Genomic DNA, 374,010 nt, shown 5'->3' with positions numbered 1-374,010 from the left:
AACTTCGGGAGAAGGTATGCCCCAAGTAGGTGAACTCGTACAGAGGGAGCCCAACGGGGTTGCAAAAAATCGGTGGCTGCGACTGTTTAATAAAAACACAGCACTCTGCAAACACGAAAGTGGACGTATAGGGTGTGACGCCTGCCCGGTGCTGGAAGATTAAATGATGGGGTGCAAGCTCTTGATTGAAGTCCCAGTAAACGGCGGCCGTAACTATAACGGTCCTAAGGTAGCGAAATTCCTTGTCGGGTAAGTTCCGACCTGCACGAATGGCGTAACGATGGCCACACTGTCTCCTCCTGAGACTCAGCGAAGTTGAAATGTTTGTGATGATGCAATCTCCCCGCGGAAAGACGGAAAGACCCCATGAACCTTTACTGTAGCTTTGTATTGGACTTTGAACAGATCTGTGTAGGATAGGTGGGAGGCTTTGAAGTGAGGACGCTAGTTCTCATGGAGCCAACGTTGAAATACCACCCTGGTGTGTTTGAGGTTCTAACCTAGGTCCATTATCTGGATCGGGGACAGTGCATGGTAGGCAGTTTGACTGGGGCGGTCTCCTCCCAAAGCGTAACGGAGGAGTTCGAAGGTACGCTAGTTACGGTCGGACATCGTGACGATAGTGCAATGGCATAAGCGTGCTTAACTGCGAGACTGACAAGTCGAGCAGATGCGAAAGCAGGACATAGTGATCCGGTGGTTCTGTATGGAAGGGCCATCGCTCAACGGATAAAAGGTACTCTGGGGATAACAGGCTGATACCGCCCAAGAGTTCATATCGACGGCGGTGTTTGGCACCTCGATGTCGGCTCATCTCATCCTGGGGCTGTAGCCGGTCCCAAGGGTATGGCTGTTCGCCATTTAAAGAGGTACGTGAGCTGGGTTTAAAACGTCGTGAGACAGTTTGGTCCCTATCTTCCGTGGGCGCTGCAGATTTGAGGAAGCCTGCTCCTAGTACGAGAGGACCGGAGTGGACACACCTCTGGTGTATCGGTTGTCACGCCAGTGGCATTGCCGAGTAGCTAAGTGTGGAAGAGATAACCGCTGAAAGCATCTAAGCGGGAAACTCGTTTCAAGATGAGATCTGCCGGGGCCTTGAGCCCCCTAAAGAGTCGTTCAAGACCAGGACGTTGATAGGTCAGGTGTGGAAGCGCAGTAATGCGTTAAGCTAACTGATACTAATTGCTCGTGCGGCTTGACCCTATAACTTTGATAGCCAACACGCTCACAGCGTGAAGCTCAAAGTCTGTTATGCCAAGTTAGACGCAGTCAAAACACAAACATCTGATTCCAGACTCTATGAATTCGCCAGGCAGTTCACAAAAACTGCCCAGCACCAAGTTATGCCTGATGACCATAGCAAGTTGGTCCCACTCCTTCCCATCCCGAACAGGACAGTGAAACGACTTTGCGCCGATGATAGTGCGGGTTCCCGTGTGAAAGTAGGTCATCGTCAGGCTCTTACAGCCCAGAAAACCCCAGTCAGTTATGACTGGGGTTTTTTGCTTTCCAGGCACACAAAAGTACCTGTACCACCCAGGCTCCTGCATCGACTCACACGCCTTACCGGCATTGATTACCATCTATCAGCGCGGCTGAGTGTGCTATTTGATTGCTGCTCAATAAGCGCTGGTCGGCCACGCATTGGGTGCGGTTATCCACCGTTCGGTGCGCGAAATCTCTGAACCCCGGCTGGGTCGAGAAAGCGCTCCAGCTTGCCATCCATCCACAGATGATGAAGATGTGCCAGCGCCTCACCCATAGCAAAAGTCATCTGGTGGGTGTCCAACTGGCGTTGAAACAGAATTGGCAAAGTATCCGCAGCGCTTAGTGCGCGGCTGTGCGCGGCTTGCAAAATCTCAGTGAGCCGCTCGCGGTGATGGTCTTGTAGCTGTGCAACGCGCGTGCCCAGGCCTGTAAACGGCTTGCCATGCGATGGAAGCACCAAGGTGTCTTTTGGTAGATCCAGATACCGCAAGAGCGAAGTCAAGAACAGCTGTAGCGGGTTGGCCTCTGGCTCGCTGGCGTGGACACTGACATTGGTGGAGATGCGCGGCAACACCATGTCTCCGCTGATCAAGGTGGTCAGCTCAGCGCAAAACAATGCCATGTGCTCAGGCGCGTGGCCGTAGCCGCTGATGCAACGCCAGGCGCGGCCCCCGATGTTCAGCGTGTCTCCATCCATGATTCGTCGAAAACGGGGTGGGAGAGCAGGGACCAGGGTCGGAAAATACGACGCGCGTCCTCGCACATGGTCCAAAAAAGACGGTTCTTGTGCACCGTGCAGCGCATAAAAATCGGCCCCTGCTTCCCCGCCAAACCCCTGCGGGTCATAGACGGCGACACGCGCTACGTTGTAGTCCGTGGCGCTGATCCACAAGCGCACATCCCAGCGCTCGCACAGCCAATGTGCCAGCCCGATATGGTCTGGGTGCATGTGGGTCACGATGACGCGAAGAATGGGCAAGCCCTCCAGGCAGTTCGCAAATATCTGCTCCCACTGTGCGCGGCTTGCAGCGCTGTCGATGCAGCAATCCACCACGGTCCACCCGTCCACCAGCACACCGCCAGCATCCGGCTGGCGATCGCGCAGCAGCCACAGATTGATGTGATCCAGGGCAAAGGGCAGGCCCATACGGATCCAGTGCACTCCAGGCGCTACGTCCAAGATGGCGCCCTCAACGGGCAGCGCGTCGCCGAGCGGGTAGTGGATCTGGTGTTCAAGTGGATTCATGGAGGCGGTGTGATGGGTTAGCATTGACGTTAACGTAAACGTCATGCATTCGATGCATTGTAGGGAGCTGCCGCCACCCGGCTGTCTCCTGTGCGAAACCGATACTGCTGTGTGCAGCACCCACCATGGCCAATACCTACACCATCAGCGACCTTGCCAAAGAGTTCGATCTCACCACCCGGGCGATCCGTTTTTATGAAGACATGGGCTTGCTGCAGCCTGAACGCACCGGCGCCGCCGGCCGCAACCGGGTGTACAGCGCACGCGACCGCACGCGGCTGCGCCTGACGTTGCGGGCCAAGCGCCTGGGACTGTCTCTCACGGAGGCCAAGGAGATCATCGACCTCTATGACAGCCCACGCGATACCGGCGTACAGCTCCGCAAGTTTCTGGACGTGCTGGTGGTCCATCGCAAACAACTCGAAGAGCAAATGGCCGATCTGCAGGCCAACCTGGAAGAGGTGCGCGAGCACGAAGAAGAGGCGCGCACGCTACTGGCCAAGGTAGAAAAGCAAAATTGATCCATAATTGACGTTTACGTAAACGTAAATTAGGAGACTGGAGTGAGCACGCCCCCCTTTGAGCCGCGTTGCATCGACTTTGCCGACCGCGTGCGCGACAGCTTTGCGCGACAAGGTGCCATGCAGACGCTTGGCGCGTCGCTGGGATTGGTGGCGCCAGGTGCTGTAGACATTGAACTCCCCTGGGCAGCCGCCCTGACCCAGCAGCATGGTTTTCTCCATGCGGGCATGGTGTCCACCGCGCTGGATTCGGCCTGCGGATATGCCGGTTTCACCCTCATGGCGGCCGATGCCGCCGTGCTCACCATCGAATTCAAGATCAACTTGCTGGCCCCTGCCAAAGGCGAGCGATTCCGCATGGAAGGACGGGTGCTGAAGCCCGGCCGCACCATCACCGTCTGCGAAGGCCGAGCCTTCGCTATCGACGGCAACCAAGAAAAGCTGGTCGCCACCATGGGGTGCACTCTCATGGCGGTCACCGGACGCGACAGCATCCAGGGCTGAGCCCTGCCCATTTCCCTACCTTCTACGAGGAGACAAACCCCATGAGCATTCCCGCCAACCTTCCCGGCCTCAACTTCCAGCTGGGCGAAGATATCGATGCCCTGCGCGATGCCGTGCGCGACTTCGCGCAGGCAGAGATCGCTCCCCGCGCGGCCGAGATTGACCGCAACGACCAATTCCCCATGGACCTGTGGCGGAAGATGGGTGATCTGGGCGTACTCGGCATCACGGTGCCCGAGCAATATGGCGGCGCCGCCATGGGCTACCTCGCCCACATGGTGGCGATGGAAGAAATCTCCCGCGCCAGTGCGTCGGTGGGCTTGTCCTATGGCGCCCACAGCAACCTGTGTGTGAACCAGATCAACCGCAACGGCAACGAGGCACAAAAGGCCAAGTACCTGCCCAAGCTCATCAGCGGCGAGCACGTGGGCGCGCTGGCCATGAGTGAGCCCGGCGCGGGCTCCGACGTGATCAGCATGAAGCTCAAAGCCGAGGACAAGGGCGGCTACTACCTGCTCAACGGCAGCAAGATGTGGATCACCAACGGCCCCGATGCGGACACCCTGGTGGTGTATGCCAAGACCGAGCCTGAAATGGGCGCACGCGGTGTCACGGCTTTCCTGATCGAGAAGGGCATGAAGGGCTTCTCGATTGCTCAAAAGCTCGACAAGCTGGGCATGCGCGGCAGCCACACGGGCGAGCTGGTGTTCCAGGACGTCGAGGTGCCTGCGGAAAACGTGCTCGGCGGCGTGAACAACGGTGCCAAGGTGTTGATGAGCGGCCTGGACTACGAACGCGCGGTGCTGACCGGCGGCCCGCTGGGCATCATGCAGTCCGTGATGGACAGCGTGATCCCTTACATTCACGACCGCAAGCAGTTTGGCCAGAGCATTGGCGAGTTTCAGCTCATCCAGGGCAAGGTGGCCGACATGTACACCGTGCTGCAGGCGGGCCGCTCGTTTGCCTACACTGTGGCCAAGAACCTCGACATGCTGGGCACAGACCACGTGCGCCAGGTCCGCAAGGACTGCGCCAGCGTGATCCTGTGGTGCGCCGAAAAGGCCACCTGGATGGCCGGCGAAGGCGTGCAGATCTATGGTGGCAATGGCTACATCAACGAGTACCCGCTGGGCCGCCTGTGGCGCGATGCCAAGCTGTACGAAATTGGTGCCGGCACCAGTGAGATCCGCCGCATGCTGATTGGCCGCGAGCTGTTTGCCGAAACCTGCTGACCTGCGACAACTGATCGACCAACCCTCACACACCAAGGACCCCATGCCTTCCTCCATCGACGACCTGTTTGTTCACAACCGCGCCTGGGCGGCCCAGATGGAGCGCGAGCGGCCCGGCTTTTTCACCAGCCTGCTGGCGCAGCAGAAGCCCAAGTACATGTGGATCGGCTGCTCCGACAGTCGGGTGCCCGCCAACCAGATCACCGGGCTGGAGCCTGGTGAGGTCTTCGTTCACCGCAATGTGGCGAACGTGGTGGTGCCGACCGATCTCAACTGCCTGTCGACCATCCAGTATGCGGTGGACCAGCTGCGCATCGAGCACCTGATGGTGGTGGGCCACTACGGTTGCGGCGGTGTGCTGGCCGCGCTGGAGGGCACGCGCGTGGGTTTGGCCGACAACTGGATTCGCCATGTGCAGGACGTGCGTGACCGCCACCGCGACCTGATCGCCGCCACCGCGCCTGAGTGGCGCCACGACGTGCTGTGCGAGCTCAATGCCATCGAGCAGGTGGTGAACATTGCACAGACCACCGTGATGCTGGACGCCTGGGGCCGGGGCCAGAAGGTCACGCTGCATGGCTGGTGCTATGGCCTCAAGGATGGGCTGATCAACAACCTGCACATGTCCGTGGACAGCACCGAAGGCCTCGAATCGCTGTACAAGGCGGCAATTGCCGGGGTGGCCGCAACCCGGCGGCAATAGGCCTGCCGCCGCCCTGTGTCTGCCGAGCGACGGTTGCGCTGACGAAGAAGCCAATAGGCCCGCCACCATGTTCCCGCAACGCCTTGATGCGCCCCAGGCCTACGGCATTGCCAAGGCCATGATGGACGGCTTCAACCGGCATTACCGGTTGTTCCGCACCGAGTCCGCGCGCGCAAAACACCGTTTTGAAACCGCTGACTGGCACGGCCAGCAGCGGGCGCAGCGCGAGCGCATCGAGTTCTACGACCTGCGGGTGAAGGAATGTGTGCGCCGCCTGGAAAAAGAGTTCGAGGCCGGCGCGCAGCCGATGGATGTGTGGCACCAGGTCAAGCTGCACTACATCGGGCTGCTGGTGAACCACCACCAGCCCGAGCTGGCCGAAACCTTCTTCAACTCGGTCACCACCAAGATCCTGCACCGCACGCATTTCCACAACGACTTCATCTTTGTGCGGCCTGCGGTCAGCACCGAATACATCGAGAACGACGAGCCTGCCGCGCGGCCCACCTACCGCGCCTACTACCCCACGCGCGACACGCTGGGCGACACCTTCCAGGCCATCGTCGAGAACTTCCAGCTGCAGCGCGAATTTGCCGACCTGCCACGTGACACCGCTTGCGTGGTGGGCGCCATGCGCAGCCGGCTCGACAAGGTGCGGCTGCGCACCAACTTCCAGATCCAGGTGCTCACCAGCCTGTTCTTTCGCAACAAGGGCGCCTATGTGGTGGGCAAGATCATCAACGGCTTCAATGAAGTGCCGTTAGCGCTGCCCATCCTGCACGACGACAGCGGCAAGCTGACCATCGACGCCGCGCTGTTCGGCGAAGACGACATGCAGATGCTGTTCAGCTTTGCCCGCGCCTACTTTATGGTGGACATGGAGATCCCCAGCGCCTACGTGCAGTTTTTGCGCAGCCTCATGCCGCGCAAGCCGCGGGCCGAGATCTACAACGCCCTGGGCCTGGCCAAGCAAGGCAAGACACTGTTCTACCGCGACTTCCTGTACCACCTCAAGCATTCCAGCGACCAGTTCCGCATCGCGCCGGGCATCAAGGGCATGGTGATGCTGGTGTTCGACCTGCCGAGCTTCCCGTTCGTGTTCAAGCTCATCAAGGACTACTTCCCACACCAGAAGGAAACCACGCGCGAGCAGATCAAGGCCAAGTACCTGCTGGTCAAGCAGCACGACCGCGTGGGCCGCATGGCCGACACGCTGGAGTACAGCGAGGTCGCCTTCCCACGCGACCGCTTCGACGATGCGCTGATTGCCGAGATCGAGAAGTTCGCCCCTAGCCAGCTCGAAATCAGCGACCGCGATGGCGACGGCCAGACCGAAGTCATCATCAAGCACCTGTATATCGAGCGGCGCATGATCCCGCTCAATATCTACCTGCAAGAGGCCTTTGACACCGGCCTCACCGACCCGCGTGCGCGCCAGCAGATGGAGCACAGCGTCATCGAATATGGCAACGCCATCAAGGACCTCGTGGCCGCCAACATCTTCCCCGGCGACATGCTCTGGAAGAACTTTGGTGTCACGCGCAACGGCAAGGTCGTGTTCTACGACTACGACGAGATCGAATACCTCACCGACTGCAACTTCCGCCGCGTGCCCACGCCGCGCAACGAGGAAGAAGAGATGAGCGGCGAGGTCTGGTACAGCGTGGGTCCGCGCGATGTGTTCCCCGAAACCTTTGGCCCCTTCCTGCTGGGCAACGACGCGGTGCGCGAGGTGTTCATGCAGCACCACGCCGACCTGCTCGACGCCGCGTTCTGGCAGTCGCACAAGGAGCGCATCCAGGCCGGCCAGATGCTCGATGTGTTCCCCTACGACCCGGAGCGGCGCTTTGCGCAGCGCGCTGCGGTGGGTTGACCGGCCCGCCAGTCACGGGTTGTGATCCCCTTTTTTTCCTCTGACCCTTACCCAGGAGACCTTCACCATGTCCATCCAAGACCCCATCGTCATCGTCGGCGCTGCACGCACCCCCATGGGCTCGTTGCAGGGCGACTTCTCCAGCCTGGCCGCGCACGACCTGGGCGGTGCCGCCATCAAGGCCGCCATCGAGCGTGCCGGTGTCTCGCCCGACGCCGTGGGCGAAGTGCTGTTTGGCAACTGTCTGATGGCCGGCCAGGGCCAGGCACCCGCGCGCCAGGCGGCGTTCAAAGGCGGCCTGCCCAAGGGCGCGGGCGCCGTCACGCTCAGCAAGATGTGCGGCTCCGGCATGAAGGCCGCGATGATGGCGCACGACATGCTGCTGGCCGGCACGCACGACGTGATGGTGGCGGGTGGCATGGAAAGCATGACCAACGCCCCCTACCTGCTGCAAAAGGGCCGCGGCGGCTACCGCCTGGGCCACGACCGCATCTTCGACCACATGATGCTCGACGGCCTGGAAGACGCTTACGAAGCGGGCCGCAGCATGGGCACCTTTGGCGAAGACTGCGCGGCCAAGTACAGCTTTACGCGCGAGCAGCAGGACGCGTTTGCCACCGCCAGCGTGCAGCGCGCCAAGGCGGCCACCGAGTCGGGCGCCTTCGCGGCCGAGATCGTGCCCGTCACCGTCAAGACCCGTGCGGGCGAGACCGTGGTGTCCGTGGACGAAGGCCCGGGCAAGGTCAAGCTCGAGAAGATCGCCACCTTGAAGCCCGCGTTCAAAAAGGACGGCACCATCACCGCCGCCTCCAGCTCCAGCATCAACGACGGCGCTGCGGCGCTGGTGATGATGCGCGAGTCCACCGCGAAGAAGCTGGGTTGCAAGCCCGTCGCCCGCATCGTGAGCCACGCCACCCATGCGCAGGAGCCCGAGTGGTTTGCCACCGCCCCCCTGGGCGCCACACAAAAGGCACTCGCCAAGGCCGGTTGGCAAGTGGGCGACGTGCAGCTGTGGGAGATCAACGAAGCCTTTGCCGTGGTGCCCATGGCGTTGATGAAGGAATTGGACCTGCCCCATGACAAGGTCAACGTGAACGGTGGCGCCTGCGCACTGGGCCACCCCATCGGCGCCAGCGGTGCGCGCATCATGGTCACGCTGATCCATGCCCTCAAGGCGCGCGGCCTGACCAAGGGCCTGGCCACGCTGTGCATCGGCGGTGGCGAGGCCACGGCCGTGGCGCTGGAACTCGTCTGAGGCCGCTGGCTGGAGATGGGATGATCCCCGACTTTGTACAAGGACCGCGATGACAACTCCCTCTCCCGCCATCGGCGCCTTCTGGCGCGCGTTTTCGGATGCCCAGGCATCGCTCCAGGCCCAGCCGCTGCGCGAGCGCGTGGGGGCGGCCAATGCGCTGATCGATCAGCACCTGGAAGGCCTGGCGCTGGAGATGTCTGGCGACGATGCCGATGCGGTGGTGGACCTCATTGTCACGGCCCACGGCAGCATCGAACGGTTTCCGTTGCTGGCGCAGGTGGTGGCGGCCGCACCCGCGTTGCCGCACTACCGCGTGCGTGCGTTTCGCGAGCGCACCACGCAGCCGGACTTTCCCATCGGCATGGAAGGCTTTGAGCTGGCCACCGCCGAAGTGCTGGTGGCGCTGGAGCAGGATGGCGGGCAGGCGGCGCTGGAGATCCGCTTTGGCCGCGAGATCCCCAGCGACTACCAGGACCATGCGCGCAACATGGCATTCATCATGCTCGACCATGTGCTGGGCGAGTACGACTTTGCCGTGAAGGTGGGCGCGGTGGACTTTGTGGGCGAGCCCGGCGACACCCACACACCTTGGGTGCCGCTGAGCCAGCTGCCCCCGGTGTTCGATCGCTACTGGACCGACACCCTGGGCCGCACCGGCCACTTCCCTACAGGCGAGGCCGAGTGGGACGGGCTGGAGCTGCAGTTTGACTGCCCCATCGACGAAGACGGCAACGAGCTGCCACCCGACGACATCGACAGCGAAGACGCGCCCGAGACCGGCGTGGTCATGGTCAACACCAGTGCCAACGCTGTGGCCATGCGGGCCGACCTGGCCTACGCCCTCACCGTGGACCTGGCGGTGCCCGACAGCGACACCCTGACCGCCGTGCAAGACCTGCACGAGCAAGCCGCCACGCTGCTCCAAGTGCCGCAGTTGGGCATTCTGGTGCTGACGCTGATGCGCGCGGGCCGCCGGCAGGCGCTGTACTACGTGAGCGACGAGCAACTGGCCAAACAGACGCTGGCGCCCTTGCTGCTGCGCGACGAGGCGGCATCGCTGGAGCTGAAGGTGGCGTACGACCCCGCGTGGTCGGGCTATTTCGAGTACGCCGGCTACCTGTCTGCCTGAGTGGATGTCGCTGTTTTGTTTACTCCTGAATTGATAGCTGCTGGCGCATGATGTACTAGCGCTTGCGGCACATTGGGCTTGAAAATGAACTCCATACTCGTGATCGGCGCGTCCCGGGGCATCGGCCTGGAGCTGGTGCGCCAGTACACCGACGCCGGGCGCCGCGTGATCGCCACCGTGCGCGACGACGCTGGCCGCGAACGCGTGCTGGCGCTGGGCGCCGAGGCGCTCACCGTCGATGTGGCCAACCCCGCCAGCGTAAGCGGCCTGGCCTGGCAGCTCGACGGCGAAAAGCTGGACCTGGCGCTCTATGTGGCCGGCGTCATCCGCCGCCCCAACGCGCTCACCCCGCCCACGCGGCAGGACTTTGACGCCGTCATGCACACCAACGTGCTGGGCGCCATGCAGGCCATTCCGCAGGTGGCGCCCCTGGTGGCGGATGCGGGTGGCGTGTTTGCGTTTCTGTCGTCCTCCATGTCGCAGATCGGCAGTGTGCCGAACAGCGGCTCGTGGCTGTACCGCACCAGCAAGGCCGCGCTGAACATGGCCGTGGCCGCCGCGCAGCACGACTACCCCGGCGCCACGCTGGTCACCATCGACCCCGGCTGGGTGCAGACCGACATGGGCGGCGGCGGTGCGCCGCTGACGGTCGAAGACAGTGTGCGCGGCCTGCGCAGCACGCTGGCCAGCGTGACCGCTGCCGACAAGGGCCGCCTGCTGCACTACGACGGCCGCCGCGCTGCCCACTGGTAGTGCGCAAGCCACCAAGCCCCCGAATTTTTGAACAACGACTCTGGAGACACTCCCATGCTGCTGACCCAAGACCAGGAAATGATCCGCGACGCGGTGCGCGACTTTGCACAGACCGAGCTGTGGCCGAATGCCGCACGCTGGGACAAGGAACACCACTTCCCCAAGGAGGCTCACCAGGGCCTGGCCGCGCTGGGCGCGTATGGCATCTGCGTGCCCGAAGAGTTTGGCGGCGCCCACCTCGACTACCTCACGCTCGCGCTGGTGCTCGAAGAGATCGCCGCCGGTGATGGCGGTACCAGCACCGCCATCAGCGTGACCAATTGCCCGGTTAACGCCATCCTCATGCGCTACGGCAACGCGCAGCAAAAGCGCGACTGGCTCACGCCGCTGGCGCGTGGCGAAATGCTGGGTGCGTTTTGCCTGACCGAGCCACATGTGGGCTCCGACGCCTCCGCCCTGCGCACCACGGCGGTGAAGCAGGGCGACGAATACGTGATCAACGGGGTCAAGCAGTTCATCACCAGCGGCAAGAACGGCCATGTGGCCATCGTCATCGCCGTCACCGACAAGGGCGCGGGCAAGAAGGGCATGAGCGCCTTCCTCGTGCCCACCAGCAGCCCCGGCTACGTGGTGGCGCGGCTGGAAGACAAGCTGGGCCAGCACAGCAGCGACACGGCGCAGATCAACTTCGACAACTGCCGCGTCCCCGCCGAGAACCTGATCGGTGCCGAGGGCGAGGGCTACAAGATCGCCCTGGGCGCGCTCGAAGGCGGCCGCATCGGCATCGCCGCGCAAAGCGTGGGCATGGCGCGCAGCGCGTTCGACGCGGCGCTGGCGTATTCCAAAGAGCGCGAAAGCTTCGGCACCGCCATCTTCAACCACCAGGCCGTGGGTTTCCGCCTGGCCGACTGCGCCACGCAGATCGAGGCCGCGCGCCAGCTCATCTGGCACGCCGCCGCGCTGCGCGATGCCGGAAAGCCCTGCCTGAAGGAAGCCGCCATGGCCAAGCTGTTTGCCAGCGAGATGGCCGAGCGCGTGTGCAGCGCCGCCATCCAGACGCTGGGCGGCTACGGCGTGGTGAACGACTTCCCGGTGGAGCGCATCTACCGCGACGTGCGCGTGTGCCAGATCTACGAAGGCACGAGCGACGTGCAGAAGATCATCATCCAGCGCGCGCTGGCCTGAGAGGCTGAGAGTCTTTGATCCATGTCCGCCTTGCACGCCAAAACGCCCCGGCTCTTCGTTGCAAATGCTCGCCATAGCCCGAGCTATGGCTGTGCTTTGCGCCTCGATCCGAGGCGTTTTCGCGCGCCTTTCGGGCTCGGCTAAAAAACTCTCAGCCTCTGAGCCTGCGCGCCACGGTGCCCGGCCTGTGGTGTGCAGGAGGCCTTTCGGGTGCGGTCCACAACGCTCAGCCCCTGAGGCGTAACTCGCGCTCCAGCAGCGCCAGCCGCTCGGGCTCGGCGTGGTGCCGGGCCACTGGCTGCACGCTGGCAAACACGGTGCGCCCCATTTCGGCGCGCCCGCTCCAGGCCAGGGCCAGTGCGTAGTCGCAGGTGCATACGGCCAGTGAGGGCCAGGCGCCCGGGGCCTTGCGCACCAGCCCCAGAAACTGCTCACACGCCTTGCCCAGGTGGCTGGCGGCCTCGCCCGCCCGGGCCGGGTCGCGCAGCGCAATCATGCCCCGCACCCAGTCGATGAACGCTTGCCCGTGGGGTGGCAGCATGGCGGGCTGCAGCGTGTCCACGAGGCGCTGCGCTTCGTCGGTGTGGCCCGCGCGGGCCTCACCCAGGGCCAGGTCCAACTGCAGAGTGGGCTCTCCCGGCCGCTGCGCCATCAGCTCGCGCAGGCGGGCGGTAAAGCCCGCATGGTCGCCCGTGGCCAGGGGCAAGGTATAGATGCGGGCCAAGAATTCGCCTTCGTCCGCCGGGCGCATGGGGTGGATGCGCAAGCGCAGGATGGCGGCGTCCACCCCTTCGGCGCGCGCCTCGAACCAGGCCATGCGCACGGCGGCGTCCCAGGCGGGCTGCCGCAAGAACGCATGCCGTTCGGCCGCGCGGGCCAGCCGCTGGGCCAGCACCTCGAGGCGGGGCAGGTCGCCCGTGGCGTGCGCGTGCAGCATCTGCTGGTACGTGCGCTGAAACTGGTGCATGTAGGCAAAGACGCCCAGCGGCGCCAGCATGGCCAGTACCAGAATTCCTTGCACCCATGGGCTCCACTGGCGCCACACGGCCAGCGCCACCAGGGCCGCGCACACCAGCAGCCAGGTACGGTTGTTGCGCAGCAGCTGGCGCAGCGTGGTCCACAGGCCGGGGTTCTGCTGCGCTTCGATCTGGTCGCGCGCCAGCTGGCGCAGTGCCTTCACGTCCAGGGTGCCCAGTGCGTCGTCCGCCATCTCGGTCATCGCACGGGCATACAGCCCCGAGGTGTGCAGCTGCACCTGGGTCAGCGGGGGCTGCTGCAGCGCCGCAATGGCCTGCATGGCTTCTTCGGCCGTCTGGGCATGCACGAAGCCCTCGGTGGGGCGGCCTTGCGCATCCTGCGCCTGGTACAGCCAGCGGGGCTGGCCGGGCGGTGGGGTGGTCCCGGTGGTGGTCATGGTGTGGCTCCCTCCTCATATGACTTGCCAGCGTGTCGGCGTCGCCGGTCGATGGCTGCGGATGGTAGGGGGGCTGGGGATTGCTGCGTGCAGCGGGCAGACGGGCGGTGCACCGCTGGCGGACGGCCGGTGCCGTGGAAGGGGCTATTGAAAGGGCACGGGGTGCTGTTCCCGCTGGCTTTTGCCATGAGTCAGCCACTGCACCAGCACCGCATGCAGCTCTGCAGGGTTCACCGGCTTGCGCAGCACCAGGTAGCCCTCGTCCTCGGCGTCCCGCAAGGCGGGCGCGTCGAACTCGCCGCTGACCATCGCGCCGCGGGCGGCAGGGCAGCGTGCCAGCAGCGTGCGCAGGATGTCAAAGCCGCTCTCGCCCGAGCGCAGTCGCTGGTCGCAGAAGATGGCATCTGGCACCATGCCTTCGTCCAGCCGGCCATGGGCTTCGGCCCCGGTGGTGGCATAGGCTGCCGTCACGCCCCAGGCTTCGAGCATGGCGCGCCAGGCCTTGAGCACCTGGGGGTCATCGTCCAGCACCAGGCACTGGCCCTGCAGCGGACGGTCCACGATGGACTGGCGGTGTGCCGCTGCGGGGGCGGTGGACGTGCCTGCATCGGGTGCCACATGGGCTGGCAGCCGCAGCCAGAAGCGCGAACCCTGTCCCGCCAGCGAACGTACGCCGTACGCCGCCCCCAACTGCTCGGCGCACCGCGCCACCACAGCCAAGCCCAGGCCGTGCCCCGCGTCGTCCATCTGGTCGGCCCGCGCTCCCCGGTAGTAGGGGCTGAACACCCGGGCCTGATCGGCGGGGGCGATGCCAATGCCCGTGTCCCGCACCTCCACCAGCCAGTCACCGCCGCGTGCGCGTGCGCTCACCAGCACCTTGCCCTGCGGTGTGTAGCGGATGGCGTTCTGCACCAGGTTCGCCAGCGCCTGGCGCAGCAGCACCGGCTCGGCCCACACGGTGGCGCCACGGCGCGGCAACCGCAGCCGCAGGGTCAGGCCGCCGAGGCTGGCTTGCTCGCGGAAGAGGCGCACAACGTCCGCCAGCAGGGCGCCAAGGTCCACGGCGGCTTTGTGGCCCAGCGGCTGCCCCGACTCCAGGCGCGACAGGTCCAGCAGCGCATTGAACAGCTGGCTCATGGCCTGCATGCTGGTGCGCAGGTCGGCCACCAGCGGGCGCAGGACCGGGTCGGTATTGCGCAGGTTGATCGCCTCCACCATCAAGGACATGGCGTGCACGGGTTGGCGCAGGTCGTGGCTGGCGGTGGCGAGGAACAGGTTTTTCTCGGTCAGGGCGCCTTCCGCCTGGCGCCGGGCTTCGGCCAGGGCCTCGTTGGCAGTGCGCGTGCGGCGGTACAGCCAGAAGCTGGCGCCCGCTGCAAGCAGTGCCAGTGCCACCGCAGCCGCCAGTCCGATCTGCTGCATGCGGCGCACGCGCAGCTCGGCATCCTGTACCCGGTTGGCCTGCGCCAGCTGCTCGATCTGGCGCTGCCGTTCAGCGCTGTCAAAGCGCTCCTGCAAGGTCGTCACAGCCTGGTCGCGCTCGGTATGGAACAGTTCCTTGGCCAGCGCCTGCTGCTTGCGGGTGGTGGCCATGGCCTCGCGGTACAGGCCGGCTTGCTCGTACATGCGCGACAGCTCGCCCAGCAACTGCTCTTCCATGGGCAGGGAGCCTGCTTCGTGCACGAACCGGATGCCCGCCTCCACCTCGTGCACGCCAGCCGCAATGCGGCCCTGGCCCATGAGTGCAAAGCCCAGATTGGCCTGCGCCATTGCGGCCCCGTTCAGCTCGTGTGCATTGCGGTACGCGGCCAGGGCCTCGCGCATCACGGGCTCGGCCGCGGCATACGCCTTGCGCTGCAGCAGGACGTCGCCCAGGTTGTTCAGCGCCGTGGCCTGGAGCCCGGTGAGCCCTCCAGCGCGAGCGATCTGCAAGGACTGCCGGTAGGCGGCCACGGCGGTGTCGAGGTTGCCCTGCACGTTTTCCACATTCCCACGGTGCAGGTGCAGCCAGCCCAGCGCCTGCCGGGCGTCCAGCTTTTCGGCCAGGGGCAGCGTCTCGCGGATGGTTTGCAGCGCCCGGTCCGGGTTCTTCATGTCGAAGTGCAGCAGCTCCAGGTGGGTGCGCGACCGCAGCTCAGACGTGGCCGCCTGGCGTGGCAGCGTGCGCGAGAGTTCCAGGCTGCGCAGCAGGTGGGTCATCGCCGTTTCGAACTGGCCGTTGCCGCTGTGCAGGGCGCCCAGCGTCAGGTGGTAGAGCCAGCGCACCCAGGGGTCGGGTGCGCGCTCGGCGGCGGCCGCTTCGCGCGCCAGTGCGTCCAGTCCGGCGCGTGTTTTTCCCGCCACGGCCAGTTGCCGGGCCTCGAAGCAGACAGCCAGCACCTGCGACGACGGATCTTTCTGCGCAGCGGCGAGCGCCTTCAGCTGCGCAATGCCCTCGGTCACCTCCGTTGTCTGCCCGGTCTCGAAGGCCGCGTCTGTCAGCGCCGCCAAGTAAGTGCGCCGGGTCGCGGCATCGGCCGCGTTGGCAAAACGTGCCGCGGCGGCCTGCAGCGCCTGCACGGCTTCGGCGCTGTTGCGTTGCGACAGGTTTTGCAGCCGGTCCAGCTCGGCCAGGTCCGGGTTCAGTGCCTGCGCCCTCGCGGGCAATGTCGTCTGCAGGCACAAGGCCGCGACCAGCACCACAGCCCGGACGAGGCGCATCAGGGCAGCTCCAGCCGACGCCCGCGCAGCAGGGTGATGGCCTCGACCCGTGTGCGCACCCGCAGCCGCTCCAGGATGCCCGTCACGTGCTCCTTCACGGTGCTCTCTGCAATATCCAGCTGCGATGCAATGCGCTTGTTGGGCAGCCCCTGCAGCACCAGCGCAAGGATCTGGCCCTGCCGGACAGACAGCCCCAGCTCGGCCGGTGTCACCGGCAGGTCGCGGCTGCGCAGCGGCTGGCTGCCCGGATGGCCCGGCTCAAACCAGACCAGCCCGCTCAGCAAGGCCTCCACCGCCAGACCGAAGGTTTCAGGCGCCGCTTGTTTGTGGATGAAGCCCTGCGCGCCTGCCTGTCGGGCCTGGTCCATCACGGCGGGGTCATCGTCGCCACTGATCACCGCGATGGGCATTCCGGGGCAGTAGCTGCGCACCTGGGCGATCAGGCCCACGGCGGCGCCTTCTGCCAGCCAGAAGTCGATGAGCGCGATGGCCGGTGTGCCCCGCGTGTCCACCCAGCGCAGAAGGTCGTTTGCCCCAGCGGCCACCACCACGTCCATCTGCGGCAGTCGCGCGCGCAGGAATTCGGCCATGCCGTGTGCCACCAACGGATGGTCGTCAAGGATGAGCGCGTACTGAGAGGTGGAGGACATGCGGTGGTGGAGGGGGCGCAACCCGGCGGGATGCCGGTGCCAGAAGGTATGCCTGCGGGCAAATTCTGCCAAGTGTTCAGCAGGATGGGCGGCGCGCAAACCCTACTAGCGTAGGGTTTCGCACGGGATGGGGTGCTGCACAGAATCCGCGCTCCATTCACCATCACGAGGTTTCTGTTCATGACACGACAAGCCAGCGCAACGGGTGCCGGGCGCACCTGGCACTCTGCACGACCTATCTTCCGCTGGGCCCCCCTGGGCCTGGCTGCTGCCTTGCTGGTGGGCTGTGGCGGCGGTGATGACGACAACGGCACGCCTCCGCCCAGCGCTGGCGCATTCAGTATCGGCGGCGCGGTCAGCGGCCTGGGGGCTGGCAAAACGGTGACGCTGCAGAACGCCGGCAAGGACGACCTGACGGTGAACGCCAATGGCAACTTCGTGTTCGTCACGCGTCTGGACAACGGCATTGCCTATGCCGTCACCGTGAAGACCCAGCCCAGCGGGCAGCGCTGCACGGTGACGGAAGGCACCGGCACAGCCACTGCCAACGTGAGCAACGTGCAGGTGCGCTGCGAAAACCTGGCGGCTGCCACCTACACGGTGGGCGGCTCGGTCAGCGGCCTGGCGGGTGGCGCTGTGGTGCTGCAGAACAACGGGCGCGACGATCTGTCGGTGTCCAGCAACGGCGGCTTCACGTTCGGCACGGCACTGGCGGGTGGCACGGCCTACGCCATCACGGTGCGCACGCAGCCTTCGGGCCAGAGCTGCACGGTGCGCAACGGAACGGGCACGGTAGGGTCGGCCAATGTGAGTTCGGTGGACGTGAGCTGCGCGACGGCGGCGCTGGGGCTGCCGGAGGGCGACTGGAAGCAGGAGCTGTGCGTGGTGGTGCGGCCAGGAACCTGGGGACGCTCGCTGTGGCGCATCACCCGCCAGAGCGACACCCGCGTGACGGGGCAGATTGGTGTGGTGACCTATGCCGACGCCAGCTGTTCCGGCACGGGCACCGTTGCAGGTCCGCTGACCGATGTGGGCAATATAGCGTTCGACCGCAACGGCAGTACGGCCACGCTGACCGCTTTCTGGGGGCTGTGGACCCAGCCGTCGGGCCTGACATCGCGCGCTGTCTGGGCACGCAAGGGGCCCCGCCTGTGCATCTTTGGCGATCAGATACCCACCGCGTTCCCGACGACGGCCAGCGTGGAGAGCTACGTGGACACCGTCTTGCCTGCCAAGACCTGCTACACGCAAAACTGAGTGCTGGGGGCCGTGTGGCCCCCCAACCAACCCAAAGCCCCCGCAGCGAAGTTGCTGCGGGGGCTTTTCTTTGCTCGGATGTGATCCGCTTTGTGTTGGAGCGCGCCCATTGCTGCAGGGCCACCCGCCCCGGTGTCCCCGGGGCATCCCTCAGGCTTCAGCGAGCGAGTTCCGCCGCCGTGGCCGCATCCAGCCGCCCGGATGTGGGCAGCCCTTTGTCCTTCTGAAAGGCGCGCAGCGCTGCCGTCGTCTTGCCGCCCATGGCGCCATCGGGCGTGCCCGCGTTATAGCCCAGCTCGTTCAGGCGGGCCTGCGCATCGCGCAGCGAAAGTCCTGCGGTGGCTCCATTGTTTTGCGCGGCAGCACGCGCGGCCGATGTCTGCGAGGGCGGTGCGGCGCCGTCCACACTCAGCCGCCCGCCACCCCCCAGGCCCTGGCCCTTCACCGTCTGGGCGCGGTAGTTGCGCAGCGACTGCACCATCTGGTTGAACGCATCCATGAAAGCGGCCGCAATCACCTTGCCTTCGGCCGTGTTGGAGTAGCCGCCCATGCGCGCGCCGCCCGATCCGCCCAGCAGTTGCCCCATGGCGCCAAAGTCGGTCTTGGCGGCACTGCCTTCTGACGCCGCCACCTGCACACCGGATCGGTTGTCGATGAGCGTGAGCAGCGCGCTGGCCTCCTTGGTGTTCATGTTGCCGCCGATGGCTGCCAGCAGGCCCCCCGCACGGCCACCGACCAGGCCGCCCAGCGATGCGGAGGCACCGCCTGCGTTGTTGTTCTGGAACACGATTTCGGGCGACAGGCCATAGTCCGAGGCCACCATCTGCCCCTGGCCAAACTGGCTGCCCTGCCGCATTTCGCCCGACTGCATCAGCGCGCGCTCGCGCGTCATCGCGTTCATGCCGGCGGCGCCGCGCTCCACCACCACAAAGCAGTTGGACTGCTGCACCAGCAGACGCAGCAGGTTGGCCGTGGGCGGCAGGCGGTATTGGTCACGCAGGATGGTGTACCAGCCAGCCTGCTGGTTTTCGATCAGCGAGACGGTGCCCAGCGGGCTTTCGCAACGCTCCAGCGAGTCGCTGGCGCCGGTAGAGGCTCCGCCCGCAGCGCTGCCGGTGGCCACGGTCTTGGCATCGGCGCTGCCCATGCGCATGTTGGTGGTCTCGCAGCCGCTCAGTAGTGCAGCAGCGGCCACGGCAGCGCTGACTGCGCACAGGCGCAGCGGGGTGGTTGAACGGGGCGGGGTGGCAGCGGCACGCGCGCGCCGTTGCTGGACAGAAAGGGTGATAGTCATGGTGACGGATGTGGCCGCATGTGCAGCGAAAGGGAGGAACACAAAGTCCTGATCTTTCGCCGTGCAGCCAATCACCGGCAACCCGACAGAGGTAGGGTGCAAGGGGTGGCGCACCCGGCCCGGAGTGCGCCCCGCGCTTGTCAGAACGGTCAGCTGCTGGACAGCGCCGCGCTCTGCAACTGCGCCAGCGTCACAAACTCCAGCGCGCGGGCATGGGTGCATTCCAGGATCACCGGCGGTGCCACACCCGCCTCGTAGGCTTCCTTCCAGCGCAGGGCGCACAGGCACCAGCGGTTGTTGGCCTTGAGTCCTGCAAACCGGTATTCGGGCCGGGGGGTGATGAGGTCGTTGCCCCGCGACAGCGAGAAGTCCAGAAACGCCTGTGTCATGCGTGCGCAGATCACGTGGGTGCCGTGGTCGTGCTCGTCGGTGTTGCAGCAGCCATCGCGGTAGTAGCCGGTCAGCGGGTCGTAGGAGCAGGGCATCAGCATGGTGCCCAGAACGTTCAGTGCAGTCATATCGGGTCGCGTGTGTTGTGAGGGCCTATGGGGGGCGCAGATTGTTGGAGTGGGCGCGGGGCGGCTCAGCCCTCTTCGCCACGGCGGCGCAGCACCACGGTGATCTGCCCGTTGGTCTCGATGGTGGCGCGTTCCACTTCGTGCGCGTGCAGGCAGCCACCGGCGCGCAGTGCGGCCTCCACGTCGTCGCGGGTCAGCAGCTCCTTGCGCATCAGCGCCTGGTTCAGCTCGCCCTGGTGGATCAGCACCTGGGCCTTGCCGTCCACCCAGCGCCCGATGCGCGGGAAGTGGAACGCCAGCCGCGCCAGCGCCACATGCAGCAGCATCAGCGTGCTGGCAGAGATCAGCCCGCCCACGAGCGAGTTGTCGCCCGCGTTCATCGAGTTCTGCACCGCGTTCGACAGGATCAACAGCAGGATCAGGTCAAACGGCTCGTACTGCCCTGTCTGCCGCTTGCCCGACAGGCGCATGAACACCAGCAAGAACAGATACACCACCACGCCGCGCAGCACAAACTCCCACCACGGCACACTCATTTGCCACATTGCAAGGTTCCTTGTTGGATGCTTGGGTGGGGCCAGTCTACGGCCTGCGGCTTGCCCCTCATTCGCTGAGCGAAAATCCCGGGCAATCCCCCGCACGGCTCCGGCACAGTGCGCCCTCATTGCAGTGGCGGCCGAGCGGGCCTCCTCTGCTGCCCCCATCGAAAGTACCGCCCCATGCAACGCCGCCAATTCCACCAAACCAGCCTCATGGGGGCGCTGCTGTGCGCCACTGCGCAGCACGCCTGGGCGCTGTCGCTGGGCGACCTCACCAATGCCGACGCCTCCAGCGGCCTCAAGGCCGCGCTGACCCAGGGCGCGCAGGCGGCGGTGTCGCTGCTGGGCCGCAACGACGGGTTTCTGGGCAACCCCAAGGTGCGCATCGGCCTGCCGGGCTACCTGGACGACGCCGCCAAGGTGATGAAGTCGCTGGGCCAGGGCAAGCGCATCGATGAGCTGGTGGTGTCCATCAACCGCGCCGCCGAAGCGGCCGTGCCCATGGGCAAGGACCTGCTGGTGGGCGCGGTGCAGAACATGACGGTGACCGATGCCAAGAACATCCTCACCGGCGGCGACAACTCGGTGACCGCCTTTTTTGCCGACAAGACGCGCACGCCACTGGGCCAGCGCTTTCTGCCGGTGGTGAACCAGGCCACCGAGAAAGTCGGCCTCACGCAGAAATACAACGCCTTCGCGGGCAAGGCCGCGAGTTTTGGCCTGCTGAAGGCCGAAGACGCCAACCTGGCGCAGTACGTCACCGGCAAGACGCTGGACGGCCTGTACCTCATGATTGGCGAAGAAGAGCGCAAGATCCGCCAGGACCCGGCCGCCGCCGGCAGCGCCATCGCGCGCAAGGTGTTTGGTGCCTTGCGCTGAGAGACGTCACGATGCCTTTGCCACAGCCTAACGACCCCTGCCCTTGCGGGCGCCTGGCGCCTGCGGGCCCGGGGGGCAGCAAGGGCAAAAGCGCTACCCCCTTGCCCTTCGCCAGCTGTTGCGGCCGTTACCTGGCGGCACCTGGGCTGGATGCCATGGCCGCCCCCGATGCCGAAAGCCTCATGCGGTCGCGCTACACCGCCTTTGCGTGCGAGCGGGCCGACTACCTGCAGGCCACCTGGCACGCCAGCACGCGCCCGGCCACGCTCGACTTTGATGCGGGGGCCAAATGGCTCGGGCTGGACGTGCGCCGATACGTCGCCACCGACGCCGACCACGCCGTGGTCGAGTTTGTGGCCCGCTACCGTGTCGCTGGACGCGCCGTGCGCCTGCACGAGACCAGCCGTTTTGTGCGCGAGGAGGGGCGCTGGTTCTATGTCGATGGAGACCTCCATGGCTGAAATTCAAGCCAAAACCACCTCAAGCGCTAGTGCAATATGCCTTGATAGCTATGAAATTTGAAGCAATCCTGTTTGACTGTGACGGCGTGCTGGTGGACAGCGAGCCCATCACCAACGGCGTGCTGCGCGACATGCTGGCCGAGGCCGGGTGGGTGCTGACGCCGGAAGAGTGCATGCGCCTTTTCATCGGCAAGATGGTGCGCAGCGAGGCCGCGCGCATTGAGCACCACACCGGCCGCCCGCTGACCGACGAATGGATGTCGGCCTTCTACGCACGCCGCAACGCCGCGCTGGAGGCGCAGCTCACCGCCATCGAGCACATCCATGGCGCTGTCGAGCGTGTGCACGCCCACCACGACGGGCGCATTGCCTGTGCCTCGGGGGCCGACCGTTTCAAGGTCGAGATGCAGCTGGCCAAGGTGGGCCTGGCGCCTTACTTTGAAGGCCGCATTTTCAGCGGCCACGAAATGCCCGCCACCAAGCCCGCGCCCGATGTGTACCTTGCCGCCGCTGCAGCGCTGCAGGCCGTGCCCACGCGCTGCGCGGTGGTCGAAGACACAGTGACCGGCGTGACTGCTGGCGTGGCGGCCGGGGCCACAGTGTTTGCCTACGCGCCGCTGGATGACGGCGCCGCGCTGCGGGCTGCGGGCGCGCAGCACGTGTTTCGCAGCATGGCGGAGTTGCCAGAGCTGCTGGGCTGCTGACCGCAGAGCCTGTTTGCGGCACCCCGCGCGATCGCAAAAAGACTTTGAACAGGTTCTCAGGGCTGCGTATCGGGTGCAGGCGTGGTGGGCACACCTTGCTCTTCAGCGGCACGCACCTGTGCCACCATCGCCCGCTGGTAACCGGGCCGCTGCTGCAGCCGCTGCCAGTAGGCATGCGTGGCCGGGCCAAATTGCGCACTCAGCCCCAGGTGCTGCGCCAGCAGCAGCGCATAACCCACCGCTACATCCGCCGCCGTGAAGCGGCCTGCGCACAGGTAGTCGCTGGTGCCATGGACCAGCGCCGTCTCCACGGCGCGCAGCCGTGCCAGAAACCAGCGGCTGTAGTCCTCCACCACCTGCGGTTGCTTGCGCTCTGCCGGTTCAAAGCGCCCGTAGCGCAGCACCAGCGTCTGCGGAAAGGTCAGTGTGGCATCGCTCATGTGCAGCCAGTTCAGGTAAGCGCCATACGCCGGGTGCGTGGGCGCCACGTCCAGCCCCGCATCCGGGTGCGTGGCCGCGAGGTACTGGCACATCGCGGCGGATTCGGTCATGCGGACATCGCCTTGGACGAGCAGCGGTACCGTGCCCAGCGGGTTTTCTTCCAGAAACCACCGCGCCTTGGCACGGGGCGGGAACGGCAGCATGTGGAGCTGGTAGGGGAGTTGCAGTTCTTCGAGCATCCACAGGGGGCGGAAGGAACGGGCGCTAACGCAGTGGTGGAGGTGGAGCATGGGGATTGCGTACGAGTTAGGTGGCGTAAGTCCAGAAATCACTAGCTGGTCTCGCGCCGCAACTTATCAGCAGCGCTTCTCGAATTCATCAGTGGGGCGATAGCGTCGGATGCGATTGCGTGCTGATCTCCCTTTTCGGAGCGTGCTGCAATCTGTAGAAAAACGCTCTGTGTGTAAAGGGTGCTGGTGCATTGGATGGCTAGGTCAAGCAGCCTTTCGCTAACCTGAGCTTCCGCAAAAGGACGCTTCCGTTTCTCTCCGAACCAAGCAGTGTTTTTTGCGAACTTAGGCCCGCCTGCGGGCGGAGGAATCGCCATGCCGTGCATGATCGTGTTTCGAAAAATCAGCAAATCGGCGGCTGCGCTCGCTAGTTCATCGCAGGCCTCAGTAAACACAGGACCAAAAGACGCACCTGCCCTTCTAAAGCGAGAAATCAAGTCGCTTGCTTGAAGACTGTCTGTTGATGGACGTTGCCCTACTTCTAGTTCTTCGTCCAGAAGAACTAAGGTTGCCAATTCCAGTTGATTTTCAAACATTCCCCACGCGACTGCGAAGGCGCCTATTCTTTGAAGAATTGATGCAGTTAGGCCGAAATGTGCTTCGTAGAAGGTCATCAGGGCGCTCGGCTCTAAGGTTCCCGTTAGTGTGTCTGTCTTGGTCATGGTCTTGAATCTACTGATGCCCGTACATTTTTCTTCGGCTCATAGCTGCACCGCCCTCCGAAACTCTGCCGGCGACTGCCCCGTCCACCCCCTAAACGCCCGGATAAAACTCTTCTCGTTATCAAACCCCGCCGCTTCCGCCACCTGCTTGATGGGCCGTTGCGTGCGGTGCAGCAGCTCCACCGCGCGGGTGCGGCGCACCTCGTCTTTCAGGCCCTGCAGCGTGGCGCCTTCTTCCTTCAGCTGCCGGTGCAGTGTGCGCGGCGATACGTGCAGCAGCGCGGCCAGGGATTCGGCGCTGTGCTGGGGCAGGGCGTGCGCAGGCTGGCCTGGCAGGGGCGCGGCCAGCAATTGACGCACGCGCTGCACCAGCAGGCGGTCGCGGCGGTAGTTCAGCACCGTCAGGGGCAGGGCGTGTTGCAGCATCTGGCGCAGGGCCTGCTCGTCCCGGCGCAGGGGCAGGTGCAGGTAGCGGGCGTCGAAGTGAATGGCGGTGCGTGGCGCGTGGAAGGTGACGGGGCCACGGAACAGCACGGCGTAGGCATCGGCATGCGGGGGCGCACCAAAGGCAAACTCGGCGGCGATGAGGGGGATGCGCGAGTCCACCATCCAGCAGGCCAGGCCGTGGGCATTGCGCAGTACCGACACCAGACAGAACTCGCGCAGCGCGCCCAGGTCGCGGGCCTCGGTGATGGCCAGGGTGGCGGTGTCGCCCTGGGTGGTGAGGTGCAGCGCAATGTCGTCTGCCAGCAGGCCATGGTGGCGGCACCAGCGGGCCAGGGCCACCTGCAGCGTGGGCGAGCTGATGCTGGCGCGCGCCAGCATGCCGTAGCTGCCCCAGGGCAGGCGGCGGCTGAACCAGCCCAGGGCTTCGTCGTCCAGCTCCTGCATGGCGGCGTCGGAGATCTGTTCCATCTGCCAGGCGGTGATGCGGGCGCTGTCGTCTTGCAGCAGCTGCGGCGCAATCTGTGCCTGGGCCAGGGCGCGTTCGGGGCTCATGCCGCGCCGTTCATAGGCCAGAGCAATGGCGCGCACGAACGCGATGGGCGTGGCCGCCGGTGCGATGGGCGTCGCTGCGGGGGCTGTGGCGGAAGCAGGCAGGCGGTGGGCGATAGAGGCAGGTGATTTCACGTTACAGAGTGTGCCAGCCGTGGCACGATTTGCAACCATTGTGGCAACCCGGCCGGGCCGTGGGCTTCTATGCTTGCCTATGCTTTCGAATGGCTTGCCACGCGTGCTCTGCCCGCGCTGGCCGGATGACCGAGGAGACAAACCCGTGACGACTGCAGCCGCAACACAATCCGCACCACTGGTGGAGAGCTACGCCCGTGGCGCCACCGATGTTCCCCTGATCGAGCAGACCATCGGCGCCTTCTTTGCCGACATGGTGGCCCGCCAGCCCGAGCGCGAGGCGCTGGTCAGCGTGCACCAGGGCCGCCGCTATACCTATGCCCAGTTGCAGACCGAGGCGCACCGCCTGGCCAGCGCGCTGCTGGGCATGGGGCTCGCCCCTGGCGACCGCGTGGGCATCTGGTCGCACAACAATGCCGAATGGGTGCTGATGCAGCTGGCCACCGCCCAGGTGGGCTTGGTGCTGGTCAACATCAACCCGGCGTACCGCACGTCTGAGGTGGAATACGCCCTGAACAAGGTGGGCTGCAAGCTGCTGGTGACCATGGCCCGCTTCAAGACCAGCGACTACCTGGGCATGCTGCGCGAGCTGGCGCCCGAGTGGCACCACCAGCAGCCAGGCCAGCTGGGCTCTGTGAAGCTGCCCCACCTGAACACTGTGGTGTGGATCGATGAGGCGGGGCAGGGCGCCGACGAACCGGGTCTGATGCGTTTCACCGATTTGATGGCACGCGGCAACGCGGCAGACCCGCGCCTGGCGCACATCGCCGCCGCGCTCAAGGCCACCGACCCCATCAACATCCAGTTCACCAGCGGCACCACGGGCTTCCCCAAGGGGGCCACGCTCACGCACCGCAACATCCTGAACAACGGCTTCTTCATTGGCGAGTGCATGAAGCTCACGCCCGAAGACCGGCTGTGCATCCCCGTGCCGCTGTACCACTGCTTTGGCATGGTCCTGGGCAACCTGGCCTGCCTCACGCATGGCTCTGCCATCGTGTACCCCAATGACGGATTCGACCCGATCACCGTGCTGCAGACGGTGCAGGACGAGCGCTGCACCGGCCTGCACGGCGTGCCCACCATGTTCATCGCCGAGCTGGACCACCCGCGTTTTGCCGAGTTCAACCTGAGCACGCTGCGCACAGGCATCATGGCGGGCTCGCCCTGCCCCACCGAGGTGATGAAGCGTGTGGTGGAGCAGATGAACCTGCGCGAAATCACCATCGCCTACGGCATGACCGAGACCAGCCCCGTGAGCTGCCAAAGCAGCACCGACACGCCGCTGGACAAGCGCGTATCGACCGTGGGCCAGGTGCAGCCGCATTTGGAGGTGAAGATCGTGGACCCTGACACGGGCGCCATCGCTCCCGTCGGCCAGCGCGGCGAGTTCTGCACCAAAGGCTATTCCGTCATGCACGGCTACTGGGGCGATGAGACCAAGACCCGCGAGGCCATCGACGACGGCGGCTGGATGCACACCGGCGACCTGGCCACCATGGATGCCGAGGGCTATGTGAACATCGTCGGCCGCATCAAGGACATGGTGATCCGTGGCGGCGAGAACATCTACCCGCGCGAGATCGAAGAATTTTTGTATCGCCACCCGCAGGTGCAGGACGTGCAGGTGGTGGGCGTGCCCGACCAGAAGTACGGCGAAGAACTCTGTGCCTGGATCATCGCCAAGCCCGGCACGCAGCCCACCGAGGACGACATCCGCGCCTTCTGCAAGGGCCAGATTGCGCACTACAAGGTGCCGCGCTACATCCGCTTTGTCACCAGCTTTCCGATGACGGTGACGGGCAAGATCCAGAAGTTCAAGATCCGCGACGAGATGAAGGACCAGCTGGGCCTGGAAGAACAGAAAACCGCTTGAAAGAGCCACAACGTATGACCATTCTCGACACCCAACTCAACGCCCGCTCGGCGGACTTTCTGGCCAATGCCGCCGCCATGCGCACGCTGGTGGATGACCTGCGCGCCCAGCTCGGCAAGGTGGCCCAGGGCGGCGGTGAGGCTGCCCGCGCCAAGCACACCGCACGCGGCAAGCTGCTGCCGCGCGAGCGCGTGCAGATGCTGCTGGACCCGGGAACGCCGTTCCTCGAACTGGCGCCGCTGGCCGCGCTCAACATGTATAACAACGACGCGCCCGGCGCGGGGCTCATCGCGGGGGTTGGCCGCGTGAGCGGCGTGGACTGCATGATCGTGTGCAACGACGCCACGGTGAAGGGTGGCACCTACTACCCGCTCACCGTCAAGAAGCACTTGCGCGCGCAGGAAGTGGCGCAGCAGAACCACCTGCCCTGCATCTACCTGGTGGACTCCGGCGGCGCCAATCTGCCCAACCAGGACGAAGTCTTTCCTGACCGCGACCACTTCGGCCGCATCTTCTTCAACCAGGCCAACATGAGCGCTATGGGCATCTCGCAGATCGCCGTGGTCATGGGATCGTGCACGGCAGGTGGTGCCTATGTGCCGGCCATGAGTGACGAGTCCATCATCGTCAAGAACCAGGGCACCATCTTTTTGGGTGGCCCGCCGCTGGTCAAGGCCGCGACGGGCGAGGTCGTGACGGCCGAAGACCTGGGCGGCGGCGACGTGCACACGCGCTTGTCGGGTGTGGCCGACCACCTGGCGCAGAACGACATGCACGCGCTGCAACTGGCACGCAATGCAGTGCGCAATTTGAATAAAAACAAGCCGCGGGCGCCCGCAGATCATGCACCGGTAGCTCCTAAATTCGCAGCAGAGGAGCTGTACGGCGTGATCCCCGTGGACACGCGCAAGCCGTTTGACGTGCGCGAGATCATTGCGCGCATCGTGGACGGCAGCGAGTTCGACGAGTTCAAGGCACGCTACGGCACCACACTGGTCACGGGCTTTGCGCGCATCGAAGGGATGATGGTCGGCATCATCGCCAACAACGGCATCCTGTTCAGCGAGTCGGCGCTCAAGGGCGCGCACTTCATCGAGCTGTGCTGCCAGCGCAAGATCCCGCTGGTGTTCCTGCAGAACATCACCGGCTTCATGGTGGGCCGCAAGTACGAGAACGAAGGCATCGCCCGCAACGGCGCCAAGATGGTGACGGCCGTGGCCACGGCCAGCGTGCCCAAGTTCACCATCATCATCGGCGGCAGCTTTGGCGCAGGCAACTACGGCATGTGCGGCCGCGCGTACTCGCCCCGCTTCCTGTGGATGTGGCCCAACGCGCGCATCAGCGTGATGGGTGGCGAGCAGGCCGCAGGCGTGCTCGCCACGGTGAAGCGCGACGGCATCGAAGGCAAGGGCGGCCAGTGGAGCATGGAGGAGGAAGAAGCCTTCAAGGCCCCCATCCGCCGTCAATACGAAGACCAGGGCCACCCCTACTACGCCACTGCGCGCTTGTGGGACGACGGCGTGATCGACCCCGCCGACACCCGCCGTGTGCTGGCGCTGGGCCTGGCCGCCACGCGCAATGCGCCGATCGAAGACACCAAGTTCGGCCTGTTCCGCATGTAAGGGGCTGCAGAGATGCGCGTGTCTTGTGGACTGTCTTGGGGTGTGGCGTTGGCGGTGCTGGCCAGTGCCGCGCATGCACGGGTGGTGGAGGAGCAGATCCATGTTCCCGTGCAGGTCAAAAACCCCTGGGGCAAGCAGATCGCCCAAGACATCCGCGTGACGGTCTGGTCCGACGACACCAACCCCCGGCCCGCGCCGATTGCACTCATCAACCACGGTCGCGCACCGGATGCGCAAGGCCGGGCCAGCCTGGGGCGGGCGCGTTATACCGATGCATCGCGTTACCTGCTGCGCCGTGGATTTGTGGTGGCCGTGCCGACCCGCGTGGGCTATGGCGTGAGCGGTGGCGAAGACGTGGAGGACACGGGGGCCTGCAACAACCGCAACTACGCGCCAGGGTTCGACGCCGCAGCCGTGCAAATCCTGGCCGCCCTGAACGCCGTGCGCCAGCGGCCGGACGTTGCACCCGACAGGGTGTTGGTGGTCGGGCAGTCGTTCGGTGGCGCCAGCACCGTGGCCCTGGCTGCGATGAATCCGCCCGGAGTGGTTGCGGCCGTCAACTTTGCAGGCGGCAGTGGCGGCGACCCTAAGGGCCGGCCCCAGAATCCCTGCTCGCAGCCAGCGCTGGAGCGCACTTTTCAGGCCTACGGTGCGCAGGCCAAGGTGCCCATGCTGTGGATCTACACCGAAAATGACATGTACTTCGGCCCCCAGTTGCCACGCCAGTGGCACGCTGCGTTCACCAAGGCGGGCGGCAAGGCGAGCTTTGTGCAGTTGCCGCCCCATGGCGAGGACGGGCATTCCCTCTTCACGCGTTTCCCGCAGGTGTGGCAGCCCGCAGTGTCCGAGTTTCTGGATGCGAACGGGTTCCCCGCCGCCATTGCGCGTTGACTTGTCTGCCATGACGTTCGCCATCTACCTCTCTCCTCGCAAGGCCTTCGCCGCGTTGGCTCTTGTTGTCGCCTGCGTTGGCGTCTGCACTGGCGCCGCACGGGCCCAGTCGCCCGCTGGAGAGCCTGCGGCGCTGCACCAGGTGGAGTTGCCTTTGCCTTCCGGTACCGTGCTGCGTGCCCATTGGTGGCCAGCGCCCCAGCCATCATCCGCGCAGGCCAGTGCGTCTGTACAGCCGGCCGTTCTGGCGCTGCATGGCTGTGGAGGCCTGTTTGCCAAGGCGGGCGTTTTGTCTTCCCGCTACCGTGAAACGGCCGAAACGCTGCACGCCGCAGGCTATGCCGTGCTGATGCCGGACAGTTTCGGATCGCGCGGGCTGCGTGATGTGTGCCAGACCCGTTACAGCGACCGCAGCCTGAACGTGAACGACCGCGTGCAAGACGCGCGCGCGGCCCTGGTGTGGCTGGCCGCGCAGCCCGGCGTGGATGCGCGGCACATCGGCGTGATGGGCTGGTCCAACGGCGGCACCACCACGTTGAATTTGCTGGTGCAGCGGCTCACCCGCCCGCGCGAGGGCGAGCCGACACTGGCCGGTGCGGCGGTCTTCTACCCCGGCTGCGGGCCCCTGCTCAAACACCAGGCCGTGGCAGAAAGTATTCCGCTGCTGATACAGCTGGGTGCGCTGGACGACTGGACCCCAGCCCAACCCTGCGTGGACTGGGCCGGCACGCTGAAGGCCCGCGCTGGCAGCGACGTGACGGTGCACGTGTACGAAGGCAGCTACCACGGCTTTGATGGCACCGCGCCCGTGCGCCTGCGCGGCGATGTGCCCAATGGCACGTCGGCCCACGGTGTGCACCAGGGCGGAAACCCCACAGCGCGCGTTCAGTCGCTGGCCGCGCTGCAATCCTTCTGGAAACGGGTGCTGGGCACCCCGACCGCGCCATGAACGCCACCGACCATTTCACCCAACTCGCACGCTACAACCAGTGGGCCACTGCTCGCCTGCTCGACGCAGTGACGGAGGTACCAGGGGACGACTACCGGCGCGATGTGGGGTTGTTCTTCCACAGCATCCACGGCACGCTCAACCACCTGCTGGTGGGCGAGCACCATCTGTGGTTCGTGCGCTTTGCCGAAGGCATCTCGCCCAAGGTGGCGCTGGACGCCGAGCTGGAACTCGACCGCGCGCAACTCGATGCCCGGTTGCGCGAAGGCGCTGCCCGCTGGGCACCGTTGATTGCTTCGTTCTCGCCTGATCGCTGGAGCGGCACGCTCGACTACACCACCATGCGTGGCACGGCGGCATCGCTGCCGTTTGCGGCCACGCTGGCGCACGTGTTCAACCACGGCACGCACCACCGGGGTCAGATCACTGCGGCATTGACCGCGCTGGGCCAGCCCTGTCCCGAGCTGGACTTCGTCTACTTTCTGCAAAACCCGTCCAAGCCATGAGCAGCCAGAACCTTTCCATCACTCAGACCGGCGCCGTGGCGCGTATCACGCTCACGCAGCCTGAGATTCGCAACGCCTTCAGCGATGAGGTCATTGCCGAGATCACCGCCGCCTTCATCGAAGTGGGCGGGCGTGCCGATGTGCGCGCCGTGGTGCTCGCCGCAGAAGGCCCTGCCTTTTGCGCCGGTGCCAACCTCAACTGGATGCGCCGCATGGCCGACTACACGCGCGATGAAAACATCGCCGACGCCGGCAAGCTGGCCGAGATGCTGCGCGTGATCTACGAGTGCCCCAAGCCCACGATTGCCCGCGTACAGGGCGATGTGTACGCAGGTGGTATGGGCCTGGTGGCCGCGTGCGACATGGCCGTGGCCGTGGACACGGCGGGCTTTTGCCTCAGCGAGGTGAAGCTGGGACTCATCCCCGCCACCATCAGCCCTTATGTGATCCGTGCCATGGGCGCACGCGCTGCGCACCGGTACTTCCTCACCGCTGAGCGTTTTGGCGCGGCCGAAGCCTTGCGCATTGGCTTTGTGCATGAGGTCGTGGTCGCTGACCAGCTCGACGCCAAAGTGGACGAACTGCTCAAGGCCCTGACCAGCGCCAGCCCCAACGCTGTGCGCGTGTGCAAGAGGCTGGTGATGGATGTGGCAGAGCGGGAGATCAACGCGGGCCTCATCGCCGCCACGGTGCAGGGCATTGCCGACATCCGTGCCAGCGACGAGGGCAAGGAAGGCGTGCAGTCCTTCCTCAACAAGCGCAAACCCGCCTGGGTGGGCTGATCAGTACAAGCAGACCATGGACACCCTCTGGTTCAACATCGTGCAGTGGCTCCACACGCTGGGGCTGCATGTGGATGGCGGCACCGCGCGCGCCGTGGGCGACGCGGCAGCCACAGCAACTGCGAAGCTCGACATGCCCAGCCTGCTGGCGCTGGCCGCCGCACTGGGCTGGGCCAGCGGGTTCCGGCTGTATGCCGTGGTGTTCCTGGTCGGCATGATGGGCGTGCTGGGCTGGATGCCCCTGCCGCCAGGCCTGGCGATGCTGCAGCACCCGCTGGTGCTGATGGTCAGCGGCTTCATGCTGCTGGTGGAGTTTTTTGCCGACAAGGTGCCCTGGGTGGACAGCGCCTGGGATGCCATCCATGCCTTCATCCGCGTACCTGCGGGCGCTGCGTTGGCCTACGGCGTGTTCGGTGCCGACAACGCGACCATGGCCGTGGTGGCGGGACTGCTGGGCGGCTCGCTCTCTGCCACGGCCTTGGCCACCAAGATGACCACCCGCGCTGCCGTGAACACCTCGCCCGAGCCGTTTTCCAACTGGGGGCTGTCGTTCTTTGAAGACGGCCTGGTGGTGGCCGTGGTGTGGCTGGCCACGCAGCACCCGGTGGCCTTTGGCATCGCGCTGGTGGTGATGGTGGTCGTGTCGGTGCTGCTGCTGGTGGTGCTGTTCAAGTTTCTGCGCGCCGTGGTGCGGCGCTTGTCCTCTTTCTTTTCTGGTTCTGCCAAGGTGGCTTAAACATGTTCAACAAGATCCTTATTGCAAACCGTGGTGAAAACGGTTGCTTAGCAACCGTTTCGACAAATCGCATGGCACGCGTAGCGTGCGCAGGCGATCTCGCCGCAGGAGGGCGCAATGTTTAAAAAAATCCTGATTGCCAATCGCGGCGAGATCGCTTGCCGTGTCGCAGCGACTGCCAAGCGCCTGGGCGTGAAAACCGTCGCCGTGTACTCCGACGCCGACGCCAACGCCAAACACGTGGCCGTGTGCGACGAGGCCGTGCACATTGGCGGCAGCGCACCCAAGGACAGCTACCTGCGCTGGGAACGCATCATCGAGGCTGCCAAGGCCACGGGCGCGCAGGCCATCCACCCTGGCTACGGTTTTCTGAGCGAGAACGAAGACTTCGCCAAGGCCTGTGCCGACGCGGGCCTGGTTTTCATTGGCCCCCCCGCCAGCGCCATCAATGCCATGGGGCTAAAGGCCGAGTCCAAGCGCCTCATGGAGCAGGCACATGTGCCCCTGGTGCCCGGCTACCACGGTGCTGACCAGGACCCGGCGCTGCTGCAACGCGAGGCGGACCGTATTGGCTATCCCGTGCTCATCAAGGCCAGCGCAGGCGGTGGCGGCAAGGGCATGCGCGCCGTGGGCAAGGCCGAGGACTTTGCGGCGGCGCTCGACTCCTGCAAGCGCGAGGCCATCAACAGCTTTGGTGACGACGCGGTGCTGGTCGAAAGGTACGTGCAGCGCCCGCGCCACATTGAGATCCAGGTGTTTGGCGACACGCACGGCAACTGTGTGTACCTGTTTGAGCGCGATTGCTCCGTGCAGCGCCGCCACCAGAAGGTGCTGGAAGAAGCGCCTGCGCCGGGCATGACGCCGGAGCTGCGTGCCCGCATGGGCGAGGCCGCTGTGGCCGCAGCCAAGGCTGTGAACTACGTGGGCGCGGGCACGGTTGAGTTCATCGTCGAGCAGCCCGGCGGCTACGACGCCCCCGAGCAGATGAAGTTCTACTTCATGGAGATGAACACCCGCCTGCAGGTGGAGCACCCTGTGACCGAGGCGATCACCGGCCTCGACCTGGTGGAGTGGCAGCTGCGTGTAGCGTCGGGCGAGCCCTTGCCGCTCCAGCAGCAAGACCTGCGCATCACAGGCCACGCCATCGAGGCCCGCATCTGTGCCGAGAACCCCGACAACAACTTCCTGCCCGCGACCGGTGCGCTCAATGTGTATGCGCTGCCCGATTGCGTGACGTTTGAACGCGGCGCGGTGCGCGTGGATTCCGGCGTGCGACAGGGCGATGCGATCAGCCCGTTCTACGACTCCATGGTGGCCAAGCTCATCGTGCACGGCGACACGCGCGAACAGGCGCTGGCGCGGCTGGACGAGGCGCTGGCCCAGACCCACATCGTGGGCCTGGCAACCAACGTGCAGTTTTTGCGCCGCGTGGCACGCACCGATGCGTTTGCCAGCGCCAAGCTGGACACGGCGCTGATCCCGCGCGAGCAGGCCGTGTTGTTCCATCAGGAGCCCGTGGGCTTGCCCCTGGCCGCTGCGGCGGCCGTGGCGCAGGCCTTGCTGAATGAGCGCACGAGCGAGGGCGTGGACCCGTTCAGCCGCCGCGACGGCTTTCACACGCATGGAGTGGTGCAGCGCCGGTTTGAATTTGAATTTGGCGGTGAACACGCCAAGGCGCTGCTGACTTACGAGCGCGGTGGCGGCTTGCACTTGAAGGTGGGCGAGGGCGATGCGGCGGTGGCCGGGCCGCTGGTCTTTGGCGCAGCGCCCCAGGGCGCCATCGAGTTGCAGTTCGCCGGCCAGCGCACGCGCGCTGCCGTGTATGCGCAGGGCGAGGTGGACCATGTGTTCACCCCGCTGGGCGCCACGCAGATCACCGCCATCGACCTGCTGGCCCACGCGGGCGAGGCAGCGGCTGAAGGCGGACGCCTCACGGCCCCCATGCCCGGCAAGGTGGTGTCGTTTGCCGTGAAGGCGGGCGACAAGGTTGCCAAGGGGCAGCCACTGGCGGTGATGGAGGCCATGAAGATGGAGCACACCATTGCCGCCCCAGCCGACGGCGTGGTGCAGGAGCTGCTGTACGCGCCCGGCGACCAGGTGACCGAGGGGGCAGAGCTGCTCAAGCTGGTAGCCGCCGACAAGGCCTGAGCCACGCAGTGTCCCGAGTCGTCTGCAGGTGACAGCGCAGGGGGCCCAATGCGGCTACGCTTGGGCCCCATGAAAATCACCTTTTGCTGTACCGATGCCAAGCCCGAGCCCTGGCTCCAGGGCTTTTCCGCCGCGCTGCCCGGCGTTGAGATTTCTGTTTGGCAGCCCGGCGCCCCGCAGGCCGACTACGCCGTGGTCTGGGCACCACCCCAGCAGTTCATGGACGAACAGCCTGGCCTCAAGGCGCTCTTCAATATCGGCGCAGGGGTGGATGCCCTGCTCAAGCTGCGCCTGCCGCCCCAGGCCTTGGTGGTGCGTCTGGATGATGCGGGCATGGCCGTACAGATGGCCGAATATGTGTGCCACGCGGTGATCCGCCACTTCCGCGAGTTTGATGGCTATGAGGCCGACACCCAGGCGGGCCGCTGGGGCTACCGCAAGCCACGCCTGCGCAGCGACTATCCCATCGGTGTGATGGGCCTGGGCGTGCTGGGCGAGCGGGTTGCCAAGGCGCTGGCGTTGTTTGACTTTCCCATCAACGGCTGGAGCCGCAGCCACAAGGCCATCGACGGCGTGCGCGGCTTTGCGGGCGCAGATCAATTCAATGACTTTCTGGCCGCGAGCCGTGTGCTGGTCAACCTGCTGCCCCTCACGCCCGATACGGCCAACGTGATCAACAAGGACACGCTGGGCCGCCTGTTGCCCGGTGCTTATGTGATCAATGTGGCGCGCGGCGCGCACCTGGTGGACGAAGACCTGGTGGCCGCCATCGACAGCGGCCATGTGGCTGGAGCCACGCTCGATGTGTTCCGCACCGAGCCGTTGCCCGCAGGCCATGCGTTCTGGACGCACCCTCGCATCACCGTCACGCCCCACACCTCGGCGCGCACGCTGCGCGACGAGAGCATTGCCCAGATCGCACGCAAGATGGTGGCGCTGGAGCACGGCGAGGCGGTGGCGGGCATCGTGAACCCTGCCAGAGGCTACTGAAGCCGCCGGTCCACGCGCTCGCGAGCTTAGAGAATGGCGGGCATGAGCACCTCCACGTTCCGTCGTTTCTTTGGTCTTTTGGGCTGGATCCTGCTGGTGCCCAGCGCCTTGACCGCGCTGGGTGCGGCGTGGTTATTGGCCTCTGCCATGAACATGCTGGGCGACACGCACACCGCCAAGGGCCGGGTGGTGGCGCATGAAGAAATCATGACCGGCCCATCCCACCGCCGGGGGCTTGCCAAGAAAAGCATTGTGGAGTTTGTGGCGGGCGATGGGCGAACCTACAGCTTCACGGATTCGGTCGCACGCCAGCAGCAGGCCATCCACAAGGTGGGTGAGACTGTTTCGGTGCGCTACTCCGCCAAGGACCCGGCGCAGGCGGAAATCCGCAGTTCCACCACCGTGAAGATCGTGATCGGTGCAGTGATGCTGCTCTCCAGCGCCGTCGGTATGGCAGTGGGCTGGCTGCTGCTGCGCTTGCGCCCCAGGTCTGTCGCATAGCCCTCCGCGCGCGGGCACAGAGGGGGTGCCTTTTCAATCCACCGTCACGCCGGCGTCGCGCACCAGCTTGCCCAGTCGCTGCGCGTCGGCCTTGATGAGCGCCCCAAAGTCTGCCGCTGAGCCCCCCACCACGGGCGTGCCAATGGCTTCCCATTTGGTGCGGAAGGCGGGTTCCTTGAAGATCGCATTCACCGTGGCGTTGAGTTTGTCGACGGTGGCTTGCGGGGTGCCCGCGCGCACCGCAATGCCATGCCAGCCGGTGATCTGGTAGCCCGCAATGCCAGCCTCCGCCATGGTGGGCACATTGGGCAGCACCTTGGCGCGTTCGCTGGATGTAACGGCCAGCGGGATGAGCTTGCCCGCCTGGATGTGGGGCAGGGAGCTACCGACGATGTCGAACATCACGTTCACCTGTCCGCCGATCAGGTCGTTGAGCGCGGGGCCAGCGCCACGGTAGGGGATGTGCCCCATCTTCACGCCCGCGGTGGTGTTGAACAGCTCCCCCGCCAGGTGCTGCGGTGTGCCGTTGCCGGCCGACGCGTAGCTCAGCACCGGCTTGCCGGCCTTGGCCATGGCCAGGAACTCGGCCAGTGTCTTGACGCCCAGGGAGGGATGCACCTCCAGCACCAGCGGGAATGCCGACAGCTGGATCACCGGCACCAGATCGGACAGCGGGTTGAACGGCATGCTGGCGTACAGCGAGGGGTTGACCGCCATCGGGCCGCTGGCGGCAAGCAGCAGCGTGTGGCCGTCCGCTGGCGCCTGCTTGGCCACCTCGGCGCTGCCGGTGTTGCCACCGGCGCCGCCCTTGTTGTCCACCACCACAGGTACACCCAGGCGGCTTTGCAGCTCGGGCTGCAGCATGCGGGCCATCAGGTCGGTGGGTCCACCGGGCGGGTAGGGCACCACAAAGCGGATGGTCTTGCTGGGGAAGGCGGTGGCGGCCGTCTGCGCCGCAGCGTGACCTGCGATGCCCAGGGCCAGGGGCACGGCAAGGGTTGCGCGCAGCACGGCGCGCCGGGCGGTGCGGGGCGTGGACGAGTGAAGTTGGCGGTGGTGCATGTCTGTCTCCTGTGGGGATGGATAAAGCCCGTCTGCTGCGGGTTGATGTCAATGGATGGGGAGCGCGGTGGAGTGGTGTCGCTCAGCCTGCGCCAAAGCGCTGCCGGATGTCAGCGGCGGTGGCCAGCGGGCGGCCCAGTGCGGCGGCGGCTTCGACGGCCTGGCGCACCAGCGTGGTGTTGTCAGGGGCCACGCTGCCGTCCTTGCACAGCAGGTTGTTTTCAAACCCCACGCGGGCATGGCCGCCAAACACGGCGGCGGCGGCCACGCAGGCGTTCTCTGCCGCCCCGAAGGCGCACACGGCCCAAGGTTCGTTGCCGTCATGGGCGTTCAGAAACGGCAGCAGGTCGCGCGGGCTGGAGGTCTGGCCCGCGCTGTAGCGGCCCAGCACAAACAGCAGGAACCAAGGCGCATCCGGTACCACGCCACTGGCGCGCAGTGCCTGCCAGCGGCGCAGGTCGGCCACGTCATACAGGATGACCTGCACCATGGTGCGGCGCTGGGCGAGGCCAGTGAAGAAGCGCTGCAGTCCGGCTTCGCCGATCTCGGGCTTGTCTACTTCGCGCAGTCCGATGGACACGGCCTCGGGTTGCAGGGCCTCCACCATGGCGATCTGCGCGGGGGCCTGGTACACGCCTGCGGCTTCGCTGGTGATCTGGATGACCATCGCGTCGCCCACAGCCTGGCGCACCACGCGCTGCGCCTCACGGTAGCCCTCCACATCGAGGCTGTGGCGGCCTTGCGCGTCGCGGATGTGCATGTGCAGCATGGCCGCTCCCGCGTCCAGGCAGGCCTTGGCCGTGGTGGCCAGCGTGGCGGGGGTGATGGGCACGGTCGGGTGGTCTGCGGGCTGTTTGTACGCGCCGTTGGGGGCCACGGTCACGATCAGCGGGTCGGCCCACTGGCTGGCCATAGCAGGTGATGTGGGCGATGCGGTCATGAACAATCTCCGGTGTTTTTGGCCGCGTCTGCAGGGGGCTCGATGTTGGGCAGCTCGCTCGCCAGCAGAGCCAGTCCCTGGCGCAGCAGCGTGTCGTAGCGCGCGCGCTCGGCCTGCTTGCGGTCTTCCGGCCAGTCGAAGAAACCTTTGCCTGTCTTCATGCCGAGCTGTCCCTGGGCCACCTTGTCGCGCAGGGCCTGGGCGGGTATGTCGGTGTTCGAGAGCGTGGGGTACATGGTGGCTGCGGCGGCGGTGTGCACCTCAATGCCCGCGTGGTCGCGCTGCAGCACCGGCCCGGCCGCCAGAAAGCGGAAGCCGAAGCCAAAGCGCACGGCGGCGTCCACGTCTTCGGGCGAGGCAATGCCTTCGTCGATGAGCGCAAACGCCTCGCGCGAGAGCGCATGCTGCATGCGGTTGGCCAGAAAGCCGGGCTTGTCCTTCTTGACCAGCACCGGCACGCTGCCGCAGCCACGCATGAAGGCGTGCAGCCAGGTGCCCAGGGCCGGGTCGCTGCGCCCGCCCAGCACTACCTCCACCAGCGGCACCAGGTGGGCGGGCATGAAAAAGTGCAGGCCCAGCATACGCTGCGCCGTGGCCAGCCCCTGGGCGATGGCACTGATGGGAAAGCCCGAGCTGTTGCTGGCCAGCACGGCGTTGGGGGGCGCCACGGTTTCCAGCTCGGCAAACAGCTTTTGTTTGGCAGCCAGTTGCTCGGTGATGCATTCCACCACCAGCACCACGCCGTTCCAGTCCACCTCCTGCAGGCTGGCGCACACCTGCACCGGGCCGGCGTGGGTAGCCTGGCCGGCAGCGGCCAGCTCCTGGGCGATGTGGGGCCGCAGATGGTCGCGGCGGGCGGCGTGGGGGTCCACCACCGTGACCTGCGCGCCGCCACGGGCCAGGACCACGGCCACATCGGCCCCCATGGTGCCTCCGCCTACCACCACGGTGCGCGCGCTGCGCGGCGAACTGTTCTCCATCGTGTCTCCTTGTGGCTCTCAATCTGCTCAAGCGGTGTGCTTGCGTTGAATTCAGTCTAGGGGCCCCACATTGCGCGGTCCAGACGTCTTTTTCGATAGACTGATCGGCTATGAAGATCAATTGGTCCGCCCGCGAGGTGGATGTGTTCCTGTCGCTGGCCGAGACGCTGAGTTTTCGGCGCACGGCCTTGCAGATGCACCTGTCGCAGTCGGCGGTGTCGGGTACGGTGGCGCGGCTGGAAGAGATGCTGGACGTGCGCCTGTTCGAGCGCACCACGCGCACCGTGCAACTCACGCTGGCGGGCGAGGTGTTTGCCGAGCAGGCGCGGTTTCTGCGCCACCAGATGGAGGAGACCGTGCGCCGCGTGCAGGAGGTGGCGCAGCTGCAGGTGGGTCGCATTGCGCTGGCGGCGCTGCCGTCGCTGGCGGCCGGGGCCGTGCCACGGGCCTTTGCCCGGTTTGCCGCGCAGCACCCGGGCGTACAGATGGAGCTGATCGACAGCCTGGCAGGCCCGGCGTTCGACATGGTACGTGCCGGGCGCGTGGACTTTGCCCTCACGGCCGCCAACCCCGCCTATGCGGACCTGGACTACACCCCGCTGGTGTCCGACCGGTTTGTGCTGCTGATGCCGCGTACGCACCCCTTGGCCCGTGGGCGGGGAGCCATTGCCTGGGCCGATGTGGCCGAGCTGCCCCACATCTCCATGCCTGCGGGCACCAGCGTGCGGCAGTACGCGCAAGAGGCCTTGCTGACGCACCGCATCCGCTTTGAACCCCGCTACGAGGTGGAGCACCTGGCCACCATCGCGGCCATGGTGGCGGCGGGGCTGGGGGTGAGCGCGCTGCCCGAGCTGGCCGCCCAGGTGGTGCGCAGGCCCGAGGTGGTGACGCGCGCGCTCAAGGCGCCCGTGCTGCACCGGCCCATCGGGCTGATCACGCTGCGCGGGCGGCCGCTGTCGCTGGCGGCGCAGGCCATGGTGGCCTTGCTGCGGCAGGAGGTCGAGGGTGATCACACCCGGGCTGGCTGATGGCGCGTCCGGCGAATGGTCTGGCACGATATGAGGTGGCCCTGCGGCGGCGCTGGCGAGACAATGGCGAGATTCCTGTCCACCCTTGGTAGCCCCATGAGCATTCCCTCCCGCGTCCGCCTCATCGACGTTGGCCCCCGTGACGGCCTGCAGAACGAAAAGACCCCGGTGCCCGCCGCCGTCAAGATCGAGCTGGTGCACCGCCTGCAGCAGGCGGGCCTCAAAGAGATCGAAGTCACCAGCTACGTCAGCCCCAAGTGGGTGCCGCAGATGGCCGACAACCATGAGGTGATGGCTGGTGTCACGCGCCAGAGCGGCGTCGCGTATTCGGTGCTCACACCCAACCTCAAGGGCTTTGAGGCGGCCGTGCTCGACAAGCCCGACGAGATCGTCGTCTTCGGCTCCGCCAGCGAGGCCTTCAGCCAGCGCAACATCAACTGCAGCATTGCCGAGAGCATTGAGCGCTTTGCCCCAGTGGTAGAGGCCGCGTTGGCCGCAGGCATCCGCGTGCGCGGCGCCATGAGCTGCACTGTGGGCTGCCCCTACGAGGGTGACATTGCCCCAGAGCGTGTGGCCTATCTGGCGGGCCTGCTCAAGGGCATTGGCGTGCAGCGCGTGGATGTGGCCGACACCATCGGCGTGGGCACGCCGCGCAAGGTGCAAAAGGCGCTGGAGGCGACGCTGCAGCACTTTGGCATCGATGAAGTCTCGGGACACTTCCACGACACCTACGGCCAGGCGCTGTCGAACACACTGGCCGCGCTGGAGCTGGGGGTGTGGAATTTCCAGTCGTCCGTGGCTGGGTTGGGGGGCTGCCCTTATGCCAAGGGAGCCACCGGCAACGTGGCCACCGAAGATGTGGTCTACATGCTGCAGGGCATGGGCATTGAGACCGGCATCGACCTCGACTTGCTCATCGACGCAGGCGCCTACATCAGCGGCTTTCTGGACCGCAAGCCCAACTCACGCGCAGCCAACGCCTTGCTGACCAAGCGCGCGGGCTGACCCCGCTGGTCCAACGCCACCCGGTCGCCGTCAACCGGCGTCCGGGGTGCCGCCCAGCACCTTCCACAGCGTCACGCGGTTGACCTGCTCGGCCTGGCGCAGGCCGATGAGGGTCTGCTGCGCCGCATACAGACTGCGTTGCGCATCCAGCACCGTGAGGTAGTTGTCCACGCCGGCCTTGAACCGCGCCTCCGACAGGTCGAACGCCTTCTGGGTGGAGGCCACCAGCCGCGTCTGCGCGGCGATTCGCTCGTCCCATTGCGCGCGGTCGGCCAGCACATCGGCGGTCTCGCGGAACGCGGTCTGCACGGCCTTCTCGTACTGGGCCACCGCGATGCGCTGGTTGGCCTCGGCCACCTGCACGTTGGCGCGGTTGCGGCCGGCGTCGAAGATGGGCAGGCGGACGAGTGGCACAAAGCTCCAGGTGCCGCTGCCCGCGCCAAACAAGCCGTCCAGCTCACGGCTGCCGGTGCCTATGTTGGCCGTGAGGCTGATGGTGGGGAACAGGGCCGCCCGCGCAGCGCCGATGTTCGCCTCGGCGGCGCGCAGGGCGTTTTCGGCGGCCTGTATGTCGGGCCGGGCGAGTAGCACGCTGGAGGCCAGTGGCACCGGTACGGGCTGCAACGCCGCCGGGGCCTGCGCGTCGGCACGCAGCGTGCTGGCAGTGGGCCAGAGGGCCGCAGGCACCGGGCCGCCCACCAGCAATTGCAGGGCGTTGCGGTCGCGCTCCACCTGGGCCAGGTAGGTCGCCACATCGCCGCGTGCAGCGTCTACCGTGGTCTGTGCCTGGGCCAGCACCAGCCCCGAGGTGGAGCCGATGGCGTGGATGCGTTCGGTCAGCGCATAGGCCTTTTCGCGGCTGGCCAGGGTGTCGCGCGCCAGTTGCAGCCGGGCCTCATCGGCGGCCAGGGTGAGCCAGGCGTTGGCCACATCGGCAATCAGGCCCGTCTGGATGTTGCGCTGGTTCTGCTGGCTCTGCAGAAATTGCTGCAGCGCCGCCTCGTTGAGGTTGCGCACGCGGCCCCAGAAGTCGATTTCGTAGCTGGCAAACCCCAGTTGCGCCGTGTACTGCGTAGCCACTTGTGCGGGGGCGGTGGCGCTGCTCATGCCGGCGGCGGTGCGGGCGCGGCTGGCTTGCGCCTGCGCGGTCACGCTGGGCAACAGGTCCGCCCGGGTGATGCCGTACTGGGCGCGCGCCCGCTCGATGGCCTCGATGGCCACCCGCAGGTCGCGGTTGTTGGACAGCGCCAGGGCAATGACATCACGCAGCGGTTGGGCCTGCACCCAGCCCAGCGCAGCCGCCGCTTGCACGCTGGCGTCGCTGGCCACAGCGGGCTGTCCGCTGGTCGTACCCACGGTGTCAGGCACCGGCAGGGCAGGGGTCTGGTGAGTAGGGGCCAGGTTGCAGCCTGCGAGCAGTGTGGCAGCGGCCAAGGCCACCGTCATGGCGGCAAGGGTGGTGGGCCGACGCTCGCGGCCTGGCGACAAGGGGGGGCGCGTCATACTGCGCTCTCCTGTGTAGGGTGCGGTGGGGTGGTGGCTGCGGGTGGCGGGGCGTTGTCCTCGCTGCGCGACCGGCTCTTGAACCAGCGGCGGATGAGCAGGAAGAACACCGGCACCAGGAAGATGCCCAGCACGGTGGACGCCAGCATGCCGCCCAGCACGGCGGTGCCGATGGCCACCCGCCCGCCGGCACCCGCGCCGGTGCCGATGGCCAGCGGGATCACCCCGAACCCAAAGGCCAGCGACGTCATCAGGATGGGCCGCAGCCGCAGGCGCACCGCGGCGACGATGGCGTCAAACAGGTTCTTGCCTTGTTCTTGCAGCTGCACCGCAAACTCGACGATCAGGATCGCGTTTTTGGACGCCAGCCCCACGGTGGTCAGCAGCCCCACCTGAAAGTACACGTCGTTGGTCAGGCCCCGGGTGTAAGTGGCCGCGAGCGCGCCCACCACACCCAGCGGCACGGCCAGGATCACCGACAGCGGCACGGTCCAGCTCTCGTACAGGGCGGCCAGGCACAGGAACACGAACAGGATCGAGATCGCGTACAGCATGGGGGCCTGGGCCCCTGACTGCCGCTCTTGCAGCGAAGCGCCCGTCCACTCGTAACCGATGCCCGGGGGCAGCGTGCGCAGGATGTCTTCCACGATCTTCATGGCGGCGCCCGAGCTCACGCCTGGTGCCGCGCGGCCTTCCAGCTCGTAGGCCGGGTTGCCGTTGTAGCGCAGCAGCTGCGGCGAGCCGTAGGCCCAGTAGCTGGTCGAGAACGCGCCAAACGGCACCATCTCGCCCTTGCTGTTGCGCACGCTCCAGCGCGCCACGTCCTGCGGCAGCATGCGCGCTGGCGCGTCGCCCTGGATGTACACGCGCTTGACCCGCTCGTTGTTCAAAAAGTCGTTCACGTAGGTGCCGCCAATGGCGCTGGAGAGCACGCTGTTGATGTCGTTGTACGACAGCCCCAGTGCAGCGGCCTTGCGGTCGTCGATCTCCAGGCGCAGCTCGCTGGCGTCCTCCAGGTTGGTCATGCGCAGGTTGGTCAGCTCGGGCCGCTTGCGCGCTTCGGTCAGGAAGGTGTTGGTGGCCGCCAGCAGCGCCTGGTGGCCCAGCCCGTTCATGTCCTTGATCACGAAGTTGAAGCCCGAGCTGGAGCCCAGGCCCCGCACGGCCGGCGGCATGACGACCAGCACCCGCGCATCACGGATGGAGGCCAGGTCGCGCGTGGCCTTGTAGGCGATCTGTGCGGCGGCCTGGTTGGGCAGCGTGCGGTCTTCCCAGGGCTTGAGGCGCACAAAGCCGCGTGCCGAGGCCTGGTCGCCGTTGATGCCCGAGACCTGGTAGAAGCTCAGCACATCGGGCTGCTGCGCAAAGTAGTCGCGCACCTGGTCCAGCACGCTCTGCAGCCGCGCATCGGCGGCGCCCGATGGCAGGTTCACGTTCACGTACAGAAAGCCCTGGTCTTCGTCAGGCAGGAAGGAGGTGGGCAGGCGCGCCATGAGCAGCCAGACCACGCCACACACGGCCAGAAAGATCAGCGCCATGCGCTTGGTGCGGCGCAGGGTGTAGGCCACAGTGCCCTGGTAGCGCGCCGCAGTGGCATCGAAGTGGTGGTTGAACCAGCGGAAGAACCGGTCGTTCAGGCCCAGCAGGCCGCGCCGGATCGGCCGGTCATGCCCGGCCGATGCGGCTGCGGGCTTGAGCAGCGTGGCGCACAGCGCCGGGGTGAGGGTCAGCGCCACAAACACCGACAGCGCCATGGCCGCCACGATAGTGATCGAGAACTGCCGGTAGATCACGCCGGTGGAGCCGCCAAAGAACGCCATGGGCACAAACACCGCCGACAGCGTGACCCCGATACCCACCAGGGCGGGCGTGATCTCGCGCATGGACTGGCGTGTGGCTTCCTTGGCTGATTGGCCGGTCTCGTGCATCACGCGCTCGACGTTTTCGACCACCACGATGGCGTCGTCCACCAGCAGGCCAATCGCCAGCACCATGGCAAACATGGTCAGCGTGTTGATCGAATAGCCCGCGAGCGACAGCACCCCAAAGGTGCCCAGCAGCACCACGGGCACGGCAATGGCGGGGATCAGCGTGGCGCGGAAGTTCTGCAAAAACACGAACATCACGATCACCACCAGGATCATGGCCTCGCCCAGCGCGCTCACCACTTCCTTGATGGAGGCGCGCACGAAGGGCGTGGAGTCCGAGCTGACGAAGTAGTCGATCTGGTTGGGGAAGTAGGGCTTGAGCTCGGCCAGCTTGGCAGCAATAGCGTCGGCTACCTGCATCGCGTTGGCGCCGTCGGCCAGCACGATGCCCATGCCCGCGCCGGGCATGCCGTTGAGCTTGGCCTTCACGGTCAGGTTCTCGGCACCCAGCTCTACACGGGCCACGTCCTTGATGGTGACCACAGAGCCGTCGAGCGCCGACTTGAGCACGATGGCCTCGAACTGCTCCACCGTCTTGAGCTTGGTGCGGGCGGTGATGGTGGCGTTGAGCTGTTGGTCGGACACCGCCGGCAGGGCGCCCAGCTGGCCGGCAGACACCTGGGCGTTCTGGGCGTTGAGCGCGTTGACCAGGTCCGACGGCATCAGCGCGTACTTCTCCATCTTGGCCGGGTCCATCCAGATGCGCATGGCGTAGTTGGTGCCGAACACCGTCACGTCACCCACGCCGTCGATGCGGCCGATCACGTCCACCAGGCTGCTGGTCAGGAAGTCGCCGATGTCCACGGCGCTCATCGACGGGTCCTTGGAGAAGAAGCTGTAGGTGACCAGGAAGTCCTGCCCGCCCTTGTTCACGAACACGCCCCGGCTCTTGACGGCGTCGGGCAGGCGGTTGGTGGCGGCCTGCAGCTTGTTCTGCACCTGCACCTGCGCCACGTCGATGTTGGTGCCGGGCGCAAAGGTGAGGGTGGTGCGCGAGCGGCCCGAGGCGTCCGAGGTCGAGCTCATGTAGAGCATGTTGTCGATGCCCTTGAGCTGCTGCTCGATGATCTGCGTCACCGAGTTTTCCACCGTCTCGGCCGAGGCGCCGGTGTATTGCGAGCCGATGGTCACGCGCGGCGGAGCGATGTCGGGGTACTGCTCCAGCGGCAGCGTGACGATGGACAGCGCGCCGCCCAGCATGATGATGATGGCGATGACCCACGCAAAGATGGGCCGGTTGATGAAGAACTGAGCCATGTGCTGCGTCCTTCGTGCTCAGCGGGAGGCTGCCGGAGCGGGATTGGATGCGGGGGCTGACGCGGGCGCGGCACCTGCGGCGGCGGGTGCGTCAGCGCCAGGGGCGCCCTTGCGGCCCTTGGCGGGGGCCTTCGGGTCCACCTCTACCGCGCGCACCTTGTCGCCGGGTTTGACGCGTTGGAAACCCTCGACCACCACGCGCTCGCCCGCAGCCAGCCCGCCTTGCAGCAGCCACTGGTTGCCCACTGCACGGTCGATGTTGATCGGGCGCTTTTCCACCACATCACCGTCCTTGACCACCAACACGCTGGGCTTGCCGGTGAGGTCGCGGGTCACGGCCTGCTGGGGCACCAGCAGGGCTTCGGGCGCGAGGCCGGTGGGCAGCAGCGCCTGCACGTACATGCCAGGCATCAGCGTACCCTTTGGGTTGGGCACCACGGCGCGCAGCGTGACGGTGCCGGTGGTGGCGTTCACGATCACGCCCGCAAACTGCAGCTGGCCGCGCTGTGCGTACTCGGTACCGTCGTCCAGGCGGATGCGCACCGGGATCTTGTCACCCTCCACCTTCTGGAAGCGGCCCGCGTCCCAGTCCCGCTGCAGCTGCATCAGCTCGGTGGTGGACTGGGTGAAGTCCACGTACATCGGGTCGAGCTGGACGATGGAGGTCAACGCGTCGGCCTGGTTGGCTGTGACTAGCGCTCCCGGCGTGACGTTGGACAGGCTGATGCGGCCGCTGATCGGTGCCTCGATGCGGCTGTACTTGAGATTGATGCGCGCCGTGGCCAGGTTGGCCTGGGCCACGGCCACGTCGGAGCGCGACTGGGCGGCGGCGGCCTGGCTTTCTTCAAACGCCTGCTGGCTGATGGCGTCGATCTTCACCAGCTCCGCATTGCGCTTGGCCGTGGCCTCCTGGGTGCGCGCGGTGGCCTCGGCCTTGGCCAGGGCTGCCTGCGCGCTGGCTTCGGTGGCCCGCAGCGAGGCGTCATCGATCTGGTACAGCGGCTGGCCTTGGCGCACCAGCATCCCTTCGGTGAACAGGCGCTTTTGCAGAATGCCCGACACCTGGGGTCTCACCTCGGCCGTGAGCGAGGCGCGGGTGCGGCCGGGCAGGGCGGCTTCGAGCTGCTGGCTTTGCTGCTTGAGCGTGATCACGCCCACTTCGGGGGCGGCCCTGGCCGGTGCGGGGGCCTCGTTGGGTTTGCTGCAGCCGGACAAGATGCCCGCGATCAGCAGCAGCCCCAGCAACGCTCCCCGGCATGGCAATGCCCCGAGGGCGGGGCGGCCCGGCACAGTGTTGGCAGGGGAGGTCGCGGGCAGGCTCGGGCACAGCGGGGACAACGCAGCATCGTTCATGGGCGTGGGAGCGGTTGGGTTGGGAAGGTTCGGCGCATTGTGGGGCGCACACATTTCCTGTTTGTAAAGTGGCCGGATTTGGCCCGGGTGCCGGAGCGCCGTGCAGGGACATGCGGGCCGGGGTGCGAGGGAGGCCATGGCGCGCGGCAAAATGGAGGGAGACCCGACCGAATCACGCCCCCCTGTAGACCTGCTGGAGACAACGCGAATGTGTGGAGCCGAACTGAAGAACCTGCCCGAGGGCGTACAGCGTGTGGCTGCCGAACTGCAGCGGCGCGGCCACCCGCACCTGCCGCAGATGCTGGACGATGCCGCACGCACCGCACAGCAGGCCGCCGATGCGCTGGGCATCCTGGTGGGGCAGGTGGCCAAGAGCATCATCTTTCGGCGCAAGAGCGACGATGCTGCGGTGCTGGTGGTCACCTCGGGCGACCGACGTGTGGACGAGAAAAAGGTGGAAGCCCATGTGGGCGGCAAGATCGGCCGGGCCGATGCCGAGTTTGTGAAATCGCGCACCGGCTTCTCGATTGGCGGCGTGTCGCCCGTGGCGCATGCCACGCCGCCCGTCACGCTCATTGACCAGGACCTGTTGCGCTTTGACGTGGTGTGGGCCGCAGCAGGCCACCCCCACGGTGTGTTCCCCTTGCACCCCACCGACCTGCAGCGCCTGACGGGCGCACCCGTCGTGGACGTGGTGCAAGCACCGGTGGCGGACGCGTCTGCGACCCAGGCGGCCGCATGAATGCTATTGATTTGCTAGCTGTCAAGGCAAAAGAGACTAGCGCTTCCGGCCAATTTGACCCCAAAAGTGCCGAGCCAGTGCCTTCGCCCTGCATTTCGGTGTGCCGCATGACGCCCGACCGCAGCCACTGCGAAGGCTGCTTTCGCACGCTGGATGAAATCCGCGCCTGGTCGCGTGCCGACGCTCCGCAGCGGCGCGCCATCTGGGCGCAGTTGTTGCAACGCGCCGGCATTGACTGGCCCGTGCCGGAGACCGAGGCATGAAGCGCATCACGTTCTACCTGGACTTCATTTCTCCCTATGCCTGGCTGGCGTTTGAGCGCTTGCCCGAGGTGCTGGAAGGGCTGACCTATAGCGTGACCTACCAGCCCGTGCTGCTGGGTGCCCTGCTGCAGCAGCACGGCAACCCCGGCCCTGCGGGCATTGCCCCCAAGCGCGACTGGACCTACCGCCATGTGACCTGGCTGGGCCATGCGCAAGGCACGCCACTGCAGATGCCTGCGCGCCACCCGTTCAACCCGCTGCCCCTGCTGCGCCAGGCCCTGGCATGCAGTGACGACGGCAGCATCAACCGCTACGTGGCGGGCACGGTGCTGCGGCACGTGTGGCAAGGCGGCGCCGACGCGCTGGACCCTGCGCGCCTGGCCACGCTGGCCGAGGCGCTCGCGGAGCAGGTGCGCCCCGGGCAGGACGTGAACAGCGACGGCCCCAAGGCCTTGCTGCGCGCCAACACCGAAGCCGCGCAAGCAGCCGGTGTGTTTGGCGTGCCCGCGTTTGGGGTGGACGGCAAGCTGTTCTGGGGGCTCGACGGCCTGCCCATGCTGCGTGCCTACCTCGATGGCGACGCCTGGTTCGACGGCCCCGCCTGGGACGCTGTCAGCCAGCTCCCATCGGGTTTACCCGGCAAGTCCTGAGCAATTTCCGGATGCTGAAAGGGGTGCTGCGGGTTTCACCCTAAGTTGTCAGAGAGCGGTCAGTTTGATGAAAGCTCTTGTTGGTTTCGCGTCAGAGGGTGGTCAGTGCCATCTCCAAGAATGCGTGCAGCCCGCCGCAGTGCGGTCTGTAACACCAATAGGAGACACACACCATGGCAACTGTTCATCCCGCACCGCGGCCGATGTCGCCCGAAGAGAGGAAGGTCATCTTCGCCTCGTCGCTCGGCACCGTTTTCGAGTGGTACGACTTTTACCTGTACGGCTCGCTCGCAGCCATCATCGCCAAGCAGTTCTTCAGCGGTCTGGATGCTGGTTCGGCGTTCATCTTCGCGCTGCTGGCGTTTGCTGCGGGCTTCATTGTTCGTCCCTTCGGCGCCATCTTCTTCGGCCGCCTGGGCGACATGATCGGCCGCAAGTACACGTTCCTGGTCACCATCCTGATCATGGGCCTGTCCACCTTCATCGTGGGCATCTTGCCGACTTACGCGTCCATCGGTGTGGCCGCTCCCGTCATCCTGATTGCCCTGCGCCTGCTGCAAGGCCTGGCACTGGGCGGTGAATACGGCGGTGCTGCCACGTATGTGGCCGAGCACGCACCGCACGGCAAGCGCGGCGCCTACACCGCCTGGATCCAGACCACCGCCACGCTGGGTCTGTTCCTGTCGCTGATGGTGATCCTGGGCACCCGCACAGTGCTGGGCGAAGAAGCCTTTGGTGATTGGGGCTGGCGTGTTCCGTTCATCGTGTCGATCCTGCTGCTGGCCATTTCGGTCTGGATCCGCCTGTCGATGAACGAATCGCCTGCCTTCCAGAAGATGAAGGCCGAGGGCAAGACCTCCAAGGCACCGTTGACCGAATCCTTCGGCCAGTGGAAGAACCTGAAGATCGTGATCCTGGCACTGGTGGGCCTGACCGCCGGCCAGGCCGTGGTGTGGTATTCGGGCCAGTTCTATGCGCTGTTCTTCCTGACGCAGGCGCTGAAGGTCGATGGCGCCACCGCCAATATCTTCGTGGCCGTTTCGCTGCTGATCGGTACACCGTTCTTCATCGTGTTCGGTTCGCTGTCGGACAAGATCGGCCGCAAGCCGATCATCCTGGCAGGCTGCCTGCTGGCCGCGCTGACGTACTTCCCTGTGTTCGGTGCACTGACCAAGGCGGCCAATCCCGCCCTGGCTGAAGCCCAAGCCAAGAACAAGGTGGTGATCACCGCTGACCCTGCCGAGTGCTCGTTCCAGTTCAACCCCACAGGTACTACCAAGTTCACCAGCTCGTGCGACATCGCCAAGCAGGTGCTGGCTGGCGCCTCGGTGAGCTATGAAAACGCTGTGGCTCCCGCCGGTACGGTGGCGACCATCAAGATTGGCGAAACCGCAATCCCCTCGTACACCAGCAAGGGCCTGAGCGCTGATGAAGCCAAGAAGAAGGACGCCGAGTTCAAGAAGCTCGTGGCCGACGACCTGAAGGCCGCTGGCTACCCCACCAAGGCAGACCCTGCCCGTATCGACAAGGTGATGGTCACCATCATCCTGACCTACCTGGTGCTGCTGGTGACCATGGTGTACGGCCCCATCGCCGCCATGCTGGTGGAAATGTTCCCCACCCGCATCCGCTACACGTCCATGTCCCTGCCGTACCACATCGGTAACGGCTGGTTCGGCGGCCTGCTGCCCACCACGGCGTTTGCCATCGTGGCCCAGACCGGCAACATGTACAACGGACTGTGGTACCCCATCATCATCGCCGGTGCTACGGTGGTGATCGGTGGCCTGTTCATCAAGGAAACCAAGGACGTGGACATTTACGCCAACGACTGATCGTTGCTGACCGGTGTACAGGGCCCGCCCCGCAAGGGTCGGGCCCTGTGTTCCATCAAGGGGCTTGTGCCGCGCACCAGTACAACCCACAACCCTGCGCGTTCAGCCAGGCCCCTTGATTGAACAAACCCATCCCAGGAGATATTGATATGTGGAAGATTGTTGTTGGCTTCGTCTTGTTTGCTGCCTTGTCGATGTACGTGATCATCACGGCGGGCGACAAGGCCGACATGGGTGGTGAAAAGCACGGTGCCGATGCGGTGCACGCGCCGGAGGCCCCGGCCAGCGCGGCGGCACCTGCTGCCGCACCTGCACCCGCTGCGGCTCCTGCATCGGCTGCCAGCGCGCAATAAGCACATTGCCCGGCATGACAAAGGCCCTGCCAGCAATCGCTGGCAGGGCCTTTTTTTATGGTGTCCTAGGGATGTTGGCCTGCGCCGTGTCAGCGCTTGAAGCGCCCGTCGGTGCCGATGATGGACAGGTCCGAGAAGTCCAGCCCGCTGTGGTCGGTAGGGCTGTAGCTCAGCTCCATGCCGCCCAGATCCCACTTCTTGATACTTTCCAACCCCATGTGGAGTTTGGCGCTGTCGGGTTTAGCGCCTGCACGTTTGAGGCCTTCCACCAGCACCTTGGCGCTCACAAAACCCTCCAGCATGGCGGGCGTCAGTTCGCCGATGTTCTTGGCCTTGGCCAAGTCCATGGCCTCCTTGACCACGGGGTAGTTGAGCGAGCGCTCCGACGGGAACACCTGCGTCACCACCACGCCCCGGGCCTGGTCTCCCAGGGCCTTCACAAACCCACCCGACGCGTTGTTGGACAGGGTGACGATCTGTCCGGCAACGCCCGCGGCGCGCAAGGCCTTGATGCCATCGACCACCGCAGCGCCCGTGCCGATGAAGATCACGGCCTGGGGCTGCTTGCCGGCCACGCGTGGGGCGATGGCGCTGTAGTCGGGCTTGGCACGGTCAAACTTTTCGATGAACAGCGCCTCGATGTTGTTGGCCTTGAATCCGGCCTGTGCTCCGGCCAGCCCGTCGGCGCCAAACGTGTCGTCCACATGCACCACGCCAATGCGCTGGATGCCCAGCGTGTGCAGGTGCGAAATGGCCTTGGTCACCTCGCGCTGGTAGGGCGCCCGCACGTTGAACACGTATTTGCTCACCGGCTGGTGCAGCGCAATCGCCCCGGTGGACGGACCCACCAGCGGCACGCCATGCTGCTCCAGCACCGGGATGATGCCCTGGGTGTGGGGCGTTCCACGGGTCATGAACAGGCCGATCACGCCCTTTTGTTCAATCAGGGTGCGGGTGTTGTCCAGGGTCAGCTTGGGGTCGAACTTGTCGTCCAGCGACAGCACCTCCACCTTCTGCCCGCCCACGCCGCCCTTGGCATTGACATGGTCGATGTAGAGGGCTGCGCCCTGCATGGATTCGGCCACCGTGGCGGCGGCCGAGCCGGTGATGCCCACCGTCTGGCCAATGAGGATCTGTGCATGGGCCGAACCGATGCCCAGGGCAGCAGCCAGAGCGCAGAGCGCGCCGGCCAAGCCAGTTTTCTTCATGGGGTTGTCTCCTGCGTGTGGAGCGCCCGAGTGTAGGGACGCCCCCGCGCGGGACAACTGTAAAAACGCGTAGGCGGGCGCTCAGCGGCGGAAGCGCCCGTCCGTGCCGATGATGGCCAGGTCGGCAAAGTCCAGCCCGGTGTGGTCCTCGGGGCTGAAGTTCACCTCCAGACCGCCCAGGTCCAGCTTCTTGATGCTCTCCAGCGCGACCTGGATCTTCTCGCGGGTGGGCTTGGGGCCCGCGCGCTTGAGACCTTCCACCAGCACCTTGGCGGCGGCAAAGCCTTCCAGCATGGCGGGGCTGATTTCGGTGAGCCCCTTGGTCTTGGCCAGTTCCTGGGCTTCCTTCACCATCGGGTAGGTCACGGCCCGTTCGTTGGGGAACACCTGTGTCACGATCACGCCCCGCGCGTTGGCCCCCAGGCTTTTGATGAAGCCGCTGGAGGCATTGTTGGACAGCGTCACGATCTGCGCGGCCGAGCCCGCCGTGCGCAGTGCCGTGGTGGCATCCACCACCGCAGAGCCCGAGGCCACCATCAGCACCGCCTGCGCGTCGGCCTTGGCCACCTTGGCGGCAATGGGGGCGAAGTCGGGCTTGGCGCGGTCGAATTTTTCGGACACCACAGCCGTCAGTTTGGCGGCCGCGAGGCCCTTCTGTGCGCCCTGGATGCCATCGGCGCCAAAGCTGTCGTCCGCATACACCAGCGCCACACGGGTGATGCCCATGGAGGCCAGGTGGGTGATTGCCTTTTCGGCCTCGCGCTGGTAGGTGGCGCGCACATTGAAGATGTATTTGCGCACCGGCTGGTGCAGCACCATGGCGCCGGTGGACGGTGCCACCAGCACCACGCCGTGTTTGTCCAGCAGCGGCAGGATGGCCTCGGTGTGGGGTGTGCCCCGGTTGAGGAACAGGGCCGACACGTTCTTGTCCTCGATCAGCGTGCGGGCGTTTTCTGCCGCCAGCTTGGGGTCGAACTTGTCGTCCAGGGAGATCAGCTCGATCTTCTGGCCATTGACACCGCCCTTGGCGTTGATGGCGTCGATGAACAGCAGCGCGCCATCGGTAGTCTCTTTCACGCCCGCTGCCACCTGGCCGCTGAAACCTGCGGTCTGGCCGATCAGGATCTGGGCATGGCTGGCTGCACTGGCCGCAAGCGCCAGGACCAGGCCAGCCGCTCGCAGTTGCCATTGTTTTGTCATGGCGGTCTCCTCTTGTTTTGTGTGGAGGCCGCAGTCTAAACCGATGTTTCGGGCCCGGACACCCGCTTTTCGCCCGCCGCTGCTCCATTGCTTGTGCTTTGTCCACGGTCAAAGCACCGCAGCGCGCCTCGGGGGTAATCGGCGCGCGCCGGCGCAAACGCCGGGTGCGTCCCTAGAATGTCCCGCCTCACACCCGAAAGACCGCTTCCATGACCCAGGGACTGATCCGTATCCGCGGCGCACGCCAGCACAACCTCAAGAACCTGGATCTGGACATCCGTACCGGAGAACTCACGGTGGTCACAGGCCCCAGTGGCTCGGGCAAGTCCAGTCTGGTGTTCGACACGCTCTATGCCGAGGGCCAGCGCCGGTATGTGGAGACCTTCAGCGCCTATGCGCGCCAGTTCCTCGACCGCATGGACAAGCCCGCCGTGGACAAGGTCGAGGGCGTGCCCCCGGCCATTGCCATCGACCAGACCAACCCGGTCCGCTCCAGCCGATCCACCGTGGGCACGATGACGGAGCTGAACGACCACCTGAAGCTGTTGTTCGCGCGTGCCGGCCAGTTGTTCGACAAGCAGACGGCGCAGCCGGTGCGTCACGACTCGCCCGAAACCATCTATGCCGAGCTGGCCGCGCGTTGCGCCGCAGCCGGTGATCCGCGCATCGTGCTGACCTTCCCGGTCGAATTACCCGCCAACACGTCAGCCGAGCAGGTGGAACAATGGCTGTCCGCCAGCGGTTTCACCAAGGTGCAGGCCGAGCGCGAAGTGGCCACGCCCACCGGCCCGCGCAAGGTGCTGGATGTGGTGGCCGACCGGTTCCGGCTGGGCAACGCCGAGAAGGCGCGTGTGATCGAAGCCATCGAGGTCGCGCTCAAGCGCGGCACGGGGCGGCTGAATGTCTATCGTCTCGTGGATGAGGGTGAGGCCGAACTCTGGCGCTTCTCCACCGGCCTGCACTGCCCTGACAGCGACCTGCGCTACAGCGACCCCATCCCCTCGGCCTTCTCGTTCAACTCCGCCGTGGGCGCGTGCGACAGTTGCCGGGGCTTTGGCCGCGTGATCGGCGTGGACTACGGCCTGGTCATCCCCAACGACAAGCTCACCCTGCGCGCCGGTGCCATCAAGACCATCCAGACGCCGGCATGGAAGGAAGCGCAGGACGACCTCATGCGCCACGCAGAGGCGGCAGGCATCCCGCGCGACACGCCCTGGAACAAGCTCACGGACGACCAGAAGAAATGGGTCATCGGCGGCGCGCCCGGCTACAAGGACGGCCAGTGGAGCAAGCAGTGGTATGGCATCAAGCGCTTCTTCGAGTACCTGGAAAGCAAGGCCTACAAGATGCACATCCGCGTGCTCTTGTCCAAGTACCGCAGCTACACGCCGTGCCCCACCTGCGCCGGTGCACGCCTCAAGACCGAAAGCCTGCTGTGGCGCATCGGCCGCAAGGAAGATGCCGATGCGGTGCTGGAGCCGGGCAAACGGTTCATGCCCGAGGGGGTGCAGTGGTCGCGCGAGCAACTCGAAGCGTTGCCCGGCCTGTGCCTGCACGACCTGATGCTGCTGCCCATCGACCGCCTGCGCCAGTTCTTTGCGCGCATGCAGTTGCCGGTGGGTGATGACGCCAAAGGCGGCGATGCCCAGGCGCTGAAGCTGCTGCACGAAGAAATCACCACGCGCCTCAAGTACCTGTGCGATGTGGGCATTGGCTACCTCACGCTCGACCGGCAAAGCCGCACGCTCAGCGGCGGCGAGGTGCAGCGCATCAACCTGACCACGGCCCTGGGCACCAGCCTGGTCAACACGCTGTTTGTGCTGGACGAACCCAGTATCGGCCTGCACCCGCGGGACATGCACCGCATCACCGAGGCCATGCTGCGCTTGCGCGACGCGGGCAACACCCTGGTGGTGGTGGAGCACGACCCCGCCGTGATGCTCGCGGCCGACCGCATGATCGACATGGGCCCTGGCCCCGGCCGCCTGGGCGGTCAGATCGTGTTCGACGGCACCACCGCCGACCTGCGCAAGGCCGACACACTCACGGGCGCCTACCTGGGCGGGCGCAAGCATGTGGGCTTTGGCTTCAAGCGCATGGTGACGGAATCGACCCCACGCCTCATCCTAGAAGGCGCGCGCGAGCACAACCTGCAGGATGTGACAGTCGAATTTCCGCTGCAGCGCCTGGTCACCGTGACGGGCGTGAGCGGCTCGGGCAAGTCGAGCCTGATCCAGGATGTACTGGCCCCCGCGCTGTTGCGCCACTTCGGCAAGGCCACGGATGCACCGGGTGCGCACGACCGCATGCTGGGCGCCGACCACCTGTCGGACGTGGTGTTCGTGGACCAGTCGCCCATCGGCAAGACCGCACGTTCCAACCCCGTGAGCTACGTGGGCGCGTGGGACAGCATCCGCGAACTCTTCGCCGTGGCGCCGCTGTCCAAGCAGCGCAGTTACACCGCCGCCAAGTTCAGCTTCAACAGCGGCGACGGGCGTTGCCCCACCTGCGGCGGCTCGGGCTTTGAGCATGTGGAGATGCAGTTTCTGAGCGACGTGTACCTGCGCTGCCCTGACTGCGACGGCAAGCGCTACCGGCCCGAGATTCTGGAGATCACCATTGAGCGCGGCGGCAAATCGCTGAATGTGGCGGATGTACTGGCGCTCACCGTGGCCGAAGCTGCGGCCGTCTTTGCGAACGACCGCGACGTGATCCGCGCGCTGCAGCCCATCGTGGACGTGGGGCTCGAATACGTGGCGCTGGGCCAGCCCGTGCCCACCCTGTCGGGCGGTGAGGCGCAGCGCCTCAAGCTCGCAGGCTTTCTGGCCGAGGCTGCACGCGTACAAAGCAAATCGCGCCAGACGGTGGCACGCAAGGGCACCCTGTTTCTGTTCGACGAACCCACCACCGGCCTGCACTTTGACGACATCGCCAAGCTGATGCGCGCACTGCGCAAGCTCATCGACGCAGGGCACTCGCTCATCGTCATCGAGCACAACCTGGACGTGATCCGTGCGAGCGACTGGCTGATCGACCTGGGGCCGGAAGGCGGCTATGCGGGTGGCCTCATCGTGGCCGAGGGCACGCCCGAAGACGTGCGGGCCCATGCCACCTCTCACACCGGGCAGGCACTGCGCGACTACGAACTGGCGCTGGGCGTGGGCGGCCACTCGGTGCACGAAAAGGCTGCGGCGCTACGAAAATCAGAGCGCCTTGCGCATATGGATCTAGCGCCTGCGGCAAAAAACGCCATAGAAATCGTCAACGCCAAGGAACACAACCTCAAGAACCTGAGCGTGGACATCCCGCGTGGCAAGTTCAATGTGGTGACGGGCGTGAGCGGCTCGGGCAAGTCCACGCTCGCGTTCGACATCCTGTTCAACGAAGGCCAGCGCCGCTACCTCGAATCGCTCAACGCCTATGCCCGCAGCATCGTGCAGCCCGCCGGTCGGCCCGAGGTGGACGCGGTCTACGGCATCCCGCCCACTGTGGCGATTGAGCAGCGCCTGTCGCGCGGAGGGCGCAAGTCCACCGTGGGCACCACCACCGAGGTGTGGCACTTCCTGCGTCTGCTGTACGTCAAGCTCGGCACGCAGCACTGCGTGAAAGACGGCGCCGCCGTGCAGCCGCAGACGCCCGAGAGCATCGCCGCGCAGCTGCTCACGCAGTTCCGCGGCCAGCACATCGGCCTGCTCGCGCCACTGGTGATGAACCGCAAGGGCGTCTACACCGAGCTGGCCGACTGGGCCCGCCCGCGCGGTTACACGCACCTGCGCGTGGACGGCAACTTCTTGCCCACCACCAATTTCCCGCGCATCGACCGCTTCAAGGAACACACCATCGAGCTGCCCGTGGCCAGCCTCGATGTGTCGCCCGAGAACGAAGCGGCTTTGCGCACCGCGCTGGCCGACGCACTCACGCACGGCAAGGGTGTGGTGCATGTGCTCAGTGGCATCACCGGCCTGCGCGAAGCCATGGAGGGCGGCCAGCCCACGGCCGGTATTGGCACGCTGCAGGCGTTCTCCACCAAGCGCGCCTGCCCCGTGTGTGCCACCAGTTATGCCGAGCTGGACCCGCGCCTGTTCAGCTACAACAGCAAGCACGGCTGGTGCCCCGACTGCGTCGGCACCGGCGTCAAGCTCACCAAGGACCAGCGCAAGGTGTTTGACGACTCGGTGCAGGACGACAAGGAAAAAGGCCGCGAGCAGACCTTTGCCGAGCCCGAGGTGGAGGACCTGGCCGACACCGCCTGCCCCAGCTGCAGCGGCACGCGGCTGAATGCCACAGCAAGAGCGGTCCGATTTGCCGGTGTAGGCATCACCGACATCGCCGCGCTGTCGGTGACCGATGTGCGCCGCTGGATCGAGACCCTGCGCATTGAAGGCGGCATGACCCAGCGCGAGGCCGACATTGCCCGCGACCTGGTGCCCGAGATCCAGAGCCGCCTCGAATTCCTCGAAGAAGTGGGCCTGGGCTACCTCACGCTGGACCGGGGTGCGCCCACGCTCAGCGGTGGCGAGGCCCAGCGCATCCGCCTGGCCGCGCAGCTGGGCAGCAACCTGCAGGGCGTGTGCTACGTGCTCGACGAGCCCACCATCGGCCTGCATGCGCGCGACAACCAGATCCTGCTCAATGCCCTGCACAAGCTCGGTGACAAGGGCAACACGCTGGTGGTGGTGGAGCACGACGAAGACACCATCCGCCGTGCCGACCACATCATCGACATTGGCCCCAGCGCGGGCAAACGCGGTGGGCGCCTGGTGGCGCAGGGCAGCGTGGCCGACATCACGGGCGCCGAAGATTCGCAAACCGGCCGCTACCTGCTGCACGCCATGAAGCACCCGCTCCAGCTGCGCCGCAGCATGGCGCCCGGCGAGGTGAGCGCCGAGGCCACAGCGGCCTTTGCACAGGCCGAGGCGGCAGCGCTCACGGGCCGCCAAAGCGCCGCCGTCAAGAAGCGTGCGGCGCAGGCGGCATCGCTGGCCGCTGACGCCCTCAATGAAGCCAAGGAGCGCGCCGCCATGCGCTGGCTCACGGTGCACGGCGCGCAGTTGCACAACCTGCAGAACGTCACAGCCACCGTGCCGCTGCACCGCCTGGTGGCGGTGACGGGCGTGAGTGGCTCCGGCAAGTCCACCCTGGCGCGCGATGTGCTGCTGGCCAACGTGCAGGCCTGGGTGCAGCAGCGCAGTACCAAGGCCGGGCGCGATGCCATGGACGCGGGCAAGGCGCCGCCACTGGTCGGTTGCACGGGCCTGTCGGGCTTCGAGAGCATCGACCGCGTGCTCGAAGTGGATCAGACACCCATCGGCAAGACGCCGCGTTCGTGCCCCGCCACCTACATCGGCTTCTGGGACACCATCCGCAAGCTGTTTGCCGAAACGCTGGAGGCCAAGGCCCGTGGCTATGCCGCAGGGCGCTTCAGCTTCAACACCGGCGAAGGCCGCTGCCCCAGCTGCGAAGGCGCGGGCGTGCGCACCATCGAGATGAGCTTCTTGCCCGATGTGAAGGTGCCCTGCGAGACCTGCCACGGTGCGCGCTTCAACCCCGAAACGCTGGCCGTCACCTGGCGCGGCAAGAGCATTGGCGACGTGCTGCAGATGGAGGTGGACGAGGCCGTGGGCTTCTTCGCCACCATGCCTAGCATTGCGCATCCGCTGCAGCTCTTGCAGGACGTGGGCCTGGGCTATCTCACGCTGGGCCAGCCGTCACCCACACTCAGCGGTGGCGAGGCGCAGCGCATCAAGCTGGTGACCGAACTCACCAAGGTGCGCGACGAGGTCGGCCGCCGGGGCCAGAAGGCGCCGCATACGCTGTATGTGCTGGACGAGCCCACGGTGGGGCTGCACATGGCCGACGTGGACAAGCTCATCCGCGTGCTGCACCGCCTGGTGGACGGCGGCCACAGCGTGATCGTGATCGAACACGACCTCGATGTGATCGCCGAGGCCGACTGGATCCTGGACCTGGGGCCCGAGGGCGGTGGCGCAGGCGGCCGCATCGTGGCGGCGGCCACGCCCGAAGACGTGGTGGCGGCGGGGACCCACACCGGCAAGGCCCTCGCGCCCGTGCTGGCCCGCTGAGGCGTGCAGGGCTGACGGCAGGAGGCTGGGCCAGCCTGGTGGTTGGCGCACAGCCCTGTCGGCCTCTGTCCTACGCACTGCGCAGAACATGGCGCACGCGCTGCATGGGATGGGCTTCCTACGATGGATTGCAGGGGATCGGCTCCCCACCTTCCATCCACATTTCAAGGACGCCCATCACCATGAACGCATTCAAATTCCTCAAGACCTGTACCGCTCTGGCGGCCACCTCCGTGTTGCTGGTGGCCTGCGGCGGTGGCAATAACGACGACCCATCTCCCAGCAACGAGCCCGGTGTGCTGACAGTCAGCAACGCCACCATCGACGGCCTGAATGGCGTGTATGGCAATGGCGCTCTCAACCTCACCGATGTCGACAAGAAGAACCCTGTCGGTTCGGTGCCGGAGCTGTGCACCTTCCGGTTTGATGGCGCCAACAAGGTGGGCTCATCGGCCACGGCCTTTGGCGATATCCGTTACCGCCCCGACGCCACCAGCCTGCACCAGGTGTTCCTGACGTTCGATGGCAAGGAATACGGCAGCGGCGAACCCACCGACACTGCCGTGGTCCGCGAAAGCGACCAGGTGCGCTTCAGCGGCAAGACGCTGACGGCGTCGGATGGATCTGGCGCCACGCTGCGCGTCAGCGGCATCGTGCCCATGCGCCCCAACCGTCCTTCGGGCTGTTGAGTCCGCGTTTTGCGCCTCTGAGACTCAGTTCAAGATCTGATTGCTTGTCTCCCTCCCCGGTCCCTTCGGCCGGTTCAGCCCCAGCTGCGATAGCGGCAGGGGCTTTTTTTTATGGGGCGTGCGTGGGGCGGGTGCACACCGCTCTCCCTCGGGTTGCGGCACAGGGCTGGGCGAACCTGTGCACCTGCGATCCCGGTGCGCGCAGCGGTTTGCTGGCGGCACAATGCATCGGTGTGCTTGCGGCGCTGTGACCGCGCTGCACGCTACCCATCGTCCATGCCCGTACCACCCCCTCAACCAACCACCGTGGTGTGGCTGCACCCCGAAGCACCTGCCAAGCCGGTCGAGGGAGCGCCCTGCAATGGCTGTGGTCTGTGTTGCCTTGCTGAACCATGTCCGCTGGGTGTACTGGTCTCGCGCCGCCGCCGTGGCGCCTGCGTAGCCCTGCGCTGGAGCGATGTGGACCAGCGCTACTGGTGCGGCATGGTGGCCGATCCGGCCGGGGTGACGGGGCTCACCCACCCCTGGGCAGTGCGCGCCATGTCGGCGCTGGCGCGGCGCTGGATCGCATCGGGCGTGGGTTGTGATGCGCGGCTGGACGTGCAGGGTCCGCCACCAGGCAACCAGCTGAAGTAGCCTGCTATAAATTCAATAGCTATTTGGGCATGTTCCACTAGCGCAAGCAGTGAGTTGGACTGAAATTTCATCCCCCCGCACTGCGCCGAGCCAGGTGCACGCCCGCCAGCATGCAGCGCACCGATCCACCCGCCAGTTCGATGGTTGGCACGTCCAACGGCAGCAAGCGGGCGCTTTGCTCGATGGTGGCACGCTGCGCCGGTGTGAGGCTGGCAGCGGCGCGCGCCGACAGCGCCAGCACCCGGCCCTGGGCGCCCGAGAGCTCCAGCGCGTTGCCGGCAAATTCCCTGATCTGGTGGGGGCTCAGGGCGATGACCTCGCGGCCCGTCTCGCGCAGGCGCTCGCACACGGCTGCACGGCGCGCAGGATCGGTGATCATGTGAAAGCCACCCAGCGCAAACGCGGTGCCAATGCAGAGCATCACGTTGGTGTGGTAGCAGGGCTGGCCCTCCTCGTCGGCCGTGGCAAAGACCATGGGCTCGTAGTTGAAGTGTGTGCAAAAGCGCTCCAGAGCCACGGGGTCGGCGCGGTTCGATTGCGCGGTGTAGGCAATGCGGCCGATGTGGTCCAGGACCATCGCACCGGTGCCCTCCAGAAACATGCCATCGGCCTCCAGTCCCGAGTAGTCGATCACGTCCTGCACGCGGTACTCGGCCTTGAGCAACTCGATGACATCGCTGCGCCGCTCTCGCCGCCGGCTCCTGGCGTACATGGGGTAGATCGCCACATGGCCGCCCGCGTGGGTGGAGAACCAGTTGTTGGGGAACACTGCGTCGGGCGTGTCGTGCTCGCCGGGGGCGTCGAACAGGTGCACGCGCACCCCCGCGCCCTCCAGGCGCTCTGCCGCAGCAGTGACCTCGGCAAACGCGCGGCGCGAGGTGTCACGGGCCGCCGGCTGCGCGGTGCGCACCTGAAAGGCGTTGTCGGCGGCGGTTTCGGGGTTGGGGTGAAAGCGGTGCGGGCGCACCATCACAACGGCGCTGGGGGCTTGTACTGAGACGTGCATGGCGGGGCTGGGTGTGAAAGAAGAGCGAAGAAGTCCCAGAATTTTCTTGGCAGCCCCTGCTATCCTCTAGCCTCATAACTGGTCAAAATGGCTGATAAATTGCCGTTCTGCCAGTTCTGAAGCCCACTATGACCAAGCTCGACGACACCGACCGCGAAATCATCAGCATCTTGCGTGCGGACGCGCGCACCCCTGTGGCCACGCTGGCGCAAAAGCTGCGCGTATCGCGCGGCACGGTGCAGAACCGCCTGCACAAGATGGAAGAGAGCGGCGTCATCACCGGCTACACCGTGCGCCTGCGCCCTGATTCCGAGCCGCAGCGCATCCGTGCGTGGATGAGCATTGCGGTCGAAGGCAATGCCGCCCCCGCCGTCATCCGCGCGCTGCGCGGCGAGCCCACGGTGGGGACGTTGCACACCACCAATGGCCGCTGGGACATCGTGGCCGAGGTGCGTGCCGAGAGCCTGGAAGCGTTTGACGCCGCGCTGGGCCGCATTCGCCTCACGCCCGGCATTGGCAACACCGAAACCAGTATCTTGTTGTCCACCTACAAGGCGTGATGCGGCCCCGGCGGTGCACCAGCGCAAGGGCTGCGCGCTGGCGCCTGGGCGACAGCGGCTAGGGGGTTTCCGCATGCCCTCGCAGCGCGGCCTGCAGTCCAATGGTGAAGTCTTTGTTTTTGCATTTTCAGGAGCCTCGCCATGCAACGTCGCCAGATTATCCAATGGGGAGCCGCCAGCCTCGCCGCCCCCGCGTTCCTGGCCCAGGCCCAGAGCTTTCCCAGCAAGCCCATCAAGCTGGTCATCGCCTTTCCGGCCGGAGGCCCCACCGACATCACCATGCGGTCGCTGGCCGACAACGCCAGCAAGATCCTGGGCCAGCCCGTGATCGTGGAGAACAAGCCCGGAGCCGGCGGCACCTTGCCCGCACAGCAGCTGCAAACGTCTCCCGCCGATGGCTACACGGTGGCGCAGATTCCGCTGGGCGTGTTCCGCCTGCCCTACACCACCAAGATCAACTGGGACCCGGTCAAGGACATCAGCTACGTGCTCAACGTCACCGGCTACGCGTTTGGCCTGGTGGTGCCTGCCGACTCCCCGCTCAAGACCTGGACGCACTTCGTGGCCTGGGCCAAGGCCAACCCCGGCAAACTGAGCTACGGCTCCACCGGCACCATGACCAGCCCGCACCTGACGATGGAACTCATCGCCCAGCAGCTGGGCCTGGAGCTGCTGCACGTGCCCTACAAGGGCAGTGCCGACCTGATGCAATCCATCCTGGGCGGGCAGATCATGGCGGCGGCCGACTCCACGGGCTTTGCACCGCAGGTCGAGGCTGGCAAGCTGCGCGTGCTCAACACCTGGGGCGCCGAGCGCCTGGCTAAGTTCCCCGATGCACCCACGCTCAAGGAGTTGGGCCTGAACCTGGTACAGAACTCGCCATTCGGCATTGGCGCCCCCAAGGGCACGCCCGATGCGGTGGTCAAGCGCCTGCACGATGCCTTCAAGCAGGCCATGGAGCAGGAGAGCTACAAGACCGCGCTGGCACGCTACGACATGGTGCCGATGTACATGAGCACGTCGGCGTACAAGAAGTTTGCGCAGGACACCTTCACGCGCGAGAAGGCGCTGGTGGAGAAGCTGGGCTTGGCCAAACCCACCTGAGGCCACTCCCTTCGGAGGGGGCAATGCGTTCCGTGTGATGATCCGCAGCATTGAACGGAACTCACACACGATATGGCATCCCCCTCCGACAGCATCAGCATGGCCCTGTTTTGCGACTTTGAAAACGTCGCCCTGGGCGTGCGCGATGCGCAGTACGAAAAGTTCGACATCAAGCCCATCCTGGAGCGCCTGCTGCTCAAGGGCTCCATCGTGGTCAAGAAGGCCTATTGCGACTGGGAGCGCTACAAGGGCTTCAAGGCCACCATGCACGAGGCGAATTTCGAGCTGATCGAGATCCCCCATGTGCGCCAGTCGGGCAAGAACTCGGCCGACATCCGCCTTGTGGTGGACGCGCTGGACCTCTGCTACACCAAGTCGCACGTCAACACCTTCGTCATCATCAGCGGCGACTCGGACTTTTCGCCGCTGGTGTCCAAGCTGCGCGAGAACAACAAGCAGGTGATCGGCGTGGGCGTGAAGCAGTCCACGTCCGATCTGCTGATTGCCAACTGCGATGAATTCATCTTCTACGACGACCTGGTGCGCGAAAACCAGCGGGCCCAGGCCCGCCGCCAGAGCCCTGGCAGCAACCCGCCACCAGCACCCCGTCGCAGCCCCGAGGAGGAGCGCAGCCGCAAGGAAAGCCAGGACGCACGCCGCACCCAGGGCGTGGAGCTGGCGGCCGAAACGTTTGAAGCCCTGCTGTCCGAGCGCGGCGACACCGGCAAGATCTGGGCCTCGGTGCTCAAGGAGGCCATCAAGCGCCGCAAGCCCGATTTCAGCGAAGGCCGCTACGGCTTTCGCACCTTTGGCAACTTGCTGGAGGAAGCGCAGGCGCGTGGGCTGCTGGAGTTTGGGCGCGATGAAAAATCGGGTGCGTATGTGTTCCGCAGCCACGGTGGGCCGACTGCCGCCGCCGCGCCCGCGCGGCCTGAAGGAGCCGGTGAGCGAGCCAGCCAGGGCGGCGCCACGCGGCATGACTTTCATGCGGTGGCGACGGCACCCGATCTGCGTTCTGACAGTGGCGAAGGGCAGGGCGCGCCGGGCCGCAGCCGGGGGCGTCGCGGTGAGGGCGCAGACCGCCCCGACACCCGCTCCACGCAGCGCAGCGAGCCGCGCAATGACTCGAACCAGGAGCCACAGGCGTCCGAGCAGGCGGATGTGCCGTCAGAGCGCCCGGCCAGCCGCTATTTCAGCCAGCCGGTGGCCCACGAGGCCGGGCCATTGGAGCGGGTGATCGACAGCAGCCCTGAGCAGGATGCGCGCGCCGAAGCGTTGGATGGCTCCGAGGCCCCGGCAGAGCAGATACCTGCTGAGAGCGATGGTGCCGAGCCTGCAGCCCCTCGCCGCAGTCGCGCCCGCAGTGGAGGAGGTGCCAAGCCAGCTGCCAGCGCCCCCAAGGCTGCTGCCACGCCCCGAACGCGCGGTGCGCGTGCCGTGGCGGATGCGGGCGGTGCTACAGCTGCCGAGGCATCGGCTTCCGCAGCCGAAGCACCAGCCGCTGAGGCACAAGGCGCGGCTCCCACCAAGGCGGCCGCTCCCCGTCCGCGCAGCCGGGCCCGCAAGCCGGCCACCAAACCCGCCGAGTAAGTGTTATTGGCCCGCTGCGGTCGCTGAGCGCCGCAACGCCAGCCGCTCTTGCACTTCTTCGTAGCGGGGCGGCGTGCAGCCCGCCCGCTCCACACAGTGGCTGGCGCTGGCCAGCGCATGGTGCAGCACGGCGCGCAGCCGGGCTTCCGAAGCGGGCGCCGTCAAGCCACCAGGGCGCAAGGTCAGCGCTTCTTCGCCCCGCTCAGGCCCTGCCAGCCAGGCGGTGATCAAACCCGCCAGAAAACAGTCGCCTGCACCCACGGTGTCCACCACCGTGATCGGAGCCTCCTCGCGCGCATGCACGGCCAAGCCGTCGCGCTGCAGCAGCCAGGCACCTTCCGGACCCAGGGTCAGGGCGAGCCATTGGGCCTGTGTTTGCTGCTGCAAATAGTGGGCGCGTTCCAATGCGTTGGCGCCCGGAACAGCCAGCGCCTCCAGGTCATCGTCGCTCACCTTGATGAGGTGGGCGTGCTGCAGGGCGGCCATCACATTGGCGCGGTAGGCCTCCGCTTCGTCAACGGCCGATAGGCGCAGGTTGGCATCCACCACCACCATGCGGCCTGCTGCGCGCTGCGCTGCCAGCCAGGGCTGGTAGGTGGCTGCGTCCTGCGCCACCAGCGCCAGGCAGCCCGTGGCCACTACTTGCAGCTCTGGCAATGCGGCGCAAGCAGCCGTCAGCGCGGCGGCCGTCACCTGGCGGTCGGCCACGCCGTCGCGGTAGAAGCTGTAGCTGGCCTTGCCCTCGGCATCCAGTGCGGCCAGCGCCAGCGCGCTGGGCGCACGCACCGGCGTGGGCGCTGCCAGGGCCACGCCCGCATCGTGCAAGCCGTGCGCCAGTTGTCGCCCCAGCATGTCGCCCGACAGCGGGTTGAGGTACTGCGTGCCCACGCCCTGCAGGCCCAGCGCGCGGGTGAGGTTGTAGACCGCGCCGCCCGCGCAGGGCTTCAGGCGGCCATCGGGCTCCTCGATCAAGTCAAACAAAGCTTCGCCCGCTGTGGCTACGCGCAGCGGCGGTGCGGTGGGTGCGCTGGAGGTGGGGGCAGAACCGGCGGATTGGATAGGGAAAACCATAAGTAAATCCACTTGATTTATTAACTTGTCGGCAACTATAGTTCGATCCCATCCACCCGACAAGAGTGGTTCACCTGCCAGCCGCGCAGCACGGGGCCGACAGGAATCTGCCATCCCAACACCCGGAGACAACGTCATGCAACGCACCCCCGCTTTCGCGCTTTCTGCCCTTGCCCTCACCGGCGCCCTGGCCTGTGGCTTGGCCCAGGCACAGACGTCCGAGCCCGTCATCGGCCTCATCACCAAGACCGAGACCAACCCCTTCTTCGTGAAGATGAAAGAGGGCGCCACGGCCGAGGCCAAGAAGCTGGGCGCCAAGCTGGTGTCGGCCGCAGGCAAGACCGACGGCGACAACGCGGGCCAGGTCACGGCCATGGAGAACCTGATCGCAGCCGGTGCCAAGACCATCCTCATCACCCCCAGCGACGCCAAGGCCATCGTGCCCGCCATCAAGAAAGCCCAGGCGCGCGGCGTGATGGTGATTGCGCTCGACAGCCCCACCGAGCCCATGGATGCGACGGACGCGCTGTTTGCCACCGACAACTACAAGGCGGGCGAGCTGATCGGCCAGTACGCCAAGGCCGCCGCTGCGGGCAAGAAGCCCGTAATCGCCACGCTGGACCTGTTCCCCGGCCACCCGGTGGGCGCACAGCGGCACAACGGCTTCCTGAAGGGCTTTGGTCTGCAGGCGAATGATGCCAAGAGCAATGAGCTGTCGCGCCCCGCCGAGGTGGTGTGCATGGCCGACAGCTTTGGCGACCGCGCCAAGGGCCAGACCGGCATGGAAAACTGCCTGCAGAAGAACCCTGACATCAACATCGTCTACACCATCAACGAGCCCGCCGCAGCCGGTGCCTACAACGCGCTCAAGGCCGCAGGCAAGGAGAAGAACGTGCTCATCGTCTCGGTGGACGGCGGCTGCGCAGGCATTGCCGACGTGGGCAAGGGTGTGATCGCCGCCACCAGCCAGCAGTACCCGCTGCGCATGGCGGCCATGGGCGTGGCGGCTGGCGTGGAATACGCCAAGACCGGCAAGAAGGTCAGCGGCTACACCGACACGGGCGTGACGCTGATCGCTGCCAAGCCCATGGCGGGCGTGGACAGCAAGGATGTGAAGACCGGCACCGACCTGTGCTGGGGCGCCAAGTAAGAGCCGTTCTCAAAACTCTTCTGGCGTCGTTGCTGCGTCTTGTCGTACTACCGTACTGCCTGCGACGCAGCGCCTAGCCAGAACCGCTTCGCTGAGTTTTGCGAGCAGCTCTGAAAAAGCGCCTTCTCTCTGAGAGTCACCTCATCCACCCGCACGGAGCCGCCATGTCCTCGACCGCTTCCAAATTACCGCCGCTGGCCACGCTGGGGCCGTTCATCGCGCTGATCCTGGCGTGCGCCTTCTTTGCCACGCAGAGCGAGCGTTTTCTGTCGGCGCAGAACTTCGCGCTCATCCTGCAGCAGGTCATGGTGGTGGCGGTCATCGCCATTGGCCAGACGCTGGTGATCCTCACGGCAGGCATCGATTTGTCGTGTGGCATGGTCATGGCACTGGGTGGCATCGTGATGACCAAGATGGCGGCGGACTACGGCCTCTCTGCCCCTGTGGCGATTGCCTGCGGCATGGCGGTGACCATGCTGTTCGGGTTGATCAACGGCCTGCTCGTCACCAAGATCAAGCTGCCGCCCTTCATCGTTACGCTGGGCACGCTCAACATCGCGTTTGCCGCCACGCAGCTGTACTCGGGCGCGCAGACCATCACCGACATCCCCGCTGGCATGACCGCACTGGGCAACACCTTCCAGCTGGGGCAGACCGCCATCGTGTGGGGGGCCGTGCTCATGCTGGCACTGTACCTCGTCACCTGGTTTGCGCTGCGCGAAACCGCGCCTGGCCGCCACGTGTACGCCGTGGGCAACAGCCCCGAGGCAACACGACTCACCGGCATTGCCACCGACAAGGTGCTGCTGGGCGTGTACGTGCTGGCGGGCCTGTTCTACGGTATTGCGTCGCTGCTGTCGGTGGCGCGCACTGGGGCAGGCGACCCGAACGCAGGCCAGACCGAAAACCTCGACGCCATCAGCGCCGTGGTGCTGGGCGGCACCAGCCTGTTTGGCGGGCGCGGCATGATTTTGGGCACGCTGGTGGGGGCGCTCATCGTGGGCGTGTTCCGCAACGGGCTCACGCTGATGGGCGTGTCGTCGGTCTACCAAATTCTGGTCACCGGCATCCTCGTGATCCTGGCCGTGGCCACTGACCAACTCTCGCGCAAAGGAGTGCGTTGATCATGACCACCTCCCCACACACCACGAACGCCCCGTTGGTCATGCAGGCCAAGGGCCTGGTCAAGCGCTACGGCCAAGTTACTGCACTCGACGGCGCCGACTTTGAACTGCGCGCCGGTGAAATCCTGGCGGTGATCGGCGACAACGGCGCGGGCAAGTCGAGCCTCATCAAGGCGCTGTCGGGCGCCACCGTGCCCGACGAAGGCGAGATCCTGCTCGACGGCCAGCGCATCCAGTTCAAAAGCCCCATCGACGCACGCCGCGCGGGCATCGAAACCGTGTACCAGGACTTGGCCGTGGCCCCGGCCATGACCATTGCCGAAAACCTGTTCCTCGGCCGCGAGCTGCGCCGCCCCGGACTGCTGGGCAGCGCGCTGCGCATGCTCGACAAGAAGAAGATGCTCGAAGAAAGCGTGGCCCGCATGGCCGAGCTGAAGGTCGGCATCCGCTCCATGACGCAGGCGGTGGAGACACTCTCGGGCGGCCAGCGCCAGTGCGTGGCCGTGGCGCGCGCGGCAGCGTTTGCGCGCCATGTCGTCATCATGGACGAGCCCACTGCCGCCCTCGGCGTGAAGGAGGGCAACATGGTGCTGGAGCTGATCCGCCGCGTGCGCGACAAAGGTCTGCCCGTCATTCTCATCAGCCACAACATGCCCCATGTGTTCGAGATTGCCGACCGCATCCACATCGCCCGCCTGGGCAAGCGCGCCGCCGTCGTCAACCCCAAGAAGATCAGCATGAGCGATACCGTAGCCGTGATGACCGGTGCCATGGCGGCCTCCGACCTGCCCGCTGAATGCCTTGCCTGAAACGCCCCCATGCTGAAGAACATTGATCCCCTGCTGACCCCCGACCTGCTCAAGGTGCTGGCCGAGATGGGCCATGACGACGCCATTGTTTTGGCCGACGCCAACTTCACCGCCATGAGCCTGGGCGCGGGCAAGCCCGTGCTGCGCCTGCCCGGCATTGGCATGGCGCGTGCCGTGCAAGCGGTGGCCAGCGTGCTGCCATTGGCGCAAGAAGTGACGCACCCCGTGGCCTACATGCAGGTGGGTGGCACCGAGGTGCCGTACCGCTCAGCCCTGCAGCGCGAAACCATGGACGTGCTGGCGCGCGAGGGCGTGGCCAGCGCGCAGGCAGAAGGCGTGGAGCGTTTCGCGTTCTACGAGCGCGTCAAAAAGGCCTATGCCATCGTGGTGACGGGAGAGCTGCAGCCCTGGGGCAACTTCCTGCTGCGCAAGGGCGTCATCGGCGACACTCTGAACGCCTGACCGTTTCATCACCATGCTGGACACCGACGCATCCCTACCCGCCGTTGACAACACTGCCGCCAGCCCCGCGCTGCTGCGCCAGCGCGGCTCCAACCACGTGGGGCTGCGCCAGTTCAACGAGCGGGTGGTGCTGCAGGCGCTGCGCACCCATGGCAGCCTGGCCAAGGCCGAGATGGCGCGCGTCACGGGCCTGACGGCGCAGACCATCGGGCTCATCACTGCGCGGCTCGACGAAGACCAGCTGCTGCGCCGCGAAGCACCGGTGCGCGGCCGTGTGGGCCAGCCTTCGGTGCCGATTGGCCTGAACCCCGACGGCGCCTTTGCCATCGGCATCAAGATCGGCCGCCGCAGTGCCGACTGGCTGCTGGTGGACTTCACCGGCCATGTGCGCGAGCGCATCGTGCTCGACTACGCCTTCCCTGATATCGACGTGCTGTTGCCCGCCATCCGCACGCACCTGAACCAGCTGCTCGACGGCCTGGGTCCGCTGCGCTCGCGCGTGGTGGGCGTGGGCGTGGCAGCGCCGTTCCAGCTCGGCGGCTGGCACCGCATGCTGGGGCTCACCGAGGCGCAGTCCGAAGCCTGGAACAACATCGACCTGGCTGAGCAGGTGCAGCAGATGACCGAGCTGCCCGTGTCCTTTGCCAAGGACACCTCCGCCGCCTGCGTGGCCGAGCTGCTGCAGGGGCGCGGGCGCGACATCCCGAGCTTTTTGTACCTGTTCATGGACACCTTTGTGGGCGGCGGGCTGGTCATCAATTCGCACCTGCACCGAGGCCTGCATGGCAACGCAGGCGCAGTGGCCTCGCTGCCGCTGTCACCCGCCCAGCCGGGCCAGGCGCCCGCGCAGCTCATCAGCCAGGCCTCGCTGTGGGAGCTGGAGCAGCGCTTTCGCGAACACGGACTCGACCCCATGGCCGCCTACGACAAACGTGTGCTGCAGGCCCCGTGGCTGGAACACAGCCGGGGCTGGATTGCGCGCGCTGCGGCGGGCTTGGCGCACTGCATCGTCTCGGCCACCGCGTTTTTGGATCTGGACGCCGTGGTGGTCGATGGCGCCGCAGCCCCCGAGCTGCTGCAGGCCCTGTGCGAGGGCGCCCGCCACGCGCTGGCCGACTACAACTGGGAAGGCCTGCACCAGCCGCCCCGGCTGGAGCTGGGCACCATGGGCTCGGATGCCCGCGCTCTGGGCGGAGCACTGCTGCCGCTGCATGCGTGTTTTGCGCCGGATACCGATATCTTCCTCAAGGCTTGATGGTCGTGCTATTAAAATAATAGCTATCACGGCATATTCCACTAGCGCAAGCAGACGTTTTCAGTCAAAACTGCTTCCTGGAGGTCTTGCGTGCACTGTGCCGTCTCGGGGGGGGGCCAGCCCCGCCGCGTCGATCATCCAGGGGCTGTAGCGACCGCCCTCTGTTGCCTGCTGCGCTTGCTTCGCTGACAGTCAGCGCCCCGCCAGGATCGCCCGCGCCACTTCGGCAAACCCCGCGCCCCGTTCGCCCTGCGTCACATAGCGTGGCAGATGTGTGAGCTGCGGCACAAACCGCGCGATATTGGCCACGCCCACGCTGTGGGTGAAGTGCTGGAACATCGCCTGGTCATTGCCCGAGTCGCCCACAAACACCCAGCGGTCCAGCTCCTGCGCCAAGTCGCGGCCCAGAAGCTCGCGCACGATCCAGTTGGCACCCTGCCATTTGTTGAAATCCCCAAAGCAGCCATGGATGTGGATGCTGCTCACGGTGGTCTGCATGCCAGCGCGCTGCAGCACAGCCAGCACCTGCTCCACGGTGTCGGGCGCGTGCCGGTCGAACTCTGCGTAATCAAAGGCCAGGTCCGTCTCACGCCCGGCGCTGTCGCGGCTGAGGGCGACACCTGGCACTTCCGCAGCGACCTGGGCGGCGATCTCACGCATGCGCGCCTGGTTGGCACTGCGCGTGGCGGCGTCTTGCTGGTAGCGCTTGACCAGCGTTGGTTGAGCGCCAGAGCTGCGGGTAAATGCCACGGCACCGTTCTCTGCCACCATGGCATCGACAGGCCAGGTCGAACCGGCAGGCCCTGCCATGAAAGGCTCGCACCAGCCAATCGGCCGTCCGGTGATGGGAATGACCACCAGGCCCGCCGCCTTCAGGTCAGCCAGCGCCTGCAGTGCGTCGGGCGTGATGGCGCCCTCGGTGGTCAGGGTGTCGTCGATGTCGGTGAAAACACCTTGGAGCGATGCCCGCGCCAAGGCGGTCCATTGGGTGAGCGGCGGCATGAAAGAGAGCGGAGGTTGGGACGCGAGGGCGGGGAGATCCAATTCAATGGTATGGGACCAGCGTCATTGCCTAGCGTATTCGACAATGGCTTGGTACAAGCGGTCGGAACCATCCTTTGGGTTGTCGGGCCTCAGCTCCATGCGGTTGACTCCATGTTCGGCGCCCCCCTTGAAGCGATCAGGTATCACGGAGAAGTAATAGGGGCTGATGAAGCGTGCACCTGCGTCGTAGTGGGACTGCATGGCGGCCAAGTGAACTCCGTTGCGTTTCCATTGCTGCGGGTTGAACTCCGGCACACCGTAGTCGGTGATCTTGTTACGTGCCATGAAATCCCGCAACCAGGCACTGTTTGTGGCGCCTCCGTACATGTTCAAGCCCTGTTTCCACGGCGCGCTACCTTTGAGTGTCTGCCCGGCGGCAAACAGCTGCGGGTTCCACGAAGCGTTGACATTGGGCACGATCTGGTGGGAATAGAGCTTGTCTGCGGGCAGTCCGGCTTTGAGCGCCCATTGGTGGAAATTCCTAAGGAAGTCGTACACCTGCGATTCGCGGTAGTAGTTCCAATCACGCGCCAGCGGGTTGTAGTAGACATCCTGTAGGGGCCTGGGCATGTCGAGCCACGAACGCAGGCCAGGAAGGGCCTTCGCATTCTTGAGCGATGGAACCTCGGCTCTCGGGGCTGATACCACCTGCCTCTGGTCGCGAGGGGCCACAACAAATTCAACCTCGGCGAGTTGGTAACGGCTGGCGCCAGACGTGGCGACTACCTGGGCTAAGTGTCTGCCAGGACGCAGTCCGCTGTAGTCGAGGTCATGGCGAAACCCAGTATTTGGGCTGGTTACGGAGGCTTCAGCGCGGTATACATCCAGCCGGTTCAGTCCGTAGGCAACGGGGCCCACATGTCGCCCGTCGACATATAGGTCCAGCTTTTGTATGGCATTGCTGGGATCCCAAAGCCAACCGGCGATGGGCAGTGTGCCGTCTGCAAATGCGTCGTAATGCTCGCCGTAGGAGGTGAGCTTTTCCTTGCGGATATTCTTTGACGGCGCCGGGATGACATCAAAGGATGCGTACGACAGCCCCATCTGGGTGTTGAACTGCTCGATGGTCTGGTATTTAGCGCGCAGCCATTGGCGAAAGCCCGCCACCGAAGCAAGACTGTAATCCGTAACCCGGATTTCCTGGTATGCGCCCATTCCATTCTCGAAATCGGGGAACATGTGGTGCAGTTCGCCCGCCAAGGTGTAGGCCACGATGCGACTCTGTACTGCCTGAGGCAGTTTTCTGATGCGCTGCGCCACGTAGTTCAGTGCATCACGCCGGTATTTGTTGACGGGGATGGTCGCATCCGTCGACAAGGTGTAGGGCATGATCCGGTAACCGAAATAGTCCAGCTCCAGCGCTTTGCCATCGCGCAACTGCATGAGGTTGCGCGAATCGCGCCGCAGCTCCTCGGTGATGGGGCCGATGGAGTCGAAGTGGTCGGCCGAGAAGTAAATGACTACTGGTCGTTGCACTTTGCTGATGACACTCAGAAATTCATCCACGCGTGCTGGATCAATGGCCCATCCTTTAGGGGTGGAACGGTACAGTCCCAGCAATTGGAGTGTCGCGGTGTAACCCACCTGCACCGCACCTTGAGGCCCGCCAGGCTCTAGCTTGTCCAGCAGCCGGGACACGGCGGGAGCACCGTCGAGCTTGTGTTGCCGGCAATAGGCGTAGGCCTCGTCGGCGGAGCGCACCTGAGGCTGTGCGACGGCTTCGTCGCAGAGGAAAATGCCCTCAACGGTTGGTGCAATGACGAAGGGCGGACGCGAGCCTTGCGCGCTCGCGTTGAGGGCCATGGCGGCCAACAGCGCCAGACTGGTGTATTTCACGTTCTTGACCAGGAAAGGATGCATGAATTCCGCGTGGAGCAGGGATGATGGGGTTGGTTTGTAGCAACCGTCGTCGCACCATCAGCGCCGGTACTACAGTGCGTCAACGGAGGTAGTGTGGAAGTCTTGCAGCGACGAGCTCAACGGCTCGGTTGGCAAGTTGCTCACGTCGTAGTGCAAAAAAGCAATCAGGCACTGTATGCCGACGAAGACGGGTAGTGCGGCAAGCATAACGGTGCCGCTGGTTGCCGGGTGGCTAGTACTGGCGCTTGCAATCCAATGCCATGTGCCGAAGGCAGAACCGCCCAACACAAGCAGCGTTCCAAAGATGCTGTAAAGCGAGCCAACGTTGAAGTCCCGCACCAGGTAGTTATAGACATATCGTCGCCATAGCCGTGACGAGTGTTTGTGCAAGAACTCGGGGAGAACCTTTCCAATTTGAAGATGGGACTGCTCGTCGGCGTACACCGCGTCCATTGGCACGTCCTTGACCACAGCACGTACCGTATTCAGGCGAAACAGCATGTCGGTTTCGAAAAAGTAGCGCTGCTCCAGCTTGTCCAGCGGCAGTTCCGACAACACACAGGTGCGCGCTGCGGTGTATCCGTTGGTTGGGTCCATGATATTCCAGTACCCGCAACTGAGCTTGGTCAGAAAGGAGAGCACCGCATTGCCGAACAGCCGCACCGGCGGCATGCCTTGTACCGATTCGGGCCGGAAGAATCGATTGCCTTTGGTGTAGTCGGCCTCTCCTCGCAGCAGCGGGCCCACGAAATGCGGCAGAAGCGAAGGGTTCATCTGGCCATCGCCGTCGATCTTCACCACGATGTCCATGCCATCGGCAATGGCTGCCTTGTAGGCGGTGACGATGGCACCACCTACGCCACGGTTTTGCGTGTTGTAGAGCACACGTACCCGTGGATCGGGGTTGTGCTCTTCGATGAAGTGGCCGCTGCCATCGGGGCAGGCGTCGTCCACCGCGTAGATGGCTTCCACCTCCTGGCCGATGGCGTTGATCACACCCAGTACGTGCTGGGTTACCTTGTAGCAGGGGATGGCGACGGCGATGCGCATAGGTGAAGCTCTCAACTGGATGCTGCCAGCGCCACGCCGGCCATGATGAGTGCGCCACCTGCCAAGCTCCGCCAATGCAATGGTTCACCAAGGAAAATCCAGGCCAGAGTGGGAACGATCAAGAATGCCAAGCCCATGTATGGATAGGCTAGATGTAACGGAGCATGGCGCAGAATCCAAATCCAGCCGAGTGTGGTTAAGCCATACAGAGCCAAGGAGGTGACGAGCCAACCGTTGGTGAACAGCGCCATGAGGGAAATCGCTTCAGGCAAGGCCGCAGCTGCTTTCTTGAAAAGTAGTTGACCAATTGAAATGCAGGTCACGCATAGCAGTGTGAGAAGGCTTAAGCCAAGGCTCATGGGTGTTAGTCCTAGAAGTGTTGCACGATCAAGCTGGGCATTCGGGTCAATTTTTCTGCCAAATATCGTCAGCACGATACGGGTTGATGGGTTCGCCATCAGTGACTAGCGCACGAGCAGCTTCTGGCATGCTTGATCGCAGCAATTGCGCGCCATGCCATTGCACGACAGTACCTTCGGGACACCGAAACAGGAGGTTGAGACTGCCAGAATTCGAGGGTCGCAGAGCTCCGTTGCCCCGAATAGCATATAGATGCGATTTGCCATCCAGCTTCACGTGAAGAATCGGGCGGGGCACATACCAATGGGTTTCTGCTGAAGGTTGATCAAGCGAAACTGTCACATCCATGCATTGACGGCTGGGGTGGGGTACTGCGATTGCCAGCTTGAATCGCCAGATTCCATCCATAAAATTCAGCGGTTGATCCAGGGTGAGAGGAATGGAAAGGGTGGCGGGGGCGGAAAGTTCCCAGGCACCTGGGGATATCAGCCGGGCATTAGACAAGGTTGGTGTACCCAGTGCGTTGGAGCCCAGCACCAATTCTGTAGGACCTGGGCGTCTTGGGTCCATGGACCATGATGCGTCCCGGGCGTTTGATCGGCTCAATGCTCCCGTCAGGGCCATTAACAGGCTCACAAGAACTATTCCACAACAGAACTGGAGTGCACTGTGCAAACCATAATGCGAAGCATTGGCACAGAGCTGCTTGGCCATGATGGCGACGCCGACGCCAGCAAGAGGTATTAGGAGCAAGTCCAAGAGGAATACGTTGTAGCGGATGTTGTACAGCACCGGCAGTAACTGTCCGGCCATACCTATTGCAAGTAGCAGGATGAAGGTGCACAGCCCCAAGCGCCGCAGAGTGACGCCATCTTGGATGGGCAAATTTTTTCTCAGAAGAGCCCTTTTTCTGGCGCGCCACTGTCGATAGGCTAGGCATGCAGTGGCGCCACCTATGCTCAGCCATTCGAACAAGCGGAACTGACGCAGTTTGGGGCGCATTGCAGTGTCTTCGGGGCTGTAAAGCATCCAGGCCTTGAACTTGAACCAAAAGAACGCGACATTGTCTCTCCAGCGCGTGGACTGGATGATGCTGAGTGCTGCGCGCGACTGGATTTGATCGGCTTCAACGTGTAGCGGGTGGCCTTGGGTAGCTGGGGCGGCCATGCGGGCAGTGATGCCAGCGTCGTACCCAAAGCCTCCGTAGACTGGCTCTACTCCCATCTTGAACGGGCTCACTCCATAGAAGAGCCCTGAACCGGCGCCCGTGCTAATTCCCCAGTAGCCGAAATACGTACCGTTCTTCACCACAGTCAATATGGGTAGCGACAATGCAAGCGCCAAGGCGATCACGGTGCTCTCATTGACAACTCGTTCCAAGCTGGGAATCCGATCGGTGCTGGTACGGCGCACCATGAATAGGCAAAGCAGGGCAGCAAGCGCTAGAACAGAAAACAACTGGAGTACGGGGCGCGTGAGGAGCGTCACTGCGAGCCCTGTGGCTGCCACAGTCAGCCAGAAAAGGCGCCGTTGCTCCGCGAGTACATAGTCAACCAACCCTGTCAGAAACAGCAGCAGCCCAAACATGTAGAGGGGCTCTGTCAGTACCTGAGGGATGTAGCTTGCGAGTTCGGGAAACCGAACAAGAAGCGCGGTGGCTACCATGCCTGCACCCACCCCACCAAGGCGAGTCGCCAGTCGCCACATCAAGAGAACAGATAGCAGATAGAGTCCACCGTTAGCAACCTGTATGACAGCAGGATTGGCATTCCAGATGGCTGGCCATATGTAGCTTAGTGGGGCCACGTAGAAGCTTGAGGGCTCCCTGGTAAGGAACGACCAGGGGTCCGCTAAAAAAAAGCGAGCGTTTGGGAGATAGGTCCAGTAAGCGTCACCGTTTATTTCTGCATCCGGAGCCGGGAAGAAGCGGATGACCTGCCGCATGGCAATTATCAGCATCCATGCTAGCCATGCAGATGAAAAGACGAGTCGCAATTGCTCCTTCCTGCTTGCTGCCATTTATGTTCAGGCCCCTTGCAGCGCCAACCCCGCATGCTCACGCAGTGGGTGGAAATGGATCTTCGGAAACCGCTCCTGCGCCAGCCGCACGTCGTAGGGCGAGGTGCAAAGGTACGCCAGTGTGTCGGCCGCGTCATGCGCCAGGCGCAGGGGGTAGGCGTCGGTGAACGCGCGCAGGTCGGCCGCGTTGTCGGCCGTGATCCAGCGCGCGCCCGTGTACTGGCAGCCCTCCAGCCGCACATCGGCGTCGTACTCGGCCTTGAGGCGGTGCTGCACTACTTCAAACTGCAGCTGGCCCACGGCGCCCAGCAGCATGTTGCCGCCGGCGTCGGGCTTGAAGACCTGGATTGCGCCTTCCTCGCCCAGCTGGGCCAGGCCCTGCTGGAGTTGCTTGGTGCGCAGCGGGTTCTTGAGCACGACGGTCATGAACATCTCGGGTGCGAAGAACGGCAGGCCGGTGAACTGCAGGTTGGCGCCGTCGGTGATGGTGTCGCCCAGCTGCACGCCGCCGTGCGTGGTGAAGCCGATGATGTCGCCTGCATAAGCTTCTTCGACGGCCTCACGGCGCTGGGACATGAAGGTCACGACCGAGGTGGGACGCAGTTCCTTGGCGGTGCGCTGCACCTTGAGCTTCATGCCCGGCGTGTACTTGCCGCTCGCCACGCGCACGAAGGCGATGCGGTCGCGGTGGTTGGCGTCCATGTTGGCTTGCACCTTGAATACCACGCCAGCAAAGCCTTCGTCTTCGGGCTGGATGGTCTTGACCACGGGCTGTTTGTTGACTTCGAGCGTGCTCACGCGCGGGCCGGGTGGCGGTGCCATGTCCACCAGTGCGTCCAGCACCTCCATCACCCCGAAGTTGTTCACGCCGGAGCCAAAGAACACGGGGGTCAGCTTGCCGGCCAGGAAGGCCTCATGGTCCCACGCGGGGGATGCGCCCACGGCCAGTTCCATGCTCTCCAGCGCGGCGTCAAACTCGGCGCCGAAGCGCGCGCGCAGTGTGGTTTCATCCGACAGAGGTATGGATTCAAAGTCCTGCGGGCGGCGTTCGCTGCCGGACTCGAACACCGTCATGGTCTTGGTGCGCAGGTTGATGATGCCGCCGAAGGCCTTGCCCTGGCCTACGGGCCAGGTCATGGGGCAGCAGGGCATGCCCAGCTCGCGCTCCACTTCGTCCATGATGTCCAGCGGGTCGCGTACTTCGCGGTCCATCTTGTTCACGAAGGTAATGATGGGCGTGTCGCGCTGGCGGCAGACTTCGATCAGGCGGCGGGTTTGTGCTTCCACACCGTTGGCGGCGTCGATCACCATCAGCGCCGAATCGACTGCGGTGAGCACACGGTAGGTATCTTCCGAGAAGTCCTTGTGGCCGGGCGTGTCGAGCAGGTTGATGACATGCTCGCGGTAGAGCATCTGCATGACCGACGAGGCCACCGAGATGCCGCGCTGCTTTTCAATTTCCATCCAGTCGGAGGTGGCGTGGCGGCTGGCCTTGCGGCCCTTCACGGCGCCGGCGATCTGGATCGCGCCCGAGAACAGCAGCAGCTTTTCGGTCAGCGTCGTTTTACCGGCGTCGGGGTGGGAAATGATGGCAAAGGTACGGCGGCGCCGGGTTTCTGGGGCGTAGGACACAGGGGGTTCCTGAATGGGATGGGTGCAGGGCAGAGCGCCCTGCGCAAGAATCTTCGGGCCGGGACCGGCGTGGGACGCAGGGGCAGCAGTGGCGGGATTTTACTGTTCCGTGCAAGGCTGGGGATGGATTGCCCCGCTGGCGTAGCGCCGGGCGAGCACTTGCTTTTATAATCCGCCGATCCGAGGAGCGTTGCAGCGTCCCCAGCACAGGCGGGGCGTGAGGCTCGGAGTCATCTAGCAACGACGCTCATCCACTTCGCGTGCGGTGAGGCGTATCGACCATCCCCTTCGCGCAGTGGCTTTTCAAACATGCTTTGGAGCACACCATCATGAACGCACGCGTCAACGCCCCGGTCAACACCGACTGCATCATTGCCGACATCGGCCTGGCCGAATGGGGCCGCAAAGAGATCCGCATCGCCGAAACGGAAATGCCCGGCCTCATGGCCATCCGCGAAGAATTCGCCGCCAAGCAGCCGCTCAAGGGCGCGCGCATCACCGGCTCGTTGCACATGACGATCCAGACCGCCGTGCTGATCGAAACCCTGCAGGCGCTGGGTGCACAAGTGCGCTGGGCATCGTGCAACATCTTCTCCACACAAGACCACGCCGCAGCCGCGATTGCTGCCGCTGGCACGCCCGTGTTCGCCATCAAGGGCGAAACCCTGGCGGAATACTGGGACTACACCCACCGCATCTTTGACTTCGGCGCGGCCGGCACCGAGGGCGAAGGCCCCAACCTGATCCTGGACGACGGCGGTGATGCCACGCTGCTGATGCACCTGGGCAAGCGCGCCGAAAAGGACGCATCGCTGATCGCCAACCCCACCAGCGAAGAAGAAACCTGCCTGTTCGCCTCCATCAAGGCCAAGCTGGCGCAAGACCCGACCTGGTATAGCCGCAAGAGCGCCCAGATCATCGGCGTGACCGAAGAAACCACCACGGGCGTGCACCGCCTGAAGGAAATGTCGGCCAAGGGCTCGCTGATGTTCCGCGCGATCAATGTGAACGACTCGGTGACCAAGAGCAAGTTCGACAACCTGTACGGCTGCCGAGAGTCGCTGGTGGACGGCATCAAGCGCGCCACCGACGTGATGATCGCTGGCAAGGTGGCTGTGGTCGCAGGCTACGGCGACGTGGGCAAGGGCAGCGCCCAGGCCCTGCGCGCCCTCAGCGCCCAGGTGTGGGTGACCGAGATCGACCCCATCAACGCCCTGCAGGCCGCAATGGAAGGCTACAAGGTCGTGACGATGGAATACGCGGCCGACAAGGCCGACATCTTTGTGACCACCACCGGCAACAAGGACGTGATCCGCCACGAGCACATGCTGGCCATGAAGGATCAGGCCATCGTCTGCAACATCGGCCACTTCGACAACGAAATTCAGGTCGCCACGCTGGAGCAGTACCAGTGGGAAGAGATCAAGCCCCAGGTGGACCATGTGATCTTCCCGGACGGCAAGCGCATCATCCTGCTGGCCAAGGGCCGTCTGGTGAACCTGGGCTGCGGCACGGGCCACCCCAGCTTTGTGATGTCGTCCAGCTTTGCCAACCAGACCATTGCCCAGATCGAGCTGTTCACCCACAGCGACTACTACGAAAACGGCAAGGTCTACGTGCTGCCCAAGCACCTCGATGAGAAGGTGGCACGCTTGCACCTCAAGAAGGTGGGCGCCATGCTGACCGAGCTGACCGACGAGCAGGCCGCCTACATCGGCGTGCCCAAGCAAGGCCCCTACAAGCCTGACACCTACCGCTACTGATCCCGGTGCTGCGCGCCCTGGCGACGGGGCGCGCGCACGGGGGTCTGGCGCCGTGATGCTGAGCAATGCCTGATTGCTCATAAATTGATAGCTGCTGGCGCATGATTCACTAGCGCTACCAGCCGATTTGACTCAAAAAGGATGGGCGCGATGCGCGCAGATGTGTTTTTGGTGGAACGTGGCCATGCCGCCACGCGCTCGCAGGCGCAGCGCCTGATCGCTTCGGGGGTGGAGTGGCGCTTGACGCCCTTGTCGCCCTGGAACAAGGTGGCCAAGAACGGGGATGACATCCCGTCCGTGGCCGAGGTGCGGCTGCTGGACGATGCCGAGGCCAAATACATCTCGCGTGGCGGGCTCAAGCTCGAAGGCGCCTTGCATGCCACGGGCCTGGACGTGAAGGGCCTGCGCTGCCTGGATGTGGGGCAGAGCACCGGCGGCTTCACGGACTGCCTGCTGCAACATGGTGCTGCCCAGGTGGTGGGCGTGGACGTGGGGCATGGCCAGTTGCACGAGCGCCTGTGTGACGATGTGCGCGTGGTCGGCGTGGAAGGGCTCAACGCCCGTGCCATGACGGCCGAGTCGCTGCTCGAAGGCTGTGAAGCGGCCTTGTCCGAAGAGCTGGTGCAAGACCATGAAGACAACGACACCCAGCCGGTCGCTCCTTACAGCTGGATGCGCAACGGCGGTCTGGTCGATGAAGAATACGACGACAGCGACGATGCCAAAGAGCAAGACGTAGAAGCCTTCAAAGCCGAGCGCGCAGCCAAGGCCCGCGCGCGGGCCGAGGGCACTTTGCCGGTGGTGCGCCAGCGCCGAGCGGGGCGAGAGGATGTGCAGGTCACGCCCGTGTTTGATCTGGTGACGGGCGACCTGTCGTTCATCTCGCTCACCCTGGTGCTGCCTGCGCTGGTGCCGTTGCTCGCGCCGCAGGGCGACCTGGTCATGCTGGTCAAGCCCCAGTTTGAATTGCAGCCGGGGCAGGTGGGCAAGGGCGGCATCGTGCGCGACGAGTCCTTGTATGCGGTGGTGGAACAGCGCATCCGCGACTGCTGCGTAGCGCTGGGCCTGGAAGTGCGGGCGTGGATCGACAGCCCGATCCAGGGCGGTGATGGCAATCGAGAATTTTTTGTACACGCAAGGAGAGCCGCATGAATGCAGCCCACGCGCAAGGCACCGGGTTTCCGGTGAGTTTCGAGTTTTTCCCGCCCAAGACGCCTGAAGGCGCCGACAAGCTGCGCGTGGCGCGCCAGCAGCTGTATGCACTGCATCCGGACTTCTGTTCGGTGACCTACGGCGCAGGGGGCTCCACGCAAGAGGGCACATTCGGCACGGTGCGCGAGATCCTGTCCGAAGGCGTGGGCGCTGCGTCGCACTTTTCGTGCATCGGGGCCACGCGCCAGTCGGTGCGCGAGCAGCTGGCCACGCTCAAGGCCATGGGCGTCAAGCGCCTGGTGGCACTGCGCGGCGACCTGCCCAGCGGCTATGGGGCGGGCGGCGAGTTCCAGTACGCCAGCGACCTGGTGGCCTTCATCCGCGCCGAAACGGGTCGGGACTTCCACATCGAGGTGGCGGCCTACCCCGAGGTGCATCCCCAGGCCAAGTCGCCCGATGCGGACCTGCAGGCCTACGTGACCAAGGTGCGTGCGGGGGCGGACTCTGCCATCACCCAGTATTTCTACAACAGTGATGCGTATTTCCGCTTTGTGGAAGACGCGCACCGCCTGGGCGCTGACGTGCCGGTGGTGCCGGGCATCATGCCCATTTCCAGCTCCACGCAGCTGATGCGGTTCTCGGACGCCTGCGGTGCCGAGATTCCGCGCTGGATCCGTCTGCGCCTGCAGTCGTTTGGGGACGACACCGCCAGCATCAAGGCGTTTGGCCTGGATGTGGTGACCGACCTGTGCGACCAGCTGCGCACGGCCGGCGTGCCCGCGCTGCACTTCTACACCATGAACCAAAGCGCCGCGACGCTGGAGATCTGTCGCCGGCTGGGGATCTGATGGCGGGGGGCACACAGCCTCCCGGGGCCCATCGCGGCGCTGCCCTGCGGGTGCTGCTGCGGCGAGCGGTGGGTCTGTGGCTGCTGTGCAGCGCCTGCGCCGCTGTTCAGGCCCAGGGATTGCAAGCTGAGCCGGCTGCGCTGGCCCCTAATCTCTTGTCCGTGCCGGGTGAGGCCATGCTGATCGATCCCCCGGCCAAACCGGAGCCGAACACTCCTGCCGGGTCGCCGCTCAGCCTGGAGGCGGATGAAGTGGGCCTTGCCTCATGGTACGGGGCGCAGTTCCACCGGCGGCGTACTGCCAGCGGGGAGCTGTTTGACATGCGAGCGCTCACGGCCGCGCACCCGACGCTGCCCTTTGGCTCACGCGTGTGCGTACGCAGCCAGGCCACAGGGCGCACGGTGATCGTGCGCATCAACGACCGTGGTCCACACACCCGCAACCGGGTGATTGATCTGAGCCGGGGCGCCGCCGAGGCGCTGGGTATGGTGGGCCTGGGGCTGAAGCCAGTGGAGCTGTTCGCCCTGCAGGACGACGACAAGGACTGCCCGGCGGCGCCTTGACGCCAGGCTTTTGAACAGGTTCTTGGGAGGCCGGTCAGCCGCCCGATTCGAGCGTGTGGGTGGCGTGTTTGTCCTGCGCCAGCAGCTCGGCCATCTGGGGCAAGGCATCTTTGAGCGCGGCCTTCAGCGTGTAGGGCGGGTTGATCAGGAACATGCCGCTGGCGGGCAGGCCTGGGCGCTTGGTGTCGCCCGTGACCGTTTCCGTGATCTTGCTCGATTTGACGGTGAGCGTGGCGTGCAGCCAGCTTTTGCCCGCCTTGGTGGCCAGCGTTTTCAGGCGGCGGGGCAGGTCGTGGGCTTCGGGGCGCGGAATGATGGGGTACCAGAACGCATAGGTGCCCGTGGCAAAACGCTTGAGCGAGTCGGCCGCCATGTCGAGCACCTTGGCGTAGTCGCTCTTGATTTCATAGCTGGGATCGCACAGCACCAGGGCGCGCCGGGCCGGTGGGGGCAGGAACTTTTTGATGCCCTCAAAGCCGTCCTCGTGCAGCACGGCCACCTGGCGGCCCGCCTCCAGCTGGGCCACGTTGCCGGCCAGCGCGCGCAGGTCGGTGGGGTGCAGCTCAAACAGCTTGAGCTTGTCGTGGTCGCGCAGCAGGCGCTGGGTGATGAAGGGCGATCCGGGGTACACGCGCAGCGCCTTGCCCTGGTTGAAGGCGCCCACCATGTCCACATAGGCCTGCAGGGCGGGGGTGAGGGCGGGGGTGGTTGGCGCAAACAGCCGGGCCACGCCATCGGCGGCTTCGCCACTGGTGCTGGCATAGTCCCCGTCCAGCCGGTACAGGCCCGCGCCCGCATGGGTGTCCAGCACGGTCAGCGCCGCGTCTTTTTCGGTGAGATGTTGCAAGGCGGCAATCAGGACGGTGTGCTTGAGCACATCGGCATGGTTGCCTGCGTGGAAGGCGTGGCGATAACTGAACATGGCCCAATGGTAACGAGTGTGTTGTGCGAAGGGGGGCTCCCGTGTCCGGGCGCGGCACAATCGGGGGGCCGTGTGGTGGCGGGGGACGTGATGTTTTTGGCAGACAGGCCGCACTTTGTTAGCCATTTGTTGCCAAATCCGGCGCGGCCATGCTTCATGATCGCGCCTGCGGCGGGGTCAGCGTTTCGCCGTCGCCGTAGTTGCCTCATTGATTTGCATTTGAAATTGCCAGCCCGCCCCGTCCTCTGACCATGACCGCAAGCTCCAGCACAGCCCCCGCCAGTGGTGTCAGCCATATCGATGCGCTGCCCCCTGGCACCCGCCTGGCGGAGTTCGAGATCCTGGGGTTGCTGGGGGTGGGCGGGTTTGGCATGGTCTACAAGGCGTTTGACCATTCCCTGCACCGGGCGGTGGCCATCAAGGAGTACATGCCCTCGGCGCTGGCCGGGCGCTCGCAGGGGCAGTCGCTCTGGGTGCGGTCCTCGTCCGACCAGCAGACCTTCCAGGCCGGGCTGGTCTCTTTTGTGGGCGAGGCCCGTCTGCTGGCGCAGTTTGACCATCCCTCTCTGGTCAAGGTGTTCCGCTTCTGGGAGGCCAACAACACGGCCTACATGGTCATGCCGCTGTACTCGGGCATGACGTTCAAGCAAGCCCGTGCCCAGATGCGCACCCCCCCACCCGAGGCCTGGCTGCGCAAGCTGCTGTGGTCGGTGCTGGATGCGCTGCGCGTGCTGCACGATGGCAACACGCTGCACCGCGACATTTCGCCGGACAACATTTTCCTGCAGGACAGCGGCCCGCCGGTGCTGCTGGACCTGGGCGCCGCCCGGCACGCCATCAACGACCAGGACCGCAAGCACACGGCGGTGCTGAAGGTGAACTACGCCCCCATCGAGCAGTATTCCGACGGCGACGAGGAACTGCGCCAAGGCCCGTGGAGCGACTTGTACTCGCTGGCGGCGGTCATGCACGGGTGTCTGGCCAATGACACGCCCCTGCCCGCCACGCTGCGCTCCATCCGTGACCGCATGGTGTCGTTCTCCCGCATCGCCAAAACCGTCAAGCGGCAGTTTGGGGTGGAGTATTCAGCGCCTTTTGTCGCGGCGATTGCCCAATCGCTGGCCCTTCGGCCCGAGGACCGCCCACAGAGCATTGATGCCTTTCTCCAGACCATGGAGATGACGTCGGCGCCGGACGATGTGCAGCACTTCGACTTCCGGGCGGAGTTGGGCGACATCTGGGTGGAGCCCGCCGACCAGCCTGGCCCGGGTCTGGCCACCCCTACCGTGGACGTAACCTCCGCTCCCAAGATCGTGGCCGAGATGCAGGCGCAGGCCCAGCGTGAGGACTTGGTGGCGGCGGCTCCAGCATCGGATGCCAGCCGCCCTGGCGAGGATTTTGGTGGGGACACGGTCATGCTGGCTGGTCCTGACACCGTGGCGGCCGATGCTGGCGACACGGTGTTCATCGATGCCGGCGATACCGTGGTGGCCGACGATGATTCGCGCTTTGAGGATCTGCCACACCACCGTTCACCGGGCGCGGGCGGGCCGCGTGCGGCCGATCGGTGTTCTGCGCCTTTGGAGCGGGATGTAGTGCGCAGCAATGGCAAGCCGACCCCATCCCCACGGCGTTCCCCTTTGGTGGTGGGCATCGTGGTGGCGGCGTTGGTGGCTGTGGTGGCCGGTGCCGGTTGGCGCTGGAGTCAGGGCAGCAAGCCGCCCCGTGACGAGATCATTACGGAGATGGCCGAGCGGCCTGCCGCAGCGGCGGCTTCAGACGCTGCCCTGGTGGAGGTCAGCGCTCCGGCTGCTGCCGGGGGCGACGCGCAAGGTCTGAGCTCGGATGGCGCAGTGGCGTCAGCCAGCGCCGCCTCTGCGGCCGCACCTGCTCCTGCCTTTGTGGTTGCGTCTGCACCCAAACCGAGCCCCCGGGTGGCCAAGCGTGCAGGCGCAGAGCCCGCACCCACACCCATCGTGGTGCATGAAGAGCCCGTGCCGGCGCCGCCTCCGGTGGTGGCCGAGCCCAAGCCCCGCCCCGCACCGCCGCCCCGCCTGCCCTCGCCGCAAGAGGTGTGCGCCGACGCCAACTTCCTGGCCCGCCCGATGTGTATTCACCAGGAATGCCAGAAACCGTCCCAGGCCAATCAAACTGTCTGCGTGGAAAACCGTCGCCGTTACGAGGCCGACGAGCAGCGCCGCCGCCAGACGCCGAACTGACCGGAGCAGGTGCCCTGAGGGCCGTGGCTGGGGTGCTATTGCGCTAACGCATGGCTCTTTCGTATAATGGAAGGCTTCGCAGCGCTTTTGTGGTCCCGCGGCGAAGACTTTTTGCCACCTAAGAGGCTTCCTTCAGAGAAGCACCGACCGTGGAAAAGGGCCCGCCAAACCCTCTTTTGAAGAGAAAACTCATGACAACTACTTTCAGCGCAAAGCCCGCTGAGGTCGTGCACGAGTGGTTTGTGATTGACGCGACCAACAAGGTCCTCGGACGAGTAGCCAGCGAAGTTGCTCTCCGTTTGCGCGGCAAACACAAGGCCATTTACACGCCTCACGTCGATACCGGTGACTTCATCGTCGTTATCAACGCAGCCCAACTCAAGGTCACTGGCACCAAGTCCCTGGACAAGGTGTACTACCGTCACTCGGGTTACCCCGGCGGTATCACGGCTACGAACTTCCGCGACATGCAAGCCAAGCACCCCGGCCGCGCGCTGGAAAAGGCTGTCAAGGGCATGCTGCCCAAGGGCCCCCTTGGCTACGCGATGATCAAGAAACTCAAGGTGTACGGTGGTGCAGAGCATCCCCACACCGCCCAGCAGCCCAAAGTGCTGGAAATCTAAGGAGCCTTGAGATGATTGGTGAATGGAACAATGGTACCGGCCGTCGCAAGTCCAGCGTCGCCCGCGTGTTTCTGAAAAAAGGCTCCGGCAAGATCACGGTGAACGGCAAGGACATCCAGTCCTACTTCGGCCGCGAAACCTCGATCATGATTGCCAAGCAACCCCTGGCGTTGACCAACCATGTCGAAACCTTCGACATCCAGATCAACGTGCACGGTGGTGGTGAATCCGGCCAGGCTGGCGCTGCCCGCCACGGTATCACCCGCGCCCTGATCGATTACGACGCATCCCTCAAGCCCGTCCTGAGCCAAGCCGGCTTCGTGACCCGCGATGCACGTGAAGTCGAGCGTAAGAAGGTCGGCCTGCACTCTGCACGCCGCGCCAAGCAGTTCTCCAAGCGTTAAGCTATGGCCCTGCCGGATGTTGCCTTGTGCAGCATCCACTGCAAGGCACTCCTCGCGGGTGCTTTACAGAGAAAAACCGCCTTCGGGCGGTTTTTTCGTTTATGGTGCGCTCTTTTCGTTTTTTGGGAAGGCCTTCCATGGTCCGCCTGTTGAGCCTATGCGCTTTCGCCTGCTTCGCCGTCGGTTGACCATCAGCGCCCCCCGGGTGGCCATCCGCAGCGCCTTGCCCTGGCCCTTTCGATGGCTGGCCCTGGCCGTGGTGATGGGTTTCTGCGCTGCCGTGGCGTTGTGGGCCTTTGAATTCGGCAAATCCATTGCCGGGATCGATACCGTTTCGCGTGACGAAGTGGTCCAGATGAAGACGGAGATCAGCCGCCTGCGCGAAGAGGGCCAGGAGCGCCAGACGGTGGCATTGACCGCCGAGAGCCTGCTGGCCACCGAGCGCGCTGCCAAGGAAAGCCTGATGGCCCAGGTGCGCCAGCTTGAAGCCGACAATCGCACGCTGCGCGAGGATCTGGGCTTCTTTGAAAAGCTGATCCCTGCGGCCAAGACCGATGGGCTGGCCATTCGCGCGCTGCAGGCCGAGGTGCTGGGCGGGATGCAGCTGCGTTGGCAGGTGCTGGTGATCCAGGCCGCCCGCAATGCGCCGGAGTTCAACGGGCGGCTGGAGTTGGTGCTGGCGGGCACTCTGGATGGCAAACCGTGGGCACAGACCCAGCCACCCCAAGGCCAGTCGCTGCAGGTCAAACAATACCGCCGCATCGAGGGCGTGCTCGATCTGCCGCCGCAGGCCGTGGTAAAAACCGTGACCGCGCGCGTGCTAGAGGGCGCCACCGTACGCACCAGCCAGACCATGGCCATCGAATAGTGCAAGGTGGACGGTGGATGCGCTGATCGGGTTTTGGCGCTCTCGCCCCGGCAATCCACGCACCAGCTGCCACCCACAACCATCCGCCTCGCTGGCACGAATTCCATCCCCAAGCGGGCCTTTGCAACCGCCTGGCACTTCAGGAGTCTTCCGACCATGTTCTCGCGTAAAAAGCAGCCACCTATCAAAAGCCTGGTGGCACAGGGCACCAAGATCGAAGGCAATGTGCATTTTGCCGAGGGCATGCGCATTGACGGTGAAGTGGTCGGCGATATCCGGGCGGCGGCGGACCAGCCCAGCATCCTCGTGATTTCCGAGACGGCGCGGGTCGAGGGGGCGGTGCATGCCGACCATGTGATCATCAACGGCCAGGTGCTGGGCCCTGTGCATGCGGGAGAGCTGCTGGAGCTGCAGCCCAAGGCGCAGATCACGGGCAATGTGCATTACAAGGCCCTGGAGATGCACCAGGGCGCCGTGATCGCGGGGCAATTGATTCCAATGGCCGTGCTGGTGGAGGAAAAGCCCCCACTGAAGTTAGCGTCAAACAGCCAGTGACCTGAATTCCCGAGAGGTTTGCAGTAGTATTCCCTGCAAACCCTGAACCCGGAGTACCCCATGAGCGCAGTTGCCGAAAACATCCAGACCGAAATGCCCGCCCCCATCCTGTTCACCGACAGCGCGGCGGCCAAGGTGGCGGACCTGATTGCCGAAGAAGGCAACCCCGACCTGAAGTTGCGGGTGTTCGTGCAAGGCGGCGGCTGCTCCGGCTTCCAATACGGCTTCACGTTCGATGAAATTACGAACGAAGACGACACCACCATGACCAAGAACGGTGTGTCGCTGCTCATCGACGCCATGAGCTACCAGTATCTGGTGGGTGCCGAGATCGACTACAAGGAAGACCTGCAAGGCGCGCAGTTCGTGATCAAGAACCCGAACGCCACCACCACCTGCGGCTGCGGCTCCAGCTTCTCGGCCTGAGGGGCACCGTGACAGGCGCAGCCCTGCACCCCTGACTGAATCAACCGCCTTCGGGCGGTTTTTTCATGGGGTGCGTTCGTTTCGTTTGAAAACCCTGCAAACCGTGCACCAGGAACCCTCCCAGAAAGTACTGCTGTGGCTGGTGGCCGTCGGCTTCTTCATGCAGACGCTGGACGCCACCATCGTCAACACCGCGCTGCCCGCCATGGCGCAGAGCCTGGGCGAGAGCCCGCTGCGCATGCAGTCGGTGGTTGTTGCGTATTCGCTGGCCATGGCGATGCTGATTCCGGCATCGGGCTGGGTGGCCGACCGGTTTGGTGCGCGCCGGGTGTACTTTCTGGCCATCGTCTTTTTTGTGGCGGGCTCGGTGTTCTGTGCGCTGTCGCACAGCCTGACCCAACTGGTGGCCGCCCGGGTGCTCCAGGGGCTGGGCGGCGCGCTGCTGCTGCCCGTGGGGCGGCTGGTGGTGTTGCGCACCTTTCCGCGTGAGAAGTTCTTGCAGGCCATGAGTTTTGTGGCCATTCCCGGGCTGATCGGCCCGCTGATCGGTCCCACGCTGGGTGGCTGGCTGGTTGAGGTGGCCTCCTGGCACTGGATCTTCCTGATCAACGTGCCGGTGGGCCTGCTGGGCTGTGCCGCCACCATGCGCTACATGCCCGGGGTACCCGCGCCGACGGTGGCGCGGTTTGATCTGGCGGGCTACCTGATGCTCGCCTTTGGCATGGTGGCGCTGTCGCTGGCGCTGGATGGCCTGGCCAGCCTGGGGCTGCGGCAGGCGAGCGTGCTGGTGCTCATGATCTTCGGTCTGGCGAGCCTGGTGGCCTACTGGCTGCACGCGGCGCGGCGGCCCGACCCCTTGTTTTCGCCCCGGCTGTTTTCGGTGGACACCTTGCGCATCGGGCTGCTGGGCAACCTGTTTGCGCGGCTGGGCAGCTCGTGCATGCCGTTCCTCATTCCGTTGCTGCTGCAGGTCACCATGGGCTATTCGCCGCTGCAGGCGGGCATGATGATGCTGCCCGTGGCGGTGGCGGGCATGTCCATGAAGCGGTTCACCACCACGCTGATCACCCGCTTCGGCTACCGCCAGGTGCTGGTGGGCAACACGCTGCTGGTGGGGGTGACCATGGCCAGCTTCGGGCTGGCGGCACCCTCGCAACCGCTGTGGGTGCATGTGGTGCAGCTGGCGGTGTTTGGTGCGGTGAACTCGCTGCAGTTCACGGCCATGAATACCGTGACCCTCAAGGACCTGGGGCACGACATGGCCAGCAGCGGCAACAGCCTGCTGTCCATGGTGCAAATGGTGGCCATGGGGATGGGGGTGGCTGCGGCGGGGGCGGTGCTGGCGGCGTTCACCGATTTCTTCCAGCCCACCGGCGCGGCACAGACCCTGCAAGCCTTTCAGGCCACGTTTGCCTGCATGGGACTGATCACGGTGGCTTCAGCCGGTATCTTCTGGCAACTGTCGCCGCAAGACCGTTCCGGCACCCAGGCAGGCGCCTCGGTTGATGCCGGGGACCACGGCTGATCGCCCTGTCCAGGGCTGTGTAGACCGGACGGTTCAGGCGGGGTACACCGCGCCCAGCACACGGCTACCGGCCGCACCGGTCACGCTGGGCAGGTTGCCTGGCGCCCCCTGCAGCGCCTGGCGTGCCAGCCAGGCAAACGCGGCGGCCTCCACCTGCAGGGCGGGCAGGCCCAGCGCATCGGTGGCCACCACCTGCAAGGACGGGCAGGCAGCCTGCAGCCGCTGCATGAGCTGGCCATTGAGCGCACCACCGCCGCATACGGCCAGGTTTTTGCTATTGTTTAGATAGCTTTTGGCGCATATGGCACTAGCGCTTGCGGTGAATTCGGTCAATGTGGCCTGTACGTCGGCCGCTGCGGCCTGCGCAAAGGGCTGCAGGTGCGTTGCCAGCCAGGCGGGGTTGAACAGGTCGCGGCCCGTGCTTTTTGGGGGGGCCTTGTGCAGATACGGCTCCTGCAGCAACGCAGCCAGCAGGTCCGGCAGCACCTGGCCCGTGGCGGCCCAGGCACCATCCTTGTCAAACGGCTGGCCGGTGTGCTGCTGGCACCAGTGGTCCATGAGGGCGTTGCCCGGGCCGCAGTCGAAGCCCAGCACGCTGCCATCTGCCCCCAGCACGCTGAGGTTGGAGATGCCGCCAATGTTCAGCACCAGCACCGTCTTGTCCGGCCGGCCGAACACGCCCTGGTGGAAGGCGGGCACCAGCGGCGCACCTTGGCCGCCCGCGGCCACGTCGCGGCTGCGCAGGTCGGCCACCACGGTGATGCCCGTCAGCTCGGCCAGCAGGGCGGGGTTGCCCAGTTGTAGTGTGTAGCCTGTGCCGTCAAATTCCTGGGGGCGGTGCCGCACCGTCTGCCCGTGGGCGCCTATCGCTCGGATGGCGCTTGCCGGGTGGCCGCTGCGCTGCAGCAGGGTGTGCACCACCCTGGCATAGGCTCGGGATAGCGCGTTGCCTGCGAGGGCAGCGCGGTGCAGTTCGTTGTCGCCGGGGGTATTGAGGGCCAGCAGCTCGGTGCGCAGTGCGGGGGCAAAGGCGGCGCTGGCGTGGTGTGTGACCTGCAGGCGCGGACCCGAGAAATCAGCCAGCACGCCGTCGATCCCGTCGAGCGAGGTGCCCGACATCAGGCCGATGTACAGATCGGACATGGCCTGACGGGTGGTATCTGGAAGTGCGGGGGATCAGTCTGCGCTGGCCTGCTCGATGAGCGCAGCGGCGTTCAGCTGGACACGCATGTTGGCCGCGAGGCGGTCAAACGCAGGGCGTGCGGCTGCAGACACCGGTGCTGCGGCTTCGCTCTGGGCGACGATGGTCATCGGGTCCTGGTGCACGCCGTTGACGCGGAACTCGAAGTGCAGGTGCGGGCCGGTGGCCCAGCCCGTGGCGCCCACGGCACCCAGCGTCTGGCCTTGTTCGACCGACTGGCCCTGGCGCACGTCAATGCGGCTCAGGTGGGCGTACACCGTGACGTGCTGGTTGCGGTGCTTGATGAACACCACGTTGCCGTAGCCGTTCTGCACACCCGCAAACTCCACCACGCCATCGCCCACGGTGCGCACGGCGGTGCCTGTGGGGGCTGCAAAGTCGGTGCCCAGGTGGGCGCGCCAGGTTTGCAGGATGGGGTGCAGGCGCATCTTGAAGCCGCTGGTCACGCGCGAGAACTCGACGGGCGAGGTCAGGTAGGCGCGGCGCATGCTTTCGCCGTCCAGCGTGTAGTACGCGCCCTTGGTGGCGTTGGGTTCCTGGAACCAGACGGCCTGGTGGGTCTTGCCGTTGTTGACGAACTCGGCGCTCAGCACGCGGCCGCTGGACAGGGGCTCGCCATCGGCTTCCAGGGTTTCGTACACCACCGAGAAGCGGTCGCCCTTGCGCAGCGAGCGGCGGAAGTCGATATTGCCCGAGAACAGTTCGGCCACTTGCACGGCCACGGCGTCGGGGATGTTCGACGCGTCGGTGGCGGCAAACAGCGAGCTATTGATGATGCCGCCCGCCAGACGGCTGTTGGTCGTCATCTTGGCGGTTTCGATGCGGGTCGCAAACTTGTTGTCGCCCGTGCGCTCGACGATCAGGCGGCGGAAGTTGCCGCTGTCGTCCGGCACCCAGCGCACCGTCAGGCGGATCAGGCGGTGGTCGTCGGTGGTCTCTGCCGACACGATGCGGCCGGTGCGGCCCAGCACGTTCTGGCGCACCGGCGTGTCGCTGCGCATGAAGGCGGCGGCGGCCGGGTCGGCCACGCCCATGCGCTGCAGCAGCGACTCGGGGGTGTCGCTGCTGCGCACCTGTTCGGAGCGGAACAGCGAAAAACTGGGCGCATCCAGCTGGCCCAGCACCAGGTTCTCGGCGAGCGATTCGACCGGGTAGTTCACCATGCGCACCGGCAGCTCGGCCGGGTCGGGTGCGAAGGAGGCCACGGCAAATGCGCCGCCGCCGCCCGTCAGCAGGATGGCTGCGACGGCGGCGGTGATGCGTTTGGGATGTTGTTGGATCGTGCGGGACAGCCGGTCAAGCAAAGCGATGCTGGCGGTGCGGACCGTAGTGAGGCCGTGAATCAAAGGTCTATCCCCAGGGTGATTGCGGATCCGTGGCACACCCCCGGTGTGAATGCGGGGCGGGGCCAGGAGCACAGACTGTCAGGCTGCAGCCATTCGACAGGTTGATGAAAAACAGGTCGAAACGGCGGGCCCACTAGAATCCGCCTCTGCAATGTGGGCTGAAGTATAGCGGTGCATGCTGTCTAGACATCCCAAAAAACCCTTATGAATCAATCTGCTGTTACAACAACCCCGGTCTCTGATGGTGTAAGACAAGCCCTCGAAATCTCGCTGCGCGGCGTGCAAGAGCTGCTGCCACAGGACGAATGGGTCAAGAAGCTGGCGCGTTCGGAGGCCACCGGCCAGCCGCTGCGCATCAAGCTGGGTCTGGACCCCACGGCCCCCGACATCCACATCGGCCACACGGTGGTGCTGAACAAGATGCGGCAACTGCAAGATCTGGGCCACCAGGTCATCTTCTTGATCGGCGACTTCACCAGCCTGATCGGCGACCCCTCGGGCCGCAACAGCACCCGCCCGCCGCTCACGCCCGAGCAGATCAAGGTGAATGCCGAGACCTACTACAAGCAGGCCAGCCTGGTGCTGGACCCGGCCCGCACCGAGATCCGCTACAACAGCGAATGGAGCGAACCCCTGGGCGCCACCGGGATGATCCAGCTGGCCGCCAAGTACACCGTGGCGCGCATGATGGAGCGCGACGACTTCCACAAACGCTTCACCACCGGCCAGTCCATTTCGGTGCATGAGTTCCTGTACCCGCTGATGCAGGGCTACGACTCCGTGGCTTTGAAGAGCGACCTGGAGCTGGGTGGCACCGACCAGAAGTTCAACCTGCTCATGGGCCGCCACCTGCAGCAGGAATATGGCCAGGAGCCGCAGTGTGTGCTCACCATGCCGCTGCTGGTGGGCCTGGACGGCGTGGACAAGATGTCCAAGTCCAAGAACAACTACATCGGCATTGCCGAGGACGCCAACACCATGTTTGCCAAGGTGCTGTCGATCAGCGACACCCTGATGTGGGACTGGTACACGCTGCTGTCGTTCAAGAGCCTGGCCGACATCGCCGCGCTCAAGGCGGAGATCGCTGGCGGGCGCAACCCCAAGGACGCCAAGGTGATGCTGGCCAAGGAGATCACCACGCGCTTTCACAGCGCGGCTGCGGCCGATGCCGCGGAGCAGGATTTCATCAACCGCAGCAAGGGCGGCGTGCCGGACGAGATCCCCGAGGTGAGCGTGTCTGGCGCGCCCCTGGGCATTGGTGCGCTGCTCAAGCAGGCCAACCTGGCCCCCTCGACCAGCGAGGCCAACCGCCTGATCGACGGCGGCGGGGTGCGTGTGGAAGGCAGCGTCGTCAGCGACAAGTGCCTGAAGCTCGCCGCCGGCACCTACGTGGTGCAGGTGGGCAAGCGCAAGTTTGCACGGGTGACTTTGGCCTGATTTGGGGTCAAAACAGCCGCAAGCGCTAGAAGAATAAGCGCTGGCAGCTATCAAAATGAAAGCGCTGAGGCCGCAAGGCCCAGCGCTTTTTTCATGACCCGTCCAGGTTGTCGTTCAGGTCCGGGTCGGGCACATCGCCAATCGCCTGGCGGGTGGCCTCGGCCTGCACCTGCAGCCAGGCGCAGAAGGCCTTGATCTCCGGCCGTTGCGCGCTGCGCGGCCCCACCATGAGCCAGTAGGCCAGGGGCGAGTCGATGCGGTGGCCGGGCAGCACCTCCACCAGGTCGCCTGCGGCCAGGGCGTCGGCAATCAGTGGCATGCGGGCCAGTGCCAGGCCCTGGCCCGCCAGCGCGGCCTGCACGATCTGGTGGGCGTAGTTGAAGTACAGCCAGCGCTGGGGCTGCAGCTTGGTGAGGTCGCGGGTGTCGAACCAGCGGCGCCAGCTCAGGTATTCCAGGTAGTGCGTGCGGTGGGCGTCGCCCGCCTCGATCAGGGTGAACTGCGCCACATCGGCGGGGGTGCGCAGCGGCTTGCCGCTCTTGAGCAGCCAGGGGCTGGCCACCACGGCCAGTTGCTCGCCAAACAGGCGGATGCCGCCCTGCGTGGCCCCGGCCGGCATGGCATAGCGCAGGGCCAGGTCCACGTCCGAGGTTTCCAGGTCCACCTGCACGTCGCTCGCATCAATGCGGATGTCGATGCCCGGGTTGTCGCGCTGGAACTCCTCCATGCGCGGGATCAGCCACATCGATGCAAAGCTGGCCCAGGTGGTGATGGCCACGCTGCGGCGCCCCGCCGTCTGGCGCACAAGGCGCACGGCGGCGTCCATGCGCTCCAGCGCCGGGCCCACGGCGCGTTGCAGCTGCGCGCCCGCGCTGGTCAGCTCCACCGCGCGCGTGTGGCGCAGGAACAGGGGCACGCCCACTTCTTCTTCCAGCGCCTGGATCTGGCGGCTCACGGCCGACTGGGTGAGGGCCAGCTCGTCGGCGGCCGCGCGAAAGTTGAGGTGTTTGGCCACGGTCAGAAAGGCGCGCCAGTGCCCTGTGGCCACGGGCCGAGTGCGCAAGACGGCGGGAGAGTATTCGGCAGAGGCCATGGCAGTGATCCTGAGTGCGATTCATGCGTTGACGGAATGAATAGCGTACCTTGTTTTCATTGGACTGTGTACGGTGTAAAGCGCACTATCCAAGCTCCTCAACACGTTTCACTGAAGCCAAGGAGCCTGTCATGTCCCCCCGCAACGTTCTGGAATCGCAACAATCCGTCCACGCCGCCACGGCTGGCCGTCGCGCGGCCGGTTGCTGGAAACTGGCCACAGGCCAGGCCTTGTCATTGCACCCAGACACCCATGGCGTGCTGCAGATCGCCCAGGGGCAGGCGTGGGTCACCTTGCGTGGCGTTCTGGCGGACATGCCGGGCGCCGCTGTGGACCACGTGCTGCAGCCCGGCCAACAGCTGACGGTTGCGCCGGGGCAGCATGTGGTGATGGAAGCCTGGAGCGGTTCCGGCTGCGCGGAGCCGGTGGCTTTCCGCTGGGACGTCGTGGCAGCCCCTGCTCTGGCGCAGCCCGCCAGCACGGCTGCCAGAGATTGGGAATGTGGCGTCGTGCAGCCGCTGCGCGATCTGGGGCAGGCGCTAGGGCAGGGCGGACGCGCCCTGGGCACGGCGCTGGCGGGTGTGGCGGGCGCTGGCGGCCGGTTTGCCGTCGGCTTTGCCCGGTTTGCTCTGCTTCGGATAGCAGCACCGCTACAGCGCAGAACCGTTTGAGCGGCTCATGCAGGAAAAGCATCAATCGGTGCCGTGCTTTTCATTGGACGTTGTTCTGCAACCAGCGCACCATACGGTCATATTAGGGTTAACCCGGAGAAAGCCATGACAACCTCTCACGCTCTTCATCTGTTTGCATCTTCCCGCGCCACGGGCGCTGCCGCCGGTGAGGCGGGACATGTGGCCGCAGGCGCCGCCGTCACCCTGGCCCCCAAGGCCGCGATGACCCTGCGCATTGCCGAAGGCCAGGCCTGGGTCACGCTGGGCCAGGGCTTGGGCGATGGCAGCGACGTGTTTCTGTGCGCCGGTCAGTCGCTGCCTGTGGCGTCAGGCCAGGCGGTGGTAGTCGAACCCCTGAACGGTCGCCGCCTGCAATACCGCTGGGTGCGCGGCGATGCCGCCGATGCGCGCCCTGCCACGTGGTGGCGCCGTGCGTCGGTGGGCAATGGGGCTCCCGCCTGGGGCGACGCCTGCTGCGCCTGACATGATCCCTGGGGCGTCTTGCCCTGGGTGATGTGACTTGTTAAGAACGGCCAGTGCTTGTGACGCAAGCGCTGGCCGCTCTTTTTTACTTCGAGGGGCTGGATGTGTTGTCCAGCCAGTCCGTCAGCTGCGTCTGCAGCGTCACCATCAGCTCATTCGACAGCGCGGGTTGCGCCGCTGCCGTGGCGCGGGCCAGCACCATCCCCCCCACCATGGTGGCCAGCACATGGATCGCGCGGGCGCGGTCTTGTGGCGATGGGGTGGCGCCGCTGCCGGCATCGGCAGCGCCGTCAGCCAGCAGCTGGGCAAACCGCTGGATGTTGCGCTCGATGCCCTGGGCAAACACTTCAGACAAGCCGCCGCCCGCCCGTGCGGCATCCACCGCCAATGCGGCCACGGGGCAGCCTGAGCCCGGCGCGTCGCGGTGTTCAGGTGAGAGGTAGCGCTGGATGCGGTCGCCCACCGTGGCGTGAGGCCGCTCGCCGTCCAGCACGGGGATGGACCAGTCGAACGCCTTGGTGCACGCCTCCTGCACCAGCACATCCTTGGACGCGAAATGCCGGTACAGCCCGCCATGCGTAAGCCCGGCATCGCGCGTGATGTCGGCCACCCCTACGCCGGTCAGCCCCCGCTCGCGGTACAGGCGGGCCGCCGCGTCCAGGATGCCCTGCCGGTTTTCTGCGGCCTGTGCTTTGGAAACCTTCATGGAAGCCTCTTATTGATTGCGGTCGTACGCAAAAATGAGTTTGCGGTTTATGATGACGATTGCAATCATAAAGGTGCAGAACCTCTGTGCCCCAACTGTCTGACGAGGTGAATCCATGAAAAAAGCGAGTGGTATGTGCAGCAACGAGGGGGTGGCCTGATGCGCCGCGTGGTGGTCACGGGCATGGGCCTGGTGTCGCCGCTGGGCTGCGGCGTAGAACTGGCGTGGCAGCGCTTGCTGGCTGGGCGCTCCGGCCTCTCGCGCTTGCCGGACGCGGTGACAGAAGGCATTGCCGCCAAGGTTGCCGGGCAGGTTCCCGGCATAGCGCAAGACCCCGAGGGCGGCTGGGATGTGGACGCCATCGTCTCGTCCAAAGACCAGCGCAAGATGGACCGCTTCATCCCCTTTGCGCTGGGCGCCGCGCAGCAGGCGCTGGCGCAGGCGGGCTGGCCGCCGGCCGACGAGCGGGCGCGTGAGCGCACGGCCACGGTGATCGCCTCGGGCATCGGCGGCTTTGGTGCGATTGCCGAGGCCGTGCGCACCACCGACACGCGCGGGCCGCAGCGGCTGTCGCCGTTCACGGTGCCGTCATTCCTGGTCAATCTGGCGGCGGGGCAGGTGTCGATCCGCCACGGGCTCAAGGGACCGCTGGGGGCACCGGTCACTGCGTGCGCCGCCAGCGTGCAGGCGATTGGCGATGCCGCACGCCTGATCCGCTGCGGCGAGGCCGATGTGGCCGTGTGCGGCGGCAGCGAGGCCGCTATCGACCGTGTGAGCCTGGGCGGTTTTGCGGCGGCCAAGGCTTTGGGTACGGCGTTCAACGACACGCCTGAGCAGGCATCGCGCCCGTTCGATGCGCAGCGCGACGGCTTTGTGATGGGCGAGGGCGCAGGCATGCTGGTGATCGAAGCGCTGGACCATGCCCTGGCGCGCGGCGCACAGCCGTTGGCCGAGCTGGTGGGCTACGGCACGTCGGCCGACGCGTACCACATCACCTCCGGCCCTGAAGACGGTGACGGCGCCGCGCGCAGCATGTGGGCCGCGCTGGCGCAGGCAGGGCTCACGGCCCAGGACGTGCAGCATCTGAACGCACACGCCACGTCCACCGGTGTGGGTGACCGGGGCGAGCTGGCCGCCATTGGCAGGGTGTTCGGCGCGGGTGCGCAGGTGGCCATCAGTTCGACCAAGTCGGCCACCGGGCACCTGCTGGGGGCGGCGGGCGCCGTGGCCGCCATCTTCACCACCCTGGCGCTGCGCGACCAGGTGGTGCCCGGCACGCTGAACCTGCACACGCCCGATGCGCTGGCCGAGGGGCTGGACCTGGTAGCCCTGCAGCCCCGGTCCATGGCGCTCACGCATGCCATGCTCAACGGGTTTGGTTTTGGCGGCGTGAATGCCACGCTGATCCTGCGGCGCTGGTTGCCCACGGCTTGAGGCTGGCAACGCGGGCCCAGGCGCCGCACGGTGTGCAAAGGGCGCCCGGCAGCGCCTGTTCAGATCACGAGTTCTCCGCGCATGGCTTCAAACGCGGCCAGTGCCGCTTCACCATCGAGCCGCTCCATGCGGGCCAGCGCATCGGCGTCTTCCACCGTGCTGAACGCCAGGCTGAACTGCTGAAACCGCCGCCCCGCCAACGGGCCGTTGTGTACCACCTCCACGTTCACATGGCGCGGGTCGTTGCGGATGCGTTCGATGAGCTTGAGCACAGCCTTTTGCGGGCCTTCGAGCTGCTGGCAAAAGCGCTGGCCGTCAAAGATCAGCAGGCCCGTCACGTCCAGCTCGGCGTTGACCTGGCGCGCCTTCGCGGCAATCTCTGCCACGACGGCGGTCGGCTGGTCGGGCGCCAGCGTGCTGACGTAGAGAACTTCGTAAAGGGCGGAGCTGATTTTCATAAGTAGCACCCAATGTAGAAGGCCCGGCTGCGCGGTGCAATGTCAAAAGACATAGGCGCGGCAGGCGTTGCGGGGCGGCTGCACGGCTTCGCGGTCACGGCCCGGGTCCCTAGAATGGCGCCACCATGAACGTCTCCCTGCCGCCCCATGCGTGTCCGCCCGCCTGCCAGCAATGCCGCTTGCGCAAAACGGGGGCCTTCACGGCCGTGAAGCCGGAGGTGCTGGATTTCATCGAAGGCTTTCGCACCGACAGCCTTGCCGTGGAAGCGGGCGGCGCGCTGGTGCGCGAGAACCAGACCAACGCCAAGCTGTTCACGCTGTATTCGGGCTGGGCGTTTCGCTACAAGACGCTGAGCGACGGGCGCCGCCAGATCCTCAACTTCCTGCTGCCCGGTGACCTGGTAGGCCTGCAGCAGGAGTTTGGCGATGTGTCGGCCCACGGCATCGAGGCGCTGACCGACTGCTCGCTGTGCGTGTTCCAGAACGACAGCCTGTGGGCGCTGTTTCGCGAGCACCCGCGCCTGGGCTACGACATCACCTGGCTGTCGGCGCACGAAGAGGGCCATGTGGACGACAACCTGCTCACCGCCGGCCGCCGCAACGCCACCGAGCGTGTGGCCATGCTGCTGATGCACCTGTACCGCCGGCTCGACCGTATCGGGCTGGTGGAAGATGGCTCGGTGGCCTTCCCGCTCAACCAGCAGCACATTGCCGATGCACTCGGGCTGTCGCTGGTGCACACCAACAAGACGCTGCGGCGCCTGGCCATGCTGGGCCTGCACGAGCTGAAAAACGGGCGGCTGCGCCTGCTCAACACCCGCGCGCTGGCGCGCATTGCCGAGTACTACGACACCCCGCCACGCTTGATGCCGCTGCTGTAGCGCCGTCGTTGCGGCAGGTTTGGGGTTTAACAGGCCGCAAGCGCTAGTCAATCATATGCAGTTAGCTATGGATTGGATAGCGTGTTGTGCCCCGTGGGCTGCAGCCGATAATCCACGCAACGCCCGCGCGTCGGGCTTGTGCTGCGCAACCCCCATTCCATTTTCATGACCCCACTCGACATCCTCATCATGGCGGCCGGCAAAGGCACGCGCATGAAAAGCCGCATCCCCAAAGTGCTGCAGCGCCTGGCCGGGCGCCCGCTGCTGCACCACGTGCTGGACCAGGCCGCGCACCTGCAGGCCCGCAGCGCCATTGTCATCACAGGCCATGGTGCTGCAGAAGTAGAAGCAGCTACCACAAACGCGACTAACGCTACCGGCACTTTTGACCTGAAGTTTGTGCGCCAGGAGCCCCAGCTGGGCACCGGCCACGCAGTGCAGCAGGCCGTGCCGCAACTGCGCGACGACGGCACGGCCGTGGTCCTGTCGGGCGATGTGCCGCTGACGCAAGCCGACACCCTGCGCGCCCTGGTGGCTGCTAGCGAAGGCAGCAAGCTGGCCCTGCTGACGGTGACCCTGCCCGACCCCACCGGCTACGGCCGCATCGTGCGCAACGCCGACGGCGCAGTGCAAGGCATCGTCGAGCACAAGGACGCCACCGACACCCAGCGCGCCATCACCGAGGTCTACAGCGGCATCATGGCTGTGCCCGCGCGGCTGCTCACGCCCTGGCTGGCGCGGCTGACCAACCACAACGCCCAGGGCGAGTACTACCTCACCGACATCGTCGCCATGGCCGTGGCCGATGGTGTGCCCGTGGTCGCCCACCGCATCACCGACGCGCTGCAGGTGGCGGGCGTCAACAGCCCGCTGCAACTGGCTGAGCTGGAGCGTGCCCACCAGCTGCGCCAGGCCCGAGCCTTGATGGAGCAAGGCGTGCGCCTGGCCGACCCCGCCCGCTTTGACCTGCGCGACGACACCCGCACCGGAGTGCGCGGCGAGCTGGTCTGCGGGCAGGACGTGGAGATCGACGTGAACTGCGTCTTCACCGGCCGCGTGGAGCTGGGCGAGGGCGTGAGCATTGGCGCGAACTGCTGCATCGCCAATGCGCGCATCGCAGCAGGCGCGGTGATCCACCCCTACACCCACATCGACGGCGAAAAGGCTGGAGCCACCGTGGGCGAGGGCGCGCTGATCGGCCCCTTTGCCCGCCTGCGCCCCGGCGCACAGCTGGGCCGCGAAGTGCACATCGGCAACTTTGTCGAAGTGAAGAACAGCACGCTGGCCGACGGCGCCAAGGCCAACCACCTGGCCTACCTGGGCGACGCCACGGTGGGCGAGCGCGTGAACTACGGCGCGGGCAGCATCACCGCCAACTACGACGGCGCCAACAAGCACCGCACGGTGATCGAGGCCGACGTGCATGTGGGCAGCAACTGTGTGCTGGTGGCGCCCGTGACCATTGGCGCAGGCGGCACGGTGGGCGGCGGCAGCACCATCACCAAGAGCACGGCGCCCGGCGCGTTGAGCGTGGCGCGGGGCAAGCAAGTCAGCATTGCCAACTGGTCCCGTCCGAAAAAATGAAGCACCCCCTGAGTCGCTTCGCGCCTTCCCCCTCCAGGGGGACGACAGCCTTTGCTGCGGGGCGGCCCTTGCTGGCTGTCCTCGCCTGCGCCTTCGTCTTCGTGCGTAGCGCGTTGGCGCCTCGTTGTGCCGTGCACGCTTCTGTGGCCTGCGGCGGGAGATGAAAGTGGCTGGTGCAGACATGACCCCCGAACAGCTGCGCGCCGAACTGGCCCGCAGCCGGCAGCAGGTGGCCGATATGGCGGCTGCGCAAGAGGAGTTCTTGCGCGCCGTCTCGCACGACCTGCGCGCGCCGCTGCGGCATGTGACGTCTTACGGAACGCTGGTGCGCGAGGTGTTGGGCGACCTGCCGCCCGAGGTGGTGCAGGGTGCAGAGGTGCAAGAGGCCCTGGGCTTCCTCGCCACCATGGACCACTCGGCTCGGCGCATGGGGCTCATGATCGACGGGCTGCAAGCCCTGGTGCGTGCCAGCCGTGCGCCGCTGCGCCTGCAGCCCGTGCCGCTGGCCGATGCAATGGCCCAGGCGCGCGCCACACTGGCCCCGGCCGAGGCCGGACGCGCGGTGGAATGGCGTGTGGGTGCCGATTTGCCCACGCTGTGGGCCGACCCGACGCTGCTGCAGGATCTGCTGGTGCAACTGCTGGGCAACGCCCTCAAGTTCACGCGCTCCGTGGCGCACCCGTGCATCACGGTGTCGGCGGACGCGGCGCCCGCAGGCCAGGGCGCCTTCACCGTGCAGGACAACGGCGTGGGCTTTGACCCGGCGCGCGCGGGCAGTTTGTTCGGCGTGTTCCAGCGCCTGCACCGCGAGACGGAGTTCGAGGGTGTGGGCACGGGGCTCGCGCTGTGCCGCGCCCTTGCGCAGCGCCACGGCGCACAAATCAGTGCCACGGCGGTGCTGGGGGGCGGTTGCACGGTGCGGGTGCAGTGGCCGGTGAATCCTGCAGTTGCCGCCGACGAGTCCTGAAGCTGCACGCAGTGCTGGTGGCTACACCGCCGGCACCAGCGCCGGTTCCATGCACCCCGCCACCTGATTGCGTCCGCCGTTCTTGGCGACGTAGAGCGCCGCATCGGCCGCGTCGATCCACGCGCGCAGGCTGCTGTGGCGGTGGTCTGCCGGGGCCACGCCGATGCTGCTGGTGATGCGCAATTCGGGCAGGCTGCGCAGGCGCACGCCTTCGGTCTGCTCGCGGATGCGCTGGGCAATGGCCAGGGCGTCCCGGGCCTGCATGCCGGGCAGCACGATGGCGAACTCGTCCCCGCCGTAGCGCCCCGCGCAGTCGCCTGCGCGCACGTTGCCCCGCACCACATGGGCCAGCGCGCGGATCACCTCGTCGCCCACGGTGTGGCCGTAGGCGTCGTTGATCTCCTTGAAATGGTCGATGTCCAGCATCAGCATGCAGGCGGGCTCGTCGGTGGTGTGGTGGCGGCGCAGTGCGGCCTCTGCCTGCTCTTGCCAGTGGCCGCGCCCGAACAGGCCGGTCAGCGCGTCCACGCGGCGCAGTTCGTCCAGCATCTGGTTCTGGCGCGCAGACTGCCGGATGAGCTGGTAGCTGACGGCGCTGACCGACAGCGTGTGCAGCGACATCACCGGCAGGCAGGCCACCATCACGCGCATGGAGGTCTCGGGCGCCCACTGCAGGCCCATGACCGCCGTGCTGGCGGCGCCGGCCGCCAGCATCACCCACAGGGCGCGCGCCCACAGCCCCCGGATGCCGGTCGTGATCTTGTCCACCATGGTCAAGGTGAGCAACATCACGCTGGGCAGCAGGTTGAAGTGCATCAGCGGCACCAGCGCAGCGACCAGCGCCGAGTCGATGAGCAGGTTGCGCACTTCGGCGGCGTACGGGTCGGCCGCGCGGCGTGTGAGCAGGTAGGCCACGTGCGGCCACACCAGCGTGGCCAGCAGCAGCGCCGTCCAGGCTGGGGGAGATGCCTGGCGCTCCCATAGCACCGTTGCCACAACCATGCCGCCCAGCCCCATGCCCAGGATGCGCAAGGGGTAGATGCGGCGTGGCATCTGGCGGCGGGGCGTCGGCATGGGGTATGCGGGGGAAAGGCGGCGCTGCCACGCGGGCATTCACCGGCCAGGTAGGTAGAAAGTGCGGCGGAGCTTACAACGCACCGCCAGGCGAGACCAGCAAGAAATGACCGTGGGCCATGCCCCATCCGTCGCCTGGATGGCGTTGATGGGTGGTGGGGCCTTGTTGCCTGGTCTGTCTGGGTGGTTTGTGGGGCTCGCTGGTGAGAGGGCGTTGGTGATGATTTGGGGTGACTTGCTAACAAATTAATAGCAATCAAGGCATATCACACTAGCGCTACTGGCACTTTTGTTTCAAATTTGGCCCGCCGGGTCGCAAAGAACGCCTTCACATTGCGCACATTGGCGTCGCCCGTGAACAGCCGCTGCGACAGCGCCAGGTAGCCCGGCATGTCCCGCGTGTGCACCACCAGCACAAAGTCGGGCCCCGGCGACACGCGCCAGCACTGCTGCACCGCGGCCTCCTGCACGGCGCGGGCTTCGAACGCGTCGAGTTGTTCTGCACCCTGGCGGTCCAGCGACACCTCCACGATGCACCCCAGCCCATGGCCCTGCAGCGCTGCCAGTCGGTCGGGCTGCAGGATGGCCACCTGCCGCTCGATCAGCCCCACATCATGCAGGCGCTTGACCCGGCGCAGGCAGGTGGGCGGGGACACGTGCACCTGTTCGGCCAGGGCCTGGTTACTTTGTGCGGCATCGGTTTGCAGCAGGTTGAGCAGCTGGAGATCGATCGCATCGAGAGATATGGATTCCATTGACTGATAAAAAATGAATGAAAATTTCACCGATGTGAATTGGTGAAATTTAAGTTCATTTTTGTGCAAATATCAATGAATAATTTTTCTCTTTGCTGCCTACGATCGCCCCATCGAATCCAACCCAAGGGCAACCACCATGTGCGGCATCGTCGGCGCAGTCTCCACGCGCAACATCGTTCCCATCCTCGTGCAGGGCCTGCAGCGGCTTGAATACCGGGGCTATGACTCCTGCGGCGTGGCCGTGCATGCGTCCAGTCTCGACGCCACGCGCCCTGCCGGCCTGCAGCGCGCCCGCAGCACCGCCCGCGTGGCCGAGCTGCTGGAGCAGGTGAGCACCGAGCACATCGACGGTGCCACCGGCATCGCCCACACCCGCTGGGCCACGCACGGCGCGCCCGCCGTGCACAACGCCCATCCGCATTTCAGCCACGGCACGGGCGCAGACGCGCAGGTCCAAGGCGCAGGTCGCGTGGCGCTGGTGCACAACGGCATCATTGAAAACCACGAAGAACTGCGCAAGGCACTGCAGGCACGCGGCTATGTGTTTGCGAGCCAGACCGACACGGAAGTCATCGCCCATCTGGTGGACAGCCACTACAGCGGCGACCTGTTCGAAGCCGTGGAGGCCACCGTGGCCGAACTGCACGGCGCCTACGCCATCGCCGTCATGCACAAGGACGAACCCCACCGCGTGGTGGGGGCACGCGCCGGGTCCCCATTGATCCTGGGGGTGGGCAAAGACGCCACCGCTGGCGCATCTGCGTCGCGCGAGCACTTTCTGGCCAGCGACGCCATGGCCCTGGCGGGCGTGACCGACCAGATCATCTACCTGGAAGAAGGCGACCTGGTGGACCTGCAGCTGGGCCGCTACTGGATCGTCGGCAAGGAAGGCGGCGCGCTGACCACCGAGCAGCGCCCCGTGCGCACCGTGCTCGCCCACAGTGGTGCGGCCGAGCTGGGGCCTTACCGCCACTACATGCAAAAGGAAATCTTCGAGCAGCCACGCGCGATTGCCGACACGCTGGAAGGCCTGGCCGGCATCGTGCCCGAGCTGTTCGACGGCGCAGGCCAGCATGGCGAGCCCGGCGCGGCCGCCTGGCGTGTTTTCAAGGAGATCGACAACGTGTTGATCCTGGCCTGCGGTACGAGCTACTACAGCGGCTGCACCGCCAAATACTGGCTGGAAGACATTGCTGGCATCCCCACGCAAGTGGAAGTGGCCAGTGAATACCGCTACCGCACCAGCGTGCCCAACCCGCGCACCCTCGTTGTCACCATCAGCCAAAGCGGCGAAACCGCCGACACGCTGGCCGCCCTGCGCCACGCGCAGTCGTTGGGCATGCAGCACACGCTCACCATCTGCAACGTCGCCACCAGCGCCATGGTGCGCGAATGCAAGCTGGCCTACATCACGCGCGCCGGGGTCGAGATCGGCGTGGCCAGCACCAAGGCCTTCACCACCCAGCTGGCAGGCCTGTTCTTGCTGACGCTGGCGCTGGCGCAGAGCAAGGGCCGCTTGAGTGAAGAGCAAGAGGCCGCTCACCTCAAGGCCATGCGCCACCTGCCTGTGGCCCTGCAGGCCGTTCTGGCGCTGGAGCCACAAATCATCAGCTGGGCCGAAGACTTTGCGCGCATGGAAAACGCGCTCTTTTTGGGCCGGGGGCTGCATTACCCCATCGCCCTCGAAGGTGCCCTGAAGCTCAAGGAAATCAGCTACATCCACGCCGAGGCCTACCCGGCCGGCGAACTCAAGCACGGCCCCCTCGCCCTGGTGACCAGCGCCATGCCCGTGGTCACCGTAGCACCCAACGACACCCTGCTCGAAAAGCTCAAGAGCAACATGCAAGAGGTGCGCGCGCGCGCGGGTGTGCTGTACGTGCTGGCTGACGCCGACACCCGCATCGAAAGCAGCGAGGGCATCCACGTCATCCGCATGCCCGAGCACTACGGCCCCTTGAGCCCGCTGCTGCACGTGGTGCCGCTGCAGCTGCTGGCGTATCACACGGCCTGCGCGCGGGGGACGGATGTGGACAAGCCCAGAAATTTGGCCAAGAGCGTCACGGTGGAGTGACTTGTCGAACGGACCGCTTTTTTATTCTGGGTAATTCAAGTCGTAAACACGCAAATAAAGTCGTAAACAAGCCTCCTGCATTCATGCGGGTTTGCGGGGGGGCATTTGTAACAGTAAAGTCGTAAACTCGAACTTGACGGGTAAAGACGACCTGGAAATACGAAGCAAGCCGCAGCCCTGTTTGGGCTAGCTGCTACATAAAAAAGAGCGCTCAGTTTGAGCGCTCTTTTTTTGGTTTTTCCAGAAGTTCTTGCGGTCCGAGCAGCCCCTAAACGCTCCGATGACTGCAAGAGGCTGGATGCAGTCAATTAGCCCTGCAACGGCAATGTCTGCTTTCTCTAATTTCGGCCACTTCGGTAACCGCTCGGTTGCCAAAGAAGACTCATTCAGCATCCATCAACTTGCCTTGGTGATTAATGAAAGCCTCGACACGGAATGCATTTGCCGGCCAAGCCTCGGCTCACCTTCGCTCCACCAGGGAAAAATCGTCACGTCATTATTTTTAGAATGACCCAGTTCCAAAAGCTGCCGAGCGACCGAGTTTCCGAGCCACCCAAACATCGTTCCTGCCCCTCCGGTGAGGAGTCTCTGTGCTCTGCCAGTTCGGCACACAGCTTTGTGGGTGCGGATAACTAGCATGGACTGGTTCTATGCCACAAGCCCAAGGTTCACCCGGTATTCGATCGGGCTGAGAGAGCCATGGGAGATCTTGATACGCTTCTCGTTGTACCAACAGATGTAGTCGTCGGCCGTCCGCCCGCTTACTTAACTTCCCGCAGATTGCTATAAAAAGCGCGTATCCAGTCTTTATAGAGTGGGTTCTGCTGATCAAAAAGCTGCCGAAATTGCTCACGCAGCCAACGGTTGCGTGGATCGGATTGCGCGCGCCGATGCCAATATTGGTGAACGCTGAACATGGGTGGGCGAAATGGAAGTGCCAGAACTTCCACGCCTTCGCGCCTGGAGAAATCCAGCGCAGTGCCTAGCGGCAGGGTGGCGATCAGGTCGCTGCCGGAGATGACTGCCAGCAGGCTCAGGTGGTGGGGGGTGCTGAGCACAATTCGCCGCGTAATGCGTTGCCGCTCAAGTGTGCGTTCGAGCAACGACGTGGACTTGGCTGGAGTGGCAATGACCACATGTCCCAGCTCTTGGTAGGCCGCTTTGCTCAGTCCTGCAACAACGACGGGGTGCCCGGATCGCACGATGCAGGCGTAGGTATTGGACGTCAGGCGCTGGCGAAAGATGCTGTCGATTTCCAGATCGGGAAGGTAGCCAATCGCCAGATCTACATCGCCGTCTGCCATGCGCTCCCTCAGGGATGAGCCGATGGGGGAGCTGGTGTGCACGGTTGCCAGGGGAGCGTGCTGTGCCAGATGGCCCAACAGCTTTGGAAGGAAAACGACCTCGGCCACGTCCGACATGGAGAGCCGGAACTCCACACGGGCATGCCGGGGGGCGAAATCTGTCTTTCCGAGGATACCGGTTTCGACCTGCATGAGGATTTCCCGGGCTGTCTGCACGAGGGTCACTGCGCGGTGGGTGGGTTGCATGCTGCCACTGACCCGCACGAACAGCTCATCATCCAGTCTTCTGCGCAAGCGGGCCAGCGCCGTGCTGAAGCCGGACTGGCTCATGCCCAGCACCTCTGCTGCGCGGCCCACGTGGCGTGTCTGATCCAGCACCGTCAAGAGCTGCAGTGCATTCAAATCGAAGTCGGTTATCGTTTTCACAGATATCTATTCTGCGATCAAGTCTATTGAGCGATATGAAGGGTTCTCCTAATCTCGCTGGCACACAAGACGAAGGAGATGAGATTGCAGCTTCCCGTGTCCGAAGCCGGTGCTGATTCGGCTAAACGCAACGCAGCGTTGATGCGCGCAGTGCCCTTGACGCGCCTGGTTGACTACGGTGTGACCGTCGGTGATGCGCTGGAGTTGACGGCGCGTATCAGCACGAAGGAGGCACCGGCGTGGGATCTTGTGGCCGAAGACATGGCGGGGCGGTATGCGTCGCTGGCCCGGGAGGCCGCCGCCGACGGTTGCATGATTTCAGCAGCACAGGCGTGGGCCTGTGCTGCTGCGCTCAACCACGTGGCACAACTGGCATACAACGCAGATGAGCCGCGCAAGGCCGCGCTGTATGAAGCGGGTCGGCAGGCCGTGATCGCCCATGGGTCGATTGTGGGGACGGTATCGGAGTTGCAACTGCCCAGCCCCGAGGGAGCCCTCTACGGGTGGCAGGTGGCCCCTGCTGGGGGTGCACCGCTGGCAGCGGTGGTGATCGTCGGCGGACTCAGTGGCTGGGGCGCTGTGTACCTGTCCATGGCACAGGCGTTAGCACGCAGAGGCGTGTTGTGTGTGCTGGCAGAGGGGCCGGGTCAGGGCTCCACGCGCATGCGCTCCGGCTTGCACCTGGACGCTGAAACTTTGCCGCTTTTCACGCGCTTCGTCGACCATGCCCACGCTAGCGGCGCACGCCGCGTTGGTGTTTGCGGCAACAGTTTTGGTGGTCTCTTTGCGGCCCACATGGCGGCGATGGATCCCCGTGTTTCTGCGGTCTGTATCAATGGTGCGCCAATGGCACCGACGGTGCCGGATTTCCGTACGGCCCGCGAGCAGATGGCTGCGCTGTTCGGCGTGGAGTCCGAGTCTGCGCTGGAGCAGCGCCTGACGGATTTGCGGATGAGCCCGCACAAGCACCGGATCGATGCGGCGATGCTGGTGGTCGAGGGGGGGCGCGACCCGCTCGTTGCGCTGGGCGAGCAGGCCTCATTCTTCGATTTGGGACAGAGACAACGCTGCCAGCTGATGACCTGGCCGGATGGAGAACACACCATTTACAACCACGCGGCGTGGCGCAACGCGCAGGTTGCGGATTGGTTCTGTGCACAACTTCTTCCCGATTCTTGATCCCCAAGCCGCAGTCCACGATTACAAATAGGAGACAACCATGAACAACCACGAGGCACCATACGACCTCATCATCGTCGGTTACGGGCCCACAGGTCTGACGCTGGCATCACTGCTGGGGCAGCAGGGGCACCGCATCGCCGTGGTCGAGCGTTGGCCGCGTCTGTATGGGTTGCCACGCCTGACGCACATCGATGGAGAGACCGCCCGACTTATCTCGCTGGCTGCTGACGGCAAACATGCCTTGCGGGAGGCGTGGACCACGCCCCACTACAACTGGGTCAACGGCAAAGGCCAATTGCTGATGGATGTGGCCCATGGCAACACGCGCAAGATGATCTGGGACGATCACATGTCCGTGCACCAGCCGCATATCGAAGAGGCAATCCACGAACGGATCACGGACCTGCCGAACGTGACGCTGTTTCGTGGCTATATCGCGTCGGCGTTGGAGCAGGGGGACGATGGAGTGCAGCTGACCATCCAACCTTGGAAAAAAGGCCAGGATTCTGCTGCGCAATCCGGGGGCAGAGTGGTGCTGCACGGCAGCTACCTTGTCGGCTGTGATGGTTCCAAGAGTTTTGTGCGCGCCGCGCTGGGTGTCGATCGTCTTGACTTCGGCTTCAATGAGCGCTGGCTTTGTGTGGACACGGAGCCGAAGCGGCCCCTTCCATCCAAGTTCGACGAGAACGCAGTGCAGGTGTGCGATCCTCGTCGCGGCTACATGTTCATGCCGATCGGTCGCAAGCGACAACGGTTTGAATTTGCGCTGCTGCCCCATGAAAAGACCGAAGACATCGCCAGCGAAGAGGCCGCTTGGCGTTTGCTGGAGCAGTACCACGGACTGGGCCGCGACGACTTGCAGTTGATACGCCACCTCGTCTACACCTTTGAGTGCCGCCTGGCAAAGCGCTGGCGTGTCGGCAATGTCTTCCTCGCGGGAGACGCAGCGCATACCAATCCGCCTTATCTGGGGCAAGGAGCTTGCTCAGGCATGCGGGATGCTGCCAATCTCGCATGGAAGCTGGACTTGGTGCTGCGCGGCGTTTCAGGCGATGCGCTGCTGGACACCTACGAAGCTGAGCGCCGCCCGCATGTCCTCACCCTGATGCAGCAAGCCCGCTCGCTGGGCCTGGTCGCCAACACGGCCAATCCCATGAAGGCCGTGGTGCGCGACCTGTTGTTCCGGTTCAAGCTCACACCGAAGCCGGAGTTTCCTACGCTGAACGATGGCATGTTGCAGCGGCAGAGCGACGGCAAGCTGGCACCGGGTGCTGGTTCATTGCCGGGGCAGGGGCACTTGGTGGTTGATGGCCGAAAGCTCCGGTTTGATGAGCACGTTGGCTTTGCATTCGCGCTGCTGTTGCGGCACGCGCCCCCGGGTGGGTTTGAGCCAGCCCTGCAAGCGGCGCTCGATGCCGCTGGTGTTCGGTGCATGGCGATAGATGGCCCGTCCTCGGACTTTGCCCGGGTAGGCGACGCCGATGGGAGATATCGCGCGCTGATGGATGAGCTCGACGCGGATGCCGTGCTGATGCGGCCCGACTTTGTCCTGTACGGGCATGCGCGATTCGATGGATTGCCTGAGCTGCTGCGAAGCCTCATCTCGCAACTCCGTTGTCTGTCTACGCCTGCGCCTGCCGGAATACCTTCGCCAATGGGTTGATGACCCAACGGCGCGTCCCGGGTTATGTCTGGCCGGGAATGCAGTGGGGCCGCCATGTATCGAAGCCAGAGACTCTGGTTGAGGTGCTGCGCGCCCGGTAGAGCCGTGATGGACGTTAAACCACCACGCGATATGAAAAGCCCTTCAGGCTCGCTTGAGCCGGGGCGCTTGCCTTTAAAAGAACTGAGGAGCACGCGTCATGCGCAATCTTGATCAGCACACCATCACCGAGGCCGTGCTCGCCCGCCAGGCGCAGACACCCGATCCGCGCCTCAAGCAGATCATGGACCTGCTGGTGCGGCACCTGCATGCCTTCGCGCGTGAGGCGCAGCTCACCGAGGCTGAATGGTTCCAGGGCATCGACTTTCTCACCCGCTGTGGCCACATTACCGATGAGAGGCGACAGGAGTTCATCCTGCTGTCGGACGTGCTGGGGTTGTCGATGCTTACCGTAGCGCAAAACAACGACAAACCTGCAGGCTGCACGGAGGCCACGGTGGTCGGCCCGTTCCACGTCCAGCATGCGCCGCGCTACCCGCTCGGCGCGGACATCTCCAACGGTGCGCACGGCGTTCCCTGCGTGGTGCGGGGAACGGTGCGCGGCATCGACGGCGAGCCGGTGCCCCAGGCGGAACTCGATGTCTGGCAGTCGGACGAGGACGGCCTGTACGACGTACAGCATGCGGGCATCACGCATGCGCAGGCGCGTGGCGTCCTGACCGCTGACGTTGCCGGGCATTTCCACTTCCGCTCCATCCTTGCCGTGCCTTACGCGATCCCGCATGACGGACCTGTGGGGCAACTGCTCGAATCGATGGGCAGGCACCCGTGGCGGCCAGCGCATTTGCACTTCATGATCAAGGCGCCAGGCTACGAAACCCTGATCACGCATGTCTTCCGCAGTGACGACGCCTACCTTGGCTCCGACGCTGTGTTTGGCGTGCGCCATTCGCTGATTGCGGACTGGAAGCAGCAGCCCGACGGCAGCTACCTCGTCGAATACGACTTTGTGCTCAACCCGGTTGCCCCATCATGATGGGGCACCACATGATGCGGAACGCGGCAGGCAACGCTGCTGACAAGGCGGAGGGCTAAAGGCATGCAGGATTTCATTTTTCAAGGGCAGCCTTCACGCGTTGTGTTCGGGGCTGGGGCACTGTCCCATTTGGAGCGCGAGATCGAGTTGCTGGGCGCACGGCGCGCGCTGGTGCTGTGCACGCCTGAGCAACAGACCCAAGCCGCCGAGGTGGCAGACCGCCTGGGGCCACGCGCAGCAGGACTGTTCCCGCGCGCGGCGATGCACGTGCCGATCGAGACGGCGCGCGAGGCCCGTGAACTTGCATCCAGACTAGGGGCCGATTGCGCCGTAGCCATCGGCGGCGGCTCGACAACGGGGTTGGGCAAGGCCATCGCGCTGGATTCAGCCTTGCCCATCCTCGCGATTCCGACCACCTATGCTGGCAGCGAGATGACGCCGATCTTCGGTATCACCGAAGGGGGGCTGAAAAGGACCGGAAAGGATGCGCGGGTGCTACCCCGCACGGTGATCTACGACCCCGAACTCACGCTGTCGCTGCCGGTGCCCCTGAGCATCACCAGCGGCATGAATGCAATAGCGCACGCCGCCGAGGGCTTGTATGCGCGCGACGGCAATCCGATCATGGCACTGATGGCCGAGGAGGGTATCCGCGCACTGGCCACAGCATTGCCTGCGATTCGCCGCGATGCTGCCGACGTGGCCGCACGCGGCAGCGCGCTCTACGGTGCCTGGCTGTGCGGCACGGTGCTTGGCAATGTGGGCATGGCGTTGCACCACAAGCTTTGCCACACGCTGGGCGGGAGCTTCAACCTGCCCCATGCCGAAGTCCACACGGTGGTGCTGCCTCACGCCATCGCTTTCAATGCGCCTGCTGTGCCCGAGGCCTTGGTGCGTATAGGGCGTGCGCTCGGGCTCTCCGGGTCTACCAGTGCCGCAGCAGCGCTCTTCGACCTGGCGCGTGACAACGGTGCGCCAGTTTCTCTGCGAGAAATAGGGATGCAGGCGGCCGACCTCGACCGCGCCGCGGATATCGCGGTGTCCAACCCCTACTCGAACCCGCGCGAGGTCACGGCCGCGGCGCGCCCCGCCATCCGCCAACTGCTGCAAGATGCGTTTGACGGCGTTCGGCCCACATGATGGCGCCGCGCTGTGCAATGCCATGAATGGCAAATTTGCGTATCGACTGGCGTGCGCTTTGTAACATGCCCGATGGCATGACCGTGAGACTGTGCGGCTTTAGGTGAAGTATCTTTCATGGCCGCGGATTCACCAGAGCGAAGCATGGTCCCTGCATGTGCGACCGGGACCGGTTCATGACGTTAGGATTGAGGGGTGGATGCGATGGCGCAAGTTGCATGGCAAGACGCCTGTCTTCGCATGGCTACCCGTGCTACTCAGCGAAGCCCCCGCTCACATCGATAGCTTCTGATGATCAAAGTCCTAGATCCCCGCTGGCAGCTGTTCATCCGGGTTGCAGAGTACAGCAGCATTTCTGGCGCAAGCGTCGTATTGAATATGCCGCAGTCGGTCGTCAGCCGCCAGATCGCACAACTTGAAAGCGAGGCGGGTGCACGCCTATTTCGCCGCACCGGTCGTGGTGTGGTGCTGACCGATTTCGGTGAGATAGTGTACCCACGCATCGTGGCGCTCACGCGTGATGCAGACCAACTCGCAGACGATATTCAGACCCACAGTGGCAGCCCGATGGGCGATGTGCGCTTCGGCGTGCTTCCCTCCACTGTGCCGTTGATCGCCGGCCCCTTGTGTGCCGAGATCTTGCGGCAGTGGCCTCAGGTACGCATCCACCTCACCGAGGGATCCAGTGCTCAACTGGAGGAATGGGTCGGGCAAGGGCGCCTGGATCTCGCATTGCTCCTGCGCGAGGGTGATACTGCGCAGCCCCATGAATCACTGCTCGCATGCTTGCCACTGGATCTGGTTGTGCCAGCGGGGCACGCCATCGCAAATCGCAGCAGCATCCCATTCCAAGAGGTGACAGATTTGCCGCTAGTACTGCCAGGCGAACCGCACCCTTTGCGAGCTAGGCTTGCCGAAATCGCACGTGAAAAAGGGTTGAAACTGAAGCAGGCGGTCGAAGCCGACTCCATCCGACTGCAGCACGAAATCGTGGCCAGCAACGGCGGCTTTGCGATTACAGCCGGTGTTCTGGCGCCACAAGACGAACACCGGCTGGTCGCAGTGCGCATCGTTGAGCCCTTGCTGTACCGAAGCATCGTGCTCGGCGTGACCACACACCGCCCGCACACACTTGCTACGCGTTCCGTGGCTCGTCTGATCCGTGCCATCTGTCCAGGATTGCTGAAACCAGATTGACACGTTGATCCGCTATCCGGAAATCGGAAAGCTGCTTTCGACTGAGGCCGCTACCTCATAGGTACGTGCCAACCTAGGATGCACTCCAATTACTGGAGGCCGCATTGGAAACCCATCACATCGATTCGGTAGAGCACATCACACCGACGCTATTCCTAACCGACAACGATGTTGCACAACTCGCGGATTGGCACGCTGCATTCAATGCGCTGCGAACCGCATACGCGAGCCCGATCGCGCCGGCCATGGTACCTCCCCGTTCCATGGCGCGCGGCGAGGGGATGTGGTTGCGCGGCCTCACGGCCGTGTCACCGGGTGGAGGGCACATGGGCTGCAAACTCATCGCCGCCGGTACAAAGGTTAAGCGTGCCAGCTATCTGGTCTCGCTTTTCAATCAACAGACGATGGCGCTGGCTGCGCTCATCGATGGCAACCGTATCACTGGTATCCGCACTGCGGCCACTGCGGCCGTGGCTGTGGACGCTGCTGCACCGCACCGGCCGCTGAAAGTGGGCGTGATCGGCTCGGGTTTTGAAGCCCGTGGCCTTCTTGCAGCACTAATGGCGGTGCGCACCATCGCCAGCGCCCGGGTGTTCAGTCCGACACCGGCCAGCCGCGAGAGGTTTGCCGCCGCCTTCTTCGATGAGCATGGCCTGGCCATCGAGGAGGCAGGCTCGCCGCAGGAAGCCATTGCCGGCGTAGATGTTGTGCTCTGCGCCGCCCGCAGCCGGGACGAAAGCCCTGTGCTCAAGGGCGAATGGCTGGAACCCGGCATGACCATCGTTTCGATCGGTTCCACGTTGCCCGAACAGCGCGAAGTCGACGACCAGGTCATTGGCCGCGCGGCGCTGGTGGTGGCGGATATGCCCGAAGAAGTAGCCCACGACACCGGAGACATGATCGCCGCCACGCGCTCCGGTGTGGACTTCGCCGCCAAGCTCATCTCGCTGTCCGACTTGGTCTCCGGCAAGGCCTCGCGCCAGTCCGAAGACATCGTCGTCTACAAGTCTGTGGGCTCAGGTCTGCAGGACATCGTCACCGCTGAAATGCTCCTGGCGCGCGCCCGCGCCCGCGGCCTGGGCACTGAGCTGGCACACAGCATCGTGCCTGTCTCCAAGTAACACCCGACCCAATCACGAAAAGGATCCACCATGCCTGCCTATCAACGCAAAGACGCCCGTGCCTGGGCGCGTGAAAACCTCGTCGGCTGCTCGGCCGTGACGATTCCGAGCTATAGCGCCGATCTCAAGTCGCTGAATGAGCGCGGAATTCGCCACGACATCGAGCACGTGGTCAAGCTGGGTTTCAGCTACACCTTGCTGTGCTCGGAAGTCGCGATCACCGCAGAAGAAAACGCGCAGTTCACCGCCTGGGCACGCGAGACGGCGGGCGATAAATTCGGCCTGTTCTTCCACGCCGCCTTCGGTACGTTGGCCGACAACATCGAGGCGGTCAAGCTCGCCGAAAAAGCCGGTGCTGACCTGGTGCTGCTGTCCTACCCATCGAACTTCTGGCCCACCAGCGAACAGGACATCTACGACTACACCAAGTCCTTCTGCGATGCCACCGACCTGGGTGTGATGCTGTTCCCCATCCCCACCTGGGGCTTCGAGCGCGTGCACCCAGCGGGCATGTCGCTGGAGCTGGTGACCCGGCTGCTCAAGGATTGCCCCAACATCGTTGCAATCAAGTCTGAGCAGGGCTTCCCGCTGCCGGCAGGTATCTGCGAGATGTACCACCACTTCCGCGAGCAGGTGGTCATCAGCTGCCCGATCGAGGCCGACGCGATCCCGCTGATGAGCCTGATGAAGCTGCAGTTCTCCGGCACCAGCAACACGCAATGGATGGGCGACTACTACCCACGGGCCTTCGAGCTCGCGCGCACCGGTCGCTTCGAGGAAGCGATGCAGATGTACTGGAAGGTCAACCCTGCGCGCCAGGCCAACACCGCAGCGTCGGCCGCCTCCGCGCCCGCCATCGGCGCCTTGAACCGCACGCAGTGGAAGTACCAGGACTGGCTCGCTGGCTTCAACGGCGGCCCGATGCGCGCCCCGTCGCTGCGCATTCCTGACCGCTTCATGAAGTCGCTGCGCCAGGGCCTCGTGGCCTCGGGCTGCGAAGTGACCTCCGACCCCGACTCGGCCTTCATCGTTGGCCGCCACCCCTGCTGAAGGAGCCAAACATGCGTCACCTTTTGAAAGACCCGGAACTCTGGCGCACAGGCGCCTTCGTCGGCGGCGATTGGATCAACACCACGCCCCACGGCATCTACGCGCTCTGCAACCCCGCGAACAACGAGGTGCTGGTCGAGCTGCCCCGCTTCAAGGAAGCCGAAACCGCCCATGCCATCGAAACAGCGCATCAGGCGTTTCTGCGCTGGCGCCAAACCACGGCCAAGGTGCGTTCGGAGATCCTGCACCGCTGGTACGAGCTGATGCTGCAGCACCGCGACGACCTCGCCACGCTGATCACGCTAGAAGAAGGCAAGCCGATCGCCGAAGCAAAAACCGAGATTGAGTACGCGGCTTCGTTTCTGCAGTGGTTTTCAGAAGAATCCAAGCGCGTGCGTGGTGACGTGATCCCCGCGCCGCGCGACACCGCGCGCATTGTGGTGCTAAAGGAGCCCATCGGCGTGTGCGCCGCGATCACGCCCTGGAACTTCCCGGCCGCCATGATCACCCGCAAGGCCGGGCCGGCATTGGCGGCAGGCTGTAGCATGGTGGTAAAGCCCGCCAGCCAGACACCGCTCACCGCACTCGCACTGGCCGAGCTGGCGCGCCGCGCTGGGGTGCCGGCAGGGGTGTTTAACGTGGTGACGGGCAACGACACGCGGGCCATTGGCAACCAGCTCACTTCGCACCCGCTGGTGCGCAAGATAACGTTCACCGGGTCAACGGAAGTCGGCCGTGTGCTGCTGGCGCAGGCGGCCCCCACTATCAAGAAGTGCTCGATGGAACTTGGCGGCAACGCTCCCTTCGTCATCTTCGACGACGCCGACCTGGACGCGGCGGCCGACGGCGTGGTGGCAGCCAAGTTCCGCAACACGGGGCAGGCGTGCATCAGCGCCAACCGGGTGCTTGTGCAGGCGGGCATCTACGATGTTTTTGCCGCCAAGCTGGTAGAGCGCGTGGGCAAGCTGCGTGTTGGCAACGGACTAGAAGCAGGCGTGCAGCTCGGCCCGCTGATCGACGATGCCGCCTTGGCCAAGGTCGAAGAACACATTGCGGACGCTACGAGCAAGGGCGCCCAAGTGTTACACGGCGGTAAGCGCCATGCGCTGGGCGGCCGCTTTTTCGAGCCGACGGTGATCGCTGGCGTAACGCCCGAGATGGCAGTGGCGCTCGAAGAGACCTTCGGTCCTGTCGCCCCGTTGTTCAAGTTCGAGAAAGACGATGACGCCATCGCTATGGCCAACGCCACCGAATTTGGACTGGCCGCCTACCTCTTCAGTCGCGACGCCGCGCGTATATGGCGCACTGCCTCGGCACTCGAATCCGGGATGGTCGGCATCAACTGCGGCCTCATCTCCAACGAGGTAGCGCCCTTCGGGGGTGTCAAGCAAAGCGGCCTGGGACGCGAAGGCTCGCAGTACGGCATCGAGGAATTCCTTGAAGTGAAGTACCTGTGCTGGGATGGTCTTGCACCGGCATACAGCTGAAGCATAGACAAGAGAACGGAGACAACTATGCGAATTTCAATCGAATACGTACGCCGCGGCCTGCTAGTAGCGGCACTTAGTGCGGCGGTAAGCTTCGCCCACGCGGAGCCAACGGTCATCAAAATGATCGTTCCGTTCCCGGCTGGTGGCATCACCGACCAGGCGGCCCGCATCGTGGCGGAACAGCTGTCGCAGCGGCTAGGCCAGCCAGTGATCGTCGACAATCGCCCCGGTGCAGGCGGACGCCTGGGCATCGACGCGGTCATGAAGTCGCCTGCCGACGGAAACACATTGTTGTTCACCAACACAAGCTACAGCATCTACCCGGTTATCAACCCAAAGGCAGGATTTGATCCGGTTAAGGCGCTTGCGCCAGTGAGCATGTCTGCCAGCTACGGGCTGCAGATTGTCACCAGCAATGCAGTGCCCGCGGCGACGCTGACCGAATTCATCGCCTACGCGAAGAAGAACCCCGGCAAGCTGAGCTACGGCAGCGCGGGAGTGGGTAGCGGGGCGCATTTTGCGGGCGAGTTCTTCAAGTCGCTGACGGGGACCCGCTTGGTTCACATTCCCTACCGCTCCACAACTGGGGCGCTTACCGACGTAGCGGGCGGGCAACTGGATCTGGCGTTTGATGGCTCGGCCAAGCCGCTGGTGGACGCTGGCAAGCTCAAGATCCTCGCCGTCACCAGCGACAAACGTGATGCGCGCTTTCCGAACACGCAGACGGCCATAGAGGCTGGTCTTGCACCATTAGCGAAGATGCAGTCTTGAGTAGGCGTTCTGGCGCCCGCGCTCACGCCCTCGCAAGTGCTCGAAAAGTTGAATAAGGCTGCCTCGGCCGCCGTATCCGACCCCGGAGTGCAGAAACGCTTTGCGGAGCTGGGCCTACGACCACAAGGCGGCCTCGCGAACCAACTGTCAGACGCTATCGCTGCCGATATCGTGCTGTACCGACAGATCGCCACGGGTGCGAAATTGCGTTTTGAGGACTGAAGCGTAGACGCATCCACCGTTCGGGATGAGCCTGTAACCGCCAGTGTCGATTTATGCGCCGCCGTCGAAATATTAGCTGCGAAGCAGACAACTGCTGTGCTGAAGAGGACCGAGGATGGCTGCGCTCGACAAGTTCTATGACTCATACGTCAGAAACACCAAGCGCTGGCCTGCGCCGTGGCTGTCGTTCCAGAATGAAGCACCACTAAAAACTGCCATGAAGAAGTCCAAACACCGGTTCGTAGACCTTTCGATCTTTTTAGAGAACGACGTTCTCTCCGATCCACCGCCCCTCGCTCCCAAGATCACCTACCAGAAGCACGCGGACACCTTGCCCGAGTTCATGGCCATGATTCCCGGAACGACGCCCGAGGACTACCCAGACGGTGAGGCCGCTGCTGCCGAATGGGTCACGCTGACCACCCACAACGGAACCCACCTGGACGCGCCCTGGCACTTTCACTCCACCCAGGACGCAAAGCTGGGGGGCGCAAAGCCCTCCATCACCATCGACCAGGTGCCGCTCGAGTGGTGCTTCCAGCCCGGCGTCAAGCTGGACTTCCGCCACTTCCCCGATGGCTATGTCGCAACGGCGGCCGACGTTGAAGCTGAGCTCCATCGCATCGGCTACGAGCTGCAGCCGCTGGACATCGTCATCGTCAACACGCGCGCCGGTAGCTGCTATGGCAAGCCGGACTACCTTGGAGCAGGGTGCGGCATGGGCTATGAGGCCACGATGTATCTGCTGGAGCGTGGTGTTCGCCTGACCGGTACCGATGCCTGGAGCTGGGATGCACCGTTCTCGTACACCGCCGCCAAGATCGCCGAGACGGGCAACAAGGCTCTGATCTGGGAAGGTCACAAGGCTGGCCGCGACATTGGCTACTGCCACCTTGAGAAGCTGCACAACCTGGAATCGATCCCCGCCACGGGCTTCACGATCAGCTGCTTTCCGCACAAGATTCGCGGCGCATCGGCTGGGTGGACTCGCGCTGTCGCAATCTTCGACGGAGAGTCGCTATGAGCCTGCCTGCCATTCACCGTGTGGTCACTGGCCACAACGCGCAAGGCGTGGCCGTGGTCAGCAGCAGCGGGCCGTTGCCCAAGGTGGTTGAGCTCGACGCAGTTCCTGGCACGGTCTTCCATGAAGTCTGGAGTACCCACGAAGCACCAGCCCGTATTTCCAATGGAGAGGACCCGACCACCGGTGCATTGATCTTGCCTCCGCCACCGGGCGGCACACGCATCCGGTTCGTCGACATTCCACCCGACACGGAGGATTTCCTCTTGCGCGGTGCTGAGCGGATGCAGCAGGCGTTCGAGCAGATTGGAGATGCCGAGGCCTCGACCGTGAAACACAACTCGCCACACCCCTTGATGCACCGGACGGAGTCCGTGGACTATGGGGTAGTTATCGAGGGCGAGCTCACGCTGGTGCTTGACGAAGCCGAGGTGGAGTTAAGCGCGGGGAGTGTCGTTGTCCAGAGAGGAACTAACCACGCGTGGGCAAACCGGTCGGACCGCGTCTGCCGCATGCTATTTGTGCTCGTTGACGGGAAGTACGAGGAACACACCTACAAGGCCTTGAAGGCTCCGTGAACGAATGACAGGGCGCTGAAGCGGAGGCATCGCATGGTGCTCTCCGCACCGCCGAATTGTTGAAGGCAATATTTCGCCTGATCCGATGCTATTCGCAAGTCATCGAGTGGGCCGGGCTACCTTGATGACGCGTAGACGTCGTGCGTCCATGCACGACCCTAAAATGTACTCATGACGCTCGACAAGACACACCCTGGTGTGCACCTGCAGGCAGTTGCTGTCGATCTCGACGAACGCCGCTGGCGCGCTGCCGAGCATGCCTACACAGAAGAGCCGCTGAATGCCGTACCCAGTGAGCAAATCCGAGCCTCCAGCAAGGGGCGTCCTTGGCATGGAATGTCCCTGTGGCACCAACTGGCAGGCAGCGATGATCTGTATATTCCAGCGGCGGGAAAGCACTGCATCATTGTGCGTCGCGGCCCTTCAACGGGACTGATGCAACGCCACGGCGCTGCCACGTATGTCAGCCGCTGGAACACGGGCGATATCGTTATCTTGCCCGAAAATACACCGAGCTTCTGGCGTACAGAACTAGACCGCGACAACATTCACCTTGATCTATCTCCATTGTGGCTGGAGCGGGTAAAAGAGGGTGAGGGGCGCTCGACTGCCCTTCGCAGCTGCTTCGGGGCGAGGGATCCACTCCTGAGCCACATGGTGCAAATGCTGATGCTCTCGCTTGATGACAACAGTTCCATGCAGCCCCGGTTCGCGGAAGGAGTCGCCACCAGCGTCGCGGTGCATCTCCTGGAGCACTATCGGGAACCGGACTCGCAAGCGGAGCGAATCCCTCTGTTGTCTGCAAGGCAGTTGAAGCGGGTTGCAGACTTGGTGCAGTCGCAAATGAACGAGGCCGTTTCACTGGAGGTCATGGCAGCAGAGGTGGGTCTGAGTGTCTTTCACTTTTCCCGCTGTTTCAAGGCGACGAGTGGCGAGACGCCGCACCAGTTCGTCGTGAATCGACGCCTTGAACGTGCCAAGAGCTTGCTCACAGAGTCTCAGCACTCCATAGCCGAGATTGCCACCGCTACAGGGTTCGCGACCCCCTCCCATTTCACACAGGCTTTCAAGCGGCGGTGGGGTGCAACGCCAGGGCAGTTTCGCCGAGACCACTGAGGCGTCCGCAGGTTTAGGACAAAAGCCGCAATATTTCGACAGTTGCAGATGTTGGGGTTCCCATACTCCAGTTTGCGTGCCACAGCCTTCCCTTGGACTTCAGTCTCCGGAGAGGGTGTTGATGGCGCAAGAACTTCATTTGGGGACAAACATGATTTCTCGACGTGCTCTTTTGCAGTCTTCCGTAGCGCTGCCTTTCGCAACCAACGCGCTCGCTCAGGCCACAAGCTTCCCTCGCAAAGCGATCACCTGGGTGGTTCCGTATCCTGCGGGTGGATTTGGCGATGCAGTTTCCCGGGTGCTTACTCAGCACGTGGCCAGCACGCTCAAGCAGCCAGTCATCGTGGACAACCGCCCTGGTGCCGGCGCGCAGATTGCGGCAGCCTACGTCAAGCAGCAACCGGCGGATGGGCACACGCTGTTCTACGGCGACATCGGTCCCTTCGCGATGAACGCAGCGCTTTACCCGAAGCTGAGCTACGACACCCTCAAGGACTTTGCACCACTCACGCGCCTGCTCACGTCTTCACTAGTTCTGGTTGTACCCGCAAACAGCCCATACAGGACGTTGGATGACCTCATCAAAGCTGCAAAGGCCGTCAAGGAAGACAAGAGCCTCATGTACGGATCGTTCGGCATCGGCAGCCAGCCCCACATCTGGGTTGAGATGCTCAAGCGGGAGACCAAAGGCAAGTTCCAGCACGTGGCATATAAGGGGGCTGCTCCTGCCGTTCAGGATCTCATGGGCGGACACATTGAAATGATGTTGGATGTCGCTGCAAACAGCATGCCCTATGTCTTGGAGGGCAAGCTGAGGGCGCTCGCCGTAGTGGGCAGCGAGAAGCGCTTGGAAAAGCTACCTCACGTCCAGACACTGTCCGAGCTCGGCTACCCAGCGCTTAACATTCCGGGCTGGACGGGCGTTGTCGTTCGCACAGGCACTCCGACAGACGTCATGACTCAGCTGCACAGTGCTGTGGCCCAGGCTGTGCAATCCGACGAAATCAAACGGCGCTTTGGCGATCTAGGCGTCGTCCCTGCACCCCAAAGCTCCGCCGACTTCGCACGTTTCATTCAGACCGAGACTGATCGATGGGGATCGGTCATCCGAAGCGCAGGCGTAGTGCTTGAGTAAGCGGAGACTCCTGTGAGTTCTACGTTATTCGACCTGAAAGGCAAGGTGGTGCTGGTTACCGGTGCAACCGGCGGCCTTGGCCTAGCTATCGTTCAGGCAATGAGTGAGCACGGTGCCACAGTCCTGGTTTCGGATTTGGACCCGGTGCTGTGCTCCCTGACGGTCGATCGGATCCGACGAGATGGCGGCTCCGCACACGATCTGCCTGCAGACTTGTCGAAACTTGATTCGGTCGCAACGCTCGCAAACGCTGCGCTAGGACTCTACGGGCGCGTCGATGTCCTAGTCAGCAATGCAGGCATGCAGGGGCCAGCAGGACCAATCGGGCAGGCGTCGTCTAGCGATTGGCAGCGTGTGATCGATCTCAATCTCCGCGCATCAGTCGAGTTGACAAACGCCTTGCTGCCAAAGATGGTATTGCATCCTGGCAGCAGTGTGATCCTGATGTCGAGCATTTCAGGCGTGCGCGGAAACAAGGCGATCGGTCTTTACGGGATTTCCAAGGCAGCACTCGCGCAGCTTGCGCGAAACCTTGCGGTGGAGTGGGGCCCATTGGGCGTCCGCGTGAACTCCATCTCTCCAGGCTTGATTCGAACGCCTCTATCGGCCTCTTTCATGGAAAACCGCGCTGCCATCGAGCGGAGGCTCTCGCTCACGCCCCTCCGCCGGGTCGGGGAGCCGCACGAGATCGCTGGTGTGGCGGTGATGCTGGCCAGCGCGGCAGGTGGCTTTATCACGGGGCACAACCTTGTCGTTGACGGTGGAACCACCATCAGCGACGGAAACTGAACATCGCCGGAAAAAACATGAAACTTGCAACCTTGAAGTCTGAGAGCGAGGACGGGCGCCTGGTCGTCGTCTCACGCGACCTGGTCCATGCAATCGATGCGTCTGCGGTCGTAGCGAACTTGCGCGAGGCCGTGCGCGACTGGGACCGTTGCGCGCCGCTTCTTCAGGCGCTCTACGATCAGCTCAACGCGGGAAATCCATCCAACCCGTTCGTATTCGATCCCCGTCTGTGCGCTGCCCCGCTGCCGCGCGCTCCCCAGTGGTGCGATGCCTCTGCGTTTCTGAACCATGGCCGCCTGATGGAGCGGGCGTTCAATACGGCCCCGATACCCGATGCAGACACCGTTCCCCTCATGTACCAGGGCGCGAGCGACGACTTCCTTGGGCCCCATCAGGATGTGCTGCTTCCGAGCGAAGCGGATGGCATCGACTTCGAGGGAGAGTTCGGCGTCATCGTAGGCCCTGTCAGCATGGGCGCCACTGCCGAGCAGGCGCAGCAGGCCATCCGGCTCTTGGTACAGATCAACGACTGGAGCTTGCGCGTCCTGGGCCCCCGCGAGATGCGCACGGGTTTCGGATTCCTTCAGGCCAAGCCGTCCTGCAGCTTTGCTCCCGTGGCGGTCACGCCGGATGAGCTTGGCAATGCCTGGCGAGATGGACGTATCCACCTTCAGTTGCATGTCACCTGGAATGGAGAGAGATTTGGGGAGCCTAACGCAGGTGAGATGAACTTCAGTTTCGGTCAACTCATAGCCCATGCCGCGCGGACTCGCCGCTTGTCAGCCGGCACCATTGTTGGATCTGGCACGGTCTCAAACTTGGACAGAAGAGCGGGTTCTGCTTGCATCGCAGAACGGCGCGTCATTGAAATGATCGACCAAGGGAAGGCACAGACCGGATTCATGAAGTTTGGTGACCGGGTGCAAATGTCGGCTAAGTTCGAAGACGGCGCGTCAGGGCCTTTTGGCGAGATCGATCAGCGTGTCATGGAGTTCTCACTGTGACCCACATTCTGGTGACTGGAAGCCAGGGCTTCATCGCGCAGGTCCTGATTCGGCGTTTGTTGAAAGATGGACTCGGGGGGCAACCTGCCACACGCCTCACTGCGGTCGATATCGCATTCGAGGGGGTCGCCGGTGAGGACACTCGCGTCCATCGAGTTGCAGGCAGTATCCACGATCAAGCTGTGCAGTCCGAAGCCTTAGAGGAAGCACCGGACGTCATTTTTCACCTGTCTAGCGTACCTGGAGGCGCCGCGGAGCGAGACCCTGATCTTGGGCGCCGAGTCAACTTGGACGCTACGCTAGCACTACTCGAAAACTGCAGATGGCTTGCGCGGCCGCCGCGCTTTATCTATGCAAGTTCTGTCGCGGTTTATGGCGATCAACTTCCTGAGTTCATGGACGAGGACACGGCACCTGCGCCCGCACTCACCTATGGTGCGCACAAGCTTGCATGTGAAATTCTGGTAGCTGATGCGAGCCGACGTGGATGGGTCGATGGCTGCTCGCTCAGATTGCCAGGTGTCGTGGCGCGGCCTGGCAACGGAGAGGGGTTGATGTCGTCCTTTATGAGCCAGATATTCTGGCGATTAGCGAGTGGAGAGGCCATTGAGGTTCCGGTATCTGCTAGTGCAACCTGCTGGTGGATCTCAGTGGAGGCATGCGTCGACAACTTGCTGCATGTTGCTGCGATGAGTTCATCAAAGTGGACTGCGCAGCGTTGCTATCAGATGCCAGTGCTGCATTCGAGCATTGAGCGGGTTGTGGAGAGCATCGCCGATACTCTTGATCGGCCGGTGGCTGGCCTCGTACGGTACGCCCCAGATGCGCTGATCGAGCGCTTGTTCGGGTCCATGCCTCCACTGAGCACACCATTCGCCGAGACTATCGGACTTTGTCATGATGGGAGCCTCTCACGTTTGGTACGCCGCGCCATTGCGCAGGAGTAGCGGCATAGGTCGCCCTTCGCGGGGAGAGGCGTCTGACACTGCAGTCTTGTGTACGCCAATTTCGGGGATGACCGCTTTCTGCCGGTGAGCAGTCGCTTAGGATGCAGGCATGACGGTCCGCAACCGCTGCAGAGCCGCCAGCTTCGCATGCCTTGGACTCTCACTGATTGGACGTTCAATCTATTGACTGAATATTGAAGCCCGTCTTCTAGTAGCAGTTGGACTGGAGAGTCAGTTTTACTCTTTGTTTGTTGGCAGCCTGGCGCATGCAGTATGGGCAGGCGGCGGCACTACTTTGACGGCGCTGTTGGGCATTCTTGGGTTTGGAGAGTCCGCGCACTTTCTTCGACTTGCTGGCCTAGGTTTCGTCATCGCGGGCGTCGTGGCATTGAACTTGAGCACGAGATAAAAGCCATAAAGCGCAGTTCTCATGGAACCCAACACCATGGCCTGTACGAATCATTGGCTCAGATCGGCCGATGGAGCTGCCGCGGCGAGGACTTGCCCACCCAAACGGCTACGCCGGCCGCGATCATTGGCAGACACAGCCACTGCCCCATGCTCATCCCTAACGACAGAATGCCCAAGTGCGCGTCAGGCTCGCGGAAATACTCGGCAAGGAAACGGAAGCAGCCATAGCCTACCAAGAACGCAGCAGCTACCTGGCCTTCCCGGCGCTCGCGTCGGGCATACAACCATAGCAGCACGAATAGCAGCAGTCCTTCCAGCAGAAACTGGTAAACCTGCGACGGGTGGCGCGGCAGCATGGAACCGCTCTGCGGAAACACCATCCCCCAAGGCAAGTCGGTACTGGCAAACCGTCCCCAGAGTTCGCCGTTGATGAAGTTACCTACTCGCCCAGCCGCCAACCCCGTGGGTACGCAAGGAGCGACGAAGTCTGCTACTTGCAGCCACGGACGCTGGCGCGAATGTGCAAACCAGATCGTGGCGACAATCACGCCCAACAGCCCGCCATGGAAGGACATCCCAGGAGTCCAGATCGCCAAAATCTCAATGGGGTGGCTGAGGTAGTAGCCAGGCTTGTAGAACATACAGTAGCCTAGTCGCCCGCCGATCACTACGCCCGCTACCCCCAAGAACAGAATGTCTTCTACATCCTTTCGGGTCCAGGCTCCTGGCCCAGTGAGGGCGGCGAACGGAGGGTGCTGCAATCGAGCGATACCCAGCAGCGTGAATAGCCCGAAAGCAGCCAAGTAGGTCAAACCGTACCAGTGAACGGCTAGCGGCCCAACTTGCAATGCGATAGGGTCTATTTGGGGGTAGGTCAACATAAGACTATGAGGATGTGGGGCCAGGCTGGACCAGGTGCGACAAATAGAGAAGCGATCATCTTCGCTAGAGGCCGTTCTCAACCGTTCCCTTGAGTTGACCGTGCAAGCGACGAGCGCGGTGGATGTGGCGCAGGATAGGTAGCAGTACCACGCTCCATGGGCTCCAAAAGCGCGACAGCAATTCTTCAGTGTCGCGGTTCTTTTGTCTGGACAGGAATCGACATCTACACGCTCGATTTATCGCCCCCGCGATCTTCCCCACTGCAGGCGGCAGCCTTCCACGCTTTGAAGCCTCCTTGAAGCTGAGCTACGTCGCAATAACCCAGGGTCTTTAGCGACAGCGCAGCGAGCGCAGAGCGTCCACCAGTCCCGCAGTACAGCGCCACACGCTGTGTAGGTTGCAAGTTGTGGCGGTGAAAGGAGTTTGTCGGATCTGCATAGAACTCCAGCATTCCCCTTGAGGCATGAAGAGCACCAGGAATTGCTTCGAGCTCATACTCTTCTTTCTCTCGCACATCCAGAAGAACGAGGTCGCCTGATTTCATCGCAGCATCGAGTTCTTCCACTGAAAGGATCGGAATTAGCCGGTTGGCATCACTCACTAGTTCGAGGGCTGTCTTTGGCTTTCGTAAGGTGTCATTCATACCCCAGCACTCTATGAACGAAGCTTTGGCAGGACAAGCAAGAAATCTCACTGAGAGGTGATCGAATTTCCGAATGAATTCAGCCATGTAAGACTCATCCTCAAATCGCAGTCCGTGTAATTCACGCCTGATAGTGACCAAGTTTGACCGCTTCCTCCCCGCGGTCACTTCTGCGTAGAAATGAACAGAGGGATTTGCTGCCTTACATCCGGGCTATTAGTGTAGTGATCGCGTCTGCCCATCATGGCTATCCGCTGCCGGAGTTCCCATCTTCGGTACGTACTCAAGGTACCAGCGATTCATCGGAATTTCCCAACCCGGGTTGACCGCTTTTCAATCAATAGGCTTTGTGAAGGTTATCGTCCAATCAGTCTCATGGGTCTCGAGCGCTCCGCTGACAGTTCAGGTAACTGGATCGATCTCGGTTCCTGTAAGGCCATACTGCAACATGCATTCGCGATGCTCGCGACTTCCCACGTAGTCCGTCAGAAACTCGTCGAACTTCCTTCGCAACTCAACGCTGGTGTGGGCAAATGAGAAAGCCCCGACCGGTGGAGGCCGGAGAGAGCCATCCTGTGCATCAATACTCACTAAGCCGTCGTGGCCGCACTGCTCCACGATCGTTCGGTTGCCGAGCGCGGTGCTGGCGTAGGCATCCGCGCGCCCGTCGCGTACCGCTTTCAGCGCCTCATGCTGCGTTGGAAACTCGATGATCTGCTCAGCCCTGACGCTGGCCGCCAGTGCGCTGTTTCGTTGTATCTGCCCACCGACCAACGCAAGCCTATGTTGGCCATTTGCGATGGTGCTATAGCTCGTGATGTTGTTCGGATTCCCGGCGGGAACGATGAATCCGTCCATGAGTGCCCACACGGGGCGACTGAAAGAAACAATACCTTGGCGTTCAGCGCTCACAAACAGAGGCGTGTTCATCGTCCATTGTCCGTCTGCTACTCCAGGAAGCAATTCAGCGAACGTTGTCAATCGAAGTTCGACTTCGCGGACACCTATCGCATGCAATCCTTTCAGCGCTAAGGCTACGTCGCAGCCTTGGGCCGTGCCATCAGGCAGAGGTTTTGCAAATGGTGGCTCGTCTATGTATGCGAAGACTACCCGGTTTTGCCAATCAGTCGTATCGTTCATGTCAGGCTACTGCTCTGGTGATGGTGACGTCTAACGGAATCTAGACCGCAAAACCCGAGGATAGACTGGACAGTGGGGATATTCTGGACACTGATTTCTCCTAGAAGTGGCGTGCAGCATAGGTTTACAAGGGATGACTTGTTTAAACATTCAGGTATAAAAAGTCCGTAGAAACCGGTAAGCGTCAACTCGGCAAACTATAGCTTGCCAGTCGGCAGACACCGGGATTTCCAACAGCCGATGCAAGTCAATGGCAGCTTACGGGTGGCGCTTCTGAGCGGCGGCTCAGGGCCCGATGGCATCCCTCGCCGCCGAGCAGAATTCGGCCAGGAGCGGCCTGTTGCAGCAAATGAATGCGGACGTTCAACGCACAAGCTCAGGGGCGCGAAGCAGGCTTACCAGCGTAGCGTCTGTCCTTCTGAGTCAGGATATTTGAGGGCATCTATATCAGCAAGGCTCCACCCCGCATTGGGTCGGTCTGAAACGCCACGGAAATTTGACTGGGTAACAGACGTGCACCCAAAGCGGACCAAGCGCATCCGACGGACGGCTCAAAGCCGGGCAACAAGGTCCGTGGCCAACCAGAACGCCATGCCGAGCATTGCTATCGCAGTGATCGCATCCACTATCCGCCAGCTCCTTGGCGAGGTCAGCCAGTGGCTTGCACCTCTGGCCAGTGAGACCCATGCCGTGAACCACGCGACGGACGCGACAAAGGCTCCGACTGAAAATGGGACGCTGGCCGAAGCGGGCATCGTTGCCCCTACTGATCCAAGAATGACCAGGGTATCGAGCCATGAGGCGGGATTGCCAAGAGACATCACCAAGAGGCGGCGTACCCACCACCCATCGCCGACTTTGGCCGCGAAGGCAAGTGTGGCGCCAGGGCGTCTGGTGGCGGCAAGCGCGGCGTGCACCGCGTGACCGATGAGCAATGCGACTCCCGCGATCTGCAAGAACACTCGAAGCGGGGGGAAAGTCTCAAGCAGTGCTGAGGCACCAAGAACGCCTACCGCGATCAGGACGAGATCGCTACCGCTACTGATTGCGACGAGCATCGCCCGAGAGCGCCCTAGAAGAGCTTCACGAAAAACGAGAACGTCCTTGGGGCCAGGACAAACGAAAAGGCCGAGGGCAAGCAAAAAGCCTTGCATGGCAGCGGAGAGGTCGAACATGTCGGAGGAGCCGACAACCTCTCAAGCTGAACCGGTGGATCAATGAATGCCGCAAATTTTATCTGCGGCGCCGGTCATGAGGAAGCATCTTCTTGAGCAGTCCATCCAATGGCTGTGCTCGTGGCCATCTTAAAATTTCCCGCCGCTTTCATCTGTGTCGAACGTCCGGTTCCGGCTCCTCAGCCGTCAACGAAACCCTATTCGTAGCAGTCAGCAATCGCTGCGTAACTGGCACTCCTGATAGAAGTAGGCAGAGTCACTGCTGCACTGACAGAGGGAAGAGGCATACACCATGTGGTCTATCTAAATGCCTGAACAATTGCCGTTCTCGGCCAGGCAAGCGACGGAAGACGGCGATGGCCGGATCTACAGTACATGAACTGAACTTGGCATCCGAAGACACTGCGCATAGGCGCACCGTAAGGTTGAGTCGCATGGGGGCGACAAACAAAGGTTCAAGGCACCGCATCGAGTACATGTGATTGAATCTGAGGCAACCCGCCGAACTGCGCGCACAGGCGTGCCTCTGAGGTGCACCGCCTGTACACCCCCGATCTCCCAATGTTCACTCGCCGTCTTGCCCTGCGCACTTTTCTGACAATTGCACTGTTGGCGGTTTTGCTGCCCCTGGTGCTTGCCAGCAGCAGTTTGTTTTATCGCTCTGCTACGGGTGCCATGGAAGAGTTCGCGCTGCAATTGGCTGACGAGGTCTCAGGCAGGGTCCGCGAAAAGGTGGTCTCCTTCTTTGATGTGCCGCAGCGCGTAGTCGCTTTCAATGTCGAGCAAGTGCGCGCCGGATATCTGATGGTTCAGCAACCTGACGTGTTGATGCGCCAGTTCATGCTGCAGATCGACCAGCAACCCCAACTGACCTTCATATCCATGGGCATGCCTGATGGTCAGTACTACGCCGGCAGCCGTCCCCCTTTGGGGGAGGACCGCGCTTTGCGCATGCTGCGCGCACGGATCAGTGATGGCCGGGCCATGGAGGTTTTGCGTATCGACGCCGTGAGTCGCGAGCCAACGCTGATTTCCCGCAGCGAGGTGGGCTTTGATGCACGTACCCGTCCGTGGTACCAGTCAGCGATTGCCAATGATGGGGTCGCGTGGTACGCGCCTTATCGCTACATGATCAACGATGCGCAAGGCGCATATGCCGCAATTGGCATGGGGATTTCAGCTCCCGTCCGCTCACGCGATGGCAGTTTGATCGGGGTGGTCACCGCCGATGTGGCGCTGTCCCAGCTCAACGAGTTTCTGGCCGCGCTGGCCTCCGAGTCCGGGGGCAGGGCCTTTCTGGCCGAGGCCTCGGGAGAACTGCTTGCAATGTCCTCACACGATCCGTCTGCTGGTGTATCGGCTTTGGTGGATGGGCAGCGTGTGCGCATCGACCAAAGCCACGACCCCGTGATGCGTGCGTTGGGGCAGCACATCCTGCAGAGCGGTCAACGCGAGGGAAACCGATTCATGGATGTGGACGGCGTGCGCCACCTGGCGCGTTGGTGGACGCATGCGCTGGATCGCGGTCCTGCGCTGACGATGGCGATCATCCTGCCTGAGAGCCGCTTCAACACGCCGTTGCGGGGGGTGCTACGCAACACGATCTACACCACGCTGGCCGTCTTGCTGGCTTCAGTGCTGTTTTCGGTGTTCGTAGCCAGCCGGTTGGTGAGACCCTTGCAGGTACTCAGTGACTGGGCAGTCAGACTGACCCAGTCCGACTGGAATGCCCAGGCACCGAAATCCAGCCCTATTCGCGAGTTACGGTCTCTGGCGGATTCCATGGGGTACATGGCAGGGCATTTAAAGGAGCATGCCGAAGATCTGGAGCAAATGGTCGCGCAACGCACCCAGGAGTTGGAGAGTGCTGTGGCCTCCATTGAGCAGACGCTGACCGACCAGCGCCATTTCATCGCCATGCTGTCCCATGAGGTACGTTCTCCACTGGCGGTGATCAACACCGCCGGGCAGTTGCTTGCGCTGCGCTCCAAGGATGTGCCCGCGCAGCTGGCATTGGCGCAGCGCATCCTGCGGGGCTCGGCGCGATTGAGCTACTTCTTTGACAACTGCCTGACCCAGGACCGCATTGATAGCCACAACTTTGCGGTAGAGCCAGTACCCGTTGACGTGGGAGAGTTGTGCCTGTGGGTAACAGAAAACGGTGGCCAACTGTCTGCCGAGCACCCGCTGTACCTGGCGGTGGAACCCGGGTTGCCATCATTGAACGGCGACCCCGTGCTGTTGCGCGTGATGCTCATGAACGTGCTGTCGAACGCATTCAAGTATTCCGAGGTGGGTGCAACGGTGTCTTTTAGCGTGCATCAGCATGAGGGCCAGTGCCGTTTTGTCATTGAGGACGAAGGCCCTGGCATTCCGCTGGAAGAGCAAGCGCTGGTGTTTGAGAAGTACCGCCGCGGCCGTACGGCAGAGGGCAAACCCGGTGCCGGACTGGGGCTGGCTTTGGTAAAACGGATCGTTGACTTGCATGGTGGGGCTGTCCAGCTACAGGCCGTCCAACCCCAAGGCACTCGCTTTGTGATCAGCATCCCGTTGAACGTGACACCGGTGGCCTGAATGTTGCATTCCGGACAGGTGCCGGAGGTATTCGCAACATGACCCAATCCAAGCCCAGCATTGCTATCGTAGAGGACGACTCCGATCAACTGCACAGCATCGAGGAATTCTTGCTCGACTCGGGCTATAGCGTTTGGGGTGCGGGTAGCGCCGAGGCGTTTTACAAAGGGTTCACCGTTCAGCCGGTCGATGTGGTTCTCTTGGACCTGGGGCTTCCCGGTGAGGATGGCCTCAGCGTGGCGTCGCTACTCAAGTCCAGACCCGAGGTGGGGGTGATCATCCTCAGCGCCCGAGATTCACTTGACGATCGTTTGGCAGGAATGCGTGCTGGGGCAGATCGTTACTTGGTCAAGCCGGTCAACCTGCTGGAGTTGGCCGCCAATATTGACGCTACGGCGAGCCGACTTGCCCCCAGGACAGCCGTAGACCCCGCAGGATCGCTGGTTGCTGCGGCCATACCTGTCGCAAAGGCGGCGTGCTGGGTGCTGGCCATGAAGGACTGGGTACTGTCATCGCCGCAGGGCAAGTGTCTGCAACTGACGACCCACGAGTTCATGTTCTTGCAGCAACTCCTGCGAGCGGATGGTCAGCCCGTGCCCAAGCGCGACCTCAGCACTCACCTGTTTGGTGCTCGTGCCCAAAACGGGGCTGAACGGCTCAACTTGCTTCTCACGAGGCTGCGCAAAAAGGCGGCGGAAGCGTTTTCTGAACCTCTGCCGGTCAAGACGCTGCACCAGATTGGCTACGCCTTTACAGCCTCAGCACAGCTCGTGCAGGACACTCAACGGCTGCATTGACACTCCCGTGATCCTCTTGAAGCGGCGCTAAACCAGACGGGGAGCGCGCCGCGGCTTGGCCGCGCCAGCAACGAAAGCGTGCTGGGTTAACCCTGTGCTTGCATGAATCCAAATGAAAGATTTGGAAAGATCAGGAAGGTGGTTTCTTGGACACCATGGAGGTGGCAACTCTTGATCTCCCACTTCTACTCACTGGAGTCCTCCATGCAACGTCGTCATCTTCTGCAAGTCTCGGCACTGAGTGCGCTGTCCGCCTCCATCGGCCTGACCCGCAGCGCCTTTGCGCAGGCTCCGGGCGCCATTCAGTTTGGCTGTCCGGTACCGATGTCCGGTCCTTTTGCGGCCAACGGAAAGTTCGCCGACATGGGGATGCGACTGGCCATTGAGCAATATGGCAAAGCCCTCAATCGCCCGCTGGCCTACACACTCCTGGACACGGAAGGTAAGCCCGCTACAGCCGTGCGCAAGGTGCAGGAAGCAGCCCAGCAGCAAGGTGCTCGATTCTTCGCGGGCGGCATCCTTTCGGGCGAGGCCCTGGCCATGGGCAAGGAGGCCGAGAAGGCTGGCGGCCTGTTTGTGACCACGGCTGGGGCCGATGAAATCACTGGGTCGGACTGCAATGCTGCGACCTTCCGCTGGTCGGTACCCACTTTTGGTGCCGTCGAGCAGACGGTGCGTCCGCTGATCGATTCCATGCCTAAGGCCAAGCGCTGGTACACCATCACACCGCAGTACGTGTTTGGCGATGGCCTGCTGTCGGCTGCCAAGAACATCTTCAAGGAAAAGGGGATCGAGCATGTGGGTAACAGCTACCACTCGCTGACCGAGAAGGAGTTCAGCGGCTACATCACCAATGCTCTGGCCGCAAAGCCCGATGTCCTGCTGCTGCTGAACTTTGGCGCGCAATGTGCCGACACGCTCCGCCAGGCCGTGAGCTTTGGTATGCACAAGAACATGACGATCCTGGTGGCCTGGGCCTCTGGTTTGGAGCAGTTCGAATCGCTGGGCGCTGACCTGTGCGACGGTATCTACTTTGGTGCCCAGTACTGGCACACCGTGGATTCCGAACTCAACCGCGATCTTGTCAAACGCACCAATGACAAGCTCAAGATGAACCCCAACTACAGCCTGGCGGGCTCCTATATCTGCACAAAGCTGCTGATCGACGGAATCATCAAGGCCGGGTCCGTGGAGCAAAAAGCCGTGATCGCCGCACTGGAGGGCTACAAATACCAGGGTCTGACCGGTGAGGAGGAGGTGCGAAAGGCGGACCACCAGGTGCTCAAGAACTACTACCTGCTCAAGGGCAAGGCCAAGTCCAAGATGAAGAACAAGGACGACTACGTGGACGTGCTCAGTTCGGGCAAGTCGTTCCTGCCCATCGACCAGACGGGCTGCAAGCGCGCCTGACCCTCGCGGCGTCCGCCGGGCTGGGCATAGCCCCATGCGCGCGCTGTGGCCGCCCCTTTTTTGAGAACCCCAGCGGCACCGACAGGATGCGGCTGGTGGTCGTTCGGCCGAGCACTTTATGAACATTTACCTTCTACAGGTCATCAATGGAATCGGCATTGGCATGCTGTATTTCCTGTTGGCGGTGGGCCTGTCCATTGTTTTTGGTTTGCTGCGATTCGTGAACTTCGCGCATGGGGCGTTCTACCTGATCGGAGCGTATTTTTGCTACCAGATGACGCGATGGGGCATGAGCTTCTGGTTGGCTCTGGTAGTGGTGCCGCTGGTGGTGGGGGCGATTGGCTGGGCCACGGAAAAGCTGGTCCTGCGCCACGTGTATGCCTCGGACCATGAGTTTCACATCCTCGTGACGGTGGGTCTGGCACTCGCAGTCCAGGAGTTGGTGATCCTGCAATGGGGCCCACTGGGTGACAGCGTGGCGGTTCCCGACGCGCTGCAGGGAGTGGTGATGTGGGGCAGTTTCATCTACCCGAAGTACCGCCTGTTCGTGATCGGCTTCACTTCGGTGCTGGCAGTGCTGCTGTGGTGGGTTCTTGAGGGCACGCGACTCGGTAGCGCTGTGCGAGCAGGCAGCGAGTCGACCGAGATGGTCTCGCTGCTCGGCATCAATGTGCTGCGTATTTTCAGCCTGGTATTTGGTTTGGGTGCAGCCACCGCTGCACTGGCCGGCGTGCTCGCATCCCCCATTCGTGGAGCAGAACCCTTCATGGGCATTGAAGCCCTGGCGGTAGCCTTTGTTGTGGTGGTCGTGGGGGGGCTGGGCAGTTTCAGTGGCGCACTAATGGGCGGATTGATGATCGGCATTGTGCAAAGCGTCATGAGCACGCTATGGCCAGAAGGGGCCCGCCTGATGATCTATGTGGCCATGGCGGCGGTGCTGCTACTGCGTCCCCACGGCCTGCTGGGCCGCAAGGAGTGAACCCATGAAGAAATACACGCATTTTCTGTTTGCAGCAGTGGTGGTGGTGGCCATGCCGTTGCTGATGCAGTCGGGCTCCTTGGCTAGCGAGGTACTCATCTTCGCGCTGGCGGCCATGGGTTGCAATCTGCTGCTTGGCTTTACTGGCCTGCTTTCATTCGGGCAGGGCATCTTCTTTGGTCTGGGCAGTTACACCGTGGCCTTGCTACTCACCCGCTGGCCTGTTCCCATGCCGCTTGCGTTGTTGCTCGCCACAGTCATGGGAGCGCTCGGGGCGGCCGTTGTGGGCTGGGTGGCTATTCGCCAGCGTGGCACTTACTTTGTGATGCTGACCTTGGCCTTCGCGCAGATGTTCTATTTCATTGCCTATACGGCTACCGGCTTAACTGGGGGGGACAACGGGTTGATGGATATCCCTCGTCCCAATTTGTCCATCCTGGGCTTTGACCTGTGGACGTTGGCGTCGCCTTGGCAGTTCTATGGTTTTGTTTCGCTGATTTTTCTGGTGGTGTTCTGGCTGCTGCTCAAGGTGTCCCGCTCGACATTCGGGCGAACCTTGCTGGCAGTGCGAGACAACGAAGAGCGTGCGGCTGCCATTGGCTACAACCTCAGGCTGCTCAAGCTGCAGGCGTTTGTTATCTCGGGTGCTGTCACCGGTCTCGCCGGGGCGCTGCACGCCATGATGACCGGCCTGGCTCCGCTGTCCAACGCGGAGTACCACACCAGTGAAATGATCCTGGTGATGACCGTTATTGGCGGGACGGGCAACCTGTTTGCTTCGCTGCTGGGGTCTGCGTTCTACCTGCTGCTGGCCGACTGGCTGTCTCAACTGTGGCCGCGTTGGCTCTTGCTACTGGGCATTGCATTGATGGCCGTGAGCCTCTGGATGCAGCGTGGGCTGTGGGGCCTGGGCGAAACGGTCTGGAATCGGCTGCAAGGTCATCGCAAGCAGTCGGCTGACACGGTGGTGACGCCATCGGCAACTGCGGTAGCTGCGAAAGGAGAACAGGCATGAGCCCAAAGACCCCGATCTTGTTGGAAGCCATTGATGTCGAAAAGCACTATGGCAAGTTTGCAGCGCTGGGCGGTGTAAGTCTCCAGGTGCGTGCGAATACCGTGCATTCGGTGATTGGCCCTAACGGTGCTGGCAAGACCACGTTGTTCCACATGCTTACCGGCACCAAGACAGTCAGTGGGGGGCGGATTCTTTTTGATGGACAGGATGTCACGCATGAGCCAGACCATCGGCGGGTGCAGCGAGGCATTGCGCGTTCATTCCAGGTTACCAGCCTGTTTTTGAGCTTGCCGGTGCGTGAGAACCTGCGCCTTGGCGCCCAAGGCGTACAGCCTGCACGTGCCCTAAATCCGTGGCATGAGCCGGTAGGGGCGCGTGCTCAGTCGCAGGTGGTTGAGGCTGTTCTTTCCAAGGTGGGACTGGAGAACCTCGCGGACGCTCCCGCTGGCAATCTTTCGCACGGTCAGCAGCGTCGATTGGAAGTGGGCATGGCCCTGGCTGCACGGCCCAAGGCCATTTTCTTGGATGAGCCCACGTCGGGCATGGGCATCGACGACCTGGACGACATGAAGCGCTTGATCAAGAGCCTGCGCGACGAACACACGGTGGTCTTGATCGAGCACAACATGAACATCGTGATGGATATCTCGGACACCGTGACGGTGATGCAGATGGGGCGCGTACTGGCCGAAGGCATGCCACACGACATACGCAGCGACGAAAGGGTGCGGACTGCGTACTTGGGCAACATGATCACAGGAGGCAAGGCATGATTCTCGAAGTTGACAACCTGCATGCCCACTACGGCAAAAGTCATGTGCTTCAGGGTGTGTGTTTCACGGTGGGGAATGGCGAACTGGTCACCCTGCTGGGGCGCAACGGCGCAGGCAAGACCACCACACTCAAGAGCATTGCCGGGGTAGTCGCTCCTACGCAGGGGCGTGTGGCATTTGCCAGCAAACCGCTGCAGGGTCAAGCTTCGCATGTGATCGCCCGGCAGGGGGTGTGTCTGGTGCCAGAGCACCGGGGCATCTTCAAGCTGCTGACCGTGGAAGAGAACCTGATGCTGGGCCTGCGCAAGCGCTCCCCCTGGCAACTGGACGATGTGTATCGCATCTTCCCCCGGCTCAAGGAGCGCAGGCGCAACGGCGGCGGGCAGCTGTCGGGCGGCGAGCAGCAGATGCTGGCCATCGGCCGCGCGCTGATGAACGACCCCAAGCTGCTCATGTTGGACGAGCCCGTGGAGGGGCTGGCTCCCGTGATCGTGGAAGAAATCGTGGCCCAGCTCAAGACCATCAAGGCTGCGGGCGTGGCGATTTTGCTGGTCGAGCAGAACCTGGAGGTCTGCACCCAGCTGGCGGACCGGCATTGCATCCTGGAGCAGGGGCGCATCGTCTATACCGCTGACAACGCAAGCTTCCTGGCGGACGAAGAGGTCAAGGACCGCTACCTCGGCGTGGGACTGGCCTGAGCTCTGGCCCATCCCACACTGCATTCCAAAGGGCACTTCATGAAGTTTCTGATCGCTCGTCTGAACCACGAGACCAATACCTTTTCTCCGGTGCCCACGCCCTTGCAGGCGTTTGCACCCGATTACGACACCGCAGCCTTCCAGGCCAATGCCGGCATGCGAACGGCGATGGCAGCTTTCATTGATGCAGCAAAGCGGGTGGGGGCGCAGTGCGTGACGCCCGTCTCCGCCACGGCCAACCCCAGTGGGCCGGTGGATGCTGACGCCTACAACCAGTTGACGGATCGCATCGTTGCCGCCGCGGCAGGCTGCGACGCCATCCTGCTCGACCTTCATGGCGCGATGGTCGCCGAGAACACGCCAGACGGCGAGGGTGACCTGCTGGCCCGCGTGCGAGCGGCGGCGCCCGGCGTGCCGCTGGGCGTGGCCCTGGACCTGCACGGCAACATCACGCAAAAGATGATCGACCACGCCGATGTGATGGTGGGGTTCAAGACCTACCCGCATGTGGACATGTACGAGACGGGCGAGCACGCGGCGCGCCTGGTGCTGCAAATGCTGCAGCAAGGCACGCGCTATGCCGTGCGCTGGCGACAGTTGCCGCTGCTCAGCCACACGCTGCGCAGCACCACCCTGGGCGGTGCCATGGCCGCTGCCGTGTCATCGGCGCGGCAGGCCGAAGGGGAGGGCGTGCCGGCCATGACCATCTTTGCGGGCTTCTCCTTGGCCGACATCGCCGCGCCGTGCGTGAGCGTGGTGGCCACGGCCGAATGCACTGCTGAGGGGGAGGCGCTGTGCACCACTGCGCTGGACCGCGTGGCTGCCCAGATCTGGGCGGAGCGCGAGGGCTACGTGTATGCCAGCGAGCCTTTGGCCGACGCCTTCGCGCGGGCGCAGCGCATGGCCGAAGGGGCGGACAAGCCCGTGCTGTTGCTGGACCATAGTGACAACTGTATGTCCGGAGGAACCTGCGACACCATGGACGTGCTTCAGGCCGCCTGGCAGCATGGCCTGACCGGTATCGCCACGGGGCCGCTGTCTGATCCAGAGGCCGTTGCACAGCTCTTGGCAGCCGGTGTGGGCGCGCAGGTGTCGGTACGCCTGGGCAACAAGGTACCACTGGCCCGGCTGGGCATTGTCAAAGAGCCCGTGATGGTGCAGGGCACTGTGCGTGCCATCAGCGACGGTAGCTACACCGTGACCGGTCCCATCTACACCGGCCAGCGCTGCTCCATGGGACGCGCCGTCTGGCTGGATGCCGGAGGCACACAGATCGTGGTGGTGGAGCAGCCGCACGAGCCGTGGGATCTGGGCGTTTTCTCTTGCGTGGGCCTGGACCCTACGGCCTACCCCTACCTGCTGCTCAAGTCGCGCATGTACTGCCGGCCGGTGTTCGTTCCGCTCTCTGCGGGGCTGGTCGAGTGTGACAGCCCCGGCGTCACCAGTTCGGACTACCGGCTATTCCCTTTTGAGAACCTGCGCCAGCCTGTCTACCCGCTGGGCGACGTGCTCGCTTGCCCCTGACTGAGCTATATCTCTGGAGTTTCAATGGACACCAAAGTCAAACCCAACATCGAAAACCTGCGCATCAATGGCCAGCGCCTGTGGGCGTCGCTCATGGAGCTGGCGCAGATCGGCGCCACCCCCAAGGGTGGCGTGTGCCGCCTGACCCTCACCGACCTGGACAAACAGGGCCGTGACCTCGTCACCCGCTGGGCGCGCGAGGCGGGCATGACGGTCACTATCGACAAGATCGGCAACGGCTTCATGCGCCGCCCCGGCCGCAACAACAGCCTGCCACCCATCATGACCGGCAGCCACATCGACACCCAGCCCACAGGCGGCAAGTTCGACGGCAACTACGGCGTGCTCGCGGGCATCGAGGTGGTGCGCACGCTGAACGACCATGGCATCGAAACCGAAGCCCCCATCGAAGTCGCGTTCTGGACCAACGAAGAAGGCAGCCGCTTTGTGCCTGTGATGATGGGCTCGGGCGTGTTCGCCAAGGCCTTCACGCTGGAACACGCCTATGCCGCGACCGACACCGAAGGCAAGACGGTGAAGGGTGAGCTGGAGCGCATCGGCTACATCGGAGACCAGGAGCCCGGCGACCATCCCATCGGCGCCTACTTCGAAACCCACATCGAACAAGGCCCCGTGCTGGAAGACAACGACAAGACCATCGGCGTGGTCAGCGGCGTGCTGGGCATCCGCTGGTTTGACTGCACCGTCACCGGCATGGAAGCCCACGCAGGCCCCACCCCCATGGCCCTGCGCAAGGACGCGATGCTGGCCGCCACACGCATCATGCAAGACGTAGTCGCCGCCGCCCACCGCCACCCACCGCACGGGCGCGGCACCGTGGGCATGGTGCAAGTCTTCCCCAACAGCCGCAACGTCATCCCCGGCCGGGTCAAGTTCAGCATCGACCTGCGCAACAGCACCGACGCGCTGGTGGACGCCATGGCCGCCGAGGTCAAGGCCTTTGCCGACCAGGTGGCCCAAGAACACGGTGTGCAGGTCCACATCGAAATGGTGTCCAGCTACCCCGCACAGCTCTTCCAGCCCGAATGCGTGCAGGCCGTGGGCCGCGCCGCCGCCAAGCTGGGCTACAGCCATATGCCCGCCGTCTCGGGTGCCGGGCACGATGCCGTCTACATGGCCAAGCTCGCACCCAGCGGCATGATCTTCATCCCCTGCAAGGACGGCATCAGCCACAACGAGATCGAGGATGCGAAACCCGAGCACATCGAGGCCGGGTGCAACGTGCTGCTGCACGCCATGCTGGAGCGGGCTGGCACCTAGTGCTATATAAAATATAGCGGCAGAGGCATGATTCTGTAGCGCTTGAGCCCGTTTGGATGCAAAAACGGGTGGAGCGGATCAGTCCAGCTTCGTCAGCCCCAGAAAGTGGTCCAGCATGTGGAAGTGGTCTTCGAAGAATTCCTCTTCCAGGCCTGCCAGCTGGTCGATGCGGCTCCACTGCACCAGCGCAGCATCGTCATCGGCCTGCACCACCGGGAAGGGCGCATCGCCCAGGTCAAAGTAGTGTGCGTGCGTGATGGTGCGGCCGCGCTGGCTGCGGTCGGGGTGGTCGAACACGGCCACTGACTGCAGTGCGGCGCGCATGCGGGCCTCGGGCAGGTTGCATGTACGGGCAAGAGGCTCTGCGAGCTGGCCGCTATTGCGGCGCCAGCTTTGCGACCACGTGGCGGGAAAAGTTGTCCAGGATAGCCTGCCAGCCGGCTCGCTGCTGCTCTTCGGAGTGCGTTTGTTCCCCGTCGAATGTGACCGTAACTTTGACTCCGTCCGTGCCCTCGTTGAACTCAACGAGTCCTGCTCGATCTCCGAAGGCATATTCGATGAGCTGGCACGGTACAACCTTGGTGTATTCACCTGCAAAGTCGAACCCGAATGAGCCGTCCTTCGCCTCCATGCGAGAGGAGAACTTGCCACCTGGCCGCAGATCCACCGACGAGGTGGTCGTGTGCCAGTCTGGGGACGCTGTATTCCATTGTTTGATGTCTTCGGGTGTTGTGTATGCCCGCCAGACTTCTTTCAACGGTGCGGCAACCACAGTTGAGACGGTGATCTTCATGAGCGAACTCCATTCGGGTGACCCGGCATATATTCAAAGATTGGATTCCGAGTCCAGCCCTATCGGCACTGGCCGCTAAAGCCCGGTCTTATTAGCGACTTCTGTCTCAGACTTGTTGGCTGCGCGCGGCGATCCACCGGATCTCCTCGACCAGCTCGTGCAATCCTGTTTGGATGATATCCAGAGTAGGCTTGTCCACTAAGTGACCGTCTTGTATGCGCGCGGCGACTCCAGCAATGGCGATGTGCTGCCGCACCAAGGGGCGTGCCAGTGTGGCTGCCAATGCATCACGAATTTGGGCCTGTGCCCGCACTCCCCCTGCCGTGCCTGGCGACGCCGTCATGATGAGCGCGGGCTTGCCCTTGAGAGGAGATGCAAATCCCGGCCGCGAAGCCCAGTCAATCGCGTTCTTGAGTACCCCGGGTATGCCGTAGTTGTACTCAGGCGAACACAGTACCAGGCCATCTGCACGTTCAATGGCGTTCTTGAGCTGGACGACTGGAGGCGGTGGTTGGTCCCCATCCAGATCTGCGTTGTACATGGGGATCTCGTCGAGAGCGGACAACTCCAGTGTGGTTCCAGAAGGTAGCAGCGGCTGCAGGCTTCGCAGCACGGCAGTGCTGTGCGACGCGCGGCGGAGGCTTCCAGAGATGGCGAGGAGGCGGATAGGACGTGTCATCTGGTTGGTGTTCATTGAGATTCTTTCGTTCTTTCAATGCCTGAAGTTTATGCATAAAATTCAAAACATGTACAAAACAGACACATCCCCTCGCACCCCGCCCCTGGTGGATCAGGCCTTCGCGCAATTGCGCAGGGATGTGTTGAATGGCACCTACGGTCCAGGCGCCAAGCTCAAGCTCGATGAACTGCAAGCTGCCTACGGCTTTTCCAGCAGTCCTTTGCGGGAGGCGCTGAGTCGTCTGGCCCAGGAGGGGTTGATCCGGGCAGATGAACGGCGAGGCTTTCGTGTAACGGCGATTTCTGCAGAGGACTTGGGCGACATCACGCGCATGCGTGTGATGCTTGACGTGCAGGCGCTGCGCGAATCGATTGCCCACGGTGATGACGTGTGGGAGGCGCAAGTAGTAGGGGCATTTCACCGCTTGGAGAAGGTAGAAGGCCGACTTAGCGATGGTCCGGTCGTTTTGGACCAAGGGTGGACGGACGTGCACACTGCCTTTCACATGGCACTGATTTCAGCCAGTCCATCAGAGCGCCTGCGGACTTGGAGTGCAAGCCTCTTCGACCAGGCGGAGCGTTACCGGCGGTTTTCAGCGCGCTTTCGCAAGACCTTTAAGCACAAATCCAGTGAGCACCGTAAGCTCATGGACGCTACGCTGCGGCGCGATGCAGACACCGCCTGTGCACTCTTGCAAGAGCACATCTTGAGTACCGAGCGCAATGTGCTCTCGGTGCTGAGCAAGCTGGAGCACAGCCAGGGAGGCTGACCCTCCACTGCCATTGCGAGCCCGGGCATGGTCTAGGTACAGGCATTTCACCGGTTCCTGGGCAGCCCTGCCCCTCCTCATTCCTGGTTGCACCCGACTCGCGTGGTGCAGAGCCCGCATGCATCGCGCATGTGAGCTTTTTCGCTTCTGAGTTCCCCATTTCCGTTGTCTGCAAGTGCCTCTTCTTGCGCAAGTGGCCAAGCAAGTTCCCTCAAATCGCTCGGTGTAAACCACTACGCATAATTTGTGTTTTGTGCATAAAAATACATTCATGCACTAGATTCGAAAGTTCAGAAGTTCAAGTTCTGATCGTTGTGCCTTCTCAGATTCCTCTTTCATCCCTTTTCTAGGAAACCCATGAAACTGATGTCCTACTCAATCGCCGGCCGTGAAACCTGGGGTGCCGTCCTCGGTGAAGGTGTTGCCGAACTGGCGATCCGAACCGGCCATGCCACGCTGGCTGGCTTCATCGCAAGCCCGGACTTCGCGCGCCGGGATGCGTTGGTGGCAGATCTCAAGGCCGACGCAAAGTTGGCCGAAGTGACGTTCCTGCCGGTGATTCCTCGCCCCGAAAAAATTGTCTGCGCGGTGCGCAACTACATGGATCACCACCAGGAGGTGCTCGCTGCTGGCATGCAGCGCGAGCTGTCCGAGCAGCCGCCGATCTTCTTGCGCGTGTGGCGTTCACAGACACCACATCAAGGGCCGATCGTCCGCCCCCATGTTTCGGAGTCGCTGGATTGGGAAGGCGAGCTGGCCGTAGTGATTGGCAAGGAAGGTCGTGACATCAGCGAGGCGGACGCCTGGGCGCACATTGCAGGCTATAGCTGCTACAACGATGCCAGCGTGCGAGAGTGGCAGTTCCATGCCAAGCAGATCGCCTCCGGCAAAAACTTCGAATCCACGGGTGCTTTCGGTCCCTGGATGGTGACTGCAGACGAGATCGCGCCTGGTCGCGAACTCAAGCTGGAGACGCGTCTGAACGGCGTTGTGGTGCAGTCCAGCCATACAGGGCACATGATTTTTTCGATCCCCCGCCTGATTGCGTATGCCTCAACCATTTTTACGTTGGTCCCCGGTGACGTGATCATCACTGGCACTCCTGCCGGCGTGGGCTGGAGCAAGAAGCCGCCGCAGTTCATGAAACCTGGCGACGTCGTGGAAGTGGAGATTGAAGCCATCGGCGTGCTGCGCAATCCAGTGGTTGCGCAGGGCTGACCATCGTCTGGCGCTATTTACCCGTTCGATCTTCCATCCAGACCCTGCAAGGGTAGAGCAAGGCCCCATGCGGCCGCCGCCCACGGAGACAAACACCATGCAAAGAAGACACGTCCTGGCCGCCTGCAGCGCGGCCGCTCTTGGGTGGCCGGCGCTGCCGGCCCTGGCCCAAGCCTATCCCGAGCGAGCGATCAAGCTCTATCAGGGGTTCGCTCCTGGTGGAAATGCGGACGCCATCGCCCGCGCTGTGGGCGCAGAGATGGCCAAAGCCTTGGGCCAGGCTGTGGTGGTGGAGGCACAGTCTGGAGCTGGCGGCACCATCGCCGCCACCACGGTAGCGCGGGCAAAGCCCGACGGATACACGTTGCTGCTCGCCACCGGGGGGCATGCGGTGGCGGGCGCTCTCTACAACACGCTCCCCTACAAGTCAGTTGCGGACTTCGAGATGGTTTCCACGATCACCTTCTTTCCGTTCCTGGTGGTTGTCAACGCCAATTCGAAAGTCCAGAGCCTGCGTGAAGTCATCGCAAACGCGCAGGCCACACCGGGATCGGTTGGCTACGGGACTGCGGGCGTGGGCTCAACCCACCATCTGGCGGGCGAGCTGCTGGCCAAGATGGCTCGAGTCAATCTTTTGCACGTTCCTTATCGGGGCGATGCTGCATCGATCACGGCGCTGCTGGCAGGCGATGTGCCATTCATCATCGCTCCGCCGACCGCGGTATTGACCAACATCCAGGCGGGGAAGCTGCGCGCCATCGCAACCACCGGCCCCCAACGGTGGGCAGGCCTGCCAAACGTTCCCACCGTCGTGGAGCAAGGTGTGACGGGCTATGACGTGCGCTCGTGGGCCGGCCTTCTGGCGCCCGCAGGAACACCCCGACCGATCGTTGATCGCCTCAATGCGGAGGTGCTTCGTGCGCTACAGGCGCCTGCAGTACGGCAGCGTCTGGAGGACATGGGCGGCGAAGCGCGTGGCAGCACGCCAGAGGAAATGAAGGTCATGGTGAGCCACGAGATCGAAAAATGGCAGCAGGTAGTGGCTGATGCCAAGATTCCCAAACAATGACTCCAATCACCTTGTCGAAGGACTTTTGAATGAACTTGATCGCTATCCGCAAACGCAGCCTGACCATTGAAACGGTGTACCACGAGGGCGGGCCACCGGTAGACACGCCGCTGCGCATCGCCTCTGCTTGCGCTGTGATTCGCAATCCTTACGCTGGCCGCTATGAGCCAGATCTGCTGCCCTTCATGGCCGAGCTGCGCACCCTCGGTACGATGCTCGCTGAAGAGCTGGTGGCTACGCTGGGCAAGGAAAAAGTACAGGCCTATAGCAAGGCAGCCATCGTCGGCGTGAATGGCGAGTTGGAGCATGGCGCCGTCTGGCATGAAGCGGGGGGCTGGGCAATGCGACAAGTGCTGGGTGAACCCAAAGCCATCGTGCCGTCGGCGAAGGCCGTGGCCGCTACGGGCTACCGCTTGATGGTGCCACTGCACTACATCCATGCGGCCTATGTCCGCAGCCATTTCAACAGTGCCGAGGTGGGGATTCAGGACGCGCCCCGCCCCGACGAAATCCTTTTCGCACTGGTGATGGCCGATGGCGGACGCGTCCACTCGCGCCTGGGCGGCCTGACGCGCGAGCAGGTGTCTGTACACGACGGCCAGCGCTGAGGTTAGACATGGCGACTTCTTCCACTGGCACGATGAAGGCCGTGCAGCTCCAGGTCACGGGTGGTCCGGAGGTTCTGTCTTTGGTGGACATCCCTGTACCTCATCCCGGACCGGGCCAGGTACGCGTCCGGGCTCATGCCATAGGCGCAGGTGGGCCGGACGTTCTGATTCGCAACGGTACTTACAAATGGATGCCCCCACTGCCCGCGGTGCCCGGCAATGAGCTGTCCGGAATCGTCGACGCCATCGGTGAGGGCGTCACCCGCCTGTCTGTGGGTGACCGCGTACTGGTCAGTGCACGAGAGTTGCCACAGCGCGGGGGCTGCTACGTGCAGGCGATCTGCGTGCCCGAAGTTGTGCCATTTGTGCTGCCTGAGAGCATTGCGTTCGAGGACGCGGTGAGTCTCGGTAACTTCCAGCTCGCACTGGCGCTACTGGCCAGCAACGGCAATCTGCCCGCTAAAGCGATCCTGATTCCCGGTGCAGCAGGTGGGGTTGCCACCGCGCTGGCACAGGTGGCGCGCTCGCGAGGCATGCGCGTCATCGGTACTGCATCAACCCCGGAAAAACGCCAGTTCGCCTTGGAAAACGGAGTTAGCGATCTTGTTGATGGCGACGTGCAGGCCCTGCCGCAACGCGTCATGGAGCTCACTGGGGGGCGTGGCGTTGACCTCGCTTTTGATCATGTGGGGGCGGCACTGTTTATCGCCTGTCTGCGGTCGCTGGCCCCCTCAGGCATGGCGGTGTCGTACAACATCCTTGCAGGCCCACCATCGAGTGATGTGTTCGATGAGCTTCGCAAACTGCTCGCCAAGAGTCTGGCGATACGCACCTTCTCCATTCATGCAGTGGATGCCGATGTGGCCCAGCGCCGCGGCTTGATGGAGCAAGCCATTGCGCTCATGGCGAGTGGCCAGGTGCGTGCACCGCGTGCCATGCGCATGCCACTGGAAGAGGTTCGTCAGGCCCACGAGCTGTTGGACACCGGCGGCACGCTGGGCAAGCTGGTCCTCATTCCCTGAACCCATGGAGTCTCGCAACGTGAACCCACCCTATACCGCCAATCTCGCTCACTGTGGCATTTTTTGCCGTGACCTGGAGGTGATGAAGGCTTTCTATACCGGAGTGTTCGACATGCAGGAGACGGATCGTGGCGAGGGCGTGACCTTTCGCTTCGAGATCGTGTTTCTGAGCGGGCGTGGTGATCAGCACCACCAGTTGGTGCTGGCTGGAGGGCGGGGTGAAGATGCCCCGAGCACCGTGATGCAGCTGTCGTTCAAGGTCCAGACCATTGATCATCTGCGTGAGGCGCGTCGCCGCGCCTTGGCACTGGGCGCGTCGAAGATGCGCGGGCTTAACCACGGGAATGCGATATCCATCTACTGCATGGACCCGGAAGACAACACGGTGGAGGTTTATCTGGACACTCCTTGGTACGTGAGCCAGCCCCACGGTGATCCTTTGGACCTGGATCTGGATGACGAAGCCATCTGGGCCCAGACGGAGCGTGTGGTGCGTTCGGACCCCAGCTTTATGCCGGTATCCGAGTGGGCTGCGCAGTTTGCGGAACGACGCGCGGCATTGAAGGCCGGGACCGCGTAGCGAGCGCTCGTTTTTCGCGATGACGCAGAGGCTTTCGGCTTGGAGATGCAACAGGCGTACGACGTTTTGCTTGTGTTCGCACGCAGCAAAAAGGGCTCCCAATGGGAGCCCCGTTTGCTTGATCAGTGCGGGAGTGAGTGCTTGTCTAAAACACTCCCCATAGCAGCGGCACTCGCACCGCGCGAAGTGCCACCACCATGGGAAGTCCCGCAACTGCTTCAAACCAATCTCAGCAGTTGGTCTGCCAAATTACATGGCGCTGAATTCACCCGAAGGGATCTGGCCGGTGCGCACAGCTTCGGCAGCCTGGGCACGTACGGCAGCACGGTCGGCGGTGGACTTGTAGGTCACCACACGGGAGCCAGCGGGTTCCATGCTGTGGGTACGGGCTTCGGTGACGGCCTCGGCAGCCACTTCAGCGCGGGTGCGGTTCGTATCGAACTTCAGGGCAAATTGGGAGCCATCGGCTTCGTCAGCATGGGCGCCAAAGGCGGCGAAAGCGGCAACAGCGGCGACGGAGAGGAAACGGGCGGTCTTGTTCATGATGAAAATCCTTAAAAGCTAAAAAAGCGTCTCAAAAAAGCCGGGTCAAAAACCATTCCTGAACCGGGTTCGGTGAGTCGCCTTGCGGGTTCGGCTCATCGATGGGATGAACTGTACGCCGATGGTGTTCAGGGAAAAACCACCCAGTCGCAAACTAACTGTTCCAGTTTTGAAAACAATGGCTGGGCCACGTACTGTGACGTTTCGCGTCAGCGGTTGGAGGCGCCGAAGCGCCGGTTTCCCTCGCCCCGGGCGTTGGGCCGGGGACTACACAGCAGTGGCTTGTGCTCTGGTTGCAGGCCTGCGGATCTATCGGTCTATGGCTTGTTGCGTGTCTTGCGCACCGAACGCGGAGCGGGGCTTGTGGCTCGGGTGCTTGCCTGATCCAGCCACAGTAAGGTGTCCATTTGCGCCATGAAATGGCGCAGATAGTCGGGGGACAGGGAGCGCATCAGGTTCAGTGAGCGCAGCATCAGCTTGTGGGCGTTGAGTGGCCCGGCGTTCTCAGGCCCCCTGTGCAGGGCCTGCACCACCTGCTGCTCGGCGGCGATGTGCGACCAGACCTCGCTGAAATGGCGCACGCTTTTGAGCGCGGGCAATGGAGCGCTGTCCATCGCAAAGGGGTCGTCCCTGGCGATGCTGCGCCGAGGGGTTCCCAGGGTTTGGTTCAGTTGTGCCAGCGCAGATGCTGCAGGGGCGGGGCGTTGGTTGTCCTGAGATGGAGTTGTGTGGGGCGGGTTTTCGGGGTAGCTCGCCAGCGCCGTATCGAGCTTGTGCGCCAACAGCCGCTGCACGGCCGCTGATTGGCCAGGCAGGCGGCGCGCCAGGATCTCCAGGTAGTGAAAACGCGCGGGGTCGTTGTGGTGCGCGCCCACTGCACGCAATGCCTCCAGACGGGGATCTGTCATGGTGCGCGGGGAGACTCGGTGGACCGGGTGTTGGCGGCCTTGGGTACTGGGGCCATCTCCACCCGGCGGTTTTGTGCACGGCCTTTTTCGTCGCTGTTGTCAGCCACGGGTTGTTCGGCGCCAAAGGCTGCGGCGAACACCTGGGACGATGGCATGCCTTCGTCAATCAGAGCCCGGGTCACGGTGAGTGCACGCTGGGCTGACAGCTCCAGGTTGTCCGCAAAACGCTTCTGGCTGCCGCGCAGCAGCGCGGTGTTGTCGGTGAAGCCGCTGACCATCAGCATTTCGTCGCGCTCCCGCAAGTAAATCCCCAACGGCTGAACCAGACTCTTGAGCAGTTGCCGTCCCTCGGCACGCAGTTCGTCCGAACCGGTGGCAAACAGCACGCTGCCGCTGATACCAATGCGCCCGTTGTTCACCGTCACGCGCCCGCTGGCCAGCGGAATGGCCAGGGCCTTCTCAAGCGCCATGCGCCGCTGCTCTTCCATCTGGCGCTTTTGCACTTCCTGCTGCAGGCTGGCCACCAGGTCGATCTGCACCACCAGCACGCCCACGAGGATCAGTACAAACGCACCCAGCAGCCCCGCCATCAGATCGCCGAAGACGGCCCACACCGGTGCCGTCTGGTCGGTAGCATCATCCAGGGTGTCGTCCACGCCGGTCACGCGGGCACCCCTTGTTCTGCCGTGGCCTTGCCATGCAGTCGACGCAGGTCTTCCACGATGCCTTGTTGTGCGCTGATGCTCAGGTCAATCACCTCGCGGGCCTGCGCCACGTAGTACGCCAGCTGTTCGTCGCTGCGGCCCATGGACTCGCGAAGGGCGTCCTCCATGCCTTGCAGGCTCTCCACGAGCTTCTCGTTGCTGGCGCTGAACAAGCCGACGCCGTGCTGGAAGGATTCCCCCAGGCTGGACAACTCGATGGCGCTGGCCGCGACCTGCGCTGCCACTTCGTCCACCTTGCCCGCCTGTGCGCCCAGGGCCTGTGCAAACTGCTGGCCCGCCTGTTCGAGCACCTTGGCGGCGGAACCCACCAGTGCGTCAATGGCCGCGCGCTGCTGCACAGCGGCTTCGTTCACGGATTGCAGCAGGCTGCCCAGCTGCTGTGTCATGGCCGTGCGCTCGGCCAGCGCGAGGTTGTCGCGTTCGCCCAGGCGTGTCATTTCCTGTCGCAACTGGGTAATGACTTCGGCCGCCGCTTGCGGCACGTCGGAGGCGGTCTGCAGCAGGCGCGTGAGGGGTGCTTCCAGCGCAGCGCCCAGGGTGGCCAGGTGCTCTGCCACGGCGGCTTGCAGAGTATCCAGGCGGTCCACTGCCGCCTGTCCGCGCGCGGCTTCTGCATCGCGCAGGGTGGTCAGTTCCTCGCGCCACACCAGGGTCAGCGCATCCATGCGCTGACCCTGGGCTTGCACCCATTGCGCTTCGTTGTCGATGCGTGTGCGCAGCAGGGCGTCGGATTGCTCCATCAGCGCGGTGGCGCTGCCCAATGTACGGTCCACCTGGGCGTTCAGTCGCAGACTCACTTGCGTGGCGGTGTCTTCCAGGGTCTGCATCAGGGCGCGCTGTTGTTCCACGGTCTGTGTGGCTGCGCGCTGCCATTCAGCGCTGAGCGTGTGGGCCAGTCTCTCCAGGGACTGGCTCCAGCCTGCCAGCCGTTGCGCATCGGCGTCGCGCTGCGCCTGCTGAGCATCGGTGACGGTGCTTTGCAATGCAGCCAGCAAGGCCTCGGAGCGTTCTTCAAATGCGTTGTTGGCTGACTGCAGGCGATGCTCCAGCTGCTGGGCTGCTTGGGCTAGTGCCGCGCCGGTTGTCTGGTGCTGTTCGGCAGTTTGTGCCCCCGCGCTTTGCCATTCGCCGCTGAGTTTCTGGGCCATCTGGTGCATGGACTGCGTCCAGTCGGCGAGCCGCTGCGTATCCGCAGCGCGCTGCGCACCGTGGGCTTCGGCTACCGTCGCCTGCAGTGTGGTGACCAGGGCTTCGGCCTGTTGTGCAAATGCCTGGGTGGTGGCTTGCAATTGCCGGTCCATCTGCTGTGCGGTGCGCTCCAAGGCCTGGCCCACCTCCTGCTGCTGGGCCAGCGTCTGGTTGCCCGCTTGATGCCATTCGCTGGCCAGGTTGCGAGCCATGTCCTGCATGGAGTGCTCCCAGCCTTGCAGTCGCCGCTGGTCGGACTCCGCCTGGGCAGCCTGTTGCTGTGCAGCCGATACGTGCAGGGAGTCCACCAGCGTTTTCGATCGTTCGTCGAAAGTCTGCGTGAGCTTTTGCACTACAACCTCAAACTGGGTGATCAGCGTGCCCTGCGTGCTCGTCTGCTGGTCGAGCGCCTGGGCCCAGGTGTCGGCCACCTTGCGTGCGGTGCCCTCCCATTGCGCGCTGAGGTTTTGCAGCTGCTGACTGGTGTGTTCTCGCAGCCGCTCGTGGGTGCGCTGGGACTCTTGTGCCAGCGTCGCCATGGCCTGTTCCACCACCGGGCGCATGGCGGCAGTGGCCTGCTGGGCACTGGTGCTCAGGCTGTCTTGCAGCGATGCGCCCACGGCCTGCGCCAATTGGGTGTAGGCGGCAGAGGCCTCTTGATGAAACCCCTGCTGTTGCGCCAGCAGCTGGTCGTTGAGCTGGCTGTGGCGGCTCTCCAGTCCTTCCATCATGGCTTGCAGGCGATCGGCAATCAGCGGCAGGGCCTGGGCCTGCGCTTGCAGGGCCAGCAAGGTGTCCTCACGCCGTTGGGCGGACGAGAAGGCACGGAACAACGTGGGGATGCGCGCATCCAGCTGGCGCACCGCATGCAGCCTCTCCCGGCGGCTCAGGGCGGACAACAGGCCCAGTGCGGCCGATGTGGCGACCCCCGCGACGGACGTGCCGAACGACAGACCCAGCCCCTTGATGGGCGCAGCCAGTGCATTGCGGATGGATTCCAGGTTGCCTGATGCCTCCAGGGCAAACACGGCGCCGTGGAATGTCACCACCATGCCCAAGAAGGTGCCCAGCATGCCCAGCATGACCAGCAGCCCCACCAGGTAAGGCGTGAGTGCAGGTCCAGGCAGGGCTACACGCTCCCCTTCGATACGTTGGCGAACCGGGTGGCGCAGTGCGGGGTCCAGGCTTTCCAGCCAGGCATCCAGGGCAGGGTGCTCTTGATGGGCCTCTAGCGCAAGCGTCAGCGAGGCGGTGGCCGCGCGATAGCGCATCAGCTCCCAGGCTCCCAGCAGGTAGGTGGCGGCGATCATCACCGTCATTGCCAGTGCCAGCGGGCTGTGGCCCACAAAACCCCAGCCCACCCAGCCAGCGGCTGCAAGGCCCGCAGCGAAGATGGCGGTCATCACACTCTTGTTCATTCCTGTTGTCCTGTTGTGTCGTTCTGGGCTGCTTCCAGCAGTCCCGTGATCGGTTCCATGCGCGTTTGCAGCTCTGCGGCAAGTAGGGCCTGCATGTCGCGCTCGAAGGCCCACAGCCAGCCTCCGGCCTGCCGCCAGCGCGCAGGCTCATCGGCCAACCCTTGGGTGGTCAGCCTGTGCTGGTGTTGCCGGTGGCGGTGCGCCATACGGCGCTCCAGGTGCGCGGGTAGCAAGGCCCACAGCCGTTGTTCACGCGGTGCCAACATGCGCTCCATCACAGCGTCCAGCGCCGCCACCTGGCGCAATCTGGGGGCGCCTTGTGCGATCGCCTGGCGCAACTGTGCCCGCAGGGGCTGCAGCCGCAGCTCCATCTGCTTTTGCAGGTCCAGATAGCGTGGCGCGTGGGTGGCGAAATCCGTGTCCACCCTCGGGTCGGGCAGTTCCACGGGGGTGTTGTCCGCCCGGGCCCGCAGTGGCTTGGGTGCAGTGGGCCTCGTGGCCAGCTGCACTTCGAGGTCGGCCCGAACCTTCGCTACCAGGCCGGCGAGTACCGTCATGTTCAGCGCCATTGCCGGGTGCTGTGCAGTGGCCGCCTGCGATGGCAGGTTCTCGATCGCGTGCAGCGCCCGGCTGAGCTGGACGGCGTCCACGGTCCCCAGCCATAGGCTCAGCTGCTCTGCCACATCGGGGGGCTTGGCTGCTGGTAGCGGAGGCGCGGCCCGCTCGCTGGCTTCCCGCGTCCATTGCTGGAGCAGGACCACGAGGCGTGAGCTGTTGAGTCGGTGGTGTTGGGTCATCCCGTGAAGGCTGTGCACTGGGTGGGCACGGCCGAGCGGGACGGTCCGGCGGCGCGTGCATCGGGGGAAGGAGTCCTCCCGAAGGCAAAGCCTGCTATTTTCGCAGGAACGACAGACCAGTCTGCCGGTCAGCCTCCGGCGTTGCAGCTGTTACACAAGGGAAAGTGCTCCATGCAGCGCCCCGAGGCCCGGCCAATGGGCCTTTTTGGGGGGGCGCCATGGCTTGAGTTTGGCATCAGGCCGATGCCATTCCCGCCTCAGTACGTCTCCAGATGCAGTCGCCCTTCGCGTTGAAGCGTCCCACCCAGAGCGTCCCAGCTCAGCCCCGCCTCCTGGGCGATGTCACGCAGCGCCATCACCACGCCTTCTTCCATGCCCTTGAGTCCGCAGACGTAGAAGTGGCTGTTGTCATCGCGCAGCAGGGCCAGCAGGTCGGCGGCGCGCTCGCGCATCAGGTCTTGCACATAGCGCTTGGGCTGCCCGGGCGTGCGGGAGAAAGCCAGGTTGATGTCGATGAAATCCTTGGGCAGGCTTTGCAGGGGGCCGAAGTAGGGCAGTTCCTGCTGCGTGCGTGCGCCGAAGAACAGCAGGAGCTTGCCGCCCTCAAACTTGCCGCTGTTGCGCAGCCTGCGTCGCCACTCGGTCATGGCGCGCATGGGAGCGCTGCCGGTGCCGGTGCAGATCATCACGATGTGCGATCGCGGATGGTTGGGCATGAGGAAGCTGCTGCCGAACGGCCCCACCACCTGCACCTTGTCGCCCACCTTCAGATCGCAAACGTAGTTGGAGGCAACGCCTCGCACAGGGTTGCCATCGTGGTCCACGGTCACGCGCTTCACGGTCAGCGCCAGGTTGTTGTAGCCGGGGCGTTCGCCGTTGCGTGGGCTGGCCACCGAGTATTGGCGCGCGTGGTGCGGTTTGCCCAGCGCATCGGCGCCCGGCGGGATGATGCCGATCGATTGCCCTTCCAGTACGGGGAACGGCATGCTGCCGAAGTCGAGCACCACATGGTGGGTCTCGCTCTCAAAACCCGCCTCGGTGCAATTGAAGTTCCCGACCACGGTGGCCGTGGTCGGGTTCTTGGGCGGAAAAAGATTGGTGTAGGGATGGGCTGCGGACCAGGGCGGTACCGTGGCTCCGTACTGTGCGGAGCGAAACACCTGCGTGCCCGGCTCAGCAGGCGCTTCGGGGGCTTGCTGCAGCGCCGTTACCTCTGTGGAGGGCTCTCCGCCTGCTGCGACCAGTTCATGGGGAGCAAGCTCGCCCGGCAGTTCTTCCCAGCTGAACTGTTCCTCAACGGTGTAGGCACGGGCCACTGGCACCGCACGCCAGTTGTCGATGGAACCCGTGGGGCAGGGCGAGATGCAGGCCATGCAGCCGTTGCACACATCGGCTCGCACCACGTAGTTGTTGTCGTCGTGCGTGATCGCGTTGACCGGACAGGTGGCCTCGCAGGTGTTGCAGCGAATGCAGATCTCCGGGTCGATCAGATGCTGCTTCAGGATGCCGTTGTCGATCAGCGTGTGGGTGTCCATATTCATTCTTCGAGCAATATCCGGCTACCGGTGCTGGGACCTTGCATACAGTGGAAGCATTCGGTGTGCCACAACGCAGAGCCCGACTCGCCGTGCCGCTCGCGCCGTCTTGCCAGGGATGGCGAATGCGGCACGGGCAACTCAGCGGCGATCAATTAAAACGCACGTACTCAAAATCCACCGGCTGGCGGTTGATGCCCATGACGGGGGGCGCGATCCAGCCGGCGAACTTGCCCGGCTCGACCACACGGCCCATCAACGACGCCACAAACGCGAAGTCTTCGGGCGTGGGCAGCCATTCGGCCTTGCGTGCGATCCATTCTGCCTCGCTCACCACGCGGCCGTCGGGCGACATCTTGATGCCCGCCAGCGCGCCGATCTGGCGATTGAAGGCCTTGTGGGGGACCACCAGGCGGGTGGGGACTCCCGCCTTCTCCAGCACCTTGTTCCACCGGCCCACGCCCGCCATGGAGTCCTTGATGAAGTCGTCGCGCAGCACTTCGTTCAGCGCGTTGAGCATGGGCACTTCTTTTTCCAGCAGCTGTCCGTCCTTGACCTCCAGCACCTTGTAGGTCTGGCCCTTGAGCACATGATCGTCCGTGCGTTTTCCTTCTTCGTAGCGACCCTTGAGGCCCGAGCTGTAGAACGTGGCGGCGTTGCTCGACTGGTCAGCGCCGAACAGGTCGATGGTCACGCTGTAGTGGAAGTTGAGGTAGCGCTGGACGGTGGGCAGGTCGATGGCGCCAGCAGCACGCACCTTGGCAGGGTCGTCGGTCTTGAGGTCGTTCATCACCTGTGCGGTGCGCGATAGCACGCGCGAGATGCCGCTTTCGCCCACAAACATGTGGTGGGCCTCTTCGGTCAGCATGAACTTGGTGGTGCGCGCCAGCGGATCAAAAGCGCTCTCTGCCAGGGCCGAGAGCTGGAACTTGCCGTCACGGTCAGTGAAGTAGGTGAACATGAAAAACGCCAGCCAATCCGGCGTCTTTTCATTGAACGCGCCCAGGATGCGCGGGTTGTTTTCGTCGCCGGACTGGCGCTGCAGCAGCGCTTCGGCTTCCTCGCGGCCGTCGCGGCCGAAGTGCTTGTGCAGCAGGTACACCATGGCCCACAGGTGGCGGCCCTCTTCCACATTGATCTGGAACAGGTTGCGCAGGTCGTACATGCTGGGCGCCGTCAGACCCAGGTGGCGCTGCTGCTCGACCGATGCGGGCTCCGTGTCTCCCTGGGTCACGATGATGCGGCGAAGGTTGGCTCGGTGCTCGCCGGGCACGTCCTGCCAGGCTCTTTCGCCCTTGTGGTCGCCAAAGTGGATCTCTCGGTTGTTATCGCCCGGATTCAAAAAGATGCCCCAGCGGTAGTCGCGCATCTTTACGTGGCCGAACTGGGCCCAGCCGTTCGGGTCCACGCTCACGGCGGTGCGCAGATAGACCTCATGGTTGGTGGAGCCCTCGGGACCCACGTCGTCCCACCAGTTGATGAAGTTGGGCTGCCAGCCTTCTAGCGCGCGCTGCAACGTGCGGTCTTCGCCCAGGTTCACGTTGTTGGGAATCTTCTCGCTGTAGTTGATGCTGCTCATGGGGTGCTCCTCTGGATGGAAATCGAATGCAGGGCAGGGGGTCAGACGCGCGTCTGGTCAAACCCGGCCTTCTGGCCGGTGCCGTAAACCTTGAGCGCGCCCTTCTCGCCCACGGCGTTGGGGCGGTTGAAGATCCAGTTCTGCCACGCGGTCAGGCGCCCGAAGATGCGGGTGTTCATGTTCTCCCTGCTGGCAAAGCGCAGGTTGGCCTCCAGGCCGGTCAGCGCATCGGGCGACATGGCGGCGCGTTCTTCAATGGCGATACGGATTTCGTCGGCCCAGTCGATGTCGTCGGGGGCTGCCGTGACCAGGCCCAGCGCCAGTGCGCTGTCTGCGTCCAGCGGCCGGCCCGCGGCAGCGCGGACCGCTTCCAGCGGGCCCGCCTCTTCATAGAAGCGGCGCTGCAAGCGGCTTTGGTCATTCACCATGGGCAGCAGGCCAAAGTTGAATGCGTTCAGGGTGAGCGTTGGGGCCTGCTCTGGCGCGTCGGGCAGGGCCAGCATGTAGGTGCGGTCTGCCGCTAAGGCCAGTTCTGCGAGGGTGCCGGCAAAAGCCGATCCCGTCTCGATCAGCGCGAAGAGGCTGCGTGAGGACACATCCAGACGGGCAAACGTGCGTCGCAGCGCACCGATGGTCTCGCGCGCCAGCCAGTGGTCCTGATGCGCGAGCAAGATGGCATCGCTGGCCAGCACCGCCTGCGCATCCCCTTCGGTCTTCAGCAGCCAGGTGCCAATGTCCAGTTCGTTGGTGCGCAGGTTCAGGATGGCGTCGTCCAGCTCGCGGGCCAGTGCCAGTGGCCACCAGGCGGCGCCCGCTGCTTCAATGGCTGCCGTGTCTGCGGGCTGCGCTCCCTCGGGGGCGCGGATACACAGCGTGGCCGTGCGCCGTGCGCGGTCGATGTCCACCGTCACGTGCTGGTAGCGCATGCCGTCGGCATGGTCCTGCCGCTCCACGCGTGGCAGGGCAATGCCTTGTGCGCTGCCGGGGCGGGTGCTGGTCTGTGCATGGGCGGCGGCGCGCTCTTGCACCGTGGCGGCAAATTGTGCGGGCTTGGCGATACAGTCCACCAGGCGCCAGTCCATCGCGCGCTGGCCACGCACACCCTCCACGCTGGTGCAGAAGATGTCGGCCAGATCGTGCCGCACGTGGCGCTTGTCCGTGACCCGTGTCAGCCCACCGGTGCCGGGCAACACGCCCAGCAAAGGCACTTCGGGCAGCGACACGGCAGACGACCGGTCATCGACCAGGATGATTTCATCGCACGCCAGTGCCAACTCATAGCCACCGCCCGCGCAGGCGCCATTCACTGCCGCAATGAACTTGAGGCCCGAGTGTTTGGAGGAGTCTTCAATGCCGTTGCGCGTCTCGTTGGTGAACTTGCAGAAGTTGACCTTCCAGGCATGGCTGGACACACCCAGCATGAAGATGTTGGCGCCCGAGCAAAAGATACGGTCCTTGCCACTGGTGACGATGACGCTGCGCACGTTGGGGTGCTCGAAGCGGATGCGGTTGAGCGCGTCATGCAGCTCAATGTCCACCCCCAGGTCGTAGCTGTTGAGCTTGAGCTTGTAGCCAGGACGGATCCCGCCGTCCTCCGCAATGTCAAGGGACAGCCGCGCAATGGCACCCTCGACCGACAAGGTCCAGTGGCGGTACTGCGTGGGATCAGTGCGGTAGTCAACGCGTTCGGGAACGTGGGTGAGGTCTGCCATGGGGTCTCCGCGGAGAATTAATGCAATATAGTGCTTGTATTTCGCTGTTGATGTGCATCATCATGCATGTTGTTCGGTGTGTCAATGCATTTTTTTGCCGATGGCATTCTGGTAGACAGGCAGCGCTGCTGAGGGCTGCGCAGGGGGTGATCGGGGAGGAGGCGAGCTGCAGAGGCCGCCGTGGTGGCGGGCGCTGTGCCGGGATGGGCGTGGGTGCTGCGGCGCCGATGTCCGGGCTGCAGCCGTTCAGACCGGGTGCAGGTTTTTACGCCACGCGGGCCATGGCCTTGCGCACGCTGGCACTCAAGGTCTGCAGGCTCTGCTCGGGGGTCTGGCCGGAGGTATCCACCGTGATTTCGGCCTTGGAATAGAAAGCAGCGCGCCCGTCCAGGATGCGCTTGAGGTCGTCCATGGCCTCCTTGCTGGCGGCCATCGGGCGCATGTCGCCCTGTGCCACCACCCGCCCCATGTGTTCCTCGGGCGCGGCCCGTAACCACACGGTGGTGCAGTGGGCCAGCAGCTCGTTGAAAGTGGCGGGGTCCGACACAATGCCACCCGGCGTGGCAATGACCACCTCGCTGTGGATTTGGATGGTCTCTTCCAGTGCCCTGCGCTCGTAGCGGCGGTAGGCGGTGGTGCCGTACAGGTCGTGGATTTCGCGCACGCTGCACCCGGCGAGGGCCTCGATGGCGCGGCTCAGTTCAATGAAGGGAACATCCAGCTCGCGCGCCAGCAGCGGCCCCAGGGTGGATTTGCCCGCCCCCCGCAGACCCACCAGCGCAATGCGGCGGTGCCTTGCTGCGTCGTTGTGCCCCCCACTCAGCAGCTCGTGCAACGCCAGGCGGGCACGCCGCAGTTCGGGCTCGCTGCGGTGTTCCAGCAGTTCGCGGATCAGCAGCCATTCGGGCGATTGCGTCGTGAAATCGCCCACGAGCTCCGCCAGCGAGCAGTGCAGCGCATGGGCCACCTGCTGCAGCACCAGGATGGAGGCGTTGCCCGTGCCGTACTCCAGGTTGGCCAGGTGGCGCTCCGACACGTCGGCGGCCACCGCTACCGCCTTGCGGGTCAGGCCCCGCTGTGCACGCAGATTGCGAACGCGCTCGCCCAGCGACACCAGAAGAGGGTTCTTGGGCTCCTCGGCCGATGACTGCGCACCCTCCTGCGCGGAGGCGGGTGCGAGCAGCCCCGCCGTTTCTATTTCATTCATACCCATCCTTTTCATGGAGCGCCCTGGTCTTCTCAGGGAAAACGCCATTCATGCATTATAGTGCTTGACATGGATCTTTGAGGTAACTATGGTTCATCAATTGGCAAAATACTGCATGTTTTGGATGCGCGCAAGGCGGTGGATCAAAAACGGTGCAGATTGGGCCCCGACTCTAGCTGCACCCACTGCCCATGTCCGACAAAACTGCATTTCACGAAGCCTTGGTTGATCTGACCGCCCAGCTCGCTGGCAAACCCCTGGATGCCGCTCTGGCGCAATGGCTGAACACCATGCACGGCCCCACCAGTGCGACCTACCAGCGCTTGCGGGAGGCGTGCATTCAGGGCGCACGCGAAGGCTGGCTGTGTGAACGCGAAGGCGGCGGCATCCGCTATGGCCGTGTGTTCAAGCCCGAAGATGCCTTGCACCGGTTTTCTGTGGACGTGGTGGACATGCAAAACATTGCTGGCCCCCACCACACCCACCCGCAGGGCGAAATCGATTTGATCATGCCACTGGAGGGGGAGGCGTTGTTTGACGGCCACCCTGCCGGCTGGTGCGTCTACCCGCCCGGCAGTGCCCACCACCCTACGGTGGCGCACGGCAGGGCGCTGGTTTTGTACCTGTTGCCCGAGGGGCAGATCCAGTTCACACGCTAGGGCTGGCGCCTGCGCTGCTCCCCCCATGGACCCTCTTGCTCTGAAAGAACGACTGCATGATTGAATTGCTCGCCAACCACGTTGCCGGCCGCTGGCAACACGGAACAGGGCCCGGCACCGAGCTGCGCGATCCTGTGCTGGGCACCGCCCTGGTGCGGGTGGACGCCACGGGGTTGAATCTGCCCGAGGCCTTTGCGTTTGCCCGCGAACAGGGGGGAGCTGCGCTATGCGCTGCCACCTATCGTGAGCGGGCCGCCATGCTCGGCGCGGTCGCCAAGGTGCTGCAGGCGCACCGCGACAGCTATTACGACATCGCCACCGCCAATTCCGGCACCGTCAAGACGGACTCTGCGGTGGACATCGACGGCGGCATCTTCACGCTCGGCCAATACGCCAAATGGGGTGAGGCGCTGGGCGATGTGCGCGTGCTGCATGACGGGAATGCCGTCAGGCTGGGCAAGGAACCGGTCTTTCAGTCGCAGCACCTGCAGGTGCCGAGGCCAGGGGTGGCGCTGTGCATCAACGCATTCAACTTTCCTGCTTGGGGCCTGTGGGAAAAAGCCGCGCCCGCCTTGTTGTCGGGCATGCCGGTCATCGTCAAGCCCGGCACATCCACGGCGTGGCTGACCCAGCGCATGGTGCAGGACGTGGTGAACGCGGGGGTGTTGCCCGCCGGCGCGCTGTCGATCATCGCGGGAAGCTCGGCGGGCCTGATGGATGCGCTGCAACCCTTTGATGTGGTGTCGTTCACCGGCTCTGCCGAGACGGCGGGCGTTGTCCGCGCGCATCCGGCGGTGGCGCAGCGTTCGGTGCGCGCCAACATCGAGGCGGACAGCCTCAATGCCGCGCTACTGATGCCCGACGCAGAGCCGGGCGGCGCCGCCTTTGACTTGCTGGTGCGCGAAGTCGTTCGTGAGATGACCGTCAAGTCAGGCCAGAAGTGCACCGCGATCCGCCGCATCCTCGTCCCCACTGCGTCGTACGCTGCGGTGGCGGAGGCTGTCAGCGCCCAGCTGGCCCGCGTGGTGGTGGGCAACCCCCGCAACCCGGAAGTGCGCATGGGCTCGCTGGTCAGCCGCGCCCAGTTCGATGGGGTGCAGGCAGGCATTGCCGCCCTGGGGGCCCATACCGACCTTGTGTATGACGGCCGAACGCGGCCGCTGGTCGATGCCGACTCTGCAGTGGCCGCCTGCGTCGGCCCGGTGCTGCTGGGCGCGCGCGATGCCGACAAGGCCTCCATCGTTCATGACGTGGAGGTGTTTGGACCGGTGGCCACCTTGCTGCCCTATAACGACCTGCCCCATGCGCTGGCCCTTGCGCAGCGTGGCCAGGGCTCGCTGGTGACCTCGCTCTATGGCTCCGACGACAAGGCCCTGGCCCAGGCCGCCGTAGCGCTGGCTGCGAGCAATGGCCGTGTGCATGTGGTGACGCCGGCAGTGGCCACTGCGCACACGGGCCACGGCAATGTCATGCCCATGTCGCTGCATGGGGGGCCCGGCCGGGCTGGTGGTGGTGCTGAGCTGGGTGGCTTGCGGGCGCTGGACTTCTACCACCAGCGCAGTGCGGTGCAGGCCAGCCCCGAAGTGCTTGCTGCGCTGGGCTGCTGACCCCCGTACCCACCCACAAAAACAACGCCATCGCGACGGAGACACCCCATGAACAGCCTTCCGGAACAGTTCAATTTTGCAGAGCATCTGTTTGCTCTCAACCGCACGCGGGGTGACCGCATCGCCTACATCGACGACCGGGGGACCCTGAGCTACAGCGCGCTGGAAGACCGCGCACGGCGGCTGGCGGCGGTGCTGGCCAACACTGGCGTGCGGCGCGAGGAGCGCGTGCTGCTGCTGATGCTGGACACCAGCGACTGGCCGGTGGCGTTTCTGGGTTGCCTTTACGCGGGTGTGGTGCCTGTGGCGGTCAACACCCTGCTCAAGCCCGACGACTACGCCTACATGCTGACGCACTGCCGCGCGCAGGCGGCGCTGGTCTCCGGTGCATTGCTGCCGGTGCTGGACGAGGCGCTAGCCCTGGCACCCCACCATGAGGTGCGTGCTTGCGTGGTGTCGCAGCCGCAAGGCCCGCTGGGTGCGGGGGCGGTGGACATGCAGGCCGCCATCGCCAGCACCCCCGCGCTGACTGCGCCCGCCCGCACCGGCCCGGACGAGCCCGGGTTCTGGCTTTATTCCTCGGGCTCCACGGGCAAGCCCAAGGGCACGGTGCACACGCAGGGCAGCCTGTGGTGGACGGCCGAGCTGTATGGCAAGGCGGTGCTGGGTCTGACCGACAAGGATGTGTGCTTTTCGGCTGCCAAGCTCTACTTTGCGTATGGGCTGGGCAACAGCCTGACCTTCCCTTTGTCAGTCGGCGCTACAGTGGTGCTGATGGCCGAGCGACCCACGCCAGACGCCACGTTCGAGCGCTGGACGCGCCACCAGCCCACGGTGTTCTTTGGGGCGCCCACCGGTTTTGCCGGCATGCTGGCCTCGCCCCGCCTGCCTTCCCGAAGTGCGGTGGCGCTGCGCATGTGCTCGTCTGCCGGCGAGGCGCTGCCGGCCGAGATCGCGCAGCGCTTCAAGGACCATTTCGGCTGCGACATCATCGATGGCATTGGCTCGACAGAGATGCTGCACATCTTCCTTTCCAACCGCCCTGGCGATGTGCGCTACGGCACCACGGGCAAACCGGTGCCCGGGTACGAGATATCCCTGCGCGGCGAAGACGGCAGCGAGGTGGCGCAGGGCGAGATTGGCGACCTCTACATCCAGGGCCCCAGCGCTGCGCTGATGTACTGGAACAACCGCGCCAAGACCCGCGAGACATTCCAGGGCGCGTGGACCAAAAGCGGCGACAAATATGTGCGCGATGCCGAGGGTTACTACACCTACGCCGGGCGCAGCGACGACATGCTCAAGGTCAGCGGCATTTACGTGTCCCCCTTCGAGGTGGAGGCCACGTTGATGCAGCACACTTCCGTGCTGGAGGCAGCCGTGGTCGGCACGCAGGATGCTGATGGCCTGACCAAGACCAAGGCGTTTGTCGTGCTCAAGGACGGGCAGGCAGTCACACCGGATGAACTCAAGGCCTTTGTGAAGGAACGCCTGGCGCCCTACAAGTACCCGCGTCTGATCGAATTCTTGCCCGAGCTGCCCAAGACGGCCACCGGCAAGATCCAGCGATTTCGGCTGCGCGAGCGGGAGCAGCGGGCGTGAGTGCCAACGACGTTGCACCCAGCCCTGCGGGGCGCACTGAGCATGTGCCAGTGCGCTGGCGCAACCGCACGGTCCATATCGAGTACCAGTGGATAGCCCCCGAGCGCAGCACTGCCCCCTTGGTGGTGTTCCTGCACGAGGGCCTAGGCTCCGTGGCGATGTGGAAGGACTTCCCGCGCCAGCTGTGCGATGCGGGTGGGTTTCGGGGGCTGGTGTTCTCACGTCCTGCTTATGGCCGGTCCACACCCCGGCGCGCGGACGAGGTGTGGGGCGTGGACTTCATGCACCAGCAGGCACACGAGGTGGTGCCCGCATTCCTCGATGCACTGGGCGTGCAGGAAGCCGCCTGGCTCTTTGGCCACAGCGATGGCGCATCGATTTCCCTGTTGCTGGCTGCCCGCTGGCCGCAGCGTGTGCAAGGGCTGGTGGTGATGGCGCCGCACATCTTTGTGGAAGACGTGACGGTGCAAAACATCGAACGCGCGCGGGACGCTTACGAACAGACCGATCTGCGCCACAAGCTGGCGCGTTACCACGACGATGGGGATTCGGCCTTCTGGGGCTGGAACCGCGTCTGGCTGGACCCGGCGTTCCGTGCGTGGAACATCGAGCCGGAGGTCGCCCTGATCCGCGCCCCCGTGCTGGCCATCCAGGGCTGTGATGACGAGTACGGCACCCTGGCCCAGATCCGGGGCATTGCCCAGCGGGTGCCAGGCACCCGGCTGCTGGAATTGCCGGACTGCGCGCACTCTCCGCACCGCGACCAGCCTGGTGCGGTGATGGCCGCTGCGGTCGCCTTCATCCAAGCGCACCACTCGCCCACATAGCGGCAGATGGTGCAGTAACGGGCGGTAGCCCATGCACCCAGCGACGCCCAAAAAAGGGGTTATTCCACCTGGCGCCGCAGGCCTTCCAGGTCGGTCACGGTGATGCCGCCGTATTCGATCTCCAACAGGCCAGCGGCCTGCAGCCGCTTCAACGCCGCGTTGCAGCGCTGGCGTGATACGCCCGAGAGATTGGCAATTTCTTCCTGCGACACCTGCAGGTGCGTGTCGCTGCCCGGGTGCAGCCAGGGGTGGAACAGGCCTGCCAGTGCGCGGGCCACCTGGCTGTCGGTATCGAGCAAATGGTGGGCCGTAAAGTTGCCCAGAAACCAGTGCATGCGTTCGTTGATCTGGCGCAGCAGAAAGTGGTCAAAGCTGCGCTGCGTGGCGTGCAGCCATTCAAAAGTCTCCATCGGCACCAGCGCAACGCGGCTGGGGCGCAGTGCGATCACGTCGGCCGTGCGGGGCGTGCCGCGCAGCAAGGTGCCCTCGCCGAACCAGCTTCCCGCCGACAGTCCGCCGAGCGTGACCGAGCGGCCATCCCCCGAGGTCACAGTCCACTTCAGCAGCCCCTCGATGGCGCCGTACCAGTGCACGGGGGTATGGCCGCGCCGGCACAGCTCGCCGCCCTGGGGCACTTCGACCTCGCGCACATCGTCCATCACCCGCTGCTGGGCGGCGCTGTCCAGGGCCGGGAACCAGGCAGAGTGCAGCAGCAGATCGGTGAGGGTAGGGGGCGCCAGTTTGACCAACATGGTGAGAGTGTCTCCTGCGCCACTGTGTGATGTACAGGCGCGTGCGCGTATTCCCTGAGTCCAAATGTCATCGCGATGACTGAATGTGCAAGGGCGTCAAAAAATAATGACGGCTCCATCCACAGGAGACACATGATGATGCACACCCGCCGCCAGTTCATGCACCACGTCGGTTGCGCCTCTGCGCTGGGGGCCTTGTCGCCGCTGGCCGCCTGGGCGCAGACCATCGACCAGATCAAGATCTTTTACGGCTTTCCCGCAGGCAGCGCGGGCGACAGCGTGGCGCGCAGGGTGGGCGAGAAGCTGGCGGGATCGCCCTACACCCGCAACCCCGCGGTGGTGGAAAACAAGCCCGGCGCGGGCGGCCGCATCGCGCTGGAGTCGCTCAAGGGGGCGCCCGCCGATGGCAGCGTGCTCACGCTGTCGCCGTTTTCGTGCACGTCCATTTACCCGCACATTTACAGCCGCCTGAGCTACGACCCGGCCAAGGACTTTGTGCCGGTGTCCATCGGTGCCGTCATGCACCATGGTCTGGCTGTGGGGCCGCTGGTGCCTGCCTCCGTCAAGACGGTGAAGGACTTTCTGGCCTGGGCCAAGGCCAACCCCGGGCAGGCGAACTACGGCTCACCCGCAGCGGGCTCCACGCCACACTTCATCGGTGCGCTGCTGGGCTTGAACAACGGCGTGGACCTCAAGCATGTGCCGTACCGCGGTTCCATCCCGGGCGTCACCGATGTGGTGGGCGGGCAAATCGCGTCGATGGTCACACCCAGCGGAGACTTCATTCCCAACCACAAGGCGGGCAAGCTGCGGCTGATCGCCACCTCAGGCCAGGCGCGCTCTCCGTTTTCGCCCGAGGTCGCCACGTTTGCAGAGCAGGGCTTTCCAGAACTCACGACCGAGGAATGGTTTGGCTTTTACGCCCCGGCCCGCACGCCGGCAGCCGTGGTGTCTGGCGCCAACGCCGCCATCAACGCAGCGATCAAGGACAAGGCCGTCATGGACAGCCTGGCCGTGGTGGGGCTCATCGCGAAGGGCTCCACGCCTGCGGAGATGCTGGCCTCGCAACAGGCCGAATATGAGCGCTGGGGCCCGCTGGTGAAGAAGGTCGGCTTCACGGCAGAGTCCTGAAAGGTTCCCCATGGCACACACCGTGAAGCGCGTGACTGTGGTGGCCACCGGCACCATTGGCGCGAGCTGGGCCGCGTACTTTCTGGCACGGGGTTTGGACGTGCATGCCACCGACCCGTCGCCAGGGGCCGAGCAGCGACTGCGGGACGCCGTCGCCGCGCATTGGGTGGCGCTGTCGCAGCAGGGGCTGGCCTCGGGGGCAAGCCAGGAGCGCCTGCACTTTCATGTGCGGCTGGAAGATGCTCTGGCGCAGGCCGACTTTGTGCAGGAGAACGGGCCCGAGCGACTCGACTTCAAGGTGGACCTGTTCCGCCGCATGGATGCAGCGACCCCGGCGCATGTGGTGCTGGCCTCCAGTTCTTCGGGGCTGGCGGTGACGGACATGCAGAAGGATTGCGCACACCCCGGGCGCGTGGTGCTGGGCCACCCGTTCAATCCGCCGCACATGATCCCGCTGGTCGAAGTGGGCGGCGGCGAGCGCACCACGCCCCAGGCGGTGGCCGATGCCATGGCTTTCTACGCCCGCATTGGCAAGCGTCCCATCCACGTGCGGCGTGAGATCAAGGGGCACATTGCCAACCGCCTGCAGGCGGCGCTCTGGCGCGAGGCCTTTCATCTGGTGGACCAGGGCGTAGCCACTGTGGAAGACATCGACACAGCCATCTCCCAGGGCCCCGGCTTGCGGTGGGCGCTGATGGGGCCGTTCATGAACCTGCACCTGTCGGGTGGCGAAGGTGGCATTGCCCACCTGCTGGCCCACCTGGGCGGTCCCATCGAAAGCTGGTGGCAGGACCTGGGCACGCCGTCCATGACCGAAGCCTTGCAGCACCAGGTGACCGAAGGGGTCGCACAGGCGCTGGGCACGCGCCAAGCCCGCGATCTGGCCGGTGCGCGGGATGCCTTGCTCATTGAGTTGCTGCACGCCAAGCAGGTGTCAGGCTTGTTGAGCAAGCCCGATCCCGATCTGCACACCTGAGGCGCAGCGTCCCCTGTTTTGAACCTCCATCGCTCCCGAGAACCCACCATGTACCCAGCCTTTCTTGATGACGAGCGCCAGATTGCCCCTGCGCGCGCTGTGCGCACCCAGTTTGACGATGGTTCTTTCACGCTGCGCTCTCCCATGGCGTTGCAACCCTATGCCCGCTGTGTGGGGGAATGGCTGGAACGCTGGGCGCGCGAGACGCCAGATGCGCTGGCGCTGGCCGAGCGCGGCGACGGCGCAGAAGGCTGGCGCAGCCTGACCTATGCTCAGCTGCGCCGCCAGGTGGGCGCCGTGGCCCAGTCGCTGCTGGACCTGCGGTTACCTGCCGGGCGGCCCATTGCCATCCTGTCCGACAACGCGGTGGACCATGCGGTGCTCATGCTGGCGGCTATGCATGTGGGCATCACCCCCTGTTCGCTGTCGAGCGCGTATGCGCGCTCCCAGGACCACAGCCGCCTGCACAGCATGCTGTCGGTGCTGGAGCCCAGCCTGGTATATGCGTCCGATGCCAGCGTCTATGCGGCAGCCCTGCACGGCTGGGACAGCGATGCCGTGCGGGTGTTCAGCCGCAACGCCTCCGCGTGTCCGGGTGCGCTGCCCTGGGAGCATCTGCTCGCTGGGCAGGAAACGCCCCAGGTGCAGCAGGCCATGCAGGCGCTGCTGCCCGATGACCATGCCAAATACCTGCTCACCTCCGGCTCCACCGGTCGGCCCAAGGTGGTCATCAACACCCACCGCATGCTCTGCGCCAACCAGCAGATGATGGCCCAGGCGTGGCGCTTTCTGGAGCATGAAAAGCCAGTGCTGGTGGACTGGTTGCCCTGGAGCCATACCTTTGGCGGCAACCACAACCTCAACATGGTGCTGTGCCACGGCGGCACGCTCTACATCGACGAGGGGCGGCCGGTGCCGGGGCTCATCGACAAGACGGTGCGCAACCTGCGCGAGGTACAGCCCACCATGCTGTTCAACGTCCCTCGGGGCTTTGACATGCTGCTGCCGTTTCTGGAGGCCGACGACGGCCTGGCCGCCGACGTGCTGGCGCGCATGCGGCTGGCCTTCTATGCGGCGGCGGCGCTGGCTCCATCGACCTGGCAGCGCTTGCAAGCCGTTGCGCGACGCGTGCGCCCCGCGCAGCCGCTGTGGCTCACGACATCGTGGGGATCCACAGAGACAGCACCTGCCGTCACCACCGCGCACTGGCACCTTGAAGGCGCGGGCTGTATTGGTGCACCCTTGCCAGGGCTGGAGCTGAAGCTGGTGCCCAACGGCAGCAAGCTGGAGATGCGGGTGCGTGGCGTGTCGGTGTTTGCAGGCTACCGCAATGCGCCGCGTGAAACGGCGGCTGCGTTCGATCACGAAGGGTTCTACCGCATCGGCGACGCGGGCTATCTGGTGGACGCGGAGCAGCCAGACAAAGGCGTGGTCTTCAACGGGCGCGTGGCGGAGGATTTCAAGCTGTCCAGCGGCAGCTGGGTGTCGGTGGGCACGTTGCGGGTGGAGCTGGTGTCGCAACTGGCGCCGCTGGTGCAAGACATTGTGCTCACCGGGCATAACCGTGACGAGGTGGGCATGCTGGTGTTCCCGTCTGCGGCCGGTGCGGCCGACGCTGGGCGTCTGGAGCAGGCATTGCAGGCCGTGATGCGCGCGCGCCGCGATGCGGGCGCTGGGTCTTCGCAATGCCCCACACGGGCCATGGTGATGGACATGGCGCCTGATGCAGACGCCGGTGAGATCACTGACAAGGGCTACATCAACCAGGGGGCGGTGCTGTCACGCCGCGCGGCGGCGGTGCAGGCTTTGTATGCCCATCCTGAAGCGCCAGTGGTCATCAGGGCCTGATTGCGCGGGGCCCAGGGCGTGTAGGGGAGGCGTCGTCGCGCACCCTTGCGGGTTCCGCCAAAAGAAAAAGGGGCCTCGCGGCCCCTGGTGCTGAAGCAGGCGCCTTGCGGCGCTGGGTGCATCAGGCGGTTGCGTCCTTGAGCTTCTTCAGGGCGCGGGTCTTGATCTTGACCGAGGCGGGCTTGGCGGGGAACCAGCGCTCTTCACCCGTGAACGGGTCCTTGCCAAAACGCTTTTTCTTGGCAGGCACTTGCTGCAGGCCGATCTTGAGCACGCCAGGCAGCGTGAACTCGCCAGACCCCTTCTTGTGCACCGAGCCCAGGATGGCGGCTTCCAGCGCAGCCAGCACGGCCTTGGTGGCCTTGGGTTCCACGCCCGACTGTTCAGCCAGGTGGGCGACCAGCGTGGTCTTGTTGAACGCAGTCTTGATGGGCTTCAGCGCAGCTGCAGCGGCCACGGGCTTGGCGGCGGGCGCAGCAGCCTTCTTGGCGGCTGGCGCAGCCTTTTTGGCTGCAGGGGCTGCCTTCTTGGCGGCGGGTGCTGCGGCCTTGACGGCCACCTTCTTTGCGGGAGCGGGAGTTTTCTTTGCAGTTGCCATGATGTTTTTTCGTTGATTGGAATGACGATGGGCCCTGCCTCTGTGGGCGAGGACCTGCGTGATTTTAGGTGCGATAACGCCAGGCGCGATAGGGCCTGCATGCTGCAGGTGTTTGCAGCCATTGCATCGATGCGGCATTGCCTGCTGGTGCAGGGCCCGCGAGGCGGTTGCAGGCGCGTGCGCTGCGACCGTTTTGGGTGGCTTGGCTAGGTCGCCGTCTGCAGGCCCAGCACCGCGATCACGTGGCAGCCCGTGCCTGCAATGACGCAGCCATGCCACACAGCGTGGGCATAGCGCACCACGGCGTCCATCACAAAAAACACCACGCCAGCTGTGTACGCAGCCCCGCCGATGACCAGCCAGGCGGTACTCACGGCGGGCACATGGGCCATCAGGGGCAGGGCCGCCAGCAGCGCTACCCAACCCATCGCCACATACAAGACGGTGGAGAGCCAAGGTGCTGCGCGCCGCGTGCGCAACTGCAGCCAGCAGCCCGCCAGCGCCGCAACCCACACCAGCACCAGGGCCGCGATGTGGTGTCTGTGGCCTGGCGCACTCAGCGCAAACGGGGTGAAGCTGCCCGCAATGAACAGGTGGATCGCCGCATGGTCCAGCTGCAGCGCCCATTGCTTGGCCCGCCCCGGCGGCAGTGCGTGGTACAGGGTGGATGCGCCATACAGCAGCGCCATGGTGGCCCCAAACACCAGCACGCCCCAGATGGCAGCAGGATGCGCGGCGTGGGCGGATTGCAGCAGCTGCGGCACGGCCAGGCAGGCGCCCACCAGCGCAGCACCGTGCAGCGCACTGTTCGCCACCTCTTCGTGCAGGTCCTGCGGCCGGTCGCTCACGGCGGTCTCGCTAATGGTGGGCAGGCGTGTGCAGCCGCTCGCGCCACAGCTGCCAGCGCGCGCGCTGCAGGGCCAGAAACTCCACCACGCCCCAGGCCAGTGCACCGGCCAGCATTGCCCAGCCCATGGCCCAGCGGTAGATCTCAGTCTTGCGCGATGGCGGGTACATCGTCGTGGTCCCAGCCGGTGGTGCGGGGCAGGTCCAGGCTCAGCCATCCGCGTTCATCGAACAGCTCATCGAGCAGTCGCTGCAGTCCGAACAGTTTCCAGAGCATGGTGCGCCTCTTCCAAAGGGTGGTAACTGCTGGCAAGGTAGCGCTGTTGTGTGACGGTTTCGCGTCGGTTCGCGCAAACCCCACAGGCCCACCGCGACGCTGTTCGTGCCGTGCCCCGGGCGCTATCCTCGCTGCTTGGCACGCGCTCTGGCGTGCTTTACACACCGACTTACCCCCAACCATTGAACATGCTGCCCGAGCTTGCGGCGCTGGAAAAAATCCTCGACCTGGGGGCGCCTCATCTGGAGGTGCAGGTCGTCCAGCAGGTGGCTGTGGCATCGGGGCCGCATTTGCCCATCTACGCCATCGGGTTGGGCAACCCGGCGCTGGACGTGCCTGCGGTGGGGTTCTTTGGCGGCGTGCATGGGCTGGAGCGCATTGGTGCCGAGGTGGTCATTGCCTACCTGCAGAACGTGGTCATGCGGCTGCAGTGGGACACCACCTTGCACCAGCAACTGGAGGGGGTGCGCCTGGTCTTCATGCCCATCGTCAACCCCGGCGGCATGTGGTCTGCCACACGTGCCAACCCGCGCGGGGTGGACCTGATGCGCAATGCGCCCGTCGATGCGGTGGACCCGGTGCCCTGGGGCGTTGGTGGGCAGCGCGTGAGCGCGGGCCTGCCCTGGTACCGGGGCAGGCTGGGCGAGCCCATGGAGGCCGAGAGTCAGGCGCTGTGCGACGTAGTGGCGCAGCAGCTGCTAGCGCGGCCGTTCAGCATTGCGCTGGACTGCCACTCGGGCTTTGGGGTGAAGGACCGGCTGTGGTTCCCGTTTGCCCACACCCGCCGGCCCATTCCGCACCTGGCCGAGCTGCATGCGCTGCAGGACATTTTTCTGCAGGCGCACAGCAACCACCAGTACATCATCGAGCCGCAGAGTGCGCAGTACCTTGCCCATGGCGACCTGTGGGACCACCTGTACCTGCAGGCCTGCCGCGAGGTGCCCGCGCACACCTTCCTGCCGCTCACGCTGGAGATGGGATCGTGGCTGTGGATCAAGAAGAACCCGCGCCAGCTGTTCTCGCGCAACGGCATCTTCAACCCGCTCATCAACCACCGCCAGCAGCGGGTGCTACGGCGGCACCTGTCGCTGCTCGACTTTCTGTCGCGCGCCGCCTGCAGCCATGCGCGATGGGTGCCAGCGCCCGAGCAGCGTGCACAGCGCCGGGCCGATGCCCTGGCGGCGTGGTACTGAGATGCCCGCGCGCCCACCCCGCCAATGGATCCTGCTGCGCGGGCTGACGCGCGAGGCCGCGCACTGGGGCGCCTTTGGCGAGCGCTTTGCGCAAGCGGTGCCGGGCGACGACGTGCTGGCGCTGGACCTGCCGGGCAACGGCCAGTTCCACCATCTGACATCACCCTTGTCGGTACAAGGCATGGTGCAAGCCTGCCGTGCAGAGCTGGCGCAGCGTGCCGTGGCGCCGCCCTACCACCTGCTGGCCATGTCGCTGGGGGCGATGGTGGCCACCGAATGGGCGCGCGTGGCGCCCCACGAGGTGGCGGGGTGCGTGCTCATCAACACCAGCCTGCGCCCGTTCAGCCCGTTCTGGCACCGCCTGCAGCTGCACAACATCGCACCGCTGCTGCGGCTGGCCTGGCGGTGGCGATCTGCGGAAGCTGCGGAGCAGGTGGTGTGGCAAATCACCAGCCGCAGCGTGCCATCCGCAGCCGCCGGCGTGTTGGCGCAGTGGGCCGCGGTGCGCAGGCAACGGCCGGTGTCGGCCTGCAATGCCCTGCGCCAGCTGGTGGCGGCCGCGTGGTACCGCGCGCCGGCAGCCGCACCCGTGGACCGTTTGCTGCTGCTGGGCAGCCTGAAAGACCACCTGGTGTCCCGCCAATGCTCGCAGGCCATTGCGCAGGCCTGGGGGCTGCCGCTGCAGTTGCATCCGTGGGCGGGGCACGACCTGCCGCTGGATGACCCGCAGTGGGTCATCGATGCCGTGCTGCAGTGGCTGTCCCGTAACGAGGCAACGGAGGGGTAGTGGGGGCTATGGCGTGAGGCCGTTCAACCCGCCCTGTGCCACCAGCTCGCGGTACCACTCGGCATAGCCCGCGCTGCTGGGGTGCAGGCCGTCAGCGGCATTTAGCTCCTGGCTGCGGGTCACGAACGGGTCCTGGTCGCGCGGCTTGAGCAAGCGCACGTAGTGCACCTGCTGCGCGCTGGCTGCCTCCCGCGCCAGGGCATGCAGCGCCTCGGACCGGCGCGACATGGCCCATGACAGGGGCGGCACAAAAAAGGGCGCGTGGCCCACATTGCCACAAGGCATCAGCACCACCTGCTGCCCCTTCTGGCGCGCGAGCGCCACGGCCTGCTGTACGTGGTCGCGCAGCGTGTCTTCAGACGTGAAGCGGATCACATCGTTGCCTCCTGCCAGCACCAGCACCAGGTCGTAGCCGCCGCCAGCGCGCTCCAGTTGCTGCACCACATCGCCAAATTTGGCGCCGTTGGCCGCCAGGTTGTCGATGCGCCATTGGGGATGGTCCTGGCCGATGCGCCCCGGCAGGCTGTCTGCTGCGGTGCTGGCACCAGTGCCCACGGCAGTGCTGTCTCCCACCACCAGCACACGCCGCGTCGGCTGCGGGGGCTGAGCGGTGTAGGGGCGTGCATCGCGGGCCAGGTCGGCGGCCGTCCACATGCGCCAAGGGGCACAGCCCGTCAGCAGCACTGCGCCCGCAGCCACCGCGGCCAGGGTGGCCCACCGGCGGGTGGCGTTGTGGTGCGGGGAGGTCTTTCGCGTCATGGTGCATACGCCCAAAGTTGCTCTGGGCTCAGCGTACCTGCAGACTCGGCGACCCTGCGTCGGCGTCGGGCATTCGCATGCGTAGGACAGTGCTACGCCCCACATCCAGGGGGCTACTGCTTGAAGACGACGGCGTCCAGCGCCATCGCCCGGATCGCCTCGGCCGCGGCATCGGCCTGGGCGCGGGTGGTGTAAGGCCCCACCCGCACGCGGATGCGACGGCCCTTGGAATTGTTCAACTCCTGGCGAAACGCGGGCAGGCCTTCGTTGAGCAAGCGCGCCTGCGTCTTGCGGGCGTTGGCCTCTTCGGCGAACAGGCCCACGTTGATGTAGTAGCCCGGGGCAGTGCCCACCGTGGGCAGCGCGGTGTCGGCGGTGGAGGACGCTGCTGCCGCCGGTGTCTTGGACTTGGTGGGGGCTGCTGCGCGGCTGGCGGCATCACGGCGTGCAGGGGCGGTAGCGGTGGCGCTGGCCGCAGGCGTCGGTGCGCGGGTCGATGCGGCTGGCATGGCTGGCTTGGGTGTGGACGCTTTGGCGGCTGGGGGGGCGGCCGTGGCCGATGCGGACGGAGCTGGAGCTGGAGGCTCGGCCGATTTTTGAACGGCAGTGGCGGCAGGAGCGGGCGCGACAGCCAAAGGTGCCGACGCCACAGGTGCAGGCGCAAGCGCAGGCTTGGGGGCTGCTGCTGCTGCTGCAGGAGCCTGGGGCGCGGGCGCGGGTGTGGGCGCTGGCGGTGGTTCTGTTGCCACTTCAGGGGCAGGCGTTGGCGGTGTGGGTGCCCCTTCGGCCTCCGGCACCGGCAAGGCACCCACAGGCTTGGTGGCAGATGCCGCCTGGGCCGCTGCCGTGGCCTGCGCCACCGTGACGGCGGGTTCCAGCGCCAGGGGCTTCACGTGCGACGGCGACAGCGCCAGGTAGGCGATCAGTGCGGCCAGGCCCAGCACCACGTTTGCCAGCACGAGCACCTGCAGCCGCTTGCGCGAGCTGGCCTGCTTTTCGAGCAGCGCACAGGCCTCCGGCACGGTGCGCGACGCGGCCAGCGCGCGCGCAATGCGCTTGCGGATGTCGGCGTACAGGATGGCGTTGCCGTACAGCCCCGGCACGGCAAAGGCCAGCACCGCAAAGGCGCCCAGCACCCCGAGTTCGATGCCCACGGGCCAGTGCAAAAACGAACGGCCCACGCCAAACACGATCAGTGCCAGCCCCTCGGCTGCCGCCACATAGACCAGCGCGGCGCCCCACAGCTGGCGAAACAGCATCCAGTTCAGGGTGCACAGGCAGGCGGCCCAGTTCCAGGTGGTGGTCGTGCGGCCCGTGTCGTCAAAGCGCTCGAACACCTTCAGGTAGTAGTCCGTGTTCACGGGCCCCAGGGCCAGGCGCGACATGGCGGCCATGGCGTTGTCGGACGGCGAATCGAGCGACATGGCCGGGATGATGGAGGCGACAGGATCCGTGTGGTCGAGCATGGTCGGATTCTGTCATGCACCGGGCGGTGTGTTACCTGCCGCATCGCAAGGTGCTGCGCGGCGGCAACGGGGGCGCGCAGCGTTGTGATGCGCTGCGGGGCGTCTGGGCAGGCCCCTGCATGCCTGCGGGGCGGTTTTTAAGTCAAATCGGCCGCAAGCGCTAGTCGAATATGTGCAAGCAGCTACTAATTTGATAGCATTCGCTATTTGCCCCGTACCAGGGCCATGATCTGGCCCGCGTCCAGCGTCGCAGCCTTCTGCTGAATTTGTGGCAAGTACTGCGTTTGCAGCTGCTTGGCGGGCGTGAGCAGGCCCTGAAAGGTCTCGCGCAGCATGGCCGTGCTCATGACCCGGCCACCGGCGTAATAGCGCTTGGCCACCTGCCCCAGCGCGTAGGTGGTGGCAAACGAAAACGCCATGCCTGTGGCAGCGCCGCCCAGCCCGCCGATGGTGCGGCCCGCCACCTTGCCCAACAGGCCGCCCAGCAGCTTGCGACCAAATTGCTCCAGGTACTGCGACGTCATGCCCACGCCGGCAGCGGCGATGAACTCCTTGATGTGGCCCTGGTCCAGCTCCACCCCGTGCGCCTTGCCAATGCCGTAGACCATCTTCACCTGCAGCGGGATGATGGCCATCGACGCCCATGACTGCGGCAGCAGCTCCAGCGCGCCATTGAGCAGCGCATAGTTCAGGATGGATTTGTCCAGCTCTGCGTCCGAGGCACCTGCACCGACTGCTGCGGCCAGAGGCGCTGCCGCAGCAGTGGCCACCGGCACCGCCATCGGCACGGCCTTTTCGGCCACGTCCACCAGCGCATCGGCTTGCTGGTCAAACGCTGCCGTCTGCGGGTCGCCCAGCTGCAGGGCCGCCTTGAGGCGGGTCAGAAACTCGCGCTCCGCCGCGGTCTGGCGGCCGTCCACATCGCACACGCAGACAGCCATCTCGTAGGCCAGCTGGCGGTGCATGGGCTCACTCAAACCCTGCACGGCGGCCTGCACGCTGGTGCGCTGCAGCAGCACGTCCTGGTAGATGCGCGGCAGGTCGGCCACGCCCCCGTCGCCCGCGAGCGACTCGGCAATGCGGCGTATCTCTTCGCGTTCGGCATCGTCCTTGTTGCCATCGGCAAACGCTGCCAGAAGGGCGATGGTAAGGATGGATTTTTGCTGGTCCAGGGTCATGGTCGTCGTGCAGAAAAAAGGGGTGGGAGGGGGTGCACACTGCTTGCAGTGTGTTGTGCGGTGGCTTGTGAACAGGTTCTTAGGTGCAGTCTAGGCAATGCGGTTTCAACGCCACAGCGTGTGGGGGATTGATGGCGCTGGCTGCGCGGGGCGCCAGGGCTTCGGGTTTTCCCTTGGGTAGTTCGGCGACTGTGCGGAGGGCCGTCGCTTGCCTACAGTGCTTGCCATCGCGCCGTCGTGGCGTGCATCAACGGAGGATGGACATGGGTGCAGCGATTGTGGGTTGGGCGCATTTGCCGTTTGGACGGCTGGACGGCATGGGCCTGGAAGACCTCATCACCCGCGCGGGCCGCGAGGCCCTGCAGCACGCGGGCATCGACGGCACAGCGGTGGATGGCGTGTGGCTGGGCAACCTTAACGGCGGCTTCACGCCCGATGTGTTTGCCTCGTCGCTGGCCCTGCAATGCGACGAGGCCCTGCGGTGGAAGCCCGCCACACGGCTGGAGAACGCCTGCGCGTCGGGCTCGGCGGCCCTCTATGCCGCGTGTGACGCGATCGAAGCCGGCCGCGCCCGGGTTGCCCTTGTCATCGGCGCCGAAAAGATGACCTCTGTCTCCGGCGCCGAGGCCACGCGCATCCTGGGTGACTGCGGCTACTCCGGCGAGGCGGGCCACCCGCCCGGCGGCTTCCCGGGCATTTTTTCCTCCATCGCGCAGGATTACTTTGCCGCGCATGGCGACCACTCGTCCACCCTGGCACGCATCGCCGCCAAGAACCACGCCAACGGCGCGCTCAACCCCTGGGCCCACATGCGCAAGGACCTGGGCTTTGAGTTCTGCAACACCGTGTCCGACCGCAACCCGATGATTGCCGCGCCCCTGCGCAAGACGGACTGCTCGCTGGTGTCTGACGGCGCCGCAGCGCTCATCCTGGCGGCCGATGATGCGGTGGCCGACTTCCCCCGCGCCGTGCGCCTGCGGGCGCGGGTGCAGGTGAACGACTACCTGCCCATGGCGCGCCGCCGTGTGGTGGACTTTGAAGGCCCCCGGCGTGCCTGGCAGCAGGCGCTGCAGCAGGCCGGGTGCGCGGTGCACGACCTGTCGCTGGCCGAGGTGCACGACTGCTTCACCATTGCCGAGCTGCTCACGTACGAGGCCATGGGCCTGGCGCCCGCAGGCCAGGGCCACCGCCTGCTGGAAGACGGCACCGTGCTGCGCAGCGGCCGCCTGCCCGTCAACGCCTCGGGCGGGCTCAAGGCCAAGGGCCACCCGATCGGCGCCACGGGCGTGTCGATGCATGTGGTGTCGGCCATGCAGCTCTTGGGCGAGGCGGGCGACCTGCAGGTGCCGGGTGCCACCCTGGCGGGCGTGTTCAACATGGGCGGCTCGGCCGTGGCCAACTACGTGAGCATTCTGGAGCGCGCCCGATGAACATCGCCCACCTGCTGCGCCGCAGCGCCTTGCTGCACGCCCACCGGCCCGCGCTGCTGCGTGGCGACCAGGTGCTGTGGAGCTACGCCACGCTGGCTGCCCGCACCGCCGCGCTGGCCGCCCATCTGCGCACACGCTGTGGCGTGGCCCTGGGCGACCGCGTGGCCATCTACGCCGCCAATGCGCCCGAATACCTGGAAGCCCTGCACGCCATCCTGTGGGCAGGGGCCGTGTCGGTGCCGGTCAACTACAAGCTGCATGCCAAAGAACTCGCCTACGTGCTGACCGACTCTGGCGCGCGCGTGGTGCTGACCTCTGAAGCGCTGGCACCCGCCGTGCGCGAGGCCGGGGCGCCGCAGGACGCGGTGCTGGTCTTCGGCTCCGACGCATACCGCGCCGCAGTCGCCCACACGCCCATGGACGTGTGCGACCGCGCGCCGCACGACGTGGCCTCGCTGTTCTACACCTCGGGCACCACCGGCCGACCCAAGGGTGTGATGCAGACCCACCGCAACCTGCTGGCCATGACGGCCTGCTACTTCACCGATGTGGACGACATCCTGCCCGGTGACGCCATGGTTTATGCCGCACCCATGTCGCACGGCGCGGGGCTTTACAACTACGCCCAGGTGCTGCGCGGCGAGCGGCATGTAGTGCCGCTGTCGGGCGGGTTCGAGCCGGCTGAACTGGTGCAGCTCGCGGCCAGCGTGGGCCAGCTCACGCTGTTTGCAGCACCCACCATGGTGCACCGCCTGGTGGACCATGTGCGTGCCACGGGTGCCGACGTGTCGGGCTTCAAGACCATCGTCTACGGCGGCGGCCCGATGTACGCCGACGACCTGCGCAACGCCCTGGCCGTGATGGGCAACCGCTTTGCACAGATCTACGGCCAGGGCGAAAGCCCCATGACCATCACCGCCCTGTCGCGCGCCCAGCTGGCCGACCGCGACCACCCGCGCTGGGCCGAGCGCATGGTGTCGGTCGGCGTGGCGCAGTCGCTGGTGGAAGTGCGTGTGGTCGATGCCACGGGCCAGCCCGTGCCCACCGGAGAGACCGGCGAGGTGGTGGTGCGCGGCGACACCGTGATGCCCGGCTACTGGAACAACCCCACCGCCACGGCGCAGACGCTGCGCGACGGCTGGCTCTACACCGGCGATATGGGCGCGCTGGATGCCGATGGTTTTCTCACGCTCAAGGACCGGTCCAAGGACGTGATCATCTCCGGCGGCAGCAACATCTACCCGCGCGAGGTTGAAGAGGTGCTGCTGCTCCACCCGCAGGTGCGCGAGGTGGCTGTGGTGGGCCAGCGCGATGCGGAATGGGGCGAGGTGGTGGTGGCCTTCCTGGTCGCTGGGGAGGGTGGTACGGTGCCCGGGGCGGAGCTGGATGCGCTGTGCCTGGAGCACATTGCGCGGTTCAAGCGGCCCAAGGAATACCGGTGGGTGGAGGCGCTGCCGAAGAACAGCTATGGGAAGGTGTTGAAGACGGAGCTGCGGCGTATGTGAGCAAGTGGCGGCTTGCTGGGCCGATTGGCTTTGGCCGACAGCAGTCATAAGATTCACTGCGAAAGCACTTCATGAATCACCCGAATCATTCCAACGAAGAAGGAAGCTCCTCTGACAAGAGCAAGAGCGTCAACCATCATTTCAAGAGGGAGTCGAGGCTGATGATCTGGTTTGCTGTTGGCGTGCCAGTCATCTTGCTGCTTGGAGCCTTTCTGCTAGGTCCTGCGCTCCTCACTTTCATAGGTAGGTAAAGGCATGGACGCGTGGGTTGCACCCGTGGCGAAAGTGGCGGGCGGGGCTACGTGCCTCAATACCGCATTCCTGTCGGCATCTAGCCCGGATGTTCGGCGTAGATTGGGTCAAGCAGCTCATGCGACAGCTTGCCGATAGCTATGCCGACAAGGCCTTGAAGGACTCAAGAGCGCGCTCGTCCAGGCGAGCATGAGTTTCCGGTACACCCATCACAATCGCGGTTTTCAAACCCGTCCTACTATTCGCCATCTCTCATCAGTACACCCCTCCCATGACCACCACCCTCAAGATCGATTTCGTCTCCGATGTCTCCTGCCCCTGGTGCATCATCGGCCTCAAGGCGCTGGAGCAGGCGGCGGACCGGCTGCAGGGCGAGGTCACGCTGGACCTGCACTTTCAGCCGTTCGAGCTGAACCCGCAGATGGGTCCTGCGGGTCAGGACATTGGCGAGCACCTGCAAGAAAAATACGGCGCCACGCCCGAGCAGAGCCAGAAGAACCGCGAGGCCATCGCGGCGCGCGGTGCGGCGCTGGGGTTCACCTTCAGCATGGACAAGCGCAGCCGCATCTACAACACCTTTGATGCGCACCGGCTGCTGCACTGGGCCGAAGAGAAGGGCGTGCAGCCCGCGCTGAAGAAGGCGCTGTTCACGGCGTATTTCACCGACGGGCAGGACCCGAGCAACCACGAGGTGCTGGTGCGCGTGGCGGGGGAGGTGGGGCTTGATGTGGCCGAGGCGCGTGCGCTGCTCGCCTCAGACCGCTACGCCGACGAGGTGCGCGAGCGCGAGCAGTTCTATCTGCAAAACGGCGTCCATTCGGTGCCCGCGATCATCATCAACGAGCGCCACCTGATCCAGGGTGGGCAGCCGGTGGAGGTGTTTGAGCAGGCGCTGCGGCAGATTGCCGCGCAGGGCTAGATGCTATTTATTTGATAGCTGCTCAGGTATATTGCACTAGCGCTACTGGCATCTACGATCAAAAAATGGGGCCTGGGGCCCCTTTTTTGATGTCTGAGCGATGCCCCGGCCACACCGGGCTACCGTCACTTGCGCAGCGGAATGGCGGTGGCGCGGTCCACGGGAACGGCGGTCACGCTGTTCTGGGGGGAGCCGTCGATGAGCTTTTCAGAGTAGGTCAGGTACACCAGCGTGTTGCGGGCCGGGTCCACCATGCGCACGATGCGCAGGCGCTTGAACAGGATGGACATGCGTTCGCTGAACACTTCCTCCTGTTTCTTCAGTGGCTCGGGAATGCTGATGGGGCCGACCTGGCGGCAGGCAATGGAGGCCTCGGCGCGGTCCTCGGCCAGGCCCAGCGTGCCCTTGACACCACCGATGCGGGCCCGCGAGACGTAGCAGGTGACGCCCCGTACGCCCGGGTCGTCATAGGCCTCGACGATGATGTCGTGGTCGCGGCCGATCCACTGGAACGCGGTGTCCACGGTGCCGATTTTTTCGCCCGATGCGGCCTGCACTGTGCCGCCCGCGAGGGCGGCAAGCGCCACAACGGCGGCGGTTGCCAACGTGCGCGCAGCGGTCATGCCGCGGTCTCGCCTTCGGTGCAGCGCTGGGCCAGGTGGGCCAGCGCTTCTTCGACCTGGTCCACCAGCACCAGGCACAGGTCGCCGGGTTGCAGGCGCTCCAGGGCGGTGTCAATGGCGATGAACTCGCCACGGATTTCTTCCACATGCGTGGTGCGCGGCGCACCAGCCAGGCCTTCACGCAGCAGGGCCATCACTTCGCCGTCGGCGCGACCGCGCTGGGCAGCGTCCTGGTACAGGATCACGTCGTCAAACGCGGCGCCCAGGATCACGGTCTGCTCGCGGATGTCTTCGTCGCGCCGGTCGCCCGCGCCGCTGATGACCACACTGCGGCGCTTGCCGGGCAGGGCGTCCACGGCCTGCACCAGGGCGCGCATGGCGTCGGGGTTGTGGCCGTAGTCGGCGATCACCGTCGCCCCCCGGTAGTCCATGATGTTGAAGCGGCCGGGGGCGTTGTCGCTGTCGTTCACAAAGCCCGACAGGCCGCGGCGGATGGTCTGCCAGGGCATGCCCACGCCCCAGGCTGCGGCCACAGAGGCCATGACGTTCTCGACCTGAAAACCGATCTTGCCGTTGCGCGTGATGGGCACGTCGCGCAGGTGGATGGTTTCGCGCCACGAGCCTTCGGAGGCGACGATGGAGTCACCGTCCACGTAGACGGTGCGGTGGCCCTGGGCGCGGTGCGTGACCATCACGGGGTGGTGGCGGTCGCTCGCAAAGTAGATCACCTTGCCGGGGCAGGCCGAAGCCATGGCCGCCACGATGGGGTCAGCGGCGTTGAGCACCGCGTAGCCCGTGGGGGCCACGTTCTGCACGATCACGCGCTTGAGCACGGCCAGGTCTTCCACCGTGGTGATGTAGTTCAGGCCCAGGTGGTCGCCCGCGCCAATGTTGGTGACCACGGCCACCTGGCAGCGGTCAAAGCCCAGGCCTTCGCGCAGGATGCCGCCACGGGCGGTCTCGAACACGGCGGCGTCCACCTCGGGGTGCAGCAGCACGTTGCGGGCGCTCTTGGGGCCGCTGCAGTCGCCGCTGTCGATCTGGCGACCGTTCACGTACACGCCGTCGGTGTTGGTCATGCCCACGCGCAGGCCCTGGGCCGTGAACAGGTGCGCAATCAGGCGGGCGGTGGTGGTCTTGCCGTTGGTGCCGGTCACGGCCACGGTAGGGATGCGGCCGTCGTCGCCATGGGCAAACAGTTTGTCCACCATGGCCTGGCCCACGTTGCGGGGCTTGCCGTAGCTGGGGGCCAGATGCATGCGCAGGCCGGGGGCGGCGTTCACTTCCACAAAGCCGCCACCTTGTTCTTCAAGGGGGCGCAGCACGGTCTCGGCCACCATGTCCACACCGCAGATGTGCAGGCCCACCATCTGGGCGGCGGCCACGGCGCGGGCCGCCACCTCGGGGTGCACGTCGTCAGTCACATCGGTGGCGGTGCCACCGGTGGACAGGTTGGCGTTGTTGCGCAGGATGACGCGCTGGCCTTTCTCGGGCACCGAGTCGGGCGTCAGGCCCTGCATGGCCAGGCGGGCCACGGCGATGTCATCGAGGCGGATCTTGGTCAGCGAGGTGGCATGGCCTTCGCCACGGCGGGGGTCCTGGTTGACCACGTCCACCAGCTGGCGCACGGTGTGCTCGCCATCGCCCAGCACCTGGGGCGGCTCGCGGCGTGCGGCGGCCACCAGCTGGTCGCCCACCACCAGCAGGCGGAAGTCGTGGCCGGGCAAGAAGCGCTCGACCATCACGGTGCCGTAGTCGGCGGCGTTCTTGTAGGCTTCTTCAAGCTGTGCGCGGTCGGTGATGTTGACGGTGACGCCCTTGCCCTGGTTGCCGTCTTGCGGCTTGACCACCACGGGCAGGCCGACCTTGAGGGCGACCTCCCAGGCTTCGTCCACAGTCTCCACCGGCTTGCCCAGCGGCACGGGCACGCCAGCGGCGTGCAGCAGGCGCTTGGTCAGGTCCTTGTCCTGGCCGATGGATTCGGCCACGGCGCTGGTCGAATCAACTTCGGCTGCCTGAATGCGGCGCTGCTTGGAACCCCAGCCAAACTGCACAAGGCTGCCGCGCGTGAGGCGGCGGTAGGGGATGCCCCGGGCTACGGCGGCCTCGACGATGGAGCCCGTGCTGGGGCCCAGGCGCTCGTCTTCGTCCAGCTCGCGCAGGTCGGCGACGGCCTTTTCGGCGTCAAAGCTGCCGTTGCCCAGTGCGGCCTCGACGAGCTGTTGTGCGTATTCAAACGCCTTGCGGCCCACGGCTTCTTCGCTGTATTCGACGACCACCTGGTACACGCCCGCATCGGTGGTGGCGGTGGTGCGCGCAAAGGTCACGGGGCAGCCGGCCTGCGCCTGCAGGGCCAGCGCGGCGGTCTGCAGCACATGGGCCAGCGACACGTCGCCGCCACCGGTTTCCGGGTGCAGCGCGCCGATGGCGGGGAACAGGGCCCGCAGGCGGGCTTCGAATCCGGCCATCTGGCCCACGGCGCGCTCGTTCTCGGCGCAGGTCACCACGGCCTCGATGGCCATGTGGCGGCTCCAGAGGTTGGGGCCGCGCAGGGCCCGTGTGCGGGTTACATCCATGGAAGTCTCTTTCAGTGGTCCATCAGGGCACTGGGGCCCTGTTCAGGTCGTGGGATGTGAGGTCAAACAACAAACAATGGCAAACGCGCGGCGGGCCATCAAGACCGCAGGGCGGCAGTGGGGACCAACTCGGGCTCGAAGGTCTTGATGCCTGCGCCGATCAGGTCGGGAGCAATGTCCAGCGCCCAGGCCGCGCCGATGGCGGCCAGCAGGGCGTCGGTATCGGGCACCACGGCGTTGCGGCCAAAGGTCAGGTCGGACAGGGCGCCCAGCACATGCTCGGCACTGCCCGTGGCCAGGACCACGCGGCCGTTCTTCACGAAGACCGCGCGGCCGTTGTCCTTGGCGCGGTGCTCGGCGATCACGGGCAGCGTGCCGTCCTGCGCATACAGCACCACGTCGCCGTCCGACAGCGGGGCCAGGTCGGCCACCTGGGGGATGGCCGCATTTAGCACCGCAGCGCCTTCGGCCAGCACCACGTCCACCTGGGTGCGCATCACCTTGGTCATCTGGTCCTGTTCGTGCACATCAAACTCGGCCAGTGTTTCCACGCCATCCATGTCGGTCACCACGCCCACCTGGCAGCGGTCGTAGGCGAGGCCGTCGCGCAGGATGGTGCGGGCGTCGCTTTCGATCACGGCGGCCTGCACCATCTTGTTCATCAGCAGGCGGTGTGCGGCTTCCCAGTGGGCGCAGTCGGTGGCTTCCACAAGGCGGCGGTCCAAAAAGAGTCCATCACGGCAGGCCAGGCCGGTGTGGTGGCCGCTCAGGTGCAGCAGCCAGGCCACCACGCGCGAGATGGTGGCGGTGTTGCGCGTGCCTGCCACGCCCACCAGGGGGATGCGGCCCGCGGGGCCTTCGTCATCGGCGTCGGAGGGGAACAGGTGCTCGGCAATCGCCTGGCCCACGGGGCGGGGCGCGCCCACGGCAGGCTTCAAGTGCATGAGCAGGCCGGGGCCTGCGTTCACTTCAACAATCGCGCCGCCCTGCGTGTGCAGGGGCTTGGAGATGTCGCGGGCCACCATGTCGATACCGGCGATGTCCAGGCCCACCACCTTGGCGGCCAGTTGGGCGATGTAGGCCACCTCGGGGTGTACATCGTCCGTGCAGTCCACGGCCACGTTGCCATTGCGCTGCACCACCACCTGGCGGCCAGCGGCGGGCACCGAGTCGGCGTCCAGGTCCTGGCGCTTGAGTTCGAGCTGCACCTTGGTGTCGGTGGCCAGGTCGATGATCTCCAGCGGGTACTCTTCCTCGTAGCCCCGGCGCGGGTCGGAGTTGAGCTGGCTGTCGATGAGTTCCTTGACCGTATTGCGGCCGTTGCCGGTGATGCTGACCACTTCGCCGCGTGCGGCGGCGACCACCTTGCCGCCGACCACCAGGATGCGGTGTTCGTCGCCAGGGATGAAGCGCTCCACCATCACGTCGCTGCCCTCGGGGTAGGCCACGTGGTAGGCCGCTTCGATGTCTTCCTTCTTGCGCAGGTCCAGCGTCACGCCCCGGCCGTGGTTGCCGTCGGAGGGCTTGACCACCACGGGCAGGCCGATGTCTTGCGCGGCTTCCCAGGCTTCCTCAGGGCTGTTGACCACCTGGCCTTCGGGAATGGGTACGCCGCAGGACTTGAGCAGGCTCTTGGTCAGGTCCTTGTCGCTGGCGATGCCTTCGGCGATCGCGCTGGTGTATTCGGTCTCGGCGGTCCAGATGCGGCGCTGGCGGGCGCCGTAGCCCAGTTGCACCAGGTTGCCGTCGTTCAGGCGGATGTGCGGGATGCCCCGGTCGGTGGCGGCGGTGACGATGCAGGCGGTGCTGGGGCCGAGGTACTGGTCGTCCACCTCGGTGCGCACGCGGGCCACTGCGGCCTGCACATCAAAAGGCTGGTCGTTGATGGCCGCCATGATCAGCGCATGGCCCTGGGCCAGCGCCACGCGGGCCACGCTCTCGTCGCGGGCGCGGAACACCATGCGGTACACGCCGCGCTGGCTGGTACTGCGCGTCTGACCGAAGCCGGTGGGCATGCCTGCCAGATTGAGCAGCTCGATCACGATGTGCTCCAGCACATGGCCGCACCAGGTGCCTTCCTGCAGGCGCTGCAGGAAGCCGCCGCGCTCGCCCACGCCGCAGTGGTGCTCGATCAGCGCTGGCAGCCAGGCCGTGAGGCGGTCATTGAAGCCGGGGATGGTGTTGGAGGGGTAGTCCTCCAGCTCGCCCAGGTCCAGCCAGACTTCCAGGACCGGCCGGTAGGTCCAGATATTGGGGCCCCGCAGGTAGTTGATGCGAAGCAGTTGGATGTCGTTGAGTTTCGCCATGGATTGCAGCGGTTGTGGTTCCGGCCTTGGTAAGGGCTGTGCGGTAGGGGGACGAAAGGGAATTTTGTGGACGATGATTGTGCGCCAGTCCAGGGCCTGTGCGCAGTGTCAGCCAAAAGGCCGCCACAGACGTTACAGGAGGATGCCGTCGCACCGTGGCGTGCAGTATCGGTGAGAATTCTTGCTTTCGCGAGAGCGGCCACCGCAGGCAACCGGTGGCGGAAAACCCAACCAAAAATGCAACATCACCATTCTGTGGACGCCTCGGGTGTCTTTTCTGGCCCTGTGGGGGCCGATCTGCGGGCCATGCTCGCTTCCAAAGAGAACGTGTTGGCGGCTTTGCCGGTTGACCTGAGCGCCACACTGCGCTTTGCGGCGGGGTGGGTGGTGGTGACCTCCGAACGGCTGCTGGCCTGCGACCCTGGTACCACGACCTGGCGCAGCTGGCCCCTGGGTGAAGGGCTGACGCTCAAGCTGCATGACCATGGCGGAGTGGGCTCGCTCGAGCTGCACAACCCCCAGGAGCGCCTGGCCCAGTGGCGCTTTACCCTGGCGCACCATGCGCAGGCGCTGCGCCTGGTGCAACGTTTTGAACAACAAAGCGCCCGGGGCGACAGCGGTGCCGAGGACGAAGCCGACGAACCTGCCTGCCCTACTTGCCATACGCCGCTGCCGCCCGACACCGAAGAGTGCCCGGCTTGCGCCCGTGCCCAGCCACCCCAGACCTCCACCTGGGTGCTGCTGCGCCTGTGGCGTTTTGCGCGGCCCTATCGCAAACAGCTGGCGGCCGGTTTTGCGCTGACGCTGGCGTCCACGGCAGCGACCCTGGTGCCGCCCTACCTCACCATCCCGCTGATGGATGACATCCTGATTCCGTTTCAGAACGGCAAACAGATCGAACCTGGCCTGGTGCTGCTGTACCTGAGCGGCCTGCTGCTGTCGGCGCTGGCCGCCTGGGGCCTGAGCTGGGCGCGCACCTACATCCTGGCGCTGGTGTCCGAGCGCATCGGCGCCGACCTGCGCACCACCACGTACGAGCACCTGCTGCGCCTGTCGCTCGACTACTTTGGGGGCAAGCGTACCGGCGACCTGATGGCGCGCATCGGGTCGGAGACCGACCGCATCAACGTGTTCCTGTCGCTGCACGCGCTCGACTTCATCACCGATGTACTGATGATCGTGATGACGGCGGCGATCCTGTTCTCCATCAACCCGTGGCTCGCGTTGGTCACGCTGGTGCCGCTGCCCTTCATTGGCTGGATGATCCATACCGTGCGCGACCGCCTGCGCACCGGGTTTGAAAAGATCGACCGTGTGTGGTCCGAGGTAACCAATGTGCTGGCCGACACCATTCCCGGCATCCGCGTGGTCAAGGCCTTCGCCCAGGAAAAGCGCGAGGCCCAGCGCTTTCGCGATGCCAACCAGCACAACCTGGAGGTGAACGACAAGCTCAACAAGACCTGGAGCCTGTTCACCCCCACGGTGTCGCTGCTGACCGAAATCGGGCTGCTGGTGGTCTGGGCGTTCGGCATCTGGCTGGTGTCGCGCAACCAGATCACGGTGGGTGTGCTCACCGCTTTCATCGCCTACATCGGGCGGTTTTACGGGCGGCTGGATTCGATGAGCCGCATCGTTTCGGTTACCCAGAAGGCCGCCGCAGGCGCCAAGCGCATCTTCGACATCCTGGACCACGTGAGCAACGTGCCCGACCCGGCCCAACCCGTGAAGGTGGACAAGGTGCAGGGCGCCATCAGCATGCAGGGCGTGGGCTTCCGTTACGGCAGCCGCGCGGTCATCAAGGGGCTGGATCTGGACATTCGCCCCGGCGAGATGATCGGCCTGGTGGGCCACAGCGGCTCGGGCAAGAGCACGCTGGTCAACCTGATCAGCCGCTTCTACGACGTGAGCGACGGGTCCATCCAGGTCGATGGCATCGACATCCGCCGCTTTGCGGTGGCCGACTACCGCCGCCACATCGGCCTGGTGCTGCAGGAGCCTTTCCTGTTCTTTGGCACCATCGCGGAGAACATCGCCTACGGCAAACCCGAAGCGACGCGCGAGGAAATCGTGGCCGCCGCCCGTGCCGCCCATGCGCATGAATTCATCCTGCGCCTGCCGCACGGCTACGACTCGCTGGTGGGCGAGCGCGGCCAGGGCCTGTCGGGCGGCGAGCGCCAGCGCATCAGCATTGCGCGCGCGTTGCTGATCGACCCACGCATCCTGATCCTGGACGAGGCCACCTCGGCGGTGGACACCGAGACCGAAAAGGAAATCCAGAAGGCGCTCGATAACCTGGTGCAAGGTCGCACGACGATCGCCATTGCCCACCGCCTGTCCACCCTGCGCAAGGCCGACCGCCTGGTGGTCATGGACCGCGGCGAGGTGGTGGAAGTGGGCCCGCACGATGAATTGATGGAAAAGCAGGGGGCCTACTGGCGCCTGTACGAAGCCCAGGCCCGCCGTGCCGAAGAAGACGCGCAGGCCGCAGGCGTCATCATCGACAGCAGCCTGCTGCACCCGGCCCACCCCGCCGGCAACCCCTGAGACGCTGTGAGCGACCCTGCCATGAATGCTTCCCTGACCCCATCGTCGTCCACCCCCGCCTTCCAGCTCACGCGCAACCCGCACGGCCGCCTCGTCCTGACCCTGGCCGATGGCACGGCCCATGAGGGCGTGACTCCCGTGCGTGCTTTTCCCATCGCCGCGCCGGGCGAGGGGCTGTCCCTGGTGGGCGCCGACGGTCATGAGCTGCTGTGGGTTCCCCGGCTGGAGGCCGTGACGGGCGCCGCCCGGCAGCTCATTGATGAAGAGCTGGAGGTGCGCGAGTTTGTGCCCACTATCCAGAAAATCCTCGCCGTTTCTAGTTTCTCGACCCCTAGCACCTGGGATGTGGAGACCGACCGGGGGCCTGCCCGCCTGGTGCTCAAGGCCGAAGAAGACATCCGCCGCCTGGGCGGGCGCACCCGGCTGCTGATTGCCGGGGGCGACGGCTTGCAGTTCCGTGTGAAGGACACCACGGCGCTGGACAAGCATTCGCGCCGCTTGCTCGAACGCTTTCTTTGACCTTGTAAGGCGGAGTCAAGCCGGCTCCGTCCTGGGCTCGGACCTTGTCCCGCCAGCCGTAGGAGCCTGTCTGCGCTCCTCTGCAAGACCGTCAACATGCTCTGTCGGGAATGTGGGGCCGGCGGAGACCCCCTCTTGCGCATTCCTTGCGCACGGCCCGAGCCGCTTACTTTTCTGCCTGTTCCCCTGCAGCGGGCGATGACCTGCGGGCGCCCCGCCTTCTGACGGCGTGGTGCTGTTGCGACATTCGGCGTGCGCCCAGCGCGCTGTTCGGCCGATTCGGCCCATTCGGGGCACTGTTTGGCACCTTCATGGTCCCTGCCTGACGCTGAACCGTCCCAAAAAGCTGGCTTTTTATTGGGGAAAACCCTAAATTTCGCTCAATCGGTGAAAAAGACCTAAATTCACCCTCCTTTTTGCCGTAATGAATGTACGAAGAGGCCGAAAGACCCTCTGTACATTTTGTTCAACTACGGGCCAATGTCATGCAAATGCCACCTGTCGATCGATCGCCGTCCTGGCGTCCTCAGGGCGCTGATTTGTATTCCACTGGCGCCTCGGGTGCGCCTCCGGTGCGTCCCATCAACGCTCCCAACCCGGTCGAGTCTATGGACCGGCTGGGTGAGGGGGCGATCGTGCGCGAGCCGGACAAACCCTCGGCGCCCGAGGCGCCCAACCGGGACTGGACGGCGGTAAAAAAGAAAGACACCGTCGAAGAGCCGCCGGAGCCTCCCAAAGAGCCGATCTACAAGCAGCTGCTGGAGTTCATCCAGTCGATGTGGCGCGCCAGCGGCAGTGCGGTAGAGGTAGCGCAGGACGTCAACAAGATGACCTTGCAGGAGCGCCTGGCCCAGCAGGCCAAGAACGAGCCGCTGACCTACACCGACCCCAAGGTCAAGCGCACCGGTGGCGCCTGAGCAGCTGGCGCTGCCGGGCTGCCTGCCCTGAAGGCGGCCCATTGCGTGCTTTGGCGAGCCCGGTGCAGTGCAGCGAAGCCACTGCGCAGCGTCAAACTGTGACGTACAGGCGCTGCATTCAGTGGGTGCACGGTGCCGTGTGCACGGAAGCTGTGGGTACTGCCTCGATGCGCCAGGTATTATTTGCTATTAATTAGATAGCTGGCAGCGCATATTGCACTAGCGCTCCAAGTCGATTGGACTGATTTTTTGGGCTTTGCCGCTTGGCAAAGTGCAATCAGCGTTCCTCACGGACGGGTTTCTGGCGCAGGGAGCGGCGCAGCCGGTGCCGCCGACGTCGCAGCCGCTTGTGCCGCTGCCCGCTGGCGATCACGCTCGGCGCGGTACTTGGCGGCGAAGGCACGGACTTCGGCATACGACACAAAGCCATCGCCATCCGTGTCGGCCTCGTCAAAGGCTGCCGCCAGGCGCGGGAACAGCTTTACCTCAGAGCGGCTGAGCTTGCCGTCTCCGTTGAAGTCCAGCATCTTGAATTCACGTTGTGCCTTCAGCTCGCCCGGGCTCACTGCCGCTGCGGGCTCTGTGGCGGCGTGTGTCTCCGCTGGAGGGGCCGGTGCTGGTGGGGGCGTTTGTGCCAGGGCTGCACAGGCTGCCAACAGGGCCACCGTCGCCAGGACCGGCCTTTGCAACCCCATGAACGCCAGGGATGTGCGAATGCGCAAAGTGTTCTCCTTCGAAGTCTCAACGGCCATGGTGGCACATGGGGGGCGAGGGCGGTGGTTTGCAACCGGGGCTTTGCAGGCTTTCACCGGGCGTTGCAAGTCTTTGCAGAACTTTTCCCAAGGGCTGGGTGCAGGGTGGCACAGCGCGCCAGCCTGCAGCCGAGGCTCCTGCGGGTCAGTTCCCAGCGACCCGCGCCGGATTCGAGATGCCGCTGTTCACATGGCCCGCAGGCACGTGGCGCGCTGCCGAGGTGACGTGGCCGGTCTGGTCGTCAAAGAAGAAATCGGGCTCGAACTCGCGCAGAAACTCGCCCTTGGGCAGGCCGCCCAGGAACATGGCTTCGTCCACTGCAATGTTCCAGTCCATCAGGGTGCGGATGGCGCGCTCGTGCGCGGGGGCGCTGCGGGCGGTGACGAGTGCGGTGCGGATGCGCATGCCGGTGCCACCGGCTTCGCCCGCAGACTGCAGGCGGTGCAAGGCGGCCAGCAGGGGTTTGAACGGGCCGTCGGGCAGGGGCTGTGCGGCCTTGTCGGTCTCGTGCTGCTGGAAGGCGGCCAGCCCCTCCGCCTGGTACACGCGCTCGGCCTCATCGGAGAACAACACGGCGTCGCCGTCAAAGGCAATCCGCACTTCGTTGGGGTTGGAGTCGCCCGCCTGCACCGACTCCGTCACCACCCGCGCTGCCGGGTAGCCCAGGTGCAAGGCCTCGCGCACGTCCGCCTCGTTGGCGGACAGGAAAAGGTGTGCACCCAGTGGCCGCAGGTAGCGAAACGGGTCGCGCCCTTGCGTGAACACGCCGCGCTGGATGGTGGGCAGCCCATGGGCATGGCACGAGCGGAACACGCGCATGCCGCTCACCGGGTCATTGCGCGACAGCAGCACCACCTCCACACGCTGGTGCTCGGAGGTATTGAACGCGAGCAGCTTGCGCACCAGTGAAAACGCCACGCCCGGCGCAGCAGGTACGTCGAGCCGCTGGCGCTGCATGTCCACGTAGGCGCGGTCGTTGTCCTTTTCGAAGACGCGGTTCTCTTCCTCAAAATTGAACAGCGCGCGCGAGGAGATCGCCACCACCAGTTTGTCGTCCAGGGTCACCGCCATACGTTAGAGCGTGTTATGCACTTTTACGTGCCCGCGAAAGCCGGAGAAAGGCCCGGCAACTAGGCGCAGGCCGCGCGGCGGTATGAATACCGCAAGTGGCCTGCAACAACGTGGCCGGGCCTTTCCCCGGCTTTCCCATAGGGTCGGGCCCACAGGCAGGCGCTCGCGGCGTTGCAGCACTTGCCAAGGCGCTTGCCTTGGCGGCGCGCTGCGCCTTGCGATCACCAGCCTGTGGGCCCGACGCGGGTGCGTAAAAGTGCATAACACGCTCTACTTCACAAACTGGTTGAGTTGGATGATGGGCAGCAGCACGGCCAGCACGATCAGCATCACGATGCCGCCCATGCCCACGATGAGCAGCGGCTCCAGAATGGTGGCGAGCGCCATGGCGCGGCGTTGCACTTCGGTCGAGAGCTGGCGCGCGGCGCGCTGCAGCATCACGGGCAGTTGTCCGGTCTGTTCGCCCAGGCGTGCAAACATCGACAGCAGGCCCGGAAAGCGTTTCTTTTGGGCTAGGGCCGAGGCCAGCGGGGCACCCTCGCGCACCAGAACCAGGGCGTCGAGCGCGTCGGCCCGCAGCGCGCGGTTGTTCAGCGTTTCAGCAGCCGCCTGCAAGGCCTTCAGGATCGGCACCCCAGCGCCTGCCAGCATGGCCAGCGTACCTGCGAACCGTGCTGCGTTGTAGCCGCGCGCCAGCTTACCCACCAGGGGCAGATTGAGCCAGGCAGCATCGAATTTCTCGCGAATATGGCCGATGGTGAGCGCCCACTTTGCCCCAAGTGCTATCAAAACTGAAGCGATCAGCATCACCCAGCCATAGTTGCGCACAAAGGCGCTGAGGCCCAGCATGGCCACCGTCAGGAACGGCAGCGCGCGCTTGGTGCCTGCAAAAACGCTGGCCACCTGCGGCACCACATAGCCCACCAGGAACAGCACGATCACGATGGCCACCAGGGTCACGATGGCCGGGTACAGCGCGGCGCCCACCAGCTTGGCCTTGAGCGCCTGGCGCTCTTCCAGGTCGTCGGCCAGGCGCTCCAGCACCAGGCCCAGGTTGCCGCTGTGTTCGCCCGCGCCGATCACGGCGCAGTAGATGTCAGAGAACTCGCGCGGGTGTTGCGACAGCGCGCGGGCAAAGGTGGCGCCCGCGTTGACCTCGGCGCGCAGCGCGGCGACCAGGTGGCGCTGGCGCTCATCGTCGGCTTCTTCGGACAGCGCGGTCAGCGCGCGCTCCAGCGGCAGCCCCGACGACACCAGCCCGGCGATCTGCCGGGTCCAGATGGCCAGCCCCGTCGCGCTGAACACGGGCCGTGTGAAGAGGCGCTGGCCCAGGCTGGCGGACCGGCCGTCCAGCGTTTGGCCCGTCTGCACCATTTCCACTGCCAGCGGCACCAGCGCCTGGGCCCGCAGCAGGCTGCGCGCGGCCTTGGCGGTGTCGGCCTCCAGGAGGCCTTTGCGGGTCTGGCCTTGGGCGTCCAGGGCTTCAAAGGAAAAAGCAGGCATGCAAATGCGGGCGTGGGTGGTGGGGCGTGGGCGTGGAAATCACGCAGTCCTGCAACGGGCAAACATCCGTCGCAGGACCGGCAGCCCCTGATGGTAGCCGCTACCCAAGGCCCATTGCCTCCACCCCGCTTCCATGCCCGGGGCATGACACAGGTCAAGGCGCTGACGCATTGCGCGCGCAGAATGAAAAGTGATCTGTGGCATCGGGTTGCAGGCGTTTTGAACGAACAAGGGGTCTTTCATGCTGAAGAACAAGGTGGCATTGGTAACGGGCGCATCGTCGGGCATCGGTCGCGCCATTGCGCAGGTGTGGGCGCGCGAAGGTGCCAAGGTGGTGGTGTCGGACGTGAATGTGCAGGCGGGCGAGGAAACCGCCGCGCTGGTGCGCTCCGCCGGGGGCGACGCGATCTTTGTGGCGGCCGACGTGGGCAAGCCCGAGGATTGCGATGCGCTGGTACAGCGCACCGTCGCCCACTACGGCCGCCTGGACGTGGCCTGCAACAACGCGGGCATTGGTGGCCCACAGGCGCCGACGGCCGACTACCCGCTGGACGGCTGGGCGCAGGTCATCAACATCAACCTGTCGGGCGTGTTCTACGGCATGAAGTACCAGATCGCCGCGATGCTGAAGAACGGCGGCGGCTCGATCATCAACATGGCGTCCATCCTGGGCTCGGTGGGCTTTGCCACGGCGCCCGCCTACACGGCGGCCAAGCACGGCGTGGTGGGGTTGACCAAGGCGGCGGCCATCGAATACAGCGCGCACGGCGTGCGCATCAATGCGGTGGGCCCAGCGTTTATCCACACGCCCATGATCAGCGGGCTGGAGCAGGACGCCGGCATCAACGCCATGCTGGTCGGAGCCCACCCCATCGGCCGCCTGGGCCAGCCCGAAGAGGTGGCTGAATTGGTGACCTGGCTGGCGTCCAGCAAGGCGTCGTTTGTGACCGGGGCGTATTACCCCGTCGATGGGGGCTATCTGGCGCGCTGACGCGCGAACAAACGACGGGCGCTCAGGCCGTCACGGCGGCCTGGCCCAGCGTGGCGTGCGCCTTGGCAGCAATGTCCAGCGAGCGCAAGCGCAGCGCAGGGTCGTACACGTCGCTCACCAGCATCAGCTCGTCGGCGCCTGTGGCCTCTATCAGGCGCGCCAGCCCCGCACGCACCGTGTCCGGCCCGCCAATCACGGCTGCAGCCAGAAAGTCGCCAATCGCTGCACGCTCTTGCGGTTGCAGGCGCGCAGCGTAGCCCTCGATGGGCGGCAGCAGGCGCCGGCGGTCGCCCGTCAAAATGCCCAGCACGCGCTGGTAGGTGCTACTGGCCAGGTAGTCGGCCTCTTCGTCCGTCGGGGCCGCGATCAGTGGCACGCCAATGGCCACGTGGGGCTTGGGCCAGGCAGCGGAGGGGCGGTACAGATTGCGGTACAGGTCAATCGCCTGGTGCAGCATGCGCGGCGCAAAGTGCGAGGCAAAGGCATACGGCAGACCCCGCTCGGCCGCCAGCTGGGCCGAAAACAGGCTGGAGCCCAGCAGCCAGATCGGCACATTGGTGCCCGCGCCGGGCATGGCAATCAGGCGCTGGCCGGGTTCGGCAGGGGCCAGCAGGCGCTGCAGTTCGGCCACGTCGCGCGGAAAGTCTTCTTCGGTCTCCACCCGGTTGCGGCGCAGCGCACGCATGGTGGTGGGGTCGGTGCCGGGCGCGCGGCCCAGGCCCAGGTCGATGCGGCCGGGGTACAGCTCGGCCAGCGTGCCAAAGGCCTCGGCCACCACCAGCGGGGCATGGTTGGGCAGCATCACGCCGCCGGACCCCACGCGGATGCGCGAGGTGCCACCGGCAATGTGGCCCACCAGCACAGCGGTGGCGGAGCTGGCAATGCCCGCCATGTTGTGGTGCTCGGCCAGCCAGTAGCGGGCAAAGCCCAGTTTTTCGGCATGCTGGGCGGTGCGCAGCGCAATCTGCAGCGCATCGGCCACGGTGCCGCCTTCGCGGACGGCCACCAGATCAAGCATGGACAGGGCAGGGCGGCGGGGAGTAGAGGTCATGCCCAGATTGTCCGGCGCGCGCGGCTTTTGCGCAGGCGGTGGGCGTAGAGCTGGCAGTGGCAGCAGGGTTGCCTGCGCCGATTTTTACCAGAGGGTCATTTTTTGGTAGCCAAAACGGCGGAGGCACCACAGAATGTTTCAAGACATTTCCGCGCTGGCTGCCATCCTGCGCTGCGCGGACCAGTCGTGCAAAAGGGATGACGCATGGGTTTTTTCAGCCGCTTGTTCAAGATCCGGGAGCAGGACCCCACCAGCCCCGAGACCACCTGGGCCATGGAAGACAACGGCAGCGAACTGGTGCTGGACGCTGAATACGCGGCCACGCTGATGACCGAGATCGATATCGATGCCGCCATCGCCAGCCACGAGCGCTGGCGCCTGCAGCTGCAGGACATGGTCAACGGCCGCTCCGACGAGGTCATGCGGCCCGAGCGCATCTGTCAGGACGACCGCTGCGACCTGGGTCGCTGGCTCTACGGCACAGGCCGGGTGCGTCTGGGGCACTACCCCGCGTTCGACATGCTGGTGGCGCGGCACAAGTACTTTCACCAGCAGGCGGCCGATGTAGTGACGGCCTTCCAGTCGGGCGACCAGCCCAAGGCGGCACAGCTGCTCAACGGCAGCTGCCGCCACGCGTCCAACCAGGTGCTGCTGCTGCTCAAGGAACTCAAGCGCGGGTTGGGGCGCTGAGACGCGTCGCTCCGGCGGGCGAATTCTTCTGCCAAGCCAGTCGGCCGTTTGAGGCGTTCACTTTCTATCGCTGGGCGTCAGGCCTTGTGGTGGCGAGGTGTCGTCAACCCTGTTGTGGATTGGCGGCCCGCGCCGAGCATCGGCACACAGCTCTTACATCTGCAGACAGGACCCACCCCCGGAAACAGGAGGTGGCGTCGCTATATTCCGGCGCACTTGAGAACCATTGCTTGCACAAGGTTGCTCAATAAAACATCCATACCTAAAGCAACGACCACAAAGAGAGAGGGAATTCGATGGACCGCCGCCAATTACTGACGCTGGTGACCCTGGCATCCGGCGTGAGTGCCGTATCGCCCGTCTGGGCGCAGTTTGACCTGGGCAAGATGCTGGACGCCGGCAAGGACCTGGCCAAATCCGAGTCGCTGACCGATGACGAAGTCAAGGCCGCCTTCGACCAGATGGCCGCCGAGAGCGATCGCCAGAACCGTATCGCCCCCGCAGGCAACCCGTATGCCACCCGCCTGAACAAACTCACGGCGGGCCTGGGCACGTATGACGGCCTGAAGATGAACTTCAAGGTCTACCTCACCCCCGACATCAACGCCTTTGCCATGGCCAACGGCACCATCCGTGTGTATTCGGGCCTGATGGACAAGTTCACCGATGACGAAGTGCGCTACGTCATCGGTCATGAAATCGGCCACGTCAAAAAGGGCCACAGCAAGGCCCGCATCCAGGCTGCCCTGCGCACCAGCGCCCTGCGCAACGCCGTGTCGTCCAGCAACAGCCGCGCCGGCGCCATCGCCAACTCGCAACTGGGCGATCTGTTTGAAAAAGTGGTGCGCGCCCAGCACTCGCAAAGCAACGAGCGCGAGGCCGACGACTACGCCATGGGCTTTATGAAAGCCAAGCGCTACCAGCCTGGCGCCTGCGTGAGCGCACTGGAAAAGCTGGCCGCGATGTCGGGCGGTGATTCGAGCAGCTTTCTGTCCACCCACCCCTCGCCAAAAGAGCGGGCGGAGCGGATGAAGACGCAGTTGGCTTGATCTATGAATAAAGGCGACGTCGAGATTTCTGCTCCTGTTGGAGCGTTGGCTGCTAACAAACCAAGTGACGTCAAACTGATTCAGAGCCTATTGAAGAGCCACGCAGTTGAGTTTTCGGGTTCTCGGTCATTCGGTATTAACGGTGTTTTTACATCAAGTCTCGTTGATGCGATTAAGGCATTTCAAACCGCTGGATCGATTCCTTATGTTACCCATGGTCGAGTAGAACCTCGGAGTCTCACATTACGCAGTTTAAATATGAGGCCTGAAGTATTTGGCTATCAGCAGAAAATCAAAATAAACGAAGTGATGGTGTTTGATGTACAGGATCAGGCTGTAGAGGTGTTCATTTTTGATGCCATGATGCTTAGTCCAGGATCTCAGTGGGGTCACGCTGCAGTAGATATTGATGATGTGATTTATACGCGAGCGCATTCACAATATTCATCCATTGCGAGGGGCAAGTATTTGCAGAATAATAGCTTTATTCGTGATTTTACTGGGTTGGTGCTTAAGGTTTCCTCGCGCGAGAAAAAAATCATGAAGCAAGAGTTCGAACGAAGAATCGCTGAACAGAAGCCGTACGACATTATTTCAAATAGCTGCTCTACAAATGTGGCTGAAGTTTTGGAGTCGATTGGGGTTCTTGCGCACGACCCTAGATTTCAGGTCAATCCGATATCGTCTAATGGTGTGACGCCGAAAGAATTACTGATTGTGGTATCTAGGTCTAATCGATTAATTGAGCGAATAAATTACAGCAAAGTAAAAAGTCAATGAAAATATTGTTGGTGTTTTTTGTTTGCATGTTATTGTCAGGTTGTTGGAGTTCTCCAGAGGGCCGTTGGGAAGCGGTTGAGCGCGTGGAGGTTTATAGGAATGATGATAGTTTCAAGGTTGTGTTTTATATTTCCCCTGGTGAGGTCTGTAGCATATCGCCGCGGTGGGAGATAAATAAGGCCGCTGCTTATAAAAAAGTCGTGTGTGAAAAGGGTGTTGGTTGGATTATGGATGATAGATTTTTTAAGAAAATTAATTAATCTTGGAATTGGAATTGGAATTGGAATTGGAATTGGAATTGGAATTGGAATTGGAATTTGAGGGATTGCGGTAAGGTCTGTGGTGGGGTGTAATTTCCGTTTTTGGGTGGCAGTGAGGCTAAATGATGTTGAGAATTTTGAAATACTCAACGCGCCCTTTGTCTGTCCCTATTCTGGATGAATTTTTGGTCATCATCCATGGGATTGGTAGCGTTATTTGTTTTATAAAATTCTGATTAGTTGCCATGGCTGTCGCCGTTATTCGGAGGAAACATAGTTATGCGTGAGGCAGACTGCTGGGGCCGGAAAACGCCATGGCGTAACGCTAGTTTTGGTGCTTTATGCTTGGTATTTACTGCTATTGCTGCGCCTATCGCAGTTGCTGCAAATATTCCTGACATCGATCGGGTGCCGGTAGAGCTGGAACCTTGGAGTGAAGAGATGAAGGACGGCATGGCACGTGCCTTGCGGATGACGCCCCATGCGTTTGTGGTCGTGCACACCCGTGTTGCCATCGAGCCTGTCATCGACGAGCGCACAGGGGCTAGTTTGCTGCATGGAGAAATGCCCTCAATAACAGAGGAGCGTCACATCTATGAGGCTCGGGTGCTAGAGACGCTGCGCGGCCGCACTATGCGGCGTATCCGCTACGAAGTAATTGTGGACAGCGGCGATAGCGCGGCTTTGTCCTCAAGGCCAGAAATTGTGATGTTGTGTCGAGGGGCGCGCGGTTTCTATGGGGCCGGCGTGGGTACGTCGTTCAGGGCCTCCCGTGATTCGGTAGTGCTTGCGCGGACTTTGGCAAAAGACTTGGCTACAAAGCTCACAGACAAGTTTGGCTATTGCGATTGATGTGTGGACGCGGCGGGTGCCAAAAAGCCCTTCGAGGTCCATGCATGAGCTTGGCCCAGGGCCGATTTCTTTGTTCAATAACTCCGCCCATCCTTGTACATCGCATGCTGCCGCCGGTTCAGCGTGGCGGCTTCACCCAGGCGGCCCATGGCGGACCCGGCGTGTGCATGGGTGATGGCCATGCCCAGGCCGTCGGCTGCGTCCGTGCCCGGCAGGCCTGGCAGCTGCAACAGCCGCCGCACCATTTCCTGCACCTGGCTTTTGGCGGCTCGGCCGTGGCCGACCACGGCTTTTTTCATCTGCAGCGCGGTGTATTCGGCCACGGGCAGATTGCTGGCCACCAGGGCGGTGATGGCGGCGCCCCGCGCCTGTCCCAGCAGCAGCGTGGACTGGGGATTGACGTTGACGAACACGATCTCGACCGAGGCCACATCGGGCTGGTAGCGGGCTGCGACCTCGGTGATGCCGTCGAACAGGATCTTCAGGCGCCCGGGCAAATCGCCCAGCGCGAGGGTGGTGGTGCGGATGGTGCCGCTGGCCACGTAGCTGAGCTTGTGGCCGTCCATGTCCACCACGCCGAAGCCGGTGGTCTGCAGGCCGGGGTCAATACCAAGGATGCGCATTTGCTCTCGTTTTTATAGCTATTGGGGCAATGGGAACTAGCGCTATCGGCCGATTCTTCTACAAACCGAAGTACCAGCGTGCCGAATGGAAGAACACGGGCGCTGCAAAACACAGCGCATCCACCCGGTCGAGCAGGCCCCCGGCACCGGTGACGGACATGCCCTGCATGCCCCAGCTGGTGATGCCGCGGTCGCGTTTGAGTGCTTTCATCACCAAGTGCCCCAGGCTGCCCGCCACGCAGGCCAGCAGCGCCATGCCCAGCGCCTGGCCGGGTTTGAAGGGGGTGATGAAGGTCAGCAGACCGCCTGCCAGGCCCCCGGCGGCCACGCCAGCCAGCCAGCTGGTCCACTGAAAGCTCTGGCTCACTTGCGGCGCCACCGGTTTGTGCGGAAAGCGCCGCCCGAGCAGGTGCTGCACCAGCATGCAGGTCTGCACCACAAACACCAGAAAGAACACCAGAAACGCGCCCTTGTCGCGGTAGCCCGGGAAGTCGAGCAGCAGCAGCGCGGGCACGTGGCTCATGCCGTACACACAGACCATGATGCCCCACTGCAGCTTGGCATTGCGCTCCAGAAACCGCTGGGGGTCGTTGGCCAGTGCGCTCACCACGGGCAGCGCCAGAAACACGTACACCGGGATGAACACGGTGAACAGGTCGAAGTGCTTGCTGCCCACCAGCCAGAACTGCAAGGGCAGCACCACGAAGAACGCCAGCACCAGGCTGCGGTGGTCGCCCCGGCGCGTTGGCGACAGGGTGATGAACTCGCGCAGCGCAAAAAAGCCCACGATGGCAAACAGCACCGTGGCCACCGTTTCGCCCAGCACCCAGCCGATCCAGAACACCGTGGCCATGACCCAGGAGGTCTTGAGCAGCCCCCAGAAGCGCTTGGCTTCCAGGGCCCGGGCTTCGGCTGCAGGGTCGTCGCTGGCGTGCTCGCGCAGATTGCGCACGAAGGCCCACACGGTGACGATGGACAGGATGCCGAACACGACCAGGAACAAGGCCCCGATCTGCTGGGTGGCGGTGAGGTTGCGCAAGAATTGGTTCATGTCAGCGCGCACTCCGGGGCGCAGCATTCGGCAAGGTCAGGGGCTTCGGACGGGTCATGCTCAGACTTCCCGCAGTGCGATGACGGCGCGGCGCGCGCGGTCGAGGAACGGGCGGCGCTCTTCACCCGCTTCGAGCTGGATGGGCGTGCCAAAGGTCACCGAACACAGGATGGGCACCGGCACTACCTCGCCCTTGGGCATCACGCGCTGCACGTTGTTGATCCATGCGGGCACCAGCACCACCTGCGGAAACATCTGTGCCAGCTTGAACAGGCCGGATTTGAACGACTGGGGCTCGTCGCCGTGGCCGCGCGTGCCTTCCGGGAAGATCACGATGGAGTCGCCGCTCTCGAGCGCGCGCACCAGCGGGGCCAGCGGGTCGGACTCTGGCAGGGCGGAACGCAACTCCTCGGGGGTTGGCGCGCGCGGCGGGGCTTCGGGTGATGGGTCTGGGCCACCTGCGGCGGCCGTGTCTGTATCGCTCGGTGTGGCTGGTGCCCCAGTGGGCTCGGCCGCCACCGGCGCAACCGGCCGCGCGGGCGTGGCCTGGCGGTCCACATACACGGCGTTGAACACGGCGGTGGTGATCCACTGCCGGAACGGCGTCTTCGTCCAGTAATCCTTGGCAGCGATGGGCCGCGTGATGCCGCGCAGCTCTTCGGGCAGCGCCGCCCAGATCAGCACCATGTCGGCATGGCTCTGGTGGTTGGCAAAGTAGATACGCTGCTCGGCCTTGGGCGGGCAGCCATACCAGCGGGCCTGGGAGCCGGTGAGAAACCGCACAATCCCCAGCAGAAGGAAACTCATCAACTTGGCAAGCATGGCGGGGATGATACGGGCGCCGGGCCAGCATGCCAGGCAAGGACCTGGGCAGCGCTACACCCAGATGCGATAGGCCCAGAAAGCTTCGTCCCCATAGATGCCGTCATACAGCGCCTGCGGTGCATAGCCCGTGATGCGGCGCGTGACGCGGCACAGGTGCGACTGGTCCGAGAACCCGGCGCCCGCTGCGACATCCGCCCATCTGACGCTGCCTTGGGATGCATCGGCCGCGATGGTGTCGAAGAACGCCTGCTCGGCCTTGCCAAAGCCGCGCAGCTCACGCAGGGGCAGCCCGGCCCAGCGCTTGATGCGCCGCTCCAGCTGGCGCAGGCTGCGGCCGGGGGCCGACAGGGCGGCGCGCTGCGCCAGGTGCGCGGCCCAGTCGCCGTAGCGCTGTGTGGGCAATGCCTGGGCGGGGCGGCAGGCTTGCCAGCGGGGCTCCAGGAAGTCCTCCAGGTGCTGCAGGCGGGCCGCGTTGTCGGGCAGGTTTTGCACCGTTTCGCACAGCGCCAGCCAGTCGGGCGGCAACAGGGATTGCGCGTCGACCATGCGGTCGGTCAGGGCGCCGGGGTCCACGCCGGTGAGCTGGTGCAGCGCGTCGGGCATGAACATCACCATCATGGCGTGCGTGGGCCCTGCGCAGTAGCTGGAAGTGGGGCGCGTCTGCGGGCCGGCCAGCACCCAGCGGCCGGGGTAGGCCTCGCGCGGGCTGTGCTGCGTGGGCATGGTGTCGGGGCGCTCGGCCACCAGTGCCTCGCTGCGGCCTTCAAACCACCAGCTCAGGCTGCACAAGGGGGATGCGGGGAAGCGGTTGATGCGCTGCGCATCGCTGAGCGCATGGCCCACCGTGCTACGCGCCATCGCCGCGTGCAGGCAGGCCGTGAGGCTCGCACGCGGCAGCCACAGTTCGCCCGAGGGGATCAACCCGGCAGGGTGCCGGGGGGAAAGGGGGGCCAAGCTTGCCATGGGGCGCGAGTGTAGGCGACGGGGGCTGTCGCAATCGTTCAATACCGACTCGTCGCTGCGCTGCAGTATGTGGGGCATGAACTCGCCCACAGCCACCACGTCCTCTGTTACTTCTCCCACTCATCCCCCCACGCCTGCAACGCCACGCGGCCCGCGAACCCGTTGGTGGGGCCTGCCGCTGCTGCGCGCCATGCGGGCCGACTACCTGGGCTTTGTCACTCAACTGCAGCGCGAGCATGGCGACCTCACCCGCATGCGACTAGGGTATGAAGATGCGTGGGACCTGATGCACCCCGACCTCGTGCGCGAGGCACTCGTCACCCATGCCGACCAGCTCATCCGCTGGGAGCGTGGCATTGCGGTGTTTGAAGAAGTGTTTGGCCAGAGCGTGCTGGTGACCGAAGGCGACACCTGGCAGCGCCAGCGCCGCATGCTGATGCCCGCCTTCACTCCCAAGCGGGTGGCAGGCTACGCACAATTGATGACCGATGCCGCCCGCAGCGCGCTCGACGCTGCCGTGCCTCCGGGCCAGGCCGGCGCCCAGGTGGCAGTGGATGCGCTCTGGACCGATGTGGCCATGGATGTGATCCTGCGCACGCTGTTCAGCACCTCGGCGCAGGCCGATGCGCGCGAGGCCGCCTGGGCCACGCAGACGCTGTCGGAAGCCGCCTTCCGCGAAATGTTCATGCCCTTCACGCTGCCCGACTGGCTGCCCCTGCCGGGCAAGGCGGCCAAGCGGCGGGCTATCCGGTCGTTGAAGGGGCTGGTGTGGCGCCACATCCATGCCCGCCAGGCCGAGGTGCCCCCGCCCGATGCCCCTGCGCGCACGGACCTGCTGCAGATGCTGCTGGCCCTGCGCGACGAGCAAACCGGCGAGGCCTTGTCGGCACAGGAGGTGTTTGACCAGTGCATCGTCAGCTTCCAGGCCGGGCACGAAACCAGCGCCACCACGCTGCTGTGGTGGACCCTGCTCATGGCCCAACACCCCGAGGCCGCGCAGCGTGCCCAGGCTGAGGTTGATGCCGTGCTGCAGGGCGGCACCCCCGGCCCCGAGCATCTAGCCCAACTGCCCTGGCTGGGCGCCACGCTCAAAGAGGCGCTGCGCCTGTACCCCCCCATCGCCGCGCTGATGAGCCGCCGCACCACCGCGCCCATCACGCTGGGCGGCGTGCCGGTCCCCCAGGGCGCCATGCTGCGCATCACCCCTTGGGTGCTGCACCGCGATGCGCGCTGGTTTGCCGAGCCGGACCGTTTTGTGCCTGAGCGGTTTCTGGACGGCGCTCCGTCCATTCCTCGGGGCGCGTGGATTCCGTTCGGCCTGGGCCCACGCGTGTGCATTGGGCAGCACTTTGCGATGCTGGAGATGACGCTGCTGGCGGCCATGCTGCTGCAGCGGTACACGGTGCGGTTGCCAACCGGGGGCGCGGTGGGGGCGCCAAGGCTGCAGGTGACGCTGAGGCCGGACGGGGCGTCTGCGCTGTGGCTGCAGCGGCGTGAGGTGGCGCAGGGGCGCTGAGCTCGGATCCGGCGTATCGGTTCCGATGGCCGCTTGACGCTGCCCATACGCCCCAGAAGGGGGCTCGGCCCCCGTGTTAGCGAGCCTGACGCCGGCGCATAACCCAGGCCGTTATTGCCAAGCCCATCGACAGCAGTGCCATGCCCCATTCAGACAATGTGGGGATGCCGGCGGCCCCTGTCACCACGAAGGGGCCAGTCCCCACGACAGACGAGCCATTGACCAGGCCGCCGGCGTTGAAGATGGATCCGGCGGTTGCACCACCGGCACCGCCTGCAAAAGTGGCACCGCCGGAGCCACCCCCTCCGCCAACGCCTCCTACCGCACTGGCACCCAACGTGGTGACGTTGATGGTGACCAGCGTACCTGCACGCACAAAGATGTCTGGGCCGACCGCCGCGCCGCCGCCGCCGCCGCGCTTGGCCGTGCCGCCGCTGATGCCGGCGCCCAGGCTGCCACCTGCTGCGGTGGTGGTCACTGAGCCCGATCCTGAGCCACCGCCGCCGCCGCCGGCACCACCAGCACCGCCAGCAACGGAGGAGCCGGTGCCGCCGCCGCCACCACCAAAGCCACCGACAGCGACTGTACCAATCGCAACAGCGCCACTTCCCCCGCCGAAGCCGCCGGCACCTGAATTAACTCCATTTGTCCCGCTGGTGGCGCCGCCGCCTGCATTGGTGGCATACCCGGCGCCTGCAACACCTCCGGCTTGAGGGCCCACACCAGCAACGTACGAACCACCTGCGCCGCCACCGCCGGCGCCACCGGCACCGCCAGTATTGCTGTTGTTCACATCGGCGCCTGCACTGGTGACACCGCCACCGCCGGGGCCGGCGCCGTTCGCGGTGCTGGTGCCGCCTGGGAAGGCCAGGCCGCCGCCTCCGCCGCCGGCCCAGGCGTTGTTGCCGGCGCTACCGCCGGCGCCACCCACGACGCTGTTGTTGGCAAAGGCCACGTCGTTCACCGTGACATTGGCACCCGCGTTGTTGATAAACAGACCGGCCCCTGCGCCCAGGCCGCCACCCCCACCGCCGCCGGCGCTGCCGCCGTTGTTGCCGCCGGCACCCCCGGTTGCCGTGGCGTTCTGGATCCGCAAATGGGTTAGCGTGACGGTACCGGTGTCCACAAAAAAGACGCGGTAGGCACCCGCACCGTCGATGACGATGCGGCCCAAGGTGCCGCCATCGATGGTCAGGTTGGTGGTGATGGGGGGCAAAGGCCCGCTCAGGGTAATGGTGCAGGGCGGGGCGCCGCAGCTGAAGTTGATGGTGTCGCCGCTGGCCGCTGCCAGGATGGCGCTACGCAGGTCGCCCGCGTTGCCGACGCCATTGCCGGCAAGGCCGCCAGAGGCTCCATCGGTGAAGTTCGTGACGGTCAAGGTGGCCGCATGCGACATGGATGCCGCTGTCAGCAACGCAGCAAGGACGGTCATCTTATAAGGCGTGGATAGGCGCGAGTTCCAGCGTTGGCGGGTATGCATCATCAGGGCAGGGCTTGTTGTTTGTGAAGGTGTAACGTTTTGTGCCGGTTTGGAGTTTAAGGCACGCGCTGTGACGGATCCCGGACGGCATCTCGCGGTCGTCCTTTTTCATTGGCTCCTCTGATGGTGCTACGCCAGGAGCACTTCGTTCCATACCTTCCGCCCGCCGGAAGCGGGGTGCAGTCCCGGTGGCACAGCTCTCGACGGCGGAACAAGCCTGTGCCGGGTTGGGTACGGGGCGGCGCCCTCAGGGCAGCTCTGCGCCGCCCATGCGTCCCAGGATCGTGCGCGTGCGCCCCGCCAGATACGCCGACCCCGGCGTTTTCTCAAACCGCTTGGGCGCAGGCAGCATCACGGCCAGGCGCGCGGCTTCGGCGGTGCCCAGGCGGCTGGCGCTCTTGCGGAAGTAGTGCTGCGCGGCCGCCTCGGCGCCGAACACGCCTTCGCCCCATTCCACGTTGTTGAGGTAGATCTCCAGGATGCGCTGCTTGGAGAGCAACTGCTCCAGCGCCAGTGTGAGAACAAACTCCTGCCCCTTGCGCAGCAGCGTGCGTTCGCCCGACAGCAGCAGGTTCTTGGCCAGCTGCTGGGTGATGGTGGAGCCACCCCGGATCTTGGGCGCACGCACCGGGCGCTCGGGGGCACGGGCCTGCGCCTTGCTGGCCAGGGCTTCGGCCTTGGCGTTGCGCTCCCAGGCTTTTTCGATGGCGTTCCAGTCCACGCCGTCGTGGTTCACAAAACCATCGTCTTCCGAGGCGATGACGGCACGCTTGAGGTGGTCAGAGATGTCGGCGTACGGAACCCATTGCTGGCGCCAGGGCACATGGCCTTTGCTGGCCAGCAGCGTCCAGGCTTCGGACCGCTGAAAGGTTGTGGACTCGGGGTTGATGGCTGCCATGGCGGCAATGCGCAGCACAAAGAACAGCTGCAACGCCACGAAGGCGATCACCAGCAGTCCCAGCCAGCGCAGCACGGCTTTCATCGGGGCGTCCTCGGGGCTCAGGCCGCCATGGATTGCTGCATTTCGCGCAGCACCTGGGCCGAAGGCGGGCGCACACCGCGCCACAGCAAGAAGGCTTCAGCGGCCTGTTCCACCAGCATGCCCAGGCCGTCACGGGGCTCCGCACCGTGCTGGCGCGCCCAGTCGAGGAAGCCTTGCGCTGCGGGGCCGTACATCATGTCGTAGGCCAGAGCGCCCGGGCGCAGCACGCTGGCGGGGACCGGCACACCGCCGCCAGAGAGGCTGCTGGCCGTGGCGTTGATGATTACATCGAAATGGGCCGATAGCGCTCGTGGGTCTTGCGCTGACAGCTCTGCTTTTTGTAGCGCCGCCAGGGCGCTGTGCGACTGCACCAGCGCCTGCGCCTTGGCCAGGGTGCGGTTGGCCACGGTGATGTGGCGGGCCCCCGCCAGCAACAGCGGGCCCAACACGCCTGCGGCGGCGCCCCCGGCGCCCACCAGCAGCACATCGCGCCCGGCCAGCGACACGCCCGCGTTGCGCGTGATGTCGGCTACCAGGCCCAGGCCATCGGTGTTGTCAGCGTAGATGCTGCCGTCGGCGCGGAAGGTGAGGGTGTTCGCCGCACCCGCCAGTTGCACGCGCTCGCTGCATTCGGTGGCCAGGCCCGGCGCTTCGGTCTTGAAGGGCACGGTGACGTTGCAGCCGCGCCCGCCCTCAGCGGCAAACGCGCGCACGCCCTGGGCAAAACCGTCCATGGGCACCAGGCGGCGTTCGTAGGCAATGTGTTCGCCGGTCAGCTCGGCAAAACGGGCGTGGATGGCAGGCGAGCGGCTGTGGGCCACGGGGTTGCCCATCACGCAGTACAGGTCGGCAGGGGAGGCGGGGGATGTCATGGAGTGGCTAGGGCTGCGTGGGGCTGGCGGTACGGGCGGCCTTGCGGTGTGTTCTGTGGGGCGGGTGGGTGGGCTCGGAGGCCTGCTTGGCACGCCTCGTTGCTACCCCCCGCCGGGCAGTTACTTCACCACGGTTTCCAGGGTCTGGTCGCGGGTGAACTTGAAGCGCGCCACCATGGCGATCTGGTCGGCCTTCTTGCGCATCTCGGCATCAAAGGCGCCAAACGGGCCTGCGGCGCGGGCAATGGCTTCGGCGCGGCGGTCCAGGGTGCTGTTGCCCGAGCCTTGCACGATCTCGGTGCCCAGCACACGGCCGTCGTGGTTGACGGTGACGATCATCGTCAGCTCGCCATAGAGCTTGCGGCCGCCTTGTTCGGGGAAGTTCTCGGTGCCCTTGTCTTCCACCTTGCGGCGCAGCGCGTCGTAGTAGATGGCATAGGCCTCTTCGCGGGTGGCGGGGCTGATGTAGCGCTTCTTGGGGCGCGAGTTTTCTTCGTTGATGCGCTTTTCGATCTCGGCCAGCAGCTTGACGAGCTGGCGGCGCTTTTCCTGCTCGCTGGCCTGTTCGGCGCTCTGGCTGGCCTGGCGCGGATCGGGCACGGGCATGGTGGCCAGTTGCTTGCGCAGCTGGGCCAGCAGCTGGGCTTGCTGCTCCTGCATCGCGTCCATCTTGCGCTGGGCCTCTTCGTAGTCGTCACCCACCGTGGTCAGCGCGGTGTACGGCAGGGGGCTGGTGGCCCGGCCCTTCTCTGCATCGCCACCACCAGCCAGGTTGGCTTGGGCAATCGCCTGGGCCTTGTCGGGGCGCTCGTTGGACTTGGCGTTGACCAGGATGACTTCGAGTGGCGTGTCCTGGAACACGCGGTTGAAGCCCTCGGGGTCGATGAAGCGCACCGAGATGAGCGCAGCATGCACGGCGATGGAGACGCCCAGCGCCAGCTGCAGCGTGCTGAAGGTGCGGAGGAAGGCAGGGAGTTTCATCGCCAGCAATTATCAGGGGGCTGTACGAGGCTCAGGCGGCCGGTGCTGCCGCGGCAGCATCGGCAGGGGCCTCGTTCACATCCACCGCAATCGCAATCGGGCCGGCCACGGTGTCGTCGTCCTCGGCATCATCCACGGGGCCATCGTCGCTGGTGTCTGCGGGGTCGTCCAGGCGCTCGATCACGGTGCCGTGGATGTCCAGGGTGATCTCATCCACCTCGCCCAGCTTGACCTTGAGGCGCGCGCCGCGCGGCAGGTTCTGCGCGCCCAGCACGGGGAAGACCAGCGGAATGTCGTCCGCGCGGACGAGGAAGCTGCCGCCCGGGCCTTCCTTGAAGACAGTAGCGTTCAGCTCGGTGATGCCGTTCTGCTCCACGTACTTCAGCGTCCAGAAGCGTTCCATGCCCGCCTGGTAGCCGTTGTAGGCGCTGTAGGCCGCGTCAAAACTGCTGATGATGGAGAACAGGTCGGCGTCCTTGGGCTTGAACGGCGCGGCCAGCGCAGCGGTCTTGCCGTGGCGGGCGCAGGCAATGATCTGCCACTGGTTGACCAGGTCGGTGTAGCGGCGCAGGGGCGACGTGGCCCACGAATACGCTTTGACGCCGATGCCCGCGTGCGGCAGCGCCTTGGTGCCCATGCGCACCTTCACGCCCGGCGCCATGCTGGCCTGGCTGCGGTAGATGCCAGGCACGCCCAGCTCGGCCATCCAGCTGCCCCAGGTGCTGTTGGCCACGATCATGGCCTCGGCCACGATCAGATCGAGCGGCGCGCCGCGCTGGCGCACGCTGATCTGCACCTGCTCGTCGCCCGTGGGCTCGGCGCCGTTGTTGCCGACCAGGCGGAAGTTGTAGTCCGGCCGGTTGAAGTTCTCGGGCTTGCCGCGCACGACTTCGCGGCGGGCCTTGAGGTCCTTGGCGAGGCGGTGCAAAAACGATAGCTGCGGGCGCAATTCGGACAAGCGCTGCGGGTCACTTTGGTGCTCAAACGCCGGGTTGGTGAGCCATTCTTCCGTCACCACGCTGTCGAGCTGGTCGTGGCGCAGGTTGGCGGCCACATGCACGCGCTCCAGCTTGGTCTCGGAGCCTTTGAACTCCAGCGTCGCTTCGTCGATGGTCACGTACAGCGACACGGCCGGGTTGGCGCGGCCTTCGTCCAGCGTGTAGGTCTGCACCACGTCGTCGGGCAGCATGGTGATCTTGTAGCCCGGCATGTACACGGTGGACAGGCGGGCACGGCCGAGCTGGTCGATGGCGCTGCCCGGGTGGATGGCCAGGCCGGGCGCGGCGATGTGGATGCCCAGCACCACGGTGCCGGTGCCCAGGCCTTGTACCGACAGCGCATCGTCGATTTCGGTGGTCTGCGAATCGTCGATGGAGTACGCCTGGGCGGACGACAGCGGCAGCTCGTCGGCAATGACGGGCGCCGTGAGCGCGGGAAAGCCCGTGCCCTTGGGGAAGTTCTCGAACAGAAAGCGCTTCCAGTGGAACTGGTAGGCGGAGTCGATGGCACCCGCCTTTTGCAGCAGGTCGAGCGGCGCGGTGTGCGTGGCACGGCTGGCCTCGACCACGGCCTTGTATTCGGGCGCGTTCTTATCGGGCTTGAACAATATCTTGTAGAGCTGGTCGCGGATGGGCTGCGGGCATTCGCCCCGGCCCAGCTGCGCGGCCCACTCGTCGATCTGCGCGAGGACGGCCTTTTTCTTCTCGATGGCGGCCAGGGCCTGCTGCAGGATCTCGGCCGAGGCCTTCTTGAAGCGGCCTTTGCCCGCGCGGCGGAAGTAGTGCGGTGCGTCGTACAGGCGGAACAGGGCGCCGGCCTGCTGGACCAGGGTAGCGTTCTCGGAGAAGTAGTCCCGCGCCAGGTCGGCAAAGCCGAATTCGTCTTCGGGAGCGAATTCCCAGGCCAGGTCCAGCTCGATGGTCTCGGCCACGGCCTGGGCCTGGGCGATGAGTTCTGCCGGGGCGGGTTTTTCGAACTTCAGGAGGATGTGGGCGGCCTTGACCTTGACCCGTTTGCCCGAGTCCAGCTCCACTTGGGCAGAGGTATCGGCTTCGGACAGGATACGGCCGGCGAGAAATTTGCCGGCTTCTTCAAACAATGCGTGCATGGCGGCGATTGTCCCATGGGCTCACACAGAACTAATTCTAGTGAGACACCAGCAGCGAACCTCTATGATGCTTACTACCTCGCCAGCGCCGTACCAGCGTTGAATCCTTTCTGAGTGATTTTCATGCTTTTTGACGCCGTTGCTGCGCCCATTTTCTTGCTGGCCCTGACGCTGCCTTTTGTTTTTGGGTACACCCAGCCACCCATATCTAACTTCTGGCCACTAACGGTTTCCTGGGCATGCGGGGTTCTGGTGCTGTTACTTTGCCTGGCGCGTCGCGGACACGCTCGCTATCGCTCAAAGCGAGAGCAACCGGCGTGCGAGGCAGGCGGTCTGAATGGGCATGTGTTTATAGCTACACAACTCGCTGAAGGGCTATTGCTTGCCGCCCTATTGAGCTGCGTTATCGGCTTGGCACAGTATTTTGGGGGTGACTTAGGGTTGGCGCCTTGGCTGCAGGCATCCACCCCCGGTCAAGCAATTGGCAATCTACGCCAACGTAATCAACAGGCGACGCTAATAAGTCTTGGTGCTTGGGCGTTGTTATGGATATTGGCTCAGATTCAAGTGCGGCTAGAGACCAGAGAAAAGGCAGTTATGGTGCAGCAGGCACTGCTAGGCGGAGGGCGGCCCTGGCCCGCGTGGTTGGTGGGCATCTTGTTGGCGTGGGGAATAGCATTACTGGCGATTGGGGGCGCTGCCACTACATCTCGTACAGGGGCGGCGCAGTGGATCCTGATAATGATGTTGCTGGTTCTTTGGCGCGCCAGTTGTGGCCGTGCGGCTCTGGGTCTGTCGCTGGCTGGAGTCCTGCTATACGCAATGGCTGCTTGGCTGCTACCGCATCTGCTGCTCAACTGGACCGGGTTTACCGCCGACGGTTTGTTCTCGCGAATACTAGGAGAAGGCGAAGGCTGCACAAGCCGCAGCGTTCTGTGGCAGAACGTGCTTTATCTGATAGCAAAAAAGCCATGGTTGGGTTGGGGCTGGGGTGAGTTGGATTACGCGCACTACGTCACCCTGTTTCCAGGAGACCGATTTTGCGTGCTGCTCGATAACGCCCACAATTTGCCTTTGCATCTAGCTGTTGAGTTGGGCTTGCCTGTGGCGGTGTTGGTTTGCACGGCGTTGGGCGTTTGGTTGGTGCGTGCAAAGCCTTGGCGTGAAACAGATCCAGTACGCCAGCTCGCTTGGGGAATTCTTGCCATTGTTGGCTTGCACAGCATGCTGGAATTCCCGCTTTGGTATGGGCCGTTTCAGTTGGTCTCCGTTCTTGCTATGGCCTTGTTGTGGAGAGGCGCGTTGCCGCGATGGGCTGTTTCCCCTGCAGCCAAGATTGTAGGGATGGGGGCGTTGGTCGGTGTCGTGGTAGCCGGCGGAGTGGTCGCGTTGGACTACTACCGGGTCAGCATGCTCTACCGTCCGGTGATGTTGCGACCAGCGGCTTATCGTGAGGATACGGTAGCGAAAGTGTCTGACACCGTTTTTTTCACGGATCAAGTCGATTTTTCGCTACTGTCTACTACCCCTTTAACGAAGGACAGGGCTCCTCAGATTCATGTCATAGCTACTGCGCTGCTGCACTTCTCCCCGGAACCTCGTGTCATCGAAGCAGTAATCGAAAGCTCGTTGTTGATGGGGAATGACGACGAGGCCGCGTTTCACATGAAGCGCTACCGAATCGCATATCCAGCAGAATATGCGCGGTGGAGGAATGCTGCCGAAGTGGCGCCACGGGTTCCGTGACCCCGTCGCCCCCGCCAAAGCAACACAGTTATCGGTTTACCCTAGATCCAAGAACGCTGTCACCAGTTGCAGGTAGTCCCCATAGTTGCCCAGCGCGTGGTCGCCTCCCTCCAGTACCACCTGCTTGGCCTGCGGGTAGCGCCCCACCATCTCGCGCCAGTCCAGCACTTCGTCGCCCTTGGCAACGATGGCCAGTTCAGGGGCTGCGGGCGAGCGATCCCGCATGTCCAGGGCCTGCAACTCGTCGATGTACTCCGGCAGAAAATAAAACCGCTCGTTCGGGTCGTGCCAGGTGGTTTGCTCGCCGATGTAGCGGGCCAGGTCGCGTGCCGGGTCCACGGCGGGGTTGAGCATCACGCTGTGGCAACCCGCGTGCTGCGCCACCCAGCTGGCATAGAAGCCGCCCAGCGAAGAGCCGATCACGGCCATGGACGGCCGGGGCCAATCGGCAATGCCCTGCGCCACCAGCGCCATGGCGGCCCGCGGCGATGGCGGCAACTGGGGGCACCAGAAGGTCACGGAGGGGTGGTGAGCTGCCATGTAGGCCGCAGTCTGGCGGGCCTTGGACGACGAGGGGGACGAGCGAAAACCGTGCAGGTACAGCAGGTGGGTGGTGGTCATGAGACAGAAAGTGATCGGGGCAGGGGAATCACTGCTTTAACCGGGCTGGCGCAGGCATAAGATGTGCGTACCGGGGCGCCACACCGTGCGGCGCCTGGTTTTGCTACCCGCACCATGACCGATTTTGCCCCGCTTTCCACTGCCAGACGATGGGCGCTCGGATCAGGCGACAAGCCGCCTGCGTCGCTGGGGCGGTTTGAACTCAAGAAGCAGCTGGGCCGGGGCGCTCAGGCCACCGTGTGGCTGGCGCTGGACCCCCGTCTGCAGCGCGAAGTGGCCATCAAACTCATGCGCCCCATGCAGGACCAGGACCCTTCCGTGCTGGAGCAGTGGCTGCGCGAGGCGCGCCATGTGGGGCGCCTGGCCCACCCCTACATCGTGCCGGTGTTCGAGGCCGACGTGCAGGGCTTGCAGCCCTACATCGTGTTTGAGTACGTGCCAGGCCACACGCTGGCCGAACACCTGGCCCAGCAGGGGCGCTGTACGCCGCATGACGCCGTGGCACTTTTGGTGGATGTACTTGATGGCTTGCATGCCGCCCACCAGGCGGGCATCGTGCACCGCGATCTCAAGCCGTCCAACATCATGATCGATGCGCACCGGCACGCCCGGGTGATGGACTTTGGCATGGCGGCCCCCGTGCAGGCCGCGCCGGACGCCCAGTTGGCCAGCGGCACGCCCGCCTACATGGCACCGGAGGCGGCGGCGGGCGCTGCGCCCACCCCGGGGATGGACGTGTATTCCGCCGCGTTGGTGCTCATCGAGATGCTGACGGGGCGCCCCCTCATCCACCAAAAAGACACCTGGCAGGCGCTGTACCGCATTGCCAACGAAAACCTGGCGCTGCCCGCCGACCTGGGGCCGGGCGTGGACGACGGCCTGCGCGCCATCCTGCAGCGGGCCATGGCACGCGATCCCGCGCAGCGCTACGCCACGGCGGCGGACTTTCGGGATGCGCTGCGCGCCTGGGCAGCTCCGGCCAGTGCGCCATCGGCCGCGAGCAACGCCACGCTGGACTTTTTGCTGCGGCGCATGCGCCACAAGAGCGACTTCCCGGCCTTGTCGGATTCTGTGGCCCGCATCCAGCGGGTGGCCAATTCGGAAGACGACAGCATCAGCGACCTGACCCACGAGATCCTGAAAGACGTGGCGCTCACCAACAAGCTGCTGCGTCTGGTCAATAGCGTGCATTACGCCCACGCCAGCCGAGGCACCATCAGCACCGTGTCGCGCGCCGTGAGCCTGGTGGGCTTCAATGCGGTGCGCAACATGGCGCTGAGCCTGGTGTTGCTGGACCACATGCAGGACAAGGCCCATGCCAGCCAGATGCGCGAGGAATTTTTGCGCGCCATGATGGCGGGCTCGGTCGCGGCGGAGTTGTGCAGTACGAGCCAGGCGGCCGAAGAGGCCTTCATCGGCGCGATGTTCCAGAACCTGGGGCGCATGCTGTGCGAGTTCTACTTTCCCGAAGAGGCGCGGCAGGTGCGCAGCCTGGTGGCCTCGGGGCGCATGGAGGGCGGGGAAGAGGCTGCGTCGGTACAGGTGCTGGGCCTGGGGTTTGAGGATCTGGGGGTGGGCGTGGCGCGCGTCTGGGGTCTGCCCGAAAGCCTGCAGCGCTGCATGCGCAAGCCGCTGGGCTCACCCATGCAGCGCGCGCCCGAGCAGGGGGTGGAGCGCCTGCGCTGGGCGGCCATGGCGGCCAACGAGGTCGCCAGCGCCTTGCTGTTTTGCGAACCTGCTCAGCTGGAGGGGCAGCTGGGCCAAGTGGGCACGCGCTACGCACGCACGCTGGCGCTGTCGGCTGAGGCCATTGCCGAAGCCACCCTGCGTGCGCGCCACAAGCTGGTGGCACTGGCCGAGGCGCTGGACCTGCGCGTGGCGCCGGACACACCAGCCGCCCGCCTGCTCAAGCTGCCGTCGGCTGCGGGTGCGTCTGTGGCCCCCGATGACGCGCTGGGCGCCCACGAGTTGCGCGTGAACGAAACCCAGCCCCTGCCTGCCGTGCTGGAGTCCCAGGCCGGAGGGGCGGTGTCGGTGGCGCAGGTCAATGAGGTGCTGGCGGCAGGCATTCAGGACATCACCAACGCCATGGTCGAGAGTTTTCAGCTCAACGATGTACTGCGCATGATCCTGGAGACCATGTTCCGCGCGCTGGGTTTCCGGCGCATGGTGTTTTGCCTGCGCGAGGCCCGCACCGACATGTTGACCGGCCGCTTTGGCCTGGGGGAGGGCAGCGAGGTGGCCGTGCGGGCCCTGAAGGTACCCCTCAAGGCCCAGGGCGACCTGTTTGCCGCCGTGTGCCTGCGCGGTGCAGACACCCTGATCAACGACGCCACCGAGCCCCGCATGCAGGCGCGGCTGCCCGAGTGGTACCGCAAGGGCGTCAATGCACCGTCGTTCCTGCTGCTGCCGCTGCAAATCAAGGGGCAGCCCTTTGCCCTCATCTATGCCGATCAGGCCACACCGGGGGGCATTGTGGTGGACGACAAGGCCTTGGGCCTTCTGCGCACCCTGCGCAACCAGGCCGTGATGGCCTTCCGGCAGGCAGGGTAGTGCCGCTGTTGGCGATCTCTCTGCCGGGGCGTTGGCTGCTCTGAAGCCATCCCCCCGATAATCGGGGAATGGCCGTCGTTTTTGAAAAGCCCACGCTCGTCCAGCGTCTGGCGCCCCTGTTCCGGGGCTTTGACCTCCCTCTCCTGTTGCTGGTGCTGATGCTGGCCAGCGCGGGGTTGCTGGCCATGTATTCGTCGGGTTATGACCACGGCACGCGGTTTGTGGACCACGGGCGCAACATGCTGATTGCAGGAGCCATCCTGTTCATGGTGGCCCAGGTGCCCCCCCAGAAAATCATGGCTTGCGCCGTGCCGCTGTACCTGACCGGGGTGGCCCTGCTGGTGGCGGTGGCGCTGTTTGGCATCACCAAAAAAGGGGCCACGCGCTGGATCAACGTGGGTATCGTGATCCAGCCCAGCGAAATCCTCAAGATCGCCATGCCACTGATGCTGGCTTGGTGGTTCCAGAAGCGCGAGGGCACGCTGCGTCCCTTGGACTTTGCGGCGGCGGGCCTGCTGCTGGCGGTTCCGGTGGGCCTGGTCATGAAGCAGCCCGACCTCGGTACCTCGCTGCTGGTGCTGGCTGCGGGGCTCTCGGTGATCTTTTTTGCGGGCCTGTCCTGGAAGCTGATCCTGCCCCCGGTCCTGATTGGCGGTGTGGGCATTGCCACCCTGGTGCTGCTGGGCGACCAGCTGTGCGCGGATGGCGTGCGATGGGTGGTGCTGCACGACTACCAGCAGCAGCGCATCTGCACCTTGCTGGACCCCACCCGCGACCCGCTGGGCAAGGGCTTTCACATCATCCAGGGCATGATCGCCATCGGCTCGGGCGGCCTGTGGGGCAAGGGCTTCATGGCGGGCACGCAGACCCACCTGGAGTTCATCCCCGAGCGCACCACCGACTTCATTTTTGCCGCCTATTCGGAAGAGTTTGGCCTGGCGGGCAACTTGTTCCTGCTGGTGTGTTTTCTGCTGCTGGTCTGGCGGGGGCTGGCCATTGCCGCAGGCGCCACCACCTTGTTTGGCCGCCTCATGGGGGGCGCGGTATCTATGATCTTTTTCACCTATGCCTTTGTGAACATGGGCATGGTGAGTGGCATCCTTCCGGTGGTGGGCGTCCCCTTGCCCTTCATCAGCTATGGCGGCACCGCCATGGTGACGCTGGGGCTGGCACTGGGCATCCTGATGTCGGTGGCACGATCCCAGAAGCAGGAAACCAAGGATCCTCTTCCTGCAGCACTGTAGGGCCTTGCGCCCACGGTTGCCTGTGGCACGCCGTCAGGGTACAAACCCGCTGACCAACCCTGCTTTGGTTCATGGAGGCAATGTCTATGGCGGCGAAGTTCGAGCTCAAGAAGTCGAAAAACGACAAGTTTGTCTTCAACCTGCTGGCCGCCAACGGTCAGGTCATCCTGACCAGCGAGATGTACGAGTCTCGAGCCAGCGCGCTGGGTGGTATCGAGGCGGTGCGCAAGAACGCTCCGAACGATGGCCGTTTTGGCAGGCTCAGTGCCAAGAACGGAGCGCCATATTTCACCTTGAAGGCTGCCAATGGCCAGGTGATTGGCCAAAGCCAGATGTACTCCGGTGCCAAGGCCCGGGACGCGGGCATCGAGTCGGTGCAGGCCCATGCGGCCGAGGCCGGCCTGGATGACCAGACCGCCGCGTAAGGCGGCGGGGCGGCGCTGACGGGGCGCCAGGGTCAAATAGGGACATGTGGGCTCCACACGGGCAGGGGCTGGTCAGGCGCCTAAAATGCTTCGATGACTTTCCGCTCCACCACTGCCGCGCCCCAGCGTGCGGCCACCAGCCAGCGCATTGATGTTGCCCGTGAACTGCTGCTGACCCCCTTTGGCCTGGACGAAGGCCACCTCGCCCGCGCACTGGCCGAGATCCGCACCCACCAGGTGGACGATGCGGACCTGTACTTCCAGTACACCCGCAGTGAAGGCTGGAGCCTGGAAGAGGGCATCGTCAAGACAGGCTCCTTCAGCATCGACCAGGGCGTGGGGGTGCGTGCTGTCAGTGGCGAAAAGACGGCCTTTGCCTATTCGGACGACATCTCCGAGGCATCGCTGCTGGACGCAGCGCGCACCGTACGGTCTATTTCGTCTATAGCGAACGCAGGCAAAGTGCGGGTAGCTCCTAAAAAGGTAGCATCCAGCCGCAGCCTGTACCCGGGCGTGGACCCGATCGCCTCGCTGGACAGCACGGCCAAGGTGGCGCTGCTGGAGCGGCTGGAGCAGCGCGCCCGGGCCAAGGACCCGCGCGTGGCGCAGGTGATGGCGGGGCTGGCCAGTGAATACGACGTGGTGCTGGTGGCGCGCGCCGATGGCACCCTGGCGGCCGATGTGCGCCCGCTCGTGCGGCTGTCGGTCACGGTGATTGCCGAGCAGAACGGCCGACGTGAGATGGGCTCTGCTGGCGGCGGTGGCCGTTTTGGCCTCGCCTATTTCGACGACGAGCAGATGGGTAAGTACGTTGACGAGGCCGTGAATGCGGCCCTGGTCAATCTGGAATCGCGTCCCGCTCCAGCGGGGGAGATGACCGTGGTGCTGGGCTCAGGCTGGCCGGGCATCTTGCTGCACGAGGCCATCGGCCACGGACTGGAGGGCGACTTCAACCGCAAGGGCTCCAGTGCGTTCAGTGGCCGCATTGGCCAGCGCGTGGCTGCCAAGGGTGTCACTGTGCTGGACGACGGCACCATTGCCGACCGCCGAGGTTCGCTGAACGTGGATGACGAAGGCCATGCCAGCCAGCGCAATGTGCTGATCGAGGATGGCATCTTGAAGGGCTACATCCAGGATTCGCTGAACGCACGCCTGATGGGTGTGGCACCCACCGGCAACGGCCGCCGCGAGAGCTATGCCCACATCCCCATGCCGCGCATGACCAACACCTACATGCTGGGCGGCGACAAGGACCCGCAAGAGATCATCGCCAGCATCAAGAAGGGCCTGTACGCCAGCAACTTCGGCGGCGGGCAGGTGGACATCACCTCGGGCAAGTTCGTGTTCTCGGCCAGCGAAGCGTACTGGGTGGAAAACGGCAAGATCCAGTACCCCGTCAAGGGCGCCACCATCATCGGCAGCGGCCCTGAGTCGCTCAAGAAGGTGACCATGATCGGTAACGACATGCGCCTCGACAGCGGCGTGGGTACCTGCGGCAAGGAAGGCCAGAGCGTGCCGGTGGGCGTGGGGCAACCCACGCTGCGCATCGAAGGTCTGACGGTGGGCGGTACGGCCTGAGGGTTGCGTTGGCAGCCTGCCGGCAGACCTGGGGTGATGCGTGACTTCGCGTTTTCACCCGCTTTTCGGGGCTTGTACTGCGCGTCGGCCAGCGCACAATGGGTGACACCATGCCTGCCACGCGCCCCAGTCAATTGCTGACGCTCCAGTCGTTTGGAGACATCAGCCGCTTTTTGCGCGAGGGCGTTGCCGACGAGGACTCGCGCCAGCTGCGTGACAGCCTTGGTGCGTTGTCCTCGCAGATCGACGAGGCAGTTCGCATCCGCCGCACCAGTACGGACACCACCGAGATCACGCGCCGTGTGGTGACCTTGTCGCACAGCGCGCGTGAACACCAGCTGTTTTTGACTGGCCTGGGCTCAGCGTGGCACGCGCTGTACGAGTTTGGCGCCTACCAGCGTGCACTGCGGGAGCTGCGCAACGCCATTGCAGACTGGCAACTGATGCTGGAGCGGCGCAGCACTAAGGAAAGCGAAAGCTTTGACCAGTTCGAGCTGCTGGCCTGGCGGACCCTGGGCGAAGCGCTGCTGCTCATCGACATGTACGAGCACCAGAGCAATCCTGCGAGCGACTTGCAAGACGTGCAGCCGCCGCGCAAGCCCTCGGCATTGCAGCGCTTGCGTGCATGGTTTCGGGGGGGGCGCCGGTGAATCGCTCTGGTCTGGCGCTTTTGGGGCGAGTGGATGTCGTGCATTTGCAACATGCCGAGGGTGCTGAACTGCCGCACTCCTGTGCTACATTGCTTCCCATGCAAGTTCGCAGCGCGTTTTATTTTTGGTTTTTTATCTCGGTCCCCGGCGGATGAGAGGAAAACGCGCAAGCACACACAACCTCCCCATACCAACCGCCGACGCTGCAAAGCCCGGCGGTTTTTGTTTTTCAGCCCTCCCGTTTTTCCATCCACTCCAACCGACTCCACGAGGAAGCAACCATGACGGCCACAACCAATCCCACCAGCGATGCCTGGTACCGCAGCGTCGAAAAAACCAGCCAGACCGACGACGAACGTATCAAGGACATCACCGTGTTGCCTCCTCCCGAGCATCTGATCCGCTTCTTCCCGATCGGCGGCACGCCGGTCGAGACGCTGATCACCCAGACCCGCAAGAACATTCACAACATCATGGCGGGCAAGGACGACCGCCTGCTGGTGGTGATTGGCCCTTGCTCTATCCACGATCCCGCCGCCGCTGTCGAGTACGCCCGCCGCCTGATGGCCGTGCGCACCCAGTACGCTGACACGCTCGAAATCGTGATGCGCGTGTACTTCGAAAAGCCACGCACCACCGTGGGCTGGAAGGGGCTCATCAATGACCCCTACCTCGACGAGAGCTACCGCATCGACGAAGGCCTTCGCATTGCGCGCCAGCTGCTCATCGAGATCAACCGCCTGGGCATGCCTGCCGGCAGCGAGTTCCTGGACGTGATTTCGCCCCAGTACATCGGCGACCTGATCAGCTGGGGCGCGATTGGCGCACGCACCACCGAAAGCCAGGTGCACCGCGAGCTGGCCTCCGGCATCTCGGCCCCCATCGGCTTCAAGAATGGCACGGACGGCAACATCCGCATCGCCACCGACGCCATCCAGTCGGCCAGCCGGGGCCACCACTTCCTGTCGGTGCACAAGAACGGCCAGGTCGCCATCGTGAACACCAAGGGCAACAAGGACTGCCACGTGATTTTGCGCGGCGGCAAGACGCCCAACTACGACGCTGCCAGTGTGGCCGCGGCTTGCAAAGACCTCGAAGCCGCCAAGCTGCCCGCCACATTGATGGTGGACTGCAGCCATGCCAATAGCAGCAAGCAGCACGAAAAGCAGCTGGACGTGGCTCGCGATGTGGCGGCTCAGGTGGCGGGCGGTTCGCGCAGCGTGTTCGGCCTGATGATCGAAAGCCACCTGACGGCAGGCGCCCAGAAGTTCACACCCGGCAAGGACGATCCTTCGGCACTCGAATACGGCAAGAGCATCACCGACGCCTGCTTGGGCTGGGACGCTTCGCTGCAGGCGCTGGCCGAGCTGTCGGACTCCGTCAAGGCGCGTCGCGCCCGCTGATCGTCAGACCTGTCGCAAGATCTAAACTTGGGCCTATCGCTGCACGCCAGGTGCAGCTGCTGGCTCGAGTCACCGCAAAAACGCAGAAAGGCGATCCATCATGCACAGCGAAGTGTCGGTCAAACTGGCCGCGAATCAGGAATACCGTTTTGATCTGGAGGGTGCTGAGCCCATGGCCCACGAGGCGGGGCGGCGCTGGCTCGACGACCAGTTCATCGCGCTGGACTGCGAGCCCTTGCGCGCCAGCGGCAAGGTGCTGCTGGCCGACAAGGTGCTGACCGTGGCACGCGCAGCCGGTGCGGCGCTGATGCAGGACCCAGTGTGGTCCCGCGACTTTGCGCGCGCCTCCAGTGCCGCGCTGGCCAAGCCTATCGTGCGCGTGGACGTGCCGGGCATGGCAGTCACATTTTGACCACCATTGGCTAGAAATCGGCTGCTAGCGCTAGTGGAATATGTGCTGGCAGCTATTATTTTTGTAGTGCTTGCAGCAGTTTGGCGTGGATGCCGCCAAAACCGCCATTGCTCATGCACACCACATGGTCGCCCGGGCGCGCGGCCTGGGTGACCAGGGCCACCAGCGTATCTATGTCCGGGGCCGTCTGGGCGCGCTGTCCGGGGCCGACGCCCAGTGGTGCCAGAGCCTGCGCGGCATCCCAGTCCAGCCCAGCTGTGTGGCAAAAGGCCAGGTCGGCCGGCTCCAGGGCCCAGGGCAATTGGCTTTTCATCGCGCCCAGTTTCATGGTGTTGCTGCGGGGCTCGAACACAGCGAGGATGCGGGCACCCGGGCCCAGGGTGCGGCGCAAGCCGTCCAGGGTGGTACGCAATGCGGTGGGATGGTGGGCAAAGTCGTCGTACACGGCCACGCCGCCCACTGTGCCGCGCAGCTCCATGCGCCGCTTGACGTTCTGAAAACTGCCCAACGCGGCTGCCGCCTGCTCGGGCGCCACGCCCACATGGTGGGCCGCTGCCATGGCTGCCAACGCATTGAGCTGGTTGTGCACGCCGGTCAGCGACCACTCCACGCGCGCCACGGTATGCCCCTGGTGCACCACATCAAAAGCCTGCGGGTCACCCACCGCGTGAAGGTCGCTGACTGCAGCACCAAAGCTGGTCACTTCGCTCCAGCAGCCGGTGTGCAGCACACGTGCCAGGCTTTCTTCCAGCCCATTGACCATCACGCGCCCCGACGGCGGCACGGTGCGCACCAGATGGTGGAACTGGCGTTCGATGGCCGCCAGGTCGTCAAAGATGTCCGCGTGGTCGAACTCCAGATTGTTCAACACAGCCGTCCGGGGCCGGTAGTGCACGAACTTGCTGCGTTTGTCGAAAAAGGCGGTGTCGTATTCGTCGGCCTCGATCACGAACAGCGGCGCGGCCCCGAGCGGCGCGGCGGCGGGGGCGGGGCGCTGTGCAGCGCCCAGGCGCGCGGACACGCCAAAGTTCAGCGGCACACCGCCGATCAGAAAGCCCGGCTGCTGCCCGGCCGATTCCAGAATCCACGCCAGCATCGAGGTGGTGGTGGTCTTGCCGTGCGTGCCGGCCACGGCCAGCACATGGCGACCCTGCAGCACATGCTCGGCCAGCCATTGGGGGCCGCTGGTGTAAGGCAGGCCTGCGTCCAGAATGGCTTCCATCAACGGAAACTTGGGGGAGCCGTCGGCCAACCGGGCGCGGCTGACCACATTGCCCACCACAAACATGTCGGGCTGAAGCGCGAGCTGGTCGGCGCCGAAGCCTTCGATCAGGTCGATGCCCAGCGCGCGGAGCTGGTCGCTCATGGGTGGGTAGACCCCGGCGTCGCAGCCCGTCACCTTGTGCCCTGCCTCGCGCGCCAAGGCCGCGAGGCCTCCCATGAACGTGCCGCAGATGCCCAGTATGTGTATATGCATGGGCGCTGATTCTAAAGCCGGGGTTCCGCGCACTGTTCAGAGCAAAAGTGGCAGCTGGCGCCTGTTCCATCTGCCTGAGTTGCTCTCAAAACAGTAGTCTTTCGGGGCAGCAGTTGTTGGGGTTGCCAGGGGTGCCTGAGGGGCATCGCCCGTGCTGTCATCGCTTCGCGCCACAATGCAGGGTCCTTAGTTGCCTCTGTCTGCCATGCACACACCTTTGAGCGAAGAAATCGCCCACACCACGGCCCGCCTGGTGGTGGAAGAAGGGCTGGAATGGGGCCCCGCCAAGCGCCGTGCGCTGCGGCAGATGGGTTTGCCGGCCCGTACCCCGCTGCCGGACAACGACTTGGTGGAAGAGGCTGTGCGCGAGTACATCCAGCTCTTCTGTGCTGACACCCAGCCGCGCGAGCTGCGGGCACTGCGCCAGCTGGCCCTGGTGTGGATGGAGCGCATGGCGGCTTTCCGGCCGCATCTGGCGGGTGCGGTGTGGCACGGAACGGCCACACGCCTGTCGGATATTTACTTGCAGTTGTTCTGCGATGACCCCAAATCGGCAGAGATCGCTCTGATCGATCATCATGTGGACTACGAACCCCGCACGGTCACTGGCTTCCACGGTGAATCGGTGGAGGCATTGAGTCTTGGCAGCAAATCGCCCGAACTCAACGAAATGATCGGCGTGCACCTGCTGATTTACGACCTTGACGACCTGCGGGGTGCGCTCCGGCCCGACACCAAGGGTCGAACCCCGCGTGGCGACATCACGGCAGTGCGCCGCTTGCTTCAAGAAAACACGACCCCATGACCCAGCCTGCTGAATCCCCCGAACCTGTGACTCCTGGCAACGTCGCGCCCAACGCCGCTCGCAGACGCTTTTTGTATGCCGGGGTGGCAGGTGCCGCCGCTTTGGGGGGCGCAGGCCTGGCATGGTGGAAGTTTCAGCCCCACGCCGTGGAGCAAGGGGCCGAGCAGGCGCTGTGGGATCTGGAGTTTGAAACACCTGCCGGGAGTACCTTGGCCATGAAGTCATTGGCAGGCAAGCCGTTGCTGCTCAATTTCTGGGCCACTTGGTGCCCGCCATGCGTGGAAGAGCTGCCCATGCTCAACGCCTTCTATCGCGAACAATCTGCCAAAGGCTGGCAAGTGCTGGGTTTGGCCATTGACCAGCCTTCAGCGGTTCGCAAATTTCTGACGCGTATCCCGCTGGATTTCCCTGTGGGACTGGCGGGACTGGGTGGCACGGATCTGGGCCGGTCGCTGGGCAACCTGACGGGAGGCCTGCCTTTCACCGTGGTCCTTGGTGGGGAGGGAAAGGTGCTGCATCGTAAAATGGGACAAGTGACCACCCAGGACTTGAAGCTTTGGGCAGGCATGGGCTGAGGGTTCGCGTCGAAAAGCAGCCCCCTTTCAGGCCTTCTGGGTGCGTCTTTCTCTCTGAGAGATGGCAATTCCCATGCCGAAGTTCATGAAAAATGGGTGTGGAAGACTGCGATAGGGTGAAATTGGAGTAAATTCGCGCCCTATTCAGTTTTATAGCCGTTGGAGCTTCCATGGATCTGCGAAAACTCAAAACCCTCATCGATCTCGTGTCCGAGTCGAACGTGTCCGAACTCGAAATTACCGAGGCCGAGGGCAAAGTCCGCATCGTCAAGAGCGGTGGTGCCGTGGTTCAGCAGTATGTGCCCGCCCCGGTTGCAGCTCCTGCCGCTGCGCCTGCTGCCGCGCCTGTGGCGGAATTGCCCGCGCCCCCTGCGGCCGCCGCACCCACCGGCCACATCGTCAAGTCGCCCATGGTGGGCACCTTCTACCGCTCGTCCAGCCCTGGCGCCAAGGCTTTTGTCGAGGTGGGCAGCCAGGTCAAGGAAGGCGAGACCATCTGCATCATCGAGGCCATGAAGATCCTCAACGAGATCGAGGCCGACAAGTCGGGCACCGTCACCCGCATCCTGGGCGAGAACGGCCAAGCCGTGGAATACGGACAGCCGCTGTTCGTCATCGAATAAGGCGCTCATGTTCAAGAAGATTCTTGTTGCGAATCGCGGAGAGATTGCTCTCCGTATCCAGCGCGCTTGCCATGAGCTGGGCGTGAAGGCCGTCATGGTCTATTCCGAGGCCGACCGCGACGCCAAGTATGTCAAGCTGGCCGAAGAGGCCGTTTGCATCGGCCCAGCGCCTTCGCCGCTGTCCTACCTCAACATGCCCGCCATCATCTCGGCGGCCGAAGTGACCGACGCCGAGGCCATTCACCCCGGCTATGGCTTCCTGTCCGAGAACGCCGACTTTGCCGAGCGCGTGGAAAAGAGTGGCTTTCAATTCATCGGCCCCACGCCAGAGTCGATCCGCATCATGGGCGACAAGGTGTCCGCCAAGCAGGCCATGATCCGCGCAGGCGTGCCCTGCGTGCCGGGTTCCGAGGGCGAGTTGCCCGACGATCCGGTGCAGATCCGCCGCATCGCCAAGGCAGTGGGCTACCCGGTGATCATCAAGGCCGCAGGCGGCGGCGGTGGCCGTGGCATGCGCGTGGTCCACACCGAGGCCGCACTGGTCAATGCCGTGCAGATGACCAAGGCCGAGGCGGGTGCCGCGTTTGGCAATCCTGCGGTGTACATGGAGAAGTTCCTCCAGAACCCACGCCACATCGAAATCCAGATCCTGGCCGACAAGCACCGCAACGCGGTGTACCTGGGCGAGCGCGACTGCTCCATGCAGCGCCGCCACCAGAAGGTGATCGAAGAGGCGCCGGCCCCTGGCATCCCCCGCAAGCTGATCGAAAAAATCGGCGAGCGCTGCGTGGCTGCCTGCAAGAAGATCGGCTACCGTGGTGCGGGCACGTTTGAGTTCCTGTATGAGAACGGCGAGTTCTACTTCATCGAGATGAACACCCGCGTGCAGGTGGAGCACCCTGTGACCGAATGGATCACGGGCGTGGACATCGTGAAGACGCAGATCATGGTGGCGGCCGGCGAGAAGCTGCCCTTCACCCAGCGCCAGATCGAGATCCGCGGCCACGCCATCGAGTGCCGGGTGAACGCGGAAGATCCGTACAAGTTCATCCCGTCGCCAGGGCGCATCACCACCTGGCATCCGCCAGGCGGCCCGGGCGTGCGCGTCGATTCGCACGCCTACACCAACTACTTCGTGCCGCCCAACTACGACTCGATGATCGGCAAGATCATCGTGCACGGCGACACGCGCGAGCAGGCGCTGGCCCGCATGCGCACTGCCCTGTCCGAGACGGTGATCGAAGGCATCAACACCAATGTGCCGCTGCACCGCGAGCTGATGGTGGACGCCAAGTTCATGGCGGGCGGCACCAACATCCACTACCTGGAAGAGTGGCTGTCGCAGCACAAACGCTGAGCTGGCACGCAGCAGGTCATTCACATGCTGGCTCCTGGCAACGGGTGCCAGCATTTCACTTTTTCTGAGAGATGCCTATGTTTGAGCTGAGTCTGATGTGCCCCGAGGACCGGATTGAAGCGGTCAGCGATGCGCTGGACGCGCTGGACGCGCTGTCCGTGTCGGTAGAAGACGCCGATGCCCAGACCGACGCTGAACAGGCGCTGTTTGGCGAGCCTGGCATGCCTCCGCCCAAGGATGGCTGGCAACGCAGCCGCGTGGTGGCCTTGTTCCCCTCCGAGGTGGCGGCCCGTGAAGCGCAGCAATTGCTAGTGGTGCAGGATTTTTTTGTGGGCTGCCAGGTGCTGGGTGTCACCCAGGTGCCCGAGCAGGACTGGGTGCGGCTGACGCAGTCGCAATTTGCGCCGGTGGACATCACCCCGGATTTCTGGATCGTGCCTACCTGGCATGAGTTGCCCGCCCAGGCAGTGCGGAGCATCCGGCTGGACCCCGGCTTGGCGTTTGGCACGGGCACCCACCCCACCACGCGCATGTGCCTGCGCTGGATTGCGCGCCATGGCGCAACGCAACCTGAGCAGGGCAACCTGCTGGGGCGGGTGCTGGACTACGGATGTGGCTCCGGCATCCTCGCCATCGGTGCCGCCAAGTTCGGTGCCACGGACATTGATGCGGTGGATATCGACCCGGCTGCCGTGGAGTCCACGGTGCAAAACGCCCAGGCCAATCAGGTCACGCTGAAAGCGGGCCTGCCCGACAAGGCGCAAGGCGAATACCAGACCGTGCTGGCCAATATCCTGGCCACTCCGTTGCGTGTATTGGCCCCACTGCTGTGCAGCTATGTGGCTGTGGGTGGGAATCTGGTTTTGGCAGGCATTCTGGAGCGCCAGGCGGATGAGCTCAAGGAGGCCTACGCGCCCTGGCTGCCGCTGGAAGTGGCGGATGCCGAAGACGGCTGGATCTTGATGACTGCGCGCCGCTGAAGGTGCGCGAGCGCTGTTCTGGCAGCCGTGGCATGGCCTCTACAATCGCTCGCTGATGAGCCAGATCACCCGCTGCCCGTCCTGCGCCACCACCTTCAAGGTTGTGGCGGACCAATTGCGCATCTCTGAAGGATGGGTGCGCTGCGGCCAATGCAAGGAGGTATTCGATGCCTCGGCCCATTTGCTGCCTGTGGCACCGGCTCCGCTGCTGCCCGATGTATCGCTCACGGACCTGCGCGCGCCCACTGCGCCCATAGCGCGCAAGCCGGATGCACTGGGAGCCTGGGGTGGAGGCAAGTCGCCCACCGGTACCCCGCCTGCCCCGCAGGATGTGGACAAGGCAGGCACTCCCGTCATCCGCAGTGCTTCAACCTCCGCCACCGAGGCTGCCGCAACCGCCGCCATCGACGCATTTCCCTATGGCATGGACAGTGATTTACCTGCTGCTCCGGTGCTCGATATTCCCAGTCCTGCGGTACCTGCTTTTCTTACTGCCGCGGCTCGCACGGAAGTCTCGTCGGATGTCTTTGGCAAGGAGGTCGCCGCGCCGTTTGCATGGAGAGCCCACAGTGCATCGCGGACTGCGACAGCGGTGGAGGCTGAGGCATCGCCATCCGTCACAGCGCCTGCTGATGCTCCAGAGCCGGTGGTGATACCGGACACGGCGCTCCGCTTGGATGATCACTCCCCTGCCGTTCATGTGGCCAGGCAAGAGCAGTCCGCCGTCACGATGCCATCCGACGCGGCGCAGGACGTCGCTGATGGACGTGGCAGTTTGTTTGGTGGAGCTGTGCCACCGGTTCCTGCGCCCCCCAGCCTGGCAGGCTATGAACTGCCGTTTGCCGAACTTCGCGATTCCGAGGTAGCGCTGAACGCAACCAGGGATGTGGATGCCACAGAGCAGCGCGCGAGTCACTCAGCAGAGCTTGCACAGTCTCCGGTAGCGCCTATTGCTCTCGCTCCGTCGTCCGATACCGGTGCTGGACTTTCAGGCGATGCTCAGAAATCTGAGCCTGCGTCGCCCGTTGCTGTGCCCACCCCGCCTGCGCCCGCGTTGCCTTCTGTGGACTTTGTGTCGAAGGAGGTTGCGCCAGAGGCTCCGGCGATGGAGTTGGTGAAGGACGATTCGCATGCCGCCATCCTGCAGGCGCGCCCCAGACCCGCTGTTGACGACGACGACGATGAGGCCGACAACCAGGCGTCAGACCCCGAGGTCAGCTTTGTGGTGGCTGCGCGCCGCAAGGCGTTTTGGCGCAAGCCGGTCGTGCGGATGGTTTTGTGGCTGGGGTTCATCGTCTCCTTGCTGGGGCTGGCTTTGCAGATTGCGGTGCAGGAGCGTGACCGCATTGCAGCCCTGGATGTGCGTACCCGGCCCTGGTTGGTGAAACTGTGCGAGCCCTTGCGCTGCGAACTTGCCCCTGTGCGCCAGATTGCCGATGTGGTCATCGACAGTTCTTCTTTCAACAAAGCCCGGGGTGACAGTTACCAGTTAGCGCTGACGATGAAGAGCACCGCCACCATTCCACTGGCCATGCCTGCGGTGGAGCTGACCCTTACCGATGCGCAGGATCAGGCCGTATTGCGGCGGGTTCTGCTGCCTACCGACATGGCGGCTCCAGCGGAGCTGCCCGCGAAAGGTGAGTGGGGCACCTCGGTGTCTGTGCTCGTGACCACAGGCGGTGCGCGCGTGGCGGGCTACCGGCTGCTTGCGTTCTATCCCTGATTTTTCTCCCAACAACTTACCGAGTTTCACTATCTATGGCTGCCCTCATTTGTGGTTCCCTGGCGTTCGACACCATCATGACTTTCGAGGGGCGTTTTGCGGAGCAGATCCTGCCGGATCAGCTCCATATCCTGAATGTGTCCTTCCTTGTCCCGTCGTTGCGCCGCGACTTCGGGGGGTGTGCTGGCAACATTGCTTACAGCCTCAAGCTGCTCGGTGGCGAGCCGCTGCCCATGGCCATGTTGGGCAGTGACGGTGCTGACTATCTGCAGCGACTGCAGTCGCTGGGTATCAGCGCCCGACACGTCGGGCAGGTGCAGGACACCTACACCGCGCAGGCGATGATCATGACGGACCGTGACAACAACCAGATCACGGCTTTCCATCCTGGCGCCATGATGCAGGCCCATGCCAATCGAATTGGTGCAGACAACAGTGTCAGCGTGGGGATCATCGCGCCGGACGGGCGTGACGCGATGCTGGAGCATGCGGCCCAGTTCGTGGCGGCGGGTATCCCGTTTGTGTTCGATCCAGGTCAGGGCTTGCCCATGTTCAATGGGCAGGAGCTGGCGCAGTTCATCGACCAGGCCACCTGGGTCACCGTCAATGACTATGAAGGGAAAATGCTCTGCGACCGCACCGGCTGGTCTTTGGCCGATATCTCCCGCAAGGTGCAGGGGCTGGTGGTGACGCTGGGCGCAGAGGGCTGCGAGGTCTGGGTGGATGGTGAAAAAACCCATGTGCCCTCTGTGGCGCCTGCAGCGGTGGTGGACCCCACGGGTTGCGGCGATGCCTGGCGCGGCGCGCTGCTGTTTGGTCTGGAAAAGGGCTGGTCCCTCGTGCGTTGTGCGGAGCTGGGCAACCGGGTTGGCGCTCTCAAGATCGCGCAACGTGGCCCACAGAACTACACGCTGGATTTCGATCCGTTGGGTTAATCCTCCGAGCCAGTGTCGTCTGCGTTGTGCTGCCCAGTGCTGTACAACGCAGCTTGCTTGCCAGGTAGCTCTTGGGAGTGCCCAGACTTGCATACAGACGAAAAAAAACCCGGTGCGTTTGCACCGGGTTGAGCGCGTGGCGCGCCAGGATCAGGGCTTGTTGCCCGTAGGGAAAGGCCAGGCTGCCTGAGGGTTCAGCGTGGTTTGTGCTGCAGGGGCAGCGGCCGCAGGGGCAGGCGCCTTGGGGGCCTTCTTGGCCGGGGCAGCTTTCTTTGCGGGGGCTGCCTTGGCAGGTGCTGCGGCCTTCTTGGCTACTGCGGCCTTCTTGGCGGGAGCGGCTTTCTTTGCCGGTGCTGCTGCCTTCTTGGCGGGTGCAGCCTTCTTCGCTACTGCGGCCTTCTTGGCGGGAGCGGCTTTCTTTGCCGGTGCTGCTGCCTTCTTGGCGGGTGCAGCCTTCTTCGCAGCTACGGCCTTCTTGGCAGGAGCGGCTTTCTTTGCCGGTGCTGCTGCCTTCTTGGCGGGTGCAGCCTTCTTCGCAGCTACGGCCTTCTTGGCAGGAGCGGCTTTCTTTGCCGGTGCTGCTGCCTTCTTGGCGGGTGCAGCCTTCTTCGCAGCTACGGCCTTCTTGGCAGGAGCGGCTTTCTTTGCCGGTGCTGCTGCCTTCTTGGCAGGTGCAGCCTTCTTGGCGGCTACGGGTTTGGCCGTTGCAGCCTTTTTCGCGGGAGCAGCCTTCTTAGCGGCCGGTTTTTTCGCAGTTGCCATCATGTTCTCCTTGGGTCAATTTGCAAAGAGCACTTCCTGTCTGCAGTGGACAGAGAGCGATCCATGGAGATGGATGAAAACTCCATCTCCATGAACACGGGAACGCCCCGCAGGGCAGCGCTCTGCGGCGCTGTCGTTGCTGGGCGTGGTGTAAAAATCCATGGTGGTGTGGTCTGCAAAAAAGGCGCTAGTCCCAGGACAGCGCACCACCGGACTGGTATTCAATAACCCGGGTCTCGAAGAAGTTGCGCTCCTTCTTGAGATCGATCATCTCGCTCATCCACGGGAACGGGTTCTCTTCATTGGGGAACAGCGTCTCCAACCCGATCTGCGTGGCGCGGCGGTTGGCGATGTAGCGCAGGTAGCCCTTGAACATGGAAGCATTCATGCCCAGCACGCCACGGGGCATGGTGTCTTCGGCGTAGCGGTACTCCAACTCGACGGCCTTGAGGAATAGTGCCTTGATCTCGGCCTTGAACTCTGCGGTCCACAGGTGGGGGTTTTCGAGCTTGAGCTGATTGATCAAGTCGATGCCGAAATTGCAGTGCATCGACTCATCGCGCAGGATGTATTGGTACTGCTCAGCAGCGCCGGTCATCTTGTTCTGGCGACCCAATGCCAGGATCTGCGTGAAACCCACGTAAAAGAACAGGCCTTCCATCAGGCACGCGAAAACGATCAGCGACTTGAGCAGGGTCTGGTCGGTCTCGGGCGTGCCGGTTTTGAACGACGGATCCATGATCGCTTCGATGAAGGGGATCAGGAATTCGTCCTTGTCGCGGATCGACTGGACTTCGTTGTAGGCGTTGAAGATTTCGCTTTCATCCAGACCCAGCGATTCGACGATGTACTGATACGCGTGGGTGTGGATCGCTTCTTCGAACGCCTGGCGCAGCAGGAACTGGCGGCACTCAGGGGCCGTGATGTGGCGGTACGTGCCCAGCACGATGTTGTTGGCGGCCAGCGAATCGGCGGTGACGAAGAAGCCCAGGTTGCGCTTGATGATGCGGCGCTCGTCTTCGGTCAGGCCGTTGGGGTCCTTCCACAACGCGATGTCACGCGTCATGTTCACCTCTTGGGGCATCCAGTGATTGGCGCAGGTAGCAAGGTATTTTTCCCACGCCCACTTGTACTTGAAAGGCACCAGCTGGTTGACGTCGGTCTGGCCGTTGATGATGCGCTTGTCGGCAGCGTTCACACGGCGGTGTGCTGCTGCGGCGACGGTTGTGGTGGTGGCGCTTGCTGCTGGGGCCGAGGTGCTCAAAGGCTGCAGCGAAGGCGTCTGGAAAGCGAGAGGCGGTTGTCCCACCTGGCGGTTGTTGGGCAGACCGCCGTCCAGTTGATTTTGCGATGAGGGCTTGACTTCTTCGTCCCAGGTCAACATAGATTTTCCAGTGTTCGGATTATGAAAGCAGTGCTGCGAAAAGGAAAGCACTGAAGCGTTGTGCAGCAAGGTTTTGTTGCTTCACAGCACCGGAGCAACGCCTCGGGCGAGCCCGATGCGTTGCTGGCAATGTGCTTACTGGCAGGCCTCGCAGCCAGGATCGTCGATGGCGCAGAACTTGACGTCCGTGGCTGGCACAGCTGCAGCCTGCTGAGAGGCCGTTGCGGCAGCGGCTTCCAGCGGGTTTTGCTTGGCCGCTGCGGTGGCTGAAGCTGCCGATGCGCCGCTGTCATTGCCCGATGACACTGCATTGAGCTGGCGTGTGTTCACGGTGCTCATTTCGACATGCGTAGCGCTTTGGGTGCGCAGGTAGTAGGTGGTCTTGAGGCCGCGCACCCACGCCAGTTTGTAGGTGTCGTCGAGCTTCTTGCCCGACGCGCCGGCCATGTAGATGTTGAGGCTCTGCGCCTGATCGATCCACTTCTGGCGGCGTGATGCGGCTTCCACCAGCCACTGGGGTTCGACTTCGAAGGCTGTGGAGTAGAGCGCCTTGATGTCCTGGGGCACGCGGTCGATGGGGTGCAGCGAACCCTTGAAGTGCTTGAGGTCCATGATCATCACGTCATCCCACAGGCCCAGGCGCTTGAGGTCACGCACCAGGCCGCCGTTGATGACCGTGAACTCGCCCGACAGGTTGGACTTGACCGACAGGTTGCCGAACGAAGGCTCGATCGAGGCATCGACGCCAATGATGTTCGAGATGGTGGCCGTGGGGGCAATGGCGACGCAGTTGGAGTTGCGCATGCCGTCCAGTGCAATCTTCTTGCGCAGGGCATCCCAGTCCAGCGTGGACGATCGGTCCACTTCCACATACCCGCCACGGGCCTGCGAGAGCATGTCCAGCGTGTCGAAAGGCAGGATACCGCGATCCCACAGCGAGCCCTTATAGCTCGAGTACTTGCCGCGCTCTTTGGCCAGCTCGGTGGACGCCCAATAGGCGTAGTAGCAGATGGCTTCCATCGACTTGTCGGCGAATTCCACCGCCTCTTGCGAGGCGTAAGGAATGCGCAGCGCATACAGGCTGTCCTGGAAAGCCATCACGCCCAGACCCACGGGGCGGTGGCGCAGGTTGGAGTCGCGGGCCTTGTTGACTGCGTAGTAGTTGATGTCGATCACGTTGTCCAGCATGCGCATGGCCACGGTGATGGTCTTCTTGAGCTTGTCGTGGTCGATCTGGCCGTTCTTGATGTGCTGCAGCAGGTTCACCGAGCCGAGGTTGCACACGGCAGTTTCGGTGTCGCTGGTGTTGAGCGTGATCTCGGTGCACAGATTAGAGGAATGCACCACACCGGCGTGCTGTTGGGGCGAGCGCACATTGCAGGCATCCTTGAACGTGATCCAGGGATGGCCGGTCTCGAACAGCATGGTGAGAATCTTGCGCCAGAGGTCCGTGGCCTGGATGGTCTTGGCGGGCTTGATCTCGCCGCGTGCAGCCTTTTCTTCGTAGGCCACATAGGCCTTTTCAAAGTCGGCGCCAAACAGGTCGTGCAGGTCGGGCACGTTAGAAGGGGAGAACAGCGTCCAGGTGCCCTTTTCCATCACGCGGCGCATGAACAGGTCAGGGATCCAGTTGGCCGTGTTCATGTCGTGCGTGCGGCGGCGATCGTCGCCGGTGTTCTTGCGCAGTTCCAGGAACTCTTCGATGTCCAGGTGCCAGGTTTCCAGGTAGGTGCAGACGGCGCCCTTGCGCTTGCCGCCCTGGTTCACGGCCACGGCCGTGTCGTTGACCACCTTGAGGAAGGGCACCACGCCCTGCGATTCGCCGTTGGTGCCCTTGATGTGCGAGCCCAGGGCGCGCACGCGGGTCCAGTCGTTGCCCAGGCCTCCGGCAAACTTGGACAACAAGGCGTTTTCCTTGATCGACTCGTAAATGCCATCGAGGTCGTCGGGCACCGTGGTCAGGTAGCAGCTCGACAGCTGCGAGCGCAGCGTGCCGCTGTTGAACAGCGTGGGGGTGGACGACATGAAATCGAACGACGAGAGCACTTCATAGAACTCGATGGCCCGGGCTTCGCGGTCGGTTTCGTTGAGCGCCAGGCCCATGGCCACGCGCATGAAGAAGGCTTGGGGCAGCTCGATGCGGGTCTTCTTGACGTGCAGGAAGTAGCGGTCGTACAGCGTCTGCAGGCCCAGGTAGTCGAACTGCAGGTCGCGCTCGGCCTTGAGCGCGGCGCCCAGGCGGTTCAGGTCGTATTGCTTGAGCAGGCGCTCGTCCAGCAGCTCGTTGTCCACCCCCTTCTGAATGAAGGTGGGGAAATAGTCCTTGTAGGCCTGGCCCATGTTGCTCTGGGCTACGTCACGCCCCAGCACCTCGCGCACGATGGTGTGCAGCAGCAGGCGGGCCGTGGCGTAGGTGTAGTCAGGATCTTTTTCGATCAGGGTGCGGGCCGCCAGAATGGACGCCTTGTAGACCTCGTCCATGGGAACGCCGTCATACAGGTTGCGCATGGTCTCTGCGACGATGGGGGCTGCCTGGATGTCGGCGCCCAGGTTGGCGCAGGCCGACTCGATCAAGGCGTGCAGGCGCAGGATGTCCAGCTGCACGCGTTGGCCGTTGTCGATCACGTGCAGCACCGGGGTGGCGGGTGCTAGCTGTTCCAGGTGGTGAGCGCGCTCCTGCGTGCGGCGCTCTCGGTACAGCACGTAGGCACGGGCGACTTCATGGTGCTCGCCGCGCATCAGGCCCAGCTCGACCTGGTCCTGCACATCTTCAATGTGGAAGGTGCCGCCGCCAGGACGCGAGCGCATGAGGGCGCGGACCACGTTCTGGGTGAGCGTGTCCACTACCTCACGCACGCTGGCAGAGGCAGCGCCCTGCGTGCCGTGCACTGCCAGAAACGCCTTCATCATCGCCACCGCAATTTTTTGGGGCTCGAACGGCACCACCGCGCCGTTGCGGCGAATGATCTGGTAATGCGTGAGCGGGTGCCCGGAAGCTGCGGCCGCCGCAGCGTGCGTGGCGGCATCCGCAGAGGCGGTGGGCGATGGGGAAGGCGTGTTCAAAGCAGCTTGCATGGGGGTCCTCTTCTGTGGGCTGTCTGGGGTGGGCGTGCGGCCTGGAGTGCCGCCGCAGTGTGTGGGTGCTGCACCGGACTTCAGTCTGGTGCACACTATATATGGTGTGTCGAGGCGGTTCAAGACACTACCGGTAGTGTACCGCCGGAATGAGTCCCCAAAACCGAAACAGCATGTTCTCAACCCCGTTGCGTACGCAACCGGTGCCTGTGGCGAGCCCTTGTGAATGCGATGTGGGCGATGCAAAACCGTGCAGTGGCGTACCTTGGCGGCGGATTTCCTGCGCCAGGCCGCGCAGCGCTTGGCTACAAAAATATGTGCAAGCGCACAAAGAAAAAAATGTCTTGATGCGCCCGTACGACAGTGAAAGTGCGGCGTCAGCGAAGCTGCAAGGGGTCCGCCCGCGTGTTCAGCGGGAATCGCTGCGCGGGCCAGTCCAACGCCCCTTGCAGTCGTGGCCAGTCAAAGCCCGGGCCTGGGTCCAACTTACGTCCCGGGGCAATGTGTTCATGCCCTGCGATGTGCTCGATGGGATAGCGCAGCGCAATGTCCTGGCAGACCCTGGCCAGGGTTTCGTACTGTGGCGACTCGAAGTGCAGGCCCTCCAGGCCTTCCAGTTCAATGCCGATGGAATCGTCGTTGCACTGGCTCCTCCCCCGGTAGAACGATTGCCCGGCATGCCAGGCGCGCAGGTCGCAATCCACAAACTGCCACAGCACCCCGGTGCGCTCGATGAAAAAATGCGCGGACACCTGCAATCCGCGGATGCCCTGGTAGTAGGGGTGCGCATCCCAGTCCAGGGTGTTGGTGAACAGCTGTTGCACGGCACCGCCGCCGTATTCGCCCGGCGGCAGGCTGATGGAATGCACCACGATCAGATCGACTTGCGAGGTCTGTACCGGGCGCGGCCCGTGGTTCGGAGATGCGAGCCGCTGAGCGGTCCTGTACCAGCCGCCCTCCCAGGGCGCCATGTCTGCCGCTGGTGCACCGTCAGCCCAGTTCGTCATGCGGGTCCTGGTCATTGGGCACGGCGATGTTCAGACGGGCGATGCGGTAGCGAATCTGGCGCAGGCTGATGCCCAGGCGTGCGGCTGTGGCGGTACGGTTGAACCCGGCTTCTTTCAGCGCGCGGATCAGGATCTCCCGCTCCTGCTGGTCCAACCAGGCCTGCAGGTCGCTGGGCAGTGGCACCGTGCAGCCGTTGGCCAGGGGCTGAGGGCCCTGGCCTGTGTCTGCAGACGTCGAAGCGTGGGGCCCGGCAGAGAAGGCGGCGGACACCGCCGATCCCTCGGGCGCGGGCACAAGCGTGGGCGGTGCTAGGCGTGCCATCTGCACATCTGACGCGCCGCTTGGCGCATCCACCTGCAACTCGTCCCCGTCGCTCAATGCCACTGCGCGGTGCAGCAGATTTTCCAGCTCGCGGACATTGCCGGTCAGCGGGTGGGCGGCAATGGCGTTCAGTGCCCGGTCGGTGAGTTGGGGCACCGGCATGCCCGACTCGTGGGCAATGCGGGTGAGCAGCGCTGCGCACAGTGCGGGCAGGTCCTCGCGGCGCTCGCGCAGCGGCGGGATGACGATCTCGATCACATTGAGCCGGTAGTACAGGTCCTGGCGGAACCGGCCGGCCTGCACATCGGCCGCCAGATCGCGGTGGGTGGCGCTCACAATGCGCACATCCACCGTCTCTTCCTGGGTGGAGCCGAGTGGCCGCACGCTGCGCTCCTGGATGGCGCGCAGCAGCTTGGACTGCATGGCCAGCGGCAGGTCGCCGATTTCGTCGAGGAACAATGTGCCCCCGCGTGCGGCCTGGAAGTAGCCGTCACGGTCTTGCGACGCGCCGGTGTAGGAGCCCTTGCGGGCACCAAAAAATTCAGCTTCCAGCAGGTTCTCGGGGATGGCCCCGCAGTTCACCGCGACCAGGGGCCCGTCAGCACGCTGGCTGCTGGCATGCAGGGCTTGGGCCACCAGCTCCTTGCCCGTGCCCGACTCGCCATGGATCAGCACCGGCGCCATGCCACGCGATACCTTGGCCACGCGCTGCTTGACGTTGCGGATGGCGTCGGACTCGCCCACGAGGCGGTCCAGGGCGGCGTTGGCATTGCCGAATTCGCCGGTCGCCGCCGCTGCATTGGTAGACCGGCTGGAGCCGTTGCTGCGTGCCGCACGCGGAGGTGGAACCCCACCCGTGCCCTGGATGGCTGAGGCCACCACCGAGCGGAACTGCTTGAGGTCCACGGGCTTGGTGAGGTAGTCGAAGGCCCCTGCGCGCAGCGCCTCGACCGCGTTCTCTGCCGAGCCGTAGGCGGTCATGACCACGCAGCGTTCGCGCCGTTGCTGGTCGCGCAGATCCTGCAGCAGCTCCATGCCAAACCCGTCGGGAAGCCGCATATCGGTAATCACGGCGTCAAAGCGGTGGGCCTTGAGTTGATCACGCGCCTCCTGGACGCTCGACGCGGTTTCGACCCGGTACCCCTCGCGCAGCAGGGTGAGCTCGTACAGGGTGCGCAGATCGGGTTCGTCGTCAACGACAAGGATGGAGGCGGCAGGGGCGTTCATGGAGGCGGCGGTCAGACCACGATGGTGTCAAACAAGGTGGCATTGTCGGCGGGGCGGGTCGTGCGGCGGAAGCCCACAGTAAAGGCGTTGCCTCCGATGTCACCGCGTGCGGTGTGGCGGTTCAGGCGCTGGTAGCTGATGGAGGCGCCATGGCGCTGGCACAGCTCCCGGCAAATATAGAGACCCAAGCCGCTGGAGCGGCTCTCCGACGAGAAGAAGGGCTCGAACAAATGCCGCTCCACGGATTTGTCCATCGGGGCACCGTCGCTCCACACCTGCAGGCTGACCTGGCCAGCGGGCGTGTTGCGCGTGGTCACTGACAACGAGTCGGGCTCCGGGCCCATGTAGCGCAGGGCGTTGTCCAGCAGGTTGACGAGCACCCGACGCAGGTGCTCGGCGTCAAACTCCACCTGGGTGGCGCCCGTGTCCAGCGACACCAGGGCGCGCCGCCGGGCGGGGTCCTGGGCCTGCCAGTCGTTCCAGATCTGGGCGACTGTCTCATCCAGCGCCACGGTCGAGGCAGGGGCATGGCTGATCTGGTGCTGTACGCGGGCAATGTCCAGCACCTCTTCGGCGATGCGGGCCAGGCGGTCGGCGTTTTGCTGCACCATGTGCGCCAGCCGTTTTTGTGCGGGGTCGTGCAGGTCTTCTTCCAGCAGGGCATTGGCCTGCACGATGGCCGCCAGCGGGTTGCGGATCTCATGGGCCACTGCGGCGGACATGCGGCCCATGGCCGCGAGTTTTTCGGTGCGCAGCCGCGCTTCCATTTCCCGCAGGTCGTGCAGGAACATCACGCACAGCCGCTCGGAGCGCGTTTGCAAGGCCGCGTTGCGGGTGGATGTGAGCCAGGTGCGCACATGCAGGCCGGTGGGGCTCTGGCCTTCGTGCAGCAGATCGACGTCGGCCGTCTGGGGTTGTTCGTGCCGGAAGGTGCGCCGCGCCAGGATCACCAAGGGGTGCCACGGAGCCGTGGATGTGAGGGCAAACGGCAACTCGGTCAGCGCCATGCCGCCCAGCAGCTGCAGCCCTGCCGGGTTGGCAATGCGCACCACATCGCTTTCGTCCACCACCAGCACACCATCGGTCAGATTCTGGATGACCAATGCACTGACCTGGGTCTGAACGCGCGCTGCCACCTGGCTTTGTTGTGCCACTTCCTGTTCGCGCGCCAGACGGGTCGCCAGCTGGTGCACCAGGTAGCTCACGATGAAGTAGCCCGTGCCGGTCAGTGCGCTTTGCAGGTAGCGCTGCCCTTCGTCTCCCGTGCTGTACTGTCCCACCCACCAGGCCCAGCCCAGCAGCAGCAGGGTGACGGCGGCAGTGGTGCCCAGGGCCAGCGTCAGCGTGCCCATCACCGCAGCGATCAAGATGGGCAGGCCGAACAGCGGCGTGTAGTTCATGGTGCCCGCATGCAAGAGCTGCAGCGCGGTGATCGCGGCCAGGTCCACCCCGATGGAGGGTAGCCACTGCGCCCCTGCGCTCGGCGAGGGTGGGCCCCGGCGCGAGAGCACACGCACGACCACCGTAGCCACCAGGTAGGCCACGCAGACCGCCAGCAGGGTGGGTCCCACCGCTTGATTGATGAGCTGCCCGGCGCCTTGCAGCACCAAGAGCGCCAGGGCCACCATAACGCGGCCGGTGAGGAAACCCAGCCACAGCCGCGCGAAGGGCGCGTCTGCCGAAGGCGGCAGGGAACCTGCGGACACGGCTTGCATGGTCACAACGGGGCCGCGCCGCTCAGGCCGGGCCCAGGCGCCGGTGCTCGGCGCTGCAATAGGCCTGGCTGCCCAGCATCAGGGCTTCGGCCTGCGGGATGTGCACGCCGCAGTGCGCGCAGGCCAGCATGTCCTGCGGCAGGGCAGGCGGTGTAGGGGGCGCTTTGGGCGCCGCCGCATCAGGGGCGCGGCGGCTGCGCCAGATACCTAAGGCCACCGCGATGACGACCAACAAGACCAGGTACTTCATGCGCTGCGGCCCAGAACAACTTCCAATACAAAACGCGAGCCCACATAGGCCAGCAGCAACAGGGCCGAGCCCGCATACAAAACACGCACCGCATTGCGGCCCCGCCAGCCAAAGCGCGCGCGGCCCAGCAGCAACGTGGCAAAGGTCAGCCACGAGAGCATCGAAAACACGGCCTTGTGGTCCCACCGCCAGGCCCGGCCATACAGCGTCTCGCCAAACAGCCAACCGGCCAGCAAGGTGGCGGTGAGCAGTACAAACCCCGCCGTCACGAACCGGAAGGTCAGCCGCTCCAGCGTCAGCAGCGGGATGCCGCTGTGCGGGTCTTCAGCCTGCCGGATGTGGCGTTCGGCGCGTGTCATGAGCCAGGCGTGCACCACCGCCGCTGCAAACAGGCCATAACACGCAATGCCCAGCGCCAGGTGCAAGGGCAGCCAGGCGGATGCGGTCACGTGCAGGGGCTGCCCCGGGAACAGCATCGCCAGCACGATGGCGGCCGCGCCCAGCCCTGCCAGTACCCAGCGTGACTGCATTTGTGGAAACAACTGCCGTTCCACGGCATAGACCGTGAGCACCAGCCAGGCGGTCATCGACAGCGCGGGCGCAAAACCGAACCGGGGCGCATCGCCCCACAGGCCCCAGACCAGCACGGCGCCGTGCAGCAACCACGCGACCAGCAGTGCATTGCGTGCTGCTGCAGCCCCCAGGCGGGAGGCTGCAGCAGCCGGCACGGCATAAGCCACGGCAGCGGCCAGGGCCAGCAGCCAACTGACCGGAGAGCTACTCGTTAAAATCATGGGCACAGTTTAGCCTTTCGCCCACCGCCAGCGCCCTGGCGGGGCCGCGCACGCACCGCCCTTGTTGACGGCGCGCAGCCAATACCGGAAACACCCCTATGGCCTCCGCCCTTACCGACAAACTCACGCGCCTCGTCAAGGAGATGCGTGGCCAGGCCCGCATCACCGAGTCCAATGTCACGGACATGCTGCGCGAAGTGCGCATGGCGCTGCTCGAAGCCGACGTGGCCCTGCCCGTGGTGCGTGACTTCATCGCCCGCGTCAAGGAAAAGGCCCTGGGCCAGGAGGTGCTGGGTTCGCTCAAGCCCGGGCAGACGCTGGTCAGCATCGTCAACCGCGAACTGGCCGCCACCATGGGCGAGGGCGTGGCCGACATCAACCTGGCCGCCCAGCCGCCCGCCGTGATCCTGATGGCTGGCCTGCAAGGTGCGGGCAAGACCACCACCACGGCCAAGCTGGCCAAGCACCTGATTGAAAAGCGCAAGAAGAAGGTGCTGACCGTGTCGGGCGACGTGTACCGCCCGGCCGCCATCGAGCAGCTCAAGACAGTGACCAAGCAGGCCGGTGCCGAATGGTTCCCCAGCACGCCCGACCAGAAGCCGCTTGACATCGCCAGCGCTGCCCTGGACTACGCCAAGAAGCACTACTTTGATGTGCTGTTGGTCGATACGGCCGGCCGCCTGGCCATCGACGAAGCCTTGATGAAGGAAATCAAGGACCTGCACGCCGCGATCAACCCCGTCGAGACCCTGTTCGTGGTGGATGCCATGCAGGGCCAGGACGCCATCAACACGGCCAAGGCCTTCAAGGACGCGCTGCCCCTCACCGGCATTGTGCTCACCAAGCTGGACGGCGACTCGCGTGGTGGTGCCGCGCTGTCCGTGCGCCAGATCACCGGGGCGCCTATCAAGTTTGCGGGTGTCTCGGAGAAGATCGACGGGCTGGAAGTGTTCGATGCCGAGCGCCATGCAGGCCGCATCCTGGGCATGGGCGACATCGTGGCGCTGGTGGAGCAGGTCACCGCCGGGGTGGACATGGAGGCCGCACAAAAGCTGGCGGCCAAGGTCAAGAGCGGTGACGGGTTCGACTTGAACGACTTTCTCTCGCAGATCCAGCAGATGAAGCAGATGGGCGGACTGTCCAGCCTGATGGACAAGCTGCCCTCTCAGCTCACCGCCAAGGCCGGTTCGCTGGACATGGACAAGGCCGAAAAGGACATCAAGCGCAAGGAAGGCATCATCCAGAGCATGACCCCCCTGGAGCGCCGCAAGCCCGAACTCATCAAGGCCACGCGCAAGAAGCGCATCGCCAACGGCGCGGGCGTGCATGTGCAGGAGGTCAACCGCCTGCTCAAGGAGTTCGAACAAATGCAGGGCATGATGAAGAAGATGAAGGGCGGCGGCCTGATGAAGATGATGAAACGCATGGGCGGCATGAAGGGCATGGGCGGCGGAGGCATGCCCAAGATGCCTTTCTGAAAGGTTTTCAAGCCTTTTTGGCTCCAGGCGCTACAACCATATGCCTGAGCTGCTATGAAAATATGAGTAAACAAAAAAGCCGACATGTGTCGGCTTTTTTATGGCCCGCCCGGCTGGGAGCGGTGGTGCGGTCTGGCACCTCAGGCGGTTTGCAAGGCCATGGGCCGTCCCATGCGCCCGGCGTGCATCCAGGCGCGGCGCAGCACCGGGGGCGACCACGACTCTTCAGGAATCAGCAGCAGCCGTTGGGCACGCAGCGCCCGGCCCAGCGCGATCTGGCTGGTCCACACCGCCAGCGGAATCGCCAGTGCCAGCGGCAAGCCCACAGGCATCAGCCACAACAGCGCGCTGCTGTCGATCAGCGCCACGCCCGCCGCCAGCAGGGCGATCACCGCGCTCATAGGGGCCAGCTGGCGCACGGCGTGGCGCCAGGGCACTGCATGGGCTTCGCGCGGGGGCGACTTCCACTCCAGCTTCAGTCCAGTCAATGCGATCAGCACGAACAGCGAATGCGCCAGCATGCGAACGGGCGCCTGCAGGATGGCCATGACGCTCTCCAGCACGGCGCTCTTGAGCAGGCTGAAAGCGCCGCCGTACTGCTTTTGCTCGCGGCGCATGAACACCGCCGTCACGCCCAGGATGCGGGGCAGGAACAGCAGGCACAGGGTCCAGGCCCACAGCGCTAGCAGCTCGGCGGGCAGGATGTGCCAGTCCGCCACCAGCTTGGCGCCCGACAGCCACAGGGCCGTGCCCAGCGTGAGGAAGGCCAGCCACAGCGGCGCCGACAGATAAGCCATGGCGCCGGTGATGAACATGGAGCGGTGCACGGGGTGGATGCCGGGCTCGGCCATCAGGCGCGCGTTCTGCAGGTTGCCCTGACACCAGCGCCGGTCGCGCTGCAGTTCGGCCAGCAGGTCGGGCGGCTGCTGCTCGTAGCTGCCGATCAGGTCGGCCACCAGCCACACGTGGTAGCCCGCGCGGCGCATCAGTGCGGCCTCCACAAAGTCGTGCGACATGATGCCGCCAGACAGACCACCCGTGCCCTGGATGGGCGCCAGCGCGCAGTGCTGCATGAAGGGCGCCACGCGGATGATGGCGTTGTGGCCCCAGTAGTGAGATTCGCCCAGCTGCCAGTACTGCATGCCCAGCGTGAACAGGCGGCCCGTGACGCGCGACGCGAACTGCTGCGCGCGGGCGTGTAGCGTGACATGGCCGATGGCCTGCGTGGCGGTCTGGATGATGCCGGCCGTGGGGTGGGCTTCCATCAGCTTGGCCATGGAAACGATGCAGTCGCCGCTCATCACGCTGTCGGCGTCCAGCACCACCATGTAGCGGTAGTCCTTGCCCCAGCGGCGGCAGAAGTCGGCCACGTTGCCTGCCTTGCGGTGCGTGCGGCGCGTGCGCAGGCGGTAGTACACCTGCACCTGGGGCTGCTGGCTGTGCTGCGCCAGGGCGTTGCGCAGCTCTTCCCAGGCAGCGCGCTCGGCGCGGGCAATGGCGGGGTCGTTGCTGTCGGAGAGCACAAACACGTCGAACGTGGTGCCATGGCCGGTGGCGGCCACCGACTCGCAGGTGGCCCGCAGCCCGGCAAACACGGTGGCCACGTCTTCGTTGCAGATCGGCATGATGATGGCGGTGCGGGCGTCGGGCGCCAGCGTGTGCCCAGCCACGCTGCGCGCCGACAGTGCATGCCGGTCGCCGCGCAGCATCACCCAAAAGCCCATCAGCCCGGTCAAAAAGCCGGTCACCACCCAGGCGGACAGCAGGGCAAACAGCGCGATCTGGCCGTAGCTCAGCCACGCGTTTTCGTAGTCGGGCTGCACGCTGGCAAACAGGGTGCTGGCCAAGGCCGTCGTCAGCACAGTGAGCAGCGCAAACGTCCAGCGGCGGCGCTGCGCTGCGCCTTGCCAGGCGGCGGTGGATTCAGCGGGGGCCTGTGCCACCCTGGCCGGTGCGGGTTGCGGAGACGTGCGGCCCGTGAGGCGCAGCAGCACGGCAGTGCCCACGCTGTTCCAGAAGCCGCGCCAGGGCAGGGGCACCATGGAGCCACGGTGCAGGGGCGGTGCCGTCACCGCATTGGGGTGGCGCTCCTCTCGCAGTGTGCTGCGTCGGCTGGGGGTTGGCCGGGGGTAGGCCACACCGCGCCGCGCGACCACGGCAGGGCCGGTGGATGCGTGGGTGCCGTGGGGGTCATGAGGGCTTACTCGGGAAGACTGATGTGCGTCCATGTTTCACTCACAGCGTGGTTGTCGTGTTGGAGAAAAGCGCGCAGCTCGATGGGCCGGTCAGCCTGCAGGCGCTGGATGCGAACGGTCATGCGCCACCCGCCGGTGGCGGGGTTGCGGTAGGCAATGTTTTCCAGCACCTTGCCGTTGGCATCGCTGGTCACAACGACCTTGAGGGAGGCCTCCGCAGGCAGGGCCTTGAGAGCCGGGCCCTCGAAATCGACCACGTACTGAACCTGCTGGCGCAGAGCCTGGGCCGACAGCTTGGTGTAGCCCATGCCACGGCGCGACTGGGAGGCCCAGGCGCCGGGCGGGCGCTGCTGTTCGTCGCCCTGCCAGCTCAGCTCATAGGCAAATTCCAGCGGCTGGCCGGGGGCGGGCATCTGGGCGGGCACCCAGTACGCCACGATGTTGTCGTGCGTCTCATCGGGGGTGTTCAGCTGCACCAGCTCCACGCGGCCAGCGCCCCAGTCGTGCAGGGGACGGACCCAGGCGCTGGGGCGGCGCTCGTAGCGGGCCTCCACGTCCTCGTAGCTGGCCCACTGGCGGTCGCGTTGCATCAGGCCAAAGCCCTTAGGGTTTTTGGTGGCGAACGAGGTGACCAGTGTTTGCCGGGGGTTCTGCAGCGGGCGCCACAGCCACTCGCCTTCGCCCGTGGCCACCATGAGTCCGTCGGAGTCATGCACTTCGGGGCGGAAGTCCTCCTTGCGCGGCTGGTTCTCGCCGAAGAAGAACATGCTGGTCAGCGGCGCAACGCCCAGTGTGGCGATGGGTGGGGTGCCCGAGGCGGCGCGCACAAAAATGCGGCTGCGTACCGTGGTGGTGGTCTGCGCGCCGGGCTGGATGTCGAAGCGGTAGGCGCCCGTGGCGCGTGGCGAGTCGAGCAGCGCATACACCGTGACCTGGGTGGACAGCGGGTCGGGCCGCACCAGCCAGAACTCGGTGAAGCGGGGAAATTCCTCGCCCCGGCCGCCCACGGTGTCGATGGCCAGCCCGCGCGCTGACAGGCCGTACTGCTGGCCTTGGCCCAGCGCGCGGAAGTAGCTCGCACCCTGGAAGACCACCAGCTCGTCCTTGTAGGCGCTGGAGTTCAGGTGGTTGTGCAGACGAAAGCCTGCAAAGCCCAGATCGCCCCAGGCCTCGGGCCGCAGCTGGTTCTTGCCGTAGTCAAAGTCCGCGCGGCTGTAGGGGATGTGGCGCACGCCCTGGGGCGTCACCTCGTTGATCAGCACCGGCTCTTTCTGGTACAGCCCCAGATGGAAGAACATGGCCTCGTAAGGCAGCTTCTCGGCCCGCCACAAAGCGCGATCAGGGCGCCAGCGGATGTCGCGCACCTGGTCGTAGTTGAGCTTTGCGAGGTCGGCCGGGAGCCTGTCGCTCACGGGCCGGTAGGGTTGGCTGGCGCGTTCGCGGGCGAGGCGGGTCACGCTCTCGAAGTCAAAGCCCTGTGCGTGTGCGCCCCCGGCCAGCAGGGCGGTGGCCAGGGCCATTGCGGGCCCTGCGTGCCGTCCTATGTGGCGGAAAAAGGAGGGAAAAACTGCGTGCATGCCAGGCATAGGGCAAACCCTGTGCCAGCTGCAAAAAATGCTTTGAAATCAATGGGTTGGAGTGGCCTCTGCGTGTAAGCAGTTGTGCAATCGCCTGTGGGCGCCTATCAGCCCCTGCTTTTTGTCGCCGGATGGCGACAAGGGGTGGGTGGTTGGATCAAAACACCCGGTAAATCAATGACTTATTCGTGTCGCTCATCCACGACATCGTCTGAATCGACTGCATCCTGCTTGAACTGCCCCGGCGTCAGCGCGTGCTTTTGCAGCAGGCGGTAGAACTCGGTGCGGTTGCGTTGCGCCAGCCGCGCCGCATCGGCCACATTGCCATCGGTCATCTTGAGCAGGCCCACCAGGTACTCGCGCTCGAAACGCTGGCGGGCCTCCGCAAAGCTCAGCACCTGGGTGGACGGGGTGCGGAGTGCGCGCTGCACCAGCGTCAGGGGCACCAGGGGAGTGGTGGACAGGGCGCACACCTGCTCGACTACGTTGTAGAGCTGGCGCACGTTGCCCGGCCAGGCGGCGGTGGTCAGTGCCTTGAGCGCCTCTGGCGCAAAGCCAGACAGGCGCTTGTCGTATTTGCGGGACAGGCGGTCCAGAAAGTGATTGGCCAGCAGCGCGATGTCTTCGCGCCGCTCGGCCAGGGTGGGCAGCACCAGCGACACCACGTTCAGCCGGTAGTACAGGTCCTCGCGGAACTGCGCGCTGGCCATGGCGGCCTCCAGGTCCCGGTGCGTGGCCGAGATGATGCGCACGTCGATGGGCGTGGCCTGGCTGGCACCCACGGGGCGCACGGCGCGCTCCTGCAGCACCCGCAGCAGCTTGACCTGCAGGGCAGGGGGCATGTCGCCAATCTCGTCCAGCAGCAGGGTGCCGCCGTCTGCGGCCTGGAACAGCCCCTTGTGGTTGCTCACCGCATCGGTGAAGGCGCCTTTGACGTGGCCGAACAGCTCGGACTCCAGCAGCGCCTCGGGGATAGCACCGCAATTGACGGCCACAAACGGACGGGCCGCACGCGGGCTCGCGCGGTGGATGGCACGCGCCAGCAGCTCCTTGCCCGAGCCGCTGTCGCCACGCAGCAGCACGCTGGCGTCGGACTGGGCGACCATGTACGCCTCGGACAACAGGTCTGTCATGCGGTGCGACCGGCTCACGATCTCGGCCCGCCAGTCCTCGTTGGCATGCGGCTGCGCCACGGCAGGGGCGCTGAGCGCCAGCGCCTGTGCGATCTTATCCAGCAGCTCCTTGCCGTCGTAGGGCTTGGTCAGGTAGGTGAACACCCCGCGCGACGTGGCCTCGACGGCATCGGGAATGGTGCCGTGTGCGGTCAGCAGGATCACGGGCAGAGAGGGGTGGCGGGCACGCACTTCGTCAAACAGGGCCAGGCCGTCGCGCCCTGGCAGGCGCACATCGCTGAGCACCAACTGCGGGCGCGCAATGTCCAGCTGCGCCAGCGCCGCTTCGGCAGAGCCCACGGCCACCACGTCGTGCCCGGCGGCTTTCAGGCGCAATGACAGCAGTCGCAGCATGTCGGCGTCGTCGTCCACCACCAGGATGCGGGCGGGGGGGGCGGCACGGTGGGGGGCAGAGGAGTCCATGGCGGGGGGAGATGGTCAGGGAGCGGGCCGTGGCCCGGAGCCATTGCCCACCGCTGGTGCGGACGGAGATGCGGCGGGCGCTGGGCGCGTGCTCAGGCTGCGTTCGATGGCGCGCACGGCTTCCAGGCGTTCGCTGAGTTGGTCGTTGCGGCGTTGGGTGTCGCGCAGTTGCTGCGCCTGACGGTCGAGCTGGTCCTCCAGCCGGCGTTGTTGCAGCAGTCGGGCCTCCAGCAGCCGGGCCAGGGGATGCAGCGGCTGCGCTGCGGGGCTGGTGTTGCCCAACACGCGCTGCACCAGGCCCAGCGCGCGGGCGGTATCCACGGCCTGGCGGGTTTGCGCCAGGGCCGTGGCCAGAAGCAGCGGCGTGTCAGGGGTGGCATCCTCCGCTTCGCCCAGCCGGGCTATCTCCTTGGCGAGTTCGACAGGGGGCAGCTTGAGCACACGGTCCGTCTGGGCCAGCAGCAGCGCGACGGGGGTGTGGTGGGTGTCCGCGTCGGTGCTCCTTGCTTCGGCAGGGCCCACTTCCACCGTCGGGGCCACGGGCACGGCAATGATCATCGCGACCGGTGGCGTCTGGGCGGGGGCGGGTGGGGGCGTGGTGGTGGCACAGCCCGCCAGCACGGCGCCCAGCGCAAGCAGCGGCCATCGCAGGGCGTGGGAGGGAAGGGGAGGACTGCTAGGCGGCATGGGGAAGTTCGATGCGAAAGAAGGAGTGTGCGCCTTCGTCCACCAGGCGCACGCTGCCGCCATGGGCCTGCACATATTCCTGCACGATGGACAACCCGATGCCGGTGCCGCGCACGGCATCGTCCGGTTGGCGAACACCCCGGTAAAAGGGTTCAAACACGCGGTCGCGGTCCACCCGGTCCACGCCGGGCCCCTGGTCGAAGACGTCCAGGCGCACTTGGCCGGGAGGTTGCGAGAGCACCAACCGCACCGTGCCCTGGGGAGGTGAAAAGCGGATGGCGTTGGACAGCAGATTGCTGACGGCGGAGGTGATCTTGTCGGCATCGACCAGCATGCGCACGGGCGGCCCCTCTACCCGCACGGTCAGGCCCTTGGCCTGCCACTGCAGCCGCTGTGTCTCGACCTGGGCCTCCAGCAGGGCCAGCAGATCGGTGTCGCGCCGCTGCAGTTGCCGTGCCTCGAAGGCGGCGGCGTTGAAGCGCAGCAGTGCCTCGATCTCGCCCTGCAGCTGCAGCGTGTTGTGGTGCAGGATCTGCGCGACCTCGCGCTGGCCGGCGGTGAGTTCGCCCGTCACGCCGTCCTGCAGCAGCGCCACGCCCTCGCGCAGCGCGGCCAGAGGGGTCTTGAGTTCGTGGGAGACATGGCGCAGGAACCGCGCCTTGTCGGCATCCAGCTCCAGCAGTCGCAGCCTCAGCCATTCCAGCCGCTGGCCCAGCCGGCGCACGTCGTCCGGGCCGGAGATCAGCACCGGTTCGTCCAGCTGGTTTTCACCCAGCTGCCGGATGGCGCCTTCGAGACGCTTGAACGGTCGCGCCAGCCAGATGCCCAGAGACAGTGCCAGCACCAACGCCAGCACAATGGCGCCCACTACCTGGTGCGTCACGTTGCGGCGGCTGCTCTCCACCTGGTCCTGCAGCGCCTGGTTGCGTTGGGTGTTGATGTCCTGCACCGACTGCACCATGGTGCCGTGCAGGGTTTCCAGGGCCATGAATTCCTCGGCGACCAGGCGTTCATTGTCGAGCGCACGGTCTGGCGGTGCGTCCAGCAGGGTTTTGACGGCCTCCAGGTGGGTGCGCCACGCCTGCGTCTGCGCGGTCGGCAACCCTGCGGCCTGCAGGTGGTCCACTACGGTGAGCGCATCGACAGCCATGTCGTCGAAGCTGCGGCGAAGCGGCGCATCGCGCAGCACCAGTGACTGCCGCGCCGCACGTTCCAGGGCTTGCCCGCGCTGGTTCAGGCCTTGTGCGGCCGTGGCCAGTGCAGTGGCCTCGGCCGTGCCATGGCGGCTGAGCACCATGAGCTGCTCCAGCGTGTGCAATGCCCTCAGTGAGCTGACTCCCAGCAAGCCTGCAATCAGCACGAATGCCAGCAGCAACAGTTGCTGGAAGGAGAGGCCATGCAGCAGGCCTTCGGCGGGTGGCGGTGCCGTGGGTGGGGGGCTCTGGGTGGGCATTGCAGCCAGGTGGGTCGGCGTGCGCGGCGTCTGTGCCTGCGCGTCAGCCGGCCAGTGCGGCGGTTTCGTGCGTCAGCACCTCGCCGCGCAAGGTATAGGCCTTGGCCTCGGTGATGGTCACATCCACCATCTGACCCACCAGGCGGGGCTGGCCTACAAAGTTGACCACGCGGTTGCACTCGGTGCGGCCCATCAGCTCGGTGGCGTCGCGCTTGGAGGCGCCTTCCACCAGTATGCGTTGTACCGTGCCCACGCGGCTTTCGCTGATGGACTTGATGTTGGCGTTGATGACGCCCTGCAGGTGCTGCAGGCGGCGCAGCTTCACGTCGTGCGGCGTGTCGTCGTGCAGGCCTGCTGCGGGGGTGCCGGGGCGGGGGCTGAAGATGAAGCTGAAGCTGTTGTCAAAGTGGATATCGTCGATGAGCTTCATCATCTTGTTGAAGTCGTCTTCCGTCTCGCCGGGGAAGCCTACGATGAAGTCGCTGCTCATGGCCAGGTCGGGGCGGATGGCGCGCAGCTTGCGCACCGTGCTCTTGTATTCCATGGAGGTGTAGCCGCGCTTCATGGCCATCAGGATGCGGTCGCTGCCGTGCTGCACGGGCAGGTGCAGGTGGCTGGCCAGCTTGGGTAGCTTGGCATAGGCCTCGATCAGCCGGGGCGTGAATTCGTTGGGGTGGCTGGTGGTGTAGCGGATGCGCTCAATGCCAGGGATGTCCGACACGTATTCGAGCAGCAGCGCAAAGTCGGCAATCTCTGCCGTGCCACCCATCTTGCCCAGGTAGGCATTCACGTTCTGGCCCAGCAGGGTGATTTCCTTCACGCCCTGGTCGGCCAGGCCCGCCACTTCGACCAGCACGTCGTCGAATGGGCGGCTCACCTCTTCGCCACGGGTGTAGGGCACCACGCAGTAGCTGCAATATTTGCTGCAGCCTTCCATGATCGACACAAAGGCCGACGCGCCTTCCACACGCGCGGGCGGCAGGTGGTCGAACTTCTCGATTTCGGGAAAGCTGATGTCCACCTGGGGCTTGTCCAGCCGTTCACGCTGGTTGAGCATCTCGGGCAGGCGGTGCAGGGTCTGGGGGCCGAACACCACGTCCACGTAGGGCGCGCGCTTGATGATTTCCGCGCCCTCCTGGCTGGCCACGCACCCGCCCACGCCGATCTTCACGCCGCGCGCCTTCAGGTGCTTGATGCGGCCCAGGTCGCTGAAAACCTTTTCTTGCGCCTTCTCACGCACCGAGCAGGTGTTGAAGAGGATGAGGTCGGCTTCGTCCACGTTCTGCGTGGGCTCGTAGCCTTGGGCTGCGTTCAGTACGTCGGCCATCTTGTCCGAGTCGTACTCGTTCATCTGGCAGCCGAAGGTTTTGATAAAGACTTTTTTGGCCATGGCAATTTCGCAAAAGAGCAAGCAAACACCGCGCCCGGCATGGTGCGGAGACTGTGAATGTCACAACGGCGCGGTGGCTGTACGGCCGCACCGGAAAGGAGTTACTTCAGGGCGGCGCCCGAGCCGGTCGTGATGTTGGTGACGATGGCGTCGCTGCCCTTGCGGGGCTGTGCGGCCTCGCTTTCGGTCAGGATCCATGCGGAATGCAGCATGCCGGTGCTGTTCTCCAGCACGTAGTTGACCTTGAAGGTCTGGCCCAGCACCGTGTGTGCCATGACCAAGGTGTTCTGGGGGCTGAACAGCCGCATGCCGGGGGCCATGCGGATGGTCTTGCCATTGAGTGTGGCTTCGGATGCGGTGTTGATGCTCAGCGTGCCCCGCAGTGCGGCTTCGGGGAACGGGCGTGAGAGGCCCAGGCCTGGCTGTACTTGAGCCGAGGCCGGAGCCACGGCGCAGAGGGCCGCACAGGTCACCACGGCCATCCATGCGGCATGGAAAAAGCGGGGCCCCCGCTGGGCGGGGTAGCGGCTGGAAGAGGGTGTGGTGCAGCGGTTCATGGTTTACATCCAGGGGCTGAAGGCACAATTTTAGAAGGGGTTGCCAGCGTGGCATATCCCTCTGACAAGTCAAGCGGCTCTGTGCTTCGATGGGCACAGGAACAGGTTCTGAGGCTCGCCTGAAAGAAAAAACCCACAGTGGGTTGCCGCACTGTGGGTTTTTGTATTTGGTGGTCGTAGGTGGACTTGAACCACCGACATCAGCATTATGAATGCTGCGCTCTAACCAACTGAGCTATACGACCGGAAACCAGAATTATAGAACAAAAATTATTGGTGTGTGAAGTTGGCAGCGCGTTTGTTCATGAACGCGTCCATGCCTTCTTTTTGGTCCTGCGTCGCAAACAGCGCGTGGAACAGGCGACGCTCAAACATCACGCCATCGGCGAGCGTGCCCTCGAAGGCGCGGTTGACCGATTCCTTGGCTGCCATGACAGCGATCTGCGAGAAGCCGGCAATCATGATGGCGGCGCCCAGTGCTTCGTCCATGAGCTTGTCGTAAGCCACCACGCGGCTGACCAGTCCGGCGCGCTCGGCTTCGGTCGCGTCCATCATGCGGCCTGTCAACGCCATGTCCATGGCCTTGGACTTGCCCACGGCGCGGGGCAGGCGCTGCGTGCCACCGGCACCAGGGATCACGCCCAGCTTGATCTCGGGCTGACCGAATTTGGCATTGTCGGCGGCGATGATGAAGTCGCACATCATGGCCAGTTCGCAGCCGCCGCCCAATGCAAAGCCGCTGACGGCGGCGATGACGGGCTTGCGAATGGAGCGGATGGTCTCCCAGTTGCGGGTGATGTAGTCGCCCTTGTAGGTGTCAGCGAAGCTGTATTTGGCCATGGCGCCAATGTCCGCGCCCGCCGCAAAAGCCTTTTCGCTGCCGGTGACGATCATGCAGCCGATTTTCTCGTCAGCGTCGAACGCCTTGAGGGCAGCGCCCAGTTCATTCATGAGTTGGTCGTTCAGCGCGTTAAGCTGTTTGGGCCGATTGAGGGTGATGATGCCGACCTTGTCCGCTTCAATGCGCACCTCGATGGTTTCGTAAGCCATGAAATCTCCTGGGGGTTATGGTTGGTTATGAAAGCTGCAGCAATATACCCAAGGCAGTGGGGCTTTGCTGCCGTCAGGCCAGCCAGCGTCCCGCTGCAGCGGCGTCTGTCACCGTCAGGCTGATGGTGTCTGGCGCCATGGATGTGGCGGTCGCGTTGCGCCGGCCCTTGGCAGGGGCTCCAGCTGCCTGGACCGGTGGTATCTCCAAGGACAGGCGCAGGAGTCGCCCGTCGCGGGCCACCAGTGCCTGCAGGGTGGTGTGGGTGCCCGCGTAGAACGTGACGTCGTCGAGCTTGCTGATGCGCCAGCCCTGGCCCTGCATTTCCACGCCCAGCCACTCGTCGCCTGCAGACATTCCTGCCTTCTCTGCGGCTCCGCCACGCAGCACGGTCTTGATCTGCACACTGTGGTTCTCTGCCACACGCAGGCCCAGGCGCTGGGCCAGCTGCGGCCGGTCGGCCTTGAGCGCCACGCCGTGGGCGGCCAGCAGCTCCTCCAGGGGTAGATCGGCTGTGCTGTGCACCCAGTGCGCCAGTTCCTTGTCGAATGGGCGGCCGGCCAGGTCGTGGAGCACGGCGCGCAGATCCGCTTCGGTCATCGGGCCGCCCGCGCAGCGCACCCACAGTGCGCGCATTACATCGTCCAGCGTGGCTTTGCCCTCGCGCCGCAGGGCCAGGTCCAGGCACAGGGCTACCAGAGAGCCCTTGGTGTAGTAGCTGACGGTGGTGTTGGGTGTGTTCTCGTCCTGTCGGTAGTACTTCACCCACGCGTCAAAACTGGCCTGGGCCACGGTTTGTACCGACCGGCCGGGGGTTTGCAGCACCTGGTTGATGGTTTTGGTGATGAGCTTGAGGTAGGTTGCGTCGTCCAGCAGCCCGGCGCGGCGCAGCAGCAGGTCGTCGTAGTAGCTCGTGAAGCCCTCGAAGAACCACAGCAGTTCGGTGTAGTTCTCTTGCGCATAGTCGTAGCGGGTGAACTCGGCAGGCCGCAGGCGTTTGACGTTCCAGGTGTGAAAGTATTCGTGGCTGATGAGGCCCAGCAGTGTGGTGTAGCCCTCACTGGCTCGCACATCGCCCTGGCGGGGCAGATCGCGTCGCCCGCAGATCAGCGCCGTGGAGTTGCGGTGTTCCAGTCCCCCATAACCATCTCCCACGGCGTTGAGCATGAAGACGTAGCTTTTGAACGGCGCCTTGCCTTCGCGGTGCCAGAAACGGATGGCGGTTTCACAAATTTTCTGCGTGTCGGCCAGCAGGCGCTTGCCATCGAACGACGGAGCCGCACCTGCCACCACAAACTGGTGGGCAATGCCGCAGGCCTTGAAGCGCCCCACCCAGAAGTTACCCAACTCCACCGGGCAATCGACCAGTTCATCGTAGTCGGCCGCCGCGTACAGGCCAAACCCTTGCTTGTCGGCATTCAGGGGCCGTAGACCGGTGGCAGCAGCCCAGGTCGCCGTGGCCGCCGTGCGTGCCAGTTCCAGTGTGTGGGGCTGTTTCTCCTGGTCATGCACGCGCAGACACAGACTGGTGCCGTTGAAAAAGCCGCGCGAGGCGTCCAGCCAGGCAGTGCGTACGGAGCTGTCGTAGGCGCACACCTGATAGCTCAGCACCAAGGGCTTGCCCTCTGTGCATTGCACTTGCCAGCGGTGCTTGTCCAGTTGGGCCGGTTGCAAAGCGCGTTGGCCTTGCCGAGCCGCCAGAGCTTGCAGATTCTTGGAGAATTCCCGCACCAGGTAGCTGCCCGGGATCCAGACCGGCAGAGACAGTTCTTGCGATGCCGCTGGCCGCTGCACCGTCAGCGTCACGGTGAACAGATGCGCGTGCAGGTCTGTGGGTTCGACGCGGTAGTGAATGTCTGCGGCAGAGGCTGGGCGGGAGAGGGGCATGGCATGTGCCGCGCAAGGGCCGCGCGGAGTCGTCGGTCGGGGGCTTTCAGCGGCTATTAATTAGCGGTGGTGGTGTCGCTGGCGGCTTCGGCCAGGCGTTTTTCCACCTCCTGGGCCCCGATGGCGCCGGGCACGCGTGTGCCGTTGGCAAAAATCAGGGTGGGGGTGCCGGTGATCTTGTACTTCTTGCCAAAGGCCAGGTTGCGTTGCAGTGCGCTGGTGTCGCAGCTGGCTGCCGGTGCGGGCTTGTCGCGCACCATCTGGTCTTGCCACGCCGTGGCCTGGTCCTTGGAACACCAGATGTTGCGCGACTTTTCGGCCGAATCCGGGCTCAGGATGGGGTACAGGAACAGGTACACCGTCACGTTGTTGATCTGCTGCAAGTCGCGCTCAAAGCGCTTGCAGTAGCCGCAGTTGGGGTCCTCGAACACGGCCACCTTGCGCTTGCCGTCGCCGCGCACAATGGTTACGGCATCTTTGAGAGGCAGGGCCGAGAAGCTGACGGCTGTCAGCTTGCTGATGCGGTCTTCGGTCAGATTGCGGCGCGCCTTGGAGTCGATGAGTTCACCCTGGATCACATAGTCGCCCTTGGCGTCTGTGTAGAACAGGTCGGTGCCAATGCGCACTTCGTACAAGCCCTTCATGGGTGTGGGGCGCACTTCGTCGATCTTGTCCATTTGAGGAATGCGCCCGGCCAATGCCTTGCGGATGACGTCCTCTTGCGCCGTGGCGCTCAGGCTCAGAGTGGCTGCCGCGACGGTCAGCAAAGCAGTGGTCAATTTCATCATGTTCCCGTTCAATCAAACTCGCGCGTTCAGCGCATCCCCATGGCCTGGCGGGCCACAAAATCCTTCAGCAGGCCGCTGTGTTCAAAGCCCTTCATGCCCCAGTTGCGCAGCGCCTGCCAGGGCGCCTCCGGACGTGCAAACAGTTGCTGCAACCCATCGGTGGCCAGGCCCATCGCTATCAGAGCCGCTTTTCGCTGGCGTTCGTAGCGCCGCAGCAGCCGCAGGTCGGCGACGCTGCGCCAGTAGTCGCGGGTGCGCAGCACATCGGCCAAGGCTGCCACATCGGCCAAGCCCAGGTTCAGCCCTTGCCCTGCCAGCGGATGCACGTTGTGGGCCGCGTCGCCTGCCAGTACCCAGCTACGCGCAGCTGGGCCATTGGTCGCATTGGTCGATGCAGCACCGCACCAGCGGTCCGCCTTGGCCAGCTGCAGCGGCCAAGTGGCACGCTCGGCAATGAGCTCAATGTTGCCGAGCGCCAGCTGGCTCGCCGTCTGCAATTCCTGCGCAAAGGCGTCGGCCGGCAACGCCATCAGCGCGGAAACCCGCTCCTCAGGGACGGACCACACCACGGCCACAGAGTTCCCCTGGGCTCCCTCCAGCGGCAAAAAAGCCAGGATGCCTTGTGGCAAAAACCACTGGCGTGCGACCTGTGCATGCGGATGTTCGCAGCGCACCCGCGTGGCAATGGCGTGCTGGGCATAGGGCGTCACGTCAAAGTGCACGCCAAACTCGGACCGGGTGGTGCTGGCGCGTCCTTCGCACACAACCGTCAGGGGCGCAGCCACCGGGATATCCACCACCTCTACCAATGGCTGAAACCGCACAGCCTGTGCCAGTCGCTCTTCCAGGGCCGGCACATCCACGATCCAGGCGAGGGCTTCTACCCCCTGGGAGGCGGCATCGAAATGCACGCAGCCATCCTGATCGCCCTGCACCTGCATGTGCTTGACGGCGGTGGCGTGTTCGGCGTCGGGCCAGCTGCGCAGCGATTCGAGCAGGCTACGGGACGCTGCATTCAGGGCATAGGCCCGTACATCGGTGGCCACCGCGCTGCGTGGAGCCGGGTCTGGTACCAGGGCCACCCTCAGTCGTTCCCGTGCCAGCAACAAGGCCAGAGTTCGGCCCACGATGCCGGTGCCACGAATACAGATATCAAAGGTTGGGGCCATGACAGGCATTGTAGGAGGGGTCTTACCCCCTGTAATGACAGGGCAGAATTGCGGTCTGGCCTTTCTGGCACCCTTCTTCAGGAGCACCCGGCGTGAGTTTCCCTTCCGAGTCTGATCTGTCCGGCACCATTGCGCGGCTGTTTGTGTATCCCGTCAAATCCTGTGCGGGCATCGAGGTGCAGCAGGCGCTGCTTACCGAGACCGGGCTGGATCCGGACCGCGCCTGGATGGTGGTGGACGCACAGGGCATGTTCCTCACCCAGCGCGGCCTGCCCCGCATGGCGCTGATCCGGCCCCAGCTCAAGAGTGACGAAATGGTGCTGCGGGCTCCGGGCATGCTGGCGCTGCATGTGGCGATCGACGCAGTGGAGGCACCAGCCACGGTGACTGTCTGGCGCGACACGGTCCCTGCTTGGGACATGGGGCCTGTAGCGGCCCAGTGGTTCAGCGACTTTCTGGGGCAGCCCTGCCGCCTGGTACGGTTTGACCCGGAACATCGGCGGCTGTCCAGCCTGGAGTGGACGGATGGCGTGGAGGCTCCCAATCAGTTTGCTGACGGGTTTCCGCTGCTGGTGACCAGTGAGGCATCCCTGAACGATCTCAACGCACGGCTCACGGCCGACGGCCACGGCGCGGTGGGCATGGAGCGGTTTCGGCCCAACGTGGTGTTGGCGGGGGTGGATGCCCACGACGAGGACCGCGTGGATCTGATCCATGTGGAGGGCGATGGTACCGCCGACGTCTACCTGCAACCGGTAAAGCCCTGCGCGCGATGCCCCATCCCCGACATTGACCCGGCCACGGCCGAGAGCCATCCGTCGGTGGGCGACACCTTGCGCACCTACCGCCAGGACAAGCGACTGGACGGCGCCATCACGTTCGGCATGAACGCCATCGTGCGCAGCGGCGCTGGGCAGTGGCTGCGTGTGGGGCAACGCATTGCTGCCGATTTGCGGTTTGAATGACCGTCTGATTTGGGCCATCAGCACTGGGCACTGGGCGCGCCCGTAAAATCGGCGGTTTGTCTCCAGAACACCAGAAAGCCCTGCCATGAGCCTCCAATGCGGCATCGTGGGCCTGCCCAACGTCGGCAAGTCCACCCTTTTCAACGCGCTGACCAAGGCTGGTATTGCCGCCGAGAACTATCCCTTCTGCACCATCGAGCCCAACGTGGGCGTGGTGGAGGTGCCGGACCCCCGCCTCCAGCAGCTGGCCCAGATCATCTCGCCCGAGCGCATCGTTCCCGCCATCGTTGAGTTTGTGGACATTGCCGGCCTGGTGGCTGGCGCCAGCCAGGGTGAAGGCCTGGGCAACCAGTTCCTGGCCCACATCCGTGAAACCGACGCCATCGTGAACGTCGTGCGCTGCTTTGAAGACGACAACGTGATCCACGTGGCGGGCCGCGTGGACCCGATCTCCGACATCGAAGTGATCCAGACCGAGCTGTGCCTGGCTGACCTGGGCACGGTCGAGAAAGCCCTGAACCGATACACCAAGGCTGCCAAGTCGGGCAACGACAAGGATGCCGCCAAGCTGGTGGCGCTGCTCACCCGCATCCAGGCCGCACTCAACGAAGGCAAGCCTGCCCGCTCGGTCGAAATCACCAAGGAAGAGCAGCCGCTGCTCAAGTCCCTGTGCCTGATCACGGCCAAGCCCGCGATGTTCGTGGGCAACGTGAGTGAAGACGGCTTCGAGAACAACCCGTTCCTGGACCGCCTCAAGGACTATGCTGCCAGCCAGAATGCGCCCGTGGTGGCCATCTGCGCCAAGATGGAGGCCGAGATGGCCGAGATGAGCGACGAAGACCGCGACATGTTCCTGGCCGAAATGGGGCAGACAGAACCAGGCCTGGCGCGCCTGATCCGTGGCGCCTTCAAGCTGCTGGGCCTGCAGACCTACTTCACCGCTGGCGTGAAGGAGGTGCGCGCCTGGACCATCCACATTGGCGACACCGCGCCTCAGGCTGCTGGTGTGATCCACGGCGACTTCGAGCGCGGCTTCATCCGTGCGCAGACGATTGCCTTCGAGGACTTCATTGCCTACAAGGGCGAGCAGGGCGCCAAGGATGCCGGCAAGATGCGTGCTGAAGGCAAGGAGTACGTGGTCAAGGATGGTGACGTGCTGAACTTCCTGTTCAACGTCTGACCCTGCTGCAGGCTCCTCGGGGCCTGCGTGCGCTGTGTTGCCCGTCATCCCTGTCTGCCCCCGGGCGGGCAGGGATTTTTTCTGGCGGCTTCCCGCTCCAGAGCAACCCGGGCAAGGCCATGCCTTCGTTCACTCTTTGATGGTTTCTCACGCATGAATACAGGAATCCTCTACGCTGCCCTCGCCTATGTCGCCTGGGGGCTGTTCCCGCTGTACTTCAAGCAGGTGGCCGATGTGCCCTCGCTGGAGGTGGTGATGCACCGCACGCTGTGGTCGCTGGCCGTGGTGCTGGGGCTGCTGGCCGTGCGCAGGCAATGGGCGTGGATGGCGTCTGTGGTGCGCCAGCCGCGGGTGCTCGGCGCATTTGCATTGTCGGCCGTGCTGTTGTCGGGCAACTGGCTGACCTACGTGTGGGCGGTGCAGAACCACCATGTGGTCGATGCCAGCCTGGGGTATTTCATCTTGCCACTGGTGAATGTGGCGCTGGGCTTCGTGTTCCTGCGCGAGCGCCCCCGGCCGGGGCAGTGGCTGGCCGTGGCGGTGGCTGCGGCCGGTGTGCTGTGGCTGGCCGTGCAGGCAGGGCGCCTGCCCTGGATCGCGCTGGTGCTGGCAATGACCTTTGGCTTCTATGGCCTGCTGCGCAAGGTAGCGGTGCTGGGCGCGCTGGAGGGGCTTACCTTGGAAACCCTGATGCTGGCGCCGGTGGCGGCCGTGGTGCTGGCCTGGTGGAGCTGGCAAGGACAGGGCGCTCTGGTGCAGGGCGATGCGTCTACTGTGGGTTGGTTGCTGTTGGCCGGGCCCATGACGGCCGTACCTTTGCTGCTGTTTGCGGCGGGCGCGCGGCGCATTCCCATGTCCACGCTGGGCATCCTGCAATACATCTCGCCCAGCCTCCAGTTTGCGCTGGGGGTGTGGGTGTACCACGAGGCCTTTCAGCCCGCGCGGCTGGTGGGTTTTGTTTTGATCTGGGCCGCGCTGCTGGTGTACAGCGTGGAGGGCTGGTGGACGCGTCAGCGGATGGCGGTGGCCTGAATCGCCGGGGGCGGTCCCTGTCGCCTGGGCTACTGGAAAACGCGCAGTTCGATTCTGTCAGCCACGCGTAAGATCCTGCGATTTGTCTGACGGGTGCTGCGCGTGTGTTGCTGCACCGCCCACCCACATATCCAGGCCAGAGCCCGCCACCACATGCTTTTTGGACGCAAAAACCTGTTTTCGGCGACGGATGCCTTCCCGTTGACCGATGCCGTGCTGGAGTTCGACGATTCGTCTTCAGTCGCCGTGCGACCTGGACGGCGCGCGCTGGATGGCTTTGGCCCCCGGGGAGAGCGCAGTGCGCAGTCCAAGTGGTGGGCTGTGGCGGGGCTCATTGGCCTGTACGCCCTGGCCCTGCTGGGGTTCTATGCGTTGGGCGTGGTGGGGGTCCAGGTGCTGTGGGTGCTGGCCGGTCTGACGGCGGCGGGCTTCGCGGTGTTTGGTGCCTTGTTCCGTTTGGGTCTGCACCACAAACTGCGGCTGCGCCATCTCAAGCTGGGCATCGTGGTGGCTTCCATCAGCGGCATGCTGGGGTTGTTCTACCTGGAGCCTGTCACGCAGATTCTGTTGGCCCCCTTCATGTTTGTGGCAGTGGCTTATGGCATCTTTACCGTACCCCGGCGCACGTTGCTGGTGCTGACGGCCGGGGTGTTGTGCGCTTATGCGGCAGTGGCAGCCGCACACTACGCAGAGCAGGGCAACGACGCCCTGCTGCGGCTGGAGCTGATGCACCTGCTGGCGCTGGCTGTATCGGTACCTGCGTTCATCGTGCTCATGGGCCGCGTGCAGCGGCTGTACCGCAGCCTCTACCAGGCCAGCCGCAAGATCAAGAACATCCAGGAAGATGCGCAGCGCGATACTTTGCTGGGCTGTTTCAACCGCCGCTACATTCTCGCGGCGCTCGAAGAACAGAAGCAGCTGGCCGACGAAAGCGGGATTCCGCTGTGCCTGGCCGTGCTGGACATCGACCATTTCAAACGCATCAACGACGAGCTGGGTCACCTGGGGGGCGACGAGGTGTTGCGGACCTTTGCGCGCATTGCGCAGCAGGGCGTGCGCGGGGGCGACGTGTTTGGGCGCTACGGTGGCGAGGAGTTCTTGCTGATCTTCCCGGCGACCTCGTTGCTGCCCTCGCTCAACACCTGCGAACGCATTCGGGCCCAGGTCGAGTCGCACGCCTGGACGGGCCTGCTCAAAGGCCGCGTGACGGTGTCCATCGGTGTGACCCAGTATGTGCTGGGCGAGTCGGTGCTGGAGTTCTTCTCGCGGGCGGACACTGCCATGTACATGGCCAAGGAGGGCGGGCGCAACCAAGTGGTGGTCGAGGAGCCCATCGCCAAAGGCGACTCTCAGCTGTCGGACCTGTCGATCCCCAGCGGCCACGCTTTCTTGTAGTTTCTGGCCATCGGCTGGCGGTGTGCCGGCTATCGTTTGTGCTGGTCGGGTTGACAAGCGGCTTGCGGTGCCCACACTGAGGGTCTGTTCCCATCTGCGCGTTGGGTGGCATTGCACCGTGCTGCGCCGGCGCGTGGGTGCAGAAGCCCATGCCCCGCGTCCGTTCCATGTCCCCATCCGTTGACCTATCGGCCGAATTCGCCACTGCCCAGCAGCGCGTGCGCATGCTGCAGCAGCAACCACAGGCTTTCCCGCATCCGGTAGACCCGATGGAGCCCGTGGAATGTATAGAAACCCACATCTCGTGGGTGCTGCTGGCCGGTGATTTTGCCTACAAGTTCAAAAAGCCACTGCAGCTGGATTTTCTGGACTTCAGCACGCGGGCGCTGCGGCATGCGGCCTGCGAGGAAGAGCTGCGCATCAACCGCCGGACGGCGCCGGGCCTTTACCTGGGCGTTGTCGGCTTGGTGAGCGATGCGGCAAAAGATGCTCCTGCCACGCTCCGGGTGGTGCCCTGGCAAGGCGCTCCACCAGGCGCCGAGCCCGCTGTGTGGATGCGGCGTTTTGCCCAGGAGGCACTGCTCGCTACCGCATTGGACGCACATTGTGTGTCACCTGCGCAGATCGACCAGCTGGCGCGCCATGTGGCGCAGTTTCATGCCACGGCCGCCGTCGCCGCAGGCGCCACCACCTGGGGCACAGCAGCGGCGGTGCAAGCGCCGGTGGGTGACTGCCTGGCGGCTCTGCACACCGCCGTGGCAGGCGCACTGCCTGGTCAGGGGCCATTGCTGGCCCAGGTGACCAGCTGGTGCCAGCATGAGGGGCAAGCCCTGGCCCCCACGTTCGAGGCGCGCCGGGCAGCCGGTCGGGTGCGCGAGTGCCATGGCGATTTGCACCTGGCCAACATTGCGCTCATCGATGGCGAGGCCCAGCTGTTCGACGCCCTGGAGTTCAGCCCCGCCTTGCGCTGGATCGACTGCGTGGCTGACATTGCCTTTGTGGTGATGGACCTCGCGGCCCATGGTCGGGCGGATCTGGCCTGGCGGTTGTTGAACCGGTGGCTCGAACACACCGGGGACTATGCAGGCTTGGTGGTGTTGCGTTACTACGGCTGTTACCGTGCCCTGGTGCGGGCGCGGGTTGCAGCCCTGCGGATGGACCCCACCGGTGGCGGTAGTGGCAGCGGGCACGCTGCGCAAACCGTGGAGGGGTATCTGGAGCTGGCGGCGGGCTTTGCAGGACAACGGCCTGCACGCTGGTCCACGGCGTGCCCTGCCACCTTGTGGCTGGCCCATGGCTTTTCGGGAGCGGGCAAGAGCACCCATGCGCTGGCCTTGGCGTGCCAGCGTGGCATGGTGCGTGTGCGGGCCGATGTGGAGCGCAAGCGCCTGTTTGGCCTGGCGCCGGATGCTGCCAGCGACGGAATACCGGGCGGCATCTACACCGCAGAGGCCACACTGCGCACGCACCAGCGGCTGGCGCAAGTGGCGCGCGAGGTGCTGGCGGCAGGCTACTGCGTGATTGTGGATGCCACCTTGCTGGACCGGGATGCCCGCGCACTTTTCCTGGAGCTGGCCGCTGCCGCGCAAGTGCCCTGCCACATTCTGTCGTTCGAGGCCCCCGTGCCGGTGCTGCGCGAGCGCGTACGCCAGCGCGCGCTGGCCGGAGGCGGTGCGTCAGAGGCGGACGTGGCGGTGCTGGACGCCCAGTGGGCCCGAGCCCACCCCCTGCAGCCTCACGAAGAGGCCATCACGCTGCACGTGGACACCACAGTGCCCGTGGACTGGGACCGTCTGCTGCCACACTGACCCCGGTGGCACCGGCGGGCCGCTACGGGGCCAGGTGGCCGGGCATGAAGTACAGCAGCACGCTCGTCATCACCAGGTAGCGCAGGAACTTGCCCACGGCCATATAGGCCAGACATTGCCAGAACGGCAGCTTGAGCCAGCCGGCCACCGCGCACAGCGGGTCGCCCACCACCGGCAGCCAGCTCAAGAGGCAGGCCCGCGCGCCAAAGCGCTTGAGCCAGCTCAGTGCCCGCACCTCGGTGGCATTGCCGCGCGCCTTGTCCACCGCCTTGTGCGCACCCAGGCCCATCCACCAGCTCACGCCGCCGCCCAGGGTGTTGCCGAGGGTGGCCACGATGATGGAGGGCCAGAACAGGTCGGGGTTGAGCTTGATGAGACCGAACACAGCTGGCTCAGAGCCCAGCGGCAGCAGCGTGGCCGAGACAAAAGACACCACAAAGACTGTGCTCAGTCCGAATTGCGGCAGGGCCAACCATTCGAGCAGCTGGTGCATCCAGATTTCCATAGCCGTCGAGTGTAGGGGTCGGGTGGGGCTCCATGTGCCCCAGGGGGATCTGTCCTACAGGGGAGCGCGCCATCGGCGCATGGCCGGGTTGCAGCATCTTTTGTATCGTGAAAACACATTGGCCCTGAATGACAACCCCAGGAGGTCGCCCATGCCGGTATTGCCCACAACGTCTCAACCACGCCGCTTGAACCCCTCGGTTGCCTTGCCGCCCGCGACCCGCTGGTCTTCGGTCGCCATGGCCTTGTTGCTGGCGGCCTGCGTGCACAGCCCGCAGGCCGCGGTACCTAGCCCTGGCCTGCAAGGCGGTCCAACCCTGTGGGAGCCCACCGCGATAGCGCCTTGCGACAGGGCGCCCACCGCACGGCCGGCGCTGGAGCGCATTGGCCGCGAGCTGCAATCCCAGGGCATGGCGCTGCAGGCCACCTGCGACACCGCCAGCGGTGGCTGGGTGGTGCAGGTACAGGTGGTGGATGGCACCAAGGCCCACAAGGCGGTGCGCGGGCCGCTGGCCGACGGGCAGGCCGTGGACATGGGCACTCCGGCGGGCGCTGCGCGCTCGGAGGCGGCGGCGGGCGCCAGCGGTTTCTCCCCGGACGTGCTGCACAACCGCCAGTGGCTGCGGGCGCTCATGGCGCGCCATCAGTTCGACAACCTGCCGGATGCCTGGTGGCATTTCGCGCAGCGGGGTGTACCGCCCGCACAGGCTGCAGACACCGATCTCGCCGCACGGTGAACCTGCACTCAGCGTGTTGAGACGCTGCGGTGCTTGCGCCACAGGGCCCGAGTGGGGGGCGAGGAGGCGTCCCGTGGGCTGACTCAATGGAGCCCGACCGGCGGATAGATACGGTGTGTGCTCCATTTCAGTTGCTGAAATTTTGAGCAGGTACAATCCCGCCTCCTTTTTCAGCATCTGTTGCTGCCTCCCCCTCCCTATCCCCGCCCATGCAAATTGGCCACATTCCTTTGGCGAACCGGTTGTTCGTCGCCCCGATGGCGGGCGTCACCGACCGGCCGTTCCGCCAGCTGTGCAAGGCGCTGGGTGCGGGTTATGCGGTGAGCGAGATGGTGACCTCGCGCAAGGATTTGTGGAATAGCCTCAAGACCTCGCGCCGGGCCAACCATGAAGGGGAGCCGGGGCCCATTGCCGTGCAGATCGCCGGCACCGATGCACCGATGATGGCCGAGGCTGCGGTCTACAACGTCGAACGCGGCGCGCAGATCATCGACATCAACATGGGCTGCCCGGCCAAGAAGGTCTGCAACAAATGGGCGGGCTCCGCCCTGATGCAGAACGAGGCGCTGGCGGTGGAGATCGCCGCTGCGGTGGTCGAGGCCTGCGCTCCCTTCAACGTGCCTGTCACGCTGAAGATGCGCACCGGCTGGTGCCAGGAGCACAAGAACGCCGTGGCATTGGCGCGGCAGTTTGAAAGCGTGGGCATCCAGATGCTCACCGTGCACGGCCGCACGCGCGAGCAGGGCTACAAGGGCCATGCGGAGTACGACACCATTGCCGCCGTCAAGGCGGCGGTGAAGGTGCCCGTGGTGGCCAATGGCGACATCACCTCGCCCGAGAAGGCGCGCGACGTGCTCGCCGTCACCGGGGCCGACGCGATCATGATCGGCCGCGCCGCACAGGGCCGGCCATGGATCTTCCGCGAGATCGGCCACTTTCTGGACACGGGCGAACACTTGGCACCACCGCTGGTGGCCGAGGTGCGGCGCCTGCTGCTGGACCACCTGCAAGACCACTACGGCCTGTATGGCGAGCTGACCGGCGTGCGCAGTGCGCGCAAGCACATTGCCTGGTACCTGCGCGCGCTGCCGGGCGGCGAGGCCTTGCGGGCACATATCAATACGATCGAAGACTGCACCACACAGTGGCAGGCCGTGGCTGACTACCTGGACGCCCTGGGCCAACAGATGGACCGGCTGCCTGCCGCCACCGACGTGGATGCCGACACAGAAGAACAAGAGGGATTGGTTGCATGAGCAAGAAACACATCGAAGAATGCGTGCGCGAAAGCCTGCAGGGCTACTTTCGCGACCTGGGCGGCGAGACGCCCGATGGCATGTACGACATGCTGGTGCGTGTGGTCGAAAGGCCGCTGCTGGAAGTCGTGATGCAGCAGGCCGACAACAACCAGTCGCGCGCTGCCGAATGGCTGGGCCTGAACCGCAACACCCTGCGCAAGAAGCTGGTCGAGCACAAGCTGCTCTGACCGGGTTCGTCTGATTGCTATTTATTTTGTAGCTGCTTGCGCATGATGCACTAGCGCTACAGCCCGTTTTTATTCAAAACCTCCGCACCACCACCATGAACGCACTTCTCTCCGTCTCTGACAAGACCGGCATCGTCGAATTCGCGCAAGCGCTGCACGCGCTGGGCATCAAGCTGCTGTCCACCGGCGGCACCGCCAAGCTGCTGGCCGACAAGGGCCTGCCCGTGACCGAGGTGGCCGAAGTCACCCAGTTCCCCGAGATGCTGGACGGCCGCGTGAAGACGCTGCACCCCAAGGTGCACGGCGGCCTGCTGGCCCGCCGCGAGTTGCCCGAACACATGGCGGCATTGAAGGAACACGGCATCGATACCATCGACCTGCTGGTGGTCAATCTCTACCCCTTTGAAGCCACCGTGGCCAAGGCCGGTTGCACGCTGGCCGACGCCATCGAGAACATCGACATCGGCGGTCCCGCCATGGTGCGCAGCGCCGCCAAGAACTGGAAGGACGTGGGCGTGATCACCTCGGCCGACCAGTACGAGGCCGTGCTGGCCGAGCTGAAGGCCGGTGGCAAGCTCAGCGACAAGCTGCGCTTTGCGCTGTCGGTGGCCGCGTTCAACCGCATCGCGCAGTACGACGGCGCCATCAGCGACTACCTCTCGTCCGTCACGTTCGAAGACGAAAAGCTGTCGGAAACCTACGTGCCCACGCGCACCCAGTTCCCCGGCCAGAGCAACGGCATCTTCACCAAGGTGCAGGACCTGCGCTACGGCGAAAACAGCCACCAGCAGGCCGCGCTGTACCGCGACCTGCACCCCGCGCCCGGCTCGCTGGTCACCGGCGTGCAGCTGCAGGGCAAGGAGCTTTCGTACAACAACATCGCCGACGCCGATGCCGCGTGGGAATGCGTAAAGAGCTTTGAAGCGGCCGCCTGCGTGATCGTCAAGCACGCCAACCCCTGCGGCGTGGCCGTGGGCCTGGACGCGCTGAGCGCCTACAGCAAGGCCTTCCAGACCGACCCCACCAGTGCCTTCGGCGGCATCATCGCCTTTAACCGCGTGGTGGACGGCCAGGCTGCGGCCCAGGTGAGCAAACAGTTTGTCGAGGTGCTGATGGCCCCCGACTTCACCGCCGAGGCGCTGGAGATCTTCAAGGCCAAGGCCAATGTGCGCCTTCTCAAGATCGCGCTGCCCGCACACGGTGGCAAGACCGACTGGGAACGCGGCCGCAACGCGATGGACGCCAAGCGCATTGGCTCGGGCCTGCTGCTGCAGACCGCTGACAACCACGAGCTGTCGCTCATCGACCTCAAGGTCGTGACGAAGAAGCAGCCCACACTGGAAGAAATGGAAGACCTGCTGTTCGCCTGGAAGGTCGCCAAGTACGTCAAGAGCAACGCCATCGTCTTCTGCAAGGGCGGCATGACCATGGGCGTGGGTGCGGGCCAGATGAGCCGCCTGGACTCGGCCCGCATCGCCAGCATCAAGGCAGGCCACGCAGGCCTGACCTTGCAAGGCACGGTTGTAGCGAGCGACGCCTTCTTCCCCTTCCGCGACGGCCTGGACGTGGTGGTTGATGTGGGCGCTACCTGCGTGATCCAGCCCGGTGGTTCGATGCGCGACAACGAAGTGATCGACGCCGCCAACGAGCGTGGCGTGGCCATGGTCTTCAGCGGTGTGCGCCACTTCCGCCACTGAGATGATGGGTATCGCGACGGGGCTCGCGGCGGTGCGCGCGCATGCACCGCGACGATGAGACCCCGCCACCCCGGCCCCGCTGGCTGGGGTGGGCCCTGATGGTGTTCATGGCACTGGTGGTGCTGGGCATGCTCAACCTGGGCTGGCGCATGCTGCAGCCGGTGTCGGGCGCTGGCGGGCAAGACAGCGCCGCCTCAACGCCCGCCGCATCGGCCGGACTTCGCCTGGTAGAAGCATCCGATTGCCTGCGCTGCCATGGCATGGAGCGCCATTACGTCGGCCCTTCGTTCCAGCAGATTGCAGCGCGGTACCGCGACCGCGCCGACGCTGTCGATTACCTGGCCGGCAAGATCCGCAACGGCAGTGTGGGCGCGTGGGGGCGCACCGTGATGCCCCGCCACCCGCAAGTCACGGAAGCCCAAGCGCGTGAGATGGCGCAGTGGCTGGTGTCGCTGCCGGTGCCGTCCGTGGCGGCACCCGGCGCGTCGGCCTTAGAGGCCGCATCGGCGCAACGCTGAAAGCGATGGTGGCCGGGGCTCAGGCCCCAAAGTTCATCGGCAGACCCACATAGTTTTCCGCCAGCGACACCGAGGCCGCACGGGAGTGCACCAGGTAGTCCAACTCCGCTTCCTGGATCTTCTGACCGAACTCGCCGGTTTCCGGAAAGCGGTGCATCAGCGAAGTGAACCACCAGGAGAAGCGCTCGGCACGCCACACACGGCGCAGGCAGCGGTCGGAGTAGGTGTCGATGCCAACGGCTGACTTTTCTTTGTAGAACTCGGTCAGCGCGGTCCACAGATAACCCACGTCGCTGGCGGCCAGGTTCAGGCCCTTGGCGCCGGTGGGCGGCACGATGTGGGCGGCATCACCCGCCAGGAACATGCGGCCAAAGCGCATGGGCTCGGCCACAAAGCTGCGCAGCGGGGCGATGCTCATCTCCAGTGCGGGGCCGGTCACCAGGTTGGCGCGGGCCTCAGGGTCCAGACGGTTGCCCAGCTCGGTCCAGAACTGGTCGATGGTCCAGTTCTCGACCTTGTCGGTGGTGGGCACCTGCACGTAGTAGCGGCTGCGCGTGGCGCTGCGCATGCTGCACAGCGCAAAGCCGCGTTCGGTGTTGGCGTAGATGAGTTCGTGCGACACGGGCGGCACGTCGGCCAGCACGCCCAGCCAGCCAAAGGGGTACACGCGCTCGTAGGTCTTGAGCAGGTTGGCCGGTGCGCTGGCGCGGCACACGCCGTGGTAGCCGTCGCAGCCCGCGATGAAGTCACAGGCCAGCTCGTGGGTCTGGCCGTCCTTCTGGTAGGTCACGCGCGGGCTTCGACCATCAAAGTCGTGCACTTGCACGTTCTGCGCGTCGTACACGGTGGTCAGCCCTGCTGCCGCACGCGCATCCATCAGGTCGCGGGTCACTTCGGTCTGGCCGTAGACGGTCACGCGGCTGCCACCGGTCAACTCGTGCAGATCGATGCGGTGGCGCTGGCCCTTGAACAGCAGCTCGATGCCGTCGTGGGGCAGGCCCTCGGCATGGGCACGGGCGCTCACGCCCGCCTGGTCCAGCAGGTCCATGCAGACCTTTTCCAGCACCCCGGCGCGGATGCGGCCGAGCACGTAGTCGGGGCTGCGCTGCTCGATGATGACGGCGTCAACGCCGGACTTGTGAAGCAACTGACCGAGCAGCAGGCCGGCGGGGCCGGCACCAACGATGGCAACCTGGGTGCGCATGGAAAACCTCTGAGAATGGGGTGGGGGAGATGGGGGATACCGAAAACCAGTGGCCTTGAGCGTAGGTTGATCCAGATCAAAGCGATATCCGGCGCTGCCGATTGCGTGCGATCAGTCGATGCTTTGTGCGATGATCGCGCAGTCTCCGGGGTGATGCGGGTGGTCAGGCCCGGTAGTGAGTGCACCGAGTCGCTGCAGGGCCCCGGTAGCCCCGGCGTTAGAACCCCGCTCAATCCCCCGGTCCCCAACCCGTCACCCCCATGGCTTCCACCCCCATCGCCAAGGCAGACTTCATCGAAGGCATGGCCAAAGGCATGGCCGTGCTGGAGAGTTTCGACACCGAGCGCCAGCGCCTGAACGCCACGCTGGCGGCGCAGCGCACCGGCCTCACGCGGGCAGCGGCGCGGCGGCACCTGTTGACCCTGGCGCACCTGGGGTACCTGGAGACGGATGGCAGCTACTTCTGGCTGGCGCCCAAGGTGCTTCGGTTTTCGGGCAGCTACCTTGCGTCTGCCCGGCTGCCGCGCGTGCTGCAACCCACGCTGAACCGGCTGGCAGCCCAGACCCAGCAGTCGTTCTCGGCGGTGGTGCTGGATGGGGATGAGGTGGTGATCGTGGCGCGCAGTGGCGTGTATGGCGCGCCGTCGCGGGTGCTGGCCTATGGCCTGCACCTGGGCGCGCGGCTGCCGGCCCACCCTACGTCCACCGGGCGCGTGTTGCTGGCGGCGCTGCCCCCGGCGGAGTTGACCGCCTGGCTCAAGAACCGGCCCTTGCACCGCCTCACGCCCCGAACCATTACGCAGGTAGGCCCGCTGCGGCAGGTGATCACCAAGGTGCGGCGGGACGACTATTGCCTGGCCGTGGAGGAGCACGAGTTGGGCGTGCACGCGCTGGCTGTGCCGCTGCGCAACCTGCAGGGCCATACGGTGGCGGCGCTCAACGTGGTGGCGTCGCCCAAGCAGATGGACGAGGGCAGCCTGCAGCGCGACATGCTGCCGCTGCTGCAGGAGGCCGCCCGCGAACTGCGCGGACTGCTGTGACTGTCCGCCACAAGCCTCGTCGCCATGAAAAATGGCCCTTGTGAGGGCCATTCGGTGCCAAATTGGCAGGAAGCGCTAGTGCAATATGCGCTGCTAGCTATTATTTTGAGAGCGTCTTGAATACTTCACGCGCAGCAGCCACGGTGGCTGCCACGTCGTCGGCGGTGTGGGCGGCGCTCACGAAGCCCGCTTCATACAAGGCCGGTGCAATGTAGATGCCCCGGTCCAGCAGACCGTGGAACAGCTGGTTGAAGCGCGCGCTGTCGGTTTGGAGCACCTGGGCATAGTTCTGCGGCAGTTCGGGCAGCAGGAAGAAGCCAAACATGCCACCCTCGCAGTCACCGCAGAACGGCACGCCTTCCGCCGTGGCAGCGGCTTGCAGGCCATCGACCAGCGAGCGGGTGCGGGCCGACAGCGCATCGAAGAAGCCGGGCTTCTTGATCTCGCGCAGCGTGGCCAGGCCACAGGCCGTGGCCACCGGGTTGCCCGACAGCGTGCCCGCCTGGTACACGCCGCCCAGTGGCGCGAGGTGTTCCATGATGGCGCGCGGGCCGCCAAAGGCCGCCAGCGGCATGCCTCCACCGATCACCTTGCCCAGCACGGTGATGTCGGGTTGGAAGCCGGGGATGCTCTTGGCGTACACGCTTTGCGCGCTGCCCAGGGCCACGCGGAAACCGGTCATCACTTCATCCAGCACCAGCAGCGCACCGTATTCGGTGCACAGCTCGCGGCAGCGCTGCATGAACGGCACGCTCGCGCGCACCAGGTTCATGTTGCCCGCAATGGGTTCGATCATCACGCAGGCCAGCTCCTTACCGTGCAGGGCAAAGGCTTCTTCCAGCTGGGCGACGTTGTTGTATTCAAGCACCAGGGTGTGCTGCACCACTTCGGGCGGCACGCCAGCGCTGGTGGCATTGCCAAACGTGGCCAGGCCCGAGCCGGCCTTGACCAGCAGCGAGTCGGCATGGCCGTGGTAGCAGCCTTCGAACTTGATGAACTTGCTGCGGCCCGTGGCGCCACGGGCCAGGCGGATGGCGCTCATGCCCGCTTCGGTGCCCGAGCTGACCAGACGAATCATCTCCATGGACGGCACCAGGCTCAGGATCTCCTCGGCCAGCTCGACTTCGCGCTCGGTGGGGGCGCCAAAGCTGAAGCCTTCGAGCGCAGCCTTCTGCACCGCGTCTAGCACGGCGGGGTGGCCGTGGCCGAGGATCATCGGGCCCCAGGAGCCGATGTAATCAATGAAGCGCTGGTCGTTCGCATCCCAGAAGTAGGCGCCTTGCGCGCGCTTGACGAAGCGGGGTGTGCCTCCGACCGCCTTGAAGGCCCGCACGGGCGAATTCACGCCTCCGGGGATCAGCGCCTTGGCGCGTTCGAACAGGGGAATATTGAGATCAGTGCTTGGTGTCATGGGGTGGCATCACAAAACCCTCCAGGGCCTGTGTTTCATCAATCGTGGTTTCTTCTTCGTCGCCGTCGGTCTCGTCGTCCTCGGGCTGTGCCCAGAACATGCGGTCGGGCACGATGTGCCCCATGCCGGGGCGAAAGCCCGCGTCCAGGCAACGGTCGAGGTAACCCAGCGCTTCGCTGGTCGCTTCGCCCAAGTCGTTGCCGCTGGCCACCAGGGCAGTGAGTGCGGCCGAGAGCGTATCGCCCGCGCCCGAGAAGGTGGCGTCAAACAGCTCGAACTTGCCACTGCCCAGAACGGTCTGCGGCGAGGCCAGCACGTTCTCGACGAACTGCTCGGGCAAGGGGATGCCAGTGACCAATGTGTAGGGCACGCCCATCTCGGACGCTGCGCGGGCAATGTCCCGGGCGGTGGGGCTGCGCTCGCCCGTCCAGTCCGGCAGCAGCCAGCGCCACAGGGTGCTGTGGTTTCCAACCAACACCGAGGTCTGGGGTAGCAGCAGCTCGCGGAAGGCGTCGAGGTACTCGTCGATCAGCTCGTCACGCCACCAGGACAGGTTGGGCATGTAGGCGATCACGGGGACTTCGTCATAGTCGGTCGTGATCTCGGCAATGGTGCTGATGTTCTCGGGGCTGCCCACAAAGCCGACTTTGATGGCCTGTACGGGCAGGTCTTCCAGCACGGCCCGCGCCTGCTCGGACACAGCCTCGTCGTCGAAGCTGAAGTGGTCAAAAATCTGAGCGGTGTCGCGGGCATAGGCCCCGGTGACCACGGCGATCGGATGCCCTCCGACCGAGGCGATGGTGGTGATGTCGGCTGTCAGTCCGCCGGCTCCGCTGGGGTCGCTGGCATTGAACACCAGCACACAGGCCGGGCTCGCTTCCTCCGCGTCATCGTCGTCAATATCTGGGATTTCTGGGGGGGGAAGGGAGGCTTTGATGGTCATGGACCAGATCCTGCTGGAGGGGTGGCACGGAAGCTGCAGGCCGCGGAGATCACTAGATACAATCGTTGCATTCTATGTGAAGGCCCTTTAAGCTGTGACCGACTTTAAAACTTGGATGTGTTTGATTTGCGGCTGGATTTATGACGAGGCTGAGGGGTCTCCCGAACACGGCATTCCACCCAACACCCCCTGGGATCAGGTCCCGATGAACTGGACCTGCCCAGAATGTGGCGCCCGCAAGGAAGATTTCGAGATGGTCCAGATCTGAGGCGCTCCAGCACTAATCGCTGCTGCGTTGTTTATTTTCTCCATCGGGAGCAGTGACAATTGACTACAACAGGCGCATCTTTCAAAGTGCTCGTGGTGGATGACAGCAACACCATCCGTCGAAGCGCCGAGATTTTTCTCAAGCAGGGGGGGCACGAAGTCTTGTTGGCCGACGACGGCTTTGATGCTTTGGCCAAAGTCAACGATTACCAGCCTCAGCTGATTTTCTGCGACATCCTCATGCCCAAGCTCGACGGGTACCAGACCTGCGCCATCATCAAGCGCAACGCCCGTTTCGCAGATACCCCGGTGGTGATGCTGTCCTCCAAGGACGGCGTGTTCGACAAGGCGCGTGGGCGCATGGTCGGCTGCCAGGAATATCTCACCAAGCCGTTTACCAAAGACCAGCTGTTGCAGGCAGTGCAGCAGTTTGGCAATTCCCAACAAGGAGCCATGTAATGCCCATTCAGAAAGTATTGGTCGTCGACGACTCGAAGACCGAGTTGATGTTTTTGACGGACCTGCTTCAGAAAAAAGGCATGCAAGTCCGTACCGCAGAAAATGCCGAAGAGGCGTTTCGTCGTCTGGCCGAAGAAAAGCCTGACCTCATCCTGATGGATGTGGTGATGCCCGGCCAAAACGGGTTTCAGCTCACGCGTGCCATTACCCGTGACCCCCTTTACGCTGATGTGCCCATCATCATGTGCACCAGCAAGAACCAGGAAACCGACCGTGTCTGGGGTATGCGCCAGGGTGCGCGCGGCTACATCACCAAGCCGGTGGATCCCGCAGAGCTGCAGGCCAAAATTGACGCTCTGAACTGAGGCAGCGGCGCGCTCATGGCAAACCGCGAAGCCCTACGGGAGCTCCAGACCCGACTTGCCAGCCGTTTGCAGGCTGCAAGGTCCGAAGGTACGTCTGTGTCCTCCTGGCTGGCTGTAGAGTCCGCCGGGAATTTCTATTTGCTGCCCCTGGGGCAGTCCGGGGAGATCTTCCCCTGGGTATCGGTGCAGGCCGTGCCTTACACCCAGCGCTGGTTTCTGGGTGTGGCCAACCTGCGAGGTGGCTTGGTGGGGGTGGTGGATCTGGCTGGGTTGCTGGGGTCCACCGCAGCACGCACTGAGCAGGCCCTGTCCGAGGCCAGCCTGTTGGCGTTCAATGCGGCGCTCGACGTGAATGCTGCCTTGCTGGTGGACCGCCTCGCCGGTCTGCGCGGCACGGATGCGTTTGTGTCGTCCGAGCCGCCCGCCGAGGATTCACCCAGCTTCTTCGGCACCACCTATATCGATTCCAGTGGCACACGCTGGCAGGAGCTGAACTTGCAGATCCTGTCCCAACATCCCGCTTTCCTGAGCATCAGTGCTTGAGTTTTTCTGTAAGGCTGCACCATGTCCGTCGTCAATCAATTTGGAAAACTGTTCAACCGGAAACCCGCCACGCCTGACACCGGCGCAGCCGCCGGCGCGACCGACGATGGGCAGGATCTCCTGGCCACGGGGGCGCTGGATGGCTCGCAACTGCGCGACTCCTACCAGGCCGAAGCCATGAACAGCGTCCAGGGCGATCCCGACGGCTACACGCCCGAGTTGACCGCGCCCGAGGCCGAAGAAGACCTCATCAGCCTGCCCCTGCTGGGCCGCTCGACCGCTGCCGGCCATCAGCGCCGACTGCTGGCCCTGCTGGCCGTGGGTGTGGTGGTGCTGGCGCTGATCGCCGGTTGGGTGCTGCAGCAGGCCGACCGTTCCGCACAGCAATTGGCTGCTACCGGCCAGTCGCTGATGCAGTCGCAACGTCTTGCCAAGTCGGTGTCGCAGGCACTGGTGGGTAGCCCACAGGCCTTCCCGGACGTGGTGGAAAGCTCTGGCGTGCTGGCGCGCAACGTGCGCGCCCTGAATGCCGGTGACAACGAGCTGGGTGTGCAGTCGCTGGGTGAACCCTTCAAGCCCGATCTGGACGCCGTCAACCCCCTGATGGAGCGCGCCGAGCGCAACGCCAGCGTGGTGATGGGTCAGCAAAAGATCCTGACGCAGGTGGGTGACGCTCTGCGCACCATCAACCGCCAGTCATCCGACCTGCTGGAAATCGCTGAAACGGTCTCCTCGCTCAAGCTGCAACAAAATGCGCCCGCTGCCGAAATCTCCGCCGCAGGCCAGCTGGTGATGTTGACCCAGCGTATCGGCAAGTCGGCCAACGAGTTCCAGACCATGGAAGGCGTGAGCCCTGAGGCCGTGTTCCTGTTGGGCAAGGACTTGAACTCCTTCAAGGAAATCGCGCAGGGCCTGCTGGAAGGCAGCCCCGAGTTGCGCCTGTCGGCCACAAAGGACGCGCAGACCCGCGAACAACTGGAAGCGCTGATCAAGCTGTACGAACAGACCCGGACCCAGGCCAGCGCGATTCTGGGCAACCTGCAAGGTCTGGTGTCTGCCCGCGAAGCACAGTCCGCCATCATTGCCGACAGCGAGCCACTGCGCCGCCAGCTGGAAGGTCTGCAGAGCAAGCTGTCCGCCCAGACCGGTCTGGGCGCCGGCCAGTTCGCCGCTCTGGCGCTGGCAGGCTTGTTCGTGCTGCTGTGCGGTATCGGCATTTCGCGCGTCCAGCTGCTGGACAGCCGTGGCCGTCAGGCAGCTGCGGAAAACCAGCAACGTGACGCCAAGCGCCAGGAGCAGGAAGCCAAGCGCGTCAACGACGCCAACCAGGCCGCCATTTTGCGTTTGATGAACGAACTGCAGTCGGTCGCTGAAGGTGACCTGACGCAAGAAGCCACCGTGACGGAAGACATCACCGGCGCCATTGCCGACTCGGTGAACTACACGGTGGAAGAGCTGCGCCAACTGGTGGGCAGCGTGCAGAACACGGCGACCCGCGTGGCGCAGACGACTGCCCAGGTGGACAACACCTCGACCGAACTGCTGGCGGCATCGACCGAGCAGTTGCGCGAAATCCGCGAAACCGGCCGCTCCGTTCTGGACATGGCGACCCGCATTAACGAAGTGTCTACACAAGCGCAAGAGTCCGCCACGGTGGCCCGTCAGTCGCTGCAAGCCGCGGACTCGGGTCTGCAGGCCGTGCAGAACGCTATCGGCGGTATGAACTCCATCCGTGACCAGATCCAGGACACCTCCAAGCGGATCAAGCGCCTGGGTGAATCGTCGCAGGAGATCGGTGAAATCACCGAGCTGATTTCTGACATTACCGAACAGACGAACGTGCTGGCTCTGAACGCTGCCATCCAGGCTGCATCCGCCGGTGAAGCCGGTCGCGGCTTCTCGGTGGTGGCGGAAGAAGTGCAGCGTCTGGCTGAACGTTCGGCCGATGCGACGCGCCAGATTTCTGCCCTGGTGAAAGCCATTCAAACCGATACCCAGGATGCCGTGGCTGCTATGGAGCGCTCCACGCAGGGTGTGGTGGAAGGGGCACGCCTGTCCGACAGCGCTGGTACTGCGCTGACCGAGATTGACCGCGTGTCGCGCCGTTTGGCCGAACTGATTGAGCAGATTTCGTCTTCGACTTCCCGGGAAGCTGTTCTGGCCAACGAAGTGGCCGACAACATCCAGCACATTTTTGCGGTGACCGAGCAGACGGGTGAAGGTACCCGCACCACAGCGCAACAGGTGCGCGAGCTCTCGCACATGGCCGAGGAACTGCGCCAATCGGTGGCACGTTTCAAGATCGCCTGACGCAGCAGTTAGTCATCAACCAGCTGGCTCATTGCAGCCGGGGACGAATCCATGTCATCTATTGATGTCAACAATGCACCGGCCGCCGACGGGACCCAGGGAGATCAGGACCTGGGTCCTTTGGCTTGGGTGCTTGACGAGCTGCGCAAATCGCTGGACGGTGCTGTCAAGGCGATGCGGCGCTTTGTGCGTGATGCCGAGGTAGCACGCGAGTCCGATCTGGCGGCGCTGGACGCTGGCCCCCTGCGCATTGCGCGCCAGCAACTGCACCAAGCCTGTGGTGCGCTGGAAATGGTGGGCATGGGTCCTCCGGCGCTGGTGTTGCGGTCCATGGAATCGGCGGTGCAGAAGTTTGTTCAGCGCCCCGAAACCTGCAGCGATGACGCTGCCGCCGTGATCGAGCGCGCCAGCTTTGCGCTGATCGAATATCTGGAAACCGTGCTGGCGGGCAAAGCCGTATCGCCCGTGGCCCTGTTTCCGCAGTACCGCGATGCCCAGGCATTGGCAGGCGCTGACCGTGTTCATCCCGCTGACTTGTGGCCGGTAGAGCGCCGTTTCCGTGAACCCGAAGGTGCGGTGTCGCGCCCACCTCTGCCCTACGGTCCCGAGGCGCGGGCGCGGCTGGATGCAGCTGTGCTGCGCATCGTCAAGTCGGGGGACCTGAAGGCCGCCCTGAGCCTGCGCGACACCTGCCTGGGCTTTGTGGCCGCACAAACAGATCGGCAGGCGCGTGCGTTCTGGAAAATTTGCGCGGGTTTCTTCGATGCGTTTGGCTCGGGCCTTTTGCCGCCAGATGTGTACGTCAAGCGCGTGGCATCCCGTGTGCTCATGCAGTACGCCACGTTGGCCAAGGGCGATCCGACGATCGCCGACCGGCTGGTGCAGGACCTGCTGTTCTTCTGCTCGCAGGCCAAGGTGGCCGATCTGGCAGAGGACGCAGCGCCCTCATTGCGTGCTGTCCGTCAGGCCTTTGCGCTGGACCGCTTCAAGCCGGTGGACTACGAGACTGCCCGCTTCGGACGTTTTGACCCGGCGGTGTTGACGCAGGCGCGCAAGCGCATTGCCTCGGCCACGGAAACCTGGTCTGCCCTGGCGGGTGGCGACCGCAACAAACTCAAGCCAGCGGCAGACCAGTTCAGCCTGGTGTGCGATTCGCTGCGCAAGCTCCATCCGGGCAGTGAGAACCTGGCGCAGGCGCTGACGCGTGCCCTGGATTCAACCACCCGGTCGGGCGAACCCCCGTCGCCCGCATTGGCGATGGAAGTGGCCACCTCCGTGCTGTACCTGCAGGCAGCTTTTGAAGAGTTGGACACGGCAGACGAACAGATGGAAGCCCGCGCCAGCCGTCTTGCAGAACGTCTGGATGCGGTCACGGCGGGTGCCGAACCCGAACCCCTTGAACAATGGATGGAAGAGCTGTACCGCCGGGTCAGCGACAACCAGACCATGGGCAGCGTGGTCGATGAGCTCCGGGTGACCCTGGGCGAGGCCGAAAAGGCCATGGACCAGTTTTTCCGCAACCCGAAGGACACTGGTGTGCTGGCGACCGTGCCAGGGCATCTTGCGCAGATGCGTGGCGTGCTGTCGGTGCTGGGGCTGGATCAGGCATCACTGGCTGTGGTCCGCATGCGCGACACGGTGGAGCGTCTGCTGATCAACGAGGTGCCCGAAGAAGAACGCCAAAGCGCGTTTGAAAAGCTGGGTAACAGCCTGGGCGCATTGGGTTTCCTGATCGACATGCTGAGCTATCAGCGCACCATGGCGCGCAAGCTCTTTGTGTACGACGAAGAACTGGGCGAACTGCGCATCCTCATGGGTAAAACCCGTGCGCGCGCCTCTGATGCTGTGGAAGAAGCGCCTGCCAAGCTGGAAGAGCGTTCTGCCACCTTGGTGCCAGACGTGATTCCCCGCTTTCCGGTGCAGGAGCCTGTCAGCGAGCCCACGGACTTTGCGCCGTTCCCTGATTTTGAGTCGGCCCCCGCAGCCGATGCCAGCGTGGCGGCAGAGCCCGCAGGCCTGGCCCCGGACATCTCCTTTGACGTTCCCGCCGTTGCCGCGCCCGTACCGCTGGAAGCAGCCGCTCCGGCGGCTGCGGCTGCGCCCGCTCCAGTGCCTGATGTCGAAGATGAACTGCTCGACGTGTTCCTCGAAGAGGCACGCGAAGTGGTGGTCAACGGCCTGGCTGCCATTGAGCAGCTGCGGGGTGAACCTGGTGACCTGAGCGAGCAGACCACACTGCGCCGTGCGTTCCATACGCTCAAGGGCAGCTCGCGCATGGTGGGGCTGAACGACTTTGGCGAAGCAGCCTGGTCGATGGAGCAGGTGCTCAACGTCTGGCTGGCCGAACAAAAGCCCATGCAGCCGAGCTTGCTGCAGTTGTCCACCGACGCACTGCATGCTTTCAGCAGCTGGGCAGACGACATCGCCGCAGGCCGCGCGACTGGCTGGGACCCTGAGTCCTTCCGCCGGTCGGCAGATGCCATGCGCCTGGATGGCACGCTGGTACCGCTGGCGATGCCATCGGGTGGAGGTATGGCGCCCGAACCTACAGCACCACAGGCCGCGCCGGAGCTTTCCGAGGCCGCGGCAGAGCCGGTGGATGCCCTCTCCGCCGAAGTGCTCAGCGAAGAACTGACGGTGCCGGATTTCCAGGCCACCGAGATCTCCGAGCATGTGCCCGAACAGCCCGTCGAGAGCGCCAACGCTGCCCCGGAAGTGGCCGAGGAGATCGACTTCTCGGTGTTCACTGCAGCATTGAACGAGTCTGCCCACGAACCTGCACCTGTGGTCGATCCGTCCAGCGTGGACTTTGTCCTCGACCTGGAGCTGCCTGACCTGGAACCTGTGTCTGCGGAAGCGCCTGTGCCCGCAGTGGATCACGCAGACGCTGTCGATGCGCCGCTGCAAGCGCCCGCAGGCGCCCTGGGCGACGAACTATTGCTGCCAGAAGACCTGGTGCTCGATGTCGCCGAACCGCAAAACGCGGTGGATACAGAGGCCCGCATTCCTTCGGATGGGCTGGAAGCCCTGGACGTGGCTGAGCTGGAGAAGCTGCTGGAGGCCGAGTCGGCCGAGGCTGCCGAACTGCTTGCACCTGCCCCCGAGGACGTGGCTGTGGCCGGTTCCGAAGCGTTGCCAGACGACCTGATCGCTGAAGTAGAGCCCGCGCAAGAAGTGGCGCATCTGCTCGATGCCCTGCCGCAGGAAGAAGGCGGCAGCGACGATGCGGTGAAGGTCATCGACACGCTGCGCATCGGTATCCCGCTGTACAACGTGTACCTGAATGAGGCCGATGAATGGTCTCGCCGCTTGGTGACCTGTTTGCAGGAATGGGCGCTGGAACTGCATGAGCCGCTGCCTGACACGGCCGTGGCCCTGTCGCACTCGCTCGCCGGCAGTTCGGCCACGGTGGGCTTCACCGCGCTGTCCGAAATGGCCCGCGTGCTGGAGCACACGCTGCAGCATGTGCAGCTGCAGTCGGGTGGCACCGAGGAGCAAGCGGCAGCGTTCATGGCTGCAGCGGAAGACATCCGTCGCCTGTTGCACCAGTTTGCTGCCGGGTTCCTCAAAGAGCCCAGCCCGGAAGTGCTGGCCCAGCTGCGCCAGATTCTGGAAACCGAGGTGGTCAGCACCCAGTCTCCACCCGAGGAAGATGCGCAGGCCTACCTCGACGCCGCAGAGCAGGAAGCGTCCGAAATTGCTGCGGCCGAGTTGGCACCTGAGCCGGTGGTGGAGGTGCCTGGGGTGGATGCAGAGCCTGAGGCTGTTGCACCCGCCGTGCCTGCCCCCGTGGTGGGCCATGTGGCGCCCGCGCTGTCTGCCGTCATCCACGACCACGATCAGCACATTGACGATGCCATCGCGCACGCCATTGCCTCGATCCCGGACGCGGACGACGACATCGATGCGATCGACGTCATCGACCCTGACCTGTTCCCCATCTTCGAGGAAGAGGCGGCCGAGTTGCTGCCCCAGCTCGGTGGTGCGTTGCGCCAATGGGCGTCGCGCCCCGACAACCTCAGCGCTCGCAGCGAAGTATTGCGAGCCCTGCACACGCTCAAGGGCAGTTCGCGACTGGCCGGGGCGATGCGCCTGGGCGAAATGGCCCACCGGCTGGAATCTGCGATCGAGCAGCTGGACGCAGAAACCGTCACGGCCGACCAGATCGAGCCGTTGCAAGGCAGTTTCGATGGACTGCAAGCCAACTTCGAGGCGCTGCGTGCCATTGGTCAGGGGCCTTCCGACACAGTGGTTACTCTGCCGGTCGAAGCCACACCGGCCTTGCGCGCCAATGTGGCGGATGCGGCCGAAGCCTCCGTCCCCTCGGCGGCAGCATCTTCTGCCAAGCCGCTGGCGATAACGGCTCCGGCCGTGCGCCTGCCCGGACCGTCCCAGCTGGCGCCCCTGCGGGTGGCAGCCAACCAGTCGGTGCGCGTGCGTGCACAGCTGCTGGACCGCCTGGTCAACCAGGCGGGCGAGGTGATGATCAGCCGTTCGCGCCTGGACGCGCGCCTGGGCCAGTTCCGTAGCTCACTCACCGATCTGTCGGGCAATCTGGACCGCTTGCGTCAGCAATTGCGCGACATCGAGGTGCAGGCCGAATCCCAGATGCAGTCGCGTCTGGCGCTGTCCAAGGACTCTGCTGCGGGCTTCGATCCGCTGGAGTTCGACCGCTTCACACGGGTGCAGGAGTTGACCCGCATGATGGCCGAGTCGGTCAACGACGTGGCCACGGTGCAGCGCAATCTGCAACGTGCCATGGAAGGCGCTGAAGACGACTTGATTGCCCAAGGCCGCCAGGCGCGTGAGCTGCAACGGGATCTGCTGCGCACACGTATGGTGGAGTTCGAGGGGATTGCCGAGCGCTTGTACGCGGTGGTGCGTCAGGCCTCCAAGGAAACCGGCAAGCAGATCAAGCTGGACATCACCGGCGGCTCCATCGAAATGGACCGTGGCGTGCTGGACCGCATGACGCCCGCCTTCGAACATTTGTTGCGCAATTGCGTGGCCCACGGCATTGAAGAGCCTGAAGTGCGCACGGCGGCCGGCAAGCCGTCGTCGGGCACCATCACGGTGGATCTGCACCACGAAGGCAATGACGTATCGGTCGAGTTCCGCGATGACGGAGCGGGTCTGAACCTGCCGCGCATTCGCGAAAAGGCCGTGTCTCAGGGCATCGTGGAGCCCGGCGTGGAGCTGAGCGATGCGGATGCGGCCAACCTGATCTTCATGCCAGGCTTCTCGACGGCCTCCGAAGTGACTGGTCTGGCAGGGCGGGGCATCGGCATGGACGTGGTGCGTGCTGAGATCAATGCGCTGGGCGGCCGCGTCGAAACCTCCACCGAGGCGGGCAAGGGTGCGGCATTCCGCATGGTGCTGCCGTTGACCACCGCAGTGACGCAGGTGGTGATGCTGCGCTCGGGTGATTTGGCGATCGGCGTTCCGGCCAACGTGGTCGAGATTGTCCGCCGCACCTCGGCCCCTGACTTGGCAGAGGCTTACCGTACCGGCGTGTTTGACGACGGCATGGAGAAGATCCCGTTCTTCTGGTCGGGAGCCCTGCTGCAGTCGTCCAGCCGCAGCACCGAGCCGGCGGGCAAGACCCGCCCGGTGGTGATCTTCCGAAGCGCTGCCCAGCGTGTTGCGATGCACGTGGACGAAGTGCTTGGCAACCAGGAAGTGGTGGTGAAGAACCTGGGGCCGCAGTTGTCCCGTCTGCCGGGTCTGGCGGGCATGTCCGTGCTGGCATCGGGTGCCGTAGTGCTGATCTACAACCCGGTGGCCTTGGCCACGGTGTATGGCGACCAGGTGCGTGCGGCCAGTGCCGACATGGCACCAGCGCCCGACGCCCCCGCCGCAGGCGGCACGGGTAAGGCCGTCGTGTCTCAGCAGTTGTCGGGACCGAGTCAGGTGCCGCTGGTGCTGGTGGTGGATGATTCCATCACCGTGCGCCGCGTGACGCAGCGTCTGCTGCAGCGCGAAGGCTACCGTGTGGCCCTGGCGGCCGATGGCCTGCAGGCGCTGGAGCGTCTGCAGGAGGAGCGCCCGACGGTGGTTCTGTCCGACATCGAAATGCCGCGCATGGACGGCTTCGATCTGGCGCGCAACATCCGGGCAGACGGTGCCTTGCGTGATCTGCCCATCATCATGATCACCTCGCGGATTGCTGAAAAGCACCGCGAGCACGCGATGGAGTTGGGTGTGAACCATTACCTGGGCAAGCCCTATTCGGACGAAGAGCTGCTGAGCCTGATCCAGCACTACGCGCGCATCGCTGCGGCGGCCGAGGCCTGACACCATGCTGGCCCACTCCCGACCCTGCGAGTCAGCCTGGGTCGGGAGTGCTCTCTTGTTGCCTTGCCTTGTGGTGTCCTGTGCATGGACAGGGCGGACCCAGTCACCGTGATGGATCCGCTGGCACCATCCCCTTCCCCTGACCCCCGGCTGCTGGCTTGCCTGGCCCTGGTGGCGCGCGAGCGCGCTTCGGACCTGTTTCTGATGGCAGGTGCTGCGCCCACCATCAAGCGGCAGGGCGCCTTCATCCCCATTGCGCAGCAAGTCCTGTCAGCCGACGATGTGCGGCAAATGGCCTATTCCGTCCTGCGGGAGGCCCAGCGCAAGGAGTTCGAGACCACGATGGAGTGCGACCTCTCGCTGCAGACCGCTGACGGGGAGCGCTTTCGCGTGAACGTGCACATGCAGCGAGGGCAGGTCGGCATGGTGATCCGCCATGTGATAGCGCGGATCCCGACGCTGGAAGAACTGGGGTTGCCGCCCGTCCTCCAGCGGCTGGCGTTTCTCAAAGGGGGGCTGGTCTTGACGGTGGGCTCCGCAGGTTCGGGCAAGACCACCACGCTGGCCGCATTGCTGGACCATCGCAACACGCACACTGGCGGGCACATCCTCACGGTAGAAGACCCCATCGAATACCTGCACAGCCACAAAAAATCCCTGGTAACGCAGCGCGAGGTGGGTCTCGACACCCTGTCGTATGACGAGGCGCTGCGCCGTGCCATGCGCGAGGCGCCGAATGTGATCATGATCGGCGAGATCCGCGACCGGGCCACCATGCAGCACGCACTGCACTACGCTGAGTCCGGCCATCTGTGTGTGTCCACCCTGCACGCCAACAATGCCAACCAGGCGGTGCAGCGCATCGTGAATTTTTTCCCCGAGGACGCGCACCGCCAGCTGCTCATGGACCTGTCCCTCAACCTGCGGGCGGTGGTGGCGCAACGCCTGGTGCCGGGCCTTGCGGGCCACTTGGTGCCTGCTACCGAGATCATGCTGCTCACGCCCTATGTGGCCGAGCTGATCCAGAAGGGGCAGATCGACGAACTCAAGACCGCCATCACCCGCAGTGGCGAGCAGGGCATGTGGAGTTTTGATCAGTCACTGCTGGGGATGGTGGAGGCGGGCACGATTTCGCCCGAAGAAGCCATCGCTAACGCCGACAACCGCACCGATGTGCGTTTGCGACTGCGGCTGGCCGCCGGTGCCTCGCTGGGCGGTGAGGGCATGCAGATGGCGCCGGAGGAACCCCCGCCGGACGACCCGCCGCCCACGGCGCATCGCTAGCCCTCGGCGACCTGCTGGAGTCTGTGGGTCCGTGTGTTGTCACCCTGCAGCCGTCTTCACCACGGCATACCGCTCCAACGTGCGTTGCCTTGCGGCATCGTGCTCCACCACGGGCAAGGGGTAGGTGTCTCCCAGGCGCACGCCCGCTTCCTGCAACTCCAGCGGGCGCGCCAGCCAGGGGGCGTGGAGTGCCTTGGTGGGGAGCGCTGCGAGCTGGGGTAGGTACCGGCGTATGAACTTGCCCTCCGGGTCGAACTTCTCGCTCTGGCTCACCGGGTTGAAGATGCGGAAATAGGGCTGGGCATCACACCCGCTGGAGCTGGCCCACTGCCAGCCACCGTTGTTGGCGGCCAGGTCGAAGTCATTGAGGAGCGTGGCAAAGTAGGCCTCGCCGCGGCGCCAGTCCAGCCCCAAGTCCTTCACCAGAAAGCTTGCCACCACCATGCGCAGGCGGTTGTGCATGTAGCCCGTCTGGTTGATCTGCGCCATGGCGGCATCCACCAGCGGGTAGCCGGTGCGGCCCTCGCACCAGGCGGCAAACAGGGCGTCGGCCCCGGGGCCGGTCTCCCAGGCGATGGCATCGTAGGCCGGTTTGAAGCTCTGGCCCACCACATGCGGGTGGTGGTGCAGGATCTGGAAGTAGAAGTCCCGCCAGATCAGTTCGCTGAGCCAGGTCGTGGCGCCCGGGTTGCCCTCCAGCATCAGGCGGTGCGCCGTGCGTGCCAGCAAGCGCGGCGAGATGGTGCCAAACCGCAGGTGCACGCTCAGGTAGCTGGGCCCTTTTACTGCCGGAAAGTTGCGCGTGTCCTCATAGCGCTCGATACGGCCGAGAAAATCGTCGAACAGCTGCTGTGCGCCCTGAGCGCCCGTGGGCAGGCGCAGCTGGGACAGGTCCGTGGGCTCAAACCCAAGGTCCTGCAAGGTGGGCACGGGCTGGCAATGGGCCTCAGGGCGCGCTGCCAGATGGTGGGCGTGGCGCTCCACCGGATAGCTCTTGAGCTGGAACGCGTCGATCTTCTTGAGCCACGCATTTTTGTACGGCGTGAACACGCTGTACGGGTTGCCGGTCTGCGTCAGCACCTCGCTGCGCTCCAGCAGGGTATGGTCCTTGAACGTGTGGAAGGCCTTGCCTGCAGCCGCCAGGCGCGTGCGCACCAGGCGGTCGCGGTCCAGCGCCTGGGGTTCGTCATCGTGGTTGGCAAAGACCGCCTGCACGTCCAGGGCGCTGGCCAGGGCCGGAATGGCATCGCTAGCCACCGCGTGCCACACGATGAGGCCGCCCCTTTTCTGCCCCGAAAGCGCGCGCAGCGTGTCATCCAGCTCCACCAGCGACTCGCGGATGAACTCCACCCGGCGGTCGGCGCGGGGCAGGGCGTCGAGGATGTGCTTGTCAAAGACAAAGGCGCAGAACACCTGCTCGCAGCGCGTCAGCGCGTGGTACAGGGCGGCCTGGTCGTGGGCACGCAGGTCGCGGCGGAACCAGACCAGGCCACGGGAGTAAGTGGGCTCGGGGGAGGGGGGCATGTTCACCGTTAAAATTGCGGGATGTCTTTCGATTCTGCGCCCATCAACCTGACGCATCACTTCCTGATCGCGATGCCCGGCCTGGAAGATGAGTCTTTTGCGCGCAGCGTCGTCTATCTGTGTGAGCACAGCGAACGCGGTGCGCTTGGCCTCATCATCAACAAGCCCACCGATATCACCCTCAAGGGCCTGTTTGACAAGGTGGACCTGTCGCTGCGCCGCGAGGACCTCACCAAAGAGCCCGTTTTTCAGGGCGGCCCGGTGCAGACCGAGCGCGGATTTGTGCTGCACGAACCCATGCTCATGGACAAGGGGGAAACCGACGAGTCGGCCTACGCCTCCACCATGACCATCCCCGGTGGCCTGGAGATGACCACCTCCAAGGACGTGCTCGAAGCCCTTTCCACGGGCGCAGGTCCCCGCCGCGTGCTCATCACGCTGGGGTATTCGTCCTGGGGCGAGGGTCAGTTGGAGTCTGAGCTTGCCGAGAACGCCTGGCTCACGGTGGCCGCCGATCTGTCGGTGATCTTCGACACGCCCGTGCCCGAGCGGTACGACCGGGCCCTGTCGCTTCTGGGTTTGCAGGCCTGGATGCTGTCGCCCGAGGCGGGGCACGCATGACTGGCGCGCCCGCTCAGTCCATCCAGCCGCCAGCCGTTCCTGCGCATTTCCAGACCTTTCTTGCTTTTGACTTTGGGCTCAAGCGCACGGGCGTGGCCTCGGGTAACCGCATGCTCAAGAGCGCCACACCCCAGCGCACCATCCAGGCCGAGGGCGACGCCCGTTTTGCCCAGGTGGCCGAGCGCATCAAGGAATGGCAGCCCGATGCGCTGGTGATCGGCGTGCCCTACCACCCCGACGGCGCGGCCCACGAAAACACCGCGCGTGCTCTCAAGTTCGGGCGCCAGCTGCGCGGGCGCTTTGGCTTGCAGGTGTTTGAGGTGGACGAGCGCTACAGCACCACCGAAGCCATTGCAGGTGGTGCCAAGGATGCCGACGCGGCCTCGGCCTGCATCATCCTGGAACAGTTTTTGAGGAATCTCCCATGACCACCCCATCCCCTGGAATGTCCGGTAGCTTGGTGCTAGACGCCGAGGCGCTGTACCGCGAACTGCTGCGCGGCGTGCGCAGCATGTTGACCCCCACCACGCGCCTGGCGGGCATCGCCTCCGGCGGCGCCTGGCTGGCCGAGCGCCTGCAAAAAGACCTGGGCCTGGAAGGCCCGGCCGGTGTGTTGTCATCGGTGATGCACCGTGACGACTTCGCCCAGCGTGGCTTGTCGGCCAGTGCGCAGACCGCGCTGCCGTTTGACGTGAACGGCGCCGACGTGTTGGTGCTCGACGACGTGCTCTACACCGGCCGCACCATCCGCGCCGTGCTCAACGAGCTGTTCGACTATGGCCGCCCCGCCAGCGTTCGCCTGGCTGTGCTGGTGGACCGTGGCGGACGCGAGCTGCCCGTGCAGGCCGACTTTGCTGCTGCCCGGGTGGCCCTGCCGGTCGCCCATTCGCTGGCCCTGGCGCGTGGCGACAGCGGCACCTTCCAATTCCAAGTCCAAGACAAAGACTAAAGAGGCCTGACCGTGCTGCACAAGCGCAATCCCCAACTCAACGGCAACGGCGAACTCATCCACCTGCTGTCCATCGAGGGCCTGCCGCGCGACATCGTCACGCACATCCTCGACACGGCCGCCAACTTCGTCAGCGTCAACGACCGCGAAGTCAAGAAGGTGCCCCTCTTGCGCGGCAAGAGCGTGTTCAACCTGTTCTTCGAGAACAGCACGCGCACCCGCACCACGTTCGAGATCGCGGCCAAGCGCCTGTCGGCCGACGTGATCAACCTGGACATCGCGCGCAGCTCGGCCAGCAAGGGCGAGTCGCTGCTCGACACCATCGCCAACCTGAGCGCGATGGCAGCCGACCTGTTCGTGGTGCGGCACAGCGAGTCCGGCGCGCCTTACCTGATCGCGCAGCACGTGGCGCCGCATGTGCACGTGATCAATGCAGGCGACGGACGGCATGCCCACCCCACGCAGGGGCTGTTGGACATGTACACCATCCGTCACTACAAAAAGGACTTCAGCAACCTCACCGTGGCCATCGTGGGCGACGTGCTGCACTCGCGCGTGGCGCGCTCGGACATCCACGGCCTGACCACGCTGGGCTGCGCCGAAGTGCGTGTGGTGGGTCCGCGCACCCTGGTGCCGTCGGACATGGCGCAGATGGGCGTGCGGGTGTGCCACACGCTTGAAGAAGGCATCAAGGATGCCGACGTGGTCATCATGCTGCGCCTGCAGAACGAGCGCATGAGCGGTGCGCTGCTGCCGTCCAGCCAGGAGTATTTCAAGAGCTTCGGCCTCACGCAGGAAAAGCTGCAACTGGCCAAGCCCGACGCCATCGTCATGCACCCCGGCCCCATCAACCGTGGCGTGGAGATCGACTCCGCCGTGGTCGATGGCAAGCAGAGCGTGATCCTGCCGCAGGTGACCTTCGGCATCGCGGTGCGCATGGCTGTCATGTCCATCGTCGCAGGGAACGAGGCGTGACCTTGAGGATGAATACTCCTGTTTTCATAGCTGTTTGTGCTTATCAATCAAGCGCTAGCAGCCAATTTGGCTTGAAATCATGAAGATACTGATCCAGAACGGCCGTGTGATCGACCCCGCCTCGGGCCTTGACCAGACCTGCGACATCGCGCTGGCGGCGGGCCGCATCGTGGGGGTCAACCGCGTGCCGCCCGACTTTGCACCCAACCGCACCATCAACGCTGCCGGCTGCATCGTGTTGCCCGGTCTGGTGGACCTGGCCGCGCGCCTGCGCGAGCCCGGCCACGAGCACGAAGGCATGCTCGAATCCGAGATGGCCGCCGCTGTGGCCGGTGGCGTCACCAGCCTGGTCTGCCCACCCGATACCGACCCGGTGCTTGACGAACCCGGCCTGGTGGAGATGCTCAAGTTCCGCGCCGAGAAGCTGCACCAGTCGCGACTGTTCCCGCTGGGCGCGCTCACACGCAACCTCGCTGGCGAGGTGCTGACCGAGATGGCCGAGCTGACCGAATCCGGCTGCGTGGGCTTTGGCCAGGCCGAGGTGCCGCTGGCCAGCACCCAGGTGCTGCAGCGCGCGCTGCAGTACGCCGCCACCTTTGGCTACACGGTGTGGTTGCGCCCGCAAGAGATGCACCTGGGCAAGGGCGTGGCCGCCAGCGGCGCACTGGCCACGCGGCTGGGCCTGTCGGGCGTGCCCGTGGCGGCCGAGACCATTGCGCTGCACACCATTTTTGAACTGCTCAAGACCACCGGCGCGCGCGTGCACCTGTGCCGCCTGAGCAGCGCTGCGGGCGTGGAGCTGGTACGCCGCGCCAAGGCCGATGGCCTGAAGGTCACGGCCGATGTCAGCATCAACTCGCTGCACCTCACCGAAAACGACATCGGCTTCTTCGACAGCCGCGCGCGCCTGACGCCGCCGCTGCGCCAGCAGCGCGACCGCGACGCCCTGAGCGCGGCGCTGCTCGACGGCACCATCGATGCGCTGGTGTCCGACCACACCCCGGTGGATGAAGACGCCAAGACCCTGCCGTTTGCCGAAGCCGAGCCCGGCGCCACGGGGCTGGAGCTGCTGCTGTCGCTGGCGCTTAAATGGTCGCAAGACAGCGGCGTGCCTTTGCGGCGCGCGCTGGCCGTGGTCACGGCAGAGCCCGCACGCGTGCTGGGCAACGCGCTGGGCACCTTGCAGGCCAGCGTCGGCCAGATCGTGGAAGGGGGCGTGGGCGACCTCTGCATCTTCGACCCGCAGGCAGCGTGGACGGTGCAGGACGACGCGCTCGCCAGCCAAGGCAAACACACGCCGTTCTCGGGCTACGAACTGCCCGGCCGCGTGCGCATGACCCTGGTGGGCGGACAGGTCGCTTTTGACCGCAACTGAGACGGCGCGACGCTGCGATAGCAAGGCCCGGCCGTGAAGTTCCTGCGCGCCAGCTGGCGCCTCTTGCGGCTGCTGGGTCACATCGCCAAGGGCCTGTGGATTGTGGCGCTGCGGTTTCCGTCGCTGTCGCCGGACCAGCAACACGCCCGCGTGCAGGTGTGGTCGCTGGAGCTGCTGGCCCATGCGGGCATCAGCCTGCGCATCCTGGGGCAGCCCCCGGTGACTGGCCCGGTGATGCTGGTGGCCAACCACATCTCGTGGCTCGACATCCCGGTGATGCATGCGGCGCGGCACTGCCGCTTTGTCTCCAAGTCCGATGTGCAGGCCTGGCCGCTGATCGGCACCCTGGCCACGGCGGCGGGCACGCTCTACATCGAACGCAGCTCGCGCCGCGATGCGCTGCGCATGGTGCGCTCGATGCAGGAGGCGCTGGAGCGCGGCGAGGTGCTGGCCGTGTTCCCCGAAGGCACCACGGGCGACGGGCGCGAGATGCTGCCCTTCCACGCCAACCTGCTGCAGGCCGCCGTGGCTGCAAAGGCGCCCGTGCAGCCCGTAGGCCTGCGCTTTGCCGACAAGGCCACGGGCGCCACCAGTTTTGCTCCCAGCTACATCGGCGACGAAACCCTGGTGGGCTCGATCTGGCGCACGCTCAGCGCCCCTCCCATCGAGGCCGTGGTGCACTACGGCCTGCCCGAGCTGGCAGGCGAGCGCGACCGCCGCACCTGGACACAGCACTTGCACGACACCGTCGATCAGCTGCGCAAGGCCTGAGAACGCACACAGGTTCCCTGGGTTCCCAACGAGCAGTCTTTGTGCGACAAAAGCGTGCATATTCCACGCTTTGGGCCCTGCAGGTGGCCGTCCAAGTGGTCTGCGCGGCGCAATGTCCCGTATCGTCCGCGCTTTCCATTTGCCTGCGGGTCATCGCAGGCCTTTGCACACTGCCGGGAGGGCACCATGAACCTGATTGAACGCGCCAAAAGCATTCTTCTGCAACCCAAAGAGGCCTGGGCCACCATTGATGCGGAGGCCACCGACACCGCCACCCTGTTCACCCGCTACGCCATGGTCCTGGCCGCCATTCCGGCGGTCTGCGGTTTCATCGGCATGTCGCTGATCGGCTTTGGCGGTTTTGGGGTCACCATCCGCGTGCCTTTTGTCTCCGGGCTGGTGAACATGGTCGTGTCATACGGGTTGAGCCTGGCGGGCTTGCTGGTGCTCGGTTTCATCATCGATGCGCTGGCGCCCACCTTCGGCGGGCAAAAGAACGCCATCCAGGCACAGAAGGTGGCGGTGTACGCCAGCACGGCCGCCCTGCTGGGCGGAGTGTTCAGCCTGCTGCCATCGCTGGCCATGCTGGGCCTGCTGGCGGCGGTGTACTCCATCTACCTGCTCTACACCGGCCTGCCGGTGCTCATGCGCAGTGCGCCCGAAAAGTCGGTGGGCTACACGGTGGTGGTCATCATTGCGGCCATCGTGATGGGGGTGGTCATCGGTGCTGTCAGTGCGCTGTTCATGCCGCGCAGCGGTGCGCTGTTTGGCGGTGCCGATGCCCCTGCCATCACCATGAACACGCCCGGTGGCAAGGTGTCCATCGACACCGCCGGCCTGGAAGCTGCCGGCAAGAAGATGGAAGAAGCCGCCCGCAAGATGGAAGAGGCCCAGAAGAGCCAGGATCCGGCCGCCATCGCAGCCGCCACGGGCGATGCCGCCAAGGCCGCTGCGGGTGTGCTGGGTGGGGGTCAGGCCATTGCGGCCCAGTCGCTCAAGGCGGCCCTGCCCGAGAAGCTGGCGGGCCTGCCCCGCACGGGTTTTGATGTGCAGGATGGTGCCGCCCTGGGCTTGCCCACCAGCCAGGCCAGCGCGCAATACGGCAACGACGACAAGCAGCTGCGCCTGGAGATCGTGGATGTGGGCGGCCTCGGGCAGATGGCGGTGATGGCCATGGGCATGGCGCAGGGCGAGAAAGAAGACCAGACCAGCGCCGAAAAGACGTGGCAAGAGGGGGGCCGCACCCTGCACCAGCGCTACGACAAGGATGGCAGCCACGCAGAGTTCAAGACCATCCTGAAGAACGGCCTTGTGGTCAGCATCGAGGGCGACAAGATCGGCGTGAAAGAGCTGCGGGGCCTGATGTCGCAGGTGGACCTGAACGGGCTGGAAGGCCTGCAGCGCAAGGGCAAGTCCTGAGCGGAAGGGGATTTGCTATTGATTCAATAGCAATTCAGGCATGTTCGACTAGCGCATCCGGCCGATTTTGATCCCAACACCGCCTCAGCCACGCGGAAATGTCACCACGTGGTCCACCTGGGCACGGATGCCGATCCACTCGCCCAGCGCGTGGTCATGGTGGCTGGGCACATGGGCCAGCACCGTGTGGCCACTGGCCAGGCGCAGGGTGTACAGAAACTCCGACCCCCGGAACGACTTGCGCACGATTTGCGCCTGCACGGGCGCGTGATCGTCGTGCACGATGTCGTCGGCGCGCAGCAGCACATCACATTCACCCGCAGGGTAGCTGCTGGGCAGGGGGCACTCATCCAGGTCAGTCAGGTCGCCCAAAGGTGTTTGGGCCACCACGTTGTTGCCGCGCTGCACCAGCGTGGCGGGTGCAAACACGCCGTGGCCGATGAAGTCGGCCACAAACCGCGTGGCGGGGCGGTGGTACAGGGTGTAGGCATCGTCCCACTGGTGCAGGTGGCCTTCGTTCATCACGCCGATCACATCGCCGATGGCAAACGCCTCGAACTGGTCGTGCGTCACAAACAGCGCCGTAGCGCCTGCGGCCTTGAGAATGCCGCGCACCTCGTGTGCCAGGCGCTCGCGCAGGTCCACGTCGAGGTTGGAGAACGGCTCGTCCAGCAGCATGAGCTGTGGGCGCGGCGCCAGCGCACGCGCCAGCGCCACACGCTGCTGCTGGCCGCCAGAGAGTTCGTGCGGGTAGCGGTGCTCGCTGCCCGTCAGGCCCACCAGCTGCAGCACCTCAGCCACCCGCGCGGCCTGCTCGGCCTTGGGCAACTGGTGGATGCCAAACGCCACATTGCGGCCCACCGACAGGTGCGGGAACAGCGCATAGTCCTGGAACACCATGCCGATACGGCGCAGCTCGGGTGGCACGCTCAGGCGGGCGCTGCTGACCACGCTTTTGGTGAGGCGGATCTCGCCCCCCGTCACGGGCTCCAGCCCGGCCACGGCGCGCAGCAGGGTGGTCTTGCCGCAGCCGGAGGGGCCGATCAGCACGCCGATGTCACCCGCTTTCAGGCTGAGCGTGACGCCTTGCACTGCGGCCTGTGCGCGGCCTGCGTAGTGCACTTCGAGTTGGGAGACCTCAAGAAACATATCTGTGCATTTTAGGCGGGGTGGAGTGAATGCTTAAAATTCGCATTTGCATTCCTGGGTGCTGCGGTGCCCATGCCTTTCGGCAGGTGTGCGCTTTCTTTCCTCTGCCGAGCCCATCGCCTTGCGCCGCACGCCGTCTTCTGTCCTTCGCAGCATCCCGCTGATCCTGTTTGCAGGCTTTCTGGCCTTGCCGGTGCTGGCGGTGCTGGCGTCGTGGCTGCCGTTCTCGCCCACCGGGCAGGGCGATGCGCAGACGGGCGCCATCCTGCGCGAAATGGCGGCCACGGTGCTGCCCGGCTATGTGTGGACCACGCTGTGGCTCAGCGTGCTGGTTGCGCTGGGCGCGGCCGTGGTGGGCACGCTGGCGGCTGCGGCCGTGACGCTGTTCGACTTTCCGGGCCGCCGCACCTTTGAATGGCTGCTGCTGTTGCCGCTGGCGATGCCGGCCTACGTGACGGCCTACGCCTACACCGACTTTCTGCAGTTCAGCGGGCCGCTGCAGGTGGGCCTGCGCAACACCTTCGGCCTGGAAGGCCGCCTGCTGCCCGAGGTGCGCAGCCTGGGCGGCGCCGTATGGGTGTTCATCTTCTCGCTCTACCCCTACGTGTACCTGCTGGCGCGCACGGCCCTGGGTGAGCGCGCTGCCCACCTCATGGAGGCCGCACGCCTGCTGGGCGCACCGCTGCCGCGCCGCATCCGCGCCGTGGCCTTGCCGCTGGCACGCCCGGCCGTGGCGGCTGGCGTGGCGCTGGTGCTGATGGAAACCCTGGCCGACTTCGGCGTGGCCAGCTACTTCGGCATCCAGACCTTCACCACCGGCATCTACAAGGCCTGGCTGTCGATGGACAACCGCTTGGCTGCCGCGCAGCTGGCCACCATGCTGCTGGTGGTCGTGATGGCGCTGCTGCACCTGGAGCACCGCGCGCAAAAGCGCATGCGTTTTGCCACCGGTGGCGGGCGCGCAGGCTCGGCCGAGGCTCAGCCGCTGCGGCTGCGGGGCGCGCGCCGCTGGGCGGCCTGGACCGTCTGTGCCGTGCCTGTGCTCATGGGGTTTGTGGCACCCGTGGCCTTCATGTTGCGGCCGCTCGCGGCCGACTGGTCGGTGCTGCCGTGGGAGCGGTTCATGGAATGGGCCTGGCACAGCGTGCGCCTTGGTGGCATCACTGCGGCGCTGGCCGTCGCCATCGCGCTCGCCCTGGCTTTTGCGGTGCGCCGCCAGCCCGACGCCATCACGCGTGGCGTGGTGCAGCTGGCCAGCGTGGGTTATGCCGTGCCGGGCGCCGTCATCGTGGTGGGGCTGTTGTTGCCCGTAGGCTGGCTGCAGGCGGCCATGCCGCAGTGGGGTGTGGGCGCGTTGGTCACGGCCACGGCCTTTGGCATTGTGTGGGCCTACTTGGTGCGGTTTTGTGCAGTCGCCCTGCAATCCATGCAGAGCGGCTACGCGCGGATTCCGCCCAGCCTGGACGACTCTGCCCGCATGCTGGGCATGGGCAGCGCAGGCCTGCTGGCGCGCGTGCACTGGCCGCTGCTCAAGCGCTCTACCGCCGCCGCAGCGCTTCTGGTGTTTGTGGACGTGATGAAGGAGCTGCCCGCCACCATGGTGCTGCGCCCCTTCAACAGCGACTCCCTGGCCGTGGTGGCCTATCAGCTGGCCCGCGACGAGCGCCTGGGCGAGGCGGCATTGCCGTCGCTGGCGCTGGTGGCGGTGGGGCTGGTGCCGGTGATTTTGCTCAGCCGTACGTTGCGCAGTCGGACGTAGCGCCAGACTGCAAAGCCGCCGAGGCAGGGGGAGGCGGGGGGCGCCGATGGTGAATGGTCTCGCCACTTCTCCGACAGATCGCCAAGATCCAAGGCGCCGCTGCCGTTGGCCGGGCGTCATTGCACGGGGTAGAGCGTTCCTGTGTACCGATCACCGCGCGAGTCACGAAACGGGCGCACGATCAATGTGCGGTAAGACTTGTAGTTGCCGTCTTTCAGCTCATCGCCAACCCACACAATCCATTCTTTCCGCAGGCGTCCACCACCCGCTTCGGTGGCCGGGCGGCTCACCACCCCGACGATCTTGAGGCTGAAAAATTGCGTGTCCGTTTCGATTTCCACCGTGTCTCGGTTCATGGTCACTTTGCCCAAAGCCAACAGAGTCTTCAGCGTGTGGGTTGGACCGTCTGCACGGTTGCGCAGTGAGGACGGGAAGGAGCGCATGTCCAATCGCTCGAAAAGCGTTCTGGCCGCGTTGGCAGGTAAGGATGCTTGGGTCACGATGAACGACTGGAGGCCGAGCATCTGAACTGCGTCGCACACCAAGTATTCACTGCGAATCTCAGCACTGCGTGTGGATTCGTCCGGCGCACCGGAAGACAAAAGGTTGGAGTACTGCGCGCAGTTATTTGCCACGCCCCCGTTGTCAAACAGCAAAGCCGTCCTCGGCGCAAAAAGCGCCATCTTCAGATCCGTCAATGCGGCCGTCAAAGCAGGGTTTTGTGTGCTTACCTGGGTGATGGCGTGGTGAGCGGAATTGCTCACCGCATGCGATGCGGCCAATGAGAAATAGAGAGTTACTGTCGCAGTGAGCCAAAATTTCTTCACTTGATGTTCTCCAATAGTGCGGCTTCCTTCTTTCTGCGGGTGGGGAAAACGTCGCCGAAGTTCCTCAAGATCTTTGCCGCTTCTGTCCAATCCTGTTTCGTGACGGCGGTCCAGAACTTCGGTGCCGCTGCATCCAGATTCTTCCCATATTGGAAGGAAACCGAAGCGATTACGGTTTGCGCCTCTGCTGGCAAATCTATAAAGCTCTTTTCGCTGGAGGCTGCGTCGTACTTGATTTTTACTGTGGCCAAGTGCGCAGATTTCACGGCCTTGTCTATAGACTCTGCTTCGGAGGAGGTGATTGTTAGTGGCGTTGCATCCAGCAGTTTTTTTGCATCTTCTTTCTTCGCCCCGAGGTATGGTTTTAGTTTTTCGATCAGATTGGTAGGCAAACCCAGTCGCTTCAAGTCTGCTTCTGATCTCTGGCCCAAATCGAAACCGGTGGCAATCGTTACACCGCTTTTGCTTACCGTAGCCGCCGGAACATAGCCACTGGTGGTGCGACCGCCCTCTAGGTCGCTCAGAAATGAATAGTCAATTAAGTCAGGCATTGTGGATTTTTGTTTCTGTATCTGTTTTGTTGTCTGTCGAGATTTCCCGGCGTAGACACTCAAGTCGAGCCATTGCTGTGGACTGCACCTGCGCGATTGCTGGGCTTGCCCATTTCTTTGAAATGGGAGCTGCGACGGAAGTACTGCGCGCGGGGGCGCATTTTTCCCGGTATCGAGTCGATGGCGCACCTCGGACATCTTTAATTCGTCTCGAGTTGCAACAACTATTGAATGTTTGGCCAGGCATTCAAATACATAAATGCCATCGAAATAGAGTTCCAGGCGTCGCCGGCATGTCCCAATCCGCGTACACGCGATGGAACATCTGGTCACCTTGTCGCTCATGCAAAGGCAACGGGCTTTACGCGCGCTTCATTGGGTCAGCACGAAAGGACGTCACGACTTGGAAAAGCGTTGGAGTTGTGTATTTGCGTGTGGAACCGGCAGATTCCTCTGCATGTCCACGATATGGGAATGCTTGCATCGCAGTTACAGGCCTCCCCTGAGGTAGCTCTAAGAGCCAGAGTTGACAGAGGGTTCCGCGAAGTCCTCTGCCCCGGCTCTACAGGCTTGCGCAAACGGCTGTCTTCATCGTCGCGTAGAACTCAGCCGCTAAGGTTCTTGCTTGCACGGGCCGTGGCAACCTTTCTTGATGCGGCTAAACCACAAATGCTTGGCCCAGCTCGCCCCGGGCTGGTTCGCTATCATCATGCTGGCGTGGGCAAGGCTGCATCATCGGCATTGCCGCTGTTGCCGGCGATTTGGCTCAGCCAGACGCTCCACAGGGAGCACTCATTCCTCGACGCCATAGCGCGCCTCACCAGTACGAACCTGCTTACTGAGGCTCAGTGCCCGGGTTGCGCGGCAGGGTCAGCGTAAAGCGCGCGCCTTGGCCTTCTGCGGATGACAGCGTGAGCGTGCCCCCCATCAGCACCGCCAACGCCCGCGACAGCGCCAGGCCCAATCCGGTGCCACCGTGCTGGTAGCTCACCTGGTCGTCGCCCTGGCGGAATTTTTCGAAGATCGTTTCGTGCAGGTACGCCGGAATGCCCGGGCCGGTGTCCACCACATGAAAGCGGACGGCGTCGTTGCTGGCATCCACTTCGATGGTGACCGAGCCTGCGGTCGTGAATTTCATGGCGTTGGACAGCAGGTTGTTGAGCACCTGCTTGAGCCGCAGTCCGTCGCACATCAAAGTGTGGGGGGCGTCAGGGGCAATGCGCACATGGAGCGCCAGGTTCTTGTTGGCGGCCGTGACGGCAAAGAAGTCGGCGGTGGACTGAACAATCTCGGCCACGTTCTGCTCGGTGGGCATGTGGGGCATGGCACCTGCTTCCACCTTGGCCAGGTCCAGGATCTCGGTGAGCAGGGCATTGAGGTGGTCGGCTGCCTTGCGGATCAGTCCCGCCTGCTCTTTGTATCGGGGCTGGTCCAGTCGCAGTTCCATCAGCTCGGCAAACCCCCGGATGCTGGTAAGCGGGGTGCGCAGCTCGTGCGACACAGCGGCCAGGAACTCGCTCTTGGCCTGGCTGGCAGAGCGGGCCTCGGCCTCGCTGATGCGCAAGGCGGCATTGGTGCTTTCGAGCTTGCGCACGCTGCGCACGAAGATGATCGCTGCACCCACCAGCGCCACACTGAACAGCGCCATGGTGAACAGGGCCACATTGCGGCTGGCGCGCCATTCCTGCAAGGCCTCGTCGGTGCTGGTGGCCACCACAACCAGCAAGGGGTATTCGCCCACGCGGCTGTAGGCATAGATGCGTTCGACGCCGTCGAGGCCGCTGGAACGCACGTAGTTGCCGTTGGCCCCCAGTTCGTCCATGTTGTTGTTGGCAGCACGTGCCACTACGCTGCCCATGCCTACGCTTTGCCCGCCCATGACGCGGGCGCGCACGGTGCTGTCGTTGCCGATGAGGGTCACCACCCCAATGCGCCCCAGCTGCACCCCCCGATAGACATCCTCAAAATAGCCGGGGTTCACGGAGGCCACCACCAGACCCGCGGTGCCGCTGTTGGCATCCGGGATCTTTCGCGATAGCTGGATGGTGGCCTTGCCAGAGACCTTGCCCACCACCGGCTTGCCGACAAACAGTCCATGGGGTGTCTGCTGCAGGCGTGTGGCCTCTGCCGCTTTCGGGTTCAGGTGCACCTGCACATGCTCGCGATCCGACAGATCGACATGGCCGGTTTTTTCGCCGGAGGGGTCGATGTTGCTGCCGACAAACCGGCCATCTGGCCCCACCAGCGAGAGCTGGGTCAGGATTTTGGGCGCCAGCCCGGTTTCGTTGGCAAACCGCGTGAAATCCGCCTTTTCAAAGTCGTTGGCCTGGACCGCGTCCCGCATGCGGATCGTGGCCTGGTCCACCGCTGCCATCACCCGCACGGTCTGTTCGCCCAGGCTCAGTGCCAGGTTGCTGTTCTGCCGGACCTGCGCGTTCATGGCGTCACGCCAGGACACATTCATCAGGATGGCCACCGTGGCCCAGGCCATCACCAGGACCAGGGCCGTGCCCCATGCCACCATGGTGCGCAGGGGCAGGCTGGACGCCCGCCTGTGCGGCGATGACGGGTCGTCGATGAGCGGACGCCCAGCGGGGCTTGCGGAGGGGGATGCAGGAGCCGTCATGGGCGGGTGTTTCAAAACGCAACTGCAGCCATCATAGGCGCGCGGCCCGCCCTGGTCACGGGCGGACGATGGGTGCGGGAGGTTCATGCAACGGTGTGGCAGGGCCGTGTCATCCCGCTACCGCGCTGGTCAGGCGCACTGCCGCACGGCGCAGGCAGTGCCCAACCGACACAACGTCCCACCACAGGTGACGCCCCTGGCAGAGGCGCCCAGTCTCTGCCGCGCAAGGGAGTCCCCAGGTTTTGCAGGGGGCATTGGTGAATCACATATGCTATAAATAGTGTAGCAATATATGCATGATTCACCTGCGCTTGCCGCCATTTTGGCTGTAAATCCATGCCAAACGGCATTGCGGGGCGGGCACAGGGTTGCGCTGGCGCCCTGTCCAGTCGCCTTGGGACGTCGCGGCTGGTGCGGGCGCCTGTGTCAGGCCTGCATCAGGCCTGGCTCAGGCTTGCATCAGGCCTGGGTATAGGCCGTCTTTACCGTGGTGTAGAACTCTGCCGCGTAGCGCCCCTGCTCGCGCGGGCCGTAGCTGCTGCTCTTGCGGCCGCCGAATGGCACGTGGTAGTCCACGCCCGCTGTGGGCAGGTTCACCATCACCATGCCGGCCTGGGCGTGGCGCTTGAAGTGTGTGGCGTGCTTGAGGCTGGTGGTGGCAATGCCGCTGGCCAGACCGAAGGGCGTGTCATTGGCCAGAGTCAGCGCCTCTTCGTAGTTCTTGGCGCGCAACACGCTCACCACGGGGCCGAAGATTTCTTCGCGGTTGATGCGCATGCCGGGCGTGGTCTCTGTGAACAGGGCGGGGCGCAGGTAGTAGCCAGGGGCGCCGTCGGCGTTCTTCTCCAGTGCTTCGCCGCCAAAGGCCAGCTTGGCGCCTTCCTGCTGGCCGATGCCGATGTATTCCAGGTCTTGTGCGAGCTGGCGGTCGTCCACCACGGGGCCGATGTCGGTGCCGGTCTTGCGGGCGTCATCCACCTTCAGGGTCTTCATCTTTTCGACCATGGCGGCCACGAAGCGGTCGTGGATGCCTTCGGTCACGATCACGCGGCTGCTGGCGGTGCAGCGCTGGCCGGTGGAGAAGAAGCCGCTGTTGATGGCCGCGCCCACGGCCACGTTCAGGTCCGCGTCGTCCAGCACCACAAACGGGTTCTTGCCGCCCATCTCCAGCTGCACCTTGGCGCCACGTGGCACGCAGGCCGCTGCCACGCGCTGACCGGTGCCGACCGAGCCAGTAAAGCTCACGCCCGCAATGCGCTCGTCTTCGAGCAGCACGGCGCCCACGTCCGAACCCCGGCCCATCACCAAGTTGAACACACCAGCGGGCAGGCCCGCACGGTGCAGGATGTCAGCCAGCGCCCAGGCAGAGCCGGGCACCACCTCGGCGGGCTTGAACACCACCGTGTTGCCGTAGGCCAATGCGGGCGCGATCTTCCAGGCCGGGATGGCGATGGGGAAGTTCCACGGCGTGATGATGCCGATGGTGCCCAGCGGCTCGCGTGTGATCTCAATGCCCACGCCAGGGCGCACGGACGGGATCATCTCGCCACCGGGGCGCAGCGCCTCGCCGGCAAAGAACTTGAAGATGGCGGCGGCGCGGCCCACTTCGCCAATCGCTTCGGGCAGGGTCTTGCCTTCTTCGCGGGCCAGCAGGTCGCCCAGCTCGGCCTTGCGGGCGATGATCTCGTTGCCCACCGCGTCCAGGATGTCAAAGCGCTGCTGGGGCGTGGACAGGCTCCATGCCGGAAAGGCCGCGTGCGCTGCGGCCACAGCGTCCAGCGCCTGCTCGCGGCTGGCCACGGCGTAGTCGCCGATCACGTCGCGTGTGTCGGAGGGGTTGGTGTTCTGGTACTTGCGGACGCCTTCGGTCCAGTTGCCGGCGATCAGGTTTGCGTGCATGGCGGTGGTGGTGTGAAAGGGTGGGTGGTTGAAGAAAGTCGAATCAAAGCACTGAGGCCAGGACGGCGTGACCGAGAGCGCTGTCCGCTGCGGGCGGCGTCCATCCAGGCCACTTGGGGTACCAATGCGGGGCAATGGTGGATTTGTTGTATGTCATCGTACAACATAAGCACATCTTTGGGCACTTCGGGTAACTACTCATGGGATCACTCCCTGCCGTCTGGGCCCTCTGGGCCTGTCTGGCTCATCGGACCCACAGGGCGGCAGGTCGGCGTGCAGGGTGGGCGGCATTGCCGGGTCCCCCGGACTTCAGCCGGCCTCGGCCTGCGCGCGCCGGCGGCGTTCGCGGCTGTTGGCCAGGTGGGTGCGCATGGCCGCGCGGGCGGCGTCGGGGTCCTGGCCGACGATGGCGTCGTAGATGCTTTCGTGCTCGCCATTCACGCGGCGCAGGTACTGCCTGCGCTCGTCATTGGGGGCCTCCACCGAATCCAGCCGCGCTCGCGGAATGATCATGCTGCCCAGCGTGCCCATCAGCTCGGCAAAGTGGCTGTTCTGCGTGGCGCGTGCGATCTCCAGGTGGAACTGAAAGTCCGCCGCCACCGCGTCGCGCCCGGCGTCCACGGCTGCTGCCACGGCGTCCAGCGCCTCGCGCATCGTCTTGAGGTTGGCGGGGGTGCGGCGCTGCGCCGCCAGCGCGGCGGCCTCGGTTTCCACGCCGATGCGCAGCTCCAGCACGGCAATCACATCGCGCAGGGTGCTGAACTGGTCGGGGGTGATCTTGAAGCCCGGGGCCTGCCCGAGACCCAGCACAAACGTGCCGATGCCATGCCGTGTCTCCACCAGGCCGGACGCCTGCAGCTTGGAAATGGCCTCGCGCACCACCGTGCGGCTGACGTTGAACTCGGCCATGATCGCGGCCTCGGTGGGCAGCTTGTCGCCCAGTGCCAGGCGCCCGTCGCGGATGCGGTCACCCAGGGAGTCCACCAGCTCCAGGGCCAGGGTGCGGGGCTTGCGGCGTGGGGCAATGTCGGTGCTCATGTCTCGGTGTTATCCCTATGTGTTGGACGGGTTGAAAGGAGTACATTGCCTCCTCGTTGTATGACAACTGATGACGTTCAACCACTTGTAACGCCACTGTACCAAGAACCTCCGCAAAAGCCATGCCCTGTCACCCGACACCGATCCGTTTTCAACGCTTGTTATTGACCGGGGCCGCTGGCGGACTGGGGCGCGAATTGCGCACGCGCCTGAAGGCGTACTGCACCACCTTGCGCCTGTCCGACATCGCCGACCTGGGCAGCGAGGCGCCGGGCGAAGAACTGCGCCCCGCGCGGCTGGAAGACGCCAGTGCCATGTTGCCGCTGCTCGAAGGGGTGGACGCCGTGGTGCACCTGGGGGGCGTGTCCACCGAGCAGCCCTGGGACCCCATCCTGCAGGCCAACATCGTGGGGGCGTACAACCTCTATGAGGCCGTTCGCAAGCAAGGCGTCAAGCGCGTGGTGTTTGCCAGCTCCAACCATGTGACCGGCTTTTACCGCCAGGACGAAGTGGTGGGTCTGCGCGACCCGGCGCGGCCCGATGGCCTGTATGGCCTGTCCAAGGCGTTTGGCGAGGACCTCTCACGCTTATACTTTGACCGCTACGGCATCGAAACCGTATGCCTGCGCATCGGCTCCTCCTTCCCCGAGCCGCGCAACCGCCGCATGCTGGCCACGTGGATGAGCTACGACGACCTGGAGCGCCTGGTGGTGGCCAGCCTCACGGCGCCGGTGGTAGGCCACAGCATCATCTATGGCATGGGCGACAACACCACCACTTGGTGGGACAACACACTCGCCCGCCACATTGGCTACCGCCCGCAAGACAGCTCCGAGCCCTTCCGTGCCAAGGTAGAGGCCGCAGACCCGCAGCCCGACCTGACCGACCCGGCCGTGATCTTCCAGGGCGGGCCGTTTGTGCGCACCGGTCCGTTCGAGTGAGCGAGCCGATGGAACTCTTGCTGCCTCACCACCAGGACCAGGTGGGCGAAAGCCCGCTGTGGAGCCCAGCCGAGCAGGCGCTGTACTGGGTGGACATTGAAGGCCGCGCGCTGCGCCGCCTGCGCTGGGCCGACCGGCAACTGAGGAGCTGGACGACCCCTGAGCGGCTGGCCTGTATTGCGCTGCATGCGAGCGGTGGGCTCATCGCTGGCATGGACACCGGTGTCTTCCACCTGCAGCCTGCCGACGACGGCACATTGGTCTGCACCCTTATCTCTGCCGTGCAGCACCCGCAAGCCGGCATGCGCTTCAACGACGGCCGCTGTGACCGCCAGGGGCGCTTCTGGGCTGGCACCATGGTGCGCGACATGTCGCTGGCCCAGCCTGCGGGCGGCCTGTACCGGCAGGATGCACGTGGCCTCTCGGCGCCGCAGGTGCAGGGCCTGGTCACCCAGAACGGCCTGGCCTTCAGCCCCGATGGCGCCACCATGTACCTCAGCGACAGCCACCCCAGTGTGCAGAAAATCTGGTCGCTGGACCTGCACGACGATGGCAGCCTGGGGCCGCGCCGCGAGTTCGTGGACATGCGTGAACTGCCGGGCCGGCCCGACGGCGCTGCCATCGACACCGACGGTTGCTACTGGATCTGCGCCAACGATGCAGGCCTGGTGCATCGCTTCACGCCATCGGGCGTGCTGGACCGCTCGCTGGCCGTGCCGGTCAGCAAGCCCTCGATGTGCAGCTTTGGCGGGCCCGACATGGACCTGCTGTTCATCACCTCCATCCGCCCCGGCCAGCCGCAGGGCAACGATGCAGCCCACGGCGGCGCGGTCTTCGTGACCCGCCCGGGCGCCCAAGGGCTCGCAGAAGCCCCGTACCAGAGCGCGTGAGCGCGGCGCGCCAACCCCCATTCAACCCAGGAGACAAAGCACCATGAACGTTCCACACCTCTTTGGCCGCGTGGCCATCGCCGCCGGCATCCTGCTCGGCAGCCTGGCCGCGCAGGCCACCGAGTTCCGCTCGTCCGACATCCACCCCGAGGACTACCCCACCGTGCTGGCCGTGCGCCACATGGGCGAGACGCTGTCCAAGGCCACCGGCGGCAAGCACAGCATCAAGGTGTACGCCAAGGGCTCGCTCGGCATCGAGAAGGACACCATCGAGCAGACCAAACTGGGCGCCATCGCCATGACGCGCGTGAACGTCGCGCCCATGAACAACATCTGCCCCGCCACCATGGTGCCCACCATGCCCTTCCTGTTCCGCGACAAGGAGCACATGCGCAAGGTGCTGGACGGCGCCATCGGCGACGAGATCCTGAAGGACTGCGAATCGCAGGGCTTTGTGGGCCTGGCGTTCTATGACTCCGGCGCACGCTCGATCTACACCGTCAAGAAGCCCATTAAGACCCTGGCCGACGTGAAGGGCCTGAAGGTGCGCGTGCAGCAGAGCGACCTGTGGGTCTCGCTGCTGGAAGCCATGGGCGCCAACGCCACCCCCATGCCCTTTGGTGAGGTGTACACCGCGCTCAAGACGGGCCTGGTGGACGCCGCCGAGAACAACTACCCCAGCTACGAAAGCTCGCGCCATTTCGAAGTGGCCAAGTACTTCAACAAGACCGAGCACTCGATGGCGCCCGAGATCCTGCTGTTCAGCAAGCGCGTCTGGGACAAGCTGAGCGCCGACGAGCAAAAGGCGATCCGCGCAGCCGCGAAGGAGTCGGTGGTGTACATGCGCAAGCTCTGGGACGAGCGGGAGGAGAAGTCGCTGGCCGTCGTCAAGGCCGGTGGCGCTGACATCGTGGAAGTGGACAAGGCGCCCTTCAAGGCGGCCATGAAGCCGGTGTACGACAAGTTCCTGAAGGACCCCAAGCTCCAGGACATGGTCAAGCGCATCGACGCGGTCCAGTGAACCTGGCCATCCCTGCCGCAGGGCCCGACGCCCGGCTGCAGGTTTCTTTGTTTGTCTTCTGAATGTTCCTTCTATGTACACGCGACTCTGTGCCTTCATCGCGCGCATCTGCCTGAAGCTTGGCGTGGGGGGGCTTGTCCTCCTGGTGTGCGCCGTGCTCTACCAGGTCATCGGCCGCTACATCTTCAACGACACACCCACCTGGGCCGAGAGCGGCGCGGTGCTGCTGGTGCTGTACGTGACCATGCTGGGCATGGCCGTGGGTGTGCGTGACGCGGGCCACATCGGCCTGGAATCCTTCCTGGTGCTGGCGCCCGACTGGCTGCGCACCAAGCTCGAGTTGCTGATCCATGCCCTCGTGCTGCTGTTCGGCATCGTCATGGCCTGGAACTGCGGTGTGCTGGCTGAATCCGTGGCGCCTTACAAGATTCCCACGCTGGGCATCTCCGAAGCCTTCAAGTACGTGCCGCCCGCCATGGCCGGCGTGCTGGTGGCCATGTTCTCGCTGGAGCACATCATCGCCATCCTGCGTGGCGTTGAAGTCGAGCCTGCCTGGCACTAAAGAGACTGGGAATCCCTTGTCCATGCCCGCCTTGCACGCCAAAACGCCCCGGCTCGCCGTTGCAAATGCTCGCCATAGCGCTGGCTATGGCTGCGCTTTGCGCCTAGATCCGGAGCGTTGTGGCGCGCCTTTCGGGCACGACCAAGGAATTCCCAGCCTCTAAGCCCGCTCCTTAAACGTCTTCATAAAAATTCCATCACCATCATGGCGTTGACCATCCTGTGCGTGAGCTTCACGCTGCTGCTGCTGCTGGGCGTGCCCGTGGCCTTCTCGATCGGCCTGTCCTCGCTGGCCACCATCCTGTACGAAGGCCTGCCGCTGGCCGTGGGCTTCCAGCAGATGATTTCGGGCATGAACCCGTTCTCGTTCCTGGCGATCCCGTTCTTCATCTTCGCGGGCGAGATCATGATGTATGGCGGCATTGCCGACCGCATCGTCAACTTTGCCAAGAGCGTGGCGGGCCATGTGCGTGGCGGCCTGGGCATGAGCAATGTGCTGGCCTGCACGCTGTTTGGCGGCGTCTCGGGCTCGCCGGTGGCCGACGTGTCCGCCATGGGCGCGGTGCTCATTCCGCAGATGAAGAAAGAGGGCTACCACGCCGACTACGCGGTGAACGTGACCACGCACGCCTCGCTGGTAGGCGCGCTCATGCCCACGTCGCACAACCTGATCATCTTCACGCTGGCTGCTGGGGGCAAGGTGAGCATTGCGGCGCTGATCCTCGCGGGCATCGTGCCGGCCCTGCTGCTGACCATCTGCAATCTGGCAGCCGCTTACTTTGTGGCCGTCAAGCGCGGCTACCCCGCCGGCACCTTCCCGGGCTGGGAGATTGTGTGGATCTCGTTCCGCGCCTCGGTGCCCGGCCTGGCGGTGGTGGTCATCATCATCGCGGGCATTTTGTCGGGGGCGTTCACCGCCACCGAGTCGGCGTCGGTGGCGGTGCTGTGGGCGTTGATCCTTTCGGTCTTCGTCTACAAAAAGCTCACGCGCGAGCAGTTCCTCAAGGCCGCGTCCAAGGCCGTCAAGACCACGGGCACGGTGCTGCTGCTCATTGGCATCTCGTCCATGTTCGGCTACCTCATCGGCCTGTACGGCGTGGCTGAGCTCACCGGCGATGCGCTCAAGTCCATGAGCACCTCGCCCTGGGTGATCTTCCTGTCGGTGAACATCATCCTGTTCGTGCTGGGCACCTTTCTCGACATGGCGGCCACCATCCTCATCTGCACGCCCATCTTTTTGCCCATCTGCCAGCAGTTCGGCATGAGTACCGAGCAGTTCGGCATCGTCATGCTCATCAACTGCGCTCTGGGCCTGAACACGCCACCCGTGGGCACCACCCAGTTCATCGGCTGCACCATCGGGGGCGTGTCGGTGGGTGAGGTGATGAAGACCATCTGGCCGTTCTACAGTGCGCTCATCGTGGCGCTGATGCTGGTGACCTATGTGCCCCAGTTTTCGATGTGGCTGCCAGACCTGGTGCTCAAGGGAGGCGGCTGACCCGGCGGGAGTGATGGCTCTGCCACTGCGTGGAGCGAAACCGGCATACCTTGTGAATTGAACGGACTTATGCGACAAGCTCTCACCATCCGCATGCACGCGGATGACAACGTCGCCATCGTCGCCAACGACGGTGGCCTGCCTGCAGGCACCCTGCTGCCAGCCGGTGTGCCGGGCGCAGGCATCACGCTGCGCGACAAGGTGCCGCAGGGCCACAAGGTGGCGCTGGCAGACATCCCTGAAGGCGGCGTGGTGCGCCGCTACAACGTGCCCATCGGCTATGCGCTCAAAGACATCGCAGCCGGCAGCTGGGTACACGAGCGCCTGCTGCAGATGCCCTCGGCCCGAGCGCTCGAAGGCCTGCCCATGGCCACCGTGAAGCCCCCGGTGCTCGAACCCCTCACGGGCTACACCTTCGAGGGTTATCGCAATGCCGATGGCTCGGTGGGCACGCGCAACATTTTGGCCATCACCACCACCGTGCAGTGCGTGGCCGGCGTGGTGGCGCAGGCCGTGCGCCGCATCAAGGCCGAGCTGCTGCCTCTGTACCCCCATGTGGATGACGTGATCGGCCTGGAGCACACCTATGGCTGCGGCGTGGCCATTGATGCACCCGACGCCATCATCCCCATCCGCACGCTGCGCAACATCAGCCTCAACCCCAACTTTGGGGGCGAGGTCATGGTGGTGAGCCTGGGCTGCGAAAAGCTTCAGCCCGACCGCCTTCTGCCCCCGGGCAGCTTCCCCATCACCGACGAGCGCGACGCGGCGCTGGGCCCCGAGACGGTGTGCTTGCAGGCCGACGAGCATGTGGGCTTCATGTCCATGCTCGACCACATCGTGCAAAGCGCGCGGCCCCACCTGGAGCGCCTGAACGCCCGCCGCCGCGAGACCATACCCGCCAGCGAGCTGGTGCTGGGTGTGCAGTGCGGTGGCAGCGATGCGTTCTCCGGCGTCACCGCCAACCCGGCCGTGGGCTTCTGCGCCGACCTGCTGGTGCGCGCGGGCGCCACCGTGATGTTCAGCGAGAACACCGAAGTGCGCGACGCCGTGGAGCAGCTCACCAGCCGGGCTGCCACGCCCGAAGTGGCCGAATCCATCGTGCGCGAGCTGGGCTGGTACGACCGTTATCTGGACCGGGGCCGTGTGGATCGCGCGGCCAACACCACGCCGGGCAACAAGGCAGGTGGACTGTCCAACATCGCCGAAAAGGCCATGGGCTCCATCATCAAGAGCGGCACCGCGCCCATTGCGCACGTGCTGTCTCCGGGCGAGAAGCTGCGCCCAGGCCAGCGCGGCCTGGTGTATGCCGCCACGCCCGCCAGCGACTTCATCTGCGGCACGCTGCAACTGGCTGCGGGCATGAACCTGCATGTGTTCACCACGGGCCGGGGCACGCCCTACGGCCTGGCTGAATGCCCGGTGGTCAAGGTGGCCACGCGCACTGACCTGGCGCGCCTCTGGCACGACCTCATGGACATCAATGCCGGCAAGATCGCTGATGGCGAGGCCACCATCGAAGACCTGGGCTGGGAGATGTTCCACCTGCTGCTCGACGTGGCCAGCGGCCGCAAGAAGACCTGGGCCGAGCAATGGCAGCTGCACAACGCGCTGGTGCTTTTCAACCCGGCGCCGGTGACCTGAAGTTTTAGGGGCTATGGCCCCTTGTGTTTCCCCTCCAACAGCCCTTGCCTGCAAGGGCTGTTGTCCTTGAAAGACTACATCTCATGGGGCATTCCCGATTTTCCGACCGCAAGGTCGTGGTGGCGCTGGCGCTGCTGTGCTGCCTGCTTTGGGGCAGCTCGTACCCGGCCATCAAGACCGGCTACGCCTGGTTTGGCATCGCCCGCAATGACATCCCCACGCAGCTCGTATTCGCAGGCTGGCGGTTTCTGGGCGCAGGACTGATCCTGCTGGCCTGGGCCGTGGCCACGCGCAAGGCCATCTGGGGCCTGGGGCCCGGGGCAGGGCGCCAGCTGGTGGTGCTGGGCCTGGCGCAGACCACGCTGCAGTACGTGTTCTTCTACGTGGGCCTGGCGCGCACCACGGGCGTCAAGGGCTCCATCATGAATGCCACGGGTACGTTTTTCAGCGTGTTGCTGGCGCACTGGGTGTATCACAACGACCGCCTGAGCCATGCCAAGCTCTGGGGCTGCCTGGTGGGCTTTGCGGGCGTGATGGTGGTGAACCTGGGGCGTGGCACGCTGGACCTGGACTTCACGCTGCTGGGCGAGGGCTTTGTGGTCATCGCTGCCTTGGTGCTGGCCGCAGCCAGCATCTACGGCAAGCAGGTGTCGCAGCGCATGGACTCGGTGGTGATGACGGGCTGGCAACTCGGCCTGGGCGGTGTGGCGCTGCTGGCCATCGGCTGGGCGCTGGGGGGCTCGATCACGGGTTTCACCGCGGGCTCGACCGTGCTGCTGGTGTATCTGGCGCTGCTATCGTCGGCCGCTTTTTCGCTGTGGAGCATCCTGCTCAAGCACAACCGGGTGAGTCAGGTCACGGTGTTCAACTTCACCGTGCCGATCTTTGGCGCGGCGTTGTCGGCGCTGTTTTTGGGCGAGGCACTGTGGGAGTGGAAAAACCTGCTGGCCCTGGTGCTGGTGTGTGTGGGCATCTGGCTCGTCACGCGTGATACGGCCAGTGCCACCAAATAGACTCGGCGCATGGCTTTCACACTTTCCCGCGAAGCGTTTCAACAAGAGCTGCACGGCCAGCGCACGGACCTGTTCACCCTGCGCAGCCCCGGCGGCCTTCAGGTGGCCGTGAGCAACTATGGCGCACGCTTGGTGCAGGTGGCGGTGCCCGACGGTCAGGGTGGTCTGGCCGATGTGGCGCTGGGCTATGACAGCCTGCAAGGCTACCTGGACGGCCAGCTCTCCATGGGCGCACTCATTGGCCGCTGGGCGGGGCGGCTGCGTGCGGGCACGCTGACCCTGCCGGACGGATCGCACCGGCAACTGCCCACCAACAGCGGGCCACACCACCACCATGGGGGCCCGCGCGGCAGCCGCTTTCAGGTGTTTGCGGTGGAGCAGGTACAGGCCGATGCACTCACCCTGAGCCACACCTTCCGCACCGAAGACGACGGCGTGCCCGGCACGGTGTGCGTGCGGCTCCACCTGCAGGTCACGGCCGACAACGCGCTGCACATGGCCTGGACGGCCGAGGTGCTGGATGCGCCCACGGTGCTTAATCTCACCGGGCATGCGTTCTTTAACCTGGCAGGCCAGGGCAGCACCCACGGCCACACCCTGCAGGTGCCCGCCAGCCGCTACGTGCCATTGGCCGCTGACGTGTGCCCCACGGGCGGGCTGTCGGGAGTGCAGGGCACGCCGTTCGACTTCCGCCAGCCCCGCCGTGTGGCGGATGCCATCGCAACACCCCATGAGCAGCTGGCTGTGGCGGGCGGGCTGGACCACTACCTGGTGCTGGACGAACAGGCTCCGCCCCTTGCCCCTCCGTCGTCATCCATCACTCCAACGGGCTTGCGCCTGGCCGCGCTGCTGAGCGAGCCGGTGAGCCGCCGTGCGATGGAGGTGTGGAGCACCGCCCCTGGCGTGCAGGTGTATGCAGGCCACGGCCTCAAGGCCGACCCCGCCCGGGACCTGGGGCGTGGAGCGGGGCAGGGCGGCTGGCTGTGGCAGCCGGGCGACGGTATCTGCCTGGAGCCCATGGAGTACCCCGATGCGCCCAACCACGCAGGCTTTCCGGTGCGCTGGTGGCAGCCGGGCGAGGTGGTGCGGGGCGCTATCGTGTACCGCTTCGTCAGTGGTTGAAGGCCCGTAGTGGGGTGGCATGGGAGGCCTGTGCCGCGCTACCATGCCGCCTGGCTTTTAACCAAGGTGGCTCATGCACATGTCCAACGCCCCCAGCACCCAGTGGAAAGAAGTGGTGGCACCCGATGAAGCGCAGCGCTTTGCGGGCTACGCGCGCCAGTTTGCCGAGCTGCAGGCACGCAAGTCGCAAAAATATGGCAACGGGCGGGGCCTGCACCGCAAGCAACTCACGGCCGCGTATGGCCGCCTGGAGGTGCTGGGCGATCTGCCCGCGTTTGCCGCCCAGGGCTTGTTCGCGCGGCCGGCGCAGTACGACGTGCGGGTGCGGCTGAGCAACGGCGGCATGGACAAGGCGGCGGACCACAAACCCGACATCCGGGGCTTTGCGATCAGTGTGCGCGGTGTGCAGGGCGACTCCGCATTGGGCAATGGGCCCGCCAAAAGCCAGGACTTTCTGCTGATCAACCAGGAAAAGTTCGCCTTCCCCCAAAGCGCCGAGTTTGTGGATTTTGTGGTCGCTGCGTCGCACGGCGGCGGTGCGTTGATCAAGTTTCTGGTGCAGCGCCACGGCTTGCTGGGGGCGGCCCGGCAGATCGCCAAGACGGTCAAGACCTTCGGGCGGCCCTTTGGTGGCTTTGCGTCGCATGCCATGTTCAGCGCTGCGCCCATTGCCTGCGGGCCCTATGCCGTCCGTGTGCGGCTGGTGCCCCATGCGTCCAACGGCGCTCCCGTCAGGCAGGTGCAGCACGACTGGGATGCCGAATTCTCCGGCCGCCTGCGCCAGCAAGACCTGCAGTGGGACCTGCAGCTGCAGCCGTTTGTGAACGAGGCCACCACCCCGATTGAAGATGCCAGCGTGGACTGGCCCACGCCCTACACCACCGTGGCCCGGCTCACCCTGCCACGGCAGGACCCCGCCGCCGATGCAGCCCTGGCCGCCGAGGTGGAGGCCGCTGTGTTCGACCCCTGGCAGGCGCTGGCTGCACACCGGCCCCTGGGCGACGTGATGCGGGCCCGCAAGGTGGTCTATTTCGAGAGCCAGAAAGGCCGTGGCGCTGTGTGACCTGCGGGGGGGCTGCGACCAGGCGCATCGTGACGAAGCTCCCACGGTACTCAGAAAAACAGTGAGGGTGTTGAATCCCGGTCTGAGAGCGGCTCACAAAACTCAGCGAAGCGGCCCTGGCGAGGCGTTTCGCCGCAGGCAGTACAACTAGTACGACAAGGCGAGACAACGACGCCAGGGGAGTTTTGTTAGCCGCTCTAAGTTTCGTCTAAGTGTTGGTGCCCACACTGCCCTTCATCGCAACTCCGATTGGAAAGGCACCACACCATGAATACGACAACGCTGACCTCCACCCCCCGTCGCCTCATCCTGGCCCTGGTGGCCGCCGGTGCGGTGGGTGCCACGGGCGCAGGCCTCATCACCGGGCACCAGGCCCGCGCGCTGACCCCGCCCCCCGCCATCGTGGCCCAGACGCCCGCAGCCCCCGGCGGGGCCTTGCCCAGCTTCGCGCAGATCACCGCGCAAAACGGCCCGGCGGTGGTCAACATCAGCGTGACGGGCAGCACCAAGGCCGCGATGGCCGATGACGACGGCGAAGACGAAGGCCAGCCCGCCGCGCGCCAGGGCCGGGCGCCGCAGATGGACCCGAACGATCCGTTCTACCAGTTCTTCCGCCAGTTCGGTTTTCCGGGCGGCATGGGGCCACAGGCCCAGCCCAACGTACCCACGCACGGCCAAGGCTCCGGCTTCATCGTCAGCCCCGATGGCCTGGTGCTGACCAACGCCCATGTGGTCAAGGGTGCCAGCGAAGTCATCGTCAAGCTCACCGACCGGCGCGAGTTCCGCGCCAAGGTGCTGGGCTCTGACCCCAAGACCGACGTGGCCGTACTCAAGATCGACGCCAAGAACCTGCCCACCGTGCGCCTGGGCAGTACTCGCGACCTGCAGGTGGGCGAATGGGTGCTGGCCATCGGCTCGCCCTTCGGCTTTGAAAACAGCGTGACGGCGGGTGTGGTCAGCGCCAAGGGCCGCTCGCTGCCCGACGACAGCCTGGTGCCCTTCATCCAGACCGATGTGGCGGTGAACCCCGGCAACTCCGGCGGCCCGCTGTTCAACGCCCGTGGCGAGGTGGTGGGCATCAACTCGCAGATCTACAGCCGCTCGGGCGGCTACCAGGGGGTGTCGTTCTCCATCCCCATCGAGCTGGCGGCCAAGATCAAAGACCAGATTGTTGCCACCGGCAAGGTGCGCCACGCACAGCTGGGCGTGGCCGTGCAAGAGGTGAACCAGGCGTTTGCCGAGTCGTTCAACCTCGACAAGCCCGAAGGCGCGCTGGTGGCCAGCGTCAGCAAGGGCAGTCCTGCAGAGAAGGCCGGCCTGCAGGCCGGCGACGTGATCCGCCAGGTGGACGGCCAGCCCATCGTCGCCTCGGGCGACCTGCCCGCCTGGGTGGGCCAGGCGCAGCCGGGCCAACAGGCCAAGCTGTCGATTTGGCGCCAGGGCAAGCCGCTGGAGCTGACCGCCACCCTGGGCGACGCCAGCGACAAGGCGATCAAGCAGGCGCGCAACGACGATGCCGTGGGCAAGGGCCAACTGGGCCTGTCATTGCGTCCGCTGGACCCGCAGGAGCGGCGCGCGGCAGGTCTCAATGAGGGACTGGTCATCGAGCAGGCACGCGGCCCCGCCGCTGCGGCCGGTGTGCAGCCGGGCGACGTGCTGCTGGCCATCAACGGCGCGCCCATCAAGGACATCACGCAGGTGCGTGCCGCCATGGCCAATGCGGGCAAGTCGGTGGCGCTGCTGATTGAGCGCGACGGCGACAAGATCTTTGTGCCCGTGCGCCTGGGCTGATCCATGGCCTGCGCCCGCCGTCGGTTGCTACCCAGCGGCGGGCGCTGCGCATCAGCGCGGCAGGGGCTCCACTTCCTTCGTCCAGCGGTCGATCAGGCGCCGGCGCTCGGCGGCCTTGCCGTATTTCTCGAAGTCGTATTTGATGAGCTTCACGTTGTCCAGCGTCGGGATGCGCGGGTCCATCTTGAAGGTCTTGTTGGCGGGTACCTGGTAGCTGCCCACCTGGGCGCCCACGGCCTGGCCTTCGGGGCTCATCAGCCAGTCGTAGTACTTTTTGGCGTTGTCCATGTTGCGCGCGCCCTTGACCAGCGCAATGCCGCCCACCTCGTAGCTGGTGCCTTCACAAGGCGCCTGGGTTTTCACCGGGTACTTGTCGGCCTTCCACTTCTCAAAGTTGAACATGAAGGTGATGCCCACACCCACCTCGCCCTTGGCCACGTTGGGCGCCTGCGCCTGGCCGCTACGGGTGTAGGTGGTGGTGTTCTTGTGCAGGGCCTTGAGGTAGTCGAACGCCTTGTCTTCGCCCATCAGCTGCACCAGCCCCGCGATCACGGTGTAGGCCGTGCCGCTGGAGGCGGGGTGCGAGATTTCCACCTCGCCCTTGTACGCAGGCTTGATCACGTCGGACCAGCACTGCGGCTCCGGCAGCTTTTTCTTCTTGAGCGTTTCGGTGTTGTAGCCAAAGCCGATGGCCGAGCTGTAAAAGCCCCCCACCTGGTGGCCCGACATGGCGTACTGGCGCACGCTCCAGCCATGCAGGTCATGCAGATAGGCGGGGCGGTATTCGGCCAGCAGGCCTTGCTCCGCCGCCTGCAAGAAGGGGTCGCCCGTGCCGCCCCACCAGATGTCGGTTTTGGGGGGGGAGAACCTGTTCAAAATCTTTTCGGGGATCGCATTGGAGTGCAATCGGGATGAGTGGATGCTTCGGGTGCGCCGCATGGGCTCGTGCCCATGCAAGCAGCCGAGGCGTTCAATCGCCCGATTTCACTCCAACCCTTCGGGCAAGTGCCTTGCCGGGCGGTCTCCGGCGTTGCGGCGCTTGCCGATAGCACGGGCTATCGGCAGCGCACCGCGCCTAGCATCCCATCCCGGCGAGGTACTTGTGCGACCCCGAAAAGATTTTGAACAGGTTCTTAGCCTCGGCGCGCAGTTGCGCGGCGATCTCGCCCGTGCCCTTGTGGGCCTGGTTCACCTTGATGCCGGTCTTGCGGGTGAACTCCTTGGCGGCTGCTTCGCACCAGGGCGCGTCGGTGCTGCACAGCGCGTTGACCACGCCCTGTGCCTGGGCGCCTGTGGCAGACAGCGCGGCCAGCGCAATGGCTGCAGCAACGTGGTGGAGAGGGGGGAATGCCATCGAAATTGCCATCGGTCTTGCTCCTTGTGTTTTGTGGTGGTGGCCCGGCCCCTGGGGCGGGCGGTGTGCGCGTGGCGCTTTCATTGTGACAGTGATGTGTCAAATTTAAGTCGTTCTGGCAGCCCGGTGCTGCGCCAGCGCCCATGCCGCCGCTATCCTTGGCAGCCAGCCCATTTCCTGCACTCCTGACCGACCGACCTTTCTGCCCCCTTGCCATGCGCCTGCTGCTTGTTGAAGACGATTCCATGATCGGCGAAGCCGTGCTGGACCTGCTGCGCGCCGAGCAGTACGCGGTGGACTGGGCGCGCGATGGCGACGCGGCCGACACGGCACTGCGCACCCAGGCATACGACCTGGTGCTGCTGGACCTGGGCCTGCCCAAACGCGATGGCCTGGCCGTGCTGCGCGACCTGCGCGCCCGCAAGAACCGCACCCCCGTGCTGGTGGCCACCGCGCGCGATGCCGTGGCGCAGCGCATCGAGGGGCTGGATGCCGGGGCCGACGACTATGTGCTCAAGCCCTACGATCTGGACGAGCTGCTGGCCCGCATCCGTGCCCTGCTGCGCCGCGCAGCGGGCCGTGCCGAGCCGGTGTATGAACACCAGGGCGTCAGCATCAACCCCGCCACGCGCGAGGTCACCGTGCGCGGCACACCGGTGGTGCTGTCGGGGCGCGAATGGGCGGTGCTGGAGCCGCTGATTGCGCGGCCCGGCATGGTGCTGTCGCGCCAGCAACTGGAGGACAAGCTCTACGGCTGGGGCGACGAGGTGAGCAGCAACGCGGTGGAGGTCTATATCCACGGCCTGCGCAAGAAGCTGGGGCCCGAGCTGGTGCTGAACGTGCGCGGGGTGGGCTACCTCGTGCCGAAGGCATGACCCCCCTGAGCGGCTTCGCCGCTTCCCCCCAAGGGGACGACAGCCTTTGCGGCGGGGCGGCCCTTGCTGGCTGCCCCCGCGCAATCTCCCGCCCTGAGCATGCGGCGGGGATGGATGGATAGAGATGAAGAACGTGCCAACCACCTCCTGGCGCAGCGCGCTGCAGTCCATGCTCCCGCGCTCGCTGCGCATGCGGCTGCTGATGTTTTTGCTGGCCGCCATCGTGCTGGCAGGCGCAGTGCAGGGCGCACTGGCCTACCGGGGCGCGCTGGACGAGGCCGATGCGCTGTTCGACTACCACATGCAGCAGACGGCGCTGGCCTTGCGCTCGGGTCTGCCGGTGGATGCCCAAGGCCTGGGCCCGGGCCTGGACCCCGAGGACGAGAACCACGAGTTCATCGTGCAGGTGTGGACCAACGAAGGCCTGCGCATTTTTGAATCCGCTGTAGGCGCCGCTCTGCCACAGATTGCCGTGCTGGGCTTCACCAACGTGCAGGCGCGCGGCGGCACCTACAGGGTGTTCTCGATGCAGACGCGCTCGCAAGTCATCCAGGTGGCGCAGAACATGGCTGCGCGGCGCGACATGGCCCGCAGCCTGGCGTTGCGCACGCTGGCGCCGCTGGCCATCATGGCGCCGCTCTTGGTGCTGGCCGTGTGGTGGGGCGTGAGCCGGTCGCTGGCCCCGGTGGAGCGCGTGCGCCGCCAGCTGGCACAGCGCCAGGCCGACGACCTGTCGCCCGTGAGCGATGCACAACTGCCCGATGAGGTGCAGCCGCTGGTAAGCGAACTCAACCTGCTGTTCGAGCGCGTGCAGCACGCGTTCGAGGCCCAGCAGCACTTTGTGGCCGACGCCGCGCACGAGCTGCGCTCCCCCCTGGCCGCACTGCGCCTGCAACTGCAGGGCCTGCAGCGTGCGGGCGACGACGCCGCGCGGGCGGCCGCCATCGAACGCCTGTCGGCCGGCATCGAGCGCGCCACGCGGCTGGTCGAGCAGCTGCTGACCCTGGCCCGGCAGGAGGCCAGCACGGCCGTCAACGATCCGGTGGACCTGCGCGCCACGGCGCAACTGGCGCTGGCCGACGTGGCCCCCGCTGCCCAGGCGCGCAGCATGGATGTAGGCCTGCTTGAATCGGACGCCGCCACCGTCACCGGCAATGCTGAGGCCCTGCGCATGCTGGCCCGCAATCTGCTGGACAACGCCATCAAATACAGCCCGCCTGGCGGCCAGGTGGACCTGCAGGTGCGCCGCGAGGGCGACCACGCCGTGCTCACCGTGGAAGACGGCGGCCCCGGCATCGCCCCCGAGCACCGCGAGCGGGCCATGCAGCGGTTTGTGCGCGTCACCGCCGACGGTGCGCCCGGCAGCGGTCTGGGTCTGGCCATCGTGCAGGCCATCGCCCAAGGTCATGGCGCCACCGTGGCGCTGGACAGCTCGGCGCGCCTGGGCGGCCTGCGGGTGACCGTGCGGTTTGCGACTCCCAAGCCCTGAGCTGTGTGATGCCCTGTTTGCTATTAATTGCATAGCTGTTGAGGCATATTGCACTAGCGCTATCGGCTCAAAATCCCTCAAAAGTACCCGCTGAGTGCTTCAGAGCGCCTCGTCACGTGCGCGCCACGCCGCAAGGGGCCTGCCCCGCACAATGCGGGGGTAGCGCGCAGGCTGTGCCGGTTCCTGGTCCGCCTGCGTCCACTTCCACCACCGTACACACGCATCGGCATGAACTTCATCGTTTTGGGCGCAGGCGCCATTGGTTGTTATGTGGGTGGGCGCCTGGCCGCACATGGCCAGCCGGTGTGCCTGGTGGGGCGGCCGCATGCGCTGGAGCCCATCGCGCTCCGCGGTCTTCAGGTCACTGACCTGGACGGCTTTGACCGCACCGTGCCCATGTCCGCACTGCAACTGGCTGCCACGCTGGCCGACGCCGCGCCCGGGGTCGACAGCATCATCCTGCTGTGCGTCAAAAGCGGCGCCACCGAGTCTGCCGCGCGCGAGCTGGCGGCGACCTGTGCGCCCGGCACCCCGGTGATCTCGCTGCAAAACGGCGTGGACAACGTGGCCCGCATCGCCGCCTTGGCGCCCGGCCTGAACGTGCTGGCGGGCATGGTGCCGTACAACGTGGTGCTGCGCGGCGCGCAGGTGCACCGCGCCACCGCGGGCCATCTGCAGCTGCAGCGCGACGCCGTCACCGAGCGCATTGCGCCCCTGTTCAACGCCGCCGGCCTGGCCACCACGCTGCCGCCAGACATCCGTGCCGTGCAGTGGGGTAAGCTGCTGCTCAACCTCAACAACCCGGTCAACGCGCTGTCCAACCTGCCCCTGCGGCAAGAGCTGCTGGACCGCGACTGCCGCCGTGTTTTTGCCGCGCTGCAGACCGAGGCGCTGCGCGTGATGGCGCGCGCGGGCATCACCCCCGCCCAGGTCACTGCCGTGTCGCCCACGCTGCTGCCCCATGTGCTGCGCCTGCCCAACTGGCTGTTCACACGACTGGCAAAGCGCATGCTGCAGATCGACGCCACGGCCCGCTCGTCGATGTGGGACGACCTGGAGGCCGGGCGCGTGACGGAGATCGACGCGCTGTGCGGCGCCGTGGTGCGGCTGGCGGCGCAACAGGGCATGGCGGCACCGCTCAATGCGCGCATGTGCGAGCTGCTGGGTGGGCCGCGCCAGCGCCTCACGGGCAAGCAGATGCGCCAGATGCTGGGGCTGTGATTGCGGTTGTGGCTTCGTGATCAGGCCACGGTTGCTGTGCTGTCCAGCGGCACGCGCAGCCCGGTCTTGAGGCTGGCCAGCGCCACCGAGGTCCGAAAGCGCTTGATGTTGTCGTCCCCCTCAAACAGCCGCCGCGTCAGCGCCTCGTAGTCCGCCATCGACGCCACGTTCACCACCAGCAGGTAGTCCGCCTCGCCCGTCACGCTGTAGCACTGCTGCACCGCGTCTTCGGCCGCAATGCGCGCGCGCAGCGGGGCGGTGCGGTCGGGGCGCTCGTTGTCCAGGTGCACCTCCAGCACGATGGTCAGCGGCTTGCCCACCTTCACCGGGTCCAGCACGGCCACGTTGGCGCGGATCACGCCGCTGTCCTTGAGCCGCTGAATGCGCCGCTGCACCGCAGGCGCCGACAGGTTGACGGCCTGCGCAATCGCACGCTGGGGCGTGGTGTTGTCGGCCTGCAGGATGTCGAGGATGGCGAGGTCAAAGCGGTCAAGTGCTGCTGGGGTGGCCATGAGGGCTCCTTGGAACAGGCTGTCTGGGTGAGCGAAAGTTGCGCGCAAACCCCGAAATTCGAGTCAAAAGCACGCTGGGGTCGCACTATATTTTCAGCCCATGAGCGCTTTCCCTCTCCGTTCTCTTCTGCACCGTTTCTTTCCCTTCCTGGCCGTGCTGGGCTCCGTCACTGCGTTGGGCATCGGCACCTCGTGGGCCAAACACTGGTTGTTCCCGGTGGTGGGGGCGCAGGGCACGACCGCCGTGCGCGTGGGCTTTTCGGCGCTGCTGGTGTTGCTGCTGTGGCGGCCCTGGCGTTGGCACTTGTCGCGCGCGGACGCGCGGGCCGTCATGCTGTACGGCGCGGCGCTGGGCGGCATGAACCTCATGTTTTACATGTCGCTGCGTACCCTGCCGTTTGGCCTGGCGGTGGCCATCGAGTTTGCGGGACCACTGGCGGTGGCGATCTGGTCATCGCGCCGCGCGGTGGATTTTGTGTGGGTGGCGCTGGCCATCGCCGGCCTGGGCATGCTGCTGCCGCTGGGGCTCAACGGCAGCACGCTGGACCCGGTGGGCGTCTTCTACGCTCTGGGCGCGGCCGTGTTCTGGGGGCTGTACATCGTGTTCGGCAAGCGCGCCGGGCACCTGCACGCGGGGCATTCGGTATCGCTGGGCCTGCTGGTGGCTGCGCTGGTGGTGGTGCCCGTGGGCGTGGTGCATGCGGGCGCGGCGCTGCTGTCGCCCGCCGTGCTGCTCATTGGCGTGGCGGTGGCGGCGGTGTCCAGCGCCATCCCGATCTCGCTGGAGATGATGGCTTTGAAACGCCTGCCCAAGGAGGCCTTCGGCATCATGATCAGCATGGAGCCCGCCGTGGCCGCACTGGTGGCCATGGCTCTGCTGGGCGAGCACCTGAGCGCGGTGCAGTGGCTGGCCATCGGCTGCATCATGGCCGCGTCGATGGGCAGTGCCATGACGGCTACGCGGCCCGCTGCTGCTGACCGCACGGCGCCGCAAGTGGCCTGAAGGCGCGGGCTGGCGGAGCGGGGCTGCCAAGCGGGTGGTGCCATGGCACGGCGCATTGCCTGACAGGCGTGCGGTCTGCCGGCTGGCTTGATCGGTTGGGTTGCAGGGTTAAAAAAGGACTGTGACGGCACCCCCTTGGCGCCGTCGTTCCCTGTCCAAGGAGCCCATCATGAGTCCCTCTACCACCCCTTCCACTGCGGCCACCGCACCCGTGGACGAAGACCTGGCCGAGCAAGCACGCCCCGGCTACGGCATCCCATCGCAAGACCCCCGAACTGGCGCCCAGACCGCGCTGGAGCCTGAAGACGCAGAGCGCGAAGCCCACTCCGCCCTGATGGGCGGCGGCATGATGGCCGGCGCCGCAGCCGGTGCCGCCGTGGGTGTGGCCGTCGCGGGCCCGGTGGGTGTTGTGGTCGGTAGCACCTTGGGCGGCATTGCCGGTGCGCTGGGAGGTGCCGCTGCGGGCACCATGGTCAGCCCGGACGAGCCTTTGCCCGATGCTGTGGAAGGCGATCACCTTGCGCAGTCTGCGCGAGGGCGAGCAGACAAGAGGGACTCGAAGTAAGGCAGCTAGGACGGCCATGCGCCGATTGGGGCAGGGGGCGTATTGCGTGCGGATGCTTCAGATTTGATAGCTGCTAGCGCATATTGCACTAGCGCTTGCAGCCATTTTGGCTATGAAGCTGGTCCCCTCGACAGGAATCGAACCTGTATCTAGCGCTTAGGAGGCACTCGTTCTATCCATTGAACTACGAGGAGGCAAGGCAGCCGCGCATTGTAGTGGCGCGCGGGTGCCTCCCTGGCCGGTTGCGCCTCAGTCGTACTTCACGGTGTAGATGATGTCCACCGCGCTTTTCTCGCCAGTTTGCCCGCGCAGGGTGAGGCGGCGGGAGAGGTCGTAGAAGATGTACAGCGTGCCCAGCGTGCCCGACAGGCTGCGCTCATAGGTCACGTACAGGTCTTTGGACAGGCGCTTGCCGAAGGTGAGGGCGGCGGCGCTGGCGTCCTCACCCGTGGTGGCGCCGCGAAAGCCGATTTCGTCTAGGCCCAGGCGGCTGGCGGCGTTGGCGGTGGGGCTTTGGCCGCCGTTGCGGCCCAGCAGCGCCAGCGCGGCTTGTTGCAGCACGGCCGCTTCGGCGCCTCCGGCCGAGGCATTGCGGCCCAGCACCACCCACGACAGCTTTTCGGCATCGGGCAGTTCCGGGTCGGAGTACAGCGTGACGCGCGGCGCCTGCGCGCTGCCCGTGACCTGCACCCCCGCGCGCACGCTGATGTTGGGGCGCAGCGCCAGGATGTCGAGCGAGGGGTTGTTGTACGGGCCGTTGAAGCGGATGAGACCAGTCTCCACGTCCAGCATCTGCCCCCAGGCGCGGTAGCGGCCCTGGTCGGTGCGTACTTCGCCGGTCACGCGGGGCGGGGCGCCGGGCACGGCGCTGCTGCGGATGTCCACCTCGCCCGTCAGCCTGGTGGTGATGCCCTGGCCTTGCAGCGCAAAGTCGCGCCCCAGGTTGAGGGTGATGGCGATGTCGGGCGGCTTGGCGGTCTCTGCCTGCGCGGCCACCTGGTTGGCCTTGGCGGCGGCTTGGGCCTTGGCCTGGTCTTCGCGGTCCTTGGCGGCGGAGCGCACGACCACGTCCGAGCCCAGTCGCGGTGCGGATTCATCGGGCAGGATGATGGTGGCGCGGTCGGTGGTGAGCTTGCCGCGCAGGCTGATCTGGCCCTGCTGCAACTGGGCCTGCAACTGGCCCGACACGCTGACCTGCCGGTCGGCACGCACCAGCACTTGCAGGGCCTTGGCCTCGGCCTGCAGGGACATGGTGATGCCCGACAGGCCAGTGCCTGCCGTGGCGCTGTCGCCCCAGGCCACACGGCCGGTGGCGGTCAACGTGCCACCGTCTTGTGCTGCGGCCGTGCGGTTGCCGCTGAAGCCTGCAATGCGCGCGCTGCTGCCCCGCCCGCCTTGCAAGCGGAACTCGGTGATGTTGAGCTGGTTCCCCTGCAGCGTGGCGCGCAGGCGGCCGCCTTGCAGGTCCACGCCGTCCACCACGGAGCGCACTGCCATTTCGTCGGCGCCCAGGGTGCCCGCCCAGCGCGGCGCATCGCGCGTGCCCGACAGGGTGGCGCTGGCATCCAGCGTGCCGCGCACGCGCCAGCCGGGCGGCGCCAGCGCAGACCACACGCCCACGTCAGGCAGTCGGGCGCGCAAGGTGCCGGCCAGTGGTGCGTCGGCAGGCCAGGTGATCGGGGCATCGGCTTTGGCAGCGGACAGACGCGTGCTGGCGGTGGCGTCGATCTCGCCCGCGCGGTCGCTGGCCCAGAGCAGGCGCGCGCGCAACGTGTCGCCTTCGGCGGTGACCGTGATTTCTGCCTGGCGCACACCGGCGAGCGTGCCTGGGGCGCTCGATGCGCTTGCTGCACCTGATGCACCTGCAGGCGGTGTGGCTGCAGTGGCCAGCACGGTGGTGGCACCTGCACCGGTGCCCTGGCCGCTGCTTTGCACCGCTGTGACGGCCGTGGCATCGCCCGCCAGGATGCGCAGGTCGCCACTGGCACGGCGCAGGCTGGCGCTTGCGCGCAGGGCGTCGCCCGTGGTGTCCACACTCCATTGCCCATCGAGCACGATGCTGCTGGCCAGGCCCATGCGCGCAAGCAGCGGCTGCGCGGGCCGGCCTGCGGCGGCGGGGGTCTCGCCCAGGCCCAGCGCATCCACCCAGGCCATGGGCAGGCCCTGCAGCGTGCCCTGCGTTTGCAACCGCGAGAGGGCGTTGGGTGCCGTCGCTGCTGACCATTGCACCGGCGACCAGCGCAGGGTGACGGTGCCCGGCAAGGGACCGGTGATGCGGGCCTGACCGGCTGATGCCTGCAGGCTGAGGGAGGTGGTGGTGGGTGATGGTGCCGCACGCCCACTGGCCGGTGACGGGGGGGCGCTGGGGGTAGGTGCGCCGGTGCGCACGGTCAGGCCCAGGGGCTCTGCCAGTTGCAGCGTCCACGGCCCGGGGCGCTGCGCTGCCTGGGCTTGCAGGCGCAGTTCACTGACTTGCAGCTGCCATTGCCCCGCGCCTACCATTGTGCTGGCAAGGCGGGTCTGTACCGCCGCCTGCGCGGCCTGGGGCGCTGGTGTGCGGACCTCGCCGGTTAGCGCCAGAGAGGCCTGTGCCAGGTTGCCACCCAGTTCGGCCTTGAAGGCCCGCAGTTGCAGGGCTTGCCCGGCGGAGGTGCCGCCGCTGGCATTGCTAGTGGCGGGGAGTGTCAGGTCCAGCTGGGGGGTGTTCAGCGTGGCCTGCAGATCAAAACGGTCGGGGTTGCGGGCGGCTGCGCTGTGGGCGGTGGCAGTCTGAAGTTGCTCCGTCAGTGTCTGCCAGCCGCCCTTCCAGCGCGCGGTGATCTGTGCCGTGCCCTGGCCGCTGGCCCCTTGCAGAGCGCGCTGCACGGCGGTGCCCACCACCGGCAGGCCCGCCAGCCAGCGCTGCGTGAGCGCGGCGTCGGCCCACTGCACCTGCAGGTCGCCCGCGCCGCTGCGCGGGGCCAGCGTGCCTTGTGCCTGTGCGTTGGCGCCGGGCACTGCCAGGGTGACCTTGCCCTGTGCAGACTGCGTGCCCAGTGCGACCTGCAGCCCGGTGGCTTCCACGCGGGCCTGCAATGCGTCCAGCAGCAGGCGGTCCAGCCGCACCGTGCCGCCGTCGGTGGCCTGCCAGGTGCCTTGTGTGCTGAAGGTATTGATGCGCAGCGGTGCGCCCGCTGCACCCGGGGTCTTTGCGGTTGCCGTTCGCGCGGCCGTGCCGGTGTCTGCCCGCACATCGGCACTGAAGCGCACGGCCTCTCCCTGGGTTTGCGCGGTGACGCGGCCGGAGAGCGGGGCTGCAGCCAGCAGCGTGTGCAGGGCGTCGGGGCGCAGCGCGCGCAGGGTCGCCTGGCCCTCCAGCGCGTGGGTGGCAGGGGTGTAGTGGCCCTGCGCGGTGATGCTGCCCGTGCCCGCCTGCAGGGTGGCGCTGGGCACGGTCCAGCAGGTGCCGTCGTAGCTTGCGCTGGCGTCCAGCGCGGTCAGGGGCAGGCGGGTGGTGTCCCAGGGGCCAGGCAGGTCGTTGCGCAGCGCGGCCTGCAGGCTCCAGCCTGCTGTGCCTGACGTGCCTGCGCCGCCGGATGTGGGCCCGGCTTGCAGCGTGCCGTGCAGCTGCGTGACCGGTGCCTGCGGCCACAGGGCCGCCAAGTTGACGGCGCGCAACGTGGCGTTGGCGGACTGCAGGGGTTGCTGCGTCCAGGGTGCCAGCGTGGCGGCCAGATCAGCCTGCATGGGGTCGGCAGCGGGTGCAGGGGTTGTGCGTGGGGTAGGAGGTTTTGATGCGCCCGGTTTGCTGGCGGGCGCGGCTGCGGGTGGTGTGGCGGCTTCGCTGGTCGGCTCGGGCTTCAGGCGTGCCTGCAGTTGCAGCTGGGCGGCGGCGGTGGCCAGCGTGCCCTGCAGCGTGGCGTGGGCGCCCACCTGCAGCGCAGCGCCGCCCCCGGGCACGGCGGTGCGCACAGTGCCGTCCACGGTGGCGTCCAGCGCCATGGGGGCTTGTGCGTCCAGCGTGGCGCGGGCGCTGTACTGGCCCTGGGCCAGCTCCACCGCGCCGATGGTCAGGCGGTGCTGGCGGCCATCAAACCGGTAGTCGCCCGCCAGGCCTTGGGCTTCCACTGCGGGTGACCCGGCCCACAGCAGCTGGTTGATCCGGAACGGCACGCCCAGCTCCAGCGGCAGCACCAGGCTGGTAAGGGGCGTGGGTGGCGGCTCGGGTATGTCAGTGGGTTTGGGCTGGGGGGTGATCGCCACGCGGGCGGCATGCACCTCGCCCAGCTCTAGGCGGCGCTGCAGCAAGGGTGCCAGCTGCCAGCCCAGGCGGATGTCGGTCACTTCCACCGCCAGGGTAGGACTGCTCCAGCGCAGCCAGCCAATGCGCCCGCCGCTGCGCAGCGAGCCGCTGACATCGCGGCTCTCCAGCTGCTGGTTGGCGGGCAGGTATCGCGCTGCACGGGCCAGCGTGGTGGCCAGTGATGTGCCGCTGCCCGCCCACCACCACAGCAGCGCGCTGGCCGCCAGCAGCAGGGCCACCAGGGCGACCAGCAGCCAGCCCAGAGCCCGCAGCACGCGCGGCGCGCAGGGCGCAGGAGGGCGTGGGGCCGACGAGGACCCGGCGCTGAAGTCCGATGCGCGGGCGCGGGGTGTGGGAAGGTGCGGGGCGTTCATCGCCATCAGAAGCTGAACCCCAGGCGCAAGTGCAGCCGCACTTCCTTGGTCTTGACGCCGTAGGCCAGGTCGGCCTGCAGCGGGCCCACGGGGCTGCGCCAGCGCACACCGGCACCCACGCCCACGCGCGGGCTCAGGTCACCCACCTTGTCGGCCACGGCGCCTGCATCCACAAACAGCGTGCTTTCCCAGTCGGTCATGGCACCCTGGTAGACGATGGGGCGCTGCCACTCCACGCTGCCCACGGCCAGGTAGCGGCCCCCATAGAGTTGCCCGTTGTCGGTGCGCGCGCCGATGCTGCGGTAGCCATAGCCGCGCACGGTGGTGTCGCCGCCCGTCACAAACAGCTGCGTGACGGGGATCTGTGCCCCCTCGCGCGCCAGCACGGCGCCTGCCTCGGCCCGCAGTGCTACGCGGGCATTGCGGCCCATGCCTGCATCGTCCTGCACGCGGCCTGCGGGTAGGAAGGACTGCCACCGCACCAGGGTGCGCACAAACGGGTCGCGCTCTGGCCGCAGGGTGGTGCCCAGGCCCAGCTCCACCGCCAGGCCATGGCCCCGGGTGGGGGCGGTGAGGCTGTTGAAGTAGCGGCCCGTCCACCCGTAGTTGATGCTCAGGGCCGTGCTGGTGTCGGAGGGCGACCGCGTGTTGTCAGTCAGCCCCTGGCTGTTCGCATAGTCGTACTGCAGAAAGTAGTTGCGGTCGATGGCTTTGGTGCTCTTGCTGCGGCCCGCGCGCAGACGGCCGCTGTTGACGTCGTAGTCGCCCGTGGCCTCGCGCAGCACCTGGCCGCCTGCAAACCAGCGCCAGCCGTTGTCGTTGGGCAGGTCCGTCCATTCGGTGTTGGCGAGCTTGGTTTCGCGGTCCAGTGCGAGTTTGGTCACCGCGCGCCAGCCGAGCACAGGCATCTGGTTGTGGATGTGCTCCAGTGACAGGCGTGCGCCGCTGTCGGTCGAGAAGCCGGGGCCGAACACCAGCTTTTGCAGCGGGGCCTCGCGCACCTGGGCCACCACGGGGGCGGCCTGCGGGTCGGTGCCTTCGGTATCGAGCGTGAGGAACACGGCATCGTAGTAGCCGCTGCTGGCCAGGCGCAGCTGGGCGTCCAGCATGTCGGCTTCGTCATACACCGCACCGGTGGGCAGGCGCGCCAGGCGCCGCGCACCGTCGCTGTCGTAGCGCTGGCTGCCCTGCACGCGCAAGGGGCCGAAGCGGTAGGCGGGGCCGGGGTCGTAGCTCACTCCCAGCTGGGCTTCGTGCCGGTCGGCATCGATCTCTGCCCGGCTGTTGGCGATGTGGGCCGTGGGGTAGCGCCGGGCCTGCAGCTGGCGCAGCCCGTCGGCCTTGGCGTTGTCCCAGGCCGATTGGGTGAAGGGCTGCCCGGGGGCGAGGGACCAGTTGCGCTGCAGGCGCTGCTGCCGTCGCGCCAGGTTGTCTTTGTCGGCATCGTCGGTGCCCGCCACGGTGATGTCGGCACGGGCAATGCGGGTTTGGGGGCCGGGCTCCACGGTGACGGTGACGGTGCGGGGCGCGCCCTTGCGGGTACCGGCGGTTTCCTGCGCCTCCGTCAGCTCCACGGTGATGGTGGGCGCGAAGTAGCCCAGAGTGCCCAGCAGTTCCCGCGCATTGGCATCAGTGGCGCCCAGCAGGCGCTGCAGCTCGTTGGCCTGCAGGTCGGGCAGCTGGCGAAAGCGCTGCAGCTCCAGGTGGCGCTCCAGCGTCTCGCGCACCGCGTCGGGGGCGTGCACCACCACGTCAAACGACGCCGTGCCATCGCTGGCGGCGGTGCTGGCCATGTCGCTGCGCGAGTCACCGGTCGTGGGCTCGTCGGCCCGTGGCAGCAGGCTGCAGCCGCTCAGGCACAGTGCGCCGGAAAGCAGCAACGCCGACCACAGGGCCGGCGTTGGGGTGGTAGCGGTGGCGGAGCGCAAAACGCGGAGAGGCACGGCGCGGAAGGATATGTCAGGGAGGTCGTATGGGGGGGCGGACAAGCCTGCCAGCCTGTCCCATTCATCCCCGACTATGCCCTGAAACGGAAGCGCTCCCTGTCGGACAGATGCTCACAAGGCCTCTGACTCCGGTACCGCGCCTATTTGGACAGCAGCCGCATGGTTTCTTCCAGCCCCTTGAGCGACAGCGGGTACATGCGGTTGCTCACCAGCTGCTGGATGATGCTGATGCTCTGGCGGTACTGCCACACGCCCTGGGGCTCGGGGTTGATCCACGCAAACTTGGGGAAGGCGTGGGTGAGGCGCTGGATCCACTCGGCACCCGGCTCCTCGTTGTTGTATTCCACACTGCCGCCGGGCTGCAGGATCTCGTACGGGCTCATCGTCGCGTCGCCCACAAAGATCAGCTTGTAGTCCTTGTTGTACTTGCGGATGATGTCCCAGGTGGGGAACTTCTCGGCAAAGCGGCGGCGGTTGTTCTTCCACATGAAGTCGTACACGCAGTTGTGGAAGTAGTAGAACTCCAGGTGCTTGAACTCGCTCTTGACCGCACTGAACAGCTCTTCCACGCGCTGAACGTGTTCGTCCATGGTGCCGCCCACGTCCATCAGCAGCAGCACCTTCACGTTGTTGTGCCGCTCGGGCACCATCTTGATGTCCAGGTAGCCCGCATTGGCGGCCGTGCTGCGGATGGTGTCGGGCAGGTCCAGCTCCAGCTCGTGCCCTTCGCGCGCAAACTTGCGCAGGCGGCGCAGCGCCACCTTGATGTTGCGCGTGCCCAGCTCCTGCTGATCGTCGTAGTCCTTGTAGGCGCGCTGCTCCCACACCTTCACCGCGCTCTTGTTCTTGCCCGCGCCACCAATGCGCACGCCCTGCGGGTTGTAGCCGCCGTGGCCAAACGGGCTGGTGCCGCCGGTGCCGATCCACTTGTTGCCGCCTTCGTGGCGTTCTTTCTGTTCTTCGAGGCGCTTCTTCAGCGTCTCCATGAGTTCGTCCCAGCCCATCTTCTCGATGGCGGCTTTCTGCTCGGGCGTGAGTTCGTTCTCCAGGATCTTGCGCAGCCAGTCGGCCGGAATCTGCTTGGTGAAGTCGGCCACCATTTCGACGCCCTTGAAGTAGGCGCCGAAGGCCCGGTCGAACTTGTCGTAGTGCTTCTCGTCCTTGACCAGCGTGAGGCGCGAGAGGTTGTAGAAATCGTCCAGGCTCCACGCGTCATCTGACTTGGGGCCCACCACACCGGCCTGCAGCGCTTCGAGCAGGGTGAGGTATTCCTTGACCGACACGGGCAGCTTGGCCGAGCGCAGGGTGTAGAAGAAGTCGATGAGCATGATTTGGGCCTCTAGCGCCAGTGTTTATTGCGCGTGACGCTCTAAAAGATATAGCAACTGTGCCCTGGCCTCCGGCCATTCGCCAGCACGCATGCTGTACATCACCGTATCGCGGATGGTGCCGTCACGGCGCAGCGCGTGGCCGCGCAGCACGCCGTCCTTCTTGGCGCCCAGGCGCTCGATGGCGCGTTGCGACGCAAAGTTGTAGTTGTCGGTGCGCCAGCCCACCACATGGCAGCCCAGCGTATCGAACGCGTGGCCCATCATCAGCAGCTTGGCGGTGGTGTTGACGTGGGTGCGCTGCACGCTGTGGCGGTACCAGGTCCAGCCGATTTCCACGCGCTTCACGGCGGGCACGATGTCGTGGTAGCTGGTGGAACCGAGCACTTTGTCGGTGGCATCTTCCACCACGGCAAAGGCAAAGCGGTTGCCGTCTTCGCGCATCTTGAGCGCGGCTTCGATGTACGCGCGGGTGTCCTGCGGCTCAGGTACCGAGGTGATGCGCAGCTTCCACAGCTCGCCATCGGCAGCAGCGGCCCGCAGGCCTTCTTCATGGGTCAGCGCCAGCGGCTCCAGGCGGACTCCGCGATCGCGCAGCGTGACAGGTTCTACAAAAGCCATGGGTCTCTACCCCTTAATCATCAATCCTTGGACGGTTGGCTGCGGCGGCTGTTCTGCCAGCGCCGCGCCGCATGCAGGCCCAGGCCGCCACCGATGCCCACCAGGGCGATGCCCACCAGGCTGCCGGTGCCGTAGCCGGGCGCGAAGATATCGAGCCCCAACAGCTGGCCCAGCCAGAAGCCCAGCAGGGCGCCCCCCACAAAGCCCACGGCATCGGCGACGCCGTGGGCCAGCAGCTGGCGGGTGTCGTCGTTGCTGTTGCCGTTGCTCACTCAGCGGTTCCTCTGGTTCATGAACACCAGCTTTTCAAACAGGCTCACGTCCTGTTCGTTCTTGAGCAGCGCCCCCACCAACGGGGGCACGGCCACCTTGTTGTCGGCGCTTTGCAGGGCGGTGAGTGGAATGTCTTCGGCCACCAGCAGCTTGAGCCAGTCGATCAGTTCGCTGGTCGAGGGCTTCTTTTTCAGGCCCGGCAGGTTGCGCACGTCATAAAACGTCTTCATCGCCACGCTGAGCAGCTCGCTCTTGAGCGTGGGGAAGTGCACGTTGATGATCTGCCGCATCGTGTCGGCCTCGGGGAACTTGATGAAGTGGAAGAAGCAGCGGCGCAGGAACGCATCGGGCAGCTCCTTTTCGTTGTTCGACGTGATGAACACCAGCGGGCGGTGCTTGGCCTTGATGAGTTCACGCGTTTCGTAGCAGTAGAACTCCATGCGGTCGATTTCGCGCAGCAGGTCGTTCGGGAATTCGATGTCGGCCTTGTCGATCTCGTCGATCAGCAGCGCCACGGGGCGGTCGGCCGTGAAGGCCTGCCACAGCACGCCCTGGATGATGTAGTTGCGGATGTTCTTCACGCGCTCGGCGCTGTCGCCGTCGTTGAGCTGGCTGTCCCGCAAGCGACTCACCGCGTCATATTCATACAGGCCCTGTTGGGCCTTGGTGGTGGACTTGATGTGCCACTGCAGCAGCGGCATGTCCAGCGCCTGTGCCACTTCCTCGGCCAGCATCGTCTTGCCCGTGCCGGGCTCGCCCTTGATCAGCAGCGGCCGTTGCAGCGTGATGGCTGCATTCACGGCAAGCATCAGGTCTTGGGTGGCGACGTAGTTCTGGGAGCCTTGGAATTTCATGGGGGAAAACACCGGATCGTTGATGAATGGGCTTGACAGGGCGCTGGCTATAATCAACGGCTGATCAGAGCCCAGAGCTGAACTTCCACGAGATTGTGCGCGCAAAATGAATAAAACGTTGACCACGCTATTTGCCCTGGCTGTCGCTTCCGTGACCGCCTTGTCCCACGCCCAGGAAGCCAAGGGCGACGTGGAAGCCGGCAAGCAAAAGATTGCCATGTGCATTGGTTGCCACGGCATCGTTGGCTACCAGGCCAGCTTTCCTGAGATCCACAAGGTGCCCATGATCTCGGGCCAGAGCGCCAAGTACATTGCGGCAGCGCTGGTCGCCTACCAAAAGGGCGAGCGCAAGCACCCCACCATGCGCGGCATCGCCGAGTCGTTGTCCGAGAAGGACATCGCTGACGTGTCGGCTTACTACGAACAACACGGCAAGACCGGTGCCGAACTGCCCGCCAAGCCCTCGCGTGAACCCAGCGTGCAAGTGGCCGAGCTGCTGAAGAAGGGCGCTTGCGTTTCCTGCCACGGCGACAACTTCGCCAAGCCCATCGACCCGTCTTACCCCAAGATCGCTGGCCAGCACGCCGACTACCTGTTTGTCGCTCTCAAGTCCTACAAGGTTGAGAAGAACGCCAATGTGGGCCGTGGCAACGCCATCATGGGCGGTGTGGCCAAGCAGTTCACCAACGCCGAGCTGAAGGCTTTGGCCAACTACGTGAGCAGCCTGGATGGCGACCTGCACACAGTGCCCCAGTCGCGCTTCCGTTGATCAGCAGTCTTGCTGAGCGCAACAAAAAAGCCCGCTTCTGCGGGCTTTTTGCTGGGCGACTGAATTCTCAACGGCTGGCGGCCCATGCCCCCACCGCCAGACACACGCAAGCCGTGACCGTGAGGCGCCCTCGCAGCGGCAAGTACCACGCAGGAAGCGAGGTGCGCGCAGCCAGTCGATGGTCTTGCACCAGGTGCGCAGCAAAGCCCGCGACCAGCAGCACCGACCCTGCTACAGGGGGCAATAGCGTGGCAGGCCAGGCCATCAGCGATGGCACCACGCTCCATACAAAGCAGCGCGTGCGCTCTGGGGCGCTCAGCCCGCTTTGCGCCATGGCAAAGCCCCAGTGCAGCGCCCCCACAAAACTCAGAATCACTCCGCCGTAGGCCAGCAGCGCTGCGCTCCACCAGGGTGTGCTGGGCGCCCACAGGCCCACGGCTGCCAGCGCCAGGAACGGCAGCAGGCCGCCGTAGCCCCGCCAGGCCACTGCCGGCGGGATGGGGGCGGAGGAGGGTGAAGGCAAAGGTTGTGCGGTCGTATGGATGTGCGTCGACATGAAAGCCTCCAGATAGGTGTCTGCATTGTCTGGAAAGTGAGACTCCCGAGTGCCATGCATGGTTGTGTGTACCAGCCAGCCGTCTTTGCGCGGGTGCCTCAAGCCCTACGCCTACAAAGCAACCCGGTATCGCCAGTTAAAATATTAGCTGGGTGTCGGCGCCATGGTGGCCCGGCAGGTTCATGCGCTGGTCGGGCCGCCGCGCGGCTTTTCTGCGACCCATGAACTCCTCCCCCACCCTGATCCAGGTGGTTGGTGCCGTCCTTTTCGGCCTGGCCATTCTTCACACCTTCTCCACCAAGTATTTCGAGCACCTTGCGCACACGCAGCCCCGGCACGCGGGCATCTGGCATCTGCTGGGTGAAGTAGAGGTCGTCTTTGGCTTCTGGGCGATGGTGCTCATGCTGTTCATGTTCTCCATCAGCGGTAAGCAGGAAGCCACTGCCTACCTGGACTCGCGCAATTTCACCGAGCCGCTGTTCGTGTTCGCGATCATGGTGATCGCCGCCACGCGGCCTATTCTGGAGCTGTCTGGGGCGCTCGTCCGGGCGCTTGCCGCCTTGTTGCCGGTGCAGCGCGGCATGGCCATGTACTTTGTGGTGCTGGCGTTCGTGCCGCTGCTCGGGTCGTTCATTACCGAACCGGCGGCCATGACGCTGGCCGCGCTGATGCTGCGGGACACGCTGTTCTCACACCCTATTTCCAGCCGGCTCAAGTATTCGACCATCGGCGTGCTGTTCGTGAACATCTCCATTGGTGGAACGCTCACTTCCTTTGCGGCGCCGCCCGTGCTGATGGTGGCTGCCAAGTGGAACTGGGACATCTGGTTCATGCTGTCCAACTTCGGCTGGAAGGCAGCGGTGGCTGTGCTCATCAATGCTGCCATCGCAATGCTGATCTTCCGCAACCAACTGGGCCACATGGGCCGCAAGATCCCTGCCTCCGAGTCCCCCGTGCCGTGGACCGTGACGGGCGTGCACCTTGCCTTCCTGGTGCTGGTGGTGGTGTTTGCCCACCATCCCGCCGTGTTCCTGGGCCTGTTCCTGTTCTTCATGGGGTTCACCACGGCGTACCAGCGCTACCAAAGTCCGCTGATCCTGCGCGAGGCGCTGCTGGTGGCGTTCTTCCTGGCTGGGCTGGTGGTGCTGGGCGGCCTGCAGCAATGGTGGCTGCAGCCCGTGCTCATGAAGATGGATGCCAACGCCGTGTTCTTTGGGGCGGCGGCGCTTACCGCGTTCACCGACAACGCTGCGCTGACTTACCTGGGCTCGCTGGTCGAAGGTCTGAGTGACGAGTTCAAGGTGGCCCTGGTGGCGGGCGCCGTGACGGGGGGCGGCCTGACGGTGATTGCCAATGCGCCCAACCCGGCAGGTGCATCCATCCTGAAGGAGAAATTCTCGGACGGCGTCATCAATCCGCTGGGTCTGCTGCTGGGGGCCTTGCCGCCTACGCTGGTGGCGGTGATGGCGTTTCGGGTGTTATAGGCGCACGTCTATCTCTGCCCGCGAAAACTGCGCCATTGCACGCGGGTGAACCACGCGCACACACCGCCGAGCCCCGCGTAGAAGGTAAACAGGCTCCAATCCACTGCTGGGAAGTGCGAGACATCGCTGATCACCGCAGACACGCTGATCGCGCACAGAACGCCGGAAAGCAGCGCCAAGATCAAAGCAAGGGCGCGTTCCACGCCAGACTTGACCTGCTCCATGGTGTGTTGGGTGTGCTGCCAGGCGTCTGCGGCATCTTTGAGTGGGCTCTCGGCCTGAGCGGCCAGCGCTTGCGCGATGTTGTGCTGTGCCACCAAGGCAGCAAAGTCGCCTTGCCGGGGCCGTGCCGCGCGTCTGCGCCACCAAAAGCCCGCAAAAACCAAGGCGATGGCCAGAAGGATGAGGCCTGCGTACAGCAATTGGTCTTGCCATGGGACCGCGGATGCATGGAGCAGGTAGTGGAGCATGGACAGTCGGTCGGTGCGACCCGTGAGCGTCGGTTGCCTCTAGCGCTTGGACTGCGGCAGTTCAGTCCCGCGTCGCGCGCCGCTGCACGCAGGCGATGTAGGCATCGCCATCGGGCGGGCGGCCTGCGCGCTGGCTTTCCCACAGCATCTCGCCCAGGCAGTCCATGGCGGCGTGGTGGGCGTCGTGCAGCGAGTCGAGCCGCGCCGTCAGCAGCTCTACCGCCTGGCGGATGCCACGGGGCTGGTCGATGCTGCATTGCTCGCTGATCGACAGGTGCATCGACAGGTGCAGGAAGGGATTGGTCTGGCCCGGCGTTTCGTCGTAGTTGCGGGCCACGGCCGCATCGGCGTCGGACAGGTCGGCGTGGTACTCGGGGTGCTCGGCGATCCACAGGCTGGCCAGCGTCTCGATGGCTTCCATGGGGGCGCCGCTCTGGGTCTTGGCGTGCACACCACACAGAAAGCGGCGCACATCGGCTTGGGAGGGGCTGAACATGGGGCATGAGGGTAGCACGCAGGGCAAGGGCCTGGCGTCAGAGGGAGGCGGGGGAGGGTGATGCGGATTGCGCCCGGCTGCTACATCGTGCCGGGGCGGCGTCCTACGCGGGCTGTGCGCCGGCGCACCTACATTGGGCTGGCGCAAGAGTCGGGAGCCGGGTCCACTTTGCTGCAGTCCTCCAAACCCGGCATCGGGAGAAGTGTCATGAATGCAATGCGAATCGTTGGTGTGCTGTTGTTGGTGGTGGGCCTTGCCGGGTTTCTGACCGGGGGCTTCAGCTTTACCAAGGACACCACCCAGGCCAAGATCGGTCCGCTGGAGTTGACCGTGAAAGAAAAGGAATCCGTGAATATCCCCCAATGGTTGAGCCTGGGCGCGATGGTTCTCGGCGGCGTGGTGCTGGTGCTCGGCTTTCGCAAGAACTGATTTCATCCACCGTGGCGAGTGACGGGTGTTGAGGCTCCGGTTCTCGCCCTATCCACGTAAGACGGTAATCGGAGCTTTAGCACCGGCCGCTTGTTGCGGTGGGTGATCCCTGGTGCCGGTTGCCGACAGCCGTTATCTGTCACCCCCTCGGCGCTCCCATCATGCGCGAGATGGTCCGGGCCGCACTCAGCAGTGCGGGCAGCAGGCGCTCCTGCATCACCGCCGCACTTGTGCGATTGGCCTGACCGCTGATGTTGAGCGCCGCCACCGTCTGCCCCGTGCGGTTGGTCAGCGGCGCAGCAATCGATATCAAACCCTCTTCCAGTTCCTGATTCACCAGGCACCAGCCTTGCTGCCGCGCCTGACGGATGTGGGCCAGCAGTGCATCCACATCGGTGGTGGTGTGTTCGGTAAAACGCTGCATGGGGTGGCCTTGCAGCCGGGCTTGCAGTTCGTCGTCCGGCAGCCCGGCCAGCAGCATGCGGCCCATGGACGTCCAGCACGCGGGCAGGCGCGAGCCCACGCCCAGCGTGGTGCGCATGATCTTGTGGGTGGGCACGCGCAGCACATAGACGATGTCCAGGCCGTCGAGCACGGCGGCCGATGACGACTCGCGCACCTCTTCCACCAGGTCCTCCATCACCGGCTCTGCCAGGTTCCAGATGGGCAGCGAGGACAGGTACGCAAACCCCAAATCCAGGATGCGCGGGCTCAGGCGAAACAGCTTGCCGTCCGTCTCCACATAGCCCAGCGTCTGCAGCGTGAGCAGGATGCGGCGCGCACCGGCGCGCGTGAGGCCTGTCTGCGCGGCGACTTCACTCAAGGTTTGCTGCGGCGTGGCCGCGCTGAACGAGCGGATCACCTCCAGCCCGCGCGCGAACGACTGCACATAGCTGTCGCTCGGTTTGGGGTCTTTGGCTTCAGGGGTTTGGGAATTCATACGTATGCCAACTATAATTCTTTAAGCGAACATTTGTTCTATATGCGAACAAATTTCAAAGAGACAACAGAGAAACCAAGAAAGCGTTGCAATGATCAACAAACTGGCGGACTCGGTGGCCCAGGCCCTTGCGGGGGTGAAGGATGGTGCCACGGTGTTGATAGGCGGGTTCGGCACGGCCGGCATTCCGGGCGAGCTGATCGATGGCCTCATCGCCCAGGGGGCGCGTGACCTCACGGTGGTCAACAACAACGCAGGCAATGCCGACCAGGGCCTGGCCGCGTTGCTCAAGGCGGGCCAGGTGCGCAAGATCATCTGCAGCTTTCCGCGCCAGGTCGACAGCTACGTGTTCGATGACCTGTATCGCAGTGGCAAGCTGGAGCTGGAACTGGTGCCCCAGGGCAATCTGGCCGAGCGCCTGCGCGCTGCGGGTGCGGGCATCGGCGCCTTCTTCTGTCCCACGGCCTATGGCACCGAATTGGCTGCAGGCAAGGAAGCGCGCGAGATCAACGGCAAACACTACGTGCTCGAATACCCCATCCACGGCGATGTGGCTTTGATAAAGGCCGAGAAGGGCGACCGCTGGGGCAACCTCACCTACCGCATGTCGGCGCGCAACTTTGGCCCCGTGATGGCCACGGCTGCCAAGACCACGATTGCCACCGTGCACGAGGTGGTGGAGCTGGGTGCGCTGGACCCGGAAGCCATCGTCACCCCGGGCATTTATGTGACGCATGTGGTGAAGATCGACCGCACGGCCACGCAGGCGGGCGGATTCAAGAAATCCGCGTGATATCGGCCCCAAGCGCAGAAAGAATAAGCATGAGCAGCTATCAAAAGCGGAGTAAAGACGAGCTGGCGAAACGCGTGGCGCAAGACATCCACGACGGCGCCTACGTCAACCTGGGCATCGGTCAGCCCACCTTGGTGGCCAACCACATCCCGGCAGGCCGCGAAGTCATCCTGCAAAGCGAAAACGGCATCCTGGGCATGGGCCCCGCGCCGGCTGCGGGCCTAGAGGACTACGACCTGATCAACGCGGGCAAGCAGCCCGTCACGCTGCTGCCCGGCGGCGCGTACTTCCACCACGCCGACAGCTTCGCGATGATGCGCGGCGGACACCTCGACATCTGCGTGCTGGGCGCCTTCCAGGTCAGCGCCACGGGCGACCTGGCCAACTGGAGCACGGGCGAGCCCGGCGCCATCCCCGCCGTGGGCGGCGCGATGGACCTGGCCATCGGCGCCAAGCAGACCTGGGTGATGATGGACCTGCTGACCAAGCAGGGCGCCAGCAAGATCGTGACGCAGTGCACCTACCCGCTCACCGGTGTCGCCTGCGTGAAGCGCATCTACACCGATCTGTGCACACTGGCCTGCACGCCCACCGGGCTGCAGCTCATCGACACCGTGCCCGGCCTGTCGCTGGCGGAGCTGGAGCAACTGGTGGGCCTGCCCATCCGTGCAGCCGCCTGAATTCAACCCCCAGAAACGAGGAGACAAAATCATGAGCCAACAACGCCAAGCCTTCATCTGCGACGCCATCCGCACCCCCTTCGGCCGCTACGGCGGCGCGCTCTCCAGCGTGCGCACCGACGACCTGGGCGCCATCCCCATCAAGGCGCTGATGGATCGCAACTCCGGTGTGGACTGGGCGGCCGTGACCGACGTGCTCTACGGCTGCGCCAACCAGGCCGGTGAAGACAACCGCAACGTCGCCCACATGAGCAGCCTGCTCGCGGGCCTGCCGATTGACGTGCCCGGTGCCACCATCAACCGCCTGTGCGGCTCGGGCCTGGATGCTGTGGGCACGGCAGCGCGCGCCATCAAGGCGGGCGAAGCGGGCCTGATGATCGCCGGCGGCGTGGAAAGCATGAGCCGCGCCCCCTTCGTCATGCCCAAGGCAGAGTCGGCCTTCAGCCGCAACAACGCGGTGTATGACACGACCATCGGCTGGCGCTTTGTCAACAAGCTGATGAAGGAAAAGTACGGTGTGGACTCCATGCCCGAAACCGCCGAGAACGTGGCGACCGACTTCAAGATCGAGCGCGAAGCCCAGGACCAGATGGCCCTGCGCAGCCAGCTCAACGCCGTGGCCGCCATCAAGGCCGGCCATCTGGCGCGCGAGATCGTGCCGGTGCACATCCCGCAAAAGAAGGGCGACGCGATCATCGTGAGCCAGGACGAGCACCCGCGTGAGACCAGCCTGGAAGCGCTGGCCAAGCTCAAGGGCGTGGTGCGGCCCGATGGCACGGTGACGGCGGGCAACGCCAGCGGCGTGAATGACGGCGCCTGCGCGCTGCTGCTGGCCGATGAAGCCAACGCTGCCAAATATGGCCTCAAGCCCCGCGCCCGCGTGGTGGGCATGGCCGTGGCCGGTGTGGCGCCGCGCATCATGGGCTTTGGCCCCACGCCTGCCACCCTGAAGGTGCTGGCGCAGACGGGCCTGACCATCGACCACGTGGACGTGATCGAACTGAACGAAGCCTTTGCCGCGCAAGGCCTGGCCGTGCTGCGCGCGCTGGGCCTCAAGGACGACGATGCCCGCGTGAACGCCTGGGGCGGCGCCATCGCGCTGGGCCACCCGCTGGGCGCCAGCGGCGCGCGCCTGGTCACCACTGCCGTCAACCGCCTGCACGAGCACGCCGGGAAGTACGCGCTGTGCACCATGTGCATCGGCGTGGGCCAGGGCATTGCCGTGATCCTGGAGCGCGTGTGACCGTGATTGAGCGCAACCCGACACCGGTCACCGTCATCACCGGCGCCAGCAACGGCATTGGCCGCGCCATTGCCGAAGCCGTGCTGGCCCAGGGCCACGCCGTGGTCAACCTGGACTATGTGCTGCCCAGCTGGAGCCACCCGCAACTCACCTCGTACCAGGGCGACCTGACCGACGAGGCATCGACCCGCGAACGTGCGGCCGAGATTGCGGCCAAGCACAACGTGACGGCGCTGGTGAACAACGCGGGCGCCACGCGCCCTGGCACCATCGACACTGCCACCACCGCGCAGCTGGATGACGTGGTGGGCCTGCACCTGCGGGCCCCCATGCTGCTGGTGCAAGCCTTTCTGCCCACGCTGCGCGCCAGCGGGCAGGGCCGCATCGTCAACATGTCATCGCGTGCCGCGCTGGGCAAGGGCGAGCGCATCGTCTACTCGGCCACCAAGGCCGGAATGATTGGCATGACACGCACGCTGGCCATGGAGCTGGGGCGTGACGGCATCACCGTTAACGCGATTGGTCCCGGGCCCATCGCCACCGAACTCTTCCGCCAGAGCAACCCCGACGGTGCGCCGCAAACGCAGCGCATCCTGAACAGCATCGCCGTGGGCCGCATGGGCACGCCCGACGACGTGGCGCGCGCGGCGCTGTTTTTCCTCTCGCCCGACAACGGTTTCGTGACCGGGCAGGTCCTTTACGTATGCGGCGGCACCACATTGGGAGTGGCGCCTGTTTAGCAACCTGAACTGATCTTCCTTGCTGCCCCGCAAGGGGCGCCCCCCGTTCTCGTCCGGAGGCCTCGGCGCCCGGTTGAGGCCACGGCGCGGCCAGACGCGGACCCACGCGGCGCTGGTGGCACCGACCCATTCATTCATCCACCTTCTTGAAGGAGACAAACCATGACCCGTTCCATCCACGCCACCCGCCGCTTCGCGCTGTCGGCCGCTGCCTGCGCTGGCATCGCCGCTATCGCCGGTGCTAGCCTTTTGGGTAGTTCCGCTGCGCTGGCCCAGGCCTATCCGAGCAAGCCCGTCACCATCGTCGTGCCCTTTGCGGCAGGCGGCACCACCGACATCCTGGCCCGCATCATCGGCCAGGCGCTGACCACGGAGCTGGGCCAGTCGGTCATCGTGGACAACCGTGCGGGCGCGGGCGGCAACATCGGCGGCGCCATGGCGGCCAAGGCCCCGGCAGATGGCTACACCCTCTTCATGGGCACGGTGGGCACGCACGCCATCAACGCCAGCCTGTACAAGAAGATGCCGTTCGACCCCATCAAGGACTTTGCACCGCTCACGCGCGTGGCCAATGTGCCCAACCTGCTGGTGGCCAACCCGGCACAGCCCTACAAGACGGTGAAAGAGCTGATCGCCTACGCGAAGGCCAACCCCGGCAAGGTCAACTTCGGCTCGTCGGGCAACGGCAGCTCCATCCACCTGTCGGGCGAGCTGTTCAAGAGCCTGGCCAAGGTGGACATGGTGCATGTGCCCTACAAGGGCAGCGCACCCGCTGTGACCGACCTGCTGGGCAACCAGATCGGCATCATGTTCGACAACATGCCCTCGGCCATTCAACACGTGCGCAGTGGCAAGCTGGTGCCCATTGCCGTGACCACGGCCAAGCGCTCGCCCGAGCTGCCCAATGTGCCGACCATCGCCGAAGCGGGCGTGCCCGGCTATGAAGCCACCTCGTGGTTTGGCATGTTTGCGCCCGCCGGCACGCCTGCGCCGGTGCTGGCCAAGCTCAACACCGCACTGGTGAAGGTGCTGAACCAGGCCGAGGTGAAGAAGAAGATCAACGAGCAGGGCGCCGAGACGTACAGCGAAACGCCCGAGCAGTTTGCTGCCTTCATCCAGGCGGAGTCCGTGAAGTGGGGCAAGGTCGTCAAGGAGTCGGGCGCAAGTCTCGACTGATCCGCGCCTTCGATCACCGCAGCTACCAAATTGATAGCTGCTGCCGCTTGTTAGACGGGCGGCAGCAGCTATTTTTCTTTCAAATCCAGGTGGTGTGGCTCACTGCACCCGGTACACCCGCCCCGTCTGCGCCCCTTCCACGCTGCGCTGGTAGCCGCGTGCGGCGCGCTCGGCAGGCACCGTGTCAAACCCCGGGAAGAACGGCCCGTACACGCCCACGGATTCGGTGAGGATGGTGGGGCTCACGGCGTTGATGCGCAGGCCGCGCGGCAGCTCGATGGCGGCGGCAGCCACAAAACCTTCGATGGCCGCGTTCACGGCCGTGGCGCTGGCGCCGTTGCGGATGGGCTCAATCGACAGGATGCCCGCCGTCAGCGTGATGGAGCCGCCATCGTTCAGATACTTCTGGCCGACCAGCGCCAGTTGCACCTGGCCCAGCAATTTGTCCTGCAGGCCCAGGTTGAACTGCTCGGCCGTCATTTCCGCCAGCGGGCCAAAGTGCAGGTTGCCTGCGGTGCTCACGATGGCATCGACTTTGCCCACCGCCTCGAACAGTTGGGCAACCGCCCCTGGCTGCGAGAAGTCCGCACGATGCGTGCCGCTGCTGCGGCCTACGGTGATCACGTCGTGGCGTGCGCCCAGGTTGGCCAGCACGGCCTGGCCGATGGTGCCGCTCGCGCCGATGAGAAGAATCTTGGACATGGTGTTTTCCTTGGGTGTCAAAAAGGGTTGATGAGGAACTGACAGCCCGATTCTTTTGCTAATCAATCGGAACATAAAGTACCTTCAAGTTATGCTTGTGCTAACCATTGATTAGGAATTGAGGGAGTTGCCGTGGACAAGCTGCGCAATATGGAAGTCATGGTGGCCGTGGTGGAGGCCGGCAGCTTTGCCGCTGCCGCGCGCCAGCTGCAGATCTCCGCCGTGATGGTGGGCAAGCACATCCAGCAGCTGGAGACCCACCTGGGCGCGCGCCTGTTCCAGCGCAGCACGCGCCAGAACAGCCTGACCGAGGTGGGCGCCGCGTTCTACGACGACAGCAAACGCGTGCTGGAGCAGGTGCGCTGGGCCGAGTCCGCCGTGGAGCGCAGCCGCGCCGTGCCGCAGGGCCTGCTGCGGGTGAGCGCGCCCTTCACGCTGGGCAACCACGTGATCGCGCCGCTGGTGGCCGACTTTCTGCAGCGCCACGACCAGGTGCGTGTGGACCTGCAGCTCACCGACAGCGTGGTGGACCTGGCAGGCGAGGGCTTTGACGTGGCCGTGCGCATTGGCCAGGTGGTGAACGAGGGCCTGGTGGCGCGCCCGCTGCGCCCCTACCGCATGGTGATTGCCGCAGCACCCGCATACCTGCAGCGCCACGGCACGCCCCAACGCGCGGCAGACCTGGCGCGCCACCAGTGCCTCAGCCACTCGGTGTGGCAGCGCCGGGTGGAATGGACCTTGCGCGACGGCAACGAGGATTTCTTCTGGCCCGAGAACGCGCGCTTTGTGTGCAACCAGGGCGATGGCCTGCGTCAGGCGGCGTTGCGCGGCCTGGGCCTGATCATGCAACCCGAGGTGCTACTGGCTGACGACCTGGCCAGTGGCGCGCTGGTGCCGGTGATGCAGCACTGCCTGCCCGTGCCGCGCCCGATGCACCTGGTGTATGCGCCCGACCGGCGGCAACTGCCCAAGCTGGCGCGGTTTGTGGAGCATGTGGTAGAGCAGCTAGGTGTGCAGGAGCGCTGAGAGACGTTGAGGCTTACGCAGAGGCAAGCTCAGCAGAACGCCCGGCGCTGCTGCTGGAGCGCATCGCGGTCGATGCTGGCCGTCAATTGCTCCATGTCTGCCGCGCAGACGCCGTGCTGCAGGAAATGCCGATGCCATTGCTCGACCGCCTGGGCGACTTCCTGAATCAGCGCAATGGCACGTGCCCGTGTGATACCGAATTCGCTCAGCTCGGTCAGCGCGTTGTCCAGTGTGGACTGCGCGCCGTGCTGGCCCACCACCATGGCCTGGTAGCCCATGTTCTGCAGCGTGGGCACCACATCGAAAGCGGGAGCCAGGTCGTAGTAGCCGTCGAAGCCCAGGCGCAGGCAGTGGTTGCGCTCGTGGTCATCGGTGTTGTCCATGAGGATGTTGAACACCATGCGCCGGAACAGCTCTTCGCGCAGGGCTTTCTGCCGATCGGGGTGCGCCTGGCGCAGCAGCACGGTGGCCAGCGCGCCGTAGCTTTCGGCCAGTCCTGCCGCTGCCAGCGCTGTCTTGGCAGAGATGCAGTGCACGCGCAGGTTCAGCGTGGCCAGCTGCACACGGTCAAACCGCTGGATCGTGAGTGCATGGCGCTGAGGCCCCATGCCCAAGCGCGATGGAATGGGCAGCACGCCCGTGGTGGCAACATGGATGCCTGCCTGGGCCGCCAGCGTCATGGTGGCGTGCTCAATGAGGGGCGTGTCCACGCTGTCGTCCAGCTCACTGAACTTGATCACGCAGGGGCCGCTGTCGGTTTGCAGCAGTGCCTTGGGACGCGCACCGCCCAGCGTCACGCCGGGTTGCACCAGCCGCTGGATTTCGGGCGTGACCGGGGCTTGAGACTGCACCTCTTCCACCGCCCGCACCATGGCCTCCAGATCACGCAATTGCGGGTACGGCCCGATGCGCCGGGGGATGTACTGTTCGGCTGAGGTGGAAATACCCAAGGCGCCAAAGCGGTCGTCACCAGCGAACAGCAGCATCTCTAGAATCGACAGGCGCGCAGGGCGGTCGATGTGGCGGATGATGCGCTCGCCCCAACGGTCTGGCCGCGCATCGTCGATGGCGCCGGGAGCACTGTCCTTGTGGCCTGCGCTGAACATCTGGCCTGCCAGCAGGGGCAGGTCCTCGCTCAGAGCGAATTGCCACCAGTCTGCGGCGTAGCTGAAGGTGGCGCAGTTGGGCACCAGTTGTGACAGGCCCACGGCCCCGGCCAGGACGGGCTGATTGGGGTTGACCAGCACCCAGACGTATAGCGTGTCCTGCGGCACATAGGAGCGCGGCGTAACTTGCTGCGTCTTGTTGGTCGGGTTCATGGCTGCGCTTTCTTTTGGCCAAGGATTAGAGCGGCCAAACCAGCGGCGGTACTGTTGGGCTGGCGTTCCGGTGCGCCGAGTCCTGGGATCCCTAGGGCCCTTGCTATTTCTTCTTCAACGCCTATCCTAGTTGCCATCTGCGTGGCTCTCTTGATACTTTCCTCCTGATCTAGTCCAGCCACTCTCATGGCTTTCCTGAGCTCTACCTCTTGGTCAAACCCAGTGGCCATACGCGTGGCTTGTTTGATCTGCTCTTCTTGGTCCAGTCCTGTAGCCATCCAGGCTGCTTTCTTGGCCGCATTCGTCTGATCTATCCCCGGGAACAAGCGCTCCTCTCTTGCTTGATGTGAGTCCGTTGAGTGGAAGGGCGCATTGACTTTTGATGCGGGTGGTATGGGGGAGACTTGTGTTTTGGGCGCCGCTTTTGTGGAAGTTTTCTGTGGGACTTTCACCTGCTTCTGTGCCCTGGCCCGAGCGTTGAGCCGAGGCCGGGCTCTGGCCACCTCTTGCTCCAGAGAGGCCAGGTCGTTCTGCGGCGCAATCAGGTCGGCCAGCCCCTGGGCCTGGTTGACGAGCCACATGCACATCACATACGACGCCATCGACACCGACGGGTCGCCCCGCTCAATGCGCGCCATGGTGGGCTGAGACACGCCCAGCCGTTGGGCCCACTGGGCCTGCGTTTCCTTGCGGCGCTTGCGAGCAATCACGATGTTCTGCGCGAGCAACGCGATCTGCTGAAGAACTGCCTGGGGGTAGTCAGCGGGCTTGGTGTTTTGGGATGGCATTCATAGATGTTAGTTCAATTGATTATTTTTGAACATCTATGAATTAATTATGGCTTTCAGAAGAAAGAGGGCTGAATGATATGAATTACTCATAGATACACGACAATTTGTCGAAAATGCATATCTATGAATTAAATAGAACAACCGATGTGACGATGCAATCGGGGGCAATCAGCACAAGGGCACATTGACGCGCTGCAATGCCGAGCCTGCGCGGGGCTCACTCCACAGCGTTGCTGGGCACCGCTGGCCCGATCTTGAACACCCCGCTCACCCGTGCGCACGGCACACCGTCGGCGGTGACCAGGCCCTGCGCAAACACCAGCGAGCGTGTGATGCGCAGCGGCTCGGCCTCGCCCTCCACCCAGGCGCCCAGCGGGGCGGGGGCCAGGTAGTCGATCTGCAGGCTGATGGTGGGCAAGAAGCGGTCCGACACCTGGTCGCTTTTGCGGTGCACCGACAGCGGCACCAGCATGTCGCAGAACGTGGCCATCATGCCGCCGTGCAGGTTGCCCATGGGGTTGGTGTGGCGCGGCTCCACGCGAAAGCCGAACTTCACCACGTTGCCCTGGTGCAGCACATACAGCGGGCCGTTGTGCTGGATGTAAGGGCCCCCGGCCACCAGCGGCGCAAAACCTGCGGGGATGGGGGCGGTGGTGGCGTTCTCGGGGGCGTGCGTCATCAGCGTGCTTCCTTTTCAATGTCGTTGGCAAAACTGGCGTCCTGCAGGCTGCTGCGGGTGGCGTCACCCTGCAGCCAGCCGCCGTACACCGTGCGAAAGTCGGCCACTATCTGCGCGAGCGGCATGTCGTCAAACGCGCCGCGCTGGTGCACGTATTCCATGTGGCGTGCGCCCGATTGGTCGAACGGGTGGTAGATGGAATCGTTCTCGCCGTCGAACTCCAGCGGCAGCAGGCCAAAGCGCTCGCACAGCTCGATGTTGAAGGCGGGCGTGGCCTTGCGCCAGGCGCCGTCCAGCCAGATGTCGGTGTAGCCATGCCAGATGAAGAGGTCGGTTTTCATGGTCTCGCGCATGCGCTCGGTGCTCAGGTGGTTGCGCACATCGGCAAATCCCATGCGCGCCGGGATGCCCGCCGCACGGCATGCGGCCGTCAGCAGCGCGGCCTTGGGCACGCACCAGCCATAGCCGTTGGCCAGCACGGTGCTGGCCGTCATGCCCTGGGGCGACAGGTCGATGCGGTAGGGGTCGTAGCGGAAACCATCGCGCACGGCCAGGTACAGGGCCACGGCACGCTCACGGTCGGTGGCGCCACGCGCGTGTTCGGCGGCATAGGCCTTCACAGCAGGGGCATCGCTGTCGATGAGGGCCGTGGCGTGCAGGTGGGCGGGCGTGGGGGCGTCGGTCATGGGGGTGTCTCCTGCAGTCGGACTAAGAACCTGTTCAAGGTCTTTTCGGGGTCGCACAAGTACCTTGCCGGGGTGGGATACAAGGCGCGGTGCGCAGTTGATAGCACGGCTATCAACAAGCGCCGCAACGCAGCAGACCGCCCGGCAAGGCACTTGCCCGCAGGGTTGGAGTGAAATCGGGCCGATGAACTCGGAGTTTTGGCGCCCCGGCTGCTTGCATGGGCAAGAGCCCACGCGGCGCATCCGACGCTTCCACTCATCCCGATTGCACTCCAATGCGATCCCCAAAAAGATCTTGAACAGGTTCTAAGGCCAGTGTGCGGGCCCCGGGCTCTGGATGCTGTCACAGGTGCGCCAGCCTTGCTGCGCCAGAGCTGGCAGCCTTGGTCACACCCGCCATGCGGGCAGCTCCCAGTTGCGCCACACCGCCAGCCCGCGCAGCCCGGCGGTGAGCAGCACGCAGACCACCAGCGGCGCCCAGTCGGGAGCCTGAATCTGGCGCAGGGCCACGTCGGCCCAGCCGCCCGCAAACGCGCACAGCGCATAGGGGCGGTGGTCGCTGAAGGCCTGGGGCACCTCGTTGCACAGCACGTCGCGCAGCACACCGCCAAACACGCCGGTGGTCACGCCCATCATCACGCTGATGATGGGTGGCATGCCAATGGCGGTGGCAATGTCCACGCCCACAGCGGCAAACAGGCCCAGGCCGATGGCGTCGGGCAGCAGCATGGCGCGTTCGGTGGGCTCAAAGTGCCGCTGGCGCATGAACAGCATGGCGCCGATGCACAGCGCCAGAATGCCCCACACAAACTCGGTGTGGCGAATCCAGAAAAAGGGCCGCTGGTCCAGCAGCAAATCGCGCAGCGTGCCCCCGCCAAACGCGGCCACGAAGGCCACCACACACACGCCCACGGCATCCAGCCGCTTGCGCGCGGCGGCCATCACACCCGACAGTGCGAAAGCCACGGTGGCGGCCACTTCCAGCACAAAGCGCAGGGTGTGCACCCAGGGGGCGTTGATGATCAGCGAATCCATGGCGACGATTGTGCCGTGGCCGCTGGCGATTCCATGGGGGGGTGATTGCTATATATTTGATAGCTATTGAGGTATGAATCAGTAGCGCTTGAGCGCATTTTGAGCAAAAAATGTGCCGATGGGTGTTGTGTATGCCCGGTGGGCCCCGTCAGGTCCCGGTGCAGCACTCGCCTGCGTCCACTCAGCGCAGCAGGCCCTCGCCCAATGCGCAGGCCACCAGCGCCAGCACACATCCGCCCAGGCCCAGCCACCCCAGCCGCAGTGCCCAGCGCTGGCTGGCCTGGGGCCACAGGTTCATGGCCAGCACCAGCAACCAGCCCTGCACCATCCATGCGGCCAGCACCAGGGCCACACCGGCGACCCAGCCAGCAGCCAGGCTGGCGGTGGTGGTCTGCAACAGCAAGGTGCCCAGCGCCACCGCCTTGGCGCACCATCGCGCCGCACCCGTGGGTGTGTCATCGCCCCACGCACGGGTGGGCACTGTGCGGGCCCAGCAGGCCAGTGCCACCAGCGAGGCCAAGGAGGCGGCAATGCCCAGCAGTTCGTTCATGCGGTCTCCGAGGGCTGTGGGTGGCGCGGGGTGTGACGGGTGCGGCTGCGATGGCCCAGGCCCCGGGCCCCCAGCCGGTGGTGCAGCGGCCGCACGCTGCTGCAGGCTGCTGCCGTGCAGAGCATGGCGGCCACCCAGCCTTGCTGCAGCCCGGCCTTGGCTGCCAGGCCGGCACAGGCCAGCCCTGCCAGCAGCCACAGCAGGGCGCTGGTGCGGGGCGCCCAGGTGCGCACCGTGGCCGCAGGCAACCCGACAAAAAAGGACAGCAGCAGGCCCAGCATGCCGGCCGATCGAACTGGCTCAACCGCCACGATGTGCGCCAGACGGAATGACTCCACCGCCAGCGCCGCGCAAATCCAGAAGGGCAGGTGCGCCAGCGGTGCCAATGGCCAGTGGCGGTCCGTGTGGGACACCACATGCCGTGGTGCCACCGGGATGATCGCAATGGACGGGCGGCTCACCCGGCGCCGATGAACCTGCTGTACCCGCTGCGGGCCCATGAACGCCGCCACGCCCGCACAGGCCAGACCTGTGACCACAAGGCCCAGGGCCATGGCAGGTGCCAGGGCGCTACCGAGTGCCAGGCCGGTGAGCGCCGCCACAGCCAACAGCGCCCCGGTGCTGCCCAGCGCCACCCGCCACAGCGCCAGCGTGCGCAGCGCCCACGCGGCCAGGGCCGACATCAGCAGCCACACGGCAATGAGCACCCACACCGTCCACACCGGCCGCTGCGCCAGCGGGGCCAAGCCCGCAGGTCCCCACAGGTGTACGAACACCGCCACGAGGAGCGCGGCGGGCACGGTGGCATGCAGGGCCAGAAAGAAACGTTGCATGGTGGGTGTGGTGTGGAAGGTGGGGGCTGATGCCTGTCAGCCCGCCGCGATGGAGTTGCCTGCGGACGCCGGATGTGCCGCGTCGGCCTCGCGCCTGCGCTGCTGGCGCGCATCCAGCCAGATCAGCGTGCCCGAGATCGACAAAAACGCCGGGGTCATGCCCAGAAAGAAATACAGCCACTTGAGCGCCAGCCCGCCGAAGTCGCCAAAGTGCAGCGGCTCCATCAGGCTGTTGACCAGCGACCAGAAGCCCGCCGTGCGTGGGTCGTGCACCTTCTTGGGAGTGCCTGTGACGGCATGTATGTCCACCCGCGCGGTGCTGGCCAGGTGGCCGCTCAGGTTGCCGGTGAAACCCGCCTCGGCGGTGCCTGTGCCCCAGCGGCGCAGCGACACATAGCGCGCCTCCAGCCCCGGCACGGCCTGCTGTGCGATGGCATACATCGCATCCAGCGACTGCATGGGCGCAGGCTCGCTGCCCTCGGCCTTGCGCACGGGCTGAGAGGGCGCCATTGCGGCAGGGGTGGTGATGAACTTGTAGCCCTGCTCGAACAACGGCGCCAGGCCCATCCACGCGCCGGTGGTGGCTATCAGGATGTGAAAGCCCAGCCCCCAGATGCCGGCGGACTTGTGCAGGTCCGACATCACCACGCGAAAGCTGCGGCCCCAGCGCTGGGTGAACAGCTCGGCCAAGATCTTGCGGTGGATGACGATGCCGGTGGTAATTAGCACCAGCATCGCCACGCCCAGGAACCCCACGATCCAGCGCGGCCCGAAGAACAGGAACACATGCAGCATGCGCAGGTACTGGCCGAGCTGGCTGTCCACCGGGCCCGCCACCGTGCCGGTGTCGGAGCGCAAGGCCACCTTGGTGCGCGTGTGGGCCGGGGCTCCGCGCTCGCGCACAAACGCGAAGTAGCTGGGGTTGACCGCATCGGGCAGCGCGATGGTCTCCACCGTCGCGCCCGGGTAGCGGGTTTGCAGCTGCGTGAGCACCGCGTCGAGCGAGGCCGGCTTTTCGGAGCGTGGCAGCTTGGCCAGTGAAGGGTTGGCCCAGAGGTCGATCTCGTTCTTGAACACCACCACCGCGCCCGAGAAACACACGATGAACAGCAGCAGCCCCGTGACGATGCCGGCCCAGGAATGCAGGGTGAAGAGGCGGTTGAGCGTGCGCTGGCTGGTCATGGCGTGTGGGCGGCAGGGTGGGGGCGCTGCGTCAGAAGAAGTACGTCACACCCAGGCTGAAGCTGCGGGGCAATGCGGGCGAGACCACGTTGGCGTTGATCGCGCCGTCGTAGTACGCCTTGTTGAACACGTTCTTCACGCCCGCCGTCACGCGGTAGTTCTCGCCCATGTAGCTGACGGACGCATCGGCCACAAAGTACGACGGCAGCGTGAAGGGGTACGAGCCGATCTGCTCGCTCACATAACGTCCGCCCAGTCCCAGCGTCACCCGCTGGTACTGCGGCAGTTTGTAGGTGGCCCAGGCCGTGAGCGTGTGGCGCGGCGTGAGGTTGAGCGGCAGGCCCACAATCGCCGCGTTGTTATCGCGCGTGACCTTGCTTTGTGTGTAGGTGTAGGCGCTGGTGATCTTCCAGCCGTTCTTCAGGTCGGCGCCCAGCTCCAGCTCCAGCCCGCGCGCGCGCTGCTCGCCGGTCTGCACGCTGAAGCCCGTGTTCACCGGGTCGGCGGTGGTCACGTTCTGGCGCACCAGGTCGAACACGGCGAGCGCACCGGTGACCTGGCCGCCAGGGGCTTCGTACTTCACGCCCGCCTCCCACTGCTTGCCGGTTTCGGGCACAAAGTTCGATCCTGCAAACGTCAAACCCGACTGGGGCAGGAACGATTCGCCATAGCTGCCATACGCGGCCCAGCCGGGCTTGAACTCGTACACCAGGCCGGCCGACAACGTGGTGGCGTTGTCCTTCTGGCGCGTCTGCGTGTTGGCCACGCGGTTGTTGGTGTCGTTGGTGGACCAGTCGCGGCGCAGGCCCACCAGGGCCGTCCAGCCCTGGCCGAACTTGATCTGGTCCTGCGCATACAGGCCCGCCACGGTGAGCTTGGAAGGCGCATCGCTGGTCAGCGCCTCGGGGCAGGTGGCCTGCATGCCGTAGACGGGCGCGAACAGGTCCAGCGCGCCGATGCGGCAGGTGCGGCTGGCCAGCAGGCTGGTGCCGCTGCGCACATCCAGTCCCGTCACCAGCTGGTGCTTTACGCCCAGCGCCTCGAAACGTGACAGCAGCGAGGTGTCGGTGGCCAGCAGGTCGTAGTCCATGTACTGGCGCGAGGCCTGGCGGTTCTGCAGCCGCTGGTTGGCCTGCAGTGCCTGGTTGGAGACGAAGTTGCCCGTGCCCTTCTCGGTCTCGTAGCGCACGTTCTGGCGGAAGGTCATGGCATCCGACAGGCGATGCTCCAACGCATAGCCCACCGTGGTGCTTTCCACGTCATAAACACCGAAGCTCGGGTCGCCCGTGAACATCGTGCGTGACAACGTGCCATTGCGGTTGGGCAGCACCGTGCCGTAGGGCGTGATGCCCTGCTGGCGCATCCACTCGCTCTGGCTGTAGGTGGCAAACAGCACCAGGTCGGTCTGCGCGCCCAGGTCGATGGACAGCGAGGGCGCAAACCACCGGTCCTTGCGGTAGACGAACTGCGTGGGGTCGTCGGCGTTGGACACCTGTGCGTTGATGCGCAGCGCCGTCTTGCCGGATTCGGACAAGGGCCGGTTGATGTCGGCCTGCAGCGTGCGCTGGCCGAAGCTGCCCACTTCCACACCCACCTCGTTGATCGCCTCCTTCTTGGGCCGCTTGCTCACCGCATTGACGATGCCGCCCGGCTGCACCTGGCCGTAGAGCACCGAGGCCGAGCCCTTGAGCACCTCGAAGCGCTCGTAGCCATAAGGCTGCAGCTTGGCCCACATGCCCGGGCTTTGCACCAGGCCATCGACCAGGATGGACTCGGTGGAGCGAAAGCCCCGGATATTCAGATCGTCAAACCCCCGGCGGCCAAAGTTGACCGGGCTGACCCCCGCCACCGTCTGCAGCGCTTGCTGCACGTTGGTGATCTGCCGCGATTCCATCTGCTCGCGCGTGACCACGCTGACGGACTGCGGAGTTTCGAGCCGCCGCATGGGCGCCTTGCTGGCGGTTTGGGCCTCCACGGGTGCAAAGCCCATGTCTTTTTCGGTGCTGGCGTTGATGCGGACTTCTTGGAGCTGGGGGGCGGCCGTTGCCGGGGCTGCTGCCGGTGTGCTGACCTGTTGCGCCATGGCGGCCTGGGCGAGGCACAGGGCCAGCGGGGTCAGAGTAAAGAGGGTGACCGCGCGGACGGCTGGCAATCGCGGGGCGTGCGCGGAGCGCAGGGGCTGAGAAGACATGGGAGTCCCGATGAAGGTGAGCGGACAACAAACGCAGGAGGCGCTGGCTCACGTGGCGTATCGGGACGTTGGCTGGCAGTATGCTTAGAATTGTAATGCGAATAATTCTTGTTTGATTTTTTGCAAGCGGATGAGGTCGCGACGTTGGCGCCCGGGTTGGCACTCGATGAAGCAGTTTGGTGCAAATGTTTCTTGCCTGGCACACCTTGGCATGCGCAGCACTCCAGCAAGCGCAGGTGCCACAGATACGATCACCCGCTTTGCAGATCCAGGCTGCGGGCGGTGGACAGGCCGTCCATGACCGCAACCTTCAAGTTTTGGCCTGGATCAGCGGCAATCTTCGCAAACAAGCAACTCCCACATGACGCAGACGACAAGGCGCGATATCACCGCTAATGAAGCACAGTCCATCATCAGAGAGGCGGCCACTTGGAAGGGAACGGCCTACGCATTGCGAGGTGCAGCCTCGGTCAAAGGGGTTGCTGGCGATTGCAGCGGAACGACCTTCCTGATTTACCGCGCGGCGGGTTTCCCGTACGACTACCAGCCTTCGGGTACTTTCCCCGTTTATGCCCAGCGTTCCGGCCTGTTTCGTTTGCTCACTGCGGAAGAGACGGCGCAGGCGGGAGACGTCCTGTCTTGGCCCAATCACATGGCAATTTACGCAGGCTCTGCACTGCAGAAGGAAGACGCCACCACCCAGCGCACCAACGCGAGCGGCAGGAGCTGGACGCAACAAAATGACATCTACACGGCCACCCATCCGAATGGCGCAGCCTATATGCCAGCATCGTTGCGCTACTGGCGGCCTGATCCACCAAAAATCTACCGTTACCAAACCAGCGCACCATGACTATCGCGATGTTTGAACGGATGCGCCCACTGCTATTTTCCGCCCGGCTAGTGCTGCTCGTTTGTGGCAGTTTTGGCTTGGGGGGGGGGGCTCTGGCGGATGAGCGCAGCGATGGTGTGACACCCCGCATCGTGCTGGCACCGCAAGCTCCGCTGTCGCGTGGGGCTGAGATCGCGCGTGCTGTGGTTTACCTCGAAGCGGAAGAGGCCGACGTTTCGCTGACTCCAGGGCCGTCCCTGGCCAACCCGATCCAGTTGAGGGTGCAAGGTCCGGTCTTCGGATGGTCGGGAGACTCGGAGCCCTATCCGGACCGCCATTTCCCCGAACTTCGGTTTTTCAGCAATGGCCAGCCTGTGCCTTACACGGAGTCTTTCCGCGCTACGGTGGGTACGGCGGATATCTCAGCGCTGCTCAGCGACGCCAAGGTGAGTCCATGGTTGATTGCTGACACACCGCCATTCGTTCCCACGGAAGACATGCCGACCGAAACCCGATCGAAGTTGACGCAGGCCGGTGCCATGAGCTCGTCCGGCGGTGACTATTTGGCCCAGTGGCGCGCGCAACGCACATTGGGGGTTGCGGTGGTCCCTGGGCAAACGTTGGATATGCGCTATCGGCTTCGTCCTGGTTACGCCCAGATGTCCCTGCAAGAGCTGGGCAGAGCAACGCTGCGGCATCGCTACTGCCTGACCGGCACGCACCTGCAGGCGTTGCACAAACGGTTTGGTCGCTCGGCCCAGTTCATCACCCGTTACTACGCTATTGCCGTGGGATGGGAGGGGCGCGTCCCGTCCAGCGTGCGTCTGACGGTGGTGCCGCAGTCGGGGGTGGTGCAAGTCGCGGCTTGCGCACGCAGTGCCAAACAGGCGTTCGGTCTGGATGCTGCGTGGACAGATGTTGAGACGGTCCCGGATCGCCAGTCCGTGCTCCACGTCCTCACGATTGAGCCGGTCGCCCCTTGATGCGGCTGAACTGCTTCGGCCGGCCAATGAGTCACTGAATGCTGCTGATTCTGCGGCATTGGGAGCCTGCATTGCAGGCGCTTGCGCCTAGTGTGGCGGGGTTGCTCTAATGCTGTCAGGCAAGGCTGTCTCCGACCCCTCGCCGGAGGGCTCCCCATAACCGGGATACGCCGAACTCGCCGCACCCAGCGCCGCACTCTCCTGCCGCTCACGCGCCATCTGCTCCGCAAACTGGTTGCGACCTTCGCGCGCCACGGCGATGAACTTGGCGCGGTCCTTGTGGTGCGGGTACATGCGGTCGGCCAGCGCGATGTTGTGGGTGCGAAAGCGCTGGGTGATGGCGGTGGCCTGCGCGGGGGGCAGGCCCATCAGCTCCAGCACGGTGTGGGCGCTTTGCAGGCTGGACTCGAACAGCTCGCGCTGCACCAGTGTCACGCCCAGGTCGCGCAGCTTGTTCCAGTGAGTCACATCCCGTGCGCGGGCCACGATTTGCAGGTGGGGGAAGTGCTCGCGCGCGAGCTTGGCGATTTGCAGAGACTGCTCGGCATCGTCCACGGCCACCACCAGGATGCGCGCGTGTTCGGCCCCGGCAATACGCAGCAGGTCGAGGCGGGTGGCGTCGCCGTAGAACACGCGGTAGCCAAAGGTGCGCGCCACTTCCAGCATGTCCACGCTGTGGTCCAGCACGGTGGTGGGGATGCCCTGGGCCAGCAGCACGCGCGAGACGATCTGTCCGTAGCGGCCGAAGCCCGCGATGATGATGGGCGCCTCCTGCGGCTCGGAGATTTCCTCGGCCTGGGGCTTGGCGGACTTGAGCTGGGCATAGCGACGCAGCAGCACGCGGTCCAGCAGCACCAGCAGCAGTGGGCTGATCAGCATCGACAACGCCACGGCGCCAATCAGCAGCGAAGCGGTTTCCGCCGGGAACACGCTGGCGCCCGCCGCGGCCTGGAACACCACAAACGCGAACTCGCCGCCCTGGGCCAACAGCAGGGTGAAGACGGGGCGCTCCTGGTAGGGAATCTCGACCACCTTGGCCAGGGCGTAGATGACCACCGCCTTGGCCGCGAGGAAGCCGACCAGGATGGCGGCCATGAGGCCGGGCGAGCGCAAGATGACACCGAAGTCAATGCTCATGCCCACGGCGATGAAGAACAGCCCCAGCAGCAGGCCCTTGAAGGGCTCGATGTCGGCCTCCAGCTCGCGCCGGTATTCGCTGTCGGCCAGCAGCACGCCGGCGAGGAAGGCGCCCAGCGCCATCGACAGGCCCACCAGCACCATCAGGTAGGCAATGCCCACCACCAGCAGCAGCGCGGCGGCGGTGAAGATTTCGGGGGTTTTGCTCTTGGCGATCCAGCGCAGCACGGGGCGCAGCAGCAGGCGCCCGCCGAGGATGATGGCCGCGATCACCCCGACGATCTTGAGCACCTCCAGCACCATCTCGCCCGGTGTGTGGCCCGCGCCTTCACCAGCGGCTGCGCCCAGCACCGGCAGCAGGGCCAGGATGGGGATGGCCGCCACATCCTGGAACAGCAGGATCGAAAAGCCCGCCTGCCCGCTTTGCGTGCGCATGAGGTTGCGCTCGGCCAGCGACTGCAACGCAATGGCTGTGGACGACAGCGCCAGTCCCAGCGCACCCACCAGACTCACGCGCCAGGGCAAGCCGGCCAGCGCGCCCAGCGCAAACAGCACAGCGGCGCAGCCCAGCACCTGGGCCGTGCCGGTGCCGAAGATGGGGCGGCGCAGCGCCCACAGGCGGCTGGGTTGCAGCTCCAGCCCGACCAGAAAGAGCATCAGCACCACTCCGAACTCGGCAAAGTGCAGGATGTCCTGCACGTTGCTGACCAGCCCCAGGCCCCAGGGCCCGATGGCGATGCCTGCCGCTAGGTAGCCAATGATGGCGCCCAGGCCCAGCGCCTTGGCAATGGGCACGGCCAGCACGGCGGCGGTGAGGTACAGGAAACCGTAGGTGAGCCAGGTGGGGGCGTGTTCCATGGGGCAGAGTGCGCTGGAGGTCGTCGTGGGGAGGCAGAACACCGCGCGCCGACGAGCGGGGCGGGTGTGCCAGATTCTGGCACCGCCGCAAGGCGTCGGGGCGGTTGCCGTGGTTTGGATCTGTGGCGCTATTTATTTGATAGCTATTAAGGCGTGATTATCTAGCGCCTGCGCCTGTTTTTATGCAGATCATGGTGCCGGGGGCCCTGCGTTGCTAAGATGCGGGCCCTTCTTCGCACACAGGCACGGTGACCCATGGATTTGCAGACTTGGCTGGCTTTTTTTGCGGCGTCTTGCCTGATTGCGGTGTCGCCGGGCTCCGGGGCCGTGTTGTCGATGAGTCATGGTCTGTCGTTCGGTGTGCGCAAGACGGGCGCCACCATCCTGGGCCTGCAGCTGGGGCTGTTGCTGATTTTGCTGATTGCCGGTGCGGGCGTGGGCTCGCTGCTGCTGGCGTCCGAGGTGGCGTTCAGCATCGTCAAGGTGCTGGGCGCCTGCTATTTGATCTATGTGGGCTTCAACCAGTGGCGTGCGGGCGATGCGCCCATCACGCAAGGCGATGAGCATGAGGCCGCTGGCACCTGGCAAAAACGCTGCCTGACCGGTTTTCTGACCAACGCCACCAACCCCAAGGGCATCATCTTCATGGTGGCCGTGCTGCCCCAGTTCATGACCGACACGCGCCCGCTGTGGACACAACTGCTGGTGATGGCCGCCACCACGGTGACGGTGGACGTGGTGGTCATGCACGGCTACGCTGCGGGGGCGAGCGCGCTGCGCCGCCTGATGCGCAGTGCGCGGGCCGTGCGGGCGCAGAACCGCGTGTTTGGCGGTTTGCTGATGGCGGTGGGGGCGGGGCTGTTCTTCGTCAAGCGCGGTGGTCAGCACGCCTGAGGCGGCTGTGGCACCGCTGGGGTGTCAGAGGGCGCTTCTGATTTGATAGCTGCTAGCGCATATGAATATTGCGCTTGAGGCTGATTTGGCTTGTATTTTCATGGACCTGCAGATTCCAAGGAGCTTGTCATGCCAGTAGTTGTTGTCGCCAACCCGAAGGGCGGAGTGGGCAAGTCCACGCTGTCCACCAACATCGCGGGCTACTTTGCCAGCCAGGGGCATCCCGTGATTCTGGGCGACACCGACCGGCAGGAGTCCGCCCGGCTGTGGCTGGGCCTGCGCCCGCCCGCTGCGCGCCCCATCGGCAGCTGGGACACCAGCTCGGACGTCATCAGCCGCCCGCCCAAGGGCACCACCCACGCGGTACTCGACACGCCCGCTGGCCTGCACGGCTGGCGCCTGAACGATGTGCTCAAGCTGGCTGACAAGGTCATCGTGCCGCTGCAGCCCAGCGTGTTCGACATCTTTGCCACGCGGGCCTTTCTGGACCAGCTGGCCGAGCACCGCCACGCCGCCGGGGTGCCCGTGGGCATCGTCGGCATGCGGGTGGATGCGCGCACCAAGGCGGCCGAGCAACTGCATCATTTTGTGGACAGCCTGGGGTTTCCGGTGCTGGGCTATCTGCGTGACACGCAGAACTACATCCACCTGGCAGCACACGGCCTCACGCTGTTTGACGTGGCCCCTGGCCGCGTGGCACGCGACCTGGAGCAGTGGCAAGGGATCTGCACGTGGCTCAATTCTTGAAGGACAGCGTGAAGCACGACGTACATCCAATCCCCCGGGAAAACACCTGTCACCCGGCAGACAAGGCGCGCCGGAGCGCAGGGCTACATTGCAACGATGAAAATCTTCCGCTCTTATTCCGAAGTCAGAGCCTGCGTGGGCCAGGAGGTCGCCGTGACCGACTGGATCACCATCACGCAGGAACAGGTCAACCTGTTTGCCCAGGCCACGGGCGACCACCAGTGGATCCATGTGGACCCCGAGCGTGCCAAGGCCGGGCCGTTTGGCGCGCCCATTGCGCATGGGTTTCTCACGCTGTCGCTGATTCCGCAATTCTTCGAGACGGGCCTGACCATCGAGGGTGCGCGCATGGGCGTCAACTACGGGCTGAACAAGGTGCGTTTCACTGCGCCGGTGCCGGTGGGCAGCCGCTTGCGGGCGCGCCTCACGCTGCAGGCTGCCGAGCCCGTGGCGCCCGATGGCATGCAGATGACCTGGCTGGTGACCGTGGAGCGCGAGGGCAGCGACAAGCCGGTGTGCGTGGCCGAATCGCTCGCGCGCAACTTCGGCGCTCCGGCCTGAGCCGGGCCGCCATCGGGCAGGAGGTCTGAACCATGGACCGCCTGCAAGCCATGAAAATCTTCGAGCGCGTGGTGGAAGAGGGCGGCTTTGCCGCCGCTGCCCGCGCCATGGACATGTCGCCCCCCGTGGTCACCCGCATGGTGGCCGAGCTGGAGCAGCATCTGGGCACGCGCCTGCTGCAACGCACCACCCGCAAGCTGGCGCTGACCGACGCGGGGGAGTCGTACCTGCAGCGGGTGCGCGCCATCCTGCATGAGATCGATGATGCCGAGGCCGCTGCCGCTGCCAGCACGCGAGATTTGCGCGGCACCATCCGCATCGTGGCGGCACCAGTGCTCGCCACCAACTTTCTGGCACCCATGGTGGCGGTGTGGCATGCCTACTACCCCAAGCTCATGCTGGACATCAGCATGGACGCCTATGCCTCCAGCCGAGTGGATGAGTTCGATGTGACCATCATGGTGGCGGGCGAGGACTTTGACGCCAACATCGTCGCGCGCCCCCTGGTGCAGGGGGAGGCGATTGTGGTGGCGTCCCCCGACTACCTGGAGCGCCGGGGCATTCCGCGTGAGCCGCAAGACCTGGTGCACCACGACTATCTGCGCGACTCGAGCGCGCCCGTGCGCCTGCAGTCAGGGCCTGGCCGCAAGCTGCGCCTTCAGTCGCTGCGGGCAGACGTGCCGGATGAAGAAGTGGACGCACCGGCGGTGTTGCAGTCCGTCAGCACCGAGCTGCTGATGCGTGTTGCTGTGGACGGGGCGGGCGTGGCTGTCACGTCGCGCCTGCTGGCCGAGGAGCACCTGGCCCGCGGCGAACTGGTCCACATCCTGCCCGGCTGGATCTTTTCGCGTTACACGATCTATGCGGCGCTGCCCTCGGGCCGCATGCTGCCCGCGCGCACGCGGGTGTTTCTGGACTTCCTGACCGAACACGTGCCCCGCGCCATGGCGGAAAAGTCCGGCCAGCTCAGTTGAGCTGCGCGAACCCGCTGATGATCGTGCCTTCGGGCTCGACCATGACCTGCCCGTCGGGCATGGCAAAGCTGTTCTGGCGCCAGGCCTCGAACACGGTCACCGCCACCGCGTTGGACAAATTGAGGCTGCGCTGACCCGGCACCATGGGCAGGCGCAGGCGCTGCGCCGGGGGGAAGCTCTCGCGCAACTCGGGGGGGAGTCCCCGCGTTTCAGCGCCAAACACCATCCAGTCGCCGGGCAGGAAGCACGTGGAGTGCACGGGTTGTGAGCCATGCGTGGTCATCGCAAACATGCGGGTCGGGTCCGGCTGGGTGTCTCGCAGAAAGGCCGTCCAGCCCGCATGGACCTGCACGCTGGCGTATTCGTGGTAATCCAGCCCTGCCCGCCGCATCTGGCGGTCTTCCATCGAGAACCCCAGGGGCTCGATCAAGTGCAGCGAACACCCGGTGTTGGCCGCCAGGCGAATCACGTTACCGGTGTTGGGCGGGATCTCGGGTTCGACGAGGACGATATGGAACATGACCGCCATTGTCATCGTTGGACCTGTGAGTTGAGCAACCGCTCGTAATCAAAAGTATCCCTTTGGTAGGTGTGCGCTACCTGTCTGGTGCTTTTCAGTCCAGCTCCGTGCGCGCCAGCACAGCGGCTGTGACGTGCGCGACACCCGCCTCGCGCAATGCCAACGTAGCAGCATGCAGGGTGGCGCCCGTGGTCATCACGTCGTCGATCAGTACCACCCGCTGGCCGCGCAGGCTGGCTGCGTGGGCGGGTTCAACGGCGAAGGCGCCACGCAGGTTGCGCAGCCGCTGCGCCCGGGGTAGGCCGCTTTGTGCCTCGGTGGCGTGCAGGCGCAACAGCGTGTGGCAGTCTGCCTTGGCACCAGCCAGCTGCCTCGCCAGCAGGGCCGCCTGGTTGAAGCCCCGCTCGCGCAGGCGCTCGGTGGACAGGGGAACCGCCAGTACCCGGTCGGCCGCGTCCAGTGCCGGCTCCATCCAGGGTGTGCTGCGCATGAGGGTGGCCAAGGCCCTGGCCCACCCCGGATCGCCGCGAAACTTGAACTGCGCCAGGGCGTCGGCCCAGGGGTAGGCGTAGTCCACGGCGGCAATGCAGGCGTCGAAGCTGGGCGGGTTCTGCAGGCAGGCGCCGCAAACGTCAACCCCTGCGGGCACCCGAAGTGCACATCGCCGGCAACGCGTGGCGGGCTGGGCGAACCGCATCACGCAGGCGTTGCAGACACGCTGCGATGGCCATGCGTGGCACACGGCGCACTGGCTGGGCACTTTGTCCACCCAGGCGTGGAGGCGGCGTGAAATCCCTGGCAAACCCAAAAAGAGCATGAATCAATATACTCGCGCGTCCTTCTGCACCGCCCATGTCCTCCGAGCGTCCCCCCACCATTGATCCTGTTGCCGCCGCCCGCTGGCATGCCGCAGCGCCGGCTGCGTCCCCCTGGCTGCACGAAGAAGTGGCGCGTCGCATGGAGGACCGACTGCAGTGGATTCGCCAGGCCCCAGAGTCCTGGTGCCACTGGGACCCAGTGCGTGGCGGTCTGCAGGCGCATGCCCTGGTGAGTGCTCGCTACCCGCAGGCGCGCTGCCAGGTGTACGAAACCAGCGCGCATTGCGAACCCGTTGCGAGGCAGGCATTGGCCAAGCCCTGGTGGAACCCCGCCCGCTGGGGTGCTGGGGCCCTGCAAATGGGGCCTCCGGCCGATGCCAGTGTGCAGATGTTGTGGTCCAACATGGCGCTGCACATGGCGGCCGACCCGCAGGATTTGATTGGCCGCTGGCACCGCGCCCTGGCGGTGGACGGTTATCTGATGTTCTCGTGTCTCGGACCGGACACGCTGCGCGAACTGCATGGCGTGTACGCCGCCTTGGGCTGGCCGCCTGCGGGCCATGCCTTTACCGACATGCACGACTGGGGCGACATGCTGGTGCACGCAGGTTTTGCAGAGCCGGTGATGGACATGGAGCGCATCACGCTCACATTTGCCACGCCCGAGCGGCTGGTTCAGGAGCTGCGCGAGCTGGGTGTCAATTTGCACCCTGATCGCTTTCCCTCATTGCGCGGACGGCGCTGGCGCGACAAGCTCTACCAAGTGCTGTCTGAGTGTCTGGCCGATTCGGGCCAGGATGGTCAGTTGGCACTGACTTTTGAAATCATCTATGGCCATGCCTTCAAGCCTGCACCTCGGGTGCGCGTCAGTTCCAGCAGTGCGGTGTCGCTGCAGGACATGCGCGCCATGTTGCGCAAGGGCGGCACTGAGAACTAACCTGTAACGGCGTGTCAATGACTTGGAACAAGGCACGCTACAATTCTTGGTTATTGAGATTTCGGGCATCTTCCCGCGCAATTTGGCAGGCTGTGCCTGTTGTGCCCAAGGCGCAACGTGTGCTGCAGCCGGCAGTCTTGTGAGCACTCACGGTGACGGGCTTGGTTTTTCGTTTTGCCACGGTGTCGGGTCAGCGCATTGACTGGCGTCTGGTTCGCAATTGTTCGGTCACGCCGACGCAATTGGGCTGGATGTACCTGTCGCTGTGTGTGGTGTCCCTGGGGATCGCGACATTCTTCTGGATGCTTGGCGCCCACCTGGTGATGCCCTTCGCCTGGCTCGAAATCGTGGCAGTAGGGATTGCATTCGCCATGTACGGTCGCCATGCGGCGGATGGCGAGAGGATTTCATTGCAGGGCTCGCGCCTTGTGGTGGAGCTGGAGACAGCAGGCAGGCTGGAGCGCGCGGAGTTTGACCGGAGCCGGGTTCGCGTAGAGCCCAAGACGGGAGACCATTCGCTGATCACGCTGTCTGCGCAGGGCCGTTCGGTGGAGGTGGGGCGCTATGTGCGCCCAGAGCTCCGACCGGCCTTGGCATCGGAGATCCGCATGGCCTTGCGCGCTGCCTGACCCCACGCAGGCGCGCGAAAGGGATTGGTTAAATTGAGGCTTAGAAGTAAGTGAGAACTATGAAGAGCATTTCCAACAAGCTGGCTTCTCTGCTGCTGATTGCCGGTGCATGGGTGGGCTCCGCAGCCCATGCCGTTCAGGACCTGCCTGGCGGCCCTGCAGTCAACCAGCTGAACCTGGCGCCGCCCGTCACCAAGATCGCAGAAGAGCAGCACTTTCTGCACTGGATGATGCTGATCATCTGCACGGTGATCTTTGTTGCAGTGTTCTCCGTGATGTTCTACTCGATCTGGAAGCATCGCCGCTCCAAGGGCGCGAAGGCTGCCAACTTCCACGAGTCAGTGACGGTTGAAGTGGTGTGGACCATTGTTCCTTTCATCATCGTGATCCTGATGGCCTTGCCCGCCACCAAGGTGCTGGTGGCCCAAAAAGACACCACTAACGCCGACCTCACGATCAAGACCACGGGCTACCAGTGGAAGTGGGGTTATGACTACATCACGGGCGAAGGCGAAGGCCTGGCGTTCATCTCCACGCTGGACAGCAGCCACCGCGTGATGTCCGACAGCGGCAACGTCAAGGACGCTCCCGCCAACTACCTGCTCAAGGTGGACAACCCCATGGTGGTGCCGGTCAACAAGAAGATCCGCATCATCACTACGGCCAACGACGTGATCCACGCCTTCATGGTGCCTGCCTTCGGCATCAAGCAGGACGCGATCCCTGGTTTCGTGCGTGACACCTGGTTCCGCGCCGAGAAGATCGGCGACTACTACGGCCAGTGCGCCGAGCTGTGCGGCAAGGAACACGCCTACATGCCCATCCACGTGAAGGTGGTGTCCGCCGAGGACTACACCGCCTGGGTGGCCGAACAAAAGAAGAAGGCCGCAGCCAAGCTGGACGACCCCACGAAGGTGTGGGCGCTGGACGACATTCTCAAGCGCGGCGAGAAGGTGTATGCGGCCAACTGCGCCGCCTGCCACCAGGCCAACGGCAAGGGCGCTGGCCCCATCAAGCCCCTCGACGGCGCCGCCGTGGTGCTGGATGCCGATCATGCAAAGCAGATCCAGGTGCTGCTCAAGGGGCAGAACAACGGCGCCATGCCTGCATGGGCACAGCTGAGCGACACCGACATCGCCGCCGTGGTCACCTATACCAAGAACAACTGGTCCAACAAGACCGGCCAGCTGGTGCAGCCAGCTGAAGTTGTGGCCCAGCGTGGCAAGTAATCATCGCCCCATCGTATTGAGGAATTTACCATGAGCGCAGTACTCGACAACCACGGGCACGCTGGCGACCACGCACACGACGGCCACGACCACCATGGCCCCACCGGCTGGCGCCGCTGGGTGTTTGCCACCAACCACAAAGACATCGGTACGCTGTACCTGCTGTTCTCCTTCACCATGCTGATGGTCGGCGGCATCCTGGCCCTGCTGATCCGCGCCGAGCTGTTCCAGCCCGGCCTGCAACTGGTGAACCCCGAGCTGTTCAACCAGCTCACCACCATGCACGGCCTCATCATGGTGTTCGGCGCGATCATGCCGGCCTTCGTGGGCTTTGCGAACTGGATGATCCCGCTGCAGATCGGCGCCTCCGACATGGCCTTTGCGCGCATGAACAACTTCAGCTTCTGGCTGATGATTCCTGCCGCGTTGATGCTGGTGAGCTCGTTCTTCATGCCCGGTGGCGCTCCCGCTGCGGGCTGGACGCTGTACGCACCGCTGACGCTGCAGATGGGGCCCTCCATGGATGCCGGCATCTTTGCCATGCACATCCTGGGTGCCTCGTCCATCATGGGCTCGATCAACATCATCGTGACCATCCTGAACATGCGTGCCCCCGGCATGACGCTGATGAAGATGCCCATGTTCGCCTGGACCTGGCTCATCACCGCCTACCTGCTGATCGCTGTGATGCCTGTGCTGGCCGGTGCCATCACCATGACGCTGACGGACCGCCACTTCGGCACCAGCTTCTTCAACCCCGCCGGTGGCGGTGACCCGGTGATGTACCAGCACATCTTCTGGTTCTTCGGTCACCCCGAGGTGTACATCATGATCTTGCCGGCCTTCGGCATCATCAGCCAGATCGTGCCCGCGTTCAGCCGCAAGAAGCTGTTTGGCTATGCCTCCATGGTGTACGCCACCTCGTCCATCGCGATCCTGTCGTTCATCGTGTGGGCCCACCACATGTTCACGACCGGCATGCCCGTGACCGGCCAGCTGTTCTTCATGTACGCCACGATGCTGATCTCCGTGCCCACGGCCGTGAAGATCTTCAACTGGATCGCCACGATGTGGCGCGGCTCCATGACGTTTGAAACCCCCATGCTGTTTGCCGTGGGCTTCATCTTCGTGTTCACCATGGGCGGTTTCACCGGCCTGATTCTGGCCATGGCGCCCATCGACATCCAGCTGCAGGACACCTACTACGTGGTGGCGCACTTCCATTACGTGCTGGTGGCAGGTTCGTTGTTCTCCATGTTTGCTGGCGTGTACTACTGGCTGCCCAAGTGGACCGGCGTGATGTATTCCGAAACCCGTGGCCAGATCCATTTCTGGGGTTCGCTGATCACCTTCAACATCACCTTCTTCCCGATGCACTTCCTGGGCTTGGCTGGCATGCCCCGTCGTTATGCCGACTACCCCATGCAGTTTGCTGACTTCAACGCGATTGCCTCGGTGGGTGCGTTTGGCTTCGGTCTGATGCAGGTGTACTTCTTCCTGGCGGTCGTTGTGCCTGCCATGCGTGGCAACGGCGCCAAGGCCCCCGCCAAGCCATGGGACGGTGCCGAGGGCCTGGAGTGGGAAGTTCCCTCCCCCGCGCCTTTCCACACGTTTGAGAATCCTCCCAAACTGGACGCCACTGCAACCCGCGTGATTGGCTGAACACCATGTCCATGACCCCCGAGCAAAAAAAGAGCAACCTGCGGCTGGCGCTGATTCTGGCGTCCGTGGCGGTGGTGTTCTTTGTCGGGTTCATGGTCAAGGTGGTGTTGCTGTCCCGCTGAAGCCACTGGCCCACCCCATGAGCCTGCACCGCGAAAACGCCAAGATGGTCGGCAAGCTGGTCGTGATTGCGGCCGGCATGTTCGCCTTCGGCTACGTGCTGATCCCGATCTACAAGCACATCTGCGAGATGACGGGCATCAACATCCTGTCGCTGTCCGAGCGGCAGGTGCCTGGCAACGGTGTGGCTGGCAAGGATGTGCGCGTACCCGCCAACACCCAGGTGGACAAGTCGCGCACCATCACCGTGGAGTTCGACGCGAACTCGCGCGGTCCCTGGGACTTCAAGCCAGCGCAGCGTTCCGTGCAGGTGCACCCTGGTGAACTGACGACGGTGATGTACGAGTTCCAGAACGTGCAGAACCGCCGCATGGCCGCTCAGGCCATTCCCAGTTACGCTCCCCGGCAGGCCGCTGCGCATTTCAACAAGCTGGAATGTTTTTGCTTCAATCAGTACACCCTGGAGCCGGGTGAAAAGAAAACCTGGCCCGTGGCGTTCGTGATTGATCCGAAATTGTCCAAAGACGTCAGCACGATCACGCTGTCGTACACCTTCTTCGAGGTGGGCGGCAAGACACCGGCAGCCCCCGAATCGACGGCGGCGGTGGTGCTGCCCGCGCCCAGCTCTGCTGGCATGCAAGGAGCCGGGTCATGAGTGCGCCCCTGGAGCCATCGGCAGACGTCAAGCCCTCGCAACGCAAGGGCTCGTTGCTGCGGACAGTGCGTGCAGTGGCATGGTCGCTGATTGGCTTGCGCAAAGGCAGCGAGTACCAGCAAGATGTCGAAAAGCTCAATCCGATTCACATCATCGTAGTGGGATTGATCGCGGTTTTCTTGCTTGTCATTGGTCTGATCGGGCTGGTGAACTGGATTGTGTGAGTGTGTGTTGGCTGGTTCGTGCGAACAAATACTGAAAACAAAGATTTTGAGAATCAGGAGCTGAAATGAGTGCATCAACCCACGGCGGAACCCCGTACTACTATGTGCCCGCCGAGTCCCGCCACCCGGTGATGGCCGCGGCCGGTCTGTTCTTTGTGATCCTCGGCGCAGGCCAGTGGATCAATGGCCACGACTGGGGTAAATATTCTCTGGCCGTGGGCCTGGTGTGGTGGCTGTTCACGCTGTACCAGTGGTTCGGCGACGCGGTGCGTGAGAGCGAAGGTGGCCTGTATGGTCACAAGATCGATCTGTCGTACCGCTGGAGCATGAGCTGGTTCATCTTCTCCGAGGTGATGTTCTTCGGCGCGTTCTTCACAGCCCTGTGGTGGGCACGCTCGCACTCGGTGCCTGCATTGGGCAGCCTGGACAATGCGCTGCTCTGGCCCGATTTCAAGGCCGTCTGGCCCAGCCTCGCCGCTGGCGCCACCGCTTCGCCGGCCGGCATCATCGAGCCCTTCCAGACGGTGGGCCCCTTCTGGCTGCCCACGATCAACACAGCGCTGCTGCTGACCTCCGGCGTGACGCTGACCATTGCCCACCACGCCCTGCGTGAAAACCAGCGTGGCAAGACCATCGGCTTCATGTGGGCCACGGTGCTGCTGGGTTTCGTGTTCCTGCTGGTGCAAGGATACGAGTACTACCACCTGTACACCGACCTGAACCTCAAGCTCAGCTCGGGTGTGTTCGGTTCCACGTTCTTTATGCTCACCGGGTTTCACGGCTTCCACGTGTTCCTGGGCATGTTGATGCTGCTGGTGATTACGCTGCGCCTGCAAAAAGGCCACTTCACGGCCGACAAGCACTTTGGCTTTGAAGGTGCGGCCTGGTACTGGCACTTTGTGGACGTGGTGTGGCTGGGCCTGTACGTGCTGGTCTACTGGATGTAAGTCAGACCCTGACGCCATCAAAAAAAGCGCCTCGCGGCGCTTTTTTTGTTCCACCCTCTGCGTGCTGGCCAGTGGTGGCCTGTGATGGGCCCAAGCCTCCCAGGCTGCGGACCAAGCCCTCAGGTCAACGGGTGGCGGGCAGGCCGGTGGGCTGGATATATCCCAGCTGCCAGGCCAGCAGAATGCACAAAAACAGCACGATGGACAGCCCGACACGCACCGCCAGCGCTTTGGCCATGTGGTTTCCCTTGCTCTTGTCGTCGCGCCCGTTGCGCATCATGAAGAACAGGGCCGATGCCAGGCTGGCCAAAATGGCGAGGAACGCCAGCACTACGAGGTATTTCATGGAGCGCATTATCCTGTGACCCCCCTTCGCCGTCCTGTGGACCTGCGTTTTTGGCTCATTACCCTGGCTGCCGTGGTGGGCATGCTGGTCACCGCCTCTTTGGGGCGCTGGCAATTGTCGCGAGCCGCCCAGAAAGAGTCGCTGCAGGCGATGCTGGATGCGCGCGCCACCTTGCCGGCCATTGATGGACGCACGCTGACAGACCTGACTAACCAGACACCCGAGGCGCAACAGGCCCTCGTACACCGTGCTGTGGTGCTGCAGGGGCGCTGGTTGCCTGAACACACGGTGTATCTGGACAATCGGCAGATGCAGGGGCGCCCTGGTTTTTTTGTGCTCACGCCACTGCAGCTTTCTGGCGGGGGTGCTGGGGTGGTGCTGGTGCAGCGCGGATGGGCGGGGCGCAATTTTCAGGACCGCACCCAGCTGCCTTCCGTGACCACGCCGGCTGATACCGAGGTGCGCGTTCAAGGCCGCGTGGCCCTGGCGCCCTCGCGGCTGTATGAGTTCCAAGGGGGCAATAGCGCACAGGGGTCTTCCCGCATCCGGCAAAATCTCGACTTGGCAGCGTTCCGTACCGAAACCGGTCTGGCGTTCGCCTCCCTTACGGTGTTGCAGACAGGCCCGGCAGGCGACGCGGGCGATGGCCTGCAACGCGACTGGCCTGTGGTCGGCGCAGGTGTCGAAAAACACTACGGTTACGCATTTCAATGGTTCGGGCTCTGCGGCCTGATAGCACTCCTTTATGTCTGGTTCCAAATCGTCCGACGGTTCATTCGCCCGCGCAGCCAGCCAGCTGCCTGATTCACAGGCGGGTGCCCGTGCGGAGCACCCGCTGGGGCTGACGGTACACACCTTGCCCGAGGCGGGGGACGCGGTCGCCACCGTGCAGCGTGCGCGCCATGGGCGCTGGAAGATGCTGGGCGTGCTGCTGATCTGCGCGGCGCCGGTGGTTGCCTCGTACTTCACTTACTACGTGATCCGCCCGGAGGGGCGGCGCAATTACGGCGAGTTGATCAATCCCCAACGCACGGTGCCCGCGCTCATGGCCTCCACGCTCGATGGTGGGGCCGCCCGGCTGGAGGCCCTCAAAGGCCAATGGTTGCTGGTGAGCGTGGCGGGGGGCGACTGTGATCCGGCCTGCCAAAAGCACCTGTACCTGCAGCGCCAGCTGCGCGAGAGCCTGGGCAAGGAAAAGGACCGTGTGGACTGGGTCTGGCTGATCAACGACAACGCTTTGCCACCGGCCGCCCTCACGCCCGCCCTGCAACAGGCCACCGTGTTGCGGGTGGACCCGGGTGCGCTCAAGGCCTGGCTGGAGCCAGCCCCTGGCCAGCAGCTGGCGGACCACCTCTACGTGGTGGACCCGATGGGCAACTGGATGATGCGTTTTCCGGCCGCCATGGACACCGGTGGCGCCGCCAAGGCCAAGCGTGACCTGGAGCGTCTGCTGCGCGCTTCTTCTTCGTGGGACGAGCCGGGGCGGCCGGTCAAGCCATGACCGATACCCAACCGCTGTACGACCTAGCTCCAGTGCTCGAGCTGATGCTGCTCGGCCTGGTGATCGCCCTGGGGCCGCTGGTCTGGGTGTGGGCGCGTAACCGCCGCAGCTCTCCCATGCGGCGCCTGGAGGCGCTCACGGTGCTCACGCTGTTCCTCACGTTTGATCTGGTGCTGTTTGGCGCTTTCACGCGCCTGACCGACTCGGGCCTCGGTTGTCCCGACTGGCCCGGCTGCTATGGCAGTGCCAGCCCGGTGGGCGCCCGCGCCGAGATATCAGCCGCCCAGCAGGCCATGCCCACCGGCCCGGTGACCCACGGCAAGGCCTGGATCGAGATGATCCACCGTTACCTCGCCACGGGGGTGGGGGTGCTGATCATCGTCATCACTGTCTCCTCCTGGGGGCAGCAGCGGCGTGCCCGGCGCGATGGCGGGCAGGCGCCTCCGCTCAGTCCCTGGTGGCCTACGATGACCTTGTTGTGGGTGTGCCTGCAGGGTGCGTTTGGCGCGCTCACGGTGACCATGAAGCTCTTTCCCGCCATCGTCACCCTGCACCTGATCGGTGGCCTGGTGCTGCTGGCCCTGTTGTGTGTGCAGGCGGTACGACACACCCACAGTGCCCAGGGACGCTCACCGGTAACCCTGTCCCCCGCGCTGCGCTGGGGGCTTGTACTGACGGCACTGCTGCTCGCCCTTCAGGTGGTGCTGGGGGGCTGGGTCAGCACCAACTACGCGGTGCTGGCATGCACTACCTTCCCCACCTGCCAGGGCAGCTGGTGGCCCGCCATGGACTTTGCGCAAGGCTTCCAGATCTGGCGCAAGCTGGGCCTGTTGCAAGACGGCAGCCACATCAGCTTTGCAGCGCTCACCGCCATTCACTACGTGCACCGCCTGATGGCCTATGTGGTGCTACTGGCGCTGGGCCTGGTGGCCTGGCGCTTTCACCGCAGTGGCGTGTTGCCCACGCAGGCGCGGTGGATCGGCGGGCTGGCCTTGCTGCAACTGGTGACGGGTTTGTCCAACGTGGTGCTGGACTGGCCCCTGGTGGCGGCGGTGCTGCATACCGGCGGTGCCGCAGCTTTGGTGGTGGTGTTGACCTGGGCCTTGGTGTCCAGCCGCGCAGCGCCCGCGCCCCGAGAGTTTTCCGCGCCCACGGGCGCATCGAGAGTATCTGCATGAGTGTTGCCCCCTCCGCCGTTGCTGCGCCGCCCTCGCGGTTCCAGCAGTTTTACGCGCTGACCAAGCCCCGCGTGGTACAGCTCATCGTCTTTTGTGCGCTGATCGGCATGGTGCTGGCCGTGCCCGGCCTACCCAACGCTGCGCAACTGGGCCACATGGCGCTGGCCTGCCTGGGCGTATGGCTGGTGGCGGGTGCTGCGGCCGCGTTCAATTGCATCGTCGAGCAAGGCATTGACGCCAAGATGAAGCGCACCGCCTGGCGGCCCACGGCCAAGGGCGAGCTGTCCAACGCGCAGACCCTGCTGTTCTCGGCCGTACTCTGTGCCGCAGGCTCCGTGCTGCTGTATGTCTGGATCAACCCGCTGACCATGTGGCTCACCTTTGCCACCTTTGTGGGTTATGCGGTGGTCTACACCGTGATCCTCAAGCCCTTGACGCCCCAGAACATTGTCATTGGCGGCGCCTCGGGGGCCATGCCGCCGGTGCTGGGTTGGGCGGCCATGACCAACGATGTAGGGCCCGAGGCGCTTATCCTCTTCCTCATCATCTTTTTGTGGACGCCACCGCATTTCTGGGCGTTGGCCCTGTACCGGGTGGAGGACTACCGCAAGTCTGGCCTGCCCATGCTGCCGGTCACGCACGGCAACGAGTTCACGCGGTTGCAGGTGTTCTTGTATACGCTGATCCTGCTGGCCGGGTGCATGATGCCCTTCATCTACGGCATGAGTTCCTGGATCTATCTGATTGCCGCCGTGCTCCTCAGTCTGGGTTTCTGCGGGTACGCGTTCGCGCTGTGGCGCAATTATTCGGACGCTCTGGCCCGCAAGACCTTCCGCTTCTCCCTTATCCACCTGAGCGTGCTGTTTGCTGCACTGCTGGTGGACCACTATGTGCTGTGATGATCTCCATGCAGAAACGAAATGCTCTTCAATTGATAGCGGCGAGTGCAATATCCATATGCGCTACAGGCCTCCTGGGTGCATGTTCCGAGAAAAAGGCCGAATTCCGCGGCGTGGACATCACCGGCGCTGAGTACGCCCGCGACATTCCACTGACCGACCACAACGGCCAGCCACGCCACATCAAGGACTTTGCCGGCAAAGTGGTGGTGGTGTTCTTCGGCTACACCCAGTGCCCCGACGTGTGTCCCACGTCGATGCAGGAGCTGGCCGAGGTCAAGCAGATGCTGGGCAAGGACGCAGGCCGTCTGCAGGGCATTTTTGTGACGGTGGACCCGGAGCGCGACACGCCCGAAGTGCTCAAGGCCTACATGGCCAACTTCGACCCGAGCTTCTTGGCGCTGCACGGCACACCCGAGCAACTGGCCGCTGTCGCCAAGGACTTCAAGATCTATTACAAGAAAGTCGATGGCAAGACGCCCACCAGCTACACCATGGACCACTCTGCAGGTAGCTACGTGTACGACCCCGCAGGGCGCCTGCGGGTCTACAACCGCTATGGCAGCGGCGCACAGGCCCTGGCGGCCGATGTGAAGGTGTTGTTGGCCGAGGCCGGGGGCTGAGCCCCCAGCCCCTGAGTGACCCGGGGCCTGTGCCAGGTCGCCGTTATGCGAGGCACTGTGCGGCCCCGCATGAGCTGATGCTCTTGGGCCTTATTCGGCCTTGATGCCCCGCATCGCAATCACGCCGCCCAGCAGATTGGTGTCGGCCTTGATGCGGTTCGCCAAGCCTTCGGGCGACGAACCCACGGTCTGCCACCCCTGCTGAAATAGCTTGCTGCGCACGTCTTCGCTGCGGGCGATCTCGCTGATCAGAGCGGCCAGCTTGGCCTGGATGGGCTTGGGCATGGTGGAAGGCGCTGCGAAGGCGTTCCAGATTTCCAGGTTGAAGTTGCTGATGCCTGCCTCGGCCAGGCTCGGCACCTCGGGTGCCAGCGGGCTGCGCCCGGAGGAGGTCACGCCGATTGCGCGCAGCTTGCCCGCACGCACCTGGGCCTGCGCCAGCGCCGGGGGCAGCAGCGCCATCTGCAGCTGGCCGCCCAGCATCGCGTTGGCCACCTGCGGATAGCCAGGGTAGGGCACATGCACGGGGTTGATGTTGCTGCGCGCCTTGAGCAGCTCGGTGCCGATGTGGCCCACCGTGCCCACGCCTGGCGTACCGTAGCTCCACTTGTCGCCACCGTTGCGTGCTGCCACGAAGAAGTCGCGGGCACTGCTGTTGGCGGCCACGCCGGACTGGTTGACGGGTGCAGTCAGAATCAGCGGTGAGGTGCCGATCAGGCTCAGCGGTGCCAGGTCCTTGATCGGGTCATACGGAACCGCCGGGTTCAGCAGCTTGGCAATCGTCATGTTGCCGTTGATCATCAGCCCGATGGTGTGATCGTCACGGGCCTTGGCCACTGCGTCGGCGCCAATGTTGCCGCCTGCGCCCACCTTGTTGTCCACAATCACGGGCTGGCCCAGGGCTTTGGACAGGGGTTCCGAGAACGTGCGTGCCGTCAGGTCTGGCGACGATCCCGCAGGAAAGCCCACGATGATCTTCAGCGGCTTGTTGGGCCAGGCCAGCGGCGCGGGCGCAGTGGCAGCAGCCTTGCCGGCGCTTTGCGCCAGGGCCCAGGGGGACGCGGCGGCCAGCGCGATCAACAGCGAAGCACGGCGGGAAACACGGCCAGGAAAGACGGGACGTGAGGGCATGGGGTGCAATCTCCTTGAAGAATATTCGGGGGCCCAAACGACGCGGGGCCCCAGAACTGGGGCCCCGCGAGGCAACTTCTGCAGCCGGGGATATTAACCCCGCTGCCCGGACCGGTCAGGCGTATTCGGCCAGGGCCTTTTTCATCTTCTTCATGGCAGCCACTTCGATCTGGCGAATGCGCTCGGCGCTCACGCCGTACACCGCCGCCAGGTCGTGCAGCGTCATGCCGCCGCTGCCGTCGTCATTGACCTTGAGCCAGCGCTCTTCCACGATGCGGCGGCTGCGGTCGTCCAGGCTGGCCAGTGCGTTGGCAATGCCGTCGGTAGCCAGGGCGTCGCGTTGGCGCGACTCGATCATGGCCGTGGGTTCGTGTGATGCATCGGCCAGGTAGGCAATGGGGCCAAACGCTTGCTCGCCATCATCGGCAGGGGCCGGGTCCAGCAATACGTCGCCACCCGCCATGCGGGTTTCCATTTCGATGACTTCTTCGCGCTTCACATTGAGCTGCGCGGCCACGGCGTCGATCTCATGGTCCGACAGGGTGTCGCGGTGCGTGGCGGCATCGGCGGCCGACGCATCGGCTTTGAAGCCCTGCTTCATGGAGCGCAGGTTGAAGAACAGCTTGCGCTGCGCCTTGGTGGTCGCCACCTTGACCATGCGCCAGTTCTTCAGGATGTATTCGTGGATCTCGGCCTTGATCCAGTGCATGGCGTAGCTCACCAGGCGCACGCCCTGATCGGGGTCGAAGCGCTTGACGGCCTTCATCAGGCCCACATTGCCTTCCTGGATCAGGTCGCCATGGGGCAGGCCGTAGCCCAGGTACTGGCGTGCAATCGAAACCACGAGGCGCAGGTGCGACATCACCAGCCGGCCGGCGGCGTCCAGATCGTTGTTGTCCTTGAGCTGGCGTGCGTAGGTCTGCTCTTCTTCGTGCGTGAGCAGAGGCAGGCGGTTGACGGCCGAAATGTAGGCGTCCAGATTGCCCAAGGGGGGCACCAGCGCCCAGGGATTGGCGGGCGCCAGATACATCGTCGCGGTTCCAGATTGAATGTTCATTCCGGGAATCCTTTCCTCTAAGCCATGATATTAGCACTCTCTCTGATTGAGTGCTAAGCCCGGAGTTCCCGTCGGGTTGCTCGTTGATACCGTTGGACATTTTTTGAGTTAAATTGCCATCAAGCGCTAGTGCATCATGCCTATAAAGCTATAAAAATCATAGTAACGGGCTGGCGCTGCAGTACCGTCAGACGGTCAGATCCACCTGCTGCACTGTGCCCACGCTGCCGTTTTCCCGCAGGTAGGCGCTGGTGGAGCGCACGGTGCCCAGGCTGGCGTTGTCGGCGGTGCGCAGGGCAAAAGGGGTGGCGATGGCGTTGGTGGAGAGTGCGCCCACGCCCACGTCGGCCAAGGTGCGCAGGCTGCCGGCGCCCTCGGCGCCATCCGCCGACGGGGTCCATACCTGCAGCTGCTGAAAGACCGGGTCCGCCTCGTCAATCCAGCCGTTGCCGTCGCTGTCATAGGCGGCCAGTTCGGCAAAGCCGTCGCCGGTGCCGGGGCCGAACAGCTCCCGGCCGTTGTCGATGCGGCTGTTGTGGTTCAGGTCCAGGGCCAGGTAGCCCCGGTTGCCTGAGAGCAGGGGCACGTTGTCGGTCTGGCCGTCGCTGTCCAGGTCGAACGCAAAGCGCAGGTCCTGCAACTGCGCGGCCGAGCCGTCGAAGTTGATGACCAGCGGGTCTACCGCCACAGCGTCGCCCAGGCGCAGGCTGAACGATGATTCCTGGCGGTAGCTGCGCTGCATATCCAGCTGCAGGCTGAAGCGGATTTCCCGCCCGTCGGCGGTGCGCACGGTGCCCTGGGCGGCAAACTGGGTGCTTTCGGTTTCTACGACCACTTCGCGCTGCTCCACCAGCAGGCCCCACCCGGCACGGGGACGGCCTGCATCGGCGGTCGGCGTCGTGTCGGGGCGGCTGGCGGGTGGGGAAGGCACGGGTTCCGTCTGGCCGGTGTACACCCGCACCTGCACGCCCGTCATGCGGGCAATCAGGTCGCGGATCATGGCCAGCTGGGGTGTCAGGCCGTCGCTCGGGCTGCTGCCGGGCGCGGCATCTGCGGCATGGGTGGGGTCGATGGCCTCCTGGGCGGCGCGGGCCACGCGTGCAGCGCTGGAAATTTGTACGGCCGGGCTCGCTCGGGTAAGGCCAGGGGCGCTGGTGGGGCGGCGCTCGCCGACCCAGGCTTCAAAGCGGCTGCTTTGGGTGTGCACGCGGCTGGCAACGTGCTGGGCCTGCATCTGCAGGGCGGACGATTCAATCTTCATGGGACACCTCCAGGGCTTCCACACAGAGATATCGACGCCACGGAAAGAGAACTTGAATGTTGCCTTGCCCTTTTTCTCGTTTCCTTTCGCCGGGTACCCGATGGCTGGCGTGGTGGCAGTCTCCGCCCCCCAGCTACACCTCTTGCCGCACCCGGCTTTCAAAGTCTTCGAGCGTCAGCGGGCGGCCAAACAGGTAGCCCTGGAAAGCCTGGCAGCCATGGGCCAAAAGAAATTGGTAGTGGGCGGTGGTCTCCACCCCCTCGGCGATCACGGCCAGGCCCAGGCTGCCAGCCAGCGCGATGATGGAGCGGGCGATGGCCGCGTCGCTGGCGTCCAGCAGCACGTCGCGCACAAAGCCCTGGTCGATCTTGATCTGGTCCAGTGGCAGGCGCTTGAGGTAGCTGAGCGACGAGTAGCCCGTGCCAAAGTCGTCCAGCGAAAACCCCAGGCCATGGGCCTTGAGGGCGCGCATGGTGGCGATCACGCTGTCCACGTTGTCCAGCAGCAGGCTTTCGGTCAGCTCCAGTTTGATCTGCGCGGGGTTGGCGCCGGTCTGCTGCACCAGCGCCAGCACCTGGGCCACAAAGTCGTCTTGCAGAAACTGGCGTGCGCTCACGTTGATGGCAAGGCTCAGCTGCGCAAACTGCGGGTCTTGTTGCCAGCGGGCCTGCTGGCGCAGGGCGGTTTCCATGACCCAGTGCCCCAGTGGCAGGATGAGGCCCGATTCTTCCGCCAGCGGGATGAACTCCGACGGCGGCACCATGCCCTGGACCGGATGCTGCCAGCGCACCAGGGCCTCTGCGCCGGTCACGCGCCCCTGGCTGTCCACCTGCGGCTGGTACAGCAGCAGGAACTGCGCGCGCCGCAGGCCGTTGTGCAGCTCGGTTTCCAGCAGGGCGCGGCGGTTCACGGCCTGCTGCATGTCGGGGTCAAAAAAGCGCAGTGTGTTGCGCCCGGCGTCCTTGGCACGGTACATGGCCATGTCGGCCTGCTTGAGCACCTCGTCCACCGAGTCGCGCTGGTGATTGAGCAGGGTCACGCCGATGCTGGCGGTGAAGTGGTGTTCGTGCCCCGCCAGCTCGTAGGGCTGGCGCAATTGCGCCAGGATCAGCTCGCCCAGCGTGCGCGCCTGCGCGGCGGCCTCGGGGGCGTCACTGCTCAGGTTCTGCAGCACCACCACAAACTCGTCACCTCCGAGGCGGGCCACGGTGTCCTGCTCGCGCACACAGCTGCGCAGGCGCTGGGCCACGTCCTTGAGCAGCAGGTCGCCCACTTCGTGGCCCCGGGTGTCGTTCAGGGTCTTGAAGTTGTCCAGGTCCACAAACAGCACGGCGGTGGTGAGGCCCGAGCGCGCACCGTTGACCAGTACCTGCTGCAGCCGGTCCACCAGCAGGCGGCGGTTGGGCAGCTGGGTGAGGGCGTCGTAGAACGCCAGGTAGCGGGCCTCGTCCTCGGCGGCCTTGCGGCCCGAGATGTCGATGTCGATGCAGAACATCTCCGGCGGGTGGCCTGGCACCTGGATATAGGCATGGCTGGAGAACACATGCACCGGCGTGCCGTCTTTGCGCTGCAGCTGCAGCTCGCCCGCCGGGATCACCTCGCCGGTGGCGAACATGTGCTGCATGTGCGCTCGTACGTCGTTGCGCATGGGCGGGGGGATGATGAGGTCGAGCAGGTTGCCTCCCAGGGCTTCTTCGGCCGTGTAGCCGTACAGCTGCTCGGACGCCTGGTTCCAGTAGCTGGTGGTGCCGTCCTGCAGGTAGCCTTGCACCGAGATGGACGGAATATTGCGCAGCAGCGAGCGAAAACGCAGCTCGGACTCGCGCAGCGCACTTTCAGCCTGCTTGCGCTTCGTGATGTCGCGGGCGAG

General features: G+C 64.9%; 333 protein-coding genes, 2 tRNA genes, 2 rRNA genes, 4 pseudogenes and 1 riboswitch (2 of these 342 running past the window's edge). Of the genes and pseudogenes, 200 read left to right on the top strand and 141 right to left on the bottom strand.

Annotated features, from left to right (window positions below; genetic code table 11):
- Both C8C95_RS06460 and rrf read left to right on the top strand, forming a co-directional pair.
- Positions 1 to 1,203 (top strand): 23S ribosomal RNA (locus C8C95_RS06460) (it extends 1,676 nt beyond the left edge of the window).
- Positions 1,204 to 1,346: 143 nt separating this feature from the next.
- A 5S ribosomal RNA gene (rrf, locus tag C8C95_RS06455) occupies positions 1,347 to 1,459 on the top strand.
- 195 nt (positions 1,460 to 1,654) lie between these two features.
- Here rrf and C8C95_RS06450 read toward each other — a convergent pair.
- Positions 1,655 to 2,734, bottom strand: coding sequence for an MBL fold metallo-hydrolase (locus tag C8C95_RS06450; RefSeq protein WP_116750162.1), 1,080 nt, complete (start codon positions 2,732 to 2,734; stop codon positions 1,655 to 1,657).
- 125 nt (positions 2,735 to 2,859) lie between these two features.
- Between C8C95_RS06450 and C8C95_RS06445 the strand changes: the two genes are divergently transcribed.
- From C8C95_RS06445 to C8C95_RS06405, 9 genes are all read left to right on the top strand, one after another.
- On the top strand, positions 2,860 to 3,255 hold the full coding sequence (locus tag C8C95_RS06445; RefSeq protein WP_056057775.1) for a MerR family DNA-binding transcriptional regulator: 396 nt from the start codon (positions 2,860 to 2,862) through the stop codon (positions 3,253 to 3,255).
- Positions 3,256 to 3,297: 42 nt separating this feature from the next.
- On the top strand, positions 3,298 to 3,759 hold the full coding sequence (locus C8C95_RS06440; protein ID WP_056743734.1) for a PaaI family thioesterase: 462 nt from the start codon (positions 3,298 to 3,300) through the stop codon (positions 3,757 to 3,759).
- Between the two features lie 41 nt (positions 3,760 to 3,800).
- Entirely contained in the window at positions 3,801 to 4,991 is a 1,191-nt protein-coding gene (locus tag C8C95_RS06435; RefSeq protein ID WP_116748050.1) for an isovaleryl-CoA dehydrogenase, read from the top strand.
- 43 nt (positions 4,992 to 5,034) lie between these two features.
- The gene (gene can, locus C8C95_RS06430) at positions 5,035 to 5,694 is read left to right on the top strand and encodes a carbonate dehydratase (RefSeq protein ID WP_056057784.1); all 660 of its coding nucleotides are present in this window, start codon (positions 5,035 to 5,037) and stop codon (positions 5,692 to 5,694) included.
- A 67-nt stretch (positions 5,695 to 5,761) separates the two neighbouring features.
- Complete coding sequence (gene aceK / locus C8C95_RS06425; protein WP_116748049.1) at positions 5,762 to 7,567, top strand: bifunctional isocitrate dehydrogenase kinase/phosphatase; 1,806 nt, start codon at positions 5,762 to 5,764, stop codon at positions 7,565 to 7,567.
- A 67-nt stretch (positions 7,568 to 7,634) separates the two neighbouring features.
- The gene (locus tag C8C95_RS06420; protein WP_116748048.1) at positions 7,635 to 8,822 is read left to right on the top strand and encodes an acetyl-CoA C-acyltransferase; all 1,188 of its coding nucleotides are present in this window, start codon (positions 7,635 to 7,637) and stop codon (positions 8,820 to 8,822) included.
- Between the two features lie 49 nt (positions 8,823 to 8,871).
- The gene (locus C8C95_RS06415) at positions 8,872 to 9,951 is read left to right on the top strand and encodes a DUF695 domain-containing protein (RefSeq protein ID WP_116748047.1); all 1,080 of its coding nucleotides are present in this window, start codon (positions 8,872 to 8,874) and stop codon (positions 9,949 to 9,951) included.
- Positions 9,952 to 10,035: 84 nt separating this feature from the next.
- A complete protein-coding gene (locus C8C95_RS06410; protein WP_116748046.1) occupies positions 10,036 to 10,704 on the top strand; it encodes an SDR family oxidoreductase in 669 nt (222 codons plus the stop codon).
- 54 nt (positions 10,705 to 10,758) lie between these two features.
- Complete coding sequence (locus C8C95_RS06405) at positions 10,759 to 11,889, top strand: acyl-CoA dehydrogenase family protein (RefSeq protein ID WP_116748045.1); 1,131 nt, start codon at positions 10,759 to 10,761, stop codon at positions 11,887 to 11,889.
- A gap of 226 nt (positions 11,890 to 12,115) precedes the next feature.
- Here the strand turns inward: C8C95_RS06405 and C8C95_RS06400 are convergent, their stop codons facing one another.
- The 3 genes from C8C95_RS06400 to C8C95_RS06390 form a co-directional block, all read right to left on the bottom strand.
- A complete protein-coding gene (locus C8C95_RS06400; protein WP_116748044.1) occupies positions 12,116 to 13,303 on the bottom strand; it encodes a hypothetical protein in 1,188 nt (395 codons plus the stop codon).
- Between the two features lie 144 nt (positions 13,304 to 13,447).
- The gene (locus C8C95_RS06395; RefSeq protein ID WP_116748043.1) at positions 13,448 to 16,003 is read right to left on the bottom strand and encodes an ATP-binding protein; all 2,556 of its coding nucleotides are present in this window, start codon (positions 16,001 to 16,003) and stop codon (positions 13,448 to 13,450) included.
- Positions 16,003 to 16,653 (bottom strand): response regulator transcription factor, encoded by a 651-nt coding sequence (locus C8C95_RS06390; protein ID WP_116748042.1) that lies wholly within the window; start codon positions 16,651 to 16,653, stop codon positions 16,003 to 16,005. Before C8C95_RS06390 ends, C8C95_RS06395 begins: the two co-directional genes overlap by 1 nt.
- A gap of 180 nt (positions 16,654 to 16,833) precedes the next feature.
- On the opposite strand from C8C95_RS06390, the gene C8C95_RS06385 reads away from it, so the two are divergent.
- The gene (locus tag C8C95_RS06385; RefSeq protein WP_116748041.1) at positions 16,834 to 17,910 is read left to right on the top strand and encodes a hypothetical protein; all 1,077 of its coding nucleotides are present in this window, start codon (positions 16,834 to 16,836) and stop codon (positions 17,908 to 17,910) included.
- Positions 17,911 to 18,067: 157 nt separating this feature from the next.
- Here the strand turns inward: C8C95_RS06385 and C8C95_RS06380 are convergent, their stop codons facing one another.
- From C8C95_RS06380 to C8C95_RS06370, 3 genes are all read right to left on the bottom strand, one after another.
- Entirely contained in the window at positions 18,068 to 19,204 is a 1,137-nt protein-coding gene (locus C8C95_RS06380; protein ID WP_243415645.1) for a peptidoglycan-binding domain-containing protein, read from the bottom strand.
- Between the two features lie 149 nt (positions 19,205 to 19,353).
- The gene (locus C8C95_RS06375) at positions 19,354 to 19,722 is read right to left on the bottom strand and encodes a DUF2237 domain-containing protein (RefSeq protein WP_056057809.1); all 369 of its coding nucleotides are present in this window, start codon (positions 19,720 to 19,722) and stop codon (positions 19,354 to 19,356) included.
- A gap of 65 nt (positions 19,723 to 19,787) precedes the next feature.
- Positions 19,788 to 20,267, bottom strand: coding sequence for a YetF domain-containing protein (locus C8C95_RS06370; protein WP_056057813.1), 480 nt, complete (start codon positions 20,265 to 20,267; stop codon positions 19,788 to 19,790).
- Between the two features lie 174 nt (positions 20,268 to 20,441).
- On the opposite strand from C8C95_RS06370, the gene C8C95_RS06365 reads away from it, so the two are divergent.
- The 3 genes from C8C95_RS06365 to C8C95_RS06355 are packed head-to-tail and all read left to right on the top strand — an operon-like array spanning position 20,442 to position 22,305.
- On the top strand, positions 20,442 to 21,140 hold the full coding sequence (locus C8C95_RS06365) for a DUF4197 domain-containing protein (RefSeq protein WP_099729207.1): 699 nt from the start codon (positions 20,442 to 20,444) through the stop codon (positions 21,138 to 21,140).
- Between the two features lie 11 nt (positions 21,141 to 21,151).
- The gene (locus C8C95_RS06360; protein ID WP_116748040.1) at positions 21,152 to 21,601 is read left to right on the top strand and encodes a YchJ family metal-binding protein; all 450 of its coding nucleotides are present in this window, start codon (positions 21,152 to 21,154) and stop codon (positions 21,599 to 21,601) included.
- Between the two features lie 50 nt (positions 21,602 to 21,651).
- Positions 21,652 to 22,305 (top strand): HAD family phosphatase, encoded by a 654-nt coding sequence (locus tag C8C95_RS06355; RefSeq protein WP_116748039.1) that lies wholly within the window; start codon positions 21,652 to 21,654, stop codon positions 22,303 to 22,305.
- A 56-nt stretch (positions 22,306 to 22,361) separates the two neighbouring features.
- Here C8C95_RS06355 and C8C95_RS06350 read toward each other — a convergent pair whose 3' ends face one another.
- From C8C95_RS06350 to C8C95_RS06345, 3 genes are read right to left on the bottom strand one after another with little or no spacing between them, the layout of a single operon-like run.
- On the bottom strand, positions 22,362 to 23,036 hold the full coding sequence (locus C8C95_RS06350; protein WP_116748038.1) for a glutathione S-transferase family protein: 675 nt from the start codon (positions 23,034 to 23,036) through the stop codon (positions 22,362 to 22,364).
- A gap of 41 nt (positions 23,037 to 23,077) precedes the next feature.
- On the bottom strand, positions 23,078 to 23,698 hold the full coding sequence (locus C8C95_RS23485) for a hypothetical protein (protein ID WP_133246212.1): 621 nt from the start codon (positions 23,696 to 23,698) through the stop codon (positions 23,078 to 23,080).
- A 39-nt stretch (positions 23,699 to 23,737) separates the two neighbouring features.
- A complete protein-coding gene (locus C8C95_RS06345) occupies positions 23,738 to 24,868 on the bottom strand; it encodes an AraC family transcriptional regulator (protein WP_243415644.1) in 1,131 nt (376 codons plus the stop codon).
- A gap of 106 nt (positions 24,869 to 24,974) precedes the next feature.
- Between C8C95_RS06345 and C8C95_RS06340 the strand changes: the two genes are divergently transcribed.
- The 10 genes from C8C95_RS06340 to C8C95_RS06295 all read left to right on the top strand — a co-directional run bounded on the left by C8C95_RS06340 (position 24,975) and on the right by C8C95_RS06295 (position 35,830).
- Positions 24,975 to 26,705, top strand: coding sequence for an AMP-binding protein (locus tag C8C95_RS06340; protein WP_116748037.1), 1,731 nt, complete (start codon positions 24,975 to 24,977; stop codon positions 26,703 to 26,705).
- 14 nt (positions 26,706 to 26,719) lie between these two features.
- Positions 26,720 to 28,327 (top strand): carboxyl transferase domain-containing protein, encoded by a 1,608-nt coding sequence (locus C8C95_RS06335; RefSeq protein ID WP_116748036.1) that lies wholly within the window; start codon positions 26,720 to 26,722, stop codon positions 28,325 to 28,327.
- Positions 28,328 to 28,339: 12 nt separating this feature from the next.
- Complete coding sequence (locus tag C8C95_RS06330; RefSeq protein ID WP_116748035.1) at positions 28,340 to 29,218, top strand: dienelactone hydrolase family protein; 879 nt, start codon at positions 28,340 to 28,342, stop codon at positions 29,216 to 29,218.
- A gap of 10 nt (positions 29,219 to 29,228) precedes the next feature.
- Positions 29,229 to 30,167, top strand: coding sequence for a dienelactone hydrolase family protein (locus tag C8C95_RS06325; protein ID WP_165836518.1), 939 nt, complete (start codon positions 29,229 to 29,231; stop codon positions 30,165 to 30,167).
- Positions 30,164 to 30,673, top strand: a complete 510-nt coding sequence (locus C8C95_RS06320) for a DinB family protein (protein WP_116748033.1) — start codon at positions 30,164 to 30,166, stop codon at positions 30,671 to 30,673. Before C8C95_RS06325 ends, C8C95_RS06320 begins: the two co-directional genes overlap by 4 nt.
- On the top strand, positions 30,670 to 31,455 hold the full coding sequence (locus C8C95_RS06315) for an enoyl-CoA hydratase/isomerase family protein (RefSeq protein WP_116748032.1): 786 nt from the start codon (positions 30,670 to 30,672) through the stop codon (positions 31,453 to 31,455). Before C8C95_RS06320 ends, C8C95_RS06315 begins: the two co-directional genes overlap by 4 nt.
- 16 nt (positions 31,456 to 31,471) lie before the next feature.
- A complete protein-coding gene (locus C8C95_RS06310) occupies positions 31,472 to 32,191 on the top strand; it encodes a DUF4126 domain-containing protein (RefSeq protein WP_116748031.1) in 720 nt (239 codons plus the stop codon).
- Between the two features lie 117 nt (positions 32,192 to 32,308).
- The gene (locus C8C95_RS06305; protein ID WP_116748030.1) at positions 32,309 to 34,339 is read left to right on the top strand and encodes an acetyl/propionyl/methylcrotonyl-CoA carboxylase subunit alpha; all 2,031 of its coding nucleotides are present in this window, start codon (positions 32,309 to 32,311) and stop codon (positions 34,337 to 34,339) included.
- A 69-nt stretch (positions 34,340 to 34,408) separates the two neighbouring features.
- Complete coding sequence (locus tag C8C95_RS06300) at positions 34,409 to 35,329, top strand: glyoxylate/hydroxypyruvate reductase A (RefSeq protein ID WP_116748029.1); 921 nt, start codon at positions 34,409 to 34,411, stop codon at positions 35,327 to 35,329.
- 42 nt (positions 35,330 to 35,371) lie between these two features.
- Positions 35,372 to 35,830 (top strand): DUF3592 domain-containing protein, encoded by a 459-nt coding sequence (locus tag C8C95_RS06295; protein WP_116750160.1) that lies wholly within the window; start codon positions 35,372 to 35,374, stop codon positions 35,828 to 35,830.
- Positions 35,831 to 35,863: 33 nt separating this feature from the next.
- Here C8C95_RS06295 and C8C95_RS06290 read toward each other — a convergent pair whose 3' ends face one another.
- The 3 genes from C8C95_RS06290 to C8C95_RS06280 form a co-directional block, all read right to left on the bottom strand.
- Positions 35,864 to 36,892, bottom strand: coding sequence for a tripartite tricarboxylate transporter substrate binding protein (locus C8C95_RS06290; protein WP_116748028.1), 1,029 nt, complete (start codon positions 36,890 to 36,892; stop codon positions 35,864 to 35,866).
- Positions 36,893 to 36,974: 82 nt separating this feature from the next.
- Complete coding sequence (locus C8C95_RS06285; RefSeq protein ID WP_116748027.1) at positions 36,975 to 37,832, bottom strand: 3-keto-5-aminohexanoate cleavage protein; 858 nt, start codon at positions 37,830 to 37,832, stop codon at positions 36,975 to 36,977.
- Entirely contained in the window at positions 37,829 to 38,812 is a 984-nt protein-coding gene (locus C8C95_RS06280) for a 3-hydroxyacyl-CoA dehydrogenase NAD-binding domain-containing protein (protein WP_116748026.1), read from the bottom strand. The genes C8C95_RS06285 and C8C95_RS06280 overlap by 4 nt, the downstream gene beginning before the upstream one ends.
- Before the next feature lie 110 nt (positions 38,813 to 38,922).
- On the opposite strand from C8C95_RS06280, the gene C8C95_RS06275 reads away from it, so the two are divergent.
- Entirely contained in the window at positions 38,923 to 39,840 is a 918-nt protein-coding gene (locus C8C95_RS06275; RefSeq protein WP_116748025.1) for a LysR family transcriptional regulator, read from the top strand.
- A 96-nt stretch (positions 39,841 to 39,936) separates the two neighbouring features.
- Positions 39,937 to 40,845 (top strand): hydroxymethylglutaryl-CoA lyase, encoded by a 909-nt coding sequence (locus C8C95_RS06270; protein ID WP_116748024.1) that lies wholly within the window; start codon positions 39,937 to 39,939, stop codon positions 40,843 to 40,845.
- 30 nt (positions 40,846 to 40,875) lie between these two features.
- Here the strand turns inward: C8C95_RS06270 and C8C95_RS06265 are convergent, their stop codons facing one another.
- Genes C8C95_RS06265 through C8C95_RS06255 form a run of 3 tightly spaced genes read right to left on the bottom strand, consistent with a single transcriptional unit; the run spans position 40,876 to position 46,886 of the window.
- The gene (locus C8C95_RS06265; RefSeq protein ID WP_116748023.1) at positions 40,876 to 42,348 is read right to left on the bottom strand and encodes an efflux transporter outer membrane subunit; all 1,473 of its coding nucleotides are present in this window, start codon (positions 42,346 to 42,348) and stop codon (positions 40,876 to 40,878) included.
- Positions 42,345 to 45,533, bottom strand: a complete 3,189-nt coding sequence (locus C8C95_RS06260; RefSeq protein ID WP_116748022.1) for an efflux RND transporter permease subunit — start codon at positions 45,531 to 45,533, stop codon at positions 42,345 to 42,347. Before C8C95_RS06260 ends, C8C95_RS06265 begins: the two co-directional genes overlap by 4 nt.
- A gap of 18 nt (positions 45,534 to 45,551) precedes the next feature.
- Positions 45,552 to 46,886 carry an efflux RND transporter periplasmic adaptor subunit gene (locus tag C8C95_RS06255; RefSeq protein ID WP_243415643.1) on the bottom strand — a complete coding sequence of 445 codons (1,335 nt, stop codon included), beginning with the start codon at positions 46,884 to 46,886 and terminating at the stop codon, positions 45,552 to 45,554.
- 208 nt (positions 46,887 to 47,094) lie between these two features.
- Between C8C95_RS06255 and C8C95_RS06250 the strand changes: the two genes are divergently transcribed.
- The 5 genes from C8C95_RS06250 to C8C95_RS06230 all read left to right on the top strand — a co-directional run bounded on the left by C8C95_RS06250 (position 47,095) and on the right by C8C95_RS06230 (position 50,729).
- Positions 47,095 to 47,628 carry a YbaK/EbsC family protein gene (locus tag C8C95_RS06250; protein ID WP_116748021.1) on the top strand — a complete coding sequence of 178 codons (534 nt, stop codon included), beginning with the start codon at positions 47,095 to 47,097 and terminating at the stop codon, positions 47,626 to 47,628.
- Complete coding sequence (locus C8C95_RS06245) at positions 47,625 to 47,891, top strand: DUF1289 domain-containing protein (RefSeq protein ID WP_116748020.1); 267 nt, start codon at positions 47,625 to 47,627, stop codon at positions 47,889 to 47,891. The genes C8C95_RS06250 and C8C95_RS06245 overlap by 4 nt, the downstream gene beginning before the upstream one ends.
- Entirely contained in the window at positions 47,888 to 48,541 is a 654-nt protein-coding gene (locus C8C95_RS06240) for a 2-hydroxychromene-2-carboxylate isomerase (RefSeq protein ID WP_116748019.1), read from the top strand. Before C8C95_RS06245 ends, C8C95_RS06240 begins: the two co-directional genes overlap by 4 nt.
- Before the next feature lie 173 nt (positions 48,542 to 48,714).
- Positions 48,715 to 50,376 carry an MFS transporter gene (locus C8C95_RS06235; RefSeq protein ID WP_116748018.1) on the top strand — a complete coding sequence of 554 codons (1,662 nt, stop codon included), beginning with the start codon at positions 48,715 to 48,717 and terminating at the stop codon, positions 50,374 to 50,376.
- 149 nt (positions 50,377 to 50,525) lie between these two features.
- Entirely contained in the window at positions 50,526 to 50,729 is a 204-nt protein-coding gene (locus C8C95_RS06230) for a hypothetical protein (protein WP_015015743.1), read from the top strand.
- A gap of 89 nt (positions 50,730 to 50,818) precedes the next feature.
- Here the strand turns inward: C8C95_RS06230 and C8C95_RS06225 are convergent, their stop codons facing one another.
- The gene (locus C8C95_RS06225) at positions 50,819 to 51,937 is read right to left on the bottom strand and encodes an ABC transporter substrate-binding protein (RefSeq protein WP_116748017.1); all 1,119 of its coding nucleotides are present in this window, start codon (positions 51,935 to 51,937) and stop codon (positions 50,819 to 50,821) included.
- 81 nt (positions 51,938 to 52,018) lie between these two features.
- The gene (locus C8C95_RS06220) at positions 52,019 to 53,137 is read right to left on the bottom strand and encodes an ABC transporter substrate-binding protein (protein WP_192422265.1); all 1,119 of its coding nucleotides are present in this window, start codon (positions 53,135 to 53,137) and stop codon (positions 52,019 to 52,021) included.
- A 209-nt stretch (positions 53,138 to 53,346) separates the two neighbouring features.
- On the opposite strand from C8C95_RS06220, the gene uvrA reads away from it, so the two are divergent.
- From uvrA to C8C95_RS06205, 3 genes are all read left to right on the top strand, one after another.
- On the top strand, positions 53,347 to 59,220 hold the full coding sequence (gene uvrA, locus C8C95_RS06215; RefSeq protein ID WP_116748016.1) for an excinuclease ABC subunit UvrA: 5,874 nt from the start codon (positions 53,347 to 53,349) through the stop codon (positions 59,218 to 59,220).
- Between the two features lie 182 nt (positions 59,221 to 59,402).
- The gene (locus tag C8C95_RS06210) at positions 59,403 to 59,909 is read left to right on the top strand and encodes a hypothetical protein (RefSeq protein ID WP_056057896.1); all 507 of its coding nucleotides are present in this window, start codon (positions 59,403 to 59,405) and stop codon (positions 59,907 to 59,909) included.
- A 276-nt stretch (positions 59,910 to 60,185) separates the two neighbouring features.
- Positions 60,186 to 60,545, top strand: a complete 360-nt coding sequence (locus C8C95_RS06205) for a hypothetical protein (protein ID WP_116748015.1) — start codon at positions 60,186 to 60,188, stop codon at positions 60,543 to 60,545.
- Positions 60,546 to 60,612: 67 nt separating this feature from the next.
- On the opposite strand, the gene C8C95_RS06200 is transcribed toward C8C95_RS06205, so the two are convergent.
- A complete protein-coding gene (locus C8C95_RS06200) occupies positions 60,613 to 61,551 on the bottom strand; it encodes an arginine deiminase-related protein (protein ID WP_116748014.1) in 939 nt (312 codons plus the stop codon).
- A gap of 128 nt (positions 61,552 to 61,679) precedes the next feature.
- Here C8C95_RS06200 and C8C95_RS06195 point away from each other — a divergent pair, with 128 nt between their 5' ends.
- From C8C95_RS06195 to C8C95_RS06185, 3 genes are all read left to right on the top strand, one after another.
- Positions 61,680 to 62,111 carry an Lrp/AsnC family transcriptional regulator gene (locus C8C95_RS06195; RefSeq protein WP_056057905.1) on the top strand — a complete coding sequence of 144 codons (432 nt, stop codon included), beginning with the start codon at positions 61,680 to 61,682 and terminating at the stop codon, positions 62,109 to 62,111.
- A gap of 141 nt (positions 62,112 to 62,252) precedes the next feature.
- Positions 62,253 to 63,215 carry a tripartite tricarboxylate transporter substrate binding protein gene (locus C8C95_RS06190; RefSeq protein ID WP_108498456.1) on the top strand — a complete coding sequence of 321 codons (963 nt, stop codon included), beginning with the start codon at positions 62,253 to 62,255 and terminating at the stop codon, positions 63,213 to 63,215.
- 72 nt (positions 63,216 to 63,287) lie between these two features.
- Positions 63,288 to 64,805: an NYN domain-containing protein gene (locus C8C95_RS06185; protein ID WP_116748013.1), complete on the top strand. Its 1,518-nt coding sequence runs from the start codon at positions 63,288 to 63,290 to the stop codon at positions 64,803 to 64,805.
- 3 nt (positions 64,806 to 64,808) lie between these two features.
- Here C8C95_RS06185 and C8C95_RS06180 read toward each other — a convergent pair whose 3' ends face one another.
- Positions 64,809 to 65,876 (bottom strand): PfkB family carbohydrate kinase, encoded by a 1,068-nt coding sequence (locus C8C95_RS06180; RefSeq protein ID WP_116748012.1) that lies wholly within the window; start codon positions 65,874 to 65,876, stop codon positions 64,809 to 64,811.
- Between the two features lie 136 nt (positions 65,877 to 66,012).
- Here C8C95_RS06180 and C8C95_RS06175 point away from each other — a divergent pair, with 136 nt between their 5' ends.
- The 5 genes from C8C95_RS06175 to C8C95_RS06155 all read left to right on the top strand — a co-directional run bounded on the left by C8C95_RS06175 (position 66,013) and on the right by C8C95_RS06155 (position 70,676).
- Positions 66,013 to 67,026 (top strand): sugar ABC transporter substrate-binding protein, encoded by a 1,014-nt coding sequence (locus C8C95_RS06175; RefSeq protein ID WP_056638934.1) that lies wholly within the window; start codon positions 66,013 to 66,015, stop codon positions 67,024 to 67,026.
- Between the two features lie 164 nt (positions 67,027 to 67,190).
- Positions 67,191 to 68,150, top strand: coding sequence for an ABC transporter permease (locus C8C95_RS06170; protein WP_116748011.1), 960 nt, complete (start codon positions 67,191 to 67,193; stop codon positions 68,148 to 68,150).
- Between the two features lie 2 nt (positions 68,151 to 68,152).
- Positions 68,153 to 68,959 carry an ATP-binding cassette domain-containing protein gene (locus tag C8C95_RS06165; RefSeq protein ID WP_055393072.1) on the top strand — a complete coding sequence of 269 codons (807 nt, stop codon included), beginning with the start codon at positions 68,153 to 68,155 and terminating at the stop codon, positions 68,957 to 68,959.
- Positions 68,960 to 68,968: 9 nt separating this feature from the next.
- The gene (locus tag C8C95_RS06160; RefSeq protein ID WP_116748010.1) at positions 68,969 to 69,421 is read left to right on the top strand and encodes an RbsD/FucU domain-containing protein; all 453 of its coding nucleotides are present in this window, start codon (positions 68,969 to 68,971) and stop codon (positions 69,419 to 69,421) included.
- A 13-nt stretch (positions 69,422 to 69,434) separates the two neighbouring features.
- Positions 69,435 to 70,676 carry an ROK family transcriptional regulator gene (locus tag C8C95_RS06155; protein ID WP_099729240.1) on the top strand — a complete coding sequence of 414 codons (1,242 nt, stop codon included), beginning with the start codon at positions 69,435 to 69,437 and terminating at the stop codon, positions 70,674 to 70,676.
- Between the two features lie 192 nt (positions 70,677 to 70,868).
- Here the strand turns inward: C8C95_RS06155 and C8C95_RS06150 are convergent, their stop codons facing one another.
- The 6 genes from C8C95_RS06150 to C8C95_RS06125 form a co-directional block, all read right to left on the bottom strand.
- Positions 70,869 to 71,678 (bottom strand): HAD-IIB family hydrolase, encoded by an 810-nt coding sequence (locus C8C95_RS06150; RefSeq protein WP_116748009.1) that lies wholly within the window; start codon positions 71,676 to 71,678, stop codon positions 70,869 to 70,871.
- Between the two features lie 63 nt (positions 71,679 to 71,741).
- Entirely contained in the window at positions 71,742 to 73,580 is a 1,839-nt protein-coding gene (locus C8C95_RS06145; protein ID WP_243415642.1) for a hypothetical protein, read from the bottom strand.
- Between the two features lie 69 nt (positions 73,581 to 73,649).
- A complete protein-coding gene (locus C8C95_RS06140) occupies positions 73,650 to 74,630 on the bottom strand; it encodes a glycosyltransferase family 2 protein (RefSeq protein ID WP_116748008.1) in 981 nt (326 codons plus the stop codon).
- 11 nt (positions 74,631 to 74,641) lie between these two features.
- On the bottom strand, positions 74,642 to 75,064 hold the full coding sequence (locus C8C95_RS06135) for a hypothetical protein (RefSeq protein WP_347707483.1): 423 nt from the start codon (positions 75,062 to 75,064) through the stop codon (positions 74,642 to 74,644).
- Entirely contained in the window at positions 75,036 to 76,985 is a 1,950-nt protein-coding gene (locus C8C95_RS06130) for a hypothetical protein (RefSeq protein WP_133246211.1), read from the bottom strand. Before C8C95_RS06130 ends, C8C95_RS06135 begins: the two co-directional genes overlap by 29 nt.
- Positions 76,986 to 77,015: 30 nt before the next feature.
- On the bottom strand, positions 77,016 to 78,641 hold the full coding sequence (locus C8C95_RS06125) for a peptide chain release factor 3 (protein ID WP_056743833.1): 1,626 nt from the start codon (positions 78,639 to 78,641) through the stop codon (positions 77,016 to 77,018).
- A gap of 176 nt (positions 78,642 to 78,817) precedes the next feature.
- A riboswitch (S-adenosyl-L-homocysteine riboswitch) is annotated at positions 78,818 to 78,897 on the top strand.
- 73 nt (positions 78,898 to 78,970) lie between these two features.
- Here C8C95_RS06125 and ahcY point away from each other — a divergent pair.
- The 4 genes from ahcY to C8C95_RS06105 all read left to right on the top strand — a co-directional run bounded on the left by ahcY (position 78,971) and on the right by C8C95_RS06105 (position 82,967).
- Positions 78,971 to 80,404 (top strand): adenosylhomocysteinase, encoded by a 1,434-nt coding sequence (gene ahcY / locus C8C95_RS06120; RefSeq protein ID WP_015015726.1) that lies wholly within the window; start codon positions 78,971 to 78,973, stop codon positions 80,402 to 80,404.
- Positions 80,405 to 80,554: 150 nt separating this feature from the next.
- On the top strand, positions 80,555 to 81,556 hold the full coding sequence (locus C8C95_RS06115) for a TlyA family RNA methyltransferase (RefSeq protein ID WP_116750157.1): 1,002 nt from the start codon (positions 80,555 to 80,557) through the stop codon (positions 81,554 to 81,556).
- On the top strand, positions 81,553 to 82,404 hold the full coding sequence (metF, locus tag C8C95_RS06110; protein WP_060985826.1) for a methylenetetrahydrofolate reductase [NAD(P)H]: 852 nt from the start codon (positions 81,553 to 81,555) through the stop codon (positions 82,402 to 82,404). Before C8C95_RS06115 ends, metF begins: the two co-directional genes overlap by 4 nt.
- Positions 82,404 to 82,967 (top strand): septal ring lytic transglycosylase RlpA family protein, encoded by a 564-nt coding sequence (locus C8C95_RS06105; protein ID WP_116748006.1) that lies wholly within the window; start codon positions 82,404 to 82,406, stop codon positions 82,965 to 82,967. The genes metF and C8C95_RS06105 overlap by 1 nt, the downstream gene beginning before the upstream one ends.
- Before the next feature lie 34 nt (positions 82,968 to 83,001).
- Here the strand turns inward: C8C95_RS06105 and rlmJ are convergent, their stop codons facing one another.
- On the bottom strand, positions 83,002 to 83,889 hold the full coding sequence (gene rlmJ, locus C8C95_RS06100; protein WP_099729247.1) for a 23S rRNA (adenine(2030)-N(6))-methyltransferase RlmJ: 888 nt from the start codon (positions 83,887 to 83,889) through the stop codon (positions 83,002 to 83,004).
- A gap of 251 nt (positions 83,890 to 84,140) precedes the next feature.
- On the opposite strand from rlmJ, the gene C8C95_RS06095 reads away from it, so the two are divergent.
- The 7 genes from C8C95_RS06095 (at position 84,141) to mdtD (ending at position 90,509) form a co-directional block, all read left to right on the top strand.
- Positions 84,141 to 86,108: a serine/threonine-protein kinase gene (locus C8C95_RS06095; protein WP_116748005.1), complete on the top strand. Its 1,968-nt coding sequence runs from the start codon at positions 84,141 to 84,143 to the stop codon at positions 86,106 to 86,108.
- Positions 86,109 to 86,299: 191 nt separating this feature from the next.
- Positions 86,300 to 86,731, top strand: coding sequence for a 50S ribosomal protein L13 (gene rplM, locus C8C95_RS06090; protein WP_015015720.1), 432 nt, complete (start codon positions 86,300 to 86,302; stop codon positions 86,729 to 86,731).
- An 11-nt stretch (positions 86,732 to 86,742) separates the two neighbouring features.
- Entirely contained in the window at positions 86,743 to 87,135 is a 393-nt protein-coding gene (gene rpsI / locus C8C95_RS06085) for a 30S ribosomal protein S9 (protein ID WP_005798582.1), read from the top strand.
- 157 nt (positions 87,136 to 87,292) lie between these two features.
- Positions 87,293 to 88,003 (top strand): DUF6776 family protein, encoded by a 711-nt coding sequence (locus C8C95_RS06080; protein ID WP_056057952.1) that lies wholly within the window; start codon positions 87,293 to 87,295, stop codon positions 88,001 to 88,003.
- Positions 88,004 to 88,159: 156 nt separating this feature from the next.
- A complete protein-coding gene (locus C8C95_RS06075) occupies positions 88,160 to 88,558 on the top strand; it encodes a polymer-forming cytoskeletal protein (protein ID WP_056057955.1) in 399 nt (132 codons plus the stop codon).
- A gap of 60 nt (positions 88,559 to 88,618) precedes the next feature.
- Positions 88,619 to 88,984, top strand: coding sequence for an iron-sulfur cluster insertion protein ErpA (gene erpA / locus C8C95_RS06070; RefSeq protein WP_008907234.1), 366 nt, complete (start codon positions 88,619 to 88,621; stop codon positions 88,982 to 88,984).
- Positions 88,985 to 89,087: 103 nt separating this feature from the next.
- Positions 89,088 to 90,509, top strand: coding sequence for a multidrug transporter subunit MdtD (mdtD, locus tag C8C95_RS06065; protein WP_056743846.1), 1,422 nt, complete (start codon positions 89,088 to 89,090; stop codon positions 90,507 to 90,509).
- A 33-nt stretch (positions 90,510 to 90,542) separates the two neighbouring features.
- On the opposite strand, the gene C8C95_RS06060 is transcribed toward mdtD, so the two are convergent.
- Positions 90,543 to 91,652, bottom strand: a complete 1,110-nt coding sequence (locus C8C95_RS06060) for an anhydro-N-acetylmuramic acid kinase (protein ID WP_116748004.1) — start codon at positions 91,650 to 91,652, stop codon at positions 90,543 to 90,545.
- Between the two features lie 33 nt (positions 91,653 to 91,685).
- The gene (locus C8C95_RS06055; RefSeq protein ID WP_116748003.1) at positions 91,686 to 93,056 is read right to left on the bottom strand and encodes a M23 family metallopeptidase; all 1,371 of its coding nucleotides are present in this window, start codon (positions 93,054 to 93,056) and stop codon (positions 91,686 to 91,688) included.
- Positions 93,057 to 93,260: 204 nt separating this feature from the next.
- On the opposite strand from C8C95_RS06055, the gene tyrS reads away from it, so the two are divergent.
- Positions 93,261 to 94,493, top strand: a complete 1,233-nt coding sequence (tyrS, locus tag C8C95_RS06050; RefSeq protein WP_116748002.1) for a tyrosine--tRNA ligase — start codon at positions 93,261 to 93,263, stop codon at positions 94,491 to 94,493.
- Between the two features lie 91 nt (positions 94,494 to 94,584).
- Here the strand turns inward: tyrS and C8C95_RS06045 are convergent, their stop codons facing one another.
- The gene (locus C8C95_RS06045; protein ID WP_056743853.1) at positions 94,585 to 95,586 is read right to left on the bottom strand and encodes a LysR substrate-binding domain-containing protein; all 1,002 of its coding nucleotides are present in this window, start codon (positions 95,584 to 95,586) and stop codon (positions 94,585 to 94,587) included.
- Between the two features lie 131 nt (positions 95,587 to 95,717).
- Here C8C95_RS06045 and C8C95_RS06040 point away from each other — a divergent pair, with 131 nt between their 5' ends.
- Positions 95,718 to 96,257 carry a DUF2917 domain-containing protein gene (locus tag C8C95_RS06040; protein ID WP_116748001.1) on the top strand — a complete coding sequence of 180 codons (540 nt, stop codon included), beginning with the start codon at positions 95,718 to 95,720 and terminating at the stop codon, positions 96,255 to 96,257.
- Between the two features lie 105 nt (positions 96,258 to 96,362).
- The gene (locus C8C95_RS06035; protein WP_116748000.1) at positions 96,363 to 96,740 is read left to right on the top strand and encodes a DUF2917 domain-containing protein; all 378 of its coding nucleotides are present in this window, start codon (positions 96,363 to 96,365) and stop codon (positions 96,738 to 96,740) included.
- An 85-nt stretch (positions 96,741 to 96,825) separates the two neighbouring features.
- Here the strand turns inward: C8C95_RS06035 and C8C95_RS06030 are convergent, their stop codons facing one another.
- The gene (locus tag C8C95_RS06030; protein ID WP_116747999.1) at positions 96,826 to 97,446 is read right to left on the bottom strand and encodes a TetR/AcrR family transcriptional regulator; all 621 of its coding nucleotides are present in this window, start codon (positions 97,444 to 97,446) and stop codon (positions 96,826 to 96,828) included.
- Between the two features lie 159 nt (positions 97,447 to 97,605).
- Between C8C95_RS06030 and fabF the strand changes: the two genes are divergently transcribed.
- Entirely contained in the window at positions 97,606 to 98,880 is a 1,275-nt protein-coding gene (fabF, locus tag C8C95_RS06025) for a beta-ketoacyl-ACP synthase II (protein WP_116747998.1), read from the top strand.
- A 59-nt stretch (positions 98,881 to 98,939) separates the two neighbouring features.
- Here fabF and C8C95_RS06020 read toward each other — a convergent pair whose 3' ends face one another.
- Positions 98,940 to 99,338: a BLUF domain-containing protein gene (locus tag C8C95_RS06020; RefSeq protein ID WP_056743858.1), complete on the bottom strand. Its 399-nt coding sequence runs from the start codon at positions 99,336 to 99,338 to the stop codon at positions 98,940 to 98,942.
- Between the two features lie 125 nt (positions 99,339 to 99,463).
- On the opposite strand from C8C95_RS06020, the gene C8C95_RS06015 reads away from it, so the two are divergent.
- From C8C95_RS06015 to C8C95_RS06005, 3 genes are all read left to right on the top strand, one after another.
- Positions 99,464 to 100,219 carry a Crp/Fnr family transcriptional regulator gene (locus C8C95_RS06015; protein ID WP_116747997.1) on the top strand — a complete coding sequence of 252 codons (756 nt, stop codon included), beginning with the start codon at positions 99,464 to 99,466 and terminating at the stop codon, positions 100,217 to 100,219.
- A gap of 165 nt (positions 100,220 to 100,384) precedes the next feature.
- Positions 100,385 to 101,803 (top strand): bifunctional UDP-N-acetylglucosamine diphosphorylase/glucosamine-1-phosphate N-acetyltransferase GlmU, encoded by a 1,419-nt coding sequence (gene glmU / locus C8C95_RS06010; RefSeq protein ID WP_116750156.1) that lies wholly within the window; start codon positions 100,385 to 100,387, stop codon positions 101,801 to 101,803.
- Positions 101,804 to 101,984: 181 nt separating this feature from the next.
- Positions 101,985 to 102,770 carry an ATP-binding protein gene (locus tag C8C95_RS06005; protein WP_207780574.1) on the top strand — a complete coding sequence of 262 codons (786 nt, stop codon included), beginning with the start codon at positions 101,985 to 101,987 and terminating at the stop codon, positions 102,768 to 102,770.
- Between the two features lie 21 nt (positions 102,771 to 102,791).
- On the opposite strand, the gene C8C95_RS06000 is transcribed toward C8C95_RS06005, so the two are convergent.
- Positions 102,792 to 103,844, bottom strand: coding sequence for a diguanylate cyclase (locus C8C95_RS06000; protein WP_116747995.1), 1,053 nt, complete (start codon positions 103,842 to 103,844; stop codon positions 102,792 to 102,794).
- Positions 103,845 to 104,110: 266 nt separating this feature from the next.
- Entirely contained in the window at positions 104,111 to 104,599 is a 489-nt protein-coding gene (locus C8C95_RS05995) for an Lrp/AsnC family transcriptional regulator (RefSeq protein ID WP_108498955.1), read from the bottom strand.
- Between the two features lie 139 nt (positions 104,600 to 104,738).
- Here C8C95_RS05995 and glmS point away from each other — a divergent pair, with 139 nt between their 5' ends.
- Positions 104,739 to 106,673, top strand: a complete 1,935-nt coding sequence (gene glmS / locus C8C95_RS05990; RefSeq protein WP_116747994.1) for a glutamine--fructose-6-phosphate transaminase (isomerizing) — start codon at positions 104,739 to 104,741, stop codon at positions 106,671 to 106,673.
- Between the two features lie 648 nt (positions 106,674 to 107,321).
- Here the strand turns inward: glmS and C8C95_RS05985 are convergent.
- Positions 107,322 to 107,420, bottom strand: a pseudogene (locus C8C95_RS05985) (IS3 family transposase); the annotation flags it as partial.
- Positions 107,421 to 107,434: 14 nt separating this feature from the next.
- Positions 107,435 to 108,403, bottom strand: coding sequence for a LysR family transcriptional regulator (locus C8C95_RS05980; protein WP_116747993.1), 969 nt, complete (start codon positions 108,401 to 108,403; stop codon positions 107,435 to 107,437).
- Between the two features lie 78 nt (positions 108,404 to 108,481).
- On the opposite strand from C8C95_RS05980, the gene C8C95_RS05975 reads away from it, so the two are divergent.
- The 17 genes and pseudogenes from C8C95_RS05975 (at position 108,482) to C8C95_RS24055 (ending at position 126,274) form a co-directional block, all read left to right on the top strand.
- Positions 108,482 to 109,582, top strand: coding sequence for an alpha/beta fold hydrolase (locus tag C8C95_RS05975; protein WP_116747992.1), 1,101 nt, complete (start codon positions 108,482 to 108,484; stop codon positions 109,580 to 109,582).
- 40 nt (positions 109,583 to 109,622) lie between these two features.
- The gene (locus C8C95_RS05970) at positions 109,623 to 111,248 is read left to right on the top strand and encodes a bifunctional 3-(3-hydroxy-phenyl)propionate/3-hydroxycinnamic acid hydroxylase (protein ID WP_116747991.1); all 1,626 of its coding nucleotides are present in this window, start codon (positions 109,623 to 109,625) and stop codon (positions 111,246 to 111,248) included.
- Between the two features lie 199 nt (positions 111,249 to 111,447).
- On the top strand, positions 111,448 to 112,284 hold the full coding sequence (locus C8C95_RS05965; RefSeq protein WP_116747990.1) for an intradiol ring-cleavage dioxygenase: 837 nt from the start codon (positions 111,448 to 111,450) through the stop codon (positions 112,282 to 112,284).
- Between the two features lie 63 nt (positions 112,285 to 112,347).
- On the top strand, positions 112,348 to 113,424 hold the full coding sequence (locus C8C95_RS05960) for a maleylacetate reductase (RefSeq protein WP_116747989.1): 1,077 nt from the start codon (positions 112,348 to 112,350) through the stop codon (positions 113,422 to 113,424).
- Positions 113,425 to 113,715: 291 nt separating this feature from the next.
- Positions 113,716 to 114,621 carry a LysR family transcriptional regulator gene (locus C8C95_RS05955; RefSeq protein ID WP_116747988.1) on the top strand — a complete coding sequence of 302 codons (906 nt, stop codon included), beginning with the start codon at positions 113,716 to 113,718 and terminating at the stop codon, positions 114,619 to 114,621.
- A gap of 104 nt (positions 114,622 to 114,725) precedes the next feature.
- Complete coding sequence (locus tag C8C95_RS05950) at positions 114,726 to 115,742, top strand: ornithine cyclodeaminase family protein (protein WP_243415641.1); 1,017 nt, start codon at positions 114,726 to 114,728, stop codon at positions 115,740 to 115,742.
- A gap of 30 nt (positions 115,743 to 115,772) precedes the next feature.
- Positions 115,773 to 116,792, top strand: a complete 1,020-nt coding sequence (locus C8C95_RS05945) for a dihydrodipicolinate synthase family protein (RefSeq protein WP_116747987.1) — start codon at positions 115,773 to 115,775, stop codon at positions 116,790 to 116,792.
- A gap of 11 nt (positions 116,793 to 116,803) precedes the next feature.
- The gene (locus C8C95_RS05940) at positions 116,804 to 118,279 is read left to right on the top strand and encodes an NAD-dependent succinate-semialdehyde dehydrogenase (protein ID WP_116747986.1); all 1,476 of its coding nucleotides are present in this window, start codon (positions 116,804 to 116,806) and stop codon (positions 118,277 to 118,279) included.
- A gap of 27 nt (positions 118,280 to 118,306) precedes the next feature.
- Positions 118,307 to 119,275 (top strand): annotated as a pseudogene (locus C8C95_RS05935) (tripartite tricarboxylate transporter substrate-binding protein).
- A gap of 217 nt (positions 119,276 to 119,492) precedes the next feature.
- Positions 119,493 to 120,299 carry a cyclase family protein gene (locus tag C8C95_RS05925; protein ID WP_116750154.1) on the top strand — a complete coding sequence of 269 codons (807 nt, stop codon included), beginning with the start codon at positions 119,493 to 119,495 and terminating at the stop codon, positions 120,297 to 120,299.
- Entirely contained in the window at positions 120,296 to 120,874 is a 579-nt protein-coding gene (locus tag C8C95_RS05920; protein ID WP_116747983.1) for a cupin domain-containing protein, read from the top strand. The genes C8C95_RS05925 and C8C95_RS05920 overlap by 4 nt, the downstream gene beginning before the upstream one ends.
- A 171-nt stretch (positions 120,875 to 121,045) precedes the next feature.
- Positions 121,046 to 121,990, top strand: coding sequence for an AraC family transcriptional regulator (locus C8C95_RS05915; protein ID WP_116747982.1), 945 nt, complete (start codon positions 121,046 to 121,048; stop codon positions 121,988 to 121,990).
- A 121-nt stretch (positions 121,991 to 122,111) separates the two neighbouring features.
- Positions 122,112 to 123,125: a tripartite tricarboxylate transporter substrate binding protein gene (locus C8C95_RS05910; RefSeq protein WP_243415640.1), complete on the top strand. Its 1,014-nt coding sequence runs from the start codon at positions 122,112 to 122,114 to the stop codon at positions 123,123 to 123,125.
- A 12-nt stretch (positions 123,126 to 123,137) separates the two neighbouring features.
- Positions 123,138 to 123,914: an SDR family oxidoreductase gene (locus C8C95_RS05905; RefSeq protein WP_116747981.1), complete on the top strand. Its 777-nt coding sequence runs from the start codon at positions 123,138 to 123,140 to the stop codon at positions 123,912 to 123,914.
- A gap of 17 nt (positions 123,915 to 123,931) precedes the next feature.
- A complete protein-coding gene (locus C8C95_RS05900) occupies positions 123,932 to 124,918 on the top strand; it encodes a fumarylacetoacetate hydrolase family protein (protein ID WP_116747980.1) in 987 nt (328 codons plus the stop codon).
- On the top strand, positions 124,915 to 125,865 hold the full coding sequence (locus C8C95_RS05895) for an NAD-dependent epimerase/dehydratase family protein (protein ID WP_116747979.1): 951 nt from the start codon (positions 124,915 to 124,917) through the stop codon (positions 125,863 to 125,865). The genes C8C95_RS05900 and C8C95_RS05895 overlap by 4 nt, the downstream gene beginning before the upstream one ends.
- A gap of 244 nt (positions 125,866 to 126,109) precedes the next feature.
- Complete coding sequence (locus tag C8C95_RS24055) at positions 126,110 to 126,274, top strand: SMR family transporter (protein ID WP_347707482.1); 165 nt, start codon at positions 126,110 to 126,112, stop codon at positions 126,272 to 126,274.
- Positions 126,275 to 126,332: 58 nt separating this feature from the next.
- On the opposite strand, the gene lgt is transcribed toward C8C95_RS24055, so the two are convergent.
- From lgt to C8C95_RS05870, 4 genes are all read right to left on the bottom strand, one after another.
- On the bottom strand, positions 126,333 to 127,157 hold the full coding sequence (lgt, locus tag C8C95_RS05885; RefSeq protein WP_116747977.1) for a prolipoprotein diacylglyceryl transferase: 825 nt from the start codon (positions 127,155 to 127,157) through the stop codon (positions 126,333 to 126,335).
- A gap of 224 nt (positions 127,158 to 127,381) precedes the next feature.
- On the bottom strand, positions 127,382 to 127,888 hold the full coding sequence (locus C8C95_RS05880; RefSeq protein ID WP_207780573.1) for a rhodanese-like domain-containing protein: 507 nt from the start codon (positions 127,886 to 127,888) through the stop codon (positions 127,382 to 127,384).
- Between the two features lie 315 nt (positions 127,889 to 128,203).
- Positions 128,204 to 128,941 (bottom strand): transporter substrate-binding domain-containing protein, encoded by a 738-nt coding sequence (locus C8C95_RS05875; protein ID WP_116747976.1) that lies wholly within the window; start codon positions 128,939 to 128,941, stop codon positions 128,204 to 128,206.
- 551 nt (positions 128,942 to 129,492) lie between these two features.
- Positions 129,493 to 130,116, bottom strand: coding sequence for a LysE family transporter (locus C8C95_RS05870; protein WP_116747975.1), 624 nt, complete (start codon positions 130,114 to 130,116; stop codon positions 129,493 to 129,495).
- 561 nt (positions 130,117 to 130,677) lie between these two features.
- On the opposite strand from C8C95_RS05870, the gene C8C95_RS05865 reads away from it, so the two are divergent.
- From C8C95_RS05865 to C8C95_RS05825, 9 genes are all read left to right on the top strand, one after another.
- Complete coding sequence (locus C8C95_RS05865; RefSeq protein ID WP_116747974.1) at positions 130,678 to 132,690, top strand: ATP-binding protein; 2,013 nt, start codon at positions 130,678 to 130,680, stop codon at positions 132,688 to 132,690.
- A gap of 38 nt (positions 132,691 to 132,728) precedes the next feature.
- Positions 132,729 to 133,487, top strand: a complete 759-nt coding sequence (locus tag C8C95_RS05860; protein ID WP_116747973.1) for a response regulator transcription factor — start codon at positions 132,729 to 132,731, stop codon at positions 133,485 to 133,487.
- Positions 133,488 to 133,691: 204 nt separating this feature from the next.
- Positions 133,692 to 134,897: an ABC transporter substrate-binding protein gene (locus C8C95_RS05855; RefSeq protein ID WP_116747972.1), complete on the top strand. Its 1,206-nt coding sequence runs from the start codon at positions 133,692 to 133,694 to the stop codon at positions 134,895 to 134,897.
- Positions 134,898 to 135,015: 118 nt separating this feature from the next.
- The gene (locus tag C8C95_RS05850; RefSeq protein ID WP_116747971.1) at positions 135,016 to 135,876 is read left to right on the top strand and encodes a branched-chain amino acid ABC transporter permease; all 861 of its coding nucleotides are present in this window, start codon (positions 135,016 to 135,018) and stop codon (positions 135,874 to 135,876) included.
- Positions 135,877 to 135,880: 4 nt separating this feature from the next.
- Complete coding sequence (locus C8C95_RS05845; RefSeq protein ID WP_116747970.1) at positions 135,881 to 136,891, top strand: branched-chain amino acid ABC transporter permease; 1,011 nt, start codon at positions 135,881 to 135,883, stop codon at positions 136,889 to 136,891.
- The gene (locus C8C95_RS05840) at positions 136,888 to 137,664 is read left to right on the top strand and encodes an ABC transporter ATP-binding protein (RefSeq protein ID WP_116747969.1); all 777 of its coding nucleotides are present in this window, start codon (positions 136,888 to 136,890) and stop codon (positions 137,662 to 137,664) included. The genes C8C95_RS05845 and C8C95_RS05840 overlap by 4 nt, the downstream gene beginning before the upstream one ends.
- Positions 137,661 to 138,362: an ABC transporter ATP-binding protein gene (locus C8C95_RS05835; RefSeq protein WP_116747968.1), complete on the top strand. Its 702-nt coding sequence runs from the start codon at positions 137,661 to 137,663 to the stop codon at positions 138,360 to 138,362. Before C8C95_RS05840 ends, C8C95_RS05835 begins: the two co-directional genes overlap by 4 nt.
- A gap of 39 nt (positions 138,363 to 138,401) precedes the next feature.
- Entirely contained in the window at positions 138,402 to 139,886 is a 1,485-nt protein-coding gene (locus C8C95_RS05830) for a M81 family metallopeptidase (RefSeq protein ID WP_116747967.1), read from the top strand.
- 24 nt (positions 139,887 to 139,910) lie between these two features.
- Entirely contained in the window at positions 139,911 to 141,167 is a 1,257-nt protein-coding gene (locus C8C95_RS05825) for a Zn-dependent hydrolase (RefSeq protein ID WP_116747966.1), read from the top strand.
- A 78-nt stretch (positions 141,168 to 141,245) separates the two neighbouring features.
- Here the strand turns inward: C8C95_RS05825 and C8C95_RS05820 are convergent.
- From C8C95_RS05820 to C8C95_RS05810, 3 genes and pseudogenes are all read right to left on the bottom strand, one after another.
- Positions 141,246 to 141,512, bottom strand: a pseudogene (locus C8C95_RS05820) (cytidyltransferase); the annotation flags it as partial.
- A gap of 31 nt (positions 141,513 to 141,543) precedes the next feature.
- Complete coding sequence (locus C8C95_RS05815) at positions 141,544 to 141,960, bottom strand: SRPBCC family protein (protein WP_116747965.1); 417 nt, start codon at positions 141,958 to 141,960, stop codon at positions 141,544 to 141,546.
- Between the two features lie 106 nt (positions 141,961 to 142,066).
- Positions 142,067 to 142,654, bottom strand: coding sequence for an NADPH-dependent FMN reductase (locus tag C8C95_RS05810; protein ID WP_116747964.1), 588 nt, complete (start codon positions 142,652 to 142,654; stop codon positions 142,067 to 142,069).
- A 34-nt stretch (positions 142,655 to 142,688) separates the two neighbouring features.
- Here C8C95_RS05810 and C8C95_RS05805 point away from each other — a divergent pair, with 34 nt between their 5' ends.
- From C8C95_RS05805 to C8C95_RS05780, 6 genes are all read left to right on the top strand, one after another.
- A complete protein-coding gene (locus C8C95_RS05805) occupies positions 142,689 to 143,408 on the top strand; it encodes an FCD domain-containing protein (RefSeq protein WP_116747963.1) in 720 nt (239 codons plus the stop codon).
- A 357-nt stretch (positions 143,409 to 143,765) separates the two neighbouring features.
- Positions 143,766 to 144,626 carry a fumarylacetoacetate hydrolase family protein gene (locus C8C95_RS05800; RefSeq protein ID WP_056066529.1) on the top strand — a complete coding sequence of 287 codons (861 nt, stop codon included), beginning with the start codon at positions 143,766 to 143,768 and terminating at the stop codon, positions 144,624 to 144,626.
- Positions 144,627 to 144,723: 97 nt separating this feature from the next.
- Positions 144,724 to 145,695, top strand: a complete 972-nt coding sequence (locus C8C95_RS05795; protein ID WP_116747962.1) for a tripartite tricarboxylate transporter substrate binding protein — start codon at positions 144,724 to 144,726, stop codon at positions 145,693 to 145,695.
- A gap of 29 nt (positions 145,696 to 145,724) precedes the next feature.
- Positions 145,725 to 146,303 carry an amino acid synthesis family protein gene (locus C8C95_RS05790; protein WP_056066523.1) on the top strand — a complete coding sequence of 193 codons (579 nt, stop codon included), beginning with the start codon at positions 145,725 to 145,727 and terminating at the stop codon, positions 146,301 to 146,303.
- An 8-nt stretch (positions 146,304 to 146,311) separates the two neighbouring features.
- Entirely contained in the window at positions 146,312 to 147,325 is a 1,014-nt protein-coding gene (locus tag C8C95_RS05785; RefSeq protein ID WP_116747961.1) for a zinc-dependent alcohol dehydrogenase family protein, read from the top strand.
- A gap of 4 nt (positions 147,326 to 147,329) precedes the next feature.
- Positions 147,330 to 147,905, top strand: a complete 576-nt coding sequence (locus C8C95_RS05780; protein ID WP_243415639.1) for a VOC family protein — start codon at positions 147,330 to 147,332, stop codon at positions 147,903 to 147,905.
- A 249-nt stretch (positions 147,906 to 148,154) separates the two neighbouring features.
- Here the strand turns inward: C8C95_RS05780 and C8C95_RS05775 are convergent, their stop codons facing one another.
- The 9 genes from C8C95_RS05775 to C8C95_RS05735 all read right to left on the bottom strand — a co-directional run bounded on the left by C8C95_RS05775 (position 148,155) and on the right by C8C95_RS05735 (position 159,517).
- A complete protein-coding gene (locus tag C8C95_RS05775) occupies positions 148,155 to 148,448 on the bottom strand; it encodes a hypothetical protein (protein ID WP_015014370.1) in 294 nt (97 codons plus the stop codon).
- A 317-nt stretch (positions 148,449 to 148,765) separates the two neighbouring features.
- Positions 148,766 to 149,356, bottom strand: a complete 591-nt coding sequence (locus C8C95_RS05770) for a DUF2894 domain-containing protein (protein ID WP_116747960.1) — start codon at positions 149,354 to 149,356, stop codon at positions 148,766 to 148,768.
- On the bottom strand, positions 149,353 to 150,021 hold the full coding sequence (locus tag C8C95_RS05765) for an OmpA family protein (RefSeq protein ID WP_116747959.1): 669 nt from the start codon (positions 150,019 to 150,021) through the stop codon (positions 149,353 to 149,355). The genes C8C95_RS05770 and C8C95_RS05765 overlap by 4 nt, the downstream gene beginning before the upstream one ends.
- Complete coding sequence (locus C8C95_RS05760) at positions 150,018 to 152,687, bottom strand: DUF802 domain-containing protein (RefSeq protein ID WP_116747958.1); 2,670 nt, start codon at positions 152,685 to 152,687, stop codon at positions 150,018 to 150,020. Before C8C95_RS05760 ends, C8C95_RS05765 begins: the two co-directional genes overlap by 4 nt.
- Complete coding sequence (locus C8C95_RS05755; RefSeq protein ID WP_099729279.1) at positions 152,684 to 153,484, bottom strand: DUF3348 family protein; 801 nt, start codon at positions 153,482 to 153,484, stop codon at positions 152,684 to 152,686. Before C8C95_RS05755 ends, C8C95_RS05760 begins: the two co-directional genes overlap by 4 nt.
- 257 nt (positions 153,485 to 153,741) lie before the next feature.
- Positions 153,742 to 155,019 carry a benzoyl-CoA 2,3-epoxidase subunit BoxA gene (gene boxA / locus C8C95_RS05750; protein WP_116747957.1) on the bottom strand — a complete coding sequence of 426 codons (1,278 nt, stop codon included), beginning with the start codon at positions 155,017 to 155,019 and terminating at the stop codon, positions 153,742 to 153,744.
- A gap of 151 nt (positions 155,020 to 155,170) precedes the next feature.
- Positions 155,171 to 156,598: a benzoyl-CoA 2,3-epoxidase subunit BoxB gene (boxB, locus tag C8C95_RS05745; protein WP_116747956.1), complete on the bottom strand. Its 1,428-nt coding sequence runs from the start codon at positions 156,596 to 156,598 to the stop codon at positions 155,171 to 155,173.
- Between the two features lie 41 nt (positions 156,599 to 156,639).
- Positions 156,640 to 158,310, bottom strand: a complete 1,671-nt coding sequence (boxC, locus tag C8C95_RS05740; RefSeq protein WP_116747955.1) for a 2,3-epoxybenzoyl-CoA dihydrolase — start codon at positions 158,308 to 158,310, stop codon at positions 156,640 to 156,642.
- Between the two features lie 265 nt (positions 158,311 to 158,575).
- Positions 158,576 to 159,517 (bottom strand): helix-turn-helix transcriptional regulator, encoded by a 942-nt coding sequence (locus C8C95_RS05735; protein WP_116747954.1) that lies wholly within the window; start codon positions 159,515 to 159,517, stop codon positions 158,576 to 158,578.
- A 191-nt stretch (positions 159,518 to 159,708) separates the two neighbouring features.
- Between C8C95_RS05735 and C8C95_RS05730 the strand changes: the two genes are divergently transcribed.
- Genes C8C95_RS05730 through C8C95_RS05715 form a run of 4 tightly spaced genes read left to right on the top strand, consistent with a single transcriptional unit; the run spans position 159,709 to position 164,212 of the window.
- Complete coding sequence (locus tag C8C95_RS05730; protein ID WP_116747953.1) at positions 159,709 to 160,176, top strand: DUF4863 family protein; 468 nt, start codon at positions 159,709 to 159,711, stop codon at positions 160,174 to 160,176.
- A 56-nt stretch (positions 160,177 to 160,232) separates the two neighbouring features.
- Positions 160,233 to 161,783: a 3,4-dehydroadipyl-CoA semialdehyde dehydrogenase gene (locus C8C95_RS05725; protein ID WP_116747952.1), complete on the top strand. Its 1,551-nt coding sequence runs from the start codon at positions 160,233 to 160,235 to the stop codon at positions 161,781 to 161,783.
- Positions 161,784 to 161,831: 48 nt separating this feature from the next.
- Positions 161,832 to 163,385 (top strand): benzoate-CoA ligase family protein, encoded by a 1,554-nt coding sequence (locus tag C8C95_RS05720; RefSeq protein ID WP_116747951.1) that lies wholly within the window; start codon positions 161,832 to 161,834, stop codon positions 163,383 to 163,385.
- Entirely contained in the window at positions 163,382 to 164,212 is an 831-nt protein-coding gene (locus tag C8C95_RS05715; protein ID WP_116747950.1) for an alpha/beta hydrolase, read from the top strand. The genes C8C95_RS05720 and C8C95_RS05715 overlap by 4 nt, the downstream gene beginning before the upstream one ends.
- 59 nt (positions 164,213 to 164,271) lie before the next feature.
- On the opposite strand, the gene C8C95_RS05710 is transcribed toward C8C95_RS05715, so the two are convergent.
- A complete protein-coding gene (locus tag C8C95_RS05710; RefSeq protein ID WP_056746945.1) occupies positions 164,272 to 164,964 on the bottom strand; it encodes a Crp/Fnr family transcriptional regulator in 693 nt (230 codons plus the stop codon).
- Between the two features lie 138 nt (positions 164,965 to 165,102).
- Here C8C95_RS05710 and C8C95_RS05705 point away from each other — a divergent pair, with 138 nt between their 5' ends.
- The 3 genes from C8C95_RS05705 to C8C95_RS05695 are packed head-to-tail and all read left to right on the top strand — an operon-like array spanning position 165,103 to position 168,919.
- Positions 165,103 to 166,095 (top strand): Bug family tripartite tricarboxylate transporter substrate binding protein, encoded by a 993-nt coding sequence (locus C8C95_RS05705; protein WP_116750150.1) that lies wholly within the window; start codon positions 165,103 to 165,105, stop codon positions 166,093 to 166,095.
- Between the two features lie 10 nt (positions 166,096 to 166,105).
- On the top strand, positions 166,106 to 167,071 hold the full coding sequence (locus tag C8C95_RS05700; protein WP_116747949.1) for a 3-hydroxyacyl-CoA dehydrogenase NAD-binding domain-containing protein: 966 nt from the start codon (positions 166,106 to 166,108) through the stop codon (positions 167,069 to 167,071).
- 48 nt (positions 167,072 to 167,119) lie between these two features.
- Positions 167,120 to 168,919, top strand: coding sequence for a feruloyl-CoA synthase (locus C8C95_RS05695; protein WP_116747948.1), 1,800 nt, complete (start codon positions 167,120 to 167,122; stop codon positions 168,917 to 168,919).
- Between the two features lie 121 nt (positions 168,920 to 169,040).
- On the opposite strand, the gene C8C95_RS05690 is transcribed toward C8C95_RS05695, so the two are convergent.
- The 4 genes from C8C95_RS05690 to C8C95_RS23995 form a co-directional block, all read right to left on the bottom strand.
- The gene (locus tag C8C95_RS05690; protein ID WP_116747947.1) at positions 169,041 to 169,517 is read right to left on the bottom strand and encodes an HU family DNA-binding protein; all 477 of its coding nucleotides are present in this window, start codon (positions 169,515 to 169,517) and stop codon (positions 169,041 to 169,043) included.
- 206 nt (positions 169,518 to 169,723) lie between these two features.
- A complete protein-coding gene (locus C8C95_RS05685; RefSeq protein ID WP_116747946.1) occupies positions 169,724 to 170,365 on the bottom strand; it encodes a hemolysin III family protein in 642 nt (213 codons plus the stop codon).
- A gap of 10 nt (positions 170,366 to 170,375) precedes the next feature.
- Positions 170,376 to 170,534, bottom strand: a complete 159-nt coding sequence (locus C8C95_RS23655; protein ID WP_165836516.1) for a hypothetical protein — start codon at positions 170,532 to 170,534, stop codon at positions 170,376 to 170,378.
- Positions 170,509 to 170,640, bottom strand: coding sequence for a hypothetical protein (locus C8C95_RS23995; protein WP_255342784.1), 132 nt, complete (start codon positions 170,638 to 170,640; stop codon positions 170,509 to 170,511). Before C8C95_RS23995 ends, C8C95_RS23655 begins: the two co-directional genes overlap by 26 nt.
- Before the next feature lie 188 nt (positions 170,641 to 170,828).
- Here C8C95_RS23995 and C8C95_RS05680 point away from each other — a divergent pair, with 188 nt between their 5' ends.
- Positions 170,829 to 171,833, top strand: coding sequence for a M14 family zinc carboxypeptidase (locus tag C8C95_RS05680; protein WP_116747945.1), 1,005 nt, complete (start codon positions 170,829 to 170,831; stop codon positions 171,831 to 171,833).
- A gap of 1 nt (position 171,834) precedes the next feature.
- Entirely contained in the window at positions 171,835 to 172,620 is a 786-nt protein-coding gene (locus tag C8C95_RS05675) for an alpha/beta hydrolase (RefSeq protein WP_116747944.1), read from the top strand.
- A gap of 6 nt (positions 172,621 to 172,626) precedes the next feature.
- Here the strand turns inward: C8C95_RS05675 and C8C95_RS05670 are convergent, their stop codons facing one another.
- The 3 genes from C8C95_RS05670 to C8C95_RS05660 form a co-directional block, all read right to left on the bottom strand.
- Positions 172,627 to 173,379 (bottom strand): SGNH/GDSL hydrolase family protein, encoded by a 753-nt coding sequence (locus C8C95_RS05670; protein ID WP_116747943.1) that lies wholly within the window; start codon positions 173,377 to 173,379, stop codon positions 172,627 to 172,629.
- A gap of 113 nt (positions 173,380 to 173,492) precedes the next feature.
- A complete protein-coding gene (locus C8C95_RS05665) occupies positions 173,493 to 174,845 on the bottom strand; it encodes an SPOR domain-containing protein (RefSeq protein WP_116747942.1) in 1,353 nt (450 codons plus the stop codon).
- 203 nt (positions 174,846 to 175,048) lie between these two features.
- Positions 175,049 to 176,023, bottom strand: coding sequence for a DUF533 domain-containing protein (locus C8C95_RS05660; RefSeq protein WP_116747941.1), 975 nt, complete (start codon positions 176,021 to 176,023; stop codon positions 175,049 to 175,051).
- Positions 176,024 to 176,286: 263 nt separating this feature from the next.
- On the opposite strand from C8C95_RS05660, the gene C8C95_RS05655 reads away from it, so the two are divergent.
- The 3 genes from C8C95_RS05655 (at position 176,287) to C8C95_RS05645 (ending at position 180,129) form a co-directional block, all read left to right on the top strand.
- Positions 176,287 to 177,453, top strand: a complete 1,167-nt coding sequence (locus tag C8C95_RS05655) for an acetyl-CoA acetyltransferase (RefSeq protein ID WP_116750149.1) — start codon at positions 176,287 to 176,289, stop codon at positions 177,451 to 177,453.
- Positions 177,450 to 178,958, top strand: a complete 1,509-nt coding sequence (locus C8C95_RS05650) for an AMP-binding protein (protein WP_116747940.1) — start codon at positions 177,450 to 177,452, stop codon at positions 178,956 to 178,958. The genes C8C95_RS05655 and C8C95_RS05650 overlap by 4 nt, the downstream gene beginning before the upstream one ends.
- 523 nt (positions 178,959 to 179,481) lie before the next feature.
- The gene (locus tag C8C95_RS05645; protein WP_116747939.1) at positions 179,482 to 180,129 is read left to right on the top strand and encodes a DsbA family oxidoreductase; all 648 of its coding nucleotides are present in this window, start codon (positions 179,482 to 179,484) and stop codon (positions 180,127 to 180,129) included.
- 125 nt (positions 180,130 to 180,254) lie between these two features.
- Here the strand turns inward: C8C95_RS05645 and C8C95_RS05640 are convergent, their stop codons facing one another.
- The 3 genes from C8C95_RS05640 to cphA (C8C95_RS05630) all read right to left on the bottom strand — a co-directional run bounded on the left by C8C95_RS05640 (position 180,255) and on the right by cphA (C8C95_RS05630) (position 185,634).
- Entirely contained in the window at positions 180,255 to 180,752 is a 498-nt protein-coding gene (locus C8C95_RS05640; protein ID WP_056066440.1) for a CreA family protein, read from the bottom strand.
- Entirely contained in the window at positions 180,749 to 183,328 is a 2,580-nt protein-coding gene (cphA, locus tag C8C95_RS05635; protein WP_116747938.1) for a cyanophycin synthetase, read from the bottom strand. Before cphA (C8C95_RS05635) ends, C8C95_RS05640 begins: the two co-directional genes overlap by 4 nt.
- 98 nt (positions 183,329 to 183,426) lie before the next feature.
- Positions 183,427 to 185,634 (bottom strand): cyanophycin synthetase, encoded by a 2,208-nt coding sequence (cphA, locus tag C8C95_RS05630; RefSeq protein WP_015015661.1) that lies wholly within the window; start codon positions 185,632 to 185,634, stop codon positions 183,427 to 183,429.
- A gap of 237 nt (positions 185,635 to 185,871) precedes the next feature.
- Here cphA (C8C95_RS05630) and C8C95_RS05625 point away from each other — a divergent pair, with 237 nt between their 5' ends.
- The 3 genes from C8C95_RS05625 (at position 185,872) to C8C95_RS05615 (ending at position 189,614) form a co-directional block, all read left to right on the top strand.
- Positions 185,872 to 188,178 (top strand): ABC transporter ATP-binding protein, encoded by a 2,307-nt coding sequence (locus C8C95_RS05625; protein WP_116747937.1) that lies wholly within the window; start codon positions 185,872 to 185,874, stop codon positions 188,176 to 188,178.
- Between the two features lie 21 nt (positions 188,179 to 188,199).
- Positions 188,200 to 188,697, top strand: coding sequence for a DUF1854 domain-containing protein (locus C8C95_RS05620; protein WP_056746931.1), 498 nt, complete (start codon positions 188,200 to 188,202; stop codon positions 188,695 to 188,697).
- Between the two features lie 485 nt (positions 188,698 to 189,182).
- The gene (locus tag C8C95_RS05615; RefSeq protein ID WP_116747936.1) at positions 189,183 to 189,614 is read left to right on the top strand and encodes a hypothetical protein; all 432 of its coding nucleotides are present in this window, start codon (positions 189,183 to 189,185) and stop codon (positions 189,612 to 189,614) included.
- A gap of 287 nt (positions 189,615 to 189,901) precedes the next feature.
- Here the strand turns inward: C8C95_RS05615 and C8C95_RS05610 are convergent, their stop codons facing one another.
- From C8C95_RS05610 to gspF, 3 genes are all read right to left on the bottom strand, one after another.
- Entirely contained in the window at positions 189,902 to 190,309 is a 408-nt protein-coding gene (locus C8C95_RS05610) for an EF-hand domain-containing protein (RefSeq protein ID WP_207780641.1), read from the bottom strand.
- A 202-nt stretch (positions 190,310 to 190,511) separates the two neighbouring features.
- Positions 190,512 to 191,438, bottom strand: a complete 927-nt coding sequence (locus C8C95_RS05605; protein ID WP_116747934.1) for a 5'-nucleotidase — start codon at positions 191,436 to 191,438, stop codon at positions 190,512 to 190,514.
- Between the two features lie 270 nt (positions 191,439 to 191,708).
- Positions 191,709 to 192,941: a type II secretion system inner membrane protein GspF gene (gene gspF, locus C8C95_RS05600; RefSeq protein ID WP_116747933.1), complete on the bottom strand. Its 1,233-nt coding sequence runs from the start codon at positions 192,939 to 192,941 to the stop codon at positions 191,709 to 191,711.
- 241 nt (positions 192,942 to 193,182) lie between these two features.
- Here gspF and C8C95_RS05595 point away from each other — a divergent pair, with 241 nt between their 5' ends.
- Positions 193,183 to 193,932: an SDR family oxidoreductase gene (locus C8C95_RS05595; RefSeq protein ID WP_116747932.1), complete on the top strand. Its 750-nt coding sequence runs from the start codon at positions 193,183 to 193,185 to the stop codon at positions 193,930 to 193,932.
- A 22-nt stretch (positions 193,933 to 193,954) separates the two neighbouring features.
- On the opposite strand, the gene C8C95_RS05590 is transcribed toward C8C95_RS05595, so the two are convergent.
- On the bottom strand, positions 193,955 to 194,983 hold the full coding sequence (locus tag C8C95_RS05590; RefSeq protein ID WP_116747931.1) for an LLM class flavin-dependent oxidoreductase: 1,029 nt from the start codon (positions 194,981 to 194,983) through the stop codon (positions 193,955 to 193,957).
- A gap of 204 nt (positions 194,984 to 195,187) precedes the next feature.
- Here C8C95_RS05590 and C8C95_RS05585 point away from each other — a divergent pair, with 204 nt between their 5' ends.
- The 4 genes from C8C95_RS05585 to C8C95_RS05570 all read left to right on the top strand — a co-directional run bounded on the left by C8C95_RS05585 (position 195,188) and on the right by C8C95_RS05570 (position 198,614).
- Entirely contained in the window at positions 195,188 to 195,673 is a 486-nt protein-coding gene (locus tag C8C95_RS05585) for a CZB domain-containing protein (RefSeq protein ID WP_015015652.1), read from the top strand.
- Between the two features lie 296 nt (positions 195,674 to 195,969).
- Positions 195,970 to 196,722 (top strand): M48 family metallopeptidase, encoded by a 753-nt coding sequence (locus C8C95_RS05580; RefSeq protein ID WP_116747930.1) that lies wholly within the window; start codon positions 195,970 to 195,972, stop codon positions 196,720 to 196,722.
- 3 nt (positions 196,723 to 196,725) lie between these two features.
- Positions 196,726 to 197,502, top strand: coding sequence for a peptidoglycan-binding domain-containing protein (locus C8C95_RS23480; RefSeq protein ID WP_133246210.1), 777 nt, complete (start codon positions 196,726 to 196,728; stop codon positions 197,500 to 197,502).
- 539 nt (positions 197,503 to 198,041) lie between these two features.
- Complete coding sequence (locus tag C8C95_RS05570) at positions 198,042 to 198,614, top strand: hypothetical protein (protein WP_133246209.1); 573 nt, start codon at positions 198,042 to 198,044, stop codon at positions 198,612 to 198,614.
- A 74-nt stretch (positions 198,615 to 198,688) separates the two neighbouring features.
- Here C8C95_RS05570 and ruvC read toward each other — a convergent pair whose 3' ends face one another.
- Genes ruvC through C8C95_RS05550 form a run of 4 tightly spaced genes read right to left on the bottom strand, consistent with a single transcriptional unit; the run spans position 198,689 to position 202,076 of the window.
- Positions 198,689 to 199,237: a crossover junction endodeoxyribonuclease RuvC gene (ruvC, locus tag C8C95_RS05565; protein ID WP_056066401.1), complete on the bottom strand. Its 549-nt coding sequence runs from the start codon at positions 199,235 to 199,237 to the stop codon at positions 198,689 to 198,691.
- A 58-nt stretch (positions 199,238 to 199,295) separates the two neighbouring features.
- Positions 199,296 to 200,288 (bottom strand): phosphatidate cytidylyltransferase, encoded by a 993-nt coding sequence (locus tag C8C95_RS05560; protein ID WP_116750148.1) that lies wholly within the window; start codon positions 200,286 to 200,288, stop codon positions 199,296 to 199,298.
- A 60-nt stretch (positions 200,289 to 200,348) separates the two neighbouring features.
- Positions 200,349 to 201,110 (bottom strand): lysophospholipid acyltransferase family protein, encoded by a 762-nt coding sequence (locus C8C95_RS05555; protein WP_116747927.1) that lies wholly within the window; start codon positions 201,108 to 201,110, stop codon positions 200,349 to 200,351.
- 54 nt (positions 201,111 to 201,164) lie between these two features.
- The gene (locus C8C95_RS05550) at positions 201,165 to 202,076 is read right to left on the bottom strand and encodes a helix-turn-helix domain-containing protein (protein ID WP_243415638.1); all 912 of its coding nucleotides are present in this window, start codon (positions 202,074 to 202,076) and stop codon (positions 201,165 to 201,167) included.
- A 76-nt stretch (positions 202,077 to 202,152) separates the two neighbouring features.
- Here C8C95_RS05550 and C8C95_RS05545 point away from each other — a divergent pair, with 76 nt between their 5' ends.
- A complete protein-coding gene (locus C8C95_RS05545) occupies positions 202,153 to 203,592 on the top strand; it encodes a cytochrome P450 (RefSeq protein ID WP_243415637.1) in 1,440 nt (479 codons plus the stop codon).
- Between the two features lie 76 nt (positions 203,593 to 203,668).
- Here the strand turns inward: C8C95_RS05545 and C8C95_RS23990 are convergent, their stop codons facing one another.
- The 5 genes from C8C95_RS23990 to C8C95_RS05510 all read right to left on the bottom strand — a co-directional run bounded on the left by C8C95_RS23990 (position 203,669) and on the right by C8C95_RS05510 (position 210,014).
- Positions 203,669 to 205,024 carry an IPTL-CTERM sorting domain-containing protein gene (locus C8C95_RS23990; RefSeq protein WP_165836514.1) on the bottom strand — a complete coding sequence of 452 codons (1,356 nt, stop codon included), beginning with the start codon at positions 205,022 to 205,024 and terminating at the stop codon, positions 203,669 to 203,671.
- Between the two features lie 295 nt (positions 205,025 to 205,319).
- Positions 205,320 to 206,054 (bottom strand): monofunctional biosynthetic peptidoglycan transglycosylase, encoded by a 735-nt coding sequence (gene mtgA / locus C8C95_RS05525; protein WP_116747922.1) that lies wholly within the window; start codon positions 206,052 to 206,054, stop codon positions 205,320 to 205,322.
- Positions 206,055 to 206,071: 17 nt separating this feature from the next.
- Positions 206,072 to 206,926, bottom strand: a complete 855-nt coding sequence (gene aroE, locus C8C95_RS05520; RefSeq protein WP_116747921.1) for a shikimate dehydrogenase — start codon at positions 206,924 to 206,926, stop codon at positions 206,072 to 206,074.
- 120 nt (positions 206,927 to 207,046) lie between these two features.
- Positions 207,047 to 207,907, bottom strand: coding sequence for a TonB family protein (locus tag C8C95_RS05515; RefSeq protein WP_116747920.1), 861 nt, complete (start codon positions 207,905 to 207,907; stop codon positions 207,047 to 207,049).
- 31 nt (positions 207,908 to 207,938) lie between these two features.
- A complete protein-coding gene (locus tag C8C95_RS05510; protein ID WP_116747919.1) occupies positions 207,939 to 210,014 on the bottom strand; it encodes an RNB domain-containing ribonuclease in 2,076 nt (691 codons plus the stop codon).
- 123 nt (positions 210,015 to 210,137) lie between these two features.
- On the opposite strand from C8C95_RS05510, the gene C8C95_RS05505 reads away from it, so the two are divergent.
- Entirely contained in the window at positions 210,138 to 211,760 is a 1,623-nt protein-coding gene (locus C8C95_RS05505) for a Wzy polymerase domain-containing protein (RefSeq protein ID WP_116750146.1), read from the top strand.
- A 36-nt stretch (positions 211,761 to 211,796) separates the two neighbouring features.
- Here the strand turns inward: C8C95_RS05505 and C8C95_RS05500 are convergent, their stop codons facing one another.
- Positions 211,797 to 212,381, bottom strand: a complete 585-nt coding sequence (locus C8C95_RS05500; protein WP_116747918.1) for a YqiA/YcfP family alpha/beta fold hydrolase — start codon at positions 212,379 to 212,381, stop codon at positions 211,797 to 211,799.
- 114 nt (positions 212,382 to 212,495) lie between these two features.
- Between C8C95_RS05500 and C8C95_RS05495 the strand changes: the two genes are divergently transcribed.
- The 7 genes from C8C95_RS05495 to C8C95_RS05465 all read left to right on the top strand — a co-directional run bounded on the left by C8C95_RS05495 (position 212,496) and on the right by C8C95_RS05465 (position 220,646).
- The gene (locus C8C95_RS05495; RefSeq protein WP_116747917.1) at positions 212,496 to 214,934 is read left to right on the top strand and encodes a serine/threonine protein kinase; all 2,439 of its coding nucleotides are present in this window, start codon (positions 212,496 to 212,498) and stop codon (positions 214,932 to 214,934) included.
- Between the two features lie 68 nt (positions 214,935 to 215,002).
- On the top strand, positions 215,003 to 216,178 hold the full coding sequence (rodA, locus tag C8C95_RS05490) for a rod shape-determining protein RodA (RefSeq protein ID WP_056746916.1): 1,176 nt from the start codon (positions 215,003 to 215,005) through the stop codon (positions 216,176 to 216,178).
- Between the two features lie 86 nt (positions 216,179 to 216,264).
- Positions 216,265 to 216,603, top strand: a complete 339-nt coding sequence (locus tag C8C95_RS05485; RefSeq protein WP_056066369.1) for a YegP family protein — start codon at positions 216,265 to 216,267, stop codon at positions 216,601 to 216,603.
- A gap of 93 nt (positions 216,604 to 216,696) precedes the next feature.
- On the top strand, positions 216,697 to 218,181 hold the full coding sequence (gene tldD / locus C8C95_RS05480; RefSeq protein WP_056066366.1) for a metalloprotease TldD: 1,485 nt from the start codon (positions 216,697 to 216,699) through the stop codon (positions 218,179 to 218,181).
- 110 nt (positions 218,182 to 218,291) lie between these two features.
- Positions 218,292 to 218,831: a hypothetical protein gene (locus C8C95_RS05475; RefSeq protein ID WP_099731994.1), complete on the top strand. Its 540-nt coding sequence runs from the start codon at positions 218,292 to 218,294 to the stop codon at positions 218,829 to 218,831.
- Between the two features lie 281 nt (positions 218,832 to 219,112).
- Positions 219,113 to 220,234: a 3-deoxy-7-phosphoheptulonate synthase gene (locus C8C95_RS05470; RefSeq protein ID WP_099729307.1), complete on the top strand. Its 1,122-nt coding sequence runs from the start codon at positions 219,113 to 219,115 to the stop codon at positions 220,232 to 220,234.
- Between the two features lie 100 nt (positions 220,235 to 220,334).
- Positions 220,335 to 220,646: a hypothetical protein gene (locus C8C95_RS05465; RefSeq protein ID WP_060985133.1), complete on the top strand. Its 312-nt coding sequence runs from the start codon at positions 220,335 to 220,337 to the stop codon at positions 220,644 to 220,646.
- Between the two features lie 55 nt (positions 220,647 to 220,701).
- Here the strand turns inward: C8C95_RS05465 and mpl are convergent, their stop codons facing one another.
- Positions 220,702 to 222,123 (bottom strand): UDP-N-acetylmuramate:L-alanyl-gamma-D-glutamyl-meso-diaminopimelate ligase, encoded by a 1,422-nt coding sequence (gene mpl / locus C8C95_RS05460; RefSeq protein ID WP_116747916.1) that lies wholly within the window; start codon positions 222,121 to 222,123, stop codon positions 220,702 to 220,704.
- A 205-nt stretch (positions 222,124 to 222,328) separates the two neighbouring features.
- Between mpl and C8C95_RS05455 the strand changes: the two genes are divergently transcribed.
- The 7 genes from C8C95_RS05455 (at position 222,329) to C8C95_RS05425 (ending at position 229,121) form a co-directional block, all read left to right on the top strand.
- Positions 222,329 to 222,928, top strand: coding sequence for a hypothetical protein (locus C8C95_RS05455; RefSeq protein ID WP_056066353.1), 600 nt, complete (start codon positions 222,329 to 222,331; stop codon positions 222,926 to 222,928).
- Positions 222,925 to 223,503, top strand: coding sequence for a TlpA disulfide reductase family protein (locus C8C95_RS05450; protein WP_116747915.1), 579 nt, complete (start codon positions 222,925 to 222,927; stop codon positions 223,501 to 223,503). Before C8C95_RS05455 ends, C8C95_RS05450 begins: the two co-directional genes overlap by 4 nt.
- Positions 223,504 to 223,673: 170 nt before the next feature.
- A complete protein-coding gene (accB, locus tag C8C95_RS05445; RefSeq protein ID WP_056066347.1) occupies positions 223,674 to 224,126 on the top strand; it encodes an acetyl-CoA carboxylase biotin carboxyl carrier protein in 453 nt (150 codons plus the stop codon).
- A gap of 7 nt (positions 224,127 to 224,133) precedes the next feature.
- Positions 224,134 to 225,483 (top strand): acetyl-CoA carboxylase biotin carboxylase subunit, encoded by a 1,350-nt coding sequence (gene accC / locus C8C95_RS05440; RefSeq protein ID WP_056066345.1) that lies wholly within the window; start codon positions 224,134 to 224,136, stop codon positions 225,481 to 225,483.
- Positions 225,484 to 225,560: 77 nt separating this feature from the next.
- Positions 225,561 to 226,463, top strand: coding sequence for a 50S ribosomal protein L11 methyltransferase (gene prmA / locus C8C95_RS05435; protein WP_056066342.1), 903 nt, complete (start codon positions 225,561 to 225,563; stop codon positions 226,461 to 226,463).
- A gap of 55 nt (positions 226,464 to 226,518) precedes the next feature.
- Positions 226,519 to 228,186, top strand: coding sequence for a DUF3426 domain-containing protein (locus C8C95_RS05430; protein ID WP_116747914.1), 1,668 nt, complete (start codon positions 226,519 to 226,521; stop codon positions 228,184 to 228,186).
- A gap of 35 nt (positions 228,187 to 228,221) precedes the next feature.
- Positions 228,222 to 229,121: a carbohydrate kinase family protein gene (locus C8C95_RS05425; protein WP_056066336.1), complete on the top strand. Its 900-nt coding sequence runs from the start codon at positions 228,222 to 228,224 to the stop codon at positions 229,119 to 229,121.
- A gap of 150 nt (positions 229,122 to 229,271) precedes the next feature.
- Here the strand turns inward: C8C95_RS05425 and C8C95_RS05420 are convergent, their stop codons facing one another.
- From C8C95_RS05420 to ccsA, 8 genes are all read right to left on the bottom strand, one after another.
- On the bottom strand, positions 229,272 to 229,883 hold the full coding sequence (locus C8C95_RS05420) for a histone (protein WP_116747913.1): 612 nt from the start codon (positions 229,881 to 229,883) through the stop codon (positions 229,272 to 229,274).
- Between the two features lie 187 nt (positions 229,884 to 230,070).
- Positions 230,071 to 231,267, bottom strand: a complete 1,197-nt coding sequence (locus C8C95_RS05415; protein ID WP_116747912.1) for a ribonucleotide-diphosphate reductase subunit beta — start codon at positions 231,265 to 231,267, stop codon at positions 230,071 to 230,073.
- Between the two features lie 135 nt (positions 231,268 to 231,402).
- Positions 231,403 to 234,342: a ribonucleoside-diphosphate reductase subunit alpha gene (locus tag C8C95_RS05410; RefSeq protein ID WP_108500150.1), complete on the bottom strand. Its 2,940-nt coding sequence runs from the start codon at positions 234,340 to 234,342 to the stop codon at positions 231,403 to 231,405.
- Positions 234,343 to 234,719: 377 nt separating this feature from the next.
- A complete protein-coding gene (gene ampD / locus C8C95_RS05405; RefSeq protein WP_116747911.1) occupies positions 234,720 to 235,349 on the bottom strand; it encodes a 1,6-anhydro-N-acetylmuramyl-L-alanine amidase AmpD in 630 nt (209 codons plus the stop codon).
- Positions 235,333 to 236,898, bottom strand: coding sequence for a sigma-54 dependent transcriptional regulator (locus C8C95_RS05400; protein WP_116747910.1), 1,566 nt, complete (start codon positions 236,896 to 236,898; stop codon positions 235,333 to 235,335). The genes ampD and C8C95_RS05400 overlap by 17 nt, the downstream gene beginning before the upstream one ends.
- 11 nt (positions 236,899 to 236,909) lie before the next feature.
- Positions 236,910 to 238,613, bottom strand: a complete 1,704-nt coding sequence (locus C8C95_RS05395) for a HAMP domain-containing sensor histidine kinase (RefSeq protein WP_116747909.1) — start codon at positions 238,611 to 238,613, stop codon at positions 236,910 to 236,912.
- A gap of 22 nt (positions 238,614 to 238,635) precedes the next feature.
- A complete protein-coding gene (locus tag C8C95_RS05390) occupies positions 238,636 to 238,863 on the bottom strand; it encodes a PP0621 family protein (RefSeq protein WP_116747908.1) in 228 nt (75 codons plus the stop codon).
- On the bottom strand, positions 238,860 to 239,657 hold the full coding sequence (gene ccsA / locus C8C95_RS05385; RefSeq protein WP_015015617.1) for a cytochrome c biogenesis protein CcsA: 798 nt from the start codon (positions 239,655 to 239,657) through the stop codon (positions 238,860 to 238,862). Before ccsA ends, C8C95_RS05390 begins: the two co-directional genes overlap by 4 nt.
- Positions 239,658 to 239,755: 98 nt before the next feature.
- Between ccsA and ffh the strand changes: the two genes are divergently transcribed.
- Positions 239,756 to 241,135 (top strand): signal recognition particle protein, encoded by a 1,380-nt coding sequence (ffh, locus tag C8C95_RS05380; protein ID WP_116747907.1) that lies wholly within the window; start codon positions 239,756 to 239,758, stop codon positions 241,133 to 241,135.
- Positions 241,136 to 241,275: 140 nt separating this feature from the next.
- On the opposite strand, the gene mdoH is transcribed toward ffh, so the two are convergent.
- From mdoH to C8C95_RS05320, 12 genes are all read right to left on the bottom strand, one after another.
- Complete coding sequence (mdoH, locus tag C8C95_RS05375; protein ID WP_243415636.1) at positions 241,276 to 243,363, bottom strand: glucans biosynthesis glucosyltransferase MdoH; 2,088 nt, start codon at positions 243,361 to 243,363, stop codon at positions 241,276 to 241,278.
- Positions 243,336 to 244,850, bottom strand: a complete 1,515-nt coding sequence (locus C8C95_RS05370; RefSeq protein WP_116747905.1) for a glucan biosynthesis protein G — start codon at positions 244,848 to 244,850, stop codon at positions 243,336 to 243,338. Before C8C95_RS05370 ends, mdoH begins: the two co-directional genes overlap by 28 nt.
- Before the next feature lie 239 nt (positions 244,851 to 245,089).
- Positions 245,090 to 246,502, bottom strand: a complete 1,413-nt coding sequence (locus C8C95_RS05365; RefSeq protein ID WP_116747904.1) for a sigma 54-interacting transcriptional regulator — start codon at positions 246,500 to 246,502, stop codon at positions 245,090 to 245,092.
- A gap of 15 nt (positions 246,503 to 246,517) precedes the next feature.
- Positions 246,518 to 247,189 (bottom strand): hypothetical protein, encoded by a 672-nt coding sequence (locus C8C95_RS05360; RefSeq protein WP_243415635.1) that lies wholly within the window; start codon positions 247,187 to 247,189, stop codon positions 246,518 to 246,520.
- On the bottom strand, positions 247,179 to 248,642 hold the full coding sequence (locus tag C8C95_RS05355; protein WP_116747903.1) for an ATP-binding protein: 1,464 nt from the start codon (positions 248,640 to 248,642) through the stop codon (positions 247,179 to 247,181). The genes C8C95_RS05360 and C8C95_RS05355 overlap by 11 nt, the downstream gene beginning before the upstream one ends.
- Before the next feature lie 43 nt (positions 248,643 to 248,685).
- Positions 248,686 to 250,032, bottom strand: a complete 1,347-nt coding sequence (gene miaB, locus C8C95_RS05350; RefSeq protein ID WP_116747902.1) for a tRNA (N6-isopentenyl adenosine(37)-C2)-methylthiotransferase MiaB — start codon at positions 250,030 to 250,032, stop codon at positions 248,686 to 248,688.
- A 101-nt stretch (positions 250,033 to 250,133) separates the two neighbouring features.
- Complete coding sequence (locus tag C8C95_RS05345; protein ID WP_056066296.1) at positions 250,134 to 250,589, bottom strand: hypothetical protein; 456 nt, start codon at positions 250,587 to 250,589, stop codon at positions 250,134 to 250,136.
- Between the two features lie 168 nt (positions 250,590 to 250,757).
- Positions 250,758 to 250,834, bottom strand: a tRNA-Met gene (locus tag C8C95_RS05340).
- 25 nt (positions 250,835 to 250,859) lie between these two features.
- A complete protein-coding gene (locus tag C8C95_RS05335) occupies positions 250,860 to 251,639 on the bottom strand; it encodes an enoyl-CoA hydratase (protein ID WP_056066293.1) in 780 nt (259 codons plus the stop codon).
- A gap of 73 nt (positions 251,640 to 251,712) precedes the next feature.
- Positions 251,713 to 253,524 (bottom strand): M61 family metallopeptidase, encoded by a 1,812-nt coding sequence (locus C8C95_RS05330; protein ID WP_116747901.1) that lies wholly within the window; start codon positions 253,522 to 253,524, stop codon positions 251,713 to 251,715.
- 56 nt (positions 253,525 to 253,580) lie between these two features.
- The gene (locus tag C8C95_RS05325) at positions 253,581 to 254,309 is read right to left on the bottom strand and encodes a DsbC family protein (RefSeq protein WP_116750144.1); all 729 of its coding nucleotides are present in this window, start codon (positions 254,307 to 254,309) and stop codon (positions 253,581 to 253,583) included.
- A gap of 29 nt (positions 254,310 to 254,338) precedes the next feature.
- A complete protein-coding gene (locus C8C95_RS05320; protein ID WP_116747900.1) occupies positions 254,339 to 255,490 on the bottom strand; it encodes an FAD-dependent monooxygenase in 1,152 nt (383 codons plus the stop codon).
- Between the two features lie 83 nt (positions 255,491 to 255,573).
- Between C8C95_RS05320 and C8C95_RS05315 the strand changes: the two genes are divergently transcribed.
- The 5 genes from C8C95_RS05315 (at position 255,574) to C8C95_RS05295 (ending at position 261,861) form a co-directional block, all read left to right on the top strand.
- Positions 255,574 to 256,446, top strand: coding sequence for an MOSC N-terminal beta barrel domain-containing protein (locus C8C95_RS05315; protein WP_116747899.1), 873 nt, complete (start codon positions 255,574 to 255,576; stop codon positions 256,444 to 256,446).
- Between the two features lie 85 nt (positions 256,447 to 256,531).
- A complete protein-coding gene (gene ychF, locus C8C95_RS05310) occupies positions 256,532 to 257,626 on the top strand; it encodes a redox-regulated ATPase YchF (protein WP_116747898.1) in 1,095 nt (364 codons plus the stop codon).
- Between the two features lie 153 nt (positions 257,627 to 257,779).
- Complete coding sequence (gene rarD / locus C8C95_RS05305; RefSeq protein WP_116747897.1) at positions 257,780 to 258,658, top strand: EamA family transporter RarD; 879 nt, start codon at positions 257,780 to 257,782, stop codon at positions 258,656 to 258,658.
- A 153-nt stretch (positions 258,659 to 258,811) separates the two neighbouring features.
- Positions 258,812 to 260,053, top strand: a complete 1,242-nt coding sequence (locus C8C95_RS05300) for a GGDEF domain-containing protein (RefSeq protein WP_099729333.1) — start codon at positions 258,812 to 258,814, stop codon at positions 260,051 to 260,053.
- A gap of 167 nt (positions 260,054 to 260,220) precedes the next feature.
- Positions 260,221 to 261,861, top strand: a complete 1,641-nt coding sequence (locus C8C95_RS05295; RefSeq protein ID WP_116747896.1) for a bifunctional aminoglycoside phosphotransferase/ATP-binding protein — start codon at positions 260,221 to 260,223, stop codon at positions 261,859 to 261,861.
- Between the two features lie 22 nt (positions 261,862 to 261,883).
- Here C8C95_RS05295 and C8C95_RS05290 read toward each other — a convergent pair whose 3' ends face one another.
- Positions 261,884 to 262,366: a YqaA family protein gene (locus C8C95_RS05290; protein WP_116747895.1), complete on the bottom strand. Its 483-nt coding sequence runs from the start codon at positions 262,364 to 262,366 to the stop codon at positions 261,884 to 261,886.
- A gap of 151 nt (positions 262,367 to 262,517) precedes the next feature.
- On the opposite strand from C8C95_RS05290, the gene C8C95_RS05285 reads away from it, so the two are divergent.
- The 5 genes from C8C95_RS05285 to C8C95_RS05265 all read left to right on the top strand — a co-directional run bounded on the left by C8C95_RS05285 (position 262,518) and on the right by C8C95_RS05265 (position 266,803).
- The gene (locus C8C95_RS05285) at positions 262,518 to 263,102 is read left to right on the top strand and encodes a M15 family metallopeptidase (RefSeq protein WP_116747894.1); all 585 of its coding nucleotides are present in this window, start codon (positions 262,518 to 262,520) and stop codon (positions 263,100 to 263,102) included.
- 209 nt (positions 263,103 to 263,311) lie between these two features.
- On the top strand, positions 263,312 to 264,358 hold the full coding sequence (dusB, locus tag C8C95_RS05280) for a tRNA dihydrouridine synthase DusB (protein WP_116747893.1): 1,047 nt from the start codon (positions 263,312 to 263,314) through the stop codon (positions 264,356 to 264,358).
- Positions 264,355 to 264,588 (top strand): Fis family transcriptional regulator, encoded by a 234-nt coding sequence (locus C8C95_RS05275; RefSeq protein WP_015015597.1) that lies wholly within the window; start codon positions 264,355 to 264,357, stop codon positions 264,586 to 264,588. Before dusB ends, C8C95_RS05275 begins: the two co-directional genes overlap by 4 nt.
- Before the next feature lie 95 nt (positions 264,589 to 264,683).
- Positions 264,684 to 266,285, top strand: coding sequence for a bifunctional phosphoribosylaminoimidazolecarboxamide formyltransferase/IMP cyclohydrolase (gene purH, locus C8C95_RS05270; RefSeq protein ID WP_116747892.1), 1,602 nt, complete (start codon positions 264,684 to 264,686; stop codon positions 266,283 to 266,285).
- 41 nt (positions 266,286 to 266,326) lie between these two features.
- Positions 266,327 to 266,803, top strand: a complete 477-nt coding sequence (locus C8C95_RS05265; RefSeq protein ID WP_116747891.1) for a c-type cytochrome — start codon at positions 266,327 to 266,329, stop codon at positions 266,801 to 266,803.
- A 19-nt stretch (positions 266,804 to 266,822) separates the two neighbouring features.
- On the opposite strand, the gene pobA is transcribed toward C8C95_RS05265, so the two are convergent.
- Positions 266,823 to 268,007 carry a 4-hydroxybenzoate 3-monooxygenase gene (gene pobA, locus C8C95_RS05260; protein WP_116747890.1) on the bottom strand — a complete coding sequence of 395 codons (1,185 nt, stop codon included), beginning with the start codon at positions 268,005 to 268,007 and terminating at the stop codon, positions 266,823 to 266,825.
- A gap of 260 nt (positions 268,008 to 268,267) precedes the next feature.
- Here pobA and C8C95_RS05255 point away from each other — a divergent pair, with 260 nt between their 5' ends.
- Positions 268,268 to 269,047, top strand: coding sequence for an IclR family transcriptional regulator C-terminal domain-containing protein (locus tag C8C95_RS05255; protein WP_116747889.1), 780 nt, complete (start codon positions 268,268 to 268,270; stop codon positions 269,045 to 269,047).
- Positions 269,048 to 269,147: 100 nt separating this feature from the next.
- On the opposite strand, the gene hemL is transcribed toward C8C95_RS05255, so the two are convergent.
- A complete protein-coding gene (gene hemL, locus C8C95_RS05250) occupies positions 269,148 to 270,458 on the bottom strand; it encodes a glutamate-1-semialdehyde 2,1-aminomutase (protein ID WP_116747888.1) in 1,311 nt (436 codons plus the stop codon).
- Complete coding sequence (locus tag C8C95_RS05245; protein ID WP_056746881.1) at positions 270,442 to 271,401, bottom strand: bifunctional hydroxymethylpyrimidine kinase/phosphomethylpyrimidine kinase; 960 nt, start codon at positions 271,399 to 271,401, stop codon at positions 270,442 to 270,444. The genes hemL and C8C95_RS05245 overlap by 17 nt, the downstream gene beginning before the upstream one ends.
- Positions 271,402 to 271,516: 115 nt before the next feature.
- Between C8C95_RS05245 and C8C95_RS05240 the strand changes: the two genes are divergently transcribed.
- The 7 genes from C8C95_RS05240 to C8C95_RS05210 all read left to right on the top strand — a co-directional run bounded on the left by C8C95_RS05240 (position 271,517) and on the right by C8C95_RS05210 (position 282,923).
- On the top strand, positions 271,517 to 271,669 hold the full coding sequence (locus C8C95_RS05240; protein ID WP_165836572.1) for a rubredoxin: 153 nt from the start codon (positions 271,517 to 271,519) through the stop codon (positions 271,667 to 271,669).
- Between the two features lie 59 nt (positions 271,670 to 271,728).
- Positions 271,729 to 272,127, top strand: coding sequence for a response regulator (locus C8C95_RS05235; protein ID WP_005796099.1), 399 nt, complete (start codon positions 271,729 to 271,731; stop codon positions 272,125 to 272,127).
- Positions 272,127 to 272,492 carry a response regulator gene (locus C8C95_RS05230; RefSeq protein ID WP_005796104.1) on the top strand — a complete coding sequence of 122 codons (366 nt, stop codon included), beginning with the start codon at positions 272,127 to 272,129 and terminating at the stop codon, positions 272,490 to 272,492. The genes C8C95_RS05235 and C8C95_RS05230 overlap by 1 nt, the downstream gene beginning before the upstream one ends.
- Before the next feature lie 15 nt (positions 272,493 to 272,507).
- The gene (locus tag C8C95_RS05225) at positions 272,508 to 273,035 is read left to right on the top strand and encodes a chemotaxis protein CheW (protein WP_116747887.1); all 528 of its coding nucleotides are present in this window, start codon (positions 272,508 to 272,510) and stop codon (positions 273,033 to 273,035) included.
- A 21-nt stretch (positions 273,036 to 273,056) separates the two neighbouring features.
- A complete protein-coding gene (locus C8C95_RS05220) occupies positions 273,057 to 275,345 on the top strand; it encodes a methyl-accepting chemotaxis protein (protein ID WP_056066230.1) in 2,289 nt (762 codons plus the stop codon).
- A gap of 51 nt (positions 275,346 to 275,396) precedes the next feature.
- Complete coding sequence (locus C8C95_RS05215) at positions 275,397 to 281,639, top strand: Hpt domain-containing protein (protein WP_116747886.1); 6,243 nt, start codon at positions 275,397 to 275,399, stop codon at positions 281,637 to 281,639.
- 84 nt (positions 281,640 to 281,723) lie between these two features.
- Positions 281,724 to 282,923 carry a PilT/PilU family type 4a pilus ATPase gene (locus C8C95_RS05210; RefSeq protein ID WP_235509418.1) on the top strand — a complete coding sequence of 400 codons (1,200 nt, stop codon included), beginning with the start codon at positions 281,724 to 281,726 and terminating at the stop codon, positions 282,921 to 282,923.
- 39 nt (positions 282,924 to 282,962) lie between these two features.
- Here C8C95_RS05210 and C8C95_RS05205 read toward each other — a convergent pair whose 3' ends face one another.
- Positions 282,963 to 284,447, bottom strand: a complete 1,485-nt coding sequence (locus C8C95_RS05205) for a deoxyribodipyrimidine photo-lyase (RefSeq protein ID WP_165836571.1) — start codon at positions 284,445 to 284,447, stop codon at positions 282,963 to 282,965.
- Positions 284,448 to 284,468: 21 nt separating this feature from the next.
- Here C8C95_RS05205 and C8C95_RS05200 point away from each other — a divergent pair, with 21 nt between their 5' ends.
- The 7 genes from C8C95_RS05200 (at position 284,469) to C8C95_RS05170 (ending at position 290,557) form a co-directional block, all read left to right on the top strand.
- Entirely contained in the window at positions 284,469 to 285,068 is a 600-nt protein-coding gene (locus C8C95_RS05200) for a YqgE/AlgH family protein (RefSeq protein ID WP_015015583.1), read from the top strand.
- Positions 285,065 to 285,496 (top strand): Holliday junction resolvase RuvX, encoded by a 432-nt coding sequence (gene ruvX, locus C8C95_RS05195; protein WP_015015582.1) that lies wholly within the window; start codon positions 285,065 to 285,067, stop codon positions 285,494 to 285,496. The genes C8C95_RS05200 and ruvX overlap by 4 nt, the downstream gene beginning before the upstream one ends.
- Positions 285,493 to 286,017 (top strand): bifunctional pyr operon transcriptional regulator/uracil phosphoribosyltransferase PyrR, encoded by a 525-nt coding sequence (gene pyrR, locus C8C95_RS05190; RefSeq protein ID WP_060987636.1) that lies wholly within the window; start codon positions 285,493 to 285,495, stop codon positions 286,015 to 286,017. The genes ruvX and pyrR overlap by 4 nt, the downstream gene beginning before the upstream one ends.
- 12 nt (positions 286,018 to 286,029) lie before the next feature.
- Positions 286,030 to 286,992, top strand: coding sequence for an aspartate carbamoyltransferase catalytic subunit (locus C8C95_RS05185; protein WP_056066217.1), 963 nt, complete (start codon positions 286,030 to 286,032; stop codon positions 286,990 to 286,992).
- A gap of 79 nt (positions 286,993 to 287,071) precedes the next feature.
- Positions 287,072 to 288,367 (top strand): dihydroorotase, encoded by a 1,296-nt coding sequence (locus C8C95_RS05180; protein WP_116747884.1) that lies wholly within the window; start codon positions 287,072 to 287,074, stop codon positions 288,365 to 288,367.
- 33 nt (positions 288,368 to 288,400) lie between these two features.
- Positions 288,401 to 289,138 (top strand): lysophospholipid acyltransferase family protein, encoded by a 738-nt coding sequence (locus C8C95_RS05175; protein ID WP_116747883.1) that lies wholly within the window; start codon positions 288,401 to 288,403, stop codon positions 289,136 to 289,138.
- 186 nt (positions 289,139 to 289,324) lie between these two features.
- Positions 289,325 to 290,557, top strand: coding sequence for a Yip1 family protein (locus C8C95_RS05170; protein ID WP_116747882.1), 1,233 nt, complete (start codon positions 289,325 to 289,327; stop codon positions 290,555 to 290,557).
- An 84-nt stretch (positions 290,558 to 290,641) separates the two neighbouring features.
- On the opposite strand, the gene C8C95_RS05165 is transcribed toward C8C95_RS05170, so the two are convergent.
- The gene (locus C8C95_RS05165; protein WP_056066206.1) at positions 290,642 to 291,706 is read right to left on the bottom strand and encodes an ABC transporter ATP-binding protein; all 1,065 of its coding nucleotides are present in this window, start codon (positions 291,704 to 291,706) and stop codon (positions 290,642 to 290,644) included.
- Between the two features lie 121 nt (positions 291,707 to 291,827).
- Between C8C95_RS05165 and C8C95_RS05160 the strand changes: the two genes are divergently transcribed.
- Positions 291,828 to 293,465 carry an iron ABC transporter permease gene (locus C8C95_RS05160; protein WP_116750143.1) on the top strand — a complete coding sequence of 546 codons (1,638 nt, stop codon included), beginning with the start codon at positions 291,828 to 291,830 and terminating at the stop codon, positions 293,463 to 293,465.
- A gap of 116 nt (positions 293,466 to 293,581) precedes the next feature.
- Here the strand turns inward: C8C95_RS05160 and C8C95_RS05155 are convergent, their stop codons facing one another.
- From C8C95_RS05155 to C8C95_RS05135, 5 genes are all read right to left on the bottom strand, one after another.
- On the bottom strand, positions 293,582 to 294,292 hold the full coding sequence (locus tag C8C95_RS05155) for a hypothetical protein (RefSeq protein ID WP_116747881.1): 711 nt from the start codon (positions 294,290 to 294,292) through the stop codon (positions 293,582 to 293,584).
- Entirely contained in the window at positions 294,289 to 295,188 is a 900-nt protein-coding gene (locus tag C8C95_RS23755) for a pesticin C-terminus-like muramidase (RefSeq protein WP_207780572.1), read from the bottom strand. Before C8C95_RS23755 ends, C8C95_RS05155 begins: the two co-directional genes overlap by 4 nt.
- Before the next feature lie 490 nt (positions 295,189 to 295,678).
- A complete protein-coding gene (locus C8C95_RS05145; RefSeq protein WP_243415634.1) occupies positions 295,679 to 297,469 on the bottom strand; it encodes an ATP-binding protein in 1,791 nt (596 codons plus the stop codon).
- A gap of 459 nt (positions 297,470 to 297,928) precedes the next feature.
- Entirely contained in the window at positions 297,929 to 299,368 is a 1,440-nt protein-coding gene (locus C8C95_RS05140; protein WP_116747879.1) for an aldehyde dehydrogenase family protein, read from the bottom strand.
- Positions 299,369 to 299,677: 309 nt separating this feature from the next.
- Positions 299,678 to 300,406 carry a FadR/GntR family transcriptional regulator gene (locus C8C95_RS05135; RefSeq protein ID WP_015015564.1) on the bottom strand — a complete coding sequence of 243 codons (729 nt, stop codon included), beginning with the start codon at positions 300,404 to 300,406 and terminating at the stop codon, positions 299,678 to 299,680.
- A gap of 122 nt (positions 300,407 to 300,528) precedes the next feature.
- On the opposite strand from C8C95_RS05135, the gene C8C95_RS05130 reads away from it, so the two are divergent.
- From C8C95_RS05130 to C8C95_RS05085, 10 genes are all read left to right on the top strand, one after another.
- Positions 300,529 to 301,347, top strand: a complete 819-nt coding sequence (locus C8C95_RS05130; RefSeq protein ID WP_116747878.1) for an NAD(P)-dependent oxidoreductase — start codon at positions 300,529 to 300,531, stop codon at positions 301,345 to 301,347.
- Positions 301,348 to 301,355: 8 nt separating this feature from the next.
- Entirely contained in the window at positions 301,356 to 302,237 is an 882-nt protein-coding gene (locus C8C95_RS05125; RefSeq protein ID WP_116747877.1) for an SMP-30/gluconolactonase/LRE family protein, read from the top strand.
- A 43-nt stretch (positions 302,238 to 302,280) separates the two neighbouring features.
- Entirely contained in the window at positions 302,281 to 303,258 is a 978-nt protein-coding gene (locus tag C8C95_RS05120; RefSeq protein WP_015015561.1) for a TRAP transporter substrate-binding protein, read from the top strand.
- A 73-nt stretch (positions 303,259 to 303,331) separates the two neighbouring features.
- The gene (locus C8C95_RS05115; RefSeq protein ID WP_116747876.1) at positions 303,332 to 303,820 is read left to right on the top strand and encodes a TRAP transporter small permease; all 489 of its coding nucleotides are present in this window, start codon (positions 303,332 to 303,334) and stop codon (positions 303,818 to 303,820) included.
- Between the two features lie 204 nt (positions 303,821 to 304,024).
- Positions 304,025 to 305,317 (top strand): TRAP transporter large permease, encoded by a 1,293-nt coding sequence (locus tag C8C95_RS05110; RefSeq protein ID WP_056066169.1) that lies wholly within the window; start codon positions 304,025 to 304,027, stop codon positions 305,315 to 305,317.
- Between the two features lie 69 nt (positions 305,318 to 305,386).
- On the top strand, positions 305,387 to 306,961 hold the full coding sequence (gene garD, locus C8C95_RS05105) for a galactarate dehydratase (protein ID WP_116747875.1): 1,575 nt from the start codon (positions 305,387 to 305,389) through the stop codon (positions 306,959 to 306,961).
- An 83-nt stretch (positions 306,962 to 307,044) separates the two neighbouring features.
- Entirely contained in the window at positions 307,045 to 307,974 is a 930-nt protein-coding gene (locus C8C95_RS05100; RefSeq protein WP_116747874.1) for a DMT family transporter, read from the top strand.
- 9 nt (positions 307,975 to 307,983) lie between these two features.
- On the top strand, positions 307,984 to 309,096 hold the full coding sequence (locus C8C95_RS05095) for an aldose epimerase family protein (protein WP_116747873.1): 1,113 nt from the start codon (positions 307,984 to 307,986) through the stop codon (positions 309,094 to 309,096).
- 79 nt (positions 309,097 to 309,175) lie between these two features.
- Positions 309,176 to 310,159, top strand: coding sequence for a catalase (locus C8C95_RS05090; protein WP_243415633.1), 984 nt, complete (start codon positions 309,176 to 309,178; stop codon positions 310,157 to 310,159).
- A 267-nt stretch (positions 310,160 to 310,426) separates the two neighbouring features.
- Positions 310,427 to 311,950, top strand: a complete 1,524-nt coding sequence (locus C8C95_RS05085; protein ID WP_116747871.1) for a DegQ family serine endoprotease — start codon at positions 310,427 to 310,429, stop codon at positions 311,948 to 311,950.
- A 51-nt stretch (positions 311,951 to 312,001) separates the two neighbouring features.
- Here the strand turns inward: C8C95_RS05085 and C8C95_RS05080 are convergent, their stop codons facing one another.
- Entirely contained in the window at positions 312,002 to 312,826 is an 825-nt protein-coding gene (locus C8C95_RS05080; RefSeq protein WP_243415632.1) for an ABC transporter substrate-binding protein, read from the bottom strand.
- A gap of 253 nt (positions 312,827 to 313,079) precedes the next feature.
- Positions 313,080 to 313,316: pseudogene (locus C8C95_RS05070) on the bottom strand (iron ABC transporter substrate-binding protein); the annotation flags it as partial.
- A 203-nt stretch (positions 313,317 to 313,519) separates the two neighbouring features.
- Between C8C95_RS05070 and C8C95_RS05065 the strand changes: the two are divergent.
- The 3 genes from C8C95_RS05065 to C8C95_RS05055 all read left to right on the top strand — a co-directional run bounded on the left by C8C95_RS05065 (position 313,520) and on the right by C8C95_RS05055 (position 316,889).
- A complete protein-coding gene (locus C8C95_RS05065; protein ID WP_060986931.1) occupies positions 313,520 to 314,179 on the top strand; it encodes a response regulator transcription factor in 660 nt (219 codons plus the stop codon).
- 124 nt (positions 314,180 to 314,303) lie between these two features.
- Positions 314,304 to 315,668 (top strand): ATP-binding protein, encoded by a 1,365-nt coding sequence (locus C8C95_RS05060; protein WP_116747870.1) that lies wholly within the window; start codon positions 314,304 to 314,306, stop codon positions 315,666 to 315,668.
- 228 nt (positions 315,669 to 315,896) lie between these two features.
- Positions 315,897 to 316,889 carry a 2-dehydropantoate 2-reductase gene (locus tag C8C95_RS05055; protein WP_116747869.1) on the top strand — a complete coding sequence of 331 codons (993 nt, stop codon included), beginning with the start codon at positions 315,897 to 315,899 and terminating at the stop codon, positions 316,887 to 316,889.
- A gap of 20 nt (positions 316,890 to 316,909) precedes the next feature.
- Here the strand turns inward: C8C95_RS05055 and C8C95_RS05050 are convergent, their stop codons facing one another.
- Positions 316,910 to 317,401 (bottom strand): Lrp/AsnC family transcriptional regulator, encoded by a 492-nt coding sequence (locus tag C8C95_RS05050; RefSeq protein WP_116747868.1) that lies wholly within the window; start codon positions 317,399 to 317,401, stop codon positions 316,910 to 316,912.
- 100 nt (positions 317,402 to 317,501) lie between these two features.
- On the opposite strand from C8C95_RS05050, the gene C8C95_RS05045 reads away from it, so the two are divergent.
- Together C8C95_RS05045 and C8C95_RS05040 are read left to right on the top strand one after the other, a co-directional pair.
- Complete coding sequence (locus C8C95_RS05045; RefSeq protein WP_116747867.1) at positions 317,502 to 318,404, top strand: EamA family transporter; 903 nt, start codon at positions 317,502 to 317,504, stop codon at positions 318,402 to 318,404.
- A 169-nt stretch (positions 318,405 to 318,573) separates the two neighbouring features.
- A complete protein-coding gene (locus C8C95_RS05040; RefSeq protein ID WP_116747866.1) occupies positions 318,574 to 318,969 on the top strand; it encodes a hypothetical protein in 396 nt (131 codons plus the stop codon).
- Between the two features lie 119 nt (positions 318,970 to 319,088).
- On the opposite strand, the gene C8C95_RS05035 is transcribed toward C8C95_RS05040, so the two are convergent.
- From C8C95_RS05035 to C8C95_RS05005, 7 genes are all read right to left on the bottom strand, one after another.
- Positions 319,089 to 319,163, bottom strand: a tRNA-Arg gene (locus C8C95_RS05035).
- Positions 319,164 to 319,218: 55 nt separating this feature from the next.
- Entirely contained in the window at positions 319,219 to 323,625 is a 4,407-nt protein-coding gene (locus C8C95_RS05030) for a translocation/assembly module TamB domain-containing protein (RefSeq protein WP_116750141.1), read from the bottom strand.
- 5 nt (positions 323,626 to 323,630) lie between these two features.
- A complete protein-coding gene (locus tag C8C95_RS05025; RefSeq protein ID WP_243415631.1) occupies positions 323,631 to 325,568 on the bottom strand; it encodes a BamA/TamA family outer membrane protein in 1,938 nt (645 codons plus the stop codon).
- 143 nt (positions 325,569 to 325,711) lie between these two features.
- Positions 325,712 to 326,899: a VWA domain-containing protein gene (locus tag C8C95_RS05020; protein ID WP_116747864.1), complete on the bottom strand. Its 1,188-nt coding sequence runs from the start codon at positions 326,897 to 326,899 to the stop codon at positions 325,712 to 325,714.
- A gap of 24 nt (positions 326,900 to 326,923) precedes the next feature.
- The gene (locus C8C95_RS05015; protein WP_116747863.1) at positions 326,924 to 327,520 is read right to left on the bottom strand and encodes a GNAT family protein; all 597 of its coding nucleotides are present in this window, start codon (positions 327,518 to 327,520) and stop codon (positions 326,924 to 326,926) included.
- Between the two features lie 20 nt (positions 327,521 to 327,540).
- The gene (locus tag C8C95_RS05010; protein WP_060985012.1) at positions 327,541 to 327,792 is read right to left on the bottom strand and encodes a hypothetical protein; all 252 of its coding nucleotides are present in this window, start codon (positions 327,790 to 327,792) and stop codon (positions 327,541 to 327,543) included.
- Positions 327,793 to 328,647: a MoxR family ATPase gene (locus tag C8C95_RS05005; protein WP_055401588.1), complete on the bottom strand. Its 855-nt coding sequence runs from the start codon at positions 328,645 to 328,647 to the stop codon at positions 327,793 to 327,795. It abuts the gene before it with no gap.
- Between the two features lie 106 nt (positions 328,648 to 328,753).
- Here C8C95_RS05005 and C8C95_RS05000 point away from each other — a divergent pair, with 106 nt between their 5' ends.
- Positions 328,754 to 329,416, top strand: a complete 663-nt coding sequence (locus C8C95_RS05000) for a c-type cytochrome (protein WP_116747862.1) — start codon at positions 328,754 to 328,756, stop codon at positions 329,414 to 329,416.
- A gap of 67 nt (positions 329,417 to 329,483) precedes the next feature.
- On the opposite strand, the gene C8C95_RS04995 is transcribed toward C8C95_RS05000, so the two are convergent.
- On the bottom strand, positions 329,484 to 329,972 hold the full coding sequence (locus C8C95_RS04995; protein ID WP_116747861.1) for a DUF3429 domain-containing protein: 489 nt from the start codon (positions 329,970 to 329,972) through the stop codon (positions 329,484 to 329,486).
- A 221-nt stretch (positions 329,973 to 330,193) separates the two neighbouring features.
- On the opposite strand from C8C95_RS04995, the gene C8C95_RS04990 reads away from it, so the two are divergent.
- On the top strand, positions 330,194 to 331,456 hold the full coding sequence (locus C8C95_RS04990) for a putative Na+/H+ antiporter (RefSeq protein ID WP_165836513.1): 1,263 nt from the start codon (positions 330,194 to 330,196) through the stop codon (positions 331,454 to 331,456).
- Positions 331,457 to 331,464: 8 nt separating this feature from the next.
- Here C8C95_RS04990 and C8C95_RS04985 read toward each other — a convergent pair whose 3' ends face one another.
- Both C8C95_RS04985 and C8C95_RS04980 read right to left on the bottom strand, forming a co-directional pair.
- Positions 331,465 to 331,776, bottom strand: coding sequence for a hypothetical protein (locus C8C95_RS04985; protein ID WP_133246208.1), 312 nt, complete (start codon positions 331,774 to 331,776; stop codon positions 331,465 to 331,467).
- Positions 331,777 to 331,987: 211 nt separating this feature from the next.
- The gene (locus C8C95_RS04980; RefSeq protein WP_010459392.1) at positions 331,988 to 332,422 is read right to left on the bottom strand and encodes a DUF1841 family protein; all 435 of its coding nucleotides are present in this window, start codon (positions 332,420 to 332,422) and stop codon (positions 331,988 to 331,990) included.
- Positions 332,423 to 332,629: 207 nt separating this feature from the next.
- Here C8C95_RS04980 and C8C95_RS04975 point away from each other — a divergent pair, with 207 nt between their 5' ends.
- Positions 332,630 to 332,851 carry a hypothetical protein gene (locus tag C8C95_RS04975; RefSeq protein WP_199170782.1) on the top strand — a complete coding sequence of 74 codons (222 nt, stop codon included), beginning with the start codon at positions 332,630 to 332,632 and terminating at the stop codon, positions 332,849 to 332,851.
- A gap of 139 nt (positions 332,852 to 332,990) precedes the next feature.
- Here C8C95_RS04975 and C8C95_RS04970 read toward each other — a convergent pair whose 3' ends face one another.
- Positions 332,991 to 333,791, bottom strand: coding sequence for an IclR family transcriptional regulator (locus C8C95_RS04970; protein WP_060985022.1), 801 nt, complete (start codon positions 333,789 to 333,791; stop codon positions 332,991 to 332,993).
- Positions 333,792 to 333,882: 91 nt separating this feature from the next.
- On the opposite strand from C8C95_RS04970, the gene C8C95_RS04965 reads away from it, so the two are divergent.
- The 5 genes from C8C95_RS04965 to C8C95_RS04945 all read left to right on the top strand — a co-directional run bounded on the left by C8C95_RS04965 (position 333,883) and on the right by C8C95_RS04945 (position 338,423).
- Positions 333,883 to 334,584 (top strand): 3-oxoacid CoA-transferase subunit A, encoded by a 702-nt coding sequence (locus C8C95_RS04965; RefSeq protein ID WP_116747858.1) that lies wholly within the window; start codon positions 333,883 to 333,885, stop codon positions 334,582 to 334,584.
- Positions 334,585 to 334,613: 29 nt separating this feature from the next.
- The gene (locus C8C95_RS04960) at positions 334,614 to 335,264 is read left to right on the top strand and encodes a 3-oxoacid CoA-transferase subunit B (RefSeq protein WP_116747857.1); all 651 of its coding nucleotides are present in this window, start codon (positions 334,614 to 334,616) and stop codon (positions 335,262 to 335,264) included.
- 31 nt (positions 335,265 to 335,295) lie between these two features.
- Positions 335,296 to 336,507, top strand: a complete 1,212-nt coding sequence (gene pcaF, locus C8C95_RS04955) for a 3-oxoadipyl-CoA thiolase (protein WP_116747856.1) — start codon at positions 335,296 to 335,298, stop codon at positions 336,505 to 336,507.
- The gene (locus C8C95_RS04950) at positions 336,504 to 337,247 is read left to right on the top strand and encodes an SDR family oxidoreductase (protein WP_116747855.1); all 744 of its coding nucleotides are present in this window, start codon (positions 336,504 to 336,506) and stop codon (positions 337,245 to 337,247) included. The genes pcaF and C8C95_RS04950 overlap by 4 nt, the downstream gene beginning before the upstream one ends.
- 162 nt (positions 337,248 to 337,409) lie before the next feature.
- Entirely contained in the window at positions 337,410 to 338,423 is a 1,014-nt protein-coding gene (locus tag C8C95_RS04945) for a tripartite tricarboxylate transporter substrate binding protein (RefSeq protein ID WP_116747854.1), read from the top strand.
- 99 nt (positions 338,424 to 338,522) lie between these two features.
- Here C8C95_RS04945 and C8C95_RS04940 read toward each other — a convergent pair whose 3' ends face one another.
- Positions 338,523 to 339,125 (bottom strand): short chain dehydrogenase, encoded by a 603-nt coding sequence (locus C8C95_RS04940; RefSeq protein ID WP_116750140.1) that lies wholly within the window; start codon positions 339,123 to 339,125, stop codon positions 338,523 to 338,525.
- Between the two features lie 132 nt (positions 339,126 to 339,257).
- Here C8C95_RS04940 and C8C95_RS04935 point away from each other — a divergent pair, with 132 nt between their 5' ends.
- Complete coding sequence (locus C8C95_RS04935) at positions 339,258 to 340,151, top strand: LysR family transcriptional regulator (protein ID WP_116747853.1); 894 nt, start codon at positions 339,258 to 339,260, stop codon at positions 340,149 to 340,151.
- 29 nt (positions 340,152 to 340,180) lie between these two features.
- Here C8C95_RS04935 and C8C95_RS04930 read toward each other — a convergent pair whose 3' ends face one another.
- The 9 genes from C8C95_RS04930 to C8C95_RS04890 form a co-directional block, all read right to left on the bottom strand.
- A complete protein-coding gene (locus C8C95_RS04930; RefSeq protein WP_099729384.1) occupies positions 340,181 to 341,470 on the bottom strand; it encodes a HipA domain-containing protein in 1,290 nt (429 codons plus the stop codon).
- On the bottom strand, positions 341,467 to 342,258 hold the full coding sequence (locus tag C8C95_RS23810) for a helix-turn-helix transcriptional regulator (RefSeq protein ID WP_243415630.1): 792 nt from the start codon (positions 342,256 to 342,258) through the stop codon (positions 341,467 to 341,469). The genes C8C95_RS04930 and C8C95_RS23810 overlap by 4 nt, the downstream gene beginning before the upstream one ends.
- 220 nt (positions 342,259 to 342,478) lie before the next feature.
- Complete coding sequence (locus tag C8C95_RS04920; protein ID WP_116747852.1) at positions 342,479 to 342,940, bottom strand: PaaI family thioesterase; 462 nt, start codon at positions 342,938 to 342,940, stop codon at positions 342,479 to 342,481.
- Positions 342,940 to 343,626: a transglutaminase family protein gene (locus C8C95_RS04915; protein WP_116747851.1), complete on the bottom strand. Its 687-nt coding sequence runs from the start codon at positions 343,624 to 343,626 to the stop codon at positions 342,940 to 342,942. The genes C8C95_RS04920 and C8C95_RS04915 overlap by 1 nt, the downstream gene beginning before the upstream one ends.
- Before the next feature lie 387 nt (positions 343,627 to 344,013).
- Entirely contained in the window at positions 344,014 to 344,661 is a 648-nt protein-coding gene (locus C8C95_RS04910; RefSeq protein WP_116747850.1) for a trimeric intracellular cation channel family protein, read from the bottom strand.
- A 181-nt stretch (positions 344,662 to 344,842) separates the two neighbouring features.
- Positions 344,843 to 345,211 carry a hypothetical protein gene (locus C8C95_RS04905; protein WP_116747849.1) on the bottom strand — a complete coding sequence of 123 codons (369 nt, stop codon included), beginning with the start codon at positions 345,209 to 345,211 and terminating at the stop codon, positions 344,843 to 344,845.
- Complete coding sequence (locus C8C95_RS04900; protein ID WP_116747848.1) at positions 345,208 to 346,044, bottom strand: hypothetical protein; 837 nt, start codon at positions 346,042 to 346,044, stop codon at positions 345,208 to 345,210. Before C8C95_RS04900 ends, C8C95_RS04905 begins: the two co-directional genes overlap by 4 nt.
- Positions 346,045 to 346,080: 36 nt before the next feature.
- Positions 346,081 to 347,226 (bottom strand): PepSY-associated TM helix domain-containing protein, encoded by a 1,146-nt coding sequence (locus C8C95_RS04895; RefSeq protein WP_116747847.1) that lies wholly within the window; start codon positions 347,224 to 347,226, stop codon positions 346,081 to 346,083.
- Positions 347,227 to 347,257: 31 nt separating this feature from the next.
- A complete protein-coding gene (locus tag C8C95_RS04890) occupies positions 347,258 to 349,417 on the bottom strand; it encodes a TonB-dependent siderophore receptor (RefSeq protein WP_116747846.1) in 2,160 nt (719 codons plus the stop codon).
- Positions 349,418 to 349,778: 361 nt separating this feature from the next.
- Between C8C95_RS04890 and C8C95_RS04885 the strand changes: the two genes are divergently transcribed.
- Together C8C95_RS04885 and C8C95_RS04880 are read left to right on the top strand one after the other, a co-directional pair.
- Positions 349,779 to 350,270 carry a hypothetical protein gene (locus C8C95_RS04885; protein WP_116747845.1) on the top strand — a complete coding sequence of 164 codons (492 nt, stop codon included), beginning with the start codon at positions 349,779 to 349,781 and terminating at the stop codon, positions 350,268 to 350,270.
- A complete protein-coding gene (locus C8C95_RS04880; RefSeq protein ID WP_116747844.1) occupies positions 350,267 to 351,232 on the top strand; it encodes a hypothetical protein in 966 nt (321 codons plus the stop codon). The genes C8C95_RS04885 and C8C95_RS04880 overlap by 4 nt, the downstream gene beginning before the upstream one ends.
- Before the next feature lie 87 nt (positions 351,233 to 351,319).
- Here the strand turns inward: C8C95_RS04880 and kefC are convergent, their stop codons facing one another.
- Positions 351,320 to 353,227, bottom strand: a complete 1,908-nt coding sequence (gene kefC / locus C8C95_RS04875) for a glutathione-regulated potassium-efflux system protein KefC (protein WP_116747843.1) — start codon at positions 353,225 to 353,227, stop codon at positions 351,320 to 351,322.
- 255 nt (positions 353,228 to 353,482) lie between these two features.
- Here kefC and C8C95_RS04870 point away from each other — a divergent pair, with 255 nt between their 5' ends.
- The 4 genes from C8C95_RS04870 to C8C95_RS04855 all read left to right on the top strand — a co-directional run bounded on the left by C8C95_RS04870 (position 353,483) and on the right by C8C95_RS04855 (position 356,403).
- Positions 353,483 to 354,121: a LysE family transporter gene (locus C8C95_RS04870; protein ID WP_116747842.1), complete on the top strand. Its 639-nt coding sequence runs from the start codon at positions 353,483 to 353,485 to the stop codon at positions 354,119 to 354,121.
- Between the two features lie 129 nt (positions 354,122 to 354,250).
- Positions 354,251 to 354,868 (top strand): ParA family protein, encoded by a 618-nt coding sequence (locus tag C8C95_RS04865; protein ID WP_056066024.1) that lies wholly within the window; start codon positions 354,251 to 354,253, stop codon positions 354,866 to 354,868.
- Positions 354,869 to 354,964: 96 nt separating this feature from the next.
- The gene (locus tag C8C95_RS04860; protein ID WP_116747841.1) at positions 354,965 to 355,429 is read left to right on the top strand and encodes a MaoC family dehydratase; all 465 of its coding nucleotides are present in this window, start codon (positions 354,965 to 354,967) and stop codon (positions 355,427 to 355,429) included.
- A 32-nt stretch (positions 355,430 to 355,461) separates the two neighbouring features.
- Positions 355,462 to 356,403, top strand: a complete 942-nt coding sequence (locus C8C95_RS04855; protein ID WP_116747840.1) for a LysR family transcriptional regulator — start codon at positions 355,462 to 355,464, stop codon at positions 356,401 to 356,403.
- Here C8C95_RS04855 and C8C95_RS04850 read toward each other — a convergent pair.
- Entirely contained in the window at positions 356,396 to 356,923 is a 528-nt protein-coding gene (locus tag C8C95_RS04850; protein ID WP_056066014.1) for a tRNA (cytidine(34)-2'-O)-methyltransferase, read from the bottom strand. The two genes, C8C95_RS04855 and C8C95_RS04850, sit on opposite strands and share 8 nt — an antisense overlap.
- A gap of 94 nt (positions 356,924 to 357,017) precedes the next feature.
- Positions 357,018 to 357,740, bottom strand: a complete 723-nt coding sequence (locus tag C8C95_RS04845; protein ID WP_116747839.1) for a ComF family protein — start codon at positions 357,738 to 357,740, stop codon at positions 357,018 to 357,020.
- A gap of 35 nt (positions 357,741 to 357,775) precedes the next feature.
- On the opposite strand from C8C95_RS04845, the gene C8C95_RS04840 reads away from it, so the two are divergent.
- From C8C95_RS04840 to C8C95_RS04810, 8 genes are all read left to right on the top strand, one after another.
- Entirely contained in the window at positions 357,776 to 358,678 is a 903-nt protein-coding gene (locus C8C95_RS04840) for a methyltransferase domain-containing protein (RefSeq protein WP_116747838.1), read from the top strand.
- 152 nt (positions 358,679 to 358,830) lie between these two features.
- Positions 358,831 to 359,307: a DUF2244 domain-containing protein gene (locus C8C95_RS04835; protein ID WP_056066007.1), complete on the top strand. Its 477-nt coding sequence runs from the start codon at positions 358,831 to 358,833 to the stop codon at positions 359,305 to 359,307.
- Positions 359,308 to 359,366: 59 nt separating this feature from the next.
- Positions 359,367 to 360,536, top strand: coding sequence for a cytochrome c oxidase subunit II (coxB, locus tag C8C95_RS04830; protein WP_056746812.1), 1,170 nt, complete (start codon positions 359,367 to 359,369; stop codon positions 360,534 to 360,536).
- A 30-nt stretch (positions 360,537 to 360,566) separates the two neighbouring features.
- Positions 360,567 to 362,198, top strand: a complete 1,632-nt coding sequence (gene ctaD, locus C8C95_RS04825) for a cytochrome c oxidase subunit I (RefSeq protein ID WP_056066001.1) — start codon at positions 360,567 to 360,569, stop codon at positions 362,196 to 362,198.
- 11 nt (positions 362,199 to 362,209) lie between these two features.
- On the top strand, positions 362,210 to 362,320 hold the full coding sequence (locus C8C95_RS23805) for a cytochrome oxidase small assembly protein (protein ID WP_225581085.1): 111 nt from the start codon (positions 362,210 to 362,212) through the stop codon (positions 362,318 to 362,320).
- 17 nt (positions 362,321 to 362,337) lie between these two features.
- A complete protein-coding gene (locus tag C8C95_RS04820; protein WP_116747837.1) occupies positions 362,338 to 362,973 on the top strand; it encodes a cytochrome c oxidase assembly protein in 636 nt (211 codons plus the stop codon).
- The gene (locus tag C8C95_RS04815) at positions 362,970 to 363,197 is read left to right on the top strand and encodes a DUF2970 domain-containing protein (protein WP_056065993.1); all 228 of its coding nucleotides are present in this window, start codon (positions 362,970 to 362,972) and stop codon (positions 363,195 to 363,197) included. Before C8C95_RS04820 ends, C8C95_RS04815 begins: the two co-directional genes overlap by 4 nt.
- 65 nt (positions 363,198 to 363,262) lie before the next feature.
- Complete coding sequence (locus C8C95_RS04810; RefSeq protein ID WP_056065990.1) at positions 363,263 to 364,144, top strand: cytochrome c oxidase subunit 3; 882 nt, start codon at positions 363,263 to 363,265, stop codon at positions 364,142 to 364,144.
- A gap of 124 nt (positions 364,145 to 364,268) precedes the next feature.
- Here C8C95_RS04810 and C8C95_RS04805 read toward each other — a convergent pair whose 3' ends face one another.
- The gene (locus C8C95_RS04805) at positions 364,269 to 364,490 is read right to left on the bottom strand and encodes a twin transmembrane helix small protein (protein WP_056746810.1); all 222 of its coding nucleotides are present in this window, start codon (positions 364,488 to 364,490) and stop codon (positions 364,269 to 364,271) included.
- Positions 364,491 to 364,505: 15 nt separating this feature from the next.
- Between C8C95_RS04805 and C8C95_RS04800 the strand changes: the two genes are divergently transcribed.
- The 5 genes from C8C95_RS04800 to C8C95_RS04780 are packed head-to-tail and all read left to right on the top strand — an operon-like array spanning position 364,506 to position 368,691.
- Positions 364,506 to 365,294, top strand: a complete 789-nt coding sequence (locus C8C95_RS04800) for an SURF1 family protein (RefSeq protein ID WP_116747836.1) — start codon at positions 364,506 to 364,508, stop codon at positions 365,292 to 365,294.
- Positions 365,236 to 365,991, top strand: coding sequence for a hypothetical protein (locus C8C95_RS04795; protein ID WP_116747835.1), 756 nt, complete (start codon positions 365,236 to 365,238; stop codon positions 365,989 to 365,991). Before C8C95_RS04800 ends, C8C95_RS04795 begins: the two co-directional genes overlap by 59 nt.
- Positions 365,988 to 367,169 (top strand): COX15/CtaA family protein, encoded by a 1,182-nt coding sequence (locus C8C95_RS04790; RefSeq protein ID WP_116747834.1) that lies wholly within the window; start codon positions 365,988 to 365,990, stop codon positions 367,167 to 367,169. The genes C8C95_RS04795 and C8C95_RS04790 overlap by 4 nt, the downstream gene beginning before the upstream one ends.
- On the top strand, positions 367,166 to 368,068 hold the full coding sequence (gene cyoE, locus C8C95_RS04785) for a heme o synthase (RefSeq protein WP_116747833.1): 903 nt from the start codon (positions 367,166 to 367,168) through the stop codon (positions 368,066 to 368,068). Before C8C95_RS04790 ends, cyoE begins: the two co-directional genes overlap by 4 nt.
- Before the next feature lie 8 nt (positions 368,069 to 368,076).
- A complete protein-coding gene (locus C8C95_RS04780) occupies positions 368,077 to 368,691 on the top strand; it encodes an SCO family protein (RefSeq protein WP_165836512.1) in 615 nt (204 codons plus the stop codon).
- Between the two features lie 90 nt (positions 368,692 to 368,781).
- Here C8C95_RS04780 and C8C95_RS04775 read toward each other — a convergent pair whose 3' ends face one another.
- The 4 genes from C8C95_RS04775 to C8C95_RS04760 all read right to left on the bottom strand — a co-directional run.
- Positions 368,782 to 369,822 (bottom strand): tripartite tricarboxylate transporter substrate binding protein, encoded by a 1,041-nt coding sequence (locus tag C8C95_RS04775; protein ID WP_116747832.1) that lies wholly within the window; start codon positions 369,820 to 369,822, stop codon positions 368,782 to 368,784.
- A gap of 115 nt (positions 369,823 to 369,937) precedes the next feature.
- Positions 369,938 to 370,879, bottom strand: coding sequence for an RNA polymerase sigma factor RpoH (gene rpoH / locus C8C95_RS04770; protein ID WP_116747831.1), 942 nt, complete (start codon positions 370,877 to 370,879; stop codon positions 369,938 to 369,940).
- Between the two features lie 187 nt (positions 370,880 to 371,066).
- Positions 371,067 to 372,140: a hypothetical protein gene (locus C8C95_RS04765; RefSeq protein WP_116747830.1), complete on the bottom strand. Its 1,074-nt coding sequence runs from the start codon at positions 372,138 to 372,140 to the stop codon at positions 371,067 to 371,069.
- 133 nt (positions 372,141 to 372,273) lie between these two features.
- Positions 372,274 to 374,010, bottom strand: partial view of an EAL domain-containing protein gene (locus tag C8C95_RS04760; RefSeq protein ID WP_116747829.1) — the 3' portion only. It continues 912 nt past the right edge of the window; only the last 1,737 of its 2,649 coding nucleotides appear in the window; its start codon lies off the right edge, out of view — the gene reads right to left on this strand; it ends in the stop codon at positions 372,274 to 372,276.

Source organism: Acidovorax sp. 99 (assembly GCF_003096455.1).
In the GTDB taxonomy this organism is placed as follows: domain Bacteria; phylum Pseudomonadota; class Gammaproteobacteria; order Burkholderiales; family Burkholderiaceae_C; genus Acidovorax; species Acidovorax delafieldii.
Note: the sequence above shows the minus strand (reverse complement) of the source record. Positions and strands in the feature narration are given on the sequence as shown.

Coding starts and splice junctions, on each gene's coding strand:
- C8C95_RS06450 (WP_116750162.1), bottom strand. CDS start 2,734: ATGAATCCACTTGAACACCAGATCCACTACCCGCTCGGCGACGCGCTG.
- C8C95_RS06445 (WP_056057775.1), top strand. CDS start 2,860: ATGGCCAATACCTACACCATCAGCGACCTTGCCAAAGAGTTCGATCTC.
- C8C95_RS06435 (WP_116748050.1), top strand. CDS start 3,801: ATGAGCATTCCCGCCAACCTTCCCGGCCTCAACTTCCAGCTGGGCGAA.
- can (WP_056057784.1), top strand. CDS start 5,035: ATGCCTTCCTCCATCGACGACCTGTTTGTTCACAACCGCGCCTGGGCG.
- aceK (WP_116748049.1), top strand. CDS start 5,762: ATGTTCCCGCAACGCCTTGATGCGCCCCAGGCCTACGGCATTGCCAAG.
- C8C95_RS06420 (WP_116748048.1), top strand. CDS start 7,635: ATGTCCATCCAAGACCCCATCGTCATCGTCGGCGCTGCACGCACCCCC.
- C8C95_RS06415 (WP_116748047.1), top strand. CDS start 8,872: ATGACAACTCCCTCTCCCGCCATCGGCGCCTTCTGGCGCGCGTTTTCG.
- C8C95_RS06410 (WP_116748046.1), top strand. CDS start 10,036: ATGAACTCCATACTCGTGATCGGCGCGTCCCGGGGCATCGGCCTGGAG.
- C8C95_RS06405 (WP_116748045.1), top strand. CDS start 10,759: ATGCTGCTGACCCAAGACCAGGAAATGATCCGCGACGCGGTGCGCGAC.
- C8C95_RS06400 (WP_116748044.1), bottom strand. CDS start 13,303: ATGACCACCACCGGGACCACCCCACCGCCCGGCCAGCCCCGCTGGCTG.
- C8C95_RS06395 (WP_116748043.1), bottom strand. CDS start 16,003: ATGCGCCTCGTCCGGGCTGTGGTGCTGGTCGCGGCCTTGTGCCTGCAG.
- C8C95_RS06390 (WP_116748042.1), bottom strand. CDS start 16,653: ATGTCCTCCACCTCTCAGTACGCGCTCATCCTTGACGACCATCCGTTG.
- C8C95_RS06385 (WP_116748041.1), top strand. CDS start 16,834: ATGACACGACAAGCCAGCGCAACGGGTGCCGGGCGCACCTGGCACTCT.
- C8C95_RS06380 (WP_243415645.1), bottom strand. CDS start 19,204: ATGACTATCACCCTTTCTGTCCAGCAACGGCGCGCGCGTGCCGCTGCC.
- C8C95_RS06375 (WP_056057809.1), bottom strand. CDS start 19,722: ATGACTGCACTGAACGTTCTGGGCACCATGCTGATGCCCTGCTCCTAC.
- C8C95_RS06370 (WP_056057813.1), bottom strand. CDS start 20,267: ATGTGGCAAATGAGTGTGCCGTGGTGGGAGTTTGTGCTGCGCGGCGTG.
- C8C95_RS06365 (WP_099729207.1), top strand. CDS start 20,442: ATGCAACGCCGCCAATTCCACCAAACCAGCCTCATGGGGGCGCTGCTG.
- C8C95_RS06360 (WP_116748040.1), top strand. CDS start 21,152: ATGCCTTTGCCACAGCCTAACGACCCCTGCCCTTGCGGGCGCCTGGCG.
- C8C95_RS06355 (WP_116748039.1), top strand. CDS start 21,652: ATGAAATTTGAAGCAATCCTGTTTGACTGTGACGGCGTGCTGGTGGAC.
- C8C95_RS06350 (WP_116748038.1), bottom strand. CDS start 23,036: ATGCTCCACCTCCACCACTGCGTTAGCGCCCGTTCCTTCCGCCCCCTG.
- C8C95_RS23485 (WP_133246212.1), bottom strand. CDS start 23,698: ATGACCAAGACAGACACACTAACGGGAACCTTAGAGCCGAGCGCCCTG.
- C8C95_RS06345 (WP_243415644.1), bottom strand. CDS start 24,868: ATGGTTGCAAATCGTGCCACGGCTGGCACACTCTGTAACGTGAAATCA.
- C8C95_RS06335 (WP_116748036.1), top strand. CDS start 26,720: ATGACCATTCTCGACACCCAACTCAACGCCCGCTCGGCGGACTTTCTG.
- C8C95_RS06330 (WP_116748035.1), top strand. CDS start 28,340: ATGCGCGTGTCTTGTGGACTGTCTTGGGGTGTGGCGTTGGCGGTGCTG.
- C8C95_RS06325 (WP_165836518.1), top strand. CDS start 29,229: ATGACGTTCGCCATCTACCTCTCTCCTCGCAAGGCCTTCGCCGCGTTG.
- C8C95_RS06320 (WP_116748033.1), top strand. CDS start 30,164: ATGAACGCCACCGACCATTTCACCCAACTCGCACGCTACAACCAGTGG.
- C8C95_RS06315 (WP_116748032.1), top strand. CDS start 30,670: ATGAGCAGCCAGAACCTTTCCATCACTCAGACCGGCGCCGTGGCGCGT.
- C8C95_RS06310 (WP_116748031.1), top strand. CDS start 31,472: ATGGACACCCTCTGGTTCAACATCGTGCAGTGGCTCCACACGCTGGGG.
- C8C95_RS06305 (WP_116748030.1), top strand. CDS start 32,309: ATGTTTAAAAAAATCCTGATTGCCAATCGCGGCGAGATCGCTTGCCGT.
- C8C95_RS06300 (WP_116748029.1), top strand. CDS start 34,409: ATGAAAATCACCTTTTGCTGTACCGATGCCAAGCCCGAGCCCTGGCTC.
- C8C95_RS06295 (WP_116750160.1), top strand. CDS start 35,372: ATGAGCACCTCCACGTTCCGTCGTTTCTTTGGTCTTTTGGGCTGGATC.
- C8C95_RS06290 (WP_116748028.1), bottom strand. CDS start 36,892: ATGCACCACCGCCAACTTCACTCGTCCACGCCCCGCACCGCCCGGCGC.
- C8C95_RS06285 (WP_116748027.1), bottom strand. CDS start 37,832: ATGACCGCATCGCCCACATCACCTGCTATGGCCAGCCAGTGGGCCGAC.
- C8C95_RS06280 (WP_116748026.1), bottom strand. CDS start 38,812: ATGGAGAACAGTTCGCCGCGCAGCGCGCGCACCGTGGTGGTAGGCGGA.
- C8C95_RS06275 (WP_116748025.1), top strand. CDS start 38,923: ATGAAGATCAATTGGTCCGCCCGCGAGGTGGATGTGTTCCTGTCGCTG.
- C8C95_RS06270 (WP_116748024.1), top strand. CDS start 39,937: ATGAGCATTCCCTCCCGCGTCCGCCTCATCGACGTTGGCCCCCGTGAC.
- C8C95_RS06265 (WP_116748023.1), bottom strand. CDS start 42,348: ATGACGCGCCCCCCCTTGTCGCCAGGCCGCGAGCGTCGGCCCACCACC.
- C8C95_RS06260 (WP_116748022.1), bottom strand. CDS start 45,533: ATGGCTCAGTTCTTCATCAACCGGCCCATCTTTGCGTGGGTCATCGCC.
- C8C95_RS06255 (WP_243415643.1), bottom strand. CDS start 46,886: ATGAACGATGCTGCGTTGTCCCCGCTGTGCCCGAGCCTGCCCGCGACC.
- C8C95_RS06250 (WP_116748021.1), top strand. CDS start 47,095: ATGTGTGGAGCCGAACTGAAGAACCTGCCCGAGGGCGTACAGCGTGTG.
- C8C95_RS06245 (WP_116748020.1), top strand. CDS start 47,625: ATGAATGCTATTGATTTGCTAGCTGTCAAGGCAAAAGAGACTAGCGCT.
- C8C95_RS06240 (WP_116748019.1), top strand. CDS start 47,888: ATGAAGCGCATCACGTTCTACCTGGACTTCATTTCTCCCTATGCCTGG.
- C8C95_RS06235 (WP_116748018.1), top strand. CDS start 48,715: ATGGCAACTGTTCATCCCGCACCGCGGCCGATGTCGCCCGAAGAGAGG.
- C8C95_RS06230 (WP_015015743.1), top strand. CDS start 50,526: ATGTGGAAGATTGTTGTTGGCTTCGTCTTGTTTGCTGCCTTGTCGATG.
- C8C95_RS06225 (WP_116748017.1), bottom strand. CDS start 51,937: ATGAAGAAAACTGGCTTGGCCGGCGCGCTCTGCGCTCTGGCTGCTGCC.
- C8C95_RS06220 (WP_192422265.1), bottom strand. CDS start 53,137: ATGACAAAACAATGGCAACTGCGAGCGGCTGGCCTGGTCCTGGCGCTT.
- uvrA (WP_116748016.1), top strand. CDS start 53,347: ATGACCCAGGGACTGATCCGTATCCGCGGCGCACGCCAGCACAACCTC.
- C8C95_RS06210 (WP_056057896.1), top strand. CDS start 59,403: ATGAACGCATTCAAATTCCTCAAGACCTGTACCGCTCTGGCGGCCACC.
- C8C95_RS06205 (WP_116748015.1), top strand. CDS start 60,186: ATGCCCGTACCACCCCCTCAACCAACCACCGTGGTGTGGCTGCACCCC.
- C8C95_RS06200 (WP_116748014.1), bottom strand. CDS start 61,551: ATGCACGTCTCAGTACAAGCCCCCAGCGCCGTTGTGATGGTGCGCCCG.
- C8C95_RS06195 (WP_056057905.1), top strand. CDS start 61,680: ATGACCAAGCTCGACGACACCGACCGCGAAATCATCAGCATCTTGCGT.
- C8C95_RS06190 (WP_108498456.1), top strand. CDS start 62,253: ATGCAACGTCGCCAGATTATCCAATGGGGAGCCGCCAGCCTCGCCGCC.
- C8C95_RS06185 (WP_116748013.1), top strand. CDS start 63,288: ATGGCATCCCCCTCCGACAGCATCAGCATGGCCCTGTTTTGCGACTTT.
- C8C95_RS06180 (WP_116748012.1), bottom strand. CDS start 65,876: ATGGTTTTCCCTATCCAATCCGCCGGTTCTGCCCCCACCTCCAGCGCA.
- C8C95_RS06175 (WP_056638934.1), top strand. CDS start 66,013: ATGCAACGCACCCCCGCTTTCGCGCTTTCTGCCCTTGCCCTCACCGGC.
- C8C95_RS06170 (WP_116748011.1), top strand. CDS start 67,191: ATGTCCTCGACCGCTTCCAAATTACCGCCGCTGGCCACGCTGGGGCCG.
- C8C95_RS06165 (WP_055393072.1), top strand. CDS start 68,153: ATGACCACCTCCCCACACACCACGAACGCCCCGTTGGTCATGCAGGCC.
- C8C95_RS06160 (WP_116748010.1), top strand. CDS start 68,969: ATGCTGAAGAACATTGATCCCCTGCTGACCCCCGACCTGCTCAAGGTG.
- C8C95_RS06155 (WP_099729240.1), top strand. CDS start 69,435: ATGCTGGACACCGACGCATCCCTACCCGCCGTTGACAACACTGCCGCC.
- C8C95_RS06150 (WP_116748009.1), bottom strand. CDS start 71,678: ATGCCGCCGCTCACCCAATGGACCGCCTTGGCGCGGGCATCGCTCCAA.
- C8C95_RS06145 (WP_243415642.1), bottom strand. CDS start 73,580: ATGCATCCTTTCCTGGTCAAGAACGTGAAATACACCAGTCTGGCGCTG.
- C8C95_RS06140 (WP_116748008.1), bottom strand. CDS start 74,630: ATGCGCATCGCCGTCGCCATCCCCTGCTACAAGGTAACCCAGCACGTA.
- ahcY (WP_015015726.1), top strand. CDS start 78,971: ATGAACGCACGCGTCAACGCCCCGGTCAACACCGACTGCATCATTGCC.
- C8C95_RS06115 (WP_116750157.1), top strand. CDS start 80,555: ATGCGCGCAGATGTGTTTTTGGTGGAACGTGGCCATGCCGCCACGCGC.
- metF (WP_060985826.1), top strand. CDS start 81,553: ATGAATGCAGCCCACGCGCAAGGCACCGGGTTTCCGGTGAGTTTCGAG.
- C8C95_RS06105 (WP_116748006.1), top strand. CDS start 82,404: ATGGCGGGGGGCACACAGCCTCCCGGGGCCCATCGCGGCGCTGCCCTG.
- rlmJ (WP_099729247.1), bottom strand. CDS start 83,889: ATGTTCAGTTATCGCCACGCCTTCCACGCAGGCAACCATGCCGATGTG.
- C8C95_RS06095 (WP_116748005.1), top strand. CDS start 84,141: ATGACCGCAAGCTCCAGCACAGCCCCCGCCAGTGGTGTCAGCCATATC.
- rplM (WP_015015720.1), top strand. CDS start 86,300: ATGACAACTACTTTCAGCGCAAAGCCCGCTGAGGTCGTGCACGAGTGG.
- rpsI (WP_005798582.1), top strand. CDS start 86,743: ATGATTGGTGAATGGAACAATGGTACCGGCCGTCGCAAGTCCAGCGTC.
- C8C95_RS06080 (WP_056057952.1), top strand. CDS start 87,293: ATGCGCTTTCGCCTGCTTCGCCGTCGGTTGACCATCAGCGCCCCCCGG.
- C8C95_RS06075 (WP_056057955.1), top strand. CDS start 88,160: ATGTTCTCGCGTAAAAAGCAGCCACCTATCAAAAGCCTGGTGGCACAG.
- erpA (WP_008907234.1), top strand. CDS start 88,619: ATGAGCGCAGTTGCCGAAAACATCCAGACCGAAATGCCCGCCCCCATC.
- C8C95_RS06060 (WP_116748004.1), bottom strand. CDS start 91,652: ATGTCCGATCTGTACATCGGCCTGATGTCGGGCACCTCGCTCGACGGG.
- tyrS (WP_116748002.1), top strand. CDS start 93,261: ATGAATCAATCTGCTGTTACAACAACCCCGGTCTCTGATGGTGTAAGA.
- C8C95_RS06045 (WP_056743853.1), bottom strand. CDS start 95,586: ATGGCCTCTGCCGAATACTCTCCCGCCGTCTTGCGCACTCGGCCCGTG.
- C8C95_RS06040 (WP_116748001.1), top strand. CDS start 95,718: ATGTCCCCCCGCAACGTTCTGGAATCGCAACAATCCGTCCACGCCGCC.
- C8C95_RS06035 (WP_116748000.1), top strand. CDS start 96,363: ATGACAACCTCTCACGCTCTTCATCTGTTTGCATCTTCCCGCGCCACG.
- C8C95_RS06030 (WP_116747999.1), bottom strand. CDS start 97,446: ATGAAGGTTTCCAAAGCACAGGCCGCAGAAAACCGGCAGGGCATCCTG.
- fabF (WP_116747998.1), top strand. CDS start 97,606: ATGCGCCGCGTGGTGGTCACGGGCATGGGCCTGGTGTCGCCGCTGGGC.
- C8C95_RS06020 (WP_056743858.1), bottom strand. CDS start 99,338: ATGAAAATCAGCTCCGCCCTTTACGAAGTTCTCTACGTCAGCACGCTG.
- C8C95_RS06015 (WP_116747997.1), top strand. CDS start 99,464: ATGAACGTCTCCCTGCCGCCCCATGCGTGTCCGCCCGCCTGCCAGCAA.
- glmU (WP_116750156.1), top strand. CDS start 100,385: ATGACCCCACTCGACATCCTCATCATGGCGGCCGGCAAAGGCACGCGC.
- C8C95_RS06005 (WP_207780574.1), top strand. CDS start 101,985: ATGACCCCCGAACAGCTGCGCGCCGAACTGGCCCGCAGCCGGCAGCAG.
- C8C95_RS06000 (WP_116747995.1), bottom strand. CDS start 103,844: ATGCCGACGCCCCGCCGCCAGATGCCACGCCGCATCTACCCCTTGCGC.
- C8C95_RS05995 (WP_108498955.1), bottom strand. CDS start 104,599: ATGGAATCCATATCTCTCGATGCGATCGATCTCCAGCTGCTCAACCTG.
- glmS (WP_116747994.1), top strand. CDS start 104,739: ATGTGCGGCATCGTCGGCGCAGTCTCCACGCGCAACATCGTTCCCATC.
- C8C95_RS05975 (WP_116747992.1), top strand. CDS start 108,482: ATGAGATTGCAGCTTCCCGTGTCCGAAGCCGGTGCTGATTCGGCTAAA.
- C8C95_RS05970 (WP_116747991.1), top strand. CDS start 109,623: ATGAACAACCACGAGGCACCATACGACCTCATCATCGTCGGTTACGGG.
- C8C95_RS05965 (WP_116747990.1), top strand. CDS start 111,448: ATGCGCAATCTTGATCAGCACACCATCACCGAGGCCGTGCTCGCCCGC.
- C8C95_RS05960 (WP_116747989.1), top strand. CDS start 112,348: ATGCAGGATTTCATTTTTCAAGGGCAGCCTTCACGCGTTGTGTTCGGG.
- C8C95_RS05955 (WP_116747988.1), top strand. CDS start 113,716: ATGATCAAAGTCCTAGATCCCCGCTGGCAGCTGTTCATCCGGGTTGCA.
- C8C95_RS05945 (WP_116747987.1), top strand. CDS start 115,773: ATGCCTGCCTATCAACGCAAAGACGCCCGTGCCTGGGCGCGTGAAAAC.
- C8C95_RS05940 (WP_116747986.1), top strand. CDS start 116,804: ATGCGTCACCTTTTGAAAGACCCGGAACTCTGGCGCACAGGCGCCTTC.
- C8C95_RS05925 (WP_116750154.1), top strand. CDS start 119,493: ATGAAGAAGTCCAAACACCGGTTCGTAGACCTTTCGATCTTTTTAGAG.
- C8C95_RS05920 (WP_116747983.1), top strand. CDS start 120,296: ATGAGCCTGCCTGCCATTCACCGTGTGGTCACTGGCCACAACGCGCAA.
- C8C95_RS05915 (WP_116747982.1), top strand. CDS start 121,046: ATGACGCTCGACAAGACACACCCTGGTGTGCACCTGCAGGCAGTTGCT.
- C8C95_RS05910 (WP_243415640.1), top strand. CDS start 122,112: ATGGCGCAAGAACTTCATTTGGGGACAAACATGATTTCTCGACGTGCT.
- C8C95_RS05900 (WP_116747980.1), top strand. CDS start 123,932: ATGAAACTTGCAACCTTGAAGTCTGAGAGCGAGGACGGGCGCCTGGTC.
- lgt (WP_116747977.1), bottom strand. CDS start 127,157: ATGTTGACCTACCCCCAAATAGACCCTATCGCATTGCAAGTTGGGCCG.
- C8C95_RS05880 (WP_207780573.1), bottom strand. CDS start 127,888: ATGGCTGAATTCATTCGGAAATTCGATCACCTCTCAGTGAGATTTCTT.
- C8C95_RS05875 (WP_116747976.1), bottom strand. CDS start 128,941: ATGAACGATACGACTGATTGGCAAAACCGGGTAGTCTTCGCATACATA.
- C8C95_RS05870 (WP_116747975.1), bottom strand. CDS start 130,116: ATGTTCGACCTCTCCGCTGCCATGCAAGGCTTTTTGCTTGCCCTCGGC.
- C8C95_RS05865 (WP_116747974.1), top strand. CDS start 130,678: ATGTTCACTCGCCGTCTTGCCCTGCGCACTTTTCTGACAATTGCACTG.
- C8C95_RS05860 (WP_116747973.1), top strand. CDS start 132,729: ATGACCCAATCCAAGCCCAGCATTGCTATCGTAGAGGACGACTCCGAT.
- C8C95_RS05855 (WP_116747972.1), top strand. CDS start 133,692: ATGCAACGTCGTCATCTTCTGCAAGTCTCGGCACTGAGTGCGCTGTCC.
- C8C95_RS05850 (WP_116747971.1), top strand. CDS start 135,016: ATGAACATTTACCTTCTACAGGTCATCAATGGAATCGGCATTGGCATG.
- C8C95_RS05845 (WP_116747970.1), top strand. CDS start 135,881: ATGAAGAAATACACGCATTTTCTGTTTGCAGCAGTGGTGGTGGTGGCC.
- C8C95_RS05840 (WP_116747969.1), top strand. CDS start 136,888: ATGAGCCCAAAGACCCCGATCTTGTTGGAAGCCATTGATGTCGAAAAG.
- C8C95_RS05835 (WP_116747968.1), top strand. CDS start 137,661: ATGATTCTCGAAGTTGACAACCTGCATGCCCACTACGGCAAAAGTCAT.
- C8C95_RS05830 (WP_116747967.1), top strand. CDS start 138,402: ATGAAGTTTCTGATCGCTCGTCTGAACCACGAGACCAATACCTTTTCT.
- C8C95_RS05825 (WP_116747966.1), top strand. CDS start 139,911: ATGGACACCAAAGTCAAACCCAACATCGAAAACCTGCGCATCAATGGC.
- C8C95_RS05815 (WP_116747965.1), bottom strand. CDS start 141,960: ATGAAGATCACCGTCTCAACTGTGGTTGCCGCACCGTTGAAAGAAGTC.
- C8C95_RS05810 (WP_116747964.1), bottom strand. CDS start 142,654: ATGAACACCAACCAGATGACACGTCCTATCCGCCTCCTCGCCATCTCT.
- C8C95_RS05805 (WP_116747963.1), top strand. CDS start 142,689: ATGCATAAAATTCAAAACATGTACAAAACAGACACATCCCCTCGCACC.
- C8C95_RS05800 (WP_056066529.1), top strand. CDS start 143,766: ATGAAACTGATGTCCTACTCAATCGCCGGCCGTGAAACCTGGGGTGCC.
- C8C95_RS05795 (WP_116747962.1), top strand. CDS start 144,724: ATGCAAAGAAGACACGTCCTGGCCGCCTGCAGCGCGGCCGCTCTTGGG.
- C8C95_RS05790 (WP_056066523.1), top strand. CDS start 145,725: ATGAACTTGATCGCTATCCGCAAACGCAGCCTGACCATTGAAACGGTG.
- C8C95_RS05785 (WP_116747961.1), top strand. CDS start 146,312: ATGGCGACTTCTTCCACTGGCACGATGAAGGCCGTGCAGCTCCAGGTC.
- C8C95_RS05780 (WP_243415639.1), top strand. CDS start 147,330: ATGGAGTCTCGCAACGTGAACCCACCCTATACCGCCAATCTCGCTCAC.
- C8C95_RS05775 (WP_015014370.1), bottom strand. CDS start 148,448: ATGAACAAGACCGCCCGTTTCCTCTCCGTCGCCGCTGTTGCCGCTTTC.
- C8C95_RS05770 (WP_116747960.1), bottom strand. CDS start 149,356: ATGACAGATCCCCGTCTGGAGGCATTGCGTGCAGTGGGCGCGCACCAC.
- C8C95_RS05760 (WP_116747958.1), bottom strand. CDS start 152,687: ATGAACAAGAGTGTGATGACCGCCATCTTCGCTGCGGGCCTTGCAGCC.
- C8C95_RS05755 (WP_099729279.1), bottom strand. CDS start 153,484: ATGACCCAACACCACCGACTCAACAGCTCACGCCTCGTGGTCCTGCTC.
- boxA (WP_116747957.1), bottom strand. CDS start 155,019: ATGGACACCCACACGCTGATCGACAACGGCATCCTGAAGCAGCATCTG.
- boxB (WP_116747956.1), bottom strand. CDS start 156,598: ATGAGCAGCATCAACTACAGCGAGAAGATTCCCAACAACGTGAACCTG.
- boxC (WP_116747955.1), bottom strand. CDS start 158,310: ATGGCAGACCTCACCCACGTTCCCGAACGCGTTGACTACCGCACTGAT.
- C8C95_RS05735 (WP_116747954.1), bottom strand. CDS start 159,517: ATGAATGAAATAGAAACGGCGGGGCTGCTCGCACCCGCCTCCGCGCAG.
- C8C95_RS05730 (WP_116747953.1), top strand. CDS start 159,709: ATGTCCGACAAAACTGCATTTCACGAAGCCTTGGTTGATCTGACCGCC.
- C8C95_RS05725 (WP_116747952.1), top strand. CDS start 160,233: ATGATTGAATTGCTCGCCAACCACGTTGCCGGCCGCTGGCAACACGGA.
- C8C95_RS05720 (WP_116747951.1), top strand. CDS start 161,832: ATGAACAGCCTTCCGGAACAGTTCAATTTTGCAGAGCATCTGTTTGCT.
- C8C95_RS05710 (WP_056746945.1), bottom strand. CDS start 164,964: ATGTTGGTCAAACTGGCGCCCCCTACCCTCACCGATCTGCTGCTGCAC.
- C8C95_RS05705 (WP_116750150.1), top strand. CDS start 165,103: ATGCACACCCGCCGCCAGTTCATGCACCACGTCGGTTGCGCCTCTGCG.
- C8C95_RS05700 (WP_116747949.1), top strand. CDS start 166,106: ATGGCACACACCGTGAAGCGCGTGACTGTGGTGGCCACCGGCACCATT.
- C8C95_RS05695 (WP_116747948.1), top strand. CDS start 167,120: ATGTACCCAGCCTTTCTTGATGACGAGCGCCAGATTGCCCCTGCGCGC.
- C8C95_RS05690 (WP_116747947.1), bottom strand. CDS start 169,517: ATGGCAACTGCAAAGAAAACTCCCGCTCCCGCAAAGAAGGTGGCCGTC.
- C8C95_RS23655 (WP_165836516.1), bottom strand. CDS start 170,534: ATGTACCCGCCATCGCGCAAGACTGAGATCTACCGCTGGGCCATGGGC.
- C8C95_RS23995 (WP_255342784.1), bottom strand. CDS start 170,640: ATGCTCTGGAAACTGTTCGGACTGCAGCGACTGCTCGATGAGCTGTTC.
- C8C95_RS05680 (WP_116747945.1), top strand. CDS start 170,829: ATGCTGCCCGAGCTTGCGGCGCTGGAAAAAATCCTCGACCTGGGGGCG.
- C8C95_RS05675 (WP_116747944.1), top strand. CDS start 171,835: ATGCCCGCGCGCCCACCCCGCCAATGGATCCTGCTGCGCGGGCTGACG.
- C8C95_RS05670 (WP_116747943.1), bottom strand. CDS start 173,379: ATGACGCGAAAGACCTCCCCGCACCACAACGCCACCCGCCGGTGGGCC.
- C8C95_RS05665 (WP_116747942.1), bottom strand. CDS start 174,845: ATGCTCGACCACACGGATCCTGTCGCCTCCATCATCCCGGCCATGTCG.
- C8C95_RS05660 (WP_116747941.1), bottom strand. CDS start 176,023: ATGACCCTGGACCAGCAAAAATCCATCCTTACCATCGCCCTTCTGGCA.
- C8C95_RS05655 (WP_116750149.1), top strand. CDS start 176,287: ATGGGTGCAGCGATTGTGGGTTGGGCGCATTTGCCGTTTGGACGGCTG.
- C8C95_RS05650 (WP_116747940.1), top strand. CDS start 177,450: ATGAACATCGCCCACCTGCTGCGCCGCAGCGCCTTGCTGCACGCCCAC.
- C8C95_RS05645 (WP_116747939.1), top strand. CDS start 179,482: ATGACCACCACCCTCAAGATCGATTTCGTCTCCGATGTCTCCTGCCCC.
- C8C95_RS05640 (WP_056066440.1), bottom strand. CDS start 180,752: ATGACCGCTGCGCGCACGTTGGCAACCGCCGCCGTTGTGGCGCTTGCC.
- cphA (WP_116747938.1), bottom strand. CDS start 183,328: ATGGATGTAACCCGCACACGGGCCCTGCGCGGCCCCAACCTCTGGAGC.
- cphA (WP_015015661.1), bottom strand. CDS start 185,634: ATGGCGAAACTCAACGACATCCAACTGCTTCGCATCAACTACCTGCGG.
- C8C95_RS05625 (WP_116747937.1), top strand. CDS start 185,872: ATGCAACATCACCATTCTGTGGACGCCTCGGGTGTCTTTTCTGGCCCT.
- C8C95_RS05620 (WP_056746931.1), top strand. CDS start 188,200: ATGAATGCTTCCCTGACCCCATCGTCGTCCACCCCCGCCTTCCAGCTC.
- C8C95_RS05615 (WP_116747936.1), top strand. CDS start 189,183: ATGCAAATGCCACCTGTCGATCGATCGCCGTCCTGGCGTCCTCAGGGC.
- C8C95_RS05610 (WP_207780641.1), bottom strand. CDS start 190,309: ATGGGGTTGCAAAGGCCGGTCCTGGCGACGGTGGCCCTGTTGGCAGCC.
- C8C95_RS05605 (WP_116747934.1), bottom strand. CDS start 191,438: ATGGCGGTGACCCTGGACGACAAACTGGTGGTGGCGATCTCCTCGCGC.
- gspF (WP_116747933.1), bottom strand. CDS start 192,941: ATGCCTGCTTTTTCCTTTGAAGCCCTGGACGCCCAAGGCCAGACCCGC.
- C8C95_RS05595 (WP_116747932.1), top strand. CDS start 193,183: ATGCTGAAGAACAAGGTGGCATTGGTAACGGGCGCATCGTCGGGCATC.
- C8C95_RS05590 (WP_116747931.1), bottom strand. CDS start 194,983: ATGACCTCTACTCCCCGCCGCCCTGCCCTGTCCATGCTTGATCTGGTG.
- C8C95_RS05585 (WP_015015652.1), top strand. CDS start 195,188: ATGGGTTTTTTCAGCCGCTTGTTCAAGATCCGGGAGCAGGACCCCACC.
- C8C95_RS05580 (WP_116747930.1), top strand. CDS start 195,970: ATGGACCGCCGCCAATTACTGACGCTGGTGACCCTGGCATCCGGCGTG.
- C8C95_RS23480 (WP_133246210.1), top strand. CDS start 196,726: ATGAATAAAGGCGACGTCGAGATTTCTGCTCCTGTTGGAGCGTTGGCT.
- C8C95_RS05570 (WP_133246209.1), top strand. CDS start 198,042: ATGCGTGAGGCAGACTGCTGGGGCCGGAAAACGCCATGGCGTAACGCT.
- ruvC (WP_056066401.1), bottom strand. CDS start 199,237: ATGCGCATCCTTGGTATTGACCCCGGCCTGCAGACCACCGGCTTCGGC.
- C8C95_RS05560 (WP_116750148.1), bottom strand. CDS start 200,288: ATGAACCAATTCTTGCGCAACCTCACCGCCACCCAGCAGATCGGGGCC.
- C8C95_RS05555 (WP_116747927.1), bottom strand. CDS start 201,110: ATGCTTGCCAAGTTGATGAGTTTCCTTCTGCTGGGGATTGTGCGGTTT.
- C8C95_RS05550 (WP_243415638.1), bottom strand. CDS start 202,076: ATGGCAAGCTTGGCCCCCCTTTCCCCCCGGCACCCTGCCGGGTTGATC.
- C8C95_RS05545 (WP_243415637.1), top strand. CDS start 202,153: ATGAACTCGCCCACAGCCACCACGTCCTCTGTTACTTCTCCCACTCAT.
- C8C95_RS23990 (WP_165836514.1), bottom strand. CDS start 205,024: ATGACCGTCCTTGCTGCGTTGCTGACAGCGGCATCCATGTCGCATGCG.
- mtgA (WP_116747922.1), bottom strand. CDS start 206,054: ATGAAAGCCGTGCTGCGCTGGCTGGGACTGCTGGTGATCGCCTTCGTG.
- aroE (WP_116747921.1), bottom strand. CDS start 206,926: ATGACATCCCCCGCCTCCCCTGCCGACCTGTACTGCGTGATGGGCAAC.
- C8C95_RS05515 (WP_116747920.1), bottom strand. CDS start 207,907: ATGAAACTCCCTGCCTTCCTCCGCACCTTCAGCACGCTGCAGCTGGCG.
- C8C95_RS05510 (WP_116747919.1), bottom strand. CDS start 210,014: ATGCACGCATTGTTTGAAGAAGCCGGCAAATTTCTCGCCGGCCGTATC.
- C8C95_RS05505 (WP_116750146.1), top strand. CDS start 210,138: ATGCTTTTTGACGCCGTTGCTGCGCCCATTTTCTTGCTGGCCCTGACG.
- C8C95_RS05500 (WP_116747918.1), bottom strand. CDS start 212,381: ATGACCACCACCCACCTGCTGTACCTGCACGGTTTTCGCTCGTCCCCC.
- C8C95_RS05495 (WP_116747917.1), top strand. CDS start 212,496: ATGACCGATTTTGCCCCGCTTTCCACTGCCAGACGATGGGCGCTCGGA.
- rodA (WP_056746916.1), top strand. CDS start 215,003: ATGGCCGTCGTTTTTGAAAAGCCCACGCTCGTCCAGCGTCTGGCGCCC.
- C8C95_RS05485 (WP_056066369.1), top strand. CDS start 216,265: ATGGCGGCGAAGTTCGAGCTCAAGAAGTCGAAAAACGACAAGTTTGTC.
- tldD (WP_056066366.1), top strand. CDS start 216,697: ATGACTTTCCGCTCCACCACTGCCGCGCCCCAGCGTGCGGCCACCAGC.
- C8C95_RS05475 (WP_099731994.1), top strand. CDS start 218,292: ATGCCTGCCACGCGCCCCAGTCAATTGCTGACGCTCCAGTCGTTTGGA.
- C8C95_RS05470 (WP_099729307.1), top strand. CDS start 219,113: ATGACGGCCACAACCAATCCCACCAGCGATGCCTGGTACCGCAGCGTC.
- C8C95_RS05465 (WP_060985133.1), top strand. CDS start 220,335: ATGCACAGCGAAGTGTCGGTCAAACTGGCCGCGAATCAGGAATACCGT.
- mpl (WP_116747916.1), bottom strand. CDS start 222,123: ATGCATATACACATACTGGGCATCTGCGGCACGTTCATGGGAGGCCTC.
- C8C95_RS05455 (WP_056066353.1), top strand. CDS start 222,329: ATGCACACACCTTTGAGCGAAGAAATCGCCCACACCACGGCCCGCCTG.
- C8C95_RS05450 (WP_116747915.1), top strand. CDS start 222,925: ATGACCCAGCCTGCTGAATCCCCCGAACCTGTGACTCCTGGCAACGTC.
- accB (WP_056066347.1), top strand. CDS start 223,674: ATGGATCTGCGAAAACTCAAAACCCTCATCGATCTCGTGTCCGAGTCG.
- accC (WP_056066345.1), top strand. CDS start 224,134: ATGTTCAAGAAGATTCTTGTTGCGAATCGCGGAGAGATTGCTCTCCGT.
- prmA (WP_056066342.1), top strand. CDS start 225,561: ATGTTTGAGCTGAGTCTGATGTGCCCCGAGGACCGGATTGAAGCGGTC.
- C8C95_RS05430 (WP_116747914.1), top strand. CDS start 226,519: ATGAGCCAGATCACCCGCTGCCCGTCCTGCGCCACCACCTTCAAGGTT.
- C8C95_RS05425 (WP_056066336.1), top strand. CDS start 228,222: ATGGCTGCCCTCATTTGTGGTTCCCTGGCGTTCGACACCATCATGACT.
- C8C95_RS05420 (WP_116747913.1), bottom strand. CDS start 229,883: ATGGCAACTGCGAAAAAACCGGCCGCTAAGAAGGCTGCTCCCGCGAAA.
- C8C95_RS05415 (WP_116747912.1), bottom strand. CDS start 231,267: ATGTTGACCTGGGACGAAGAAGTCAAGCCCTCATCGCAAAATCAACTG.
- C8C95_RS05410 (WP_108500150.1), bottom strand. CDS start 234,342: ATGCAAGCTGCTTTGAACACGCCTTCCCCATCGCCCACCGCCTCTGCG.
- ampD (WP_116747911.1), bottom strand. CDS start 235,349: ATGACGAACTGGGCTGACGGTGCACCAGCGGCAGACATGGCGCCCTGG.
- C8C95_RS05400 (WP_116747910.1), bottom strand. CDS start 236,898: ATGAACGCCCCTGCCGCCTCCATCCTTGTCGTTGACGACGAACCCGAT.
- C8C95_RS05395 (WP_116747909.1), bottom strand. CDS start 238,613: ATGCAAGCCGTGTCCGCAGGTTCCCTGCCGCCTTCGGCAGACGCGCCC.
- C8C95_RS05390 (WP_116747908.1), bottom strand. CDS start 238,863: ATGAAGTACCTGGTCTTGTTGGTCGTCATCGCGGTGGCCTTAGGTATC.
- ccsA (WP_015015617.1), bottom strand. CDS start 239,657: ATGATTTTAACGAGTAGCTCTCCGGTCAGTTGGCTGCTGGCCCTGGCC.
- ffh (WP_116747907.1), top strand. CDS start 239,756: ATGGCCTCCGCCCTTACCGACAAACTCACGCGCCTCGTCAAGGAGATG.
- mdoH (WP_243415636.1), bottom strand. CDS start 243,363: ATGGACGCACATCAGTCTTCCCGAGTAAGCCCTCATGACCCCCACGGC.
- C8C95_RS05370 (WP_116747905.1), bottom strand. CDS start 244,850: ATGGCCCTGGCCACCGCCCTGCTGGCCGGGGGCGCACACGCACAGGGC.
- C8C95_RS05365 (WP_116747904.1), bottom strand. CDS start 246,502: ATGGACTCCTCTGCCCCCCACCGTGCCGCCCCCCCCGCCCGCATCCTG.
- C8C95_RS05360 (WP_243415635.1), bottom strand. CDS start 247,189: ATGCCGCCTAGCAGTCCTCCCCTTCCCTCCCACGCCCTGCGATGGCCG.
- C8C95_RS05355 (WP_116747903.1), bottom strand. CDS start 248,642: ATGCCCACCCAGAGCCCCCCACCCACGGCACCGCCACCCGCCGAAGGC.
- miaB (WP_116747902.1), bottom strand. CDS start 250,032: ATGGCCAAAAAAGTCTTTATCAAAACCTTCGGCTGCCAGATGAACGAG.
- C8C95_RS05345 (WP_056066296.1), bottom strand. CDS start 250,589: ATGAACCGCTGCACCACACCCTCTTCCAGCCGCTACCCCGCCCAGCGG.
- C8C95_RS05335 (WP_056066293.1), bottom strand. CDS start 251,639: ATGGCTTACGAAACCATCGAGGTGCGCATTGAAGCGGACAAGGTCGGC.
- C8C95_RS05330 (WP_116747901.1), bottom strand. CDS start 253,524: ATGCCCCTCTCCCGCCCAGCCTCTGCCGCAGACATTCACTACCGCGTC.
- C8C95_RS05325 (WP_116750144.1), bottom strand. CDS start 254,309: ATGAAATTGACCACTGCTTTGCTGACCGTCGCGGCAGCCACTCTGAGC.
- C8C95_RS05320 (WP_116747900.1), bottom strand. CDS start 255,490: ATGCCTGTCATGGCCCCAACCTTTGATATCTGTATTCGTGGCACCGGC.
- ychF (WP_116747898.1), top strand. CDS start 256,532: ATGAGCCTCCAATGCGGCATCGTGGGCCTGCCCAACGTCGGCAAGTCC.
- rarD (WP_116747897.1), top strand. CDS start 257,780: ATGAATACAGGAATCCTCTACGCTGCCCTCGCCTATGTCGCCTGGGGG.
- C8C95_RS05300 (WP_099729333.1), top strand. CDS start 258,812: ATGCTTTTTGGACGCAAAAACCTGTTTTCGGCGACGGATGCCTTCCCG.
- C8C95_RS05295 (WP_116747896.1), top strand. CDS start 260,221: ATGTCCCCATCCGTTGACCTATCGGCCGAATTCGCCACTGCCCAGCAG.
- C8C95_RS05290 (WP_116747895.1), bottom strand. CDS start 262,366: ATGGAAATCTGGATGCACCAGCTGCTCGAATGGTTGGCCCTGCCGCAA.
- C8C95_RS05285 (WP_116747894.1), top strand. CDS start 262,518: ATGCCGGTATTGCCCACAACGTCTCAACCACGCCGCTTGAACCCCTCG.
- dusB (WP_116747893.1), top strand. CDS start 263,312: ATGCAAATTGGCCACATTCCTTTGGCGAACCGGTTGTTCGTCGCCCCG.
- C8C95_RS05275 (WP_015015597.1), top strand. CDS start 264,355: ATGAGCAAGAAACACATCGAAGAATGCGTGCGCGAAAGCCTGCAGGGC.
- purH (WP_116747892.1), top strand. CDS start 264,684: ATGAACGCACTTCTCTCCGTCTCTGACAAGACCGGCATCGTCGAATTC.
- C8C95_RS05265 (WP_116747891.1), top strand. CDS start 266,327: ATGCACCGCGACGATGAGACCCCGCCACCCCGGCCCCGCTGGCTGGGG.
- pobA (WP_116747890.1), bottom strand. CDS start 268,007: ATGCGCACCCAGGTTGCCATCGTTGGTGCCGGCCCCGCCGGCCTGCTG.
- C8C95_RS05255 (WP_116747889.1), top strand. CDS start 268,268: ATGGCTTCCACCCCCATCGCCAAGGCAGACTTCATCGAAGGCATGGCC.
- hemL (WP_116747888.1), bottom strand. CDS start 270,458: ATGACACCAAGCACTGATCTCAATATTCCCCTGTTCGAACGCGCCAAG.
- C8C95_RS05245 (WP_056746881.1), bottom strand. CDS start 271,401: ATGACCATCAAAGCCTCCCTTCCCCCCCCAGAAATCCCAGATATTGAC.
- C8C95_RS05240 (WP_165836572.1), top strand. CDS start 271,517: ATGTGTTTGATTTGCGGCTGGATTTATGACGAGGCTGAGGGGTCTCCC.
- C8C95_RS05230 (WP_005796104.1), top strand. CDS start 272,127: ATGCCCATTCAGAAAGTATTGGTCGTCGACGACTCGAAGACCGAGTTG.
- C8C95_RS05225 (WP_116747887.1), top strand. CDS start 272,508: ATGGCAAACCGCGAAGCCCTACGGGAGCTCCAGACCCGACTTGCCAGC.
- C8C95_RS05220 (WP_056066230.1), top strand. CDS start 273,057: ATGTCCGTCGTCAATCAATTTGGAAAACTGTTCAACCGGAAACCCGCC.
- C8C95_RS05215 (WP_116747886.1), top strand. CDS start 275,397: ATGTCATCTATTGATGTCAACAATGCACCGGCCGCCGACGGGACCCAG.
- C8C95_RS05210 (WP_235509418.1), top strand. CDS start 281,724: ATGGACAGGGCGGACCCAGTCACCGTGATGGATCCGCTGGCACCATCC.
- C8C95_RS05205 (WP_165836571.1), bottom strand. CDS start 284,447: ATGCCCCCCTCCCCCGAGCCCACTTACTCCCGTGGCCTGGTCTGGTTC.
- C8C95_RS05200 (WP_015015583.1), top strand. CDS start 284,469: ATGTCTTTCGATTCTGCGCCCATCAACCTGACGCATCACTTCCTGATC.
- ruvX (WP_015015582.1), top strand. CDS start 285,065: ATGACTGGCGCGCCCGCTCAGTCCATCCAGCCGCCAGCCGTTCCTGCG.
- pyrR (WP_060987636.1), top strand. CDS start 285,493: ATGACCACCCCATCCCCTGGAATGTCCGGTAGCTTGGTGCTAGACGCC.
- C8C95_RS05180 (WP_116747884.1), top strand. CDS start 287,072: ATGAAGATACTGATCCAGAACGGCCGTGTGATCGACCCCGCCTCGGGC.
- C8C95_RS05170 (WP_116747882.1), top strand. CDS start 289,325: ATGAACCTGATTGAACGCGCCAAAAGCATTCTTCTGCAACCCAAAGAG.
- C8C95_RS05165 (WP_056066206.1), bottom strand. CDS start 291,706: ATGTTTCTTGAGGTCTCCCAACTCGAAGTGCACTACGCAGGCCGCGCA.
- C8C95_RS23755 (WP_207780572.1), bottom strand. CDS start 295,188: ATGAGCGACAAGGTGACCAGATGTTCCATCGCGTGTACGCGGATTGGG.
- C8C95_RS05145 (WP_243415634.1), bottom strand. CDS start 297,469: ATGACGGCTCCTGCATCCCCCTCCGCAAGCCCCGCTGGGCGTCCGCTC.
- C8C95_RS05140 (WP_116747879.1), bottom strand. CDS start 299,368: ATGCACGCAAACCTGATCGCCGGCAACTGGACCGAAGGCGTCCGCAAG.
- C8C95_RS05135 (WP_015015564.1), bottom strand. CDS start 300,406: ATGAGCACCGACATTGCCCCACGCCGCAAGCCCCGCACCCTGGCCCTG.
- C8C95_RS05130 (WP_116747878.1), top strand. CDS start 300,529: ATGCCCTGTCACCCGACACCGATCCGTTTTCAACGCTTGTTATTGACC.
- C8C95_RS05125 (WP_116747877.1), top strand. CDS start 301,356: ATGGAACTCTTGCTGCCTCACCACCAGGACCAGGTGGGCGAAAGCCCG.
- C8C95_RS05120 (WP_015015561.1), top strand. CDS start 302,281: ATGAACGTTCCACACCTCTTTGGCCGCGTGGCCATCGCCGCCGGCATC.
- C8C95_RS05115 (WP_116747876.1), top strand. CDS start 303,332: ATGTACACGCGACTCTGTGCCTTCATCGCGCGCATCTGCCTGAAGCTT.
- C8C95_RS05110 (WP_056066169.1), top strand. CDS start 304,025: ATGGCGTTGACCATCCTGTGCGTGAGCTTCACGCTGCTGCTGCTGCTG.
- garD (WP_116747875.1), top strand. CDS start 305,387: ATGCGACAAGCTCTCACCATCCGCATGCACGCGGATGACAACGTCGCC.
- C8C95_RS05100 (WP_116747874.1), top strand. CDS start 307,045: ATGGGGCATTCCCGATTTTCCGACCGCAAGGTCGTGGTGGCGCTGGCG.
- C8C95_RS05095 (WP_116747873.1), top strand. CDS start 307,984: ATGGCTTTCACACTTTCCCGCGAAGCGTTTCAACAAGAGCTGCACGGC.
- C8C95_RS05090 (WP_243415633.1), top strand. CDS start 309,176: ATGTCCAACGCCCCCAGCACCCAGTGGAAAGAAGTGGTGGCACCCGAT.
- C8C95_RS05085 (WP_116747871.1), top strand. CDS start 310,427: ATGAATACGACAACGCTGACCTCCACCCCCCGTCGCCTCATCCTGGCC.
- C8C95_RS05065 (WP_060986931.1), top strand. CDS start 313,520: ATGCGCCTGCTGCTTGTTGAAGACGATTCCATGATCGGCGAAGCCGTG.
- C8C95_RS05060 (WP_116747870.1), top strand. CDS start 314,304: ATGAAGAACGTGCCAACCACCTCCTGGCGCAGCGCGCTGCAGTCCATG.
- C8C95_RS05055 (WP_116747869.1), top strand. CDS start 315,897: ATGAACTTCATCGTTTTGGGCGCAGGCGCCATTGGTTGTTATGTGGGT.
- C8C95_RS05050 (WP_116747868.1), bottom strand. CDS start 317,401: ATGGCCACCCCAGCAGCACTTGACCGCTTTGACCTCGCCATCCTCGAC.
- C8C95_RS05045 (WP_116747867.1), top strand. CDS start 317,502: ATGAGCGCTTTCCCTCTCCGTTCTCTTCTGCACCGTTTCTTTCCCTTC.
- C8C95_RS05040 (WP_116747866.1), top strand. CDS start 318,574: ATGAGTCCCTCTACCACCCCTTCCACTGCGGCCACCGCACCCGTGGAC.
- C8C95_RS05030 (WP_116750141.1), bottom strand. CDS start 323,625: ATGAACGCCCCGCACCTTCCCACACCCCGCGCCCGCGCATCGGACTTC.
- C8C95_RS05020 (WP_116747864.1), bottom strand. CDS start 326,899: ATGCTCATCGACTTCTTCTACACCCTGCGCTCGGCCAAGCTGCCCGTG.
- C8C95_RS05015 (WP_116747863.1), bottom strand. CDS start 327,520: ATGGCTTTTGTAGAACCTGTCACGCTGCGCGATCGCGGAGTCCGCCTG.
- C8C95_RS05005 (WP_055401588.1), bottom strand. CDS start 328,647: ATGAAATTCCAAGGCTCCCAGAACTACGTCGCCACCCAAGACCTGATG.
- C8C95_RS05000 (WP_116747862.1), top strand. CDS start 328,754: ATGAATAAAACGTTGACCACGCTATTTGCCCTGGCTGTCGCTTCCGTG.
- C8C95_RS04995 (WP_116747861.1), bottom strand. CDS start 329,972: ATGTCGACGCACATCCATACGACCGCACAACCTTTGCCTTCACCCTCC.
- C8C95_RS04990 (WP_165836513.1), top strand. CDS start 330,194: ATGAACTCCTCCCCCACCCTGATCCAGGTGGTTGGTGCCGTCCTTTTC.
- C8C95_RS04980 (WP_010459392.1), bottom strand. CDS start 332,422: ATGTTCAGCCCCTCCCAAGCCGATGTGCGCCGCTTTCTGTGTGGTGTG.
- C8C95_RS04975 (WP_199170782.1), top strand. CDS start 332,630: ATGAATGCAATGCGAATCGTTGGTGTGCTGTTGTTGGTGGTGGGCCTT.
- C8C95_RS04970 (WP_060985022.1), bottom strand. CDS start 333,791: ATGAATTCCCAAACCCCTGAAGCCAAAGACCCCAAACCGAGCGACAGC.
- C8C95_RS04965 (WP_116747858.1), top strand. CDS start 333,883: ATGATCAACAAACTGGCGGACTCGGTGGCCCAGGCCCTTGCGGGGGTG.
- C8C95_RS04960 (WP_116747857.1), top strand. CDS start 334,614: ATGAGCAGCTATCAAAAGCGGAGTAAAGACGAGCTGGCGAAACGCGTG.
- pcaF (WP_116747856.1), top strand. CDS start 335,296: ATGAGCCAACAACGCCAAGCCTTCATCTGCGACGCCATCCGCACCCCC.
- C8C95_RS04945 (WP_116747854.1), top strand. CDS start 337,410: ATGACCCGTTCCATCCACGCCACCCGCCGCTTCGCGCTGTCGGCCGCT.
- C8C95_RS04940 (WP_116750140.1), bottom strand. CDS start 339,125: ATGTCCAAGATTCTTCTCATCGGCGCGAGCGGCACCATCGGCCAGGCC.
- C8C95_RS04930 (WP_099729384.1), bottom strand. CDS start 341,470: ATGAACCCGACCAACAAGACGCAGCAAGTTACGCCGCGCTCCTATGTG.
- C8C95_RS23810 (WP_243415630.1), bottom strand. CDS start 342,258: ATGCCATCCCAAAACACCAAGCCCGCTGACTACCCCCAGGCAGTTCTT.
- C8C95_RS04920 (WP_116747852.1), bottom strand. CDS start 342,940: ATGACGCACGCCCCCGAGAACGCCACCACCGCCCCCATCCCCGCAGGT.
- C8C95_RS04915 (WP_116747851.1), bottom strand. CDS start 343,626: ATGACCGACGCCCCCACGCCCGCCCACCTGCACGCCACGGCCCTCATC.
- C8C95_RS04910 (WP_116747850.1), bottom strand. CDS start 344,661: ATGGATTCGCTGATCATCAACGCCCCCTGGGTGCACACCCTGCGCTTT.
- C8C95_RS04905 (WP_116747849.1), bottom strand. CDS start 345,211: ATGAACGAACTGCTGGGCATTGCCGCCTCCTTGGCCTCGCTGGTGGCA.
- C8C95_RS04900 (WP_116747848.1), bottom strand. CDS start 346,044: ATGCAACGTTTCTTTCTGGCCCTGCATGCCACCGTGCCCGCCGCGCTC.
- C8C95_RS04895 (WP_116747847.1), bottom strand. CDS start 347,226: ATGACCAGCCAGCGCACGCTCAACCGCCTCTTCACCCTGCATTCCTGG.
- C8C95_RS04890 (WP_116747846.1), bottom strand. CDS start 349,417: ATGTCTTCTCAGCCCCTGCGCTCCGCGCACGCCCCGCGATTGCCAGCC.
- C8C95_RS04885 (WP_116747845.1), top strand. CDS start 349,779: ATGACGCAGACGACAAGGCGCGATATCACCGCTAATGAAGCACAGTCC.
- C8C95_RS04880 (WP_116747844.1), top strand. CDS start 350,267: ATGACTATCGCGATGTTTGAACGGATGCGCCCACTGCTATTTTCCGCC.
- kefC (WP_116747843.1), bottom strand. CDS start 353,227: ATGGAACACGCCCCCACCTGGCTCACCTACGGTTTCCTGTACCTCACC.
- C8C95_RS04870 (WP_116747842.1), top strand. CDS start 353,483: ATGGATTTGCAGACTTGGCTGGCTTTTTTTGCGGCGTCTTGCCTGATT.
- C8C95_RS04865 (WP_056066024.1), top strand. CDS start 354,251: ATGCCAGTAGTTGTTGTCGCCAACCCGAAGGGCGGAGTGGGCAAGTCC.
- C8C95_RS04860 (WP_116747841.1), top strand. CDS start 354,965: ATGAAAATCTTCCGCTCTTATTCCGAAGTCAGAGCCTGCGTGGGCCAG.
- C8C95_RS04855 (WP_116747840.1), top strand. CDS start 355,462: ATGGACCGCCTGCAAGCCATGAAAATCTTCGAGCGCGTGGTGGAAGAG.
- C8C95_RS04850 (WP_056066014.1), bottom strand. CDS start 356,923: ATGTTCCATATCGTCCTCGTCGAACCCGAGATCCCGCCCAACACCGGT.
- C8C95_RS04845 (WP_116747839.1), bottom strand. CDS start 357,740: ATGCTCTTTTTGGGTTTGCCAGGGATTTCACGCCGCCTCCACGCCTGG.
- C8C95_RS04840 (WP_116747838.1), top strand. CDS start 357,776: ATGTCCTCCGAGCGTCCCCCCACCATTGATCCTGTTGCCGCCGCCCGC.
- coxB (WP_056746812.1), top strand. CDS start 359,367: ATGAAGAGCATTTCCAACAAGCTGGCTTCTCTGCTGCTGATTGCCGGT.
- ctaD (WP_056066001.1), top strand. CDS start 360,567: ATGAGCGCAGTACTCGACAACCACGGGCACGCTGGCGACCACGCACAC.
- C8C95_RS23805 (WP_225581085.1), top strand. CDS start 362,210: ATGACCCCCGAGCAAAAAAAGAGCAACCTGCGGCTGGCGCTGATTCTG.
- C8C95_RS04820 (WP_116747837.1), top strand. CDS start 362,338: ATGAGCCTGCACCGCGAAAACGCCAAGATGGTCGGCAAGCTGGTCGTG.
- C8C95_RS04815 (WP_056065993.1), top strand. CDS start 362,970: ATGAGTGCGCCCCTGGAGCCATCGGCAGACGTCAAGCCCTCGCAACGC.
- C8C95_RS04810 (WP_056065990.1), top strand. CDS start 363,263: ATGAGTGCATCAACCCACGGCGGAACCCCGTACTACTATGTGCCCGCC.
- C8C95_RS04805 (WP_056746810.1), bottom strand. CDS start 364,490: ATGAAATACCTCGTAGTGCTGGCGTTCCTCGCCATTTTGGCCAGCCTG.
- C8C95_RS04795 (WP_116747835.1), top strand. CDS start 365,236: ATGTCTGGTTCCAAATCGTCCGACGGTTCATTCGCCCGCGCAGCCAGC.
- C8C95_RS04790 (WP_116747834.1), top strand. CDS start 365,988: ATGACCGATACCCAACCGCTGTACGACCTAGCTCCAGTGCTCGAGCTG.
- cyoE (WP_116747833.1), top strand. CDS start 367,166: ATGAGTGTTGCCCCCTCCGCCGTTGCTGCGCCGCCCTCGCGGTTCCAG.
- C8C95_RS04780 (WP_165836512.1), top strand. CDS start 368,077: ATGCAGAAACGAAATGCTCTTCAATTGATAGCGGCGAGTGCAATATCC.
- C8C95_RS04775 (WP_116747832.1), bottom strand. CDS start 369,822: ATGCCCTCACGTCCCGTCTTTCCTGGCCGTGTTTCCCGCCGTGCTTCG.
- rpoH (WP_116747831.1), bottom strand. CDS start 370,879: ATGAACATTCAATCTGGAACCGCGACGATGTATCTGGCGCCCGCCAAT.
- C8C95_RS04765 (WP_116747830.1), bottom strand. CDS start 372,140: ATGAAGATTGAATCGTCCGCCCTGCAGATGCAGGCCCAGCACGTTGCC.